The following is a 361,390-nucleotide window of genomic DNA, read 5'->3' as shown; positions in this document are numbered from 1 at the left end:
TCGGCATGCTCGGCCATGGGCAGGCGGCGCTTCGTCATAAATGGAGTGAATCATGATTTGCAGAAAACAGGAATCCCTCCTGCCACCGGATTTGCTCCAGTTACTGCTACCCGATCTCGTTCGGGCGGAGGATGCTCTCGCGCGGCTGGACGAGAGGGCTTTGCGCTCCTCAGTCGGAGAGGGCTTTGCCGAGCGCCGACATTTCTTCGATGCCGTGGGCGCAATGTGGGTTGCTGGCGAGCTTGTCCATGTCGAGGATCTTGTGCTTCACGACGCGCATATGGACACGCGCACGCCAAGCCATGAGCTGACGATCGCGCATGGGGTCTTGCGTGCCCGGCGGAGGATATGGACGGGCGAGCCTGGCTGGTCGTTGAGTGCCGCAGGTCTCGCTGTGCTGGCCGGGAGCGGGGGAGGGGAGGAGCGCGCTCCGGAGCAAAAGGGTGCCGAGCCCGCGGGCGATGATGACGACGGCGTTGACGATGCCCTCTCGGCGGAGCTAGCGGAGATCGATGCGGTGCTGGAACGTTCGCAGCGGCTGTTGGACAGCCATCTGGCCAATGCACCCGCCGAAGTCGCCGTGACGTCTTCCAAGGAAAAGCGTAGCGATGATCCGCTCGGGCTCTTCGATGACGAGGAATGGGACGAGTCGGCGCGGTTGCGCGAATGGAGAGGCGTGCTCGCGATCGCGGATCAGTTGCCGCCGACAATAGGCGCAGCGGTTCTTTTCGAGGCATGGGAAAAGATCGAGCCGCTGCGGCGGCAACACTGGCTCGGCGGTTTGCTTGTTGCGAGTTACCTCCGGTCGCGCGGGAAGGTGACGTCGCATCTCTTCTCCTTCTACGCCGGCCTGAAGACTGTTCGCCACGAGCGTCGCCGTGCGCGTGACAGGCTGACGCGACTACAGGCCTTTCTTGATGGCATGACCGAAAGTGCTGTCCTGGGCTTGAAGGAGATGGACCGGCTTTCCCTGGCGCAGACGCAGATGGAAATGCGCTTCAAGGATCGGCGCTCGAATAGCAGTCTTCCGGACCTTGCGAGTTTTGTGCTGTCGCGACCGATGGTGTCCTCCGCCATGGTGGCGCGCGAGCTCCGGATCACCAGCCGCGGCGCGCTCAATCTCCTGAATGAGATCGGTATCCGCGAGATTACCGGCCGTGGCCGCTATCGGGCCTGGGGTATCCTCTGAACAAAAAGAAAGCGGCCGAGCCAAGGCTCAGCCGCTTCCGTGTAGTGAACACCCGATCCGCGCATCCTGTCACAGCGTGCGGACCGGGCGTTCTAGCGCTTCCATTGCCCCCAGAAGCGCTTAGGCCTATTCCCGCTCACCCGTGAAGTTGAGCAGCAGCTGGAAGATGTTGACGAAGTTCAGGTAGAGCGAGAGCGCGCCGAAGACGGCAAGCTTCTGGTTCGATTCCTGGTCGTAGTTCTCCGAATACTGTTCCTTGATATTCTGCGTGTCGTAGGCGGTGAGGCCGACGAAGACGAGAATGCCGATCACCGAGATCGCGAACTGCAGTGCGCTTGAGCCCAGAAAGATATTCACGAGGCTCGCGATGACCACGCCGATAAGGCCCATCATCAGGAAGGAACCGAAACGGGAGAGGTCACGCTTGGTCACATAGCCATAGAGGCTGGTCGTGCCGAACATGGTCGCGGCGATGAAGAAGGTGCGCGCGATGCTGGTGCCGGTGAAGACCAGGAAGACGGACGCGAGCGACAGGCCCATGACGGCACAGAAGGCCCAGAAGGTCATCTGGGCTGCGCCGGCCGACATCGTCTGGATCTTGAACGAGAAGAAGAAGACGAAGGCCAGCGGCGCGAGCATCACGACCCACTTCAGCGGCGACTGGAAGATCGGCACGTAAAGTGCCGGCGTGCTGCCGACGATGAATGCGATGATGCCGGTGATGACAAGGCCGACCCCCATGTAGTTATAGACGCGCAGCATGTGCTGGCGCAGACCTTCGTCGAACAGTGCCTGCGAACCGGCGGCGGAGCCAAAACCGTAGCGCGGATTGATCGGATTCATACAGATCTCCTCGATTGAACTAGTAGAGGGTACGAGCAAGCTGATCAGCTGCTCGATCCAGAGTGATGGTGCGATCGCCGGTGACGAGTGCGTAAGCGACGTCGCCTATCTGCCAGTAGGCTGCCTCCGCGTTATCAAGCGCGATATGGCTGACGGATGCCACGGAGAACGAACCCGGGCGAACCGCGAACAACGAAAGCTGCTTGCCGTCGTCGGTCCGCAGCGCCATCTCGACGCTCGGGCCGAACTCCGACGGGAAGATCTGAACGTCGGAAATCTTCCAGTCCGCCGGAAGCTGCGGCATGACGATCGCCGTTGCCGCGCGGATATCCTCCGGCTTGTAGCTCGCAACCGATTGCGATGGCATGGATTGCCTCAGCATCGCCGTTTGATAGGCGCGCACGGCGTCCTCGACATAAGCAGGGGCGGGAACCGATGCTGACACTTCGGTTGCGGTAAACGCACCGAAGGAGTTGTGTGCGACCCAGCCGGCCGCGACGAGAACGCCGACAGCAGCGATGCGCTGCATCGTGTGGAAGATCCTGCCATAGGCAAGGCCGCGTTCCAGGCGGCGGGCCGCATCACGCGTTTCGGCCCGGCCGAACGCGGTCTCGTTTGCAAGCGCCAGACGCAATTCGCCCCTCATGCTGAGGTCCGCCATGACCTTGGCAGCGGTCTTCGGATGTTCGGACAGGAAGGTTTCCACCTGGATGCGTCGTGCGACGTCAAGCTCGCCATCGACATAGGCGTCGAGATCGGCGTCGATGATCGGATCAACTGTCTTCATTGTCGCCCCCTTCGATCAATCTCAAATGCGAAATAAGCGGCGTCTTCTCTTCGAATTCCCTCAGCTGGGCGCGAGCGCGCGAAATGCGCGACATCAGCGTCCCGATCGGTATCCCGAGCGCCGTTGCGGCTTCCTGGTAGGAAAGGTCTTCGATGGCGACGAGATGGAGCGCTTCGCGCTGCTCTTCCGGAAGATGGAAGAACGCGTTGCGAACCTGCTGCAGCCGAACCGCATGTTCCTGGCCGGCCGGCAGGGACTGGTCGGCTGCCGCGGCGGCCTCATCGTGCCGACGTGTCAGCGACCTGCCCTGCCGGACGCGGTCGATGTGAGCGTTATGCAGAATTGAGAGCAGCCAGGTACGCAAGTTACCACCACGATGGAAGCTCTGCTTTTTCTCCAATGCCCGGACCAAGGCATCGTGGACCAGATCTTCGGCGTCATCCGAATTGCGCACGAGCGAACGCGCATAACGCCGAAGCGCTGCGAGCTGGCCAATGACATCGAATGGGCGTTCCTTCCGTTCCATGATTGAGTATACGCGGCTGTCGAAGGTTTTATTCCCGGCATAATTAAAAAAATGTGCAAATAGCGACTTGGCTCTGAAATGTCGTCCGCTTAGCCTGCATGTCATGGTTTTCATGGCGAAGCCCGTACAACTGCAGGAACACAACTATGTCTGGCGGAACAATCCGGCTCTTGACGCCCGAGGATGCTTTGGCGTTCAAGCAAATACGAATGGAAGCGCTACGCTGCGAACCCGCCGCATATGCGAGCACTCTTGCGGACTGGGAGAGCCTTTCCCTTAATGAATGGGGCAGCCGATTAGTCGAAATGCCGGTCTTTGGCGCTTTCCAGGATGATGAGCCAGTCGGCATCATGGGGTTGATGCGGCAGAAGCCCAGCAAGACGATGCATCGAGCAACGATCATCATGGTCTATGTGCGCAGCAACCTGCGCGGAACCGATCTCGCCAGAAGACTTCTGGCAGCGGTCATGAAGTATGCCGGCGACAACGGGACCAGACAGCTGGAGCTTGCAGTCAGCGCGGAAAACCCCGCGGCGTACCGCTTCTATCGGCGTGAAGGCTTCGTCGAGATCGGTCGGATTCCAGGCGGTTTTCTTCACGAGGGTGAAGAGGTTGACGAGATCATGATGGCGCGCCGGACAGAGCCCTGGCGCCATTCGGTCCAACTTGAACGGTACGCTATCCTGGCGCAGTCCTAGATCGCCCGTTCCTCGGACAGCTCTTCGAGAATGGGACAATCTGGGCGGTCGTTGCCGTGGCAGGCGTGCACGAGGTGTTCCAACGTCCGGCGTAGTTCGGTCAGTTCTCGGATCTTGCGGTCGATCTCCGTAAGCTTGGTCTGGGTCAACTCCTTCACGTCGGCACTGGCCCGGCTCTTGTCTTCATATAACGCCAGCAGCTGCCGGCATTCCTCGACCGAGAAGCCGAGCCCGCGGGACTTCTGCAGGAAGCGCAGCTTGTGGACGTCGGCTACCGCATAGTCGCGATAGCCATTGTCGCTCCGATCAGGGTTGATGAGCCCGATATCCTCGTAGTAGCGGATCGTCTTGGCCGGCAGGCCGGAGCGCTCCGATGCTTGACCGATATTCATGGCACCCTCCTAAAGTTTGGCGAACCGCAGCCGCAACGCGTTGCTGATGACGGAGACGGATGAGAGGCTCATGGCCGCAGCAGCGATCATCGGCGAGAGCAGGAGGCCGAAAACCGGATAGAGCACCCCTGCGGCAAGCGGAACCCCAAGAGCATTGTAACCGAAGGCGAAGCCCAGGTTCTGGCGGATGTTGCGCATCGTCGCTTCAGCCAGCCGCCGGGCGCGGACGATGCCGTTGAGGTCGCCTTTTACCAGCGTGATGCCGGCGCTTTCCATTGCGACATCCGCTCCCGTGCCCATGGCGATGCCGACATCGGCCGCTGCGAGCGCCGGCGCATCGTTGACGCCGTCACCGGCCATGGCGACGACTGCACCCCTGGCATGCAACTCATCGATCAGCGCTTTCTTGCCCTCAGGAAGAACGTCGGCGCGAACCTCGTTGATCCCGAGGCTCGCTGCCACGGCCCGTGCGGTTCTCTCGTTGTCGCCGGTCGCCATGATGATCTTCAGGCCGGTGTCGTGCAACGCCTTGATCGCCGCCGCGGTCGTGGGCTTGATGCGATCGGCGACCGCGACGAAGCCTGCGAGGTTCCGGTCGACGACAACGAACATCACCGTCTTGCCGGCGTCCCGGAGCGGTTGGATCTGGCCGGCGAGCGGCTCCACATCAATCTTGAGCGCCGCCATCATGGCGGCATTGCCGAGGGCCACGGCCGCACCGCCTGCCTTGCCTTCCACACCCTTGCCCGTGATGGATCGGAAGTCGCTGACATCGAGCAGGGAGACACCAGCCTCCTGTGCGCCGGCAACGATCGCTTCCGCCAGCGGATGCTCCGAGCCGCGCTCGAGGCTGGCAGCCAGGCGCAGAAGCTCGTTGGCCTCGATGCTGCCGAACGGCACGATATCAGTCAATTTCGGCTTACCTTCGGTGAGGGTGCCGGTCTTGTCGACGATCAGCGTATCGACCTTGGCGAAACGCTCGAGCGCTTCGGCATCCTTGATCAAGACCCCTTCCTGTGCGCCGCGGCCGGTCGCGATCATGATCGACATCGGTGTTGCAAGGCCCAATGCACAGGGGCAGGCGATGATCAGCACCGCCACCGCGGCGAGCAGCGCATGTGCCATGCGGGGTTCGGGGCCGACGAAAGCCCACACGAGGAACGCGACAATGGCCGCGGCTACCACGGCCGGGACGAAGACGGCGGAGACACGGTCAACCGCTCCCTGGATCGGTGCGCGCGAGCGCTGAGCCTTGGCCACCATGTCGACGATCCGCGACAGGGTGGTGTCCGCGCCGACCTTTTCAGCTGTCATGACCAGCGTGCCGTTGCCGTTGATGGTGCCACCGGTGAGCGGCGCACCCGTTTCCTTTTCCACCGGCATTGGCTCGCCTGAGATCATGGATTCATCGACTGTCGACTGACCCTCGCTGACCGTTCCATCCACGGGAATCCGTTCGCCTGGGCGAACACGCAGGCGGTCGCCCACCACGACGTCGTCGACTGCGATATCGGTTTCCGCACCATCCGCTGCCAGACGACGTGCCGTCTTCGGCGCGAGATCGAGCAAGGCGCGAATGGCCGAGCCCGTGCGTTCGCGGGCCTTCAATTCAAGCACCTGGCCGACGAAGACGAGGGCGACGATGACGGCTGCGGCTTCGAAATAGACGGGAACAGCGCCGCCATGACCACTGAAAGTATGCGGGAAGATGCCAGGCATCAGGGTCGCCACGACACTGTAGATGTAGGCGGTTGCGACACCGAGCCCGATCAGGGTCCACATGTTGGGGCTGCGGTTGATGACCGAGGCCCATGCGCGGCGGAAAAAGGGGAGGGCCGCCCAGAGGACGACGGGTGTTGCCAGCAGCAATTCGAGCCAGGTCGATAGCGGTTCACCAATCCAATCACGCAACGGCAGGCCGACCATTGGGCCCATGCTGAGCACGAGCAGCGGCACCGACAACGTCGCGCTGATCCACAGGCGTCGTGTGAAATCGACAAGTTCGGGATTGGGGCCTTCGTCAGCCGGTGGGATGCCCATCGGTTCCAGCGCCATTCCACATTTCGGGCAATCGGCGGGATGGTCACTGATGACCTCGGGATGCATCGGGCAGGTGTATAGCGTGCCCTTTGGCACAGGCTTGGCCGCCGGCCTGGTGCCGTCGCGGTAGGCCTCCGGGTCGGCCTCGAACTTCGTCTTGCAACCGGCAGAGCAGAAATAGAACTTCTCGCCATCGTGCTTCAGGAAGTGCGCGGCGGTCGCGCGGTCAACGCTCATGCCGCAGACGGGATCCTTGGCTGTCCGATAATCCTCGGGCGAGGCCTCGAATTTGCTGCGGCAGCCCGCGGAGCAAAAATGATAGGTCTGTCCGCCATAGACCAGCGACGGCTTTCCGGCGTTTGGATCGACGGTCATCCCGCAGACCGGATCGCGGACCACAGGCGCATCTGGTTCGTCATGCCGATGACTTCCATGGCAATGATCGGGATGGTGCGAGTGCTTGCTGTCCATAAGAGTCTCCTTCGCCCACTGGGGCAGTGGATAGGCTTATGAACCTTCCAGCAACTGGAAGGTCAAGCGGAAAATTCGAAGTCGCCGCGTTTGTTCAGTGGGGGCGTTTCGTCAGTCGATGAACACGCCGACGCTTGCGGCCCGGCCCATGGCGTCAATCACTGTGAGCTTGGAATATCCCCCGCCATCCGGCATCCACTGGTTGGTCCTGCGGCGTGAGATGTCCGGCAGGGGCTTGCCGTTCGCAAGCCAGCGGAACGGTGCCCGCCCGCCTTGCAGCTTCAGCATCAGTGGTGAAAGCGCTCCGCCCTTGGCGCCGAGATCGACATGCGCGCCCTCCGGCGGGTAGACGATCTGCGGAGCCGGTTCACGGCCTGAGGTTGCCAGAAGGCCGCTCGGATTGATCGCGAAGCGGCGCTGGCTGATCGGCAGCTGCGCCTGCGCGATCCGCACTGCGCCGGAAGGGGGGCGGGGCAGGGGCGTCGTCGCGAGACCGGATTTCGCGAACCCCTCGAACAGGATCGGTGCGGCAGTGCCGTAGCCGGTCAGCCCAGGTACCGCGCCGTTGTCAGGTCGGCCCACCCACACGCCCAGCACATAACGCCCGCCATAACCGACAGACCATGCGTCGCGATAGCCGTAGCTGGTGCCGGTCTTATAGGCGATGCCGCGTTGCGGGGCGCCGGCTGGAGGAATGACGCCTGACAGGATATCCGTGACGTTCCAGACCGCTACCGGCTCCAGCAGCGCCTCGCCGTCGATCTTGCCGGGTTGGCTGAGCACGCCGTCTCCGATCCGGACGGGTTGGCCTCGATTGGCAAGCGCGGTGTAGAGCTGAACGAGATCCTTGAGAGTAATGCCGACACCACCAAGCCCGATCGCAAGTCCCGGCGTTTCGTTGGGCGGCAGAACGGGGCGCACTTCGGCTCTGCGGAAACGCACAAGGAGCTTGGCGGGATTGACGGCGTCCAGCAACTTGACGGCCGGAACGTTGAGCGAGAGCTGGAGCGCGTCGCGGACCGTTACGTCACCTTGGTAGGTCATGTCGAAATTCCGCGGCCGATATCCGAAGAAATCGGCCGGCCGGTCTTCGATGATCGTCTCCTGGCTGACCAGACCTTCTTCGAAGGCAAGGCCATAGATGAACGGCTTGAGTGTCGACCCGGGCGAGCGATTGACACGCGTCATGTCGATCCAGCCGGAACGGCTTGCGTCGAAATAGTCGGCGGAGCCGACCTCGCCCACGATCTCGCCCGTCTGGGCATCCGCCATCACCATTGCCAAGGAGAGCTTCGGCCCGAGCTTGAGGGATGCGGCGCGGGCCACGCTTTCAAGACCCTCCTGCACGCGTTTCTTCAATGTCGTCTGGTGTGTCGAGACGCCTGGCTGCTTGCGCAGCGCTGCTTCCGCGACGTGGGCCGCGAGCGATGGTAGTTGCATCCGCTTTGCCGGCACGAGGACTGCTTCGGCGCGTTGCGCTTCGCCATCTCCGACAGCCTCGGCGACCGCGGGACGCTCAAGCACGCGCTTGCGCGCTGTTTCAGCGGCCGCAAGGTTGCGATCGGGTCGGCGTTTCTCCGGCAATTGCGGAAGGGCAACCAGCAGGGCCGCCTGCGCCACCGTCAGGCGTTTTGGCTCCTTGCCGAAATAGGCAAGGCTTGCGGCGCGGACACCCTCGAGGTTGCCGCCATAGGGCGCATGAGTAAGGTAGAGGTTGAGGATCTCTTGCTTGGACAGCCGCCGCTCGATCTGTATCGCACGCGCCACCTGCAACAGTTTTGCCGAAAGCGAGCGGCCCTGCCGCGGCTCGATCAACCTCGCCACCTGCATCGACAAGGTGGAGGCACCCGAGACGATACGACCGTTGGTGACAAGCTGGGCCGCGGCGCGGCCGACGGCCCAGGGGTCGACTCCGCCGTGCTCGTAAAAACGCCGGTCCTCATAGGCAACCAGCATCTTCAAGAATTGCGGATCGACATCATCGACGGTCGTCTTCAACCGCCATCGGCCTTCCCCGGTTGCGAAGGCGCGCAGAAGCTCACCGTCCGCATCGAGCACTTCGGCCGAGACGCTGGCCGTGTCGAGCCGAGGCGGAAACGCCTTGTCCAGTGCGAGGAGAGCGAGCACGGCGGCGCCGGCAAGCAGGATGCCCGCCGCAGCTGCGATCGCGACTGTTCGCTTCCGTCTCATGGCTGTGCCGCCACGACCTCCATCTTGCCGGTTGCCGTGCGGGCCGAGAGTTGCGGCCGGTACATGTCCTCGACATTGGCCGCTGGATGATCGTAGACGCCTGGAGTAACCGCACGCACGACATAGGCGACGTTGATTTCGCGATTGTCGTCCGCGCTGCGGTTGAATGCCGCTACGAACCGGTCGTTGCGGAATTCGGTGTGCGCGGCCGAAACCTCGCCGATCCAGTCGAAATTCGTCAGTTGGGCACTGTCGACCAGGCTCGGATTGTCGATCTGGAAGCCGGCCGGCAGCAGATCGGTAATGACGATCCGTGATGGCCACTGGTTGGTTTCGGTCACATGCAAAACGACGACATAGCGCTCGTTCTGCTTGGCTTCGGTGACGTTCGCCTGCTCGCCATCGAGAGTGTAGTAGGTGCGATCGATGGCAAAACCGTCGCCGCCCGCTGGCAGCGGAACAGCAGGCGCCGCAACCGTCGTGACGACGGCAGACACCGCATCTCCCGTCTGGTTGGTCAGCGTCAGGGGATGACCCATCAATGCGTCACCGGTCATGCGCGCCATGTAGGCGCCGCTGTGCAGCGCACCGTTGACGTCGAGTTTCAGGGAGTCGTCGCCACCCTGGATCGCGCGGGCGGCAAGAAGCATCCATGCCTGCTCCTGCGTGCTCGTATACTTGCTGCGCTCCCATTCCTTTGCGACAGCCTTGGCAAGCTCCGGCACCACCGGCGGCACGGGCCGGCTTTCGGCGGCGAGCGCCAGGATCGCGGCGCCGTCGCGCAGAACCGAGCCATAGTCGGTGCGCGAGAGGTTGACCCTCGACACCATCGATTGCTGGGACATCTGCAACGCGTCGACGAAGATGTTCTTCGACCGCGTCGCGTCGCCGTAAAGCGCAAGTGCTGCGGCTATGTGAGCCTTGGCAAGCGGCGTCGGGAAGTCGTTGATCATCGTATCCGCGTAGTAGCGAAGATCGCTGATTGCGGCCTTCTTGTTGCGGGCGAGCACATAGAGCGCGTAGGCGATCTGATCGCCCTGGTCCTTGACGTTGACGTCGTAGCTCAAGGCATTCTGCAGATTTTCGAGCGCCTGGGCGAGTGCCCGGTCCGGCACGTCGTACTTCTGTTCACGAGCACGCGTCAGGAAGTCGGTGACGTAGGAATCGAGCCAGAGATCTCCGCTATCGGGTCCCCAGAGACCGAAGCTGCCGGCCGAAGCCTGATAGGAGAGAACGCGGTAGATGGCATCCTGAACGCGTTTCTTGACATCCGCATCGTCCTCCAGCCCGGCTTGTTCTGCGAGTTCGCTGAGATAGAGCAGGGGCAGCGCCCGGCTGGTCGTCTGCTCCGCGCAACCGAAGGGATAGCGATCCAGCGACATCAGAAGCGCAGGGATGTCGAAGGCAGCCGAGCGGGTGACGCTGACGCTCACCGACGCGCCCGGCAGCACGCTGTCTGCCAGCAGCGCCTTGTCCACCGTCAGCTTCGCGCCTGGCTTTAGCGCAAGCACGCGCCGCTCCGTGACAGGCAGAACCGCAGGCCGAACGGGAACGTCGACCGACTGATCCAGAGAAAGCCCCGATGCGTCCGAGAGGTTGATTGAAACGCTGCCGTTGCCCGGCTGTAGGCCGGTGACGGCAAGCGTCAGCGCCGATTTGGCGCCAGCGTCCAGCCGGATCGTCTGCGCACCGTTGTCGACGCCAACGGCATCATTGCCGGTTACCGCGAGCTTGTAGTCGCCGGCAGGCGCGTCGGTGTTGGCGATATCAAGTCGCAGCTGCGACTTGTCGCCGGGCGCCAGGAAGCGCGGCAGGCTGGCTGTCACGACAACGGGATCGCGGATGATCACATCGCGGGTTGCATGACCGACGCCCGATTTCGACCACGCCACTGCCATGAGGCGCGCGGTACCGTTGAATTGGGGAATGTCGAAGCTGACCTTCGCCTTGCCTTCGGCGTCGAGCTTGATCGGACCGGAGAAGAAGGCGACCAGTTTCTGGGTCGGCGGGCTCGCCTGCAACGCGATCGCCCCGCCGTCGCCGCCGGTTCTGAGTTTTCCGGTCGCGCCGAGGGAGCCATCGATCAGCCGGCCATAGAGATCACGGATTTCGAGGCCGAGCTGTCGCTGGCCGAAATACCAATCCTCGGGGTTTGGCGGGTCGTAGCGCGTGAGATTGAGAATGCCGACATCGACTGCGGCGACAGTGACATAGGCATCCTCGTTGGCGCCCGCACCGGCAACCGCAAGGCTGATGGGAAGCGATCCGCGCGGAAGCATCTTTTCAGGCGCATCGATCTTCACCTGCAGGGCGCGATCGGCCGGATCGACCTTCAGCCATTTCACGCCAATGGCGCGCATCGGCATATGGCTGTCTTGTGCGTCGCCGGGCCGGAATAAGGTCGCGGTGACATAGGCACCGGCACCCCAGTCGGCGGTGACGGGAATATCCACCTCACCGCCCTTGTCGCCGATCGATGCGTTATGCACGGCGACGAGCGTCTCGGTTCCGGCGGCGATCATCAGCTCGCCGGCGTAGCGGGACGTAACCTTCAGCTTGGCGGTATCGCCGACCTTGTAGCTGTCCTTGTCGAGTGCGATTTCCAGGCCATCCGGCGTTTCGGTCGACGCCGCCTGCACGAACCAGCCGGCATCGAATTCGACGCTGGACGTCGGGCCGTCGGTATCGGTGCTTTCCACCTCAAGGCGGTAGCGCCCCCATTGTACCGCAGACGAGATCTTGGCGCCGTCCATGCTAGCGTCGACATTGCCGTTGCCGACCTGCTCGGCTGTATAGACCGGCTCATACTTCCATGCGGTGCCGTCGCGATACCACTGGTAGTCACGGTTGAGCTTGTAGAGCCTCCAGCGGAGGCCCTTCATGTCCTGCTTCTGGCCGTTGGCGCTGACGCCGATAACCGTGAAGTTTGCGAGCGAGTTTTCGCCGAGCTCAGTAAATTCCGGCTTGATGCCGATCATCGGTCCCTGGTTCTTGACCGGCAGGACAAGCGAGCGTTCGATGGCCCGACCGCCTGCCTCCTGCATGCGGATATAGACGGTCGCGTTGAGAAGCTGGGTTGTTGCCGGAAGGTCGCCAACGGTCAGCTCGGTAACACCCTCGCCATTTTCATCCAGATCCGGCAGCCCCTCGATCGACTGGCGCGTATCTTCACTTGCCTCTTCATCCGCAAGGCCGAAGAAATAGCCGGGGAAGGCGTCTGCCTGACGCGTCGGCTTGATCACGACATCGCCTTCAAGCGTAAGACCGGCGGCCGGTGCACCATAGAGATACTTGCCGGAAATGTTGATCGTCGCCGGGGTATCGGGGCCAATTACCTTGGCCTCGGTCTTGATCTCCATATCGGTCCGATCGGGCACGAAGTCGTCGACCAGGAAGCTTTTCGTTGCAATCGGCGACCCCTTCGGGTCGGTATGCACGTTCATCGTCCAGGTGCCGCGCATGGCATTGTCCTGGACGGCAAAATCGATGGTATATCCGCCAATGTTGCTGGTCTGGCTGACGATCCTGCGATCTTCGACACCGTCGGGGCGCAGGAAGATGAAGGTCAGCGGCAGGTTTTCGATCGCCTTGCCGTCCGTATCCCTGGCAAGGGCTGAGGCATGAACGGTTTCGCCGACGCGGTAGATGCCGCGCTCCGTCCAGGTCAGGACGTCGATTGCGCCAGGCGATGCGCGACCTGTGACACCGCGATCGGAAAGGTCGAAGCCCGCGCGCGTCATGTCGAGGAAGACATAATCCGAGGTGCCGTTTTTCGCGGTGATCACGGCCGGCGTCAGCGCCGCCGTGCCGCGAATGAGGCCGGCGGTGAAGATGGCGCGGCCATTGTCGTCGGTCGTTGCAGTCCCCAGCACCTCATTGTTTTTTGCAAGCAGCTGCAAGAAAACGCCCGCCATCGGCTTGGCGGTGGCAAGCGAACGGGCAAAGACATTCAGCCCATCCGTTCCAGCATAGGTTGTAACGCCGATGTCGGAGACCACGAACCATTGGGTTGCCTGGGAATTCCAGTCCTGATCGGGCGCATTGGGGGCTGTCGCGGTCAGCACATAGACCCCGGGCTTGCGCTCGGGCAGCGCCTCGTCCACCGGGAAACTGGTGACGACGTCCTTGTTGAGGTCATTGGCGATATCGATCGCGCCCTGCCAGACCAATTCACCACTCTCGTCCTGGATACGCTGGGCGCTATAGCCGTCGATCTGCGTCAGAAACTGCGAGCTGGTCAAAAGTGGCGCGATCCCACGATCGCCGATGCGGTAGAGCTTCAGATTGGCCGACGGCATGTTGACGGAAACGAGCGGGATCCCGCGGCGGGCGGTCGACGGCAGCACGAAGCTGTCGCCGGTGAAGCGTACGCTGGCGGTCCTATCCTTGACATAGATATCAAGGCTGACCGGCGCTTCCAGCACTTCGTCGACGGAGGAGGGGAGGCCCGTGCGGAAGGCAATCTTGTAGTTCTCGCCGTGCGTCAGGCCCTCGACGCAGATCTGCTTGTCCTTTGTTTCGAGGGCCTTCGGTGCAGCTCCGTTCAGCGTCACGAAAGGCGTATAGTCGGTCGTCTTGATCAATGATTCAGAGAAGGTAACGCAGGCACGGGGCGTTGCGCTATCGGCGTCGACAGTGTGTTCGGTAATCCGGAACCCCTGCGTTGCCTTCAGCTGCAGAAATGCCGCCTGCACGTCCTTGGAACTGACGAGCGCCAGGCTTGCCTTGTACGCATTGAGGGCAGCGCGATAATTCGTGTTCTTCTCGAGAGCCGCGGCAAGAACGGCAAGCGCATCCGCCCGGCTGGTGGTCGTCCGCGTCAGGTCGTAGCCGTTGACGGCATCCAATACGGCCTGGCCGTAGATGTCGCTGCCATTGTTGTCGTCGGTCTTGACGAAGCTGTCGCCGGCTCGGGCGGTTTCCAGCCAAAGGTCGGCGTTGTCAGGGGTCAGGGCGAGCGCACTGCGGAAGGATTTCAAGGCATCGATGACATTGCCGGAGGTCAGGTCGATCCGCGCGTTGGCAATCAGGCTATCGGCCGATTGCCCCTGCTGGTCGTCGGCGACATCAAGGTTTGCCTTGTCGTCGCGTGCCTGTTGCAGCACGTCGCCGGAGAGGAAGGTGATGCGGGGGGCAGCACCCAGATCCGGCTCCTGCTGGCCGGCCGTCTCGACGATCTTGCCGGCAATGGCGCCGGGGAAGGCGTTCATTGTCTTGAAGTCAGATTTCAGAAAGCACCACTGCACCTTCGGATTATAGGTAAAGGCCTTGCAGCTCTTGTCGCCGATGCAGGAGGTCTTGCACTGGTCCAGCGTGACGTTTTGCTCCGTACGCAGATCGAAGCCGAAATAGTCGGCATCCTTGACGGTCTGGATCTCGCGTTTGGCGTCCGCAGCAAAGACCGAATATCCCGCCGTCAAGGTTGAAAGAACAAGTGCAGAAATGGCGAAAAGCGAGCGTACAGACATAGGTTCCCCCCGGGATGCTGGCGCTGGATGCGGCCACTCTCGGGACTTCGCCTGACGTTGTCAACTCGCCACTTCGGCGACGTCGAAACTGTCACCGGGCAATTCTGGGCGGAACTGCGAGAGGGTCGGCGGAGCGCGCAGAATTAACAAAATGTTAATATTAACAGTGTCTTAACGGCGAATTATTTCGCCTCATGCTGGAACAATTCGATGTGCGGGTCGTTTCTCGCTGACAATACCTTGTCTGATACGGACATTCTCAAGTCGATGGAAACAAGGGACGTCTCATGGATAACAGTGTCACGCGTAATCCAACCAACATGATCGAAACCACGCATCGGGTGCTGATCGTTGAAGACGAACCACTGATTGCACTTGATCTCGAGGCAACAGTAGAGGCGTTGGGGCTGGAAGTGGCCGGACTTGCCGCCGGCAGGGAGCAGGCGTTACAGCTGGCGCCCGTCGCTGACATCGCTTTCGTCGATGTCAATCTGGCGGACGGACCGACCGGCCCAGATATTGGCCGAAGCCTCATTGAAGACTACGGCGTCACCGTCGTCTTCATGACCGGCAATCCCGAAGCGGTCATCCATCGATTGAATGGGGCGCTCGGTGTCGTGACCAAGCCGGTCATGCCATCGATTGTGGAACAGTCGCTGAGGCGCGCCATGGAAGCCCGCAGCGGCCTAGTATAGCGCCAGGCCGCACAGGGACTGTGGTCGTCCCTACAATCAGTCAGATAACGCCGCTGAGCAGGCCAACGCCTGCAACGGCGGCAAGTCCGCTGGCCGTGCGAACCGCGATCATGCCATGGCGATCGCCAATCCGCGCAACGATGAAGCCAAGCGCAATGCCGGCGATGTGGAGGACCGCAGTCGCCAACATGAAGCCGATGGCATAGGCGATGCCGCCTGCTGCTGCAGGCATCTCCGCGCCATGCGCGTGGCCATGGAAAACCGCAAACAATCCGACTATCCCGGCTGCGATGGCAACCGGGGCCCGGATGCCGAGCGCAATCACGGCGCCAAGGACGATCACGGAAAGGGCAATGCCGGCTTCAACGAAGGGAAGGCCGACGCCGGCCATGCCGAGTGCGCCGCCGGCGGCCATCACCAGGACGAAGGTGGCAGGCACGAGCCAAAGGGCGCGGCCGCCAAGCTGGCAGGCAATGATGCCAACCATGATCATCGCCAGGACGTGATCGAGGCCAGACAGCGGATGGCTGAAACCATGGAAGAAGCCGGTCGTGCCACCAACGCCGGTATGGGCAAAGGCCAGCGAGGGAGCAAGGACGAGAGCCGCCAGCGCGGCATTGAATTTAATAGGTTTTGAAAACATGTGTGCCCCTTATCTATTTGCAGAATGTTGCCGGGAAAAATGCCACGGCGGCATGCTTCGATAAAGTAAAAAAGAGAGTGCCACCGTCATTTGACGTATATGCGGCAGGGCGTCATTGCCTGCTTCAGGTGGGCTGTAGCGTGCCGAACCAGGCGACCAGCGCGACGACGCAAAAGCTAAGGAAGATTTCGGCTCGCGTTGCCCAAGCGAGTGCCGTCAGCGATCGGCCACGCCCGAGCCGTGGGACGAAGACATATCGGTTGGCCAAGGCAAGGGCGATCATCAAGGCGACCAAGACCAGCTTGATGCAGAGCAGGCGCTGGTAGTCCAACGACCAGTCTAGCGGAAATCCGCCGACGATCAGGAATGTATTGGCGACGCCCGACAGCAGGACCAGCGCCACGGCGACATGGCCTGCTGTCGAGAACCGCATCAATGCGACGCGGGCATCGCGCTGACGTTGCTCGTCATTGAGACCATGCAAGATGACAAGTACCGGCGCCAGCGCGCCGATCCAGGCCCCGGCCGCGAGCAGATGGACGGCATCGTTCAGGCGATGGACGGTTCGCAACCAGCCGCCGTTCATGGCCGCATGGCCGCTGATCGTCAGTCCGGCAAGCAGGAGGCCGGCGCACAGAGCGCGACCGCCAAGGCGGTATCGTGCCGGAGAAGCGAACATGACGATTAGAAGCAGCGCAGTGAGCGTAGCCTGGATAATCCACGCCTGGCCAATGCTGGTCTCCAGCAGGGTGGATTGCAGCAGTTCGGGTGACAGCGCATCCGGCCAGCCCTCGCCGATCGTTGCCGTGCGCACGGGAATGAGCACAGCGGTGGTTGCTGCCAAGAGGACGACCGCAACCCTGATCGGGGTGCCAAGCCGCCGATCCGTCCACCGCGCCAGTTCCGCCGGCACAAGGGCCGACAGATAGGCCGACGCGCCCCACAGGAACAGGGCGGCGCCGTCGAAGAGAAAACGGCAGAGGATCAGGGCGACGTCGGGTTTCACGGCTTGACGTTGAAGCTGTAGCTGCCGCTTGTCTTATGGCCATCCGTCGACAGAACATGCCACTCGACGGTGTATGTTCCTGCGGGAAGCGCGGCGGAAACGGGAACGACCAGCTTCTTGCCGCTGTCCGTCAGCTTGGCATTGCCGGTCTTTGCTTCCGCCTTGTCTGCACCGATGATCTTTATCCCGGAAAACTTGAGATTGAGCTCTTCGGAAAAGTGAAGATCGATCTCGGTTGGGGAGGTCGCAACTGTCGCTCCATCGGTCGGGACGCTGGCGGAAAGTTGGGCATGCGCCGTGGCCTGTCCTGACATGAGGAGGGCCGCTGCAAACGAGGTGGCGAGAAACCAATGAGATTTCGACATGTGAATACTTCTCTCTGTCTTTTCGAATTGAACGGGGGCGATGGAATTTACTGCGGCTTGGACATATCCATGGTGCCCATGTCGGAATGTGCGCTGGTAGCGCCTGAGTTGGCACCGCCGGCACTGCCGACTGCGAACTCGACATCGACAGAACCGGCCTTTTCGAAGGTCAGCGTCGCCTTGACCATTTCGCCTTCCTTGAAGGGCTGGGCCACATCCATGAACATGATGTGGTAGCCGCCCGGCTTCAGCTCGACGGTCTGGCCGGCAGGAATGACGAGGCCGCCTGCCACCGGGCGCATCGTCATGACACCGTTGTTCACGCTCATCTGGTGGACCTCAGCCGACTGTGCCCGCTCTGTCGTGATGCTGAGCAACTTGTCGTCAGTGGTCCCTGTGTTGGTCAGCTTCAGATATCCGCCGCCAACCTTGGCGCCGGGCACCATGGCGCGGGCGTGGGGGTGGCCGATTTCGATGTCGCCGATCTTGAAGCCGTGCGCATTGGCGAAGGTGGCAAGCAGGCCCGCAAAGAGGATGCCTGCGAGAAGAGTTGCGAGCTTTTTCATAGTGGTGTTCCCTGAAAGGCAATTTTTATGAAATGGGACGAGCGCAGGCGCGACGCGACGGCGCGTTGAGAGGCGTCTCGGCCTCGTGGAAAACAGTTCATGGATCTGATCCGTAGCGAGCCGCCGACGAAACCGCGGCAGCTATCGACAAAAGGCACGACGACCGCGGTCGGAATGCCGGTTCACGCAGATGCGGAATCGTGTGGAGGTGCTCGGGGGCCCTTGCTCGGCGCAAAAAGCCGTCTTTCGAAAGCGGCCGCCGCATAGGGAGCTTGGACAACCCCTTCCAGCCGAAGTCGCTCATTGCCGATGTCGGCAGGCGTGGGAAGCAGCACCGACGCGCCGATGCGGCAAGCCTCGCAGCCCGGCGCATGCATCTTGTGGTGTGTCTGAGTATCGACCGCCTTTTCGGCGATGCACAGGATGGGAAGCGTTCCGTCCGGCAGGACATATTCCGCAAATTCGGCGGCGGCAAAGGCCGGCGCACTAAAGCCCGGCGCCTTGTGCGCAAAACCAACGAATAGCAGCGCGATGACGCAGGTCATGCGCACCAGCCACTGAACGATCGTCGCGTTTCTAGCCTTCACCGGGTTCCCGCCCATTTCCGATGAATGCGGTTCTACGGAAATTTCGGGCAGATCTCAATGCGGCATCATGCGCCTGCTCGACAAATCATTCACATGACAGCGGCAAAGAGGTGGCCGGCGACCTTGGAGATCATCAATCCCGCCGCATAGCCGACTGGCCATACAAGGAGGACACCGATTTCGAACATCAAGTTGTTCAGCTTGTGGCGCATGTTGAAGAACAGGATGAGTGGCACGGTCGGCAGCGTATAGAGGGCGATTGCCCACAGGGCCCCCTGGAAATCGAAAAGCCAGTAGCAGAGCGGCACCACCGTGAACAGCAGCCCAGCCTTGACACAGTTGAGGATGCCGACGTTGCGTGGCTCGCCGACTGCGATGTAGACCGACGTCATGATCCCAAACCGCGCCATGAGCAGGCTGAACGACAGGATCTGCAGCATCGATCCAGCCGCCGCATATCGATGATCGTAAAGGATATCGATGATCGTCTGTCCGCAGCCAAAGAGCAGTCCGGCGCAGCCGATGTAGAAGATGTCGAAAGGCGCTCGCAGTCGAAGATAGGCGCTGCGCAGCCGCTCGGGCCTTTCTCGTGCGATCTTGCTCAGGGTAGGCGTGCCGACTGCCCCGTATAGGCGTCCACCGATACCCTCGATCATTCCCACGAGATTGAGGGCAAGGCCATAGAGACCGAATGTCGTCGAGCTTGCCCAGTTGCCGAGTAGGATGCGGTCGCCATTGGCCGAAAACACGGTGAAGAAGGACGAGAACATGATCCAGCGGCCAAACAGGAAGATTTCTCGTGCATCTTCGCGATTCATCCGGAAACTGTTCCGAGGGCCGGGAATCCAGGTGTGGCTAAGAATAGCTCCGAGGAGCGAGGAGACCAGGCTGGAAATGACGACGGCCCAAACGGATTGGGTAAGCCATGCGAGCACCACCGCAGTCACGATGCCGACTGCCTGGCAGATCAATTCGATCTTCGTCAGTCGGCTGAGGCCGAGATTGCGCTGATGCGAGATGTAGTTGGTCGACTGGAAGCCCGATATGGCGAAACCCAGCCCCGAGCCAATGATGATCAGGGGCAATTGCGGGTTTGCATATACTGAATGCGCCGCGACCCAGCCTCGCGATGCTATATAGCCGATGCCGAAACCGATCAGGATGCTGACGAACCAAATCAGGAAGCCCCTTACGATCTGGATGGTCCAAGCGGTGTCGAGAAATCGCTGAAGCTCGCCTTTGGGACTGCGAATAACGGCCTGGTGAAGACCTATGTCTGACAGGAGCGCGACAAGCACTGATACCATGGTGGCAACGGCGGCGAGACCAAACAGATCAGGTGCGAGCACACGCGTCAGAAGCAGATTGCCGGCAATGCGGAGTACCTGACCGGCGGCATATCCCCCCATCGACCAACTGGCAGCGGTCAGCACCAGTTTGCGAATACCGACCCCATTCGTGGTCGGTGGCGGTGCCGCGGCGTCCTCAGCGTCAGACGACTCTGGCTGGCGCCTTACGCGATAGATAGGTATCGCCTGCTCAAGGGCCCGTGCCAGTCGGGCTGTTATGGCCAGCGTCATTGACGTGATCCGTGCTTTAAAAAGTAGGACGTGCGCGAACCCGCATTCGGGTTCGTTTCGCTTGGTGTATTCCGGTCCGGAGCTCCGGCCTGGCCCCTGGTGAACTCAGCAAGCCGGCGGGCATGATGACAGGTCATGCCGACACGGCCTGCCGGCGCCACCGCGACGGAACACTCGCACGAGCGGGTGTTGCCTCGCCCACGCTTTTTGATTGTGGCCCGCTATCGCAGTTCAGCGCCTTGCGCATCCAGGCCGAGAGCACGCTCGCGTTCGGTTGCAGCACCATGTTGTTGTGGTCACCAGGCACCTCGACGATCGTCAGGTCCGCGAGGAGCGGTGACCAGCCGTTGTCGGGCAGGATGATGTCACGATTTTCAAGCAGGTGGCGTCCTCCGCTCAGATGATAAAAGGCTGCAGGCTTGGGCCTGAGCAAGGTGACTTGTCCTGCGTACGGATGCAACTGGTAACGACGCAAAGCTCCACGGAAGGCAACTTCGATCCTCTCGTTGTTGAAGTGATCGGCCTGCCCCTGTTCATGAATGACTTCATTCCCGCGTCGCTTTTTCCTGCCCACCTCCACGTGGTCACCTATCCATTTTCTCAGGTAGGCGCTCTTGTGGCGCTGCAGGTCCTGAAATTTCATCATCAGTCGGTCCTGGAACGACAGCCTAGGCTGGGTCGGCAACGGCGTGTCGATCATCACAAGCTTGGCAACTTCCTGACCATCAGCCTGGAGTTGGCGAGCAATTTCGTAGGCGGCGATGCCGCCGCCGGAATATCCGGCCAGAAGATAAGGGCCCTCCGGCTGGACAGTGCGTATTTCGGCTATGTAGTCGCGTGCCATCTCTTCGAACGTTTCGTGAGGTTGCTGGTCACCGTAGAGGCCGCGGGCCTGCAAGCCATAGACCGGACGATCCTGACCTAAAGCCAATGCCAGATGCCGAAGATTGAGGACGTTTCCGAACATGCCGGCGCAGATGAAGACGGGACGGCTGCTTCGAGATTTTCCGTCCGACATCAATACCAGGTGCGTCGCCTTGAAAGGTGTATCGCCCTGGCCACCCTCTGCTGTCACCTGGTCAGATGGACTGACCTGATCCTGAATGAGTGCTGCGCATTTGGAAATGGTTGGCGCTTCGAATAGTGCGGAGATCGGGAAATCGACGGCAAAGTCTTTCTTGATCATGCGGAACAGTCGCACGGCAATAAGAGAGTGGCCGCCTAGGTCGAAGAAATTGTCGTGAATGCCGACTTTGGAGACGCCAAGCAACGTCTTCCAGTAATCGGCAATCGCGGTCTCGACCGGATTGCGTGGCTCGACAAATTCGGTGTCGAGATCGGGTCGCTCAAATCCGTCGTCAGTTCTCGGCGGCTCCTCGACGGCTGCTTCAGCCGCAAACTTGCGCAGTGCCTCCAGATCCATCGAGCTGATGATGGGTTGTGTTTGGCCAGTCGCAAGTGCGCGAAGCAGAGCGTCGAATCCCTCTTGCGGGCGAATCCCGTTTTGAACCTGCCTGGCGAAGCGGATCTGTGCAGGCGAGGACGGCTCGGTGGTGTGGGCCTCCACTGATGATGGCTCGGAGACTGCCGGCATCTGGTTGAGGCTGAGATCGTCGTTCAGCTGTTTCATGACAAACCGGCTGATGTCCAGCACGACGGTGCCGTCGGCATCTGTGATCCTTATGTCGAAGGCCGCGTAACCTTCGCCGAACTCCGAACTGTCGACCAGCCTTGCCCAACTGACGATCCGGCTCGGCAGCGGCCCGTAAACCGTCAGCGATCCGTATTCGACCGGTGCCCAGAGCACGGATTGAGATCCGTATGCGTCCGCAAGTCCGATCGCAAAACCGGTTGCGATATCGAGGAGCGCCGGGTGAGCAGTGAAGCCGTCTTCGAGGTCCTGCTTCCCTTCCGCGTTCAATTCGAGTTCGGCGATCGCCTCTGCGTCGCCGATTGCGATGGACTTGAGCACGCTCCAGCGGGGGCCAAATCGGATATGGTCTTCCTGCGCCGTGCGTAGAGTCTGTTCCGCTTCCGCCTGGCGCCGCTGCGGGCACCGCGCCTCGATAGACGGAATATCCAGCCGCCCGATGCTCGCAGGATCTCGCGATCCGAAGCTCCCTTCGGCATGTTCTTCAAAGGAGGAGACGCGTTCTCCGGTTGACACGGCCGACTGTAGGATAACGCGATAGCCCCAACCGGCTGGTTCAAGCCGTGCGCGGACGATGCGGGGTTTCCCTACCGAGACCGTCAATGGCCGCACGAATTGGACGTCATCAAGCGCCAGCGGCTGCTCGAAGCCATATTCGCGCGCCGCCTGCAGCATCATCTCCACAAAACCGGTACCGGGCATGACTGGCTGGCCGGAAACCAGTCGGTGTTCGTTCAGCATCCAGTGGTCGTCGTTGAGCGTGGTTTCGAGCCACGGAGTACCGTCTTCGTCCTCGACCCATCGTTGGAACAACGGGCCACTGGCGGAACCTGACAAAGCCTCGACGTCGCTGCGTCGTTTTGTGGCCGTTGCCCGTGCAGCCAGGCCGACATCTGCCCATACGCCCCAGTGAACAGCGATGGTCTTCCGGTCCTTCCTGGAAGCGCAGCTCTCCGCGAAGGCGTTCAGGTAGGCGTTGGCCGCCACATAATCCGCCTGACCTGCGGGCGCGGTGTCCGTGCTGGTCGATGAAAACAGGATGAGGAAGTCGAGCGGTACATCGGCCAATGCCTCGTTCAGCACCGCGGTTCCCAAAGTTTTTGGCGCGAGAACCCGCTCGATGCTGTCTTCGGTCTTTAGCTGCATGAGGTCGTCATCGACGACACCTGCCGTGTGGAACACGCCGTCAATACTACCAAACTGCGCACGTGCGCTGGATACGGCATCCCTTATCGCCTGTGGGTTGCTGACATCCGCGACAAGATAGAGCACGGCGGTGCCGAGCTCTTCAAGCTTGCGTATTGCCGAGATCGCCCGGCGAACGGCGTCATGCCCATGGAGCCTTTCATAGGCAATCCACTCGTCGCGTGCTGGCAGTTCTGTGCGGCCGATGAGAACGAGTTTGGCGCCATAGCGCTTAGCCAGTTGCTGTGCCGTATCAAGTGCAAGTTCACCAAGACCACCGGTGAACATGTAGACGCCACCCTGTTTCAGCATCGCCTGATCGCCCGATAGGTCGTTCAGGGGCAGCCTTTCGTAGGTGCGGGTCCACCTACGCCCGTTGCGGTAGGCAACAGTCTCGGAGGAGGGCGCGGCGAGGATATCTTCCCACAGCTGCTGGTGGAGCTCGTCGAAACTCGTGTCTGGAGCCATTGCTTTCGTACCCGACGAAAACAGCGATGCCAGTGGTTTTGCCTTCGGCGAAACGGTAGGGAGAACCACGTCGACCAGCCGGACGATTGATCCTGCCATTTCTTTTGGCAAGACCAGGGATGGACCAAGCACGGTGCTTTTTTCGGGATAGGGCACGGCCTCGTCGAACACCCGCTGCATGCCGTTCGTCGCCACGATCAAATTGAGCTTCGACACGTCACCGCTGTCGCCGATGGCCTGGGCGAGATGGAGAACGCTGTAGAAACCGCATTCCTGGTTTCGGTGGAAGAAGTTCGACCCTGGACGGAAGGTCTCTTTGCTCGTGACAAGCCACATGTGCAAGATGTCAGAGGGAAGGGCGCCGTCCGTTGTGAGAGACTGAAGCAGCGCCGCATAGCCGGGTTTTCCGAGCTCCGGGCACAGGATGTAGTCGTCTTCGCTCCGTCGCAGGAAGGTGTCGCCATTGGACACGGTGACGACACGATGACCGGCCGCGCGCAGCCGCGCGACAAGGCCCTGGCTTACGCCGGCTTCATCGACGAAGACCAGCCAGGTCCGGCTGCGCTGTTCGGCGCCGAGCGTGTAGTCGGCAAGCGATTGCTTCCAGCTGGGCTTGTATCCCCAGTCCTCGATGTTGACCTGCTTGGCGGGTACGTCGTCCACCACAGGTGCTGAACTGGTCTCGACGCGATCGAGGAAGTATCTCTGCTGCTGGAACGCGTAGGTCGGGATCGTGACACGCCGCGGGTTTTTTCCTTCCCACAGCCGATCGATGCTGACCGGAAGGCCGGTTGCCCACGCACGACCGATCGCGGCCAGAACATGAAGATTGTCATCAAACGTGTCTTCGACGTGGGGCAGACTGTTGATCACCCGGTTCGGCTCGATGCCGCCTTGCTGCTTCAAAAGCGAGGAGAGCGTCTTGCCGGGACCGACATCGATGTAGATGCGTCTGGGCGTCTGGGCCAGAACAGAGGCTCCCTCCGAGAACAGGACGGTTGAACGCAGATGGTTGACCCAGTAGTCGGGATCGGTGGCCTCCGCTGCCGTCAGCCAGTTGCCGCTCCGATTGGATATGATGGGGATCAACGGAGTGCGCAGCGTGATTGTCTGCAGGAAACTGCGGAACCGCGGAAGGATCGCATCAAGCATTCTCGAATGGGCGGCGATGTCGATCGGAACGCGCTTGGCATCGATCCCGCGTGCGCCAAGCGCCTTCTCGAAAGCGTCGAGATCATTGTTGCGTCCGGAGACGACACACAGCTCCGGCGCATTGATGGATGCGATATCAAGCTCCGGCGGCAAGATCTCCTTGAGAGCCTGAGGCGCAATCGAGACGCTCAGCATGCCGCCCGGCTCGACCGTGTCGAAGAGTTCGCCACGTAGGCGGACGAGCGCGACGGCGTCCTGGAAGCTCATTACGCCGGAAATGCAGGCTGCCGCGTTTTCGCCCATAGAATGGCCGATGAGCGCGGTAGGCCGGATACCCCAGCGCATCCACAAACGCGCCATTGCGACTTCGAGAATGAGGATGGCGGGCAGTTGCACCGATGGACGCAGGAAGCGGGCGCTGGCCGCCGCAAAATCTTGAGGTGAGGCAAACCAGATCGAGCGGATTTCGTCGGCCGCATCCCTCGGCAAATAGGATAATCCCTCGTCGACCGACGCACGAAACTGGGCGTCGGTCCTGTAAAGATTGGCGCCCATGCCGGGATGCTGGATTCCGCCGCCTGGAAAGACGAATGTGGCCTCCGGCCGGTCAGCGACTGGCGTGTGCACGAAGGCTCGGGTGGAGTCGATCTTTGAGAGGGCCGCCAGTGCGTCATCCCTGCCCGACACGGCAAGCACAAGCCTGTGCTCGAAGTGCGTTCGTCCGTTGAGCAACGTATAGGCGGTATCCGAAAGCGACAGGTGCGGATTCTCGCCAATTGCGTGGGATAGTTTCTGCGCAGCCCGCGCCAAACCCTTCTTCTGGCGCGAGGAAAGCAGAAGAAGCAGGGGCTCCTCGCTGGTATTGTTGTTGGCGCGGCGTGTTTCGGGTGGTGCCTCCTGCAGGATTGCGTGGGCATTGGTGCCACCGACGCCAAGGGAGTTCACCGCTGCCCTGCGCGGGCCGCCTTCTGATGGCCATCGTACCAGGCGGTCAGCAACCAAAAATGGCGTGTTGCCGATATCGAGCGCCTCATTGGGTTCCTCGAAGCCTACGGTCGGCGGGATTTCTCCGTGTTTCAGCGCCAATGATGCCTTGATCAAGCCGACGACGCCGGCTGCAGTATCGAGATGCCCGATGTTCGACTTGACCGAACCGATGCGGCAATAGCCGTTGCGGGCGCTGGTTTGCCTGAAGGCCTCCGTCAGCGCCCTTATTTCAATCGGGTCGCCGAGCGGCGTCCCGGTGCCGTGGCATTCTACATAGCCGATCGAGTCGGCCGATACGCCTGCCAGCCCCTGTGCTTCGATGATCGCTTCCGCCTGGCCGGTTACGCTCGGCGCCAGATAGCTGGCCTTGCTTGCGCCATCGTTGTTGACCGCAGTTCCCTTGATGATCGCATGAATAATATCGCCGTCGCGGATTGCATCGGATGCACGGCGCAGCGCTACGACGCCAACGCCGCTACCGAAAACAGTGCCGGCGGCGCGATGGTCGAACGGCCTGCAGTGGCCATCCGGCGACAGTATTTCGCCAGGCTGGAAGATGTAGCCGCGACGATGGGGAAATTCGATGGTCACGCCGCCGGCAAGGGCCATGTCGCATTCGCCGCTGAGCAGGCTCTGGCATGCGTAGTGCACCGCGACCAGAGAGGTCGAGCAGGCCGTCTGGATGTTGACACTGGGGCCATGAAGGTTGAGCGCAAACGATGTGCGCGTAGCGAGGAAATCCTTGTCGTTGCCGGTATGGCGCAGCAGGAACATGCCGACCTGATCGACCAGCTGCTTGTTGCTGCAGACATTGAAGTAGAAGTAGCTGCCCATCCCGCTGCCGGCAAAGACCCCGACCGGGCCGTCGCTGCTATCAGGCGTAATCCCGGCATCTTCCATCGCTTCCCATGCACACTCGAGAAAGTGGCGGTGCTGCGGGTCCATGATGGCAGCTTCTTTGGGGCTCATCCCAAAGAATTCGGCATCGAACATCTCCATGTCGGGAAGGTCAGCAGTTCGCCTGACGTAATTTGGATGGTGTAGCTTCGCGGCTGGTTCTCCCGATGATTTCAGTTCCTCATCGGAAATATCTCGAACAGATTCAACGCCGTTGCGAATGTTAGACCAGAATTCGCCAATGTTGCGAGCGCCGGGCACTCTAAGTGCCATGCCAACAATTGCGATATCGTTGCTGCCGACTTCTTCAGATTTATCTAACATCCCGAACTCTATTTAAACGATATACATCGAAATGCTTTGGTGTTGCTTACCAAGACTTGAGTGTTGGCGCAATCACCATATCCCATTGTGCTCGCGCGGGCAGACAAGCTCAATTACGCCTTTAGGGTATGCCCTTAGATATTCTATGCAAATTAAGACTAAATTGCCTTGTTGATTTATTGCGTGCAGGATTGAAGTATAACAATGATAGTATTGCCGCCGGCCGAAAGCCGCGGCGTTCATTTTTGGCGCATTTTGTAGATGTGTGTGCAGCGGAAGTGAGGGATCATGGCCAATTTCAAGTGCGTTTTAGTTGGAGATGGATTTCTTCTTGCGCAATGCGCGGAGATGTTGAGGGACGGAGGACATGAACTCCTTGCCGTCGTGACTGCCAGCGAGCCCGTGCGGAGATGGGCTGCCGAAAGGGACGTCCCAGTTTTCGCCCATGACGCATCCTATGCATCCCACCTCGCGGGTCTCGACTATGACTGGCTCTTCAGCATCGTCAACCTGAGGCTGGTACCGGACGCAGTCTGGCGTGGCGCCAAGCGCGGCGCCGTCAATTTCCATGACGGACCGCTGCCCACCTATGCCGGATTGAATACCCCCTCCTGGGCGCTGATGGCTGGAGAAAGGCAATACGGTATCACTTGGCATGAAATCACCTCGGGTATCGACGAAGGCGCGATCTATGCTGAGGCGCTCTTCGACGTGGCAGAGGAGGAGACGGCACTGACGCTGAACGCGAAGTGCTTCGAAGCCGGGATGAGCGCATTTGCCACCATGCTTTCGGACGTCGAGCGCGGTTCTCTGGTCCCCGTGCCCCAGGAGTTTTTGAGCCGACGCTATTTCAGCCGTGATCAGCGACCCGCAGCGGCGGGAACCATTTCCTTCCGGCGACCGGTCGAGGAGATTTCCTGTCTGGTGCGTGCGTTGAATTTTGGCAGCGACCGGGCGAATGCGCTGGTCAAGCCGAAGCTCAGAGTGGGCCGTCAACTGTTCCATGTTGCAGATATCGCCAAGCACGACGAGCCCGTCTTTGCAGAGCCGGGAACAGTCCTGTCGGCGGCTATGGGCAGTTTGGTCGCGGCTGCGCCGGATGGAGCCGTGCGCGTCGATCTTGAACATCGTGACTTCGATCTTTCCACTGTCGTACGCCCGGGTGAGCGGTTGCCAGAGTTCGACGACGACGCGGCTCATGCACTGGATGCGATGGTGGCCGAGGCTGCTCGTCATGAGGCCTGGCATCGCCGTGCGTTGGCCAACGTCGTGGACGTCGACCTTCCTGATATCGGCGGGTATCTGTCATCGCGCCCGGCCCGCGTCAACAGCATCGAACTGCCGCTGCCAGCAGCGTCAGACAGTGACAAAGTCGCCATGATTGCTGCATTCATCGGCAGGCTTTCGAAGCGGGACGCTTTGAGCATCGCCTATGCCGACGAAGAGGTCCGCGCGCCCAATCGGCGCTTTCCCGGCTATTTCGCCGAGGCCGTACCGCTGACGGTAGCGGCAAAACGCGAAATGCAGACCGCGGTCTTTGCCGAAGAGACACAGCAAGCGCTTGGGCAGCTGGTGAAGCGGGGCGCTTACCTTGGCGACCTGGTCGACCGCTCGCCTGAAGTGTCCGAGCCGCGCCTGACCTTTGGAATTGCCGTGGGCGAGGATGCCCGCGCAAGTGTGATCGAGGGATGCGCCGTTACGTTTGTGCTCGGCGAGCGGGTACAGGTGGCTTACGACGAAAACCGGGTCACCAGTGACTTCATCAAGCAACTCTGTGAAAGGCTTGCGGCCTTTGGCGCGGCGTTCGCGGAAAAATCGGGAACATTGGGCGAATTGCCCTTGATGTCCGCCGGCGAGCGCAAGCGGGTGCTGTTTGACTGGAACGAGACTGCGCTCGACTATGAGCGTCATCTTTGCGTACACCAGTTGATCGAAAGACAAGTGGGGCTGACACCGGATGCCGAGGCGTTGGCATATCGAGATCAGTCGCTGACTTACGCGCAAATGAACGGTTGGGCCAACCGGATTGCGCAGGTTCTGTCCCGCGAGGGCGTTGGGCCGGATGCTCTGGTCGGCTTGCATCTGCCCCGTTCGCTCGAACTCGTCGTCGCCGCACTCGCCGTCCACAAGGCCGGCGGCGCTTATGTCCCGCTCGACCCGGACTTTCCGGCCGAGCGGCTGGCCTTCATGGCAAAGGACAGCAAGGTCAGATTGGTCATTGCCAAACGCGGCATGGTAACCTCGGGCCTTGGCGATGTGCGCGTCGTCTTCGTGGACGATATCGCTGCTGGCGATCCGTCGGTCGAGAGCATTGAAAGCGCCGCTCGTCCCGAAAATCTCGCCTATGTCATCTACACCTCGGGTTCGACCGGTAATCCCAAAGGCGTGATGGTCGAGCATCGCAACGTCGTCAATTTCTTCGCCGGCATGGATGAACGCATTGGCCGGCGCGCCGACCGCCAGAATGTCTGGCTTGCCGTGACCAGCCTTTCTTTCGATATTTCGGTTCTCGAGCTTTTCTGGACCCTGTCGCGCGGTTTCAAGGTCGTGATCCACGCAAGCGCGGTCGCCAAGAACAAGACGCCGTCGCGGCGCCCGACGGGCAAGGTGCTGGATTTCGGCCTGTTCTACTGGGGCAACGACAACGGAACCCATGCCGGAAAGTATAACCTTCTGCTGGAAGGGGCAAAGTTCGCCGATCAGAACGATTTTCAGGCGGTCTGGACGCCGGAGCGTCATTTCCATGCCTTTGGGGGACCCTATCCGAACCCGGCTGTCACGGGTGCTGCCGTAGCGGCTGTCACAAAGAATGTGTCGATCCGCGCCGGCAGTTGCGTTCTGCCGTTGCATCACCCTCTGCGCGTCGCCGAGGAATGGGCGGTGGTCGACAACATCAGCAATGGACGCGTGGCGGTCGCCTTTGCCTCCGGTTGGATGCCGGAAGACTTCGTGCTGCGGCCGGAGAATGCGCCGCCGCGCAACAAGGCGAGCCTCGTCACCGAGATCGAAACGGTCCGTAAGCTCTGGCGCGGCGAAAGCGTCGAGTACAGCTTCGGTTCGGGAACAGCCAGTGTCGTCACGCAGCCGCGGCCTGTTCAAAAGGAGCTGCCGATCTGGCTGACGACGGCGGGCAATCCTGAAAGCTACAGGGAAGCGGCGCGCACGGGGGCCAATGTGCTGACACACCTTCTTGGGCAATCGATCGAAGAGCTTGCGGAAAAGATTGCGATCTATCGGCAGACTCTTGTCGAAACGGGGCGCAACCCCGACGACTACAAGGTCACCCTGATGTTGCACACCTTGCTCGGCGAAGACCGCGACGAGGTACGCAATCTCGCGCGCGGTCCGATGAAGGAATATCTGAAGAGCGCCGCAGCACTGATCAAGCAATATGCCTGGGCTTTCCCGGCGTTCAAGAAGCCGCAGGGCCTGTCGGCTCCGTCCGATATCGATCTGCAGTCGCTTTCACCGGACGAGCTTGATGCCATCCTCGAATTCGCATTCCTGCGGTATTTCGAAGATAGTGGTCTGTTCGGAACGCTCGAGGATGCCCACGCTCGGCTCAGCGAGGTCGCGGGCATCGGCGTAGACGAAATCGCCTGCCTGATCGACTTCGGCGTCAGCGACAAGGTCATCCTCGATCGCCTGGAACCGCTGGCGCAATTGGTACGTGAAGCCCGTACGGTCACCGCCAACAAACCTGCCACCGAGCTCGGATTTGCGGGCGAAGTCAGCCGCCATGGGGTCACGCACTTCCAGTGCACGCCGTCGATGGCCCGCATGTTCCTGATCTCGGAGGAAGACCGCGCCGCGTTCGTCGATCTAGAGCAGATCTTCATCGGCGGAGAGGCTTTGCATGGATCGCTGCTGGACGATATGCGGCGCGTCGCCAGCGCGCCCGTGACAAACATGTATGGCCCGACGGAAACGACGATCTGGTCGGCAACCCGCGTCGCACAACCGACCGCCGGGATCGTGCCGCTGGGCGAACCGATCGCCAACACGCAGCTCTATGTCCTCGATGAGCACTTCGAACCTGTTCCGTGCGGCGCCGATGGCGAACTGTACATCGGCGGGGACGGCGTGACGCGCGGCTACCTGAACAGGCCGGAACTGACCGATGAACGGTTCCTTGCGAACCCATTCCATGAAGGGCGGATGTATCGCACCGGCGACATGGTGCGCATGACGCCGGCACGCGAATTGCTGTTTCTCGGTCGCGCCGACCACCAGGTCAAGGTGCGCGGTTACCGCATCGAGCTCGGCGAGATCGAGGCGAGGGCGAATGCGTTCCCCGGCGTGGAGGAAACGGTCGTTCTGGCACGGGAGGATCAGCCGGGCGATACCAGGATCGTCGCTTATGTCCGCACAAGCGCTGTTCTAGATGAAACGAAGCTGACCGAGCATCTGTCAAAGACGCTGCCGGACTACATGGTGCCAAGCCATATCGTACGAATGGATGCGTTTCCGCTGACGCCGAACGCCAAGGTCGATCGTGGCCGATTGCCGGCGCCGGGCGCCGGTGGAGACCGCGTCGTTGCGGCAGAGTTTGTAGCTCCTGCCGACGGCCTGCAGCGCTCGATTGCCGAGGCCTTCAAACGCGTGCTGGGCGTCGAGAGGGTGGGTCTTGCCGACAATTTCTTTGCCCTCGGCGGCCACTCGCTTCTGGCCGTGCAGGTCCATCGCGATCTGAAGGCGGTCGTCGCGCCCGATCTGTCTATCACCGATCTCTTCCGTTTCCCGACCGTCGGGCAACTCGCGGACTTCATCGCCGATCGCGGAGCGAGCGAGAAGCACCTGGCCAAGGTCGCCGATCGCGCCGCCATGCGGAGAAACGCGATGGGGGATCGGCGCCGGGAATTTCAGCGTAGCTAGCGGGCGGTGATGAAGCTGTTCGAAGGTCTTTTTGACGGTTCCGTGGCGACGGCGGAGACGCTTCTCGATGGCGAATGCCCGCCTTTGCTGCCTGAGGAGGCGGTTGCCGTGCGCGGTGCCGTCGCTGGCCGCCAGCGAGAGTTCGCCTTTGGTCGCTTCTGTGCCCGTGTTGCGATGTCGCGGATTGGACAGCAGGCACTTGCGGTTCCCATGGGGTCAGATCGTGCCCCGATATGGCCGGCAGGGTTGGTTGGAAGCATCACCCATTCAAGGACACATTGCGCAGCCGCGGTTGCCGCGACGTCTGATGGCGTTCTCTCGATCGGCATCGACCTCGAGGAGGCGACGCCACTGGAGCTTGATCTGGAAGTTGAGATCTGTACTGCATCCGAGCGCCGCTGGCTCGCGGCCAAGCCAGACGTGGAGCGCGGGCTGTACCTGAAAGCAATCTTCTGTGCCAAGGAAAGCGCTTACAAGTGCCAGTATCCTGTCAGCCGGCAGCTGATCGGCTTCGATGCAATCGGAATTGAGCTTGACGTCGATAGCGGGACATTTGCCGCGACATTCGAGCAGGATGTCCTGCCCTATCGCGCCGGCGAGCGATTGTCGGGCCGCATCCGGTTTGCCGTCGGCCATATCGCAACGGCGGTCGTGGTGTAACACGCGCCGGTACTGGTCAGGCGCGGCGCTGCTGGCGGCTGAAGAGTTCCTTGACGAACAACTGCGTAAGCGGTGCTACCGCAAAGACATACCGACGCCACAACCGCTTGGGATCTGATGCGAGGCGGTGGGCCCATTCTAGGCCGGTCTGGCGCATCCATAACGGCGCCCGTTTTCTGGTGCCGACAAGAAATTCAAGTGAGGCGCCGACACAGAAACCCACGCCGGAGGCATCCGTGCGCTGGGCGAGCGCATGCGCAATCTTCTCCGATTGCGGCGATCCTATCGCGATAAACACAAAACGCGCCGGCTCCGCGGCGACAAAGTCGACGCAGGCCTGAAGGGCGGTGGGATCGTTCATGACGCCCTTGGGCGGAACGTGGCTGCGAAAGTGGACCTTGGGGTAGGCGAGCTCCATGTCGTGAACAATCGATGGGTCGGCTGCTATCAGCGTGACCACATCGCCGTCCTTGACCACCGTCTTGAAGATGCGTGCAGTCAGGTCCGATCCCGTGACCAGGGGCAGGTCGAGCGATACCGCATGGGCCAGCGCTGCAATCGGCCGGCTGTCGCAAAGGGATATCCAGGCGTCGTCATAGTACTGCGCCAGCATTCGGTTGCTGCTCAGCCGAACGACATGATCGACATTCGGCGTCACGACATAGCGAAACTTGCTCCGGTCTTCCGGCGCTGCGACGAGGTCGACGGCTACATCCTGCGGGATGGGGTCGAAGGGCGCCCCGAGGAAATAATGCCGGTTGTGGCCGGCGACGTATGCAGATCTTGCCGTAGGTATTTCCACTGCACTCATAGTGTATTTCCCCGCGGTTGAAAGCGCACACACAACCAGCTCCGCTGAAAGCAATTTCAGCAAGCATATGTTTTTATTGGCGATTTCAGACTATACGAATAACAGGCCGACGCAATTAACCCCGCGCTTACCATTTCGAGGTAAGCGGCGCTTGGAATCGGGATATTCAAGCGAAAATGGATATCTCCGAGATCATCATAAAGAGTTACGTCGCCTGTTGGCCGTTGCTCGGTTTTTCATGGTATAAACAAAGTACTGTTCCGAATTTTGCGTTATTCGAGGGGCAATACTGTGATTGACACGGCAATACTATCTGTCGCGACGCTGCTGCTCGCAGTTCTCTCCATTCCGATTGCATTTTTTTTCCTCGAATGCGTTGCCGGAAGCTGGCCGGCAAAGAGACGACAACGCGTCGAAATGACAATCCGGCCGCCGGTGGCGATCTTGGTCCCGGCCCACAATGAGAGCGCCGGCATTGCCGATACGCTGAGAAACATCCGCGCGCAGATGCGCGACGGAGACAGGCTGGTGGTCGTCGCCGACAACTGCGACGACGATACCGCGCAAGTGGCGCGGGCCGAGGGGGCGGAGGTTGTCGAGCGAGCGGACAAGGAGCGTCGCGGGAAGGGCTACGCGCTGGATGCAGGCATCCAGCACCTGCGGCAGTCGCCTCCACGCGTCGTTGTTTTCGTCGATGCCGATTGCCGGCTTGCGGCGGATGCGCTCGACAGTCTGGCTGCGGCTGCGTTCTCGAGCAACCGACCGGTACAAGCCCGCAATCTCCAGATCGCCCCCACAGATGCGGGGCTGAACCTGGCCGTCGCGGAGTTTGCCTTCCTGGTCAAGAACCAGGTCCGGCCACTTGGCCTCGCGCGCCTAGGGCTGCCGTGCCTGATGACGGGGACGGGGATGGCGCTCCCGTGGTCGCTGCTGGAAGACGCAAGCCTTGCCAGCGGGCATCAGGTGGAGGACATGAAGTTCGGCCTGGATCTTGCGCGCGCGGGGCATGGGCCGTTGTTTTGCCCTGACGCGTTGGTGACGAGCCTGTTTCCCTATTCCAAGGAGGGGGCCGATACGCAGCGCCAGAGATGGGAAGGCGGGCATCTAAGCATCATGCGCTATGCAATCGGCCGGCTGCTCTCTCCCTCAAGCTGGACGAGGGGCAATTATGCCGCACTCCTGCTCGACGTCACCATACCGCCGCTTACGCTTCTCGTTTTCGTGACGCTGGCGATCGTGCCGTTTGCAGCAATCATCGCCTTTCTTGGGATCGGCCTGCTGCCGCTGCTGCTTGCCGCGGCAAATGTCGCTCTGTTGTCCGTCGCGGTCGCTGCCAGCTGGCTCGCCCACGGAAGAGCCGTTTTGCCTGCCCGCAGCCTGGCACAGGTGCCGCTCTATGCCGCGTCGAAGTTCAAGCTCTATCCGAAGACGTTGTTGGCCGGCAACGCGGTTGCCTGGGTGCGAACCGATCGCACGCGACAAGACTAAGGAGCGAGCGGTTGGCCGCTCCTTAGTCTTTCTGTATCCAAGGAAAAGCAGATATCGCGCTCGCTCAGCCGCTGGTCCAGCGTTGCATGACTTGCTGTACCGCCGTCCACTTGGGATTGGGAGCGCCTTCCTTTTCTAGAAGGCCCCAGCTTCCCCACTGGGAGGGTGTGCTCATGGATGAGAAGAGACCAAAGGTATCTCCACCGACGGCGGCCCAGTTCTGCAGATACTTGACGTAAAGCGGACCCATTCGCTCATCGCGGTTTGCGGCCATGAACAAGTTCGTCAGGGCGTTGTTGTCGTCGATCCCCCTGGTGTCGACGAGATGCTGACCACCCTCGTAGGCGAAGAGCTTGAGACCGTTTTTAGCGGCGATGCCGGCTTGTGTTTGCATCGCCTTGCGATTTTCGTCTCCGATCTCTCGCTCGAGTTCAGCGAAGAGCTTGTCGAGCGTCAGGTTGGCGGCCTCGGCAGCGCGGTCACGAGAGCCGATGCTGCCGCCGAAATAGGGCGCGACCGCCAGAACGTCGGCATGTTCCTTTACGCCTTCACCGGAAAGGATCGTCTCACTTACCCAGTTGCCGGCAGCCATTGAGGCGTAGATACCGATGACGCGGTCCTTGTCGGCCCCGAATACATCTTCCCATATGGCCAGGATCTCGCTGGTACGCTTTGCATAGTAGAGCAGGGATCGACCACCTTCCGGAAGCCCCAGTCGCGCGCCTTGTTCGTCGGCATACCTTGCTTGATCAAAGAGCGGGTTCCAGACTTCGTTCGAATACTCGACGTTGACATTGAGCTTGGGATCGAGGGTGTCCTTTACCTGCTGCGCAAAACGGCGCACGTAATCATCGTCGGCCTTGTGAGGAATATTGAACCAGGGATCTGCCTTGGTGATATTGCAAAGTTCCACCATATGCTCGAGCGCAACGCCGCGCGGCTGGCTGAACTGGCCCACCTTGGCGCGATCATCCCATTTCTCGACTTCCGAGTTGTTGGTGTTCATCCAATCCATGAAGCGCAGCGTCGACATGCCACTCATGCGCTTCAGGAACGCATCGCGAAATGTTCCTTTCGGCTGCTCTCCGCGCTCGTAGACGCGAATGTTTCGAACAGGGTCGTTCGGATCGGTCTCAAGCAGGATGCAACTGAATGGCGCGTCGTTGCGAAGGTTTCTGACGTTGTCGTAGCCGGGCATCCGGGCTTCGAGCTCCGCACCGCTGAGATAGCCCAGTTTGCCCTTTCCGTCATGGTAGACCGAAAGGGCGACCGGCAGGTTGGTACGATATGGCGTGAAAATAAGAAAGCTCTCCAGCATGGACTTCGGCGGAACCACCTTCGGATAGAGGTCGTCGGTGAGCGGCGGCAGCGGATTGTCCCAGGTCCACTGCTTGTCGCTATCCTTCTGCAGGCGCCATCGGGATGCATTTGCAGCTAGGTTGGAAAAGGCCTGCTCTGTCGAAGCGTAGGAGATACCGGTCAGATTAAGCCCCAGCTTGGCTGTCGATTTTGCGGCGGTGGCACTCGCCTGCCGTGGTCCGCCGATGAGAGGGAGAAGCGCGGAAGCGGAGATCAGCTGCAGGAGTTCGCGACGGTTCACGGAAAATTCCTTCTATTGGCCGCACCCGTCGAGAAGCGCTCGCGGGCGCACATGAAGACGCACTCTACGCGTCATGGTAGTTGCAGCTATCTAGGATGGTTTCGCATCAGCGAACAAGAACGCCAAATTGCTGACTCCCGCACGGATGGAGGTGCGATCTACGTCTTTTAGGCAACTGCCTGGCGGCCAAGTTCGTGCCTAGTCTAGCACGTCGGTTACTGCGGCCGATATCATTGCTCCCGTTTCGCGCGAGTAAAGCGGGATCGGGCTTCTGTACAAACGCTCCGACGCCACGCGGCAGAACGCTTGGTGTCATGTAACGGGTGGGGCAAGAGTATTGGTGATGAGTAGAACGATGGAATCTGATTACCAAGCCCAAGGGTGGGCCGCGTGATGCCCGACTATATCAAGGCCCTTATCTACGTTCTCATCGCCAGCGGCCCGACAGTGTTCATCGTGAGGCGGATTGCCGTTCCCGTGATTGGCGAGGATGAATTTCTGGTCTGGCGTAACTGCTGGCTCGCGACCACCTGTATTTCCTTTCTGTCCAACAGCTTCCTGGTGTTTTCGGGATTGCTTCTCCTGGTCTGTGCGTACGGCTTCAAGAAAGCGCGCGAGCCGTTGTATCTCTATATTGTGTTGATGTTTGCGGCGCCCTGCGTGTCGGTCAACTTCGGAATTCCCGGCCTTTTCGCCAGTATCACGGCGCTTGATCCACCCAGGCTGCTTGCCGTCTTCATTCTCCTGCCCATCGGGGTCTCCCTCTGGCGCGACAAAGGCAACCGAAAGGTCAGCCTGGCGGATATCTTTGCCGGCGGCTACGTTCTCATGATCTGTGCGCTTGCGTCGCGGTTGGGAGATCTGAACTCCGTCTTGAGGGCGTGCATGGCGCAGTTCCTTGGTGTGGTCGTACCGTATTTTGTCTTTAGCCGCGCCCTGCGAACCGCCTCGGACGTCAACCGCACACTCCTGGCCTTTGCCGTTGCTGCACTACCGATCGCTGCAATCGGTACGTTTGAGTTCCTGAAAGGCTGGCCGGTCTATCCAGGGGTCGCGGCCCGGTGGGACAGTGCCACCGGTTCGGGCTATCTTTTCCGCGACGGCATGCTGCGTGCCAGCGCGACATCGATGATATCGATTTCGTTCGGCTTCATGTGCATGGTTGGCGCGGGATGCCTTTTCGCGCTCAAGACCAAGGAACGTTTCGGCCTTTGGCACTACGCCGCGACGGCCGTGCTGCTCGCGGGCCTGTTTGCGAGTGTCTCTCGCGGGCCGTGGCTTGGTCTGGCTATCTGTGTGGCGGTGATACTATCGACAAATCTCAAGGCAGCCTCGAAGTTCGTTGCGGCCGCCGTTCCCGTGGGCGCCGGATTGGCGCTTATTTCGGCGTCTTTCATCTACCGCTTCATCAATCTTCTTCCCTTTGTGGGCAGGGCTGACAAGGCGAGCGAAACCTATCGGTCCGACCTCTTTGACGCTGCATTGCTGGTCATTCGGCAACATCCCTGGTTCGGTTCGCCGACCTTTCTCAAGGCGCCCGAGCTACAGAAGATGATGCAGGGGCAGGGCCTTATCGACATCGTGAACTCCTACTTGCAGATCACGCTCGAGTTCGGGGTGGTGACGCTGATCTTCTTTGCTGCGTTCTTTATCCTGAACGCCGCTCAGCTTGCGATCCTTGCGATGCGGAAAGCGCCGAAGCATGTCAATTACGTCGGCATTCTCGGCGTGCTTTTGTCCATCATGTTCACAATTGCCACGACGAGCAGCGTCACCTTCGTTCCCTACATCTACTGGACGTTTGCAGCCATGGGCGTTGCGTTGATGCGCATGGGGCTCGGCAGTACCCGTCAAGAGACTGCCGAGCCGATCGTTTCAAAGCCCCAGATGCGCGTATTGAGAGCCGGCGCCTAAAACGGGGCTGCCGGCGATCGGCTTATCGGCTTCAAGCGGATTCGGCTTGGATCCCTGACCCAGTACCCATCGATAGATGGCAAGCGCCTGATCGGCCTTGGCCTGCCAGGTAAAGAGTTCGCGTACCCGTCGGCTGGCTCCGGCACTGAGCTCCGCGATCAGGGATGGGTTTGCTGCAATCCGTTCCAGCGTCTCACGCAGACCGGCAATGAGGCTTTCGCGATCGGAAAAGTCGATGGCAATGCCGCTGCCCGCATCGATCAGTTCGGGCGGTCCCCCGTAGTTGGCGACAACAGGCACAAGCCCGAGCGACATGGCTTCCAGGACGACGCCACCGCCGAATTCGCGGATGCTGGGGAGTGCCATGACATGGCAATCGCGCAAGGCGGCGGCCAGTGTCTCGTTCGGTATCCAACCGAGGAAACGCACCTGGTCCTCCAGCCCGTAACGGCGCACCTTGTCTTCCAGCTCCTGGCGCAGGGGGCCGTCGCCAACGATGACGATCTCCAGCCGGCGCTCTCCCTTGTAGGCGGCGACCGCGTCAAGCAGCATGTCCGGCCCCTTGTAGGGAACCAGCCGTCCGACAAAGGCAATGCGAAGCGTGTCGCCTGTCAGTTCGCGCTTGCGGAAGGGGAAGCGTGTCGGGTCGGCAGCGTTTTCCGGAATGAAGAAACTGCGCTGTGCGCAGCTTCCCGGCAATTCACTCAGCGTATACCGCGAGCCTGCGATGATCGCAGAGGCATTCGTCCTTGTTGCCCGGTAGCCCGGCATCAGCCGGTGGAGCCGTCGGATCGCCGACAGCCATTCCCGCTCGCGGTTTCGAACATCTCCGAAGCCGGCCGGCCACGGCACGCCGCCGTTGAGGGGGCCGAGCACGAAGGGGACGCCGTGTTTCTTCAGCCGTCCCGTGATGCCGCTCGGAATGGTCGGACTAAGGGGCGTGATGCGGTGGACGAGGTCGAATTCTCCCGCGGCAAGGCGATGGCCGAGCTGCCGCCAGACTTCCTTCTCGAAGCTGTAATAGGAGAATGCGGATATGGCCGTGACGACCGTCCACCCCTTGTTGGAACCACCGCGCAGGTATTCGCCCATCAAGAACGCGGCGCGTGCGACCTTTTCGTTGTCGATCGCAACGAAATCCTGTCCTTCCACCAGCCCCGCCCGCAGGATGGCGTCGCGGTTTCTGATGTGGGTGGCTATCAGCCCATTGGTCTTCTTGAGGATCGCATGCGCGAAGTTCCATCCGACCAGTGGGACACTGGCCCATTCCGGGTTTGCGGCTTCGGCGATCAACAATGGGCGAAGAGGAGACTTAAGGGGCGCCGGGCTCGTCGGATCTTCGATCAAGGAACTCATCAGGGACCACTCTGCGAGGGCAAGCCCTCAAAACACCGTTACGCGCGCAAGGATCAACGGCTCGGTAGCCGCTCGTTTCGCTTATTCGATTATCGCTGGTGCCTGCACAATCTCAAGTACGTCTTTCGACGATGCGGACCGGCCGTGGCCGTCCCGCAGTCGTCGCTGCCAGATGTAAGAGGTATTAGCGAGGCACCTCGAAGGTGCCGCTGGTTGCGCTTTGCCGCAAGAGGTCGCAAGGATGCTCTGCCAGGCCGTCTTCGGCCAGCCTGTCCAGAGTAGCGACGACCTCGCACAGACCGCGCGCTTGCGCATAATGCATCGGCCCGCCGCGCCAGCGCGGGAAGCCATAGCCATGGATTTTCACCAAGTCGATGTCGGATGCCCGCAATGCGGTGCGATCCTCAAGGATCTTCGCTGCCTCGTTGACCATTGGCAGGACGATGCAATCGACAATGCCCGCTTCGTCCCAGTCGCGTTGAAGCGTTCCATCCGCTGCCGCGGCGATGAGGCGTGTAACAGTCGCGGACGGCAGTGGGGTGCGGTCGCCCTTGGCGTAATCGTACCAGCCGCCGCCGCTTTTCTGGCCGAAGCGCCCTTCTTCGCACAGCCGATCCGCGATGGGCGCAAACGGGGTTTCCCCACGGGCCCGCGCGGCCTTCCGCTGGAAGGCTGCAATGTCGAGGCCGCCGAGGTCCTGTGCCTCGAAGGGACCCATCGGTAGGCCGAAAGCGCGCATGGCGGCATCCACGGCCTGTGGCGTTGCGCCCGACAAAAGCAGGCGCTCGGCCTGCGCGCGCGTCACCTTCAGGATCCTGTTGCCGATGAAGCCATCGCAGATGCCGGCGCGCACCGGGATCTTGCCGAGCATGCGGGCAAGGGCGAAACCGGTTGCCAGCACGTCGGGAGCCGTTGAGGCTGCTGGCACGATTTCCAACAGCTTCATGATGTTTGCCGGGCTGAAGAAATGCAGCCCGATAAAGCGCTCGCGCCCAGTCATGAAGGCGGCGATATGATCTGGATCGAGATAGGACGTGTTGGTGGCAAGGACCGCATCGGGCCGACAGATCGCCGCCAGCTGGGCAAACACGGCCCGCTTGACATCCAGATCCTCGAAGACGGCCTCGATGACCAGATCGGTATCGGCAAGTCTTACATAGTCCGTCGTGCCTGCGATACCGGCCATCCGTGCCACGGCGGTTTCGGGGTCTATCCGGCCGCGCTTCACGGCGCCATCGAAAATTGCCTGCAGGTTGGCAAGTCCGCGCTCGACGGCTGCCTGATCGCGCTCCACCAGGGTCACGGGCAGGCCGGCATCCCTTAGCGATGCTGCGATGCCGGCGCCCATCGTGCCACCACCGATGACGGCCGCCGACCGGATCGGGCGCGGCGAGGCGCCGGAGAGTTCAGGCGGGCGCGGTGCTGCGCGCTCGGCGAAGAACACGTGTCGCAACGCCGCCGCCTGATCCGAACCCCGCAGTTGGAGGAAGGTTTCTCTCTCGAACGCAAGGGCTGTTTCAAAATCTGCTTCCGCTGCACTCTTCACGCAGGCAAGCGCGCGCAAGGGCGCCTCTTCGCGTTTCGCACGTGTGGCGACGGATTTGGCAGTCTTGTCCCAGAAGGCGGTATCGACAGCCGGTACCGCGCGGTCGCTAAGCGCAAGCGGCAAGGAGTGAGCGAGTGCAGCAAGAGCAAAGTCGATCGCGCCTTTTTCGAGATCGCCATCGACGATGGCATCGATCAGCCCTTGGGACCGTGCTTTTGGTGCGGCGACCGGCGTGCCTGTCGTGACCATGTCAGCGGCCAGCGCCGGCCCGACCAGTCGGGGCAGGCGGACGGTTCCGCCGGCGCCCGGCACGATGCCGAGGCGAACCTCCGGCAACCCGACGCTCGCGGAGGCGACCGCGACGCGGAAACGGCAGCCGAGCGCGATCTCGAACCCGCCGCCCAATGCGCTGCCATGGATTGCCGCGATCCAGGGCTTGGTGGCGCGTTCGATGCGCTTGACGAGATCCGGCAGGTGCGGCGGCATCGGTGGCTTGCCGAACTCGTTGACGTCGGCTCCGGCAATGAATGTTCGTCCGGCGCAGATGAGAACCACGGCACGCACCGACGGGTCGTTGTCCAGCGTTTCGGCAGCGTCCCACAGGCTTTGGCGCAGGTCCTGCGAGAGGGCATTCACGGGGGGATTGTCCACGGTAACAACGGCGATCTCGCCATTATGCGTGATGGTGACGGTCATGGTTGAAACCCCATTATTAGCTTCGCGAATGCTGTTCAGGTCAAAGAGGCAGGCTCTATGCCGATTTCGGCCGGCGCCACATGACGGTGCGGAAACGGTTGGCGACAAAGGCCGTGTCGGTCAGGCTTGCATTGCCGGCAGGGTTGGCGCCTGTGACATGAAAGTCGCTGAAGGCCGCGCTCTGGTTGACGAAGATTCCGCCGGTCAGATTGACGGACAGGTTCACGCCCGCTGCCGCAAATGAATCGGCGGCCGAAAGGATGCCCGCTTCCTCAGCGCCGTAGTATGCCGCCGTGATTGCGCCCTTCCTGCGGGCGAGATCAGCTGCGCGGGCAACAGCGTCTGCGCCGTCGGAAACAGCCACGACGAAGGTTATCGGGCCGAACCGCTCCTCTTCGTGCGCATCCGTGTGGTCGCCGTCCACCGCCAGTATCAGAGGGGTCGCGGTGCGGGCTTCAGGCAGGCCTTCGATTTCGGCTGAATCGCGGACGATGCGGCCGAGGCGGCGTGCGACCTTGACCCGATCGGCTGTGAGAGGGTTCGCAATGGCTCCGCAGACGCCGGCAGCTCTCGTGGGATCGGCAAGCAATGCGTCCACTGCGGCCGCGATGGCCTGTGCGACCGCTTCGAAGCTCTTGTGTCCCTCATTGGTCTCGATGCCGCCGCGAGGGACATAAATGTTTTGCGGAGCGGTGCACATCTGCCCGCTGTAAAGCGACAGGGAGAAGGCGATGTTGGCGCACATGCCGGCAAAATCGTCGGTGGCGGCGATCACGATCGAGTTGACGCCGGCTTCCTCGGTGTAGACCTGGGCGTCGCCAGCGTGCTTTCGAACCCAGTCACCGAAGCTGTTCGAACCGGTGTAGTCGATGATTTCTACGGCCCTGTCGCTGACGAGATCGCGCGTGATTTCAGCGCCGGGCGCGTCGGCGGCGAGAAGCACGGCATCAGCGGGCAAGCCCTGTTCCGCCAGAACTTTTCGGGCGATGGACACGGTGATCGCAAGCGGCAGGATCGCGCCCGGATGCGGTTTGACAATGACGGTATTGCCGGTCGCAAGGCTGGCGAACAGGCCGGGATAGCTGTTCCAGGTCGGGAATGTCTGGCAGCCGATCACCAGCGACACACCGCGCGGCACGATCCGCCAATGCTTTTCGAGAACGATCGGATCTGCCTTGCCCTGTGGCTTGGTCCAGGTCGCTTGTGCCGGTGTGCGGGTCATCTCCGCCCAGGCGTAGGCGACAGCTTCCAAGCCGCGATCCTGGGCGTGCGGGCCACCGGCCTGAAACGCCATGGCAAAAGCCTGGCCGGTCGTGTGCATGACGGCGTTCGCCATCTCAAAGCTGATGCGATTGAGGCGCGCAAGAATTTCAAGGCAGATGCCGACACGCACCTCAGGCGTTGCCGCCGTCCATGCGGGCGCAGCCGCCTGCGAAGCCGCGATCAGTGTCTTGGCGTCCGCTGCGGGATAGGTGATGTCAAGCGCGGCCCCGAAGGGCGATACTTCGGCGCCAACGGCCGTTGTTGCCGGGTGCCCTGGCAAGGCAAAAGCCTTTCCCAGATGAGCGCGATAGGATGCCAGGCCGTCGTCCTTGGCGGTTTCGCCGTAGATCTTGCCGCTTGGAACTTCCGGATAAGCCGACCAATAGCCGCGATCCTGCGCCGCCTTCAGGGCTGCGGCAAGTGTCGGTTGGTGCCGGTCAAACAAAGCATCCATCATATCTTCCTCTCATGCTCTGCGTTTATAATTGACTGACCGGTCGGTTTATGCAAGGATTTTTTCATGAACCGCCGAACGGATCATGGCGGAACAGGAGGAATCATGCCCGAATCCGACACCGTCCTGTCGGCGCTTGCCGATGGCGTATTGCGTTTGACTCTCAACCGCCCCGACAAACTCAATGCCTTCAATGAAGAGATGCACCTGGCATTGCGCGCCGGTTTCGAGCGCGCCCATGAGGACAGATCCGTCCGCGCCGTCCTGCTGACAGGCGCCGGTCGTGGTTTCTCGGCGGGGCAGGATCTTGGCGATCGTGACCCTCGCAAGGGAGGGGGCGCACCCGATCTCGGACACACGATCGAGACCTTCTACAATCCGCTCGTGCGCCTGATCAGAAGTCTTGAGAAGCCGGTTGTCTGCGCCGTGAACGGCGTCGCAGCCGGGGCGGGCGCCAACATTGCCTTTGCCTGCGACATCACGCTTGCGGCCCGGTCTGCGCGGTTCATCCAGGCTTTCGCAAAGATTGGTCTGGTACCCGATTCCGGAGGAACCTGGAGCCTTCCGCGCCTGCTTGGTGAGGCTCGCGCCAAGGCGCTCGCGCTGACCGCCGAGCCGCTCGACGCCGAGACGGCGGCGAACTGGGGGCTGATCTGGAAAGCCGTCGATGACGCGACATTGCTCGATGAGGCGGGAGCGCTGGCGGCAAAGCTCGCCGCGGGTCCGACGAAGGGCCTGGGCATGACGAAGCAAGCCATGCAGGCGGCCGCCACCAATTCGTTGGACCAGCAATTGGACCTAGAGCGCGACCTGCAACGTGAGGCCGGCCGCAGCGGCGACTATGCCGAAGGCGTCACGGCCTTTCTGGAAAAACGCAAGCCGGAGTTCAGGGGACAATGATGCAGGCAAGTCTGACGGCGCAGGAGCTTGCCGACGCCTGTGCCGACTCCATGTGGCGCGAGGACAATGCCTCCCGTCATCTCGGCATGGCGATCGAGCGCGTTGCGCCAGGCGTCGCCGTGGTGTCTATGCTCATCAAACCCGAAATGACCAACGGTCACGGCACATGCCATGGCGGCTGTATCTTCACACTTGCGGACTCGGCCTTTGCCTTTGCCTGCAACAGCTACAATCAGCGCGCGGTCGCCCAGCATTGTTCGATCACCTACATTGCTCCGGCCTTTGCCGGTGACCGGCTGACAGCCACCGCACGCGAGGTTTCGCGACGCGGGCGCGGCGCCATCTACGACATCAACATCATCAATCAGAACGGGGAGCATGTGGCCGAATTCCGTGGCCATTCGCGCACCGTCAAGGGCACGCATCTGCCGGATCAGGCGTAAGCCGCCGGAACTTATCTCGGAGGAGACAGACATGGAAGACCTTTCACCCCGCCCCGGCGATCTCGAGGCCATCGAGACCGCGTCGCGTGATGAGATCGCGGGACTTCAGCTTGACCGAATGAAGTGGTCGCTGAATCACGCATATCAGAACTCGGCCTTTTACCGGGCGCGCTTTGACGAAGCGGGCGTCCATCCCTCCGATCTGAAATCACTCTCCGATCTCGCGAAGTTCCCGTTCACAACGAAGAAGGACCTGCGCGATACCTATCCGTTCGGGATGTTTGCCGTCCCGCGGGAGAAGCTGACCCGTATTCACGGCTCGTCGGGTACGACGGGCAAGCCGACGGTTGTGGGCTATACCCAAAAGGATATCGATACCTGGGCGGATATGGTGGCCCGCTCGATCCGTGCGGCCGGCGGCCGCCGTGGCGACATGGTGCATGTGGCCTACGGTTACGGCCTTTTCACGGGCGGGCTCGGAGCGCACTACGGTGCCGAACGTCTCGGCTGTACGGTCGTTCCGATGTCCGGCGGCATGACCGAGCGTCAGGTCACGCTGATGCAGGATTTCAAGCCGCGCGTCATCATGGTGACGCCGTCCTACATGCTGTCGATCCTCGATGAATTCCGCCGCCAGGGCATAGATCCGCGTGAAAGCTCGCTCGCCGTCGGCATCTTCGGCGCCGAACCCTGGACCAATGCGATGCGCCAGGAAATCGAGCAGTCCTTCGACATGCATGCGGTCGATATCTACGGCCTTTCGGAAGTCATGGGGCCGGGGGTTGCCAGCGAGTGTGTCGAGACCAAGGATGGCCTGCACATCTGGGAGGATCATTTTTATCCTGAAGTGATCGATCCTGTTACTGGCGAGGTTCTGCCCGATGGTGAAATGGGCGAGCTTGTCTTCACGACATTGACCAAGGAAGGTCTGCCGATCATTCGCTACCGCACGCGCGACCTGACCAGGCTTCTGCCAGGCACGGCGCGCTCGATGCGCCGCATCGAGAAGATTACCGGCCGATCGGACGACATGATGATCTTGCGTGGCGTCAACGTCTTCCCGACCCAGATCGAGGAGCAGATCCTCAAGTGTCAGGGCTTGGCACCGCACTTCCAGATCGAGCTCAGCCGCAGCGGTCGGATGGATGCGATGACTGTGCATGTCGAGTGCACCGCTGATGCCGCGGACGAAAATGCCCGTGCATCGTCGGCCAAGGCTCTTGCCCACTACATCAAAAGCATCGTTGGTGTTACCACGAAGATCGAGATTCGCGACCCGGGCGGCATTGCCCGATCCGAAGGCAAGGCTAAGCGGGTTGTGGACAACCGACCGAAGGAATGACTGATGTCGCTTCCCGCAGCGGCGTCGCGGCGGGAAGCGGACACGGAAGCCTCGCAAGAGGTTTTCGGAGTGGGGGGCGCGGAGGACGAACAGGAACGCAGGATCAGTATGGCAAGAACACGCGCGATCGATTTTGAAGAAAAGCAACGCAGCATCTTGAGTAGCGCAGCTGCCGTCTTCGCTGAAATGGGGATGGAAAAGGCGTCGATGGCGCACATCGCCTCGCGCAGCAATGTGTCTAAGGCACTGCTCTACCACTACTATCCGGGCAAGGACGCCCTTATCTTCGATATCATCCGTAACCATCTCGAAGAGCTGGAGGCAGGCGTCGCCGCGGCCGATCGTCCCGATCTGAAGCCGGAAGAAAGACTTCGCCTTCTGGTGCGGCAGGTTCTTGAAAACTACCGTGGAGCCGACAACGAGCACCAGGTCCAGCTCAACGGCACGAGCGCCCTGTCGCCTGAACAGCTCGATGAGCTCAGGGCGATCGAACGGCGGATCGTCAAGCGGTTCTCCAACACGATCAATGACATCAACCCAGACCTCAACAAGGACCGGCCGCTCTTGACGCCGGTGACCATGTCGCTCTTCGGCATGATGAACTGGGTCTACATGTGGTTCCGCCCCGGCGGTCCGATCAGCCGCGACGAATATGCGGATATTGCAACGACTTTGATCCTCGAGGGCGTCAAGGCCGTTCGCTGAACGGCCTCATTCGTCAAACTTCAGCCGCTCAAGGATCAGTGGATCATATTCCGGTGCGACGATGCGCCGGCGGTCTGCTTCCTGCTCGGTCAGCGGTTCGACTGCCTGCAGCTTGTCTTTCGCTTCGAGCGCCAGTCGCTGGTAGACGCCGGTTCCCTGACGTTTCCAGGCGATTTCCTTTTCGCTGAGTTCGCGAATGACGCGGGCCGGCGACCCAACGGCGAGGCTATTGGGCGGGATCTCGGCACCCGCCTTGACGAACGCCATGGCGGCTACGATCGAGTTCTCGCCGATGACCGCCTCATCCATGATAACCGCGTTCATGCCGACCATGGCGTTGCGGCCGATACGGCAACCGTGCAGCACGGCGCCGTGGCCGATATGGCCGTCCTGGCCAATCACCACTTCGACATTCGGGAAGCTGTGGACGACGCAGGTTTCCTGCACGTTCGACCCGCGCTCCATGACGATGCGGCCGAAGTCGCCGCGGAGCACTGCACACGGCCCGACATAGCAGCCCGGACCCACGATCACGTCGCCGATGACTACGGCGGCCGGATGAACGAAGGCTGCCTTGTCGATGACCGGCACGATGCCGTCATAGGAATAGACCTGCGCCATCGTCCTAGCTCCGGGTTTTGGCGACCATGGTGAGGACGTCGTACTGGGCAACGGTCGCGGCGTTCTGGTTGGTGACACGGCAATCCCAGCGGACCTCGCCATGCTCGGCGCCGATACGGGGGTTGATTTCCTTGCAGGTGAGATGCACCTGAAGCGTATCGCCCGGGTTGACCGGCGTCAGGAAGCGCAGATTGTCGACGCCGTAGTTGGCAAGCACCGGGCCCGGTGCCGGATCGACGAACAGCCCCGCTGCAAACGAAACGATCAGATAGCCATGCGCAACGCGCCCGTCGAAGAAGGGATTGGCCTTGGCTGCTTCCTCGTCCATGTGGGCGTAGAAGGTGTCGCCGGTGAAGTTGGCGAAGTGTTCGATGTCATCGAGTGTGACCGTGCGCGTAGCGGTGACGAGTTGGTCGCCGATCCGAAGCTCCGCCAGCGACTTGCGGAACGGATGCTCGCCGTCCCGGCGCACGTCAGCGTCCGCGACCCAGCGACCGGTCACGGCTGACAGAAGGGTCGGCGATCCCTGCACCGCGGTGCGCTGCATGTAATGCTTGACGCCGCGCAGGCCGCCAAGTTCCTCGCCGCCGCCGGCACGACCCGGGCCGCCGTGCACGAGACCGGGCAGGGGCGAGCCGTGGCCGGTGGAGGTCTTGGCGCTGGTGCGGTTGCCGATCAGGACGCGGCCGTGGAACGGCGCCATGCCGAGCACCACCTCTTCGGCAAAGGCCGGGTCGTTGGTAAAGACCGAGGAGACAAGGCTACCCTTGCCGCGACGGGCAAGATCGACCGCCTCTTCGGCACTATCGTACGGCATGACGGTGCTGACAGGACCGAAGGCCTCGACGTCATGGATCGCCCTGGCTTCCCACGGCTTGTCGCAATAAAGCAGGACAGGATTGAGGAAAGCCCCTGCCTGCGCATCGCCGGAGACGACACGCGGATTGTCGGGATCGCCGGCGACGATCTTGGCATCGGCTGCGAGTTCGCGGATACGGGCACGGACTTCCTCGCGCTGGTCGAGGCTTGCAAGCGGACCCATGCGAACCCCTTCATCGGCCGGATTGCCGAGGGTGGTCTTTCCGAGGTGATGGCCGAGCGCAGAGACGAGCGCGTCGCAATAGGCGCGCGGCGCGATGACACGGCGGATCGCCGTGCACTTCTGCCCGGCCTTCGTCGTCATTTCACGCGCCACTTCCTTGACGAAGAGGTCGAATTCCTCGGTCCCGGGTGCCGCGTCGAGGCCAAGCACCGAGGCATTGAGGCTGTCGGCCTCCATGGTGAAACGAACGGAGTTCGCGATGATGGCGGGATGCGTCTTCAGCTTGCGGCCGGTCCAGGCCGACCCGGTGAAGGTGACGACGTCCTGGCCGTCGACGTGGTCGAGCAGGTCGCCGACGGACCCGCAGATAAGCTGCACCGCGCCCTCCGGCAGGAGCCCGGTTTCGACCATGCGGCGCACGACGAGTTCGGTCAGATAAGCCGTCTGGCTGGCCGGCTTGACGATCGCCGGCATGCCGGCAAGCAGCGTCGGCGCAAGCTTTTCGAGCATGCCCCAGACCGGGAAGTTAAATGCGTTGATGTGAACGGCCACGCCCTGCAGCGGCGTGAGGATATGGCGCGCCGAAAACGTTCCGTCACGCGACAGGGTTTCGACATCGCCGTCAACAAGGACGCGGGTGTTCGGCAGTTCGCGCCGGCCCTTCGAGGCATAGGAGAGGAGCGTGCCGATGCCGCCATCGATATCGACCCAGCTGTCGGCCTTCGTCGCGCCTGTTGCAGACGAGAGCGCGTAGAACTCTTCCTTCTTGTCCATCAGCGCCTGGCCGAGCGCCTTCAACATGGCGGCGCGTTCGTGGAAGGACATCCGCCGCAGCGCCGGGCCGGCCTTTTCACGGCCATAGGCAAGCGCGCCGGCAAAATCGATGCCGCTTGAATCAATCATGGCGACCGGGCTGCCGGTGGAGGCATCGAGAAGCGTCACGCCATCCTTCTTGCCGGGATGCCAGCTTCCGTAGACATAGCTTTCGAGCCGGCGCGCTCCGTTTGCCACAATGTTCATCGTCATTTCCTTCCTGATCAGTTCAGGTTCAACGCAGCGAGCTGCTTGTCGGTCGCGGCCCGCCATTCGGAGAGCAGCGCTTCATTGGGTGTGTGGCGAAGGCCGAAGCGCGCCAGCGTGTCATAGCGCGTCGACCCCGAGAGGCCGAAGCTCGCAGCGACGCGCGGCTTCCAGTAGTCGATTGCATCCTGTGCCGCGCGGGGGCCGGCTTCGGTCTGCGCGATGGCCTTGAGGCCTTCGATGCCGAGTTCGGTATGGTGGGTCTCGCGCGGCAGGATGCCTCGAAACACCTCGGCCAGCGGCTGATAGGAGACGTGCGTCAGCTCCCGCAGCTGGATGGCACCGGCCATGCCCATGAGAACATTCATGACCACGGCATCCACCCAACCTTGAAGCGGGTAGTGGAACACGGACAGGCGCATGTCGGCGCCTTGCCGTACCGCGCCGATATCGGCTTCGCGGGCGATTCGTGCGTCCCAGGGATGGTGGACGGCATAGCGGTCGGTATCGGCTCCGAAGGTGCCCATGATCTCCAGAACCCGGCCGGCGTGATCGGTCTTCTCGAGCACGATGCGGGCGGAGGCGATGCGCTCCTTGATACCGGGCGCATCGTTGATCGTATCGGCAAAGCCCGCGGCACCCGCAAGCTCGCTGTCTACAAAGCTTGCCATCAGCCGCAGCAGCTCGCCGCGATAGCGCGGCGAGGCGTTGGCGGGCGACGTCAGCAGGCCCCCCTTGAGGAGATATTCTTCGATCGGCATCGTATCGGTCATCGCTGTTCCTCCCTCCGTCCTTGTCGGCTACTGGTCGTAGCTAACGACAACCCGGTCGCTCAGCGGATAGCACTGGCAGGTGAGCACGTAGCCCTGGCGGACCTCGTAGTCCTCCAGCGCATGGTTGACCTCCATCTCGGTCTCGCCTTCGATAACCTTGGCGCGACAGGTGGAGCAGACGCCCGCCTTGCAGGCATAGGGCGCGTCGATGTTGTTTTCGAGCGCGGCTTCGAGCAGGCTCTGGCCGTGCTTCGGCATCTTGAAGATGCGGGTTGCGCCATCGAGCGTAACGGTCGCCTCACAGGCGGCGGCCTTGTCCGCAGCAACAGCGCTCTCGGCCTTGCGGCGCGCGCGCCCGGGCTGCGAGGAGGCAAAAAGCTCGAACTTGATCCGCTCTTCCGCCATGCCGTGATCGCGAAGCGCTGCAGCGATCGTCAGCATCAGCGGCTCCGGGCCGCAGATGAAGGCGGTATCGACCGACTTCAGATCGATCCAGTGCCGGAACAGGCTTGTGCATTTTTCGGCGTCGATGCGACCGGTAAACAGGTCGATGTCCTGCGCTTCGCTTTCCAGTATGTGCAAGATCGACAGGCGACCGAGATAGGTGTTCTTCAGGTCGTCCAGCTCGTCGCGGAACATGATCGAGCTGATCTGACGGTTGGCATAGACCAGCGTGAAGCGGGCATGCGGTTCGCGGGCAAGGGTCGTCTTGATGATCGACAGCACCGGCGTAATCCCACTGCCGGCCGCAAAGCCGAGATAGGTCTTCGAGACCTCGGGTTCGATCGCCGTGAAGAACGCGCCCATCGGCGGCATCGCTTCCAGCATGTCGCCGATTTTCAGTTCCTCGTTGGCCCAGGTCGAGAAGCAGCCGCCATCGACGCGCTTGATCCCGACGCGCAGCACACCTTCATCCCGCCCGGCGCAGATCGAATAGGAGCGGCGCAATTCCTCGCCATCGAACTTGCGGCGGAAGGTCAGGTACTGGCCCTGCGTGAAATCGAACGCGTTGCGGTCTTCGTCTTGCGGGGCAAGCGTGACGACCACGGCATCGCGCGTTTCGCGCCTGACGTCGGTGACCTGAAGGGAATGGAAACGTGCCATATTGCGAACCTCACTAGGCAAAGGGTCAGATGCACTTGAAATAATCGAAGGGTTCCAGACAGTCGGTGCAGCGATAGCTCGCCTTGCAGGGCGTTGAGCCGAACTGGCTGATCTTCTCGGTATTCGTCGATCCGCAGCGCGGACATTCAATCGTCAGGTTGGACCGCCCCGAGAGGCGGTCGACGCGTTGGCGCAGCAGGCCGTCGACGGCGGTGCCGTCCACTGGTGGCGCAATGCCATAGGCCTTGAGCTTTTCGCGGCCCTCGGCGCTGATCCAGTCGGTCGTCCAGGCCGGCGAGAGCTGCCGCTCGAGCCGCATTTTCTCAATGCCCTTGGCTGCGAGCGCGCTCTCGATATCGAGATTGATGATCGCGGTCGCCGGACAGCCGGAATAGGTCGGTGTCACGGTTACGATCAGCGTCTCGCCGTCCCAGCCGACGTTCCTGATAATGCCGAGATCGACCAGCGAAATCACGGGGATCTCCGGGTCGGGCACTTCGGCGAGCCACCGCCAGACATCGGCGGTCGACGGCAATGTCGCGGTCGTCATAACCGCCTCCCTTGGTTACCAGGTCGCGCCGGGATAGGCGCGCTGGAGGAATTGCAGATCGGCAAGGATGAAGCCCATGTGCTCGGTATGGACGCCGCGCTTGCCACCCTTGTGCATGTAGCCGTCGGCGGGCTTCTTCAGCGTCGCCTCAGAGAGCGTTTCGCCAACCAGTTCGTCCCAGTCGGCTTTCAGGCTCTGGGGCTGAGGTGCGATCCCGCCTTCAGCGAGTGCGGCGTCGGCTGCGTCGCCGGCGAAGAGTTCACCGGTATAGGGCCACAGGTCGTCCAGCGCCTCCTGCATGCGGCGATGGCTTTCGGCCGTGCCGTCACCCAGACGGATGACCAGATCGCGGCTGCGATCGAGATGGTATGCGACTTCCTTGGATGCCTTCTCCGCGATGTCGGCGATGCGCTTGTCGGTCGAGCCGAGTAGTGCCTTGAGCATCAGGAAATGCCATGCATCGAACAGGAACTGGCGCATCAGCGTCTTGCCAAAGTCGCCGTTCGGACGTTCGACGAGCAGGACGTTGCGGAATTCGGTCGCGTCGCGCAGATAGGCGAGGTTGTCGGCCGTGCGTCCATTGCCCTCGACTTCGCCGGCAAGACCGAGCCAGAGTTGCGTCTGGCCGATGAGATCAAGGGCGGTGTTGGAGAGCGCAATATCCTCTTCCAGTGCCGGCGAATGCCCGCACCATTCGGATACGCGATGGCCGAGGATCAGCGTATTGTCGCCGATGCGCTTCAGGAATTCGAACAGAGCCGTCTGGTCGACGGTCGAGGCAGCGGTCGCGCTCATCACATATGCCCCACTTCCTCAGGCACGTCGAAGAAGGTCGGGTGGCGGTAGACCTTGGAATTCGACGGGTCGAACAGCGGGCCCTTGTCGGATGGCGCGCTGGCAGTGATGTCGCTGGAGCGCACCACCCAGATGCTGACGCCTTCGTTGCGGCGCGTATAGACATCGCGGGCATTGTTGACGGCCATTTCGGCGTCGGGCGCATGCAGGCTGCCGACGTGGCGATGGTTCAGGCCGTGCTGGCCGCGGATGAAAACTTCCCAAAGGGGCCATTCGCTGGACATGGACATTTCTCCCTGGCTTGCGTTCCTCTGGGCTTGCTGTCCGGGAACGCATCGTGTTTCGGCTGTTCGGGCCAAGCCCGGCGTCAGTTGTTACTCGGCGGCGATCCGTGCTGCGGCGCGGCGCGATTGTGCCTTTTCGGCATGCGCGACGAGGCCGTCGCGGAACCACGCGCCGTCGTTCCATGCCTTCTGCCTTGCGCTGAGACGCTCGGCATTGCACGGGCCGTTGCCGGCGATCACGGCGAAGAATTCGGTCCAGTCAGGCTCGCCGAAATCGTAGCCACCCTTTTCCTCGTTCCACTTGAGATCTGGATCCGGAACGGTGAGGCCGAGATATTCGGCCTGCGGCACGGTCTGGTCGACGAACTTCTGCCGGAGCTCGTCATTCGAGTTCTGCTTGATCTTCCAGGCCATGGACTGGGCCGAGTGGACCGACGCGTCGTCCGAAGGGCCGAACATCATCAGGGACGGCCACCACCAGCGGTTCAGCGCATCCTGCACCATGGCCTTTTGCGCCGGCGTGCCCTTCACCATTTTCATCAGGATGTCGAAGCCCTGACGCTGATGGAAGCTCTCTTCCTTGCAGATGCGGACCATGGCGCGGGCGTAAGGCCCGTACGAACAGCGCTGCAGCGGCACCTGGTTCATGATCGCGGCACCATCCACCAGCCAGCCGACGGCGCCGATGTCGGCCCAGCTCAGCGTCGGATAGTTGAAGATCGATGAGTATTTCGCCTTGCCGCTGTGAAGCTGCTCGTACATTTCGTCACGGCTGATGCCGAGCGTTTCGGCGGCGCAATAGAGGTAGAGCCCGTGTCCGGCCTCGTCCTGAACCTTGGCGAGCAGGATCGCCTTGCGCTCGAGGGTCGGCGCGCGGGTGATCCAGTTTCCTTCCGGCAGCTGGCCGACGATTTCGGAATGCGCGTGCTGGCTGATCTGGCGCATCAGCGTCTTGCGATAGCCTTCGGGCATCCATTCCTTCGGCTCGATCTTCTGGCCGGCATCGACGCGCTCCTGAAAGGCGCGCTCGATCGGGTCCATCTCGTCGAGCGTCTTGACGCGGGCGCTGTCGGTTTTGACCATCTGTGCATACATGGTTTCGTCTCCTTTGCCGTCGCGCGTCAGACGCGCTCGAGAATGATTGCGATGCCCTGACCGACGCCTATGCACATGGTGCAAAGCGCGTAGCGACCGCGCTGGCGATGCAGCTGATAGGCGGCGGTCGTCACCAGCCGGGCGCCGCTCATGCCGAGCGGATGACCCATCGCGATCGCGCCGCCATTCGGATTGACTTGGGGTGCATCGTCGGGCAGGTCGAGATCGCGCAGAACGGCGAGCGCCTGGGCCGCGAAGGCTTCGTTGAGCTCGATGACGTCCATCTGGCCGATGGAAAGTCCGGCGCGCTCCAAAACCCGCCTTGCGGCCGGGGCCGGGCCGATGCCCATGATACGAGGTTCGACGCCGGCTGCGGCCATGGCGACGATGCGCGCCTTCGGTGTCAGACCTTGTGCCTTCGCCGTCGCTTCGCTGGCGATCACCAGGGCGGCTGCTCCATCGTTGACGCCAGATGCATTGCCGGCCGTGACGCTGAGATCCGGGCCGTTGACGCCCTTGAGCTTGGCCAACTGCTCAGCCGTGGTGCCGGGGCGCGGATGCTCGTCGCGATCAACGACGATCGGGTCACCTTTCTTCTGCGGGACGCGTACGTCGACCAGCTCCTCGGCAAAAACGCCGGCTTCCTGAGCGGCTGCCCAGCGGGCTTGGCTGCGGGCCGCAAACGCGTCCTGATCGGCGCGGCTGATATTGAAATCGGCGGCGACGTTGTCGGCGGTCTGCGGCATGGAGTCGACGCCAAAGGCGGACTTCAGCTTCGGATTGACAAAGCGCCAGCCGATGGTCGTGTCATAGATCGCATTGGTGCGGGAAAAGGCGCTGTCCGCTTTCGGCATGACGAAGGGTGCGCGGCTCATGCTTTCGACGCCGCCGGCAATCACCATGTCGCAGTCGCCAGCGCGGATCGCACGCGCCGCCATGCCGACGGCGTCCATGCCGGAGCCGCAGAGGCGATTGATCGTGGTGGCAGAAATGGTGGTTGGCATGCCGGAGAGCAGCACGGCCATGCGCCCCACGTTTCGATTGTCCTCGCCGGCCTGGTTTGCGCAGCCATAGATCAGGTCGTCGACCTTGCTCCAGTCGGTGGTGGGATTGCGTTGCATCAAGGCGACGAGCGGAATGGCCGCCAGGTCGTCGGCGCGTACGGTGGCAAGTGCGCCGCCATAGCGACCAATCGGAGTGCGAACGGCGTCACAGATAAATGCTTCTGACATGCGCCAATTCCTCCTGCTGCGCAAAGCCGGCCCGACCTCAATTGATTAACCGACCGATCGGTCATGTATTAGCATGGGATATGTCACAAGGCAATGCGATTTTTTATAATTTCTGTGATATTTGGTGGTGCTAATCAAGGTTAGCACAAATGCCGAGCGACCGGTTCACAAACTGTAGGACGCGGCTTTAGAGCACTTCGCGCGCAAGCATCGCGAGGCGAAGATCGGTCGCTCGGGTCAGCGGCGCGAATGGTCCAGACGCCGTGACGAAGCTTCGCGTCACATATTCATCTGCGTGCGGCGAAAGCTGCTGGTAGAGGCGGGCGAAGAGCTGTCGCGCCGCTTTCCCCGGCCAGTCGGCGGGCAGTGCAAGCGCCGGCAGACGAGGGTCGTGCAGCAAAACGCTGCGGAAACGGTGGATCAGTAGCAGTCGCACGGTGAGCGCTGTTTTCGGTGCGAGCGCTTGAGCGTCTGCATGATCCGCGATCGGCATGAACTGAGCGATGAAAGCGCGATAGGCACTGGCATGGCGGTCAAGATCCCAGTGTTCGGCCGCAAAGTCCTGCAATGCCGGAGCGTCCCGCGCAGCGTCCGCCTTGAACACGAGAGTGGCGGGCATGGCCAGGGGACGTGTTGGTCCCACTGCTAAGCGTGCGCTGATCCGTGCGTATCCGGCGCGATCGAGCTCCAGCATCGTGTCCTCGGGCGCTGGCCCGGTGACATGCACGAACTGCCAGCTGTTGTCCTGTTGTTCGCCGAACAAGACGCGGGCGGCTGCTGCAAATTCGTCACCCGCAGACGGGGATAGGCGATAATAGCTGCGGCGGCCTTCACGCTCGCCGGAAAGCTGGCCGGAGGCGACTAGCCGCGAGACGGCTGTTCGAACCAGCGTCTCGCTGATGCCGACCTCGGCGCAGGTCTCGATCAGGTTTCCGATCCATGCCACGCCGCCGCGCGGCTCGACGACGTCGCCGTAGATCGTTACGATAAAACCTGCCGCCTTCAGCGGCGATTGAACAAGGATCTGCTCGACAAATGCGGCTATCGTTTCGTCAGCACGGGTGACTGCTGCCATCGGTCGGCTTCTCCATTCGGCTGCCCAAGCGTTCAGCTATCACATTTTGGCCGCGCGCGGCAGTCACCGCTTCTGCCCACATGCGCTCTGGGTGCCGGGGAGATCTCTCTGATTGGATCAGGAAATCGCGCAGGAAGCGTTTCCCGCCGGCTCAGGTGGATCGTCCCGACGCCCAGTTGTGCCAATCGTCGCCGCTGCCGTGGAACACGTTGAGGTCGATGCGTCCCTCGACGCCGTGCGACAGGCCCGAGCCCGAATACTGCCAGAAGAGCCATTTCCGCCCGCGGTAGATCTTGGACGGATGGGCGGCGACGGAGCGTAGCCAGAAGGGATAGTCGAGCAGCTCGCCCTGCAGGTTGTCGCGATAAAAGTCCGGTGCGGTGTAGATGATCGGTCGCTGGCCGTAGTGCCTTTCCAGCTTATCCATGAACACCTGCATCTTTTCCAGCACCCGTTCAGGCGAAGGGCGGTTCTTGCAGCTGGACTCGCCGTTCCATTCGACGTCGATGACGGGCGGCAGCGCGTCGGGATCCCTCGGAACGTTGCGGATAAACCAGTCGGCTTGCTCCCCGGCGGTCCGGCACCAGTAGAAGAAGTGATAGGCGCCACGCTTCAGGCCGGCTTCCTTAGCCTTGCGCCAGTTCGTCTTGAACATCGGGTCTAGGTGATCGCCGCCGTCAGTCGCCTTGATGTAGGCGAAGTTCGCCCCCTGCGTCCGCAGCTTTACCCAATCGATGTCCCCCTGCCAGCGCGAGACGTCGACACCATGCACGGCGAGATTCCGTGGCGAGGCGGAACCGAAGTTGATGGGCTTGGCGTCGCGAAAGCGGTGGCTGTAGATCTGCATTCTGCTGGCACGGGGTGTCGGGTTCGCAGGCATGGGGGCCGCTGCCACCGGTCTTTCGTTCGGCATTGGAACGTCCGGCGTCTGCATGACCGGCGCGAACTGCGGCGCGTTCGGAACCGGCCCGGCCCATGCCAGTTCTTCTTGCGGCGGCGCAGCCTGTGCGACAGGCGCTCCAACATTGGCTGCGGGAACAGGCGCCGGCGGAAGGGTGATTGAACTTGTCGTTTCCCGAGACGGCGCGCGCGCTAGGACACTTTCTGAATCGAGACTGGAGCTGCAGCCCGACAAAGCAAGGCAGGTGAGGAAGATTGCTGGCACACCTGATAGACGCATAGATACTCACACGCACAACTGGCGACGACAAAAAACGCAGTCGTCGGGATTCAGAAACTGCGCCAGTCTGACACGAAATGCTGAATCCAATCTTTACCGTATGAAGAGTTCGCTTCGTCCGAGGTGTTTTGCGTCGGTTAGGCTGCGAGGTGATTTCCGCGCGAGGAGTGATGTCGGGTCGAAAGGTCAGATGACCAGCGCGCAGGGAAATTAGCGCGCAGCAAAACCCAGACCGTCGCTGGGCGATGGCGGATGGCTAGGATGAAATGAGGAGGAAACCGGCCTAGTGGCGCGCGGTGTTCTTCTTTGCCATGGACAGAATGTAGTCATCAGCAATGTCGGCGACTGCCATGGCGATTTCCGCCGAGGAGAATTCAACCAGTTCCTCGCCAAAGATGATCCGGTGAACGGCCTCCTCAATCTTCTGCCTGCAGGCATAGAGGCGGTCGGCATGATCGATTTGTATAGAAGGCAATTCCATAACAGTCGTAACTCCGGTCGATCGATGATTTGATTTTGGCCAGGCGGCATGCTCGTCTCGTGACGGCAAGGAGGTCGCGATATCATGCGCGCCTGCAACTGCCCCGGCCAACTTCAAGGCGTCGCGGACGCCTCGAGCATTGACGATCGGACTATAGACCGTAAGAGCGGACGTGACCCGTGAAATCGATGTGACACCAGATAAGGTTGCATTCCGGGTATATGCACCTAAATAAATCGGGAACTGCATCGTCGAATTTTTATAGCGCGGGACGCAGAAGATCTTCAAGGTTTGCAACATGATCGCATGAGAGAGGCGCAGAGATCCAAATGAACCCATCCGAACGTATCGATCAGATGATCGCGGAGATCCCGGACTGGCGCGGCAAGACGTTCGCTGCCATCCGTAAAACCATCCTTGCAGCGGACAGCGAGATTGTCGAAGACTGGAAGTGGATGGGCAGCCCGGTCTGGTATTGCGACGGAATGATCGCGGTGGCCAACGCTCACAAGGAGAAAGTCAAGCTTACATTTCTCAATGGCGCCAGCCTCACGGATCCAAAAAAGCTGTTCAACGCCGGTCTGGAAGGCAATGCGAGACGGGCGATCGACTTCTTCGAGGGTGATCAGGTGGATGGAGCGGGTTTGACGAATCTCATTCGCGCTGCCATCGATCTCAATCGAAGCAAATTGAAGAAGAAGGCACCCGCGAAGAGCCGGGCAAAAGCGCAAAAAACCGAGGACTGACGCCTCGGAAGAATTTTACTCTTGGTTGCATTTTTTTAGAAATGCATCATGATGTACCATAATAATTGATGGAGGCGCGCCATGAAGGCGAAATCTGCGAATGCGATAGACGCCTATGTCGGTGAGCGTGTCCGGACCCGGCGCAAGAGCCTTGGTATCAGCCAGGGTGTTCTGGCGGAATCGCTGGGGATCACCTTTCAGCAGGTTCAGAAATACGAGAAGGGGACCAACCGCATTGGCGCAGGGAGACTCCAGCGTATAGCGGAGATCCTTGGCGTACCTGTTGGTTTCTTTTTCGAGGGCGACGGAGCGCCGTCGCCTGATATCAAGACCGAAACCGATGAGATCGCGCTGTTCCTGGCCTCCAAGGAAGGTCTGGCACTAAGCAGGGCCTTCATCGCGATCGAGGATGCGAATGTCCGCCAGAAGCTGCTCGCACTCACCAGAAGCCTGGGGTCTCTGGGGGCTGCCGCGGTCGATCGGGAGACCGCCGAGCCGGTGAAGGCAATTCTTGGGTAAGGGCTATGCCGCGAAATCGGCTGCGCTGCGGGCGAGGCGACATCGCCGTCCAGCCTCGATGACGAGGCCTTCCGACCTCGGCAATTCCGTCATGGGACCGAACCTCGAGGTTCATCGTTGACGCCATCATGGTCCGATCGATCCGTCCCGCCATCGGAAACGCTATCGCGCGTAGGACCAATCCTGGCTGATTTCGGTATCACCCGCGTAGCACGCCACACCGGCCTTGATTGCCTTGGCATCCCGGTCTGGTGTGCCTACACACCCAATGCGCGATCGATCGCGATCGCTCAGGGCAAGGGGATCAGTGACCAGGACGCCAGGGCCTCGGCAGTGATGGAAGCCCTGGAGCGGGCGGTCGCCGGCGATCCCACCGTCACCCCAGTTCGCAGCAGCGCGCTCAGCCTTGGGGAAGCAGGCCAAACCGTCGAAACACTCGATTGCCTGATCGGCCTGAACCAGGCCGATATCGATCCGGGCGAGGAAATCGCATGGGTTTGCGGCAAGGAGTTGCTCACGGGGACAGACATTTTCGTTCCCTTTGACGCCATACTTCTTGATCGAACCCGAGCGTCGCGTTTCTGGATGTCCTCGGATGGGCTGGCTTCGGGCAACACCATGGATGAAGCGGTGCTTCATGGCGTGCTCGAGCGCATAGAGCGCGATGCCCATGTCCTTTGGCAGATAGAAAGTGATGCGGCGCGCGGAGCGCGTTGTGTTGACCCACGCGGCCTGAATGACGCGGTGATCGATGAACTGGTCGCAAAGATCGAGACGGCTGGCCTTGATCTCAGGCTTTTCGACATGACGAGCGACATTCCGGTGCCGTGCTTTACAGCGATCCTGGCGTCTTGTGGCGCTCACCGTGACGAGAATGCCCGCTTCGTCGAGGCAACGGGAGGCAGTGGCTGCCATCCGTCACCCGCACGAGCCGCCATTCGGGCGATCACCGAAGCCGCCCAATCCCGGCTGACCTACATCAGCGGCGCACGTGACGATGTCAGCCCGGAAACCTTCCGCAAGCCCCTGCCGGCAGCAACGCGTCGTGCGCTTCAGGCGGTTCCACGTCCTCCTGTCGTCACGGCGCCGGGGGTGCTGACAAGCGTTTCCGGTGTCTCTCAGTTGCTGGGCGCGACGCTCGCCACCCTGAGGGAATGCAATGTCGGCCTCGTCATCGCGGTGCAACTCAGTGATCCCGCGCTTCCGTTCTGCGTGACCAAAGTGTTCATGCCTTCGCTTGAAAATCCGGAGGGGAGCCGCGCGCGCCGTTTCGGCGAGCGGGCGATATCAAAGGCACTCGCGTCATGAAGGTCATTTTCGTAGGCCCAAGCCTTCCGGATGCCGCTTCCGTTGCCGGAGACGGCATCATCATTCGACCGCCAGCCGTACAAGGCGACGTTGCCGCAGCACTGCGAGACGGCGCAAGCGTTATCGGTATCGTCGACGGCGGCTTTGAATATACCGCGCCCGTTTGGCACAAGGAGATCCTGCTTGCTCTGTCGCAGAACGTTCCGGTCTATGGTGCATCGAGCATGGGCGCGTTGCGGGCAGCCGAATGCCGTGCCTTCGGCATGATCGGTGTGGGTCGAATATTCGAGGAGTACATGTGTGGGGCGACCGTCGACGATGCCGATGTCGCGCTTTTGCACGCGCCGGCCGAGTTCGGCTGGAAGCCGCTGACCGTGCCGCTGGTGAATGTCAGGGCGACACTCGACCGGTTGGAGGCGCAAGGGGCGCTAGCACGTGACACACGGTTGGTGATCGAGACGGCGGCGGCGCAGATCTTTTTCAAGGAGAGGACGTGGCGTTCGGTCGTCGACGGTCGCGGGTTGACGGAGGTTTCGGAGCGCAAGGAGATGCATTCGATGCTGGTTTCGAACGCGGTTGACCAGAAGCGGATTGATGCCCTAGCTCTTCTGGAGGCTGTGCGCGCGGCAGCGCCGGGGGCCTTGCGTCATGAAATGTCGTGGCAAATTGCCGAGATGTCTTTCTTTTCACGACATTAAAGGCAGTCTTGCTCGTGAAAATCACTCTGTGGTTGTGTCACGCGGTTTTCACGGGCGGCTTGCCACAATTGGCCTATGCTTCTCTCCGATCTGCGGAGAAATGACATGGGCATATCCTTTGAAGGCAAGTTGGCCGAAGCTGGCCTAAACGAACGTTCCGACGAGGACCTGGATGAACTTGCCGCGCTTGCGCGGCTGATCTCCTTTGCGCGCTATGCCGCCCAGGACATCAATCTTGCGAGCGCCGTGGATTGCCTCGATCTGGCCTTGCACGCCGTCAAGCGTGAGCTCGGTGACGTTCCCTACGAGGGCCTGAGCGACCCGATCGGCTACGCAGGCGTGAGCAGCCACTAATCGTGTGGCGTAGTCTTCGTCCCGGGACGTCACCCCAATCGCTTGGAATAGACGCATAGCGCACTTGATTGCCGGTAGCCGTTGGCCTGGTAATAGTGTGCGGCGCCGCCTGCCTGGCGGGACACAAGCCACAAATGCACATAGCCGAAATGGCTGGCCTCCTTCTCGAGGCTGAGCAAGAGCCTAGAGCCGATGCCTTGGCGCTGGTGCTGAGGGAGTATCGCGACCTCGGCGATCTGCAGGCCGCGGCCAATGGCCGAGGTGTGCGGCAGGCCGAAGGCAAAGCCGATGATCTCTTCTTCCTTGAACGCGGCTATCGCTATGCAGCCGGGCGTGTTCATCAGTTCGTCGAGGCGCGATGCGGCCTTTTGAAGCGACCAGTCTTCGTCCCATGGCGGCTCGGCATAGGCTTTTACTATGATACTCGCACCTTGCCGAGCCTCGGCCTGGGATACTCTTCTAACGTCGATTAGCATGCACACCTGCTGTCTATACGATGAGGCTCCCGTTGCCGGAACACTAGCCACCCGGACCCGCATATCGGCCGACAACGTACGATCAAAACGAGACGCCTCCGCGTCATGCTGCGCCTCGCTCAAAACCGGAAGAGGTGCATTGGCAACAGATAAGCACGGGTGAGGTCGATGATGTTGTGACTTCGCCGTGACACTCGCGTGGCGGGAACCCGGTGGAGCTTCACAATGATTTGGGTTGCAGGAGGCAACCCGGCATCGGCTTGCTGCCGTGGCAGCGGATCAGAAAATGCTGTCGCGCCGTGATTCCAAAATGGCATCTGCTTCGTCAGCGCTCATCTGCAGGACGTTCCGTCCAAGCTCGAAACCAAAGCCGTTGCGTGCGAATGCGGCCATTTCCTTGGCCCTTCGCTTGTCATCCGCCTCGACCCGGCGATAGGGGCCGAACGCTCGCTTGCGTGCGAAGACGATTGCTGCAAACAGGTCGTCGGTTGCCTGAAGAGCGGACGCAGCCGTCTCGCGATCAATGCCTTTCAACGACAGCCGCTGGGCGATGATCCTGTGCGACTTGCCGCCGCGCACGCCGGCGCGCGTGCTGATTTCGGCATAGGCGACATCGTTCAGCGCTCCGAGATCGCGAGCGAATTTCACCGCAAACTCGGCGACTGCCTGTGCCTGTGCAGCACTGATGTCGTCGAATTTCTGCGTGGCCTTTTTCCTGATCGCGTCGAACAATTGCTTCTCCGTCATCATCTGGCGCCCGAGGCGATAGACGGCGGAGTTTTTCGACCAGCTGAGCATGCGGGCGGTTGGAATGTCGGATTGGGTTTCGTCGTCGGTCATCATCGGTAGCAGGCATACCCCATTAGCCGTCATTTCGCTAATGCCGGCATCACCCTCCGGCCATGAAGGGGTCCAGGATTGGGACCCTTGTTGTATACGAGAAACCACGCTAATCGTGTGCCGGATCTCTTCAAAGCGTGGTTCAGACCCCTATGTCCTCCAATTCCGACCGTGTGGAAATTGCCCACCGTACCCTCCGTCAGGCAATTATCGAGCAGGCGTTGAAGGCCGGCACGAAGCTGCCCGAGGATGAGATCGGCCGGCATTTTTCCATGAGCCGGACGCTGGTGCGTGCCGTCTTGGCGAAGCTTCAGGCGCAGGGCCTTGTCGATACCTATCACAAGCGGACGGCAACGGTCGCGCAGCCCAGCCTCGAGGAGGCGCATGATGCCTTCGCTGTTCGCCGGGCTCTGGAGCGTGAAGTCATCAAGAGCATCATCAAGCGCTGGAACCCATCCATCGAAAAGGGCTTGCAGGAGCACGTGAAGGAGGAAGAGGCGGCGCATGCCAAGGGCGACGTGCGCCTGTCGACGCGCCTTGCCGGCGAGTTTCATCTTAAGCTCGCCGAGCTCTCCGGCAACACGCTTCTGGAGCGCTATCTGTCTGAGCTCGTCTCTCGCTGCTCGCTCATTCTTGCGATGTATAGCCGCCCACACTCCAGCGAATGCGCCATCAGCGAGCATTCGGCCCTGATCGCGGCCTTGCGTTCGGGTGATGTTGTCGTGGCCGAGCAGCTCATGGATGAACATCTGTCGTCGGTCGAGAGCCGGGCGCTGTTTGATGAAGAGGCTCCTGTTGAGCCGGATCTGGGCTCCATCCTGTCGCGCTATGCCGACAGGGCGCACGGCTGATCTGCCGCTTTTTCCATCAAGTATACAGTTTTCTGCATTTTTTGTAGACGTCTACGTGACCCCTAACGGGCGTGTCTCCGCGTTGTGGATTCGGCCAAGAGCTGCGCTTTGCATTTTTTCACCAATGTTTTCAGTTGGATAACTGAGCGTATCGGCTTGAATTGAAATCAGCGATACATTGTGGCATTCGTATTGCATACATGATTACCAGTATCATGTAGCCAAGATTGTGCCCATGTCATCGCAGACTGCCTCATCATCAGAATATCGTTTGGAGCTTCGCGGTATCCGCAAGGTCTACCCGGCGGTTGTCGCCAATGACGGAATCGATCTTGCCGTTGCGCCCGGCGAGATCCACGCCGTCGTGGGAGAGAACGGGGCCGGCAAATCCACATTGATGAAGATCATCGACGGGATGGTGCGGCCTGACGCGGGCGAGATGCTGTGGAACGGCCGCGAGGTCACGATTGCTTCGCCGGCGGATGCGCAGCGGCTCGGTATCGGCATGGTGTTCCAGCATTTTGCACTGTTTGATACGCTGACGGTTGCCGAAAACATTGCGCTGGCGATGCCCAACAAGCCACGGCTGGACGCGCTCTCGCGCGACATCAGTCTGGTTGCAGCCCGCTATGGTCTGCCGGTCGATCCCGACCGCCACATCTACACAATGTCGGTGGGGGAGCGTCAGCGGGTGGAGATCATTCGCGCTTTGTTGCAGAACCCTCAGCTGCTGATCCTTGACGAGCCGACCTCGGTGCTGACCCCGCAGGCGGTCGAAACCCTTTTCGTGACGTTGCGCCAGATTGCCGATGACGGCTGCAGTATTCTTTACATCAGCCACAAGCTGAACGAGATCCAGGCGCTCTGCCACAGGGCGACCATCCTGCGCGGCGGACGGGTGACTGGAACCTGTGACCCGAGGCTCGAAAGCCCGGCCTCCATGGCGCGTATGATGACGGGAAGCGATCTGCCGGCCTATCGCGAACGCTCGGCTGTCGACGAGGCCGGTCGTATCCGCCTTTCGGTGTCGGGTCTCGACTTGTCCACGGATGACCCCTTCGGTACGACGCTGCGGGACATCAGCCTGGCGGTTCGTGGTGGTGAGATTCTTGGTATCGCTGGCGTCTCGGGCAATGGTCAAGCCGAACTGCTGGCCGCGCTTTCGGGCGAGACCCAGCTCTCGGCCAGGGAAGCGATCACGCTGGATGGCCAGCCGATCGGAGATCTCGATCCTTTTGTGCGACGATCACTTGGGCTTTGCTCGGTTCCGGAAGACCGGCTCAAGCAGGGCTCGGTGCCGTCAATGGCGCTTTCCGACAATGCTCTTCTGACCGCCAATCGGCGCGGCGCGGTTCAGCTCGGCCTGATCAGGTTCGATCGCGTCACAGCCTTTGCCGAACGCTGCATCAAGGCGTTCGACGTGCGCTGCGGTGGGCCGAGGGCGGCTGCCGGCAGCTTGTCGGGCGGTAACCTGCAGAAGTTCATCATCGGCCGCGAGATCCTGCAGGATCCTTCGGTGCTCATCGTTTCCCAGCCGACATGGGGCGTGGATGTCGGTGCCGCCATGGTGATCCGCCAGGCTCTGCTCGACTTGCGCGACAAGGGGGCGGCGATCGTCGTTATTTCCGAAGAACTCGACGAGCTTTTCGAGATCGCCGACCGGATCGCGGTGATCGCGGGTGGACGATTGAGCCAGGCCGTGCCGCGAGAGGCCGCCAACCGCGACGACATAGGGATTGCAATGGCCGGGGATGCCGGCCAGCAGGAGACAGCCCATGCGCATTGAGCCGCGCCTGAAACCCTCCAAGCTGATGGTCTGGCTATCGCCAGTGCTCTCGCTCCTGCTGACGGCGGTTGTCGCCATGATGTTGTTCGCCTCCGCGGGACACAACCCGCTCGAGGCACTTGTCACCTTTCTGACGGCGCCTCTGGTCGATCTCTACGGCGTGGGAGAACTTCTGATCAAGGCAGCGCCTCTCGTGCTGATCGGCATTGGTCTGGCAATCGGCTTCCGTGCCGGCATCTGGAATGTCGGCGCCGAGGGCCAGCTGACAGTGGGCGTGATCTTTTCCGGTTATGTCGCACTCCACTACGGCCCTGCCGGCGGAGGCTGGATTCTTCCGGCGATGATCGTGGCCGGCGCCATCGGCGGCATGGTCTGGGCGGCCATCCCCGCGTTTCTCAGGGTCAAATTCAACGCCAGCGAGATCCTCGTCAGCCTGATGTTGAACTACGTGGCGGGCCTCTGGCTGTCGTGGCTGGTCTTCGGCACGTGGCGCGATCCGGCGGGCTTCAATTTCCCGCAGTCAGAGCCGCTCGCGCCGGACGCCCTGTTTCCCGTCCTGCTCGAGGGGACGCGTGCCAATGCGAGCGTTCTCTTCGCCCTGGTCGCCGTTGCCGTCGGCTGGGTCTTCATGAGCCGCAGCTTTGCCGGGTTCCAGCTCAAGGTCACCGGATTGTCGGAAGGCGCAGCGCGTTATGCCGGCTTCAGCGTCAATCGTGCCGTCTGGCTCGGGCTGCTGGTCAGTGGGGCGGTTGCAGGCATAGCCGGTGTTGGAGAAATAGCCGGTCCGCTGGGGCAGATCTTTCCGAATGCCTCGCCCGGATATGGCTATGCCGCCATCATCGTCGCCTTCCTGGGGCGGCTGAACCCGATCGGCATCCTGCTTTCGGGACTGCTGATGGCATTGCTCTATCTCGCAGGTGACCTGGCGCAGATGTCGCTCGGCATGCCGTCCTCGATCACCGGCCTGCTGCAAAGCACGCTGCTGTTCTTCATCCTGACCACGGATGTCCTCGTCCAATATCGCATTCGCCTGCGTACCCGCGCCGGGCAAGGAGCATCGGCATGATCAGTCAGTTTCTCCCGATCCTCGTCGCGACGCTGATTGCCGGCACGCCGCTGGTTTACGCAGCGCTCGGCGAACTTGTCGTTGAACGCGCCGGTGTCCTCAATATGGGCGTCGAAGGGATGATGGTCATCGGCGCGGTTCTTGCCTTCATGGTGATGATGGCAACCGGCAACCTGTTCCTGGCGATCGTCGCGGCCATGCTGGGAGCGATGTTGCTGGCGCTGATGTTCGCCGTGCTGGCCGTCAGCTTCAGGGCCAATCAGGTGGCGGTCGGTCTTGCACTCACCATTTTTGGCACCAGTCTCGGCTCCTACCTCGGCAAATCCTATATCGGCATGGCGATCGTCATCGAACCATCGCAGCTATCGGCGCTGGCCGGAAAGATCCCCCTGATCGGTAAAGTCCTCGGCCAGCTGCATCCGCTGGTCTGGCTGTCGTGGGCGCTCTTTGCCGGCGTCTGGTATTTCCTGCATCGCAGCCGCGCCGGTCTCATCCTGCGCGCGGTCGGCGAGGCGCCGACATCAGCCCACGCCCTCGGCTACCCGGTCAACGGCATCCGTTATGTCGCCACGCTTTTCGGCGGCGCGACGGCAGGCATTGCCGGGGCCTACATCTCGATCATCTATACCTCGCTCTGGACCGAGGGCCTGATTGCCGGGCGCGGCTGGATCGCGGTTGCGCTGGTGGTGTTTGCAACGTGGCGGCCGGTTCGCTGCTTCCTCGGCGCTTACCTCTTCGGTGGCGCCACCATTGCGCAGCTCTTCGCGCAAAGCGCAGGCGTGGGCCTTCCGTCGGAGCTCATGTCGGCACTCCCCTACATCGTGACCATCGTGGTGCTCGTCCTGATCTCGCGAAACGCAGCCCTGATGCGCCTCAACATTCCGGCTTCGCTTGGAAAACCCTTCACGGCCGACGGCTGACTTTTTCAACCAAGAATGAAACCAAAGAGAGGAACTGACATGACCAATTTTTCCAGACGCGATTTCCTGAAGACCAGTGCTGTGGCGTCGCTCGCCATGGCCGGCGGCGCCAAGCCGCTGTTTGCCGCAGACGAAGTGCTGAAGGTCGGCGTCATTCACATGGGGGCGATCTCCGACACCGGCTGGGAATATTTCCAGGCCAACGCCTGGCGCGCGCTGGAGAAGGCCTATCCGGACAAGGTGAAGGTCACGGTGCTCGAGAACATCGCCCAAGTTCAGGATTGTGAGCGTCTGTTCCGCCAGCTTTCCTCGCAGGGCCACAAGCTGATCTTCGGAACCACCTTCTCGCAGTATGCGTCGCTCAAGAAGCTCGCCCCGACGCTGCCGAACTCGCATTTCGAATGCTGCGCTGGCATCGATGCCGGCAAGAATCTCGGCGTGTTTGAAGCGCGCCACTATGAGGGTACCTATCTCACTGGCATTGCCGCCGGTCGCATGACGAAGAGCAACGTTCTGGGCTGGGTCGGCGCGTTCCCCGTGCCGCAGGTCATATACAGCCTGAATGCATTCCTGCTGGGTGCGCGCAGCGTCAATCCGAACGCAGTCCTGAAAGTCGTCTGGGCCAATGCCTGGGTGGATCCGGCCAAGGAAAAGGATGCGGTTGCCGCGCTGGTGGCGCAGGGCGCCGACGTGATCTCCGGTAGCCCGAATACACCGGTTCAGGGCCTTGCCGCCGAAGAAAAGGGCGTCTGGTCGATCGGCAGCACCGGCGACTTCTCGGCTTACGTCAAGAAGAAGCAGCTCGTGTCCTTCGAGCTCGACTGGAGCGCGGCTCATATCAACGCAGCCAAGGCGGTAATGGCCGGCACATGGCAGCCGTCCAACAACTGGCTGGGCCTCGGCGAAGGCGGCTACGTCAAGATGACGACCAGCAGCCCTGAGTTGCCGGAATCCGTGGCAGCCGAAATGAAAGCTGCGGAAGCGGCGATCATCAGTGGCAAGCTGAAGCCGTTTACCGGCGAGATCAAGGATCAGTCGGGAACGGTGAAGGTAGCCGCCGGGCAGACTCTTGCCGATAATGACATCAAGGGCATGACCTGGCTGATGGAAGGCGTGCAGGGCACTCTGCCGCAGAACTGAGAAACCTGAACTGAAACGGCGCGCCGGCCTGCCCGAAACGGAAGCCGACGCGCGGCAATAACGACAAAAGACGAGGAGATGCCAATGAGCACGATCGAAACAGTTTTTACCAATGCCCGGCTGGCCGATGGGTCACTCTATGATATCGGCGTTGTCGGTGGACGGATCTCCGCGATCACGCCGGCTGGCCAGGGTGGACCGGGCGGCACTGTCGTCGATCTGGCCGGCGCGCTGCTCGTGCCGAGCTTTGTCGAGGGGCATATCCATCTCGATACCAGCTTTTATGGCGACAAGTGGATCCCGCACAAACCCTGCACGAACGGTTTTGACGTCCATGAGCGCGTTGCCTTCCAGGCGCAGAACATGGCTCAGGCCGCGGCCATGGATGTACGGGCGCGCAACCAGCTGGATCTGTGCATCGGCCTGGGCAGCGTGAAGATGCGCAGCCACGTGATGGTGGACGGCTCGGTTGGCCTGAAGTCGTTGGAGACCATCCTTGCGGTCCGTGAGGAATATGCGGGCCTGATCGACATCCAGCTGGTGGCGTTCCCGCAAAGCGGGATACTGAAGAGCCCTGGGACGCCAGAATTGATGGACGAGGCGGTTGCGCTTGGCGCCGATCTTGTCGGCGGTCTTGATCCCGGCAGTTTTGACCGCGATGTGAACGGACACCTGGATGTCGTCTTCGGGATCGCTGAAAAGCGCGGCGTCGACGTCGATATCCACCTGCACGACGCGGGCACGCTCGGCGCCTTCACCATCGAGGAAATCTGCGCGCGCACCGTGGCGCTTGGCATGCAGGGTCACGTTGCCGTCAGCCATGCCTATGGGCTTGGCGATCTGCCCCCGGAGGCGGCAAGGAAGATTGCAGACCGGATCGCCAGGAGCGGCGTCTCGATCATGACGAACGCTCCCGGCAATCATAATTTTCCGCCGGTCGCGCTGCTCAGAGCCGCGGGTGTCACCGTTTTCAGCGGTAGCGACAACATTCGCGATTCCTGGTGGCCTTATGGCGACGGCGACATGCTCGGCCGCGCGATGATGATCGGCTATCGCTCCGGTTTCTATACGGATGATGAGCTGAACGCCGCGTTCGACGTGGTCACGGCCTCGGGTGCGAAGGCATTGCGGCTGGAGGGTTACGGCATCGAGATCGGCGCCAAGGCGGATTTCGTCGCGCTCGCGGCTGAGCATGTTCCGGAGGCCGTTGTCGCCATCCCGAAAGGCCGTCAGGTCTTCAAGGACGGCCGGCTTGTCGCCAGGAACGGGGTTGTAATCCGCTGATGACGCCAGGAACCAGACAGACGGCGGATACCGGCGCCACCTCGCAAACTGCGATGATCACCACGCCGCACTGGCAGGCGAGCGAGGTCGGCGCGGCTGTGCTGAAGCGCGGCGGCAACGCAATCGAAGCGTTGGTTGCCGCGGGCGCTGCACTCTCGGTGCTTTATCCGCACTTCTGTGGATTGGGTGGCGATGCCGTCTGGATGGTTTCGGATGCCGATGGCAATGTCCGCTCGTTTCTCGGTATCGGGCAGTCGGCCCGCAATATTGATGGTATCACCGCCATACCGTCGCGCGGGCCCGGATCGACGCTGACCAGCGCTTGTCTCGTCGAGAGCTGGGAGCGGGTGCTCGCCCATTCGACATCCGCATGGGCGGGCAAGGAACGCCTCTCCAGCCTACTTGATGACGCCATCCGGATTGCGACCGATGGCTTTGCGGTCAGCTCCTCGCAGCGCTTCTGGCATGAGTTTCGCCGCGACGAGCTGGGGGAATGGCCTGGCTTTGCCGCGATCTTCACCGGTAGCGGCATCCAGCGGCAACCGGACCTAGCGCGGTCGCTTTCAGCCATTGCCCGCCACGGTACGCGTGAATTCTACGAGGGGGAACTTGGCGCCCGTATTGCGGGCGGTCTAGCCGAGATCGGCTCACCGCTGACTGCGACAGATCTGGCCGTGACCCGTACACGAGAAGACACCCCTGTTTCGCTTCGTTATCGCGACCTGACGCTGTTTGCGCCGCCGCCGCCAACGCAGGGGCTGACGACGCTTGGCATCATGGGCATACTCGAACATCTGGACATGGCCGGGTTCGATTTCTCGGGCGGCGTCTATTATCACCGGCTGATCGAGGGCGTGAAACAGGCCTTCCTCGACCGCAATCGTATCGCCGATCCGGATTTTGCGGCATCTTCGTTAGCGGAGGCACTGCTGGATCCCAAATGGCTCCGGAGCAAGGCGGATGCCATCGATCCGGCGCGTGCCATGCCCTGGCCACAGCCGTACAGGCATGGCGACACCGCGTTCCTGGCGGCGGTCGATGACAAGGGGCGGGCGGTGTCTCTGCTCCAGAGCACCTATTTCGACTGGGGAAGCGGTGTCGTAGTCGGCGATACCGGCATCCTGTGGCAGAACCGCGGAGCAGCCTTCAGTCTGGATCCTTCGAGCCCGAACAGGCTGGAGCCGGGCAAGCGTCCGTTCTACACTCTCAACCCCGGCATGGCGCTGAAGGAGGGTCGTCCGCACCTGCTTTACGGAACCCAGGGTGCCGATGGACAGCCGCAGACCTTGGCATTGCTGATCAGTCTGCTGGCCGACCATCATCTAGATCCGCTCGCAGCGCTTTCTCGCCCGAGGTTCCTGCTTGGCCAGACGTTTTCGGATACCCGCCACACGCTCAAGATCGAGAGCAATGTCGGTGCCGATGTCATCGGTTCGCTATCCACGATGGGCCATGTGGTGAGCGGTATCGATGCCTTCAGCCAACTGGGCGGTCAGGCGGGGGTCATCAAGATCGGGGCGGAAGGACGCCTGGCCGGTGCTCATGACCCGCGCAGCGACGGCGGCGCAATCGGCCTATGAGAACGTCAGCCCTGCCGTATGATCTTGTCATCCGCCAAGTTCGCACCGAGGAGGAGGGTGCGCTGGTCGACATTGCCGTACAAGACGGCCGGATCGTGGCGGTCGAGCCGCGCTTCAGATGCGAGGCGATTGAGGAGTTTGATGCGCAGGGCGCCTTCGCATTCAGCGGTTTCGTGGACAGCCACATTCATCTCGATAAGGCCTGCATCCTCGATCGCTGCGTCATTTGCGAGGGTACGCTCGCCGAAGCCGTGCGCGAGACGGCGAGAGTGAAACCCGCCTTTGACGAGGCCGACGTCTATCAGCGCGCCGCGCGCCTGGTGGAAAAGGCCATTGTTCATGGCACGACACGGATGCGGTCTTTCGTCGAGATCGATCCGCGGGTCGGCTTCCGGTCGTTTGAGGCAATCAAGCGGATCAGGCGCGATTTTGCCTTCGCGATCGACATCGAAATCTGCGCCTTTGCGCAGGAAGGACTGACCAACGAGCCCGAGAGCCTCGTCATGCTGGACCAGGCACTGGCAGAGGGTGCAGATCTCATCGGTGGGTGCCCATACATCGATCCGGAGCCGCGCCGGCACGTGGGATTGATTTTCGATCTTGCCGAGAAGCATGATGTCGCGGTCGACTTTCACCTCGATTTCGACCTTGATCCGGCCAACACCAATCTGCCGGCCGTGATCGAGGAAACTGTCAGGCGCGGCTGGCAGGGGAGGGTGTCGATCGGCCATGTCACCAACCTTTCCGCCATGTCTCCTGATCGTTTGTCACAGGTTGCGGTCGCTCTTGTCGAGGCTGGTATCGCGCTGACGGTTCTGCCTTCGACCGACCTCTTCCTCAATGGTCGCGGTGCCGACCGGCTTGTGCCGCGCGGTGTTGCGCCCGCCCATGTCCTGGCGGCATACGGTGTGGTCACGTCGATCGCGACGAACAATGTCCTCAATCCATTCACGCCGTTTGGTGACGCCTCTTTGATCCGTATGGCCAATCTCTATGCCAACGTCGCGCAGCTTTCCCGGGCAGACGACATCGACGCCGTGTTTGCCATGGTCGATCGGTCGGCAGCCCACCTGATGGGCGTCCCATCAGGGATATGCGTTGGCGCAGAGGCGACGATCGTATTGATGGATTGCCGCGGTCCCCGCTCGGCGGTGCGTGAAATCGCGCCCGTCATTGCCGGCTGGAAGCGCGGACGTCGCAGCTTCGACAACGGCAGGCCGGTCATACACAGGACTGTCGAGACGATCCTTTCCACCATCCCCTGAAGCAAGGAGAATGTCCATGATTACCGACACGGATCTCAAGCATCTCGGCCGTTGCGTCGAACTGGCGGCGCAGGCTGTTGATGCCGGCGACGAACCTTTCGGGTCGGTGCTCGTTGCAGAAGACGGCAGCGTTCTCGCGGAAGACCGCAACCGTATCCACTCCACCGGCGATGGCACACGCCATCCGGAGTTCACGCTTGCGAGATGGTCCGCCGAGAACATGGCGCCCGGCGATCGGGCCAAGGCCACCGTCTATACCTCGGGAGAGCATTGCCCGATGTGTGCGGCGGCGCACGGTTGGGTGGGGCTTGGCCGCATCGTCTATGCGAGTTCGTCAGATCAGTTGGGCGACTGGCTGCAGGAAATGGGCATCGATGTCTCCCCCGTTCGCAGGATTGCGATCGAGGAGGTGATCCGCGATGCGAAGGTGGATGGTCCTGTTCCTGACCTCGCAGAGAAAGTCCGCGAACTTCACAGGCGCCGTCACGGCGCCAACTCCTGAGCGCGTGACATTGGCTCTTCAACCTCCGATCATCTAAGCAGCAAGCGCGGGCCTCAGGGACCGTCAAAGCAAGGTCCGCACAAGCCACTGGGCACAGAAATATAGGCCAAATCGTGCATCCGTCTGGCGCGGCGTTTCAGCCTCAGCGCAACGGCGACATAAGGAGTTTGGCGTTTGACAGGCACTGTGGCTCAGATCCGGATATCGGAAGACAAAGACATCCTCATAGGCAAGGCTGCGATCGTTCGTACCTTGTACGAGGGGCGCGACATTTCTCCCACCTGGGACAAGCTGATGGCCCGCGTCTCCGCCAATCCGCGGGATGCCGCGGCGTTCCTGGATCTTTCAGCCATCCTGCAGACGCTTGGCAAGGCAGAGGATGCCTCGACAACCCAGCAGGCGGCGCTTGATATATCCAGGTCCTACAGGATCAGGAACGGCGACGGCTCCGGACTGACGGTGCTCGTGCTTCTCACGGCCGGCGACTTCATGGCCAATACGCCGATCGAATTTCTCCTGGAGACGTCCAACACGGTCATCCGGCTCCACTATGTCGATGCGCAAACCGCGAGCCTGGACGATGTTCCGGCGCACGACGTTGCTTTCGTCGCGGTCGGCGAGTCGCCCGAAAATCTGCCGGTCCTGGAGAATCTCGAGCGGCTGTTGAGCAACTGGGCCGGTCCTATCGTCAATAATGCGCCCCGCAGCGTCATCGATCTGTCGCGCGAAGGGGTGGCGGATGCGTTCAAGGACGAACCCTCCGTTCTTGCCGCGGCTACGACGCGCATTTCTCGCAACGAGCTGCAGAGTGTCGCTGCCGAGGAGGCCAGCATCGGGTCGATCGCGGGGATTGAAGCCTATCCGGTGATCGTGCGCCCGATCGGTACCCACGCCGGCAAGGGGATGGAGAAGATTGCGACGACGGCGGAGCTTTCGACATACCTTATGTCCCGCTCCGAGACCGAATTCTATATCGTGCCATTCATCGACTACAGCGACGCCGATGGAAAGTTCCGCAAGCAGCGCATCGCCGTTATCGACGGTAAGCCCTATGCAAGCCATCTCGCGATTTCGGATCATTGGATGGTTCACTATCTGAGCGCCGGCATGGCGCAGCACAATGACCGGCGCCTTGAAGAGGCGGCCTGGATGGCAGATTTCGACACCGATTTTGCTGTGCGCCATGCTCGTGCATTCGATGCGCTTCACCAACATATCGGCCTGGACTACTTCGCCATCGACTGCGCCGAGCTTGATGACGGACGTCTGTTCCTGTTTGAGGCGGATGTCGCGATGATCGTCCATTCCATGGATTCGGAAAAAGTCTTCCCGTACAAGAAAGCTGCGATGAACAAGCTCTTCGTCGCATTCGAGAATGCGTTGAAACAACGCGCGGTCTTGGGCGCATCTCCAATGTCTCATCTGCCGGGTGCGGCAGTCACGCATGAACAGCCGTGGCGCCAGTGAAGGCTCTCGCAATCGCGCAACACGGAGTCGCCATGCCTCCGGTTGAGCAGCGGATACAGCAGGCACTGAATGATCGGTCGCTTGGCAGCGAGGGGCTTTTTCATTCCCTGTCGCTTCTGCTGAGCGCCGGCGGCGACCGCCGAATCCTGTCTGATCCGTTCACCGGCCGAAACCGCTATGGAACGCGCACGACGCTGGCGGAAGACGAGATTTCGTTCGCATCGACGACCGCAAGCAACGTGTCTGCCAAGGGTCTGGCCGCTGCCGGTTACGAGTTGCAGCGGCTGTTCGGGATGGACGCACCATCGTCGGTTGCCGTCGATCGATGGTTTGACGACCTGCGAGCCAGTATCCATCACAAACTTGCCTGTGGTGACGCGGAGATCATTCTTGCCGCATCCGGCACTGATGTGGAGCTTCTTGCCATCTGCATGATGGCGGGCCTGTCGACACGCCCCTTGACCAACATCCTGATTGCGCCTGATGAGACGGGGAGCGGTGTTCCGCTCGCCGCAGCCGGCCGCCATTATTCCGATCTGACCGCGCTCGGCCGTCCGGTGGCCGCCGGCGCGCCGCTCGAAGGGGTGTCGGCAGATCGCATCGATGTGTGCGCGATTTCGATCCGTAACGAAATTGGCCAGGCCAGACTGCCCGATGAGATCGACGCGGATCTCATTGCCATGGTCGAACGGGAACTCAAGCGCGGCCGGGATGTGCTCGTTCATGTGCTCGATACGTCGAAGACTGGCCTGACCGGCGTGACACGACAGGCTGCTCGCCATGTCCATGGCCTTGCGCCCGGACGGGTGCGGGTGATCGTTGATGCGTGCCAATATCGCTGCTCGAACGCGACGGTGCGCCAGGATATCGCGGATGGCTTCATGGTCGCGGTGACCGGGTCGAAGTTTATCGCCGGGCCGCCATTTTCGGGCGCGCTTCTTGTGCCTGGATCGATCGCCGAGGAGTTGGGGTCCATTGTCGACCTTCCGGCAGGTCTTGCCGAATACACGGCGCTCTATGACTGGTCGGAAACCCTTCGGGCGAGCATGAGCTTCGCGTTCGGTTCGGAGCTCAATCTGGGGCTTGGTCTCAGATGGGTTGCGGCACTGGCAAATCTTGCCGACGGCATTGCCGTTGATGAAGGGCTGCAGGGTCTCATCAAGCGGCAATTCGCCCATCTGGTTCGCGCCCGGATGGGTGATATCGACGGGGCCTTTCTTCACCCGGAAGATGACGGCGAACACCTTGGCTCCCGTGCGATCGTGCCAATGACGATCATGGACGAGACCGGCGCGTTTGCGTCTTTCGCACAGGCACAGAGCATCCATCTGGCAATGCGCGAGGCAGTCGAGGGACCGGTTTGCCACTTGGGCCAGGCGGTGAAGCTGGGCTCGCGCAGTGTCCTGCGTGTTGCGGCGTCCGCCCTGGATATCGCAACCGTCTCGGGACGTATGGCGTTGGGCAACAGCTTGGAGGAAGCCTTCAAGCCGATTGAGACCAACCTCGACATCGTGTTTGCCAAGTGGGCTGCGATCCGCGCAACCGAGCGGCGTGCATGAGGGACGACGATCCCACCGAGCCACCGTCCGGCCTTGATCCCGATGACTGGGCGCAGTTTCGTGAGAATGCGCACCGGCTGCTCGACGACACGATCGACCATATCGCGAGCATCAGGCAGAAGCCCGTGTGGCGGCCCATGGACGCCGGGATCCGGGATCGATTTGCGCGTCCGCTGCCAGCGGCATCGCGCGAACTCGGGGATGTTCTGGATGACGTTCGCACCCATGTCTTTCCCTACGCGACCGGCAATCTGCATCCCTTGTTCATGGGATGGGTTCACGGCGCGGGCACGCCTGTCGGCATGCTGGCCGAACTTGTCGCAGCCGGCCTGAACCTCAACTGTGGCGGACGCGACCATGTCGGCATCGAGGTCGAGCAGCAGATTGTCCGCTGGATGGGTGAGGCGCTCGGATATCCTGCCGGCGCCAGCGGATTGTTTGTCACCGGCTCCTCAATGGCGAACTTCCTTGCCGTCACGATCGCCAAGACCGAGGCGATGGGGCAGTCCAGCCGTGAAACCGGCCTGCGCAATACGCCTCAGCAGCTCGTGGCCTACACATCCCGCGAGGCACACGTCTGTATTGCCCAGGCTATGCAGTTGTGCGGCATCGGCTCCGATAACCTTCGCTCGATCGACGTCGACAGCCAGGGCAGGATGCGAACCGACGCGCTTTCGACGCAGATAGAAGATGATCGCAGAGACGGGTTTCTCCCCTTTCTGGTCGTCGGCACCGCCGGTACTGTCAACACGGGGGCGATCGATCCGCTCGGCGAAATCGCAGAGATCGCGCGTCGTGAACGTATCTGGTTCCACGTCGACGGAGCGATCGGAGCGCTTGGAATGCTCTCCCCATCCATGCGCGAGCTCTTTGCCGGGATCGAACAATCAGCGTCCGTGGCGCTCGATTTCCACAAATGGGGGCATGTTCCCTATGATGCCGGGTTCCTGCTGGTGCGCGACAGCGTTGCCCACAAGCGGGCCTTCGCGCAGCCGGCGGCCTATCTCCAGCGCGCCAACAGGGGGCTTGCCGCCGGTGAAACCTGGCCCTGCGATCTCGGGCCGGACCTGTCGCGCGGGTTCCGTGCGTTGAAGACCTGGATGACCATCGAAGCGCTTGGCAGCGAGCGGATCGGCAATTCCATTGCGAACACCTGTGAGATCGCCCGCTACCTCGCGGATCGTCTCGGCAGCGATCCGAGGTTCGAACTGAAGGCGCCGGTTGCCCTCAACATCGTCTGTTTCGGGATCCGCGGGGCTGACACGGAATTCACCTGGAACATGGTACTCGATCTCCACGAGGCAGGTTCGGCCGTGCCGTCGTGGACGACGATCAAAGGCGAACTGGCGATCCGCTGCGCGATCGTCAACCATCGGACGACCAGAGCCGATATCGATCGCTTCCTGGATGTGCTGACAAGCTACCTGGCTGCGTCCGCCCGATAACTCGAAAGCATTGAAAACTCGGGGTACGACTGCTCATTAAGAGCAACCCCCAATCGCGGGTTCTGGATCGATGGACGCAACCTATGCGTACCTCCTGAAGAAATGCAGCCGTTGAATCTCGGGGGACATCGTGACAATGTGGCGTCTGGCGGACACGCAACACGCGCGCGAGAGGCTTAGACAGCAGGAATGGCTTTCGTCCTGGAGACCTTCGGGAAACTGCAGCTCATGGACAGGGAGGGCAACGTGGTTGCATTCCCTGAAAAAGGCCTGTTGTTGCTTGCATATTTGCTGACGAGTGAGCAGGGAACCGCCTATCGAGCGACGTTGGATCGCTTCTTGTGGGGCGAGCGGGATCGCGGCATCTCGGATTCCACCTTGCGAAAGCTGCTTTCGAGAATTACGGCACTTCAAAATGAGCTTGGGGTCGAGGTCCTGTCTCTGGAAGGGAGTGCGGTCTCGATCAATCGCGCGGCGCTGTCTTCCGACCTGCTGCTCGTCGGGGACGAGCCGGATCCGTTCGTCCGGCTTAAAGGCCTTGTAAAGTTGATGGACCAGACATTTCTGGGAACGGCCAGCACGCAAAGCCGTGAGTTCAGGCATTGGCTCTCCGAGCGGGAAAAGTATCATGGCGACCTCCTGGAAGACACGCTGAGATCAGCCTCGCAATTGGCACAGACCAAGGAGCAATCCAGGCTGCTGAGGGATGCTGCTATCATCCTGTTCAAATCGGGACCGCGGGATCAGGATACGCTGAACCTGCTCGTGCAGTCGCTTGACGCCGGCGAGCACGTGGCGTCTCTGCAGTCTTTTTTCGAGGAGCGCCGCAATGCGATCGCGAAAGGGCTCGACACGCTTCAACTGAAACCAAGCGAGCAAAAGCCAAAGGTTGCCGCTCGCGTTTCGGCTCCCTTCGAGGGTTCCGGAGCGTCCGGCTTGCCACTGATGCCGGGAGAGCTTGGCATTACCGTGCCTCGGCTGGTGTTGCTGCCGCCGACCAATCAATCCACGCACGCCGATGCGGCCTCGCTTGCCGCCTCCCTGATTGAAGACATCACGATCGGGTTTTGTGCGTTCAACAGCCTGCAGGTCATTGCCCCCTATTCGGCGATCCAGATCAGCCATCATCAGGAAACGCAGGTGGCCTTCTTCGAACGCCACAACGTCAACTATGTGCTCGAGACACGGATCAACGCCGTGAGCGATGAAGTTACGCTGTTTGTCCAACTGATCTTCTTTGACGACAGCCAGATCCTCTGGGCTGATCGCTTTCGCCTGACGCACCATTCGCTCTTGCGTGATCGCAAGGCGATCTCCCGGCAGATCGCGCTTTGCGTATCGAGTGAAATCGCGCGCCACGAGGAGGTCCGCGCGGACCTTCAGCTGCATCCGATCGCTTACCATCGATACCTCGTTGGCCGGCAACATCTGGCTAGGCTGACGCTGCCCAACCTTCGACGCGCGCGCGGCGAGATGCGTGCGGCTCTGAGCGCAAGTCCGGATTTTGCACCGGCACTCAGTTCGATGGGGCGCACCTATTCAAAGGAATGGCTGCTGACGGCTCGAGGCGATATCGACCTGCTGACCCAGGCGGAGAACCTGGCGAAGAAGGCCATCGAGAAACGCTCGGATTTCGCCGATGGTTTCCGGGAATTCGGCGTCGCCAAGCTGCTGCAGGGCGCGTTCGATGAGAGCGCCGAGGCGATGGAGGTGGCCGAGAACCTTGCTCCGCACTATGCCGACGTCATCGCCGACCATGCGGATACGTTGGTGCATTGCTCGCGCCCGAGCATGGCTTTGCAGAAGATCGAGCGGGCGATCGAACTCAATCCGCTGAGCCCCGACCCCTATCTCTGGACCGCGGCGGGAGCGAACTATGCGCTTAGCGAGTTCGAGGCGGCACTGGACTACATAGGCCGAATGGCCGACCCGAGCCTGGCCGACCGGCTGGCGGCCGCCAGCTGGGCCATGCTCGGCCGCCAGGACATGGCGCGGGTTTGCGTGCGAAGGGTTCGGGAGGCCAACCCGAATTTTGATGTCGACAAATGGCTTGCCGCCGTTCCGAGCAAGGAGCAGTGGCAGAAGGATCTCTACCGTGAAGGCCTGAAGAAGGCAGGATTTTGAACGTTAACCGTTGAAAAGGGGAAGAGCATGTCCGCAGTCGTAGTCATCAGCATTGCAGGGGAAGATGGTCTTTGGGTCGCCGATCTGGGAGCCGGCACCGTCCAGCCGCTCGATGCCCCCAAGGCGGGCACGCTCAAGGCGGTTACCGACCTGAGGGCGGGCGGAACAGTCATCACGAAAGGCGTGAACCTCGCGGTGGTCGTCAAGTCCGCGGAGCAGGTCTTCTCAGGCCACTACGACGGCTAAGCGGAAGTAATTTTCGTCAAACTCAGCTGCAGACTCTGACTCCGTTGCGTCGGCGCGACGGAGAGGTAGAGAGTTGCGCGCCCTGAGTAGCTCGTTTCCGAGCCTGGAGAGAGGGGTACTATTCCGACGCAATCGATGACTATGCCTGACGGTGTGCGTTCTCGCAAAATCGCCAGAAACCGCTGATGCCCGCTGGCGTATCAGCTCCACCCAGCGCGTTGGATTCAGTCGGTGTGCGAGGCAGGCTTTTCAGCCCGCCTGCGAACTGGTACGTTCTATTTTTGTTCTGAGCGTGGCGGTGAGTCGATTTCCTGGGGGTTTGTCCGCTGATTTTGTTTGCAAGAACGAGCGGAAGGCCGGCGATCGGAACCGTAAAGTGGCAGAGGGTAATGGGCGCGACATATCTGGAAAAGCTGAATGATCGCCAGCGCGAGGCGGTTGAACATGGGGTGGGCTTGAATGATGGAGCGGTAGCCGGGCCGCTCTTGATCATTGCCGGGGCAGGGTCCGGAAAGACCAATACGCTTGCGCACCGTGTCGCCCACCTTGTCGTCAATGGTGCTGATCCGCGCCGTATCCTCCTCATGACTTTCTCACGTCGGGCAGCGGCGGAAATGGCGCGGCGGGTCCAGCGCATCTGTCGGCAGGTGCTGGGTGACAATGCGGCGGTCATGACCGATGCGCTGGCATGGGCGGGCACGTTTCACGGGATCGGTGCGCGCCTGCTGCGAATGTATGCCGAGCAGATCGGTCTCAACGTCGACTTTACCATTCATGACCGGGAAGACAGCGCCGATTTGATGAACCTTGTTCGCCACGAACTTGGCTTGTCGAAGACGGACAGCCGTTTTCCGACGAAAGGCACATGCCTTGCCATTTACTCTCGCGTCGTCAATTCCGAGAGCAGCATCATCGACGTGCTGAAATCCGCCTATCCCTGGGTGCTCGGCTGGGAGGAGCAGCTGAAGCAGCTTTTTGCCGGATATGTCGAGGCAAAGCAGGCGCAGAATGTCCTGGATTACGACGACTTGCTGCTCTACTGGGCGCAGATGGTCTCCGATCCCTTGCTTGCCGAAGACATCGGCAATCGCTTCGATCACGTACTGGTCGATGAATACCAGGATACCAATCGCTTGCAGTCGTCGATCCTGATGTCGTTGAAACCCGGTGGCCACGGGCTCACCGTGGTTGGCGATGATGCCCAGTCCATCTATTCCTTCCGCGCCGCGACGGTTCGCAACATCCTCGATTTTCCGAAGGCCTTTTCGCCGGCGCCAGCCGACGTCATCACGCTTGATCGCAACTACCGCTCGACACAGCCGATCCTGGCCGCCGCCAACGGCGTCATCGATCTCGCCAGAGAGCGATTCACCAAGAACCTCTGGACGGATCGTGAATCCGAGCAACGCCCGCTGCTCGTGACCGTGAAGGATGAGGTCGATCAGGCAAACTACATCGTCGAACAGGTCCTGGCGAACCGTGAGGTTGGCACGTCGCTCAAACAGCAAGCGGTGCTTTTCCGGTCTTCCAATCACAGCAGCGCGCTGGAAATCGAACTCACGCGTCGCAATATTCCCTTCGTGAAGTTCGGCGGCCTGAAGTTTCTCGACAGTGCCCACGTGAAGGACTTGCTCGCGGTCCTGCGCTTTGCGCAGAATCCACGCGATCGCGTCGCGGGTTTTCGGCTGCTTCAGATGCTTCCCGGTATCGGTCCGCAAACAGCCGGGAAGATCCTCGACACGATCGCGGCCGAGCCCGAGCCATTGCTATCGCTTGCCGAGATCCCGCCGCCACCGAAAACCGGTGATGCCTGGGCGGATTTCACCAATCTCCTGTCCGGATTGCGGAAATCCTCGGCTGTCTGGCCAAGCGAGATCGGGACGGTGCGCGACTGGTACGAGCCGCATCTCGACCGCATCCATGAAGATGCCGACACGCGTAAGGCCGATCTTCTGCAACTGGAGCAGATCGCCGGCGGCTATCCGAACCGCGAGCGGTTTCTGACCGAGCTGACGCTGGACCCACCCGATGCCACAAGCGATCAGGCAGGCGTTCCGTTGCTTGACGAGGATTATCTGATCCTCTCCACGATCCATTCTGCCAAGGGGCAGGAGTGGCGTTCCGTCTTCATGCTCAATGTCGTGGACGGCTGTATTCCGTCGGATCTGGGAGCGGGCACGACGGCCGAGCTGGAGGAGGAGCGTCGCCTCCTCTATGTCGGAATGACGAGGGCCCGCGACAGCCTCACGCTTCTGACGCCGCAACGGTTCTTCACGCATGGCCAGAACACGCAGGGAGACCGCCATGTCTATGCCTCGCGGACGCGGTTTATCCCCGTCACCCTGCTGCAGTTCTTCGAGGTGACGAGCTGGCCGAAAGTTTCGGCCAACGCCAGTGAGCGCAGCACCCGTCAAATACGCATCGACGTTGGCGCCCGCATGCGGTCGATGTGGAAGTAGGCCTGCTTCGCTTGCCTAGGAGAAGGACCCGATCGAAATCATCCGTCTTGACAACGGGGCGCCTGTGGGAGTAATTGGGTAATCGATAACCCAAGGGAGGAACCAAGTGGCGGCATCGCTGTCGGATATCGCGGAAAGGGCGGGGGTCTCAATCAAGACCGTCTCCGGCGCGCTCCATGGCGGCTCCGCGCGGATGTCTGATGAGACGCGTGCGAAGATCAAAGAAATCGCAGACGAACTCGGTTATGTCACCAATCTCGCAGCCCGTGGCGTGCGTCAAGGGTGGCTGCCGCTAATCGGCGTGGTCGCCGACGAGCTCATCACCTCTCCCTTCGCAACGGAGATCATTCGTGGTCTCGATGGTGCTGCCCGAAGCGCTGAGCTTGCGGTCTTCGTCATGAATCTTGGGGGAAACCGCGACGTTGGTTCCGTTCTTGAAGAGGTTCGCCGGTTTCGCCCGCGTGCGACTGCGTTTGCCGCCATGTACCACAAGACCGTGGCGCTGCCGCCGGAACTCGCCAAAAACGTCGGCGTCATGATCAACTGCCGCGAGGTGGATGGTCGCGTGATCTCGCTGGTGCCTGACGAAGAGGCGGCCGCCGCGGAGATGACCCGTCACCTGCTTGACGCCGGCCGGCGTCGCGTTGCCTTCATCAATCTTCCAGGCCTGCTGGCGGGCGATTTGCGCGAGCAGGGCTTCCGGATCACCTTGGCCGAGGCTGGCCTTGCGCCTGTTGCCGTGTTGCCGGCTGTCCGGCGCGCGATCTACAGCGACCGCGCGCCCAGCCTTGTCCTGTCGCATGTCACGGCACTGATGCAGGCCGCCGACCGACCCGACGCCATCCTTTGTGGCAATGATCGCGTTGCCATGGAGGTCTATGCCGCGCTCCGTCGGGTCGGGGCCTCGATCCCCGGCGACGTTGCCGTGGCAAGCTTCGACAACCAAATCGAGATCGCCTCGCGTCTCGATCCGCCCTTGACGACCATGGCGCTGCCGCATCGGGCCATGGGCCGCCTTGCCGCCGAGATCCTGCTGGCCGAGGAAGCCGGCGGGCCCATGCTGCGAAAGCTGCCGTTCCAGCTCGTGGAACGGTCTTCCGTTTAAACATCGACGCATGCCTATCAATGGAGGAGAATATAAATGGGTAAACGTTTACTTCAAGCTCTGCTTCTGTCTTCGGCCTCGCTGGCGGCGACCGCCGGCTTTGCCGACGCAAAGACCGTCATCCACATGATGCATCAGGGCGATCCGGGTTGGGTCAAAGCCTATGCTGATGTCGCAAAGCGCTTCGAAGCGGCCAATCCAGACGTCGACATCGAGTTCATCTATGCGCCCCACGACGCCTACAATGAGAAGTTCAGCGCCGCTGTCATGTCCAAGCAGCTGCCTGACATCATGGAGATCGATGCGCCGTTCCTCGCCAACTATGCCTGGTCCGGCTATCTGCAGCCGATCAAGCCGCTTATCGACAAGGACGTCATCGACGACATGACGTCTTCGAACGTGTCGCAGGGAACCTACCCCATCGACAAGGAACTCTACGCTGTCGGCCTCACCGACTCGTCGGTCGTGCTCTACGGCAACAAGAAATACCTGGAAGCCATCGGCGCACGCATTCCGAAGTCGGTCGACGATGCCTGGACCAAGGAGGAGTTCGAAGGTTATCTCGAGAAACTCTCCAAGCTTGATGGCGTGAAATGGCCGATCGATACCTTCCGTGGCTACGGCATCAAGACCGAATGGATCACCTATGCCTACGGCCCGCTGCTTGAGAGCGCCGGTTGCGACCTGATCGATCGCACGACCTGGAAGGCGACCGGAACACTCGACAGCGATGCCTGCGTCGGCGCGCTGACGATGATGCAGGGATGGGTGAAGAACGGCTGGGTTGTTCCTGGATCATCGGGCACCAACCAGTTCTATGCGGAGGGCCATCCGGCAGCGCTGGCACTTGGTGGGCATTGGTTCTACGCAGAAGCCGCGGCGGCCATGAAGGACGATATCGTCGTGATGCCGCTGCCGAAACTCGGCGACAAGGGCGTCAGCCCCAATGGCACCTGGATCTGGGGGATCACCAAGACCTCCGAGCATCCTGATGTCGCCGGAAAGTTCCTGAGCTTTATGCTGAAGGACAAGGATTATCGCGAATACGCCAAGCACGAGTCTGCCTTCCCCGGCCTGAAGAGCTTCGCGGAATCCTCGCCGCTCTACGCTCCGGGCGGTGCAATGGCAGTGGCCTTCGAGCAGGCGTCGAAGACGGCGGTCGCGCGTCCGCCGCATCCAGCCTATCCGGCGATCACCTCAGCCTTCATGCAGGCCGTCGACAAGGCCTTCAACGGCAGCGACGTAAAGCAGGCTCTGTCTGAAGCCGCCCAGAAGATAGACGAGGATATCGAGGACAATGACGGCTATCCGCCGTTCGATGCCCAGCAATAAGCGTTGAGCGCCGGGGCCGGAAAGTCCGGCCCCGGAAGCGCCCGTCATGACAGAACAGACTGCGAGGAGGAGACGATGACACTGCAACAATCACCTGCCGCTGCCCGACCGCGCGTCGGCAGACGCCGGGATCCGGGCCGGCTCATGCAGGAAATGCTGATGATTGCACCGGCAGTCATCCTGCTCGCCTGCTTCCTGATTGCGCCGTTCCTGTTGTCGTTCTGGACGTCAATGACGAACCAGCCGCTGGTGCCGCGCCCGACACCGGTGCGCTTCATCGGCCTGCAGAACTTCATGCGCATCTTCAACGACCCGCTGTTCTGGACCTCGTTGTGGAATGTGACGCGTTTCACCATCTGGGTGCTGCCCGTCCAGTGCGGCATGGCGTTTGCCACAGCACTGTTGCTCCACCAGAAGATCCCCGGTCGCAACCTGCTTCGCGGCATGTTCTTTCTGCCAGCCATCACTTCGATGGTCGTCGTCTGCGTTATCTGGGGCACGCTTTTCCAGTATCCGAGCGGCCCGCTGAACCAGATCGTCGGCTTTCTCTCCGCCGGCCACATCCAGCCGATCGATTGGCTCGGTGATCCCAAATGGGCAATGTTCTCCATCGTCCTTCTGTCGGCCTGGCAGGCTTACGGTTTCCAGATGATCGTCTATCTCGCCGGTCTCCAGGGAATTCCCGATGAACTCTACGATGCCTCAAGGATCGACGGAGCCAACGTCTTCCAGCGTTTCTGGCACGTCACCATGCCGGGCCTTCGTCCGACCCACGTCTTCGTGCTTGTGATCACGACGATCCAGGCCTTCAAGCTTTACACCCAGGTTTCCATCCTGACCCAAGGTGGACCGAGCGGAAGCACGGAAACGGTCGTTCATTACATGGTGAGGACTGGGTTCGAGCAGCAGAAGCTTGGCTACGCCTCCGCCGTATCGGTGATCCTCTTCGTCATCGTCCTCGTAATCGCGCTGCTTCAGCGCCAACTGCTGAGACGCTTCGATGTCTGATATCGCTCTCCCCCGTGTCGTGCCCGCCGAACGCTCCGGAAAGATCTCGCTTCGCCTCGTTCAGACGGTCGCAATCTTCATTATCGCGCTTGTCGTGATCTCGCCGCTCTTCATGCTCCTGATCGCGAGCCTGAAGGATGACCGCTTCCAGATTCTGGCGGACATGGGCAGCTTTCGCGCCTTCTGGGTTTCGAACCCGACGCTCTCCAACTTCAACGAGATCGCGCATTTTTCGGGCGAACTCGCCTACGGCCGTTATCTCTTCAATTCGCTGGTGATCCTGGCTGTTACCGTCGCGTCCGGCCTTGTCGTCAATTCGATGGCGGGCTTCATCCTCGCCTGGGGCTCACTGCGCGGCAAGGCCGTGCTTCTGTCGCTCGTCGTCGCGCTCTACGTGATCCCCCAAGAAAGCATCATCATGCCGCTGGTGGTGATGATGTCGCGCGCCGGGTTGACGGATACCTTCGCCGTCCAGATCCTGCCCTGGGTCGCCAGCCCGCTCTACATCTTCCTCTTCTACCAGTTCTTCGCCCAGCTTCCGAAGGAGCTCTATGAGGCGGCCGAGATCGACGGAGCGTCGATCTTCAGGATCTACCGCTCGATCTACCTTCCACTCAGTCTGCCTGCTCTGGCAACCGTATCGATCCTCATGGGTATCGAAAGCTGGAACCAGTATCTCTGGCCGACCCTGGTGACGCAGACCGATTATGCCCGGCCGATCTCTGTCGCGATTGCCACCTTCTTTGGTCAGGACAGCATCTATTGGGATCGCGCCATGGCAGCCTCGGTCCTGATGATGATCCCTATTCTCGCCCTCTATCTCGCGTTCCAGCGCTGGTTCGTGAGCTCGTTCGTCGGCTCCGCCGTGAAAGGTTGATTGATGACTTACCAGGCAACGACCATCCCGTCTGCCCGCCAATCCGTGCGTGCCGAACTCGACACTGGAACGGTCATCCACCTCTGGCTCAAATCGCGCCGACCAGGCGAGGTCGCGACGATGAGTGTTGAGCTCGATGGTATCGAGCTTCAACAGGTGGCGACCGCCAGGACGGAAGAGTTCGAGTTTTGCAAGGTTGCGTTGCCTCGCGGCGGCAGTCTCGAATTGTCCTACGATGCCAAAGCAGCTGACGTTTCGGTTATCTACGCCTTCCTCCCCACGCGCGTGCAGAACGAGGGGATCCGTGTTCTCCACCACAGCGCCGAGAACGCGCCTCCCGCCCTTTCGGACGGCTATCATTTTCGGCCGCTGTTCGGCTGGATGAACGATCCGAACGGCTTTGGCCGTTTTGGCGGTCAGGTGCATCTCTTCTACCAGCACTATCCTCACAGCCTGCGCTGGAACACCATGCATTGGGGACATGCCGTGTCGAACGACTATGTCCACTGGCGGCATCTGCCGGTCTTCCTGTTTCCGTCCGATGACCTGTCGCAGCGCAATGACGGACGCGGCGGCGCCTTTTCCGGTTCGGCGATAGCGGCGGGCGGAGACGATATCCGCGTCTTCTACACAGAGCAGATGCGCGATCGAAAACCGGAAGAGCAGATCCAGCTGACGGCCACCAGCCGCGACGGTTTGTCGGCGGAGCCGGCCACCGTGATCCTCCCGGAACGACCAGGCCGGTTGGACCTGACGCTCGATTTTCGCGATCCCTACGTCTTCAAGGGGCCAGACGGGCGCTGGAAGATGTTGATCGGCAGCCGCGACAAGGCTGGCGGCGTCGTTCTGCTCTATGAGACGCTTGATCCGGTGGGTGCGGATGGATGGACCTTCCTCGGTACGCTACACCGGGAAAATCGCTACGGCATGACGGCGGCGGAATGCCCGTGCATGGTGCCGCTTGGCGATGCCGGGACTTCCGAAACGCGGTGGGCGTTGATCTTCGGACTTCTGACGAGCCGGGATCAGAGGGGGCGCCGCAATATGACCAGCGTCACGGTCGGGCGTTTCGATGGCCAAACCTTCACGCCAGAGCTGGAGCAGGAGCTGGATTTCGGGTCGGACGCCTATGCCTTCCAGGCCTTCGTCGATGACGGCGGGCCCGTCGGGATTGCGTGGCTCGCCAACTGGACAGATGTCTCCAAAAAGGAAGACTTTCCAACGGCGATGACCTTGCCACGTCGGGTTCTGTGGGACGGAACGGCGGTACTGACGCCGCCGGTCGAAGGTGTCAACGCGCTTCGCCATGCGGAGCTTGATGGCACCGGTCGTCTGGCCGCGGGCGAACGGCTGCCGTTAGAGAACGGCGCTGTCGAGATCGAGTTGGAGCTTTCAAGCCCAGGCGCGGCCTTCGAACTGCGTTTCGACCATCCAGACATCGATCTTTCACTTCGGCTCGAAGCGGAAGGTCTGGAGATCCTCTTCAACGATCGCAGTGGCAAGGCTTCGCCCCGCTACCTCGCGGCCGGTGCTCGACCGTCAACGGTACGCGTCTTTCTGGACGCCGGATCGATCGAAGTCTTCGCCGACAACGGCCGCTGGACAGGAACCAAGCGCCTGCCGACCTTCGCGGGTGTCAGGGCGGCACAGCTATCTCAAGGAAATGGTTCGATCGCCGGCGCCCGCGTCTGGCAACTCAAGCTTTAATTTTGGTGGGGGGATATCATGGCATCGGTCGCAATCGACGAAGTCAAGAAGCAGTATGGCGCAGCATCCGTGATCCACGGCGTTTCCGTGGACATAGCCGACGGTGAGTTTGTTACACTTGTTGGTCCATCAGGCTGCGGCAAGTCCACCTTGCTGCGTATGCTGGCAGGCCTCGAGGATATCAGCGGCGGCGAAATCCGCATCGGCGGGCGCGTCGTCAACGAGGTGCCGCCAAAGGAGCGCGACATCGCCATGGTGTTTCAGAGCTACGCGCTCTATCCGCACATGACGGTCGAGGAGAACATGGGATTTGCCCTGAAGCTTCAGGGTCAGGACAAGACCGCAATCTCAAAGCGCGTGCGCGAGGCAGCCGGGATACTGGCGCTCGAACCACTCCTCGACAGGCTCCCGAAGCAGTTGAGCGGTGGCCAGCGCCAGCGCGTGGCGATGGGCCGGGCGATCGTGAGACACCCCAAGGTGTTTCTCTTCGACGAGCCATTGTCCAATCTCGACGCGAAGTTGCGGGTAACGATGCGCGCCGAGATCAAGGAACTGCACCAACGCCTGAAGACGACGACCGTCTATGTCACGCACGACCAGATCGAAGCCATGACCATGGCCGACAAGATTGTCGTCATGCGCGCCGGACGTATCGAACAGGTCGGAAAACCGCTCGATCTCTATGATCGTCCTGTAAACACCTTCGTCGCGACCTTCATCGGCTCTCCCGCCATGAACCTGTTCGACGGGACGCTTGTCGAGGGTCGCTTTGTGCTGGATGGCGGCCCGGCGTTGCCCTTGCCCAACGATCGAGGCACCGCCGCGATCGCCCAGTATGGTATTCGGCCGGAGCACGTTGCCCTCTCAGCGGATGACACCGGTGTCCCGGCCCAGATCATTCTGGTTGAACCGACCGGCCCGGAGACGATGCTCATTGTGAAGATCGGGAACCAGACGGCGACGGTAATGCTTCGCGATCGTGTCGACGTTCAGCCGGGAGAGCGTGTGAAACTCAGCATCAATCTGGCAAAGCTTCACCTTTTTGATGCCGCGGGAGATCGCGTTCCCTGATCAACGGCTAGCGGGACTGTTCAGTCCGTTGGCCTCGGAACCTTTCGAGCGCTCTGTCGCAGCGAAATCAGGATACATGCAAAGGCCCTTCCTTTTTCCGTCCGACGTCGGCGTCTAGGCAAAGGTGCGGACATCACAAGGCTGTCGCTCACTCGAAAGGGGTGCATCACCCCAGTGTTCTCGCCATCGTTGGCGGGTAGCTGGTTGCATCCATGAGTTTTGCTCCAGGCGTTCGGTGACAAATTCACGAAAGTCCTGCCTTACATAGGTCTTGATGTCGGCCCAGCCCGCTGGGTTTTCCAGGAGCACATCCAAGGCCGTATTTGCCCATGCATCGGCTAGTTTTGGGTTCTCACTCGACAAGGCGCACAGATATGAGAGATAGGCAAAACCATATTGCCGATTATTGCCGCGTAACGCCGCCATGAGCCTGGCTCTCAGGCGATGCCGCAGAGGCTTTGGGGGCGTCCCGAACGTACACAGTTGTCCGACATGCTGATCGAACAGATCCCGTGAAAATTGTGGGAACAGATCGTCGATCTGGGCCTGGACGAACGGTCTATCAAAACCCCAATAGTGCCTCACAACATCCGGGCACACCGACAGCGAAGCGTACTTCCCCAGTACGGCGGAGAAGGCGAACTGCTCAATGTTGAAAACGGGCTCGATCGCAAAGAGTCCGCTCATGAGATCATAGACCTCGTCAATCTGTGACCGAATTGACCAATCTGCGCCGACGATCCCGGAATTGAGCATAACCGAGGCGCCGTCAACTCTATAGCCGGCAATTGGACCACCGATCTTTGCCAGCAACTTGGTCCATTCCGGGTGAGCTCCAAGCGTAGTATCGTAGTCGTGCATCAACGCGCGCGCTGGACCGACCCGTTCGAAAAGAGTTTCGGGATGCTGGGTGAAGTAGGTGTCCGTATCAATCAGGATGACCTGTCCCTGAAACTCGTCCAAAGCGCGCAGAAAAGCCGCGTATTTCGCAGCATGGGCGTATTTTCCGTCAAGCATCCACCGATCCATCTCGTCATCATCAATGATAAGATGTCGAACGGGGAGATCGTCACGCCGGCTCGCAGCCGTGGTTATCAACACAATCTGAATGTTGTCATTGCGCTGCCGGAGGAAATGGACGGCTGACATTACACTGTAAGTTAGCTCCAGCCCGTACTCGCGCCGGTTTCCATATGTCAAATATGCAATTGTCTTCATCAAGGGAATGTCCTGTATGTGAAGAAGCCCGCCCGTTTCTATCGCTGCTGTATTGTCACTATAAAATCGGATTTTGTGCATATAAAAATATTGGTGAGTGTATTTATCCACCTACAGACATGGGTTGCCTGATGCAACTCAAATATGAGTGTGTCACGTAATATAAACTACTCTGTAATGCGTGCGGATTACTAAGTGATTAATTCAATAAATACTTTAACCTGTTGATTCCATGACGGGCTTGGCTCAAGAGGTGCCGATTTTCATCAAGGATGACAGGCAGGGTTTGGAGGTCAAGGTGTCGCCACTTCTCCCGGTCAGTGGAAGCGGTTTGAGTAGACGGTTGCATCCCGCCATGTGACGACTACGATGTCGTACCGCGTCCATTATGGCGCCGACGAGGGAGAGAGCATGACGGAGGGTGGGTTGCGTCCCCATACTGGGGGGTGCCAATGTGGCGCGGTGCGCTTTCGGTGCGATAGTCAGCCGGAGAATGTTCATGTCTGCCATTGTCGCATGTGCCAGAAGGCGGTGGGCGGGCCGTTTGCGGTGATCTGCCCGGTCCTGAAGAGCGATTTTCAGGTGACGCGCGGCAAGCTGTCGTGGTTCAAAAGCTCCGAGCTTGCTCGCCGGGGGTTCTGCAGTGAGTGTGGCACTCCGATGATTTTCGATTATCCTGAGTTTCCGGACATCGGTGTCATGGCAGGAAGCTTCGATAATCCCAGTGAGGTTCCGCCCGTAGTGCAATATGGCAATGAGAGCCGTGTTTCGTGGTACGGCATGCTGGTATCGCTTCCCGGGGATGCGCCGACCTATGCCGTGGATCCGCAAGGTTACCTGCCACGAATCCAAGCCTCAAATCGGCAACATCCGGATCACGATACGGATCATTGGCCTCGGCCCGTCAGGTCGTAGCCGAACCTTTGATACGACCAGCCTTGCTGGTGGTTTCCCAATGAGGCTCGGCTCTCTAAGCGAGGGGTGTCGAGTCCACCGCCCTCACGGCGGGTCTCCTCAGCAGACGGGCACTACCTGCCCAAGCGTTGCGCGGCGGGGGCTAACGCAGCAACGTTTTATGATCGCGGCGCGCCATGAGTCAGTCGGCTGTACCACCGGGAACAGACGGGTCGTTGGCCGTTGGTCCAAACAGGCGCCGCTTGATCCCCTCGCGCGTGCTTTGCACGGCGATATACAGTAGGGGGATCATCAGCAGGCCGATCAGCGTTCCGACCAGCAGGCCCCCGAGAACGGTCGTGCCGATTGCCTGCCGGCTGCCGGCGCCGGCACCTGTCGCGATCGCCAACGGAATGACGCCCAAGATCGAGGCCATCGCCGTCATCACGACAGGGCGGAAGCGCTGCGACGTTCCTTCGGTCGCGGCTTCCATGATGCTCATGCCGGCCTCCCGTCTCTCCTTTGCGAACTCGACGATCAGGATGGCGTTTTTCGCAGCCAATCCGATCAACAGGAGCAGGCCGATCTGCGCATAGATGTCGAGATCGAGGCCGGCAACGAGCAGACCGCCGAGCGCTCCGAGTACCGCAACTGTGACCGAGAGCATGACCGCGACGGGCACGCTCCAGCTTTCGTACTGCGCCACGAGGAAGAGGTAGGTAAAAATGATGCCCATGATCAGGATGATGACGGTCTGATTGCCGGCCTGCTTTTCCTGCAGTGCCAGCCCCGTCCACTCGTATCCGAACCCAGCCGGCAAGGTCGCGTCCGCCAGTCGTTGCATGGCGTTCAGAGCCTCGCCCGTACTCGTTCCCGCTGCGGCCTGGCCGTTGATCGCCGCGGATGGGAAGAGATTGTAGCGGTTGACCGCATTGGGGCCGTAGACGGCGGAGATCGACACCATGGCTTGCAATGGCACCATGTTGCCCGCCTGGCCCCGAACGCGCAGGCGCTGGATATCTTCGACGCGGGTGCGAAAACCCGGCTCGTCCTGGATCCTGATCTGATAGACGCGCGAGAACAGATTGAAGTCGTCGACATAGGACGAGCCCATATGGGCCTGCAATGTGTTGAAGATCGTCGCCGGGGAGACGCCGTAGAGTTCGGCGCGCTTGCGATCGATGTCGAGATAGAGCTGGGGAACATCGGCCGAGAACGTGCTGAAAACGCTGGCGAGCCCCGGCGTCTTGTTGGCGCTGGTGATCAGGCCGCGCATCACTTCGGCCAATTCCTCCTGGCTTTGACCCGCCCGCGCCTGCAGCCTGAAGTCAAAGCCACCGGTGGTTCCAAGTCCCGGGATTGCCGGCGGGTTGAATGCCACCACGGAGGCCGTCGGAACGGCCGCAAATTCTGCCCTAAGCCGGTTCATCAGCGCAAAGACGCTTTGGTCGCGGCCACGCTCGCCCCACGGCTTCAGCGCTGCAATGATCATCCCCGAGTTGGAGCCACCGCCGCCAACCATGCTTGAGCCGGCGATCCCGATCGTATTGGCCACACCCGGCGTTCGCTGCAGGATGGAGCTCACCGTGGCGATCGTCTGTTGCGTGCGCTCCAAGGAGGCGGCGTTTGGAAGTTGAACATTCATGAACAGGTAGCCCTGGTCCTCTGCAGGAACGAAACCCGTCGGCAGGATCCGAAAGAGACCAGCGATGCCCGCGATTATGACCAGGAAGGCGAGCAGCGAAATGAATGCCTTGCGCGCAAAGAACGGCAGGAGATGCAGATAAAAGCGCCGAGATGCATCAAGCCCATTGTTCAGCTTTCTGAAAATCCCGGCGCGCTGGTGCTCGGGTGGGCGAAGCATGAGGACGCAAAGCGCCGGGCTGAGGGTCAGGGCGTTGATCGTCGAGAAGGTGATGGTGACGAGAATCGTCACGGCAAACTGGCGGTACAATTCACCGGTTATTCCTGCGAGGAAGGCGACAGGCACGAAGAGAGCCGCGAGCACCAGCGTCGTCGCGACGATCGGCCCGGTGACCTGGTTCATCGTGCGCAGGGTCGCATCCCGAACGCCGACGCCAGTCTCGCTCATCACGCGCTGGACATTCTCGACGACAATGATCGCGTCGTCGACGACAAGACTGATTGCCAGGATAATGGCAAAGAGAGTGATCGTATTGGCCGAATATCCCAGTGCATAGAGCACCGCGAAGCCGCCGATCAGGGAGACCGGGATCGTCAGTGTCGGGATGACCGTTGCGCGCCAGTCCTGCAGGAAGGCGTAGACCACGGCAACGACAAGGGCGAAGGTGATCGCAAGCGTGATGAAGATTTCCCGGATCGTCTCTCGAACGAAGGCGGTGGTGTCGAATACCACGGTGGGGGCAACATCCTCGGGGAACTGCTTCGACAGGCGCGTGAGTTCCGATAGGACCGCGTCAGAAACGGCCAGCGCGTTTGCATCGGCGGATTGGTAGACGACGACCGTCGCACTCGGCTTGCCGTTCAGGGTCGAAGCCGTATCGTAGGACTGAGCGCCGAGCTCGACGCGAGCCACATCACGCAGCCGCACGATCGCGCCATCTCGGTTCGTGCGCACAATGATGTCGCCAAACTCGGCTTCGTCAGCAAGCCGGCCCCGTGCCATCACGGTCAGCTGCAGTTGTTGGCCGGTTGCCGATGGCGGCGAACCAAGCTGGCCCGCCGATGCCTGGGCGTTCTGTGCCTGGATTGCGGCAGTAAGGTCGGCCGCTGTGACTCCAAGCGCCTGCATCCGGTCCGGGTTCATCCATATCCGCATGCTGTATGCCGGGCCGAAGACACTTGCCTCGCCGACACCGGGAATGCGGGCAATCGCGTCGCGAATGTTGATGGTCGCGTAGTTGCTGATGAAGACGTCGTCTCTGGTTCCTTTTGGCGAATAGATCGCAAAGCCGAGCAACATGCTGGAGGATCGCGCCCTCACCGACACGCCGGTCTGCGTGACGGCGGCAGGAAGCCTGGGCGTGGCCATGGCGACGCGATTTTGCACGTTGACCTGTGCGATTGCTGGGTCCGTTCCGGCGGCAAAGGTCACGGTCAGACTGTAGGTGCCGTTATTCGTGCTGGAGGAAGACATGTAGAGCATGTCTTCGACACCATTGACCTGATCCTCGATGGGCGCGCCGACACTGTCGGTCATCACGCTGGCATTGGCGCCGGGATAGCTGGCGGTGACCTGCACCTCAGGCGGGGTGATCTGCGGGAACTGCGCGACCGGGATCTGCAGCAGCGCCACCACGCCGGCGATGATCATCACGACAGCGATCACCATCGCAAATCGTGGTCTTGCAATGAAGGGCGCGGAAATGTTCATGGCGACGGGCTCTGGGTCACTGGAACCAGCGCAGACGCGCCTGCCGTGGCGGCCGGCGATGCGGGGACCGCTTTGACGTGCGTGCCTTCCGACACGTTCTGCAGTCCCTCGACAATCAGGCTTTCTCCGCCCTTGAGGCCCTCGTCAACGATCCAATTCCCATCGGACTGCTCGGAAACCTTGATCCGCTGGACGGCGACCTCGCTTTGGGCATTGACCAACAGGACGTACTTGCCCTCGCGATCCTGCTGAACCACGCCAAGGGGCACGACCGGGCGCAATTTTTGCTCGGCCTGCGAAATGACGACCGTGACGAACTGCCCCGGTATGAGCAGCGCTTGCGGATTGGGAAACAGCGCGCGTATTGCGAGCGTTCCGGTCTGTTCGTCGATCTCGTTTCCGAAAAACTCTATCTTGCCCGACTGCGCATAGGGCTGACCATCCGAGAGGCGAAGGCCGGGAGTAAATCGCTTGGCCAGCTCGTCCTTGCCGATACCTCCTGCCGCTGCGCGCAACTCCAGGATCGAGCGGTCGCTGACGGAAAACACCACGCGGATCGGGTCGATCGCCACCACGCGTGCGAGCGCAGGCGATGATGTATTCACGTAGCTCCCGACCGACAGGGCAGCCGCGCCGATGCGGCCATCAAACGGCGAGGATATCCGCGTGAAGCTAAGGTTAAGCTCGGCCTGCTCGACCCTTGCCTGGGCGGACAGGAGATTGGCTTGCGCAGTTTCGCTGGCGGCCTGGCTTTCTTCCAGCACCGCGCGCGACACGGTCTGGCTACTCAGAGACTGATTGCGCTCTAGCCGGCGCTGTGCATCGCTAAGCGTTGCCTGCGCGCTCGCCAAGCCTGCCTTTGCTTCTTCGAGAGCGATCTCCGCGGAGCGCTTGTCGATTTCGAAGAGAACCTGATCCTTTCGAACGAACTGCCCCTCGGCAAACAAACGGCTTTCGATAAAGCCTTCGATGCGCGCACGCACATCAACCGCATCGACTGCCTCGACCCGTCCGACGAATTCATGCTTGGGAGAAACGTCGGCAACAGCCACGCTACTGACACCGACCGTCGGTTCGGTCTGTGCGGCCAGGGGCTGAGCGGCTACAACCATTGCGAAGCACATAATCGAAAAGATCGTAGCGAAGCAGCGCGCAATGCCCCCCTCAGAGCTGGTCCTCAAGGCTTCCTCCGTCAATTCGTTGAGCGATTGGCTGTTCGTATGCGAAGAGAAATGCTGGGTAGAAAACGCAACTGCAAGACGTGTATCGCCTAGTGCTGAGGAGTCGATGCTACTCCTCGTTGGCGGAAAACGTCAAGCCGGGTCGACCGCAACGCGGCGTTCCGGCGCATAGTGACTGGTCACGCCGCGGCGGTACCAATATTGGGCTGTGCCCATGGCGATGATTATTTGTGGTCTTCCAATGACCGATTGATTGGCTTGGGATTGGCTGACATAGTCCCGCCGCGCATCCGCTCCTACCAAGCAAAGATCCATCAATGACCGCATCAGCCAATCAATCTTCCGCGTCCGTTTCCGCTCGTCCCCTGGCCAAGATCAGCCTGAAATGGAGTATGGTCGAGGAGCCGTCGCTTTCCATCCTGGAGAAATTCCAGCTCCTGCGCGATCTCGGTTATGACGGGGTTGAGCTCGACTCGCCCAATGATCTGCCGCTCGACGAGGTGCTGAATGCCCGCGACAAGACTGGCCTCAAGATCCCCGGCCTCGTCAATGCCGTGCACTGGAAACACCCGCTGACGGATCCTGATCCGGCGGCGCGTCAGGCCTGTGTCGATTCGATGGTCAAGGCGCTCCATGATGCCAAGGTCTACGGCGCCACGACGGTGCTGCTCGTTCCGGGCGTGGTCAACGCAGGCACCAGCTACAAAACCGCTTACGCGAGAGCCATCGAGGGGATCGCAAAGATTCTGCCTGCTGCGGAAGAAACCGGCGTATCTATAGCGCTTGAAAATGTCTGGAACGACTTCCTGCTGAGCCCCTTGGAGGCGGCGGATTTCGTCGATCGCTTCAAGCATCCGAAACTCGGCTGGTATTTCGATGTCGGTAATGTTCTTCGCTACGGCAGACCGACGCATTGGATCGAGGCGCTCGGGCCGCGCGTCCTCAAGGTCGACATCAAGGAATACAGCCTCGGAAAAATGAACAGCGAAGGCCCGTGGAAGGGCTTCGATGTCGAGCTGGGCGAAGGCGATTGCGATTGGGGTTCCGTCAACAAGGCCTTGTTGGATGTCGGCTATTCCGGCTGGGCCTCTATCGAGGTGCCGGGAGGCGACCGAAATCGCCTCGCCGATCTGAAGAAGCGTGTCGATCGGATCGCCGCGCTCTAGTCTCAAGATTGCAGGCGGCAATGTTCAGCGGGTGGCAGCCGCCGCAAACATTGTCTTCGCATTCTTCAGGCCGATTTCACAGCCGTATTGCGTCGGTTCGTTGCCTTCGTATTCCAGCGAGACGAAGCCGTCGTAGCCCGAGGCGACAATGTCCTCGATGATCGACTGAACAGGGAGATCGCCGTAACCGAAGACCGAACCGCGAATCGCCTGGCCACCGACCGTCTGCAGCCAATCGGTTCCGGGAGCGGTCTGCCGCATATAAAAGTCCTTGATGTGGACGAAGCTCGCGTCGGGGAGGCAGGCGCGCGTTCCCGTCAGCGGATTCTCGTCGACACAGAGAAAATTGCCGATATCGACGGTGAGCTTGAAGCTCGGCAGATTGACGGCATGCAGCAGCCGCTTGATCCGCTCACTGGAATTCATGAAGAAGCCATGGTCCTCGACGCTCGTCGTCACGCCATAGCGGCCGGCATGAGCGGCAAGTTCGTGGGTCGCTTCAGCGATAGCAGGGAATGCCTCTTCGAACTGGCCAGGCGCAGTTGCGCGCAGTGACCACGGCACGACGTCGTGGCGCAGAAAGCGCACGCCAAGCTTGTCACAAAGCTCCACGTAGCGCTTCAACCGGGCAAGCTGGAATACCCGTTCACTATCGTCGATGAAATTGCCTGACGTGCAGAGGCCGGCAAGCGGTACACCGCTGTTGCCGGATGTTCCGGTCAGCCGCTCCAGCATCTCGGCGTCATCGATGAGTTCATATTGCAGATCCTGCCCTTCAGGGGCGACGGAAAGCGTTGCCAGCTCGACATGATCGCCGCCATGTTTGCCGACCCAGGCGAACACATCCTCGATCTGCATGGCCCCGCTCTGCATCAACGGACGGAAACTATATGAACTCAGACCTATCTTCATCGTGGCATCTCCTCGATCGCTGTTATCAAACTTTGTTCGCAGACTAACGATCCCGGTTGACATCCGCTAGGATACATCTTTGTTTGATATCAAATTGATACCGAAGAATAGGGAATAGCATAATGTCTGAGCAATCCGCCGACGTCGTCATCATCGGGAGTGGCCCGACCGGCTCGGCCTATGCACGGGTGATCAGGAATGAATGGCCGCAAGCGCGTATTCTGATGGTCGAGGCCGGCCCGCAGATTCTTCCGCAAAAGGGTGCGCATCTCGACAACATCGTCGATCTCGATGAGCGCGCGGCTTTCGAACTGCAAGCTCAGGGCGGCGATCGCAGCCCGCGCATGCCGATCAACAAGGAGGAATGGGAAGCGCGTCGCGCCGGCGGTTTCGACGGATCGATGTTGCGTCGTTCGGGCCTCTTCATCGCCAATGAAGCCGATCCGCAGGACGAGAACCTGTTTGCCGGCTTCTCGGCAGCGAATGTCGGCGGCATGGGAACCAAGTGGTCGACCGGCACGCCGGTGCCCTCCGAGATCGAACTGGTGCCTTTCATCCCCACCGACGAGATGCACAAGGCTCTGGCGGTGTCGGCGCAATTGCTCGGGACCAACAAGGACCCGCGCGCCGGCGATGTTGCAGCCATCGCCATGCGCGAGCGCCTGGGCGAAGTCTTCAATCCCGGTCGCACGCCTGATCGCTTCGTTCAGCCCATGCCGCTTGCCGCAACGCCTGGCCCCGAGGGCCTGCGCTATCACGGCACGGACGTCGTTCTCGGCGATCTCGTCGATGAACCGAAGGAACGCTTCCAGATTCTATCCGAAACGGCTTGCCGCCGCGTGATTCATGAGAATGGCCATGTCACCGGTGTCGAACTTGTCCGCGTCGGCTCGGAAGAAGCCTTCGTGGTCAAGGCCGCAACGGTCGTCGTTGCCTGTGATTCGCTGCACTCGCCGCAACTGCTCTACGCCTCGGGTATCCGCCCGGAAGCGCTCGGCCGCTACATCAACGACCACTATATCGTCTCGCAGATCAGCGAAATGCAGACCGATGTGCCGATGGCGTCTATGAGCTGGATTCCGTCCACCACGGAGTTTCCCTATTCCGTCACGATTGCCGCGACCAGCCTGCATACGATGCCGAAGGCCAGCGAAATGAGTGGTCAGCCGATCGGCATGGGCTTTTTCGTGGCCTCCGACATCAGCGCCGACAACCGCGTCACCTTCGATGACAATAGCCGTGACTGGCTCGGCCTTCCGGCCATTTCCATTCACTGGCGGCAGTCGGAAGGTGACAAGGCGCGCCTCGAAGAGGCCAAGGGCCATGCGCAGCGTATTTCCGCCATCATCGGTCGTCCGGCCCCCGGCTTTGCCACCTTCGTGCAGCCGGTCGGCTCGTCGCTGCATTACCAAGGGACGATCCGGATGGGCGAGCGCGACGATGGTACCAGCGTCTGCGACCGAAACTCCAAGGTCTGGGGTTTCGACAATCTCTATGTCGCCGGCAACGGCGTCATCCCGACGGTGACAGCGACCAACCCGACCCTGTTCAGCGTCGCTCTCGCCAGCATCGGCGCCAGCCAGATTGCTGGCGCTCGCCGCACCGTTTGACTTGGAGACTGCCTGAATGACTCAACAAAAACTCAAGGTTCTGGTGGTCGGCCTCGGCCAGATGGGCAAGAGCCATGCGCTCGCCCATCACAATCACCCCGGTTTCGAGATCGTCGGCCTCGTCAACCGCTCGGTTCCCGACCTGCCGGAAGAACTGCGCTCCTATCCCTTGCGTCACGACTATTTGAAGGCGCTTGAAGAGTTCAAGCCCGATGTCGTCTGCATCGCGACCCACACGAACACCCATGCGGATATGGCCGTCGCGGCGCTGGAAAGCGGCGCGCATGTCTTCGTCGAAAAGCCGCTTGCCGCCAATGTCGCCGATGCGGAGCGCGTCGTGGCCGCCGCCAAAGCCAATGACCGGAAACTGGTCATCGGCTATATCCTGCGCCATCATCCATCATGGATGCGGTTGATCGACGAGGCGCGCGGCCTTGGCGGTCCTTATGTCTTCCGCATGAACCTGAACCAGCAGTCGAGCGGCACTGCCTGGGCGATCCACAAATCGATCATGCAAACAACATCGCCGATCGTCGATTGCGGCGTGCACTATGTCGACGTCATGTGCCAGATCACCGATTCAAAGCCGGTGGAAGTGCGCGGCATGGGCGTGAAGATGGCGGGGGGGCTGCCGGACGGCATGTATAATTACGGCCATTTCCAGGTGCTGTTCGAGGATGGAAGCGTCGGCTGGTACGAAGCCGGCTGGGGTCCGATGATGTCAGAGACCGCCTTCTTCGTGAAGGACGTCATTTCGCCGAACGGCTCGGTTTCCATTGTCATGGACGAGGGCGCAAGCTCCGCCGATCTGGACGCGCATACGCGGACATCCAGATTGCGCGTCCATCATGCAGAGCTGAAGGCAGATGGATCTCCGGCAAAAGCGGATGATTGGCTTGATATGCATGACGAGCCGGGCCATCAGGCGCTGTGCGATCGGGAGCAGGATTTCGTCTACCGGTCCGTGGTCGAAAACCTGGACCTTACCCGTCACATGGATGATGCCGTGACTTCGCTGCGCATCTGCATTGCGGCGGACGAGAGCGTCAGGACTGGGCGCAGCGTCTCTCTCTAGCTTGGAGCCTTGGTGCGCCGCTGCTCAACCACGTCCGAGGGCGGCCATTGCGGGTTCATGGTCCGCGCAATGGCTCTTCAATCTGGCATCATTCGAACAGATCCGGATTATCCGCCTCGATCTGCGGTAGATCCGACAAAATCCCGTTGAGATGCGCTCGCATGGCGGCGGCGGCGGCGTCCGCGTCGCGTCCGTCGATGGCGGTGATGATCGCCTCATGCTCGGCGATCAGCCGCATCATCGAATCGGGGTGGCGAAGCTGCAGATTGCAGACGCGGTCCATGTGAGCCTTGATGTCGGCTATCGCATTCCAGGCTAGGCTGCAGCCGGCACCTTCAGCGATCGCGATGTGGAACTGCTCGTCCTCGCGTCGGAATGCGTTGTGGTCGTGTGCTTCCATCGCCGCCCTCTGCCGTCCGAGGATGTTGTCGATGCGGCGGCGCGTCCAGGTGTCGAAGCTATCGCTGGCACGGCGCGCAACGGCGGTCTCCAGCGCCTCGCGCACGAAGCGCGCCTCCATCATCTGTCGCGCCGAAATCCGGACGACGACAGTGCCTCGGTTGGGACGCACATCCACCAGCCGTGATTTTCCGAGTGCGATCAGGGCTTCGCGCACGGGTTGGCGCGATACGCCCATGCGGGTTGCGATCTCCTGCTCGGAAAGCCGCGTGCCGGGCGCCAGCTCTAGCCTGATGATCTGCTCGCGCAGGTCGCGTTCCACCTGCGCCGCCGCCGTTTCGCCGGTCTCAATCTTCAAGGATTCTAGGTTCATGTCTTTCGTCGCCGTCATGCGTTGACATCCAATTTAAACCACCATACAGTACCATACAATTCAAACGCAACATAAATCCGGTGGTCTGAAACCGGGTAAAAAGGGAGGGCCGGCACGATGTGTCGGCTTTAAGGGAAACGTGCTGTCCAATTTCATTGCGCCTGATTCCAGTGATCCGCGGCTGAACATTAAATCCCGCTACCAGATGCTTGTCGATGGCAAGTCGGTGGATGCTGCATCTGGCCGCACGATCGACCGTGTCAGCCCCGGTCACGCGGGCGTCGTGGTCGGTACCTGGCCGGAAGCTTCGGCTGACGATGTGCGCTTGGCAATCGTGGCAGCGCGTCGTGCCTTCGATACCGGCCCATGGCCGCGCATGTCGGGCGCGGAGCGCTCGCGCCTGATGTTCAAGGTGGCGGACTTGATCCTCAAGCGCCAGGAAGAACTGGCCCTGGCTGAAAGCCTTGAGGTCGGCAAGCCGATCGCCCAGGCGCGCGGCGAGATCGGCTTCTGCGCCGACCTTTGGTCCTACGCCGCCGGTCAGGCGCGTGCACTGGAAGGCCAGGCGCACAACAATATCGGTGACGATCGGCTGGGTCTCGTGCTGCGCGAAGCCGTCGGGGTCGTCGGTATCATCACGCCCTGGAATTTTCCCTTCATCATCGCTTCCGAGCGCGTGCCGTGGGCGATCGGCGCCGGCTGCACCGTCGTCCTCAAGCCGTCGGAATTCACCTCGGGTACGTCGATCCGCATGGCGGAACTGGCACGTGAGGCGGGTATTCCCGATGGCGTCTTCAACGTCGTCACCGGCTACGGCGATCCGGCCGGCCAAGTGCTCGCTGAAGATCCCGGCGTCGACATGGTCGCCTTCACGGGTTCGGTGCGGGTCGGCACCAAGCTTGGTGAGATCGCCGCGCGGAGCGTCAAGCGCGTCGGGCTGGAGCTTGGCGGCAAGGGGCCGCAGATCGTCTTTGCCGATGCGGATCTCGAGGCCGCCGCCGATGGCATTGCTTACGGCGTCTATCACAATGGCGGGCAGTGCTGCATTTCCGGCAGCCGGCTGCTGGTGCAGGAAGGCATTCGCGATGCGCTTATGGAGCGCCTGCTCGATATCTCGCGCAAGGTGACCTTCGGCGATCCCCTGAACGATCGCACGAAGATCGGGGCGATGATATCAGAAGCGCATGTTGGCAAGGTTCACTCCTATGTGGAAGCCGGCATCGCATCGGGTGCCGAATTGCTGCTCGGCGGCGAGCGCGTCGGCAAGGACAAGGGTATCTATTACGCCCCCACCGTCTTTGCCGGCGTGAAGCCCGAGATGTCGATCGCCCGCGAGGAAATCTTCGGTCCGGTGCTCTCGACCTTGACCTTCAAGACCGCGGACGAGGCCGTGGCGCTCGCCAATGCAAGCGAGTTCGGCCTTTCCGCCTCGGTCTGGTCGACCAATCTGGAAAACGCGATGCAGAGCATCCGCCGCATTCGCGCCGGCCGCTGCTGGATCAACAGCGTCATCGACGGCACGCCGGAACTGCCGATCGGCGGTTACAAGAAGAGCGGCCTCGGCCGCGAACTCGGTCGCTATGGCTTCGATGAATATTCCCAGTTCAAGGGCGTGCACGTGACGTTCGGGCGACCGGCGCCGTGGTTCGGCTGACAGGGAATTAAAGGGATAGGGCGTTTCCGCTTTTGGGAGAAGGCGGGACGTCTCGGAGGAAAATCTCGGCCGGCGTGATCTTTGGTCGGAGCCCGCCAGCCGAGACTTGGGTCTTTCGACCCGTATTGCACATCCAAAGGGAGGATACGCAAATGAAATTGACCAGGTTGAAAACCGCAGCGCTCGCCGCGGGTATCGCCACGATGATGACATCTACGGCATTGGCCGCCGACGTCAAGGCAACGATGATCATCTATCTCGATCCGAGTGTCCAGTTCTTCAACCCCGTGGTGAAGGGCGCCAAGGACGCGGCGGCACAGTTCGGCGTCGATCTAGACGTGCAGTACGCCAACAACGATCCGGTTCGCCAGAACGACCTGATCGAAAGCGCGACGGCAGCCGGTGTTGATGGCATCGCGGTTTCCATCTCCTCGTCCGATGCCTTCGATGAAAGCATCTGCGCGGCCGTCAAGGCCGGCATCGTCGTCATCGGTTTCAACAATGATGACCTCGAAGGCGCCAAGGGCAATTGCCGCCAGGCCTATGTCGGCATGAACGAGTTTGCCTCCGGCTATGAGCTCGGCAATCGGATGATCAAGGAGTTCGGCCTGAAGTCCGGCGACGTCGTCTTCAATCCTCGCGAAATCCCCGAAGCGAGCTTCGCGGTCGCGCGTGGCGGCGGCATCGAAAAGGCGATGAAGGAAAACGGCATCAAGGTTGAGACGGTTCGCGCTGGTCTCGATCCGGCCGAGGCGCAGAACATTATGGCGCAATTCCTAATCGCCAATCCCGGCGTCAAGGCGCTGTTCGGAACGGGCTCCGTCACCTCGACGGTCGGTGCCGGTGCCATCAAGGACGCAGGCGTGAAGATCCCGTTCGGCGGCTTCGATCTGGCAGTCGAAATCGTCAATGCCGTTGAATCCGGCGCGATGTTCGCGACGATGGACCAGCAGCCCTACCTTCAGGGCTACTACCCGATCGCCCAGATCGCGCTTTCGAAGAAATACGGCCTGACCCCGACCGACGTCGACACCGGGCAGGGCGCCTTCCTCGACAAGTCGCGCATCAGCTCGGTCAAGCCGCTGATCGGCAGCTTCCGCTAACCGCGCTTCGTGGGAGCCTGTCGGCGGTGCCGGCAGGTTCTCCGTCTCCAATCGATCGAGTACCAGACCGTGACACCAATTCTTGAGACAAGTGCCGCGCCCCGGTCGCGGACGCAGAAACAACCTATTATCCGGCAGATCATGGCGATGCCGGCAGGCGCGATCTTCCTCGTTTTCATGACGCTGCAGATCGTCTGCATCGCGGGCGCCTTGCTCTACCCCGATCAGTTTCGCTATCTCTCGCCGCAGAACCTGACGATCCTGATGAAGGCGATCCCCGTGCTCGGCTGCTTGGCGCTCGGCGCCGGCGTGCTGATGATCGCGGGCGAGTTCGACCTCTCCATCGGCTCCGTCTACACCTTCACCGCCATCCTGATGGCAAGCCTCGTCGGCGCGGGATTGAGCGCCTTCATAGCCGCCCCCCTCGGCATTCTGGCCGGCATCATGATCGGGCTGCTCAACGGCCACATCACACTGCGCTTCGGCCTACCCTCCTTTATCGTCACCTTGGGCGGTTTGTTGTTCTGGCGCGGCGCGGTGCTGCTCTATAATGGCGCTATCCAGGTGCGCTTCGACCCGGAGCCGATCTTCACCAGCCTGTTCTCCGGCACGTTGCTCGGGATCAATGCGGCGTTCATCTGGATCGTTCTCTTCGTCGTCGGCTTCCACTACCTCGTCCATCGTCACCGTTTCGGCAACCATGTGTTCGCTACCGGCGGCAATCGCGGTGCGGCCGAGGCGATCGGCATCAACACCAACCGCGTCAAGCTGGTGGCCTTCGCGATCGCCGGCGGCATGGCGGCCGTGGCCGGCATCATTGCAACGGCCCGCGTCGGCAGCGTGCAGCCGGGGCAGGGCGCCGGACTGGAACTTCAGGCGATCGCCGCCTGCGTCATCGGCGGACTGTCGCTGCGCGGTGGCCGGGGCTCGATCATCGGCATCTTCCTCGGTGTGCTCCTGATCCACACCATCACCGACGTGCTCCTTCTCTTGCGCGCGCCGGGCTTCTATCTCGACATGTTCATCGCGACGCTGATCGTGCTGGCCGCCATCTTCAACCATCTTATCGAGCGGCGAGGTCTTGCGTGATGTCGGCCCCCAATCTTCTTGAACTGCACAACATCTCGAAGAGCTTCGGCGCGCTGACGGCGCTACGCAATCTGAGCTTCCATATCGGCGAAGGCGAAGTGGTAGGGTTGCTCGGCGACAACGGCGCCGGCAAGTCGACCACGGTCAACCTGATCTCAGGCATACACAAGCCGACGGACGGCTACCTCAGCGTCGACGGCAAGAAGGCCGCCTTCACCTGCCGGTCCGATTCCGCCGATGCCGGCATCGAAACCATCTATCAGCATACGGCGCTGGTGGATTCGCTCTCGATCACCCGCAACATCTTCATGGGCCGCGAACTCACTGATCGCTTCGGCTTCTTGCGGCAGCGCGAGATGCGCGAGATCGCCATGGAGGTGCTGCAGAACGCGGTCCATATTTCCGGCATCGACAGCCCCGATACGCTGGTAGGCAATCTCTCCGGCGGCCAGAAGCAGGCGGTCGCCATCGCCCGCGCCGTCTATTTCAAGAAGCGCGTGCTGCTTCTCGACGAGCCGACCTCGGCGCTGTCGGTGCGCGAGACCGAAGCACTCTTGAACCAGGTGTTGAAGCTCAAGGCGGAAAACGTCTCCAGCGTGCTTGTGACCCACAATATCTATCACGCCTATCAGGTCTGCGACCGCTTCGTGATCATGAGCCACGGCACAAAGGTGTTCGATGTCGATAAGGCGGACACGACGATCAACCAACTGACCGAATATGTCGTGCTCACCTGATCCCACCCAACAGACAGAAGGGGCATAGCCCGTGACCATTTCAGTATCAGTACGCCAGGTCGTCGGACCTGAGGATGCCGCAGGGCGCGACACGCAGGGCCTGCGCGACGGCTTCGTGATCGAGGAGCTGTTTCGCCCTGGTGAGGCCAATCTCACCTACAGCCACCTCGATCGCATGATCGTCGGCGGCGTAACGCCGACTGCCGGTCCTCTGGAGATCGCCGCCATCGCACAGACCGGCACGGAGCGCTTTCTCGACCGGCGCGAGGCCGCCATCGTCAATATCGGCGGTGCCGGCACGGTGAGCGTCTCGGGAAAGCCTTACGAACTCGGCTTTCAGGAGGCGCTTTACGTCGGAATGGGCGACGGTGCTTTGAGCTTCGCCAGCCGCGATCCGGCGGAGCCGGCGCTCTTCTATCTGTTAAGCGCACCGGCGCATAGGACGTGCCCGACGGTGCACATCACCCGTGAGATGGCGAGGAAGGTGGTCGTGGGTTCGGCGGAAGAATCCAACGCCCGCACCATCAATCAGTATGTGCACCCAGATGTCTGCGATAGCTGCCAATTGCTGGTGGGACTGACCATGTTCGAACCCGGTTCGGTCTGGAACACCATGCCGGCGCATGTTCACGATCGCCGAATGGAGGTCTATCTTTACTTCGGCATGCAGGAGCAGACGCGTATCTTCCATTTCATGGGAGAGCCCAGCGAGACGCGGCATGTCGTGCTGAAGAACCACGATGCAGTGCTGTCGCCCGGCTGGTCGATCCATTCCGGCGCCGGAACCGGCCGTTACGCCTTCATCTGGGCCATGGCCGGCGATAATATGAGCTTCACCGACATGGACAAGGTGCCGATGGAAGACCTGCGATGAGCCTTTTCGATCTCACTGGCCGCTGGGCCATCATCACCGGCGCCAATACCGGCATCGGCCAAGCCATTGCCGTTGGGCTGGGTCAAGCGGGTGCCGACATCGTCGGCGTCGGCCGCTCGGCGATGGATGAGACGGCGGACGCGGTCACATCGACTGGGCGCCGGTTCGTATCGCTCAAGGCGGACCTGTCCGATACCGAGGAGGCGAAGGCCGTTGTCGAACGCACCCTTGCCGCCGGCGCCTCGCCCGACATCCTCGTCAACAATGCCGGCATCATCCGCCGCGCCGACGCGCTGGAATTTACGGAGGAGGATTGGGACGCGGTGCTTGACACCAACCTGAAATCCGTCTTCTTCCTCTGCCAGGCCTTCGCTAAAGCCGCGGTCGCACGCCAAGCGCCGGCGAAGATCATCAACATCGCTTCGCTGCTCTCCTTCCAGGGCGGCATCCGCATTCCGTCTTACACGGCCGCAAAGAGCGGGCTTGCGGGGATCACACGGCTGATGGCGAACGAGTGGGCGTCGAAGGGGATCAATGTGAACGCCATCGCCCCCGGCTATGTCGAAACCAACAACACCGAGGCGCTTCGCGCCGACGCGGAGCGCAGCGCCGATATCCTGAAACGCATTCCGGCCGCCCGCTGGGCCAAGGCCGAAGATATGGTCGGCACTGCGGTCTATCTGGCGTCACGCGCTTCCGATTATGTTCATGGCACGGTGCTGCCGGTCGATGGCGGCTGGCTGGCTCGATAGGACGTCATCACACCTGGCCTCCTTAGTGCCGGAAGCGAGTTGGGCGTCCGTCTGACAGCCTCTCGGACGAACTTGTTTTCCGACTCTCACGCATGAGCTTTCGCTCACTTGCTTGCAGCGGCGGAAGTCGGGCCTTGAGGGAAACCCGACTTCCTGCTCGGTTGGTGTCACTTGCGGTGGCACTTCACGTCATGCGACCTGCTGCTGCGACGCGCTTTCGGCCATTTTGCGCGCCGTGACAAAATCCACTTTCCCCGAGCCGAGCACCGGCACCTTGCCGATGTTGACCTCGGCCGGCACCATCATGTCCATGGCGCCCTTCGACTTGGCGAAGGCGAGGAATTCGGCGCGGCTGGCAGTCGGGGCCTCGGTCAGGAGTACCAGACGCTCGCCCTTCTTGGCATCGGGAACTGAGGAGACGACCGAAAGGGCGCCGGGCCAGAGCTCGCCGGCGAGCGCCTCGACGGCTGCAAGCGAGACCATCTCGCCGCCGATCTTGGCGAAGCGTTTCGCCCGGCCGCGGATCTTGACGAAGCCGTCCTCGTCGATCGTGACGATGTCTCCCGTGTCGTGCCAGCCGTCCGCGAGCGGTTCGATGACGCCTGGATTTTCTGCACGCAAGTAGCCTGCCATCACGTTGGCGCCGCGCACGTGCAGCCGGCCACCCTCATCGATGCCCGGCATCGCTTCCAGCTTCCATTCCATCCCCGGCAGGATTTTGCCGACCGTGCCAGACCTGTTGTACATCGGCGTATTGATCGAGATGACAGGGGCTGTCTCGGTAACGCCGTAACCTTCGAGAATGCGCAGGCCGAACTTTTCCATGTAGGTCTGGCGCGTCGAGGCCTTCACCGGCTCGGCGCCTGAGAAGATGTAGCGGATCGAGCGAAAGTCATAGGGATGCGCCGTCCTGCTGTAGCCGTTGAGGAATGTGTCGGTGCCGAAGATGATCGTGGCATTGGAGACATAGATCAACTCCGGCACGATGCGGTAATGCAGCGGCGAGGGATAGAAGTAGACCGGCACGCCGGAGATCAGCGGCAATACGGTGCCCGCCGTCAGGCCGAAGGAGTGGAAGACCGGCAGGATGTTGAACACCTTGTCGCCGCTGTGAAAGTCGATGCGGGCGGCGGCCTGGGCAGCGTTCGACAGCACGTTGCGGTGGGTCAGCACCACGCCCTTCGGTGTGCCTTCCGAACCCGAGGTGAAGAGGATGACGGCCGGGTCGTCGGGCTGGCGCTTGACGAGCGGCCGGGCCTTCCTGAGATAGCCGACAATCTTGTCCTTGAGGGTGACCTCGGTTCTCAAGTCATCAAGCCAGACGATCGTCAGTTCCTTTTCCAGAACCTCGATGACGGGGCCGAGCTTTGCCTGGGTCACGAAGGCCCGCGAGGTCAGCACGTGCCTGACCTCCGCCGCCCTGCAGGCTGAGAGAATGTTGGCAGCACCGGCGGTGAAGTTCAGCATGGCCGGAACCTTGCCCGCCGTCATGACGCCGAGCAGTGTGGCGGCCGCGCCATTGGCATTCGGCAGCATGACGCCGAGGTTTCGTTCGGGGAACCGGGCACGGAATTTCGCCCCGAGCACCGCCGCGCCGGTCAGCAATTTGCCGTAGGTGAGCCGGCCGGTGACCGGATCTTCGACCGCGAGCTTCTTCATGCCGAATTCGTGGCCTGCCTGTATGACCCGGTCGAGAATGGTCGAAGAGGTATCGGCGGTACGAAACAAAAGGTTCGACATCACCTGGTAGAGGGCGGCGCCTGCGACGGTGCGACGCTTGCGGCCTTTGAGCTCCGGCGGTACCTCGAGCCTCACCGGCTCCAGGATCGTGACCTTGACCTTTGGGAACAGCCGACGACGGATCTTGCCATCGCCGAGATAGGAGAGATAGCTTTTCTCCAGCCCGTCGATCTTGACCGGCACGACCATCGAACCGGTTTTATCGGCGACCATGGCAGCGCCGTCGTAAACTTTCATCAGTGTGCCAGTCACCGTCAGGCGGCCTTCCGGGAAGATCCCGATCGGATTGCCTTCCTGCACCACCTTGATCAGCGAGCGGGTTGCCATCGGCTTTGTCGGGTCGAGAGGCAGGAATTTGCACATCTTCAGGAAGGGGCGCACCCACCAGGCTTGGGCGATCTTGTAATCGACTGCAAAGACTGGCTCCTCTTCGGTGATGGCAAGCGCCAACGCGCCGTCGAGCAGGCTGACGTGGTTCAAGGCAATAATCGGCGCCGGGCCGGCTTTCTTGATGTTCTCCAGTCCCTCGACTTCCAGCCGCATGAAGGCGCGGAACAGGATCGAAATGAAATCGCGGAAGGCGTTCGTCGGCAGCGTCTTCAGCATCAGCCAGGCCACCGCGAAGTTGATAATGCCGAGGCCGATCAGGATCTGCGGGATGGAGGCGCCCAATGCCTGCAGAACGGCGACGAGGCCGAGGCCGAGGGTAATGAAGAGTGCGGAGAGCACGTTGGCTGCGCCGATGACGCGAGCGCGGCGATCCTCATGTGCCCAGGTCTGAAGCGCCGCGAATGTCGGGACAGCGATGAAGGCGCCCGAGATTGCCATGCCGGCGAGATCGACGGCGACGCGGATGGTGTTCTGTCCAGCGAAGAATCCGGCAATCGTCGTGGCATGGCTTGTCGATTGCAGGCCCCAGAGGTTCCAGGCGAGGTCGAGGCTGAAGAGGCCGAGAAGCGCCGTGCCGACGGGCGCCGGCAAGAGCACGATGCGGCCCGACGACATCCAGGCGGCAATGCCCGAACCGACGGCAACGGCGATCGCAAAGACCGTGAGATAGGCCGGCACGACGAGCTCGGAGCCGCCAAGCAGTTCGGTGACCATGGTCGGCAGGATGGAGAGGGTGAAGGCCCCCACCAGCCAGAACCAGCAGTTCATCAGCGCAGACCGCCACAACCGCTTGTCCTGACGGATCTCCATGACGAGGTTATAGCTGGAGCGGATGACATTGCGGTCGATTGTCAGATCCGGTGCCTTGGAACCGGTCGGCGGGATCATTCGGCTGGCCAGCCAGCAGATCACCGAAAGCCCCATCATCATCGAGCCGAAGAGGACGACGTTGTCGCCGTTGGAAAAGGCAAGGGCTGCGACGATCGTGCCGCCGAGAATGGCGATGAAGGTGCCACCCTCGATCCAGGCGTTGGCCTTCGGCAGGTCGCGACGCTCCAGATGATCGGGCAGGATGCCGTATTTGATTGGCCCGAACAGAGCCGAGACGACACCGAAGCCGAAGAGTGCGGCCATCAGCACGAAGATGGAAGAGAAGCTAAGGCCGACGACGGCAAGGGCGGCGACCGCGATCTCGCAGCGCTTCAGGAGTTCGGCGACCTTTGCCTTGTCGTGCTTGTCGGCGATCTCACCGCCGATTGCCGAGAGCAGCAGGAAGGGCACGATGAGAATGACGCCCGCAAGCGTCACAAGGGCAGCGCCTTCGCTTGCCGACATCTTGAACAGGATGAGAAATACCAGCGTATTCTTGAGGAAATTGTCGTTGAAGGCAGTCAGGAACTGAGTCCAGAACAGCGGCGCGAATTTCCTCGACGTCATCAGCTTGTGTTGCACGGCAGGACCCTCTTGTGATGGCTAGAGAAGGCCACAGAGTTGTTACGCAAAAGTTGAATGCGATAACAACCCTGCGCTGTAGTTAGGCAAGATTAATCTTCACCGTTACGATTGAATTTGACCAGCAGCTTTTCGGTGCGGGCATCCTCGACCTTGCGGATCAGCTTTTCGGACTCGGCATTGTCGCGCAGGGTCTTGGTGATGTTCACCGTGGTCTGCACCAGCATCAGGATGCCCATGGCGAGATAGCCCTTGCCCCACAGATCAAGCGGCATCAGGTAGAGGCCGAGCGTCAGCATGAAAGCGGCCGCGCCGAAGGAAATGTAGGAGAAGCTCACCCAGCTTGCGGAATGTTTCTGGAAACTGTCGTTCATTGTCGTGAACCCTTGTGTGATCCTGTTGACGTCAAGCGGCGGGATTGATGCGGTTGCGCAGGCGTGCCAGCACGTCATCGGCGGAGGCGTGCAACGGCGCGCCGCAACCGGCATTGGCCAGCTTTTCGATGATTCCGGCAGGACGTGTGGAGGTCTCCATGGCCTTGAGAGCCGAGGCCGTCATTTCATTCTGGCTCTGGCGGATGCGAAGCCGCGCAAGCGTCTGCTCGGCATCGTCGAGCGTGGCAAGGCCTACGTCCGCGCCGGCGACATCAAGCTTCTGTGCTTCTTCCGTGGCGCGGGCCAAGCGCTCGCCGCGCTGCAGTTCCTGCAGGCGCATTTCTGACAGGCGGATAGTCCCCTTCAGTTTGTCGATAGCAGTCGTGAATTGCGCCTGAGCCTTTTCGGACTGGTCGCGTTCTGCCTCCAGATAGGCGATCGATTCAGCAGCCTCTCGAGCCAATGCCTCATTGCCTTTGGCCAGCGCAACGCAGGCGCGAGTCTCAAGATCGTCTATGCGGGAGGCGATCGTAGCGTGCTGCGTCCGCTCCTGCTCGTTCTGAGCCATGGCAATCGCGACGCTGCGGCGGGCAGACTGGATCGATTGGGCGGCATCGCGGATCTGCTGGGCGAGCAGTGGCACGGCGTTGCGATCGGCAAAGGCCTGTTCGGCGTCATGTGCCCTGCCTCGCAACAAGATGGAAATCAGTTTGAACATTTCCTTCCTCCGGTTTATGAACGCTGTTCACGAGTTGAGTTATGGCAGAATCGTGAACGACGTTCAAGAATAATTTTGAACATCGTTCAGGAAATCGAAGTGGAATGGTTAATGGCCGGTCGACGGGAAGAAAAACGCGAGGATCTGAAGGCTCGGCTGATCGAGGCGGCGCGCGACCGCATCGCGCGTGACGGTCTTGTCAATCTCAGGGCCCGTGACATCACGCAGGACGCAGGTTGCGCGCTGGGCGGGCTCTACACGGTCTTCTCGGACCTTGCCCAGCTCGTCATCCACGTCAATTCCGCAACGCTGAAGGCATTGGAGTCAAGGCTGACCCTCACGGAGGCGAGGGACCTCAGCCCGACGGACCGGCTGCGCAACCTCGCGCAGGGCTATCTGAGCTTTGCTGTCGAGCACCGTAATCTCTGGAAAGCGCTATTCGACCACTTTCCGCCCGACACCAGTCCGACGCCGCAATGGCATCTCGATGAGCATCTCTTCCTGATGGATGTGATCGCCGAACCGTTGGCCGAGCTGCAGCCCGATATGTCCGCGATGGACCGCGCCATCCGCGCCCGCACGCTCTTCGGCGCCGTCCACGGCGTCATCAGCATCAGCCTGGAGGGCCGTTTCGTGGGGCTGCCGCCAGAGCGCCTTGCACTTGAGGTGGACGAACTGGTGTTGACCATCGCCGCCGGCGCTGCAAAGCGGCGTGAGGTGTAGGCAGGTGAGGTGCGCCACCGTGTTCGAAGGAGGTGCGGAGGTGAAGAGTAAAATATTGCGACTTTGAGTAGATTATTTATACTTTCCGAACAAGTCTTGAGGATAATGTCGGTCAAAGCCCGATATTCTAATCATACCAACTGTTCCGGTTCGACATGGTCGCAATACCCATTAGTCAAACTCGCGAGGACTCCATGTTGGACATGGAGAATCTGATCCTCGACATCTCCATGGCACGGGGCCTGGCGGACATCATGTCCGCTGTACGGTTGGCGGCGAGAAGACTTGTTGGCGCGGATGGCATTACTTTCGTGCTGCGTGAAGATGGGATCTGTCACTACGCTGACGAGGATGCCATTGGGCCGCTTTGGAAGGGCCAAAGATTTCCTCTGGAGCAATGCATTTCGGGATGGGCGATCCTCAATCGTCAGGCCGCGATCGTCGAAGACATCTATGCGGATGATCGAGTTCCACATGCCGTGTACCGTCCAACCTTCGTGCGCAGCCTTGTCATGATGCCGGTGAGGGAAGAGGATCCCGTCGGCGCCATCGGAGCCTACTGGGCAAAGCAACACGTTCCGTGCTCGCAAAGCGTCCACGTACTTCGGCGCATCGCAAACAGCGCGGCCGTCGGCATGACCAATGTTGCCCTGATCAATTCACTGGCAGCTTCAAAGGAAGAGGCACTGCGTGCAAAGGATGCCATCATTCTGGCAATGGCATCGCTGGCCGAAACCCGAGACAACGAAACCGGAAATCACATTCGGCGCACTCAGCATTACATCCGCGTTCTGGCAGAGGCGGCGAGCGTTCATCCGGCGTTCCGGTCGGAACTGAGCAACGCGGTTATCGAGCTTCTTTATAAGTCGGCGCCCCTCCACGATATCGGCAAGGTTGGCATCCCCGACCGCATTCTGCTCAAGCCTGGAAAGTTGAGCGCGGATGAATTCGCGATCATGAAAACCCATTCTGAATTGGGCATGTCGGCAATCGCCAACGCGCAGCAGCATCTTGGCGTGTCGAACAATTTCTTGAGCGTCGCCCAAGAAATCGCACTGACGCATCACGAGAAATGGGACGGCTCCGGCTACCCGCGTGGACTGAAGGGCAGAGACATTCCCCTGGCGGGACGTCTGATGGCCATCGCTGACGTTTACGATGCCCTCGTCTCGGAACGGGTCTACAAATCTGCCGTTCCCCATGAGGAGGCCGTCGCGATTATTCTCGGCGAAAAGGGAAAGCATTTCGATCCGGATCTCGTCGACGTCTTTGAAACGGTTGCTCTGCGCTTCACGAGATTCATCGAGAGTTTGTGGACGTGCGAAACGCAATCGAAGAAAGTTCGACGATCGCGTCCTAGCGTCGTCTGGAAGACGTTTACTGCACCTTTGTCGTCAGTGTCGGCTTGGTATGAGCCGGCAGTTTCTTAACCCGCAATGGAAAATTGAGAAGCAGCCGCCCCGCTGACACCGGGGAGGTCCTCAAGCTCGCACTTCTTGCGGGTGCCGGCGTCACGGACAATTTCGGCGATGGGACCGAATTGCGCTACCAAGGGATTGGTCTTGCGCCAGATCATGCCGATCGTGCGGAAGGGGCGGGGTTCCAGCAGGCGGAACACGCTGACATCGGCCGAGCGCGTCTCCGTACGCACCGCCATCTGCGGCAGCAGCGTGACGCCGATGCCGGCACCCACCATCTGCACCAGCGTGGTGAGCGAGCTTCCTTCCATGAGTTCGCGAGGCGGCGCGGCGGCGATGTTGCAGAAGGAGAGCGCCTGCTCGCGGAAACAGTGCCCCTCCTCGAGCAGGAGGAGACGCATTTCCTGCAGCATTTCCGAACTCGGCACGGGCTTTCCCGCGTCCTCGAGCGGCCGCACCAGAACAAACTCCTCGTTGAACAGGGGAACTTCCTCGAGCGTCGGTTCGGACACGGGGAGGGCGACGATCGCCGCATCAAGCCTTGCCTCGTGCAGGTCCTCGATCAGCCGCTGGGTCACCGCTTCTCGTGGCCGTGGGTCGAGCCCGGGATAGCGCTGCGTCAGCGTCTTGATCACGTCGGGCAGCAAATAGGGAGCAATCGTCGGGATAACGCCGATGCGAAGCCGGCCCGCAAGCGACACCTGGGTGGCGCGCGCCAGCTCAGCGAGATCATCGACCGAGCGAAGAATGGCGCGGACGCGTTCGGCAAACTCCTCGCCGAGGCTTGTCAAGCGGATCTGCCGTCCGCCTCGTTCCACGAGTGGAGCGCCGATCAGTTCCTCGAGTTCGCGGATTTGCACGGACAGTGCCGGCTGGGAAATCGCACAGGATTCAGCAGCGCGGCCGAAATGCCCCAACCGCGCCAGAGCCTCGAAATAACGCAGATGCTTCATGGATAGGCCAATCATAACCTAAACTTATCAGGCCATTCAGAATATACAATTGGAATTTATCGTCCGAGTTGCTTATTGCCTATCTCGGGACTTGGACCCGACAGCTGGTTCAGCGACCCGCGCAAAATATTTGGCACGCGACGTCAACCCCAGTTCGAATTTTAGGGAGAGTTAACGTGGACACGAAAACACAATCGGCCGGCAAGTGTCCGGTCATGCACGGCGGCAATACGGCCCTCGGCAAATCTGTCACGCAATGGTGGCCGAACGCGCTGAACCTGGACATCCTTAGTCAGCACGACACAAAGACCAATCCGCTCGGCAAGAATTTCAATTATCGCGAGGAGCTGAAGAAGCTCGACGTCGAGGCCCTGAAGGCCGATCTGCGCGCGCTCATGACAGACAGCCAGGAGTGGTGGCCGGCCGACTGGGGCAGCTATGTCGGCATGTTCGCCCGCGTCACCTGGCACGCGGCCGGTTCCTATCGCGCGGCAGACGGCCGAGGTGGCGCCAACACCGGCAACCAGCGTTTTGCCCCGCTGAACTCGTGGCCGGATAACGTCAACACCGACAAGGGCCGCCGCCTGCTGTGGCCGATCAAGAAGAAGTACGGTAACCGGGTTTCCTGGGCCGATCTGATCGCGCTTGCAGGTACAATCGCCTACGACGTTGCCGGCTTGAAGACCTTCGGTTTCGGCTTCGGCCGCGAAGACATCTGGCATCCTGAGAAGGACGTCTATTGGGGTGACGAGCAGGAATGGCTTGCGCCGAGCGACGGTCGCTATGGCGATGTTGCCAAGCCCGCTACGCTTTCGAACCCGCTCGCGGCTGTCCAGATGGGTCTGATCTACGTCAACCCCGAAGGCGTCAACGGCAAGTCCGATCCGCTCGCCACAGCCGCGCAGATGCGCGAAACCTTTGCCCGCATGGGGATGGACGACGAGGAAACTGTTGCGCTGACCGCCGGCGGCCACACCATCGGCAAGACCCACGGTAATGGCAATCCTGCCGACCTCAGCGCCGATCCTGAAGCGGCAGGTCCGGAATTCCAGGGCCTCGGTTGGATGAACACCAAGGGGCGCGGCATCGGCCGGAATACCGTCGTTTCCGGCCTTGAAGGTGCCTGGACGACCGAGCCGACCAAGTGGGACAACGGCTTCTTCGAAATGCTGTTCAAGCACGAATGGCATCTGGTAAAGAGCCCGGCAGGTGCCACCCAGTGGGAGCCGATCTCGATCGCCGATGCCGACAAGCCTGTCGACGTCGAGGACCCGAGCATCCGCCTGAACCCGATGATGACGGACGCCGACATGGCGCTCCGGGTCGATCCGATCTACCGCGAGATCTCGCTGCGTTTCCGCGATGACTTTGCAGCATTCTCGGATGCCTTCGCTCGCGCCTGGTTCAAGCTGACCCACCGCGACATGGGCCCGAAGGCTCGCTACGTCGGCCCGGATGTTCCGGCAGAAGACCTGATCTGGCAGGACCCGATCCCGGCAGGTAGCGCGACCTATGACGTCTCGACCGTCAAGGCGAAAATCGCCGCGTCCGGCCTCTCGGTCTCCGACCTCGTCAGCACGGCATGGGACAGCGCCCGCACCTTCCGCGGCTCGGACAACCGCGGCGGTGCTAACGGTGCCCGCATCCGTCTCGCGCCGCAGAAGGATTGGGCCGGTAACGAGCCTGAACGCCTTGCCCGCGTTCTCGCGGTGCTGGAGCCGATCGCTGCCGCCAGCGGCGCTTCGGTTGCTGACGTCATCGTGCTTGCCGGCAACTACGGCGTCGAACAGGCCGCCAAGGCTGCCGGCTTCGACATCCAGGTGCCGTTTGCAGCGGGCCGTGGCGACGCCATTGCCGAGCAGACCGACGGTGACAGCTTCGCGCCGCTCGAGCCGCTAGCCGACGGTTTCCGCAACTGGCAGAAGGAAGACTATCTCGTCAGCGCCGAGGAACTGCTCCTCGACCGCGCCCAGCTTCTGCGCCTGACGGCACCAGAAATGACGGCGCTTGTCGGCGGCCTGCGCGTCATTGGCACCAACCATGGCGGCACCAGCCACGGTGTCTTCACGTCCAAGGTTGGAGCGCTGACCACGGACTTCTTCGTCACCCTGACCGACATGGCCTATTCCTGGGTCCCGACCGGCCGGAACTCGTACGAGATCCGCGATCGCAAGACGGGCGCTGCCCGCTTTACCGCGACCCGCGCCGACCTCGTCTTCGGTTCCAACTCGGTGCTGCGCGCCTATGCGGAAGTCTATGCCCAGGACGACAGCAAGGAGAAGTTCGTGCAGGATTTCGTCGCCGCCTGGACAAAGGTAATGAACGCCGACCGCTTCGACCTGGTCGCCTAACGGCGAAACGGCCTGCCGCTGGCATCGCAAAAAAAGACCCTCCCGTGTGCTGGCCGCACACGGGAGTTTTTTTATTTGCATCGGCTGATGCTGGGTGGCCGGAGGCAAAGTCGCATCGTAAAACTGGCCTTCAGGCCATGGCGTTGCGCCTGGCGGGAGCCGGCCCCGTTACTTGACTCTCGAACCGCCTTCAGGTCCGCGGGTTTGCCTTGGTGATACCCTTGTCTTTGTCCGGCACCACTCTGTGAGCGGGATCTTCCCCCCCGCGCTCGCGTTCATGCGCCTCGGGGCCGGCGACGATCACACCATTCTGGTCCTCGTCGACATGCTCCTTCGCCCGGCGATTTGTGACGTCTTTGGCCATTGTTCCAATCTCCTTTCGCGGCTGATGCCACGTTAATGACCGGCAACGGGCCTTGTTCCATCGCGTGTCGAGAAAGCTGGAACCAAAGAGTGACGCCTCAGTGTGTTTCGGATCGCTGGTTGGCTCCAGACCGAGCTTGCATTGCACAGTTGTCGCCGCAGATCGTGAACACAGCGATGGGCGAGGCGATGGTGTCTTCCAGCGGAGGGCCTTCGTCGCAGGCGGCGCAGATACTGAAGCAAAGTCCCCAAGCTGCCCTATCTTCAACTTTCATCCGTTCGATATGCCGCGCACGATCAGGACGATAGGAGAGACGCCATGAGTTACACGTTTGCGATCGGAGATATCCACGGCTGCATAAGCCCGCTCAGGCGCATGTTGACACATATCGATGCCTACGCATCGGGCGGCACGGTCGTTTTTCTCGGTGACTATGTCGATCGCGGCCCGGATAGCAAAGCGGTCCTCGATACGCTCACGGTAGAAGCGCCCGCCGGCTGGCGCTGGATCTCGCTCAAGGGCAACCACGAGGATATGATGGTCGGCGCTCATGATGGCTGTCATGACGAGAGTTGGTGGCTTGAAAATGGAGGCCTCAAGACTTTGGCGTCGTACGGGCATGAGATCTGCCCTCGCATCTTCAATGGGCCGCAGCATTACCGTTGTTCCACCAGGACCAGTACCGTCTCTTCGTACACGCGGGGGTCAAGGAAGGGGCGTTCTTCGAAGATCAGGCAGCCGAAGATCTCATGTGGACGCGCTTCGCGGGCGGTTACTCCAGCGAATACTGGGGCAAGCATCTCGTGCACGGCCACACGCCTTCGCTCGAGAACCCGCAGACGACCGGCAATCGAACAAACCTCGACAGTGCCTGCGTCTTCGGCGGCCGATTGTCATGCGCGGTGTTCGACGACAACATCCCTGGCGGACCGATCGAGTTTATCCAGGTCGCAGCGTGAGCGCTTCGCGAGCCGATATTTGCGCCCCTTTTTTAAGCAATGGGCCAGCTTTTGCCGAAGGCATGAGGCAAATCGAAACCTGGCGCGCGCTGGCATGATCGGCTGGCGTTCGCGAGCAGCCGCAGACCTTGCAACGTCTCGCGAGCATCGCTCGCGGCGATGCTAAGTCTTTGTTCGTTGCCGAAGTTGTGAGCACGCGCGGTTTCGACGGTTGCTTGCCCCCCTTATTGATATCGACTGGCGGACTGGAACAGCCGGCCCTGCGACGGTCGCCAGATCTTCACCTGTTATTCTGTAATCAGCTCTTTACAACTGACATGTTAGCTGGTTACGATTGGCATGTTAAATGGGAGGAATGATGTGACTGAGAAATTCGGGCTTTCTGCCGCTTTGGCCACGCCGTTTGATGGCGACGGCGATATCGCGATCGATGCCATGATCGCGCAGGCCCGGCGTTGCCTGGCAGCCGGATGCTCGAGCGTGACGCTCTTTGGGACAACTGGTGAGGGATCGTCCATCGGAACGCAGGAGCGGGAGCGCGTTCTTGCCGCTTTCCTCGCGGCTGGGATCGCCCCAGACAAGATCGTTGTCGGCGTCCTCGTCGATGCTGCTGAAGATGCAGCGGCTCAGGCCGGCTATGCGCTCTCCAAGGGAGTCCGCAACATTCTCCTGGCTCCGCCCTCCTATTTCAAGAACGTCAGCGACGATGGCCTCTTCCGCTGGTTTTCCGCCGTATTCGCCATCCTGGGCGACAAGGCTGCTGACGTCATCGTCTACAATATCCCTTCTGTAACCATGGTGCCGCTGACGGTGTCGTTGATCGGGCGGCTGCATGCCGCGTTTCCGCGGGTCGTGGTCGGCGTCAAGGATTCGTCCGGTGACTGGGCCTTTACCGAAAGCCTGCTCAAGGCGCATGGCGATCTGGTCATCCTGATCGGAGACGAACGCCATCTGGCAAAGGGTGTTCGCCTTGGCGGGCAGGGCGCAATCTCCGGCATGGCCAACTTCGTGCCCGACGAGGTCAAACTCATGGCAGAAGAGGGCAGGGACGATTCCCGTATCGAAGATTTCGTGGCGGAACTCCTCAAATTTCCCGTGACAGCTGCGGTCAAGGCGATGGTGGCGCGTCTGACGGATGATGAAATGTGGCTTGCGGTTCGTCCGCCGCTTGTTTCAATATCCGAGGAAGGGCAAAGCCAACTCGCCCTTGCTTTCGATTCTCTTTTCCGGTCGAAGGCTGCATAGGCGAGGCATGTTTTTGGGGGAGGCGATGGACGGAACGGACGAGCAGCCGACACTGCGGGAAAAGGCGTATGAGAGCTTCACGCGTCACCTCCTCGCGCGTGACGTGCGCCCCGGCCAATTCGTGTCACAGCGTCGCTTGGTGGAGTTGACGGGGCTCACGCTCGGCGCCATCCGCGAACTCATCCCCCGGCTCGAGGCCGAGGGATTGATCAAGACCGTGCCGCAGCGGGGGCTGCAGATCGCCCATATCGATCTCAACCTCATTCGTGAGGCGTTCCAGCTTCGTGTTTTTCTAGAGAAGGAAGCCGTGGCGCTCTTCACCCGCTCGGCATCGGACGAAACGATCGCCAAACTCTTGAAGCAGCATCAGGATATCGCCGACGCCATTCGAAATGGCGATGCGTCTCACGAGCTCGAGGTGCGGGCCCAGGCGGTTGACTGGGGCATGCACGATGCCTTCATCGATGCGCTTGGAAATACCATCATATCGAACGCCTACCGCGTGAACTCGATCAAGATGCGCCTGATCAGCCAGGAGCGCTTTCGCATCGACGGTCGCGTCGGGCCCGTCATGGGGGAGCACCTGAAGGTGCTGGAGGCGATCGAGCGACGATCGGTGGAAGACGCCGTCAACAGCCTTGTGGCGCACATCAACCACGCAAGGGACCGTGCGCTCAGGATTTAGCAGGACATAACCAGCCGGAGGTGAGGAGATCGCCGGCACAAGGAGGAGGACCAACATGACATCATTCTTGAATCCAACGCGGCGCGGCTTTCTCGCGGGCACCGCGGCGCTCGGTGCGGGCAGCCTGCTCGGCGTGCGCTCCGCATCAGCGGCAGTCGACTGGAAGCGCTATGCCGGCACCACGCTCGAGGTCAATCTCGTCAAGAGCCCGCGCAGCGAGACGCTGATCAAGTACCTGTCCGAGTTCGAAGAACTGACTGGCATCAAGGTCAATGCCGAAGCAACCCCGGAACAGCAGCAACGCCAGAAGACAACCATCGAACTGAGCTCCGGCAAGCCGAGCTTCGACGTCGTGCACATGAGCTATCACGTTCAGAAGCGCCAGTTCGAAAAGGGCGGCTGGCTCGCCGATATCAGCGGCTTCGTCAAGGATCCTTCGCTCACGGACGCGTCGCTTGTGGAAGGCGACTTTGCCGAGGCCGGCATGGCCTTCGCCAAGGACCAAGACGGAGTGCTGCGTTCGCTTCCCTTCTCGGTCGACTACTGGATCATCTACTGGAACAAGGCGCTCTTCGAAAAGAAGGGCCTTTCCTACCCGACAACCTTTGACGAGCTGGCGAGTGCAGCCGAAGCCCTGACCGATCCGTCCACCAACACCTACGGCTTCGTTGCCCGCGGTCTGAAGAACGCCAATACGCCGGTGTGGACGACGCTGATGCTCGGCTATGGTTCGAGCCCGCTCGGGCCTGATGGCAAATTGCGCACGACATCCGATGAAGCGGTCGAGGCCGCAAAGCTCTATCAGAAGCTGATGACGAAGACGGCGCCTCCCGGTGTCTCCGGCTTCAACTGGGCGGAAGCGCAGTCTGCCTTCCTGCAGGGCAAGATCGGCATGTGGCTCGATGGCGTCGGCTTTGCACCACCGATCGAAAACCCGGAGAAATCCCGCGTCGTCGGCCAGGTCGGTTACGGCATCATGCCCAAGGGTCCAAAGGCGCAGGCCGCTGCCACGACGGGCGATGGTCTCGGCGTCGTCGCTGCCAGCCAGAAGAAGGAAGCCGCCTATCTCTTCTGCCAATGGGCGATCTCGCACGACATGGGCGCCCGCCTGCTGCAGGCCGGCGCCGGCGTTCCGTTCCGTCAGTCCATCCTCGAGGATGCGAAGGTTCGCGAAGGCGTCAAGATGCCCGGCGCATGGCTCGATGCCGTTGTCGGCTCGGCCAAGGTCTCGCAACTTACCCTGCCGGTCATCATCCCCGTGACGGAGTTCCGTGACATCTACGGCGTCGGTCTGACGAACATGATCGGCGGGGCCGACCCCACGGCCGAACTGAAGACGGCAACGGCTCAGTTCGAACCCGTTCTGGCGAGAAGTGAGGGATAATGGCCTCGGTGAGCATCGAAACGGCCGCAGTGGCCAGGGCCGCACCAAACAAGGGGAGCAAGCCGGGCCGGTTTGCCCCCAACTATTGGCCCTTTGTCGTCCCGGCGCTGATCGTCATTGCAGCCGTGATCGTTTTTCCGTGGGTGTTTACCCTGTGGATGAGCGTGAACAGCTGGACGCTTGGCCAGGCGCAGGTCTTTGCCGGGATGGACAACTATGTCCGTCTCGCTGGCGACATGCGCTTCTGGGAATCTCTGTGGCATACGGTGCTCTACACGTCGCTGTCGGTGCTGGCGCCGCTGTTCCTGGGGACGCTGGCTGCGCTGATCTTCGATGCGCAATTTCCACTGCGTGGATTTCTGCGCGGTATCTTCGTAATGCCGATGATGGCGACCCCGGTCGCCATCGCACTCGTCTGGACCATGATGTTCCATCCGCAGCTCGGCGTTCTGAATTACCTGCTCTCCTTCATCGGCATCGGGCCGCAGGAATGGATCTATAACCAGAGCAGCGTCATCCCCTCGCTCGTCATGGTCGAAACCTGGCAATGGACGCCACTCGTCATGCTGATCGTGCTTGGCGGGCTGGCCGCGGTTCCGCGCGAGCCGTATGAGAGCGCAGAAATCGATGGCGCCAATGTCTGGCAGAAGTTCCGTTATCTGACGCTTCCGATGATCGCGCCTTTTCTGATGACCGCCGTCATCATCCGCAGCATCGATGCGGTGAAGAGCTTCGACATCATCTACGCGATGACCCAGGGCGGGCCCGGCACGGCGTCCGAGACCATCAACATCTACCTCTACAACACCGCTTTTTCCTACTACGACATCGGCTATGGTTCGGCCATGGCGGTGGTCTTCTTCATTCTCATCGTGCTCTTGTCTTTCGTCCTGCTGATGGTACGGGCGCGCGCGAACTGGTCGGACGGGGAGGCGCGCTGATGAAACGCAAGACGCTCGATCGCATCGGACTGCTGTTCGTCGCCCTGGTGATGATCTCGCCGGTCATCCTGTTCTTCCTCTGGATGATCTCGCTGTCGCTGAAATACGAGATCGACAGCGGCGCCTATCCGCCGATCTTCATTCCTGAACGCTTCGCCTGGTCGAACTACCTCAAGGTGTTCGAGGAAAACAACTTCTTCCTCTACCTCTGGAATTCAGTGCTGGTTACGGGCGGCGCGACGCTTCTGGCCCTTCTGATCGGCGTGCCCGCCGGCTATGGCATCGCGCGACTGAAGGCGGAAAAATCGGCGATGGTGATCATGATCGCCCGCATGACGCCCGGCCTTTCCTTCCTCATCCCGCTCTTCCTGCTGTTCCAGTGGCTGAACCTGCTCGGCACGCTCCTGCCGCAGATCATCATCCATCTCGTCGTCACCGTGCCGATCGTCGTCTGGATCATGATCGCCTATTTCGAAACGACGCCGATGGAGCTGGAGGAGGCCGCGAGTATCGACGGCGCCTCACCATGGCAGGTCTTCCGGCTCGTCGCCCTGCCGATTGCAAGACCGGGCATCGTCGTTGCGTTCATCCTGTCGGTCATCTTTTCCTGGAACAACTTCGTCTTCGGCATCGTGCTGGCCAGTCGCGAGACGCGAACGCTCCCGGTCGCGGTCTACAACATGCTGTCTTTCGAGCAGGTGAGCTGGGGACCGCTTGCGGCAGCCGCCTTGATCGTCACGCTGCCTGTGCTGATACTGACGGTGTTTGCGCAACGACAGATCGTGGCCGGCCTCACGGCTGGCGCGGTCAAGTGACCAGTTGAGAGGCCGATTTTGACGACATTTTCTGCCTTCGATCCGCCCGCTGGACCGGCGCGCCGTGTTCTCTGCGTCGGGGCTGCCGTTCTTGACACCCTGTTTCGCGTGCACTCGTTGCCCACTGGCCAGGGAAAGGTCCTGCCCTATGACATGCTGCATATCGCCGAGGGAATGGCGTCGAGCGCAGCTTTCGCGGTCGCGCGACTGGGTGGCCATGCCAGCCTGTGGGGCGCTGTCGGAGATGACGATGCGGGCGAACATATCATAGCCGATCTCGGCAACAGCGGCATCGACGTTAGCGGCATGACCCGAGCGGAAGGTGCCCGTTCGGCCGTCTCGACCATTCTCGTCGATGACGACGGAGAGCGTCTGATCGTTCCGTTTTACGATCGGCGGCTGCACGATAGCGTCAAGCCGGTCACGACCGAAGAAATCTCCGACTTCGACGCCGTGCTCGTCGATGTTCGCTGGCCCGAACTCGCTCTGCAAACCCTGATTGCCGCCCATGATGCGGGCAAGCCTGGCATCCTCGACGGAGATGTCGTTGGGGATGGCGTGATCGAGAGGCTCGCGCCGGCAGCGAGCCATATCGTGTTCTCGCAGCCTGCTGCAGAGCGGCTGGCTGGAGCGACCGACCTGGTCGAAGTCGTCCATCTGCTGAAGCAGAGATTTCCCCATGCCTTCATCAGCGTCACCGCCGGCGAACATGGCTGCTTGTGGTACGACGACGCGACCGGCCTCGTTCGCCATCTTTCCGCGCCAAGGATAAAGGCCGTCGATACGCTTGCCGCAGGTGATATCTTCCACGGAACCTTCGCGCTTGCCATCGCTGAAGGTATGGAAATCGAGCAGACCATGCGGTGCTCATCCATGGCCGCGGCACTCAAGTGCCAGATGTTCGGGGGGCGTATCGGGGCACCCTCACGTGCCCAGCTCAATGAAGCGCTGCGTAAGTGGGATGCCGTCTCATCGAACCGGTCACAGTGGCAGGATTGATGCCGTGAGTTCGAGCGATTGAGTACTTCCGATAGTCACGCAAGAGGTATCGGATCACCTTGTTCAGCATGATCGGTAGTTCCCGGGCTACGCTTTCGGCTGCGTAGTAGCCCGCGTTTGCGATAGTTCATTTCACCTCGCAAACAGCGCCGTCTTTGGAGCCAGGAATAAAACCTCTTGCAATCCCTCCGTGGACTTTTGGTAAATCTGCACTAACTCGCCAAGGGAAGGCTAACGAGGAAGGTTCAATAATGTTGAAGAAGATTGTTATCGTGACCGCTACGATTGGCGCTTTGGCGTCCTGCACGCCCACCGAAAAGGGTACCGCAATTGGCGCCGGGACAGGTGCTGTCATCGGCGGTGCTGTCAGCAACAGCTGGGGCGGAGCGGCGGTAGGCGCGGTGGCAGGCGGGTTAGCCGGAGCTCTCATCGGCCAATCAACCGAGCGCCGAGGATATTGTGTTTATCGCGACCGATATGGTCGGACTTACGAAGCGCGCTGCCGCTGAGGCCTGCCTGCGGCGTAGCGATGGTCACGCGGCACGCGACTTTATGAACCGGCGTGACAACAACCCTTTAGGCATGCGGGGCATTCAACTGGAAGAGTTGGGTGCCCCGTAGCCGAGTTCACGCTCTCCGAGATAAAGAGGCGTCGCCCTTCTGGCGACGACCGGCTTCTGTCACCTGAATGCGATCGCTGAGATCAGATCAAAGATGCTTCGAGGAATGCTGATCGCTTCGATAGCCGCGCGTTGCTCGTAGCCGGTGACGCCCGGCACGTGGACGCTGTACTCCTGCAGTCGCTGCGATTGAGCTTTGGCGCGGTCGATCTGTGCGTCGCCGCTTTTGCCGGGCATGATGGCGATGATCGTCAGACCGACTCCGGGAGACGTCGGGCCGGATCGGAAGTCGGGCACGTCCAGGGACCAGTTTCCGCCTGAGAGGCCTGCAGACAGCATTTCCACGAGCAGGGCAATGTTGCCACCTTTGCGGCTGCCGAACGGCAGCAGCGTACCGCAAAGCGCCATCCTTGGGTCCGTCGTGGGTTGGCCATTGGCGTCGACCGCCCACCCTTCGGGGATCGGCTGATCTTCCTCGGCGGCGTGAAGGATGTTCACGAAGGCGGTTGCGCTCGACGCTTGATCGATGACCAGGGGCGGGCTCTTCGATCCAAGGGGAAACCCGAAAGCCAGGGGGTTGGTGCTGTAGACGGCTCTGTCGCCGGGTTTCGTCGCCACCATGGCATGGGCATTGGTAGCGGCAAGCGCGATTATGCCTTCGTCGGCCAAGGTGCGAACATAGTAGCCTAATTCGCCGGTCGTAAAGCTGTTGTGCTGGGTGAAGACGGCGACGCCGTAGGTTCTTGTGGCGCCCACAAGGTCGTTGAGGGCAAGGTCGAAGCCGAGCTGGGCGATGCCGCCGTCGGCGTCGCAGACCAAGAACGCCGGAAAACTGCGCTCCAGCCGCGGGGTCGGGTCACACTTTATGCGCCTGTCGATAAAGCCGGTCAGATAATCCAAGAGGTGCGGGAACCCCAAGGTCGCGCGGCCATGCCGAGCCGCCGATAGGGTGGCGTTCACCAGCGAGCGAGCGCTTGAGGATGCTGCACCTGCAGCGAGACAGGCCCGCATTGCTAGGTCCTCCGCCTCCTGGAAAGAAAGGTGGACCTCCTCGACCATGTCAGATCTCCAATCCCGCACGTCTGCCATCGTAAAAGGCATAGGGAGCCTGGCGTGGCGCGGCACAATCGCCGATCTGGCGCGTGGTCACGCCGCGCTCGCGAAGCCCGGCCATCAGCCAGTTCATCGGCAGATTTGTGGTCGCTGTGGCCAGCGTGTCGGCCTCGACGAAACGGGTTTCTCCAATGTCGTTGTCGACGATGGTCGCGCCGTTGCCATGCCATTCGAGGATGCTCGCGTCCGTGATCCAACGGACACCCAGCTTCTTCAGGATCCGCCTCATCGGAACGTCTGCGGCAGTCCGGATCAGCTCCTTTCCGACGAACGGATCAGGCGTGACGATCGTAACGTCGTGGCCGCTCTCGGCGAGTTGCCATGCGGTGCCGCAGCCGCGCCATCCGCCGCCCTCATCAAGCACAAGGACGCGACGGCCCGGTCTTGCTTGTCTCGCCATCACGGCTTCGATCGAGAAAATGCCGCCCTTGTCGATGCCCGGCATCGTGTCGACGGTCGGCAAGGCCTTCTGGAAGCCGGTCTCGGGAGGATAGGAGCCGGTCGCCACGAGCACGACGTCGACCTTCGACGCGTCGATCTCGTCGGCGTCTACATAGGTGTTGAGCCGCACCTCCACGTCCAGCTTCGAGAGTTGCCGTTCGTACCACGCGAGAAGGTCGAGGATCTGTGCGCGACGCGGTTGGAGCCCTGCCAGCAGGAAGTTGCCGCCGAGGCGGCTTCCGGCTTCCGAAAGCACGACTTTGTGTCCTCTTTCTGCTGCCACTCTTGCTGCTTCCAGGCCAGCTGGTCCTCCACCGATGACAAGGACCCGCTTCGGGTGCTCTGTCTTGGTGAAGCGGTCGCCATTCCACTCAGCCTCCCTTCCAACGGAAGGGTTGATCAGGCAGCTTATCCAGTAGTCACGGGAACGGCGGCCCCAGCACATCTGGTTGCATGAGATGCACCCCCTGATGTCTTCGGGACGGCCCTCCAGCGCCTTGTTCGCAAGATGCGGATCGGCGATCTGGCCACGAACGATGGAGACGAGATCCGAGGCTCCTTCGCCAAGGACTGTTTCGGCATTCTCTGGCGTCCTGATATGGCTCTCCGCGATGATGACGGCGTTCTTCACCACCTTCTTCAAGGTGGCCGCCAGATCGGCGCCGAGTTTCTCGGGGTAGATGAATGTCGGCATCAGCTTGTAGAAGTCGAGATATCCGCCAGAGCCGCAGGTGACATAGTCCATGAGGCCGAGGCTGTCGTGCAAGCTTATGATCTCGGCCAGCTCATCACTTTGAAGCGCCGCCTTGACATCAGGTTCGTCGCTGACCGCCAGGCCGACGATGAAGTCGGGACCGCAGGTCTTGCGAATCCGCGTGAGGATCTCGCGCGACATTCTCGTCCTGTTTTCGAGCGAGCCACCCCATCGATCGTCACGCCGGTTGCTCCACGGCGTCCAGAACTGGTCGACCATCCCAAGATAGGCGGCCCAGACCTCGACGCCATCGAAGCCCGCTTCGCGACATCGCCGTGCGGCCTGAACGAAGCCGTCGATCGTCTCCCAAATCTCCTTCTCGCTCATCGGGTGCGAGCCGTCGCTATCGTGATAGCTGGGAAGCCCGGACGGCGACCAGTGCGGGTGGAAGGAGTTGTCGGCGTCTCCATGTGCGCCGACATGATAGAGCTGCTGGATCGCGATCGCGCCGTTGTCCTTGATGGCGCCGACCACCGTCTTGAAATGCGGGACGACACTGTCGTCCGAGTGGCGAAAATTTCCTCTGGTCAGAACCGTCGACGCGTGCACGGGCATCGGTTCGACGACGATCATTGCGGCTCCGCCGATCGCTCGCTCGGCATAGTAGGCAACATGCTGGGCCGACGGCAGGCCATCGACCGCCATGTTGGCCGTGTGCGCGCCGAACACGATCCGATTCCTGAGCGTGTGCCGGCCGATTTTCAGAGGACTAAACAGGCGAGGAAATCGTTGAGACATGTCGCGCAGCTCGATTTCGTGATGGTGGTTGGTGGGAGGAAGGCAGCAGGCGGCCCGACTGCCAGACAAGGTTGACGGTCACGCATGGAGTTCCATGCGCGGTCTGTTCTCGTGCGATGATGTCGTCGAGCCTAGGGCGTCGTCACCTAACGAGGGCAACCGCGCTTTCGTGCTCCTTGCGGGGCTGCGAGTTCACCATGGCTCCTGCCAGTTGGCGGAAGTTCACGACGCCGACGGGCTGCGATGAGGGGCCAAGGACCGTCACGTCGCCATCTGGCGCCGATGCCAGCATCCGAACGGCTTCCTCGATGGTCGTGTGGGCCTCGATCGTCATCCCGCTCAGTCCCGCGCCGGGCCGGATGGGGCTCATGATGGCTTCGACCTGAACGACGCGGCCGCGGTTCACCTCCTTGACGAAGTTTGCGACATACTCATCTGCCGGGCGCAGCACGATATCCTGGCTCGTTCCCTGCTGAATGACTTCGCCGTCGCGAAGGATCGCGATCTGGTCGCCAAGCCTGAGCGCTTCGTCGAGATCGTGAGTGATGAAGACGATGGTCTTCTTGATCTCCTTCTGGATATCCAGGAGGACAGTCTGCATATCCGTGCGGATGAGGGGGTCGAGAGCGGAATAGGCCTCATCCATCAGCAGAACCGGGGCGTCGTTAGAAAGCGCCCGCGCGAGACCAACGCGTTGCTGCATGCCGCCGGAAAGCTGATTGGGATATTTCTGCTCAAAGCCCTTCAGGCCCACCCGCTCGATCCACCGCATCGCGACGTCGACCGCCTTTGATCGGTCAAGCCCCTGAACCTCCAGGCCGAAGACTGTGTTATCAAGGACATTGCGGTGTGGAAGCAGTGCGAATTTCTGGAAGACCATGGCTGTCTGGCGCCGCCGAAATTCTCGCAGCTGATTTTCGTTCATCTTCACGACGTCGACGCCGTCTACCAACACCTCGCCAGCCGTCGGATCGATCAGCCGATTGATATGGCGGATGAGCGTCGATTTGCCCGATCCCGACAGGCCCATGATGACTTGAATGGCGCCGGACGGCATCTCGAGATTGATGTTTCGAAGCCCGAGCACAAGTCCGTGCTCTCGGTTCAGGTCCGCCTTGCTGAGGCCCTTTTGGACGGCCTCGATAAAGGCCTGCCCGTTCGGCCCGAAAATCTTGTAGAGATTGCGGATCTCGATCCCGCCGAAGTGATTGTCAGCCATGGAAGATCTCCCGATGCTTCTGGAGCCGCTTGCCATAAGCCTGACTGACTCTGTCGAAGATGATGGCGATGCCGACGATGGCAAGGCCGTTGAATATACCGAGGGTGAAATACTGGTTGGCGATCGCTTTCAGAACCGGCTGGCCAAGACCCTGCACGCCGATCATCGACGCCACGACGACCATGGCCAACGCCATCATGATTGTCTGGTTGATGCCGGCCATGATTGTCGGCAGAGCAAGCGGCAACTGAACCTTGAAGAGTCTCTGGGAGTTGGAGACGCCAAATGCATCGGCCGCTTCGAGGACGTCCTTGTCGACAAGACGGATCCCGAGGTCGGTCAGTCGGATCATTGGGGGAATTGCGTAGATCACCACGGCGATCAGACCGGGAACGCGACCGATGCCCAGCAACATGACAACAGGGATGAGGTAGACAAAGCTCGGCATGGTCTGCATCACATCGAGGATTGGATGTACGACCCGCTGAAACCGGTCTGACCGGGCCATCAGAATGCCGATGGGCAACCCAATTGCGACTGACAGAACGGTACAGACGAAGATCATCGCGACCGTCCTCATCGTATCGTCCCACATGTCGAAGTAGCCGATTAGCAGAAGCGTTACGAGACAGCTCAGAACGATCTTCACGCTGCGGCTCGCGAACCAGGCAACGATCAGCACCATCAGCGTGATGATCGGCCAGGGGGTCTGCGTCATGAACCGGTCGACAGCGAGAAGAAAATGCTGGAGCGGAGAAAACAGGCCTTCGATCGTGTCGCCATAAGCCCTTGTGAAGCCACGAAATCCGTCGTCGATGGCCTTTTTCAGATCGCGCAGACTGTCGTCGTTCATGTGCGGGAATTTATAAAACCATTCCATTCGGTTCCCCTTTGTCTGAAAGAGCCGTCACAATTGTTCTGATTATCTAACGGCTGTAGAAAAGACGGCGCGGGTTGCGCGCCGTCTGACCTTCAATCAAAGCGAGGCTTCGATCTTCTTGGCGGCATCTTCCGATACCCATTTCGTCCACACATCCTTGTTTTCCTTGAGGAAGTGCTTGGCGCCGTCTTCGCCGCTGGCCTGGTTGTCGGTCATCCATGCCATGACCTTGTTGACGGTTTCATTGCTCCAGGAGCGCTTCTCGAGATAGCCCATGACCTCGGGGCCAGCCTTCTCGGAGAACGGTTTGGCGACCAGTGTCACGATCGTATCGACCGGCCACGCATTGGGCTTCGGATCGGCGCAATCGGCAACCGTGTTGCAGCGCTTCCATTCCGTCGGGTCGGCGGGAACACCTTCACCAAGCTTGACCATCTCGTACTTGCCGAGAAGCGCGGTCGGAGCCCAGTAATAGGACAGGAAGCCCTGCTTGCGCTCATAGGCCTTTGAAATCGCACCATCCAGGCCAGCGCCCGAACCGGTATCGACCAATGTAAATCCTGCCTTCTCGCCATCGAAAGCCTTGAAGAGCTGCGTTGTTACGACCGTGCCGCCCCATCCCTGAGGGCCGTTGAAAATGGCGCCCTTGCTCGGGTCTTCGGAACTCGGGAAGAGATCGGGATGCTTAAGCGCATCGGGGATTGTCTTGATATCGGGATGGGCATCGGCGAGATACTTGGGAATCCACCAGCCCTGGACGCCGCCATCGGGCAGTGGCGAACCGACCTTGACGATGCGGCCCTCATCGGTGCCCTTCTTCACGACATCAGGAAGAAGATCGATCCACGCTTCGGGGGCGATATCCGGTGAGCCCTTTTCGGCCATGGAGGTAATGGTTGGGACCGTGTCACCGACAGTGACTTCCGCCTGGCAGCCGTACCCTTCGTTCAGGATGATCTTGTCAAGCGCGGAGAGCACTTCGGCGCTTTGCCAGTTCATGCTGGCGATGGTGACGCTGCCGCAGTCAGCGGCATTTGCCGAGGTCGCTGCTCCCAGCAGCCCGAACGCGATACATGTCGATGCCAATAGCTTGTTCATTTTATCGTTCCCTCTTTAGCGGCATATATGTCGTCAACGGGGTGCCGCGAACCCGCCTACACGGTTGTCAGGATGCGTCTCCCATACTCACCGATTTCTGGAGCGCCGCAGCCAATCCCTTGGCAACGGCGGTGTCGAAGCCTGCCGCGCGCATCTGCTCGATGCCGGCAGCTGTGACTCCGCGGTAATCGACAAACCGGCCGACGATGTCGTCAGGACAATCCGGTTTCTTTTCGAAAAGATGGCCGGCGCCGATCATCGTCGCAACGACGGCGCGCTGGGCAATGGCCGGAGACAGGCCATGAGCGATGGCGTCTTTCATCATCGCGGCGGCCAGAAGCGCGGGGTAGGCGGGGCCCGTTCCCGTCAGGCCTGTCAGATAGTCGAGATCACTTTCGCTCTGCACCTCGTCTTCATCGCCACAGGCGGCGAAGATCCGGCTCACGATTGTTCGATCGTCCGCATTGACGCTGGGTGATGGCAGCCAGGGGGTATAGGAATGCTGTACTTCCGCGGCCGCGTTCGGCAGGGCTCTGACGACTCGTTCGGAGCCGTGCGCGCTGACGAGCGCCGACAGCCGGATGCCTGCCATCACCGAGATCAGGAGCTTTCCCCTGGCGTCGAAAAGGTCGGGGTTCCAGTCCTGGGGTCTCACCGAGAGAATGACGACGTCGGAGCGATCCACAAGCTGTTGGTTGTCCGACGTCCAGTGCGCATGGGGGAAACGATCTGGGCGAGAGCTGCGATAGGACAGGGTGAGATCTTGTTCGGCCGCGACGCCGGCAGCCAGGATGCAGTCTGCGATAGAGGTACCAAGCCAGCCAGCCCCGCCTATGATTCCGATCCTCGCAGTGGCGCCCATTGTTCCTCTCCCTAGCCCGGCTTGTAGCCGTGTCTTGCGAAGAACCGGTCGAGCTCGCGTTGTTGGGGAATTTCGCCGGTATAGATGGCGATGTATTCCGGGATCCGTTTCATGCGGATGGCGATGTCCTCTCTGGCTTGCATCGAGATGTAGCCGATCTGAACAAGATAGGTCGTGCGCGCGCGGACATCCGCCGAGATCTCGGCATGGCCAAACCGCTTGAACATGCGCGAAAGCGCGTCCATGCGCGTTCGGTCTGCCTTGTGGACCTCATCAAGAATCTCTTCCGACTGCAGTGCCCAGCTGCGCACGGCAAACTCGAACTTGCTATCGAAGAGTTGGTTGTCCAGCCAGCAATCGAAGACGTTGAGCATCGCTTCCGCGAGCGTCTCCGCATAGGCCTCCGACTGTTTTACGATGGCGCCGGTGTTCTTGTCCCGCCAACGCGCCACAAGGCTGGACAGCAATTCCTCGCGATCCTTGAAGAACCAGTAGAAGCTGGTCCTCGAGAGGTTGAGCTTCTTGGCAAGCGGCAGGATCTTGACTGAATCCACACCGGAATCGAGCAGTGAGGTGTAGGCCGCTTCCAGCCATCCTTCCTGCGATCCTCGCCAGCCGCTGTCGTTGAGTGTCAGGTCCATAGGCCTCTCATATCAAATCGCTAATGCACACACAACAGGAATGTACATATGTGTCAAAATATATGACTGGTCTGTTTTCCATAGTTGACACATGTGTACATTCTTGTTTAGCCTCACTCCATACCTAATCTGGAGCCGGCACATGTCGAACGATCCACTTCTCCAGCCGTACCAGCTGAAGCATCTGACGCTGCGCAATCGTATCATCGTAACATCCCATGAGCCGGCCTATCCCGAGGATGGCATGCCGAAGGAGCGCTATCGTGCCTACACGGTCGAGCGCGCCAAAGGCGGGGTCGCCCTGACGATGACGGCGGGGTCGGCTGCAGTCTCCCGCGACAGTCCGCCGGTGTTCAACAACCTGCTGGCCTATAAGGACGAGATCGTACCGTGGATCCGGGACATGACCGACGCCGTCCATGAGGAGGGAGCTGCGATCATGATCCAGTTGACCCATCTTGGCCGCCGCACGCGCTGGGACAAAGGCGACTGGCTTCCTGTTGTGGCACCGTCTCACCATCGCGAAGCGGCCCACCGGGCTTTCCCTAAGAAGCTCGAGGACTGGGATATCGAGCGCATCATCAAGGACTTCGCCGACGCCGCCGAACGCATGAAGGCTGGCGGCATGGATGGGGTCGAGCTCGAGGCCTATGGCCATCTGATTGACCAGTTCAACTCACCGCTGACCAACGAGCTCGACGGCCCCTACGGCGGTTCGCTCGAAAACCGCATGCGCTTCTGTTTCGACGTCTTCCGCGAGATGCGAAAACGCGTCGGCGACGAGTTCATTCTCGGCGTGCGATATACCGCCGATGAACGGCTTCCCGGCGGGACCGGCAAGGAGGAAGGCTTCGAGATATCGCGAAGGCTGAAGGAAAGCGGCCTGATCGACTATCTCAACGTCATCCGCGGCCATATCGATACGGATCCCGGCCTCACCGACGTCATCCCGATCCAAGGAATGGCGAGTGCGCCTCATCTCGACTTCGCGGGCGAAATTCGTGCTGCGACGGCCTTCCCGACATTCCACGCGGCGAAGATCCAGGACGTTGCGACGGCCCGTCATGCGATCGCGTCTGGAAAGGTCGACATGATCGGCATGACGCGCGCGCACATGACGGACCCCCATATTGTCAGGAAGATCATCGAGAAGCGTGAGGATGATATCCGCCCCTGCGTCGGTGCCAATTACTGTCTCGACCGTATCTACCAGGGAGGCCTGGCGTTTTGCATTCACAACGCGGCGACCGGCCGCGAGCAGACAATGCCGCATATCGTCAAGAAGAGCGATGCGCGCCGGAAGATCGTCATCGTGGGCGCAGGTCCGGCCGGGCTTGAGGCGGCGCGTGTCTCGGCCGAGCGTGGTCATGACGTGGTCGTGTTCGAAGCGGCTAGCGACGCCGGTGGCCAAATTCGGCTTACGGCACAGAGCGAGCGCCGCCGGGAGATGATCAGCATCATCGATTGGCGGATGAGCCAGTGCGAAAAGCTTGGCGTGACCTTTCATTTCAACAGTTGGGCGGAGGCTGACACCATCACGGCCGAAAATCCCGACGTGGTCATTATTGCGACAGGCGGCCTGCCGCATACCGACGTGCTGTCGAAGGGCAATGAGTTGGTCGTCTCCTCCTGGGATATCATCTCGGGAGACGTCAAGCCGGGCACCAATGTGCTGGTCTTCGACGATGCGGGTGATCATGCTGGCCTGCAGGCAGCCGAATTCCTGGCGAAGGCAGGGGCAAAGGTTGAGATCATGACGCCGGACCGGTCGTTCGCTCCTGAGGTCATGGCGATGAACCTCGTGCCCTACATGCGCTCGCTACAGAAGCTGGACGTCACCTTCACGGTCACGTTCCGGCTGGAATCCGCCGAGAAGAGCGGCAACCAGATCATTGCGAAGGTTGGAAGCGACTATGGCGGCGTCGTCAAGGAACGCGTCGTGGACCAGATCGTGATCAATCACGGCACCATTCCGCTCGATGAGCTGTACTTTGAACTCAAGCCGCTCTCGCGAAACCTGGGAGAGACGTCATACGACGAGCTTCTGGCCGGGCAGGCCCAGTCGGTCGTCCGGAATGAGCAAGGCAAGTTCCAGCTCTTCCGGATTGGTGATGCGGTTGCGGCGCGCAATACGCATGCCGCCATCTACGACGGATTGAGGATCGCCAAGGATCTCTGATCGGCCGGGATCGTGGCCCCTCCAGCGAGGAAGAAAGCGGACATGGGTGGACGACGCGACGCTCTCCAGCAGCTGCCAGCCGCCGCCTTCTCGGCCCATGATGATCTCGCGCCGATCGATCGGGGCGATGGTCGAAAGGACGTGCTGCTGGGTTTGTCGCGGATGGCGTCTGATGTGCGCTATCTCGACCATTGCCATAGCACACAGGAGACCTACCTCGTCCTCTCCGAGGGCGGGTTTAGCCAAGCAGTGGCGCCCGGTTCGGACCAAGGCTCGGCGGAACCTTTTGTAACGTGCCTAACATCAAGCATGCGATGCGATCGATCAACACGCCACTTCCGGCGTTCTGCGCAGCTCGCGCCTGACGCCAACGGAAAGGGCCAAGAGACACAACAGGACGCCCCCATGAAAATCCTCGTACCCGTAAAACGCGTCGTTGATTACAACGTGAAGATCCGCGTGAAGGGCGATGGCACAGGCGTTGAGCTCGCGAACGTCAAGATGTCGATGAACCCCTTCGACGAGATCTCGGTGGAAGAAGCGCTGCGGCTGAAGGAAGCCGGCAAGGCCGAGGAAGTGGTGGTGGTGTCGATCGGTCCTGCCAAGGCCGAAGAGACGCTGCGCACAGCGCTTGCCATGGGTGCCGACCGTGCGATCCTCGTCGAGACCGACGACGCCGTCGAACCGCTGGCCGTTGCCAAGATCCTCAAGGGTGTCGCTGACGCCGAGCAGCCGGGTCTTGTGATCGTCGGCAAGCAGGCGATCGATGACGACTCGAACCAGACCGGCCAGATGCTGGCAGCCCTTCTCGGCTCCGCCCAGGCGACCTTCGCCTCGAAGATCGAAATCGGGGATGGCAAGGCTCAGGTGACCCGCGAAGTCGATGGCGGCTTGCAGACGATCGAGATCAAGCTTCCAGCCGTCGTCACCACCGATCTGCGTCTCAACGAGCCGCGCTATGCCTCGCTGCCGAACATCATGAAGGCGAAGAAGAAGCCGCTCGACAAGAAGAACCCGGCTGACTTCGGCGTCTCCACCGCCCCGCGCCTGAAGGTGCTGAAGACCGAGGAGCCATCCGGCCGCAAGGCAGGCGTCAAGGTCAAGTCGGTTGCCGAGCTCGTCGAGAAGCTCAAGTCCGAAGCCGGCGTCCTCTAAGGTTCGAGAAAGGAAACATCACCATGGCCATTCTTCTTCTGGCTGATCACGACAACGCAACCCTTTCCGACCAGACCGCCAAGGCACTGACGGCCGCTTCCAAGATCGCCAAGGAAAAGGGAAGCGATGTCACCGTTCTCGTCGCCGGCAAGGGTGCCAAGGCTGCCGCCGATGCCGCCGCCAAACTCGCCGGCGTCTCCAAGGTGCTGCTTGCCGAAAGCGATGAGCTTGCCAACAATCTGGCCGAGCCGCTGGCCGACCTGATTGTCTCGCTGGCTGCCGGCTATGACACGATCATCGCCGCCGCCACCTCGACCGGCAAGAACGTGCTGCCGCGCGTGGCAGCGCTCCTCGACGTCGCGCAGATCTCGGAAATTATCGAGGTCGTCTCATCAGACACCTTCAAGCGCCCGATCTATGCCGGCAACGCCATCCAGACGGTTCAGTCGAACGATGCCAGACAAGTCATCACCGTCCGAACCGCTTCGTTCTCCCAGGCCTCCCAAGGCCCCGCTGCTGCCGTTGAGGTTGTCTCAACGGCAGCCCTTTCTTCTTCCCTCTCCACCTTCGTTAAGGACGCGCTGTCGGCCTCCGACCGTCCGGAACTGACCTCTGCCAAGATCATCATCTCGGGCGGCCGTGCGCTCGGTTCTGCCGAGAAGTTCCAGGAAGTCATCCTGCCTGTCGCCGACAAGCTCGGTGCCGCCGTTGGTGCCAGCCGCGCCGCCGTCGATGCCGGCTATGCCCCGAACGACTGGCAGGTTGGCCAGACCGGCAAGGTCGTGGCCCCTGATCTCTACATTGCCTGCGGCATCTCGGGTGCGATCCAGCACCTCGCCGGCATGAAGGATTCGAAGGTCATCGTCGCGATCAACAAGGACGAAGAAGCGCCGATCTTCCAGGTTGCCGACTACGGCCTCGTCGCCGATCTCTTCGAGACGTTGCCGGAATTGCAGAAAGGGTTGTGATCACCGTTCCGCCTGACCTGGGCGAACGGGAAGGCGTGGTGTTCGTTATGATCGTCGGCGGGCCCATCGGCCGTGACCCGCGTGTGCTGCAGCTTGGCCGAAGCATTCCGCTTCTGCCCAGGAGGGAAGGAAAAGACCCATGAGTAGCATCAATATCCATCCCGTCGTGGATTCTGGCTATCAGGCCACGGACGCCCGTTTTTCGGGCGGGACGCTTGTGTGCAATTGTAAAGGCAATCCCGTAAGGATCCGGATCAAAGGCGACATTGCGCACAATCACGCGTGCGGCTGCACGAAGTGCTGGAAGCCTGCGGGCGCTGTCTTTTCTGTCGTGGCGGTCGCGCCGACAGACACCGTGGAGGTCGTCGAAAATGGCAATAAACTGGCCGTCGTCGACCCCTCGGCTCTGATCCAGCGGCACGCCTGCAAGGAATGTGGTGTTCACATGTACGGGCCAGTTGTACGGGAGCATCCGTTCCAGGGCTTGTCCTTTGTCCACCCTGAGCGTTTCGAGACCAAGGGCTGGGCCGGACCTGGCTTTGCCGCATTCGTATCGTCGATAATCGAAAGCGGCTTCGATCCTTCGAAGATGGATCAGGTTCGCTCGACGCTAAGGTCAACCGGCCTTGAGCCGTATGACTGCCTGTCTCCGGGTCTCATGGATTACATCGCCACCTGGACAGCGAAGAAAAGCGGCGCGCTACCCGCCTAGGAGGAACGGCGACGTCAGTTTGAGGGAGGCCGTTCTGACGTCGCCGAAACTTTCCTGCGGCCGTTCTCGGTTTCCGCGTTTGCTTTCTGCCGATACGCGGAGATAGGCGCGGACAAGCGTGGCCGCAATCTTGCGGCCCAGCCAAACTGAGTGGGGTCTTCTAGATTTCCTCCCAAGGGAAGCTGTCGAGGCGTTCTGCGCCGAGCGGGGTGATGAGGGCCTGTGTCTCAAGCTTGATGCTCTCGGATCCGTCCTCGGCAATGAGGCTTTCGATATTCAGGACCATGCCTTCCTCGATGCAGCCGCTAAACCCCTCGTCATAGTCGGGGTGCAGGAGGATCCCCGGCCACTCGTCAGCCATGCCGGTTCCGTGCGCAGCCAGGGTGTAGCGATAAGGAATGTACCTCTCGGGAATACGCCAGCTCTTCGCGTTGAATTCGCCGAACGTCATGCCCGGTCGGATGATCGCAAGGTTATGATCGATCTGATCCCGCGCTGCCGCGTAGAGTTCTTTCTGCTTGGCGTTCATCGCCACGTGCCCGCAGGTCCATGAGCGCGACAGGTCGGCGCAATAGCCGTACGGCCCGATCATGTCGGTATCGAAGGAGATCATGTCACCGCGCCGGATGACGTAGTCGGAACATTCCTGGTACCAGGGATTGGTGCGTGGGCCCGCGGTCAGGAGCTTGGTTTCCAGCCATTCTCCGCCACTTCGCGCATTCTCGAAGTGAAGCTCGGCCCAGATCTCACGCTCGGTGCGACCGGGTTCGGAGGCCTCATACATCCGCGCCATCCCGGCTTCGCAAACGCGGATCGTCCAGCGCATCAACTCGATTTCTTCGGCACTCTTGATCGACCGCGCCCGTTCCGCCAGTTCCTGTCCGTCGAGCAACGTGAAGCCGCGGATCTGCAGTTCATGCGCCGGCGCCGGCTCAAGCCGGTCCACGGCAATCCGGCCGCTGCGACAGTGAGTTTTCACAATGTCAGCAATCTCGTCGGCCCAAGCCTCCATCCTGTTTTCGACCAGATTTCCCGCAGTGAAGAACAGGAACGACTTCGATGTTCGAACCTCATCGATCCCCGGCAGTCCATCGTTGACGTGCTCCGATCCTTCGAACTCGAACATGATCGCTGGTCCATCCGCGAGGATCAGCGCGTATCGCGATGGATTGTGCATGGTCCAGATGCTCATGTTCGAACAGTCGAACGCATAGCGGATATTGACCGGATCGTAGAGCAGCAGTGCCGGGCAGTCCCACTCCTTCATCTTCGAACGCAGACGCCCGAGACGATAGCGCCGAGCAATGTCGAGCGTGGACGAAGGAATGGCGCTGATCAGGGGACGATCAGCACCATCAGGGTTCAGGTAGGCCTGCTTGCGATCATCCTTGAACACGGGAGCAGTTGATGACGCCGATGAATTGTCTTCGCTACGCAGCATTCGATTGATCCTTCACCAGGAAACGCAGGCAGTGGTCAGCGGTCGATCACAAGATCGCTGAGCGGCTTTGAACAGCAGGGGAGGAACATTCCGGCGTCAATCTCGCGCTGGCGAATGCCGCCATTGTGGTTCATCTCGACGGAACCCGACACAAGCTTGGACTTGCAGGTGCCGCACACGCCGTTGGAGCAGGAGGACGGCAGCCGGACGCTGCCCTTTTTCGCGGCGGCGAGCACGGTCTGGTCGGACAAGACGTCCAGTGTCCGTTTCTGTTTCGAGAATTCGACCTGATAGGTCTTGGTCGACGGCCGAGCCTCGACGTCGAGGCACGGTTCGTCGATCACGGCCGCATCGAAGCTTTCTTCGATATAGTTCGAGGCTGGAACGCCGAGAGCCACCGTGATCGAACGGGCGGCCGCCATGAACGGTGCAGGCCCGCAGCACATGACGACACGCTCCGCGATATCTGGAACGGCCAACTTGAGGAATTCAGGCGAGATCCGGCCGGTCAATCCGGGCCAGGCAAGCTCGCCGGCGACCGTTTCCGGCAGGAAGTGCAGCCGCAGGCCCTTCATCCGACGGGCGAGGCAGGAAAGCTCGTCTCGGAAAATGAGGTCGAGAGGCGTGCGTGACGCGTGCAGGAACACGATATCGGCCCGTTCGCTGCTATCCGCGAGATCGCGGGCGATCGACATCACCGGCGTGATGCCCGATCCTCCCGACAGCAGCAGCAATTTCGTCTGCGCAGCCCTTGGGCGCACGAAATGGCCGAGCGGACCCTGGCCCTTGACCGTCATGCCGGCGGCCATGTTGTCGTGCAGCCAGTTCGACACCTTGCCGCCGGGCACGCGCTTGACCGTGACGGTGAAGGCGTTGCTACGGTGGGGCGACGAGGAGATGCTGTAACAGCGAGTCTCGCCCTCCGAGCCGGTCGGGAAGTCGAAGAGGAAGTACTGGCCGGCGTCGAAGCTGAACCGCTTGCCCTCGGGGGAGGCGAAGGTGAAGCTCTTCACGTCGTGCGTCTCCTGATGCACGTCGAGACACACGAGCGTTTCGTCGTGTTCCGGATCCCAGGTGGCAGCAAGGTTACGCTGCATTTGCGTGAACTCAATACCCATGAGCGCGCATCCGATCGATGTACCAAGACGCAAACTTGTCGAGGTTGGTTTCCGAAAAACGGGAGTAGGGGCCGGGCTGATAGGCCGGATCGAGGGCGCCTGCATGCGAACGGGCAACGAGGTCGGCGTCCTGGTCCGTGGTGGCAATCCAGACATCGGTCAGCTTGTCGAGATCATAGTCCTTGCCCTCAACGGCGTCCTTGTGGACCAACCACTTCGTTCTGACGAGGGTCTTTCCGGCCGAAAGCGGGATGACGACTGCCACGACGGCGTGGTCGCCCATGAAGTGGTTCCAGGAATTGTGGCCCCAGAGATGCGTATCGCCGAGATCCTTGCGCGTCATCTCACCGAGCAGCTTGGAGGACGCGGCGGTCGCATCATGGGTCTGGGATTCGCCGGCGCCGGCAATGATCAGGCGCTGTGTGCGAAAATTCGTTGCGCAATCGGCCAGCTGTTCGACCGCGGCCGACGGAAAACCATCGGCTTCCCAGGCCTTTGTCCGCTCGTCGTAGAGGCGAAAGTGTTCTGCGGCCTGCTCACGATCTTCAGGGCTTAAGGTCTCAGGATCGAAGCCGAAGTCGAGGTCGACGAAAGATACGCAGAGTTCCGGATGGTTGGCGGAGCAGTGGTAGCATTCGCGATTGTTTTCCATCGTGAGCTTCCAGTTGCCATCCTCGATCACATCCGTCTGATGGGCAACCTTGGCATTGCGGATGTCATAGGGTGCAAGCCGCTCGACCATCGCCCGTTCCAGGTTTGCGATGTCTTCCGGTGGGTTATCGGAGAGACAGACATAGATCAGCCCTCCGATCGACTTGAAGTGCACCGGTTTCAGGCTGTGACACTGCTTGTCCAGGTCGCTGCCCATGTGCGGGGCATAGGCCAGCTCGCCGGTGAGTTCGTAGGTCCAGGTGTGGTAGGGACAGACCAGCTTCGAGACGATCGTCTTTCCGGCATCGAGGAGGCGCGAGCCGCGATGGCGGCAAACATTGTGAAGGACGCGGATCTCTCCGTCATCGTCACGCAGAAGGATCAGGCTGGTCTTGCCGATATCGATGACGGTTGCGTCTCCGGGCTCCGGAACGTCGCAATCCAGTCCGACGCAGATCCAGTGCTTGTGAAAGAAGACATCGATATCGGCGTCAAACACGTCCTCTCGAGTATAGAGGCCAGCCGGCAGGGAATAGCCGTTGGCGCGCGCTTCAAGCAGGGCGGATATGGAAGACGGAAGTTTGTTGAGCATGAGATCCCCTTATGTTTTGATGACCCAGTTTGTGCTTGCTTATCCGATCCTTCAACGGCATTAATTTTTAGGGATACATAATATTATGTAATGGGAAGGAGGGCGGATGAACTTCAGACGGCGCATTCCCTCGCTAACAGCGCTGATGACGCTGGAGGCAGTCTTGCGGCATCGCAGCTTCACCGCAGCCGCAGGTGAACTCGGTGTCACGCAAGCGGCCGTCAGCCGCCAGATCGCGCTTCTTGAGGACGAACTGGGTGTGCCGATGTTCGTGCGCAGGCATCGTGCCATCGAGCCGACAGCCGCAAGCCTCGCCCTTGGAGCCACCCTTGCACAGAGCTTTGCCAACATCGCCGACACCGTCGATGCCATCAGGGTGTCGCAGACCGATGTCGTGACGATCGGTGCGACGGTTGCTTTTTCGTCGTTTTGGCTCTTGCCGCGGTTGGCAGAGTTTCGACGGGAAAATTCGGGCGTGCAGATAAGGGTCATCTCTCAGGATGCCAGGATCGATCTGGATGCCGGGGGCGTAGACATCGCCATCCGTTACGGAATCCCGCCATTTGCCGATGCGAAGGTTGTCGCCTCCCAGACGGACGCCGTTCTTCCCGTATGTTCACCGGACTATCTTCGGCGTCGGCCCACGACAGAGCTATCCGAAAAGGATGATTTCATCGAAACCGATGTGCAGGATCGGTCCTGGCTGTCTTGGTCGCAATGGTCGGATGAGACCGGCAGGCACCTCAGGATAAAGCCTCAGCTTCGCTTCAGTCACTATACCGAGACGATTGCGGCCGCTCGCGCCGGGCAGGGCCTCGCACTCGGCTGGCGCCTGCTCGTCCAGACGTTTCTCGACGACGGGACACTGGTTGCCCTTGCCGAAGGCGAGATGCCAACGGTCGAGCAATATTGCATTGTTCTGCCGAACAGGCGCCGCCGTTCGCTTGCCTCGGAACATGCGGCAAGCTGGCTCGCCAACGCACTAACGCGGCCGCTTTAAATGCAGCCGTCGGACGGGTTCCTCGTTGCCGAAACCGTTGCTGGATACCCCGACGTCAAGAACCATGACGTCCATCGGTTTCGTCTGCGTCATCCTTGATCAAGGTTGACGAGATCCCCCACCTTCAGGACACCGGTCTCGGCCGGCGCGCAGTAAACGCCCATGTTGCGACCGCCGAACCTCATGATGTTTCTCAAGATCTCGGGATCGTTTGGCAGGCCGCCCTGCTCGATGATGGTAAAGCCGCAACGTTTTGTGGGGGCAATCACCGTGCCCTCCACTTCACCGAGCCGGACGCCCTTGTCGATCCAGTCGAGCTCTGCAAATCCCGTTATGTCCTTCGATGTCTCCACCACGATGTTGGGTCGAAACCGTCGGCGATCGGGATCGCCAGCCGGGTGGATCGACTTCAGGTGATCAATCGAAGCGCTGGTGAGAAGATGCAAGGGGGAGACTTGGTAGCGATCCTTTGCGACCTCGACGTCCGATGTTCCTGCCCGCGTCCGCTCGTACGGACGAAGCGCAACGTCGAACCCGAAGAAATCCGTCAACTCCAACGCAAGGTGCGGATCATTCACGCCACGCCAATCGTGGTCGGGGGCCTTTACCTCGACCGTGCCTGCCGATGTCGTGCGGGATTTCACGAAGACGCACTTCTGCCATTGCCGGTCCCGCTCCGGATGCGCGACGATGCCGCTTGACACCTCGACAAGGGCAAAGCGCCGGTCACCAGCCAGCCCGTCTGCCGAGACCTCGGCCTGCTCAAGCAATTCTCCCGTCACGGAGCTTACGGGATAGCGCCAAAGCTCCGTGATTTTGCCGACTTGTCGCATTCTAGTGGATCTTCGCCGGTGATGCCCGCACCTGTGACGGGGTGGCGCCGAAGGTGCGCTTGAAGGCGCGCGTGAAGTGCGAAGCGTTTTCGAAGCCGACATCAAGCGCGATCTCGATCATCGACAGTTTAGGGTTGGCGAGCAGGGCTCTTGCTCTTTTCAGACGCACCAGCTTGTAAGCCTGCGCCGGGGACATTCCAGCCTTCTCCATGAAAACGCGTTCGAGTTGGCGGCGCGACAAGCCGACGGCGGAGGCGAGTTGGGGGATCGAGAGGCCGTATTCCATGTTCTGCTCCATCAGGATCATCGCAGCCCTGACGCGATCATCCTCGTAGTTCTCATAGAGCGGCCTATGCGGCTGCACATCCCCGGGAGATCTCGCCTTCTCGATCTGAAGGACCTCGAGTGCATTTCGTTCTGCCTCGTGGCTGATGTAACGGCGAACAAGAAGGGCAGCCATGTCGGCAGCACTGGTTCCACCCGCACACGAACCGCGCTGGTTGTCGAGATTGAAGAGCCTGTCCGAGCGAGCCGACAAGGTCGGAAACCGCTCCCTATAATCCTGGGCGTGGAGCCAACTGACGCAGGCGTTGTGATTTGCCATCAAACCGGCCTCGGCAAGGATGAAGGTCCCGGTGCAGAGACCGATCAGGGGAACGCGTTGTGCGGCTGCACGCTTCAGGAATGCGACGGTTTCGTCGTCCACCGGTCGGTCAACCGTCAGCAGACCGCCGACGACCACGATGTAGTCAAAGCGAGACGGGTCGATGAAGTCGGAGGTCGGCGCGACCTGGACGCCGCAGCTTGAGGTGACGAGATGACGCGTGCTTCCCAGAACCTGCCAATCGGCCCGCACCCTTCCGGAGCGATCGAATTGATCACTCGCGAGACGCAGGGTGTCTACGAAAAGGGCGAATGCCGACAGCGTGAATGTCCGCGCAAGCACGAAGCCAACCTTGAGCTGCTTGGTTGCGACTGCATTTTCCCCGGTTCGAAAATCCTCGGGTCTCATCGGTCATGCCTCCTGTTTCGAAAGCCCATCATCAAGCGATCTTAGAATCCGTACGCGAGTGGATACCGCTCGTCCACGACCATGGCGTTGCGACCAACGACGCAGGCGCAACGCCCCGATGCAGAAGAGCGTGTTCCCCCATCACTTGGGAGCAGCAGACGCGCGGTTGCGATCAAGCAGCCCTCGGCTCAGACGATCTAGCAGGAGGGCGACGGCGACGATTGCCAGCCCGGCCCGCAAACCAAGGCCCATTTCCATCCGCGTCAGGCCACGCGTTACCTCTGCGCCCAAACCGCCAGCGCCCACGAGCCCCGCCAGGACAACCATCGCCAGGGAAAGCAGGATGCATTGGTTGAGGCCGACAAGGAGTGTCTGCTTTGCGAGCGGAATTTCAATCTTCCAAAGCACCGACCGCGGATGCGCCCCGATCGCACTGCCGAGCTCGATGTATTCGCGCGGTATCTGTTTGAATGCCAGCGTGGTCAGACGCAGCATAGGTGGGATCCCATAGACGATCGTCGCGATGATCGCCAGCACGCGCCCGAGGCTGAAGACCATGACAGCCGGAATGAGATAGACCCATGGCGGCACGGTCTGCATCACATCGAGGACAGGTCGGACGGCGGCCTCCAGGGCCCGATAGCGGGCACACAACACTCCAACAGGGAACGCAATGAGCACGGAGATGAATACGGCGACGGTCACCAGCGCGACGGTCTGCATCGATGCCGTCCAGAAGCCGACGATGAGGCAAAAACCGAGGCAAAGTCCGGCAAGGACAGCGCCACGAAGATTGACGGCGAAGAACGCCGCGAGGACGACGATCGCGATCATGGCAGGCGGCGGCAGGATGAGAAGGACTGCCTCGATTGCCGACAGGACCGTTTCAACGATAGTGCTGATGGCTGAAAACAATGGATGGAGATTGGTATTCAGCCAATCGACAGCGGGCGCCAGGAAAGCGCCCGGCGAGAACTGCAAAAGCGAAGTATTCATGACGTCCTCCCCGTTCCGAGACGCGCTGCGCTCTGTGTGATGCGATCAAGCACCATGGTCAAAACCACGATCGCGATCGCGCCGTTGATCGATGTGGCGATATCGAGGGTGCGGATGGCACCGTAGATAGTTTCGCCAAGCCCACCGGAACCGACGATGCCGGCGATAACCACCATGCCGAATGCCATCATCAGGCTCTGATTGATGCCGGCCATGATGCTTGGAAGTGCGAATGGCAGGCGGATCTTGAAGAACATCTGGGCCGGAGTGATCCCGCTCGCCTCGCCAAGTTCGATGAATTCCCGCGGCGTCATGCGAATGCCGAGGGATGTCAGCCTGATCGTCGGCGGTACGGCGACGATGATGGTTGCGATCAGCGCAGTGGCCGGACCATAGCCAAGCAGTGCAATTGCCGGCAGCAGGTAGATATACGGCGGTAATGTCTGGATCAGGTCGAGGCCTGGCTCCATGAACTTGTTGAGCGCTTTTGAGAAGCCGGCTGCTATTCCGACCGGAATGCCGATGGCCAATGCAAGGACAGTCGCGGTCAGAACGAGTGCCAGAGTGCTCATCGTCTGCGGCCAAAGGCCCATCGAGAAGCAGAGCGCCAGCGCCAGGGCGCTGAGGATTGCGAACCACTTGTTGACGAGCCGCCAACCGATGACCGCAACCACGATTGCAATCACATAGAAGGGGGGAAGCTCAAGCAGGAAGAGGATGCTGTTATAGAGCCCCTCCAGCAACCATCTGATGAACTCGAACACGGACTCGCCATTGTCGCCCAACCATCCGAGCGCTGTATCGGTCCATTCGTCGAAGGCATCTGTGAAGCTTGAAATGTCCATGTCATTCAGCTCCTGCCGGCACTCAAGCGGCCGCGCGATCGTGACTTGAAGTTCCCTTCACTCCCATCAGGAGGCTTCGGGGGGTGACGACGCCGACCACCTGATCATTATCGACGACCGCGATCGCATCGCGGTCCGTCTGCATGGTCAGGGTGATCAGTTCGTCGATATCTGCGTCCGGCGTGGTGCGCGCCAGCGACGAGATGTCGGCATTCGGGGCGGCTCGCTGGAACTCGCTCACGCTATGCATCACCGAATGCGCCTTGATCAGATGCAGGCGCGAGATGCCTGCCACGAACTCGGCAACGTAGTCATCGGCCGGATTGAGGATGATGTCCTCGGCGGTGCCGGTTTGTATGATCACGCCGTCCTTCATGATGGCGATACGGTCGCCAATCCGGATGGCCTCGTCGAGATCGTGCGTGATGAAGACCGCTGACTTGCCAAGCGACTTGGTGAGCTGCCGGAATTCGTCCTGGAGCTGGCGGCGGATCAGGGGGTCGAGGGCACTGAAAGGCTCGTCCATCAGGATGATTTCGGGATCGGAGGCCAGTGCCCGGGCAAGGCCGACGCGCTGCTGCATGCCGCCGGACAACTCTGTCGGATAGCGGTCGATCCAGTCGGCCAACCCGACGGTTTTAAGGGCCGCCTTCGCAGTCTTGTTGCGCTCGGCCTTCTGTATGCCCTGAACTTCCAGCCCGAAGGCAGCGTTCTCCAGCACCGTGCGATGCGGAAGCAAGGCGACGCTCTGGAACACCATGCCGATGTTCTTCGCCCGCATCTGCCTGAGATCGACCGGGGCCAGCGCCGCAATGTCCTTGCCCTTCACCAGCACTTTGCCGGCGCTTGGCGTTATCAGCTTGTTCAGCAGGCGTATCAGTGTCGATTTCCCGCTGCCTGACAGACCCATGATGCAGAAGATCTCGCCCCGCCTGACCTGCAGGCTGGCGTCTGACACGCCGACGACGCAGTTGAATTCCTTGAGGACCTCAGTCTTTCCAAGACCGCGCTCGGCGATGGACTTCATGGCGGCGGTGGACTTGTCGCCAAAGACCTTCCACAGGGATTGGCAGTCAATCAGGACTTCATTGGTATCGGTATTAACGGCTTTCATAGCGATCCCCTTGAGCCAATTGGTGCTGGCTTCTGTCTTTGGGCTTGAAGTGGCCGTCCGGCGCCCGGACGGCCGTGGCGACATCAATCCTTCTTGATGTTTTCCCAGCGCTTGATCAGGTCGGCATGCGCACCGACCCAATCCTGGACGGCCTGGTCCATGGTCTTGCCCTCGTTGACGGCACCGTTGATGGCGGTGATATCGGCAAGCGGGACGTAAACGCTGGCCATGACTTCGCGGGCGTGCGGATTGTCTGCCGAGAAGCCCTTATGACCGATCCAGTAGTAGCTTTGCGGCGGCGGGAAGACGCCCTTCGGATCCTTGAGGTACTTGATCGGGAACTTCTGCACCATCCACGACGGCTCCCAGATCGTCACAGCCGTCCATTCCTGCCGGTCGTATGCCGATTTGAGCGCAGCCGTCATCGCCGCGGTGCTGCCTTCGACGAGCTGCAGCTTGAGGCCATAGTCCTTGACGGCGTTCGATGCGTCACGCATCAGGCCCGAGCCCGGCTCGATGCCGATGATCTTGCCGCCGAACTTGTCGGCGTTCTCGTTGAGCTGTTCGAGAGAGTCGATCGGGACATATTTCGGCACGGCAATGCCCTGGTAGAGGCCATGTGAGACCGGCGAGATCTTCTCGAGGCGGCTCTTGTTCTTGTTCCAGTAGTCCTGGGCAACATAGTCGGTCTGAGAGGCGAGAACCTGGATGTCGCCCTTGGCGAGAGCGGCGTAGGCAATGCCCCATTCAGAGAACTGAGTGACCTTGACGGTATAGCCGGCGTCTTCGAGAACCTTCTTGGTGATGCCGGTGATCGGCGTCAGGTCTTCCCAGGACAGCGTGCCCATGTTGATGGTCTTTTCTTCTGCACGGGCGGGGAGCATGCTGATCCCGACCATCGCAGCAGCGCAAAGCGCCTTCCACAATGTCTTCATTGTTCTTACTCCTAGTTCTTCGTTCCCATTATCGTTGAAGCCCTGCGAGCGGCGGTGACTTCATATTGCGCGGCCAGGGATCATCCCTCGCGACCTGCACGCAATTCCTGCAAGCGGATCACCGAATTGATCCCGAGCCACGCGAATGGCTCGGGCGGCAGCCTGGTCGGCGCCGGGTGGTCCATGTACCGAGTGAGTTCCTGGGATGCGGTCGACGTGGCGAGCTCCGCTGCCATCATTCCGGCAAGCGTGCTCTTCACGGTTCCGAGGCCGTTTTCGCAGCATGCCGAAAACAGGCCTTCCTCGACCTCGCCGAATGCCGGCGAATGATTGCGACTGAGACACAGTCGCCCCGCCCAGCTGTGCTCGAAGGGAAGTCCGGCAAGTTCCGGAAACCGTGCGTCAAACGAGCGCCGATGTTCGGCAGCCATCTTCGTCATGCGTTGCTCGCTCACGGCGACCTTGGTGTCGTATGTATATCGCGTGCGGATGACGATGCGCGAAAGCCCGTTGGACGTGATCTTGCGGATCGTCGCCCCCATGGCGTCCGCTGGCAGGAGAGCCCATCGTTCCTCGCCTGCGATCGCGGATGTCGCCGGAAAGGGAGCGGTCATCGATGCATAGGCAAAGATGTGCATCAGCCGCCCGCCGAAATGGCCGAAGTCATCGATGTGTCCGTTGACGCCGAGGATGACTTTCGGCGCCGTAACTGTTCCGGACGGACAGGTCGCGGTCCAATCGCGACCATGCCTTGCCAAAGCGGTGACGGGCGAGCGCTCGAAGATGTCGACCGTGCTTGTTAGTCCCGCCGCAAACTGCCTTACGTAGTCGGCAGGCTGGATCAACACCGTGCCAGGCGTATAAAGCCCGCCGAGGTAATAGTTCGATCCTGTTAGATCCCGCATTTCCTTGGCGTTCAAAAACAGGTGCTTCTCGCCAGCCGTTCCCAGGGAGTGCCCAAAGTTCGCATTGAGATTCATGCCACGTGCTGTTGCCGCGGCATTGATCTTGCCGGCCGGGTCGAAAGTTTCGCGCGACATCCCGAACTCGTCCGCGGCCTCCCGCGCAAAGGCGATGGCGGAGCGGTTCTGCGCCATTTCGATCCGTGTCGCTTCGTCGCCTCCGCTCGAATATTCGCTTGCCGAGAGATTGTGTGGCACGTCGATCATGAAGCCGGAATTCCGTCCCGACGTGCCTTTTCCGATCTCGCCGGCGTCCACCAAAACGATCTTTTCACCCGGGCGCAGTGTACGGAGGCGTCGGGCAGCCGAGAGCCCGGCAAATCCGGCGCCGATGACCAACCAGTCGGCAGACACGTTGCCGTCGAGTTTTCTCAAGGGAAATGGGCGCTGACTGATGGCCTCCCAGCCAGAGACCCCGTTCTCAACCGGCAGCCGTCTGACAGGGTTGCTGGTCATCGGATGCTCTCGTCGATTGACCGTTCGGAGATGTCGATCCAGATGGTCTTCAGTTCGCAATAATTGTCGTGAGCGAATGCCGACTTGTCGCGACCGCCGAATCCGGATTCCTTGTAGCCGCCAAACGGCGTGGTGGCGTCGCCTTCGCCGAAGCAATTGACCGTAACCACGCCGGCGCGGATGTCTCGCGAGAGCCGGATCGCGTTGCGGAGGCTGCCGGTGTAAACGGATGCCGTCAGGCCATAGTTGGTATCGTTCGCAAGCGCGACCGCCTCGGCGAGCGTATTGAAGGTTGTCACCGACAGCACCGGTCCGAATATCTCTTCCTTGAAGAGACGGCTCGAGGGCGTCACGCCATCAACGACCGTCGGTTCCACAAAGATGCCGTCATGCGTGTCGCCGCCATAGGCAACCGACAGCTTCTCCTTCTTTGCATCGTCAAGGAAGGATGTGACTTTCTCGAAATGCGCCTTGTTGACCAGGGCGCCGATGCGGTTGTCCGGGTCGAGCGGATCGCCGGTTCTCCATTCCCGCATGTAAGCGCCGATCCGCTTCAGCAGATCGTCCTTCACGTTGGCATGGACGATGAGGCGCGAGGTGGCCGAGCAGTTCTCGCCCATGTTCCAGAAGGCACCGTTGACGACCTGTTCTGCAACGAGATCGAGATCCTCGGCATCATCGAGAACGACGGCCGGGTTCTTGCCGCCGCATTCGAGGACGACCTTCTTGAGATTGGAATCGGCGGCGTAGCGCAGGAACCGGCGCCCGGTCGGCGTCGATCCGGTAAAGGCGATCATGTCGACGTCCATGTGCAGGCCGAGCGGTTCGCCGACCTCCTTGCCGCTGCCGGTAACGACGTTGAAGACGCCCGCGGGGATCCCGGCTTCATGCGCGAGTTCCGCAACCCGAAGCGTTGTCAGCGTCGTGTCCTCGGCAGGCTTCACGACAACGGAGCAACCGGCAGCCAAGGCCGGGCCGATCTTCCAGGCAAGCATCAGGAGCGGGAAGTTCCAGGGAAGGACGCAACCGACGACGCCAATCGGCTCGCGGACGATCATCGTCAGCGCATTCGATCCGACAGGAGCGGTATTGTCGTAGAGCTTGTCGATCAGCTCGGCATGCCAGCGCAGCGTATGGATGGTGTCAGGAATGTCGACCGTCTGGCACTCGCGGACAGGCTTGCCGCTATCGAGACTTTCCATGACCGCAAGTTCGTGGCGATTGCGCTCGATGAGCTTGGCGAGTTCCAGGAGAACCTGCTTGCGTTCGCCAGGCGAGCGCAGCCGCCAGCGGCCATCGTCAAACGCCGCGCGGGCCTTCGCGACGGCATGGTCGACGTCCGTGCTGTCGCAGGCCGCGACCTTGGCGAGCGTATCGCCGGTCGCCGGGTTCTTCGCCTTGAAGGTCTTGCCCGAGCTTGCAGGCCGAAAGGTGCCGTCGATAAAGGCGTTCGTCGGGAATTGAAGGTCGGCTGCAATCGCCTTGTATTCGGCGGCGGTCAAGGGCTCATGCATGACAATTGGCTCCCGATGTGATCTGGCCGACCGTGCGCTTCAGCGTCGAAACGACGGTCTCAAGTGTTCGCTTCTCTTCCGAATTGAGGGGACGCAGCGGAGCCCGCACGGAGCCGGTCTTCAGCCCGATGATCTCGCAGCCGTGCTTGATCGACTGGACGAACTTGCCGCATTCGAGGAAATCCATGAGGGGCAGCATCGCGGTCATGATGGCGCGGCCCTTGTCGAAGTTCTTCTCGATGACGCAGGCCTCATAGAGCGCGACGTGCTCTCTGGGCAGGAAGTTCGAGCCGGCGCAGACCCAGCTTCTTGCGCCCCAGGCAAAGAACTCGAGCGCCTGGTCGTCCCAACCGCACGAGAGGGCGATGTGCGGGAACTTGCGGGCAAGCAGATGCAGGTTGCCCATGTCGCCGGAGCTTTCCTTAATGGCGACGACGTTCTTGGATTTTCCGACGCGGGAGAAATACTCCTCGCCCATCATCACGCCCATGCGGGCCGGATAGTTGTAGAGCATGATCGGCATGTTCGCCGCGCGATCAACGGTCATTGCATGAACGGCGTTCTCGCGCTCGGTCGGCAGGGCGTAGGGTGGCGTCGACACGAGGATCGCATCAGCGCCAATCTCCTTCGCCGCTTTGGCGTATTCAACCGAATCTTCCGTGCGGGTAGCGCCGGTTCCGATGACCAGCGTCAGTCGGTTGCCGATCACATCCTTGGCGTAGGCGCCAAGATCGAAACGCTCCTGGCTGGTCTGTGCGTAATATTCGCCCGTCGACCCACCGACGATAATCCCATGAACGCCAGCTTCAATGAGCGATTCCAGGACAGCAGCGAACGCCTTCCGGTCGATCTGCCCGCTCTCGTCGAGCGGGGTCACGGCCGGGGTGTAGATCCCCTCGAATTTCACGATGACTTCTCCAGTGATTAAGTGGCCGGAGTGCCGACCAGGGCGTCCGCCTTGAGGCCCTGTGGCGCGATGAACATCTCCATGTTTTCGCGCGACAGTTCCCAGTGTTCGAAGACGAGATCGACAACCGCATCCTCGTCATGCGCGCTCAGTGCCTCGATGAAGGCGTCGTGGTGCTCGACCGCGACCTGCAGGCGACGCTTCATGTCGTCGTTGCGAGGGCGGAAGAAGGTGTGGCCGATACGGGCGTGATCGATCAGCAATCGGCCCAGGCTTGGCTGCAGGTAGGCATTGGCCGACATCTCGCCGAAAATCTCATGGAAGCGATTGTTTTCGAGAACCATGGCAAGCGGATCCATGTTCACGCTCGCCGTGCGGAACCGCTCCTGGGTCTGCTGGAGATCCGCCAGTTGCGTCGACTTGAAATTCTGCACCGCCAGCCGCCCGATCGCTGCGTAGATCATCGGTGCGACCAGGAAGAAGTTTCGGAGCGTAACATGGTTCATCGGGATGACCCGCGCTCCACGGTTCTCGCGGATGTCGATGTATCCCTCGCCTGCAAGGCGTCGAAAGATGTCGCGGACCGGCGTCCGCGAGAGCCCGTAGCGCTCGCTGAGGCTGCCCTCGTCAAGATCGGTGTCGGGATCAAGTTCCATCGTCAGGATCTGACGCTTCAGGTCCTCGTAGAGATTGCTTTTGATCGCCTTCGCCATTTTGGGGCCAACTCCTCGTTCCTCGACATGCAAACCATACACCTTCGAGAATGAGAGTCAACGGATTGTGTACTTTGTGTACACAATAGATGTAAATGTAAAATACAAATGGGTATGAGTGCGGACAAAAGCCGTGTCGATACATGGGGTCGTCGAGGGTTCTTAGGAGTTAGTAGCGGTGGCCGAATACGCTAGGTTGCTGCACGCCAGACGCCACTGCCGGAGGTCGGTCTTCTCTGTCGGGCAGCAGGTAGCATGCTGGCGCGTCTGTCGTCACAGTCAGGTCGGCCAGGTGATTGTTGACGAGCCAAGGCGAAAATCGTTGTCCGCGAGCGGCCACCCGGGAGATGGCGCACTGTGCGGCTTGCTCAGACTGAAGGCCCGATTAGCCGCCCCAGATAACCGCTTCCTCGTGGCGCTTGATGAGATGGCGAAGCGTCTGGAAACCGGAGCGGATGTGATTGGCGAATTGTTCGACAGCCGGCGCGCGCGGCGCGTCGACGCGCTTCAGGATGGCGAGGGCTCGTTCGGGGTGGGGGATGTTGATCGGAAGAGCGGTGATCGACCTCTCCTTGCGCTGCGCAAAGACGACGCTATGCGGCATGACGGTAAGCGCGTCGGAGACCTTCAGGTAGTTGATGACCCCCATAAGGGATCCCCCCGAGTAGCGCACCTTTATCTCCGTGCCACCGAACGACAGCAACAGGGCGCGGAGGTCCGCCAGCAGCGGGCTTCCCGGCGGCGGCGCAACCCAAGGATAATTCAGAAGCTGGCTTGGCTGCGGTTTCCTCTTCAGAAGGAGAGGGTGTGTCACACCACACGCGATGACGTTCCGGCCCGGAAGAATCTGCTGGAATTCCAGACCCGACCCTTCGTCCAGGATGTCGATGGGGCAGATTGCGATGTCGATCTGGTCAGCTTTCAGCCCGGCGCGCAGATCCGGGAAGTACCCATAGCTCTGATCGATGCGCACATCGGGATGTGTGACCTGAAATTCCGCGCACAGCCCCGCGATCAATGAGTCCATGAAAAACGGCGTTCCACCCACCCGCACCACGCCGCTGTTGCCGATCCGAAAGCTCTCCACCAGGTCGGAGGCCTTTCGGGATGCCGCAAGCATGACGAAACCGTGCTCGGCGAGGGCCAGGCCGAAGGATGTCGGCTGAAGCGGGCGCCTGCCCTTGATGAATAGCGGCTCGCCGACCCGGCGCTCAAGCATGGAGAGGGTTCGCGAGACCGCGGATTGCGCTAGTCCAAGCAAGGCCGCGCCCTCGGTCACGCCGCCGGTCTTTACCACCGCGGCCAGTTGAATGAGATGGCGTTCGTCAATCTTCATAACAATCCGTTATATTGACTAGCAATAAAATCATCAATGCCTCGCAACGTCGTTGATAAGGTACTTTCTACCGGCAGGCGATTTGGGAGGATGACGATGGCGGGCGGTGTTCCGACACTCACATTCAGCGAGGCGACCTCATCGGAGGTATTTGCCGAGCGTCTCGCCAGCCAGAAGAATGCTGACGTGGCATGCCTGATCGCCGCAGCCGTTACCCATGTTCACGATCTCATCAAACAGTTCCGCCCAACGCAGGAAGACTGGCGCAAGGTCATCGCCTTCCTGACCGAGGTCGGCCATGCTTCCGACGACAAACGTCAGGAATGGGTGCTGCTTTCCGATCTGACAGGGGCCTCGGCTCTCGTCGAGGAGATCAATTCCCGACGGCCGAAGGGGGCTACGCCCAACACCATCCGTGGACCGTTCTTCAGAGGCGACGCTCCGGCGCGTAAGCCGGGTGCGTCGATATCATTGGACGGGATCGGCGAACCTTTGGCGGTGTCCGTTCGGGTTCAGGACCTCGATGGCTTGCCGATCAAGGACGCGGAGGTTGTGACCTGGCAAGCGAACGCACAGGGCTTCTACGAGAACCAGCAGCCTGATTTGCAGCCGGAGCACAATCTGCGTGGCCTCTTTCGCACTGATGCCGACGGCGGAGTCCGGTATCGCTCGATCGTTCCTTCCGGCTACGGCGTGCCGGGTGACGGACCCGTGGGACGGTTGCTGTCAGCGGCCGGGCTGCCGCTTCACCGCCCGGCAAATCTGCATTTCCAGGTACGGGCCGAGGGTTTCGAACCGATTACCACGCACATTTACGATGCGAGCGATCCCATTCTTTCAGAAGACGCGCTCTTCGGCGTTCGCCCCGAGCTTGTCCATCGCTTCGAGCCCGTGGAACTTGGCGATGGAGGAGGAAAGGCGGTGGCAATCACCTTCACCATGGTTCGTTCGAAACCGGGGAAAACGATATGAGCGTCGAGTTTTCATACGCCGGCAGTCCTGCCCGTATCATCTTCGGAAATGGTGCGAGGAAGAGCCTGTCGGAATGGATTGCCAAGTCGGGCGCCAGACGCGCGCTTGTCCTCTCCACTCCCCACCAGAAGGCCGATGCCGAGGCACTGGCTCGGGAAATCGGCGACGTTGCTTGCGGCGTCTTTTCCGGGGCGGTCATGCACACGCCCGTGGATGTCACCGAGGCTGCGATGAAGGTCGTTGCGGAGACGCGGGCCGACTGCGTCATCTCGCTCGGCGGCGGATCGACAACGGGCCTCGGCAAGGCGATCGCCTATCGGACCGACCTTCTCCAGATCGTCGTGCCGACGACATATGCTGGTTCCGAGGTCACCCCCATTCTCGGTCAAACCGAGGGCGGACGAAAAACGACAGTGAAGGATGCGAAGATCCTCCCGGAAATCGTTATCTACGATCCGCTCCTGACCTATGGGCTGCCGGTTTCAATGAGCGTGACAAGTGGTTTGAACGCCATGGCCCACGCCGTCGAAGGGCTCTACGCGCAGGATCGCAATCCGATCTCGACCTTGATGGCAATCGAGGGGCTTCGCGCCTTCGCCCGCAGCTTGCCGACGATCGTGAAGACACCCGACGACGTGGAGGCGCGCAGTGACGCCTTCTATGGTGCATGGTTGTGCGGCACCGTTCTCGGAACCGTCGGCATGGCGCTCCATCACAAGATTTGTCACACGCTCGGCGGTTCCTTCGATACGCCGCACGCCGAAACGCACGCGGTGATGCTGCCTCACACGGCCGGCTTCAATGCGAAGGCGGCGGCAAAAGAGCTTGCGCCGGTCGCGGAAATATTCGGCGGATCGGTTGGCGGCGGTCTCTGGGACTTCGCGAAGGCAATTGGCGCGCCGCTGTCACTTCGCGATTTCGGTCTGACCGAAGCGGATCTCGACAAGGCGGCGGGCATAGCTGTGGAGAACCCTTACTGGAACCCGCAGCCGATCAACCGCCAATCCATCCGGCAGCTTCTGCAAAATGCCTGGGAGGGCCGCCGGCCATCTGAATGAATTTTTGACGCGCTGTTGAGCGCGCTCTTTGGGAGGAGAGAGAATGATGGGAGGACACATGTTTACGAGACGCGATTTTCTGAAGACGACCGCAGCCGGTGGGGCTGTCATCGCCACATCAGGCCTGGCTGCGCCGGCGATTGCCCAGGATAAGGCGATCAAACTCGGCTATGTGAGCCCGCAGACGGGACCACTGGCAGCGTTCGGAGAGGCTGACAAGTTCGTCATCGACGCCTTTCTGGCGACGACGAAAAAGCTTGGTCTGAATTACGAGGTCGTCGTCAAGGATAGTCAATCCAATCCCAACCGCGCCGCGGAAGTTGCCAAGGAGCTGATTGTCACCGACGAGATCAATCTGATGCTCGTCTCGTCGACGCCTGAGACGACCAATCCGGTCTCGACGACCTGCGAAGGCGAGCAGATGCCATGTATCTCGACCGTGGCTCCCTGGCAGCCATGGTTCATCGGGCAGCAGGGCAATCCCGGCGATCCGACTTCGTGGAAGCCGTTCGACTACGCCTACCATTTCTTCTGGGGCCTTGAGGACATCATCGCGGTTTTCACCGGAATGTGGGGGCAGATCGACACGAACAAGAAGGTCGGTGGGCTGTTCCCCAACGATGGCGATGGCAACGCCTGGGGCGACAAGGTCGTCGGCTTCCCGCCGGTCCTTGAGAAGCTGGGCTATTCGCTGACCGACACGGGCCGCTACCAGAACCTGACGGACGATTTCTCGGCCCAGATCAACGCCTTCAAACAGGCCAACGTAGACATTCTGACCGGCGTGATGATCCCCCCGGACCTCACGACCTTCTGGAACCAGGCAAAGCAGCAGGGCCTGAAGCCGAAGATCGCATCGATCGGCAAGGCACTTCTATTTCCGCAGACGGTCGAGGCGCTTGGCGACGCCGGGCACAACCTCTCCACTGAAGTCTGGTGGACCCCGAGCCATCCCTTCAAGTCCTCACTTACCGGAGAGACCACCGCGGCCGTTGCCGATGCCTTTACGAAGAGTACCGGTCGCCCCTGGACGCAGCCAATCGGCTTTGCCCATGCGCTGTTCGAACTTGCTGTCGACGTCATGAAGCGCGCCGGCGACGCGGGTGACGGCGATGCGGTTGCCAAGGCGATTGGCGAGACCAAGCTCGACACGCTCGTCGGCCCAATTGCCTGGGGCAACGAAAAGCTGCCGCCGTTCGCACAAAAGAACGTGGCCAAGACGCCGCTGGTCGGTGGTCAATGGCGCCTCAAGTCAGGCGGTGGCTACGATCTTGTCGTCGTGGAAAACGGGCTGGCGCCGAACGTGCCGCTCGGCGGAAAACTCGAAGCGCTGGCTTGAACCGGCAACCGCCCGGCAACATTGCCGGGCGGCTCCGGTGCGGAGACGATCCATGCCTATATTGCAGCTCAACAATGTCTCGAAGTCGTTCGGCGCGCTCGTCGTTGCCGATGCGATCAGCCTTTCGGTAGAGCCGGGCGAGGCGCTCGGCGTGATCGGGCCGAACGGCGCCGGAAAATCGACGCTGTTCAACCTGATCAATGGCAATCTTTCGGTCGCGAGCGGTTCCGTCAGCTTCGATGGCAAGGACGTGACCTCTATTTCCCCAATGCAACGCTGTCTGGCGGGCATGGGGCGAACCTTCCAGATTCCGCAGCCGTTCGAACGGCTCACCGTCTATGAGAATCTTCTGGTCGCCGGTGCATTCGGCTCGCAGGCGAGCGAAAACGACGTGGCGGGCATTTGCGCCGATATCCTCGTGGAAACGGGCCTCATCGCCAAGGCCAACGTGCAGGCGTCGTCGCTGACACTCCTCGAACGCAAGCGTCTCGAACTCGCTCGCGCACTTGCGACCCAGCCAAAACTTCTGCTGCTTGACGAGATCGCCGGCGGCCTAACCGAAGGAGAGTGTCAGCAACTGGTGGCAACCATCAAGAGAGTGCATGCCCGAGGCGTGGCGATCATCTGGATCGAGCATGTCCTTCATGCGCTGACGGCGGTGGTCGAGCGGATACTCGTCTTGAATTTCGGACGGGTCATTGGAGTCGGCACACCGCAGACCATCATGTCGTCGCAAGAAGTTCGCGAGATCTATCTGGGGATGGAGGTCTGATGCCGAGCCTTCTTGAAACACGCGCGCTCACCGCGTTCTACGGCGATTTCCAGGCTATCTTCGGTGTCGACATGGCGCTTGACGCCGGAGAGACGATCGCCGTCATCGGCGCTAATGGAGCCGGGAAGTCGACGCTCATGCGATCGATCGCCGGAATTCTTGCCAACCGCCCCGACATGATCCTCCATCGTGGCGAGCCGATCGGGGCGGAAGACGCCGCGGACGTGGTGCGGCGAGGCATCGCGCTCGTCCCCGAAGGACGGAAGCTATTTCCTTCGCTGAGCGTGGAAGAGAACCTCCAGATCGGCGCCTACGGACGCAAGACACAAGGCCACTGGTCGCTCGATACCGTCTATGCCCTGTTTCCCATACTCAAGGAACGTCGGCGAAACCCAGCGACGGCGCTTTCGGGCGGGCAGCAGCAGATGGTGGCGATCGGACGGGCGCTGATGTCCAATCCGGAAGTGCTTCTTTGCGACGAGTTGAGCCTCGGGCTGGCTCCCGTCGTGATCAAGGACATTTACAGCGCCTTTTCGAAGATCCGCGCTGCGGGTGCTGCGATCGTGATCGTCGAACAGGACATCGGCCAGGCGCTGAAGGTCGCGGATCGCGTCTATTGCATGATGGAAGGCAGGATCACGCTGAGCGGCCGTCCGGCAGAGCTCGATCGCGCCGATATTCACGCGGCCTATTTCGGAGCGGGCACCCATGAACTGGCTTGATACACTTCTGCAAGGCGTTCTGCTCGGCGGGTTTTACGCCTTGTTCGCGGCCGGCCTCAGCCTCGTCTTCGGCATCATGCGTCTTGTCAATCTCGCCCATGGCGACCTCATCGTCCTCGCGGCCTTCCTGATCCTTCTCATCGTATCGACGCTGGGCTTGAATCCGTTTCTCGCGGCGATGCTCGCCGCGCCACTCATGTTCGCGCTAGGCTGGCTGCTGCAATATCATCTTCTCAACAGAACGCTTGGCAAGGACATTCTGCCACCACTTCTGGTCACCTTCGGCTTGTCGATCGTGATCCAGAACGGGCTGCTCGAAACATTCACCGCTGACAGCAAGCGCGTCTCCGCCGGCACCCTGGAAACGGCATCGGTCCAGTTGGCAGGGGTAACGGCGGGGCTGATGCCGCTGATCACCTTCGCGTCAGCCATCGTTGTCATCGTGGCGCTCAACCAGCTTATCTATCGGACCGCGCTCGGGCGGGCCTTCAGAGCGACATCGGACGACCTCGTCACGGCGCGGCTTATGGGAATACGCCCGAATTCGATCTTCGCGATCGCGACGGGGATCGCGATGGTGATCGTCACGGTGGCGGCGCTATACCTCGGAACACGGGCGAATTTCGATCCAACCTCGGGTCCCGCCCGGCTTATCTATGCCTTCGAGGCGGTCATCATCGGTGGGCTTGGCTCGCTCTGGGGAACGCTTGCCGGCGGAGTGATCCTGGGCGTGGCGCAAACAGTCGGCGCCTCGATCAATCCGGAATGGCAGATTCTGTCGGGGCATATCGCGTTTCTCCTCGTGCTTCTGTTTCGGCCACGAGGTCTCTTCCCCAGGGCCGTGGATTGAGGTGCATCATGACGACCGGTTTCGAGACCATGACCAAGGACATTGACATGCAAAGCGAGTGGAAGATCGAGACGCGGACCACCTTGTCCGGCATCTTCTCGATCGTCTCGCTCGTGGCAGTCGTCGCAATGGCGGCGGCGCCGTTTGCCGTCTCTCGCGGGGTCGTGCAGGATCTGTTCTTCATCCTCACCATGCTGACATTGGCGCAGAGCTGGAATCTTCTTGCCGGTTATGCCGGGCTGATTTCGGTTGGACAGCAGCTCTTCGTAGGCTGCGGTGCATACGCCCTGTTTGCCGCCGTGATCCTGGCAGGCTGGGATCCGCTGCTAGCCATCCCCGTCGCCGGTCTGTTTTCCGCGTTGATCGCCATCCCGACGGCCTTTTTCGTTTTTCGACTCTACGGTCCATATTTTGCGATCGGCACCTGGGTCATCGCGGAGGTCGGCCGGCTTATCCTTGCGCAATGGAAAGCCTTGGGTGGCGGTACCGGCACCTCGCTGCCGCGCGACGCCACGCGTGAGATGGTCGGAATTTCCGGGCTTGCAGATTGGTTTGGCATGCGCCCGTCGGCTGCTGCTGATGCGTTGGCCTACTGGCTGGCGCTGGCAGCGGCAGTGGCGACGATCGCGCTTGTCTATAAACTCCTGCGCAGCAAGCACGGCCTCGGGCTTGCGGCCGTGCGCGACAACGAGACGGCGGCGCGGGCCCTGGGCGTTGATGCCCGTCGGTTGAAGACAGCGATCTATTTGCTGACCGCCTTCGTGACCGGCGTGGTCGGCGCGCTCATCTACTTGCAGAAGGGGCGCATCTCCCCCGATGCGGCGTTTTCGCTCACGGATTGGACTGCTTATGTGGTCTTCATCGTGGTGATCGGTGGCATCGGCACGATCGAAGGTCCTATCCTCGGCGTGCTGGTCTTTTTCCTGCTGCAGAACGCCTTTTCGAGCTACGGATCCTGGTACCTGTTGGCGCTCGGGGCGCTGGCGATCGTCACGATGCTCTTCGCGCCCCAGGGGCTCTGGGGTCTGATCTCCCACCGCACAGGATGGGAACTCTTTCCGGTCCGCCGACGCCTGAGGGGCGGATCTGCTTCATATTCTGAAAAGGGAGGGCCGAATGGCTGACATTACCACCGACGTCTTGATTATCGGAACGGGGCCCGCAGGGTCTGCGACGGCGGCGCTTCTTGCGAGCTGCGGACTGGAGCCGCTTGTCATCAACCGCTACCGCTGGCTCGCGAATACGCCACGTGCCCACATCACCAACCAGCGAACGATGGAGGTTCTGCGCGATCTGGGCCGCGATGTGGAGGACGAGGCCTATATGTTCGCCGTCGAGCAGGATCTGATGGGGCAGAACGTGTTCTGCACGGCAGTCGCAGGCGAAGAAATCGGCCGGATGCAAAGCTGGGGCAACCACCCGCTGTCGAGGGCCGAGCACCTCCTGTCGTCTCCCAGCCGGATGAACGACCTGCCGCAGACTTTCATGGAACCGCTGCTCTTCAAGACCGCATGTTCGCGCGGTGCTCAATCGCGCATGTCGACCGAGTATGTCAGCCACGTTCAGGACGGCGAGGGGGTGACGACCACGTGCCTTGACCGCCTGACGGGCAAGGAATTGACGATACGGTCTAGGTTTCTGATCGGAGCAGACGGAGGAAACTCCAAGGTCGCCGAGCACGCCGGGCTGACCTTCGAAGGCAAGATGGGTGTTGCCGGATCGATGAACATCCTTTTCGAAGCCGATCTGTCGAGATATGTGGCCCACCGGCCGTCGGTTCTCTACTGGGTGCTGCAACCGGGCGCCGATGTCGGCGGCATCGGCATGGGTCTCGTGCGCATGGTCCGGCCATGGAACGAGTGGTTGATCGTCTGGGGCTACGACATCAATCAACCGGCCCCGCAGGTTGACGATGCATTCGCGACCAAGGTCGTCAGGGAGCTCGTTGGCGTTCCGGATCTGAAACCGAAGATCAAGTCCGTGTCGACCTGGACCGTCAACAACATGTATGCGACCACGCTTTCAAAGGGTCGCGTCTTCTGCATGGGTGACGCCATTCATCGGCATCCACCATCCAACGGCCTCGGATCGAACACCTCCATTCAGGACGCATTCAATCTCGCCTGGAAGCTGGCCATGGTGCTCAAGGGACAAGCAGGCGAGGGTCTGCTCGACAGCTACCAGGCCGAGCGCGCACCGATCGCCAAACAGATCGTAACCCGTGCCAACAAGTCGATCGAGGAATTCGGACCGATCTTCAAGTCGCTGGGTCTGCTGGATTCGGTCGATCCGGTGAAAATGCAGCAGAACATGGACGCTCGATGCAACGACACGGCTGACGCAGAGCGTCAGCGCGAGGCCATTCGCAAGGCGATTGCCAGCAAGGTCTATGAGTTCGACGCGCACGGCGTCGAGATGAACCACCGCTACAATTCGGAGGCGGTCGTCAAGGACGGACAGCCGGAACCGAAATTTGAGAGGGATGCCGAACTTCATTTCCAGCCGACGTCATGGCCAGGCGCACGATTGCCGCATGTCTGGCTGTTTGGCCAGGACGGCGAAAAGGTCTCCAGTCTTGATCTGACTGGCGATGGGGTCTTCACGATCCTGACGGGTATCGGCGGCGATGCGTGGGTCGCCGCTGCGAAGGCCGTTTCCAAGGAATTCGGAATCCAGATCAACGTACACAAGATCGGACCGCGGCAGGTCTGGCAGGATTTGAGCGGCGATTGGGCACGGGCCCATGAAATCCGTGATTCCGGCGTGCTGCTTGTGCGTCCTGATCACCACGTCGCATGGCGTGCCGAGGCGGTGGTGGCCAACGCCGAAGGCGAATTGCGCCGCGTCATGAAAGCCGTCCTGGATCGGTGAGATGAAGATGAGTAGCGAAGAAAAAGGATACTTCACTGAGGCAAGCTCGGTCGAAGTCGTCACGAGCCGAAACGTCAACGCAAAGGACGAGCGGCTGAAGCAGGTGATGGAGGTCGTGACGCGAAAGCTGCACGAAGCCGTCAAGGAACTGGAGCCGACTCAGGACGAGTGGATGCAGGCGATCATGTTTCTCACGCGTACGGGGCACACCTGCACCGACTGGCGGCAGGAGTTCATTCTGCTGTCGGACGTGTTGGGTGTATCGATGCTTGTGGACGCAATCAACAATCGAAAGCCCTCGGGAGCTTCAGAGAGCACCGTGCTCGGGCCATTCCACGTCGCCGACGCACCGGAATTGCCGATGGGTGCCAATATCTGCCTCGACCAGAAAGGCGAGGATATGGTGATCAGCGGCCGGATCCTCGACACGGAGGGTGCCCCGATCGCGAACGCTGTCATCGATGTCTGGCAGGCCAACGACGAAGGCTTCTACGACGTCCAGCAAAAGGGCATTCAGCCGGACTTCAACTTGCGTGGAATCTTCCGGACAGGCGCCGATGGACGGTATTGGTTCCGCGCAGTGAAGCCGAAGTTCTACCCGATACCAGATGACGGGCCGGTCGGGCAGTTGCTCGGTCAGCTCGGTCGTCATCCCTATCGCCCTGCGCACCTCCACTACATCATCAAGGCGAATGGGTTCGAAACGCTGACAACGCATATTTTCGATCCCGACGATCCCTACATTAATTCCGACGCGGTATTCGGAGTTAAGGAAAGTCTGCTGGCCAAGTTTCGCCTGACGAACGACGCCGAACGCGCCAAGGAGCTCGGTTTCTCGGACAGGTTTTGGGAGGTGGAGCATAACTTCGTGCTCGCGCCTGGCACCTAGGCGGCTTGTATCGGCGTGGTGGATCAGCTGCAGGATTGGTGGGCATCGCTCACCAACTCAGCAACCTGGAACCGTTGTATATCCCATTGACATATCCCGCGTACGAAACTAAATGGGATATGCTATTTGTATATCCATGGAGCTGAAGATGGAGCAGGGAGCCGTGTTTCAAAACAATCGTAGCCAGGCCGTTCGGTTGCCGAAGGCTGTTGCCCTGCCTGATGACGTGAAGCGCGTTGACATCGTTGCTGTCGGGCGCACGAGGATTATTGCCCCTGCCGGAGAAGTTTGGGACAGTTGGTTCGAAGGTGAAGCAGTAACATCCGATTTCATGAACGAGCGCGACCAGCCAGCCTTGCAGGAGCGCGAGGCATTCTAATGCTGAAGTACATGCTGGATACCAACATCTGCATTTTCACGGTGAAGAACAGGCCACAGCAAGTACGAGAGGCTTTCAACCGTCACAATGGCCAGCTGTGCATTAGCTCGGTCACCTTGATGGAGTTAGTCTACGGCGCCGAAAAATCAGCAATTCCAGAAAGAAACTTATCTGTCGTCGAAGGCTTTGCGGCGCGGCTCGAGGTGCTCGCCTACGACCAAATGGCAGCAAGCCATACAGGCCAATTGCGGGCCGAACTCGCACGGAGCGGAACACCGATTGGACCTTATGATCAGCTAATTGCCGGTCATGCGCGCTCACGGGGCCTGATACTGGTCACGAACAATCGGCGTGAGTTCGACCGCGTTCCGGGCTTGCGAATAGAAGACTGGACAGCCTAGCAGGACCTGACGACTGTTGGCCGCAGGCCTGCAGTCTATCTGCCAATAGCATATTGTTCCCACGGCAAATCGCGACCAGCCACGATTTTCTCCCGTCACAGATAGTCCACCAAACTCAAACTTTGCAGCTTCGAGACAAGCGTGTAAGCGGTTTCGAGCTGCGTCTGAAACGTGTTGATCAATGTCGATGCTTCGTAGGTATCAACACCCTGCAGTTCGGTCAGCCGGGTCGTCAGGAGAGACGATTGTGCGTCCAGTGCGTCGTTGGCCTTTTCGACGCGCTCTTGCGACAGCCCAAGAACGCTCTGTTGGTAACCAAGGCTGAACTGGCCTGAGATGCATAGCTTATTGCCGATGATGTTACCGCGCTTAGAGCATCAGCACTGATGTCCTGCGATCCGATCGCCGAGATAACGGTCGCCGCCAGGGCGAGATAACGCATTCCGTCCGAGTTGGCATTGGTTGAGGATGTGGCGGTCTCGGACGCACTGATCCGACTGGTCATGTTCGTGCTGCGGGCCGTCGTCTCAAACAGCGTTGTCCTGTCACTCGTGTACAGCGCCATGTCGTTGTTATCGCGGGTCATCGTGGTAACCCCGATGATCGACGATATCTGCTTGAGCAGCGCATCCCGCTGGTCAAGCGCGCTCGACGTATCCGCGCCGGTTGCAGTTGCGACCTTGACGGCATCATTTGCCGCTTGGAACTGCGCCAGAAGGCTGTTCAGCGTGTCGACCTGGGTCGCAATTTCCGCATCGGCGTCCTCGCGAAGAGATTGAACGCTGTCACTGGCATCGTTGAGCGAGTTTGCCAGATCCTGCGCCGCGGTTACTGCCGCCTGGCCGGCGACAGAGCTGCTCGGTGATGCTGCAAAGGTCTGTAGTGCCTCGTGAAAAGCGGCGAGATATATGCTTGGGGACGTTCGTAATCGTTGCCCCCAAGGATCGATTTCAGTTGCTCCAATCCGTCGAGCAAGGTCTGCTGTCCGCTATCGCTCGCATTCGCCTGCAAATATTGCGTCAGCAGTGCATCTTCCTGCGCGCGAGAGACGGCAACGACCTGTGCTCCATCAAGTGAGGTCGTGACCGATGCTTCCCTGCGCACATAGTCGGTGTTGCTTGAGTTGGCGATATTGTTGGCGACAACACTGCTTTGGTAGGTCGTCGTGCTGAATATGCTTTTTGTCGTCTTGAGCGCGGCGGACAATGACATCGGCGGCTGTCCTTATCGCTTCAGGTTGACGAGAACGTCCATGATGTCCGAGCCGGTTTGGAAGACCTTGGAGTTGGCGGTGTACGAACGCTGAGCCTCGATCATCTCAGTCAGTTCGCCGGCCAGATCGACGTTGGAGCTTTCCAAAGCGCCCGACTGGATGGAACCAAGCCCGTTCGACTGCGGAAAGCCCGTCACCGTTACACCCGACGCGCCGTTCGCGCTGTACACGTTTCCGCTGAGCAAGGTGAGATTGTCGGGACTTGCAACGGTCGCCAGCGGGATCTGATACAGCGATTTTGTCGTTCCGTTCGAATAGGAAACCGACACGACGCCGTCGGTTCCGATGCTGACGGAACTGACCGTGCTTGCGGCCTGACCGTCGGCGGACCCGGTGGCCGCGAAATCAGATGCGAGCTGCGTAAAGTCCGAGTAGTCCATCGTGATCGTCCCGGCCGTTACCGGGTCGACGATGTCCGTATCGGTGGCCGATGCGAGTTGCCCATTCGCATCGAAGTTCAGCGTGGCAACGCTGACGGCGCTGGACGAATAGGGGAAAGAGGTCGTACCGCCTGTCGTGGCGTCGGCATTGCGATAGACCGCCACCTCCCAGGTCGAGCCCGTTACGGCGCCGTTCGCATCGGTAATTTCGCCGGTCTTGGTGAAGTAGTAGTCGTACTGCACCGTGTTGCCGAGGGTGTCATAGGCCACCAGCGACATCTTCTTGGTGTCGTCGGTGATTGTCGTTGCGTCGTTGGCGCTCGGCAATGTGCTGGTGTCTGAAACAACTTCCGCGCTCGCATCCAGATTGCCGCTGAAATAGGCTGACGTGGAAGCCACGGCGCTAAGGCCCGACTGGCTGACATTGATCGGAACAAGGCCATCAAAGCCGTTCACGACGACGGCCGGAGCGCCTGAGTCATAGGAGTAGCCCATCAACGTGTAGCCGGCACTGTTGACGAGATTGCCGCTGGAATCGACGGAGAAATCGCCTGCGCGCGTCAAGACCGGCGTACCGTCTGCGCCAGTGACGATGAAGAAGCCGTCCCCTGAGATCGCGAGATTATATGCCGACGTCGTATAGGAGATATCACCCTGTTCGGCGACGGCCTGGCGCACCGTCGTCTGCACGCCGCCTGAGCTGTAGTTGCCAGTCGTGGACGGCAATACGAGGGAGGAAAACGCAGTGGAGACCGACTTGTAACCCGTCGTATTGGAGTTGGCGATGTTATCGGCGACCGTGCTCAAGCGATTTGCCTGCGCCGCCATTCCAGATACCGCTGTTTTCATGCTGCCGAAGATGCTCATGGCGCTTCCCTGTCTTGGTTTGAGAGACATGCCGCCGCCAACTCGAGCCACAGCAACAACCGCACGGAAGACATGTGTCGACCGTGTTGTCTGGCGGGAAGTTGGGATTGGCTTTAGCCGTGCGGATCATCCGCACACGCACGCTGACACTTGCTTTAACTCAGGCCGGTCAGCGGTGAATCATTAAAGTACCTTATAGTACCGTAAATATAAAGCTGACTTCCGCAACCCGATAAATGACCTGCGATTTTTTGTTCAGAGGAGGCCATCAAAAGACATCTGGCAGCCGAGGACGGTGTGTCCGCGCTTATTTAGGCGTAAGCGGTTGAGCGGTCGCGAGATGCCGATGAACCTGTTGCCGGATCAGGGGAGTTCGCGGAGTCAATATTGCATCCGGCAGTTGTCGAACGACCGACAACACCATTCGTGCCGGCTACTTGGATGGCTGATCGACGAGCCTACGCGCGAAAAAAGACGACGTTGCTCTGAGGCGCAAGCTGGAGGCGAACCTCATCAAAGAAGATGTCGATCATTCGCAGGAGGTCGCTGCGCGCGTCTGCGATCGCGCCTTGAGATCGGGGTTGACGTCCGAAAGTACCCAACGCCCGCAAAAGCGTGTTCATCGAGACGCTGATAGCAGGAAGGCAATCGACAACATAAGCACATGCAGGCGCGGCGTCGAGGACCTCCACGATCAGGCTGTGTGTTGCTTTTGGGAGCAGCGTCGCGGTGGTTGCGTCGCAGCAACTGATCTGTGTACGAAGCTCGCACAGCTTCTGGATTGTCTCTGACATCTGTCTTTCCGCTCTAATATCGCTCGTAGCAAAGAGATCGATCGCTCGCCGTTTTCAGGCCGAGCGATCGAGAGCCTATCCGGCCCATCGCCATTTTCCTTGAGGGGTTGGAAGGGCGATACTCACGACCCGGCTCTTGGACGGGCCAATCAAAAATCATCAACATAAGTCCGGCAAAACCTGCCTTACGCAACTGTCAGACTGGCATCTCTCTTGCCGACCTGTTGCGTTGCGATGTGCAAGCATTTGACCACGAAGCGTGACCTCGGTGTGGCCGCAGTGTTTCAAATGATTGCTGAGCTGAAAGGATTTGTAATGATGGGCAAGCGACGCGTGCACTCATCTTGAGCGCGCTCTGGTGGGCACGATGCGCTCGCGGGCAGTCGTGCGACAGCTTTGTATCCACTGCGTTTCCGTCATCGTTCCATGACAAGCCGTGTGTATTGATCTGCCCCAAATTATCTTCCGAGAAGAGGGCGACGATTGATGGCGACTCTGAAACAGGTTGCGTTGCGGGCGGGGTGCTCGTCAGCGACCGCAAGCCGGGTCCTGAACCTGAGCGGACCCGTCAGCCAGGCGACCGCGCTTCGGGTGCGGCGGGCCGCAGCAGAGATCGGCTACGGGTTCGGTGCTCCATTCAGTCGCAATACCCGACGCCCCGTCATCGGTGTCCTGGTGCCAAGCGTCACCAATCCAGTCTTTGCCTCTTCTCTCTCAGGCATACAGAATCGCATGTTGGCCGCCGGCCATAGCGTTTTGATTGCCCAGTCGAACTATGATCCGGACCAGGAAGCGCATGCTGTCGCCAGTTTGCTGGGCGAGCGTCCGACCGGTCTCATCCTCACGGTCTGCGACGGTGGCACCAGTCTTGCGGCCGAACGCGACTTGCCGCCGACCGTGCTTCTCGGCAGTTCGCCAAGCGAGCGCTTTCCCGCGGCGGTGACGGTCAACAACTACAGGGCAGGGCACCGGCTGACCGAATTCCTGCTGTCGAAGGGACATAGCAGGATCCTCTATGTCTCCGGCAATTTCGCTGCCTCGGACCGGGCGCTGTTGCGATACCACGGATATCGGAAGGCGATGGAGGACGCGGGCGTGGTGCCGCTCGATGCGATCGAGACGTCCTTCGTGAGCGGCTACGACCAACTGGATCTCGGTCGCGCCCTGCAGGCTCATCGCCCCACGGCCATCATCGGCTCGAACGATCTGATCGCGCTTAGCGTCATCGGCGCGGTACGGCGCGAAGGGCTTTCCGTTCCCGGTGATGTGTCTGTCGCTGGATTCGACGGTATCGCGATCGGCAAGCTCATCGATCCGCCGCTGACGACCATCGAGATGCCGGATGCCATCATGGGGACGACGGCCGCCTCGCTGCTGCTCGATATCGCCGAAAACAATGCGCCGCGCCGGCATCTCGAGCTCCCCTACGCCCTGCGCGAAGGAGGCACCGTGCGCACCTTTGAACAAGGCGAAACCGCCGCAACCGTCAGGCGCGGCGGTTCCTAGTATCATTCATAATGCGTCTTAGCTGCGCGGCAGCATGCCTTCGACATCACCGGCTGCATCGTCAAGCGCTTCCTTCGGTTCGGCAGAGCCGTCGACGATGCGCGACAGGTTGTCGACGATGGTCTGGGTAACCTTGACGCCGTTCGATCCCGGGAAGGCATACCACGGAACCATCAGGGGCATCTGGCTGAGGCCGGCCTGGAAGAGCGGGTTCTTCTTGTAGAAGTCACCGAGATACTCAGCCGACTTGGCGGCGAGTTCGTTGTTCGGGACGTAGCCGGTGCCGGGGACGACAACTGAAGCGCCGTAAGGACCGGCGGCGAACTTCGCGAACTTCCAGGCGGCTTCCTGCTTGGCCGTATCGTGAGTCAGGATGACTACGGCGTTGCCGCCCGTTGGGAGGTGGCCCTTTTCAGGATCGATCAGCGGGATCTTCGCGGTGCGCAGATCGAACTTCTTGCCGACGTTCTTGATCGTGTTGACGAGCGCTCCAGTCGTCTGAAACTCGAAACCAACCTTGCCGGCAGCAAAAGCTTGCTCGCCTGCCGGCTTGGTGAACACCGGCATTCCGCCTTCCTTGATCATGCGGGCGATCAGGTCGACGGCCTTCTGGCCTTCGGGACCGTTGAAGGCGACCTTCTGTTCGTCCGTGCTCAGCATCGATCCGCCGGCGCCGAAGAGCAGCGCCGAGAACATCCAGTCGTCGCCCTGCCAGCGGAAGTCGATGCCGTCGACGCCATTGCCGAGAGCCTTGATCTTGCCGCCGAGCGCGATGACTTCGTCCCAGGTCTTCGGCGGGTTATCAGGGTCACCACCGGCAGCCTTCACCAGATCGGCGTTGTAGTACATGATCGGGTTCGAGGTCGCGAAAGCGAGGCCGACCTGCTTGCCGTTGACCTGGGCGAGTTTCAGGATCGTGTCGGAGAAACCCTGCTCCGCCATGTTGCCCTCTTTCTGGACAATCGGCGTCAGGTCGACAGCGACATTGCGTGCGTCGAGCATACGAAGGCGGTTGAGGCCGATGAAGGTCAGGTCGGGCATTTCCGAGGTGCCGGCCTGGCGCAGGATGAGCTGAATGCCATCCTCATAGGTCGCGGACGGCGCGGCGAACTGGATCTTGATGTCCGGGTTTTCTTCCATGAACTTCTTCGAGACCGTATCCATAACGTCCTTGAAGAAACCTGGCATGGGATAGTGCACGGTCAGCGTGGTTTCGGCATAGGCCGGCAGGGCCGCAGCCATCGACAGCGTAGCCGCTGCGAGGAACTTGGTGAAATGCTTCATCGCTGGTTCTCCTGGGTTCGACCGGTCAGCCTTTGAGACCGGTCATGGTTATGCCTTCGACGAAGCGCTTCTGGGCGAACAGGTAGGCTGCGACGAGAGGGATGGTGATGATGATGGTGGCCGCCATCAGCGCCCCGTAGTCGTCACCGGCTTCCGCGGCGCGGAAGTTCATGAGACCAAGCGGCGGCGTGGCGTATTGCGGCTTGCTGATCACGATCAGCGGCCAATAGAGATCGTTCCAGTGCGCGACGACCGAGAAGATCGCGAATGCGGTGACCGCCGGCCATGCGTTCGGCACGATCACGCCGGAGATGATGCCGAGTTCCGACATGCCATCGAGCCGCGCGGCATTGATGAGGTCGTCAGGTATGGCGCGGAAGAACTGCAGGAACAGGAAGATCGCGAAAACCGAGATCGTGAACGGCGCGACCAACGCGGTATAGCTGTTGAGCAGCGAGAGCTTGTCGAAGCCGACATAGAGCGGCAGCGCCGTGGCGTGGATCGGCACAAGCAGCCCCAGCATGACAAGAGCCATCATGGTGCGCGCCGCGCGGAAACGCAGCTTGGCCATGGCGTAGGCACAAGGAATGGCGACGACCACCTGAAAGAAGAAGATCAGCGCGCAGACGAGAACGCCGTTCCACAGGAGCCGGCCCATATCGACCTTTTCGAGCGCCTTGCTGAAATTCTCCAAGTAGCGGAACTGTTGCGGGATAAGCGACAGGGCGGCGGTGAAGATATCGTCCTGCGCCTTCCCGGCCGTGGAGATCATGAAGATGTAGGGTGCCAGGAAGATAACGGCGCCGAGGATCAGGAGCGCCAGGCGCAACAGGCGGCCGGGCGTCAGACGAGACTGTGTTCTCATGTGTAGTGCACCCGCCGGTCGAGGATACGGTACTGAAGGAACATCAGCACGACGAGAATGGCGAGAAAGACCATGGTCATGGCGGAGGCATAGCCAACCTTCATGTACACGAAGCCTTCCTGGTAGATGGTGAAGAGCAGCACCTCCGAGGCATGGTTCGGACCGCCATCCGTCAATGTCTTCACGGTCTCGAAGGTCTTCACGGCATTGGTGATGCTGATGATGACGACGAAAAGCGTCGTCGGTCCGAGCATCGGCCAGGTCACGAGCCGGAAGCGATCAAGCGACGATTTGGCGCCGTCGATCTCGGCCGCGGCATAGAGCTCGCGCGGGATTGCCGTCAATCCGGCAAGAAACAGCACCATGTTGAAGCCGACCGATTGCCAGATGCCGATGATGGCAAGGCTGTAGAGCGCGGTGGATGAACTGCCGAGCCAGTTAAGCTTGGGGAGGCCGACGAGGCCGGCCAACGCGTTGATCGGACCGATGGTCGGATGAAACAGATACTGCCACACGGTTGCCATCGCGACGATCAGGGAAACGACCGGCAGGAAATAGGCGGTACGGAAGAAGCTCTTCCCCCAGCCTTCGCTTTCGATCAGCAACGCGACGCCAAGGCCGAGCAGGATCGAAACGGGTGCGACGATTGCAGTGTAGAGCGTCGTGTTCCAGAGCGCCTTGCGGAAGATGCGGTCGCTGAAGAGATGGGCATAGTTTTCGAAGCCGACGAAGCGGATGTTGCCGACGCCGAGTTCGAAATCTGTGAAGCCGAGGATCAGCACGGCAACGACGGGAAGCAGCACGAAAAGGACAAGGAGCACGATTGCGGGCGCCGCCAGCAACCAGGCGGTGCGCGCCTCGCTGCGCTCGTGCTGGACAGCAGCCGAAACCGAACCCGCGTGACTGATGGCGATGCTAGCCATGGGCTTTCTCCCTGGAAGCATCGACCGTCAACGGCAATGTGCGCTGCCGGCGGCCATCTTCGGCAAAGACCAATGCCTTGTCCGAAGCGAGTGAAAGGCCGATCTGCATACCGGTGGAAAGGCCTGCGGCTTCGGCCGGTGCAAGCTTGGCGACGATTGCTTCCCCGATTGCGTCCAGGCGGCAAAAAAGCAGGACTTCGGAACCGAGAAACTCCATGCGTTCGATCCGCGATGACAACGCTCCCTGCCGATCGCCCGCAAGCTGTACGAATTCCGGACGAATGCCGAGCTTCACCTCGGAGCCAGCAAAAGCCCTGTCATCGAGTTTCAGCCTGATATCGCCGAAAGCGACTGTGCCATTCTCGACGCGGGCTGGAAGCAGGTTGATGCGCGGCTGGCCGACGAAGCGGGCCACCTCGACATGGGCCGGATCGTCGTAGATCGTCTGCGGTGCTGCAAGTTGCAGCAATTCTCCGCCGATCATGACCGCGACGCGGTCGGCCATCGAAAGCGCCTCTGCCTGGTCGTGCGTCACATAAACGGTCGGCACGCCGGCGCGGCGGTGAAGCTCCACGATCTCGCCGCGGGCATGAACGCGCAGATTGGCATCGAGGTTGGAGAGCGGTTCGTCCATCAGGAAGACGCTCGGATGGCGCACCATCGCACGGGCCAATGCAACACGCTGGCGCTGGCCGCCTGACATCTGTGCCGGTTTGCGATCGAGCAGATGATCGATCTTCAGCGCCTTTGCCGTTTCCTTGACATCGCGGGCGATGCCGGAACGGATCGCGCGGTGGCCGGGCATGAGCGGTCCGACAAACGGAAACCGCTGTGTCCGGCTAAGCCGGCGCATCGCGAGCGGCACGGCGATGTTCTGACCCGCCGTCAGGTGGGGATAGAGCGCGTAGGACTGGAAGACCATGGCGATGTTGCGGTCTGCCGCGGCGACGCCCGACATTTCGCGGCCGTCGATGCTGATCTCGCCGTTATCAGCATGGTCGAGGCCGGCGAGAATGCGAAGGAGCGTGCTCTTTCCGCAGCCGGAGGGGCCGACGAGCGCGATGAACTCACCCGGCTGCACATCCAGGCTGACACCCTTGAGGATGGCGTTGTCGCCGTAGGATTTCGCAATACCCTTGAGGGAGAGCGCGCTCATTGCGCCGGCTCCGTCTGGACCTTGTGAGCCTCGTGCGGATAGACCTCGGCAACGATGTCGTCGAGCACATGCGCCACCATGCCAGGAACGGCGACGATCTGGCTGGTTACGCCCTGATCGAGCTCGTGAACGACAGCACCGATGAGCTTCTCGCCCGGCATGTCGCGTTCCATGCCGCCGAGAATAAAGGCTGCGGAAGGACCCCAGACGAGCGACGTGTCGAGGTGGCGCCCGGCCCATGCCCAATGCAGGTGGCCACTGGCGAACAGCGCGACATCGTGGGCCGCGATCAGATCGAAGAGCCTGCGACGTTGTGCCGGACGAACGCTCCAGTAGCCCGTGTCGCCCTCATCGGGCGCATCGACGAACAGCGGCTTGTGGGCGAACATCGCGACGCGCCGGCCGGAGCGCTCGGCGAGCGTCTTTTCGAGCCATTCGAACTGCGCTTCTTCTTCGGCGTCCTCGAATCCGAGGAGCAGGCTGTCGATGCCGATCAGCCGCCAGTCGGCGACATCCTCGGCCCAATAGTCCGGGCCGACCACGCTGCGCCAGCGCCCGAGCCGGACCTGGTCGACCGGCTGCAGGGAGCCCGGAAGATGCCCGACGTCGTGATTGCCCGGCACGAGCAGCATTGGAATGGAAACCTGTCGCATCAGGTCCATGCAGAAACGCAGATCTTCTTCCTTGTCCGCACCATCGACGGAGAGATCGCCGGTATGAACGATCAGGTCCGCACCGCTCTTCTCGAGCCATTCCTTCAGAGGCTGCCAGTTACCGTTGAAATGCGGCTTTGACGGGCTGAAATGGGTATCGGTGATCTGAACAATCTTCACGGCGGTGCTCTCCAGTTCGATGCGCCCCCGCCGGAAAACCGGCGCCGGGCTCTAAGCTGTCGCCTCTTTAGTGCCCCCGAATGTCAGGCTGGTAACAACCGTTTCCACCGTTCTTCCAATTGCGTCACCGGATCGTCACATGCGGCGCCGCCGAAGCCTATCCTTTGCTCGATGCCGAGGGATTGGGCATAACTGGCCGCTCATTCCTGCCTCAAGCATACGGCCGCATGAGCGCTTCTTCGTATCAGGGGGAGGGCGCTGTCGCCCTCCCGAAGATTTATCTGCGAGTCGATCGAGAAGCATGGCGATGCCTGCCATACTCCGTTCTCGAAGACTAGCTGATCAGATCTGAACCTGACCGCCGTCGACGAACAGCTCGACGCCGTTGACGAACGAGGCCTCGTCGGAGGCAAGGAACAGCACCGCCTTGGCGATCTCTTCCGGCTTGCCGATGCGGCCGGCCGGGATAAGGCCGGCGAGGTAGTTCTTGGTGTTTTCGGCGCTGTCGCCATCACCAAAGAGTTCGTTGAGGCCAGCCGTGTCCGTCACACCGGGGCTGACAACATTGACCCGGATATGGCGATCCTTGAGATCCAGGATCCAGTTGCGGGCAAAGTTGCGGACGGCCGCCTTGGTCGCGGAGTAGACGCTGAATGCCGGCGTGCCAGAGACGCTAGTGGTCGACGAGGTCAGGACGACGGAGCCGCCATCGCGAAGCAGCGGAAGCGCCTTCTGGACGGTGAAGAGCACGCCCTTGACGTTGGTATCGAAGGTCTTCTGGTAGTGCTCTTCGGTGATCGCGCCAAGCGGTGCGAACTCGCCGCCCCCGGCATTGGCGAAGACGGTGTCGATATGGGAGTGCTTCTGCTGGACGGCGTCGTAGAGACGGTCGATGTCGACGAGGTTGCTCATGTCGCCCTGGACACCGGTGACGCGTCCGCCGATTTCCCTGACTGCAGCATCAAGCGCTTCCTTGCGGCGACCAGTGATGAATACCGAAGCGCCTTCCTCAGAGAAGGCCTTTGCCGTGGCATGCCCGATGCCGCTCGTGCCTCCGGTGACAACCACTACTTTGTTTTCGAACTTCTTGGTCATTGCTTAGCTCCTTGTGTTGCGGCCGCTTGCCGTTGAGAAAGAACATGCCAGCAGAACGCTGATGCAAATAGTCGGCAATAATGTTACTTAGCGTTCTATCTGGAGAACGATGATGCGATCTGACCTGAACGACCTGGTGTACTTTGCGGAGGTGGTGTCACATGGTGGGTTCGCGGCCGCGGGGCGGGCGCTACGCGAACCGAAGTCGAAGCTTAGCCGTCGTATCGCCGGTCTCGAGGCCCGGCTTGGCGTCCGACTGATCGAACGCTCGAGCAGACGGTTTCGAGTGACCGATGTCGGGCAGACCTTCTACGAACATTGCAAGGCGATGGTCGCGGAGGCGGAGCAGGCCGAAGCGCTGGTGGCAGAAGCGCGCTCGGAGCCACATGGGCTGATCCGGATGAGCTGCCCGACTGGCCTGGTCGAGCTGGTCTCCAGACTGGTGACGCAGTTTCTCGAGCGCTATCCGAAAGTGCGCCTGCAACTCGTCGCGATCGACCGCCCTGTCGATCTGATCGAGGAGCGGATCGATGTCGCACTCCGGGTTCGAACGTCGCTTGACGGCGACGCTTCGCTGACTATGCGCTCGCTGGGAAATTCGGTGCGTATCCTCGTCGCCAGCCCGCAGATTGCCAGTCGGGTCACCGGCATTGAAGATCTTGGCAATCATCCGACTCTTTCGACGAGCGACGATCAAGGTGACGTGGACTGGCATCTCGAAACGAATGATGGCCGACGGCATATTCTGAGCCATACCCCACGGATGGGCTGCGCCGACTTTACGGCTGTTCGCGCCGCCGCCGTGGCGGGCCTCGGCATCGCACTGCTTCCAGACCACACGTGTCGCGAGGCGCTTGATGAAGGCAGGCTCGTACGGGTTCTTCCGGGGTGGAGCGGCATGCAGGGTCTGGTGCATCTCGTGTTCACCACCCGCCACGGCCTGCCGCCCGGCGTCCGCAAATTCATCGACAGCATCGCCGCAGGTTTTCCAAAGGATGCGTTGGGGCACTGAATATGTCTTGTCTGACGAAGACGGTGCGGCCGTAGTCGCCTTCGCCAGGCGCTTCAGTGTTTCAGTATCGATTTCCTGCATCGGCGCGACCGGATCAATGGCATGACATCGCCGCTGTTCACGGGCCGAAACACCACTCTGACCAGGTGAATCTGCGCTCACCTGTCTTGCATGAACGCCCGCAGTTCGTCGGGTGTGATCTTGCCGTCATGGTTGGTATCGACCGCAGTGAAGATCCGCTTGTGGATCGCAACCATCTCATCGAAAGAAATCGCGCCGTCCCCATCGGAATCCGCGATGGCGAACATGATCTTCATCATGTGACCGCGCATGGGTCCCATAGCGGGCATGTCCTCGGTCATCCAGGGCTGCATCATGGTTCCGCGATCCATCATGCCGGGCATCATCTTCGACGGATCGGAATGAGACTGATCGCCCGACTGCGCAACGTCCGGACCATTTGTCTGGGCGGAGGCGATCCCGATTGTGCCGGCAAGGGCAAGGAGGGCGATAGTCGCCAGCTTGAAGGTGCGCATTTCGTGTCTCCTCTTTCAGGTCTTGCTCCACAAATGGGGGGCCGCTTTGATCAATAGGGTAAATCCGGTGTTGCAACGTTGTGCTGGATCAAATTGCGGACCTGTAAGCATCTAATATATTTGGAGAGACAGCGGGCTTTGGCGTCTGATCGCCGCCCGAGCAGACCGCGGCTGCGTGCGGCTGTTCTCGGCGCCAACGATGGGATCGTTTCGACGGCGAGCCTGATCGTAGGGGTTGCCTCGTCCTCGGCAGCAAGTTCCGACGTCCTGATCGCCGGCATCGCGGGGATGGTGGCAGGTGCCGTGTCGATGGCGGCCGGAGAATATGTTTCGGTCAGTTCCCAATCGGATACCGAGCAGGCGGATCTCGCCCGCGAGCGGCAGGAGCTGGCGACCCAGCCAGAGGCAGAGCGCGAGGAACTGGCACAGCTTACGTCAAGCGTGGTGTCGAGATCGACTTTGCCCGGCGCGTTGCGGACCAATTGATGGAAAAAGATGCGCTAGAAGCCCACGCAAGAGATGAACTCGGCATATCGGAAATCACGACGGCGCGACCGGTGATCGCCGCCCTTACGTCTGCCCTTACATTTGCGGTCGGCGCAGCGATGCCGCTTGGGATGGTCTTGATTGCACCTGCGTCCAGCCTGGTGACGGCGGTTTCGATCGCTTCCCTATTGTTTCTCGCAGTGCTCGGCGCCGTGGGAGCAAAGGCAGGTGGAGCCAACGTCCTGAAAGCGACCGCACGCGTCACTTTCTGGGGCGCCTTTGCCATGGCGCTGACCGCTGGAATCGGAACGCTGGTCGGTAGGGCAGTGTAGCGTGGACTTCCCCCGTAGGCCGGCCATCAGTTGCTCCGCGTGCATTACGAATGATGGCACCCGCCCAATCAGGCATAAGTGACGCTAGGTTCAGCCAAGCACACCGCGCGGACACGGGGATCTTGGATGGTGCCTTGCGCCTCTAGTGGACGACGGTGATCACCGGGATACCAGCTTCCTCGGCGGCTCGAATGAGGGCGATGCGCGCTTCCTTCGCTGGGACCCTGCCGTGAATTGCTTCCAGGCACGCCTTGATGGCTCCCATGTATTCCTCACCGTCATCCGAGGGCCACGCAATGATTAGCGCTTCTGCGACATCACGCAGTGATCCGATATGCCTGTATTTATCTCGTCCACCCATCACCAACAACAATGGCAGGAAGTCTTCATTTCTGTCCCAATTCACTACAACTGCACCTCGATCGGTTTACAGATTGCTAACCTTGCAAGTTCCGTTCCGCGGAGGCGCCGGATGGACGTACATCAAATCCTGTTCGCAAGTGCGGTAATTGTCATATAATTAGATGTTCTAAAATCATCGGAAAATCAGTTGCTTGAGGCGTTCATCTGGGCTAGGTTTTTGCCCAAGGCGGCGGTGTGCTTCACCCTGCATATATCTTCGGATTGCATCTGGTTGGTGATGCCGGGAGGGAGGGACGATGAGCCAATCTTTTCGACTGCCCGCCTCCATGGTGGCGGAGCGAACGTGTTGCGCCGGCTGGACCCGATACCGGCTTTCAAGCCCCTGAGGGCGTCGCAAATCTTTCATTCATTATTGCTAATAGTGCGCATGGTTGTGCGAGGGCGGAGGTTTGGCATGCGCAAGCAAGCTGTCATCTTTAATGGTCAGGAAGTCGGGATCGCCGTTCCGGTCGATAACCGTCTGCGGTTCATCGCTGTCCGGTTCCACGTCATCGACCTCGATAATCGTGTGTTCGATACGGTGACAGATATCAGGCGTGCGATCGCTGAGCATATTACCGCAACCACCTCGGGGAGGCTGGTGCTTTCCAACTGATCTCCGCGCTGGAATGAGTAAGGGAATGCACTCGGTGTGATCCTGGTACTAGAGACGTTACGGGATACTACGGGCCTGCGCCGGCATGGGATGCTAATTTTTCCTCGGCTAAGTTGGCGATGAGGGCGCATTGCGCTCGACCGGGGTCATGTTGGCGTCGCCGGACGTTGATGTCGACGTTTTCGGCTCACAGATTGTCGACATGGGTAAGCAACGGCCGCATTTCACGCTCTTCGTCTCCCGCGACGACCGCGCGCTCGCTCTCTCCCGCCGCGTCTGGGCAACGTCCCCGCTGCTGGCGTGGTCATTTCCGCTCCCGTCGCGATCGTCGATCAGAACACGCGGCAGAATACAGCCACTATGCCGAGACGCTCGTCCCCGCCGGGTCGTGAATCGAAGCCATATACGGCCAAAAGCAAGTGTGAAACCACCAGGCAGACAGCAGCGAAGAACTGCGATCGTTAGGCTGCTGCAACATTGGCTTGCGCTTGGATGAAAACTCATCCCCACTGTCCTTGGTAAGCGGCGTGGCGATAGTCCGCGACGTCGCCGTTGGCCAAACAGGCCAGGAAAACAAGCGCTGCTGAGCCACGAGGCCACCCTCGTGCTCAAGCTCTCAAGATGGGCTCAACATAGGAGATGTGATGCTGAACGACGTTACAACCGCTGAACAGATCTCTCGCGTGATTTCGCAAGCGACGGCCCCGGCCTTTCTATTGGGTGCGGTCGCAGCATTCATCTCGGTTCTGATCACCCGCATGAACCGGATCGCGGATCGCAGCAATGTCTTAAGCGCCTTTCCCGAGGGGGACATCAGTCGCAGCCACCTTCAGATCGTTCTTCCACGATTGAAGCGGCGCGCGAGGCTGCTCAACAAGGCAATCGAGTTTGCCGTGATAAGCGGAATATGCACGACCGCGCTCGTCATATTGGCTTTTGCCAGCTCTCTTCTCAACCTCAAGCATGAATACGGCGCAGCAGTTATGTTCTCCATAGCGCTCCTGTTCTTCGCCGCCTCCCTGGTGACATTGCTGTTGGAGGTGCGCGCCGCGCTCCATGACCTCGATTTCTATGTGTAGGCGGCGCCAGCGTGCAGAAGCAATCTGCGGCAGCACGCCGGGCGCAATGTCAGCTTGGCGTAGCCGGTCCAACCGATGACCGTTCGATCAGGGTGGTCGCGACCGAAGCGGAAGCTTCTTCGTCGGACGGAGACGTCGACCTCTCGATCAACCGCATCACCTCCTCGCCGATGGCGTGATAGGGCTGGGCGATCGACGTCAATGGCGGCGCCAGAAGTCGGGCTATGCTGTCGTCGTAACCGATAACGGAAATATCGTCGGGCACTCGCAAGCCGCGTTCATAAATGGCTTGCAGTACGCCGGCCGCCAGTATGTCCGAGCCTGTCAGGATGGCCGTCGGTCCTTCGCTTTTCAGCAGTTCTTTTCCGATCACATAGCCGGGCGGACCGCCGCCTGTGTGGGAGGGATTGTAGTCTCCGAGCACGACAGGGCAATCTTCCAGGGCAAGTCCTGATGCCGTGATCGCATCGCGAAAGGCGTCGGCGCGTAAAGTTTCGGCCGCGACCGGCTTGCTCATGGCGAGTTCGTCCGGAATCTTGCCGCCCACGAAAGCGATCTTGCTATGGCCTTGCCGGTGGAGCGCCGCTACGGCCTCGACCATGCCAGTCCGCGGGTCAATCTCGATGACGCTTGCTCCCTCGATGATATGTCGCTCGATCTCGATGATGGGCAGTGCAGCCGCCTGGATCGGTTCGAAGTTTTTCGGGTCCAGGCCGTGGCAGAGGACGACAGCATCGACACCGTGTTCGAGGAACTGGCTCACGCCGGTTGCCTCGGCGTCGCTCGAATACCCATGATTGACTGTGAGCATTGAGTAACCGCGGTTCATGGCCGACGTGCGGATCGCGTGCGAAATGTGGGTGAAGAAGGGGTTCTCCCGTGCCGAGGAGAGCACTAGCCCCACCGAGTAGCTTCGTTGCATTCGAAGCGAGCGGGCCTGGAGGTTCGGGCGATACCCTATTGCCTCGACGGCATCGAGAACGCGCTTTCGGTTCTCTTCCGATACGTAGCCATTGTTGTGGATCACGCGTGATGCCGTGGCCGGCGATACCTTCGCCATCCGCGCCACATCGGCCATTGTCGCCTTTACGTTCATGGATCCTCTCTGCTGCTTCGCCAAATCTCTCTTGCACCATCATTATAGATGTGCAATGTGGTGACGTCATCATAAATGTGTGGTGACGTCACCACATTCGGTGTGCACCCTGGGAGGGGTGTTGTCTTTTGAGGGAGGAAGAGCCTTTGGCATTTCGCAAATTGAAACTGGTCGCGACGGCTGCCGCCATGCTTTGCAGCGTCGGGGTCTCGGCTCAGGCGCAGGTCAACATCGACTTCTGGGATCAGGTATGGGGGCCGCAGCCCTATGCGCAGCGCGCCCAGCAGCTCGTTGACGAGTTCAACAAGAGCCAGTCCGAGATCCACGTCAATTATCGTTCCGTTCCTTGGGCGAACTGGTACGAAACCTATGTCACGGCGATCGCCTCCGGCTCGGCGCCTGACATTTCGACAGGGGCGGGATTTCAGGCCGTACAGTTCTACAGTCTCGACGCGATCTATCCGCTCGACGACTTCGTCGCCAAGATGGAGGCCGATGGCACAGCGAAAGACTTCACGCCCGGTTCATTGGATGCCGTGAAATACGACGGCCACTACGTGGCGCTGCCGTGGGGCATCGACATCCGCGCTATGTTCTATCGGAAGGACGTACTCGAGGCGGCGGGTATCAAGCCGCCCACCACCTGGGACGAATTCCGGAAGGCGAGCAAGGCTGTGACCCACGACGGTGTGTATGGCGTGGCCGCATCCGGAGACTCGGGCGGCATGCACTGGATTCTCGGGCTGATGCTAAACAACGGCGGAGGTCTTTTCGACAAGGACGGCAAGCCGGACCTGACCGGCGAAAAGTCGATGGCGGCCGTCTCGTTCCTCTCTGACCTCGTTGTTGATGGTTCGGTAAACCCGTCGTCGGCCGGCTACAAGAGCGATGATGCGCGTGGCAGCTTCTATGCCGGCAAGTCGGCATTCTATTACTCCAATCCGACGACCGCGGATGGGGCCGGAGCCGAAAAGGACAAGATCGGTGTCCTTCCCCCGATGGCGTCCACCTCGGGCGAAAAGGGCACTATCAACTGGGTCAACAACATCATGATCTACAAGCAGTCGAAGCACCCTGAGGAGGCGATGACTTTCCTCCGCTGGTGGTCCGACCACCAGCTTGTCCTATGGAGCGAAGGCAAGGCTGGCGGCATTCCTGCGCGTGCTTCCTTCCAGAAGGATCCCTTCTTCGTCGAGAACGAACAGGTCAAGTTCGTGATCGAAAACTACCTGCCGATCGCAAAGCCGATGAGCGCATCGAAGGGCGGTACGTTTCCGCAGCTCAACGAGATCGATGGTGACGGCTTCCTGATGAGCCTCGTGCAGAAGATCTGGCAGGGCCAGCCCGCGCAGGAAGCGGTGCAAGCTGCACAGGACCACCTGCAGGAAATAATGGACCAATGACCATGCAGGCTTCATCACCAACGGCAACGGTCTGGCGAGGTTTCGCCAGACCGCTCCTGAGCCCTGACGTGCGCACGACCGCGATCCTGCTGGCGCCGTCGATCCTTCTGATTGCAGTCGTCATCGCCTATCCGATGACGCAGGGACTGCTCTACAGTTTTACCAATGGCTCGCTGCTGAAGCCGGGCAAGTTCGTCGGATTTCAGAATTACGCGAAGCTGTTGAGTGAGCCGACTTTCTGGCACTCGCTCCGGTTCTCGCTGCTGTTTGCGGTCGCAAACATCGCCGGCTGCTACACACTGGGGCTTGGCCTCGCGCTGCTTTTGCAAAGGGATTTCCCGCTGCGCGGTCTGTTTCGCGTCCTGCTTCTCCTGCCGTGGATCGTGCCGTCGCTTGTCGCCATCGTTTCCTGGCGCTGGCTGATGAATGACGAACATGCCTTGTTCAACCAGATCATCACCGCATTCGGGGGCGATCCGGTCTTCTTCCTGTCGAACTCGAATTGGGCGATCGTCATGGTCATTCTGATCAAGATCTGGCGCTCCTTCCCATTCATGCTCCTGTCTTTGCTGGCCGCGCTTCAGACAATCGACAGGACGCTCTACGAGGCAGCCGAGATCGACGGGGCAACGCGATGGCAGAGCTTCTGGCATGTGACCATGCCGGCTATCCGGGGGATATCCGTCGTCCTCTGCCTGCTGATGACAATCTGGACGGTGAACGACTTCGACACGCCGTGGCTTCTCGCCCAAGGCGGTCCGGCCAACGCGACCGAAAATCTCGTCGTCCTCGCCTATCGCTATACCTTCGCCCGCAACGATGTCGGCATGGGCGCCACCGTCTCGTTCGTCACGCTCGGAATGCTGCTCGTGATCTTCGCTGTCATCCTGCGGCTGCAAAGGGAGAAGCGAGGATGAGAAAAAGAACTCCACTCGCCCGCTGGGGGCTGACCGCATTTGTCGGTGTCGTCGTCGTCGTGATCAACCTGCCGATCATCGTGATGGTCTTGAATTCGTTGCAGACGAACGAAGACATCCTTGCGCGTGCGACGCTCCTTCCGAGCCATCCCTCACTTCAGAACTACACGTTCCTGATGGCTGAAACGCCGTTCCTCACATACCTCAGGAATTCCGTGCTCACGGCCCTGGGAGCAACGGGCTTCTCGCTCGCCTGCGCCGTTCTTGCCGGCTACGCCTTGTCGCGCTTCCGGAACCGGCTTCTCGATGCGTATGGAACCGCCTTGTTCGCCGTCCAGATGTTCCCAATCATCCTGGCCCTGATACCGCTGTTCCTTCTCTTCCGGCCGCTTGGGCTTATCGACAATCCGCTCTCGGTCATCATCGTGTACGGCATAATCAATCTGCCGTTCGTGACGTGGATGGCACGCAGCTACTTCGACACGATCCCGCGGGAACTCGAGGAGGCAGCGCTGATCGATGGGTGCGGTCACTTCGGTGCCTTCTTCCGGATCGTGCTGCCGCTGTCGGGGCCGGGTCTGGCGGCTGTGGCAATCTTTGCCTTCCTGCTCGCCTATAACGAGTTCTTCGTCGCCAATGTCTTCCTGCGCACGCAGCAGGCCATGACGCTGCCTGTCGGCATCCAGATGTTTCTTCAACAATTCGCGACGGATTGGGGCAGCCTCACGGCAGCGGCGTCGGTGACGATGCTTCCCACGCTCATCCTGTTTCTCTTCGTCCAGAAATTCATCACGCATGGCGCCATTGCCGGCGGCGTGAAAGGCTAATCGGAGCACATAATGTCCAAGATTATCAATGTTGGTGTCGTCGGTTGCGGCGAGGCCGCACAGATCCTTCACATCCCGACGCTGCGCGAACTTAGCGATCGTTTCGCAATCACCGCGCTCTGTGACGCATCGAAAACAGTCGTCGATGCCGTCGGCCTCGGGTTACCTCAAGCCGCCCGCTATACCGACAGTTCAGCTCTGCTGGATGACATGAATGTCGACGCGGTCGTGATTGCCAATCCCAACACCTACCACGCGCCTACGGCCGTCGAGGCGATGCGCAAGGGCAAGCATGTCCTGATCGAAAAGCCGATGTGCATCACGCTAAAGGAAGCAGACGAACTGGAGGAGACACAGGCGAAGACCGGTATGACCGTGCAGATCGGCTACATGCGACGCTATGCTCCGGCGTTCGAAGAGGCCACGCGTCTTGTTGCCCAAGTGCGTGGTGACATCAATTTTGCGCGTGTTCACGCGCTCATCGGACCGAACAGCGCCTTCATCGGCGCGACCTCGCCGGTGGCAAGGCCGAACGATATCCCGCAGAGCGTGATCGACCGGACCAAAGCGGAGACCGACGCAAAGCTGATCGAGGCGATCGGAACAGCCGAGGATCCGCGAGCCGGCGTCTATTCCCTGCTCCTCGGACTGTCCTCCCACGATATTTCGGCGATGAGAGAACTCATCGGCATGCCGAAGAGCGTCATCCATGCCGCTCATCGGCGAAACGGCCGATTCCTGACGGCGGCCTTCGACTATGGCGATTTCATCTGCCAGTTCGAGACCGGCATCGATGCAATCGCCCGCTTCGATGCGCACCTGGAAGTCTACACGCCGCAGCAGGTCATCCGCGTCGAGTACGACACTCCCTACATCCGCCATCAGCCGGCGCGCCTTTCGCTGACATCGGCCAACACGCCGCATGGGGTGACGGAAAACAGGGGCCACATCACGCGTGGTGATGCCTTCGTTGCCGAGTGGAAGCGGTTTCATGACGCCATTTTGGAGCGAAAGACGCCGAAGACCACGATCGCCGATGCCCGCAAGGACCTCGAGATCTTTGCGCAGATGATGAGCAACATGAAGGGAGCGTGACGATGGCGCCAGTTCAGATCGCCAATGTAACCAAGAGCTACGGCGCGATAAATGTGATGAACGGCGTCTCGCTTGATATCGCGGAAGGCGACTTCGTCATCCTGGTAGGCCCCTCCGGATGCGGAAAGTCGACCCTCCTGCGCATGGTCGCCGGGCTGGAGAGCATTTCTGGAGGAACGATCGCCATCGGTGGTCGGCGAGTAAACGACGTCGCCCCGAAGGACCGCGACACAGCGATGGTGTTCCAGTCCTACGCGCTCTATCCGCACAAGACGGTCGCGCAGAACATGGGTTTCGCGCTGAAGCTTGCCGGACGGCCGCAGGCGGAGATCGAAGCCAAGGTCAAAGCCGCAGGCGACATCCTGGCGCTCGGGCCACTGATGGACCGGTATCCAAAACAGCTTTCGGGCGGTCAACGGCAGCGTGTGGCCATGGGACGCGCGATTGTGCGCGAGCCGGAGGTGTTTCTGTTCGACGAACCGCTCAGCAACCTCGACGCCAAGCTGCGCGTCCAGATGCGAACGGAAATCAAGGCTCTGCACCAAAGGCTGAAGACGACGACCATCTATGTCACGCATGATCAGATAGAGGCGATGACGATGGCTGATCGGATCGTGGTCATGAACGGTGGCAGGATCGAACAGGCAGGCCGCCCGCTCGACCTTTACGACCGCCCCGCCAACCTCTTCGTCGCCGGCTTCCTGGGATCGCCGCCAATGAACTTCCTCAACGGTCGCATTGAGGGAGGCGCGTTCAGGACGAACGGAGGAACGATCCTGCTGCTCACGCCTGACATGGCAAAGGCAGCAGGCGGTCGCGAACTCGTCGCCGGCATCCGGCCGGAACATGTCGTCCTTGCCAATGGCGAAGGCCACCTGACCGCGACCGTGATCGTGGACGAACCGACGGGGGCCGAAACACAGATCGCTCTGCGCATTGGTGCAGACGAGATCCTCGCGAACTTCCGCGAACGCGTGCCGGTGCGGGCAGAGGACACGCTCTCCATTCAACTTCCGTCCGATAAAATCCACCTTTTCGACAAAGCGACCGGCCAGCGCCTAGCTCTTGGAGACACACAATGAAAACTCTCGTTCAACTCTTTTCCGCCCGTGATTTTCAGCCCTGGGACAGCGTTCTGGATAAAGTTCAGCACGCCGGTTACGACGGTGTAGAAGGCTTCTCTGCCACCTATGTCGACCCTGCCGCGTTCCGCGCTCTTCTCGACGAGCGAGGACTGATCATGCCGCAAGGACACTTCGGGCTCGATCTGCTCGAGGGCAACTTTGCCGAAGCGGTCCGCACGGCGCGAACACTTGGCGTCGACGCCGTGATCGCGCCTTATCTGCAGCCCGCCGATCGTCCCGTCGACAGGGACGGCTGGGGCGCCCTGGGAAGAAGGCTCGACCTGCTTGATCGAAAGTGCCGAGACGAAGGCTTCGATTTCGCCTGGCATAACCACGATTTTGAACTGGTGCTGCTGGAAACCGGCGAGACCCCCATGGATATCCTTCTGGACACCGCGCCGACCATGAATTGGGAAGCAGACCTCGGATGGATCCTTCGCGCCGGCGCGAACCCGATTGAATGGCTCTCAATGCGGTCGGATCGCATCGTCTCCGTGCACTTGAAGGATATCCAGCGCAATCACGAGACAGCGACCGAGGGCGGCTGGGCCGATCTCGGCCACGGCATCAACGAGTGGGAAGATATCTTCAAGCGCCTAGCCGGCCTTCCAAACCTCAAGGCCGAGGTGGCGGAGCATGACAATCCCAGTGATTTGACACGCTTCCTTGGGCGGTGGATGTCCAGCTTCAGGCGGTTGTCGGGGCAATAGGTGCCGGCTTCGCATTGGGATTTGTAGAGTCGCGCGTAAGGATCTGTCACGAACCTTACGCCACAATTTATTTGACAAGCTCATAGGCCTATCCAATGTCGGACCCGCAAATCTCCCCTGCACGGCACACTCAACTGCGTTGAGGGGTAACACGGACAAGAGTTAAGCCGGGGGACCGCTTCGAGAACGCATCGCCCACTCATCCACATCTCTACCCGCAAGTGCCTCAACTCAAAAACACCAGAAAAAACAGCATGCCGCTATAGCATCGGCGCCTGCTCGACCATACCTATAGCGCTCGTTTGTGCTTCCACGATGCGTGTGTTTCTGAGCAAGGACAGATACTGATGACCGAGAAGTCCCCCGCCGATAACTTTCCCGCCGGATACGAGTTGCCCAAGGTCTGGACCTGGGAGAAGGGGAATGGCGGCCAGTTCGCCAATATCAACCGCCCGATCGCCGGGCCCACGCATGACAAGGATCTTCCGGTCGGAAAGCATCCGTTGCAGCTCTATTCGCTCGCGACGCCGAACGGCGTCAAGATCGGGATCATGCTCGAAGAGTTACTGGCGGCAGGCCATTCCGGCGCGGAATATGATGCCTGGCTGATCAAGATAGGCGAAGGCGAGCAGTTCGGGTCGGGCTTTGTCGCTGCCAATCCGAATTCGAAGATTCCTGTACTGGTGGACCATTCGACGGCTGAGCCGACCCGGGTGTTCGAGAGCGGCTCGATACTTCTCTACCTTGCCAACAAGTTCGACGCGTTCCTGCCGAAGGACCACAAGGCCCGCACCGAGACCATGAACTGGCTCTTCTGGCAGATGGCTTCGGCGCCATATCTCGGCGGCGGCTTCGGTCATTTCTATGCCTATGCGCCGATGCTCATCCAGTATGCGGTCGATCGCTTCTCGATGGAGGTCAAGCGCCAGCTCGACGTTCTTGACCGGCATCTGGCCGATCATCGCTATATGGCTGGCAGCGAGTATACCATCGCCGATATCGCCATCTGGCCTTGGTATGGCGCCCTCGCACAGGGCAAGACCTATGGGGATGCAGGCAACTTCCTCGATGTCCAGAGCTATCGCAACCTCCAGCGCTGGACCGCCGAGATTGCGGAGCGGCCGGCGGTGAAGCGTGGACGCATGGTCAACCGGATGTCCGGCGACCCGTCCGAGCAGCTGCATGAGCGCCACGACGCTTCCGACTTCGATACCAAGACACAGGACAAGATCGGCCAAGCCTGATCGCCGCCACCCGTAGTCGACGATAATCAAGAGACCGATTTGCGGCTCCACGCCCGATGAAGGCGTCGGAGCCGCAAGTGCGTTATGGTCACTTTGTCCCGGAGCTCGGACCGTCTTCGGCCACCAAGCCGATTTCGAAGTTTGAGAGATTGCTGAGCGAGAATTCGACGCTCGTTTAGGGCGCCCTTGGAGGCAACTCGCGGGATTGGCAGTCATGTGGTTGGGCGAAGTAAACCCGACTACAGATATATCACCGTCCCGATGTCGCTATTTTAGCACAAAATAAAATCGATTGAAGAAACCTAATATCGATTAGATTCCTCGCCTTAGGCTGTCCGTGCACTGGACAAGAACGCCGCAGCTTGATCCTTGATCGCCCGAATTTGAAACTTGTTTCGTCTTTGGAGCAGAGGGGCCGGGCGACCGGAAGATTGAATGGTGTTGAGAATTGGCTCTCCCAGGGAGATTGCCCTGGCGGAAGCGCGCGTCGCGATGACGCCAGATAGTGCACAACAACTTCAGAAGTTGGGATACCAGTGCTTGCTGGAAGCCGGGGCGGGGAAGGCCGCCGGCTTCACCGATGATGCTTATCGCGCCGTCGGAGTCGTTGTCGTCGAGACCGCCGGCGAGCTCTACGAGACAGTCGATATCGTCGCGAAAGTCCGTCCTCCAGAAGCGGCGGAACTGAAAGCGCTTCGGCAGGGTCAGACCCTGATTTCATTCTTCTATCCAGCGCAAAACAGTGCGGGTTTGGGGCTGGCCCGAGACCAGGGTGCCAATGTCATCGCCATGGACATGGTTCCGCGAATCTCGCGCGCCCAGAAGATGGATGCGCTATCGTCGATGGCCAATATTGCCGGCTATCGTGCGGTCATCGAGGCCGGCAACAACTTCGGCCGGTTCTTCACCGGGCAGGTTACGGCCGCGGGCAAGGTCCCGCCAGCAAAGGTTCTGGTGATCGGTGCTGGCGTGGCCGGCCTTGCCGCGATTGGAACGGCGACGTCGCTTGGTGCTATCACATATGCCTTCGATGTTCGTCCCGAAGTGGCAGAGCAGATCGAGTCCATGGGCGCGGAATTCGTGTTCCTGGATTTTGCCGAGGGACAGCAGGACGGAGCTGCTACCGGCGGCTATGCAGCGCCGTCTTCCCCTGAATTCCGGGAGAAGCAACTCGCGAAGTTTCGGGAACTGGCGCCAGAGATCGATATCGTCATCACGACGGCGCTGATCCCGGGTCGCGATGCTCCGAAGCTTTGGCTTGCCGACATGGTTGCGATGATGAAGCCCGGCTCGGTCGTCGTCGATCTCGCCGCCGAACGCGGCGGCAATTGTGATCTCACCGTGCCAGATCAACGCACTGTCTCGGAAAACGGTGTGGTGATCATTGGGTACACCGACTTCCCAAGTCGCATGGCGGCGCAGGCTTCGACGCTCTACTCGACGAACATCCGCCACATGATCGCGGACCTGACACCCGGCAAGGACGGGGTGCTCGTCCACAACATGGAGGACGACGTCATCCGTGGAGCGACGGTCGCGTTTGAAGGTGCGATCACTTATCCGCCGCCACCGCCAAAAGTGCAGGCAATCGCGGCGCAGAAGCCGAAGGAGAAGGCGAAGGAGCTGACGCCTGACGAAAAGCGGGCGCTGGAACTCGCTGCTTTCAGGAAGCAGACCAAGAACCTGGGCTTTCTCCTGGTCTTCGGCACGGCGCTGCTTCTGCTGGTCGGCGCATACGCTCCGGCAAGCTTCATGAGCCATTTCGTGGTTTTTGTCCTTGCTTGCTTTGTCGGCTTCCAGGTGATCTGGAACGTATCGCACTCGCTGCATACGCCGCTCATGGCTGTGACGAACGCGATCTCCGGTATCGTCATCCTTGGAGCGCTGCTGCAGATCGGCTCCAGCAGCCAACTCGTCATGTCACTTGCCGCCCTGTCTGTCTTGGTGGCCACAATCAACATTGTCGGCGGTTTTCTCGTGACACGGCGCATGCTCGCCATGTTCCAGAAGTCCTGATCGGTAGGGGGATCATATGACCATTGGTATCGTTTCCGCTGCCTACATCTCGGCGGCTGTTCTCTTCATTCTGTCGCTCGGCGGACTTTCCGGGCAGGAAAGCGCAAAGCGTGCCGTCTGGTACGGCATAACAGGAATGGCCCTGGCCGTTGTCGCAACGGTCTTCGGACCAAGCGTTGGCAACTGGTTCGTCATCGTGTTGATGATCGGCGGCGGCGCCGTCCTTGGATACTACGTGGCAAGCCGGGTGCAGATGACCGAGATGCCCCAGCTTGTGGCGGCACTCCACTCCTTCGTGGGACTGGCGGCGGTCTTCATCGGCTTTAACGCCCACCTCGAGGCTCAAAGTGTGGCAGGTCTCGACGACGCTGCACGGGCGGCACTCAGCGGCTTCGCCGGCATTCTTGCCCACAAGACACCGGTCGAGCTTTCCATCATGAAGGTTGAGGTATTCCTCGGCGTCTTCATCGGTGCCGTGACCTTCACCGGTTCGGTTGTCGCGTTCGGCAAGCTGGCCGGAAAGGTCGATGGTAAGGCCAAGAAGCTTCCGGGCGGCCATTTTCTGAACGCTGGCGCAGCCATCCTCTCTGTCATGCTTCTGCTGATGTATGTGAATGGCGCTGACGCCTGGACGCTCGTCGTCATGACGCTCGCCGCCTTCTTCATTGGCTATCATCTCATCATGGGCATTGGCGGCGCTGACATGCCGGTGGTGGTTTCGATGCTGAACAGCTACTCGGGATGGGCTGCCGCGGCGATCGGCTTCACGCTCGGAAACGACCTCCTGATCGTCACCGGTGCACTGGTCGGCTCCTCGGGCGCCATCCTATCCTACATCATGTGCAAGGCGATGAACCGATCCTTCGTCTCCGTCATCCTTGGCGGTTTTGGCGCCGTTACAGGACCGGCAATGGAGATTGAAGGGGAACAGGTCGCAATCGATGCGGAAGGCGTGGCGTCCGCGCTCAACGACGCCGACAGCATCGTAATCGTACCCGGCTACGGCATGGCCGTGGCTCAGGCTCAACAAGCCGTCTCCGAGCTTACCCGCAAACTTAGGGCTGCCGGCAAGGAGGTTCGCTTCGCCATTCATCCAGTCGCAGGCCGTCTTCCGGGCCATATGAATGTGCTATTGGCCGAAGCGAAGGTTCCCTACGATATCGTTCTCGAGATGGACGAGATCAACGAGGATTTCCCTGAAACTGACGTTGCGATCGTCATCGGCTCGAATGACATCGTAAATCCTGCCGCGCAGGAAGATCCAAACTCTCCGATCGCCGGCATGCCAGTGCTCGAAGTTTGGAAGGCAAAGCAGGTGTTTGTCTCTAAGCGCGGCCAGGGCACCGGTTATTCGGGAATTGAGAACCCGCTGTTCTTCAAGGAGAACACCCGCATGTTCTACGGCGATGCGAAAAAGTCGGTCGGAGATCTGATCCCCAAGATCGCATAGTCTAGAGTTTCTCGAGATACGGGGCCGGCGCTCGTCAGCGTGAGCGGCGGCTCTCTTTCACTTCGACTTGGATCGCCAGTAGACGCTTCAGCGCGGTGCGACCGACTGCCCACCCCGACGACTGCCCTGGCCGGCGCAGCTACGCCACCGGCTTTCTTAGCGCGGTCAGCAGGTCCTGCACCGGCGCTCTCAAGGGCTCATTGCGCCGGTGGAACGCTATGATGGATACATTGGGAATGTCGGTGATCGGCCTCGAAACAAGCCCCTGCATCACGTAGTCCCGCACGGTCATGGCATCGACAATCCCCACTCCACCGCAGGCGCGCACCATGCTGCAAACATTCGCACAGAATGGAACGACGCACGCCGGATCGTAGCTGAGCCCCTGGGCAGTAAAGGCGGCGCGGATCGTGCCGCCCATCGGAGACCAGTCGGCGTTGTAGCAGACCAACGGATGCGTTGAGACTGCCGCGCATGTGAGTTCCTTCATCTGTGCCAGCGGATGATCCTTGCGCAGGACAGCGACAAGCGGAATGTGGCCGATCTTGTAGGCCTGGAACTCGGCCTTGGGCGGCAGAGCCATCTGCAAACCAATGTCTGCTTCGCCGCTGCGTAAGTCATCCTCCGGGGAGTGGACCCTGAGCACGATCCGCTTTTTCCAATTGCGATATCCGGCGCGGATCAGGATCGGGCCGATAAAACCTTCAACGAGCGCCGGGGTGGCGGAGACCGACACCGGGCGGGACGCCAGATTGCGCAACGCGGGCAGTTTGGAGCGGATCAGCGCATGCGTGTTGAAGATGGGCACGGCCAGCGCAAAGAGTTCATTCGCCTCATGGGTCGGTTCGAGGCGGTTTCCGGTGCGGTGAAACAGCGAAACTCCGAGCCGGCTTTCCAACCGCTTCAACTGTCCGCTGACGCCGGGCTGCGATATCCCGAGCAGCCGGGCGGTTTCGGTTGTGGTTCCAACCCGCATCAGGGTTCCGAAGAGTTCAAGTTCGCGAAGATCCATTATCAACCTGCTGATAGGTGGCCAGTTATTTATTATTATTCGTGTAGGGGGCGCTTGTCTAACATCCATCTCAACCCGGGGCGACTGCGCGATCGCCCGGGACCGATTCAAAAGAACGCGTCCTCCACGAAAGGTTAGGAACCTCTTTCATGATCCAGAGATTTAATTTGAAATGTTTGCTTCTCGCTTCGGCGTTTGCGTTCGCCGGGGCGGCAGCTCATGCGCAGACTTTGCACGTCGCGATGGGCTATGATCCGGTCAGCCTCGATCCGATCGCTTCGAGCGATAACGGATCGATCTGGACGCAATTGCTGATCTTCGACACCCTGATCCGCCCCGACAAGACAGGCGAGGGGCTGGAGCCGGGATTGGCCGAAAGCTGGACCATTTCGGACGACGGGTTGACGCTGAATTTCAAGCTCCGCGACGCAAAGTTCTCGGACGGCACACCCGTCACGGCGGAAGATGTCAAGTTTTCGATCGAGCGCGCGGCATCTGAAGCTTCGGGCTGGGGACGTTTCTATCGTCCGATCACCAGCTTCGAGATCCGCAACGAGCACGAGATCACGATGAAGCTGGCCCAGCCATTTACCCCTGCTTTCAACAACCTGGCGCTCTTTGCCGCCGCGATCCTCCCCAAGGCTCAGGTTGAAGCAAAAGGCGATGCGTTCTTCGAAGCCCCGGTTGGTTCCGGTCCCTTCATGCTGAAGTCACGGGTGCGCGGTTCACGCGTGGACCTGGTGAAGAATCCGAACTACTGGCAGGAAGGAAAGCCGTACGTTGACGAAGCCGTGCTGGAAGTCGTCACCGAGCCATCTGCCCGCGTGATGAAACTGGAAGCAGGCGAAGTGGACGTGGCTCTCGACCCGCCGCTGAACCAGCTCAAGGATTTGGATGGCAAGGACGGCATCACTGTCGGTCAGACCATCCCTTATCGCGCCGACTTCGTGCAGCTGAACACCACGCGCAAGCCTTTCGATGATGTCCGGGTGCGCCAGGCTCTGAACTACGCCGTTGATAAGGACGCGCTGGTAAAGGGCGTGCTTTACGGCGCCGGCAAACCTGCGGCTTCCGCCATGCCGGTCATGGCCTTTGCCGATCCAGGCCTCCAGCCTTACGCCTATGACCCCGCAAAGGCCAAGCAGCTGCTTGCCGAGGCAGGCTATGCGGACGGATTTGAGGCGCAGGTCGTCGTCGATTCCGGTGCCGCGACCAGCCGCAATGCTGCGATCGCCCTGCAGGCGATGCTGCAGCAGGTCGGCGTGAAGCTGAAGGTGCAGATGCTGGAGGGCGGCACTCAGTGGGAAACCACCAAGGCCGGCAACTACGACATGTCGGTCTCCTACACGACATCGGACACGATCGACCCAGACCAAATCATCGGCTTCGTCGGGGTCAACCCGGAACGTGCGAACGCCTACCACACGCAGTGGAAGGACGATCACCTGAACGCGCTATACGCCGATGAGCGCAAGACCGTGAATGGCCCGGAACGCGGGGCGATGTTCAAGCAGATGATCCAGATTCTGCATGACGGCGCGCCCTATGTCTTCCTCTATCATCCCGCCTCCGCCTGGGCCGTCCAGGACAAGGTCAAGGGTTTCGAGATCCTGCCGACCTCGAATTTCCGGCTTGAAGACGTGAAGATCGCCAACTGATACGCGTGCCCCCGCCTGATAGCGGCGGGGGTATCTGCCAGCCTTAGCGTGCCCCTTGCCAGCGGAAGACCATGATACTCGCCATTCTCAAACGTCTGCTCATGCTGATACCCGTGTTGATCGGGATCACACTGGCCAGCTTCCTTCTTCTCCAGATCATGCCGGGCGATCCTGCGTCACGTGCCATGGGCACGAGAGCCAGCCCTGAAGAGCTGCAGGCGATGCGGGAGCTCTGGGGTCTCGGCAAGCCGCTCTGGGTTCAATACCTGTATTTCCTCCACGATTGCCTGACCGGCAGCTTCGGCATCTCGATCTTCCACAAGCAGCCGATCATCACTCTTGTGGCCGAACGCCTGCCGTACACGCTCGCCATCGTCGGATATTCCACCGTCATCGCGCTGCTGATCGCGTTGCCTTTCGCCATTCTGGCGGCTGCAAACCGCGGTCGGTTGATCGACAATGTCATCCGCCAGATCTTCGTCGTGCTGATTGCGATGCCGCCGTTTTGGCTCTGCTACGTGCTGATCATCTGGCTTGCTCTCGGGATGGGGTGGTTTTCGACCGGTGGTGTCGGCGATGGTTTCCTCGTCAATCTGCATCGACTGTTTCTGCCCTCGCTGGTGGTGGGCCTGTCCACGGCGGCGCTGATCCAACAGAGCCTGCGTGCCGCCCTCATCGACACGATGAAGGCCGACTATGTCGATACCGCACGCTCCAAGGGGCTGCGCGGGTATGAAGTCTTCCTGCACCATGTCCTGCCGAACAGCCTGATCTCCACCATCTCGATCATCGGGGTGCGGGTAAGCTGGATCGTCGGCGGCACCGTTGTGGTCGAGAAGATCTTCTCGGTGCCGGGCCTCGGAAGCCTGCTGATCGACGCCATCGTTTCGCGAGATCTGCCGGTGATCAGGGGCCTGACGGTGTTCTTTGCCATCCTGGTCGTCCTCGTCAACCTCATCACCGACATCTGCTACGCGCTGGCAGATCCACGCGTCCGGCTGGATTGAACAATGCACATCCTTCGCAAATTTCTGAGCACCCCTGCCGGTGCCATCGGACTGCTGATGCTGGCGGTGACGGTCGCAACAACGGTCCTCACCCCGATGCTTTCCCCGTATGATCCCTTCGCACTCGATTTCGGCAATGCAATGCAGCCGCCGTCCGCCGCGCATTGGTTCGGCACCGACAATTTCGGCCGTGACATATTCACGCGGATCATGGCCGGCGCGCTCTTTGATCTGCGGCTGGCGTTGATCTGTGTCTTCGGGCCAATGGTCATGGGCATCATGATCGGGCTCGTCGCCGGCTTTTTCGGCGGCAGTGTCGATGCCGCGCTGATGCGCCTTACCGATATCGTATGGGCTTTTCCCTTCTACGTGTTGATCCTGGCGATCGTCGGCGTGTTGGGCCCAAGCGAGAGCAATCTCTACATCGCCTTCTTTATCGTCAACTGGATCGGGTATGCCCGCATTGTGCGCGGCGAGACGCTCCTGGTTTCGCGGCTGGAATTCATCGAAGCGACGCGCGTTCTACGTTTCGGCAAGTCGCGCGTCATGCTGCGCCACATTCTGCCGAACACGGTTACGCCTGCTCTGGTCTACTCGATGTCCGACGTGGTTCTGACCGTACAGGCGGTCGCTGCCATGTCCTTCTTCGGGCTTGGCGTACAGCCACCAGCGCCGGAGTGGGGGCTGCTGATCGTCGAAAGCATCGACTACATGCGCGAAGCCCCGTGGATGACCATTTTTCCCGGCCTCGCCATCGTCTGGATCGGCATTGCTTTCTCGCTTTCGGGCGAGGGGCTTGCCGCAGCACTCAAGCCGAAGGGGTAAGTCATGAGCCTTCTGACCATCCGCGACCTTGTCACCGAGTTCCGCAGCCCGTCCGGTGTCGCCCGGGCGGTGGACGGGGTAAGCTTCGATGTCCACCCCGGCGAGATCTTCGGCATCGTCGGTGAATCCGGCTGTGGCAAGTCGGCGACCTGTCGCTCGATCGTGCGTCTTTTCGGCGGCGCCTCGGCTCGCATCGCAGGCGGCGAAATATGTCTCGAAGGGGCCGGCGATCTGGCACGCATGAGCGAGAGCCAACTGGCGAAGGTGCGCGGGCGCGACGTCGCGTTCATCTTCCAGGACCCGCTGACGGCGCTGAACCCTACCATGCGCGTCGGAAATCAGATTGCCGAAGTGATCCGGCGTCATCGCAAGGTAACCCGCGCGCAGGCCCGGGAAGCGGCACTGCAGCTTCTTCGTGATGTGCATGTCACGTCGCCGGAGCGACGGCTTGACGCTTATCCGCATGAGCTTTCGGGCGGGTTGCGGCAGCGGGTCGTGATCGCCATGGCGCTGGCTCTGCGCCCGCGCCTGATCATTGCCGACGAACCGACGACCGCGCTCGACGTAACAGTGCAGGATCAGATCCTGCGGCTGCTGAAGGAACGGCGCGACAGCCTGGGCACGTCGATCATTCTGATCACGCATGATCTGGGAGTGGTCTCCCAGATTTGCGACCGGATGGCGGTGATGTATGCCGGGCGCGTGGTCGAGACGGGCAGGGTACGTGAAGTGCTCGATGCGCCCTCGCATCCCTACACCCGCGCCCTGTTGGCCGCATTGCCGGGACAGGTCAGTCGGGAGAGCGAACTGGTTCCGATCAAGGGTGCTCCTCCCAGCCTGATCTCGCCGCCCGACGGCTGTCGCTTCGCTCCGCGCTGTACGTACGTTCGGCAGGAGTGCGTAGTCGGGACGGCGCCGGCGCTGCATCCGCGTCCCGGTGCTGCCGAGGGTCATCTCGACGCCTGCATTCTGAATGAGGTCTCTCATGTCGCTGCTTGATTTTCAGAAGGTCGAGAGGCGCTTTCCGGTCAAGTGGGGTCTTCTGGACATGCTTGCCGGGCGCGAAAAGGTCTATCTCCACGCCGTCCGTGGCGTCGATCTGGGCGTCGAACCCGGTGAAATACTGGGCATCGTCGGGGAATCCGGCTGCGGCAAGAGCACGCTGGCGCGCATTGGCGTGGGGCTGCAGGCCAGCGATGGTGGGCGCGTTGTGTTCGACGGCAAGCCGTTGGACGGCCCTGATCGCGACGGCCGCCTGCAGATGGTGTTCCAGGATCCGTACTCCTCGCTCAATCCGCGCATCACGATCGGCGCTCAGCTCGAAGAGGTGATCGCTCACTATCACCCCGGCTCGACGCGCAGTGAGCGCCGAGCCAATGTTCAGCGGGTCCTGGAAGAGGTCAGTCTCGTCCCCGAAACTGCGCTGAAGTTTCCCCACGCCCTCTCCGGTGGCCAGCGCCAGCGCGTTTCGATCGCGCGAGCTCTGTGCGCCGATCCGCAGGTGCTCGTTGCCGACGAACCCGTCTCGGCGCTCGATGCTTCGGTGCAAGCGCAGATCATCAACCTGCTGAAGCGCCTGAACCGCGAGAAAGGGCTGACGATCATTTTCATCTCGCACGATATGAATGTCGTCCGTTATCTCTGCGACCGTGTCGCCGTGATGTATCTGGGTGAGATCGTCGAGCTGCAGGACAGCGCCAGCCTGTTTGCCGCGCCCCGGCATCCCTACACGCAAGCGCTTATCGCGGCCGTGCCGGATGTGCGGCGTTCGCAATCCGTGCGTGAGCCGATCGCAGACGAGATTCCCGACCCTTTCGCCGTGCTTCCCGGTTGCCGCTTTGCTCCACGCTGTTCGCTGGCGGAAGTAGGCTGCCAATCGCCGCAGGCCATGCAGCCGGTCGGTGAGGGCGGTCTCGTCCGTTGCTGGAAATCCGCCCGCACTGCCGGGTGACCCATTTGTCTATCAGAAGGTATTCTTGATGTTTTTCAAATCCGACGCCGATTGGTCCGGCCGCTGTGAACGCATTACCGCGGAGCTCCTCCAGCGCTTTGCAGATCGGGGTCTTACGGCCGACAATTTCGGCTACGTCGCGCTGCGCGAAAATGGTCCGGGCAACACGCCCGACGGATATTCCTATCGCGGTGACTGGCGTTGCTATCCCTGCAGCCTGGTCAAGGCCTTTCATCTGGTGCATGTGCTGCATGCAATCGACTCCGGCCGGGTGACCGATCACGAGGAGCTCTCGCGTGCGATGCGTGACATGATCCTGTGGTCGTCGAACACGGGGACGAACTACGTGATCGATCTGATCACCGGGTCAACAGGCGATACGCTGCTGGAAGGTCCGGAGTTCGATACATGGCGCCGGAAGCGTGAGCGGTTGAACCAGTTTTTCCATGAACTTGGCTGGCCAGAATTCGAAAACTGCAACATTACCCAGAAGCTCATGGACGATATCCGCTATGGCCGCGAGGCTCAGTATGCTGGCCGCTCGGGCGAATATCTGAATGCACTGACCCCGCTTGCGGCTGCACGACTGTTCCATGAGATATTCGCCGGCACGGTTCCGCTCTCCGGCCAGGCGCGTGAAAGGGCACAGGCGATCCTCCTGCGCGATCGCGCCAGTATGGAAGCGAAGCAACCGCATTTCCAGGTCGCGGAGTTCCTCGGTGGCGGCGTGCTCGCTGACGCCCGGCTGTGGAGCAAAGCTGGGCAGAATTCGTGGACGGGCGATCCGCGGGCTTCGTACTACAAACACGATCTGATACGTGTTGCTGTCGAAGGAAAGGCCCCGATCATCGTTTGCCTGATGACGCAGGGCAAGGGGATATGCGAGGACTATCCGAATGTGCTGCCGGAGATGGGGACCATCTTCTGCGACGCGCTGTTGAACTGACACTTGGCACGGCAACGCGCCTGATCCGATCGACCAGACACCTGGAGTGAGTGCTGTACACATGAGCCGAATTGTCTATCTGAATGGGGAATATCTGCCCGAAGACGAAGCGAAGATCTCGATCTTTGATCGCGGGTTCGTTTTTGCAGACGCCGTCTACGAAGTGACCTCGGTGGTCGACGGCAAGCTTCTGGATTTCGGCGGCCACGTCGCGCGGCTGGAGCGCTCGCTGGCGGAGTTGGGCATTCGCCATCCGCTGTCTTTCGATGCGCTGCTCGCCATACACCGGGAGCTCGTCGCGAGAAATGACCTGAACGAGGGTGTCGTCTATCTGCAGATTTCGCGCGGCAACCCGGGTGATCGCGACTTTGCCTTCCCGTCCGATGAGGTCGAGCCCACTGTCGTCCTCTTCACGCAGTCGGTTCCCACTCTTGTGAACGCGCCGAAGGCGAAGACCGGTATCAAGGTGATCTCGATCCCCGACATTCGCTGGGGCCGTCGCGATATCAAGACGGTACAACTTCTCTACCCGTCGATGGCCAAGATGATGGCAAAAACGGCTGGCGCTGACGACGGATGGTTCGTGCAGGACGGCTATGTGACCGAGGGCACCGCGAACAACGCTTATATCGTCAAGGGTCGCAAGATCATCACGCGCGCGCTGTCGAACGACATCTTGCATGGCATCACCCGCGCCAGTCTCCTGCGCTACGCCAAGGAAGCGCAAATGGAAGTGATCGAGCGAAACTTCACCGTCGAAGAAGCTCAGAGCGCTGACGAAGCCTTCATCACTGGCGCATCGACTTTCGTGATGCCGGTGGTCGAGATCGACGGCGCGACGATCGGCACGGGCGCCCCCGGCCAGATTGCGACCCGCCTCCGCGAGATCTATCTCGACGAGGCGCGCAAGACTGCGGTGTAACGCAATCAGAGGCCCGAGCGCTACTTATGCATGTGGACGACCAACGGATCGAACGTGAAGGCGATCTTTTCAGCAATGGTCGTGTGTGCGCGCATTAATAACGCGCAGATGGCGCTTTCCCAATCGTCCGGCATCGACCTCGTCGGCGGCGCACAGGATGGTGATGCGATCATCGAGGCCGGGGTAGCGTGTCAGTTGCAGCGTCAGATCTATCGTGCGGTTCCTGCCCTCAAACCAGCGGTTTCCGTGACCTTTGCGGCCGTGATTTGTCCCGGCTTTTGCTGATTTGCGACTCCAGATCAACTGCCGTAGATAACCGAGATTATCGAAGTCGTCTCGGCAGATACCTTCAAGCGCCCGATCTATGCCGGCAACACCATCCAGACGGTCCAATCGACCGATGCCAGACAAGTCATCACCGTGCGTACGGCTTCGTTCTCCCAGGCCTCCCAAGGCCCAGCTGCTGTCGTCGAGGTTATCTCGACGGCAGCCCTTTCTTCTTCTCTCTCGGCCTCCGACCGTCCGGAACTGACGTCAGCGAAGATCATCATCTCCGGCGGCCGTGCTCTCGGTTCGGCCGAGAAATTCCAGGAAGTCATCCTGCCGGTCGCCGACAGGCTTGGTGACGCCGTTGGCGCCAGCCGCGCCGCCGTCGATGCCGGCTATGCCCCGAACGACTGGCAGGTCGGGCAGACCGGCAAAGTGGTTGCCCCCGACCTCTACATCGCCTGCGGCATCTCGGGTGCGATCCAGCACCTCGCCGGCATGAAGGATTCGAAGGTCATCGTCGCCATCACGGCCAATAAATCTGCTTGAGTTGAGCGCACCTGCTTGCCGAATCCTTGTCGGGTAGATCAATCAAGTCGGCTAATTCGGCGACCCGACTTTCTGGAGGCTTCGCCAAACGACGCTGCGATCTTCATCATGAACGCTTTGCTGAAACGGCCGATAACGTTTTCATCGGGCTCGATATACCACGACCGCTCAGCGATATCGTAATTGTACTCGTCGATCATTACCCAACAGCGCTTCAGGTCGCTCAAGCCTGCTCGGCGTGCTTCCGTATAGGAACCTCAATGGCTACTCGATCTGAAAGCGGCGGCTTCGTCGTGACCGCGAGAAGAGCAAGGTGCGTGAGGCCGTCCTTGGCGCTGCGGACCGCGACGACGACGCACGTCGGGCGCGACTTGCGTCCTTCTGTTTCTCCGCGGTCGTTCTGCCAAGCCCAGAGATACGGATAGGTGATGATCTGGCCGGGGAGAAATTCACGGCTCATCGCCGTAGCCCTCGCCACGCGCCAGACGATCGATTTCCGCCTCAAACAGGTCTATATGATCAGCGGGCATTTCCGACGCACGATATACTTTGCGACTATCGCCGCCGGTGCGCAGGCGCTCGTAGTGATCGTAGCTCATAAGAACAAAGCGCGGCTTCCTATGCTTCGTCAGGACGACCGGCTCGCGGCTGGCAGCATCGGTGACGTCACCAACCTGTTTATTTAAGTCACCCGTCGTGAACTGGCGCATGAAACGACCCCCGAGAGAAGTTTCCAGAATATCCATATTTTCTATATTTGCAAGAAAAATGCTTGATGGCGTAAGTCATACCAGACTGCGATGCGGATAATCCGGGCCACCGCACTGGCTTCGGCGCATTTCTACACGACAATCTAGGAGGGAATTCCTCAACGCTGGCGCGCGCAAGCGCAAGTCAGAAGGCACAACTCCGGAACAACTCGATTCTAAACGCCGTTGCTCTTGGCTTGTGAGAAACGCACGCCAACACCTGCATGGCCGTCTTCGGCAATGAACTCGATACCATTCCGCTCCAGCACCTCTTGAATGGCGCGGAGGGGTAGTTGGGCGCAGCGTTTCACCTCTCAATTGATATAGCTGTAAAAGTTCCATAAATTGTCTTATGCCACAAATGTGGTATCAGGATACCTTCGCGCCAGGAGCCGCCCGCCCTCTTGGCGACCGTGCCATTTGAACATTATAAGGTGCGGATCCCGTGACACGGCTTCTGTTGGGCTCTGCCCTACCGGTCCGACACCAATGCCGGTATGGGAAGCAGATTGCTGTTCTCGTCGCGAATACTGAACTGGTAGCGACCGTTCTGTTCCTGGGCTACCGAGTAACTAAGCCTGTCGCGAACATTGTTGTTTTCGTCGAAGGTCAAAATCCTCGGCTTCAGCGATGTGAGTTCCGCTTCCCCGAGATAGATCGAATTGCAAACAATGATCTGGTCGCCGGGCTGACAGGTTCTGGCCGCTGCTCCATTCAGGATGCAGCACCTTAAGCCACGTTCTCCCAAGATGACGTAGGTGGAAATTCTTGCACCTGAATTCTTGTTCCAGATTTCAACGAATTCCATCGGCAGGATCCCTGCCTCCTCGCAATGATCCGGGTCCAGCGTAATTGAGCCATGATAGTTGAGGTTCGCTTCCGTGACAAAAATGCCATGCAGTTTGCCGGCGACGAGTTTTCTCATGTTCTCAACCTTGTCTTTCTTCGTTCGACTTCATGGGGCGTGTAAAGAATTGCGACGAGGATTTGGTGTCTGCTGTGCATCGGCCAAACCGGCCCCCGTCTTCGTAGGTCATGTGACCCATAGGCAGGCGCCGCCGCTCATCCCTGCACCGGCTGCCGCAAGCAGCAACTGTTCACCACGAACAAATGGTTCTGTCGAGTTGGCGACGGACAGGGAGAGCGGGATCGTCGCAGCTGACGAATTCCCAAATGCCTCGATCGTTCGCGCGGTCCTCGATGGCTCAATGCCGAGCTCGCTACAGATGGCATCGAAGATCCGGCTATTGGCCTGGTGCGGAATAAACCGGTGGAGTTGCGATGCTGTCAGTCCTGCCCTCGCAAGCGCCTGCCGTGAACAGTGCGACATCATTTCGACGGCGCGTGAAAACACCTCTCGCCCGTCCTTCATTGACATCAGAAACTCCTCGCCAGGAATCTCACTCGTGAACGGTCGATTGCTACCGCCGGCCGGAATGGTGATCAGGTCATAACCGCTGCCATCGGCGGCGAGTTCGACCGACCTCAGTCCACTTTCGCCATAATCGGATGGGGACAGTACGACAGCGCCTGCTGCATCGGCAAACAGGACGGCCGTCGCACGTTCATTGGGATTGATACGGCGTGACAAGATATTGGCCGCCACCACCAGGACCGAGCGACCATGCAGGCGCACGAAGGCGTCGGCCAAAGTCAGTGCGTAGAGAAAGCCCGAGCACGCGCCGGCAAGATCGATCGCGCCAGATCGCTTGAGGCCCAGGTGATGGGCGAGCAGTGGTGCGGAGGGCGGAAGGAGATGATCCGGAGTCGAGGTCGCAAGCAGGGTCAAGGCGACATCATCCGACGCAACGCCCGAGTTGTTGAGTGCCATTCGGCCAGCCTCTGCTGCGAGACCGCTCAGAGTATCGCCGTCATTTGCCCAGTAGCGGGTGCGAATGCCTGTCCGCCGTTCTATCCACCCTGGCTCGAGGCCCAAGGTCGTCTCGATTTCGGCATTGGAGACACAACGACCGGGCACCGCGTGCCCGAACCCGGCCATGCGGGCGGAAGCGGCTGGTCTCATCGTGACCTCCCGAGAATGATGGAGGCAACCTCGTCGATGGCATCATAGACGTGGGTAAGCTCTGCAGCGCTGACACAATAGGGCGGCATGAGGTAAATCACATTACCGAGCGGACGGATGAGCAGACCACGCTCGCGAAACAGCTTGCGCATGCGCGGACCCACATCGGCCAGATAGCCACCGGCAGCCACGTTCAGGTCGAGCGCTGCGATCGTTCCCGCCTGTCGGACGCCGGAGAACCGGTCGTCACCCTCAAATCGTTGCAAGCTCTCACGATGGCGCTCTCCCAGCGCCTCGATACGTGCGCCGACGTCTTCATGCTTCCACACGTGGAGGTTCGCGACACCGGCGGCACAGGCAATGGGGTTCGCGGTATAGGAGCTGGAATGGAAGAACGTCTTGCGCCGATCCGTCGACAGGTGTGCGTTGAAAATATCGGAAGTGCAAAGTGTTGCCGCCAGCGGCAGGGCGCCGCCGGTCAATCCTTTCGACGTGCACAATATGTCCGGCGAAACCCCTGCCTGTTCGCAGGCAAACATTGTTCCCGTTCGCCCCCATCCCGTCATCACCTCGTCGGCGATGACCAGGCACCCATGCCGGTCAGCGATTTGCCTGATAGCTCTGAGGACGTCAGGGGCGTAAATCTTCATGCCGCCTGCACCCAGAACCAGCGGCTCGAGCAGGATGGCCGCGACGTTGCCTCTCCGGCAGACGGCGTCGAAGGCGTCGAGCGTCTGCTGCTCGAGCCCCGGTTCGGGAAATGGTATCCGGTCGACGCCGAAGAGCAGTGGCGCATAGGCGGCGTTGAACACGCCACGTTCACCGGCGGACATGGTGCCGATCGTATCCCCGTGGTAGCCGTACTCCATCACGACGATGCGGTCTCGCGCCTCACCGATGTTGTGGAAGTAGCCGAGCGCCATCTTCAAAGCGACCTCGACGGAGGTCGAGCCGCTGTCGGAATAGAAGACATGTCTTAGTCCAGGTGGCGCAGCCGCAACCAACCCTTCGGCCAGGCGTTCCGCGGGCTCATGGGAATATTCGGCAAAGATGACTTGGTCATAGGCCTCGGTTGCATCGCGGATGGCCTGCATGATCACAGGATGCCTATGGCCGTGGGTTATCACCCACCATGACGAGATGGCGTCGAGAATTCGATTGCCGTCTTCGTCGAAGAGATAGGCTCCCTCCGTCGAGACAATCCGTTTCATGGGAGGTTCCAGCGCATGCTGGGTGAACGGATGCCAGATGATCGGATTTGTCATGGCCGGGCTTCCAAAAATGTGGGGAGATCAAAATTCTCGTGGAAGGCCTTGCTCACAGCCGTCGCCGTCAGGCTCGCGAGGAGCGGCAATCGACCGAGCGACCGAACACCGCTCAACTCGATGATGATCGTCTCGGTCTCCAGGTTCTCCTCACCGATGAAGGCGATGCCGAATATCGGGATCGCGCGATGCCGCATGGCTTCAATGGACAACAGCGTGTGATTAATCGTGCCAAGCGCTGTTCGTGCGCACAGGATGACGGGGATTCTCCACTGCGCGAACACATCGGCAAATAGCAGGCGCTCAGAGAGCGGAACCATCAGGCCCCCTGCCCCTTCGATGACGAGAGGTCCGTCGACCTGCGGCGGCACGAGCCGTTGCGGGTCGATTGAGACTCCGTCAATTCGGGCCGAGAGATGTGGCGAGGCAGGGGTTGCGAGCTTGTATACCTCAGGCACGATGCGCTCTACTGGCACGGCCCCCAATCGGGCCACAGTTTCGGCATCCGTTTCCTCATCGAGGCCGGATTGCACAGGTTTCCAGTAATAGCCGCCCAAAGCGTTGGTGAGAGCCGCCGAGAACACGGTCTTGCCGATTCCGGTGTCGGTGCCGCTGATAACAAAACGAGCCGTCATAGTGCATGTTCCTGCAGTGCTTTTGAGAGCCGTTCGAACATCGCTGCAATTTTTTCCTCGTCGACATTCAGCGTGATGGAGATCCGCAATCGTGCCGTCCCCTCGGGGACGGTGGGGGGGCGGATTGCACGGATGTCAAACCCCTCGGCTTGCATCCGGCGGGCGATCGAAACTGCGCGTCCGTTGTCACCGATCACAACAGGAAGGATCTGCGAGCCGCTTGGCATCTTGGCCAACCGCGATTGCAGTTGGTCCCCTGCATAGCCGGTGAGCCTATCCAAGTGGGTCCGTCTCTCCGGCTCATCGGCAACGATACGGATCGCCTCGCGCACAGCAGCGGCCGTCAATGGCGACGGCGCGGTGGAGTAGATGAAGTTGCGGGCGCGGTTGACGAGGTAGTCGATCATGATGGTGGGGCCACCCAACAGCGCACCGCTGGCCCCGAGCGCCTTGCCGCAGGTGTGCAGCGTCAGAATGTTGCTTCTCACCTCGAGATCGGCAGCAAGCCCTCGACCATCTTTGCCAAAGACGCCGGTCGCATGCGCTTCATCGACGACAAGGAAGCCGTCGTATCGTTGGGCAAGTTCGGCCAGTTCTCGCAAGGGCGCTCTATCGCCATCCATCGAATAGAGGCTTTCGACGCCGATCCATGGCACGCCCTTTCCACCCCGCGTGCGCCAATCCCGGATTGCCTGTTCGAAGGCGCCGACATCGTTGTGCGGCACGGCACATGTCGTGGCCTTGCTGGCGAGAATGCCCTCCAGCGCACTTGCGTGGAGCAGCGCATCGTAGACGATCAGGTCCTCGCGCTGTGGAAGTGTGGAAAAGAGCGCGGAGTTCGCGGCATAGCCGTTCGCGAAGTAGAGCACCCTCTCCGCGCCGAAAAACTGCGCGGCCTCCGCTTCGAGCATCTCGTGTTCGATGTGGTTGCCGCGCAGCAGCCGCGAGCCACCCGCGCCGACGGGCACGCCTCGCTTGATTGCCGCGGTGATTGCCCCCTTTAGGCGGGGAGAATTGACGAGTCCGAGATAATCGTTCGAGGCGAAATCGATGCCCGATCCCACGACGAGGGAGCGAAAGCGGGACTTTCGCTGCAGGCCTGCGAGCGTCTTCTCAAACCGGGCGAGCGCCGCCGCGCTCAAGAGCGGGACCCCAGAGCCATTGGCTGCAGACCCAGGCGTCGAAACAGCATGGCATCCTTGTCCTCGCCAGGATTGTCAGCCGTCAGGAGCGTATCGCCCACGAAGATCGAATTGGCTCCGGCAAAAAAACAGAGCGCCTGCATCTCGTCGCTCATATCAGTACGCCCGGCCGACAGGCGGACATGGGACTTCGGCATCAGGATACGAGCGAGGGCAATGGTGCGCACAAAGTCGATCGGATCGACCGGCGCGGCGTTCGCGAGCTTCGATCCGGGGATCGGGATCAGCATGTTTATTGGCACGCTCTCAGGTGGCGCGGGAAGATTGGCCAACGTGACCAGCATGGAGATCCGGTCGCCGACAGTCTCCCCCATGCCGATAATACCCCCAGCGCACACCTTGATACCCGCGTCGCGGACATTGACGAGCGTCTCCAGCCGATCTTCAAAAATGCGGGTGGTGATGATGTCAGGGTAGTACCGTTCGGAGGTGTCGATGTTGTGGTTGTAATAATCGAGGCCGGCGTCGGCGAGGCGTGCGGACTGCTCAGGGTTGAGCATGCCAAGCGTCATGCAGGTTTCCATGCCAAGGGCCCTGACGCCCTCAACCATCGCGACGAGCGTGTCCATGTCGCGGTCCTTCGGGCTGCGCCACGCCGCACCCATGCAGTAGCGTGTCGCACCGCCGTCGCGAGCCTGGCGCGCCTCGTCAAGCACCTTTTTGACCTCCATCAGCTTGGAAGCCTTGAGGCCCGTCGGGTAGTGAGCCGACTGGCTGCAGTAGCCACAGTCCTCGGCGCAGCCGCCCGTTTTGATGGATAGCAGACGGCTCATCTGCACGGTGTTTGGATCGAAGGTCTCGCGATGAACCTGCTGGGCGCGGAAAAGGAGATCGTTGAATGGAAGATTATAGATAATAGTGGCCGCTTCTTCGCTTACTCTGGATTTTATCTCCGCGTCTGCCTGCGCCATTCCATGCTCCTCTTCGTTAATGATAGATAGAATCTATAATTATCTATAAAAATGAACGTGCAGAGGATGCGCAACAAACCAGCCGGGGAATATCGGTGGTTCAAAATCAATCTTGGCGCGAATTGGAGGCGAGTTCTTTGAGCCGCGAGTGCGGCGAAGGGCCTCGGGCACTAGGCGTCTGATTTTCTACACGAGACCCGGATCAGCGCTGGATCGGACCAATCCGCTGCACATGTCGTTCCAGGACGACGACGGCCTGGTTGACCTCGCCCTTTCGCAGATGGTCGAGAATCGAATGATGATCGAAGTCGATCCGCTGGGTCCAGTCCGTGCCATAGGCTGAAAACACATAGCGCGAGCCCACCATTTGCAGATCATCGATCGTGGTAAGCAGGCGCGGCATTTTGCATGGCGCCAGCAACAGATGATGAAAACGCCGGTTTGCCTCATCCCAGGTGCGCGCGTCCGGTGCGGTATCACCGGCGATCATGGCTGACATTGCCTCGTCCAGAATGGATGCCGTCAGGTGCGGCGCCGCGTGGCGCAATGCCAGTCCCTCCAGAACCGAGCGCATGAGGGCAACCTCTTCCACCGCAGCCCTGGAAAAGCTGGCGACGCGGACGCCGCGGCGGCTTTCGCTAATCGCAAGGCCCTGAGCCTCAAGGCGCCGGAATGCTTCGCGCACCGGAACGTGGCTGGTGTCGAATTCGTCGGCGATGTGGTCTTGCCTGAGCTTGCTGCCAGCTTCGAGCGCACCTGTGATGATACGCTCCGCGAGAACGCGGCTGATCCGGTTGGCGATTGTGTCTTCAGTGGCAGCAGTCATCATTTATAGATAAAAGCTGTCGAACTCGCTGTCGAGCGTGCCTGTCGGTCACCCACCGAAATCGGAAGTGAGGGCGAACGTTGCGGATACGAGCGGTGGGTTCCGAACGCCCGTCACCTTCAACTTTCCGCTTTCAATTCTTCCGCTCCGGTCGCTTTGTATAGGTCCATAGCTGTGCGGGAGGAATGTTCCTCATCATGAACGCGAGGTGGCGGATTTCGTATCCCGCAGGCAGCGCAACGACCGGGGACAGCAGCCCATAGGTTATCTGGACGACGGGCCTGCCGACGGGAACACGCTCAAGCAGGTCGAGCACGAGCGAGAGCCGCTTTTCTGGCGGCAGGTGAAGAAGCGGGATGGCCGAGATCACGCCATCGAACTTGGCCTGCCGTTGTGCTCCAAGCGTAAGATCAAGCGCAAAGGCGTCACCGCATCTCACGTCGACTTCCGGGAATTGATGGCGCAGGTGGCGACAGAACTCCGGCGAATACTCGATGGAAATGAGATCGCGGGGGTGAACGCTCCGCTTCAGAATTGCCTTGGTGATCACTCCCGTTCCCGGTCCGAGTTCAAGAACCGGAAGTCCGCTGTCCGGTCGTATAACGCTGGCCATCTTTCGGGCTGTCGCAGCAGACGTGGGCGTGATTGCTCCGACCGCGGTACGGTCACGTTTCCATCCCTTCAAGAATTCGATCTCGTCCTTGAACTTCAAACCCACGCGTTGCCGTATGCCCAATGTTTGACTCCTCTGTTTTAGGAGGCGTGAACAGATATTTTAATAACGACAAATGCAAGTCCACAAACGACGAATTCAGTTCGCTTTTCGGGGAAACCATTCAACTTCCTGGAAGCAACGCAGGAAGCCGAAAGGGCTCTCGAGGTTAGAAAACGCTGCCTACCAACACTCCCATGTGGAGAAGAGCGCAGACGTCCCCGATTGCGAGGCATATCGGTGGGCGCGGTCTTTGCCGGACTGCCCATTCGTAGAGGGGCTGGCGGCCGCGGATATAGCGTTAGTGTCCTGCCCCTCGCACAGTCGCGAGCAACGACCTACGCGTCACCCTCGGGTGAGAAATACGGACTAAATCGAAATGGGTTCTTCGTCCCCGGTGCGATCCATTCCAAAATTAATGCCGAACTGCTGTCGCGCCTTGTGCGCCAATTCTTCCGCCTCGCGAACACACCTTCTTGCGAAAGCCGCACAGGAGGGCAGCAATTTGAAGGACGCATTTTCTGTCGCGCTCAACACCGTACTCCTTGCAAAGTACCTTCAATGCAGCATTGATTACCGATAACTCTAACCGATGCTCCATTGCCCGCCATTCCCTCGCGGGGTCAATTCTCAAACCGTGCCAGCATGCGTCGCAACTGGGCATTCTGCAGTTCCAATTTCTTCGCCAGCTGCGTTCGCAGTTCGTTGATCTCGTCATCGAGTTCATGGGCACTTTCACTTGGCGTCGCCACTGGCGGCGGAGCGACTTTCGTGCTCTCCGCCCGCCTATGGCGGACGGCCTTATTGCCGCGCGTTCTTATCGCGGCTCTCTCCTTGGAAGCATGCTTTTCAACTGCCTCCACTTCTTCGGGCTTGGTCGCTGAAACGGGTGCAACCAATACCTCGTCGCGCCGAGGTTCTTCCCTTGTCGTGCTGTCGGCTCCGCCCTGATCGGTTTCCTTCAGGACGGCGGCGTCTTCAGGCTCGATTGGACCTATGGCCTGCTCGACAGGAGATGACTTGTCGCTATCGCTCGACGCAACGTCGACGTCTGGCGCGTCTTGCTTGTCGTGTCGCCTGGCAAGGCCGCTGAGAAATTTCCACGGAGACTTCATCTTCGTTGCGCACCCTCCTCTATCGTCACTGGAGACGACTACCCCGGCAACAATTGCTTATCGCCGGGAATGTTCAGCAAAAGCGAATCTGGATTTCACCGGCCCGGTCGAGCGCGCGTCCTAAGGGAATTTAGGAGTGGCCGAGGCGCTTACGAAGATCGGCGTTTTCAGCGCGCAGCTTATCGGCCAGTTGCTTCCGGAGGTTCCGATTTTCCTCTTCCAGCTTAAGGAGATCCGCCATCTCGTCGCCTGCGTTCGCTGTCGCTTTCGCTGCAACAGTCGGCGCCGGTGTCCGCGCCTTGCGTGGCTTCTTCACCGCAGCACTCGTTTCGGCAGCACTAGCCGCGGACTTTGCTCGCTTTGCTCTCGGTTTCTTGGCCGGCTTTTCGTCCTCGGGCGCCGCACTCATCTCTGAAGCTGCGTCAAGTGCTGCGCTCTTTGGACGCGGGCCACGGCGTTTCTTCTCCGGGACTGGCGATACCGTATCCGTGCTTGCGCTTTCCGGGGTCACGACTGCATTTGTTTCGTCGGCCATATCTCTCTCCTGTAGTGGCGAGGCAGTTTTTCGCTGAGCCGTCGCAGGTGTCAACAGTTTCGCTTCATCCCCCTGCTTTTCGGAGTGTTCAAAGGACATCACGGAGAGGTGGCCGTCGTCGGATCGAGTTCCGAAAAGCATTTCGGCGCCTGCGGTCCAACGACAATTATGAATCGGTGTCGCGTGATCGATTCAATCTGGTGAAGCATTCCATGAGGGAGGTGTTGGGCGATCCGCCTTCGGCGTACGGCTCTACTCGCCGAGGGAAACGAAGCCCGCAAGCGGTCTCCGCCCATTCGGACCACGATCCTCTCGCAGGCAATGCGGCAGCCTTCAGTACCTGAGATAGCCGAGGATATCCGCGCTATAATATTCACCCTCTTCGTCGGCATCGGCGATGACCTCGCCGGTGGCTTCATCGACCAATGCCTTGTCGTCGCCGCGGACCGCAGCCGCGACTTCGTGGATGCGGCATTCCTCGATGGCCTCGTCTGCCGTAACCTGTGCCTCGCAGGCTTCCCAATATCGCATCGACGATCCTCCTGCGCTCAGATTGTTTCGGGAGAAACAGGTTCGTCGACATCCGCTTCGCGTTGCTGAAACCTGTTCTTCCGCACGCACGACGTCATGTCCGGCCGACGGAACCAAATCGCGCGACCGCATCACAGCGGCGCATTGCCCGCCGTGAAGACGATCTGCTCGTCAGCGCGCATGCGCAGGACTTCGTGGGGCTGGATCAACTGGCGCGGGGCAAGCTGTTTCGAGCGTGACCGCGATGAGCCGCGCGATTGGAAACTGCGGCTGACCTGGTCGATTTCGACCGTGGTCGTGCCGCACCGACGCGAGATATAGTCAGCTGTCTCCGGATCGTTGATTGACGCAAACGAGATCCAGCTGGCGCTCTCGAACCACTTGCTGGACGCGTCGCGCCCACCATAGGTTTCTCGGAGCTGGCCGATGGACTGATAGATCATCGTCAGCGTGATGCCGTACTTTCGGCCGGCATCACGCGCTGTCTCCAGCAGGCTTGCGTCCTTGGGCGGGTTTCGTTCCTTCGCGAAACCGGCCGGCGACCTCCTCGAATGCCGACAGAAGGTCGGCCTCTTCGGTCTCGATCTCTCCGAGCCCTGCCCGTATCGCGATCCGACCGATGCGCTCGGCGTCACGTGTTTCCGCCTCCTTCAGCTTCTCCTGCAGGCGAGCAATTTCTTCCCGAATTTTGGCAGTTGGCTTCTTCATGGGCGTGGCTTCTTCGTTGCTGATAGTTCGATGAAGACGAACCCTGCCCCGAATTTTCTCCCGCTGGAAAGGTGCAATGTTGCACCTCGCCAAAGCGCCAGCTTTTGGCGAATGATCCCGCCGTTTCGAAGAAGCGGATCCGAAGGGCGCAATTATACGTCGCTGACGCGACGTGCTCGGAAGAGCGGCCGAGCGGGGCCGCCGTCATCTTCGAACTGATTGGAATCATTTGTGTAAAGGGGGAGTTCTACTCGTGGCCGTTCCGCATTTCTCAGTCAGCATCGTTGCCCGCGGCTCTGGCCGCAGCGCTTTGCTGTCGGCGGCCTATCGGCACTGCGCGAAGATGGAGTTCGAGCGGGAAGCCAGGACGATCGACTACTCCAGTAAGCAGGGGCTGCTGTATGAGGAGTTCGTGATCCCCGAAGACGCACCGGAATGGCTGCAGGCGATGATTGCCGATCGTTCGGTCTCTGGTGCCTCCGAGGCTTTTTGGAACAAGGTCGAGGGATTCGAGAAGCGGAGTGACGCACAGCTCGCCAAGGATGTGACGATTGCCCTGCCGATCGAGCTTTCCGCCGATCAGAACATCGCCCTCGTCCGTGATTTTGTCGAGCGCCATATCACCGCCAAGGGCATGGTTGCCGACTGGGTGTTTCACGATGCCCCGGGCAATCCGCACATCCACCTGATGACGACCTTGCGGCCGTTGACCGAGGATGGGTTCGGGGCCAAGAAGGTTGCGGTCTCGGGACCTGACGGCAATCCTCTTCGCAACGATGCCGGCAAGATCGTTTATGAGCTTTGGGCTGGCGGAGCCGACGATTTCAATGCCTTTCGGGATGGATGGTTTGCGATCCAGAACCGGCATCTGGCGCTTGCCGGGCTGGACATTCGTGTCGATGGGCGGTCCTTCGAGAAGCAAGGCATCGAGCTGACGCCGACCATCCATCTCGGCGTCGGGACCAAGGCGATCGAACGGAAAGGCGACGGCGGGGAAGAGAAGGTCGCGCTCGAGCGGCTGGAGCTGCAGGAAGATAGGCGTGCGGAGAATGCCATGCGGATCCAGCGCAATCCGGAGATCGTGCTCGACCTCATCACCCGCGAGAAAAGCGTCTTCGAGGAACGCGATGTCGCCAAGGTTCTTTATCGCTATATCGACGATGCGGCGCTCTTCCAGAACTTGATGGCGCGGATTCTGCAGAGCCCGCAGACGCTACGGCTCGACCGTGAGCGTATGGATCTCATCACCGGCGTCAGGGCAGCGGCAAAGTACACGACGCGGGAGCTGATCCGCGTTGAAGCACAGATGGCCAATCAGGCGATCTGGTTGTCGCAGCGATCCTCCCATGCCGTCAAACCCGCAGTATTGAGCGGCGTGTTTTCTCGAAATGAGCGCCTGTCGGACGAACAGAAAGCTGCAATCGAACATGTTGCCGGTCCGGAGCGGATTGCCGCCGTGATCGGTCGCGCCGGCGCCGGTAAGACGACGATGATGAAGGCGGCGCGCGAAGCCTGGGAAGCGGCCGGATATCGGGTCGTCGGCGGCGCGCTTGCCGGCAAGGCGGCAGAAGGCCTGGAGAAGGATGCCGGCATTGTCTCCCGCACGCTTTCGGCCTGGGAGCTGCGATGGGATCAGCAGCGAGACCGGCTTGATGAGAGGAGCGTCTTCGTCCTCGATGAGGCGGGCATGGTCTCGTCCCGCCAGATGGCGCGCTTCGTCGATGCGGTCACGACATCAGGTGCGAAGCTCGTCCTGGTCGGGGATCCTGAACAGCTTCAGCCGATCGAAGCCGGAGCTGCCTTCCGCGCCATTGCCGAGCGGATCGGCTATGCGGAACTCGGGACGATCTACCGCCAGCGCGAACAATGGATGCGCGATGCCTCGCTCGATCTGGCGCGCGGAAACGTCTCGGCTGCGCTCGACGCCTATGCGGATCGCGATATGGTGCGGACCGCCTGGACCAGGGACGAGGCGATCACCTCCTTGATCGCCGACTGGGACCGCGAACACGATCCGGCCAAGGCAACCCTGATCCTCGCCCATCGCCGTGTCGATGTGCGGCTGTTGAACGAGATGGCGCGCGGCAAGCTGGTCGAGCGAGGCGTGATCGAGGCCGGCCATGCGTTCAAAACCGAAGACGGGACGAGGCAGTTTGCAGCCGGCGATCAGATCGTCTTCCTGAAGAATGAAGGATCGCTCGGCGTCAAGAACGGCATGTTGGCGCGTGTCGTCGCGGCCCAGCCAGGGCGCATCGTTGCTGAGATCGGGAATGGCGACGATCGGCGCCAAGTCGTCATCGAACAGCGCTTCTACGCCAATGTCGATCACGGCTACGCCACTACGGTTCACAAGAGCCAGGGCGCCACCGTCGACCGCGTCAAAGTGCTGGCGTCGAACACGCTGGACCGGCACCTCTCCTATGTCGCGATGACCCGCCACCGCGAGACGGCGGAGCTCTATGTCGGGCTGGAAGAGTTCGCGCAACGGCGTGGCGGCGTGCTGATCGCCCATGGCGAAGCGCCCTACGAGCACAAGCCTGGCAACCGGGGCAGCTACTATGTGACGCTCGGTCATTCTGATGGCCAGGAGCGCACCGTCTGGGGCGTCGATCTCGCGCGAGCGATGAATGAATCGAAAGCCGAGATCGGTGATCGCATCGGCCTGAAACACGTCGGATCGCAGCGGGTCACGCTTCCCGACGGAACAGAGGTCGACCGGAATTCCTGGAAGGTTGTCTCGATCGAGGAGTTGGCGATGGCCCGCCTTCATGAGCGGCTCGCGCGTGCCGGATCGAAGGCAACGACGCTCGACTATCAGGACGCCTCGCACTATCGCGCTGCGCTTCGGTTCGCTGAGGCGCGCGGCCTCCATCTCATGAATGTTGCCCGCACCATCGCGCACGATCGGCTCCAATGGACCATTCGGCAATCATCGAAACTCGCCGCGCTTGGCGCGCGCCTTGCCGCCGCCGCAGTGAAGCTCGGCCTTGGCGGAGCGAGATCGACCCCATCGACACTGCCTGCAATCAAGGAGCCAAAACCGATGGTCTCAGGCACGACGATCTTCCCCAGATCGATCAGTCAGGTGGTCGAAGACAGGCTCTCGGCCGACGCTGGCCTGAAGGATAGCTGGAGGCTAGTTTCCGCTCGCTTCCATCACGTCTTTGCGGATCCGCAGGCCGCCTTCAAGGTGGTCAATGTTGACGCGATGCTGGCGAATGGGACAGTGGCGGCAACCGCGATTGTGCGGATTGCAGAACGGCCGGAAAGCTTCGGTGCGTTGAAGGGGAAGACTGGACTTTTTGCCGGCAGTGCCGACAAGCAGGCGCGTCATAGAGCGCTCCTCAACGCCCCAGCGCTTGCCCGCGATCTTCAGGACTTCATTGCAAAACGCGCCGAGGCAGGCAGCCGCTATGAAGAGGAGGAACGTGCGGTCCGCGCCAAGCTCTCGCTCGATATTCCCGCACTCTCCGCATCGGCAAAGCAGGTGCTCGAGCGCGTACGCGATGCGATCGATCGAAACGATATCCCCGCAGGTCTTGAGTTTGCCCTGGCCGACAAACAAGTGAAGGCCGAGCTCGCAGGTCTCGCCAAGGCGGTGTCGGAACGCTTCGGAGAGAGAACCTTCCTTCCGCTCGCGGCAAAGACAGCGGAGGGGAAGGCGTTCGAGACAGCATCCGCGGGTATGCAGCCAGCGCAGAGACAAGAGCTGCGGTCGGCTTGGGACACGATCCGGACTGTTCAGCAATTGGCCGCGCATGAACGGACAGCTGTGGCGCTGAAACAGGCGGAAACCATGCGCCAAACCCAAACGAAAGGTTTGTCGCTGAAATGACGTCTCGCGAAAAACCCACCCCTGCCATAGTGCACCAGAGACGCCCTGCCCTCGCTCTTCTCGCAGCCTCATGCGGCACTGCCCTAGCGGTGATCCTCGGCGGCACTATTGGCGGACTGCGGATCAACACCACACCTAGCCAGCCGCTCGGTCTCTGGCGTATCGCGCCCCTTGATCGTCCGGTTCAGGTCGGCGACATGGTGTTCGTTGCCCGCCACAGACCGATGCGATTTCCGAGGGGGTTAAACGAGGCTACCTGCGTTCGGGTCTTTGCCCGGGCAACTTTGGTCCCCTCATCAAGACGGTAGCGGCAGTTGCCGGTCAACGCATCGATGTCGCCGAGGCCGTCACGATCGATGGACGGCAGATAGCGAACTCCGACCTCGTGGCTCAGGACGGCCCGGGGCGGCGGCAGCGCGCTTTTTCGGGAGGGACGATTCCAGCCGGCTTCCTGTTCCTCCACTCGCCATTTCCCGGATCGCGGGACTCGCGATACTTCGGGCCGGTCCCTGCCTCCGGCGTCCTCGGCCTTGCAAAGCAGGTGCTCACATATGCGCCGTGATTTGCTCCAACCCCTTTCCCTCGCAATGGCTTCTGTAGCGACAGGATACCTTGCTTGGAGCGGACATGTGCTGGCGCTTCCCGCAGCAATCGCCTTTCCCGCTCTCTGGTCGCTCGCACGCAGTCGCCGCACCGCTGGTATCGTTTCGGCGTCCTATTTTCTGGCGGCGTCGCGTGGTCTCCCACAAGGCGTGGCTGCCTTCTATCAATCGGACATCTGGCCGGGACTGATCTTGTGGATCGTCGCGTCAAGCGGCTTCGTTATCGTCCACGCCGCCCTGTGGTCGCCCCAGTCAAGGGGGTGGAAAGCCTTGCGATATACGATCGTGATGGTCCTCATGGCGGTCCCCCCTTTTGGGATTGTCGGTTGGGCGCATCCAATAACGACGGCCGGCGCACTTTTTCCAGGATGGGGCTGGGCGGGACTGGCGGGCATGGCAGCCGGTCTCGCGATCATGACGACACTCTATCGACCGGCTGCAGCCATGGCCCTCGTAGGCTTCTGGCTCTGGTCCGCCGCATTCTGGACCGCTCCCGACATAGGGCGGGGCTGGCAAGGCGTCGACCTGCAGCTCGGAAATAGTCTTGGTCGAGATAACAGTCTTGTTCGGCATAGTGACCTTGTTGCAACGCTGCGCCGTCAGCGTCGCACAGACACCACCCAAGTGATTTTGGCTGAAAGTGCTCTCGGGTTTTGGACGCCATCGGCCGAACGCCTGTGGAGGCTGCAGCTTGCCGGGACTGATCTAGACGTCATCGCCGGCGCGGCTGTCGTCGATCCGGAAGGCTATGACAACGTCCTGGTTCGCATCTCGGCCACTGAGAGCGAAATCCTCTGCCGCCAACGCATGCCAGTGCCTGGCTCCATGTGGCAGCCCTGGTTGCCTCTGATTGGAAGGAGCGGCGGAGCCCGAGCGGACTTCTTTGCAAACCCGATCGTATCAGTTGGCGGCCAGCGCTTGGCCCCACTCATCTGCTACGAGCAGCTGTCATTTGGCCCATCCTGCAGTCGATGCTTCATGATCCTGATCTCATCATAGCAATCGGGAATGGCTGGTGGACCAAAGAAACCTCCATCATCGCCATCCAGCGTGCCGGCACAGAAGCCTGGGCACGGCTGTTCGGCAAGCCTTTCGTGATGTCTTTCAACACCTGATCCTTGGAGCCATCGTCATGGACGCAGCCTTTATCGCGAAATGCGCCGACCCAAGTCTTGCCTCTGCTATCGTCGAACAGTTCATTTCGGCCGTCGGTTCCGACGATCCACTGGCCGTAACCGTGAAGGCGGATGGTCGGCTGGTTCTCATCCCCAAGCCTCGCTCTCCCGACGAGGCGATGGCTGTGGTCAAGGACTATGTCAGTCATGCAATCGTTCGCGTCGGCATCACACAGTTTCCCGCGGGCGTTGGCGTTGGCGACCCGTCACAGCTTCAGCCAGACATGTTCGACACTTGCGCGAACTTGCGAACGGGGACGGGCATATTTGCGAAGGTCGCCCGCATCGTCACCAAGTGGTATGGCCGTCCCACGAACAGCGAGCTCCTTCCGCAGTTGGTCGATGATACGATCTATGCTTGGAAGACAGGAACCTTCGAGGGCGACAACGTGTTCCGAGCCAACGATCCCGGTGGTGCGACCTTCATGAATAGAAGCTCAGAAAAGCCGGCTGACGATGGTGAACCTGCAGCACCTCCTCCCGAGAGTGAAGATAGCTCCCAATCAGCCAAGCCGGGTAAGCCCACCGAGGCAGGAATTAGGATCGATCTTTCAAGGATAGGCGGACAAAAATAACGAGCGGTGGAAATGAGTTAACGCTGTGGCGAAACCGGAAAAGTCAGCGCCGGCGCGTCTCCCCGTGGAAGGAAAAAGCCTTTGATGCACGCGTCGTTGCGAACGGCGATCTGCGTATGGGTACGCTCGTGAAAGCGAGCGCCATAGTAGATTTCATCGCCTTCTGGAAAAAGCCCTCGAACCGTGTCGAATGCTGGAAGGGCGGCTTCCTTGGCGAGCTGGTGAACGTAGTTGATAACAGCGCAATCCAGCTTCCTAACCAGTTTGTCGGAATTCTTATCGCCTCTGGCATCGGAATTCACCGGCATTTTTCCGCCGGTGGCTTCGATCTGGCTTTTCAGCATGCGGTAGCTGGTCTGGATCAGGGGAACGTATTTGCGGGTAATGAGGTCCAGGCAATTGCCGAGATCGATAATTGCGCCAAGCACGAAGGGCTCTTTATAGGCGCCGGACTCAGCTTTCTGCGTCGCCCATTCTAGGGCACGCTCAGGATCATTTTCCCAAAAATAGATACCGGAGCCAAGCCAGTCATACGCCTTCTCGCTCGGAAGAAGGGGAGACGCGCCAGTTAATGCAGCGATCCCCACCGCCTTATCACAGCCGTGGTAGCCGAGCACGTATGCAGGGTAATTGGAACTCAAGCGGCAGCCGCTTCCTCAGCGTTGTCGTCGCGCGCATATTCTGGGGCGAGCTTGCCATCGGCAGACACAATGCCGGCGTCCATCAGATGACGGCGTGCATCGTCTGGAGACTTGGCGGCGTCTTCTGCCCGCTTTTCCATGAGCGCGATAAGCGCCTCCAGCTGGATGTCTGTCATCGTCGAGGCCCTCCTGAGCCAACTACTTGCCATTTATTACACGGATTCCCGCAAAAGCGCAAACTTGGACGGGGGCGCGGCGTTGAAATGTGCCTCCTGATTGCCACCGCAAAAGGGCCCACAGCAGGCGCTAAGTCGCCCGCTTGCGATCTAACCTCGGCGAGACAGAACCTCTCTACCCCACCACGTCTCGAACTCATTTGAGGCGGCCCAGCGTCGAAAAGTCGGCGAGTAGACTGCTCAGGGCCAGTCACCTCTCAGTTCGACAATCCGTCGGCTAGCAAAATGCTCGCGTTAATAGGCATATGTTGTAAGATGCAAGTTAAAATACCCCGCTTGCACACGGGCGCCACCAGAAAAGGAACCTCACCTTGTCTCATTGGCTTGATAGCTTACTCGATATCACCGTCATCGCTCGCGACCAAAAGACACTCAAGTCCGCACTTTCTGATCTGGCCGAACGCTTCGAATTTTCGGGCTACGCCTACATCGATCTCCGTTTCGGTCGGACCTTTGCTATTTCGAACTATCATCCCGAGTGGCAGGATCACTATTTCAAGAGCGATCTAAAATCGGTGGACCCGGTCATCCGGCGGGCAAAGAAGTTGCGCCGTACTTTCTCATGGTCAGCAGAAGCCGATATGGGATCCATGTCCAAGAGCGAGTTGGCTTTCTTCGCCGATGCCACCGACTTTGATATCAGATCGGGAATAACCGTTCCGATCACGCTCCCGAACCGGGGGGCTGCTATGCTCACTTTCGCCTCAAGGAAGCCGCAGCTGGCAGTGGATCACGAGGTTGATGCAATAATGGCGGCTTCTACCGTCGCGCAGATCCATGCCCGCATTGAAGCGCTGCAAGCAACTCCCTCGGTCGAGGAACCGTTTTATCTCAGCCCGAAGGAAGTGATTTTCGCGCGTTGGCTCGAACTCGGGAAAACGGTCCAGGATGTCGCCGATGTCGAACAGGTGAAATACAATACGGTCCGCAAGACAATGGAGGAGCTGAGGGGCCGATACGATCTGTGCAACAACACGCAGCTGGTGGCTTTGGCTATCAGACGTGGTTTGATTTGATCCGGTCAGACTTTTGGGGTCCTGCCGAGAATATCCAAAAGCGTGGTTAGCGCCGACATTTGCGAATGCATCTCGATTGCTGCGTCAAGATATTCAACATGGTCAAGTCCGGTTGGCTCGTTGCCTGCCTTGATATCGGGAGGGAGCTTATGAAACAGCGTATCGGCTTTGCTCACCAGATCGCGGTGTCTTTTGATCGCTGTCACCGTCAGCTGTTCAACCACGTCTTCCGGCACACCCTTTAGGAGCCCGGCAACCGGTCTCAAAGTCAAATCGCGTAGATCAGTATGGTCGGTCTTGATCATTTTATCTCCCGTGCATTTCGCGCGATACGCTCTCACCTTCCATAAATAAGCAAAGGCCGCGCTGTTCGGTCGACGTGGTGAATATGGCGCCGGCGCGAACGGGTGATTGCCGTCATTCGAATACTGCGACCATATACACTTGTCGTTGTTGTAGCTTTATGGCCATAGATATCGGCACATTTCCTAATGCAGATTTGCACCAACTCATTACGCCCACTGACCTGAATGTCAGTCGCGCTCCCCTCTCGAGGTCGCTTCACCCCTTCCGCACCAGCGACTTGGCGATCTCCAGGATATCATCACGCGACGCCGTTGGATCCTCCTTCGACCAGGCAATTCCAAGCCCGATCTTGAAGTCGATCCCCCTCACCTTCTTCAGGACGAAGGTGCGATTGGGGATACCCATCGTCCATTCTGGTGCAAAGCCGATGCCGAGCCCGGCAGAAACGAGGGAGACCAGCGAATAGGTGTCATCGCAGCTGTAGGCAACGTTCTTCGTCAGGTCGTATTCCTCGAATTTCTCATTGAAGTACCGCTCGGTGAAGGAGAGGTTCTGCCGGTCGAAGGCAATGATCTTCTGATCACGCAAATCTTCGACTGAGATCTCGTTGAGCGCGGCCAGGGGATTGCTCTCGGCAACTGCGAGAAGATAGCGCTCATGCGCAATGGAGAAGAAGCGCAGTGAGCCGATGTTCTCAACAGGCCTGATGAAGCCCAGGTTCAGCTGTCCGGTCTCCAACCCGCGGATGATGTCTCCTGTATTGCCGGAGGCGATGTGTATGCGGACATCGGGAAACTTGCGGGCGATCTTGCCGAGGAACAAAGGCAGCATGCCCATGGTGGCTGGATAGACGGTACCGATCTTGATCTGACGGATGCGGCTGCCGCCGGCGGCTCGGGTCAGTTCGGTCGTGAGCTCCATCTCGCTGAGGATGCGGACAGCCCGATCATAAAACGTCTCCCCTGCCCTCGTCAGCTCCACGCGGCGAGTGGAGCGGATGAACAACGGGCAACCAAGCTCTTTTTCCAACGCCATGACATGATTGCTCAAGGCTGGCTGTGCAATGTTCATCTTGATCGCAGCCCGACCGAAGTGAAGCTCCTCGGCGACGGCTCTGAAAAGGGATAGTTGGCGCAGTTCCACTGATACCGCCTATTTTGGTCTTGACGGACCCCAAGAGTACCAAAAACAATATATGTCGGATATATCCGATGGATATATGCAATGCAAGATGGTGCCCATCAATAATGGACACGCGAGCTCGCATAGCCTGGAATCTTCGACGAGTTCGCTCTTCGCGAGGCGTCACGCAAGAGAACTTGGCGGTCGATGCGACTGTTGATCGAACAGTTATCAGTGATCTTGAGCGGGGAAAGCATAACGCTTCAATTGACCTTCTTGATCGTCTCGCGAGAGCACTTCAAGTTGATGTTGGGGACCTTTTGTCAATACCCGATCAGGATCAATCAAAGCCTGAACCATTAAAGCCGGGTCGAAAATCTCACAGGTAAGCTTGCATGTCCTACCGGTGACGCTGTGAATGAGTTCCTCTCAGCCGTGCGAGATTGCGTGGCTGAGAACGGACTGTTGCATTCCAGACCAATGATACTACTCGCTGAGGGGGATGACGGCCTGTGTGGGAATGTGAGCGTGGCCACCATCCCCATGGACGCCTCTGGCGTCCTGGCCCAGTCGCCATAATACGAGGGAGCGGCCTCAAGTTCCTCGAAATCGGCACTGCCTGAAAGGACGAATCTCGCCTGATAAGGTGGCGGGAACGGTAGCTCATCAGACACCGCGGTAGGGAGTTCTCGCCATTTGGTATCGTCCACATGCGATGCGGAGCGGTGGAGGCGTAGGCGTCGCGCCGATGTCACGCGACAGAGCCGACTAGACGGACATAATTGTTGCCATGCTAAATTTGCTCTTCAACTTTCTCCGCAGTTTCTGGGGCCTCGATCAGCTACAACATTGGCGACGATGCTACACATCGGCCCCCGTAAAGACGATTGATGGCACGTGGACACCGAAGAGCGGCAAGACGTGGCGACGACTAAGCTCCGAAGGCAAGTGGGAATATCGCCACGAAGCCTGACTTGTCGAAGGCAGCTTGATGTGGCTGTTGGTGAAAGATTGTCATCTACCTATGGCTGCTGCCGGCCCAAGGCGGGAATATGAGAACGTCGACTATCGCCCGAAGCGGACTTGTGGCCCCGCTTGCCACGAGTATAGTTCGATCATGCCCACGCTATCATCCCTGTGTATCAGTTCCGAAGCGAAGGTTTCTCCCGGTCGCCTAATACCGTTGTGGCTGTAGCGCCAATGGAGGCGGTTATCTCAGTCTACGGCCCCGGCGGCCCTGGGGAAGGCGGACTTTCGGATGCGTTCGGTGGTGCAGCTATATACAAGAACGATGAAACTGGGATGTGCTTCTTTGGTATCTGGGGCGCGCGCAACGCCGCGAAATTCAGGGCCGACTTAGAGACAAAACTCAACATCGAAGTGGTCAAGGAGGCGCCGCCAGCGAGGCTCAGCCGTTGGGCTAGATTGGGGACCGGCACAAGGCATTGCTTTTTGCGCGTGCAGGATCCGACAGCGGGCGCCTCACTCGCTTTCCCGTGCATTGAAAGAAGGCGCTAATTTCTTTGTAGTTACGTCGGCTCCGCTTGGACATCGAACCAAGCAACTTTTCGGGTTCTGCTCGAGAATGCCGCTTGAGCTTTAGGACCCGCTTGCTACCCATTGAAGGCCGTCGCCTTGCGATCTTCTGGCGCTATTCTCGGTCTGAAGAATCGCATGCACGCAGCAAGACTGCCAAGATTAATCCGGCGAAAACCAGATTTGCCAATAGCGCGGAAAACGCACCAATGACGACATCGCCTAGAAGCGTAATGATACTATGAGAGCCCGTCAGAACGACAGCAATACTGATAAAGAATGCGCCGACACAAAAAAAGGCAAAAGTCCTGAAGTTTCCGTTGAGTAGAAATGTAGCCGCGATTGCGACCGAACTCGCAACAGGAACCACTGACGCTGCAAGGAGTGTGATCGATACCGAAATCAAGGCCGTCAGTGGGACATAAGGGCCGTAGTCTCTGCTCGTCCCCAACCACCAAAGGATCAAAGCCGCGCCGACGAAAACTCCCATTGCTGCTGAAGGAGTCAATGTCGCGATCCGGTCGAAATTGGCGGTATAATCCGTAACAGAACCTGCCCAAGTCGCTACAGCATACATAACGGTCCCAACTCCTTCATCTGTGGGACACTTGCAGTCAGAATCTGACACCAGCCTGAAGATCCCTCGGAAGCCCAGTTCGCTTCGTAGATTTGAAGAGCGGTCCGCCTTTATCTCGTGGTACTGTGCCGAGCGCTCAGCCATGCAGTATGCGGAGTGCGCCTCGCGGTTCACTCCGGCTATGTGGACGAAACCCGGGCACGTCGTTATCAAGCCTCAATCTGCATGACATGCGGGGCTTGCGGCGAAATCCCTTGCATGGAAAGCTTCCCTAGAAGCGCGTCACCAGGTTCAGTTGCGCCGCGCTGGAGCGGAGGCCACTGCCAAACTCGCCGGAATAGCTCAGCGTCAGGCGAGCTGACTTCGAGATTTTTGCGGAAACGCCAAGCTGCGCCACTAGGGAATCTCCTGGAATCTCGACACCTTCGATGATGAAAGGCGAGCCGCCCGCAAAGGCCAGGCTGGAATAGGGTGTCGCGTCACCTGCGACATGCCGCCAACCCAGCATGCCTGAGACCATGACCGGCACGTCGTTTTCCGACCAGTCGGTAGACCAGCGCAGCCCAATCGTGGAGGCGGCGATCGCGTCGTTGCTCCCTGCCGCCGACAGAGCTGCATCTCCGCCACCTTCCTGGAACGCGTCGGTCTTGAGGTTGACGTAGGCGAGATTGGCGAATGGCTGGAACCTGACGGCATCCCACTCGTGCATCCAAGAGAGATCCGCGAAAACCTGACTGGTGGCGCTCGCGTAGTTCGCGCTCAGCCGATCGGAAAACCTACCAAACGAGATGTCACGCCGGGTTGATGCTTCGTTATGCGAGTAGATAGCGCCGCCAACGAGGGTCACCGGCCCCAAGTCGCCGGTGGCGTAGAGACCGGCGTGATAGGAATTTGTGCTCGCCTGATCGAATGAGTTCTCGCTGTAACCCGCGATCGCGCCGAGCCGCCATTGATCGGAGATCGGAGCGTCTGCTCCAAACACAACACCGGCGAGACTTGTATCGATCCCGGCTGCATTTCCATTGCTCGACCACCGGTTGGAGGACAGATAGCCTGATGTCCAGAACGTCGCCTCGTCGTTTCGCCTATCGGTGTCGAAGGCGATTTCGTCGAGGATTGCCTCGCGCGTAAAGCGGCTCTCCCACAGAAGCGCGCTCTTGAGCGAGGCGTGAACCTCGCCACTCAACTGTGAGAAGGCTTCGTTCGCCGTGGTGGCATTCAGCGACAAGACTGCGTCGTATACCGCGTTTCCCGAACCCAATGCTTCGACCGCCGCAGCCGTTGCCCTGGCATTTGCCGTATCGGCGACATCGGCGAATTGGACACTGTTGCGATCGAGCTGCATGTCGATTTCCGTGGCGTCGTAGATCAACGTCGGCGACAGGAAGGCAAAGTCGCTGGAAACCGTGTCGAAGGTGCCGGTGATGCTGCCGGCAGTCAGGATCGTATAGCTGGTCGTCGTATTGTAGTTGCCGCCGGCTGCTGTGATATTCAGCGTGCCGCCCAAGATGGAAACGGTTCCCGTTGCAGCGACGCTGTCGGAATGGCCGTTGGCGTCGATGTCCACCTGATAGGTTGAGCCGGCAGCGAACGTCACGTCACCGTTGACACCGAACGTTGCGATGCCCGGCCCCGGTGCCAATATGCCGCCGGCGTTCACGACGAGGCCGCCGACGACACCGCTACCCGACAGGAGCCCGCCATCATCGACGGCGACCGTTCCTGCAATGGTTCCATCGTTGATCAGCGAGCCACCCGAAACCGTTGCCGTTCCAGCGATCGTGCCGGTGTTGGAAAATGTGCCGCCAACGTTATCGAGGGTCGCGACGGTTCCGTCGTTTGTAGCTGTTCCAGCATTTGTCACTGCACCTGCCACTGTGCCGCTGTTGTTGACGAAGGTGCCCGCGCTACCGACCTCGACATCAGCCAATGTCGCATTGTTGACGACATTGCCTCCGGTCACGGTTGTCGTCCCCGTCACCGAGCCGCCAGCGTTGTTGGTGAACGTACCGGCGTCGTTCTCGATGGAGGCGATCGTGCCCGCGTTTATGACGGTGCCGGAATTGCTCACGTTCCCGGCAGTGGCACCGCTGTTGTTGACGAATGTCGCGACTGCGGCGACATCGGCGTCGGTGATGACGAAGTTGTTGGTGACCGTTCCGCCCAAGACAGTCGTGGTTCCCGTCACTGTCCCACCGGCATTGTTGGTGAAAGTACCGGCCGTGTTGGTCAGGCTGGCGACCGTCCCCGCATTGGATGAAGTGCCGGCGTTGGTCACGGCGCCGGCCGAGGCGCCACTCGTGTTCGTGAATGTACCAGCGGTACTGACATTGACGTCGCTCACGGTGGCGTTGTTTGTGACGCTGCCGCCATTGATATTGGTGCTGCCGGTGACGATGCCGCCTGCGTTGTTGGTGAACGTTCCAGCGTCGTTCTGAACGGAGGCGATCGTGCCTGCGTTCGTGACAGTGCCGGAATTCCTGATGGCACCGGCCGTGGCGCCGCTGTTGTTGACGAAGGTCGCGACTGCCGCGACATCGGCGTCGGTAATGACGAAGTTGTTGGTGACGGTTCCGTCCGAGACCGTCGTCGTTCCCGTTACCGTCCCACCGGCATTGTTAGTGAAGGTGCCTGCCGTGTTGGTCAGGCTGGCGATCGTCCCTGCATTAGATGCCGTGCCAGCATTGGTCACGGCACCGGCGGTGGCGCCGCTGGTGTTCGTGAACGTCCCGGCTGCGCCGACGTTGACGTCGTTCAGGGTGGCGTTGTTCGTCACGCTGCCGCCACTGACGTTGGTGCTGCCGGTGACGATGCCGCCTGCATTGTTGGTGAACGTTCCGCCGTCGTTCTGGACGGAGGCGATCGTGCCTGCGTTCGTGACCGTGCCGGAATTCCCGATCGCGCCAGCAGTTGCACCATTGTTGTTCACGAATGTCGCGACTGCCGCTACATCCGCGTCGGTAATGACGAAGTTGTTGGTGACGGTTCCACCCGAAACGGTCGTCCTTCCCGTTACCGTGCCGCCAGTGTTGTTGGTAAAGGTGCCTGCCGTGTTGATGAGGCTGCCGATCGTTCCGGAATTGGATGTGGTGCCGGCGTTGGTGACCGTGTCAACTGTCGCGCCACTGTTGTTGACGAAGGTGCCGCCCGTGGACACATCCACCGCGTCGGTGGAGCCATTGTTGGAGAGCGCGGTGCCGGCTCCCACTTCGGCGCTGCCGAGGGTGCCGTTAACGGTGACATTACCATTGTTGAGCTCCAGCCGGCCATTGAGGTCACCGTCAACGGAGAGGCTGCCGCCGTCGAGGCTGACATCCGAGTTCGCCACCCCGCCTGCATTGATGCTGAGACTGCCCGAACTGATGGTGGTGCCCGACGTCGTGTTCAACGTGCCGGTGTTCGTGACGGTGACGTTTCCACCGTCCACATCCAGACTGCCGACTGTCGCATCGGTTGTAACCTGTGGAGACCCCATATCGACGCTCGCCGCATCGCCTGCCCCGGGTGCTGCAGGAGTCCAGTTCGATGAATTGCTGAACTCGTTGTCTGTGCTGCCGGTCCAGGCCGATTGGGCGAAGCCATGCACAGGCATAACGGCGGCCGTCAATGCCGTGAACAAGCCGAGGCGGCGGGAAAATGCCGGGAGCAGTGGTTTCATATGGATCGACCGACGCTAACAGGCACCGCCATACATCGGCGGGACGGTTAACGATTCCTATCCAAGCCTGGTTAACAAATTATTACTCGTACACATAGAAGATATCGTCGGGGCAGCTCGTTAGTTGTCTTGATGGGTTCGGGGAGTTCGTATCGGTCCAAGACCGAGGCACGCCGGAGCCGATATCGAAGCGGCCGCGATTGGTTGCGCGGCAACGCTCGTCCAGGAGCGTATGCCGCCTTCGATTGGATACCGTCCGCTCTTCTAGAACGGCGGCGTCTGTGATGCCGCGCGGAAGTGCTCGCGCAAGGTCTCGGTCTCGTATTCGTGGCGATAGAGACCGCGCTTGCGCAAGATCGGCACGAGTTCGTCGACTATCACCGCCAATCCGTCAATCAGGCGATCCGGCTGCAGGTTGAAGCCATCTATGGCGCCGGCGTGGAACCAATCCTCGATGTGATCGGCAAGCTGTTCCGGCGTTCCGACAAATCCGGCGTGGCCTGAGCCGGTGTAGCGCGTCTGCTTCAGGTAGTCGCGCACGGTGGGATTGGTCTTGCGGATCTGTGTGATGATCGATTCCCGAAAGCCGATGCTCCCCAGAAAGGTCTTGGGGTCCTTGATGGGGCCGAGCACGTCCTCGGGGAAAGGCTCGTCGAGCTCGAGCTTCGAGGCGTCATAGCCGATCGCCTGTGAGAGCCAGCCGATCGAATAGGATGGCGGGCCGGCGTCATGGATTTCATCGCTGCGGCGGCGCGCCTCCTCCTCGGTGCTGCCCAGGCTCAGCAACAGGCCAGGAAGGATCTTGATATCGTCAGGTGAGCGGCCATTGCTCTGTGCGAAACCTTTGACCAGGCGGTAGTGCTCGATGGCCTGGTTCTTGGTGAGTTCAGCAGCGAACACGCCTTCGGCCACGCGCCCCGCCAAAGCGCGACCTTGCGGCGAACCACCTGCCTGAAAAATGATGGGATGGCCTTGCCTGGATGGCGGCACGCGCAAGCGACCGTCGATGTCGAAGAACTCGCCGTGATGATGCACGTCGCGGTTCGTGGCAGCAGAGTCCCACAGCGCCCGCACGACGTCCACGAACTCGCTGGCCCGTTCATAGCGGTCGTCGCGAAACGGAATATCCGGCATGCCGAAATTGCGTGCCGCAGATACCCCGCGGGTGGTGACGACATTCCACGCCGCGCGCCCGCCCGTCTGGTGGTCCCATGAGAGAAAGCGCTCGGCAAGTTCGAAGGGATCGTTGAACGTCGACGAGGCAGTGGCAACCAGGCCGACCCGTGAAGTCGCTGCGGCTACCTGGCCCCAGTTCACACTGGGTTCAAGCCGGATCGGATTGGCGTCATAAGCCGGATCGTTCAACAGCGGTCCGTCGGCGAGGAAGAGCGCGTCGAGTGTGCCGCGTTCCGCGGTCCTGCCGATGTTCGCCCAGTAGTCTGGGTCAATGAAGGCGTTTTTCTCCAGCAGCGGCGTCTTCCAGGCTGCGGGTAGATAGCCCAACACCAGAACGTTGATCCCGAGGAGTACGTGGCCAGATCGTTTGTTTGTCATGCGAGATGTCTCCGTCGCCGTCCTATAGAGAGACGTGCGGTTGCGGCACAGGAAAAGCGGCGCGTGCGGTGGACGGCAGCGGCGTGGGTGCCGGCAGGGCGAGTGCGGCGCGCAGAGGCACGCCGAGCGGCCTTGAGGCGAAGCCGTCGGCGAGCCACTGCTCGGCAGTGTCGAGAAGGGCGGCTACCGATTGCTCAAGGCCTGCGCGCAACACCACACCAGTAAACGAACCGGCCGGCGGCGCATCGCCCAGCGCTACCACTGGGACGGAACCAGCGGGACCGAGGACAAGATCGATCGGATCGTCATCACCTGCCGGCGGGTTGTCCGCCACGCTTGAGGCGTACCAGGCAATCACGGACGCGCCTGTCGCCGGCTCGGGGGTGTTCAATGGCCCGGCAATCGAGAAGCTGTTGTCGATATCGACATGCACGATGCGGTTTGACTGCACCAGAATGCCGGTCTCGCGGTTGCCGATAATCGTGTCGTGTGGCCAACTCTGCTCGAGCGCCCGTACCGCGCGGGCTGCATCGTAAGCGGTCTGGGCATTGAGCGCCGCGCCGCCGCCAAGACCCGCTCCACCCCAGGCAGGGGCATCCCTTGGACCTTCGGGGGCATAGGCGTCCCGCACCCCGATCAGTAAGCCGCTGCGGCCATGAGACAGGTGGGCAAGCGAGGCGACCCGGCGTGCCAGGTTGTACGGGTGGTCACGTTGCGGCGTTGCCGTGATGAGGAAGCGGCCGTGCTTCGTGACGCCGGCCAAGGTGGCGCCGACGGCACTGCTGGTGAGCGTGGCCGATGCCGGTGGGCTTCCGTCGATGCGGTCGATTCCCAAAACACTGAAAGCAACGGGCAATGCATCCCACCGGGACAGCAGCTCGCGACTTGCCGTGAGTTCCACCAGGTGCGGTCCGGCAAGACCAAGCGCAAGATACGGTTGAGCCATGGTGCAGCCTCCTCAGTTGCCCTGCCCGCCGCGACCGAGCCGACCGATGCTAGAGACCGGCGACTTGTCGTTGACTAGGTAGTCGCCGAGAATGCGTGCCTTGTAGGCAACGGGGTTGTGGGACGCCAGCGTACGCGCGTTGCGCCAATGGCGATCGAGTGCCGTTTCCTCGGAGGTCGCCGATGCGCCAAGGGCGCCGAAGACGTGTGTGGCTGCGAAAAGGACGCCATCGATGATTGCCAGTTGCGCCTGCGAAACAGCCACCTCCCCCGCCAGGGCGCGCTTGTCACGCAAGGCAATGTCACCGGCCGCGTGAGCGCCGGCGATCAGGTCAAGCGAGTGTGCCGCTCGACGCAACGCGGCCTCGGTCGAGAATACCCGTACCGACACCTCGCCGATGACCTGCAGCAATTGCGGATCGAGAGCGGGAACCGGATCGAGACCTTGCGGGTAGTTTCGCCCGCGCGACTTGAGCGCGGCGATACCGTCGCGCAGAATTGCGCGCGTAATGCCGGTCAGCACGGCCAGCAGAGCCGTCTGGTAGAAGTGCCCCTGATAAACCACTCGCTCGCTCGCCGGGAAAACATCCCCTTCGTGCGCGATGGCCTCCTGATAGGTCGCGCTACCGCTGGCCGTGGTGCGCTGGCCAAAACCTGGCCAGTCGTCCGTCAGCGCGACGCCCGCTTGGTGACGGTTGACCAAGGTGGTGATGAGCGAGCCGCTCTCGTCCTTGCCGATGACGTCGAGCCAGTCGGCATAGAGGCTGCCGGTGGCATAGAATTTCGCACCGGTGACCTTGTAGTGATCAGCTTCGCGCGTCACGGTCGTCTTTATGGTGGCGTAGGTTCCGTTGTTGGCTTCCGTCCAGCCGCCGCCGACGAATTCTCGATCACGGAAACGCTGGAACCAGCGGTCGTTGGTTGGCGAGGGTTTCGCGTTCAGGCGATCTTCGATGAACGCGAGATGATTTCGCCAGATGTGGGCGACGTTCGCGTCAGCTTCGGCCAGCAAGGCCAGCAGGTAGTAGGTTTGCTCAAGTGAGGCACCCCACCCGCCAAATTCCTCGGGGATGCGCACGAGAGCAAAATCGGCGTCCTTGAGCCACTGAACCTGCTCGAAGGGAAAGGTGCGATTGCGCTCGCGCTCGACATTGTCCGCGGCGATGCGATCGAAGACCGGCTGGAAGCGCGCAACAAGGGCGTCTTCTTCTGCGGTGGCGGGGCGCAGATAGGTCAGTGAAGCGGGGGCATCCACTACTGTCATGTTTGTTCTCCTTCTTAGTGGCGTGCGTCATGAGTTGTGATGGGGTGTTGTCCGGATCGGCGGCGCGTTCCGGCCTTGGTGTCTGGTTGAACGAGGTGCTCCAGCCTCTAGCGAGATGAGCTGGATTGGCTGGGATCGCGCCATTGTGCGAGGAGGTCGACGACCAAGGTACAGACGACGAAGACCGAGGCCGCGAAGATCGTCGTTCCGATCACGAGCGGGAAATCACCATCCAGGGCGGCGGTAATTGCCATCCGCCCGACGCCGTCCAGCCCGAAGATCGTCTCGGTCACGATCGCGCCGCCCATGATAACGGCGAGCTCGAGCCCCCCCAGCGTGATGATGGGATTGAGAGCCGACTTCAGTGCGTGCGAGAGATAGATCCTGGTCTCCGTCAGTCCCTTGGCGCGCGCCGTTCGAATGTAATCCTGACTCAGCATGTCGAGCATCCCTGCCCTGACGATCCGTTGAAAGATGCCGATCTCGGCGATCGCCAGCGTCGCCCATGGCAGAGCGAGATGTCTCGCCCATTCAAGCGGGTCTTCCGACAGCGGGACGTAGCCACTGCTTGGGAACCAGGCGAAGCCGTGGTTCGTGAGCTGAAAGAAGAAGAAATAGGATATCAGGATGCCGCTCAGAAAAGTTGGCACCGACAAGCCGACATAGGCGAAGAACGCCAGCAAGTGATCGATGAGGCGGCCTTGCCATCGCGCCGCAACGACGCCGGAGATAATCGAGAGGACCATCCAGATGACCAGCGCGCCAAGCGCCAGCGAAATCGTCACAGGAGCCTTGGAGAGGATAAGGTCGGTGACCGGCGCCTGCTTTCTGAAGGAGTAGCCAAGCGCCGGTGGCCAATGCAGCAGACCCATCGGCGCGCCTTGAATATTGGGGCCACGGAAAAGGTAATACCAGAGCTGATCGTACCAGGGCTCGTTGAGACGCAACGCCCGAGCCACGCCATCGATCGTTTCCTGTGTGGCATTGCGGGGCGCGAGCATTGCCGCCGGGTTACGGTAGGCAACCCTCGTGATGAAGAATGACAGAACCAGCACGATGAGAAGGGTCGACGCCGACCGGAAAAGGGTTGAGACGATATTCTTTGTCATGACTAGGAGCGCCTCTGGTGCGGATCGAGCACGGACCGCAACCCCGCACTCAGCGTATTGAAACCCACCACTGTTAGGAACAGCGCGAGGCCCGGACCGGCCAGAAACCATGGCTGGTCCTGATAGAGTGAGGTCCTCTGTGCTTCCGCGATCATATTGCCCCAGCTCGGCACCGGAGCCTGGATGCCGACCCCCAGAAACGACAGCGTCGCCTCGGCTACGATGTTGGCTGGAAGCTGCACTGCCCAATACACGAGCAATGTTGGAAGGATGTTCGGCAGAATATCGAGAACGATGATCCGTGCCTTCGACGCACCGACAACCAGTGAAGCCTCGACCATCGGGCTTGTTCGCAGCTCCAGCACCAGACCTCTGCTCAGGCGGGCAAAGTAGGTCCATGAGAACAATGTGATCACAAGGATGACAACGAGGATTGGCGATATCAGCGGCAGGCCCTGATCGCCTCGATTGAGGGACAGGAGGCTGAGGGCGGTTACGACGAACGGAAACGACATTGCCACGTCGATCGCCTGGCTGACGATGCGGTCCACACGGCCCGCGAAAAATCCACTTATGGTTCCGATGATGGTTCCGATGATCATCGCGGCCGTCGTTGCTGGAATTCCGACAAGCAGCGAGACCTGCGCACCGTAAAGCGTGCGGACAAACACATCGCGTCCGTTTCCGTCGGCACCGAGCAGAAACGCCAGTGACGGGCCCACCGGCAGCCCCATCTCATCGAGCGCCACATCAGGAAACTGATCGGTAGGTCCATGCCCCGACAAGAACGCGGCCAGCGGCGCAAGGAGGGCCGCTGAAAGCATCAGGATAACGATGCTGGCGCCGATGCGTACGCTGCGCTCGCGCCACAGCAATGCTAGAATGTCGCCGGCCCAGTTACGAGGGGCGGGCTCTGCGATCACGTCAATGGCCATACGAAGCCGCCTTGGAGATGAAGCTTTCCGACTGACGTTTGCGACCCGGCATCGAGGCGAGCAGTCGTCTGGTGTATTCGTGTTCCGCGCGTTCGAAGATCCGTCTTGTCGGACCGGCCTCAACGATCCGGCCCTTTTCCAGCACGATGACGCGATCGCACAGCTCGCCGACCACGCCGAGGTCGTGGGAGATAAACAGGAACGAGGTTCCAAGCCGATCGCGCAGACGACGTAGAAGTTCAACGATCTTTACCTGGGTGGTGATGTCGAGCGCCGAAACGGCCTCGTCGGCAACGACGAGGGACGGTCGGGATGCGATGGCTCTCGCAATTGCAATGCGCTGTCGCTGGCCTCCTGATAGCTGCGAGGGAAAGCGCGACAGCATGTCTTCTGGCAGTTCGACGTCGGCCAGCAGTTGCCGGACCATCTGTTTCAGCCGGGCGCGGTCTCGTTCGCCTGCGATCACGAATGGGTCAGAGAGAATGGCTTCGATGGATCGCCGGGGGTTGAGGCTTGCGTAGGGATCCTGGAAGACGACCTGTATTGCTCGGCGCAGATCGTCGGTCAGCGGGCCGACGCGCCCCGGTTTCGCATATTGTTGGCCGGCAAGTGCGATTGTCCCTGCGTCCGGGCGGTCCAGGCCAGCGATCAGGCGACCGATGGTTGACTTTCCCGAGCCCGATTCCCCGACCAATCCCAGTATCTCACCTTTGGCGATCGAGAACGACACGTCCTCGAGAACCGTCTGGTGTGCAACAAAGGACCGACCGAGCCGATTGACGTCGAGCAGGGTCTCCTGCGAACTGGCCGAGACGGACTGTGTGTAGTGTCTCGGGCCGTCCAACCGTGCAGCGCTGAGCAACTGGCGCGTATAGGCATGTGTCGGGCTGGAATAAATCGCGTCGGCAGAGGCGCGCTCGACGACAAGCCCGTCGCGCATCACCGCCACGTCGTCGGCAATGTCGGAGACGACGGCAAGGTCGTGGCTGACGAAGACGAGTGCGGTTCCATGCCGCTCCTGCAGCCGTTTCAGCAGCTCGAGAATGGATGCCTGCACGGTTACATCAAGGGCCGTGGTCGGCTCGTCCGCGATGACAAGGCTAGGGTTAAGCGCAATTGCCATCGCGATCATGACGCGCTGGCGCATTCCACCCGACAGATGCCGTGGATAGTCGCTGAACCGTTGTGCCGGATTGGAAATTTCAACGTCGTTGAGAAGCGCGAGTACCTGCTCGCGTTTCTCTTTTCGACTGATGGAGCGATGAGCCGATATCGCCTCGCCGATCTGATCGCCGACCGTCTTCAGGGGATGAAGATTGCTCAAAGGGTCCTGGAAGACGAAGCCGATCTGCGCCCCCCAGATCTCGCGCAGGTTGGCCGAGGGCGCCCTGAGGATCTCGCGCCCCTGATAGAGGACGCTACCCTTGACCGATGCCGACGCAGGCAAGAGACCAACCGCCCCGAGAAGGCTGGCGCTCTTGCCCGAGCCGGATTCACCGACAATTGCCAGCGTCCTTCCCGCCTCGACATCAAATGACGCACCTCGCACCGCTTCGACGGCGCCAAAGCGAACCTGCAAATCGCGAACGGAAAAGACGCTCATTACGCTTAGTTCTTCACAGCGATATTGGTGATGTCGGCTTGCACCGCCAGCGACGACCACGCCCAGTGCGTAATGCGGTCGGAGGTGATGGCGATCTTTCGCTTCTCGAACAACGGGATCCACGGCAGATCTGCAGAGACGATCTTGTCTGCCTTCGCCCAGATCGGGCCTGGCTCGTCCGAGGGGTAAGCCGCAGCTGCAAGCTTATTCAGCTCGAGATTGCTGTAGCAAATCGAACTGACGTTGCCGGTACCGCACGGCGATGCATCCGAGTTCAGCCAGCCGCCAAGCAGCATGCGGGTGCTTGGGCCCTGCCAGTCGGGAGCGAACTGGCTGCCGAGCGAGATATCCCATCTGCTCTTTGCGTCCTGGATGAACGCGTACCACTGTGTGGGCGGGATCGGGATCAGATTGAGTTCGATTCCGGCAGCCGCGACATCTTCCTTCACGGCAACGGCGATTGCCTCAAACTGTGCGGTGGTACGATAGATGGCGTCGAGCTTCACGCCGTTCGGATAGCCGGCCTTTGCAAGAAGGTCCTTGGCCTTTGTCTTGTCGCCCTTGCTACCCTCCGTCGGATAGGGATCGAAGTGTTCATAGCCAAGGATCGTCGAGGTGATGATCTGCGACAGCGGAACCGCCGCAATCGGACCTCCCTGGACCTGCACGAGGTGCGCCCGGTTTACGGCGTAGGTCAGTGCCTGGCGCACTTCTGGCTTGCGCAGTGCATTTGCGCCGTCGCTCTGGGCTTCTGGGCGGGCATTGAAGGTAATGAAGTTTGCAGCGCCGCTGTTGGACGAGTGCAGCTGTTCTGCCTTCTGCGTCTGGAAGCGCTTGATGGCGCTGCGCGGCGGCGTGTCGAGATAGAGCGAGAGGTCCGCCTCGCCCGCTTCGATCTTCTGGACGATGCTGTCTTCGCTGTTGGCGGTGAAGTCGACGATGATCTCGTCGACATAGGCCTTGCGGGCTTCGTCGCTCTCCGGTTTGAAGTTCTTGGCCTTCTTCAGGACCAGCTTCTGCCCATCCTGATACGAGTCCACGTAGTACGGACCGCTTGACGGGAAGTTCTTGCGAAACTCGGCAGAGTCCGGGAAGTACTTCGACGCGACCTCGGGCGGCAGCGGCGAGACGAAGTTCATCGAAAGAATATTGAGGAAGTCGTAGTTCTTCGTGTCGGACTTGATGACGAGCGTCTTCTCGTCGGGCGCACTTACGCCTGCGATTTCATGGCTGTCGATGAATGCCTTGGTGGCTGCGAGGTCGCCGGTCGGAACCTTGGCGAACGCCTCGCAGTAGGCCTTGAAACCGGAAATGGCGAGGTTGAAGTAGTTGATTGCCGCGACCTGCTTGTTGGGATCGCAGAAGCGCTTGATATCGTAGACGAAATCGCTAGCAACGATCTTGCGCTCGATCGGCCCGGAAAAGAACACGTCGTCCTTCAGGTGGAAGGTATAGGTCCTGCCGTCGTCGGTAATATCCCATGACTTTGCGAGGTCGGGAACGAGCGTCGTGTCGTCCTTGATGTCCTTCGGCGAGCCTGGGTAGGTGACGAGCTGGCGCGTGACCGCGCGAAGAACCTCCCAGGAATCAGTGCTGTAACCCGTCAATGGATCGAATGCGTCGAGATCCGCCTGCAAGGAGGCAATCCGCAAGGTGCCTCCGTACTTGGGTTCGCCGGCCGAGGCCTGCGACGAAAGTGCAGCACTTATCGCAAGCGCAGAGGCTGCCAGTCGTGTCGCAGAACGGGAGAAGGAATGCGTCATTGGTGAGACCTTTATTGATAATATCTATAAGGTTTATAGATATTCGGTGCGCGGAAAACGGTGGAAACTTCCAAAGTTCGGTTCCGCGAAGAAAATATTCGGCTGTTTTCAATGCCGGCCGCGAAACAACGCTGCTGGTCAATCGCTCGAGAATGAGTCACCAGATGCAGCGAAGAAGGCGCGTCGACGGAGCCTTGGAGGCGCAAATCATTTCCGGTCGGCGCTTTGGCGGCAGAGGATTTCGCCACGGCGCCGGAAATTAGAATGAACGTGCTGCGCTTCTAGTGTCGATCTATAGCATATCTATGAATGATGTAGATTAATGTGGGATTCGGTAGTGAGCAGGCGGGCCTTTCGACCAATTGCATTCTGTGCGGGCGTGCTCATCCACCTGCCGAAATCCGCATCCGCGTGCGCCCTTATCGCCTCCGTGCCGAAATGAACCGGCAAGAGCAAAAGGCGTGCGTCCCTTCCCTCTCGCCGAGAAACAGTATGAGTGACACCACCAATGCCAGCGCCTTTCCTTCGTCTCTCCTCAGACGGGCCCATTGCCTCATGGGCAGCAAGCGGGAGACGGGCGCATGAGCGGCAATATCCATCTGCATTGGTATCTGCCGACGAATGGTGACAGCCGCGGCCTGACCGGTTCCGGCAGTGACAGCCACATCATAGATTTTGCGGGTGGCCACAGGCCACCTACCCTCTCTTATCTCGGCGAGGTGGCAAGGGCCGCCGAAGCACAGCCGTTTCACGCCGTGCTGACACCCACTGGCACTTGGTGTGAAGACGCCTGGATCGCAACAGCGGCATTGTCCCGCGAGACGACGCGGTTGAAATTTCTCGTCGCTTTTCGTCCGGGGTTGATTTCGCCAACCCTCGTCGCGCATCAGGCGGCGACATTCCAACGCGTGACGCAGGGCCGATTGCTGCTCAATGTCGTCACCGGCGGCGATCGCTTCGAGCAGGCGCGTTTTGGCGATCATCTCGACCACGATGCGCGTTACGAGCGCACGGCGGAATTCATTCAGGTGCTTCGCGGCGCTACGGATGAAAGCAGGCAGGAGCCCTTTTCCTTCAAGGGAAAGCATTATGATATCCGCGATGCGCGCATCAGCGCCGATCCATATGGGCTCCCGGAGATCTTCTTTGGCGGGGCGAGTAGCGCTGCGACGGAGGTCGCGACGTCGCACGCCGATGTCTACCTCGTCTGGGGCCGTCAACCCGAGCTTGAGGCGGACAATATCGCAACGCTGAAAGCCCGGGCTGCCGAGAAGGGCCGCCATCTGAAGTTCGGCATTCGCCTGCACGTGATTTCCAGAGACACCGAGAGCGAGGCCTGGGCAGTCGCAGACAAACTCCTCAGCTGGGTTTCTCCGGAGCAGGTTGCCAAGGCGCGTGACCTTGCATCCAAATCCGAGTCCGTTGGGCAGAGCCACATGTCGGCGCTTCTTCAGGGGCACGACAGCCTGCCGCGATCGGCACGCGACCTGCAGATCCATCCGGGTGTCTGGTCAGGTTACGGGCTCGTGCGCGGCGGCGCCGGCACAGCTCTCGTCGGAAGCCACAGCCAGGTCGCAGACCTCATTCAAGCCTATCACGACGCGGGTTTCGACCATTTCATCTTCTCGGGCCAGCCGCACCTCGAAGAGGCATGGCATTTTGGCGAGGGCGCCGCCGCCCTTCTGAAATCGCGTGGCCTTCTGGCTCCCGTTTAACTGAAATCTCAAGGACCATTCGATGTCATCCGGCTTCGCAACGCCCAGAACCTACGATTTCCACGCAGACACTTCCCAAGTTGACCTTCTGTGCCGGCGGGAGACATCCAGATGACCGACCGGATCGCGAACGTCGAGGTTCGATCACTTGCGGGCGACGAAGGACGTCGCCAGGCCTTCGCTCTGTTTCGGCAATCCATGCTGGGCATCCCCGATATCGCGCGCTCAAGCGCCGATGCCGAAACCGCATATCTTGCAGGCGGTGAGCCCCTTGGTGGGTTCATCAACGGTGAGCTCCAGGGCGTGGTCAACGGCTACGACAGTGCTGTCGTGGTGCCAGGCGGCAATCTCGTCAGCCATCTGGCCGTGACCCATGTCGCCGTCTCGCCTATGCACACACGGCGTGGGGTAGCCCGCCATCTCCTGACCGAGCAGTTGCGCCGTGCGCACCGACAGGGCTTCGTCGTGGCAGGCCTCCGTGCCTCGGACGCCCGGATATATGGCCGATATGGCTATGGCATTGCGTCCTGGTCCGTGCGCCAGGAGGTTGACCTCTCCAATGGCGGGCAGTTCTTTCCGGAACGTCGCGGCGATGTGAGACGCGTTGACGCCCTGGCAAGTTTCGACCTGTTTCGCCGGATCGCCAAAAACGCGCCCGCCTCGCGCGCTGCAACGCTCGTGCGCTGGGATGCCTGGTGGACGATCCAGGAGTTTCGAACCAGATTGTCTTCTGTCCCGCACTATGCGGTCGTCGTGGGATCAGAGGGAGCCGAACGCGGGTATCTGAGATTCCATGTCCAGCCGTCCGACAATTGGTTCACCTCGCCGCAAAGAACCGTGATCGTCGATGATTTCATCGCGTATGACGGCGATGCCTGGCGTGCATTGCTGGGCCATGTCCTGTCGCAAGATATCCTGCACAAGGTAATCCTGCCGTCGCGTCCCGTGGATGATCCGCTACCGGTGCTCGTCGACAATCCACGTGCCGTTCAGACGTCGGAACTCCGCGACGAGAGCTGGATACGGCCGCTGGACCTGGGAAAATTCCTGAACGCTCGGAAATTTGGCGGCTCTGACCGCGTGGTGATCCAGATTGACGATCCGCTGATCGCGGCGAACCACGGCGTCTGGTCCATCGGGGCAGATGGCGCCACGCGATCCGATGAGAGGCCGTCATTGAAACTGTCGGTGGAGACGATCACGGAACTCGCGTTTGGGGCACAGCCCCCGACGGCGCTTGCGGCAGCAGGCCGGGTGCAGGCAGATCAGGCGACGATCGAGGCACTGAGCCTCCTGTTCGCAACGGATCTGAAGCCCCACTCCGGGATCTCGTTCTAGTGCGTGGTGGCCCTTCGCAGGACGTGCAATTGCGGGTCGTTGGCCTGTGGCATCATTCAGGTGAGGCGCGCCGAGAGGGAATCAGATATTTCCTCACTTATTGAACGTGCCGTGCGAGCTTGAGATATGCCAGCCCCTATTGAACCCATCGCCGACCTCGGCCTGATCAACTCGGCGCTCAAGATCCTGTGCCGCGAAGCTGGAATCGAGCGGGATCGACGCGAGGTCTTGCAGGTGGCGACCTTGCTGATGTCCCTCTGGAAGCAAGGCGTTCGCGACCAGAAGACCATTGTCGAGCTTGCCAGAAATACCCTGGCAGAGGCGGCGTCGCTTCGCCGGAACGCGTGATGGCGAAGCGAATGACGGGCAATTGCCGAATTGGGACCTAGATCCTGATCTTGCCGCGCAGATGATCCGTCGGAAGCGCCGTGGTGTACTTGATCTGCCCGAGCGCGAAGCTCGATCGAATGCTAGCAACCCCCTCGATGATCGTCAGACGGTCGATCACCAGGGACTGGTACTTCCTGAGATCCTCGACAACCACGCGCAGGAGGTAGTCAGATTCACCGGTCATCAGGTAGCACTCCATGACCTCCGGCATCGAGCGGACTGCTTGGTCAAAAACCTCAAGCGAGGCTCGGTCCTGCTGCTTCAGGGAAATATGAACGAAGACGTTGACGGCAAGTCCAAGGGCTTGGGCGTCGACCAATGCCACCGTCCCCTTGATGACCCCATTCTCCTTCAGGTCGTTGACACGCCGCCAGCACGGTGAGGCCGAAAGACCCGCGGCGGCCGCGAGTTCGGCCGTGCTCAGGTCCGCATTTTGCTGAAGGAGATCCAGGATCTTGAGCGTTGCCGCGTCAAACGCAATTTCCGGCATGAAATACCTCTTCGATCTGTCGTTGGGGTGAAGTTGACCGAGAAAAGAGCTTTTCTCAAGTGAGAAAGACCAAAGTTTCCCCGGTCACTATGCTAGCTTTCCGTCATTGTTCTGGAGGAGGAGCATCAATGACGAGTGCCTTGTCGCGGGAAGACCTGCGTGTCCTGAAAGATCTCGAACAGCAGGTCCTGTGGCATGCCTGCTGGATGATCCACAACGCCAATCACATTCGCGAAAAGGGCGAGGTGAAGGTTGGCGGGCATCAGGCGTCGTGCGCCTCGCTGGTATCGATCATGACGGCGCTCTATTTCCATACGCTGAAGCCGCAGGACCGGGTTGCGGTGAAGCCGCATGCCTCGCCGGTATTCCACGCCATCCAGTATCTGATGGGCAACCAGACACGCGAGCAGCTGGTCAATTTTCGCGGCTTCGGTGGAGCGCAGTCGTACCCGAGCCGCACCAAGGACATTGACGACGTGGATTTCTCCACCGGTTCTGTCGGTCTCGGTGTCGCGATCACCGCCTTTGCCTCGATCATTCAGGATTACATTGCCACCAAGCCTTTCGCCACGGCGCGCCCGAACGGAAGAATGGTCGCTCTCGTTGGCGATGCCGAACTTGACGAGGGCAATATCTACGAATGCCTGCAGGAAGGCTGGAAGCATGACCTCCGCAACACCTGGTGGATCATCGACTACAATCGCCAAAGCCTTGATGGCATTGTGCATGAAGGATTGTGGAAGCGGATCGAGACGATTTTCAAGTCCTTCGACTGGGACGTGAAAGTTCTGCGCTACGGCGCAATGCAGGAGGCGGCCTTCCGCGAGCCCGGCGGGGAGGCATTGCGCGACTGGATCGACCGCTGCCCGAACCAACTCTACTCGGCGCTCGCCTTTCAAGGTGGCGCGGCATGGCGCAAGCGCCTCAACGACGAGATCGGCGATCAGGGAGATGTCAGCCGCCTTCTCAGCGCGCGGACCGACGATGAGCTCTCCGCGCTGATGAGCAACCTTGGGGGCCATTGCCTCGATACGCTTGTCCGCACCTTCGCGGAGATCGATCACGATCGCCCGACCGTGTTTCTTGCCTATACCATCAAGGGCTGGGGCACCCCGCTCGCCGGCCATAAGGACAACCACGCCGGCTTGATGACGAAGGCACAGATGGAGCACTTCCAGGAGCGTGTCGGCGTGGCGCCGGGACGGGAATGGGAGTTGTTCGGGGCGATCGACAATCCGGCCCCTGTGAAAACCTACCTGGAGTCGGTGCCGTTTTTCGCGAAAGGCCCGCGGCGCTACGCCTCGGCCAAGATCGGTTCACAGGGCCCGGTCTTCCTTGATGATCGTGAGCTGTCGACGCAGGCGGGGTTCGGAAAGATCCTCGATACCATGGCGCGACGCGACGATGATCTCTCGAGCCGCATCGTGACCACAGCCCCCGATGTCACCGTTTCGACCAATCTCGGTCCGTGGGTCAACCGCCGGGGGCTTTTCGCGCGTGCCCCGCGAGCCGACACCTTCCAGGACGAGAAGGTGCCATCGACGCAGAAATGGGCCTTCGGACCCAGCGGACAGCACATCGAACTTGGGATCGCCGAGATGAATCTATTCCTGCTGCTCGCTGCTGCAGGGCTCTCGCATTCGCTGTTCGGAGAGCGATTGATCCCGATCGGCACGGTCTACGATCCCTTCATCGCACGCGGGCTCGATGCGTTGAACTACGGCTGCTACCAGGATGCGCGCTTCATGATCGTCGGCACGCCTTCAGGGGTCACGCTGGCGCCAGAGGGCGGCGCCCACCAATCCATCGGGCAGCAGTTGATCGGGATGAGCCAGGATGGACTTGCAAGTTTCGAGCCCGCCTTCCTCGATGAGCTGTCGATCATCATGGACTGGTCTTTCGACTACATGCAGCGCGAGGGAAAGAGCGATCACGACCCGCACACATGGTTGCGCGACGAGGCCGGAGGTTCCGTCTATCTTCGGCTGACAACCCGCCCGCTCGAACAGCCGATGCGACGGGATGGGGCGCCGTTCCGCACAGGTGTCGTCGACGGAGCCTACTGGCTTCGCGAGCCCAGTTACAATACGCGACTCGTGCTCGCCTATCAGGGCTGCGTGGCGCCCGAAGTCCTGATGGCGGCGGGCCGGCTTGCGGAGCGACACCGTGACGTTGCGGTGCTGGCGGTGACGTCGGCCGACCGGCTGAATGCCGGCTGGACTGCGGCTCAGCGGGCCCGTCGGCACGGCTTCGCTCAGGCCCAGAGCCACGCCGAACGGTTGTTGGCACAGGTTCCCGAGCATGCGCACCTGATCACGGTCACGGACGGGCATCCCGCCACGCTCGGCTGGCTCGGCTCGGTGCAAGGCCACACCACCACCAGCCTTGGGGTCGAGCATTTCGGACAAACCGGTACGATCGCCGATCTCTACGCGCATTTCGGGATAGACGCGGCTTCCATCATGGACGCTGCTGACGCAGGCGTACGTGGCCGGCGTTTGCCGACAGCAGTATAGGTCGGCCGACTTGTGCTCCGCATGGACGAGCGGTCGGCGAGGCTGCTCGTCCATGGATGACGCCAATCCCCGTTGAAGTCTGTCACACCGGGGTTAGCCAGGCACCCGGGTTGCCACCCCGCGCGAACTTTTCGATGTAGTGTGGGTGACATGGGGTCGCAGCGGCTAAAAGATTTGGCCAACCGATCCCTGTCTTGCTAAGCGGTCTGATGTAACGTTGGGGGCGGATCAGATGTCTGAGAATTTCAATTCAGAGCTACATGCTCGACCGTCGATCTATTTCAATGGTCCGGCGCTCGTCGAGCACATTGCTCTCATGCCGGTTGAGCGATCGGGGCTGCATGAAACGGCAAATGCGGTCGCATCCACGGTCGGCCAAAGCGAAAAGATTCACAGGCAGGTCGAGTATCATACGGAGTTTGTTACCCTCACCGTTGTCAGGGAGCTCGACACGGAAGCCACCGAGTGGCCCGGTGAAAGCCTTTCGCTGTCAGAGGCGCAGCGGCTCGCCGGCGCACCAGGGGCCGAGCTCGTCTGCAGGACGTCAATTCTTGTCGCCGGTCCGGCTCCTTCGAACCTCGGGCAGACTCTGAGGGCCTTTGGGTTTGGAGATACCGCAGCCTCGTCTGTCGGGGGCGGAGCTGCGCAGATATGCTCAGACTTTCGCGTGCGGGCCGATCAAGCAAGCCGCGTTATCCTGTTCAACAAGGACTTGAACGCCTATCGGCTGGGTAGAATGGTCCGGCGGATCTATGAAATCGAAACCTACCGCTCGATGGCGCTGCTTGGACTGCCCGAAGCGCGCCGGCTTGCGCCGCGGCTCGACCGGTTCGATTCGAAGCTTGTGGAACTGACAGATCGCAATGTGGCCACGCCCTCGTCCGAGCACAAGGCGCTGCTGGATGAAATCACCGCGCTCTCGTCGCAGATCATTTCGGCAACTGCGGCAACACGAAATCGCTTTGGCGCAACGGCTGCTTACGCGCAGATCGTGGAAGAACGCATTGCGGAATTGCGCGAAACGCACGTTGAAGGGTTTCAGCGGTACGGCACATTCGTCGCACGCCGGTTCAAGCCCGCAGTTCGCACATGCGCAGCCACTGCAGTGCGCCTGGACAAGCTATCCCACGCGACCATGCATCTGATCGATCTCCTGCAGACGCGGATACAAGTGGAGATCGAATACCAGAACGCCGTTCAGATCCAGGCCATGGCCGATCGCGCAGCGACGCAGGTGAAGATTCAAAGGGCCGTTGAAGGCTTTTCGATCATCGCAATCAGCTACTACCTCCTCAGCCTGCTGAAGACCGGCTTCGAGACCTTGGACCATGCCGGCTATCACCTCAGCCCGCTGATCATGCTGGTGTCGATCCCGATCGTGATCTGCGCCGTGTTCATCGCGGTGTGGCGGGTCAAGCATGCACTTGAAACGGCGTAGAGGCTCACGCGCTCATCGTTTAAATCGGCTGATCGTCCGCACATGCCGCCGGCGGTGAAATGTCACTGTGTCACCGCCTCGGTTCGCCCTGCGCGTCAGAACCGTTTGCTTGCGCCGACCCGACCGCCTGCGGATTTTTCACCGTCACCCTCGATGTCGAAAAGCAGGCTTGCTTCAAGCATCCACATGTCCATGGTCTGCAGGGTCAGACCGGCGGTGGCCGACCCGAACGCGCCGGAACCGTCGAGCCCGGAGAAGCCTCCGGTCAGGCCGAGCTTTGGCGTCAGCGTGGCCCCGCTTTCGAGTGTGAAGGATCGCGCGATTTCGGCTCCCAGGCTGAGGCGGAACTGTTCCTCGTCAAAGCCGTCAATCGTGAGCGCGTCGCCGCCGCTGTTCCTGACGGTGTAATCATCCACCTTTTCGGAGAAGTAGACTGCCCGAAGCTTCGGCGTCAGTACGGTGTCCTCGTCAAGCGTCCACTGTCCCTCAAGCGAGGTGTCAATCATCCAGCGCTGCGTGTCGAAGGTACCGTCCCAGAATGCCGTGTCGATATCGTTGGAGGAGCCACCGTAGAGCATGCTGGCATTCCAGAAGACGTTCTTGCCCAGTTCGAGCGAGGCATAGGGACCCGCAAGCCACCCGTTGCCGGTCAGTTCGGCGTCTTCGTCCGTCGGGTCCGTCGTTCGGTCGTAGTGGAAAGACAGTCCGACCAGCGCCTTTTCTGATAGCAGATAGTCCGCTCCGAGGTTGAGAAGGGCGAAGCTGCCCCATTTGCTATCGCTCCCCTCCCCGCCGCTGTGTGCGAGAAACGCACCGTCGATCCAGATATTGAACGGAGCCTCAGCCGCATCCGGATCGCCGCCGGTCGCCCTCAGCTGCGCGAAGCTGGTCGAGAAGCCGACGGTCAAGCCGTTCTCGGAGGGCATCATGCGGGCGCTGACGGGATCCGTTGCCTGTTCCATCTGTCGGCGTTCCAGCAGGCCGGGAACCTTGATTGACGAAGAGATCATGTTCTGGCGCGCCCGCACGAAGTCATGCACGAGCTGGTCGATCTGCGACGCGACCTCGGCCGGATCATAGCTGAGATTGTAGGTCACAAATCCTGAACTGGAAGCGCCGGAGGCATTGGTTAGGGTATAGCGAACGCGGACTTGTCCGGAATAGGCGGGGTTGGGCGTGAACTGCAGATACCAGCCGACCGGCGTAACCGGCCCGGCCTGGGCAACAACGCCGCGAACAATGGCCGTGGTGCCTGCATTGGCAGGTTCCACCGAATTCACATTTGCGGAGACGAACGGGCCGCCCGTCGCACCGCGGTTGAGATAGACATCAGGGGGCGTTGATCCGGCTGGGACGTTCACGACTTTGTCTGGGGCGGTGACCTCGTTGGGCTTAACCTTCAGAGTGTAGCTCGCGACCGCGATGGCGCCGGTATTGTCCCTTGCCTGGATGGTGAAGGAGTAATCTCCTTCGCTGCCGGCTGCCAGCGGTCCTGTGAGCGTTCCGGTGGAGATGTTCAGCGTCAGGCCGTCCGGCAAGGCTCCGGATGCAAGGCTGTAGATCACCGGCGCTACGCCGCCTGTCGTCGTGATCGGCTGGCTATAGTCTTCACCGGCCATCGCCTCGGTCAGCGCTCCGCCCGCAGGCGACAAGGTTATAGCGGGGGCGGAGACTGTAATCGTCACCGTCGCTGGTGCGGATGTGCCGGTGGCATTCGTTGCATGGTAGGTGAAGCTGTCCGAACCGGAGTAGCCGGTCGTCGGCGTATAGGCGATCGTGGTTCCAGACACGCTCGTCGTGCCGTGCGATGGCCCTGATGCAACGGCAATGGATGTGGCAGCGCCGCCCGAAAGATTGAGGGTGATAGGGTTGGCAGTCGAATTGGCTGCTACCGTGGCGTTGACGTTGCCCGCCAAGGGCGCGGCCAGATTGGACGGCGTGACCGAGTTCGATGCCGCCGACGCTGCGCCCATGCCGGTGCTGTTGCTGGCTGTCACGGTAAAACTATAGCTGGTGCCGTTTGCGAGCCCCGCCACGGTGATCGGGCTTGCCACGCCGTAGCCCGTGATGCCGTCCGGGTTGGACGTGACCGTGTACCCGGTGATCGCCGAACCGCCGTTGGTTGCCGGCGCCGTGAAGGTAACGGAGGCCTGTTCATCGCCCGCCGTAGCCGTGCCGATCGTCGGTGCGCCGGGCACTGTTGGAGCGCTAAAGGTGTAGCCGTTGCTAAGTATCGCACTGCCACCCGGGGTGGTGACGGCGACATCGACAGCACCAGCTGCGTGGGCGGGCGTCGTTGCCGTGATCAGCGTAGGGCTGTTGACCGTGTAGCTGGTTGCTGCGGTTCCGCCGAAGGTCACGGCGGTGGCGCCCGATAAGCTGGTGCCGGTGATCGTAACCGACGTGTTTCCCGCCGTGGTGCCGGAGGCCGGAGAGATGCTGCTCACTGTCGGAGTTGCAGGAATGACTGTAATGGTGACCGTGGCGGCGGTAGACGTGCCGAACTCATTGGTCGCTGTGTAGCTGAAGCTGTCCGGGCCGGAGTAGCCGGGCGCCGGGGTATATGTGATCGTGGTTCCCGATGCAGTTGCGGTGCCGTGGCTTGCGGCCGACGCCACAGCGACAGAGATCGCCGTGCCGCCCGAGAGGTTTAGCGTGATCGGCGTGGCCGCGTTCGCCGGGACCGTCGCGGTCACGTTCGAGGCGATGGGCGGCCCGAGGTAGGTGAACCCACTCGTCAGTGTCCCGCTGCCAGCTGGCGTGGCGACGACAATGTCCACGGAACCGGCCGCGTGGGCGGGTGTCGTTGCGGTGATCTGTGTGGCGCTGTCAACTGTGTAGCTTGTGGCCGCGGTTCCGCCGAAAGTGACTGCTGTCGCGCCAGAAAGGTGAGTGCCGGTTATGGTTACCGACGTGCCGCCGGCCTCATTGCCAGTAGCTGGTGTAATTCCGCTCAAGATTGGTCCAGGAGCGGCGGCGCATGTGGCCGTCAAGGTAACCGTGGCGCCGCTAGATCCGGACCACGGGTAAATATTGTAGTAGTTTCCTGCCGGTTCCGGAACAGTATAGGATTGCGATAGAGAGATTTCACGACCCGCCCCGGCATATTCCTCATAGATTATGGTGTGTTCGCTGTCTTTGTAGATGGCGAATCCACCGCCCATGTACTTATTCGAGTTGTAATCATTTGTGCTCCCCGTAGTTTGCACGCTGTAATTGATTACGTCGCCTGGCGCGAAATCCATGTTCTGCCAGAACTCGAGCTGGTTCGCGTACGTGACTCCCGACGACCAAAGACTGTTGACGGCGTCACAACCGGAAGACGCCAATGCCAGGCCTGGCGTCAGCAATGAAGTTAATAAAAATACCGCGACGGTCCGGCGAATCCGCGCAATTGCTCCGCTGCAGAGCGATGCCGTTTGTCGGGCTAGTCGCCCCAAATGAGCACCATACCCAGTGCGCGGGAACCTTGCTCGAACTGACCGGAAGGGCGCCGCCAACATGGCGCTCATGATGGCAAGGAACGTGAATGCGGCACGAGCTACTCTTGGCAACATCTTAATATCTATCACTTTTGTGTCAAAAATTGACTATCGGTATCTAAAATGTCGGCGCGGGATATGCGCTTGCTGCGCAACGATCGCATTGCGATGAAATGACGCCTCGTCGGATCGCAAAGATCCGCCTTCAGCATTGCCCCCTCCCGAATCTTTAATCAGGGCTATAGAAGAAAATATCCACTTAATTCACGCTATGCGCGATATATTCCGTCGCGTCTTTGATTGGATGTTACTCCAAAGACGCATTTTTTTACCAAGGAAACGTATCTGTTCGGTAATGCGGCTCGAGAAATCTATGTCCACAGCGTCTCAATTGCCTGCGGCCCTTGTAGGGGACGTGTTCAACCGGGGATGGGCGCCGTTGCCCAGCTGTTTGTTGCCAGCGCTCGGCTTCTCGGGCCGGCGAGCGTAATACATGACATTCAGTTGTCCGTCAGCAAGAGCCGCTAGATCGCGGATCGGGCTGGCATTTAAAGGATCAACGGTATGTCATTTCGTCGAAATACGCTGACTGCACTCGCTCTGATTTCTCTTGTTTCTCCGTCATTTGCTGCGACCTCTACGGTCAAGGTGATGGAAAACGGCGAAGGCGGTGGACCCATGACAATCTCGCTGGACCAGCCGACCGTGAAGGCCGGTGACGTTGTTTTCTCGGTTCACAACGATGCTATGACAGAGGAACACGAAATGGTGCTGGTCAAGCTCAAGTCTGCGGACCAGACGATCCCGGTTGTTCAGTCGAAGCATCGCATCGACGAGAATAAGCTGAAAAGCCTCGGTGAAGTGTCGGACCTGAAGCCTGGTGCGGATGGCACGCTGAAAGCCAAGCTGAAGCCGGGCTCCTACCTCCTGTTCTGCAATATCAAGGGCCACTACGAGGCCGGCATGCATGCCGCTCTGACGGTCACGGAATAAGCCAGCTGTAATATGGGCACATCAAGGCTCCGCGGCCCGTGAAGGCCGCGGCGCCTTTTTCACAGCGGTTACATCCTTGTGCTCCTGACTTAGCCATGCTTGCTGCCCAGCAGCAAAGGCCGGCTAACCCTCACAATGGCATCGATGGCCACGCGCAGGCGCGGGAGCATGACTGCCGACGCTGTCCAGATCACATGCACGGGACGGTGGCCGGCAATGTAATCGTCAAGGACAGATAAAAGCAGCCCGGTGTCGAGATCGTCCTGGACCAGCCAGCGTGGCAAGAGGCCAAGCCCGTGTCCGCCCCGGATCGCGGAAAGCGCCAACAGGCTCCCGTCAAGCAGCAGTCTTGCCTTCGGCTCCCAGCTTACCAGCTTGCCATCGGGGTGTCGGAATTGCCATGGAGCGGGCCTTCCGTTCCCCGGCGCGCCGATGATCTCGTGACCCGACAGATCGCCGGGATCGAGAGGCCGCTTGCGCTCTTCGAAATATGTCGAAGAGCCACATAGGACGATATCCTGCGTGCCAAGTCGTCGCGCCATCAAGCCGGTCACATCGGGAAGTTCGCCGATCCTCACGGCTAGGTCGACCCCCTCCCCCGGGAGATCGACCGCCTCTGTCGAGGTGGAGATTTCCAACTCCAGGCCAGGGTACTGCCTGCACAACTCATAGAGCGCCGGGGCAACGACCTCAGCACCAAACAATGGCGGAAGCGTAACATGGAGCTTGCCGGCCGGCTCGCGGCCAAGCCCAGAGATCGTCGCCTCGGCCTGCTCGATATCAAGGCGCGCGCGGCTGCAGACATCCCGGTAGATCCGACCTTCCTCCGTCAGGCTCACGCGGCGTGTCGTACGCTGGAAAAGCCTCGTGCCCAATCTGTCCTCCAGGCGGGCAATGGCCTTCGCCACTGCCGATGAGGTAAGCCTGAGCCTGGTGGAGGCCGAGACAAAATTTCCCGCCTCGCAGACGGCCAGGAATACGCGGATGTCATCGCCGGGTTGGTGTCGCATGGTTCCTATTAGCGAAATGATGTCATCAATTGAAGGAATATTTGGTGTTTTTGCGGAAGCCTGGGCCTTGTTAGGTTGAGAGCATGAACAACAATCGTACCTATGCCATCATCGGGGGAACGTCCGGTATCGGATTTGCCCTCGCCCGCAATCTTGTCGATCGAGGCGATCGCGTCGTCCTTGGCGGACGTTCCCCCGAGCGTCTTGGCCAAGCACTGACGGCGCTGGGGCCGAACGCCTCCGGCGTCACCGTCGACATCACCGACCGTTCATCGCTGCAGCGCTTCTTCTCCGAAGGGCCAGCCCTGTCAGGTCTTTTTACCCCGGCCGCGTCCTATGCGACCGGCAGCTTTGCCGACGGCGACCTGGAAACAAGCGAGGGGTTGTTCAAGGCGAAATTCTGGGGCCAGTACTGGGCGGTGCACGCAGCCCTTCGGCATCTCCTGCCGGAGGCATCGGTCGTCCTCATGTCTGGTGCTGCCTCCGTTCGGCCGATCGGCGCACCGGCCTACGCCGCCTGCAATTCGGCGCTGGAAGGACTTGCGCGGGGTCTGGCGATCGAGCTCAACCCGATCAGGGTCAATTGCCTTTCCCCGGGGACCACGGACAGCGAGCTCTGGCGCAATCGGCCCGATAGCGTCCGCGAACCGGCATATGACTACTGGAAGAAGCTTTGCATTGTCGGGCGACCGGCGACGTCGGAAGAACAGGCGCACGCCGCGCTGTTCCTTCTCGACAATACCAATGTCACCGGCAGCACGCTCTTCTGCGACGGCGGCTATACCTTCCGCTAACGCAGCGTCGGCGGCGTCAACTCACTTTTCTGAAATGGTGCCGGTGCCCGCTTCGCGGGCAGCGGCCTTATGCCGATTCGCGCAGGATGATCTCTGCGTTCAGCAGCACCTGCTCATCGAGCGCCGAGCCGCTGGTTTCGTCATCCTCTTCGCCAAGCTTCCGCAAGAGCAGCTGCATGGCGATGCGACCGATCTCATTGTAGCTCTGGGCGACGGTGGTGATCGGTGGGCAGGCATAGCGCGACAATGGGTGATCGTCGTGCCCGGCTATCCGAAGTTGGCTGCCGGCCGCCCGGCCGACCTTTATCCCTGCATGATAGGCTGCCGAAATGGCTCCGAAGGCGATGCGATCGTTTGCGCACAACACCGTCGATGTCGGGAAGCCGCCGCCCTGGAGGATGCGGGTCGTCTCCTCATAGCCGAACTTCTCGAAGTCCCAGTCCGTTGGTTTGCCGATCGGAAGCACGATGGGCTCCATTCGCAGCTGCGACATGGCCTCCCCATAAGCCGAGGCGCGCGTGACGGCATTGGTGTTTACCGGCGGCATGCCGAGATAGCAGGGCGGTTCGCCAGAGCGACACAGGTAGTCGACGATCAGCTGGAAGCTCTGGCGATTGTTGGTGCCGACAAAGGGCGAAACATCATCCAGGGGTGAATCGACGAAGATGAGCGGGATCGAGGCAGAGAGCGAGAGCAGCGTCTTGTGCTGGGATTGCACGCCCAGCGGGGCAATGATGGCACCGGCGACGTTCATCGACTTCAGCGTCTCGATGGCGCGCGCCTCCATCTCCGCGTTGCCGTCGGAAGACAGCACGAAGGCGAGAAAACCGGCGGCATTCGCAATCAGCTCCACGCGCCGGGTCAGGGCCATGTAGAATGGATCGGTCGAATTCGGGATGATGATCCCGATGATGTTGCTGCGTCTGCGGTTGAGGTTTACCGCAAAGAGGTTGGGTCGAAACCCACTCTGCTTGAGTGCAGCCTCGATGATGTCACGGGTCTTCCGCCGGACAGACGCCGGATCGCTGAAGTACTTCGAGACCGTCGGGCGCGACAAGCCCACAAACTCGGAGAAGTCTTCCATAGTTCTGATGGGTTTATCTGACAAATTCGCGTCCACCCCCGTGTCAATCGATTTAAACTATTCGAGTTATCAACCAAAACTTCTGGCAAGGCGCAAGCCGCGTCCGATCAGGCGCGGCAGGCTGTGAAGTAGTCGTCGAGGACGCGGTCGACGGCGGCGAGCGCCAGATCCTGGGCCTGTGGCTTCACCCGGCCGTCGCGCACGGCGGGATAGTTGCCCTGCAGGTACTGGCTGATCAAGGTTTCGGGGATCTCGACGCCCTCAAGAATGGCGAGGAGCTCGCTGACTGCGGCATTGATTTCCGGGTGCGGCCAGTAGTAGCGGATACGGTCGCTGTAGCTGAAATGGCGCTGCAGGTGCTGTTCATCCATGGAGCCGTGATAGTATTTCTGCCAATTCCCCGGCTCCTGCGTCAATACGCGCTCGATGATCGAAACGAGTGTTTCCTTGCGCTTGCCAGGGAACAGGAAGGCGGCGATCTGATCGAGGCCGTAGAGTGCTTCGCGAAGGGCAAAGGTAAGCCCGGGCCCGACCTTGAGGATGGCAAAGCCGTCGAGCACGAGCTGGCGCAGCGCTGCCTGCGTCTGATAGTCGGTCGAATGCGCTTCGAATACCAATCCTGGCACATCTGACAGCGTCGCGCTGAGTGCGCGGGCCGCTTCCGGCTCATAGGCGATGACGTTCTCGTTGCCGAATTCGACACCCGGCTGGACGACCGCCGCGACGACGCGCGAGAATGCCGATCCGACGCCGGCTGCTTCGAATGCCTTGCGATGCACGGCAATGGTTTCGCGTGCCGCGTCCGGCTTGGTGACTTCGAGAACCTCGAGTTCTTCCATGGCACCGCCCGGGATCGGTACCTCGGTGCCGACGATGTAGACCGGCTTGATGCCGGCAGAGCCGTCAAGCGCGGCTTCGGCAACAGCAGCCAGGCTGGCGGCGCGTTCGGCGGTCAAGACATCCGGAAGGGCGACGGGCTCACCGGCGCATCCCATGCTGGTGTCGAGATGGAGTTTTGTGAAGCCGGCCTCGGCATAGGCCTTGATCATCACCTTGGCCTTTTCCATCGCTTCGCTTGCGGGCAGGCTCTTCCATGGGTTGGGCCCAAGATGGTCGCCGCCAAGGATAAGCTTCTCAAGCGGAAAGCCGGTCTTGGCCGCGATCTTCTCAACGAAGGCGCGAAAATCGGCTGGCGTCATGCCGGTATAGCCACCGTCCTGGTTGACCTGGTTGCAAGTCGCTTCGACGAGGAGATATTCGCCGCGGCGCAATGCGTGCAACATCGACGCTTCGATCACAACAGGATGCGCCGAGCAGATCGACGGAATTCCCTTTGAGCCGGCGCGCTGGCGCCACGATGCGATGTCCGAGAGATAGCTCTGTTGCATGTCAGGCCTTACCTTGCAGTTTGATCAGGGAATCGAGTTCCGCCTTGGTGGACGCGCCTTCCATCGGCCCGGCCCTGGTGACGGCACGGGCGCCCGAGGCGTTGGCGTAGAGAAGCGCATCGGCCGGGCTCGCGCCGCGCAGCCAGAAGGTGACGAAGGTCGCGCCGAAGCAGTCTCCTGCTCCTGTCGGATCGACCTCTTCGACCTCGAAGCCATCAAGGCTCAATGTCGTCTTGCTGTCGAAGTAGGTGGCACCCTTGGCGCCGCGCTTGACGACGATCGCCTTGATCCCCTTGGCAAGGAGTTCGGCAACGGCATCCGCCTCGGTCTTTGCCTCGGCAAACAGGAACAGCTCCTCGCCGCTCGGCATGAAAAGGTCCGTCTTCGACAGAACGGTCTGCAGGGCCTCGCGCATGCCGGGGCTGTCGAGGATCTCCGGCCGCAGGTTCGGATCGAAGGACACGGTGCCGCCGGCACCCTTGATGCGTTCAACGGCCGTCAGGATGCTTGCGACAACACTTGGGGCATAAAGCGCCGTCCCCATGACGTGCATGTGCGTGCAGCTGTCGATGAGTGCGAGCATCTTGTCCGAGAGATCGATCACCCCACAGGCGCTGTGACGGATATTGAAGACGAAGGCGCGGCTTCCGTCTTCGCGATATCGCACGAAGGCGCTGCCGGTTGTGCCCTGCGGCACAACGTCGATGCCGGAGACATCGACGCCATCGGTGGTCAGGCGGTCGATATTCACCCAGCCGAAATCATCGTCGCCGACGCGCGAGATGATGGCACAGTCCTGTTCAAGCTTGCCGACCTGATCGATGAAGATCGCCGGCGCGCCAGACGGAAAGGGACCGATCAGCGGAACGGCTTCGCGAAAGCCGTTGCCGCGGTTCGTGGCGATGATCTCGACGAGGATCTCGCCGATGGTCAGGATTTTCGACATGGAAATACCGCTTGGATTGAAATTACTGCTTGGCCCGCTTGGCGCGGACGTCGAGCCCGACGGCAATGAGGATGACCACGCCCTTGACGATGAGCTGGTAGAAATACGGCACCGACAGCATGTTCATGCCGTTGTTGAGCACGCCAATGATCAGTGCGCCGATCAGCGTGCCGATCATCGTGCCGACGCCACCCGAAAGGCTCGTGCCGCCGAGGACCGCCGCGGCGATCGCGTCCAGTTCGTAGCTCATGCCGGCATTGGTCTGGGCGGAGAACAGGCGCGACGACAGGAGGATGCCGCTGATGGCAGCCATGACGCCGGAAATCATGAAGATGATGATCTTCAGGCGATCGACCTTGATACCGGAGTAGAGCGCGGCCTCGCGGTTGCCACCGGTGAGGTAGGCACGGCGACCGAAGGTCGTCTTGCTGAGCAGCACGTGATTGAAGACAAACAAGACGGCCACGAACCAGATGACGATCGGGATGCCGACAAAGCTCTGCGTGCCGATTGCCGTCCATGTCGCATCGGTGATCATCGCAGGCGCACCGTTGGTCGGCAGGCTGACGAGACCGCGATAGATACCCATCGTCGCGACCGTGACGATGAATGAGGGCAGCAGGAACTTTGCGGTCAGCACGCCATTGGCCAGACCTAGGACGGCGCCGGCGATAAGGGTCAGCACGAAAGTCGGCAGGAAGCCGAACCCGAAGGCGAAACACTGAGCTGCGACCATGCCCGCGAGTGCGATGATCGAGCCGATCGACAGGTCGATTTCACCGAGCAGGATCACCCAGGTCATGCCGAAAGCGGCAATGGCGATGACAGCCACCTGTTGTAGCACGTTGAGGAAATTGGCAACCGACATGAACCGCGGGTTCATGACGGAGAAGATGATGCACAGGACAATCAGCGACAGGAATATGCCGCCATACTGCTTCATCACTTTCACAAAGGCAGCGTTGGCTGCAGTCTTCTCGCTCATGATACAACTCCCGTCGCAAAGCTCATGATGGTCTCCGGAGAAATCTGGTCGCGCGACATTGTCGCCGTCGTGCGACCCTCGCTCATGACGACGACGCGGTCGCTCATGCCGATGATCTCAGGAAGTTCGGAGGAAATGAGCACGATCGCGGTGCCCTGCGCCGCCAGTTGGCGAATGATCTTGTAGATTTCGAATTTCGCCCCGACATCGACGCCGCGCGTCGGTTCGTCGAGGATCAGAATCTTGGGTTTCGTGAGCAGCCACTTGGCCAGCACGATCTTCTGCTGATTGCCGCCCGAAAGGGATCCTGCGGCGGTATCAAGCGAAGCCGTCTTGATCGCCAGGCGTTTCACCTCGTCCAGAGCCGCGTTGCGTTCGCTTCTCCGCTTGAGGAAGCCAAGCGGGTTCGCATAGTGCTTCAGCGCCACCATCGAAATATTGGCCTCGACGCTGTGGCTGAGGACCAGCCCCTCTTCCTTGCGATTTTCGGTCACGAAGCCGATGCCGCGATTGATCGCCTCGACGGGCGAGCCAATGTCGATCTCAACGCCGTCGATAGCGACGGAACCGCCCGAAATCTGCTCCATGCCGAAGATGGCGTTCATGACCTCGGAGCGGCCGGACCCGATCAGGCCGAAGAAGCCGACGATTTCCCCGGCTCGCACTTCGAAGGAGATGTTTTCGAATTCTTCCGAGCGCGACAGGTTCTTGACCGCAAGAACGGCCGGCGCGGTCTGCTCCGGCGCGGGCACGTCGCGAGGCGGGTAGATCTCGTTCATGTCGCGACCGACCATCATCGCAATCAGCGCCTCGATGGTTGCGTCCTTCTTTTCGCGCGTCGTGATGTAGCTGCCATCGCGAACGACGGTGATGTCATCGCTTAGCCGCATGATTTCTTCCATGCGGTGCGAGATGTAGATGATCGCCACGCCGCGCGCTTTCAGCCGCGCGATGATGTCGAACAGGATCTCGGCTTCGCTATCGCTCAATGATGATGTGGGCTCGTCGAGGATGACGACCTTGGCATCGACGCTGAGACCCTTGGCGATTTCTACAAGCTGTCTTTGGGCAATCGAGAGATCCCCCACCTTGTCGCCGACCGAGACGGGCAACTTGAGGTCCGCAACGATCGCTGCTGCTCGGCGTGCCAGTGCCTTGTCGTTGATGAAGCCAGCCTTGGAAGGCTCGCGTGTCGCCAGGATATTCTCGGCAACCGTCAGGTTGTTGCACAGGCTGAGTTCCTGGAACACGATCGTGAGGCCGGCCTTTGCCGCATCCTGGGGATTGGCCGGCGCATAGGGCTTGCCATCAAGCCTGATGTCGCCCGTGGTCGGCTGGTAGACACCTGCAAGTATCTTCATCAGGGTCGACTTGCCGGCGCCGTTTTCGCCGAGAATCGTATGAACGCGCCCGGGCCGAACCGTCAGCTGCATGTTTTTCAGCGCAGTCACCGCGCCGAAGACTTTCGTTACATTCTTGATCTCAAGAATGGCGGCATCGCCGGTATTATCCATGTCATCACCTTTCACCTGCTTCCCGGCGGCCTGGCTCGGGTGAGCAAGCCGCCGGGGCAAGCAGTCCTCGCCCTTGAGCGAGGCGCCTTGGGAGGGCGTTTAAACGACAGACTTACTTCTTGGTGTAGACACCTGGGACGATCGGCTGCTCGGCGGGAACCGTTTCGCCGGCCGAAACCTTGATCGCGGTGTCAACAGCCAGCTTGCCCATCTGATCGGGGAACTGCTGGATGACGCCGACCATGTCGGGATCCTTGTCCACGGCGCCGAGCGCTTCAGGCATGCCATCGAAGCCGATGACCTTTACCTTGCCCGACAGGTTGGCGGACTTGACTGCGACAGCGGCGGCAAGCGCTGCGTCGTCGCCGAAGCCGAAGATGCCGTTGATGTCGGGATTTGCCTGCAGCATGTTCTGTGCGACGGCAAGCGCTTCAGCGCGCGTGATGCCGGTCTGGATCGACACGATCTTCATGTCGGGGTGCTTGGCAATGGCTTCCTTGAAGCCGTTGACGCGGTTGACGACGGACTGGACCAGCGGATAGTCGATGATCGCTACGTTGCCCTTGTTGCCGAGCTGCTCGGCCATCAGTTCGCCAGCCTTCACGCCACCTGCATAGTTGTCGGTGCCGATGTAGGAAGCAACCTGGGCGCCTTCGACCGGAACGTCGACCGTGATGACCTTGATCCCAGCGGCCTGCGCGCGCATGACGGCAGCGAGCGCGCCCTTGCTGTCAACCGGAGACATGACGATGACATCGACGCCCTTGACGATGAAGTCTTCGATGTCGGCGAGCTGCTTGTTGAGATCCTGATTGGCGATCGAGATTTCGAGCGGAACGTTCTTGGCTTTCGCTTCTGCCGTCATCGCCTTGGCGAGTTCGTTGTAGAACGGATGCTGCTGCGTCAACAGGGACGCGCCGATGCCTTCGGCATGGGCGCCGGCGGCAGCAATCACGAATGCGGCGGATACCAAAAGCGACTTTGCGAAACGAGAAATGAGCAAGATTTCCTCCCGGAAGTTTGAATGAGGCCAGTTGGCAGACCGTCGACATTGGCGGCCTCCTCGCCAACCGACGTCGCCTATTCATCATCAAACTTTGCGCGCGTCAACTTTAAAATATTTGCGCGTAAAATTATTTGTGGTGAGGCCAGCTCTCAGCGGCGCCAGGCGGCGGTCGCGGCATGGCTCAAGAATCAAGCAGTGAAAGGGCTTTTCGCGCGCGGTATCGGTTTAGTGCTCATGGCATCAGCGACGTCGCATAGCCTTGTGAACTGTGCATTGGATTGGGGCAATCGCTGTCCAGCGCGTCGCAATGTTCGCACAAGCTTGCGTCGTGATTAATTACAGTACTGATGGTTCTCGTAAATACTTAAGCGTTCACCGATGAATTGGTGCTGTTGTCGCGTCGGCGAACCATTCGACGCATGTCCTTCTCACGCCTTTGCCGGAGCGCCCCCCGTGACAAGCATCTCATCCGTATCAAGTAGCAGTTACCGCCAGTACCTGACGACGTCCACGAGTTCGACCGATAGTTCCGATTCCGTCTCGTCGCTGTTGTCGTCGAATACTGGTTGCAGCAGTTCGACATCCTCGAGCACCGATGACAGCGATACCGATTATTCCAATGCCGCCGCGACACTGATTTCGCAGCTGATGTCGCTCATTCTCAACCTGCAGAGCGGTGGATCGACCGACACCAGCAATTCCGAGAGCAATCCTCAGCAGGACATGATCTCTTCAATGGATACTGACGGTGACGGCAGCATCACCGCGGCGGAATTCGTTGCCGCGCGGCCGTCTGACGTCAGCGAAGAGCAGGCGTCCGCCCTGTTTTCGAGTTTTGACACGGAAGGCACCGGATCGCTGTCGACCGACGCTTTGGCCGAGCTCATGCAGCGCCCTTCACAGCCGCCTCCACCGCCGCCGATGCCAAGCGACGATGACCTGTCGGAAGCGTTTTCGGCGCTTGACACCGATGGCGACGGTACGGTCAGCGAAGCTGAGTTCGTTGCTGCGCGGCCTGATGACATGAGTGAGCCGCAGGCGTCCGACTTGTTCGAAAGCCTCGACACCGAGAGCAGTGGCTCCCTGACGGAAGAGCAGTTCACCTCGGCCATTCAGAAGGCATTGGCTTCGCCATTCAGCTATGCCGACGACTATACCGGTAGCACGACCGAGGAACTCCTTAGCATATGACGCGGAACAGGCCAGTTCGCGCTAGCGTGAACTGGCCTGCCTATGGCTTGAAGGGGCTACGGGCCGCGGCGTCTCAGGCGAAATCGAACGGCGTGTAGTCGATGTCGTAACCGAAGTAGCGTGGTCCGACGAGCGCGATACCTTCGGGGGTGCGCCATTGCTCGTTGCAGGGGAAAGCCAGCGCCACCAGCCTCAGCCCATATTTCAAGGCATCGGCCGTGACAGGATTGCCGCTGTCTGCCTCGAGAAGCGTGATGAGCTCAGGTGTTGTCACCAGGATCTCGCCATCGCGCTCGGCCATCAGAAACTCGTTCTGGAAGTCGAGCTTGAAGCTGTGGCCACGCCAATCCTCCACGCCGTCGAACCGAGCCGATCCACGCGCGAAGCCCCCTACCGTTCGACGATCGATGTCGCGCACGCGGCCATGGAAAATCACTTTCGCGCCCAGCATTTCGACGATGGCATCGACCGGGTCGGCATGCTGCGCGCGTGCCTGGCGAAGTGTCAGGCCAAGATTGGCACAAAGGGTGAGCGTGCCGCGCACAACCGCCTTCTTCGCGACCGCTCCGCTCATCGGATAAAAGGCCAGCAGCGCCGACCCGCCCATTTCGACCGTCGCCGCGCGGGCGAGCCGCTCGGTCCAGGCGTTGCTGACGGTCTCGAGCACGATCGAGTTGCCCTTGTCGTCGCAAAGCACCATGGGTGTGGCCGAAACGCCGTGCATAGTGAAGGTCACCATCTGGAGTTCCGGGTAGGCGCGGCCCATGCCATCTCCATCGACCAGCGGCAGACCGGTCATCGCCGCCACGACGAATGGCGTCGTGGAATTGACGCCACCGGCCTCGCCGCACAGGACCGCGTCGATCTTCCGGCCCATCAACTGCTCAAGCTGGCGGAACGCATTGATGAGTTCTTCGCCCTGGGGCAGCTTTTCGGTCATGACCGTCGGTGCGCCCATCATGCAGACGGGAACGACGAGCGCGTCGTCCGGTAGTTCTTCGACATCGACGATCTTGACCGGTCCATGCTGACGGATCGCCTGTTGTGCCATCAGCTTGCCGACATAGGGGTCGCCGCCGCCACCGGTGCCGAGAATGGCGCCGCCGATGGCGATGTCTTCCAAGTCCTCTGCGTAGACTGTGCGCAGGATCTTCATAGCTCTCTCCCCTGTCAGAGCGGTTTGAAGGTGAGGTCCGGATAGCCGAAGGCCTTGGGACCAACAATTTCAAGCGCTCTTGGCGTCTTCATGAGATCGTGGACCGGCAACCCGATGACCGCGACACGCTGCCCATAGCGCAGCATCTCGGTGGTAATCGGTTCTCCCGTTTCCAGTTCGAGGTTCATGATCAGGTCCGGAACCATGATGACGGGAACGCCATCTACCCACAACACGAGGTTCTCGTTCTGGATGGCGATTTCAGCCTCCGAACCAGCCCATTCGCCTATCCCCGAAATCTTCGCCTTGCCGCGCGAAAAACCGCCGGACAGCGATCGTTCGATGTCGGAGATCTTGCCCGTGAAGAACAGCTTGGCGCCGGTCTCTTCAACGATCTTCTCGACGACGTTCTGATGCTTTGCGCGTGCGCGCAACACCGTGTTGCCGATATTGATCGCCTGCGTAACCGTTCCGGGAACTGCGGTCCTGCGAACAAAGTCGCCGCGCATCGGTGCCGTTGCAAAGCCGGCCCCTGCCCCCATGTCGACGGAGACGTCACGGGCAAATTTTTCCAGCCAGAACATGTCGATGACATGCCGGAAGACGACGACATTGCCCTTCTCGTCGGCAATCGCTGCCGGCGATGGTTCGGCCCCGTAGATGAAGAACGTGGTCATCTGCACTTCGGGGAACGCACGGCCCATGCCGTCGCCGTCCACCACCGGGATGCCGGCTAGGCCGGCGACGATGATCGGCTCCATCGAATTGGCGCCACCGATTTCAGCCGAGATCACCGCTGAGCACTTGATGCCCATAGTTTCCTCGACGGCCATTACGGCACGGTGGCACTCGCCGCCCTCCTCGATCTTCTCGACGCCCACGACAGGCGCACCGATGCCGCCACATTCCGCAACCCAGGCATCATCGGGCAAGGCTTCGAGCGGCATGATCTCGATCTTGGCGCCCTTGCGCAGCAGTTCCCGCGTCCGCAGCATTCCGACATAGGGATTGCCGCCACCGCCGGTTCCCAGCAGTGCTGCCCCCAGGGCAAGCGGCATCAGGTCGGCTTCTTCGAGTCGCTTGAAATCAGACATGGAGTTCACCCACAGCCTTGACGCGTACGCGCGTTGCGTTGCCCGGAAGATAGGCGAGCGGCACATCCTCCACATCGACGATCTCGACACTGTCGCGCGCGGCACCCGCGGCGACGGCAGCATCGACGGCGCGCGCCTTGGCATCGCTGAGCGCCTGCTCACGGCCGATTTCGGCCAGTGCGTAGACGCGATCGATTTCGCCGGAGACCTGGGCAATCGCCGCCCCAACGGCATTTGCGACGCCGAAGTGGCTCGGCTTGATGATGTCCAGCCCACCGATCCGGCCGTTGACCAGAATGGAACCGCCGCCCACGACGATGACCGGCAAGGGTTCCGGCGACAGTCGGGAACGCTCTACGCAATCCTCAAGCATTTCGATCATCCTGCTTTGTGCGCGTTCCAGCAACTGCCCGGAAAGGCCCGAGACCTTGCTCTTGTCGCCAAGGTCGGCATGGCCGGCGGCAACGGCGATATCCGTCGTCGTCAGCGTGTCGCCGCCGAAAATCAGGGCTTCCGTCTTGATCCGGTAGCCGACCGAGGTGGGGCCGATCTTCAGGCCCGCTGCGTCTTCGACCACCAGCGAACCGCCGCCAAGGCCGATCGAGAAGACGTCGGGCATGCGGAAGTTGGTGCGAACGCCACCGACTTCCACGGCGACGGTTGCCTGGCGCGGGAAGCCCTTCTGCAGCGAGCCCACATCCGAGGTCGTGCCCCCGATATCGACGACGATCGCGTCGTGGACGCCCGACAGGAAGGCGGCGCCGCGCATGGAATTCGTCGGGCCTGATGCAAAAGTGAGGACCGGGAACTTTTCGGCGAAGGCGGCATCCATGAGCGTGCCGTCGTTCTGCGTCAGGAAGAAGCGGCCCTTGATGCCGGCTTCGGTAATGGCATTGCGGAACGCGTCGATGACGTGTGCAGAAAGATCACGCAGGCAGGCATTCATGATCGCGGCGTTTTCGCGCTCCAGCAGGCCGATGCGGCCGATTTCGCTGGAGAGCGTGATATGAGCATCGGGCATCGCACTGGCGAAGATCTCGCCGGCCCGCTTCTCGAATTCGTTGGAAACCGGCGAGAAGACCGAGGTGATCGCGATCGAATTGATGCCCTTGGCTTTGATGTCGGCCGCAATGCCGAGGAGTTCTTCCTCGTTGAGCGGCGAGATCACGCGGCCGTCGAATTCGTTGCCACCATGGGCGAGATAGGCATGGTTGCCGATCGCGGTCTTGAGATCCTCGGGCCAGTCGACCATCGGCGGCAGCGACGAGGTCGCGGGCAGGCCGAGACGCACGGCCGCGGTCTGCGCGAGGTCGCGACGCTGGACGACGGCGTTGGTGAAATGCGTGGTGCCGATCATCACGACGTCGACAGCGCTGGCCGCCATGCCCGATGCCGCCAGCACGTCCCTCAGCGCATTGACCACGCCGCTCATGACATCGGCCGTCGTTGCGGACTTCACGCCGGCCACCACCTGCGTGCCGTCCATGATGACGGCGTCGGTATTGGTGCCGCCGACATCGATCCCAATTCTAATCATCTTGGTTGTTCCTCATTGAAACCTTGTTTGGTATTCGACGTCTGACCTGCTGCCTGGTGGCCACCAGACCGCAATTCGATGAGCTTCTCGGCCGTTGGAATCTCACCATCGATCAGCGGAATCTTGGGGCGCATCGCCTCCTCCTCGGCCGAGATCACGGGCACCGAGGACAGAAGCAACTGCGTGTAGACATGTTGCGGGTTGCCGAAGACATCGGCCGTGGAGCCGGTCTCGACGAGCTTGCCGCGATAAAGGACGCCGACCTCGCTGGCGAAATTGCGCATCAGGCTGAGATCGTGTGAAATGAAGAGGAAGGTCAGATCGAGCTGTCGACCGAGGTCGACAAGAAGGTCGATCACCCTCGCCTGAACCGAGACGTCGAGCGCCGAGGTCGGCTCGTCCAGAACCACAAGCCGAGGCACGACGGCGAGCGCACGCGCAATCGCCACGCGCTGCTTCTGGCCGCCGGAAAGCTCGTGCGGAAAACGCTCGGCAAAATTGGCGGGAAGCTGGACCATCTCGAGCAACTCGCCGATACGCCGGCGGCGATCGGACGACGGGTGCCCGTGCGCGTCAAGCGGCACGGCAATCGACTGGCCGACAGTCCGACGCGGATTGAGCGACGAACCCGGGTTCTGGAAAACCATCTGCACTTTCTTGCCGTGCGTTCTCACGCCATGGCCGGCTTGCACAGGTTCGCCGTCGATCAGGATCTGGCCCGATGTCGGCTGCGCGAGGCCCATGATCATGCGGGCGATCGTCGATTTGCCCGAGCCGCTTTCACCGGCAAGGCCATAGACCGAGCCGCGTGGAACGAAGAAGGAAACGTCGTCGACAGCGCGGACCTCGCTGACCTGGCGGCCAAACGCGTTGCGTACCGGGAAGAACTTGGAGAGGTTGCGGACTTCGAGCATCGGGGTCATGCGCCAAGCTCCCGTGCGCCGAACGAGGTTCCGCCGGTCAGGCGCGGCACCGCGGCGATCAGGCCGCGCGTGTATTCGTCCCTCGGCGCGTCGAAGATGGCGCTCGTTGGTCCCTGCTCGACCACGACCCCCTTGTTCATGACATAGACGTGTTGCGAGGTCTCACGGACGACGCCGAGGTTGTGGGTGATCATCAGCAGCGCCAGCCCCCGCTCCTCCACGAGATCCTTGAGAAGCTTTAGAATCTGTGCCTGCGTCGTGACGTCGAGCGCCGTGCCCGGTTCATCGGCGATCAGGAGTTTCGGTTCGCTGAGCAGCGCCATGGCGATCAGGATGCGCTGGCGCATGCCGCCGGAAAGCTGGATCGGATAGGATGCCGAAATGCGTTCCGGATCGCGCATGCGCACCTGCGTCAGCACTTCGTGCACCCGCGCCATCCGCTCGCGGCCGGAACGGCTGCGCCCGAGGCGCCTGTCGGCATATTTCAGAATCGTCCCCATCTGGTCGGCAATGGTGAAAACAGGATTGAGCGAACTCATCGGGTCCTGGAAGACCATCGACATCGCCGTGCCGCGCAGCTTCAACCGTTCGGCCGCCGGCATCGTCAAAAGATCTGCGCCGTCATAGAGGATGCGGCCGCCGGTGATCCGCGCGGGTGGCTCACGCAGCAAACCCATGATCGCCTTCATCGTCACGGTTTTGCCCGAGCCGCTTTCGCCGACCAGCGCCACCTGCGAACGGGCAGGCACGTCGAGAGAGACTTTGTGGAGCACCTTGTTGGTGCGGCCATAGGTCGAGAATTCGACCGAGAGATCGCGAACGGAAAGAAGCGCATCCATCACTTGATCTCCTGAACATCGAAAAGATCGCGCAGACCGTCGCCCAGCAGGTTGAAGCCCAAGGCGATGAACAGGATCGCGCAGCCGGGCATGATCGATTCCCACCAGTAGTCGGGCAGGAAGGCGGATCCTTGCGAAACCATCGTGCCGAGATCGGGCGTTGGCGGCTGGATGCCGAGGCCGAGGAACGAAAGCGAGGCGCCGACGAGAATGACAAAGCCGCAATCGAGTGATGTCTTCACGGCGAGTGCCGAGACACAGTTGGGTAGGATTTCCCGGAACAGGATGTGGAACTTCGATGCTCCGAGTGTTTCTGCTGCTTCAACGAATTCGTGCGTCCGGAGCTGGCGTGTGATGGAATAGATCAGGCGTGTATGCCAGGTCCACCAGAGGGCTGCGATCGCCAGCATGGAATTGATGAGGTCCGGCGAGAGCACGGCCGCGACTGCGAGCGCCATGACCAGTGGCGGAATGGCAAGCGCGATGTCGGTGAGACGCATGATCACGGTTTCGACCCAGCCGCCGAAGTAGCCGGCCAGAAGGCCCATGATCGTGCCGAAGGGAACGGCGGTGCCCAGCACGACGAGCGCCAGAAGCAGGGATATGCGCATTCCGAAGATCACGCGGGTAAAGATGTCGCGCCCCACGTTGTCGGTCCCAAACCAGTATTCCGTCGATGGCGGCAGGTGCCGGGCCCTGAAATTGACGACCGCGCCGACATGCTCGGGATGAGGCGTGATGTAGGGCGCGAAAATGGCCGCGAGGATCGAGACGATGACCATCGCTGCGCCGATTACGGCCGTGGGATTGCGCGAGAAGCGGTACCAGTTCTGGTAGGCATTCGACAGGCGCGCCGGCTCGGCGACAAAGGTCTCAAGCTTGGCCATCAGCGATGCCCCCGGATGCGGACGCGGGGATCGACGAAGCCGACCAGAACGTCGATGATGAGATTGACGACGACGAAGAATACGCCGGAGACGATGACCACGCCCATGACGGCATTCAGGTCTTTCTGGATGATCGTCCTGACGCCATAGGCAGCCATGCCAGGCCAGGAGAAGACCAGCTCGACGACAAAGGCGTTGCCGATCATGGAGGCGAATTCCAGGCCCATGATCGTCATGGGTGGCACGAAACTCGGCCGCAGCATGTATTTGAAGACCCGGATCCGTTCGGGCACGCCAAAGGCACGGGCTGCCTCGATGTAATCCTGGCTCGATACGTCGATCATTGACGCGCGGGTGATGCGGGCGATCTGGCCCATTGTCGCCGCCGCGAGCGCAATTGACGGCAGGAGCAGATAACGGATCGCCTCACCGAACACGTCGAACCGTCCCTTGAGGATGGAATCGATGGTGATCAGGCCGGTTATGTCAGGTGAAAACACCATGTTCGGCGGCAGGCGACCGGTGGTTGGCAGGATATGCAGCACGTAGCCGGCAAGGATCTGCAGCAGCAACGCCAGGAAGAAGCTCGGCATCACGGCGGACACAATGGCGACTATCCGCACCAGATTGTCCGGCCACTTGTCCTTCCACCGAGCCGCGACGACGCCAAGCGGCACGCCGACAATGAACGCGATCGTGATGGTGAAGAGGACGAGTTCGAAGGTCGCCGCGAACGTGTCGCGGATGTCGTCGTTGACAGGGCGCTCGGTCAGCAGGGATTTGCCCAGGTCGCCCTTGGCCAGTCCCGTGACGAACAGTCCATACTGCTCGTAGAGCGGCCGATCGAGGCCGAGGCTGTGGGAGAGCTGATCCACCTGCTCCTGCGTGGCGCGGGGTCCAAGGGCGAGCCGCGCCGGATCGCCGGGCATGCCGCGCGCGATGGCAAAGATCACCACCGATAGTCCCACCAGGACCAGAAGCGACCATGCCACGCGCCGAAGGAGGAAGAGAAGGAACTCCAACTGACCGACCTCTTGTTGTTGGATGCCTGCGAAATCGGCCATAGCATTGCCTGGCGTTGCCGCCGCAAACTGTTGGCCTTTACCTTGCTGTTGCCCGCCCGATCCCGGCTTCGGTTATGGATGCGAAGCCGGGATCCGTCGTTCCTGTTACTTGCAAGTCCAGTGATAGCGCGTGAAGTCATAGTCGAAGGACTGCATGGGCACGGCGTTGAAGCCGGTCAGGCATTTGTCCATCGCATGCTGCACGTTCTGGGTCAGCAGGAACACGTCGGGCTGGATCTCGACGATCTTGTGCTGCAGGTCCTTGTAGATCTCGGCCTGCTTCTTGCTGTCGCCGGTCTCGCGGGCTTCGTCGATCAGCTTGTCGATTGTCTGATCCTGCAGCCACTCCATCGACATCCAGGTGCCGGCCGACTTGGAGTGGTACTGTGCGTAGAACATCGAGTCCGGTGACGGATAGGTCGGGCCAAAGAAGATCTGGTTGACCGCCGGTGTTGTCTCGACCTTCGAGGCGATTTCCGTGACGCGGTTCCACGGATCGGCCTGCTGGGTGACCTTGAAGCCGAGTTGCTCGAGATTGGCCTGCATCAGCAGGCTGATTTCTTCCTCGAACTTGGTTCCGGCGACATAGCCGAGTGTGATCGGAATTTCCTGGCCGGCATATTTCGACTGCGCGATCTCCGCCTTCGCTGCCTCCAGGTCATACTTCTGTTCCGGCAGATCCGAGGCATAGAAATCCGCAAAGCCCGACGGAAGCGGACCATTCATCTCGCCACCGGGAAAGACCACTTCACGGATCGTCTTGTAGTCGGTCGCGAGCGCAATCGCGCGGCGGATGTGGACGTCGTCGGTCGGCGGAGCCTTGGTATTCAGCTTGAGGTAGAAGGCCGTGGTGGTCGGCTGGGTCACGACGTTGAAGCGGCCCATGCCTTCGAGCGCCTTGTAGGTCTCGGGCGACTGGAACTGGCTCGACATGGTCAGTTCGCCGGACGCGGCAAGCGAGCGCACCGTAGCTTCGTCATTGGTGATGATCCAGCGCACTTCGTCGATCGGCCCTTCACCAAAGCCGTTGTAGTAGTTCTTGTCGCGAACGATCGTCATCTTCGCGCCGCGATCCCAGTCCTTCAGCGTATAGGCACCGGCACCGGCGACATGCGATGCAAAATAGGTCTGGCCGTCGTCACTACCCTCGTTGGCCTTGGCAATCTTCGAATTGACGATGAAGATGGCCGGCACCGTGGTCAGGAACGGCGAGAACGTCTTTTCCAGCGTGAACTTGACCGTCTTGTCATCGACCGCAACGACCGAACCCGGTTTCAGAATGCCCTCGAAAAGGGTCGCCGGCCCCTGGTTGATCCGCAGCGTACGATCGACGGAATAGACGACGTCGGCGGCCGTCACAGGTGAGCCGTCGCTGAAATGGGCGTCCGCGCGCAGCTTGAAGGTCACCTCTTTAGCGTCGGACGAAACCGTCCAGCTCTCGGCCAGTTCAGGCAGCAGGTTGCCCTTTGAGTCGACCGTGATCAGGCCGTCATAGAGGTTCACTGCCGCCATGTAGTCGGTGTAGTCGGAGATCTTTGCCGGATCGATGGTGCCGAAAATCTGCACCGTGTTCATCGTCACAACCGTTTCGGCCCGTGCTGCGCTGAAACCTGCGGTGCCGGCTATCATCGTCGTGGCCAGGGCGGTGGCTGCGAGAATCCTGAGCTTGCTCATCTTGTCTCCCGATTGGTTGGGTTCCCAGTGCGACCCTGGACGGGCCGTCGTGCTTGGTCGCTTGCGGGACCATAGCCCTTCAAGTCCCGGGGAGATTGCACGCGGTTTTTCGTCATGACAACGTCATGAAGGTCTAGGTTTTTGCGTAAATGGTATAGGTTTTGAAAGAGAGTTTAGAGAGAACTGGACCTGCGTCTCTCCATTGGTGGCGGATCAACCGACGATGCCCGCTGCGCGTGCCGTGCTGATCGCCTCCTGGCGCGTCCTGCAGTTGAGCTTTCGGTAGACATTGCCGAGGTGAAACTTCACCGTCGCCTCGCTGACACCGAGCATGGCGGCGATCGCCTTGTTGGCTGCGCCTTCTGATATCATCACCAGTATCTTGTTCTCACGCCGTGACAGTTCACTGCGCACACCGGACGCGCGGGCGAGATGACCGCTATCGCGCAACTTTCGGATCACCTGCCGGGCTGGGGACGATGCTGAGAGGAATTCGCTGATCCGCTTGTTGTCGAGCAATTCGGCAAGAAACACTTTTTCCTCGGCCAATGGCGCAATGGAGCCGAGCCTTGCTGCGTCCTCGAATAGCCTGAGGAGGACCGCGCGGGCTTTGGTCAGGTCTTGCCGACGCTTGTGGAGGTTCGCCAGCCAGATCGCGATGCACAATCGCTGGCGATCGGTGATGTTCAGGTTCCCCATGGCGGCCCCGAGGAGGTCGTGCAACTGCGGCATATCAGGTTGCTCGTGGAGGATCTGACGCAGCCATGCCAGCGCCAGACCGATTTCGTCGCGGTCGCGAAGGCGTGAAAGTGCATCCGGATTGGCCGCCATCCGCTCACGATTGATCGGCAGTTCCACGGTTTTCAGCATTGCGGCGGCTTCCGTCCACCGGTTGGCATTCTGAAGAACGATTGCCTCGCGTATGCTGACCATCGATTGAAAGGCCTGGTTGGAAAGCTGGTAGACCCGCCATCGCTCCAGAAAGCCGCGCGCTGCCGTCAGCGAGAAATGCGTCGCCATGGCTTGGCTACCGTAGAGCAGCGTGAATTCCATCAGGCTCGGCCAGATCTCGCCATGGGAGAAATCATCGATCTCGATGTTCAGGAAGCGCGCCAGCGGCTCGGCGCGGCCGCCTTCATATTCGATGCACGCTTCCAGCAGCGTCTGCAGGCGTACGTCGTTTGGAGTGTCGAACGGCACTTCGGACAGGCTTTTCGCGCCAAGTCCCGCGTGCTTGCGGGCGGTGACCGTATCTCCCTTCATCAAGGCCATCATCGCCTGATGCAAGCTGATATAGAAGCAGAGCATCGGTGCCTTGGCCGACTCGTAGTGGTACATCGCGCGCTGTGCCACCTCTTCTGCCTCGGCAAACTGCCGCCGCCTTATGTAGAACTCGAGAACCGAATTGTAGAAGCTGCCGCGGAACAGATGTGCGTCGCCCGGAAACTCCGCATTGATCGCAAAGAGCGCCTTCAGCATTTCCTCGGTAAACTGGTAGTCTTCGTAGATCAGCATCAGGAAGCGGAATTCCCGGAACTCGCGCGAGAAGATCGAGCGCGGGCTGAAGACCGCCTCGAAATCATTGGCGAAGTCGCCGAACCGGTCGACCAGCAGCCGTCGGGCACGGGAGATGTCGCCACGCTTCAACGCCTGCAGGGCGAGCGACAAGACCAGAACTTCGCTTTGATGCGCATATAGCGAAGGGAAGCCACCGAGCACCCGGTCGAACGCGTCCGGGCCGTGGTAGTAGAGAAAGAACAGCCCGCCAGCCTGGTGGAAATGCTGGTAGGCCTTATCGTGAAAACCCACCTGCTGGTAGGTGACGATCGCATCCACCGGCTTTCCGTGGGTTGCGTAGGCTTCGGCGATGGCGTTTGCCCCGGCAGGGGTGATCAGGCGTTGGGCGATTGCAGCGTTGACCGCTGATGTCAGGTGGTCGCCAAGTCCACGCGCGCGCAATCGCAGCCTGCGCTTCTCACCAATAGACGCGATTGGAAAGAGCCGGTTGGTGATTGGGATCGGCAAGTCCGAGCCGCCCGCAAGCAGCTTTAGATCGACAAGTTGCTCATCAGGCAAGGTTTCCAGGAACTCGGACTGCAGGAACGCCGAGAGATTGCCCGAACCGAGGCCGCGAAACGCAACCAACGGCCAACCGCCGGAAGCCTCCATGATGCCTGCAGCATTGTCCGCTCCGAAGAACTCGGCTGCCTCCTCATCGCAGAGGAGCAATTGCTCCGGCTCGAGCACATAGGCTGCGCCATAGGCAAGCGCTCGCGAGAGGCCGGGCAATTTCGTCTCAGGCCGCTTCGCTATGATGATGCGGCACTCGCCCGAAACCAACAATTCGGGCAATGCGCCCGCGACTGTATGGGGCGGGATGTCCCATAACACCGTCTTACCCGGGCGAAGGTCCGGGGCGTCTGCAGCGGCGTGCAGCTTGAACCGTCCTTGCTGAGCGATCTGGCGCAGGATAACAGACTTGCCCATGCCGGCCGGAGCCTCGATAACGACGATCGGCTCAGGGCGGCCCAGAATATGGTCGACAATTTTCGCGCGCGAAAAGACTGAATTCATGACGCTTGTTATCGTCCGATTTGCGGGGGCGGCGCAACCACGAGCAACACCGATCACGTGTGCCGTGTGATCGTTCAATCAAAGGAGGCTAGGTGAGCCCGCCGTCCCATTCCTCATGCGCATGCCTTACCCTGATTATGAAAATGGTTCCCGCATCTTCTATCCGGTAGACAACAAGATGTGCTTTGAACGGATGGATCCTGACCGGCGGCGAAATCTCCTCCCGTTCGCGCGCCATTCGCGGATTTGCGGCGATCAGATCGAGTATCGCGAACAGTTCGTCATGATAACGCCTGGCCTGTGCAGGTCCGAACAAGAGCAATCCTTGCTCGGTAATTGCGATGATGTCCTCTTCCGCTTCGACAGATAGGGTGAACAGCATCAGCTGCGCGTCATTTCCGCACGCGCAACCGCTGCGGCGAACAGCTCTTCTTTCGACCTGCCGCCAATACCGCTTTTGAGGCCGTCATCGACGAAGCGTTGCATGGCGGCGACCTTGTCGCTACGCGCCTGATCCCTGCGGATAAGGTCCCGCACATAGTCGCTCGCGTTTGAATAGCGCCCGGTCTTTGCTTGCGCCTCGACCCACTCTTTCATCGGGTCCGGTAGAGATACGTTCATCGTGGCCATTCGTGCCTCCATAGGTGCTTAGCGTAACGGAGTTTGGCAAAGTTTGTCAAATTCAAGGGTCGAGTCTATGCAAGAGCGGTCGAGGGTGGGCCACAGCGATCCCCGCCGTGAAGGGAGTTTTCGGTCAGCCGCCCCGGATCGAGCTTCGCCAGACCAGCTCTGCTTTCAGCTTGATGGAATGGTCTCCGGCGTCCTCTTGAGGTTGGCCCAGCCATTCGACGGTATGGGCTGCAATCTGCGAGACCGGTTGTGCAAAGGTTGTCAAATTATAGGAAGACCATGAGGCCTGTTCGATGTCGTCGAAGCCTGCGATACATAGTTGCTCCGGGATCGAGAGGCCGAACTGGTGGCGCGCGGCGTCCATGAAGCCGCAGGCCAGAAGATCGGTGGCGCAGAAGACCGCGTCCGGCCGATCGCTGCGCGTCAGCATGCGTTGCGCCAGCACCTTGCCAGCTTCATATCCTGTCCAGCCATAACGCTCGACGATGACATTCATGCCAAGCTCGGCGGCCATGGCAAGAAAGCCCCGCTCCCGTCCCATCAGGCTCGGCGTTCCCGCCTCGGAATTGGCAAAGGCGAGTTTCCGGCAGCCGGCCCGGACAAAGGCCGTCGCGATCCTGCCGCCTGACTCGTCATCATCGAGGTTTATCTTCAGCGGCCCCAGCTGATCGTCATCGCGATTGATCAGGACGAGCCGTTGGCCGTTGCGAAGACATAGCTGGGTGATCGATTTGTCGGGATGGCCGGAAAGAATGACCGATGCGTCGGCCCTGTATCGGATCGCCTGCTGCAACGCCCGGTCGACGCTGCCATCCGAACGGTCGGTATTGATCAGCATTGCGATCTTGCCGGCATTCTGAAGCTGCTGCGTCAGTTCGCGCAGCAGAGCCGACCTGTAAGGCGTCGCGACATCCGAGATGATGAGGCAGACGATGCCGCTCTCGTTGCGCATCAGTCCGCGGGCGAGATGGTTGACGTGGTAGCCCAGCTCTTCGGCCGCCTCGAGCACCCGTTTGCGTGTACTGGCGGACACGCTTGCACCCGGCGTGAACGTTCGCGATACCGCCGATCGTGAGACGCCGGCCCTTTCGGCAACTTCCTGTGCGCTGACGAACACTTTGGACGACATGATCGTTCTCCCGTTGCACGACATCTGAACGATTCTGCACGTGTGTGCAATGACCGACGTGGGCGGTCGCCGCATGTAGGTTTGAAGAGGTTGACATACGGCGCGCCGCTGGGCAGGTTTGCACGCGTTTGCAATGCCGACAGGCGGCAGCCGGTGGAGCAGCTTAAGCTCGCGATCGCCAACTGTCGAAAGCATGCCAATTTTCTATCATAGAGGAAGCATCGAAATGACGACCCATGTGGTTCCAGGGCTTGAAGCCCGCTTTGCGCTGGCCAGCGCTGTCGCCCGGGAAGCCGGCGCAATCGCGCTCGACTACTTCAAGCGCCGCGAAACGCTTGTCGTCGAGACCAAGAGGGATCCGCAGGATGTGGTGTCGATCGCCGACCGTGAGGTCGAGACGATGATTCGGGCACGATTGCACGAGGCCTATCCGACTGATGGCATCCTAGGCGAGGAATACGGTCTGGAACGCGGGACCTCAGGGTTTACCTGGGTCATCGATCCGATCGACGGGACGAGCCCGTTCGTCAACGGCATGCCGAACTGGTGCATCTCGATCGGGTTGCTGCATAATTCCACGCCTGTTGTGGGTGTGATTTTCGCGCCATGCCATGACGAACTCTACGCCGGCGCTTTCGAAATGGGAGCAACCTTGAACGGCAAGAACCTTGTGCTCGACCCGGCGCGCACCATCGTCAACGCCGTGACCGGCATTGGTGCGAACTCGCATGTCACGCCGGCTGTGGTCGCCAAGATCGTCGAGGATCTGTTGAGTGCGGGAGGCAACTTCATCCGCAATGGCTCCGGCGCCCTTATGCTCGCCTATGTGGCGGCTGGTCGGCTGGTCGGCTACTACGAGCCCTACATGCATGCTTGGGATTGCATCGCCGGTTATTGCCTCGTCAAGGAAGCCGGCGGTTGGTTCCATCCGTTTCCGACCGAGGGTGAAAGGCTGACCAAGGGTTCGCCCGTCGTTGCCGCGTCACCGGGCGCGATTGACGATCTGCGCAGGATTGCCGGCGTCTGATCCGGGACTTGGGAGGCTGTAAAGCCTCCTGCCTTGGCTTGGGTAAGGGCCCCCAAAACGAAAAAGCCTGCCGCGGGAGGAGGTGCGGCAGGCTTTCCGAAAATAACCGAATAGCAGCTGGGAGGAGGAGTGCTGCTATTCCCGCAGGCGCCCTTGGGAGGAGGATAGGCCGCCTGCAAACACGAAGCTCTGCGGGAGGAGGTGCATCGCTTCGATGACTATGAACATACAACATACTCGCTCAAATGATAGGCATAAATATGCAGGGCAGCCATGCGTTATGCGCTTAGCGCGTAGCTGAGTGCTTTGACGCCCGCTTTTTCGCTTCGGAACGGCATGCAAGCGGCCAGCGGCGCAGTGCGAACGCCTTTCCGGGCGACACTTTGGAAAGCGGCGATTTTCTGCTAGGACGCGGCCAACAATGAAAAGGACGTGTCCATGACCGCGGCATTCTACCGAGATTACGTCGTCGATCTGAAGGCCAGGATCGATGCACTCCACGCAGACCCCGAAGCATTTCAGACCTATGATCTGACGATGGAGATTCTCGCCCGCAAGAGCCTGGTCAGCTATTCCTGGAAGCGGCAGAAGGGGCAAACGGATAGCCTCTTCTACCGTCGCGACACGGCAACCGGTCAGGCTGCACAGATGCAACAGCAGACGGCCTATGCTGTTTTTGCAGGCTTCTTCGGATTGGGGCAATTCCTGGCGGCCACCGGGCGCACGGCAGGTCTGGCAGAGGAGCAGTTCGCCGAGGCGCTCACGGTGGGCTGGGAATACCCGACATGCGCGGTGCACTTCGCCTATCGCAAAAGAGGCCAGCCCAAGGCTGCGTCGATGAAGATGCTGTTCATCGGGCTTAACGGCGATGCCGATGCGGCAACCTATGAACAGGCGCTCGCTCTCGACGATCTTCTGGTGACCGCGCGACCTTTTTCCTCGCCGGTCTTATGGGAATGGAAATGACCTGCGGCATCGCCGGCCGCTAGACGCCGATCCGCCCTGACGTATCGGCAAGCAGTTGTTGCGAGACGTCTCGCAAAAGAGCCGCGATCTCCTTGAGGAAATGGCCCATCGCAGAGCCGCTGCGCCAGCACAATCCGATCCGGCGGCTGGGCGCTGATCCGTCGAAGCGCAGCAGGTGGATGTTGCCGGAAATCGGATGTTGCGTCGCAAGCTCCGGCAGCAAGGTGATCCCCACATCGGCACCGACCATCTGACGAAGGGTCTCGAGGCTTGTCGCCCGGAATGACGCACGCTCGCTGGCGCCTGACAGGCGGCATACCTCAAGCGCCTGATCGCGGAGGCAGTGGCCTTCTTCGAGCAGCATGAGATCGTAACCGCTGATTTCACCGAGCCGGATCGACTGGCGCTCCGCCAGCGCATGGCTGGGCGGCACGGCGAGCAGGAACTGTTCCTCAAACAGCGTCTCGGTCTTCAGGTGATCGCCATTAACGGGAAGTGCAAGGATTGCGGCATCCAGGTTGCCGCTGCGCAAGCGTGCAAGCAGGCCATCGCTCTTTTCCTCGATCAGCAGAGTTTCGAGGTCCGGATATCGTTCGCGTATCCGCGGCACCGCGTGCGGTAGGAGATAAGGACCCAGCGTCGGGAAAATGCCGAGGCGCAGCGTGCCGGCCTCGGGATTGCGGCTGCGCAGCGCTGCGGCCTTCATTTCCTGCACCTCGGCCATGATGCGGCGCGCACGTTCAACCGCCTCCTGGCCAAACGTTGTCAGCATGACTGAACGCGGCGTCCGCTCGATCAGTGGCGCGCCGAGATGTTCTTCAAGCTTCCTGATCTGCATTGACAGCGTGGGCTGGGTGACGAGACACACCTCGGCGGCCCGCCCGAAATGCCGGTGGTCCGCCAGGGCGATCAGGTATTCCAGTTCACGCAGTGTCATGCGGCGATCAAGCCGCCTTCACCGCTTGTGCGTCAGGCATGGAATTGCGGATCAGGTGATCGAATGCAGCAAGCGAGGCCTTTGCGCCCTCGCCCACTGCGATGACGATCTGCTTGTAGGGGACGGTCGTGCAGTCGCCTGCAGCAAAAACGCCGGGAACCGAGGTCTGCCCGTGATGATCGACGACGATTTCGCCACGTGGGGAAAGCTCGACCGCGCCCTTCAGCCATTCCGTGTTCGGCAGCAGGCCGATCTGCACGAAGATGCCGTCAAGCGAAAGCGTATGGCGCTGCCCGGCGACGCGGTTCTCGTAGACGAGACCTATCACCTTTTGCCCGTCTCCCAGAACTTCCGTCGTCTTCGCCGACAACAGGACATCGACGTTCGGCAAGCTCAGAAGCTTGCGTTGCAAGACGCCGTCGGCACGCAGCTTGTTGTCGAATTCGATCAGCGTGACATGGCTAACGATGTTTGCGAGATCGATTGCAGCTTCGACGCCGGAATTGCCGCCGCCGATCACGGCCACGCGCTTGCCCTTGAACAGCGGGCCATCGCAATGCGGGCAATAGGCAACGCCTTTGTTGCGGTACTGGTCTTCGCCCGGAACGCCCATCTGACGCCAGCGGGCGCCTGTCGACAGAATGACCGTCTTGGAGCGCAGCGTGGCGCCGTTTGCGAGCTCAACGGCAATCTCGCCTTTTCCAGGAATGAGCTTTTCGGCGCGCTGCAAGTTCATGACGTCGACGTCATATTCCTTGACGTGTTCTTCCAGGGCGGCGGCGAAGTGCGGCCCCTCTGTATGGCGCACCGAGATGAAGTTCTCGATTGCCATGGTATCGAGGACCTGCCCGCCGAAACGCTCGGCGGCAACGCCAGTGCGGATGCCCTTGCGCGCGGCGTAGATGGCTGCGGCTGCGCCGGCCGGTCCGCCGCCGATCACCAGCACATCGTAGGCCTCACGCTTGTTCAGCCGCTCTGCGGCGCGGGCGGTGGAATTGGTGTCGAGCTTGGCGACGATCTCTTCGATTTCCATGCGACCCTGCGCAAAGATCTCGCCGTTGAGGTAGACGGTCGGGACCGACATGACCTGGCGGCGTTCGACCTCGGACGGAAAGACACCGCCATCGATGGCCACGTGACGGATGCGAGGATTGAGGACCGCCATCAGATTGAGGGCCTGCACGACATCAGGGCAATTCTGGCAGGAAAGGGAGAAATAGGTCTCGAAGGTCAAGTCGCTGTCGAGGTCCTTGATCTGGTCGATGATCGCCTGTTCGGTCCGTGGCGGATGGCCACCCACCTGAAGAAGGGCTAGGACCAGCGAGGTGAACTCGTGGCCCATCGGAATGCCGGCGAAACGCAGGTGGATATCGTGGCCGGGGCTGTTCAATGCGAAGGAGGGTGCGCGCTCGCCGTCGTTGCGCCGCTCGACCACGGAAATCTTGTCACAAAGCTCGACGATCTCGCGAAGCAGCCCCGACATTTCCTGCGACTTCGCGCTGTCATCCACCGAGGCGGTGATCTCAATCGGGCGTACGACCCGCTCCAGATAACTCTTGAGCTGGGACTTGAGGTTTTCGTCGAGCATCGGGCACTCCGCTAAAATGAAATGTCAGTCACCGCATCCGGCGCTGTCGCAATGGCAACGACCGCCCTCTCTGTGGAGAGGGCGGCTTTTTCAAATGAGGTGTCAGATCTTGCCGACGAGGTGCAGCGATGGTGCGAGCGTCTTTTCGCCCTCTTCCCACTTGGCGGGGCAAACTTCGCCCGGATGCGCGCGAACATACTGGGCGGCCTTGATCCGACGCAGCAGGTCGACGGCGTTACGGCCGATGCCTTCAGCGGTGACTTCCATCGCCTGGATGACGCCATCCGGATCGACGATGAAGGTGCCGCGATCCGCAAGGCCTTCGGCTTCGCGCATGACTTCGAAGTTGCGGGTGATCGTGCCGGTCGGGTCGCCGATCATCGTGTACTGGATCTTGCCGATGGTCTCGGAGCTGTCGTGCCAGGCCTTGTGGGTGAAGTGGGTGTCGGTCGAGACCGAGTAGACTTCCACGCCAAGGCGCTGGAGTTCGGCATAATGGTCAGCGACATCGCCGAGCTCGGTCGGGCAAACGAACGTGAAATCGGCGGGATAGAAGAAGAAAACTGCCCATTTTCCCTTGGTGTCGGCGTCGGTGACTTCAACGAACTTGCCCTGCTTGAAGGCCTGCGCCTTGAAGGGCTTGATGGAGGTATTGATAAGGGACATGGGGACTCCTGTGAAAATGCTGCGAAGCGAGATAACGCTTTCGCGCCGCAACATAAATAGGCGTCCCCCATAAATGAAATAGATAAACTATTATTTTTCGATAGATTTTCTCGATCGGCGATCGTGGCGCTATCACACGCGCGAACGGCTGCTTCCGTCCCTCGCCGAGAGACGGAAGCAGCCGTTTTTCGTTCGTGATTTTCTAGACGGAACGGCCAAGGCCGCCGTCGACGCGGATGTTCTGGCCGGTGATATAGCCGGCCCCGTCCGAAGCCAGGAAGGCGATCGTCGCGGCAATCTCTTCGCTCTTGCCGTAGCGCTTCATCGGGACGGCTTCGCGGCGGTCCTCCGTGGCCGGCAAGCTGTCGATCCAACCCGGGAGGACATTGTTCATGCGGATATTATCGGCGGCGAAGGTGTCGGCAAAGATCTTCGTATAGGAAGCGAGACCGGCGCGGAACACGGCCGATGTCGGGAACATGGCAGATGGCTCGAAGGCCCAGGCGGTGGAGATGTTGACGATAACCCCTGATTTCTGCGCCTGCATGATCGGCGTCACCAGTCTTGTCGGGCGGATGACGTTCATCAGGTAGACATCGAGGCCCTTGTGCCAATCCTCGTCGGTGATCTCGAGGATGGGTGCGCGCGGACCGTGGCCGGCGCTGTTGACCAGAACGTCGATGCGCCCCCATTTTTCCATCGCAACGTCGAGCAGGCGTTGAAGGTCGGCGTTCGACTGGTTGGAGCCGGTGACCCCAAGCCCGTTCAGTTCACCGGCAAGCGCCTCGCCCTTTCCGGATGAGGACAAGATCGCGACCTTGAAGCCATCTGCTGCCAAGCGGCGCGCCGCGTCGGCTCCCATGCCGCTGCCGCCGGCCGTTACCAGTGCTACTTTTTCTACTGCCATGATCGTTGCCTTTCGCTGTGACGTGCGCGACGCCTGGTCTCGCCTTTGTGATCGCTATGCTAGCATCGTCCCGTGGGCTATTCGAGCCAATTTGATTGCCACGTGACAGTAGAAAATCTATCGAATGGCAGAGCCGCTTCATCGCCTCCCCTCCCTCAATGGCCTGCGCGCCTTTGAAGTTGCCGCGCGCCATCTCAATTTCAGGATTGCAGCCGAAGAGCTTGGTGTCACGCAGGGTGCCGTTGCCCAGCAGGTTCGCGGGCTGGAAGCGGAGCTTGGCATCAGGCTGTTCGACCGCTTGCCGCGCACCCTGGCGCTCACGGAGGCCGGCCGCGCCTATGCGATCCACATACGTCGCGCCTTCGATCTGGTTGCCGAGGCGACGGCGACGATCCGTCCCGAACCGCTTCACCTCACCATCAGCGTGACGCCGAGCTTTGCCTCCAAATGGTTGATTCCGCGTTTGCCGGATTTCCTGGCGGCTCATCCCGAGTTGGACATGCGGATTCTTGCCAGCGAAAGGATCTCGAATTTCCAGTCTGACGCGGTCGATATCGCCGTGCGCCTCGGGCACCCGCCATTCGGCGCCGGTCTGGTCGCTGACCTCCTGTTTGAGCAGGAACTCGTTGCCGTGTGTAGCCCGGCTCTGCTTGCGGGCCGCCAAGCTCTGACGTCGGCCGACCTCGCACGCTTTGTCCTGCTCCACGATACGCATAATCAGTGGCCGGAGTTCGTTGAAAAGCTCGACGGCGGCGCGCCTGCGGCCGCATCGAAGAGCGTTCGGTTCAACCACACCTCTCATGCGATCGAGGCGGCCATCGCGGGTCAGGGAATGGCGCTGGCAAGCAGTATATTCGTTCGCGAGGACATCGCCGCCGGGCGACTTGTGCAGGCGTTTTCCGAAACGATGCGCGCGACCTCGGATTTCTACGTGGTGTCTCCTCGCCGGCCGCAGCATGCCCAGCCTGTTGCCAACGTGCGGGACTGGCTTCTGCGTCATGCTTCAATTGGCGTCGATGGATCCGAAGCTCAGATGACCGCGCAGACAGTCTTGAGCTCGAGGTAGTTCTCCAACCCGGGAGCGCCGTTCTCGTAGCCCCAGCCCGATTGCTTGTGTCCGCCCTTGGGGAGTTCCGGCGAGAAGTAGGAGTGGCAGTTGATCCAGACCGTGCCGGAACGGACGCGGGCGGACAGCCGATGCGCGGCGCTGAGATCGGCGGTCCAGACACTGGCGGCAAGTCCATAGGGCGAATCGTTGGCGTAGCTGATCGCCTCATCGACATCATCGAACGGCGTGACCGCGACCACCGGTCCGAAGATTTCCTCCTGCATCATCCGCATGTCCTGGCGCACGCCTGTTACGACAGTCGGTCGATAGAAGGTCTGTTCTTCGCCCACCTGCGCGCCGCCGGCGATAATCTCCACTCCCTCGGTCGTCGCTTCGCTGATGAAGCCCGCAACACGATCGGCCTGCTTGCGGTTGACCAGCGGCCCCAGATCGGTCTGCGGATCGAGACCGTGCCCAAGCCTCAGCTTGTCGGCCTCCCGAGCAAGTCCTTCCACAAGGCGCTCGTAGACAGCGCGATGCGCATAGACCCTTGAGCCGGCCACACAGACCTGACCGGCATTGGCAAAGATGCCTCGCGCTATGCCGGGTATGGCAAGGTTCATGTCCGCATCTGGCATGACGATCGCCGGAGATTTACCACCGAGCTCAAGCGTCAGCTTCTTGAGGTTGCCCCGCGCTGCGCCGACGATGAGCTTGCCGACCTCGGTCGAGCCGGTGAAGGCCACCTTGTCGACGTCGGGATGACCTGTGAGAGCCGCGCCGGCCGTTTCGCCAAGGCCGGTAACGATGTTGACAACGCCGGCCGGCAATCCGGCCTCTATCATCAGTTCGCCGAGCCTCAGAGCCGTCAGCGATGTCTCCTCGGCGGGCTTGAGAACGACCGTGCAACCAGCCGCCAGTGCCGGCGCAAGCTTCATTGCCGCCATCAGCATCGGCGAATTCCACGGCGTGATCGCCGCGACCACGCCGATCGGTTCCCGCGTCGTATAGGCGAATATCTTCTTGCCGGCAGGTTGGTACCCGATCGACGTCGGGATGGTCGTGCCTAGGATCTTGCTGGCAAATCCGGCGAAGTAGCGGAACTGCTCGGCCGACGCCGGGATTTCGCCGAAGCGACCGGTTTTCAGAGACTTGCCCTGATCAAGCGTTTCCAGTTCGGCAAGCTCGTCCACATGTGCATCGATGAGATCCGCGATCCGCCACAGCAATTTGCCGCGGGCCGATGGGGTAAGCCCGCGCCAGGCATCGCTCTCGAAAGCGCGCCGGGCAGCGGCAACCGCGGCATCAACATCCGCCTCGTTTGCTGCTGCCAGCTTCGCCAGCAGGCGGCCATTGGCGGGGTCGTATGTCGGAAAGGTCTGGCCAGACGACGCGTCGACCCATGTGCCGTCGATCAGAAGCGTCTTGCGCTGTTTGGACAGGAAGGCGCGAGCACCTTGGCTCGACGGTTCAAGGGAGGGGATAGACAAGGTCATGATTGATAATCTCCGGTGCCTTCGACCGATCGGGCGGCACGAAGTCTCTCTGCGGCGTTGAGCGCGCCGCGTATGATGGAATGATAGCCGGTGCAGCGACAGATGTTGCCTTCCAGTGCCGTCAAGATCTCCGGCTCTGCCGCCAGCGGGTTTGCCATGAAGAGTGCGGTCAGCGCCATCACGAAACCGGGCGCGCAGTAGCCGCATTGAAAGGCATTTTCTTCGGCCAGCGCGGCCATGACGATGGCGGCGGTCTCGAGGTTATGCAGCCCTTCGGGGCTGGTAATCTCGGCTCCTTGCAACTGCCAGGCCATGACTAGGCAGCCGTTGACGGCTCGCCCGTTCATCAACAGGGTGCAGGCACCGCAACGCCCTATGCCGCAGCCGATCTTGCTGGCCGTCAGCCCCATTTCCTCACGCAGGATATCCGAAAGCCGCATGTCGGGCGCAACGTTGATGACGCGGTCGTGTCCGTTAAGCCGGAACGACACCGGCGCGGTGAGCATCATGTTCATTTGCGCTCCCTCATGGCGTCGAGGACCGCTTCGGGCGAGAACGGTATCGTCTGGGGCCGAAAACCGATGGCGTCGGCAACCGCATTGGCGATCGCCGGGGTGATGGCCCCGATGCCCAATTCACCGGCGCCGCGCGGTCCCAGCTCGTCCCCTTCGTCGAGATCCTCAAGCGCAAAGACCGACATGTTTGCCGCGGTGTCGCGTATTCCCGGCAGCATGTAGGTATCGAGATTTGTCGTGAGGTAGCGGCCGTTGTCCATGATCGCATTCTCCGTCAGGGTGAATCCCAGGCCCTGGACCGCTCCGCCTTCCATCTGCCCGAGATAGGCCGCGACATCGATGATCGGACCGGCTGCCGTGTGCTGGTGGATATCGAGCACGCGGACCGCGCCGGTGATGCGGTTGACGGCGACACGGGCGAGACAAGCCCCGAAGGCGAAGATGTATCGCGCGTTCCCGGCGGTGTAGTCCGTTTTCGGAAAATCGAAGGCCACCGTGGCTTCGGGCAAGTCGCTTGGCGCAAGCGACCGTGCAAGATCCCGGTAGCTCAACAGCAGGTCGCCACTGTTGCTGCCGACGTCTATGAAACCGCCAGGTCCCAGCCTCAGGCTTTCGGCCGGGCGCCCAAGGAGGCCGGATGCGGCGGCCAGCAGGTCGGGGACGAAGCGCTTTGCAGCTGTCTTCGCAACCTGCCAGACGACGTAGCCGCCACGCGATGCCGTGGTCGAACCGGAATCGGGGGCGAGCTTGGTGTCGCCGATCAACGGTTCCACGTCATCCCGGTGGCAGCCAAGCTCGGTGGCGACCGCAGCCTTGATCGAGGTCAGCAACCCCTGCCCCATTTCGTCGAGTCCATAGGCTGCTTCGATTGTGCCTCTCTCGGTCAATCTCAAGCGTCCGCCCGCCGGGTCTGGTACGACCGAGCCGAGACCATTCCCCTGATAGTTCAGCGCCATCCCGACACCTGAGATTTCGTCGGGATCGTCATGGTCGATCGCCGCGCTCCAGAGCGGGCTTCCCGCCGCGGCACTGAGCATCTCGGCCAGACGTTCGGAAGGTGCGACCACCTGCCCAAGATAACCAGGCGTTCCGGCTTGCCGAAGATTTCGGCGGCGGATTTCAAGCGGAGTGAGACCGCAGCGTTCGGCGAGCAGATCCATCTGGCACTCGATGGCATAGGTCATCTGGTTGGCGCCGAAGCCACGAAAGGCCCCGCACAAGCCGTTGTTGGTGTATGCCAGCCGGCCACGGGTCGTGACATTCTCCACGACGTAGGGGCCGGCGGAATGTTCGAGTGCCGTTTCGAGCACGCCGGGTCCAAGCGAGGCGTAGGCACCCGCGTCGGCAAGCACGTCCACCTCCTGCGCGACGAGCCGACCGTTGGCATCGCATCCGGTCCGCATTCTAATCGTCATTGGATGACGCCGGATGCCGGCGACGACGGATTCGGCACGGGAAAGCTGGATGCGCACGGTACGGCCCGACTTCATCGCCAGAAGCGCGAGCGCCGGCTGGACCGTCAGCTCGTCCTTGCCGCCGAAAGCGCCCCCGGTCGGGCTCGTGACCACGCGGATCCTGTCTTCCGGCATTGCCAGGATGCGCGACAACTGCAGCCGGTCGCGGGCGCCATGCTGGCCGCCGGCGAAAACGGCAAGGGTTCCATCCGGCTCGAGCTGCGCATAGCCCCCTTCGGTCTCCATGAAGCCGTGCATCTGGCGCGACGTCACATAGGTGCGCTCGATGATGTGAGTGGCTTTTTCGAAGCCGGTTGCGACATCACCGCGGGAGAAATCCAGGATAGTCTGCAGATTGCCGCCGGCATGCACTGTCGGCGCGTCTTCGGCCAGGGCTGCCTCCGGGTCGGCCACGGTGGGAAGCGGTTCGTATTCGACCTTGATCAACGCCAGAGCCGCCTCGGCGGTTTGGGCATCAAGGGCCGCGACGGCGGCAACGATATCGCCAGCATGGCGCACCTTGTCGAAGCAAAAGGCGGGTTGATCCTGCACGACGATACCGAAGGCGTTTTCGCCGGGGATATCGCGATGGGTTACCACGGCGATGACGCCGTCGAGCGCCTCGGCGGCGCTGGTATCGATCGAGATGATGCGGGCGTGTGGGAGGCCTGCACGGAGGATGCGTCCGACCAGCATGTCGGGGGAGCGCTTATCCGTCAGGTATGGCATCTGGCCCGAAATCTTTGGCGCGACATCGGGGCGCCGATGCCAGCGATGCGGCTGGTCGGGACGGCTGAGGCGGATCTCGCCTGCAATGCGCGTGCCTTCGGCTACCGTGTTTGATGGCGGGCGCTTTTGCGCGGCCGGTCGCAGCCCCCGGGTCAAAGCGTTGGCCGCAACCAAGCGCCGATAGCGCGCAGATCGAAACGCATCGCCGGGTGCGGAAACCTCTTCGAGTAGATTTGCGTTGAGCCTATCCCAGTCGATGTCGCTCCAGGATGTGCCTATGACCAGTGTCTCGGCCCGATGCAAGCGTGCCGGTGGCACGATACCGCCACCGACAGCAAAGCGCGCTGTGCGCACGTGGTCTCCATCGAGTTCGATCAGGCCGGCAACGCCGATCATGCTTGGCGTGAACGCTGCCCGCAAGCCTGTCTTGCGTTGGGTCCAGCGACACCCCCTCGCCATCGACGAGAGGTAAATGGCTTCCACAACCTCATCCTGACGGACCGGAAGCGACAACCAATGCAGCAGGCTTTCGTGCGCCCTGCCACTGGGCCTTGAGACCTCGAGAAATGCATCGAGTGCAAGCAGGGCCGGCAAAAGGCATCCTGCTCTGCCCGCGATATTACCGCCGACGGTCCCGAGATTGCGGACGCTGGGTGCGGCGACCGTTCGTGCTGCCGCCGCCAGCATCGGCAGGTCGGCGTTGATCATGGCATCGGAGCAAAGCGTCGACAGGGGTGTCAGCGCTCCGATGCGGATGGTGCCGCCGCATGTCGAGACGCCCGTGAGACCGGTGATGTCGCCGAGGCTGATCATCGTCGGTGGTTTCGGCAACCCTTTCGCCCATTCCAGCTGCAGGGCGGTTCCCCCGGCAACGAAACGGGCACCCTCGTGTTCCAGCATCATTTGCAGCGATTGCCGCAAGGATGTCGGACGAAGCACCGAGAGTTGGCCCGCTGTCATGCTCAGGGCGCTCCCGCCGTCGTGCCGAAGCGCACGCCCTTTTCTTTAAGCCAGCGCCTGTAGGCGACGGAGGAGCTGTCCGCGCGTGTCGGAATTTCCTGCCGCGGCTCGAGCGGCAGAAGTAGCGGGCGCTGGTTTTCGACGATGATGCGATCCTGAAGGAAGATGACCTGCTCGAAATTGAGCAAAGCCGTCTGCGTCGAGCTGCTGTCGACGAGATACATCACCGGCTGTGCGCGGCAGAGGTCTTCTTCGATCGGGTGGATGAAGAGCGCGATTGCATCGAGCCGGTCGGGTGCAGTCGGACATACCCGATAGAGCATGACGACGAAGGGCGTGGGCACGCGATACGTAAGCTGCACGAAAGCGCCCTCGCTTTCGGTTGCGGCAATGCGTGGCTGGAAGAACGTGCAGTTCGTCGCCCAGACCTCATCGACGTCGCGGCGGATCTCGCTGAGATAGCCAGGAACCTCGGTATGCGGTTCGGATCCGAGGATATCCGTGTGGACGAATGGAAAATGCGCCATGTCGAGAAAGTTCTCGACGACCCTCAGTCCGGAGGCGCGCATCTTCACCCAGCCACACGGCACGAAACGCCGGTCGCTCTCGAAAGCTTCAGCGATGTCAAAGACCTCTTTGTTGGGTTGCCCGAGCGTCGTCCATACACAACCATATTTCTCGCGGACCGGAAGTGCTGGACCGGAAGGCCAGCCGGCATCGATCTCGCGAATGACCACTTCGCCGTTTTCTCGGCGGAAAAGTTCGATGTCCTGTCCCAGCAGGCGTGTGCGGATCGGCTTGGTAGTCAGCTCCGTCGAGGTTTCGACGGCGTACCATTCGTTCAGTGCCGCGCGGTCGGTCGTCTTCGCCATGGTTGCCTCCTCAGCTCACCTTGGTCCATTGCGCGGTGCCGTCGCGGTTCTCTGCCAGCCATGCGGCGCGGCGGGCAAAGTGCGGCGGTGCAATGCGGTGGATCTCGGCGATGATCTCCTTGAGGTCGCCGGTCTTCAGCTGACCGTCTTCGACAAGGACCTTGCCATCGACCATGGTGAGGCTGACGTCGCCGCCACGCACGGCATGGACGAGATTGTGTTGCAGGTTGAAGTATGGTCCCTCGCCGAAAAGCGGCGTCATGCGCGGGGTGTCGGTGCGTACCGCGATCAGATCGGCTCGCTTGCCCGGCTCGAGCGAGCCGATCTCGTGGTCGAGGCCGACCGCCCTGGCGCCGGTTATGGTCGCCATGCGCAGCACGTCCCAGCTGTCCATGGCGGCGGCATCGAGGTCTTTCAGCTTGCCGAGCAGGGAAGCAACCTTCATCTCCTCGAACATGTCGAAGTTGTTGTTTTCCTTCTCGCCATCCGTGCCGATACCAACAGGAACGCCGGCGGCTAGCATCTCTCCCACGAGGGCGATGCCGCTGGCGAGTTTCATGTTACTGACGGGGTTGTGGGCGATCGACACGTTGTATTTCGAGATGAATTCGACTTCGGCGGAATTCAGCCAGACGCCATGAGCGATCATTGTGCGCGGTGCCTCGAAGAAGCCGAGCTCCGCCAGCGCGTACATCGGCCGCTTGCCGTAGCGCTTGTCGAATTCGGCCAGTTCGATCTCTGCTTCGCTGCAGTGGGTATGGAAACCGGTGTTATGGGTCTTGGCGAGCTGGATTGCGCGCTGCTGGCCCGCCTCGTCGGCGTAGAATAGGTGCTCCAATCCCACCCAGACATTCACGCGGCCATTTGCCTTGCGGTGCCATGCCTCGATCATCGCCTCGTTCATGTCGAGCGTATCGAAGTAGTTATATTCCGGATGTTCGCCGACGTAAGGAACGGCCACAAGGCGGTTGCCGATTGCGCTGGCGGCGTTGGCACTGCCCTCCATGAACCGCCACATGTCGACGATCGTCGTCGTGCCGGCGAGAACGGATTCGGCGTAGCAGAGCCAAGACGCGGCCTCGGCTTCATGCGGCTGAAGTGCCCGATGCATCGGGTTGATATGCAGCGTCAGCCAATCCCATACCGGCAGGTGTTCCGCCGTGCCCCGTAGAAAGCCGGAATGCGCATGAGCATTGACCAGTCCTGGCATGATTACGGAGTTTGCGATTTTCCGGACGGGGACGTCGGGATTGGCCGCGACAAGCTCGCCAAGTGGGGCAACTGCTTCGATGACGCTGCCATCGATCAGGACGGCGCCATCAGACACGACGCGGTTTTCAGCGTCCATCGTCAAAAGGTAGTCGCCGGCGACAATCTGCTTATCCGTGGTCATGCCATCATCCAGTTCGTTTCGGGTTCATGCAGTGCATGCAAGTTTCAGGCCTCATCGAGAACGAAGTCGGCGGCGCGTTCGCCGATCATCGTCACCGGCGCATGGGTATGGCAGGTCGGGATGATCGGGATGACGGAGGCATCGGCGATGCTCAGCCCATCGATGCCGCGCACCCGCAGCCTGCTGTCGACGACGGCGGCCTCGCTGCTGCCCATCGCGCAGGTGCCGCTGACATGGAAAAAGGTCGAGCAGGCGTTCCTGATGTAGTCGATGATCTCTGCCCTCGAGAGCCGCCGCGACGGCGCCGCGTAGCCGCCGAACCAATCGGCATAGGTCCGCGTTGCGGCGAGCTCCATCATGGTTTCGACAGCGGTTACCAGCGCATCGAGGTCACCGGGTTCTGCGAGATAGTTTGGCTGGATCTCGACCGCGCCGCTGGGTTCAGCGGACAGCAACCGCATGTAGCCGACGCTCTTCGAGTGCATGAGGCCGCAGCCGATCGAGAACACATCGCCCGAGAGGTCGTAGAGTTCGCGAATGCGCGGTTCGGCGCTGTTGCCCTGGACTGGAAAGGCATGCAGGTCCGGCTGCGCCAGCGCCGCAGACGATTTCCAGTTGATGACGGTGCCGCCGCCATTGTCGCGCACCGGGCCGAGCGGCTGCCTGGCACGAAACACGCAGGCCTGGACCAGCGGGTGATCCTGGAGGTTCTGGCCGACGCCGGGAAGAGCAGCACGGACAACGACGCCGAGCCGCTTCAGCTCCGCGGGATCGCCGATGCCTGACATCATAAGGAGCCGCGGGGTGTCGATCGCGCCAAGCGCCAGGATGACGTGGGTGGTCGCCCTCACCTCCCGCACCTCTCCCGCCTGGAGGTATTTGACCGACACGCATCGGCCATTCTCGACCCCGAGACCGATCGCCAGCGCATCGGTCAGGACCGTCAGTCTTTCGTTGTCGAAGATCGGCCAGAGGTAGCCTCTTGCTGAGCTCCAGCGTTCGCCCGCCGCCATGTTGAGGTTGGCAAGCGCTGCCCCTTCGTTGGACCGGCCGTTGGGGTCGTCTATGACGGGTATGCCGAGCTCTGCTGAGCCACCGAGCATGGCTTCCGCGACGGGATGCGGCGCCTTGCTGCGCTCGATGCGGAGAGGGCCGCCGGCGCCGCGCAGGTCGGACGCTCCGCCTTCCCAGTCCTCGGCACGCTTGAAATAGGGAAGGACGTCCTTGAACGACCAGCCTTGCGCGCCCGCGGCTTCCCATCCGTCATAGTCGCGCGCATGTCCGCGATACCACATCATTGCGTTGATGCTGCTCGAACCGCCAAGCACCTTGCCGCGCGGGATGCCTATGGTCCGGTCATTGACGCGCGGGTTCGGTGCATAGTCGTATCCCCAGTCATAGCTGCTGCGCCCGAGCGGCACCCAGGAGGCCGGATTGTCGATCTCGGCAATGCCGATGCCGGGGCCGCCTGCTTCGATCAGCAGGACGGTGGCATCGCTGCCGTCGATCAGTCGACGCGCAACCGCGCAACCGCCCGAGCCGGCGCCGACGACGATATAGTCGTAGGCTGCGGCAATGGGCTTTGTCGGGATGCTTGGAGCAGGCATTGGATGCGGCATTCCTTATCTTCGCTGGGTCTCAGTTGTGTTCGCTGGGGCCCATGATGACGATGCCTTCGGTCGCCTCGACATGGCGCACGAAGATGTACTTGTCCTCGCGACCGTCGCTGTGCTTGCGCTTGATATCCGGCTGGACCGTGCCAGCGACCTTGGCGACGACGACATAGGGAACGTCGGCCTTGAGACCCGCTTCGCAATGCGCCTCGAATTCGTCTAGCGTTCGAGCGGTATGGGCCTGTTCGACCCCTGCCCCGCGCGCGATGGCGGCGATGTCGACGCGGCCGAAGGCCGTGTGGGTCGGTGGGCCGCCGATCGACTGGTAACACTCGTTGTCCCATACGACGACGAAGAGGTTCTTCGGCTGCTCGTTGCCGAGCGTCGCCAGAATGCCGAGATTAAACATCATGCCGCCATCGGTATCGAGAGAGATGATGCGGCGATGCGGTAGACCGGCTGCCAGGCCAAAGGCCTGCGGCGTGACGCAGCCGAGCTGCTGCTGGAACAGGCTTGCCTCGCGCATGTGCGGTGCGGCGTTGTACCATTCGTCGACGCTGGCGCCGAGCGAGAGAATGACCAGTTCGTCTTTGAGCCGGGCCGAAAGGACCGTCATGCAATCGAAGCGCTTCATCGAACGATCTCCCCGCCCAGAGCCACGGCCGAATGGTAATAGGCGGCGTAGGACCATTCATACGCGTCAGCGATCGCGCGCTCGATGCGTTCTTCCTCTCGCACCACCTGATAGGGAATGCGCAGCGCGTTGAGCACTGGCTCCATGGTGATGCCGTGAGGAATGGCCCACCAGTTGTTCTCACCCATCTCGCCGCGATAGCTCATCAGCATGACGACGGGGATGCCAGCGCCAAGACCCATGCGCGCGAGCGGTTCGACAGAAGCGCGAAGCCCGGAGTTTTCCATGATCAGCGCGGCGCGCTTTCCGGACAGGAATACGCCGCCGCAGATGGCTGCGCCCTCACCCTCATTGGTGACGCGGATGGTGCGAATATCCGGGTCGGCGTCGAGCGCCGGGTACAATTCCTTGAACAGGGAATCGGGAAGGTAACAAACGATGCTCACGCCGGCCTTCTTCAGGCCCCGGATGACGGCATCAACTGCAGATTTTTTCATTGTGCGTCCTCATTTCCGGGGGAAGGTCGCAGACTGAAGATGTTCCGAATAGTCTGTATTTTTTGATCGAAGTGATGCGTTAAACGCAACAACTCATGCTGCCTGTTCGCCCGAGCGCTCGATCGCCTGCGAAAGCAACTTGCCGAGAGCTGAGGCGGCGTCCGACATCTCCTTTTCCGATCGGGAGAGCAGCATCAGCTTGCGGGGGCTGAGCTTGGGATCGCGCAACGGTATGAACGTCAGCGTGCCGTCGGCAATCTCCTGCTCGATGCCGACGCGTGTCTGCAGCACCGTGCCGAGATCGCGCTTGGCCAGATCCACCATCAGACCGATCGAGTTCGTACGGCTGCGTTGCGTGAGATCGACCAGCGAGCGGCTGAAGGCCTCCTCGATCCAGGCGCCAAGTGTCAGGCTGGAGTCCGACAAAATGACCCGTTCACCGGCGAGGTCGAACAGTCGCAGTTCCTTCTTTTCGGCAAAGCGGCTGTTGGGCAAGGCGAGAACGCCGAGCGGCAACGACACTGTTGCAATCCGTCGAACATTGCGTGGTACCTTGATGTCGAACACTACGGCGAGATCGCACTCGCCTTCCGCCACGGCATTGACGGCTTGCTGCGAGCCCATAACGCGGACATTGACGGTAATGCCTGGGTGGCGCTGCCAGAATTCCTGAAGCGCATCCGGCATCACGCCGCGCGACACGCTTTCGATCACGGCGACGGATACCGTGCCGCGATGCAAGCCATGCAGATCGGTGATTTCGCTGCAGGCACGATTGAGCTCCGAGAGGCTGAGGCGCGCGCGATACAGCATCAGCTCGCCGGCGCTGGTCAGCTTGAGGCGTTGACGTACGCGCTCGAACAGTGACGTGCCGAGTTCGTCCTCCAGCTGCCGCAGGATGCGGCTGACGGAGGACGGTGCGACGTTGAGTGCCTGGGCCGCCTGGCGGATCGAGCCAAGCCTTGCAACCAGCTGGAAGTAGTGGATGCGGGTGGCAACGAGGCCCAGGCGGTATGGGTCCATCAGATCGTCTCGAACAGCGGTTGGATTTCCATCTCAGGCACCAGCACCAGACCCTTGTCGGTGATGCGGATCTCGGGGATGACCGACAGCGGAATAAGGTTGAAGCCCATGTAGGCGATGGTGCATTCCGCCTTTTCCCACTCGACCTTGAGTGCCTTCACCTCTTCGGCAACCTCATGCACACGTTTGTCGGAAAGCAGACCGGCAATTGGCAAGGGCACCATCGCCGTGACCTTACCGTCCATCACGACGCAGACGCCGCCCTGCTTTTCCTCGATGGCGTCGAGGGCAACCTGCATATCGGCCTCGTTGGTGCCTGCTACGATGATGTTGTGGCTGTCATGTCCGACAGAAGAGGCGACCGCGCCCTTCTTGAGCCCGAAGCTGTGCAGAAGCCCGTGAGCGACATTGCCCGGGGATTTGCCGTGGCGCTCGACGACGGTGACAAAGCAGAGGCCGTGGCGGTCGAAATGCGTCTGCCAGTTATTGGCCGGCTCCAGCGTGATCTTCGAATGGCCAAGCGTAATGCCGGGCAGCTCCGTCTTGATCGTATGGGCGATCACCGTTTCGGTCGGCAGGTCGGGGGTCAGCTTCAGGTTCTTCGGAAGCTTGACGGTGTGATAGGCCGCATCGGGGTAGCGATAGGGCTTGGACAGCGTCTCTTCGAGAATGGGGGTGACCTTGCGATCTTCAACGACGAGTTCGCCGCCGTACCAAGTGTTCACAGGTTTCAGATCGTCGGTGAGCAGCACGAGGTCGGCACGACGACCGCCGCCGAGGCCGCCGATTTCGTTTTCCATGCCGAAGCGTGTTGCACCATGCAGCGAGCCCATCGCCCAGGCCTGCTCCGGCGTCATGCCGGCCTTGACCGCTTCGCGCGTCACCCAGTCGAGACCAAAGAGCAGCAGGTCGTCGGCATCGCGGTCATCCGTGCAGACCGCAATCCGCTTGTGCGAGGCACCGAGCTCGGTGATCGTCTTGATCGCGTGCGGCAGGCTGTGCCATGGCGTTGTCGGCGGGCCGCCGCGCAGGAAAAGCCAGATGCCGGCTTCCAGCAGATCGTCGGCAATCTCGCGGTCGATCGCTTCATGCGTGTCCGTCACGCCGGCGGCGGCATAGGCCGAAACGAATTCGCGGCCGTAAACATGGCCGGAGACCGGTCGTCCGCGCTGCAGCGCCGCGGCAAGGATTGCGTGGCTTCGCTCGTCGCCCATGGCGACCTGTACGAAATCCATCTTCTCGCCGAGCGCCACGGCTTCGGGCCACTTGTCGAAGAGGGCGGCAATCTTGGCCGGCGTCAGATCGCCACCGGCGGTCTCCAACTGCGGAGAGGTCGCCGGAACGGTGCTGGGAACGGTGAGGAAGATTGACAGAGGCGCATGACGCGCATCCTCCAGCATCGCCTCGACGCCCGCTACATCCATGACGTTGCCGATTTCGTGGCTGTCGCAGAAGATCGTCGTCGTGCCGTTGAGAAGCGCCGCCTCGGCATAGGCGCAGGCGGTCACCATGCTGGATTCGATGTGGATGTGCGGATCAACCAGACCCGGCGCGATGATGCCGCCACGCGCGTCATAAAGCCTGGCCGTCCCGCCGCGATAGGCGCCCGAAGGCTTCACCGCCGCGATACGGCCATTCGAGACCCAGATTTCCTTGTCGCCGAGGATACGTTCGGAATAGGTCGAGAGCACGCGGGCTCCCTGGATGACCAGGTCCGGATCGGTTCGCCCGAAAGCGACGTCGGCAAGTGTCCGCGTCAGCGTCGAGAGCGGCTTCACGGAAAAACGGGTCAAAGTGCTCATGAAAACTCCAATCTGAAAATCAATGGTAGTCGGGAATACCGGGCATCGTGTGGAAGCCCTTCAGGGTGCGGAACCGTCGAATCCAGCGACGCAATGCCGGATACTCGTCGTGATCGATGCCATAGTCGCGGCTGAGTGCGAAGGAAGGGAAGAGCGCCAGGTCGGCCAGCGTCGGGCCATCGCCGACGAACCATTCCTTGCCGTCGAAGTGACGCGCCGTCATATGGTCGTCCATGATGCGGAAGGCCTTTCGCGCGGCCTGCCGAAACGCCGCTGCATCGCCTGACGTGTCGAAAAGCGCCTGCAGTCGGGCCTCGACAGCAGGTGCGATCGCCGTCTCGGAGAAGCCGAGCCATTTCGCTACCGCACCGAAGGAGGCCGGTTCTTCCGGCAGCCATTGCTTGGCGGAATCGTAGGCCTTGGCGAGATAAAGCAGGATCGCAGCGGTGCCATGGAGCACAAGGTCGCCATCGCGAACGACAGGGAGTGTCCCGAGCGGGTTGAGAGCCAGCATTGCCGGTTTTTTCTGCTCGCCGCCGGGGAACATGTCGACGGCGATCGTCGTCCACTCCAGCCCCAGCATGGAGAGCGCGAGGCGCGCACGATAGCTCTGTTCGTCGAGTTCATAGTTGTAGAGCGTGATATCAGACATCAGGCGACCTCCGCCACGCGTTGCGCGGCCTCAAGCTCGAACCGCAAGCCTTCGGCCCATTGCGCATAATGTTTCTGCTTCGCGCCGCCATAAACCGCAGCGGAACCGCAAAGGACGATATGAACGGCAGTCTTGCCCTCGGTCGTCGCCTGAAATGCGAGGAACAGTGTATCGTCGCCAGACACGATCTTGCCGGCATTGGCGGCAATGCGGGTAATTCCGGCCTGTTCGAACGCCGCAAATACGTCATCGACCGGGCGATCAACATAAAGGCTCCTGACCGGCGTGATCTCGGTCGCATCGGCATCCGGGAGCGCGATGTCGGTCGCCGTCGTCGTCCAGATGATGCCGTACTTCTCCTCGACCCGGTAGATCGGTACCTTGATCGTTTGCGGGACGTCGAGCGTGGGGTGGGCCGGGATGTAGCGGCACTGTCCTGCCGTATCGTACTGCCAGCCATGATAGAGGCAGGCGATGTGATCGCCGCGGACGAACCCGAAGCTCAGGCGCATGCCGCGGTGCGGACAGCGATCCTCCCAGGCATGTGCATTGCCGCTGTTGTCGCGCCAGACGACGATTTCGCTGCCCTCGATCGTCGCGCCTGCCGATGTTCCGGCTTCGATCGACGAGGACAGCCCGACTGGCACCCATCCCTCATTCAGTTTCATAGTCCACTCCTGTTCACGCGGTTGCGCGCTCGATATCGAGAATGATGCAATCGTAGGGGCCGAGGCTGCAGGCCATTTCGAACGCGTCGACCAGATCTTCCTGTCCCCTGACCGACAGGGTGGCCGACGCGGTGTCGCAAGCGCCCATGCTGATCTCCAGATCCAGCCGTCGGGCGCGGTGAAGCGCGAACTCGGTGAAGCTCTCGCACACCATCTGTCCCCGGAAGGTAAAATGTGCGCCTTGAATTATACCGGACATTGCTCGCCCATCGTCTGCACTCTGCCTCTTCCTGCGCTCAAAATTAGAGCGTAATGCATAAAAAATAATCATGCTTTACTTTTGGGCATTTTACGCATTGTCTGGAACGAAATTCAAGCCACTTTCCGTTCCGCCTTGTTGCCTTTTGCGCATCGGCATCATCAGAAAATTCGCTCTATTCGGAACATTGGCGATTTGCCAGTCTCGCCTCGTCTCGACGTTTCCGGCCTGAAAAGGCCTTGAGCGGAGGATATTTCGCAACGTCGCCGTCCAGATGCCAGCAGCGTCCGGCCGAGCCCGGAAAGCCACTCTTTAGGCTTTGCGCGGGACGAGTCGGTTGGTGTGCGGGAACTGGCATAATTGTTGCGTGGAAGACAACAGGGCCGAACGGTCACAGATCATAAGCGCGGTCGTCCGCGTCAAAACCAGAAGGGGATCACATGATTGACTTGCGTACGCTTTCCCGCCGCGGATTTCTGAACATGAGTGCTGCCGGTGCAGCGGCAATGATGCTTCCGGCCGGCCTCGCCCGGCAGGCTCTCGCCGCCTCGCCGCTGCCTGCGATCAAGGAAGAAGACGCCGTCATCGGCTTCGGACATGTCGGGCCGATCTCCGACGAAGGCTGGACATGGGCGCACCATCAGGGCCTGCTGGCCGTCAAGGAAGCCTATCCGAAGCTCAAGAAGATCCTCGAAGTCGAAAACATCCCCTACTCTGCCGACGCCACGCGCACCTATCGCCAGTTCGTCTCCGAAGGCGCGAACATGATCTTCGACACGTCCTCGAATGGCGACTTCCTACATGAAGTGGTCAAGCGCGCGACGGATGTGGCCTTCATGGAGTGCAACGGCCACATCACGATGGACAATCTCGGCTGGTACTACCTTGCCCACTGGTATCCGACTTATGTCCTCGGCGTTGCCGCTGGCCATCTGTCGAAGACCGGCAAGCTCGGCTATGTCGCCTCCTTCCCGGTTGCTTCCGTCTACGCTTCGACCAATGCCTTCCTGATGGGCGCGCGCACCGTCAACCCGAATGCAACGGTGCAGACGATCGTCATCAACTCCTGGTTCGACCCGCAGGCGGCAACGCAGGCCGGTACGGCCTTGATCGACAATGGCTGCGACTTCCTCTTCGGCATCATGGACGAAGCCGGCTATCTGCAGGTCGCAGAAAAGCGCGGCGTCTGGGCGGCCATGTGGAACACCGATATCCGTCGTTATGGCCCGAACTCCTACGTCTCGTCGATCCTGATCGACTTCACCAAGTTCTACGTCGATCAGGTCGGCAAGCGTCTTGCCGGCACCTGGGCGCCGAGCGAGCAGCTGTTTGCGATGGGCGCCGGCGTTGACCGCGACAAGTGGGGCGAGAAGGTTCCGGCAGACGTCGCCGCCGCGGCCGATGCCGTGCGTGAAAAGATCATGGGCGGCTGGTCGCCGTTCACCGGCGAGCTGAAGGATTCCACCGGCAAGGTGCGTGTCGCTGCCGGACAGACGATGACCGAACTCGAGCTCTATAACTGGGATTGGTCGGTCGAGGGTGTGACCGGCCTTACCTCCTGATCTGGCCTCCCAAGCCAAGAGCCCGGCCGCTCCAGCCGGCCGGGCTCCCCGCCTTCAAGCTCTGGTGCCATTCCATGACTGAAAATGCGACCCGTTACACGCCCCCTGCGGGGTCCCCGCCTCTCGTCCAGCTGAAGGGCATCGCGAAGTACTTTCCAGGCGTCATCGCCAACGAGAATGTCGATCTGGACGTCATGCCGGGCGAAATCCATGCCCTGCTCGGCGAAAACGGTGCCGGCAAATCGACGCTGATGAACATCCTGACCGGCATCTACCAGCCGGACGCGGGCGAGATCATCATCGACGGCTATGCCAAGGAATTTGCAACGCCGCTGCAGGCAATCGCATCAGGCATCGGCATGGTGCATCAGCATTTCAAGCTGGTTCAGGCTTTCACGGTTGCCGAGAACATCCATCTTGGCTGGTCGCAAACGCCGCGCCGCGCCTCCGCGCAGGTGCTGGAGCAGCGCACCGCCGCCCTGGCCGAGAAATTCAATCTCAAGACCCATCCGGGCGCCCGCGTCAGCGATCTGTCGACCGGTGAACAGCAGCGCGTCGAGATCCTGCGCGTTCTCGCCAGACAGGCACGAGTTCTCGTCCTCGACGAGCCGACAGCCGTTTTGACGCCGGCCGAAGCGCGCGAACTGTTCAAGGCGTTGCGCGAGTTCGTGGCCGCCGGCAATGCCGTCATCTTCATCAGCCACAAGCTGGACGAAGTCCTGGAGATTTCCGACCGCATCAGCATTCTGCGCGGCGGGCGCAAGATCGCCACTGAAAACACGGCCGACTGCAACCCGCGCATGCTTGCCAAGCTCATGGTTGGCCGTGACATCGTGCTGGCCGACATGCGCCAGCGCCCGCCGGGGGCGGCCCCAATGTCGGCGCGGCCTGTCCTTTCCCTCGAAAACGTCTCGGCGATTGGCGACGGCGGCAACGAAGCGCTGCATGGCATCTCGCTAGATGTCCGGGCTGGCGAGATCGTCGGCGTCGCGGGTGTCGCCGGCAACGGTCAGCGCGAGCTCAGCCAAGTCCTGACCGGCATCCGCCCGGTGAGCGCCGGCCGGATCCTGATTGCCGGCAAACCGGTCGACAAGAGCAATGCCGCCGCCTTTGCCGAAAGCGGGATCGGTCATATTCCCGAAGACCGTCTGCATAGCGGCCTTGCACCGGCGTTGAGCATCACCGTCAACGCCGTGATGCGCGAATACAAGAAGCCGCCGGTTTCATCAGGCGGAAGCTACAAGCCGGGCGCGGCAACGGCGCTTGCCAAGGAGATCGCCTCGGCGGCCGAGGTGGCCATTCCCGATTTCGCGATGCCGATCCGCAATCTGTCGGGTGGCAACCAGCAGCGCCTTGTCGCCCGGCGCGAGATGCGCATTGCCGACAAGGTTCTGATCGCCGCCTATCCGAGCCGTGGCCTCGACGTCGGCGCGATCAACACGATGCTGCGCTACATCGTCGAGCTACGCGATGCCGGCGCCGGCATCATTCTGATTTCCGAGGAACTCGAAGAGCTGCTCAACCTCTCCGACCGCATTGCAGTGCTTTATGAAGGGAAGATCATGGGGATCGTCGACAACGACAAGACCGACATCGACGAAATCGGCCTGCTGATGGGTGGCCGTACCCAGGTCCGTGAGGTCGCATAGCATGGCAGGTTCCTTCCGTTTGCAGCGCCTGCCATCCGCCTCGCCCGGCATCGCGCTGGCTGCGCGCGCCGCCGCCATCGTTCTGGCGCTCGTCTTTGCCGGCATCATTCTGGCGATGACCGGTGCCAATCCGGTTGAACTCGCTTCCGAGGTCGTCGACGCCAGCTTCGGTTCCAGCTTCGGCATGGAAGACCTCGGCGTTCTCGTCATTCCGCTGATCCTGACCGGTCTGTCGGTTGCCGTCGCGCAGCAGATCGGTGCCTGGAACATCGGCGCGGAAGGGCAGTTCTATGCCGGTGCCTTTGCTGCCGCAGCCGTCGGCCTCTTCGTGCCGGGACCGCCTGCACTCATTCTTGTGCTGATGTTTGTCGCCGGCCTAGTTGGCGGCGCCGTCTGGATCCTCGTGCCGACACTGGCGCGCGCCTATGCCAACGTCAACGAACTGATCACCACGCTGCTGTTGAACTTCGTGGCGATCTTGCTCGTCTATTTCGTCTCCACCAACGCCTGGCGCGACAAGATGGCGAATTCGGCGACGCCGCGCCTTTCCGCCGAAATCCCGGAGTTATGGGGTTCGATCCATTGGGGTCTGCCGATCGCAATTCTTGTGGCCCTGCTTGTCGCCGGTCTGCTTGCCTTCTCCCGCTGGGGCTATGAAGTCCGCCTCGTCGGCTCCAATCCGTCGGCTGCGAAATATGCGGGCATGCCGGTGCGCCGCCACCTGATCACCGTCATGCTGCTTTCGGGCGCGATCGCCGGCCTTGCCGGCATGCTGGAGATCGCCGGCACGGTGCACCGTCTGCAGGGCGGCATTTCCAACAATTACGGCTACCTCGGCATCATGGTGGCTGTGCTTGCCAGAAGCTCCGCCGTCGGCGTGATCTTCTCGGCCGCACTGATGGCCTTCATCTTGAACTCCGGCATCATCCTGCAGACGCAGGGCCTGACGACCTCGACGGTTCTGGCAATTACCGGCCTCATACTGTTTCTGACGGCAATTGGCGACGAGCTCGCCCATTACCGCATCGCGCGCGACAAGGCTTGAGGAGAGCGACATGGATCTTTTGACCGGCCTCTTCACCACGGCCTTCCTGGCAGGCGGCGTCCTGGCGCTCGCGGCGCTCGGCGAGGTTCTTGCCGAACGCGTCGGCGTCGTCAATTTGGGCGTCGAAGGCCTGATGGCGATGGGCGCGCTGACGGCAATCGCAACCGTTGCCGCGGTACCGTCGCCAACGGTCGGCTTCATTGCCGCTCTCGCCGTCGGCGCCCTGTTCGGTGCGCTGTTTGCATTCGCGACCGTCATCCTGCGTGCCAATCAGGTGCTCTGTGGCCTGGCACTGACGCTGATGGGCAGCGGCATCGCGTCTACCATCGGGCGGGCCTATTCCGGCATGCCGGCGCGCGCCACCTTCGCACCGATCGAGGTGCCGCTCCTGAGCAAGATCCCGGTCATCGGACCGGCCTTCTTCTCGCAGAACATTCTTCTGTACCTGATCTTCATTATCCTGCCGGTCGGTCTGAGCTACATCATGTTCCGCACCCGTCATGGTCTTAACCTGCGCGCGGTGGGAGAAAATCCGGCTGCTGCCGATGCGGCCGGCATTCCGGTCAATCTGATCCGCTTCGCCTATGTCACCGCCGGTTCGGCACTGGCAGCCGGCGCCGGGGCCTATCTCACGCTTACCTTCGTGCCGTCATGGTCGGACGGCGTCGTCGCCGGTCGCGGGTGGATTGCCGTCGCACTTGTCATTTTCGCCGGGTACCGGCCGATCCCTGCGGTCCTCTCGGGCCTGCTCTTCGGCTTCATCACCGCACTCGGCTTTGTCGGTCAGGCGCGTGGCTGGCCGATTGCGCCTGCCTTCCTTTCCATGCTGCCCTACGTCGGCACCATGGCCTTCATCATCGTGCCGGTGCTCGCCTGGCAGCGCATGCGTCGGATCATGGCGGCGCCCGCCGCGATCGGCGTGCCCTACTATCGCGACATCAGATAAAATACCGGGAATGCCATGAGTACCCTGCTTGTAAAGAACATTGCCTACCTCGCGACCTTCGACGATGACGCCCGCGAGGTGAAGGATGGCGCATTGCTGGTGCGCGACAACGTGATCGAGGCCGTCGGCACGATGGCGGAGCTCGAAGGCGTGTCGGCGGATCGCGTGCTCGATCTTTCCGGCCATATCGTGATGCCCGGCATGGTGAATATTCACCACCACATGTACCAGAACCTCACCCGCGTCATGGTGCAGGATGACGAGCTGCTGGTCTGGCTGAAGACGCTCTACCCGATCTGGTCGGCGCTCGACGATCATGCGATTGGCGTCTCGGCCCGCGTGGCCATGGCCGAGCTGATCGCGTCGGGCTGCACGACGAGCTCCGATCATCTCTACATCCTGCCGAACAACTGCACGCTCGATGCAACCATCGATGCGGCCCAGGATCTTGGGCTGCGTTTCCACGCTGCGCGGGGCGCCATGTCGCGCGGCCAGAGCCAGGGTGGATTGCCGCCGGACAATTGCGTCGAGAAGGAAGAGGACATCCTCAAGGACGCGGAGCGGCTGATCTACAGCTATCACGACAATTCGCGCCATTCGATGAGCCGTATCATCCTTGCCCCTTGCTCACCGTTTTCGGTGACGCCGGGCCTGATGAAGGATGCAGCAGGTCTTGCCCGCGCCCACAAGGGTGTTCATCTGCACTCGCATCTGGCCGAAGACCTCTTCGAGGAGGACTACTGCCACGATGTCTACGGCATGCGCTCGGTGGGTTTCGCCGAATCCGTGGGCTGGCTGGGGCCAGACGTCTGGTTTGCACACTCGATCTTCATGACATCGGACGAGATCAGGCTGTTTGCGGATTCCGGAACCGGTGTCGCCCATTGCCCCTCCGCCAACATGCGCTGTGGACAAGGCATCGCCAAGATCCGGGAAATGCTCGATCTCGGCGTCAATGTCGGCCTCGGCGTTGACGGCTCTGCTTCCAACGATACCTCGAACATGTTCATGGAAGCCCGCCTTGCCATGATGCTGCAGCGTGTCGCGCCAAACAAGTATCTCTCCGAAACGCCCGGCGGACGCGGCGGTTTCGGCGGTACGCCGAAGGCATTGTCGGCCCGCGAGGCGCTGACGATGGCCACGCGCGGCGGCGCAAAAATCCTCGGCCGCGACGATATCGGCTATCTCGCGCCCGGGATGAGTGCCGACTTCATCGCCGTGAAGCTGAACCAGCTAGGCCTCTCCGGCACGCAGCGCGATCCTTTGGCGGCCCTCGTTATGTGCGGCCCGTTCAAGGTCGACTACTCCTTCATCAACGGCCGCGAGATCATCGCTGACGGCCAGTTCCGCCATTTGGATGTGGACGGATTGCTGGCAAGCCACCAAACTGTGATGGATCGTATCTATGACCAATGAAAGCGAGCGTCCTATGAGTCAATGTTCGGATAAGGCAGCCCTCGACCAGTGGTATCCGCTCGGCACCGAGACGGAGATTGCATACGGTCACTCCACCACGCGCCTGCTCGGCACCGATCTCTCCCTGGAGAGATCGCCGGACGGAACGGTGACCGTGATGGCGGAAGGCCGTGCTGGGCCTCTTCCTATCATCAAGCGCTTCGGCCTTGTCTGGGCAACGCTTGGCGAACCCAATGGCGGCCTGTTCGCGCTTCCGGAGGCCGACGAGGAGGACCGCCGCGTGGTCAATTGCGGTGCGGTCATGGTGCGCGCTTCCGGGCTTCGCATCATCGAGAACTTTCTCGACATGGCGCATTTCCCGTTCGTTCACACGGACATCCTGGGCGCTGAGCCACATACCGAGGTGATGCACTACAACGCCGAGATCCGTCGCGACGTCGATGAAGTCTGGGCGACCAACTGCCAGTTCTTCCAGCCGCAGGCAGCCCTTTCGGCCAAGGACGGCATCATGACGGACTACATCTACCGGGTCATGACGCCGTTCACGACACTGCTCTACAAGACCTGCCCGAACTCTGCCAATCGCTCGGATGTGATCTGCCTGTTCGTACAGCCGCTCGAGCCGGATCGCTGCATCGCTCATCCTGTGATGTTCCTGATCGACGATGTCTCGACCACCACCGAGCTTGTGCATTTCCAGCAGCTGATCTTCCTGCAGGACCGCATCATCCTCGAAAACCAGCGTCCATCGCTGCTGCCGATGGAAGCCCGGGCGGAGATCCCGACGCGCGCCGATGCAAGCTCGATCGCCTATCGCCGCTGGCTGAAGGAGAAGGGCATCACCTACGGCACGACCGCGATGGCAGCCTGACGGTATGCCCCATCCCGATATCGCCATTATCAACGCCACCATCCTGCCGATGGGCGGCGCGGAGAAGATTACCAACGGCAGCCTGACGATCACGGGCGACAGCATCACGGCGATGGGGCCAGCGGCTTCGGTGCCAACGGACGACGCGAGGAAAGTGATCGACGCAAGGGGACGCGTCGTCATGCCGGGCTTCGTCAATTGCCACACCCACATCGCCTCCAACATGCTGCTGCGTGGCCTGTTGGAGGACGTGCAGCTCTTCGAGTGGCTGCAGACGATGTGGCAGCTCAAGCGCGATTTCGATGAAGAGACGCTTTACTGGGCGAGCCTCATGGGTCTCGTCGAGATGGCCAGGGCCGGCATCACGACCTTCAACGAGCATTTCGACGCCTATCGGGTGGCACCTCAGATTGCCGCGCTCGGCAAGCTGCCGTTGCGGGCCACGCTCGGCTACGGCTTTGCCGATCGCGGTCTTTACGCGCCGATCACCGACTGGTCGTGGAAGGCGCTCCACGGCTTTGGCGATACGGTCGCCCGGCATCACAGGAGCGGCAACGATCGCATCCACGTCGCTCTCTCGCCGCATTCGCCGTACTCATGCGGCGCGGAGATGTTCAAGCTTGTCCGCGAGGTCGCTGACGCCCAGAAAGTGGTGATCCATACCCATCTGGCCGAGGGACCGCAGGAGGTGGCGTATGTGAAGGAGACCTATGGCACGACGCCCATGCAATGGGTGCATTCGCTGGGTTTCCTTGGGCCGGACGTGACCGCTGCTCATTGCACCCAACTCACCGACGACGATATCCGCATCATGGCGCAAACGGGCACGAAGATCGCCCATTGCCCGTGCTGCAATGCCAAGCTCAACTCCGGTACGTTGCGTTTGCGCGCTGTTCGCGAGGCGGGTGTGACGGTGGGGCTGGCGACGGATGGCCCCGCCAGCCACAACTCCTTGGACATGTTCCAGGAGATGAAATTTGCCGGCATGATCCACAAGGACAAGACGGGCGACGTGGAGTTCCTGAAGACAAACGAACTTCTGGAAATGGCGACCACAGGAGCCGCCGCGGCGATGAACCGCCCGGAAACAGGCAGGCTGGCGCCTGGCATGAAGGCCGATGTGATCATTGTTGATCTTGACCGGCCCCACTGCCTGCCCGTCTATGACGAGGCGGCCGCGCTTGTCTACTCGGCCCGCGCCGACGATGTGGTGACGACCATATGCGACGGGCGGATTGTGATGGAAGACCACATGCTTCCTGGTATAGACGAGACGGAAATCCGACATAGATTTCGTGAGGGCGCGCTCGCGCTCAGACATCGAAGCCTGGACTGAATTTAAGGACATTGCTGTGGATTTGCGTAACAAGACGCTCTGCGCCTCCGGCTTTCACGCCCCGGAACGCGGACATATCGACATATTGGAAGACGTTCTCATCGATATCGGCGCCGATGGCGCGATCAAGGCCATCCATCGGCCGGGCGAGCCGAACTACCGCAGCATTCGCGACGCCCGTGAGGAGACTGGAGAGCTGGTTGTGCTGCCCTCCGGTTCGTATCTCCTGCCTGGTTTTGTCGATCTTCACGTGCATGCGCCACAATACCCGCAGCTGGGAAGCGCGCTCGATGTGCCGCTGGAAGTCTGGCTGCAGCAGTACACCTTTCCGCTGGAAGCAAAGTACCAGGACATGTCCTTCGCAAAGCGAAGCTATGGACTTCTTGTCGACGACCTTCTGGCGAATGGCACCACGACAGCGCTTTATTTCGCGACCATTCATCAGGAAGCGACCCGTGCCCTCGTGGATGTGTGCCTCGAGAAAGGCCAGCGCGCGCTGGTCGGCAAGGTGGCAATGGATAATGCCGACGAATGCCCGGAATACTATCGCGATGCTTCTCCGCAGGCTGCTGTGGAGGGGACGCGTCAGTTGATCGACTATGTCCGCGCGCATCCTGATAATGGCGAGGGGCGCGTGCTGCCTGTGGTGACACCGCGGTTCATTCCATCCTGCACCGATGCGACGCTCGAGGGGCTGGGGGAACTGGTGAAGGAATGCGGTTGCCACGTGCAGACGCATTGCTCGGAAAGCGACTGGGCGCATGGCTACGTCCTCTCCCGCTACGGCGTGACAGATGCGGCAGCGCTTGACCGCTTTGGTCTGCTCGGCCGCCGCAGCGTTCTTGCCCACGCGAACTTCCTGACCGCCGAAGACATGGAGCGAGTTCGCATGCGCGAAGCGGCGATCGCGCATTGCCCGCTGTCGAACGTCTATTTCGCCAACGCCGTTTTTCCGCTGCGCGCTGCGCTCGACAAGGGCATCCATGTGGGTCTCGGAACCGATATTTCGGGCGGCCCGAGTGCGTCTATGCTCGAGAATTGCCGCGGCGCCATCCTCATGTCGCGAGCATTGGAAACAGGTGTCGATCCGCGTCTCGACGCGACGACGCGTTCGACCTTCGGTCCCGCGCAGATCGATTTTCGCGATGCCTTCCATATCGCCACCGCCGGCGGCGGCATTGCGCTTGACCTGCCTGTGGGCCAGTTCAAGCCCGGCTACCTCTTCGACGCGATCGTCATCGACACGAAGGCGGAAAAGGGATCGGTGCGGCTGTTTGACGAACTGGATGCCGGCGAACAGATCTTGCAGAAGATCATCTACACCGCCTCCAAGCCGAATATCGCGTCCACCTGGGTTGGCGGGCTACATGTCCGGCTGCCCTGAGCGGATTGTCAGCCGCGCAGCATCTCGATGATGGCCGAAAAATCGCGGTCGGCGTTCCCTTGCTTTGCGAAAAGCGCATAGAGCTGGGCCGCCTCGGCGCCGAGTGGCGTCGAGGCTCCCGTCGACAGGGCCGCCTCCTGCGACAGGCGCAGGTCCTTCAACATCAGCGCGGCGGCAAAGCCCGGTTTGTAGTCGTTGTTGGCGGGCGAGGTCGGTACCGGGCCGGGGACAGGGCAATAGGTGCTGATCGACCAGCATTGGCCCGAAGAGGTCGAGGCGACATCGAAAAGCGCCTGGCTCGAAAGGCCGAGCTTTTCGCCGAGCGCAAAGGCTTCACAGACGCCGATCATCGAGATGCCAAGGATCATGTTGTTGCAGATCTTGGCCGCCTGCCCGGCGCCGGCTTCTCCGCAATGAACGATCTTCTTGCCCATCGCCTTAAGGATCGGTTTTGCCCTGGCAAAGCTTTCCTGTAGGCCGCCGGCCATGAAGGTCAGTGTGCCGGCGGCCGCGCCACTGGTGCCGCCGGAAACCGGCGCATCGAGCGAGAGACAGCCGACAGCCGCTGCCATCTCATGCGCCTTGCGAGCACTGTCGACGTCGATCGTCGAGCAGTCGATCACCAGCGTTCCCTTCGGGATGGCGCGCAGGATATCCGTCCAGGCGCTCAGCACGTGCTTGCCCTGCGGCAGCATGGTGATGATGGTCTGCGCGTCGGCAACGGCCTGGCTGATATGGCTTGCCGGCTGGACGCCACTGGCTTCGGCAGCCTGCAGCATGGGCGCCGCGAGATCGAAGCCCATCACCTCATGTCCTGCCTTGACGAGGTTTGCCGCCATGGGCCTGCCCATGTTGCCGAGGCCGATGAACGCGATCTTTGCCATGCCATTCTCCCTGTCTGTCGTCGGCGGCCCCAGGTGCTTTCATGTGGTCGGTACAGATTGACAATTAGGGCGAACCAAGACGTTGGGCAGGTGAAGCGCCGCGAGAAAACGCGCCCCATCCACAAGCATAGCCGCGGCGCCGGCGCGTGTTGACGCGTCCTTTCCGCAGGGCTATGCCGAATGGACGTCGGCGTTGCCCGACCAAGTGCGGAGGAGGATGAAACATGAAGCATACCCGCGAGATCTTCGATTGGGCCGACCCCTTCCGACTTGTCGAGCAATTGACCGACGAAGAGCGCATGGTGCTCGACACGGCGCATGGCTATGCGCAAGAGAAGCTTGCTCCCCGCGTGCTCGAGGCCTTCCGACATGAGAAGACAGACCCGACGATCTTTCGCGAGATGGGCGAGCTCGGCTTGCTCGGGCCAACGATCGCGCCGGAGTATGGCGGGGCGGGCCTTGGCTATGTCGCCTATGGTCTGATCGCCCGCGAAGTCGAGCGTGTCGACAGCGGTTACCGTTCGATGATGAGCGTTCAGTCCTCCCTCGTCATGGTGCCGATCGATGCCTTTGGCTCGGAAGCGCAGAAGCAGAAATACCTGCCGAAACTCGCTACCGGCGAATGGATCGGCTGCTTCGGACTGACCGAACCAAACCATGGCTCTGATCCGGGTTCGATGGTGACGCGCGCCCGAAAGGTCGATGGCGGCTACACCCTGACGGGTGCCAAGACATGGATCTCCAACGCGCCGATCGCCGATGTCTTCGTTGTCTGGGCGAAGACCGAGGACGGCGTGATCCGCGGCTTCATTCTCGAGAAGGGCTGGAAGGGTCTGACGGCTCCCGCGATCCACGGCAAGGTGGGCCTGCGCGCCTCGATTACCGGCGAAGTGGTGATGGATGGGGTCTTCGTTCCCGAAGAGAACCTGCTGCCAAACGTCACCGGCCTGAAGGGGCCGTTCACATGCCTCAACTCCGCCCGCTTCGGAATTGCCTGGGGTGCGCTGGGCGCTGCCGAGGATTGCTATGCCAAGGCCCGTCAGTACACGCTGGACCGCAAGCAATTCGACCGTCCCCTCGCCGCCAACCAGCTGATCCAGAAAAAGCTCGCCGATATGGCCACGGAAATCACGCTTGGGCTTCAGGGTTGCCTGCGGCTCGGCCGCATGAAGGAGGACGGGCATCCGCCGGTCGAGCTGACCTCGATCGTCAAGCGCAACAGCTGCGGCAAGGCGCTGGAGATTGCCCGGCTTGCTCGCGACATGCTCGGCGGTAACGGGATTTCCGACGAGTTCGGCGTGGCGCGTCATCTCGTCAATCTCGAGGTGGTCAACACCTACGAGGGAACCCATGACATCCATGCGCTGATCCTCGGCCGCGCCATCACCGGCATTGCCGCCTTCGCGAATTAAGGCGCGATCGTCGCCGGGAAATTGAATCCTGCGGGACAATGTGCAAGCTTCTCCTGACCACGCGCGATCGTGGCGTGGCAGGGGGAAATTGCACATGCTTCTGGCCTTCGCATTTCTGATCGGTATCGTCGCCGGCCTTAGAGCCATGACCGCTCCCGCCGCTGTTGCCTGGGGTGCCGCACTCGGGTGGTTCGACGTCTCGCAGACGTCGCTGGCCTTCATGGGCTTCAAGTGGACCCCGTGGGTCTTCACCCTGCTCGCGATCGTGGAACTGATCACCGACCAGCTGCCGTCGACGCCATCGCGAAAGGTGCCGGTACAATTCAGCGCCCGGATCGTCATGGGCGCGCTTACCGGAGCCACGATCGGCGTGTCCGGCGGCTTGCTGGTTGGCGGCCTGATTGCCGGCATCATAGGCGCCATCGTCGGTACGCTTGGCGGGGCGGCGGCGCGCGCCAGGCTGGCTGCCGCCTTCGGCAAGGATGCACCAGCTGCGATCACCGAAGATATCATTGCCGTTGTCGGCGCTCTTCTGATCGTGGGAGCCGTCTGATGCCTGGTTTCGACGCAATCGTCATCGGTGCCGGGCAATCGGGACCGTTCCTTGCCGCGCGCATGGTGGAAAAGGGCATGAAGGTGGCCCTGATCGAGCGCAAGTTTCTCGGTGGGACCTGCGTCAATGCCGGCTGCATGCCGACAAAGACGCTGGTGGCCAGCGCCCGGGCCGCCCATGTCGCCAGGCGGGCCGCCGACTACGGCGTGACGATCGCCGGCGAAATCGGCATCGATATGAACGTCGTGCGCAAGCGGGCGGAGACGGTCACGATGAACGCCCGCAACGGGCTGATCAGCTGGTTCGATGCCATGGAGGGTATGACCGTCATATATGGCCAAGCGCGTTTCGAAGATGCGAGGACCGTTGTCGTCAATGGCGAAAGACTGACGGCGCCGCGCATTTTCCTCAATGTCGGCGCCCGCCCGACCATCCCCGACATGCCGGGGCTTTCCGATATCAGCTATCTGACGAGCACCTCGATCATCCATCTCGACGTGTTGCCCAGGCATCTGGCGGTGATTGGCGGCAGCTATATCGGCCTCGAGTTCGCGCAGATGTATCGCCGCTTCGGGGCCGAGGTGACTGTTATCGAGCGCGGCCCGAAGCTTGCGCCGCGCGAGGATGAGGATGTCTCCGACGCGATAGCCGACATCCTGCGTGACGAGGGAATTAGCGTCCACACGAATGCCGATGGTATTGCCTTTGCGCGGGCAAGCGACGGAATTTCGGTCAAGGTCGGCGCCGGTGTTCCTGACATTGACGTGAGCCATGTGCTGATCGCCACCGGGCGCACGCCGAACACCGACGACCTCGGCCTGGATCGAGCCGGGGTCGCGACCGACAAACGCGGCTATATCACCGTTGATGACACGCTTGCCACCAATGTCGACGGCATATGGGCTCTCGGTGATTGCAACGGCCACGGCGCCTTCACGCATACGTCCTATAACGACTTCGAGATCGCCGCGGCCAACCTGCTGGACGGCGAGAGCAGGAAGCTCAGCGACCGGATCCTGGCCTATGCGCTCTACATCGATCCGCCGCTCGGCCGCGTCGGGATGACGGAAAAGCAGGCGCGCGCTTCTGGTCGCAGGATCATGATCTCCACCCGGCCAATGAGCCGCGTCGGCCGAGCCAATGAACGCGGCGAGACCAAGGGCTTCATGAAGGTGATCGCGGACGCCGACAGCCAGCAGATTCTCGGCGCTGCTATTCTCGGCATCGAGGGTGACGAGGCGATCCACGGGTTTATCGACGCGATGAACGCAAAGGCGCCCTACCCGGTCCTCAAATGGGCGGTCCCGATCCATCCGACAGTCTCGGAAATCATTCCAACCTTGCTGGGAGACATGAAGATCGTGCAGTGACCGGCAGCTCGCCGAGCACGCCGTGGCGATCACGCGGCCTCAAGGAGCCCGTGGCTTGAGCATGGCATTCACTCGGACGAGGCGTTGGAAATTGCCGCGTTGGAGTAAACAAGAATGGCGCTTTCCAGCGCCCCGTTCGGCGGTTTTTGCGCGCAACTCCGGCTCCTCTGCATTTCTTCGGGAAAGTGTCGCTTGCCCTTGGAACCTTGTGTGCCACACAGGCACGTCCGAAGCGAAACTCGGGCTGCGTTGCCGCAACGCGCCGTCGCCGGACGAAGAAGCTTGCGTCTTCCTTCCTCGACCGGCGCCGGTCCCGTCTCGCCGCAACGCCTTGCGGGGTATCCGACAACAGGACAGAGCAACAATAGCACGACGTGCGGCCGTGAGGACGCAGAAGAGGAGAATTGTCACTCAACTGATTGACTTAATTGAATTGTTACTCCCGCCTCGTCCCCGCTCTACAGGCCGCAACGTTGTGCATTTGGCCACTTGTACCTTGGCATGGTATGACGGCACATCATTTCGCGGTCAGGGGAGCATGGCATGATTTCCATCTCCAATGCGAAGCATCGGCGGGATTTCGAGATCGCCGGGACATTTTGCCGGACGTTTGCTGAATGGGATGCGCTCCAGAGCGAGGCGCATGGTCTCTCGCCGGATCTCGTGCTCGGCATGTATCACACAGATACCAGCGAAACCCTGGCGGCGAAATTCATGGCGGCCGATGCGGCCCTATTCATCGCGACCTGGAATGGGATGCCCGCTGGATGTCTCGCCTTTTCACCCTTTGACGACCACGCCACCGAACTCCACAAGTTCTACGTGGATCCCGCATATCGCGGCAAGGGCATCGGCCGCGCGCTCATGCGCACGGTCATGGGCGAGATCGAAAAGGGGCAGCGGCGAACGGTCCTACTTGCCACCACGGTTTACATGAAGGAGGCGGTTGCGCTCTACGAGTCCTTCGCGTTCGCCCGCTGCCAGCCGTTCTACCCGATCCCTGACAGCATGAAACACACCGAGGTCTTCATGATGAGGACTATCTGATCTCGCCTGCAGCGTGAGAAAGTGGCTGCCAAAAGGCAGCCACTTCAGGCCTATTCCATCATGATCTGCAGTTTCACGTCGCTGGGGCGCGCTTCGACCGCACGATCAAACGCCTTGATCGATTCTTCGAAGCTGAAGGTCGCGGAGATCAGCGGCTTCAGGTCGACACGGCCGGAGCCGAGCAGCGCGATCGAGCGTTCGTACTGGTGTGCGTAGCGAAACACCGTCTCGATACGGATTTCCTTGGTGGATGCGGTCGATACGTCGAAGCCGATCGGATTGACCGGCAGTCCCACAGCGACGATGACGCCGCCGGGCCGCGGCAGTTCCATGACCGTCTCCCAAGCCTTCGGCGAGCCGGAGCACTCGAAGACGACATCCGCGCCCCAGCCGTCGGTCAGGCGGGCCACTTCCTTGCTCAGGTCCGTCTCTCGGATGTTGACCGGAATGACGCCCTGGTATTTCGCGGCGATGTCGAGCTTGGGCTGTGCGAGGTCGGCAACGATGACCCGGGCGCAGCCGCCGGCAAGCGCCGCGATGGCGACCATGGTTCCGATCGGGCCGGCGCCAAGCACGACAGCGGTGTCGCCGGGGACAATCTTGGCCTTGGTTGCTGCCTGCATGCCGACGGCGAAGGGCTCGACCATCGCGCCCTCGGCGAAGCTGACATTGTCAGGGAGTTTGAAGGTGTAGTTGGCCGGATGCACGACCTCGGGTGTCAGCACGCCGTGGATCGGCGGGGTTGCCCAGAACGTCACGGCCGGGTCGACGTTATACATGCCGAGGCGGCTGGCCTTCGAGTTCGGATCGGGAATGCCCGGCTCCATGCAGACGCGATCGCCGATCTTGAGGTGTGTGACGCCGGCGCCGACCTCGACGATGGTGCCTGCCGCCTCGTGTCCAAGGACCATCGGCTCGTTGACGACGAAGGGGCCGATCTTGCCGTGCGTGTAGTAGTGAACGTCGGACCCGCAAACGCCGACCGTGTGGATCTTGATCTTCACCTGCCCGGGGCCCGTTTCCAGCGGCAGATCGATGTCGCGCAAGGCGAGTTCATGCTGGCGTTCGAGCACCAGCGCACGGACTTTGGTCATGCTGTTTCCTCCCATGGCGCCGGCTCGAGTCGAGCGGCATGTGGGAAGGGTTATAGGACGCAACCGCGGCCAGGTTCAATTCCGAATCGGAGGCTTTTGCTCGTGGGTTGGTAAAATGCTCAGAAATGGATCGGCAGCACCACACGGGTTCAAGCGTGGCGCTGCCGGTCCTTGTGGTGTTTAGAAATCGCGCTGGAAACGCAGGAAGCCTTCAACCTGGTCGTCGCCTTCCTCCTCGTCGTGATACTGGAGGCTCAGGCGCGTCGCGAGGTTTTCAACGATCTTGTAGTTCACCGTTATGCCGCCGGTCCAGGCATTGCCGCCGCTGAAGCCTTCGCCATCGGCGTCGAGCGCAACGTTCTCGAAATACTGCGCGCCGGGAATGAGGGTCAACTTGTCGTTGACCTTGTATTCGTACTGCGCGCCGACCGTCCACTCCGATTCCTCGTAGTAGTAGTTGGCGCCGCTTGCCCATACGCCATAGAGGCCAAGCTGGCCCGGTCCGAGCTCGGCATAGAGGATAGCGCGGATCGCTCCCTCGCTCGTATCCGTATCATAGCCGCCGAGCAGGTAGCCCTGAAAGCCGCCGGCCTTGAACGAGACCTGCGCGGCGATGCCGAGATCGTTCGGACCTTCGCCGGGCTTGGTGGCGTATTCGTCTTCGAGTTCGTCGAGCGAAACGCCCGCGGTGAAGACGCTGCCTTCGTACTGATAGCGGATCGAATTGTGGTTGGTTTCGTTGCTGGCAACGACGTCGGTTTCGCCGCTCGGGTCGTCATCCCACCAGCTGTACTGCATGCCGAACCGGAAGCCGGCGATGTCAATATAACCTTCGTCGAGCGTCGGGTCGAAGTCCGAGGCGTTCTCCGCCTCGTTGCGCAGGGTGATCAGGCCGGTGAGCGTTCCCCATTCGGTATCGCTCTTCGAGCTGAACGTGACCTGGGCGCGCGTCCAGGACGACCAGTCCGACGGTTCGGATTCATCGTGGCCAAACCGCTCCTCGACGCGAATGTAGCCTTCCATGCGCAGGCACGTCTCTGTGCCTGGAATGTAGAAATAGCCTGTCCCGTAAGCATCGCAGACGCGAACATATTCGACCGGTTCCGGCTCTGCGGCAACAACGGCGTCGGCGGCTTGCGCCGTGGAGATGGCTGCCAGGGCAGCGGCGGATGCGAGGATGGCGGCTTTCAAAGACATGCAATGACCCATTGGTTTCAAGAGTGGGCGCTATCTAATCCAGACGCGTGCAAGCGCTTCGCACTTTATAAGTGAAACCGAATGATTCGGCTGTATGCAAAATGTGACAGGTGCGTGTTTGGGCCGGGCGATTGCTTCACCGTGCCCCGGCGGGCTGGTCGGGGATGCCGGAAGAATCATTCCGAAAGGCCATTTGAAATGGGACTCAATTCTAGGAGGCCCGTGCGGAACAGAAACAATCTTCGTTTCATTATACGACCAAGTTGGTAGAGTTTGGGTATAAACGAAGGAGGTTTCCATGCAGTCAATACGGATCACCCGGCTCCTCGCAGCCGCGGTTCTGGCAGGTAGTGTCGCGATCGGGGCTGTCGCGCCCGCATTCGCCGACCAGACGCTTCTCAATGTATCCTACGATCCGACGAGAGAGCTGTATAAGGATTTCAACGCCGCCTTCGCTGCGAAATGGGAAAAGGACACCGGTGAGAAGGTGACGATACAGGCCTCGCACGGCGGTTCCGGCGCACAGGCCCGTTCGGTCATCGACGGTTTGGATGCCGACGTGGTGACGCTCGCGCTTGAAGGCGACATCGATGCCATCGCCAAGAAGACCGGCAAGATCCCGGCTGACTGGAAGACCAAGTTCCCGAACAATTCGACGCCCTATACCTCCACGATCGTCTTTCTCGTCCGCAAGGGCAATCCGAAGGGGATCAAGGACTGGGCCGATCTGGTGAAGGATGACGTTCAGGTCATCACGCCGAACCCGAAGACCTCCGGCGGCGCCCGCTGGAACTTCCTGGCGGCCTGGGCCTGGGCCAAGCAGGCCAATGGTGGCGATGACGCCAAGGCGCAGGAATATGTCACCAAGCTGCTGCAGCACGTTCCGGTTCTCGATACCGGTGCCCGCGGCGCGACCACGACCTTCGTTCAGCGCGGCCTCGGCGACGTCCTGCTGGCCTGGGAAAACGAAGCCTATCTCTCGCTTGAAGAACTTGGCCCCGACCAGTTCGAGATCGTGACCCCGAGCTTCTCGATCCGCGCCGATCCGCCGGTCGCCATCGTTGACGGCAATGTCGACAAGAAGGGCACGCGCAAGGTCGCCGAAGCCTACCTCAACTACCTCTATGCCGATGAAGGCCAGAAGATTGCTGCCAAGCACTTCTATCGCCCGATCAAGCCGGAAGCGGCCGACCCAGCCGATATCGCCCGGTTCCCCAAGCTGACGCTTGCGACCATCGACGACTTCGGTGGCTGGAAGGAAGCCCAGCCGAAGTTCTTCGGAGACGGCGGCGTATTTGACCAAATCTACAAGCCGGCCCAATAATACGCAGCATGAAAGCACATAGCCCCACGCGGTGGCGGTTCAGACGGCCGAGCGTCATTCCAGGATTTGGAATGGCGCTCGGTCTTACGTTGACCTGGCTCACCCTGCTTATCCTCATCCCGCTGTCTGGCCTTGCCTGGCGGTCGAGCGAACTCGGCTGGGAGAAATTCCTGGCGATTGCGCTTGATCCGCGAACGCTGAACGCGCTGCGTATCAGCTTCGGCACCGCCTTTGCCGCAGCCTGTGTCAATGCCGTGTTCGGCATCGTTCTTGCTTGGGTGCTTGTGCGCTATCGCTTCCCCGGCAAGCGCGTGATCGACGCCATGGTCGATCTGCCCTTTGCCCTGCCGACCGCGGTTGCGGGTATCGCGCTTGCAACCCTTTACGCCCCGAACGGATGGATCGGGCAGTTCCTGACGCCGCTTGGCATCAAGATCGCCTTCACGCCGGTCGGCATCGTTGTTGCCCTTGTCTTCGTCGGCCTGCCCTTCGTCGTGCGCACGGTGCAGCCTGTCATGGAGGAGATCGACAAGGAAGTGGAGGAAGCCGCCGCCACGCTGGGTGCCAATCGTCTGCAGACGATCTTCCGGGTTCTCTTGCCCGGGCTTGCGCCGGCGGTGCTCACCGGTTTCGCGCTCGCCTTTGCGCGTGGTGTTGGCGAGTACGGCTCGGTCATCTTCATTGCCGGCAACTTGCCGTTCAAATCGGAGATCGCGCCGCTGCTCATCGTCATCAAGCTGGAGGAATACAACTATGCGGCCGCAACAGGGATTGCAGCCGTGATGCTGGTTCTGTCCTTCGTGATGCTGCTTGTCATCAACCTCATCCAGAGCTGGAGCAGGCGGAGGTATGGTTATGGCGCTTGATACTGGGCTTGCGCCGGCTGCAAAGGTTCGCTCGGTCGTGACCGAGCACAAGGTTGCACGCTGGACGCTCATTCTCGTTTCGCTGGTCTTTCTGACGCTGATCCTGCTGCTGCCGCTTGCAGCGGTCTTCGTGGAGGCCTTTCGCAAAGGTCTGGGAGCGTTTCTCACTGCGCTGCAGGATGCCGAGACCTTCTCGGCTATCCGGCTGACGCTGATCGTTGCCGGCATCAGCGTGCCTCTGAACCTTGTCTTCGGGGTTGCCGCCGCTTGGGCGATCGCCAAGTTCGAGTTCAAGGGCAAGGCGTTTCTGACGACCCTGATCGACCTGCCGTTTTCGGTGTCTCCTGTCATCTCGGGCCTGGTCTTCGTCCTGCTGCTCGGCGCCAACACCCATCTCGGGCAGTGGCTTAGCGCGCATGACATCAAGATCCTCTTCGCGGTGCCGGGCCTCGTTCTGGCAACGATGTTCGTCACCTTTCCCTTTGTCGCGCGCGAACTGATCCCGCTGATGCAGGAACAGGGCACGGGCGACGAAGAAGCGGCGATCTCGCTCGGCGCCAGCGGCTGGCAAACCTTCTGGCATGTGACGCTGCCCAACATCAAATGGGGCCTGCTTTACGGTGTGCTGCTCTGCAACGCCCGCGCCATGGGCGAGTTCGGTGCTGTCTCGGTGGTTTCAGGCCACATCCGGGGACAGACCAACACGATGCCGCTGCAGGTGGAAATCCTCTACAACGAGTATAATTTCACCGGAGCCTTCGCCGTCGCCACCTTGCTTGCGTTGCTGGCGCTTGTAACCCTTGTTCTGAAGACGCTGCTCGAAATGCGATACAGCGACGAAATCGCCGCCAGCCGGCGGCACTGAAGGATCTAGAATGGAAGTTCGCGTTCAACACCTGCGCAAGGAATTCGAGCGGTTTCCGGCTCTGCATGACGTGTCGCTCGATATTCGCTCCGGCGAGCTGATTGCGCTGCTTGGGCCTTCCGGTTCGGGCAAGACGACCTTGTTGCGCCTGATTGCCGGTCTCGAGAGCCCGACGGAGGGCCTGATCTACTTCGGCGACGAGGATGCTTCGAAAAAGACCGTGCAGGAACGGAATATCGGTTTCGTGTTCCAGCACTACGCCCTGTTTCGCCACATGACCGTGCTCGACAACGTGGCCTTTGGCCTGAAGGTTCGGCATGCCTCCCGCCGGCCGCCAAAGGCGGAGATCCGCCGGCGCGCCCTTGAACTCATCGAGCTCGTGCAGCTTGGCGGTCTGGAGAAGCGCTATCCGACACAGCTCTCCGGCGGCCAGCGGCAACGCGTCGCCCTTGCTCGCGCGATGGCCGTTGAGCCCAATGTGCTGTTGCTCGACGAGCCCTTCGGGGCGCTCGACGCGCAGGTTCGCAAGGATCTGCGCAAATGGCTGCGCGAAATCCACGACAGGACCGGGCACACGACGGTTTTCGTCACGCATGACCAGGACGAGGCGATGGAACTCGCCGACCGCGTTGTGGTCATGAGCCAGGGCGCGATCGAGCAGGTCGGCACGCCCGACGAGGTGTACGACAATCCCAATTCGCCCTTCGTGTTCGGTTTCGTCGGTCAGTCGAACTGTCTGCAGGTCAAGATTACCGGTGGGGAGATCTGGTTCGAGGATCGCCCGCTCGGCTTGAAGGCGGAGGGGCAGCCGGATGGCGAGGCCCAGCTCTACTTCCGTCCTCATGACATCGAGCTGCGTGACGGCTGCGGTGGCTGCATCGCCGGGCTTTTGACGAGCAGCCGTCGTGTCGCCGGCACCCGGCATATCGAGGTCAATATCGGCAGGGATCATCCGCCGATCGAGATCGAGCTGCCGCCAACGCAGGCGGATGGTCTCGACCGCAATCGCATCGCCTTCCGCCCGACCCGCTGGAAGCTCTTTCGGAGCGCTTGAGAGGGCGGTAGCAACCTGCCGCCATAACTTTGTCTTCAAACTGCGATTTACGAATCAGCCTTAAAAGCCGATGAGTTAGCGGATGGGTGCACGGACGCGGGCCGTGCACCCAATGCCGATTGCAGCGAGAGACATGACCTGATGACAAGCATTGCCTCCGATCTCGACATTTTTGATCTGGCGCCAATCTCCATGTGGCTCGAGGATTTCAGCGGGGTAAAGGAGCAGCTTGAACGCTGGCGGGCCGACGGTGTCGAGGATATCAGGGCGTTCCTAAGGGAGGACGTCAGTCGCGTTGCGGCATGTTCTCGGCAGATCCGTGTTCTCAAGGTCAACCGCAAGACGCTCGAGCTGTTCGAAGCGGACGATGTGGACCATCTGACGGCAAACCTCTCCAGCGTCTTTCGCGACGAGATGCTGGAAAGCCATGTCAACGAACTGGCCGCACTTTTTGAAGGAAAGACCGAGTTCAGCGGCAGTGCCGTCAACTATACGCTTTCCGGTCGGCGGCTGGATATTCAGCTGCGCGGCGCTGTGCTGCCGGGCTATGAACACACCCTTGGCAAGTTGCTCCTCACAACCGAGGATGTGACGGATCGCGAAGAGGCACGACGCGCCGAACGTGAGAACCGGCGCTATGCCGAAGGCATATTCGAGCATTCTCCGGTGTCGCTCTGGGTCGAGGACTTCAGTCATATCAAGGCGCTGCTGACCGATGTGCGCAATCGCGGCATCGTCGATTTTCGTGTTTTCACGGACGTTCATCCGGAATTCGTGCGCCAGTGCATGAGCGAGATCAGGGTCGTCGATATCAACCAGGCGACGCTCGGGCTTTTCTGTGCCCCGGACCGGCATACGCTGTTCCAGCGCATCGGCGATATCTTCCGCGACGACATGGAAAAGCACTTTCGCGAGCAACTGATCGAACTCTGGAATGGAAACCTCTTCCACCAGCGCGAAGTGATCAATTACGCGCTGGATGGTTCTGAGCGCTTCGTTTTGCTGCAGTTTTCGGTCCTGCCGGGACATGAAGACGACTGGTCACTCGTGCAGGTCGCGCTGACGGATATCACCGCGCGCAAGAAGGCTGAGGCCTATCTCGAGTATCTGGGCAAGCACGACGTCCTGACAAAGCTGCACAACCGTGCCTTCTACATGGATGAGCTGAACAGGCTTGAGCGGAAGTCGCTCCGCCCGGTTTCGGCCGTCATTATCGATCTGAACGGGCTGAAGGCCAACAATGATCAGCTCGGTCACGACGCTGGCGATGCATTGCTTCGCCGTTTTGGCGAAGTGTTGAATGGTGTCGTGACTGCGCCTGACCATGCCGCACGCATCGGCGGCGACGAATTTGCCGTTCTCATGCCCGGCGCGGACAAGCAGGCGGCCACCGCCATGGTCGAAACCATTCACGAGCTCCTGAAGATCAACAACCAGTTTTACTCCAATGCGCCGCTCAGCATTTCCGTAGGGGCGGCGACGAGCGAGAGCGGTGAAACGATCGAGGCGATGGTCCGACGGGCCGATCTCGCCATGTACGAGCAGAAGCGGTCCTATCGCGCCAGCCATCAAGCCGATGGTGCCGTCGACGAGCCGGGAACACCGTTGAAGGTGAGCGCAAGCCGTCTCGGTGGGTAGTGGCAGGCTCCAGTCGCAGGGCAAGGTCAATTGCCCTGCCCTCGCTTGCGTGTCGTACATCCAATAGTCGTGGGAAAGTTTGGAACGGCATCCCTATCGTTGCGTTAGTCTCGCGAGAGGTATGCGCTATGGATACGAAAAAGTGGAGCCGACCGATTTCCTACACGTCACCGCAAACCGGTGCCTTCGAGACGATCGGTAGTACGAGTGAGGCGATGGCCGTCCTGCGTGGGCAATGGCCGGTGGTTGCGGGCAAGCAATTGCGCGATGCCCGGAAGATCTGCCTGGAGGTTCTGGAAGGAAAGCGCCCTGCCGTCGAGGCAAGGCGTGCGTTTATCGCCGCGGCGGTTGAGGCCAACGTTTTCGTCAAGGAAAAATGATGGTCGTCAAAGCTTGAGCTTCAGTCCCCCTCGCCTCTTATGACGAAAACGCCCGCCAGCGCTGCGAGGACAATGCACTGCATGATGAACATTGGCCATTCGGGTGACATGTTCGTTCCTCCCGATAGCGATATAGGGCGGCACAGAAAAATCACAGGAAAAATCGGCGTGATCGGCAGTCTGATTGTTGCTCCAGAGCGGCAATCCTGCTCTCGCAAAAACGAAGAGAACGCCCTCCGTTGAGGGCGTTCCCGTTTGATGTGCTTGAGCTGGCTCAGGCCTTGAAGAATGCGAGCAGGTCGGCGTTGATGACGTCGGCATGGGTGGTCGCCATGCCATGGGGGAAGCCCTTGTAGACTTTCAGCGTGCCGTTCTTCAGCAGCTTGGCCGACAGCAGGGCTGAATCGGCGATCGGTACGATCTGATCGTCGTCGCCATGCATCACTAGGACCGGCACTTCGATCTTCTTCAGGTCTTCGGTGAAGTCTGTTTCGGAAAAGGCCTTGATGCAGTCGTAATGCGCCTTCGCACCGCCCATCATGCCCTGGCGCCACCAATTGTTGATGATGCCCTGCGACACCTTCGCATCCGGGCGATTGAAGCCGTAGAACGGGCCGGCCGGGATGTCGTAGAAGAACTGGGCGCGGTTTGCTGCGAGCGCCGTGCGGAAGCCATCGAAGACTTCGATCGGCAGACCGCTGGGGTTGGCGGCGGACTTGACCATCACGGGCGGAACGGCGCCGATGAGCACTGCCTTGGCCACCCTGCCCTTGCCGCCATACTGGGCGACGTAGCGCGCAACTTCACCGCCGCCTGTGGAGTGGCCGACGTGGATGGCATCCTTGAGATCGAGATGCGCAACGAGCGCTGCGACATCTGCCGCATAAGTATCCATCTCGTTGCCCGAAGCCGTCTGGCTCGACCGGCCATGGCCACGGCGGTCATGGGCGATCACCCGATAGCCCTGGTTCAGGAAGAACAGCATCTGGGCATCCCAGTCGTCGGCGCTCAAAGGCCAGCCGTGATGGAATACGACAGGCTGACCGGTTCCCCAGTCCTTGTAGAAAATCTCGGTGCCGTCCTTGGTCGTGATGGTGCCGCTGCTCATGGTTTCCTCGGCTTTCGCGTGCTGTTTCGTCGCCGCCTGGGCGGTCGAGGCAAGGGGTGCTGCGACCGCGGCAGCGGCAATGCCGAGGCCGGCGGTCATGACGGTGCGGCGGGTAGCTTCGGTGTTCGACTGGCTCATCGTGATCTCCATCCGATTTATGCCGCGATAGTTGTTATCGCGATAACGAGATAGGTAGCGGGTTTTCCCGGGCCTGTCCATAGAAAAGATTATCGCGATATCATTTTTCGTGGTACGAATATTAAGGATGAAACATCAGGAGGCCGTTCATGGCCCACTCAAAGACCGTCCCGCTGGACGATCAGCTGTGCTTTTCGCTCTATGCCGCAAGCATTGCGATCAACCGCACCTACAAGCCGATGCTCGATAAAATGGGTATAACCTACCCGCAGTATCTGGTTCTCAGTGTGCTTGGAGAAAACGATGGCATGACGGTTGGCGCGATAGCCGATCGCCTGTCTCTGGAATCGAGCACGATCACGCCGCCGGTGAAGCGCATGGAACAGGCAGGTCTCGTCGAACGTCGCCGCAGCACGACCGACGAGCGTCAGGTTCACGTGTGGTTGACGACCGCCGGCCGCGACCTTTTGGTCAGAAGCAACTGCCTTGGCGAAACGCTGGTTGCGCGCGCAGGGATGACGCCGGCTCAGTTCGAGGCGCTGAACCGGCAGGTACAAGCGCTACGGTCTGCACTCGCAGAAGAAATGTAGCCTACGCCGATACCCCGGCGCAGGCTGGCAAGCCTCAGCCGACCCGCTTTCCGCTGTCGTCGAAGACGTGCAGATGCTGGGCAGGGAATGTCACGGTCACCTGCGGCCCCGCCGACAACGCCTCGCGGTTCTGCGTGAAGATCTTGAACGGCAGGCCATGCAGCGACAGATGCAGGATGATCCCGAAGCCCGTCGGCTCGATGAGTTCGACGCCGGCCTGGATGCCGTTGCCATCTGCGTTGAGCTGCACGTGCTCCGGTCGAATGCCGAGCGTCACCTTGGCGCCGTCGGCGAGAGACAGGGGTGCGGGCAGGGCAACGACCGTTCCGTCCTTCAACTTGATACCGCCAGCGGTGTAAGTCGCTTCCAGGAAGTTCATGCCGGGCGAACCGATGAAGCCAGCCACGAACAGGTTGGCAGGGCGATCGTAGAGCTCGAGCGGGCTGCCAACCTGCTGGACCACGCCGCCGTGCATGGCGACGATACGGTCGGCCAGTGTCATGGCCTCGATCTGGTCGTGCGTCACGTAAATCGAAGTCGCCTTCAGATCACCGTGCAGCTTCTTGATCTCGGCGCGCATCTGCTCGCGCAGGCGGGCGTCGAGGTTCGACAGCGGCTCATCGAAGAGGAAGGCCTTCGGCTGGCGCACGATAGCGCGGCCCATGGCGACGCGCTGGCGCTGGCCGCCGGAGAGCGCCTTCGGGCGACGTTCCAGCAAGGGGTCGAGGCCGAGCTTTGAGGCTGCCGCACCAACGGCGCTCGCGATCTTGTCCTTTGCCGTTTTGCGCAGCTTCAGGCTGTAGCTCATGTTGCCCGCGACATTCATGTGCGGGTAGAGCGCGTAGGACTGGAACACCATGGCGATGTCGCGGTCCTTCGGGTGCAACTCGTTGACGCGGTTTCCGGCAATGCGGATCTCGCCCGATGTCACTTCCTCGAGGCCGGCGATCATGCGCAGCAGCGTGGACTTGCCGCAGCCGGAGGGGCCGACCAGGACGACGAACTCGCCGTCCTGAATCTTGAGGTCCACGTCTTGCAGGACCTGCACGTGGCCGTAGGCCTTCTTGACGTTCTGGATGTCGATCGATGCCATGTGATTAACCCTTGACCGCGCCGGCCGTCAGGCCCTGGACGAGATAGCGCTGGATGAGAAGGAAGAAGAGACCGGCCGGGATGAGTGCGAGAACGCCCGCTGCCATCATCTGTCCGAAGTCGACCGAGAATTTCGAGACGAAGGTCAGAAGTCCGACCGGGAAGGTTGCTGCGTCGTTGCCGTTGATCAGCATCAACGCGAAGAGCAGTTCGCTCCATGCGGCCGTGAAGACGAAACCGAGCGTCGCGGCAATCCCCGGCAGGGTCAGCGGCAGGATGATCTGCCGGAAGGCCGTGAACTGCGTGGCGCCGTCGATCATCGCCGCTTCCTCCAGATCCTTCGGAATGCCGTCGAAGAACGACTGCATGAGGAAGGTCGCGAAAGGCACGTTGAAGGCGGTGTAGACGACGACAAGGCCCGTCAGGCTGTTGGTCAGGTGCAGAGGCGTCAGGATCTTGAAGATCGGCGCCACCAACATGACGAGCGGGAACATCTGCGTGAGCAGCATCAGCGCCACGATCCAGTACTTCGCCCGGAAATTGAAGCGAGACAGGGCGTAGCCCGACAGCGATGCGCAGATGGTGACGACGACCGCGGTCGAGGCCGACACGATCAGGCTGTTCTTGAAGAAGGTCGGAAATGAGCTGTGCTGGATGACGAAGGAATAGTGCTCCCAGGTCGTCCGCGATGGCCACATGCGTACGCCTTCCGAATAGAGAAGGTCGTTCGGCGTGACCGACACCTTCAGCAGCCAGAAAAGCGGGAACAGCGCGAAGACGATGTAGCAGAGGATCGCCAAGCGGTGTGCGATGGTAGGAAGGATGCGTCTCATGGCTTCAATCCTTGTTCAGCAGGGTCTGCCGCAGCAGGATGATCAGCATGGAATAGGCAAGCAGCAGCGCCAGCAACACCAGCGCGATGGCCGAGGCGTAGCCGAAGTCGAGCCGCTTGAAGGCCTGGGTGAAGATATAGCTGGCGACGATCTGCGTGCGATCTGCCGGGCCGCCGCCGGTCATGACGACAATCAGGTCGGCGAAATTGGAAACCCAGACGGTGCGAAGCAGGACGGTAATCGCGATCGTCGGCGCCAGAAACGGCAGGGTGATCGAGCGGAAACGCTGGAACCAGGTGGCGCCGTCAATCGAGGCCGCTTCGTAGAGGTCGCGCGGGATCGCCTGCAAAGCCGCGAGCAGCGTGATGGCGAAGAACGGAATGCCCCACCAGACGTTGGCGATGATCGGGCCCCACATCGCATAGTGCGGATCCGACAGGATATTGCCCGGCTCGCTCATCAGGCCCAGGGCGTAGAGCCAATGCGGAATTGGCCCGATAACAGGATTGAACAGCCACGCCCAATTGAGACCGGCGAGGAACGACGGCACGGCCCAGGGAAGAAACACCAGCGCCTGCACGAGACCGCGGCCCCAGAACGGCTTGTCGAGCAGCAGGGCCAGGATCAGGCCGAAGGCGAACTGCAACATGACGGAGGCGCCGGTCCACCAGAGCGTATTTTTCAAGGCGCCGTAAAAAGCCGCATCCTGAGACAATGCGCGAAAGTGATCGAGGCCGATGAAGCCGCCGGAGAAAGGATTGAGGAGCTGAATGTCGCGGAACGCGTAGGACACACCGATCGTCAATGGCACCAGCATCACGGCAATGATGAGGATCAGCGACGGCGCGCTGTAGAGATAGGGTTCCGAGGCATCGGCGACGCGCTTCAGCCACGGCCTGCGGTCGCGGCGACTGTCGAGCGTATCGGCGGTCATGGTCATCGGGCAAAAATTCCGGTTTCGCAGCGTTTGCGCTGTGGTCACTGATGGTCGGGGCGGCGGATGATGCCGCCGCCCCGGGAGGTCAGATTACTTCTTGGCGAGGTACTTCTGCTGTGCCTTGGTCAGGTAGTCTGCCCACTGGTCAGCCAGTTCCTTCGGCGTGATGTCGCCGAGAAGCGCCTGCTGCGTTGTCTTGATGGCAAGCGAATCCTTGAAGAAGGCGAATTCCTCGAGGTAGGTCGGCATGACGGTCGGCACGATGTTCGCGTCGGCCAGTTCGTCGAACCAGCCCTTGAACTGCTCGCTCGCGTAGAAGGGGTCCTTTGCCGCGGCGGTGTGAACCGGCAGCGCGCCTGTACGCTTGTTCCACTCGATGTTGCCTTCCGGCGATTCGAGCGTTTCGATCAGCTTCCAGGACAGGTCCTTGTTCTGGCTGGTGGAGAACATCGACCAACCGGCGAAGCCGATCGTCGTGAAGCCCTTGCCGCTCGGACCGACCGGCATCTTGGTGACGCCGAAATCCTCTGGCTTCATGCGCTGGGCAACCGCGATCAGAGCATCCGGATCCTGGTCGAGCATCGCGCAGGTGCCGGAATAGAAGCCGGCGACGGTCTCGTTGAAGCCCCAGTTGACGCTGTCCTTCGGTGCCAGGCCCTTCTTGTAGAGGTCGACCACCCACTCCAGGCCCTTGGCCCAGCCTTCGCTGTTCATGGTCGAGGTGCCGTCTTCGTTGAAGAACTTGTTGGAGCCCGCCATCGTGGCGCCGAACATCACCCAGCCGTTCAGGCCGCCCGGACCGCCGCGCAGGCAGTAGCCGGACTTGCCCGGCAGCTTGGAGACCTTCTCGGAGGCCGCGACGAATTCGTCCATCGTCTTCGGCGGCTCGGAAACGCCGGCTTCCTTGAACAGGTTCTTGTTGTAGAACAGGGCGCGCAGATAGAAGCCGTAGGGCAGCATGTAAGCGGTGTTCTTGACGTCGCGGCCGAGTTCAAGCGCACGCGGCGTCAGGCCGGCGGTGTATTCCCACTTCGCCAGGTAAGGCTCGAGGCTTTCCAGCATGCCGTTATTGGCATAGAGGGAGAGCCAGGTGTCCGGCATTTCCATGACGTCAGGCGTGTCGCCTGCCGATACCATTGTCGCGAACTTCTGGAACGCTTCGTTCCACGGCAGCGAAATGATGTCTACCTTGGTGCCGGGATTGGCGGCTTCGAACTTGCCGACGATCGACTTCAGCGTCTCGGTGCGCTCCGGGCTGGTGATGACTTCGACAAGCTTCAGCGTGGTATCGGCAAACGCCGTACCGGCCATCATCGTGGCGAATAGCGTTGCGGTGATCAGTCTTTTCATGCTTGGTTCCCCCTTCCAGGTTTTTCCTCGGGTTGTAGGCGTCACGAAGCGACGGCGAGCGCCTCTTCGATATCCCTCCACAGCGCCTCGGTTCCTTCGAGGCCGACATGGAGGCGTACGGACCGCGCATGGATCCCGAAGGTATGCGCGGAGTTTGGCTGTGCCTTCTGTTGAAGGACCACCTCGCCTGGTACGATCAGGCTTTCGTGTCCACCCCAGCTCACTCCCAGTTTGAAGAGCTTGAGATGATCGGCGAAGGCGCGGATATCGACGCCCTCCCGGAAAATGAACGAGAACAGGCCGGACGTGCCGTTCAGGCCCGCCGGCAGGCGGTTGGCGAGACCCGGATGGCAGACGGTCTCCACCACATCCAGTTCCTGCAGGCGCTTTGCGATGGTCATGCCCGCCGCCTCGTGCGCCTTCATGCGGATCGGCAGCGTGCGCATGCCGCGGATGAGAAGCCATGCATCGAATGGCGAAAGCTTGCCGCCGAGATAGGGATAGGACTCAGCCTTGACCCGCGCGATCATCTCTTTCGATCCGGCAACGACGCCGGCGACGACGTCGCTGTGGCCGCCGAGATATTTGGAGGCGGAGTGGATGACGAGGTCGACGCCGAGGGTGATCGGCCGCTGGAAGACCGGGCTCGCCCAGCTGTTGTCGATCATCGACACGACGCCATGTTGCTTGGCCAGCGCGGCAAGCGCGCCGACGTCGTGGGCTTCCATCACCCAGCTGGTCGGGCTTTCCATGTAGAACAGCTTGGCGCCGGGGAGTGCCTTGGCGACGGCTTCTTCGTCCCGACCGTCGACGTAGGTGACGTCGACCTTCATGCGCTTCAGGATAGTGCCGAACAGGCGGAAGGCATCGGGATAGACGTGCTTGACGGCGACGATACGGTCGCCCGGCTCGACAAAGGCCAAGACCGACGACGAGATGGCCGCCATGCCGCTGGCAAAGCCGAGAGCATCTTCAGCACCCTCGAGTTTGGCCAGCATTTCTTCGAACATGCGTACCGTGGGATTGAGGCCACGGGTATAGATCGGCCGGACCTTCTCGCCTCGGTAGGACGCGATCATGTCGTCATAGTCGGAGAAAGTGAAAAGCGATGTCTGAAAAATCGGCGGCACCACAGCTTCGGCGAAGTTTCCTTCGTCGTGCGCCGTGATGAGGGATGCAATTTCGAACGGGTCTGCGCCGTTGCTCATTTGGACATTTCCTTAATGTCTTCCTCGACAACTTCGAGGATTTTCAGTGTCTCTGCGCGCGCTGCCTCGGGATTGCGGGCGGCGATCGCGTTGAAGAGGGTGCGGTGGAACGGAAAGGAGCGGCGGGCGAAATCCTGCCGCTCGAAGGGGTGTTGCCAGAACTGCCAGAAGGTCTCGCGCATCTGCTCGAGAAGCTGGCGAAACAGTGGGTTATGGGTCGCGTCGTAGATGGCCAGGTGGAAGGCAAGGTCTTCCGGCCCCGACGTGCCTTCCTTGATGTGGACCCGCTCCATCTCGCTGAGCTTTTCCTCGATGACGACGAGGTCCTGTGGCGTGCGCTTCAGGGAAGCCACCATGCCGGCTTCGCATTCGATGCCGCGTCGAACTTCGAGTGTCTGCAGCAGCGCGTCGCGCAGATGCGTCGTGTCGAGCGACAGCGGCATGTGGATCGTCGCCTTGGAGACGGGCTTGAGCAGATAGGTACCGCTTCCCTTCCGGGTCTCGATGACGCCGAGCGCCTGGAAGTGGCGGATCGCCTCACGGATGGTGGAGCGCCCGACCTGGAGGGCCGCCATCAGCTCACGTTCCGCCGGCAGGCGGTCGCCGGCCTCGAGCGCTGCGTCCTTGACGTAGTCCGCCAGCGCATCGGTGACCTGACGCGCGCGATCCATCGTCGGAAGCGGCCGAATGATCGGCCTCTGGCTGATTGGTGCCTTCATGGTTCCCCAAAATTCTTATAGGCAGCCGACCTTATAAATTGGTCTGACATCTTAGCATTTCTCAAAGATTTCGACGCGTCAAGCCGTCTTCTAAGTTGTGTGATTTTGCGTGGAGCGGTGCGGCCATCCGGTCCCAGATCTTGGAACTAAATCTGGCTAACGCAACCTGCAGGCAGTGGAGGGTGTCGTCCTAAGCTACTGTTTTAAATGATTTATATTGAAGAATTAAACTCGCCCGAAGCCATCTCTCGCAAGGTTGGCGCTATGCCAGTGACGCGCGAATTTGTTGAGGCGGCTCAGGTTCTTGTGGGACCTAAACGCGACGAGCGCCGCGCGATATCCACAGCGCAAGAGCGCGCTATTCGGGATGCTCTGACAGCGCGAATCTCATCCGAGAGCGGGGGCGCGCTCAACCCAAGGACAGGCGAATGTTCTCGGCAGCTTCCTGCAGCAGCGGGAGGAACAGGCTGACCATCTGTTCGGGCGAGACGTGTGCAGCGGGTGCGCCGACATTCAAGGCTGCGATGGTGACACCTCTTCTGTTGCGAAGAGGAACAGCGATCGAGCACAAGCCCAGCTCGAGTTCCTGATTGATCACCGCATAGCCCTGCTCCCGTACGCGCCGGATCTCCGCCATCAGCTCATCGATGTCGACGATCGTGCGATCGGTGTTGGCCCTCAGCTCCGTTCTCGACAGGGCGCTGCGGATGTCATCTTCAGGAAGCGCCGAAAGAAGAACGCGCCCCATGGAGGAGCAGTAGACCGGCAATCGGCTGCCGGGGTTGAGGTTGATCGACATGACCCGCCGTTGGGATGCGCGCGCGATGTAGACGATCTCGGTATCGTCGAGAACGGAGGCGGATGAGCTCTGGCCTGTCTTGTCGGACAAGAGGTCCAAATGGGGCTGCAGGAGCAAGGGCAGCGGCGTCGCCGACAGGTAGGAATGCCCCAGCCTCAGGACGCGCGACGTCAGGGTGAAGAATTTCCCGTCGTAGTCGGCATAGCCGAGCTCGACCAATGTCAGCAGCGAGCGCCTGACCGTTGCCCGGTCAAGTTCCGTCTTCCTGGCAACGTCGCTGATGGACAGGCGCCGATCCTGTTCTCCGAAGGACTCGATTACGCGCAGGCCCTTTGCGAAGCCGCTGACAAAATCGGTTTCCTTCAACGTGGCGCGCATTTCATTTTTCGTCACTGGGCGGCCTTTGTGCGCTATATGAACAAATATCAATTATCGCACATTCGGTATTGCTGCAACTCGCCCCTTGGATTTATTTAAAGGCTAGGAGGCGCGGCCGGCATAAGGTGCGTGCATCGGCAAGGAGACATCTATGGACAAGACTATTGGGAGCGCGGCGGAAGCCGTCTCTGCAATTGGCGATGGTGCGACTGTGATGATCGGTGGCTTCGGTGGTTCGGGCGCGCCGATCGAGCTCATCCATGCGCTGATCGACAAGGGGCCGAAAAACCTCACGGTCATCAACAACAACGCCGGCAACGGACGGATCGGCATTGCCGCCATGATCGATGCGGGCATGGTCAAGAAAATGATCTGTTCCTTTCCGCGCTCTTCAGATCCCCGCGCCTTTACCGAAAAGTACCTCGCCGGTGAAATCGAGCTTGAACTCGTTCCGCAAGGAACACTGGCCGAACGCATCCGTGCAGGTGGGGCCGGCATCCCGGCGTTCTACACGCCGACCAGCTTTGGCACTGAACTCGCGGTCGGCAAGCCGATCGCCGAGTTCGACGGCCGCCAATATGTTCAGGAACGTTGGTTGAAAGCCGATTTTGCGATCGTCAAAGCCCACGTCGCCGACATTCACGGCAACCTCACCTACAACAAGGCCGCCCGCAACTTTAATCCGCTGATGTGCATGGCGGCCGCGAAGACGATCGTGCAGGCTTCGAAAATCGTGCCTCTGGGTGGCATCGATCCGGAGCACGTTGTGACGCCCGGCATCTTTGTCGACAAGGTTGTCGAAGTCACCGATCCGAAACAGGAAGAAGATCTTATTCGCGCAGGAGTGGCCTACGTATGACCGTCGATACTCGTGAAGATATCAAGCTGACGAATTCGCAGATCGCCTGGCGTGCGGCACAGGACATTGAGGATGGCGCCTACGTCAATCTCGGCATCGGCTTTCCAGAGATGGTCGCGAAGTATCAGCCTCCAGGCCGACAGGCGATCTTTCATACGGAGAACGGCATCCTCGATTTCGGCGAGGCTCCGCCTGCAGGCGAAGAAGACTGGGATCTGATTAACGCCGGCAAGAAGGCGGTCACCCTCAAGCCGGGTTCGGCCTTCTTCCATCATGCCGACAGCTTTGCCATGGTCCGCGGCGGGCATCTGGATGTGGCGATCCTCGGTGCCTATCAGGTCGCGCAGAACGGTGACCTTGCGAACTGGCGGGTCGGCAGCAAGGGTGTTCCGGCTGTCGGTGGTGCGATGGATCTCGTCCATGGGGCCAAGCAGGTCTTCGTCATTACCGAGCATGTCACCAAAAACGGCGAGCCAAAGCTCGTCGACCGGTGCACGTTCCCGCTCACAGGGGTCGGCTGCATCACCCGCATCTATACCAGCCACGCCGTAATCGATGTCGTCAACGGGCGCTTCGTGGTGCGAGAAAAGCTCTCGGCAATGACGGTCGAGGAACTCCAAGCGATGACCGGCGCTCCGTTGATCGTCGATGGTCCAATCGGCGACCTCGTCGTCCCGGAACTTTAAGGAAACGACCGATGACCGATGCATTTATTTGCGACTACATTCGTACGCCGATCGGACGTTACGCAGGTGCTCTTTCGGCTGTGCGCCCCGATGATCTGGGTGCCATTCCCCTCAAGGCTCTGATGGAGCGCAACGCGGGCGTCGACTGGGAAGCTGTCGCGGACGTTATCTACGGCTGTGCCAACCAGGCCGGCGAAGACAACCGCAACGTTGCTCGCATGTCCTCACTGCTCGCGGGTCTCCCGGTATCCGTTCCGGGCACGACCATGAACCGGCTTTGCGGTTCTGGCATGGATGCCGTGATCACCGCAGCGCGCGCCATCAAGGCCGGCGAAGCCGAGCTGATGATCGCCGGCGGGGTGGAAAGCATGAGCCGTGCCCCCTTCATCGTTCCCAAGGCGGATTCGGCCTTTTCCCGCAACGCGGAAATCTATGACACGACCATCGGCTGGCGTTTCATCAATCCCTTGATGAAGCAGCAATACGGCGTCGATTCAATGCCCGAGACCGGGGACAACGTGGCGATCGATTTCAAGGTCTCGCGAGAGGATCAGGACGCGTTTGCCGTGCGCTCCCAGGAGAAGGCGGCGGCCGCACAGGCCAACGGACGCCTCTCGAAGGAAATCACCACCGTCACCATCAAGCAGCGCAAGGGTGATCCCATCATCGTGTCTAGGGATGAGCATCCGCGCGCGACGAGCATGGAAGCGCTCGCGAAGCTTAACCCGGTGAACAAGCGCGAAGGCGCCACGGTGACCGCGGGTAACGCGTCCGGCGTCAACGACGGCGCTGCCGCTCTCATCATCGCATCCGAAGCCGCCGCCAAGAAGTATGGCCTGACCCCGATCGCTCGTATCATGGGTGGCGCAACGGCCGGCGTTGCACCCCGGATCATGGGCTTTGGCCCTGCTCCGGCGACCAGAAAGCTCTGCGCCCTCATTGGCCTTTCTCCGGCGGACTTTGACGTTGTCGAACTCAACGAGGCTTTCGCCTCACAAGGCATCGCGGTGCTTCGCGATCTCGGACTGGCAGAAGGCGCCGACCACGTGAACCCGAATGGTGGCGCCATTGCGCTTGGCCATCCTCTTGGAATGTCGGGTGCCCGTATCTCGGGAACCGCGGCGCTCGAACTTTCCCTGCGTGGCGGCAAATATGCCCTGGCAACGATGTGCATCGGTGTCGGTCAAGGTATCGCGATTGCGCTCGAGCGCGTCTAGCCGCGTTTGATACCAAAGACGAGGCGCTCGACGAAGCGCCTCGGTAAAGTCATCGCCGGGTCATGGCTCATGGCCCGGCGTTTTGATCAGAACCGTGCGTCATCCAGTCCGCAGAATGGATCGACGGGGTTGTTGCGGTTCCATGGCACCCGACCCACGAGTGCATCGACGACCGCGCGCTGCATCGTCTCGGTTGTCGAGTACGCGTTGACGTAGGTCGGCACGCGCGGCGCATCGTAAAGCAGATACGGATATCCGAACGAAATCATCACCGTGGGAACTTCGTGCCAGCTCCGGTGCATGGCATTGCCGAAACTGCCGGTAAGTTTCAGCCAGTCCAGGAATACGCGTCCGCGTGTCAGAAGCGTCTCGTCTCCCAGAAGATAGAGAACCAGATCGAAATTTCGGGGATCGAGGTCGCTGTCGGGCGTGTGCACCGTCACTTCAAAGCCTTCCTGGCGCAACATATCGGGAAGCGCGAACTGCAATGGTTCGCGGAGGAAGGGAATGACGATGTCGCCGGAGAAGACCAGAACTCGCCGGTGATCCCCCACATTGAGCGGCAGGGTTTCGGCGACGTCCTTGACCAAGGTCGGGATGCGTCGGGCAAGCGCTTCACCGAACGCGTTGTTGCGGGCCTTGTCGATCGTCGGCGCGGACTGGGGTCGGTCCAGGCCAAGCGCAGCCTTCAGGCCAAGTTGCCGGATGAGCGCGTCTTCGATCCGCGCGGCGGTCAGGCGACCATCGGCAAGTGCCGCCTTCAGATAGCCGATATCCGCCTCCCAATCGTCTGAGAAGAGAATGACATCGCAGCCGGATGCAATGATCTCGGGCAGGTGCTCGGAACGCTTCGACCATGACCCGAGGCCGGCCATCGGCGTGGCGTCGGAGACGATCACGCCGTTAAAGCCCAGCCGCTTGCGCAACAGGTCCTCGTTGAGCAGCCGGCTGATCGATGCGGGGCGATAAGCCTCCAGCCCTGCGTCCGGAACGAGCGAACGGATGAACGCAGGGAAAGCGATGTGCGCGGACATGACCGACAACACGCCGGAATCGATTGCCCGTCGGTAGAGCCTGCCGAAGCTTTCCTCCCAACGTTTCAGATCGAGCGGATTAACCGTCGTCAGGAGATGTTGGTCACGGTCGTCGAACCCCTCGCCGGGCCAATGCTTGACGGCTGAGGCGACGCCATGCCTCTGAAAGACCTCCATCTGCTTGATGGCATGCCGCTCGATCGTATCGATGTCCGAGCCGAAACCGCGCGTCGCCACGATCGAGCTTCGGAAGGCGGCATTGATGTCGAGCACCGGCGTGAACGACCAATTGATGCCTGCAGCGCGCGCCTCCTGCGCCATGATGCTGCTGACTTCCTGGGTTGCTTCGACGTCGTTGAGCGCGGCGAGCCCCAGCGGGTTGGGCATCTCGGCGGCGCCCGCCAGGCTGAGCCTGCTTCCCTCGAGATCGGCGGAGACGAGGAGCGGCACCGGAACAGCCTCGTTCAGCATCGCGATCAGGGCCCGCTCCGTGGTGGCGTCGGCACCGCCGAAACGGGTGATGCTTCCCGGCCGGAAGTTCTTGATGCGCTCGATCTCACCGGGATCATTGCCGAACAGCACGAGGTTGAAGAGCTGGGATAGCCGATCGTCGTCGGAGAGACGGGAAAGAGCGTCCTTCACCCAGCCGATCCGCTGACCGTCGAGATTGTAGGGTGGATTGGCGAGATCGTCGAACGTCATGAGCTTCTCCCTGTCATCGGTGACCTCTTTCTTCGGCAACCGTCGTGCTGTTGTAGGCGGCTTAAGTGTTGCGGGCGAGCACGAAGTTGTCCGCGAGAACTGTCGTGTCGTGAAATGGAACGCTTCAGCGTGACAGCCGCTTGACCACATGATCGAGCAGGGCGCGCAGGCGCGGGGAACGGCGCAGGTCCTTGTGGTAGCCGAGATAGGTGTCCCGGCTTGGTGGTGTCCTGTCGAATGGGAGGCGCTTGAGATCCGCGCGCGCGTCGCCCAGCGGGCGCGGCAGGATGGCGATGCCGGCACCATGGGCGCAAAGGCTCGCCTGGACGTCCCTGTTGTTGCTGCGCGCAACGATCTGTGCGTTCGGCAGGACTTCGCGTGCCCACTCGACGTCGGGCATGCCGCCAAAGGCTTCATCCATGGTGACGAGCCGGTGTCTGGATCCGTCGCCGAGATCGCCGACCTCGTCGTCGGCGCGTGCATAAAGCCCATAGTCGATGCGAAGGAGACGCCTGGAGATGACGTCAGCCTCGCTGAACGGCCGGATGCGAAAGACGACATCGGCTTCACGGCGGGCGAGACTGAGGAGCCGCGAGTCGGTCACCAACTCCACAATGATCCGGGGGAATGCCAGTGAGAATGACGCGAGGACCGGAGACAGGACGTGTAGGCCGAACCAATCCGACGACGAGACCCGGATCAGCCCGCTGAGGTCCCTGGTCTTGCCGCTGACCTCGCGCTGCAGGGAAAGGGCTTCCTCCTCCATCCGCTCCGCATGAGGAAGAACCGCAGCGCCCTGCTCTGTCAGGACGAAACCCTCGGAGGTGCGATGGAACAAGGTCGTTCCCATCGCTTCCTCCAATGCTTTCAGGCGCCGGCCCATCGTGGGCTGGGTCTGTCCCGTTCTTCGCGCTGCCCCGCCCAGGGTGCCTTCGCGGGCGATGGCGAGAAAGACGCGCAGGTCACTCCACTCCATGACGACTCCAAACATTTTTGCATAGTATTATGTCATTTTATTTCATTTCCAAACGGAAGTGAAATGTCCATCTTCTAGCCATCGGAACAAGGAGAACAACAGATGGCGTCGCAGGAGACCATGAAGGCTCTGCTACTTGAAAGCTTTGGCACCCCCTTTCGTCTTGCCGAGATCGAAAGGCCGATGCCGGCGGCGGGACAGGTTTTGGTGCGCGTGAAGGCAAGCGCGATCAACCCGCTCGATACGAAGATCCGCATCGGGGGCGCCGCGCACGCCAATCATCCCCTCCCCGCCATCCTCGGTGTCGACATGGCAGGAACCGTCGAGGCGGTGGGCTCAGGCGTGTCAGATTTTCGGCCGGGTGACGACGTTTACGGCATGACAGGCGGCGTTGGTGGCAATCAGGGGTCGCTTGCCGAGTACGCGGCTGTCGACGCATCGCTTCTTGCTCGCAAGCCCGGCAATATCAGCATGCGGGATGCCGCCGCCCTTCCTCTGGCCTTCGTCACGGCATGGGAAGGGCTGGTGGATCGGGCAAAGGTCTCTGCGGATCAGACCGTTCTGGTGATCGGCGCGGCTGGCGGCGTTGGTCACGTGGTCGTGCAGATCGCCAGAGCCAGGGGAGCCAAGGTCTTTGCAGTCGATCACGGTCGGCGGGCGGAATATCTTGCCTCCCTCGGAGCAACGGCCATTGATCGCGATAAGGAAGACGTGGAGGCCTACGTCGATCGCCTGACCGCGGGCCAAGGGTTCGATATCGTTTATGACACCATCGGCGGGGTCGGGCTCGACATGGCATTCAAGGCCGTCAGGCGGTTCGGACATGTCGTCAGCTGTCTCGGTTGGGGCGCCCACGTGCTCGCCCCCTTGTCATTCAAGGCGGCAACCTATTCCGGCGTCTTCACGCTGCTTCCGCTGCTGACAGGCGAAGGTCGGGATCATCACGGGGATATCATGCGGGAGGCGACCAAGCTTGTCGAAGCCGGACAGATTGTTCCCAGGCTCGATGGCCGCCGCTTCACGTTGGAAACGACCCAGCAGGCCTATGCCCTTATTGAGGGCCGGCAGTCGGACGGCAAGATCGTCATCGATGTGTGAAGCGAGGTCGCCCGTGCCTGCTGCCGGCGACCATTCTCTTTGTGGCCTAGCGCTCTCGCGTCGCCGCTACCTGACCAGCGATCACGCAAAGCAACTCGAACATGATCGTCGCGCCGGCAATCGCGGTGATGCCGCCGATGTCGAATGGCGGGGACACTTCCACGACGTCGGCGCCCACGATCCTCACGCCATCGAGGAGCCGCACCATCTGCTGCGCTTCTCGCGTGCTGAAGCCTCCAATTTCAGGGGTGCCGGTCCCTGGGGCCATCGACGGATCGATGCTGTCGATATCGAACGAGACATAGGCCGGAGCGCTTCCAACGATGCTGCGCGCCTCCTCCATGACAGCCACCGCGCCACGCTCGACGAATTCTTCCATGTAGATGACGCGTACGCCCTGAGCTCTTGCCCAATCGTGCTCGCCCGGCTCGTAGACCGAGCCGCGGATGCCGATCTGCACGATGCGCTTGGGGTCCAGCAGCCCCTCTTCGATCGCCCTGCGGAACGGGGTGCCGTGCGTATAGGGATTGTCACCGAAATAGGTATCGTTCGTATCGGAATGTGCGTCGAAATGGATGAGGCCGACCGGGCCTTTCCTGGCGACGGCGCGCAGGACGGGAAGCGTCGTGAGGTGATCGCCGCCGACCGACAGCGGGATGGCTCCTTCGCCGACGATCGCGGCCATGCCGGCTTCGATGCGCTTCAGTGCATCCTGGAGATCGATGGGATTGACGGATAGGTCTCCGACGTCTGCGACATTGGCAGCACTGAAGGGTTCGATACCCGACACATGATGCGCCCGTCGCATCAGGCTCGACTGGCTGCGGACTTCTCTCGGCCCATGCCGCGCGCCGGCGCGATTGGTCGTCCCGCCATCCCACGGAATGCCGACCAGTGCGATGTCGAGGCCCTTGGCTGACGCGACGGCGGGGAGCCTCATGAAGGTCGTATGCCCGGCAAAGCGGGGCACCTCGGCTGCATCGACCGGCTGGTGGAAATTGGCAGTCATCGGCTCATCCTTGAAAATCATCGGCACGGGTGTTCACCGCTGCTCTTCAGCAGCAATCACGTCAACAGAGCCGCAATGCTCAAGGAGGTCAAGCGTTCTGGCTGCCATCGGATCATTGAAATTTCGACGTAATCCAGGTCGAGAACAGCCGGGCGGGATCCGTCAGTTGATCGAAGCGACGGGCCACGAGGAAGTAGGCGCCGTGGGGAATGGCGAGATCGAAAACGCAGGCCAACCGGCCCGCCCGAATTTCGTCCTCGGCAAATATCCGGTCCACGAGACCGATGCCCTGACCTCGCAGGACGGCCTGAAGAACCAGGCCGCCGTCTGCATAGACAACTCCGCGGACAGCCTCTGACGGCGTGACGCCTGCAGCCTCGAACCACCGGTTCCAGACGTCACGGTTTTCTTCGTGCAGCAGCGGGAGACTGAGCAAGTCACCGGCCGCGCGGATTACCGACTGCGTGAGCACGACCGGCGCTGCGACCGGGATCATCCAGACATCGGCCAGATGCCTGCTCTGGCTCCTCGGCCAAGATGTGTCCGTGACGCTGTGGCGAATGGCGATCTGCGCCTCACCGCTTCGAAATTCCGCCAGTCGTGAATCTGAATCGACGGTGACATCGATATCAGCGTGTAGCGCCTGAAAGTCGGGCAATTGCGGCACCAGCCAGGATGCGGCAAACGATGGTTCCGCACTGATGGACAGGCTGTTTTGTTTTCTGCTGCTGCGTATCCCGTCCAGGCAATCGCCAATCTTATCGAACGACGTCGTAAGAATAGTGAGCAACCTGTGGCCTGCGTCGGTCAGGTGGACGCTTCGATGACGGCGTTCGAAAAGTGCCTCACCGAGCGTCGTTTCCAGATCTCTGATCTGCCGGCTGACGGCTGCCTGCGAAATGAAAAGCTCGTCGGCCGCGCGCGTGAAACTGCCGAGACGTCCCGCTACCTCGAAGCTTCGTAGTGCCGTCAAAGGCAGATGTCCGCGCTTCATCGCATAACCTCAAGTCATTCGAAGACTACGATAAGCTCGTTTGAAGACAGAGGGCAAGAGCGGTCAAGATGGCGTCGAAGGAGAGTTGCCATGTGGACGCATCTATTGATGATCATCGACGACGTCATGCGCATCGCGACCTTTCAGCCACGGCGCAAGGACAATCGGCGCCGGGACTGATCTAGGCGGGAGGCGGCGGTCATTCCTTCGGCTTGTCGGCGAAGTGCTGTATCGCATACTCGGCCATGTTCTGGTTGGAGCGCCGCGCATCGTCGATCCAGAAGGGAAACAGCTGCCATTGGTGGATCATGCCCGGCCAGACCTCGGCCGTCACGTCTACGCCGGCCTTGCGTGCCTTGTCGGCAAGCCGCAACGTGTCATCCAGCAGGGCTTCGCTCGAGCCCACCTGCATCAGGATCGGGGGAAAACCCGTCATGTCGGCATAGAGCGGCGAGGCGCGCGGGTCGGTCGGCGCACGGCTGCCGAGATAGGCCTTTCGCGCCGCCTCCATCTGCGTGGCGTTCAACAGCGGGTCGCTCTTGATGTTGGCTGCAAATGAGTTGCCTGTCCCGGCAAGATCAGTGATCGGGCTGACCGCGATGACGGCGGCCGGAAGCGGCCCCTTGAGTTGCATCTGTCTCAGCGTGGCCTCGATGGCGAGGTTTCCACCGGCGGCATCTCCCGCGATGACCACATTGTCGTTGTCGTAGCCGGATTCGAGCAGCCACTGGTATGCCGTCAGCGTATCGTCGATCGGTGCCGGAAACGGATAGTCCGGCGCAAGCCGGTAATTGATCAGCAGGACGTCTGATGAAGACGCCTTGGCAAGCGCGGCGGCGAAGGCCCTGTGGGTTTGAAGCGATCCGCCATAGAAGCCACCACCGTGAACGTAAAGGATCGCGCGTCGACCGATGGGATGATGCAGGCGAGCCGGCCAGATAAGTTCCGCGTCCACGCCGCCGGCATCGACGTGCCTGATCTGGACACGAGACGGTCCCGGTGTCGACGCCATCAGCTCTTCGAAGGCCGAGCGGCGTTCCATGAGGCTATCGGCACCGGCAAAGTGTTGCTGCAACATGCCGGAGAGCTTCTCGATCTGAGCCTTCGACGCCTGACTCTGAGATGCCGGATCAAGGGCCGAAACGGTGTCGAACGGCAGCGCGGACGGGCCTGCCGCGATCATCAGCAGCAGACAGATCCGCCTGACGATTTGCGCAGTCGAAGCTGCGTGCGGTTGCCTGTTACCTCGCGACCGCACCACCCACGCCCTCAACATGCTGCTATTCTCCCCGATAGGCGTCCGCCTCGCTTTTCTCAGAACGTGCCATGACGGCCTGTGGAGTCAAGCGCTGTGCCTTCCCTTTTTCGGCACAGGTTCCTGGTTGTCCGCAGTCTCCAGGTTGAGGAGCGCCTTGATCGGCAGATGGTCGGAAGCGATGCGGGCGAGCGGCGTGTCGTGCGCCTCGACGCGCGTCAGCACGCCGTTGCGATTGGCCATGATGCGGTCCAGCGCAAGAACCGGCAGGCGGGCCGGGAAGCTCGGGACGGCGGCTGGCTGCGGTCCGAACGCGGACTGGAACGTGTGCAGCGATGAGCGGTCGCCGAGCCGCCACTCGTTGAGGTCACCCAGGAGGATGGTCGGCGTCTCGACTTTTTCGGCCATCAGCTCGACGAGCATTTTGGCCTGCTGGGCGCGGGAGTGCCGCAGGAGGCCGAAATGCGCGGCAATGATGCGCAACGCTCCGCCCTGCTCCAGTTCGAGTTCGGCGACCAGTGCACCCCGCGGCTCCAGCCCCGGCAAGTTGATCTGGTGGACGTCGCGTACCAGACCCTTCTTGAACAACACGACATTGCCGTGCCACCCGTGCGCCTTGGCCATGCCACTGACAGGTACGGGGAGCAGCCCCGTTTCCCGCTCCAGCCTCGCGAGGTCCAGGATCCCGGTTCTCTCACCGAAGCGCGTGTCGGCCTCCTGCAGGGCGATGACGTCAGCGTCGATCTCGTGAATGACACGACTGGTGCGCTCAGGGTCAAAGCGCCTGTCGTTTCCGACGCACTTGTGGACGTTATAGGACGCAATCAGCGTGCCCGCGCCCCTTGGTGGCGCTTCCGCATGCGCCGCAGTCAAGCGTCTCTTGCGGTTCCTGATGGAGGCAAGGATGCTCGCGGGCAGGCTGGCTTTCTTGGCATGCATCGGGATGTGCCGGGCGTTCCGTGGATCGAAGGTGCTCTGCTGAGCAGTATAGGCAATGGACGCAAAGTTTAAAGATATGGCGAGCCAAGCCAGAAGATCTTGTCGAAGAGGCGCACCGCAAACGGTCGGCCGCGCAAGCTCTGCAGCGTGACTGGCGACGCGCCCTTGATCGCCTCTTCGATATGTTCGTCGATCTCTGCTGCAAACCCTTCATTCAACACTTCGAGGTCGATCTCGAAGTTCAGTCGCAGCGAGCGAGGGTCGAGATTGGACGAGCCGACGTATGACCATGCGCCGTCGATGGAGAGAAGCTTGGAGTGACTGAAGGTGCCGCTGGAGCGCCAGATACGGCAGTAGTTGCTGACGATCTGATCGAACTGTGCCGTCATCGCGCGATCCACGAGCACGAGGTTATTGACAGCCGGCACCACGATATCGACCTCGACCCCGCGTCGTGCGGCCGTGGCCAGCGCGCTGATCAGCTCGCGGTCCGGCAGGAAGTAGGGTGACATGATCCGAATGGATTTGCGGGCAACCGAAAAGGCGCCCATCAGCATCTTGTGGCTCGTCTCGATGCTCCTGTCGGGGCCGGACGCGATCACGCGTATGAACACCGGATCGCCCGGCTGCCTCTCGGGCATCGCCGTTTTCCAGGCTTCGCCGGTGAGGATCTCGCCGGTTGTAAACCGCCAATCCTCGGCGGCCACATTGAACAGATCGGCGATAACAGGGCCGGTCACGACGAAATGCGTATCCCTGGCGAAGTTCTCGCCTGCAACCTCCCGGGTGAAACCCTCCCTGATGTTCATGCCGCCGGTCAGTGCGGTGTGGCCGTCGACAATCAGGATCTTCCTGTGGGTGCGGAGGTTCGCATAGGGCAGACGCAGGCCCATGATGACGTTGCCGTTGAATACGGCGACGTTGACGCCCCCATTGCTGAGATAGCGAAGGATGCTCGGAACCGAATAGCGGGCACCGACGGCATCGATCAGGACGCGAACCTCGATCCCGCGCTTGACTGCCGCGATCAGCGAATCCGCGATCCGCAGGCCGATGCGATCTCGGTCGAAGATGTAGGTCTCGAGAAGCACGCTGCGTTCGGCGCTGTCGATCGCAGCCTTCATTGTCGCGTAGCAGTCATCGCCGGTTTCCAGAATGTCGATGGTGTTGCCGGTGGCGATGGGATTTCGAGCGACCCGATCGCCGAGTGTCTGCAGGGCCGAGAACCGTCGGCCAAATCCGGTGATGATGATCTCGGGATCGGCGTCGAACCGCTCCAGCTCGTCAAGATCGGCTTCGGGGATCAACGCGTCACGGCGCAGGCTGAGCGATGCCCTACGAATGCGGTTTATACCGGCAATCGCGTAGACGACGGCTCCGACGATCGGCGACAGCAGGATCACACCGACCCAGCCGGTGGCGGCCCGCACCTCCTCCTTGGTCATGGTGGCATGGATCGCCGCCGCCGTTCCCATGACCAATGAGACAACGAATAGAATATGAGGCCAATAGGTCGATAAGAGATAAAACATGCACGGCGAATATAGCGGTAAAATGGTGCCGTTCAATCGTGCTTCGCAACGCGCGGCTGAAAGCAAAGGGGCGCTTCTCGTCGTTGCAAACGATGCCTTGAAGGTGGAAGTGTCGCAAAATGCTGCGCTGCGACAAATATTTTTGCAGTGTGTCAGAAAATACTTGAAACGTGACGCTTCGTCTGGAACTCTGCTCCTAGTATCGCGTTAGCACTGCGGCAGCTTGTGACTGGAGATCGGCGATGACGGAAACTCAGGAAGAGTGGATCAAGAAGCGTGCCTATGCGCTTTGGGAGGAGGAAGGTCGCCCGGCAGGGAGAGATTCCGCCCACTGGCATCAGGCCTTGAAAGAGCGCGAGGCGCTTGAAGGCTCTGCGGCATCGCTCGATGGCAAGGAAGTCAAGACGCGGACCAAGCGGGCGGTTGCGGCTCCCAATGGCGCTGCCAAGGCGGCCGCGCGCAAGACCACCGCAAAGAAGCCTGCTGCAGTCAGCAAGCCGGTCTGAAATCCCCATCACGACAAGCGTGTTTGCCTGAGGCGCTCGCGGGCGTAGCCGCGCGCGTCATACGCTTGAATTAATTGTGGTCTATTCCTTTAGCCGTGCGGATGTTCGTTGAGCATGCGGATCGGTGTTCTTGAAAAATCCAGCGACGACTGCCCTGCGATGGGAACAAAAGTCGGGTCGCGACGTTTTGCAAGAGGAGGAGATGCGCCATGAACAGAAGTTACTTCGATGCAATTCTCGTTTCGCTGATCGTTACAGGCTGCTACCTGTTTATCGCTCCTATGTGAGAGGCCATGTCCCTTCTGATTTTTGCCGCGGTGGCCTATCTGGCGCTTGCTCTGATCGTTGTCGTTGCCGTCGACAATGTCGTTGCACTGTTTTTCCGCGACACGCGCCCGTCTCTCGACCTCCGCGCCACGACCTTTGACAAGGTCATCGCAATATCCCGACGGTATTACCGCAAGTAAGCACCACGGTCCGTGGCGCCAATTCTCCTCAGCAAAGTGTGAACAGCCCGAGTGAGAGGGAACAATGGTCTACGAGCTTTATTATTGGGACGGTATCCAGGGGCGGGGCGAGTTCGTGCGCCTCGCACTTGAAGATGCCGGTGCCGACTATGTCGATGTGGCTCGCCAACCGGGGCGAGGAACAGCAGCCATGCTGAAGATCATGGATGACAGGGGCGCGGCCTGCCCACCATTTGCGCCGCCGTTTCTCAAGGTCGGCGACGTCATCATTTCCCACGTCGCAAACATCCTTTTTTATCTCGGGCCGAAGTTGGGATTGGCACCGCAGGACGAAGTGCTGCGATATGTGGCGAACGGCTTGCAGTTGACGATCACCGATTTCGTCGCCGAGGTGCACGACACGCATCATCCAATTGCGACGTCGCTCTACTACGAGGACCAGAAAGAAGCCGCAAAGGCCCGCTCGGCCGCCTTTATCGCGGATCGGGTACCGAAATTTCTGGGCTACTTCGAACGCGTCCTGCAGCAAAATTCCGATGGCCGCGGGCATATCGTCGGAACGGCTCTTTCCTATGTCGATCTGTCGTTGTTTCAAGTCATCGAAGGGTTGTCTTACGCCTTCCCGGTTGCCATGCGCGGCTACGCGAAACGCTATCCCGGACTTGCCGCACTCCATGAGTCGGTGCGGCGAGGGCCAAATATTGCGGCTTACCTGGCTTCTCCGCGACGCCTTGCCTTCAACGAGGACGGGATCTTTCGGCACTATCCGGAACTCGATTCTGCAGACTGAGCAGAAACGATTGCGCAACCGCGACGGGCGCTGCTAGTGTCGCCACCCTACCCGCTCGAAGCTACCATTCATTCGCTGGAGATCATTGCTGCCATGGCAAACCTTGCTCAAATGCTGACCTCAATCAAGATTCCGGATCTGGCCGGCAAGGCTGTGTTGATTACCGGTGCCTCGACTGGGATCGGGGCGGCGCTCGCGCGCGCGTTTGCGGCGCAGGGCATGAAGGTCGGCATCCACTATAATTCGAGCCGCGACGCGGCCGAGGCCCTGGCAGCAGAGATCCGGGCTGAAGGCGGGACGGTGCATCTGATACACGGCGACGTCTCACGCGAAGGCGAAAGCGAGCGCGTGGTCGAGGAAACCGCGAAGACCTTTGGTCATCTGGATGGCCTCGTCAACAACGCGGGTGGCATGCTGGGTCGAAAGCCGACGTCGGAATATACCGATGAGCACTACGCCAAGGTAATGGATCTCAATGCGCGCTCTGTCCTTGCCGCCACGCGCGCGGCGCATCCGTGGCTGAAAAAGCAGGGCGGCTTCATCATCAACACCACGTCGATTGCAGCGCGCAACGGTGGCGGCAACGGCGCTATCCTCTATGCGGCGTCGAAGGGCTTCGTCTCGACGATTACCCATGGTCACGCCAAGGAGTTCGTGGCGGATCGCATTCGCGTCAATGCCGTGGCGCCCGGCGTTATCGCCACGCCATTTCATGAGCGCTACACCAATGACGAGCAGATGGAACTGCAGCGAAAGTCCATACCGATGGGCTTTGTGGGCACGCCTGAAGATTGCGTCGGCGCCTACCTGTTCCTTGCCTCTCCCACCTTGTCAGGCTACGTCACGGGCCAGATCATCGAGGTCAACGGCGGACAATTGATGCCCTGACCGGGCTTGCAACGATTTCTTGAGCAGCGCGACAGCTCGGTGCCGCCTGCAATAACGATCGGCTCAGGCCGCAAGCTTGGCGCGCTCTACCATGCGCCAGGCTCGCGGTGTCTGCCCCGTCTGCCGGTGAAAGAAACGGGAAAAATAGGCGGGGTCGGCAAAGCCCAGGCGGTAGCCGATCTCCTGTACGCTGCCGAAGGTGAAGACCAGTTCGCGCTTTGCCTCGTCGATCAATTTCCGGGCGATGAGATCATGGGTGCCGTGCCCGGTTTTCGCCCGCACGATGCGGTTGAGATGTGTCGGCGAAATGCCGAGCGCGGCGGCGTAGAAGGCGGCGGGCTGGTGTGACCGGAAGTGGCGCTGAATGAGATCGTTCAGGGTCTCCATCCGACGCTCGTTTTCATCCGCGGCACTCCCCTCCTCGCGTTGGTCGGACGACAGTCGCACGATCAACTGCAGAGCGGCAGTTAGATATGCTTCGAGCAGATCGCTGCGGCCAGCACGGCGCTCGGCAAATTCCTGTCCCAAGCGGCGTAAAGAGCCAGCGACATAGGCTGCGTCCTCATTCGTCATGTCGAGTGCCGTCAGGTGCGGACTTGCCAGCCATTCTCCAAGGCGGCTGCGGTCACCCGGCATGGCCTTCAGATGCGACGCCAGGACTGTGACGACAAAGCCGTCGACGTCCTTCGAAAAGCGAAATCCGTGATCGAGGCCCGGCGGCACGGTGACGACCGCAGGTGCTGACATCTGGTGCCAACTGCCCTCGAACAGAGCTTCGCCCGATCCGCTATCTATGTACAATATCTGAAAGAAACTGTCGTGCCGGTGCGGACGGATCTCCCAGTGATGTAGACTGCTGCGAGATGGAATCGTCTCGGAATGAAGCCAGAAGTCTGGCTTTTTGCCGGTTTTCTCGCCATAGAGTTCGTAGGTCGGAACAGCTTTTGCCATCGTCGTCTGCCGTTTTGATGTTCGATTAGTGCAATTTACTGACCGAAATGTCCATTGCTGCAACCTTCACCTCCCGGCACAATTTAGCAAAAGACAAGTGCGGGAGGATACAAATGCGCACCCAAGTCGCCATTATCGGCTCTGGACCCTCGGGATTGCTGCTGGGTCAGTTGCTGACCGAAGCTGGCATCGACAACGTTATTATCGATCGGGTCGGGAAGGATTACATTCTCGGACGTGTGCGCGCAGGTGTTCTCGAAGAGGGTACCGTCGCCCTCATGGATCAGGCGAAGGCTGGTGCCCGGATGCACGCCGAGGGCTTGCCGCACGACGGCATCTCGCTCGCCTTTGATGGCCGGGATCACCGCATCGACCTCTTCGGCCTAACGGGTGGAAAACGCGTTCTGGTGTATGGCCAAACCGAGCTCACGCGCGATCTGATGGAGCATCGCGAGATGCGTGGCGCCCAGACCATTTATGACGCTGCAAACGTTCAGCCACACGCCTTCGACGGTGCGACGCCCTATGTTACCTATGAAAAGGATGGCGTTTCACAGCGTATCGATTGCGACTTCATCGCAGGCTGTGACGGGTTCCACGGGCCGAGCCGCAAGGCCGTTCCCGAGAAGGCGATACGGACGTTCGAGAAGGTCTACCCTTTCGGCTGGCTCGGCATTCTGGCCGAAGTGGCGCCTGTCAGCCATGAACTGATCTATGCCAACCATCCCCGTGGTTTTGCGCTCTGTTCCATGCGTTCGGAGCACCGCAGCCGCTACTATCTGCAATGTCCCGTAGACGAGAAGATCGAAGACTGGAGCGACGACCGCTTCTGGGACGAGCTGCGGCGCCGGCTGCCGGTTCAGCACGCCGAGGCATTGATCACTGCACCGTCCTTCGAAAAATCGATCGCGCCGCTTCGTTCCTTCGTGGCCGAGCCGATGCGTTTTGGCCGGATGTTTCTGGTTGGGGACGCAGCGCACATTGTTCCGCCGACTGGCGCAAAGGGCCTTAATCTTGCCGCGAGCGATGTACATTACCTGTTTTCGGGCCTCGCGGAATACTATCAGGACGGCTCGAACGCTGGCATTGATGCCTATTCGCAACGTGCGCTCGCACGAGTGTGGAAAGCGGTTCGTTTCTCCTGGTGGATGACGACGATGTTGCATCGGTTCCCCGATACCGGCGATTTCGACCAGAAGATCCAGGAAGCCGAGCTCGATTATCTCACGCACTCGCGAGCTGCATCCACCGCCCTCGCGGAGAATTACGTAGGCCTGCCCTACTAGAGATCCCTTCCGCCATCCACGGAAGGGCGATGGGGAGCGGTGGTGGTTCATGCGTCACACCACCGCTCGCCCGACTTCTGGTCGCCCATCAGATGTCAGGAGGACGGTTTAGTCTCTGCATCGACCGCCGCGATCGCCTCCGCCAGTGCCGCCCGCACCCGCGCACGTTCCTCCGGGTCAAGCTGTGCCATATCCAGGTGAAGATCGAGTCCGGCGAAATGTTCGCTCATCACACGAAGGTTTCGATCCGCTCCCAGGAGGCCGTTGACGGCATAGGGGACGATCTCGCGCTGAATGCCCTTCATGGTGATCGGTGGGAGGGGCGTTGCGTCGACGATGTCTTTCACCAGAGCGTAGGTTTCATAGCTGATGACGATCTTGCCGCCTTCGGCAATGGACTGCAGGCGCGCGGCGAGGTTGGCCTCGGCGCCGATGATCGTGTAGTCCATCCGGTCATTGCTGCCGAAATTGCCGACGTTGCAGTAGCCCGAGTTGATGCCCATCCGGACGACGAACGGCTCTTCGGTGCCGTCCAGGCGCCATTTCTCCTTCAGTTCGCCAAGACGCCGCTGCATGTCGACGGCCATGCGCAGGCACGCCTTCGCGTCTTCGACGGATCCATTGGTCTCCGGATCGCCGAAAAACACCAGAACGGCATCGCCAATGAACTTGTCGAGCGTGCCGCCGTGCTTGAGCGCGATCGCCGACATTTCGGTGAGGTATTCGTTCAGCATCTCGGTCAGCGCTTCCGGCTGCAGCCGTTCCGTTGTGGCGGTGAAGTCCTTGATGTCGGAGAAGAAGATCGTCAGCCGCTTGCGTTCCGTCTGGATGACGACATCCTTCTGGCCGCTGAAGATGCTCTTGTAGACCTGCGGTGACAGATAGCGCGAGATCTTCATGGAGATGCTTGCCAGGAACTCGTTCGTCGATTCCAGTTCATGATTGAAGCCCTCGATCAGGGCGGTTTGGCGTTGCTGGAAGGCGACGAAGCCGATGCCGAGGGCTGCCATGCACCCGAAATAGGCCAGCAGGTATTTGAAGGCGAAGACGTTGCGGGCAAACGGCTGGCTGATGATCACTTCCTGGATTCCGCGCACATCTCCGATCTTCCAGTCGGTTTTCGGGCTCTCCGGATGCGTGTTGTGGCAGGCAACGCAGGCCTTGCCCATGATGACGGGGGTGACGAGGCGAAAGGTGTTGGTGAAACCGCTGCGACTGATCTCGGTTGGTGTCTGCTTGGGGTCTTGCCGAAGCTCAGTGAGCGCTTGCGTTTCGAAAGGGTCAAGCGGATGGGGTGGACGTCGCTTGAATGGCAGGTCGGAGAGGAACCGATAGGTGATATTGGCCTGCTGCTGGCGGATCACGTCGCCCAGTTCGAGCGAAAGCGTGGCCGGAATCGGGATTGCGCCCGGAATGTCGGCGTACTCGTGCGTGACAACGGTGCCGGTATCACCTCCGGCTGCGTGGGCCGCGAGGATGCGTCCGACGACGTTGCTGGCATAGTAGGAGCGGATGCTGGTGATCAGCGAGCTCATGTCCTCGGCCTGGCGTTTCAGTGCGCCTTGCGAAAGGGTGCTGACATCCATCCAGACGGCAATCGGCAGACCAGCCAGCATCGCTAGGATCATGAAACTGATGAAGTACCCGGTCTTTCGCGCGGTCCGCCCGCGATCGCCCCCGTATGCCACGACAAGCCTCATCAATATTAATCCGTGCCGACCCGCAAGCACTGGCGACGCGACGTTGCCGTTGCATGCTATCGGCTGCGCCGACCAATTCCGTCGCCTTGCGGAGACGGCGTGCTCACAAATTCATGTCGATAGCAGGAGCATGCGCCCATCTTTGTCGTCAATCGGGCGCTCCTGACCAATTTTGGAGGCACTTTGCATGGCGCGCAGGCGGCCATCAAAATGCACGCAACCGTGCGTTCTCATTGCGCCCGGGATCAGACCTTGCGGAACTCGATCCGGTAGGTGACTTCCTCGCCTGTCGTCGGATCGACCCCTGGCGCACCACTGATGACCAGCTTGTCGCCGTCGATCGAGAAGGGACGGATCAGATCTGTCACGCCCCAGGCCGGGTTCCAGCTGGCGTCTACGTGATGGACGACCCTGCCGTTTTCGAAGGTGTAGGATCCGGCATAGGCAAGCATTGTGTCGAACAACTCGATCTTTTCTGCATCCGTCGGCAGTCGGCCCTTCGATGACGGGCGATGTCGGTTGACCACCACCGCCATCATGCGTCCGTCGGGCTGATAAGACAGATATCCCACCGGATCGGGGCCCATGGCATCGGTCACAGCGCCTGATGCCACCGCTTTGCGTGTCCATGAGATCATTCGCCAGGTTCCGTGCAGTCCGGCCGTATTTCCCATCGATCCCCCCTATAAAGGTTCGCGCGGGCATTCTAGCAAAAGGCGGCTGCGCGCGACAGGGTCGCCGTCACGCGCTGTGCGGGTCGAACTCTATCTCTTTCAATCGGATGGCGATCGTGCGAGCATTCCCTTCATGACACAACTCACAGAACCACTGATCGAGGTTATCGGCTCCAATCCCAGCCGCGAATGTCGTGACGCCATTGTCAGGGCGCTCGACGCATACAACATGGCCAATATCGGCGACATCGAAGACAAGCCCGATTTCGCTGTCCTTGTCCGCGATCGCGCGGGTGGTGACGTCATCGGCGGCCTTTATGCCATGGATGGATATGGCTGGGCCTTCATCAAATTTCTCGTCGTGCCGGAAGGCTATCGTGGCGCCGGGCTTGGAACGCGGCTGATGGCCGAAGCGGAAGCGATCGCCCGCCAGCGCGGCTATCTCGGCGTCTGGCTCGACACATTCGAGTTTCAGGCCAAGCCGTTCTACGAAAAACTTGGCTATGAAGTCTTCGGGCAACTCGAGGGCGGACCGGGTGCATTTGCCAGGTATTTTTTCAAGAAACGTTTTGCCTGATCCGGGTGCGGGGCCAACTGTGAACGTGGAACTGATAAGTCCGGAGTTCGGTAAGTTGCAAGCCTATGAAGCCGCGCTCGGCAACGGCTGGTCGCCGGATCCGCGCCGGACCGACGAAGCGTTTACGGCTATGCTGCTCGCCGAACTCCGGCGCGATCGCCGGGGCTTCTTCGAAGAATTGATCCGGACGGACGACCTAGTCACGCTTGCCGACGGGCGGACAGTGCCGCGCCTGCCCACCTGCTTCTTCTGGATTTGGGACGGCACCTTCTGTGGAACGATCGAACTGCGTTTCCAGCCCGGCACTGACGATCTTCCACCCTACGTGGCCGGGCATGTCGGTTACTCGGTCGTGCCGTGGAAACAACAGCGTGGCTACGCGACGATAGCGCTCGGGCAGCTTCTGCCTGTTGCGGCAGGAAAGGGATTGAGCAGGATTACAGTGCTCTGCAACGAGGACAATCTTGGCTCAAGGCGCGTCATAGAACGCAACGGGGGCAGGCTCGTCAAGGTAGGCCCGCATCCGTCGGATGCACCGGAGCGGATCAAGCTCCATTTCGATCTCAGTGTCCTGCCGTTATCCTGAAACGCCCTCGGCGGCCTCGCGGATCGTCTGCATCAGGATCGATAGCGGCAGCGAAGGAATGGCGTCGGTTCGCATCGTCAGGCCGACCGGACCCTTGGTTTCGCTGGTATCGATCGGCAGGACGGCCAGCAGACCGTCAGCGACGTCCATGGCGACAACCCCTGACGATATGATCCACACCGCATCGCTGGCGCGGACAAAGGCGCGTCCAAAGGAATCCGACACGGTCTCGATCTGGTTCGGCAGGCTTGCGACGCCGTTGGCGATCAGGAAGCTTTCGACGAAGGGGCGAATGATGGAGGCGCGCGTGGGCATAAGCACTGTGTACTGGCCAAGATTTGAAAACAGGGAGCCTTTTGTCTTGGTCAGTGGATGCCCGGCGCGCACCACGAAGACGACCTGTTCGGAATAGAGGTGTTCGAAGGAGAAGCCCGCCATCTTCTCCGCACTGGCTAGACGGCCAACAACGAGGTCGAGATCGCCGACGCGCAACTGCTCCATCAGGACCGAATTTTCGCCGGTCACGATCTTGATCCGGCTCCAGGTGTTTTCCTTGAGAAACAGCTCCATCGCGCGTGGCATGATCCTCGTCGAGACGGTGGGCAATGCCCCGATGCGGATCGGGGGAGCCTCGCCGAAGCGCTCCTGCGACACGGAATCGAGACCCTGCCGCAGCGCGGTCAATGCCGCGCCGGCGTGCCGCAGGAAGACTTCACCGTAGCGGGTGATCTTGATGCCGCGCCCGTCACGCTCGAAGACGTCGACGCCCAGTACTTCCTCGAGTTCGCGGATCGTCTTGGTGACGGCCGGCTGGCTGACATTCAGCAGCCCCGCTGCCTTCATCACGCTTTTCTGGCGCGCGACCTCGACAAACGTCTGCAGATGGCGAAACTTCACACGGCTGTCGATCATGAAGGTTCATAACTCCGAAGTTATCGAAACGGCACAAAATATCATTTTACCTAACCAAATTAAACATCCAATTTGACCCTGGATCTGCGCAGCAGCCTGTTCGCGATATAATTGCGATGAAGGATCCGCACGCAGGGAGGAGAGTTCAGTGCAGTTTGCCCGCATCAACGACGTCACGATTCACTATCAGCTTATCAGCGGTCCTGCCGATAAGCCGGTCATTGTCTTTGCCAACTCATTGGGCACGGATTTCCGCATCTGGCGGGACGTCATCGTTCGGCTCGCCGGCGATTATGCAATCATCCTGTACGACAAGCGCGGCCACGGACTGTCGGATGTCGGTCAGGTGCCCTATTCGATCGAAGATCATGCGTCCGACCTCGCCGGTCTCCTCGATCTGCTGGCGGTCAAGAAAGCCTTTGTCTGCGGTCTTTCCGTCGGCGGCCTGATCGCACAGGCGCTCTACCAGCGTCGCCCGGATCTCGTGCAGGGCCTCCTCCTCTGTGACACAGCGCACAAGATTGGAACGGCGGAGAGCTGGAACACGCGCATTGCCGCCATCGAGAAATCAGGTATCGGCAGTATCGTCGACGCCATCATGGAGCGTTGGTTCACACCCGCGTTCCGGCGCCCCGAAAACACTGCTTATGCCGGATACTGCAACATGCTGGTGCGCCAGCCGGTCGAAGGCTACGTCGCGACCTGCGCTGCCATTCGCGACGCCGACTACACTGTGGCCGCTGGCAAGATCGCCGTGCCGACCATCTGCATTGTCGGCGACCAGGACGGCTCGACACCCCCGGACCTGATGAAGTCGACGGCGCAGCTCATTCCAAACGCACGCTTCGAAGTGATCCGCGATGCCGGCCATATCCCCTGCGTCGAGCAGCCGGAAGCGCTGACGGAGGTGATCCGCGCTTTCATCGATTTCGCATTGCATGGAGAAAAGCACCCATGACTGATCCCCAACTGCCTTCTGCACGCTACAGCCAAGGGATGGCGACGCGTCGTTCCGTACTCGGCGACGCCCATGTCGACCGGGCCGAGGCGAGTTCGACGGCCTTTGATAAGCCGTTTCAGGAACTGATCACCGAAGCGGCCTGGGGGAACGTGTGGTCGCGCCCGGGTCTGACGCATCGTGAGCGATCGATCGTGACGATTGCGCTTCTCGCTGCCCTTGGCCAGGACGACGAAGTCGCAATGCATGTTCGAGCCACGGCCAATACGGGTGCGACGCGCGACGACGTTTGCGAAGCGCTTCTGCATGTGGCGATCTACGCCGGTGTGCCGGCCGCCAATCATGCCATCAAGATCGCCAAGCAGGTATTCGAGCAGATGGACGCCGGCAAGGCGGCCTGAAAGGTAGACGATGTCCGACTTAACCAACCGCAAGCCTGAAACCGGGGCCTTCTTCGCCCGTGATCGCGAGTGGCATGCGCCCGCGTTCACGCCGGGCTACAAGACTTCCGTTCTGCGTTCGCCACAGCGCGCCCTGCTTTCCCTGGACGGCACGATCTCGGAGGTCACCGGACCGGTGTTCGGCCACTCGATGATCGGTGAACTCGACAACGACCTCATCCACAATTTCGCCAAGCCCGGCGAAAGCGCGATCGGTGAGCGCATCGTCGTTCACGGCCGTGTGCTGGACGAGCGTGGACGACCGGTGGCGGGTGCGCTGGTCGAGTTCTGGCAGGCCAATGCCGGCGGTCGCTATCGCCACAAGAAGGAAACCTACCTCGCGGCCATCGATCCGAATTTCGGCGGCTGCGGACGATGCATCACCGACGAGCACGGCCAATATGCCTTCCGCACGGTGCGTCCGGGCGCCTATCCCTGGCCGAACGGTGTCAACGACTGGCGTCCGGCGCACATTCACTTCTCGATCTTCGGCCATGGTTTTGCCCAGCGGCTGATCACGCAGATGTATTTCGAGGGAGATCCGATGATCTGGAAATGTCCGATCGTCGGCACGATCCCGGACAAGCGCGCGATCGAGCAGTTGATTGCGCCGCTGGACTGGGGCAACACCATTCCCATGGATGCCCGTGCCTACAAGTTCGACATCGTATTGCGTGGCCGCCGTTCGACCATGTTCGAAAACCGGATGGAGGGAAACTGAGATGGTCCAGGAACTCGGATACCTCAAGGAAACGCCGTCACAGACGGCCGGTCCCTATGTCCATATCGGCCTCACGCCGAACTTCTGCGACATCAACGGCGTCTATGAAGCCGACCTCGGCACAGCGATGGTCAACGACAAGACGCTTGGTGAACGCATCACGGTAACGGGACGGGTTTTCGATGGCGCCGGCGCCTTTGTGCGCGATGCCGTTCTGGAGATCTGGCAGGCCGACAGCGCGGGCCTCTACAACAGCCCCTCGGAAATGCGCGGCACGGCCGATCCCAATTTCACCGGTTGGGGTCGTTGCGCGACGCGCGCGGAAGACGGCGTCTTCACGTTTGAAACCGTGAAGCCCGGCCAGGTTCCGTTCAAGGACGGCCGCAAGATGGCGCCGCATATCACAGTGTGGATTGTCGCGCGCGGCATCAACATCGGGCTTCACACCCGCATGTATTTCCCCGAGGAGACCGAGGCGAATGCCGCCGATCCGCTGCTCTTGCGCATCGAACACCGCGAGCGCGTGGCAACGATGATCGCGTCGCGCGAAGGGTCGACATATACGTTCGACATTCGCCTGCAGGGCGATGGCGAAACGGTGTTTCTGGATATCTGAAGCGCGTTCGGTTAAGCCTGAATTGCGAAGCGGCTCCCCTCTCCTGCCCTTCCCCGAGGGAAAGGGGAACCTCTCCGGCTCGTGCCGTCTCGAATGGGATGGCGGGGCCCGGCCCGCAATGGGGAGATGGAACTGGATTGCATGACGACATCGGCCTTCGACCACCCCTTCCTGTCCGGCCTGCTCGGGGATAGCGAGGTCGGCGCGTATTTCTCTGTGGAGGCTGACGTCCGTGCGATGCTGGCGTTTGAGGCCGCGCTTGCCAAGGTCGAAGCGACCCAAGGTGTGATCTCCGCCGACGCTGCTGGGCGCATCAGTGCCGTCTGCAGCGAATTTGCTCCCGATATCCTCTCGCTCAGAACTGCAACGGCTCGTGACGGCGTTGTCGTTGCCGACCTCGTCAGGCAGTTGCGGGACGCCGTCGGCGGCGACTTTGCAAAGTCGGTTCACGTCGGCGCGACCAGCCAGGACGTTATCGACACCAGCCTGATGCTGCGACTGAAGGCCGTGGCGCTTGTCTTTTCGACGCGTCTGTCGGCGGTCGTCGACCTTTTCGATCAGCTCGATCACTCGTTCGGCGGTGACGCGCTGATGGGGCGCACACGCATGCAAGCCGCCATTCCGATCACCGTTTCCGATCGTCTGCGTGCCTGGAGTTCGCCTCTGCAGGCCTATATCGACAGGCTGAGGGAACAGCGCTTTCCGCTGCAGTTCGGTGGCGCGGCTGGGACACTGGAAAAGCTGGGAGACAAGGCGGCCGAGGTCCGCGCCGGTCTCGCGCAGGAACTCGATCTTGCCGACGAGCAGCAGTGGCAGAGCCAGCGCGCGCCTGTTGCCGATTTCGCCAACCTGTTGTCGCTGATATCGGGAAGCCTCGGCAAATTCGGACAGGATATTGCACTGCTCGCACAGGCCGGGGAGGAGATCGAGCTTGCCGGCGGCGGTGGCTCCTCGGCCATGGCGCACAAGCAAAATCCCGTGGCTGCGGAAGCCCTGGTGGCACTTGCCCGCTTCAACGCGACGCAGCTTGCCGGCATCCATCAGTCGCTGGTGCATGAGCAGGAGCGCTCCGGCGCGGCATGGACGCTGGAATGGCTCATTCTGCCGCAAATGGTTATGGCAGCGGCCGCCTCGCTCCGCCTCGCACAGGAACTCGCAGCCAACATCCGGCGTATTGGCCGGAAACAATAACCAAAGCGATATGTATGTGGGCTGTTATTTCATTTTACATTACCGTTTTGGATAAGACATTATCCTGATGGTTCTAGCTGCGTGCTAACCTTGGTGTAGGAGTGCGCCATGTCTCTGGGAGGAATTATGAAACGGACTGTTCTCGCCGCCGTTGCGGCTGTTGTCATGAGCACGGCAGCCTATGCCGACACGATCAAGGTCGGGGTCGTCGGGCCATTCTCCGGTCCGTTCGCGCTGCAGGGCAAGAATTTCAAGGCCGGCATCGATGCCTATATGGCGCTTAACGGCGACAAGGTCGGTGACAACACGGTCGAGGTTATCTATCGCGATCTTCCTGCCGCCGACCCGGCGCAGTCGAAGGCCTTGGCGCAGGAACTGGTCGTCAAGGAAAAGGTGCAGTATCTCGCCGGCTTCTATTTCACGCCGGATGCGATGGCGGTGACGCCAATCCTCAAGCAGGCGAACACGCCGCTCGTGATCATGAATGCAGCGACATCCGCCATCGTGACGAAGAGCCCGCTGGTCGTGCGCACGTCGTTCACGACATGGCAGACATCGACGCCGATCGCCAAGGTCGCGCATGACGCCGGCGTTGCTAAGGTCATCTCCGTCGTCAGTGACTACGGCCCGGGTGTTGACGCTGAAAACGCATTCAAGGCCGGCTTCGAAAAGGAAGGCGGACAGATCGTCGAAGCGATCCGCATGCCGCTTTCGACCAATGATTTCAGCCCGATCATGCAGCGCATCAAGGATTCCGGCGCACAGGGCGTTTTCGCCTTCCTGCCGTCCGGCCCGACGACCCTCGGCTTCGTCAAGGCCTACAACGAGAATGGCCTGAAGGCTGCCGGCATCAAGTTCTTCGGCCCCGGTGACTTTACCCAGGAGCCGGACCTTCCGGCACTCGGTGACGCGGCGCTGGGTATCCAGACGACGTTTCACTACTCAGTGTCGCACGACTCGCCGGAGAACAAGGCATTCGTCGAGGCTGCATCCAAGGCCATCGGCAACAAGGCCGAGCTGTCCTTCCCTGCGGTCGGCGCCTATGACGGCATGCATGTCATCTACAAGATGATCGAAGCGACCGGCGGCAAGCAGGACGCGGCAAAGGCAGTCGATGCCGTCAAGGGTCTCTCCTGGACCAGCCCGCGTGGCCCCGTCTCGATCGACCCGGAAACACGCCACATCACGCAGAACATCTATCTGCGCCAAGTCGCGAAGGCCGATGACGGAACGTACTACAACAAGGAAGTCCAGACCTTCGAAAAGCAGGGCGATCCGGGTCTGGCAGCTGCCAAGTAGTCAAAGCGTGGCCACTCCTTGCTCCGTGCCGACTGGCGCCCGGAGCAAGGATAGCCAGAGCACGCCTTTCGGCGAGAGGTCGGACGCGGCGGCTTGGCGAATGCCGGTAGCGGTCACCTTAGGAAAGGCCCCGCGAACCGCATCCCAATGATCGCAAGAGGCTCGCAGCAAACTTGAATGATATGATCTCCAAATGACGCGGCAGCCGGGCTTTGTCCATACGACAGCATAACCGCCGGGTTGCGTCGCAAATGCAGGGATCGACGACGATGAGATACATCAATCCAATGGCGCTGGAGTTTGGCCCACGCTCCTCTTTCGGGCGGGGAGAGCCGGCGAGTATCCATCCGGTGCTTCTGGTTGAAGCACCAAACAACGCCCGAACTGAGAAACGGTAAGCGGAATCCAGTCATGCAAACAATATTCAGCATAGCAGTCGATGCGCTTGCCTACGGCATGGTGCTGTTCGTGATCTCCATCGGCCTGTCGATTACGATGGGATTGATGCGGGTGGTCAACCTCGCCCATGGCGCCTTCGCGATGATCGGCGGCTACATTGCGTCCTATGCGGTTCGTGATCTTGGGCTGGGCTATGGTCTTGGTGTCCTTGCCGCCGTCATCGGCACAGTCATCATTGCCGTGCCGATCGAACGCGTCCTTTACCGGAGGATCTACGGTGCGCCGGAGTTGACGCAGGTGCTGATGACCATCGGCATTACCTTCTGCATCATCGGGATCGCCAACTACGTCTTCGGTCCGACCTTGAAGACCATTCCCCTCCCGACAGGTCTGCAGGGGTCCGCGGATCTTGGTTTCAGGACCATCCCGGTGCATCGCCTCTTTGCCATTCTCTGCGGGCTGGCTGTGGCGGGCGGGCTCTGGTACGCGATCGAGCGCACCAGTTTCGGCGTGAAGCTGCGCGCCTCTGTCGACAACGCTGCAATGGCAGCGGCGCTGGGTGTGCGCACCCAGATCATTTACGCGCTGAGCTTCGCGGTCGCCGTCGGACTTGCCGCTTTCGGCGGTGTCGTCGGCGCGGAGTTGCTGCCGGTCGAGCCCTACTACGCCCTGCGCTACATGGTCACCTTCCTTGTCGTCGTCTCGGTTGGCGGGGCGGGCTCTATCCCGGGCGCACTGATTGCCTGTCTTGTGCTTGGCGGTATCGACACGACAGGGCGTTACCTGATGCCGGAATTCGGCGAGTTCTTCTTCTACCTCGCGGTCATCGCCATCATCTGCGTTTTCCCACGCGGTCTCGCAGGAAGGACGAAATAGGATGTCTCACGTCTTGAACACCGACCTTGTCAAATCCGGTGCTGTACGGCCATCGCGGACCTTCGGTCGCGATATTGCCGGCGTTGCCGCCATTCTTCTGGTTGCCGTCGTCGGTTATCTCCTGTTTCCCGACAATCTGGCGCTCCTCACCCGCATCATCGCCGTTGCGCTGTTCGTGCTCTCGCTCGATCTCGTGACGGGTTATTGCGGCGTGGCGACGCTCGGCCATGCCGCGCTGTTCGGTTCCGGCGCCTATGCCGCCGGTATCGTCTCGGCTCACTATGGCATCAACGATCCGTTGCTGATGACGCTTGCAGGTATCGCCGGCGGTGCCGTCGCCGGGCTGATCAGCGGTGCCATCATTCTGCGCGGCCACGGCCTGCCGCAGCTTGTCCTTTCGATCGCGTTGATCAATCTTTTCCACGAGTTCGCCAACAAGGCGTCGAGCTGGACGGGTGGCAGCGACGGCCTTTCGGGAATTTCCTCCGATCCGATTTTCGGCATGTTCGAGTTCGACCTCTACGGCCACACCGCCTATGTCTTCGGTGTCCTATTGCTTGTGGTCGTTTTCGTTGCCCTGCGCTTTCTCGTTCGCTCGCCGTTCGGCATGCTGTGTCGCGGCATCAAGGAAGACCCCGTCCGTATCAAGGCGCTCGGAGCATCGCCGAAAGCCGCCCTGATCAAGATGTATGTCATTTCAGGTGCGGTCGCCGGCATTGGTGGTGCGCTCAACGCGATCACCACGCAGGTGGTTGGACTGGACAGCCTCTCCTTCACCATGTCCGCGGAATCGCTGGTCATGCTCGTGCTCGGGGGCACCGGTTCCCTGTTCGGCGCGCTGTCGGGCACGGTCGTCTTCATGCTCTTCGAAGACTATGTATCGGCGGCCAATCCTTTCCATTGGCTGACCATGGTCGGCGCCTTGCTGATTGTCGTCGTCCTCTTCGCGCCGAAGGGCCTTTACGGCACGGTGGTCGATCTCTTGAACCGCAGGAAGGGTGCAGGCAAATGAGCGCCGTCTTCGAAGTCATCAATCTCAGGAAGAACTTTGGCGGCCTCGCGGTGACCAACGATGTGTCGCTTTCCATGGCGCCTGGCGATCGGGTCGCCCTGATCGGTCCGAACGGGGCCGGCAAGACAACCTTCGTCAACCTCGTGACCGGCAATCTTGCGCCCGATTCCGGCGATGTCCGGCTGGGCGGCGAGACCGTCACGAAGATCGGCGCGAACGGCCGTGTGAAGCGCGGGCTGGTCCGGTCCTTCCAGGTCACGCGGCTGTTCCATGACATGACGCCGGCCGAGCATGTCGGGCTCGCCATCCTTCAGCGCAAAGGCCGCACCGGCCGTATGTACGGCAATTTCCTCGCCATGCCCGATGTCATGGCCGAGGTATCAGGACTGCTTGGAACGCTGGGCCTCGGCGAACTCATGCATCGCAAGGTCAACGAGATCGCCTACGGCCAGCAGCGTCTTCTCGAAATCGCCGTCGCAATGGCCCTGAAGCCCAAGGTGCTGCTGCTCGACGAACCGGCCGCCGGCGTGCCGCAGAGCGACACGGGGCGTATCGAAAAGGCGCTTGCGGACCTGCCCTCCGATCTGGCGGTGCTGATGATCGAGCACGACATGGATCTTGTTTTCCGCTTCGCCACGCGCGTCGTGGTGCTGGCGGCAGGCACCATCATCTTCGACGGTTTGCCCGCCGATGTCACAAAGGACGCCCGCGTGCGCGAGGCCTATCTCGGGAGCTATGCCAATGCCAGCCACGCCGCTTGAAGTCGAAAATCTTTGCGCGGGATACGGCCCCACGCGGGTTCTCGAAGGCGTTTCGTTTTCCGTCCCTGCCGGTGCCCGGCTTGCCGTTCTCGGACGCAACGGCATGGGCAAGACGACGCTGCTTGCAACCCTTGCCGGACAGACCAAGCGCTACGACGGGACTATTCGCCTCGGGAGCGCGGACGTGTCGTCGATGCCAAGCGCATCGCGGGCGCATCAGGGACTGGGCTATGTTCCGCAGGCGCGCTGCATCTTTCCGACGCTGACCGTCGAGGAAAACCTGTTCGTGGGCCTGAAGGGTCGGCCCAAGAGCGCTCTCGAGGAAGCCTATTCGATGTTTCCGCGCCTGAAGGAACGCCGTCGCAATCTCGGCGGCCAGCTTTCCGGTGGCGAGCAGCAGATGTTGTCGACGGCGCGTACTATTCTGGGGCGCCCGACGGTCCTCTTGCTCGACGAGCCTCTGGAAGGGCTCGCGCCTGTCATTTGCGAGGAGCTGATGAGCGCCTTCGCCGAGCTGGCAAAGACCGGCGACATGACGATCCTGCTGGTCGAGCAGCGCATTCAAAGCGCGCTGGATTTTGCCGACCACGTCATCGTTCTCGAGCGTGGACGTCTTGCCTGGAGCGGGACGCCGAAGGCGCTCTCGGATGACCACGATGCCGTCGAGCGCTTGCTTGGCGTCGGCGGCCTACACTGAGGCGATCGCGCGGCAATGCAGCCGCGCGTCTGCCATCTGATACTTTCGGCGAATTTCGACGCAATTGTATTCTCGAGCGAGAATGACCATGTATTGGGGACGAAATACGGGATTTGTCGCTCCCGTTTCGTCGTGACCGCAGCCTCTTTACGGAATTCCAACCATAACCGGTTGCTTTCTGGACCAAAAACCGGTTGCTTAGGAAAATCTACGGTTTCTCCTGATAGCCGGTGGATGAGGTACCAAGGATACATGCGGCCCATGGAATACCACGCTTCGCTTCTGGCTCAAACAGTGATTGCGACAACGCGGTACGGTCGGCCATTTTGAAAACGCTATGAGTAAAGATCTCTTTCAAGTAAAATTCTGGGGCGTTCGCGGCAGCATTCCGGTTTCCGGCCCTGAATTCGATCGCTATGGCGGCAACACCTCCTGCATCGAGATTCGCTGCGGCGAGCATCGCATGATCTTCGACGCCGGTTCCGGTGTGCGCGAAGCAGGGCTCGCCATGCTCAATGACGAGGTGAAGGACGTCGACCTGTTCTTCAGCCACTGCCATTACGATCACATCATCGGCCTGCCCTTCTTCAAGGCGATCTACTATCCTTCGATCGATCTGCGCATTTGGTCCGGCCACCTCGACGGCAAGATGAGCACGCGCGAGATGATCGAGCAGTTCATCAGCCCGCCGTGGTTCCCGGTGAAGACCGACATCTGCCAGGCGACGATGAGCTTCCGTGATTTTCATGCTGGCCAGACGCTGGAGCCGCACCCCGGCATCAAGATCAAGACCTATATGCTCAATCATCCGGGCGGGGCGATCGGCTACCGCATCGAATACAAGGGGCGGTCTGTTTCCCTGATCTATGACATCGAGCATATCCCCGGAACCTACGATCCGGTGGCGCTGGAGATGATGAGGGACGCGGATCTCGCCGTCTACGATTGTACGTATAACGAAGACGAGATGCAGCGCTTCAAGGGCTTCGGCCACTCGACCTGGCAGCACGGTATCGAACTCGCCAAAATGGCCGGCACAAAGCAGTTTGCGCTGTTCCACCATGCGCCCTCGCGCACGGATGCGCAGCTGGAGGGGATGGAAAAGGACGCGCAGGCGGCCTTTGCGCAGTCCTTTGCTGCGCGCGATAACCAGGTGATCGAACTCTAGGCCGCCAGCAGCTGCCGCGATGTCTTCCATTGGACTGCCGGATGCCCGGCGGTTTCGCTGGCAAGCTGCTCCAGGAAATCCCAGGCGATGCCATCGTGGACCAGATGATGCGTGAGAATGCCGATCGGTTCGGCGTTGCCGTCAAAACGGTCGCGTAGTTCCGCAACGAGCGCCGCGATGAGATCGGCATGCGGTAAGCCGCCCCGTGTGCCATGCCAGTTCATGATATCGACGTGGGTGTTGAGCAGCGGCATCGGACCGCCGGGCTTCGCCCTACCGTAAACGGACAGGCTTTCGAAGCCGAGCGCCGGAAGCTGCGGGATCAGGGGTCGGCTGATCCTGTTCCATGGCGGCACCAGCATCGAGAAGAACTTGTTCTCGTAACGCCGCCGCAGCTTGTCGAGGCCCTCACCCAGTTCGCCGAGCACGGCTTCAGCCGCCCTGTGATTGCCGAGTTCCTGCTTTTTCTCGTCCAGTCCGGCATGGTTGGTGTGGGACCAGCCGTGCGGTGCGACCAGCACATGGCTCTCATCCGCCAGCCTTTCTGCCAGCGCCGCGCCGGTGGGCGCGGGTATGACAGCAAGCGTGACCGGAATCGCGGCCCGCCCTGTCAATGCCAACAGCCTATCCAGTGCCTCTGTGGGCTCTGTGGCGTCGTCATCGCGAAGCCATAGCCGGGCGACGCGGTCTGCCGCCTGCCAGCGGTCGAGCTCGTGCCTCAGCGGGCTCCATATCCGATCGTCCGTCATGCCGTTGCTCCTGCATATGCGCGTAAGATGCTGTCCAATGTCGCGGCCGCCCTTGTCAAGGATCGCTGCTCCAGCACGAAGTTGCGCGCCTGCTGCCCCATCTCCGACCTCTTGAGCGGATCGTCGAGCAATGTAGCGATCGCGGCGGCATAAGCTCCGATATCGCCGTCCGGCGTCAGATAGCCGGTCGCGCCGTTCTGGACGACTTCGGGGACGCCTGCCGTGTGTTGCGCCACCACAGGCCGCCCGGCGGCCTGGGCCTCCAGATAGGCTAGGCCATAGGCCTCACCGCACCCCGGCCAGACATAGATGCCCGAAGCAACAAGCTCGGCCACAATCTTATCGGCGGAACGCTCCCCGAGCCACTCGACGCGCTCCGGTGCGAAGCCAGTAAACAGCTGTTCCACCTCGGCGCGCATCGGACCGTCGCCTGCAATGGCCAATGTCCAGGGTCGGTGTTCGATCAGCCGCAGGGAGTCTGCCAGCATGGCATA

Annotated in this window: 315 protein-coding genes and 10 pseudogenes (1 of these 325 only partly in view); 156 read left to right on the top strand and 169 right to left on the bottom strand. The window is 60.8% G+C overall.

Annotated features, from left to right (window positions below; translation table 11 throughout):
- Positions 1-52: 52 nt before the first annotated feature.
- Entirely contained in the window at positions 53-1,189 is a 1,137-nt protein-coding gene (locus QTL94_RS09815) for an RHE_PE00001 family protein (RefSeq protein WP_289801394.1), read from the top strand.
- A gap of 126 nt (positions 1,190-1,315) precedes the next feature.
- Here QTL94_RS09815 and QTL94_RS09810 read toward each other — a convergent pair whose 3' ends face one another.
- Genes QTL94_RS09810 through QTL94_RS09800 form a run of 3 tightly spaced genes read right to left on the bottom strand, consistent with a single transcriptional unit; the run spans position 1,316 to position 3,345 of the window.
- Complete coding sequence (locus tag QTL94_RS09810; RefSeq protein ID WP_065692864.1) at positions 1,316-2,032, bottom strand: Bax inhibitor-1/YccA family protein; 717 nt, start codon at positions 2,030-2,032, stop codon at positions 1,316-1,318.
- Between the two features lie 19 nt (positions 2,033-2,051).
- Entirely contained in the window at positions 2,052-2,819 is a 768-nt protein-coding gene (locus tag QTL94_RS09805) for an anti-sigma factor family protein (protein WP_289801393.1), read from the bottom strand.
- Positions 2,806-3,345, bottom strand: a complete 540-nt coding sequence (locus QTL94_RS09800) for a sigma-70 family RNA polymerase sigma factor (RefSeq protein WP_289801392.1) — start codon at positions 3,343-3,345, stop codon at positions 2,806-2,808. The genes QTL94_RS09805 and QTL94_RS09800 overlap by 14 nt, the downstream gene beginning before the upstream one ends.
- A 146-nt stretch (positions 3,346-3,491) precedes the next feature.
- On the opposite strand from QTL94_RS09800, the gene QTL94_RS09795 reads away from it, so the two are divergent.
- A complete protein-coding gene (locus QTL94_RS09795; protein WP_289801391.1) occupies positions 3,492-4,043 on the top strand; it encodes a GNAT family N-acetyltransferase in 552 nt (183 codons plus the stop codon).
- On the opposite strand, the gene cueR is transcribed toward QTL94_RS09795, so the two are convergent.
- From cueR to QTL94_RS09775, 4 genes are all read right to left on the bottom strand, one after another.
- Positions 4,040-4,435 carry a Cu(I)-responsive transcriptional regulator gene (gene cueR, locus QTL94_RS09790; RefSeq protein ID WP_289801390.1) on the bottom strand — a complete coding sequence of 132 codons (396 nt, stop codon included), beginning with the start codon at positions 4,433-4,435 and terminating at the stop codon, positions 4,040-4,042. The genes QTL94_RS09795 and cueR overlap by 4 nt on opposite strands.
- Before the next feature lie 9 nt (positions 4,436-4,444).
- Positions 4,445-6,946, bottom strand: coding sequence for a heavy metal translocating P-type ATPase (locus QTL94_RS09785; protein ID WP_289801389.1), 2,502 nt, complete (start codon positions 6,944-6,946; stop codon positions 4,445-4,447).
- 111 nt (positions 6,947-7,057) lie between these two features.
- On the bottom strand, positions 7,058-9,136 hold the full coding sequence (gene pbpC / locus QTL94_RS09780; RefSeq protein ID WP_289801388.1) for a penicillin-binding protein 1C: 2,079 nt from the start codon (positions 9,134-9,136) through the stop codon (positions 7,058-7,060).
- Positions 9,133-14,604: an alpha-2-macroglobulin family protein gene (locus QTL94_RS09775; RefSeq protein WP_289801387.1), complete on the bottom strand. Its 5,472-nt coding sequence runs from the start codon at positions 14,602-14,604 to the stop codon at positions 9,133-9,135. The genes pbpC and QTL94_RS09775 overlap by 4 nt, the downstream gene beginning before the upstream one ends.
- A gap of 287 nt (positions 14,605-14,891) precedes the next feature.
- On the opposite strand from QTL94_RS09775, the gene QTL94_RS09770 reads away from it, so the two are divergent.
- Positions 14,892-15,299 carry a response regulator gene (locus QTL94_RS09770; protein WP_065692872.1) on the top strand — a complete coding sequence of 136 codons (408 nt, stop codon included), beginning with the start codon at positions 14,892-14,894 and terminating at the stop codon, positions 15,297-15,299.
- 40 nt (positions 15,300-15,339) lie between these two features.
- On the opposite strand, the gene QTL94_RS09765 is transcribed toward QTL94_RS09770, so the two are convergent.
- The 7 genes from QTL94_RS09765 to QTL94_RS09735 all read right to left on the bottom strand — a co-directional run bounded on the left by QTL94_RS09765 (position 15,340) and on the right by QTL94_RS09735 (position 26,710).
- Positions 15,340-15,942, bottom strand: coding sequence for a HupE/UreJ family protein (locus QTL94_RS09765; protein WP_289801386.1), 603 nt, complete (start codon positions 15,940-15,942; stop codon positions 15,340-15,342).
- A gap of 124 nt (positions 15,943-16,066) precedes the next feature.
- Positions 16,067-16,948, bottom strand: coding sequence for a copper homeostasis membrane protein CopD (copD, locus tag QTL94_RS09760; protein WP_289801385.1), 882 nt, complete (start codon positions 16,946-16,948; stop codon positions 16,067-16,069).
- Positions 16,945-17,313, bottom strand: a complete 369-nt coding sequence (gene copC / locus QTL94_RS09755) for a copper homeostasis periplasmic binding protein CopC (RefSeq protein WP_289801384.1) — start codon at positions 17,311-17,313, stop codon at positions 16,945-16,947. The genes copD and copC overlap by 4 nt, the downstream gene beginning before the upstream one ends.
- Before the next feature lie 47 nt (positions 17,314-17,360).
- Positions 17,361-17,879 (bottom strand): copper chaperone PCu(A)C, encoded by a 519-nt coding sequence (locus tag QTL94_RS09750; protein WP_065692876.1) that lies wholly within the window; start codon positions 17,877-17,879, stop codon positions 17,361-17,363.
- A gap of 182 nt (positions 17,880-18,061) precedes the next feature.
- A complete protein-coding gene (locus QTL94_RS09745; RefSeq protein WP_289801383.1) occupies positions 18,062-18,466 on the bottom strand; it encodes a hypothetical protein in 405 nt (134 codons plus the stop codon).
- Positions 18,467-18,555: 89 nt separating this feature from the next.
- Positions 18,556-20,046, bottom strand: a complete 1,491-nt coding sequence (locus tag QTL94_RS09740) for an oligosaccharide flippase family protein (RefSeq protein WP_289801382.1) — start codon at positions 20,044-20,046, stop codon at positions 18,556-18,558.
- Positions 20,047-20,179: 133 nt separating this feature from the next.
- On the bottom strand, positions 20,180-26,710 hold the full coding sequence (locus tag QTL94_RS09735) for a type I polyketide synthase (RefSeq protein ID WP_289801381.1): 6,531 nt from the start codon (positions 26,708-26,710) through the stop codon (positions 20,180-20,182).
- Positions 26,711-27,058: 348 nt separating this feature from the next.
- Here QTL94_RS09735 and QTL94_RS09730 point away from each other — a divergent pair, with 348 nt between their 5' ends.
- Both QTL94_RS09730 and QTL94_RS09725 read left to right on the top strand, forming a co-directional pair.
- Positions 27,059-31,585, top strand: a complete 4,527-nt coding sequence (locus QTL94_RS09730) for a MupA/Atu3671 family FMN-dependent luciferase-like monooxygenase (RefSeq protein ID WP_289801380.1) — start codon at positions 27,059-27,061, stop codon at positions 31,583-31,585.
- A 9-nt stretch (positions 31,586-31,594) separates the two neighbouring features.
- A complete protein-coding gene (locus QTL94_RS09725; protein WP_289801379.1) occupies positions 31,595-32,245 on the top strand; it encodes a 4'-phosphopantetheinyl transferase family protein in 651 nt (216 codons plus the stop codon).
- 16 nt (positions 32,246-32,261) lie between these two features.
- On the opposite strand, the gene QTL94_RS09720 is transcribed toward QTL94_RS09725, so the two are convergent.
- Positions 32,262-33,056, bottom strand: coding sequence for a WecB/TagA/CpsF family glycosyltransferase (locus tag QTL94_RS09720; RefSeq protein WP_289801378.1), 795 nt, complete (start codon positions 33,054-33,056; stop codon positions 32,262-32,264).
- 291 nt (positions 33,057-33,347) lie between these two features.
- On the opposite strand from QTL94_RS09720, the gene QTL94_RS09715 reads away from it, so the two are divergent.
- On the top strand, positions 33,348-34,544 hold the full coding sequence (locus tag QTL94_RS09715) for a glycosyltransferase family 2 protein (protein WP_289801377.1): 1,197 nt from the start codon (positions 33,348-33,350) through the stop codon (positions 34,542-34,544).
- Positions 34,545-34,608: 64 nt separating this feature from the next.
- Here QTL94_RS09715 and QTL94_RS09710 read toward each other — a convergent pair whose 3' ends face one another.
- A complete protein-coding gene (locus tag QTL94_RS09710) occupies positions 34,609-36,144 on the bottom strand; it encodes a hypothetical protein (protein WP_289801376.1) in 1,536 nt (511 codons plus the stop codon).
- A gap of 393 nt (positions 36,145-36,537) precedes the next feature.
- On the opposite strand from QTL94_RS09710, the gene QTL94_RS09705 reads away from it, so the two are divergent.
- The gene (locus tag QTL94_RS09705) at positions 36,538-38,058 is read left to right on the top strand and encodes an O-antigen ligase family protein (RefSeq protein ID WP_289801375.1); all 1,521 of its coding nucleotides are present in this window, start codon (positions 36,538-36,540) and stop codon (positions 38,056-38,058) included.
- Here QTL94_RS09705 and QTL94_RS09700 read toward each other — a convergent pair.
- From QTL94_RS09700 to paaN, 3 genes are all read right to left on the bottom strand, one after another.
- Positions 38,020-39,414: a glycosyltransferase family 4 protein gene (locus tag QTL94_RS09700; protein WP_289801374.1), complete on the bottom strand. Its 1,395-nt coding sequence runs from the start codon at positions 39,412-39,414 to the stop codon at positions 38,020-38,022. The two genes, QTL94_RS09705 and QTL94_RS09700, sit on opposite strands and share 39 nt — an antisense overlap.
- A 184-nt stretch (positions 39,415-39,598) precedes the next feature.
- Positions 39,599-41,656 (bottom strand): 3-hydroxyacyl-CoA dehydrogenase NAD-binding domain-containing protein, encoded by a 2,058-nt coding sequence (locus QTL94_RS09695; protein WP_289801373.1) that lies wholly within the window; start codon positions 41,654-41,656, stop codon positions 39,599-39,601.
- Between the two features lie 55 nt (positions 41,657-41,711).
- Positions 41,712-43,373, bottom strand: a complete 1,662-nt coding sequence (gene paaN, locus QTL94_RS09690) for a phenylacetic acid degradation protein PaaN (protein WP_065692885.1) — start codon at positions 43,371-43,373, stop codon at positions 41,712-41,714.
- 105 nt (positions 43,374-43,478) lie between these two features.
- Here paaN and paaG point away from each other — a divergent pair, with 105 nt between their 5' ends.
- From paaG to QTL94_RS09670, 4 genes are all read left to right on the top strand, one after another.
- Positions 43,479-44,273, top strand: coding sequence for a 2-(1,2-epoxy-1,2-dihydrophenyl)acetyl-CoA isomerase PaaG (gene paaG / locus QTL94_RS09685; RefSeq protein ID WP_065692886.1), 795 nt, complete (start codon positions 43,479-43,481; stop codon positions 44,271-44,273).
- On the top strand, positions 44,270-44,716 hold the full coding sequence (gene paaI, locus QTL94_RS09680; RefSeq protein ID WP_289801372.1) for a hydroxyphenylacetyl-CoA thioesterase PaaI: 447 nt from the start codon (positions 44,270-44,272) through the stop codon (positions 44,714-44,716). The genes paaG and paaI overlap by 4 nt, the downstream gene beginning before the upstream one ends.
- A gap of 31 nt (positions 44,717-44,747) precedes the next feature.
- Positions 44,748-46,058, top strand: coding sequence for a phenylacetate--CoA ligase PaaK (gene paaK, locus QTL94_RS09675; protein WP_289801371.1), 1,311 nt, complete (start codon positions 44,748-44,750; stop codon positions 46,056-46,058).
- Positions 46,059-46,166: 108 nt separating this feature from the next.
- Positions 46,167-46,763, top strand: a complete 597-nt coding sequence (locus tag QTL94_RS09670; RefSeq protein WP_065693002.1) for a TetR/AcrR family transcriptional regulator — start codon at positions 46,167-46,169, stop codon at positions 46,761-46,763.
- A gap of 6 nt (positions 46,764-46,769) precedes the next feature.
- Here QTL94_RS09670 and QTL94_RS09665 read toward each other — a convergent pair whose 3' ends face one another.
- The 12 genes from QTL94_RS09665 to QTL94_RS09610 all read right to left on the bottom strand — a co-directional run bounded on the left by QTL94_RS09665 (position 46,770) and on the right by QTL94_RS09610 (position 58,354).
- Entirely contained in the window at positions 46,770-47,384 is a 615-nt protein-coding gene (locus QTL94_RS09665; RefSeq protein ID WP_289801370.1) for a phenylacetic acid degradation protein PaaY, read from the bottom strand.
- 4 nt (positions 47,385-47,388) lie between these two features.
- Positions 47,389-49,446 carry a phenylacetic acid degradation bifunctional protein PaaZ gene (gene paaZ, locus QTL94_RS09660; RefSeq protein ID WP_065692889.1) on the bottom strand — a complete coding sequence of 686 codons (2,058 nt, stop codon included), beginning with the start codon at positions 49,444-49,446 and terminating at the stop codon, positions 47,389-47,391.
- 17 nt (positions 49,447-49,463) lie between these two features.
- Positions 49,464-50,219, bottom strand: a complete 756-nt coding sequence (locus QTL94_RS09655) for a Phenylacetic acid catabolic protein (RefSeq protein ID WP_065692890.1) — start codon at positions 50,217-50,219, stop codon at positions 49,464-49,466.
- A gap of 27 nt (positions 50,220-50,246) precedes the next feature.
- Positions 50,247-51,323, bottom strand: coding sequence for a 1,2-phenylacetyl-CoA epoxidase subunit PaaE (paaE, locus tag QTL94_RS09650; protein WP_065692891.1), 1,077 nt, complete (start codon positions 51,321-51,323; stop codon positions 50,247-50,249).
- A gap of 25 nt (positions 51,324-51,348) precedes the next feature.
- Entirely contained in the window at positions 51,349-51,873 is a 525-nt protein-coding gene (gene paaD, locus QTL94_RS09645; RefSeq protein ID WP_065692892.1) for a 1,2-phenylacetyl-CoA epoxidase subunit PaaD, read from the bottom strand.
- 15 nt (positions 51,874-51,888) lie between these two features.
- Entirely contained in the window at positions 51,889-52,668 is a 780-nt protein-coding gene (paaC, locus tag QTL94_RS09640) for a 1,2-phenylacetyl-CoA epoxidase subunit PaaC (RefSeq protein WP_065692893.1), read from the bottom strand.
- Positions 52,668-52,952, bottom strand: coding sequence for a 1,2-phenylacetyl-CoA epoxidase subunit PaaB (gene paaB, locus QTL94_RS09635; RefSeq protein WP_018856780.1), 285 nt, complete (start codon positions 52,950-52,952; stop codon positions 52,668-52,670). The genes paaC and paaB overlap by 1 nt, the downstream gene beginning before the upstream one ends.
- Positions 52,953-53,042: 90 nt before the next feature.
- Entirely contained in the window at positions 53,043-54,047 is a 1,005-nt protein-coding gene (paaA, locus tag QTL94_RS09630) for a 1,2-phenylacetyl-CoA epoxidase subunit PaaA (protein ID WP_065692894.1), read from the bottom strand.
- Positions 54,048-54,073: 26 nt separating this feature from the next.
- Positions 54,074-55,279, bottom strand: coding sequence for a 3-oxoadipyl-CoA thiolase (gene pcaF, locus QTL94_RS09625; RefSeq protein ID WP_289801369.1), 1,206 nt, complete (start codon positions 55,277-55,279; stop codon positions 54,074-54,076).
- A 187-nt stretch (positions 55,280-55,466) separates the two neighbouring features.
- Positions 55,467-56,354 carry a PaaX family transcriptional regulator C-terminal domain-containing protein gene (locus tag QTL94_RS09620; RefSeq protein WP_289801368.1) on the bottom strand — a complete coding sequence of 296 codons (888 nt, stop codon included), beginning with the start codon at positions 56,352-56,354 and terminating at the stop codon, positions 55,467-55,469.
- Positions 56,355-56,505: 151 nt separating this feature from the next.
- Entirely contained in the window at positions 56,506-57,534 is a 1,029-nt protein-coding gene (locus QTL94_RS09615) for a glycoside hydrolase family 25 protein (protein WP_289801367.1), read from the bottom strand.
- 283 nt (positions 57,535-57,817) lie between these two features.
- Positions 57,818-58,354 carry a hypothetical protein gene (locus QTL94_RS09610; protein WP_289801366.1) on the bottom strand — a complete coding sequence of 179 codons (537 nt, stop codon included), beginning with the start codon at positions 58,352-58,354 and terminating at the stop codon, positions 57,818-57,820.
- Between QTL94_RS09610 and QTL94_RS09605 the strand changes: the two genes are divergently transcribed.
- From QTL94_RS09605 to QTL94_RS09585, 5 genes are all read left to right on the top strand, one after another.
- Positions 58,345-58,761: a DUF1801 domain-containing protein gene (locus QTL94_RS09605; protein ID WP_289801365.1), complete on the top strand. Its 417-nt coding sequence runs from the start codon at positions 58,345-58,347 to the stop codon at positions 58,759-58,761. The genes QTL94_RS09610 and QTL94_RS09605 overlap by 10 nt on opposite strands.
- 81 nt (positions 58,762-58,842) lie before the next feature.
- Positions 58,843-59,280 carry a helix-turn-helix domain-containing protein gene (locus QTL94_RS09600; protein WP_289801364.1) on the top strand — a complete coding sequence of 146 codons (438 nt, stop codon included), beginning with the start codon at positions 58,843-58,845 and terminating at the stop codon, positions 59,278-59,280.
- A 117-nt stretch (positions 59,281-59,397) separates the two neighbouring features.
- Complete coding sequence (locus tag QTL94_RS09595; RefSeq protein WP_289801363.1) at positions 59,398-60,588, top strand: YcaO-like family protein; 1,191 nt, start codon at positions 59,398-59,400, stop codon at positions 60,586-60,588.
- Positions 60,585-61,286: a TfuA-like protein gene (locus tag QTL94_RS09590; RefSeq protein WP_289801362.1), complete on the top strand. Its 702-nt coding sequence runs from the start codon at positions 60,585-60,587 to the stop codon at positions 61,284-61,286. Before QTL94_RS09595 ends, QTL94_RS09590 begins: the two co-directional genes overlap by 4 nt.
- Positions 61,287-61,391: 105 nt before the next feature.
- Positions 61,392-61,640 (top strand): hypothetical protein, encoded by a 249-nt coding sequence (locus tag QTL94_RS09585; protein WP_289801361.1) that lies wholly within the window; start codon positions 61,392-61,394, stop codon positions 61,638-61,640.
- Between the two features lie 29 nt (positions 61,641-61,669).
- On the opposite strand, the gene QTL94_RS09580 is transcribed toward QTL94_RS09585, so the two are convergent.
- Both QTL94_RS09580 and recX read right to left on the bottom strand, forming a co-directional pair.
- Positions 61,670-62,116, bottom strand: a complete 447-nt coding sequence (locus QTL94_RS09580) for a GNAT family N-acetyltransferase (RefSeq protein ID WP_065692902.1) — start codon at positions 62,114-62,116, stop codon at positions 61,670-61,672.
- A gap of 279 nt (positions 62,117-62,395) precedes the next feature.
- Complete coding sequence (gene recX / locus QTL94_RS09575) at positions 62,396-62,956, bottom strand: recombination regulator RecX (protein ID WP_289801396.1); 561 nt, start codon at positions 62,954-62,956, stop codon at positions 62,396-62,398.
- Between the two features lie 152 nt (positions 62,957-63,108).
- Between recX and QTL94_RS09570 the strand changes: the two genes are divergently transcribed.
- From QTL94_RS09570 to QTL94_RS09470, 21 genes are all read left to right on the top strand, one after another.
- A complete protein-coding gene (locus QTL94_RS09570; protein ID WP_289801360.1) occupies positions 63,109-63,807 on the top strand; it encodes a GntR family transcriptional regulator in 699 nt (232 codons plus the stop codon).
- A gap of 235 nt (positions 63,808-64,042) precedes the next feature.
- A complete protein-coding gene (locus QTL94_RS09565) occupies positions 64,043-65,593 on the top strand; it encodes an ABC transporter ATP-binding protein (protein ID WP_289801359.1) in 1,551 nt (516 codons plus the stop codon).
- Complete coding sequence (locus tag QTL94_RS09560; RefSeq protein WP_289801358.1) at positions 65,583-66,659, top strand: ABC transporter permease; 1,077 nt, start codon at positions 65,583-65,585, stop codon at positions 66,657-66,659. Before QTL94_RS09565 ends, QTL94_RS09560 begins: the two co-directional genes overlap by 11 nt.
- Complete coding sequence (locus tag QTL94_RS09555) at positions 66,659-67,579, top strand: ABC transporter permease (RefSeq protein WP_502944115.1); 921 nt, start codon at positions 66,659-66,661, stop codon at positions 67,577-67,579. The genes QTL94_RS09560 and QTL94_RS09555 overlap by 1 nt, the downstream gene beginning before the upstream one ends.
- A 39-nt stretch (positions 67,580-67,618) precedes the next feature.
- A complete protein-coding gene (locus tag QTL94_RS09550) occupies positions 67,619-68,719 on the top strand; it encodes a BMP family ABC transporter substrate-binding protein (protein ID WP_289801356.1) in 1,101 nt (366 codons plus the stop codon).
- An 84-nt stretch (positions 68,720-68,803) separates the two neighbouring features.
- The gene (locus QTL94_RS09545) at positions 68,804-70,003 is read left to right on the top strand and encodes an amidohydrolase family protein (RefSeq protein ID WP_289801355.1); all 1,200 of its coding nucleotides are present in this window, start codon (positions 68,804-68,806) and stop codon (positions 70,001-70,003) included.
- The gene (locus QTL94_RS09540) at positions 70,003-71,583 is read left to right on the top strand and encodes a gamma-glutamyltransferase family protein (protein ID WP_289801354.1); all 1,581 of its coding nucleotides are present in this window, start codon (positions 70,003-70,005) and stop codon (positions 71,581-71,583) included. Before QTL94_RS09545 ends, QTL94_RS09540 begins: the two co-directional genes overlap by 1 nt.
- A complete protein-coding gene (locus QTL94_RS09535) occupies positions 71,580-72,848 on the top strand; it encodes an amidohydrolase family protein (protein WP_289801353.1) in 1,269 nt (422 codons plus the stop codon). Before QTL94_RS09540 ends, QTL94_RS09535 begins: the two co-directional genes overlap by 4 nt.
- Positions 72,849-72,864: 16 nt before the next feature.
- Positions 72,865-73,350 (top strand): nucleoside deaminase, encoded by a 486-nt coding sequence (locus tag QTL94_RS09530; RefSeq protein WP_289801352.1) that lies wholly within the window; start codon positions 72,865-72,867, stop codon positions 73,348-73,350.
- Between the two features lie 174 nt (positions 73,351-73,524).
- Positions 73,525-74,817, top strand: coding sequence for an ATP-grasp domain-containing protein (locus QTL94_RS09525; protein WP_289801351.1), 1,293 nt, complete (start codon positions 73,525-73,527; stop codon positions 74,815-74,817).
- A gap of 32 nt (positions 74,818-74,849) precedes the next feature.
- On the top strand, positions 74,850-76,376 hold the full coding sequence (locus QTL94_RS09520; RefSeq protein ID WP_289801350.1) for a hypothetical protein: 1,527 nt from the start codon (positions 74,850-74,852) through the stop codon (positions 76,374-76,376).
- Complete coding sequence (locus tag QTL94_RS09515) at positions 76,373-77,821, top strand: pyridoxal phosphate-dependent decarboxylase family protein (RefSeq protein WP_289801349.1); 1,449 nt, start codon at positions 76,373-76,375, stop codon at positions 77,819-77,821. Before QTL94_RS09520 ends, QTL94_RS09515 begins: the two co-directional genes overlap by 4 nt.
- Positions 77,822-78,010: 189 nt before the next feature.
- On the top strand, positions 78,011-79,945 hold the full coding sequence (locus QTL94_RS09510) for a hypothetical protein (protein ID WP_289801348.1): 1,935 nt from the start codon (positions 78,011-78,013) through the stop codon (positions 79,943-79,945).
- A gap of 27 nt (positions 79,946-79,972) precedes the next feature.
- Complete coding sequence (locus tag QTL94_RS09505; RefSeq protein ID WP_289801347.1) at positions 79,973-80,191, top strand: hypothetical protein; 219 nt, start codon at positions 79,973-79,975, stop codon at positions 80,189-80,191.
- A 389-nt stretch (positions 80,192-80,580) separates the two neighbouring features.
- The gene (locus tag QTL94_RS09500; protein WP_289801346.1) at positions 80,581-82,650 is read left to right on the top strand and encodes an ATP-dependent helicase; all 2,070 of its coding nucleotides are present in this window, start codon (positions 80,581-80,583) and stop codon (positions 82,648-82,650) included.
- A 106-nt stretch (positions 82,651-82,756) separates the two neighbouring features.
- Complete coding sequence (locus QTL94_RS09495) at positions 82,757-83,755, top strand: LacI family DNA-binding transcriptional regulator (protein WP_065692917.1); 999 nt, start codon at positions 82,757-82,759, stop codon at positions 83,753-83,755.
- Positions 83,756-83,791: 36 nt separating this feature from the next.
- Positions 83,792-85,087 (top strand): ABC transporter substrate-binding protein, encoded by a 1,296-nt coding sequence (locus QTL94_RS09490; protein WP_289801345.1) that lies wholly within the window; start codon positions 83,792-83,794, stop codon positions 85,085-85,087.
- A 75-nt stretch (positions 85,088-85,162) separates the two neighbouring features.
- Positions 85,163-86,095 (top strand): carbohydrate ABC transporter permease, encoded by a 933-nt coding sequence (locus QTL94_RS09485; protein WP_289801344.1) that lies wholly within the window; start codon positions 85,163-85,165, stop codon positions 86,093-86,095.
- Complete coding sequence (locus tag QTL94_RS09480) at positions 86,088-86,972, top strand: carbohydrate ABC transporter permease (protein ID WP_065692920.1); 885 nt, start codon at positions 86,088-86,090, stop codon at positions 86,970-86,972. Before QTL94_RS09485 ends, QTL94_RS09480 begins: the two co-directional genes overlap by 8 nt.
- A 3-nt stretch (positions 86,973-86,975) precedes the next feature.
- A complete protein-coding gene (locus QTL94_RS09475) occupies positions 86,976-88,679 on the top strand; it encodes a glycoside hydrolase family protein (protein ID WP_289801343.1) in 1,704 nt (567 codons plus the stop codon).
- A gap of 18 nt (positions 88,680-88,697) precedes the next feature.
- Positions 88,698-89,750: an ABC transporter ATP-binding protein gene (locus QTL94_RS09470; protein ID WP_289801342.1), complete on the top strand. Its 1,053-nt coding sequence runs from the start codon at positions 88,698-88,700 to the stop codon at positions 89,748-89,750.
- Between the two features lie 114 nt (positions 89,751-89,864).
- Here QTL94_RS09470 and QTL94_RS09465 read toward each other — a convergent pair whose 3' ends face one another.
- Complete coding sequence (locus QTL94_RS09465; RefSeq protein ID WP_289801341.1) at positions 89,865-90,971, bottom strand: hypothetical protein; 1,107 nt, start codon at positions 90,969-90,971, stop codon at positions 89,865-89,867.
- A 366-nt stretch (positions 90,972-91,337) separates the two neighbouring features.
- Here QTL94_RS09465 and QTL94_RS09460 point away from each other — a divergent pair, with 366 nt between their 5' ends.
- On the top strand, positions 91,338-91,883 hold the full coding sequence (locus QTL94_RS09460; protein ID WP_354666054.1) for a GFA family protein: 546 nt from the start codon (positions 91,338-91,340) through the stop codon (positions 91,881-91,883).
- A 181-nt stretch (positions 91,884-92,064) separates the two neighbouring features.
- On the opposite strand, the gene QTL94_RS09455 is transcribed toward QTL94_RS09460, so the two are convergent.
- Positions 92,065-95,217, bottom strand: a complete 3,153-nt coding sequence (locus QTL94_RS09455; RefSeq protein WP_289801340.1) for an efflux RND transporter permease subunit — start codon at positions 95,215-95,217, stop codon at positions 92,065-92,067.
- Positions 95,214-96,329: an efflux RND transporter periplasmic adaptor subunit gene (locus QTL94_RS09450; protein ID WP_289801339.1), complete on the bottom strand. Its 1,116-nt coding sequence runs from the start codon at positions 96,327-96,329 to the stop codon at positions 95,214-95,216. Before QTL94_RS09450 ends, QTL94_RS09455 begins: the two co-directional genes overlap by 4 nt.
- A gap of 386 nt (positions 96,330-96,715) precedes the next feature.
- Between QTL94_RS09450 and QTL94_RS09445 the strand changes: the two genes are divergently transcribed.
- Positions 96,716-97,564 (top strand): sugar phosphate isomerase/epimerase family protein, encoded by an 849-nt coding sequence (locus tag QTL94_RS09445; RefSeq protein WP_289801338.1) that lies wholly within the window; start codon positions 96,716-96,718, stop codon positions 97,562-97,564.
- Positions 97,565-97,588: 24 nt separating this feature from the next.
- On the opposite strand, the gene QTL94_RS09440 is transcribed toward QTL94_RS09445, so the two are convergent.
- Entirely contained in the window at positions 97,589-98,476 is an 888-nt protein-coding gene (locus QTL94_RS09440) for a sugar phosphate isomerase/epimerase family protein (RefSeq protein WP_289801337.1), read from the bottom strand.
- Positions 98,477-98,598: 122 nt separating this feature from the next.
- On the opposite strand from QTL94_RS09440, the gene QTL94_RS09435 reads away from it, so the two are divergent.
- Complete coding sequence (locus QTL94_RS09435; RefSeq protein ID WP_289801336.1) at positions 98,599-100,086, top strand: GMC oxidoreductase; 1,488 nt, start codon at positions 98,599-98,601, stop codon at positions 100,084-100,086.
- A gap of 16 nt (positions 100,087-100,102) precedes the next feature.
- On the top strand, positions 100,103-101,161 hold the full coding sequence (locus QTL94_RS09430; RefSeq protein WP_289801335.1) for a Gfo/Idh/MocA family protein: 1,059 nt from the start codon (positions 100,103-100,105) through the stop codon (positions 101,159-101,161).
- A gap of 88 nt (positions 101,162-101,249) precedes the next feature.
- Here the strand turns inward: QTL94_RS09430 and QTL94_RS09425 are convergent, their stop codons facing one another.
- Positions 101,250-101,951, bottom strand: a complete 702-nt coding sequence (locus QTL94_RS09425) for a GntR family transcriptional regulator (RefSeq protein ID WP_289801334.1) — start codon at positions 101,949-101,951, stop codon at positions 101,250-101,252.
- Between the two features lie 121 nt (positions 101,952-102,072).
- Between QTL94_RS09425 and QTL94_RS09420 the strand changes: the two genes are divergently transcribed.
- From QTL94_RS09420 to kduD, 6 genes are all read left to right on the top strand, one after another.
- Positions 102,073-103,587: an aldehyde dehydrogenase family protein gene (locus QTL94_RS09420; protein WP_289801333.1), complete on the top strand. Its 1,515-nt coding sequence runs from the start codon at positions 102,073-102,075 to the stop codon at positions 103,585-103,587.
- A 152-nt stretch (positions 103,588-103,739) separates the two neighbouring features.
- Positions 103,740-104,690, top strand: a complete 951-nt coding sequence (locus QTL94_RS09415; RefSeq protein ID WP_289801332.1) for a sugar ABC transporter substrate-binding protein — start codon at positions 103,740-103,742, stop codon at positions 104,688-104,690.
- A gap of 69 nt (positions 104,691-104,759) precedes the next feature.
- Positions 104,760-105,779 (top strand): ABC transporter permease, encoded by a 1,020-nt coding sequence (locus tag QTL94_RS09410; RefSeq protein ID WP_289801331.1) that lies wholly within the window; start codon positions 104,760-104,762, stop codon positions 105,777-105,779.
- Positions 105,779-106,516: an ATP-binding cassette domain-containing protein gene (locus tag QTL94_RS09405; RefSeq protein WP_289801330.1), complete on the top strand. Its 738-nt coding sequence runs from the start codon at positions 105,779-105,781 to the stop codon at positions 106,514-106,516. Before QTL94_RS09410 ends, QTL94_RS09405 begins: the two co-directional genes overlap by 1 nt.
- A 31-nt stretch (positions 106,517-106,547) precedes the next feature.
- On the top strand, positions 106,548-107,390 hold the full coding sequence (gene kduI / locus QTL94_RS09400) for a 5-dehydro-4-deoxy-D-glucuronate isomerase (protein ID WP_289801329.1): 843 nt from the start codon (positions 106,548-106,550) through the stop codon (positions 107,388-107,390).
- The gene (gene kduD, locus QTL94_RS09395) at positions 107,387-108,142 is read left to right on the top strand and encodes a 2-dehydro-3-deoxy-D-gluconate 5-dehydrogenase KduD (protein WP_289801328.1); all 756 of its coding nucleotides are present in this window, start codon (positions 107,387-107,389) and stop codon (positions 108,140-108,142) included. The genes kduI and kduD overlap by 4 nt, the downstream gene beginning before the upstream one ends.
- 189 nt (positions 108,143-108,331) lie before the next feature.
- Here the strand turns inward: kduD and QTL94_RS09390 are convergent, their stop codons facing one another.
- The 3 genes from QTL94_RS09390 to QTL94_RS09380 all read right to left on the bottom strand — a co-directional run bounded on the left by QTL94_RS09390 (position 108,332) and on the right by QTL94_RS09380 (position 112,816).
- Complete coding sequence (locus tag QTL94_RS09390) at positions 108,332-111,724, bottom strand: acyl-[ACP]--phospholipid O-acyltransferase (RefSeq protein WP_289801327.1); 3,393 nt, start codon at positions 111,722-111,724, stop codon at positions 108,332-108,334.
- Between the two features lie 92 nt (positions 111,725-111,816).
- Positions 111,817-112,098 (bottom strand): YiaA/YiaB family inner membrane protein, encoded by a 282-nt coding sequence (locus tag QTL94_RS09385; RefSeq protein WP_065692936.1) that lies wholly within the window; start codon positions 112,096-112,098, stop codon positions 111,817-111,819.
- A gap of 31 nt (positions 112,099-112,129) precedes the next feature.
- Positions 112,130-112,816 carry a PspA/IM30 family protein gene (locus QTL94_RS09380; RefSeq protein WP_289801326.1) on the bottom strand — a complete coding sequence of 229 codons (687 nt, stop codon included), beginning with the start codon at positions 112,814-112,816 and terminating at the stop codon, positions 112,130-112,132.
- A gap of 111 nt (positions 112,817-112,927) precedes the next feature.
- On the opposite strand from QTL94_RS09380, the gene QTL94_RS09375 reads away from it, so the two are divergent.
- Complete coding sequence (locus tag QTL94_RS09375; protein ID WP_289801325.1) at positions 112,928-113,539, top strand: TetR/AcrR family transcriptional regulator; 612 nt, start codon at positions 112,928-112,930, stop codon at positions 113,537-113,539.
- A gap of 194 nt (positions 113,540-113,733) precedes the next feature.
- The gene (locus QTL94_RS09370) at positions 113,734-114,969 is read left to right on the top strand and encodes an HD-GYP domain-containing protein (protein WP_289801324.1); all 1,236 of its coding nucleotides are present in this window, start codon (positions 113,734-113,736) and stop codon (positions 114,967-114,969) included.
- Here QTL94_RS09370 and QTL94_RS09365 read toward each other — a convergent pair.
- On the bottom strand, positions 114,966-115,925 hold the full coding sequence (locus tag QTL94_RS09365) for a hydrogen peroxide-inducible genes activator (RefSeq protein WP_289801323.1): 960 nt from the start codon (positions 115,923-115,925) through the stop codon (positions 114,966-114,968). The genes QTL94_RS09370 and QTL94_RS09365 overlap by 4 nt on opposite strands.
- Before the next feature lie 161 nt (positions 115,926-116,086).
- Between QTL94_RS09365 and katG the strand changes: the two genes are divergently transcribed.
- A complete protein-coding gene (katG, locus tag QTL94_RS09360; protein ID WP_289801322.1) occupies positions 116,087-118,261 on the top strand; it encodes a catalase/peroxidase HPI in 2,175 nt (724 codons plus the stop codon).
- Positions 118,262-118,451: 190 nt separating this feature from the next.
- On the opposite strand, the gene QTL94_RS09355 is transcribed toward katG, so the two are convergent.
- On the bottom strand, positions 118,452-118,625 hold the full coding sequence (locus QTL94_RS09355; protein ID WP_289801321.1) for a hypothetical protein: 174 nt from the start codon (positions 118,623-118,625) through the stop codon (positions 118,452-118,454).
- Between the two features lie 318 nt (positions 118,626-118,943).
- Here QTL94_RS09355 and QTL94_RS09350 point away from each other — a divergent pair.
- The 8 genes and pseudogenes from QTL94_RS09350 (at position 118,944) to QTL94_RS09315 (ending at position 126,162) form a co-directional block, all read left to right on the top strand.
- A pseudogene (locus QTL94_RS09350) lies at positions 118,944-119,584 on the top strand (metallophosphoesterase family protein).
- A 360-nt stretch (positions 119,585-119,944) separates the two neighbouring features.
- Positions 119,945-120,829 (top strand): dihydrodipicolinate synthase family protein, encoded by an 885-nt coding sequence (locus QTL94_RS09345; protein WP_289801320.1) that lies wholly within the window; start codon positions 119,945-119,947, stop codon positions 120,827-120,829.
- Positions 120,830-120,836: 7 nt separating this feature from the next.
- Positions 120,837-121,514 (top strand): GntR family transcriptional regulator, encoded by a 678-nt coding sequence (locus tag QTL94_RS09340; RefSeq protein WP_289801319.1) that lies wholly within the window; start codon positions 120,837-120,839, stop codon positions 121,512-121,514.
- A gap of 55 nt (positions 121,515-121,569) precedes the next feature.
- On the top strand, positions 121,570-122,898 hold the full coding sequence (locus QTL94_RS09335) for an ABC transporter substrate-binding protein (RefSeq protein WP_289801318.1): 1,329 nt from the start codon (positions 121,570-121,572) through the stop codon (positions 122,896-122,898).
- Complete coding sequence (locus QTL94_RS09330) at positions 122,898-123,839, top strand: carbohydrate ABC transporter permease (RefSeq protein ID WP_289801317.1); 942 nt, start codon at positions 122,898-122,900, stop codon at positions 123,837-123,839. Before QTL94_RS09335 ends, QTL94_RS09330 begins: the two co-directional genes overlap by 1 nt.
- Positions 123,839-124,654, top strand: coding sequence for a carbohydrate ABC transporter permease (locus QTL94_RS09325; protein ID WP_289801316.1), 816 nt, complete (start codon positions 123,839-123,841; stop codon positions 124,652-124,654). Before QTL94_RS09330 ends, QTL94_RS09325 begins: the two co-directional genes overlap by 1 nt.
- Positions 124,655-124,672: 18 nt before the next feature.
- Positions 124,673-125,653 carry a sugar kinase gene (locus QTL94_RS09320; RefSeq protein ID WP_289801315.1) on the top strand — a complete coding sequence of 327 codons (981 nt, stop codon included), beginning with the start codon at positions 124,673-124,675 and terminating at the stop codon, positions 125,651-125,653.
- A gap of 251 nt (positions 125,654-125,904) precedes the next feature.
- Entirely contained in the window at positions 125,905-126,162 is a 258-nt protein-coding gene (locus tag QTL94_RS09315) for a YMGG-like glycine zipper-containing protein (protein WP_083199573.1), read from the top strand.
- 171 nt (positions 126,163-126,333) lie between these two features.
- Here the strand turns inward: QTL94_RS09315 and QTL94_RS09310 are convergent, their stop codons facing one another.
- The 7 genes from QTL94_RS09310 to QTL94_RS09280 all read right to left on the bottom strand — a co-directional run bounded on the left by QTL94_RS09310 (position 126,334) and on the right by QTL94_RS09280 (position 134,019).
- Positions 126,334-127,332, bottom strand: a complete 999-nt coding sequence (locus QTL94_RS09310) for an Ldh family oxidoreductase (protein WP_065692957.1) — start codon at positions 127,330-127,332, stop codon at positions 126,334-126,336.
- A 1-nt stretch (position 127,333) separates the two neighbouring features.
- Positions 127,334-129,319, bottom strand: a complete 1,986-nt coding sequence (locus QTL94_RS09305) for an oxidoreductase (protein ID WP_065692958.1) — start codon at positions 129,317-129,319, stop codon at positions 127,334-127,336.
- A gap of 142 nt (positions 129,320-129,461) precedes the next feature.
- The gene (locus tag QTL94_RS09300) at positions 129,462-130,538 is read right to left on the bottom strand and encodes a quaternary amine ABC transporter ATP-binding protein (RefSeq protein WP_289801314.1); all 1,077 of its coding nucleotides are present in this window, start codon (positions 130,536-130,538) and stop codon (positions 129,462-129,464) included.
- The gene (locus QTL94_RS09295; protein WP_065692960.1) at positions 130,531-131,418 is read right to left on the bottom strand and encodes an ABC transporter permease; all 888 of its coding nucleotides are present in this window, start codon (positions 131,416-131,418) and stop codon (positions 130,531-130,533) included. The genes QTL94_RS09300 and QTL94_RS09295 overlap by 8 nt, the downstream gene beginning before the upstream one ends.
- Before the next feature lie 96 nt (positions 131,419-131,514).
- A complete protein-coding gene (locus QTL94_RS09290) occupies positions 131,515-132,516 on the bottom strand; it encodes an ABC transporter substrate-binding protein (RefSeq protein WP_065692961.1) in 1,002 nt (333 codons plus the stop codon).
- 67 nt (positions 132,517-132,583) lie between these two features.
- Positions 132,584-133,378, bottom strand: a complete 795-nt coding sequence (locus QTL94_RS09285; RefSeq protein ID WP_065692962.1) for a pyrroline-5-carboxylate reductase family protein — start codon at positions 133,376-133,378, stop codon at positions 132,584-132,586.
- A gap of 11 nt (positions 133,379-133,389) precedes the next feature.
- Positions 133,390-134,019 carry a TetR/AcrR family transcriptional regulator gene (locus QTL94_RS09280; RefSeq protein ID WP_065692963.1) on the bottom strand — a complete coding sequence of 210 codons (630 nt, stop codon included), beginning with the start codon at positions 134,017-134,019 and terminating at the stop codon, positions 133,390-133,392.
- Positions 134,020-134,161: 142 nt separating this feature from the next.
- On the opposite strand from QTL94_RS09280, the gene QTL94_RS09275 reads away from it, so the two are divergent.
- The 5 genes and pseudogenes from QTL94_RS09275 (at position 134,162) to gfa (ending at position 139,033) form a co-directional block, all read left to right on the top strand.
- Positions 134,162-136,198: an NADH:flavin oxidoreductase gene (locus QTL94_RS09275; protein WP_289801313.1), complete on the top strand. Its 2,037-nt coding sequence runs from the start codon at positions 134,162-134,164 to the stop codon at positions 136,196-136,198.
- 42 nt (positions 136,199-136,240) lie between these two features.
- Positions 136,241-136,441, top strand: a pseudogene (locus tag QTL94_RS28300) (dimethylsulfonioproprionate lyase family protein); the annotation flags it as partial.
- Positions 136,442-136,603: 162 nt separating this feature from the next.
- Positions 136,604-137,353 (top strand): electron transfer flavoprotein subunit beta/FixA family protein, encoded by a 750-nt coding sequence (locus tag QTL94_RS09270; RefSeq protein ID WP_289801312.1) that lies wholly within the window; start codon positions 136,604-136,606, stop codon positions 137,351-137,353.
- Positions 137,354-137,376: 23 nt separating this feature from the next.
- Positions 137,377-138,321 (top strand): electron transfer flavoprotein subunit alpha/FixB family protein, encoded by a 945-nt coding sequence (locus QTL94_RS09265; RefSeq protein ID WP_289801311.1) that lies wholly within the window; start codon positions 137,377-137,379, stop codon positions 138,319-138,321.
- A gap of 139 nt (positions 138,322-138,460) precedes the next feature.
- Positions 138,461-139,033 carry an S-(hydroxymethyl)glutathione synthase gene (gene gfa / locus QTL94_RS09260; protein WP_065692589.1) on the top strand — a complete coding sequence of 191 codons (573 nt, stop codon included), beginning with the start codon at positions 138,461-138,463 and terminating at the stop codon, positions 139,031-139,033.
- A gap of 160 nt (positions 139,034-139,193) precedes the next feature.
- On the opposite strand, the gene QTL94_RS09255 is transcribed toward gfa, so the two are convergent.
- The 3 genes from QTL94_RS09255 to QTL94_RS09245 are packed head-to-tail and all read right to left on the bottom strand — an operon-like array spanning position 139,194 to position 142,835.
- Positions 139,194-140,474 carry a M24 family metallopeptidase gene (locus QTL94_RS09255; protein ID WP_065692590.1) on the bottom strand — a complete coding sequence of 427 codons (1,281 nt, stop codon included), beginning with the start codon at positions 140,472-140,474 and terminating at the stop codon, positions 139,194-139,196.
- A gap of 35 nt (positions 140,475-140,509) precedes the next feature.
- Positions 140,510-141,592 (bottom strand): FAD-binding oxidoreductase, encoded by a 1,083-nt coding sequence (locus QTL94_RS09250; RefSeq protein WP_065692591.1) that lies wholly within the window; start codon positions 141,590-141,592, stop codon positions 140,510-140,512.
- A complete protein-coding gene (locus QTL94_RS09245; protein ID WP_065692592.1) occupies positions 141,582-142,835 on the bottom strand; it encodes an aromatic ring-hydroxylating oxygenase subunit alpha in 1,254 nt (417 codons plus the stop codon). The genes QTL94_RS09250 and QTL94_RS09245 overlap by 11 nt, the downstream gene beginning before the upstream one ends.
- A 106-nt stretch (positions 142,836-142,941) precedes the next feature.
- Here QTL94_RS09245 and QTL94_RS09240 point away from each other — a divergent pair, with 106 nt between their 5' ends.
- Positions 142,942-143,835, top strand: a complete 894-nt coding sequence (locus tag QTL94_RS09240) for a LysR substrate-binding domain-containing protein (RefSeq protein ID WP_289801310.1) — start codon at positions 142,942-142,944, stop codon at positions 143,833-143,835.
- 89 nt (positions 143,836-143,924) lie between these two features.
- On the opposite strand, the gene QTL94_RS09235 is transcribed toward QTL94_RS09240, so the two are convergent.
- The 11 genes from QTL94_RS09235 to QTL94_RS09185 all read right to left on the bottom strand — a co-directional run bounded on the left by QTL94_RS09235 (position 143,925) and on the right by QTL94_RS09185 (position 155,458).
- On the bottom strand, positions 143,925-144,668 hold the full coding sequence (locus QTL94_RS09235; protein WP_289801309.1) for an MOSC domain-containing protein: 744 nt from the start codon (positions 144,666-144,668) through the stop codon (positions 143,925-143,927).
- Between the two features lies 1 nt (position 144,669).
- Complete coding sequence (locus QTL94_RS09230) at positions 144,670-145,680, bottom strand: GlxA family transcriptional regulator (RefSeq protein ID WP_289801308.1); 1,011 nt, start codon at positions 145,678-145,680, stop codon at positions 144,670-144,672.
- Between the two features lie 141 nt (positions 145,681-145,821).
- The gene (locus QTL94_RS09225; RefSeq protein ID WP_289801307.1) at positions 145,822-146,676 is read right to left on the bottom strand and encodes an ABC transporter permease; all 855 of its coding nucleotides are present in this window, start codon (positions 146,674-146,676) and stop codon (positions 145,822-145,824) included.
- Positions 146,673-147,521 carry an ABC transporter permease gene (locus QTL94_RS09220; RefSeq protein WP_065692597.1) on the bottom strand — a complete coding sequence of 283 codons (849 nt, stop codon included), beginning with the start codon at positions 147,519-147,521 and terminating at the stop codon, positions 146,673-146,675. Before QTL94_RS09220 ends, QTL94_RS09225 begins: the two co-directional genes overlap by 4 nt.
- Before the next feature lie 22 nt (positions 147,522-147,543).
- Entirely contained in the window at positions 147,544-148,635 is a 1,092-nt protein-coding gene (locus QTL94_RS09215) for a quaternary amine ABC transporter ATP-binding protein (RefSeq protein ID WP_289801306.1), read from the bottom strand.
- Positions 148,636-148,718: 83 nt separating this feature from the next.
- Positions 148,719-149,570 (bottom strand): glycine betaine ABC transporter substrate-binding protein, encoded by an 852-nt coding sequence (locus QTL94_RS09210; RefSeq protein ID WP_113522873.1) that lies wholly within the window; start codon positions 149,568-149,570, stop codon positions 148,719-148,721.
- A gap of 80 nt (positions 149,571-149,650) precedes the next feature.
- A complete protein-coding gene (locus QTL94_RS09205) occupies positions 149,651-150,988 on the bottom strand; it encodes an NAD(P)/FAD-dependent oxidoreductase (RefSeq protein WP_289801305.1) in 1,338 nt (445 codons plus the stop codon).
- Positions 150,985-152,502: an aldehyde dehydrogenase gene (locus QTL94_RS09200; RefSeq protein WP_289801304.1), complete on the bottom strand. Its 1,518-nt coding sequence runs from the start codon at positions 152,500-152,502 to the stop codon at positions 150,985-150,987. The genes QTL94_RS09205 and QTL94_RS09200 overlap by 4 nt, the downstream gene beginning before the upstream one ends.
- Positions 152,495-153,409, bottom strand: coding sequence for a dihydrodipicolinate synthase family protein (locus QTL94_RS09195; protein WP_289801303.1), 915 nt, complete (start codon positions 153,407-153,409; stop codon positions 152,495-152,497). Before QTL94_RS09195 ends, QTL94_RS09200 begins: the two co-directional genes overlap by 8 nt.
- Positions 153,410-153,426: 17 nt before the next feature.
- The gene (locus QTL94_RS09190) at positions 153,427-154,122 is read right to left on the bottom strand and encodes a GntR family transcriptional regulator (protein ID WP_065692602.1); all 696 of its coding nucleotides are present in this window, start codon (positions 154,120-154,122) and stop codon (positions 153,427-153,429) included.
- 385 nt (positions 154,123-154,507) lie between these two features.
- Positions 154,508-155,458, bottom strand: a complete 951-nt coding sequence (locus QTL94_RS09185; protein WP_289801302.1) for a LysR family transcriptional regulator — start codon at positions 155,456-155,458, stop codon at positions 154,508-154,510.
- Positions 155,459-155,554: 96 nt separating this feature from the next.
- On the opposite strand from QTL94_RS09185, the gene QTL94_RS09180 reads away from it, so the two are divergent.
- The 11 genes from QTL94_RS09180 to vapC all read left to right on the top strand — a co-directional run bounded on the left by QTL94_RS09180 (position 155,555) and on the right by vapC (position 165,711).
- A complete protein-coding gene (locus tag QTL94_RS09180) occupies positions 155,555-156,430 on the top strand; it encodes a dioxygenase family protein (RefSeq protein ID WP_502944112.1) in 876 nt (291 codons plus the stop codon).
- Complete coding sequence (locus tag QTL94_RS09175; protein WP_289801300.1) at positions 156,427-157,488, top strand: maleylacetate reductase; 1,062 nt, start codon at positions 156,427-156,429, stop codon at positions 157,486-157,488. Before QTL94_RS09180 ends, QTL94_RS09175 begins: the two co-directional genes overlap by 4 nt.
- A gap of 58 nt (positions 157,489-157,546) precedes the next feature.
- Entirely contained in the window at positions 157,547-158,827 is a 1,281-nt protein-coding gene (locus QTL94_RS09170) for an ABC transporter substrate-binding protein (protein ID WP_289801299.1), read from the top strand.
- A gap of 52 nt (positions 158,828-158,879) precedes the next feature.
- Positions 158,880-159,599 (top strand): ABC transporter ATP-binding protein, encoded by a 720-nt coding sequence (locus QTL94_RS09165; RefSeq protein WP_289801298.1) that lies wholly within the window; start codon positions 158,880-158,882, stop codon positions 159,597-159,599.
- Positions 159,599-160,321 carry an ABC transporter ATP-binding protein gene (locus QTL94_RS09160; RefSeq protein ID WP_289801297.1) on the top strand — a complete coding sequence of 241 codons (723 nt, stop codon included), beginning with the start codon at positions 159,599-159,601 and terminating at the stop codon, positions 160,319-160,321. The genes QTL94_RS09165 and QTL94_RS09160 overlap by 1 nt, the downstream gene beginning before the upstream one ends.
- Complete coding sequence (locus tag QTL94_RS09155) at positions 160,308-161,171, top strand: branched-chain amino acid ABC transporter permease (RefSeq protein WP_289801296.1); 864 nt, start codon at positions 160,308-160,310, stop codon at positions 161,169-161,171. The genes QTL94_RS09160 and QTL94_RS09155 overlap by 14 nt, the downstream gene beginning before the upstream one ends.
- Positions 161,172-161,179: 8 nt before the next feature.
- Positions 161,180-162,295 carry a branched-chain amino acid ABC transporter permease gene (locus QTL94_RS09150; protein ID WP_289801295.1) on the top strand — a complete coding sequence of 372 codons (1,116 nt, stop codon included), beginning with the start codon at positions 161,180-161,182 and terminating at the stop codon, positions 162,293-162,295.
- On the top strand, positions 162,288-164,042 hold the full coding sequence (locus QTL94_RS09145; RefSeq protein ID WP_289801294.1) for an FAD-dependent monooxygenase: 1,755 nt from the start codon (positions 162,288-162,290) through the stop codon (positions 164,040-164,042). Before QTL94_RS09150 ends, QTL94_RS09145 begins: the two co-directional genes overlap by 8 nt.
- A gap of 7 nt (positions 164,043-164,049) precedes the next feature.
- Positions 164,050-164,931 carry an intradiol ring-cleavage dioxygenase gene (locus QTL94_RS09140; RefSeq protein ID WP_289801293.1) on the top strand — a complete coding sequence of 294 codons (882 nt, stop codon included), beginning with the start codon at positions 164,050-164,052 and terminating at the stop codon, positions 164,929-164,931.
- Between the two features lie 148 nt (positions 164,932-165,079).
- Entirely contained in the window at positions 165,080-165,310 is a 231-nt protein-coding gene (gene vapB, locus QTL94_RS09135; RefSeq protein WP_289801292.1) for a type II toxin-antitoxin system VapB family antitoxin, read from the top strand.
- A complete protein-coding gene (vapC, locus tag QTL94_RS09130) occupies positions 165,310-165,711 on the top strand; it encodes a type II toxin-antitoxin system tRNA(fMet)-specific endonuclease VapC (RefSeq protein ID WP_289801291.1) in 402 nt (133 codons plus the stop codon). Before vapB ends, vapC begins: the two co-directional genes overlap by 1 nt.
- A 95-nt stretch (positions 165,712-165,806) precedes the next feature.
- On the opposite strand, the pseudogene QTL94_RS09125 reads toward vapC, so the two are convergent.
- From QTL94_RS09125 to QTL94_RS09115, 3 genes and pseudogenes are all read right to left on the bottom strand, one after another.
- A pseudogene (locus QTL94_RS09125) lies at positions 165,807-166,923 on the bottom strand (FlgK family flagellar hook-associated protein).
- 12 nt (positions 166,924-166,935) lie between these two features.
- Positions 166,936-168,231, bottom strand: coding sequence for a flagellar hook protein FlgE (locus QTL94_RS09120; protein WP_113522857.1), 1,296 nt, complete (start codon positions 168,229-168,231; stop codon positions 166,936-166,938).
- 458 nt (positions 168,232-168,689) lie between these two features.
- Positions 168,690-169,025 (bottom strand): hypothetical protein, encoded by a 336-nt coding sequence (locus QTL94_RS09115; RefSeq protein WP_289801290.1) that lies wholly within the window; start codon positions 169,023-169,025, stop codon positions 168,690-168,692.
- A 486-nt stretch (positions 169,026-169,511) separates the two neighbouring features.
- On the opposite strand from QTL94_RS09115, the gene QTL94_RS09110 reads away from it, so the two are divergent.
- Complete coding sequence (locus QTL94_RS09110) at positions 169,512-170,531, top strand: substrate-binding domain-containing protein (protein ID WP_289801289.1); 1,020 nt, start codon at positions 169,512-169,514, stop codon at positions 170,529-170,531.
- Positions 170,532-170,549: 18 nt separating this feature from the next.
- On the opposite strand, the gene QTL94_RS09105 is transcribed toward QTL94_RS09110, so the two are convergent.
- From QTL94_RS09105 to QTL94_RS09080, 6 genes are all read right to left on the bottom strand, one after another.
- A complete protein-coding gene (locus tag QTL94_RS09105) occupies positions 170,550-171,815 on the bottom strand; it encodes an ABC transporter substrate-binding protein (RefSeq protein ID WP_289801288.1) in 1,266 nt (421 codons plus the stop codon).
- A 25-nt stretch (positions 171,816-171,840) separates the two neighbouring features.
- On the bottom strand, positions 171,841-172,680 hold the full coding sequence (locus QTL94_RS09100) for a carbohydrate ABC transporter permease (protein ID WP_289801287.1): 840 nt from the start codon (positions 172,678-172,680) through the stop codon (positions 171,841-171,843).
- On the bottom strand, positions 172,677-173,603 hold the full coding sequence (locus tag QTL94_RS09095; protein WP_289801286.1) for a carbohydrate ABC transporter permease: 927 nt from the start codon (positions 173,601-173,603) through the stop codon (positions 172,677-172,679). Before QTL94_RS09095 ends, QTL94_RS09100 begins: the two co-directional genes overlap by 4 nt.
- Positions 173,596-174,759 (bottom strand): ABC transporter ATP-binding protein, encoded by a 1,164-nt coding sequence (locus QTL94_RS09090; RefSeq protein WP_289801285.1) that lies wholly within the window; start codon positions 174,757-174,759, stop codon positions 173,596-173,598. Before QTL94_RS09090 ends, QTL94_RS09095 begins: the two co-directional genes overlap by 8 nt.
- Positions 174,756-175,592, bottom strand: a complete 837-nt coding sequence (locus QTL94_RS09085) for a metallophosphoesterase family protein (RefSeq protein WP_289801284.1) — start codon at positions 175,590-175,592, stop codon at positions 174,756-174,758. The genes QTL94_RS09090 and QTL94_RS09085 overlap by 4 nt, the downstream gene beginning before the upstream one ends.
- Before the next feature lie 342 nt (positions 175,593-175,934).
- On the bottom strand, positions 175,935-176,687 hold the full coding sequence (locus QTL94_RS09080; protein ID WP_289801283.1) for an SDR family NAD(P)-dependent oxidoreductase: 753 nt from the start codon (positions 176,685-176,687) through the stop codon (positions 175,935-175,937).
- A 109-nt stretch (positions 176,688-176,796) separates the two neighbouring features.
- Here QTL94_RS09080 and QTL94_RS09075 point away from each other — a divergent pair, with 109 nt between their 5' ends.
- Positions 176,797-177,699: a LysR family transcriptional regulator gene (locus QTL94_RS09075; RefSeq protein ID WP_289801282.1), complete on the top strand. Its 903-nt coding sequence runs from the start codon at positions 176,797-176,799 to the stop codon at positions 177,697-177,699.
- 158 nt (positions 177,700-177,857) lie between these two features.
- Here QTL94_RS09075 and QTL94_RS09070 read toward each other — a convergent pair whose 3' ends face one another.
- Positions 177,858-178,235: an EF-hand domain-containing protein gene (locus tag QTL94_RS09070; RefSeq protein ID WP_289801281.1), complete on the bottom strand. Its 378-nt coding sequence runs from the start codon at positions 178,233-178,235 to the stop codon at positions 177,858-177,860.
- A 138-nt stretch (positions 178,236-178,373) separates the two neighbouring features.
- Here QTL94_RS09070 and QTL94_RS09065 point away from each other — a divergent pair.
- Positions 178,374-179,053: pseudogene (locus QTL94_RS09065) on the top strand (VIT1/CCC1 transporter family protein).
- 142 nt (positions 179,054-179,195) lie between these two features.
- Here the strand turns inward: QTL94_RS09065 and QTL94_RS09060 are convergent.
- Positions 179,196-179,459 (bottom strand): DUF982 domain-containing protein, encoded by a 264-nt coding sequence (locus QTL94_RS09060; RefSeq protein WP_289801280.1) that lies wholly within the window; start codon positions 179,457-179,459, stop codon positions 179,196-179,198.
- Between the two features lie 411 nt (positions 179,460-179,870).
- Between QTL94_RS09060 and QTL94_RS09055 the strand changes: the two genes are divergently transcribed.
- From QTL94_RS09055 to QTL94_RS09045, 3 genes and pseudogenes are all read left to right on the top strand, one after another.
- Positions 179,871-180,071, top strand: a complete 201-nt coding sequence (locus QTL94_RS09055) for a hypothetical protein (protein ID WP_065692628.1) — start codon at positions 179,871-179,873, stop codon at positions 180,069-180,071.
- Positions 180,072-180,216: 145 nt separating this feature from the next.
- A pseudogene (locus QTL94_RS28430) lies at positions 180,217-180,351 on the top strand (alpha/beta hydrolase); the annotation flags it as partial.
- A 364-nt stretch (positions 180,352-180,715) separates the two neighbouring features.
- The gene (locus tag QTL94_RS09045) at positions 180,716-181,150 is read left to right on the top strand and encodes a DUF2721 domain-containing protein (RefSeq protein WP_289801279.1); all 435 of its coding nucleotides are present in this window, start codon (positions 180,716-180,718) and stop codon (positions 181,148-181,150) included.
- 49 nt (positions 181,151-181,199) lie between these two features.
- Here QTL94_RS09045 and QTL94_RS09040 read toward each other — a convergent pair whose 3' ends face one another.
- Positions 181,200-182,246: a LacI family DNA-binding transcriptional regulator gene (locus tag QTL94_RS09040; RefSeq protein ID WP_289801278.1), complete on the bottom strand. Its 1,047-nt coding sequence runs from the start codon at positions 182,244-182,246 to the stop codon at positions 181,200-181,202.
- A gap of 146 nt (positions 182,247-182,392) precedes the next feature.
- On the opposite strand from QTL94_RS09040, the gene QTL94_RS09035 reads away from it, so the two are divergent.
- From QTL94_RS09035 to QTL94_RS08995, 9 genes are all read left to right on the top strand, one after another.
- Complete coding sequence (locus QTL94_RS09035; protein WP_289801277.1) at positions 182,393-183,649, top strand: ABC transporter substrate-binding protein; 1,257 nt, start codon at positions 182,393-182,395, stop codon at positions 183,647-183,649.
- The gene (locus tag QTL94_RS09030; protein ID WP_289801276.1) at positions 183,646-184,566 is read left to right on the top strand and encodes a carbohydrate ABC transporter permease; all 921 of its coding nucleotides are present in this window, start codon (positions 183,646-183,648) and stop codon (positions 184,564-184,566) included. The genes QTL94_RS09035 and QTL94_RS09030 overlap by 4 nt, the downstream gene beginning before the upstream one ends.
- On the top strand, positions 184,563-185,393 hold the full coding sequence (locus QTL94_RS09025; RefSeq protein WP_289801275.1) for a carbohydrate ABC transporter permease: 831 nt from the start codon (positions 184,563-184,565) through the stop codon (positions 185,391-185,393). Before QTL94_RS09030 ends, QTL94_RS09025 begins: the two co-directional genes overlap by 4 nt.
- Positions 185,394-185,405: 12 nt before the next feature.
- A complete protein-coding gene (locus QTL94_RS09020; RefSeq protein WP_289801274.1) occupies positions 185,406-186,488 on the top strand; it encodes a Gfo/Idh/MocA family protein in 1,083 nt (360 codons plus the stop codon).
- A gap of 2 nt (positions 186,489-186,490) precedes the next feature.
- Positions 186,491-187,570 (top strand): ABC transporter ATP-binding protein, encoded by a 1,080-nt coding sequence (locus QTL94_RS09015; RefSeq protein ID WP_289801273.1) that lies wholly within the window; start codon positions 186,491-186,493, stop codon positions 187,568-187,570.
- Positions 187,567-188,322 (top strand): sugar phosphate isomerase/epimerase family protein, encoded by a 756-nt coding sequence (locus tag QTL94_RS09010; RefSeq protein WP_289801272.1) that lies wholly within the window; start codon positions 187,567-187,569, stop codon positions 188,320-188,322. Before QTL94_RS09015 ends, QTL94_RS09010 begins: the two co-directional genes overlap by 4 nt.
- 347 nt (positions 188,323-188,669) lie before the next feature.
- Positions 188,670-189,566, top strand: a complete 897-nt coding sequence (yghU, locus tag QTL94_RS09005; protein ID WP_289801271.1) for a glutathione-dependent disulfide-bond oxidoreductase — start codon at positions 188,670-188,672, stop codon at positions 189,564-189,566.
- 441 nt (positions 189,567-190,007) lie between these two features.
- Complete coding sequence (locus QTL94_RS09000; protein WP_289801395.1) at positions 190,008-191,582, top strand: Re/Si-specific NAD(P)(+) transhydrogenase subunit alpha; 1,575 nt, start codon at positions 190,008-190,010, stop codon at positions 191,580-191,582.
- Positions 191,583-191,598: 16 nt separating this feature from the next.
- Positions 191,599-193,032, top strand: coding sequence for an NAD(P)(+) transhydrogenase (Re/Si-specific) subunit beta (locus QTL94_RS08995; RefSeq protein WP_289801270.1), 1,434 nt, complete (start codon positions 191,599-191,601; stop codon positions 193,030-193,032).
- Between the two features lie 139 nt (positions 193,033-193,171).
- On the opposite strand, the gene QTL94_RS08990 is transcribed toward QTL94_RS08995, so the two are convergent.
- Positions 193,172-194,044, bottom strand: a complete 873-nt coding sequence (locus QTL94_RS08990; RefSeq protein WP_112648491.1) for a LysR family transcriptional regulator — start codon at positions 194,042-194,044, stop codon at positions 193,172-193,174.
- A 149-nt stretch (positions 194,045-194,193) separates the two neighbouring features.
- Here QTL94_RS08990 and QTL94_RS08985 point away from each other — a divergent pair, with 149 nt between their 5' ends.
- The 7 genes from QTL94_RS08985 (at position 194,194) to QTL94_RS08955 (ending at position 201,353) form a co-directional block, all read left to right on the top strand.
- A complete protein-coding gene (locus QTL94_RS08985) occupies positions 194,194-195,702 on the top strand; it encodes an ABC transporter substrate-binding protein (protein ID WP_136883751.1) in 1,509 nt (502 codons plus the stop codon).
- Positions 195,703-195,773: 71 nt separating this feature from the next.
- Positions 195,774-196,709 (top strand): ABC transporter permease, encoded by a 936-nt coding sequence (locus QTL94_RS08980; protein WP_065692641.1) that lies wholly within the window; start codon positions 195,774-195,776, stop codon positions 196,707-196,709.
- A 3-nt stretch (positions 196,710-196,712) separates the two neighbouring features.
- Positions 196,713-197,534, top strand: a complete 822-nt coding sequence (locus QTL94_RS08975) for an ABC transporter permease (protein WP_065692642.1) — start codon at positions 196,713-196,715, stop codon at positions 197,532-197,534.
- Positions 197,535-197,537: 3 nt separating this feature from the next.
- The gene (locus QTL94_RS08970) at positions 197,538-198,533 is read left to right on the top strand and encodes an ABC transporter ATP-binding protein (RefSeq protein ID WP_065692643.1); all 996 of its coding nucleotides are present in this window, start codon (positions 197,538-197,540) and stop codon (positions 198,531-198,533) included.
- Positions 198,520-199,485, top strand: a complete 966-nt coding sequence (locus QTL94_RS08965; RefSeq protein ID WP_289801269.1) for an ABC transporter ATP-binding protein — start codon at positions 198,520-198,522, stop codon at positions 199,483-199,485. Before QTL94_RS08970 ends, QTL94_RS08965 begins: the two co-directional genes overlap by 14 nt.
- Before the next feature lie 28 nt (positions 199,486-199,513).
- The gene (locus QTL94_RS08960; RefSeq protein WP_065692645.1) at positions 199,514-200,431 is read left to right on the top strand and encodes a serine hydrolase; all 918 of its coding nucleotides are present in this window, start codon (positions 199,514-199,516) and stop codon (positions 200,429-200,431) included.
- Between the two features lie 61 nt (positions 200,432-200,492).
- Positions 200,493-201,353, top strand: coding sequence for a D-amino-acid transaminase (locus QTL94_RS08955; protein ID WP_065692646.1), 861 nt, complete (start codon positions 200,493-200,495; stop codon positions 201,351-201,353).
- A gap of 69 nt (positions 201,354-201,422) precedes the next feature.
- Here the strand turns inward: QTL94_RS08955 and QTL94_RS08950 are convergent, their stop codons facing one another.
- The gene (locus QTL94_RS08950) at positions 201,423-201,764 is read right to left on the bottom strand and encodes a hypothetical protein (RefSeq protein ID WP_141683991.1); all 342 of its coding nucleotides are present in this window, start codon (positions 201,762-201,764) and stop codon (positions 201,423-201,425) included.
- On the opposite strand from QTL94_RS08950, the pseudogene QTL94_RS08945 reads away from it, so the two are divergent.
- Positions 201,666-202,166: pseudogene (locus QTL94_RS08945) on the top strand (electron transfer flavoprotein subunit alpha/FixB family protein); the annotation flags it as partial. The gene QTL94_RS08950 and the pseudogene QTL94_RS08945 overlap by 99 nt on opposite strands.
- A 41-nt stretch (positions 202,167-202,207) precedes the next feature.
- On the opposite strand, the pseudogene QTL94_RS08940 reads toward QTL94_RS08945, so the two are convergent.
- The 15 genes and pseudogenes from QTL94_RS08940 to QTL94_RS08870 all read right to left on the bottom strand — a co-directional run bounded on the left by QTL94_RS08940 (position 202,208) and on the right by QTL94_RS08870 (position 213,381).
- Positions 202,208-202,629: pseudogene (locus QTL94_RS08940) on the bottom strand (hypothetical protein).
- Positions 202,619-202,879, bottom strand: a complete 261-nt coding sequence (locus QTL94_RS08935; protein WP_065692972.1) for a type II toxin-antitoxin system prevent-host-death family antitoxin — start codon at positions 202,877-202,879, stop codon at positions 202,619-202,621. Before QTL94_RS08935 ends, QTL94_RS08940 begins: the two are co-directional and overlap by 11 nt.
- 511 nt (positions 202,880-203,390) lie before the next feature.
- The gene (gene panD, locus QTL94_RS08930) at positions 203,391-203,843 is read right to left on the bottom strand and encodes an aspartate 1-decarboxylase (protein ID WP_289801268.1); all 453 of its coding nucleotides are present in this window, start codon (positions 203,841-203,843) and stop codon (positions 203,391-203,393) included.
- A 108-nt stretch (positions 203,844-203,951) separates the two neighbouring features.
- Positions 203,952-204,941 carry a 3-oxopimeloyl-[acyl-carrier-protein] synthase BioZ gene (gene bioZ / locus QTL94_RS08925; protein ID WP_289801267.1) on the bottom strand — a complete coding sequence of 330 codons (990 nt, stop codon included), beginning with the start codon at positions 204,939-204,941 and terminating at the stop codon, positions 203,952-203,954.
- Positions 204,938-206,206, bottom strand: coding sequence for an adenosylmethionine--8-amino-7-oxononanoate transaminase (locus QTL94_RS08920; RefSeq protein WP_289801266.1), 1,269 nt, complete (start codon positions 206,204-206,206; stop codon positions 204,938-204,940). The genes bioZ and QTL94_RS08920 overlap by 4 nt, the downstream gene beginning before the upstream one ends.
- The gene (gene bioD, locus QTL94_RS08915; RefSeq protein WP_065692652.1) at positions 206,203-206,841 is read right to left on the bottom strand and encodes a dethiobiotin synthase; all 639 of its coding nucleotides are present in this window, start codon (positions 206,839-206,841) and stop codon (positions 206,203-206,205) included. The genes QTL94_RS08920 and bioD overlap by 4 nt, the downstream gene beginning before the upstream one ends.
- Positions 206,838-207,983 carry an 8-amino-7-oxononanoate synthase gene (locus tag QTL94_RS08910; RefSeq protein WP_065692653.1) on the bottom strand — a complete coding sequence of 382 codons (1,146 nt, stop codon included), beginning with the start codon at positions 207,981-207,983 and terminating at the stop codon, positions 206,838-206,840. Before QTL94_RS08910 ends, bioD begins: the two co-directional genes overlap by 4 nt.
- On the bottom strand, positions 207,980-208,954 hold the full coding sequence (gene bioB / locus QTL94_RS08905; RefSeq protein ID WP_065692654.1) for a biotin synthase BioB: 975 nt from the start codon (positions 208,952-208,954) through the stop codon (positions 207,980-207,982). The genes QTL94_RS08910 and bioB overlap by 4 nt, the downstream gene beginning before the upstream one ends.
- A gap of 202 nt (positions 208,955-209,156) precedes the next feature.
- Positions 209,157-209,780: a GntR family transcriptional regulator gene (locus QTL94_RS08900; protein WP_065692973.1), complete on the bottom strand. Its 624-nt coding sequence runs from the start codon at positions 209,778-209,780 to the stop codon at positions 209,157-209,159.
- A gap of 133 nt (positions 209,781-209,913) precedes the next feature.
- A complete protein-coding gene (gene pmtA / locus QTL94_RS08895; protein ID WP_289801265.1) occupies positions 209,914-210,516 on the bottom strand; it encodes a phospholipid N-methyltransferase PmtA in 603 nt (200 codons plus the stop codon).
- A gap of 599 nt (positions 210,517-211,115) precedes the next feature.
- Positions 211,116-211,607, bottom strand: a complete 492-nt coding sequence (locus QTL94_RS08890; protein ID WP_289801264.1) for a hypothetical protein — start codon at positions 211,605-211,607, stop codon at positions 211,116-211,118.
- 130 nt (positions 211,608-211,737) lie between these two features.
- Entirely contained in the window at positions 211,738-212,142 is a 405-nt protein-coding gene (locus tag QTL94_RS08885) for a hypothetical protein (protein ID WP_065692657.1), read from the bottom strand.
- A gap of 333 nt (positions 212,143-212,475) precedes the next feature.
- Entirely contained in the window at positions 212,476-212,673 is a 198-nt protein-coding gene (locus QTL94_RS08880) for a hypothetical protein (RefSeq protein WP_065692658.1), read from the bottom strand.
- Between the two features lie 17 nt (positions 212,674-212,690).
- A pseudogene (locus tag QTL94_RS08875) lies at positions 212,691-213,167 on the bottom strand (type IV secretory system conjugative DNA transfer family protein); the annotation flags it as partial.
- A complete protein-coding gene (locus QTL94_RS08870) occupies positions 213,148-213,381 on the bottom strand; it encodes a TraC family protein (protein ID WP_065692660.1) in 234 nt (77 codons plus the stop codon). The pseudogene QTL94_RS08875 and the gene QTL94_RS08870, both read right to left, overlap by 20 nt.
- Positions 213,382-213,634: 253 nt before the next feature.
- On the opposite strand from QTL94_RS08870, the gene traA reads away from it, so the two are divergent.
- The 4 genes and pseudogenes from traA to QTL94_RS08850 all read left to right on the top strand — a co-directional run bounded on the left by traA (position 213,635) and on the right by QTL94_RS08850 (position 219,568).
- On the top strand, positions 213,635-217,216 hold the full coding sequence (gene traA / locus QTL94_RS08865; protein WP_289801263.1) for a Ti-type conjugative transfer relaxase TraA: 3,582 nt from the start codon (positions 213,635-213,637) through the stop codon (positions 217,214-217,216).
- Positions 217,213-217,778 (top strand): annotated as a pseudogene (gene traF, locus QTL94_RS08860) (conjugative transfer signal peptidase TraF). The gene traA and the pseudogene traF overlap by 4 nt, the downstream one beginning before the upstream one ends.
- Positions 217,768-218,933, top strand: a pseudogene (locus tag QTL94_RS08855) (conjugal transfer protein TraB). Before traF ends, QTL94_RS08855 begins: the two co-directional pseudogenes overlap by 11 nt.
- 17 nt (positions 218,934-218,950) lie before the next feature.
- Complete coding sequence (locus QTL94_RS08850; protein WP_065692663.1) at positions 218,951-219,568, top strand: TraH family protein; 618 nt, start codon at positions 218,951-218,953, stop codon at positions 219,566-219,568.
- Between the two features lie 17 nt (positions 219,569-219,585).
- On the opposite strand, the gene QTL94_RS08845 is transcribed toward QTL94_RS08850, so the two are convergent.
- Together QTL94_RS08845 and QTL94_RS08840 are read right to left on the bottom strand one after the other, a co-directional pair.
- On the bottom strand, positions 219,586-220,209 hold the full coding sequence (locus QTL94_RS08845; RefSeq protein ID WP_289801262.1) for a hypothetical protein: 624 nt from the start codon (positions 220,207-220,209) through the stop codon (positions 219,586-219,588).
- Positions 220,206-220,385 carry a hypothetical protein gene (locus QTL94_RS08840; RefSeq protein ID WP_065692665.1) on the bottom strand — a complete coding sequence of 60 codons (180 nt, stop codon included), beginning with the start codon at positions 220,383-220,385 and terminating at the stop codon, positions 220,206-220,208. The genes QTL94_RS08845 and QTL94_RS08840 overlap by 4 nt, the downstream gene beginning before the upstream one ends.
- A 371-nt stretch (positions 220,386-220,756) precedes the next feature.
- Between QTL94_RS08840 and traR the strand changes: the two genes are divergently transcribed.
- Complete coding sequence (traR, locus tag QTL94_RS08835; RefSeq protein ID WP_065692666.1) at positions 220,757-221,461, top strand: autoinducer-binding transcriptional regulator TraR; 705 nt, start codon at positions 220,757-220,759, stop codon at positions 221,459-221,461.
- Positions 221,462-221,466: 5 nt separating this feature from the next.
- On the opposite strand, the gene QTL94_RS08830 is transcribed toward traR, so the two are convergent.
- Positions 221,467-221,766 (bottom strand): transcriptional repressor TraM, encoded by a 300-nt coding sequence (locus tag QTL94_RS08830; protein WP_065692667.1) that lies wholly within the window; start codon positions 221,764-221,766, stop codon positions 221,467-221,469.
- 256 nt (positions 221,767-222,022) lie between these two features.
- Positions 222,023-222,910: a LysR family transcriptional regulator gene (locus tag QTL94_RS08825; protein ID WP_065692668.1), complete on the bottom strand. Its 888-nt coding sequence runs from the start codon at positions 222,908-222,910 to the stop codon at positions 222,023-222,025.
- Positions 222,911-223,014: 104 nt separating this feature from the next.
- Here QTL94_RS08825 and QTL94_RS08820 point away from each other — a divergent pair, with 104 nt between their 5' ends.
- Positions 223,015-223,278 carry a helix-turn-helix domain-containing protein gene (locus QTL94_RS08820; RefSeq protein ID WP_083199530.1) on the top strand — a complete coding sequence of 88 codons (264 nt, stop codon included), beginning with the start codon at positions 223,015-223,017 and terminating at the stop codon, positions 223,276-223,278.
- On the opposite strand, the gene QTL94_RS28295 is transcribed toward QTL94_RS08820, so the two are convergent.
- The 10 genes from QTL94_RS28295 to QTL94_RS08775 all read right to left on the bottom strand — a co-directional run bounded on the left by QTL94_RS28295 (position 223,249) and on the right by QTL94_RS08775 (position 237,833).
- On the bottom strand, positions 223,249-223,644 hold the full coding sequence (locus tag QTL94_RS28295) for a DUF6678 family protein (protein ID WP_354666053.1): 396 nt from the start codon (positions 223,642-223,644) through the stop codon (positions 223,249-223,251). The two genes, QTL94_RS08820 and QTL94_RS28295, sit on opposite strands and share 30 nt — an antisense overlap.
- An 896-nt stretch (positions 223,645-224,540) precedes the next feature.
- A complete protein-coding gene (locus tag QTL94_RS08815; RefSeq protein WP_141683992.1) occupies positions 224,541-225,002 on the bottom strand; it encodes a hypothetical protein in 462 nt (153 codons plus the stop codon).
- A 271-nt stretch (positions 225,003-225,273) separates the two neighbouring features.
- Positions 225,274-228,660 (bottom strand): autotransporter domain-containing protein, encoded by a 3,387-nt coding sequence (locus tag QTL94_RS08810; protein ID WP_289801261.1) that lies wholly within the window; start codon positions 228,658-228,660, stop codon positions 225,274-225,276.
- 264 nt (positions 228,661-228,924) lie between these two features.
- The gene (locus QTL94_RS08805) at positions 228,925-230,214 is read right to left on the bottom strand and encodes an NtaA/DmoA family FMN-dependent monooxygenase (protein ID WP_065692672.1); all 1,290 of its coding nucleotides are present in this window, start codon (positions 230,212-230,214) and stop codon (positions 228,925-228,927) included.
- A 22-nt stretch (positions 230,215-230,236) separates the two neighbouring features.
- The gene (locus QTL94_RS08800) at positions 230,237-231,160 is read right to left on the bottom strand and encodes an LLM class oxidoreductase (RefSeq protein WP_065692673.1); all 924 of its coding nucleotides are present in this window, start codon (positions 231,158-231,160) and stop codon (positions 230,237-230,239) included.
- A gap of 12 nt (positions 231,161-231,172) precedes the next feature.
- On the bottom strand, positions 231,173-232,423 hold the full coding sequence (locus QTL94_RS08795; protein WP_289801260.1) for an acyl-CoA dehydrogenase family protein: 1,251 nt from the start codon (positions 232,421-232,423) through the stop codon (positions 231,173-231,175).
- A gap of 107 nt (positions 232,424-232,530) precedes the next feature.
- On the bottom strand, positions 232,531-233,532 hold the full coding sequence (locus QTL94_RS08790; RefSeq protein WP_289801259.1) for an ABC transporter permease: 1,002 nt from the start codon (positions 233,530-233,532) through the stop codon (positions 232,531-232,533).
- Between the two features lie 2 nt (positions 233,533-233,534).
- A complete protein-coding gene (locus QTL94_RS08785; RefSeq protein WP_289801258.1) occupies positions 233,535-234,467 on the bottom strand; it encodes an ABC transporter permease in 933 nt (310 codons plus the stop codon).
- The gene (locus QTL94_RS08780; RefSeq protein WP_065692677.1) at positions 234,457-236,070 is read right to left on the bottom strand and encodes a dipeptide ABC transporter ATP-binding protein; all 1,614 of its coding nucleotides are present in this window, start codon (positions 236,068-236,070) and stop codon (positions 234,457-234,459) included. Before QTL94_RS08780 ends, QTL94_RS08785 begins: the two co-directional genes overlap by 11 nt.
- Before the next feature lie 5 nt (positions 236,071-236,075).
- Positions 236,076-237,833, bottom strand: a complete 1,758-nt coding sequence (locus QTL94_RS08775) for an ABC transporter substrate-binding protein (RefSeq protein WP_289801257.1) — start codon at positions 237,831-237,833, stop codon at positions 236,076-236,078.
- 581 nt (positions 237,834-238,414) lie between these two features.
- On the opposite strand from QTL94_RS08775, the gene QTL94_RS08770 reads away from it, so the two are divergent.
- The 3 genes from QTL94_RS08770 to QTL94_RS08760 all read left to right on the top strand — a co-directional run bounded on the left by QTL94_RS08770 (position 238,415) and on the right by QTL94_RS08760 (position 241,234).
- A complete protein-coding gene (locus QTL94_RS08770) occupies positions 238,415-239,548 on the top strand; it encodes an LLM class flavin-dependent oxidoreductase (protein ID WP_289801256.1) in 1,134 nt (377 codons plus the stop codon).
- Between the two features lie 111 nt (positions 239,549-239,659).
- Positions 239,660-240,886, top strand: a complete 1,227-nt coding sequence (locus QTL94_RS08765) for a GNAT family N-acetyltransferase (RefSeq protein ID WP_289801255.1) — start codon at positions 239,660-239,662, stop codon at positions 240,884-240,886.
- A gap of 126 nt (positions 240,887-241,012) precedes the next feature.
- A complete protein-coding gene (locus tag QTL94_RS08760) occupies positions 241,013-241,234 on the top strand; it encodes a hypothetical protein (protein WP_289801254.1) in 222 nt (73 codons plus the stop codon).
- 37 nt (positions 241,235-241,271) lie between these two features.
- Here QTL94_RS08760 and QTL94_RS08755 read toward each other — a convergent pair whose 3' ends face one another.
- Positions 241,272-241,766, bottom strand: a complete 495-nt coding sequence (locus QTL94_RS08755) for an Lrp/AsnC family transcriptional regulator (protein WP_289801253.1) — start codon at positions 241,764-241,766, stop codon at positions 241,272-241,274.
- Between the two features lie 128 nt (positions 241,767-241,894).
- Here QTL94_RS08755 and QTL94_RS08750 point away from each other — a divergent pair, with 128 nt between their 5' ends.
- Positions 241,895-244,282 carry a thiamine pyrophosphate-binding protein gene (locus QTL94_RS08750; RefSeq protein ID WP_289801252.1) on the top strand — a complete coding sequence of 796 codons (2,388 nt, stop codon included), beginning with the start codon at positions 241,895-241,897 and terminating at the stop codon, positions 244,280-244,282.
- Between the two features lie 232 nt (positions 244,283-244,514).
- Positions 244,515-245,720 (top strand): DUF3422 domain-containing protein, encoded by a 1,206-nt coding sequence (locus QTL94_RS08745; protein WP_083199535.1) that lies wholly within the window; start codon positions 244,515-244,517, stop codon positions 245,718-245,720.
- Between the two features lie 95 nt (positions 245,721-245,815).
- On the opposite strand, the gene QTL94_RS08740 is transcribed toward QTL94_RS08745, so the two are convergent.
- Positions 245,816-248,677: an IPT/TIG domain-containing protein gene (locus QTL94_RS08740; protein WP_158007286.1), complete on the bottom strand. Its 2,862-nt coding sequence runs from the start codon at positions 248,675-248,677 to the stop codon at positions 245,816-245,818.
- 1,089 nt (positions 248,678-249,766) lie between these two features.
- Here QTL94_RS08740 and QTL94_RS08735 point away from each other — a divergent pair.
- The gene (locus QTL94_RS08735) at positions 249,767-250,195 is read left to right on the top strand and encodes a plastocyanin/azurin family copper-binding protein (RefSeq protein WP_289801251.1); all 429 of its coding nucleotides are present in this window, start codon (positions 249,767-249,769) and stop codon (positions 250,193-250,195) included.
- A gap of 89 nt (positions 250,196-250,284) precedes the next feature.
- Here QTL94_RS08735 and QTL94_RS08730 read toward each other — a convergent pair whose 3' ends face one another.
- Positions 250,285-251,205, bottom strand: a complete 921-nt coding sequence (locus QTL94_RS08730) for a LysR substrate-binding domain-containing protein (RefSeq protein ID WP_289801250.1) — start codon at positions 251,203-251,205, stop codon at positions 250,285-250,287.
- A gap of 83 nt (positions 251,206-251,288) precedes the next feature.
- On the opposite strand from QTL94_RS08730, the gene QTL94_RS08725 reads away from it, so the two are divergent.
- Positions 251,289-251,999, top strand: a complete 711-nt coding sequence (locus QTL94_RS08725) for an SDR family oxidoreductase (RefSeq protein WP_065692687.1) — start codon at positions 251,289-251,291, stop codon at positions 251,997-251,999.
- A gap of 67 nt (positions 252,000-252,066) precedes the next feature.
- On the opposite strand, the gene QTL94_RS08720 is transcribed toward QTL94_RS08725, so the two are convergent.
- The 6 genes from QTL94_RS08720 to QTL94_RS08695 all read right to left on the bottom strand — a co-directional run bounded on the left by QTL94_RS08720 (position 252,067) and on the right by QTL94_RS08695 (position 258,913).
- Positions 252,067-253,083, bottom strand: a complete 1,017-nt coding sequence (locus QTL94_RS08720) for a LacI family DNA-binding transcriptional regulator (protein WP_065692688.1) — start codon at positions 253,081-253,083, stop codon at positions 252,067-252,069.
- Between the two features lie 107 nt (positions 253,084-253,190).
- On the bottom strand, positions 253,191-254,471 hold the full coding sequence (locus QTL94_RS08715) for a D-tagatose-bisphosphate aldolase, class II, non-catalytic subunit (protein ID WP_065692689.1): 1,281 nt from the start codon (positions 254,469-254,471) through the stop codon (positions 253,191-253,193).
- A gap of 1 nt (position 254,472) precedes the next feature.
- Complete coding sequence (locus tag QTL94_RS08710) at positions 254,473-255,417, bottom strand: tagatose kinase (RefSeq protein ID WP_065692690.1); 945 nt, start codon at positions 255,415-255,417, stop codon at positions 254,473-254,475.
- 22 nt (positions 255,418-255,439) lie between these two features.
- Positions 255,440-256,402, bottom strand: a complete 963-nt coding sequence (locus QTL94_RS08705; protein ID WP_289801249.1) for an ABC transporter permease — start codon at positions 256,400-256,402, stop codon at positions 255,440-255,442.
- Positions 256,399-257,916 carry a sugar ABC transporter ATP-binding protein gene (locus tag QTL94_RS08700; RefSeq protein WP_289801248.1) on the bottom strand — a complete coding sequence of 506 codons (1,518 nt, stop codon included), beginning with the start codon at positions 257,914-257,916 and terminating at the stop codon, positions 256,399-256,401. The genes QTL94_RS08705 and QTL94_RS08700 overlap by 4 nt, the downstream gene beginning before the upstream one ends.
- A gap of 112 nt (positions 257,917-258,028) precedes the next feature.
- Entirely contained in the window at positions 258,029-258,913 is an 885-nt protein-coding gene (locus QTL94_RS08695; protein WP_502944113.1) for a substrate-binding domain-containing protein, read from the bottom strand.
- Between the two features lie 462 nt (positions 258,914-259,375).
- On the opposite strand from QTL94_RS08695, the gene QTL94_RS08690 reads away from it, so the two are divergent.
- Positions 259,376-260,113 carry an EF-hand domain-containing protein gene (locus tag QTL94_RS08690; RefSeq protein WP_113522793.1) on the top strand — a complete coding sequence of 246 codons (738 nt, stop codon included), beginning with the start codon at positions 259,376-259,378 and terminating at the stop codon, positions 260,111-260,113.
- 73 nt (positions 260,114-260,186) lie between these two features.
- On the opposite strand, the gene QTL94_RS08685 is transcribed toward QTL94_RS08690, so the two are convergent.
- From QTL94_RS08685 to QTL94_RS08630, 12 genes are all read right to left on the bottom strand, one after another.
- On the bottom strand, positions 260,187-261,269 hold the full coding sequence (locus QTL94_RS08685) for an S-methyl thiohydantoin desulfurase family protein (RefSeq protein WP_289801247.1): 1,083 nt from the start codon (positions 261,267-261,269) through the stop codon (positions 260,187-260,189).
- Positions 261,270-261,283: 14 nt separating this feature from the next.
- The gene (locus QTL94_RS08680; RefSeq protein WP_065692696.1) at positions 261,284-262,363 is read right to left on the bottom strand and encodes an S-methyl thiohydantoin desulfurase family protein; all 1,080 of its coding nucleotides are present in this window, start codon (positions 262,361-262,363) and stop codon (positions 261,284-261,286) included.
- The gene (locus QTL94_RS08675; RefSeq protein ID WP_065692697.1) at positions 262,356-263,900 is read right to left on the bottom strand and encodes a hydantoinase/oxoprolinase N-terminal domain-containing protein; all 1,545 of its coding nucleotides are present in this window, start codon (positions 263,898-263,900) and stop codon (positions 262,356-262,358) included. Before QTL94_RS08675 ends, QTL94_RS08680 begins: the two co-directional genes overlap by 8 nt.
- Positions 263,897-264,823, bottom strand: a complete 927-nt coding sequence (locus QTL94_RS08670) for an ATP-binding cassette domain-containing protein (protein WP_065692698.1) — start codon at positions 264,821-264,823, stop codon at positions 263,897-263,899. Before QTL94_RS08670 ends, QTL94_RS08675 begins: the two co-directional genes overlap by 4 nt.
- Positions 264,820-265,662 carry an ABC transporter ATP-binding protein gene (locus QTL94_RS08665; RefSeq protein WP_065692699.1) on the bottom strand — a complete coding sequence of 281 codons (843 nt, stop codon included), beginning with the start codon at positions 265,660-265,662 and terminating at the stop codon, positions 264,820-264,822. Before QTL94_RS08665 ends, QTL94_RS08670 begins: the two co-directional genes overlap by 4 nt.
- Complete coding sequence (locus QTL94_RS08660; protein WP_289801246.1) at positions 265,662-266,549, bottom strand: ABC transporter permease; 888 nt, start codon at positions 266,547-266,549, stop codon at positions 265,662-265,664. Before QTL94_RS08660 ends, QTL94_RS08665 begins: the two co-directional genes overlap by 1 nt.
- Entirely contained in the window at positions 266,549-267,613 is a 1,065-nt protein-coding gene (locus QTL94_RS08655) for an ABC transporter permease (RefSeq protein WP_198928726.1), read from the bottom strand. Before QTL94_RS08655 ends, QTL94_RS08660 begins: the two co-directional genes overlap by 1 nt.
- A gap of 105 nt (positions 267,614-267,718) precedes the next feature.
- Positions 267,719-269,287 (bottom strand): ABC transporter substrate-binding protein, encoded by a 1,569-nt coding sequence (locus tag QTL94_RS08650; protein ID WP_289801245.1) that lies wholly within the window; start codon positions 269,285-269,287, stop codon positions 267,719-267,721.
- Between the two features lie 213 nt (positions 269,288-269,500).
- Positions 269,501-271,861, bottom strand: a complete 2,361-nt coding sequence (locus QTL94_RS08645; protein ID WP_065692702.1) for a response regulator transcription factor — start codon at positions 271,859-271,861, stop codon at positions 269,501-269,503.
- 88 nt (positions 271,862-271,949) lie between these two features.
- The gene (locus QTL94_RS08640) at positions 271,950-272,243 is read right to left on the bottom strand and encodes a type II toxin-antitoxin system RelE/ParE family toxin (RefSeq protein WP_065692703.1); all 294 of its coding nucleotides are present in this window, start codon (positions 272,241-272,243) and stop codon (positions 271,950-271,952) included.
- Positions 272,243-272,491 carry a type II toxin-antitoxin system ParD family antitoxin gene (locus QTL94_RS08635; RefSeq protein ID WP_065692704.1) on the bottom strand — a complete coding sequence of 83 codons (249 nt, stop codon included), beginning with the start codon at positions 272,489-272,491 and terminating at the stop codon, positions 272,243-272,245. The genes QTL94_RS08640 and QTL94_RS08635 overlap by 1 nt, the downstream gene beginning before the upstream one ends.
- 124 nt (positions 272,492-272,615) lie before the next feature.
- Positions 272,616-273,620, bottom strand: coding sequence for a LacI family DNA-binding transcriptional regulator (locus QTL94_RS08630; RefSeq protein ID WP_065692705.1), 1,005 nt, complete (start codon positions 273,618-273,620; stop codon positions 272,616-272,618).
- Positions 273,621-273,846: 226 nt separating this feature from the next.
- On the opposite strand from QTL94_RS08630, the gene QTL94_RS08625 reads away from it, so the two are divergent.
- Positions 273,847-274,647, top strand: coding sequence for an inositol monophosphatase family protein (locus QTL94_RS08625; RefSeq protein ID WP_289801244.1), 801 nt, complete (start codon positions 273,847-273,849; stop codon positions 274,645-274,647).
- 438 nt (positions 274,648-275,085) lie between these two features.
- Positions 275,086-275,613, top strand: a complete 528-nt coding sequence (locus tag QTL94_RS08620) for a hypothetical protein (RefSeq protein WP_065692707.1) — start codon at positions 275,086-275,088, stop codon at positions 275,611-275,613.
- A gap of 19 nt (positions 275,614-275,632) precedes the next feature.
- Here QTL94_RS08620 and QTL94_RS08615 read toward each other — a convergent pair whose 3' ends face one another.
- From QTL94_RS08615 to QTL94_RS08600, 4 genes are all read right to left on the bottom strand, one after another.
- Positions 275,633-276,550, bottom strand: a complete 918-nt coding sequence (locus tag QTL94_RS08615) for a LysR substrate-binding domain-containing protein (protein WP_065692708.1) — start codon at positions 276,548-276,550, stop codon at positions 275,633-275,635.
- A gap of 7 nt (positions 276,551-276,557) precedes the next feature.
- Complete coding sequence (ahpF, locus tag QTL94_RS08610; RefSeq protein WP_065692709.1) at positions 276,558-278,138, bottom strand: alkyl hydroperoxide reductase subunit F; 1,581 nt, start codon at positions 278,136-278,138, stop codon at positions 276,558-276,560.
- A gap of 102 nt (positions 278,139-278,240) precedes the next feature.
- Positions 278,241-278,804, bottom strand: a complete 564-nt coding sequence (ahpC, locus tag QTL94_RS08605) for an alkyl hydroperoxide reductase subunit C (RefSeq protein WP_065692710.1) — start codon at positions 278,802-278,804, stop codon at positions 278,241-278,243.
- Between the two features lie 202 nt (positions 278,805-279,006).
- On the bottom strand, positions 279,007-279,711 hold the full coding sequence (locus QTL94_RS08600; protein ID WP_065692711.1) for an SDR family oxidoreductase: 705 nt from the start codon (positions 279,709-279,711) through the stop codon (positions 279,007-279,009).
- Between the two features lie 124 nt (positions 279,712-279,835).
- Between QTL94_RS08600 and gcvA the strand changes: the two genes are divergently transcribed.
- On the top strand, positions 279,836-280,777 hold the full coding sequence (gene gcvA / locus QTL94_RS08595; RefSeq protein WP_065692712.1) for a transcriptional regulator GcvA: 942 nt from the start codon (positions 279,836-279,838) through the stop codon (positions 280,775-280,777).
- Here the strand turns inward: gcvA and QTL94_RS08590 are convergent.
- From QTL94_RS08590 to QTL94_RS08530, 13 genes are all read right to left on the bottom strand, one after another.
- Positions 280,741-282,255, bottom strand: coding sequence for an aldehyde dehydrogenase family protein (locus QTL94_RS08590; protein ID WP_065692713.1), 1,515 nt, complete (start codon positions 282,253-282,255; stop codon positions 280,741-280,743). The genes gcvA and QTL94_RS08590 overlap by 37 nt on opposite strands.
- The gene (locus QTL94_RS08585; protein WP_244499528.1) at positions 282,252-282,770 is read right to left on the bottom strand and encodes a (2Fe-2S)-binding protein; all 519 of its coding nucleotides are present in this window, start codon (positions 282,768-282,770) and stop codon (positions 282,252-282,254) included. The genes QTL94_RS08590 and QTL94_RS08585 overlap by 4 nt, the downstream gene beginning before the upstream one ends.
- Positions 282,767-285,913: a molybdopterin cofactor-binding domain-containing protein gene (locus QTL94_RS08580; protein WP_065692714.1), complete on the bottom strand. Its 3,147-nt coding sequence runs from the start codon at positions 285,911-285,913 to the stop codon at positions 282,767-282,769. Before QTL94_RS08580 ends, QTL94_RS08585 begins: the two co-directional genes overlap by 4 nt.
- 2 nt (positions 285,914-285,915) lie before the next feature.
- Positions 285,916-286,785, bottom strand: coding sequence for an aromatic ring-hydroxylating oxygenase subunit alpha (locus QTL94_RS08575; protein WP_065692715.1), 870 nt, complete (start codon positions 286,783-286,785; stop codon positions 285,916-285,918).
- Between the two features lie 10 nt (positions 286,786-286,795).
- Positions 286,796-288,178, bottom strand: a complete 1,383-nt coding sequence (locus tag QTL94_RS08570) for an amidohydrolase family protein (protein ID WP_289801243.1) — start codon at positions 288,176-288,178, stop codon at positions 286,796-286,798.
- Between the two features lie 44 nt (positions 288,179-288,222).
- Entirely contained in the window at positions 288,223-289,785 is a 1,563-nt protein-coding gene (locus QTL94_RS08565; RefSeq protein WP_289801242.1) for a GMC family oxidoreductase, read from the bottom strand.
- Between the two features lie 31 nt (positions 289,786-289,816).
- Positions 289,817-290,425, bottom strand: a complete 609-nt coding sequence (locus tag QTL94_RS08560; protein WP_065692717.1) for a thiamine pyrophosphate-dependent enzyme — start codon at positions 290,423-290,425, stop codon at positions 289,817-289,819.
- Positions 290,422-290,922 (bottom strand): thiamine pyrophosphate-binding protein, encoded by a 501-nt coding sequence (locus QTL94_RS08555; RefSeq protein ID WP_065692718.1) that lies wholly within the window; start codon positions 290,920-290,922, stop codon positions 290,422-290,424. The genes QTL94_RS08560 and QTL94_RS08555 overlap by 4 nt, the downstream gene beginning before the upstream one ends.
- A gap of 93 nt (positions 290,923-291,015) precedes the next feature.
- Positions 291,016-291,945: a LysR family transcriptional regulator gene (locus QTL94_RS08550; protein ID WP_065692719.1), complete on the bottom strand. Its 930-nt coding sequence runs from the start codon at positions 291,943-291,945 to the stop codon at positions 291,016-291,018.
- Positions 291,945-293,747, bottom strand: coding sequence for an adenine deaminase (locus tag QTL94_RS08545; protein ID WP_289801241.1), 1,803 nt, complete (start codon positions 293,745-293,747; stop codon positions 291,945-291,947). Before QTL94_RS08545 ends, QTL94_RS08550 begins: the two co-directional genes overlap by 1 nt.
- Positions 293,748-293,766: 19 nt before the next feature.
- Entirely contained in the window at positions 293,767-294,399 is a 633-nt protein-coding gene (locus tag QTL94_RS08540; protein WP_289801240.1) for a glutathione S-transferase family protein, read from the bottom strand.
- Positions 294,399-295,067, bottom strand: a complete 669-nt coding sequence (locus QTL94_RS08535; RefSeq protein ID WP_289801239.1) for a Rieske 2Fe-2S domain-containing protein — start codon at positions 295,065-295,067, stop codon at positions 294,399-294,401. The genes QTL94_RS08540 and QTL94_RS08535 overlap by 1 nt, the downstream gene beginning before the upstream one ends.
- A gap of 13 nt (positions 295,068-295,080) precedes the next feature.
- Complete coding sequence (locus QTL94_RS08530; RefSeq protein WP_244499529.1) at positions 295,081-295,326, bottom strand: hypothetical protein; 246 nt, start codon at positions 295,324-295,326, stop codon at positions 295,081-295,083.
- A 440-nt stretch (positions 295,327-295,766) separates the two neighbouring features.
- On the opposite strand from QTL94_RS08530, the gene QTL94_RS08525 reads away from it, so the two are divergent.
- The 8 genes from QTL94_RS08525 to guaD all read left to right on the top strand — a co-directional run bounded on the left by QTL94_RS08525 (position 295,767) and on the right by guaD (position 305,535).
- Positions 295,767-296,888 (top strand): BMP family ABC transporter substrate-binding protein, encoded by a 1,122-nt coding sequence (locus QTL94_RS08525; RefSeq protein WP_065692723.1) that lies wholly within the window; start codon positions 295,767-295,769, stop codon positions 296,886-296,888.
- Positions 296,889-296,962: 74 nt separating this feature from the next.
- Positions 296,963-298,537 (top strand): ABC transporter ATP-binding protein, encoded by a 1,575-nt coding sequence (locus tag QTL94_RS08520; RefSeq protein ID WP_289801238.1) that lies wholly within the window; start codon positions 296,963-296,965, stop codon positions 298,535-298,537.
- A gap of 1 nt (position 298,538) precedes the next feature.
- A complete protein-coding gene (locus QTL94_RS08515; protein WP_289801237.1) occupies positions 298,539-299,582 on the top strand; it encodes an ABC transporter permease in 1,044 nt (347 codons plus the stop codon).
- A 10-nt stretch (positions 299,583-299,592) separates the two neighbouring features.
- A complete protein-coding gene (locus QTL94_RS08510) occupies positions 299,593-300,528 on the top strand; it encodes an ABC transporter permease (RefSeq protein WP_289801236.1) in 936 nt (311 codons plus the stop codon).
- A gap of 15 nt (positions 300,529-300,543) precedes the next feature.
- Positions 300,544-301,944, top strand: coding sequence for an 8-oxoguanine deaminase (locus QTL94_RS08505; protein WP_289801235.1), 1,401 nt, complete (start codon positions 300,544-300,546; stop codon positions 301,942-301,944).
- A 13-nt stretch (positions 301,945-301,957) separates the two neighbouring features.
- A complete protein-coding gene (locus QTL94_RS08500) occupies positions 301,958-302,815 on the top strand; it encodes an aromatic ring-hydroxylating oxygenase subunit alpha (protein ID WP_289801234.1) in 858 nt (285 codons plus the stop codon).
- Positions 302,816-302,819: 4 nt separating this feature from the next.
- Complete coding sequence (locus QTL94_RS08495) at positions 302,820-304,151, top strand: amidohydrolase (protein ID WP_289801233.1); 1,332 nt, start codon at positions 302,820-302,822, stop codon at positions 304,149-304,151.
- 16 nt (positions 304,152-304,167) lie between these two features.
- Positions 304,168-305,535, top strand: a complete 1,368-nt coding sequence (gene guaD / locus QTL94_RS08490; RefSeq protein ID WP_289801232.1) for a guanine deaminase — start codon at positions 304,168-304,170, stop codon at positions 305,533-305,535.
- Between the two features lie 8 nt (positions 305,536-305,543).
- On the opposite strand, the gene mmsB is transcribed toward guaD, so the two are convergent.
- A complete protein-coding gene (gene mmsB, locus QTL94_RS08485; RefSeq protein ID WP_289801231.1) occupies positions 305,544-306,419 on the bottom strand; it encodes a 3-hydroxyisobutyrate dehydrogenase in 876 nt (291 codons plus the stop codon).
- Between the two features lie 224 nt (positions 306,420-306,643).
- Between mmsB and QTL94_RS08480 the strand changes: the two genes are divergently transcribed.
- The 4 genes from QTL94_RS08480 to QTL94_RS08465 all read left to right on the top strand — a co-directional run bounded on the left by QTL94_RS08480 (position 306,644) and on the right by QTL94_RS08465 (position 310,801).
- Complete coding sequence (locus QTL94_RS08480) at positions 306,644-307,831, top strand: acyl-CoA dehydrogenase (protein ID WP_289801230.1); 1,188 nt, start codon at positions 306,644-306,646, stop codon at positions 307,829-307,831.
- Positions 307,832-307,925: 94 nt separating this feature from the next.
- Positions 307,926-308,384, top strand: a complete 459-nt coding sequence (locus QTL94_RS08475) for a DUF4126 domain-containing protein (RefSeq protein WP_289801229.1) — start codon at positions 307,926-307,928, stop codon at positions 308,382-308,384.
- Positions 308,384-309,754 carry an FAD-containing oxidoreductase gene (locus QTL94_RS08470; RefSeq protein ID WP_289801228.1) on the top strand — a complete coding sequence of 457 codons (1,371 nt, stop codon included), beginning with the start codon at positions 308,384-308,386 and terminating at the stop codon, positions 309,752-309,754. Before QTL94_RS08475 ends, QTL94_RS08470 begins: the two co-directional genes overlap by 1 nt.
- A 543-nt stretch (positions 309,755-310,297) precedes the next feature.
- On the top strand, positions 310,298-310,801 hold the full coding sequence (locus QTL94_RS08465) for a GNAT family N-acetyltransferase (protein WP_289801227.1): 504 nt from the start codon (positions 310,298-310,300) through the stop codon (positions 310,799-310,801).
- 50 nt (positions 310,802-310,851) lie between these two features.
- On the opposite strand, the gene QTL94_RS08460 is transcribed toward QTL94_RS08465, so the two are convergent.
- Complete coding sequence (locus QTL94_RS08460) at positions 310,852-311,895, bottom strand: NAD(P)-dependent alcohol dehydrogenase (RefSeq protein ID WP_289801226.1); 1,044 nt, start codon at positions 311,893-311,895, stop codon at positions 310,852-310,854.
- Between the two features lie 180 nt (positions 311,896-312,075).
- Positions 312,076-313,092 (bottom strand): porin, encoded by a 1,017-nt coding sequence (locus tag QTL94_RS08455; RefSeq protein ID WP_289801225.1) that lies wholly within the window; start codon positions 313,090-313,092, stop codon positions 312,076-312,078.
- 298 nt (positions 313,093-313,390) lie between these two features.
- Here QTL94_RS08455 and QTL94_RS08450 point away from each other — a divergent pair, with 298 nt between their 5' ends.
- From QTL94_RS08450 to QTL94_RS08425, 6 genes are all read left to right on the top strand, one after another.
- Positions 313,391-314,416, top strand: coding sequence for a sulfate ABC transporter substrate-binding protein (locus QTL94_RS08450; RefSeq protein ID WP_065692737.1), 1,026 nt, complete (start codon positions 313,391-313,393; stop codon positions 314,414-314,416).
- Positions 314,417-314,424: 8 nt separating this feature from the next.
- Positions 314,425-315,282: a sulfate ABC transporter permease subunit CysT gene (gene cysT, locus QTL94_RS08445; RefSeq protein WP_065692738.1), complete on the top strand. Its 858-nt coding sequence runs from the start codon at positions 314,425-314,427 to the stop codon at positions 315,280-315,282.
- Positions 315,272-316,147 carry a sulfate ABC transporter permease subunit CysW gene (gene cysW, locus QTL94_RS08440; RefSeq protein ID WP_065692739.1) on the top strand — a complete coding sequence of 292 codons (876 nt, stop codon included), beginning with the start codon at positions 315,272-315,274 and terminating at the stop codon, positions 316,145-316,147. The genes cysT and cysW overlap by 11 nt, the downstream gene beginning before the upstream one ends.
- A 10-nt stretch (positions 316,148-316,157) precedes the next feature.
- Positions 316,158-317,201, top strand: a complete 1,044-nt coding sequence (locus QTL94_RS08435; RefSeq protein ID WP_065692740.1) for a sulfate/molybdate ABC transporter ATP-binding protein — start codon at positions 316,158-316,160, stop codon at positions 317,199-317,201.
- 141 nt (positions 317,202-317,342) lie between these two features.
- Positions 317,343-318,839, top strand: coding sequence for a sensor domain-containing diguanylate cyclase (locus QTL94_RS08430; protein WP_065692741.1), 1,497 nt, complete (start codon positions 317,343-317,345; stop codon positions 318,837-318,839).
- Positions 318,840-318,967: 128 nt separating this feature from the next.
- Positions 318,968-319,219 (top strand): DUF982 domain-containing protein, encoded by a 252-nt coding sequence (locus tag QTL94_RS08425; RefSeq protein ID WP_065692742.1) that lies wholly within the window; start codon positions 318,968-318,970, stop codon positions 319,217-319,219.
- Between the two features lie 274 nt (positions 319,220-319,493).
- Here QTL94_RS08425 and QTL94_RS08420 read toward each other — a convergent pair whose 3' ends face one another.
- The gene (locus QTL94_RS08420; protein WP_244499540.1) at positions 319,494-320,327 is read right to left on the bottom strand and encodes an alpha/beta fold hydrolase; all 834 of its coding nucleotides are present in this window, start codon (positions 320,325-320,327) and stop codon (positions 319,494-319,496) included.
- A 287-nt stretch (positions 320,328-320,614) separates the two neighbouring features.
- Between QTL94_RS08420 and QTL94_RS08415 the strand changes: the two genes are divergently transcribed.
- Positions 320,615-321,055: a MarR family winged helix-turn-helix transcriptional regulator gene (locus QTL94_RS08415; RefSeq protein ID WP_065692743.1), complete on the top strand. Its 441-nt coding sequence runs from the start codon at positions 320,615-320,617 to the stop codon at positions 321,053-321,055.
- A 34-nt stretch (positions 321,056-321,089) separates the two neighbouring features.
- On the opposite strand, the gene QTL94_RS08410 is transcribed toward QTL94_RS08415, so the two are convergent.
- The 7 genes from QTL94_RS08410 to QTL94_RS08380 all read right to left on the bottom strand — a co-directional run bounded on the left by QTL94_RS08410 (position 321,090) and on the right by QTL94_RS08380 (position 328,359).
- Complete coding sequence (locus QTL94_RS08410; RefSeq protein ID WP_065692744.1) at positions 321,090-322,148, bottom strand: ABC transporter ATP-binding protein; 1,059 nt, start codon at positions 322,146-322,148, stop codon at positions 321,090-321,092.
- Positions 322,149-322,152: 4 nt separating this feature from the next.
- Complete coding sequence (locus QTL94_RS08405) at positions 322,153-322,980, bottom strand: carbohydrate ABC transporter permease (RefSeq protein ID WP_065692745.1); 828 nt, start codon at positions 322,978-322,980, stop codon at positions 322,153-322,155.
- Between the two features lie 4 nt (positions 322,981-322,984).
- The gene (locus tag QTL94_RS08400; protein WP_065692746.1) at positions 322,985-323,920 is read right to left on the bottom strand and encodes a carbohydrate ABC transporter permease; all 936 of its coding nucleotides are present in this window, start codon (positions 323,918-323,920) and stop codon (positions 322,985-322,987) included.
- Between the two features lie 87 nt (positions 323,921-324,007).
- Positions 324,008-325,267 carry an ABC transporter substrate-binding protein gene (locus QTL94_RS08395; protein ID WP_065692747.1) on the bottom strand — a complete coding sequence of 420 codons (1,260 nt, stop codon included), beginning with the start codon at positions 325,265-325,267 and terminating at the stop codon, positions 324,008-324,010.
- Positions 325,268-325,308: 41 nt separating this feature from the next.
- Positions 325,309-326,475 carry a PLP-dependent transferase gene (locus QTL94_RS08390; protein WP_065692748.1) on the bottom strand — a complete coding sequence of 389 codons (1,167 nt, stop codon included), beginning with the start codon at positions 326,473-326,475 and terminating at the stop codon, positions 325,309-325,311.
- Positions 326,472-327,194: a FadR/GntR family transcriptional regulator gene (locus QTL94_RS08385; protein WP_065692749.1), complete on the bottom strand. Its 723-nt coding sequence runs from the start codon at positions 327,192-327,194 to the stop codon at positions 326,472-326,474. The genes QTL94_RS08390 and QTL94_RS08385 overlap by 4 nt, the downstream gene beginning before the upstream one ends.
- Positions 327,195-327,603: 409 nt before the next feature.
- Positions 327,604-328,359, bottom strand: coding sequence for an IclR family transcriptional regulator domain-containing protein (locus QTL94_RS08380; RefSeq protein WP_065692981.1), 756 nt, complete (start codon positions 328,357-328,359; stop codon positions 327,604-327,606).
- A 163-nt stretch (positions 328,360-328,522) separates the two neighbouring features.
- On the opposite strand from QTL94_RS08380, the gene QTL94_RS08375 reads away from it, so the two are divergent.
- The 3 genes from QTL94_RS08375 to pcaF (QTL94_RS08365) are packed head-to-tail and all read left to right on the top strand — an operon-like array spanning position 328,523 to position 331,133.
- Positions 328,523-329,230 carry a 3-oxoacid CoA-transferase subunit A gene (locus QTL94_RS08375; RefSeq protein WP_065692750.1) on the top strand — a complete coding sequence of 236 codons (708 nt, stop codon included), beginning with the start codon at positions 328,523-328,525 and terminating at the stop codon, positions 329,228-329,230.
- The gene (locus QTL94_RS08370) at positions 329,227-329,916 is read left to right on the top strand and encodes a CoA transferase subunit B (RefSeq protein WP_065692751.1); all 690 of its coding nucleotides are present in this window, start codon (positions 329,227-329,229) and stop codon (positions 329,914-329,916) included. Before QTL94_RS08375 ends, QTL94_RS08370 begins: the two co-directional genes overlap by 4 nt.
- Before the next feature lie 11 nt (positions 329,917-329,927).
- A complete protein-coding gene (gene pcaF, locus QTL94_RS08365; RefSeq protein WP_289801224.1) occupies positions 329,928-331,133 on the top strand; it encodes a 3-oxoadipyl-CoA thiolase in 1,206 nt (401 codons plus the stop codon).
- A gap of 86 nt (positions 331,134-331,219) precedes the next feature.
- Here pcaF (QTL94_RS08365) and QTL94_RS08360 read toward each other — a convergent pair whose 3' ends face one another.
- Complete coding sequence (locus QTL94_RS08360) at positions 331,220-332,869, bottom strand: glycoside hydrolase family 3 protein (RefSeq protein ID WP_289801223.1); 1,650 nt, start codon at positions 332,867-332,869, stop codon at positions 331,220-331,222.
- A 124-nt stretch (positions 332,870-332,993) separates the two neighbouring features.
- The gene (locus QTL94_RS08355; RefSeq protein WP_289801222.1) at positions 332,994-333,845 is read right to left on the bottom strand and encodes a LysR family transcriptional regulator; all 852 of its coding nucleotides are present in this window, start codon (positions 333,843-333,845) and stop codon (positions 332,994-332,996) included.
- Between the two features lie 102 nt (positions 333,846-333,947).
- Here QTL94_RS08355 and QTL94_RS08350 point away from each other — a divergent pair, with 102 nt between their 5' ends.
- A complete protein-coding gene (locus QTL94_RS08350; protein ID WP_065692754.1) occupies positions 333,948-334,943 on the top strand; it encodes a zinc-dependent alcohol dehydrogenase family protein in 996 nt (331 codons plus the stop codon).
- A gap of 46 nt (positions 334,944-334,989) precedes the next feature.
- Here the strand turns inward: QTL94_RS08350 and speB are convergent, their stop codons facing one another.
- The 5 genes from speB to QTL94_RS08325 form a co-directional block, all read right to left on the bottom strand.
- Entirely contained in the window at positions 334,990-335,952 is a 963-nt protein-coding gene (speB, locus tag QTL94_RS08345; RefSeq protein WP_065692983.1) for an agmatinase, read from the bottom strand.
- A 112-nt stretch (positions 335,953-336,064) separates the two neighbouring features.
- Positions 336,065-336,946 (bottom strand): LysR substrate-binding domain-containing protein, encoded by an 882-nt coding sequence (locus QTL94_RS08340; RefSeq protein ID WP_289801221.1) that lies wholly within the window; start codon positions 336,944-336,946, stop codon positions 336,065-336,067.
- 199 nt (positions 336,947-337,145) lie between these two features.
- Positions 337,146-338,129, bottom strand: coding sequence for an alpha/beta hydrolase (locus QTL94_RS08335; RefSeq protein WP_289801220.1), 984 nt, complete (start codon positions 338,127-338,129; stop codon positions 337,146-337,148).
- 159 nt (positions 338,130-338,288) lie between these two features.
- On the bottom strand, positions 338,289-339,140 hold the full coding sequence (locus QTL94_RS08330; RefSeq protein WP_289801219.1) for an endonuclease/exonuclease/phosphatase family protein: 852 nt from the start codon (positions 339,138-339,140) through the stop codon (positions 338,289-338,291).
- Between the two features lie 68 nt (positions 339,141-339,208).
- Positions 339,209-340,672 (bottom strand): phospholipase D-like domain-containing protein, encoded by a 1,464-nt coding sequence (locus QTL94_RS08325; RefSeq protein WP_289801218.1) that lies wholly within the window; start codon positions 340,670-340,672, stop codon positions 339,209-339,211.
- Between the two features lie 242 nt (positions 340,673-340,914).
- Here QTL94_RS08325 and QTL94_RS08320 point away from each other — a divergent pair, with 242 nt between their 5' ends.
- The 4 genes from QTL94_RS08320 (at position 340,915) to QTL94_RS08305 (ending at position 343,323) form a co-directional block, all read left to right on the top strand.
- Positions 340,915-341,178 (top strand): DUF2934 domain-containing protein, encoded by a 264-nt coding sequence (locus QTL94_RS08320; RefSeq protein ID WP_289801217.1) that lies wholly within the window; start codon positions 340,915-340,917, stop codon positions 341,176-341,178.
- Between the two features lie 293 nt (positions 341,179-341,471).
- Positions 341,472-341,645, top strand: a complete 174-nt coding sequence (locus QTL94_RS08315; protein ID WP_198928727.1) for a hypothetical protein — start codon at positions 341,472-341,474, stop codon at positions 341,643-341,645.
- A gap of 64 nt (positions 341,646-341,709) precedes the next feature.
- On the top strand, positions 341,710-342,435 hold the full coding sequence (locus QTL94_RS08310) for a glutathione S-transferase (RefSeq protein ID WP_289801216.1): 726 nt from the start codon (positions 341,710-341,712) through the stop codon (positions 342,433-342,435).
- 93 nt (positions 342,436-342,528) lie between these two features.
- Positions 342,529-343,323: an SDR family NAD(P)-dependent oxidoreductase gene (locus QTL94_RS08305; RefSeq protein WP_065692985.1), complete on the top strand. Its 795-nt coding sequence runs from the start codon at positions 342,529-342,531 to the stop codon at positions 343,321-343,323.
- 63 nt (positions 343,324-343,386) lie between these two features.
- On the opposite strand, the gene QTL94_RS08300 is transcribed toward QTL94_RS08305, so the two are convergent.
- The gene (locus QTL94_RS08300; protein ID WP_289801215.1) at positions 343,387-344,274 is read right to left on the bottom strand and encodes a helix-turn-helix domain-containing protein; all 888 of its coding nucleotides are present in this window, start codon (positions 344,272-344,274) and stop codon (positions 343,387-343,389) included.
- A gap of 113 nt (positions 344,275-344,387) precedes the next feature.
- On the opposite strand from QTL94_RS08300, the gene pobA reads away from it, so the two are divergent.
- Positions 344,388-345,560 carry a 4-hydroxybenzoate 3-monooxygenase gene (gene pobA / locus QTL94_RS08295; RefSeq protein ID WP_113522736.1) on the top strand — a complete coding sequence of 391 codons (1,173 nt, stop codon included), beginning with the start codon at positions 344,388-344,390 and terminating at the stop codon, positions 345,558-345,560.
- 95 nt (positions 345,561-345,655) lie between these two features.
- On the opposite strand, the gene QTL94_RS08290 is transcribed toward pobA, so the two are convergent.
- Both QTL94_RS08290 and QTL94_RS08285 read right to left on the bottom strand, forming a co-directional pair.
- Positions 345,656-347,260 (bottom strand): adenylate/guanylate cyclase domain-containing protein, encoded by a 1,605-nt coding sequence (locus QTL94_RS08290; protein WP_289801214.1) that lies wholly within the window; start codon positions 347,258-347,260, stop codon positions 345,656-345,658.
- 245 nt (positions 347,261-347,505) lie between these two features.
- A complete protein-coding gene (locus QTL94_RS08285) occupies positions 347,506-347,934 on the bottom strand; it encodes a lipocalin-like domain-containing protein (RefSeq protein WP_289801213.1) in 429 nt (142 codons plus the stop codon).
- A gap of 133 nt (positions 347,935-348,067) precedes the next feature.
- Between QTL94_RS08285 and QTL94_RS08280 the strand changes: the two genes are divergently transcribed.
- Together QTL94_RS08280 and QTL94_RS08275 are read left to right on the top strand one after the other, a co-directional pair.
- The gene (locus QTL94_RS08280) at positions 348,068-348,511 is read left to right on the top strand and encodes a GNAT family N-acetyltransferase (protein WP_289801212.1); all 444 of its coding nucleotides are present in this window, start codon (positions 348,068-348,070) and stop codon (positions 348,509-348,511) included.
- 55 nt (positions 348,512-348,566) lie between these two features.
- On the top strand, positions 348,567-349,097 hold the full coding sequence (locus QTL94_RS08275) for a GNAT family N-acetyltransferase (protein WP_289801211.1): 531 nt from the start codon (positions 348,567-348,569) through the stop codon (positions 349,095-349,097).
- Here the strand turns inward: QTL94_RS08275 and pcaQ are convergent.
- Positions 349,089-350,009 (bottom strand): pca operon transcription factor PcaQ, encoded by a 921-nt coding sequence (gene pcaQ / locus QTL94_RS08270; protein WP_065692765.1) that lies wholly within the window; start codon positions 350,007-350,009, stop codon positions 349,089-349,091. The genes QTL94_RS08275 and pcaQ overlap by 9 nt on opposite strands.
- Positions 350,010-350,157: 148 nt before the next feature.
- Here pcaQ and pcaD point away from each other — a divergent pair, with 148 nt between their 5' ends.
- From pcaD to QTL94_RS08215, 11 genes are all read left to right on the top strand, one after another.
- Complete coding sequence (pcaD, locus tag QTL94_RS08265) at positions 350,158-350,967, top strand: 3-oxoadipate enol-lactonase (RefSeq protein WP_289801210.1); 810 nt, start codon at positions 350,158-350,160, stop codon at positions 350,965-350,967.
- Positions 350,964-351,368: a 4-carboxymuconolactone decarboxylase gene (pcaC, locus tag QTL94_RS08260; protein WP_289801209.1), complete on the top strand. Its 405-nt coding sequence runs from the start codon at positions 350,964-350,966 to the stop codon at positions 351,366-351,368. The genes pcaD and pcaC overlap by 4 nt, the downstream gene beginning before the upstream one ends.
- A gap of 10 nt (positions 351,369-351,378) precedes the next feature.
- Positions 351,379-352,128 carry a protocatechuate 3,4-dioxygenase subunit beta gene (gene pcaH, locus QTL94_RS08255; RefSeq protein ID WP_289801208.1) on the top strand — a complete coding sequence of 250 codons (750 nt, stop codon included), beginning with the start codon at positions 351,379-351,381 and terminating at the stop codon, positions 352,126-352,128.
- Between the two features lies 1 nt (position 352,129).
- The gene (gene pcaG / locus QTL94_RS08250) at positions 352,130-352,744 is read left to right on the top strand and encodes a protocatechuate 3,4-dioxygenase subunit alpha (RefSeq protein WP_065692769.1); all 615 of its coding nucleotides are present in this window, start codon (positions 352,130-352,132) and stop codon (positions 352,742-352,744) included.
- 141 nt (positions 352,745-352,885) lie between these two features.
- Positions 352,886-353,935 carry a 3-carboxy-cis,cis-muconate cycloisomerase gene (locus tag QTL94_RS08245; RefSeq protein WP_289801207.1) on the top strand — a complete coding sequence of 350 codons (1,050 nt, stop codon included), beginning with the start codon at positions 352,886-352,888 and terminating at the stop codon, positions 353,933-353,935.
- 126 nt (positions 353,936-354,061) lie between these two features.
- Entirely contained in the window at positions 354,062-355,234 is a 1,173-nt protein-coding gene (locus tag QTL94_RS08240) for an ABC transporter substrate-binding protein (protein WP_289801206.1), read from the top strand.
- Between the two features lie 411 nt (positions 355,235-355,645).
- Complete coding sequence (locus QTL94_RS08235; RefSeq protein ID WP_289801205.1) at positions 355,646-356,509, top strand: branched-chain amino acid ABC transporter permease; 864 nt, start codon at positions 355,646-355,648, stop codon at positions 356,507-356,509.
- A 1-nt stretch (position 356,510) separates the two neighbouring features.
- Complete coding sequence (locus tag QTL94_RS08230) at positions 356,511-357,521, top strand: branched-chain amino acid ABC transporter permease (protein ID WP_289801204.1); 1,011 nt, start codon at positions 356,511-356,513, stop codon at positions 357,519-357,521.
- Positions 357,518-358,282, top strand: a complete 765-nt coding sequence (locus tag QTL94_RS08225) for an ABC transporter ATP-binding protein (RefSeq protein WP_289801203.1) — start codon at positions 357,518-357,520, stop codon at positions 358,280-358,282. Before QTL94_RS08230 ends, QTL94_RS08225 begins: the two co-directional genes overlap by 4 nt.
- The gene (locus QTL94_RS08220) at positions 358,263-358,979 is read left to right on the top strand and encodes an ABC transporter ATP-binding protein (RefSeq protein WP_065692774.1); all 717 of its coding nucleotides are present in this window, start codon (positions 358,263-358,265) and stop codon (positions 358,977-358,979) included. Before QTL94_RS08225 ends, QTL94_RS08220 begins: the two co-directional genes overlap by 20 nt.
- A gap of 337 nt (positions 358,980-359,316) precedes the next feature.
- Complete coding sequence (locus QTL94_RS08215) at positions 359,317-360,147, top strand: MBL fold metallo-hydrolase (RefSeq protein WP_289801202.1); 831 nt, start codon at positions 359,317-359,319, stop codon at positions 360,145-360,147.
- Here the strand turns inward: QTL94_RS08215 and QTL94_RS08210 are convergent.
- Together QTL94_RS08210 and QTL94_RS08205 are read right to left on the bottom strand one after the other, a co-directional pair.
- Positions 360,144-360,896 carry a polysaccharide deacetylase family protein gene (locus QTL94_RS08210; protein ID WP_289801201.1) on the bottom strand — a complete coding sequence of 251 codons (753 nt, stop codon included), beginning with the start codon at positions 360,894-360,896 and terminating at the stop codon, positions 360,144-360,146. The two genes, QTL94_RS08215 and QTL94_RS08210, sit on opposite strands and share 4 nt — an antisense overlap.
- A protein-coding gene (locus QTL94_RS08205; RefSeq protein WP_289801200.1) for a glycosyltransferase family 4 protein crosses the window boundary here: on the bottom strand, positions 360,893-361,390 show its 3' portion. 591 nt of this gene lie beyond the right edge of the window; only the last 498 of its 1,089 coding nucleotides appear in the window; the start codon falls outside the window, past its right edge; its stop codon occupies positions 360,893-360,895. Before QTL94_RS08205 ends, QTL94_RS08210 begins: the two co-directional genes overlap by 4 nt.

The organism is Rhizobium sp. S96 (assembly GCF_030382195.1).
Lineage (GTDB): Bacteria > Pseudomonadota > Alphaproteobacteria > Rhizobiales > Rhizobiaceae > Rhizobium.
This window is presented reverse-complemented; position numbering and strand designations above follow the sequence as displayed.

What these genes read in the sequence shown, in the direction of transcription:
- QTL94_RS09815 (WP_289801394.1), top strand. Translation starts at nt 53, where the DNA reads ATGATTTGCAGAAAACAGGAATCCCTCCTGCCACCGGATTTGCTCCAG.
- QTL94_RS09810 (WP_065692864.1), bottom strand. Translation starts at nt 2,032, where the DNA reads ATGAATCCGATCAATCCGCGCTACGGTTTTGGCTCCGCCGCCGGTTCG.
- QTL94_RS09805 (WP_289801393.1), bottom strand. Translation starts at nt 2,819, where the DNA reads ATGAAGACAGTTGATCCGATCATCGACGCCGATCTCGACGCCTATGTC.
- QTL94_RS09800 (WP_289801392.1), bottom strand. Translation starts at nt 3,345, where the DNA reads ATGGAACGGAAGGAACGCCCATTCGATGTCATTGGCCAGCTCGCAGCG.
- QTL94_RS09795 (WP_289801391.1), top strand. Translation starts at nt 3,492, where the DNA reads ATGTCTGGCGGAACAATCCGGCTCTTGACGCCCGAGGATGCTTTGGCG.
- cueR (WP_289801390.1), bottom strand. Translation starts at nt 4,435, where the DNA reads ATGAATATCGGTCAAGCATCGGAGCGCTCCGGCCTGCCGGCCAAGACG.
- QTL94_RS09785 (WP_289801389.1), bottom strand. Translation starts at nt 6,946, where the DNA reads ATGGACAGCAAGCACTCGCACCATCCCGATCATTGCCATGGAAGTCAT.
- pbpC (WP_289801388.1), bottom strand. Translation starts at nt 9,136, where the DNA reads ATGAGACGGAAGCGAACAGTCGCGATCGCAGCTGCGGCGGGCATCCTG.
- QTL94_RS09775 (WP_289801387.1), bottom strand. Translation starts at nt 14,604, where the DNA reads ATGTCTGTACGCTCGCTTTTCGCCATTTCTGCACTTGTTCTTTCAACC.
- QTL94_RS09770 (WP_065692872.1), top strand. Translation starts at nt 14,892, where the DNA reads ATGGATAACAGTGTCACGCGTAATCCAACCAACATGATCGAAACCACG.
- QTL94_RS09765 (WP_289801386.1), bottom strand. Translation starts at nt 15,942, where the DNA reads ATGTTTTCAAAACCTATTAAATTCAATGCCGCGCTGGCGGCTCTCGTC.
- copC (WP_289801384.1), bottom strand. Translation starts at nt 17,313, where the DNA reads ATGTCGAAATCTCATTGGTTTCTCGCCACCTCGTTTGCAGCGGCCCTC.
- QTL94_RS09750 (WP_065692876.1), bottom strand. Translation starts at nt 17,879, where the DNA reads ATGAAAAAGCTCGCAACTCTTCTCGCAGGCATCCTCTTTGCGGGCCTG.
- QTL94_RS09740 (WP_289801382.1), bottom strand. Translation starts at nt 20,046, where the DNA reads ATGACGCTGGCCATAACAGCCCGACTGGCACGGGCCCTTGAGCAGGCG.
- QTL94_RS09735 (WP_289801381.1), bottom strand. Translation starts at nt 26,710, where the DNA reads ATGTTAGATAAATCTGAAGAAGTCGGCAGCAACGATATCGCAATTGTT.
- QTL94_RS09730 (WP_289801380.1), top strand. Translation starts at nt 27,059, where the DNA reads ATGTTGAGGGACGGAGGACATGAACTCCTTGCCGTCGTGACTGCCAGC.
- QTL94_RS09725 (WP_289801379.1), top strand. Translation starts at nt 31,595, where the DNA reads ATGAAGCTGTTCGAAGGTCTTTTTGACGGTTCCGTGGCGACGGCGGAG.
- QTL94_RS09720 (WP_289801378.1), bottom strand. Translation starts at nt 33,056, where the DNA reads ATGAGTGCAGTGGAAATACCTACGGCAAGATCTGCATACGTCGCCGGC.
- QTL94_RS09705 (WP_289801375.1), top strand. Translation starts at nt 36,538, where the DNA reads ATGCCCGACTATATCAAGGCCCTTATCTACGTTCTCATCGCCAGCGGC.
- QTL94_RS09700 (WP_289801374.1), bottom strand. Translation starts at nt 39,414, where the DNA reads ATGAGTTCCTTGATCGAAGATCCGACGAGCCCGGCGCCCCTTAAGTCT.
- QTL94_RS09695 (WP_289801373.1), bottom strand. Translation starts at nt 41,656, where the DNA reads ATGACCGTCACCATCACGCATAATGGCGAGATCGCCGTTGTTACCGTG.
- paaN (WP_065692885.1), bottom strand. Translation starts at nt 43,373, where the DNA reads ATGGATGCTTTGTTTGACCGGCACCAACCGACACTTGCCGCAGCCCTG.
- paaG (WP_065692886.1), top strand. Translation starts at nt 43,479, where the DNA reads ATGCCCGAATCCGACACCGTCCTGTCGGCGCTTGCCGATGGCGTATTG.
- paaI (WP_289801372.1), top strand. Translation starts at nt 44,270, where the DNA reads ATGATGCAGGCAAGTCTGACGGCGCAGGAGCTTGCCGACGCCTGTGCC.
- paaK (WP_289801371.1), top strand. Translation starts at nt 44,748, where the DNA reads ATGGAAGACCTTTCACCCCGCCCCGGCGATCTCGAGGCCATCGAGACC.
- QTL94_RS09670 (WP_065693002.1), top strand. Translation starts at nt 46,167, where the DNA reads ATGGCAAGAACACGCGCGATCGATTTTGAAGAAAAGCAACGCAGCATC.
- QTL94_RS09665 (WP_289801370.1), bottom strand. Translation starts at nt 47,384, where the DNA reads ATGGCGCAGGTCTATTCCTATGACGGCATCGTGCCGGTCATCGACAAG.
- paaZ (WP_065692889.1), bottom strand. Translation starts at nt 49,446, where the DNA reads ATGAACATTGTGGCAAACGGAGCGCGCCGGCTCGAAAGCTATGTCTAC.
- QTL94_RS09655 (WP_065692890.1), bottom strand. Translation starts at nt 50,219, where the DNA reads ATGACCGATACGATGCCGATCGAAGAATATCTCCTCAAGGGGGGCCTG.
- paaE (WP_065692891.1), bottom strand. Translation starts at nt 51,323, where the DNA reads ATGGCACGTTTCCATTCCCTTCAGGTCACCGACGTCAGGCGCGAAACG.
- paaD (WP_065692892.1), bottom strand. Translation starts at nt 51,873, where the DNA reads ATGACGACCGCGACATTGCCGTCGACCGCCGATGTCTGGCGGTGGCTC.
- paaC (WP_065692893.1), bottom strand. Translation starts at nt 52,668, where the DNA reads ATGAGCGCGACCGCTGCCTCGACCGTCGACCAGACGGCTCTGTTCGAA.
- paaB (WP_018856780.1), bottom strand. Translation starts at nt 52,952, where the DNA reads ATGTCCAGCGAATGGCCCCTTTGGGAAGTTTTCATCCGCGGCCAGCAC.
- paaA (WP_065692894.1), bottom strand. Translation starts at nt 54,047, where the DNA reads ATGTATGCACAGATGGTCAAAACCGACAGCGCCCGCGTCAAGACGCTC.
- pcaF (WP_289801369.1), bottom strand. Translation starts at nt 55,279, where the DNA reads ATGTCAGAAGCATTTATCTGTGACGCCGTTCGCACTCCGATTGGTCGC.
- QTL94_RS09620 (WP_289801368.1), bottom strand. Translation starts at nt 56,354, where the DNA reads ATGGCAGCAGTCACCCGTGCTGACGAAACGATAGCCGCATTTGTCGAG.
- QTL94_RS09615 (WP_289801367.1), bottom strand. Translation starts at nt 57,534, where the DNA reads ATGCGTCTATCAGGTGTGCCAGCAATCTTCCTCACCTGCCTTGCTTTG.
- QTL94_RS09605 (WP_289801365.1), top strand. Translation starts at nt 58,345, where the DNA reads ATGAACCCATCCGAACGTATCGATCAGATGATCGCGGAGATCCCGGAC.
- QTL94_RS09610 (WP_289801366.1), bottom strand. Translation starts at nt 58,354, where the DNA reads ATGGGTTCATTTGGATCTCTGCGCCTCTCTCATGCGATCATGTTGCAA.
- QTL94_RS09600 (WP_289801364.1), top strand. Translation starts at nt 58,843, where the DNA reads ATGAAGGCGAAATCTGCGAATGCGATAGACGCCTATGTCGGTGAGCGT.
- QTL94_RS09590 (WP_289801362.1), top strand. Translation starts at nt 60,585, where the DNA reads ATGAAGGTCATTTTCGTAGGCCCAAGCCTTCCGGATGCCGCTTCCGTT.
- QTL94_RS09585 (WP_289801361.1), top strand. Translation starts at nt 61,392, where the DNA reads ATGGGCATATCCTTTGAAGGCAAGTTGGCCGAAGCTGGCCTAAACGAA.
- QTL94_RS09580 (WP_065692902.1), bottom strand. Translation starts at nt 62,116, where the DNA reads ATGCTAATCGACGTTAGAAGAGTATCCCAGGCCGAGGCTCGGCAAGGT.
- recX (WP_289801396.1), bottom strand. Translation starts at nt 62,956, where the DNA reads ATGACCGACGACGAAACCCAATCCGACATTCCAACCGCCCGCATGCTC.
- QTL94_RS09570 (WP_289801360.1), top strand. Translation starts at nt 63,109, where the DNA reads ATGTCCTCCAATTCCGACCGTGTGGAAATTGCCCACCGTACCCTCCGT.
- QTL94_RS09565 (WP_289801359.1), top strand. Translation starts at nt 64,043, where the DNA reads ATGTCATCGCAGACTGCCTCATCATCAGAATATCGTTTGGAGCTTCGC.
- QTL94_RS09560 (WP_289801358.1), top strand. Translation starts at nt 65,583, where the DNA reads ATGCGCATTGAGCCGCGCCTGAAACCCTCCAAGCTGATGGTCTGGCTA.
- QTL94_RS09550 (WP_289801356.1), top strand. Translation starts at nt 67,619, where the DNA reads ATGACCAATTTTTCCAGACGCGATTTCCTGAAGACCAGTGCTGTGGCG.
- QTL94_RS09545 (WP_289801355.1), top strand. Translation starts at nt 68,804, where the DNA reads ATGAGCACGATCGAAACAGTTTTTACCAATGCCCGGCTGGCCGATGGG.
- QTL94_RS09540 (WP_289801354.1), top strand. Translation starts at nt 70,003, where the DNA reads ATGACGCCAGGAACCAGACAGACGGCGGATACCGGCGCCACCTCGCAA.
- QTL94_RS09535 (WP_289801353.1), top strand. Translation starts at nt 71,580, where the DNA reads ATGAGAACGTCAGCCCTGCCGTATGATCTTGTCATCCGCCAAGTTCGC.
- QTL94_RS09530 (WP_289801352.1), top strand. Translation starts at nt 72,865, where the DNA reads ATGATTACCGACACGGATCTCAAGCATCTCGGCCGTTGCGTCGAACTG.
- QTL94_RS09520 (WP_289801350.1), top strand. Translation starts at nt 74,850, where the DNA reads ATGCCTCCGGTTGAGCAGCGGATACAGCAGGCACTGAATGATCGGTCG.
- QTL94_RS09515 (WP_289801349.1), top strand. Translation starts at nt 76,373, where the DNA reads ATGAGGGACGACGATCCCACCGAGCCACCGTCCGGCCTTGATCCCGAT.
- QTL94_RS09510 (WP_289801348.1), top strand. Translation starts at nt 78,011, where the DNA reads ATGGCTTTCGTCCTGGAGACCTTCGGGAAACTGCAGCTCATGGACAGG.
- QTL94_RS09505 (WP_289801347.1), top strand. Translation starts at nt 79,973, where the DNA reads ATGTCCGCAGTCGTAGTCATCAGCATTGCAGGGGAAGATGGTCTTTGG.
- QTL94_RS09500 (WP_289801346.1), top strand. Translation starts at nt 80,581, where the DNA reads ATGGGCGCGACATATCTGGAAAAGCTGAATGATCGCCAGCGCGAGGCG.
- QTL94_RS09490 (WP_289801345.1), top strand. Translation starts at nt 83,792, where the DNA reads ATGGGTAAACGTTTACTTCAAGCTCTGCTTCTGTCTTCGGCCTCGCTG.
- QTL94_RS09485 (WP_289801344.1), top strand. Translation starts at nt 85,163, where the DNA reads ATGACACTGCAACAATCACCTGCCGCTGCCCGACCGCGCGTCGGCAGA.
- QTL94_RS09480 (WP_065692920.1), top strand. Translation starts at nt 86,088, where the DNA reads ATGTCTGATATCGCTCTCCCCCGTGTCGTGCCCGCCGAACGCTCCGGA.
- QTL94_RS09475 (WP_289801343.1), top strand. Translation starts at nt 86,976, where the DNA reads ATGACTTACCAGGCAACGACCATCCCGTCTGCCCGCCAATCCGTGCGT.
- QTL94_RS09470 (WP_289801342.1), top strand. Translation starts at nt 88,698, where the DNA reads ATGGCATCGGTCGCAATCGACGAAGTCAAGAAGCAGTATGGCGCAGCA.
- QTL94_RS09460 (WP_354666054.1), top strand. Translation starts at nt 91,338, where the DNA reads ATGTCGTACCGCGTCCATTATGGCGCCGACGAGGGAGAGAGCATGACG.
- QTL94_RS09455 (WP_289801340.1), bottom strand. Translation starts at nt 95,217, where the DNA reads ATGAACATTTCCGCGCCCTTCATTGCAAGACCACGATTTGCGATGGTG.
- QTL94_RS09450 (WP_289801339.1), bottom strand. Translation starts at nt 96,329, where the DNA reads ATGGTTGTAGCCGCTCAGCCCCTGGCCGCACAGACCGAACCGACGGTC.
- QTL94_RS09445 (WP_289801338.1), top strand. Translation starts at nt 96,716, where the DNA reads ATGACCGCATCAGCCAATCAATCTTCCGCGTCCGTTTCCGCTCGTCCC.
- QTL94_RS09440 (WP_289801337.1), bottom strand. Translation starts at nt 98,476, where the DNA reads ATGAAGATAGGTCTGAGTTCATATAGTTTCCGTCCGTTGATGCAGAGC.
- QTL94_RS09435 (WP_289801336.1), top strand. Translation starts at nt 98,599, where the DNA reads ATGTCTGAGCAATCCGCCGACGTCGTCATCATCGGGAGTGGCCCGACC.
- QTL94_RS09430 (WP_289801335.1), top strand. Translation starts at nt 100,103, where the DNA reads ATGACTCAACAAAAACTCAAGGTTCTGGTGGTCGGCCTCGGCCAGATG.
- QTL94_RS09425 (WP_289801334.1), bottom strand. Translation starts at nt 101,951, where the DNA reads ATGACGGCGACGAAAGACATGAACCTAGAATCCTTGAAGATTGAGACC.
- QTL94_RS09415 (WP_289801332.1), top strand. Translation starts at nt 103,740, where the DNA reads ATGAAATTGACCAGGTTGAAAACCGCAGCGCTCGCCGCGGGTATCGCC.
- QTL94_RS09405 (WP_289801330.1), top strand. Translation starts at nt 105,779, where the DNA reads ATGTCGGCCCCCAATCTTCTTGAACTGCACAACATCTCGAAGAGCTTC.
- kduD (WP_289801328.1), top strand. Translation starts at nt 107,387, where the DNA reads ATGAGCCTTTTCGATCTCACTGGCCGCTGGGCCATCATCACCGGCGCC.
- QTL94_RS09385 (WP_065692936.1), bottom strand. Translation starts at nt 112,098, where the DNA reads ATGAACGACAGTTTCCAGAAACATTCCGCAAGCTGGGTGAGCTTCTCC.
- QTL94_RS09380 (WP_289801326.1), bottom strand. Translation starts at nt 112,816, where the DNA reads ATGTTCAAACTGATTTCCATCTTGTTGCGAGGCAGGGCACATGACGCC.
- QTL94_RS09375 (WP_289801325.1), top strand. Translation starts at nt 112,928, where the DNA reads ATGGCCGGTCGACGGGAAGAAAAACGCGAGGATCTGAAGGCTCGGCTG.
- QTL94_RS09370 (WP_289801324.1), top strand. Translation starts at nt 113,734, where the DNA reads ATGTTGGACATGGAGAATCTGATCCTCGACATCTCCATGGCACGGGGC.
- QTL94_RS09365 (WP_289801323.1), bottom strand. Translation starts at nt 115,925, where the DNA reads ATGATTGGCCTATCCATGAAGCATCTGCGTTATTTCGAGGCTCTGGCG.
- QTL94_RS09355 (WP_289801321.1), bottom strand. Translation starts at nt 118,625, where the DNA reads ATGGCCAAAGACGTCACAAATCGCCGGGCGAAGGAGCATGTCGACGAG.
- QTL94_RS09340 (WP_289801319.1), top strand. Translation starts at nt 120,837, where the DNA reads ATGTTTTTGGGGGAGGCGATGGACGGAACGGACGAGCAGCCGACACTG.
- QTL94_RS09335 (WP_289801318.1), top strand. Translation starts at nt 121,570, where the DNA reads ATGACATCATTCTTGAATCCAACGCGGCGCGGCTTTCTCGCGGGCACC.
- QTL94_RS09330 (WP_289801317.1), top strand. Translation starts at nt 122,898, where the DNA reads ATGGCCTCGGTGAGCATCGAAACGGCCGCAGTGGCCAGGGCCGCACCA.
- QTL94_RS09325 (WP_289801316.1), top strand. Translation starts at nt 123,839, where the DNA reads ATGAAACGCAAGACGCTCGATCGCATCGGACTGCTGTTCGTCGCCCTG.
- QTL94_RS09315 (WP_083199573.1), top strand. Translation starts at nt 125,905, where the DNA reads ATGTTGAAGAAGATTGTTATCGTGACCGCTACGATTGGCGCTTTGGCG.
- QTL94_RS09310 (WP_065692957.1), bottom strand. Translation starts at nt 127,332, where the DNA reads ATGGTCGAGGAGGTCCACCTTTCTTTCCAGGAGGCGGAGGACCTAGCA.
- QTL94_RS09305 (WP_065692958.1), bottom strand. Translation starts at nt 129,319, where the DNA reads ATGTCTCAACGATTTCCTCGCCTGTTTAGTCCTCTGAAAATCGGCCGG.
- QTL94_RS09300 (WP_289801314.1), bottom strand. Translation starts at nt 130,538, where the DNA reads ATGGCTGACAATCACTTCGGCGGGATCGAGATCCGCAATCTCTACAAG.
- QTL94_RS09295 (WP_065692960.1), bottom strand. Translation starts at nt 131,418, where the DNA reads ATGGAATGGTTTTATAAATTCCCGCACATGAACGACGACAGTCTGCGC.
- QTL94_RS09290 (WP_065692961.1), bottom strand. Translation starts at nt 132,516, where the DNA reads ATGAACAAGCTATTGGCATCGACATGTATCGCGTTCGGGCTGCTGGGA.
- QTL94_RS09285 (WP_065692962.1), bottom strand. Translation starts at nt 133,378, where the DNA reads ATGGGCGCCACTGCGAGGATCGGAATCATAGGCGGGGCTGGCTGGCTT.
- QTL94_RS09280 (WP_065692963.1), bottom strand. Translation starts at nt 134,019, where the DNA reads ATGGACCTGACACTCAACGACAGCGGCTGGCGAGGATCGCAGGAAGGA.
- QTL94_RS09275 (WP_289801313.1), top strand. Translation starts at nt 134,162, where the DNA reads ATGTCGAACGATCCACTTCTCCAGCCGTACCAGCTGAAGCATCTGACG.
- QTL94_RS09270 (WP_289801312.1), top strand. Translation starts at nt 136,604, where the DNA reads ATGAAAATCCTCGTACCCGTAAAACGCGTCGTTGATTACAACGTGAAG.
- QTL94_RS09265 (WP_289801311.1), top strand. Translation starts at nt 137,377, where the DNA reads ATGGCCATTCTTCTTCTGGCTGATCACGACAACGCAACCCTTTCCGAC.
- gfa (WP_065692589.1), top strand. Translation starts at nt 138,461, where the DNA reads ATGAGTAGCATCAATATCCATCCCGTCGTGGATTCTGGCTATCAGGCC.
- QTL94_RS09255 (WP_065692590.1), bottom strand. Translation starts at nt 140,474, where the DNA reads ATGCTGCGTAGCGAAGACAATTCATCGGCGTCATCAACTGCTCCCGTG.
- QTL94_RS09250 (WP_065692591.1), bottom strand. Translation starts at nt 141,592, where the DNA reads ATGGGTATTGAGTTCACGCAAATGCAGCGTAACCTTGCTGCCACCTGG.
- QTL94_RS09245 (WP_065692592.1), bottom strand. Translation starts at nt 142,835, where the DNA reads ATGCTCAACAAACTTCCGTCTTCCATATCCGCCCTGCTTGAAGCGCGC.
- QTL94_RS09240 (WP_289801310.1), top strand. Translation starts at nt 142,942, where the DNA reads ATGAACTTCAGACGGCGCATTCCCTCGCTAACAGCGCTGATGACGCTG.
- QTL94_RS09235 (WP_289801309.1), bottom strand. Translation starts at nt 144,668, where the DNA reads ATGCGACAAGTCGGCAAAATCACGGAGCTTTGGCGCTATCCCGTAAGC.
- QTL94_RS09230 (WP_289801308.1), bottom strand. Translation starts at nt 145,680, where the DNA reads ATGAGACCCGAGGATTTTCGAACCGGGGAAAATGCAGTCGCAACCAAG.
- QTL94_RS09225 (WP_289801307.1), bottom strand. Translation starts at nt 146,676, where the DNA reads ATGAATACTTCGCTTTTGCAGTTCTCGCCGGGCGCTTTCCTGGCGCCC.
- QTL94_RS09220 (WP_065692597.1), bottom strand. Translation starts at nt 147,521, where the DNA reads ATGGACATTTCAAGCTTCACAGATGCCTTCGACGAATGGACCGATACA.
- QTL94_RS09215 (WP_289801306.1), bottom strand. Translation starts at nt 148,635, where the DNA reads ATGAAAGCCGTTAATACCGATACCAATGAAGTCCTGATTGACTGCCAA.
- QTL94_RS09210 (WP_113522873.1), bottom strand. Translation starts at nt 149,570, where the DNA reads ATGAAGACATTGTGGAAGGCGCTTTGCGCTGCTGCGATGGTCGGGATC.
- QTL94_RS09205 (WP_289801305.1), bottom strand. Translation starts at nt 150,988, where the DNA reads ATGACCAGCAACCCTGTCAGACGGCTGCCGGTTGAGAACGGGGTCTCT.
- QTL94_RS09200 (WP_289801304.1), bottom strand. Translation starts at nt 152,502, where the DNA reads ATGCATGAGCCCTTGACCGCCGCCGAATACAAGGCGATTGCAGCCGAC.
- QTL94_RS09190 (WP_065692602.1), bottom strand. Translation starts at nt 154,122, where the DNA reads ATGGCGAAGGCGATCAAAAGCAATCTCTACGAGGACCTGAAGCGTCAG.
- QTL94_RS09185 (WP_289801302.1), bottom strand. Translation starts at nt 155,458, where the DNA reads ATGAAGATTGACGAACGCCATCTCATTCAACTGGCCGCGGTGGTAAAG.
- QTL94_RS09180 (WP_502944112.1), top strand. Translation starts at nt 155,555, where the DNA reads ATGGCGGGCGGTGTTCCGACACTCACATTCAGCGAGGCGACCTCATCG.
- QTL94_RS09175 (WP_289801300.1), top strand. Translation starts at nt 156,427, where the DNA reads ATGAGCGTCGAGTTTTCATACGCCGGCAGTCCTGCCCGTATCATCTTC.
- QTL94_RS09170 (WP_289801299.1), top strand. Translation starts at nt 157,547, where the DNA reads ATGTTTACGAGACGCGATTTTCTGAAGACGACCGCAGCCGGTGGGGCT.
- QTL94_RS09165 (WP_289801298.1), top strand. Translation starts at nt 158,880, where the DNA reads ATGCCTATATTGCAGCTCAACAATGTCTCGAAGTCGTTCGGCGCGCTC.
- QTL94_RS09160 (WP_289801297.1), top strand. Translation starts at nt 159,599, where the DNA reads ATGCCGAGCCTTCTTGAAACACGCGCGCTCACCGCGTTCTACGGCGAT.
- QTL94_RS09155 (WP_289801296.1), top strand. Translation starts at nt 160,308, where the DNA reads ATGAACTGGCTTGATACACTTCTGCAAGGCGTTCTGCTCGGCGGGTTT.
- QTL94_RS09150 (WP_289801295.1), top strand. Translation starts at nt 161,180, where the DNA reads ATGACGACCGGTTTCGAGACCATGACCAAGGACATTGACATGCAAAGC.
- QTL94_RS09145 (WP_289801294.1), top strand. Translation starts at nt 162,288, where the DNA reads ATGGCTGACATTACCACCGACGTCTTGATTATCGGAACGGGGCCCGCA.
- QTL94_RS09140 (WP_289801293.1), top strand. Translation starts at nt 164,050, where the DNA reads ATGAGTAGCGAAGAAAAAGGATACTTCACTGAGGCAAGCTCGGTCGAA.
- vapB (WP_289801292.1), top strand. Translation starts at nt 165,080, where the DNA reads ATGGAGCAGGGAGCCGTGTTTCAAAACAATCGTAGCCAGGCCGTTCGG.
- vapC (WP_289801291.1), top strand. Translation starts at nt 165,310, where the DNA reads ATGCTGAAGTACATGCTGGATACCAACATCTGCATTTTCACGGTGAAG.
- QTL94_RS09120 (WP_113522857.1), bottom strand. Translation starts at nt 168,231, where the DNA reads ATGAGCATCTTCGGCAGCATGAAAACAGCGGTATCTGGAATGGCGGCG.
- QTL94_RS09115 (WP_289801290.1), bottom strand. Translation starts at nt 169,025, where the DNA reads ATGTCAGAGACAATCCAGAAGCTGTGCGAGCTTCGTACACAGATCAGT.
- QTL94_RS09110 (WP_289801289.1), top strand. Translation starts at nt 169,512, where the DNA reads ATGGCGACTCTGAAACAGGTTGCGTTGCGGGCGGGGTGCTCGTCAGCG.
- QTL94_RS09105 (WP_289801288.1), bottom strand. Translation starts at nt 171,815, where the DNA reads ATGAAGCATTTCACCAAGTTCCTCGCAGCGGCTACGCTGTCGATGGCT.
- QTL94_RS09100 (WP_289801287.1), bottom strand. Translation starts at nt 172,680, where the DNA reads ATGAGAACACAGTCTCGTCTGACGCCCGGCCGCCTGTTGCGCCTGGCG.
- QTL94_RS09095 (WP_289801286.1), bottom strand. Translation starts at nt 173,603, where the DNA reads ATGGCTAGCATCGCCATCAGTCACGCGGGTTCGGTTTCGGCTGCTGTC.
- QTL94_RS09090 (WP_289801285.1), bottom strand. Translation starts at nt 174,759, where the DNA reads ATGAGCGCGCTCTCCCTCAAGGGTATTGCGAAATCCTACGGCGACAAC.
- QTL94_RS09080 (WP_289801283.1), bottom strand. Translation starts at nt 176,687, where the DNA reads ATGACCAAGAAGTTCGAAAACAAAGTAGTGGTTGTCACCGGAGGCACG.
- QTL94_RS09075 (WP_289801282.1), top strand. Translation starts at nt 176,797, where the DNA reads ATGATGCGATCTGACCTGAACGACCTGGTGTACTTTGCGGAGGTGGTG.
- QTL94_RS09070 (WP_289801281.1), bottom strand. Translation starts at nt 178,235, where the DNA reads ATGCGCACCTTCAAGCTGGCGACTATCGCCCTCCTTGCCCTTGCCGGC.
- QTL94_RS09055 (WP_065692628.1), top strand. Translation starts at nt 179,871, where the DNA reads ATGCGCAAGCAAGCTGTCATCTTTAATGGTCAGGAAGTCGGGATCGCC.
- QTL94_RS09045 (WP_289801279.1), top strand. Translation starts at nt 180,716, where the DNA reads ATGCTGAACGACGTTACAACCGCTGAACAGATCTCTCGCGTGATTTCG.
- QTL94_RS09040 (WP_289801278.1), bottom strand. Translation starts at nt 182,246, where the DNA reads ATGAACGTAAAGGCGACAATGGCCGATGTGGCGCGGATGGCGAAGGTA.
- QTL94_RS09030 (WP_289801276.1), top strand. Translation starts at nt 183,646, where the DNA reads ATGACCATGCAGGCTTCATCACCAACGGCAACGGTCTGGCGAGGTTTC.
- QTL94_RS09025 (WP_289801275.1), top strand. Translation starts at nt 184,563, where the DNA reads ATGAGAAAAAGAACTCCACTCGCCCGCTGGGGGCTGACCGCATTTGTC.
- QTL94_RS09020 (WP_289801274.1), top strand. Translation starts at nt 185,406, where the DNA reads ATGTCCAAGATTATCAATGTTGGTGTCGTCGGTTGCGGCGAGGCCGCA.
- QTL94_RS09015 (WP_289801273.1), top strand. Translation starts at nt 186,491, where the DNA reads ATGGCGCCAGTTCAGATCGCCAATGTAACCAAGAGCTACGGCGCGATA.
- QTL94_RS09010 (WP_289801272.1), top strand. Translation starts at nt 187,567, where the DNA reads ATGAAAACTCTCGTTCAACTCTTTTCCGCCCGTGATTTTCAGCCCTGG.
- yghU (WP_289801271.1), top strand. Translation starts at nt 188,670, where the DNA reads ATGACCGAGAAGTCCCCCGCCGATAACTTTCCCGCCGGATACGAGTTG.
- QTL94_RS08995 (WP_289801270.1), top strand. Translation starts at nt 191,599, where the DNA reads ATGACCATTGGTATCGTTTCCGCTGCCTACATCTCGGCGGCTGTTCTC.
- QTL94_RS08990 (WP_112648491.1), bottom strand. Translation starts at nt 194,044, where the DNA reads ATGGATCTTCGCGAACTTGAACTCTTCGGAACCCTGATGCGGGTTGGA.
- QTL94_RS08985 (WP_136883751.1), top strand. Translation starts at nt 194,194, where the DNA reads ATGATCCAGAGATTTAATTTGAAATGTTTGCTTCTCGCTTCGGCGTTT.
- QTL94_RS08980 (WP_065692641.1), top strand. Translation starts at nt 195,774, where the DNA reads ATGATACTCGCCATTCTCAAACGTCTGCTCATGCTGATACCCGTGTTG.
- QTL94_RS08975 (WP_065692642.1), top strand. Translation starts at nt 196,713, where the DNA reads ATGCACATCCTTCGCAAATTTCTGAGCACCCCTGCCGGTGCCATCGGA.
- QTL94_RS08970 (WP_065692643.1), top strand. Translation starts at nt 197,538, where the DNA reads ATGAGCCTTCTGACCATCCGCGACCTTGTCACCGAGTTCCGCAGCCCG.
- QTL94_RS08965 (WP_289801269.1), top strand. Translation starts at nt 198,520, where the DNA reads ATGTCGCTGCTTGATTTTCAGAAGGTCGAGAGGCGCTTTCCGGTCAAG.
- QTL94_RS08960 (WP_065692645.1), top strand. Translation starts at nt 199,514, where the DNA reads ATGTTTTTCAAATCCGACGCCGATTGGTCCGGCCGCTGTGAACGCATT.
- QTL94_RS08955 (WP_065692646.1), top strand. Translation starts at nt 200,493, where the DNA reads ATGAGCCGAATTGTCTATCTGAATGGGGAATATCTGCCCGAAGACGAA.
- QTL94_RS08935 (WP_065692972.1), bottom strand. Translation starts at nt 202,879, where the DNA reads ATGCGCCAGTTCACGACGGGTGACTTAAATAAACAGGTTGGTGACGTC.
- panD (WP_289801268.1), bottom strand. Translation starts at nt 203,843, where the DNA reads ATGAGAAAACTCGTCGCCGGCAAACTGCATGGCATTTTTGTCACGGAA.
- bioZ (WP_289801267.1), bottom strand. Translation starts at nt 204,941, where the DNA reads ATGAGACCAGCCGCTTCCGCCCGCATGGCCGGGTTCGGGCACGCGGTG.
- QTL94_RS08920 (WP_289801266.1), bottom strand. Translation starts at nt 206,206, where the DNA reads ATGACAAATCCGATCATCTGGCATCCGTTCACCCAGCATGCGCTGGAA.
- bioD (WP_065692652.1), bottom strand. Translation starts at nt 206,841, where the DNA reads ATGACGGCTCGTTTTGTTATCAGCGGCACCGACACCGGAATCGGCAAG.
- bioB (WP_065692654.1), bottom strand. Translation starts at nt 208,954, where the DNA reads ATGGCGCAGGCAGACGCGGAGATAAAATCCAGAGTAAGCGAAGAAGCG.
- QTL94_RS08900 (WP_065692973.1), bottom strand. Translation starts at nt 209,780, where the DNA reads ATGACTGCTGCCACTGAAGACACAATCGCCAACCGGATCAGCCGCGTT.
- QTL94_RS08890 (WP_289801264.1), bottom strand. Translation starts at nt 211,607, where the DNA reads ATGAAGTCTCCGTGGAAATTTCTCAGCGGCCTTGCCAGGCGACACGAC.
- QTL94_RS08885 (WP_065692657.1), bottom strand. Translation starts at nt 212,142, where the DNA reads ATGGCCGACGAAACAAATGCAGTCGTGACCCCGGAAAGCGCAAGCACG.
- QTL94_RS08880 (WP_065692658.1), bottom strand. Translation starts at nt 212,673, where the DNA reads ATGCGATATTGGGAAGCCTGCGAGGCACAGGTTACGGCAGACGAGGCC.
- QTL94_RS08870 (WP_065692660.1), bottom strand. Translation starts at nt 213,381, where the DNA reads ATGAAGAAGCCAACTGCCAAAATTCGGGAAGAAATTGCTCGCCTGCAG.
- QTL94_RS08850 (WP_065692663.1), top strand. Translation starts at nt 218,951, where the DNA reads ATGGACGCAGCCTTTATCGCGAAATGCGCCGACCCAAGTCTTGCCTCT.
- QTL94_RS08840 (WP_065692665.1), bottom strand. Translation starts at nt 220,385, where the DNA reads ATGACAGACATCCAGCTGGAGGCGCTTATCGCGCTCATGGAAAAGCGG.
- QTL94_RS08830 (WP_065692667.1), bottom strand. Translation starts at nt 221,766, where the DNA reads ATGATCAAGACCGACCATACTGATCTACGCGATTTGACTTTGAGACCG.
- QTL94_RS08820 (WP_083199530.1), top strand. Translation starts at nt 223,015, where the DNA reads ATGGACACGCGAGCTCGCATAGCCTGGAATCTTCGACGAGTTCGCTCT.
- QTL94_RS08815 (WP_141683992.1), bottom strand. Translation starts at nt 225,002, where the DNA reads ATGTATGCTGTAGCGACTTGGGCAGGTTCTGTTACGGATTATACCGCC.
- QTL94_RS08810 (WP_289801261.1), bottom strand. Translation starts at nt 228,660, where the DNA reads ATGAAACCACTGCTCCCGGCATTTTCCCGCCGCCTCGGCTTGTTCACG.
- QTL94_RS08805 (WP_065692672.1), bottom strand. Translation starts at nt 230,214, where the DNA reads ATGACAAACAAACGATCTGGCCACGTACTCCTCGGGATCAACGTTCTG.
- QTL94_RS08800 (WP_065692673.1), bottom strand. Translation starts at nt 231,160, where the DNA reads ATGGCTCAACCGTATCTTGCGCTTGGTCTTGCCGGACCGCACCTGGTG.
- QTL94_RS08795 (WP_289801260.1), bottom strand. Translation starts at nt 232,423, where the DNA reads ATGACAGTAGTGGATGCCCCCGCTTCACTGACCTATCTGCGCCCCGCC.
- QTL94_RS08790 (WP_289801259.1), bottom strand. Translation starts at nt 233,532, where the DNA reads ATGACAAAGAATATCGTCTCAACCCTTTTCCGGTCGGCGTCGACCCTT.
- QTL94_RS08785 (WP_289801258.1), bottom strand. Translation starts at nt 234,467, where the DNA reads ATGGCCATTGACGTGATCGCAGAGCCCGCCCCTCGTAACTGGGCCGGC.
- QTL94_RS08780 (WP_065692677.1), bottom strand. Translation starts at nt 236,070, where the DNA reads ATGAGCGTCTTTTCCGTTCGCGATTTGCAGGTTCGCTTTGGCGCCGTC.
- QTL94_RS08775 (WP_289801257.1), bottom strand. Translation starts at nt 237,833, where the DNA reads ATGACGCATTCCTTCTCCCGTTCTGCGACACGACTGGCAGCCTCTGCG.
- QTL94_RS08770 (WP_289801256.1), top strand. Translation starts at nt 238,415, where the DNA reads ATGAGCGGCAATATCCATCTGCATTGGTATCTGCCGACGAATGGTGAC.
- QTL94_RS08765 (WP_289801255.1), top strand. Translation starts at nt 239,660, where the DNA reads ATGACCGACCGGATCGCGAACGTCGAGGTTCGATCACTTGCGGGCGAC.
- QTL94_RS08760 (WP_289801254.1), top strand. Translation starts at nt 241,013, where the DNA reads ATGCCAGCCCCTATTGAACCCATCGCCGACCTCGGCCTGATCAACTCG.
- QTL94_RS08755 (WP_289801253.1), bottom strand. Translation starts at nt 241,766, where the DNA reads ATGCCGGAAATTGCGTTTGACGCGGCAACGCTCAAGATCCTGGATCTC.
- QTL94_RS08750 (WP_289801252.1), top strand. Translation starts at nt 241,895, where the DNA reads ATGACGAGTGCCTTGTCGCGGGAAGACCTGCGTGTCCTGAAAGATCTC.
- QTL94_RS08745 (WP_083199535.1), top strand. Translation starts at nt 244,515, where the DNA reads ATGTCTGAGAATTTCAATTCAGAGCTACATGCTCGACCGTCGATCTAT.
- QTL94_RS08735 (WP_289801251.1), top strand. Translation starts at nt 249,767, where the DNA reads ATGTCATTTCGTCGAAATACGCTGACTGCACTCGCTCTGATTTCTCTT.
- QTL94_RS08730 (WP_289801250.1), bottom strand. Translation starts at nt 251,205, where the DNA reads ATGCGACACCAACCCGGCGATGACATCCGCGTATTCCTGGCCGTCTGC.
- QTL94_RS08725 (WP_065692687.1), top strand. Translation starts at nt 251,289, where the DNA reads ATGAACAACAATCGTACCTATGCCATCATCGGGGGAACGTCCGGTATC.
- QTL94_RS08720 (WP_065692688.1), bottom strand. Translation starts at nt 253,083, where the DNA reads ATGGAAGACTTCTCCGAGTTTGTGGGCTTGTCGCGCCCGACGGTCTCG.
- QTL94_RS08715 (WP_065692689.1), bottom strand. Translation starts at nt 254,471, where the DNA reads ATGCAACAGAGCTATCTCTCGGACATCGCATCGTGGCGCCAGCGCGCC.
- QTL94_RS08710 (WP_065692690.1), bottom strand. Translation starts at nt 255,417, where the DNA reads ATGTCGAAAATCCTGACCATCGGCGAGATCCTCGTCGAGATCATCGCC.
- QTL94_RS08705 (WP_289801249.1), bottom strand. Translation starts at nt 256,402, where the DNA reads ATGAGCGAGAAGACTGCAGCCAACGCTGCCTTTGTGAAAGTGATGAAG.
- QTL94_RS08700 (WP_289801248.1), bottom strand. Translation starts at nt 257,916, where the DNA reads ATGGATAATACCGGCGATGCCGCCATTCTTGAGATCAAGAATGTAACG.
- QTL94_RS08685 (WP_289801247.1), bottom strand. Translation starts at nt 261,269, where the DNA reads ATGAAGATCCTGCGCACAGTCTACGCAGAGGACTTGGAAGACATCGCC.
- QTL94_RS08680 (WP_065692696.1), bottom strand. Translation starts at nt 262,363, where the DNA reads ATGTCTGATTTCAAGCGACTCGAAGAAGCCGACCTGATGCCGCTTGCC.
- QTL94_RS08675 (WP_065692697.1), bottom strand. Translation starts at nt 263,900, where the DNA reads ATGATTAGAATTGGGATCGATGTCGGCGGCACCAATACCGACGCCGTC.
- QTL94_RS08670 (WP_065692698.1), bottom strand. Translation starts at nt 264,823, where the DNA reads ATGACCCCGATGCTCGAAGTCCGCAACCTCTCCAAGTTCTTCCCGGTA.
- QTL94_RS08665 (WP_065692699.1), bottom strand. Translation starts at nt 265,662, where the DNA reads ATGGATGCGCTTCTTTCCGTTCGCGATCTCTCGGTCGAATTCTCGACC.
- QTL94_RS08660 (WP_289801246.1), bottom strand. Translation starts at nt 266,549, where the DNA reads ATGGCCAAGCTTGAGACCTTTGTCGCCGAGCCGGCGCGCCTGTCGAAT.
- QTL94_RS08655 (WP_198928726.1), bottom strand. Translation starts at nt 267,613, where the DNA reads ATGGCCGATTTCGCAGGCATCCAACAACAAGAGGTCGGTCAGTTGGAG.
- QTL94_RS08650 (WP_289801245.1), bottom strand. Translation starts at nt 269,287, where the DNA reads ATGAGCAAGCTCAGGATTCTCGCAGCCACCGCCCTGGCCACGACGATG.
- QTL94_RS08645 (WP_065692702.1), bottom strand. Translation starts at nt 271,861, where the DNA reads ATGAATTCAGTCTTTTCGCGCGCGAAAATTGTCGACCATATTCTGGGC.
- QTL94_RS08640 (WP_065692703.1), bottom strand. Translation starts at nt 272,243, where the DNA reads ATGCTGTTCACCCTATCTGTCGAAGCGGAAGAGGACATCATCGCAATT.
- QTL94_RS08635 (WP_065692704.1), bottom strand. Translation starts at nt 272,491, where the DNA reads ATGGCCACGATGAACGTATCTCTACCGGACCCGATGAAAGAGTGGGTC.
- QTL94_RS08630 (WP_065692705.1), bottom strand. Translation starts at nt 273,620, where the DNA reads ATGTCGTCCAAAGTGTTCGTCAGCGCACAGGAAGTTGCCGAAAGGGCC.
- QTL94_RS08625 (WP_289801244.1), top strand. Translation starts at nt 273,847, where the DNA reads ATGACGACCCATGTGGTTCCAGGGCTTGAAGCCCGCTTTGCGCTGGCC.
- QTL94_RS08620 (WP_065692707.1), top strand. Translation starts at nt 275,086, where the DNA reads ATGACCGCGGCATTCTACCGAGATTACGTCGTCGATCTGAAGGCCAGG.
- QTL94_RS08615 (WP_065692708.1), bottom strand. Translation starts at nt 276,550, where the DNA reads ATGACACTGCGTGAACTGGAATACCTGATCGCCCTGGCGGACCACCGG.
- ahpF (WP_065692709.1), bottom strand. Translation starts at nt 278,138, where the DNA reads ATGCTCGACGAAAACCTCAAGTCCCAGCTCAAGAGTTATCTGGAGCGG.
- ahpC (WP_065692710.1), bottom strand. Translation starts at nt 278,804, where the DNA reads ATGTCCCTTATCAATACCTCCATCAAGCCCTTCAAGGCGCAGGCCTTC.
- QTL94_RS08600 (WP_065692711.1), bottom strand. Translation starts at nt 279,711, where the DNA reads ATGGCAGTAGAAAAAGTAGCACTGGTAACGGCCGGCGGCAGCGGCATG.
- gcvA (WP_065692712.1), top strand. Translation starts at nt 279,836, where the DNA reads ATGGCAGAGCCGCTTCATCGCCTCCCCTCCCTCAATGGCCTGCGCGCC.
- QTL94_RS08590 (WP_065692713.1), bottom strand. Translation starts at nt 282,255, where the DNA reads ATGACCTTGTCTATCCCCTCCCTTGAACCGTCGAGCCAAGGTGCTCGC.
- QTL94_RS08585 (WP_244499528.1), bottom strand. Translation starts at nt 282,770, where the DNA reads ATGAACATGATGCTCACCGCGCCGGTGTCGTTCCGGCTTAACGGACAC.
- QTL94_RS08580 (WP_065692714.1), bottom strand. Translation starts at nt 285,913, where the DNA reads ATGACAGCGGGCCAACTCTCGGTGCTTCGTCCGACATCCTTGCGGCAA.
- QTL94_RS08575 (WP_065692715.1), bottom strand. Translation starts at nt 286,785, where the DNA reads ATGGCGAAGACGACCGACCGCGCGGCACTGAACGAATGGTACGCCGTC.
- QTL94_RS08570 (WP_289801243.1), bottom strand. Translation starts at nt 288,178, where the DNA reads ATGACCACGGATAAGCAGATTGTCGCCGGCGACTACCTTTTGACGATG.
- QTL94_RS08565 (WP_289801242.1), bottom strand. Translation starts at nt 289,785, where the DNA reads ATGCCTGCTCCAAGCATCCCGACAAAGCCCATTGCCGCAGCCTACGAC.
- QTL94_RS08560 (WP_065692717.1), bottom strand. Translation starts at nt 290,425, where the DNA reads ATGAAGCGCTTCGATTGCATGACGGTCCTTTCGGCCCGGCTCAAAGAC.
- QTL94_RS08555 (WP_065692718.1), bottom strand. Translation starts at nt 290,922, where the DNA reads ATGAAAAAATCTGCAGTTGATGCCGTCATCCGGGGCCTGAAGAAGGCC.
- QTL94_RS08550 (WP_065692719.1), bottom strand. Translation starts at nt 291,945, where the DNA reads ATGGACCCATACCGCCTGGGCCTCGTTGCCACCCGCATCCACTACTTC.
- QTL94_RS08545 (WP_289801241.1), bottom strand. Translation starts at nt 293,747, where the DNA reads ATGAGCACTTTGACCCGTTTTTCCGTGAAGCCGCTCTCGACGCTGACG.
- QTL94_RS08540 (WP_289801240.1), bottom strand. Translation starts at nt 294,399, where the DNA reads ATGTCTGATATCACGCTCTACAACTATGAACTCGACGAACAGAGCTAT.
- QTL94_RS08535 (WP_289801239.1), bottom strand. Translation starts at nt 295,067, where the DNA reads ATGAAACTGAATGAGGGATGGGTGCCAGTCGGGCTGTCCTCGTCGATC.
- QTL94_RS08530 (WP_244499529.1), bottom strand. Translation starts at nt 295,326, where the DNA reads ATGTCCGGTATAATTCAAGGCGCACATTTTACCTTCCGGGGACAGATG.
- QTL94_RS08525 (WP_065692723.1), top strand. Translation starts at nt 295,767, where the DNA reads ATGATTGACTTGCGTACGCTTTCCCGCCGCGGATTTCTGAACATGAGT.
- QTL94_RS08520 (WP_289801238.1), top strand. Translation starts at nt 296,963, where the DNA reads ATGACTGAAAATGCGACCCGTTACACGCCCCCTGCGGGGTCCCCGCCT.
- QTL94_RS08515 (WP_289801237.1), top strand. Translation starts at nt 298,539, where the DNA reads ATGGCAGGTTCCTTCCGTTTGCAGCGCCTGCCATCCGCCTCGCCCGGC.
- QTL94_RS08510 (WP_289801236.1), top strand. Translation starts at nt 299,593, where the DNA reads ATGGATCTTTTGACCGGCCTCTTCACCACGGCCTTCCTGGCAGGCGGC.
- QTL94_RS08505 (WP_289801235.1), top strand. Translation starts at nt 300,544, where the DNA reads ATGAGTACCCTGCTTGTAAAGAACATTGCCTACCTCGCGACCTTCGAC.
- QTL94_RS08500 (WP_289801234.1), top strand. Translation starts at nt 301,958, where the DNA reads ATGAGTCAATGTTCGGATAAGGCAGCCCTCGACCAGTGGTATCCGCTC.
- QTL94_RS08495 (WP_289801233.1), top strand. Translation starts at nt 302,820, where the DNA reads ATGCCCCATCCCGATATCGCCATTATCAACGCCACCATCCTGCCGATG.
- mmsB (WP_289801231.1), bottom strand. Translation starts at nt 306,419, where the DNA reads ATGGCAAAGATCGCGTTCATCGGCCTCGGCAACATGGGCAGGCCCATG.
- QTL94_RS08480 (WP_289801230.1), top strand. Translation starts at nt 306,644, where the DNA reads ATGAAGCATACCCGCGAGATCTTCGATTGGGCCGACCCCTTCCGACTT.
- QTL94_RS08475 (WP_289801229.1), top strand. Translation starts at nt 307,926, where the DNA reads ATGCTTCTGGCCTTCGCATTTCTGATCGGTATCGTCGCCGGCCTTAGA.
- QTL94_RS08470 (WP_289801228.1), top strand. Translation starts at nt 308,384, where the DNA reads ATGCCTGGTTTCGACGCAATCGTCATCGGTGCCGGGCAATCGGGACCG.
- QTL94_RS08465 (WP_289801227.1), top strand. Translation starts at nt 310,298, where the DNA reads ATGATTTCCATCTCCAATGCGAAGCATCGGCGGGATTTCGAGATCGCC.
- QTL94_RS08460 (WP_289801226.1), bottom strand. Translation starts at nt 311,895, where the DNA reads ATGACCAAAGTCCGTGCGCTGGTGCTCGAACGCCAGCATGAACTCGCC.
- QTL94_RS08455 (WP_289801225.1), bottom strand. Translation starts at nt 313,092, where the DNA reads ATGTCTTTGAAAGCCGCCATCCTCGCATCCGCCGCTGCCCTGGCAGCC.
- QTL94_RS08450 (WP_065692737.1), top strand. Translation starts at nt 313,391, where the DNA reads ATGCAGTCAATACGGATCACCCGGCTCCTCGCAGCCGCGGTTCTGGCA.
- cysT (WP_065692738.1), top strand. Translation starts at nt 314,425, where the DNA reads ATGAAAGCACATAGCCCCACGCGGTGGCGGTTCAGACGGCCGAGCGTC.
- cysW (WP_065692739.1), top strand. Translation starts at nt 315,272, where the DNA reads ATGGCGCTTGATACTGGGCTTGCGCCGGCTGCAAAGGTTCGCTCGGTC.
- QTL94_RS08435 (WP_065692740.1), top strand. Translation starts at nt 316,158, where the DNA reads ATGGAAGTTCGCGTTCAACACCTGCGCAAGGAATTCGAGCGGTTTCCG.
- QTL94_RS08430 (WP_065692741.1), top strand. Translation starts at nt 317,343, where the DNA reads ATGACAAGCATTGCCTCCGATCTCGACATTTTTGATCTGGCGCCAATC.
- QTL94_RS08425 (WP_065692742.1), top strand. Translation starts at nt 318,968, where the DNA reads ATGGATACGAAAAAGTGGAGCCGACCGATTTCCTACACGTCACCGCAA.
- QTL94_RS08420 (WP_244499540.1), bottom strand. Translation starts at nt 320,327, where the DNA reads ATGAGCAGCGGCACCATCACGACCAAGGACGGCACCGAGATTTTCTAC.
- QTL94_RS08415 (WP_065692743.1), top strand. Translation starts at nt 320,615, where the DNA reads ATGGCCCACTCAAAGACCGTCCCGCTGGACGATCAGCTGTGCTTTTCG.
- QTL94_RS08410 (WP_065692744.1), bottom strand. Translation starts at nt 322,148, where the DNA reads ATGGCATCGATCGACATCCAGAACGTCAAGAAGGCCTACGGCCACGTG.
- QTL94_RS08405 (WP_065692745.1), bottom strand. Translation starts at nt 322,980, where the DNA reads ATGAGACGCATCCTTCCTACCATCGCACACCGCTTGGCGATCCTCTGC.
- QTL94_RS08400 (WP_065692746.1), bottom strand. Translation starts at nt 323,920, where the DNA reads ATGACCATGACCGCCGATACGCTCGACAGTCGCCGCGACCGCAGGCCG.
- QTL94_RS08395 (WP_065692747.1), bottom strand. Translation starts at nt 325,267, where the DNA reads ATGAAAAGACTGATCACCGCAACGCTATTCGCCACGATGATGGCCGGT.
- QTL94_RS08390 (WP_065692748.1), bottom strand. Translation starts at nt 326,475, where the DNA reads ATGAGCAACGGCGCAGACCCGTTCGAAATTGCATCCCTCATCACGGCG.
- QTL94_RS08385 (WP_065692749.1), bottom strand. Translation starts at nt 327,194, where the DNA reads ATGAAGGCACCAATCAGCCAGAGGCCGATCATTCGGCCGCTTCCGACG.
- QTL94_RS08375 (WP_065692750.1), top strand. Translation starts at nt 328,523, where the DNA reads ATGGACAAGACTATTGGGAGCGCGGCGGAAGCCGTCTCTGCAATTGGC.
- QTL94_RS08370 (WP_065692751.1), top strand. Translation starts at nt 329,227, where the DNA reads ATGACCGTCGATACTCGTGAAGATATCAAGCTGACGAATTCGCAGATC.
- pcaF (WP_289801224.1), top strand. Translation starts at nt 329,928, where the DNA reads ATGACCGATGCATTTATTTGCGACTACATTCGTACGCCGATCGGACGT.
- QTL94_RS08360 (WP_289801223.1), bottom strand. Translation starts at nt 332,869, where the DNA reads ATGACGTTCGACGATCTCGCCAATCCACCCTACAATCTCGACGGTCAG.
- QTL94_RS08355 (WP_289801222.1), bottom strand. Translation starts at nt 333,845, where the DNA reads ATGGAGTGGAGTGACCTGCGCGTCTTTCTCGCCATCGCCCGCGAAGGC.
- QTL94_RS08350 (WP_065692754.1), top strand. Translation starts at nt 333,948, where the DNA reads ATGGCGTCGCAGGAGACCATGAAGGCTCTGCTACTTGAAAGCTTTGGC.
- speB (WP_065692983.1), bottom strand. Translation starts at nt 335,952, where the DNA reads ATGACTGCCAATTTCCACCAGCCGGTCGATGCAGCCGAGGTGCCCCGC.
- QTL94_RS08340 (WP_289801221.1), bottom strand. Translation starts at nt 336,946, where the DNA reads ATGAAGCGCGGACATCTGCCTTTGACGGCACTACGAAGCTTCGAGGTA.
- QTL94_RS08335 (WP_289801220.1), bottom strand. Translation starts at nt 338,129, where the DNA reads ATGATCGCGGCAGGCCCGTCCGCGCTGCCGTTCGACACCGTTTCGGCC.
- QTL94_RS08330 (WP_289801219.1), bottom strand. Translation starts at nt 339,140, where the DNA reads ATGCATGCCAAGAAAGCCAGCCTGCCCGCGAGCATCCTTGCCTCCATC.
- QTL94_RS08325 (WP_289801218.1), bottom strand. Translation starts at nt 340,672, where the DNA reads ATGTTTTATCTCTTATCGACCTATTGGCCTCATATTCTATTCGTTGTC.
- QTL94_RS08320 (WP_289801217.1), top strand. Translation starts at nt 340,915, where the DNA reads ATGACGGAAACTCAGGAAGAGTGGATCAAGAAGCGTGCCTATGCGCTT.
- QTL94_RS08315 (WP_198928727.1), top strand. Translation starts at nt 341,472, where the DNA reads ATGTCCCTTCTGATTTTTGCCGCGGTGGCCTATCTGGCGCTTGCTCTG.
- QTL94_RS08310 (WP_289801216.1), top strand. Translation starts at nt 341,710, where the DNA reads ATGGTCTACGAGCTTTATTATTGGGACGGTATCCAGGGGCGGGGCGAG.
- QTL94_RS08305 (WP_065692985.1), top strand. Translation starts at nt 342,529, where the DNA reads ATGGCAAACCTTGCTCAAATGCTGACCTCAATCAAGATTCCGGATCTG.
- QTL94_RS08300 (WP_289801215.1), bottom strand. Translation starts at nt 344,274, where the DNA reads ATGGCAAAAGCTGTTCCGACCTACGAACTCTATGGCGAGAAAACCGGC.
- pobA (WP_113522736.1), top strand. Translation starts at nt 344,388, where the DNA reads ATGCGCACCCAAGTCGCCATTATCGGCTCTGGACCCTCGGGATTGCTG.
- QTL94_RS08290 (WP_289801214.1), bottom strand. Translation starts at nt 347,260, where the DNA reads ATGAGGCTTGTCGTGGCATACGGGGGCGATCGCGGGCGGACCGCGCGA.
- QTL94_RS08285 (WP_289801213.1), bottom strand. Translation starts at nt 347,934, where the DNA reads ATGGGAAATACGGCCGGACTGCACGGAACCTGGCGAATGATCTCATGG.
- QTL94_RS08280 (WP_289801212.1), top strand. Translation starts at nt 348,068, where the DNA reads ATGACACAACTCACAGAACCACTGATCGAGGTTATCGGCTCCAATCCC.
- pcaQ (WP_065692765.1), bottom strand. Translation starts at nt 350,009, where the DNA reads ATGATCGACAGCCGTGTGAAGTTTCGCCATCTGCAGACGTTTGTCGAG.
- pcaC (WP_289801209.1), top strand. Translation starts at nt 350,964, where the DNA reads ATGACTGATCCCCAACTGCCTTCTGCACGCTACAGCCAAGGGATGGCG.
- pcaH (WP_289801208.1), top strand. Translation starts at nt 351,379, where the DNA reads ATGTCCGACTTAACCAACCGCAAGCCTGAAACCGGGGCCTTCTTCGCC.
- pcaG (WP_065692769.1), top strand. Translation starts at nt 352,130, where the DNA reads ATGGTCCAGGAACTCGGATACCTCAAGGAAACGCCGTCACAGACGGCC.
- QTL94_RS08245 (WP_289801207.1), top strand. Translation starts at nt 352,886, where the DNA reads ATGACGACATCGGCCTTCGACCACCCCTTCCTGTCCGGCCTGCTCGGG.
- QTL94_RS08240 (WP_289801206.1), top strand. Translation starts at nt 354,062, where the DNA reads ATGAAACGGACTGTTCTCGCCGCCGTTGCGGCTGTTGTCATGAGCACG.
- QTL94_RS08235 (WP_289801205.1), top strand. Translation starts at nt 355,646, where the DNA reads ATGCAAACAATATTCAGCATAGCAGTCGATGCGCTTGCCTACGGCATG.
- QTL94_RS08230 (WP_289801204.1), top strand. Translation starts at nt 356,511, where the DNA reads ATGTCTCACGTCTTGAACACCGACCTTGTCAAATCCGGTGCTGTACGG.
- QTL94_RS08225 (WP_289801203.1), top strand. Translation starts at nt 357,518, where the DNA reads ATGAGCGCCGTCTTCGAAGTCATCAATCTCAGGAAGAACTTTGGCGGC.
- QTL94_RS08220 (WP_065692774.1), top strand. Translation starts at nt 358,263, where the DNA reads ATGCCAGCCACGCCGCTTGAAGTCGAAAATCTTTGCGCGGGATACGGC.
- QTL94_RS08215 (WP_289801202.1), top strand. Translation starts at nt 359,317, where the DNA reads ATGAGTAAAGATCTCTTTCAAGTAAAATTCTGGGGCGTTCGCGGCAGC.
- QTL94_RS08210 (WP_289801201.1), bottom strand. Translation starts at nt 360,896, where the DNA reads ATGACGGACGATCGGATATGGAGCCCGCTGAGGCACGAGCTCGACCGC.